Source organism: Pseudarthrobacter quantipunctorum, from assembly GCF_045291495.1.
Taxonomy (GTDB): Bacteria; Actinomycetota; Actinomycetes; order Actinomycetales; family Micrococcaceae; genus Arthrobacter; species Arthrobacter quantipunctorum.
The window spans coordinates 737,506-1,196,826 of the sequence record NZ_CP148033.1 but is presented as its reverse complement, the minus strand read 5'-3'; the positions used below and the strand labels follow the sequence as shown (position 1 = coordinate 1,196,826).

At 64.4% G+C, this 459,321-nt stretch carries 425 protein-coding genes, 4 tRNA genes and 4 pseudogenes (1 of these 433 only partly in view); 191 read left to right on the top strand and 242 right to left on the bottom strand.

The window, feature by feature from the left end; all coding sequences use genetic code 11:
• From WHH00_RS05510 to WHH00_RS05480, 7 genes are all read right to left on the bottom strand, one after another.
• Positions 1-1,250: the 5' portion of an ABC transporter ATP-binding protein gene (locus WHH00_RS05510; protein WP_406637188.1), read on the bottom strand. 481 nt of this gene lie to the left of the window's left edge; only the first 1,250 of its 1,731 coding nucleotides appear in the window; its start codon is at positions 1,248-1,250; its stop codon lies beyond the left edge, outside the window.
• A gap of 131 nt (positions 1,251-1,381) precedes the next feature.
• Positions 1,382-2,893 (bottom strand): IMP dehydrogenase, encoded by a 1,512-nt coding sequence (guaB, locus tag WHH00_RS05505; protein WP_406637186.1) that lies wholly within the window; start codon positions 2,891-2,893, stop codon positions 1,382-1,384.
• A 230-nt stretch (positions 2,894-3,123) separates the two neighbouring features.
• Positions 3,124-5,232: an acyltransferase family protein gene (locus WHH00_RS05500; protein ID WP_406637184.1), complete on the bottom strand. Its 2,109-nt coding sequence runs from the start codon at positions 5,230-5,232 to the stop codon at positions 3,124-3,126.
• A 103-nt stretch (positions 5,233-5,335) separates the two neighbouring features.
• Positions 5,336-6,442: a flavin-containing monooxygenase gene (locus WHH00_RS05495; RefSeq protein WP_406637182.1), complete on the bottom strand. Its 1,107-nt coding sequence runs from the start codon at positions 6,440-6,442 to the stop codon at positions 5,336-5,338.
• Positions 6,439-6,816 carry a hypothetical protein gene (locus WHH00_RS05490; protein WP_406637180.1) on the bottom strand — a complete coding sequence of 126 codons (378 nt, stop codon included), beginning with the start codon at positions 6,814-6,816 and terminating at the stop codon, positions 6,439-6,441. Before WHH00_RS05490 ends, WHH00_RS05495 begins: the two co-directional genes overlap by 4 nt.
• A 91-nt stretch (positions 6,817-6,907) precedes the next feature.
• Positions 6,908-8,551 (bottom strand): LuxR C-terminal-related transcriptional regulator, encoded by a 1,644-nt coding sequence (locus tag WHH00_RS05485; RefSeq protein WP_406637178.1) that lies wholly within the window; start codon positions 8,549-8,551, stop codon positions 6,908-6,910.
• Positions 8,552-8,656: 105 nt separating this feature from the next.
• Positions 8,657-10,180 carry an ATP-dependent DNA ligase gene (locus WHH00_RS05480; protein WP_406637176.1) on the bottom strand — a complete coding sequence of 508 codons (1,524 nt, stop codon included), beginning with the start codon at positions 10,178-10,180 and terminating at the stop codon, positions 8,657-8,659.
• Between the two features lie 68 nt (positions 10,181-10,248).
• Here WHH00_RS05480 and WHH00_RS05475 point away from each other — a divergent pair, with 68 nt between their 5' ends.
• The gene (locus WHH00_RS05475; protein ID WP_406637174.1) at positions 10,249-10,860 is read left to right on the top strand and encodes a dihydrofolate reductase family protein; all 612 of its coding nucleotides are present in this window, start codon (positions 10,249-10,251) and stop codon (positions 10,858-10,860) included.
• The gene (locus WHH00_RS05470) at positions 10,860-11,459 is read left to right on the top strand and encodes a dihydrofolate reductase family protein (protein ID WP_406637172.1); all 600 of its coding nucleotides are present in this window, start codon (positions 10,860-10,862) and stop codon (positions 11,457-11,459) included. Before WHH00_RS05475 ends, WHH00_RS05470 begins: the two co-directional genes overlap by 1 nt.
• A 142-nt stretch (positions 11,460-11,601) precedes the next feature.
• Here the strand turns inward: WHH00_RS05470 and groL are convergent, their stop codons facing one another.
• A complete protein-coding gene (groL, locus tag WHH00_RS05465; protein ID WP_231457675.1) occupies positions 11,602-13,212 on the bottom strand; it encodes a chaperonin GroEL in 1,611 nt (536 codons plus the stop codon).
• A 77-nt stretch (positions 13,213-13,289) separates the two neighbouring features.
• The gene (gene groES, locus WHH00_RS05460) at positions 13,290-13,583 is read right to left on the bottom strand and encodes a co-chaperone GroES (protein ID WP_003805290.1); all 294 of its coding nucleotides are present in this window, start codon (positions 13,581-13,583) and stop codon (positions 13,290-13,292) included.
• A gap of 227 nt (positions 13,584-13,810) precedes the next feature.
• Here groES and WHH00_RS05455 point away from each other — a divergent pair, with 227 nt between their 5' ends.
• Positions 13,811-14,749 carry a DMT family transporter gene (locus tag WHH00_RS05455; RefSeq protein ID WP_231457674.1) on the top strand — a complete coding sequence of 313 codons (939 nt, stop codon included), beginning with the start codon at positions 13,811-13,813 and terminating at the stop codon, positions 14,747-14,749.
• Here WHH00_RS05455 and WHH00_RS05450 read toward each other — a convergent pair.
• A complete protein-coding gene (locus tag WHH00_RS05450; RefSeq protein ID WP_231457673.1) occupies positions 14,671-15,048 on the bottom strand; it encodes a hypothetical protein in 378 nt (125 codons plus the stop codon). The two genes, WHH00_RS05455 and WHH00_RS05450, sit on opposite strands and share 79 nt — an antisense overlap.
• Before the next feature lie 54 nt (positions 15,049-15,102).
• Here WHH00_RS05450 and WHH00_RS05445 point away from each other — a divergent pair, with 54 nt between their 5' ends.
• The gene (locus tag WHH00_RS05445) at positions 15,103-16,335 is read left to right on the top strand and encodes a THUMP-like domain-containing protein (RefSeq protein ID WP_406637168.1); all 1,233 of its coding nucleotides are present in this window, start codon (positions 15,103-15,105) and stop codon (positions 16,333-16,335) included.
• 2 nt (positions 16,336-16,337) lie between these two features.
• Here the strand turns inward: WHH00_RS05445 and WHH00_RS05440 are convergent, their stop codons facing one another.
• Both WHH00_RS05440 and WHH00_RS05435 read right to left on the bottom strand, forming a co-directional pair.
• Positions 16,338-17,168, bottom strand: a complete 831-nt coding sequence (locus WHH00_RS05440) for a shikimate 5-dehydrogenase (RefSeq protein WP_406637166.1) — start codon at positions 17,166-17,168, stop codon at positions 16,338-16,340.
• A gap of 86 nt (positions 17,169-17,254) precedes the next feature.
• Positions 17,255-18,691 carry a glycoside hydrolase family 3 N-terminal domain-containing protein gene (locus WHH00_RS05435; protein ID WP_406638503.1) on the bottom strand — a complete coding sequence of 479 codons (1,437 nt, stop codon included), beginning with the start codon at positions 18,689-18,691 and terminating at the stop codon, positions 17,255-17,257.
• Positions 18,692-19,074: 383 nt separating this feature from the next.
• On the opposite strand from WHH00_RS05435, the gene WHH00_RS05430 reads away from it, so the two are divergent.
• Complete coding sequence (locus tag WHH00_RS05430; RefSeq protein ID WP_231454717.1) at positions 19,075-20,226, top strand: glutamate--cysteine ligase; 1,152 nt, start codon at positions 19,075-19,077, stop codon at positions 20,224-20,226.
• A gap of 124 nt (positions 20,227-20,350) precedes the next feature.
• On the opposite strand, the gene tsaD is transcribed toward WHH00_RS05430, so the two are convergent.
• From tsaD to WHH00_RS05400, 6 genes are read right to left on the bottom strand one after another with little or no spacing between them, the layout of a single operon-like run.
• Positions 20,351-21,442: a tRNA (adenosine(37)-N6)-threonylcarbamoyltransferase complex transferase subunit TsaD gene (tsaD, locus tag WHH00_RS05425; protein WP_406637164.1), complete on the bottom strand. Its 1,092-nt coding sequence runs from the start codon at positions 21,440-21,442 to the stop codon at positions 20,351-20,353.
• A complete protein-coding gene (gene rimI, locus WHH00_RS05420) occupies positions 21,439-21,918 on the bottom strand; it encodes a ribosomal protein S18-alanine N-acetyltransferase (protein WP_406638501.1) in 480 nt (159 codons plus the stop codon). Before rimI ends, tsaD begins: the two co-directional genes overlap by 4 nt.
• Positions 21,919-21,962: 44 nt before the next feature.
• Positions 21,963-22,634: a tRNA (adenosine(37)-N6)-threonylcarbamoyltransferase complex dimerization subunit type 1 TsaB gene (tsaB, locus tag WHH00_RS05415; RefSeq protein ID WP_400513896.1), complete on the bottom strand. Its 672-nt coding sequence runs from the start codon at positions 22,632-22,634 to the stop codon at positions 21,963-21,965.
• Positions 22,634-23,215, bottom strand: a complete 582-nt coding sequence (gene tsaE, locus WHH00_RS05410) for a tRNA (adenosine(37)-N6)-threonylcarbamoyltransferase complex ATPase subunit type 1 TsaE (protein WP_406637162.1) — start codon at positions 23,213-23,215, stop codon at positions 22,634-22,636. The genes tsaB and tsaE overlap by 1 nt, the downstream gene beginning before the upstream one ends.
• Complete coding sequence (alr, locus tag WHH00_RS05405) at positions 23,212-24,432, bottom strand: alanine racemase (RefSeq protein ID WP_406637160.1); 1,221 nt, start codon at positions 24,430-24,432, stop codon at positions 23,212-23,214. The genes tsaE and alr overlap by 4 nt, the downstream gene beginning before the upstream one ends.
• A 40-nt stretch (positions 24,433-24,472) precedes the next feature.
• Positions 24,473-25,564, bottom strand: a complete 1,092-nt coding sequence (locus WHH00_RS05400) for a carbohydrate kinase family protein (RefSeq protein WP_406637158.1) — start codon at positions 25,562-25,564, stop codon at positions 24,473-24,475.
• 69 nt (positions 25,565-25,633) lie between these two features.
• Between WHH00_RS05400 and WHH00_RS05395 the strand changes: the two genes are divergently transcribed.
• From WHH00_RS05395 to WHH00_RS05380, 4 genes are all read left to right on the top strand, one after another.
• The gene (locus WHH00_RS05395; RefSeq protein WP_406637156.1) at positions 25,634-27,052 is read left to right on the top strand and encodes a 6-phospho-beta-glucosidase; all 1,419 of its coding nucleotides are present in this window, start codon (positions 25,634-25,636) and stop codon (positions 27,050-27,052) included.
• A 75-nt stretch (positions 27,053-27,127) separates the two neighbouring features.
• Positions 27,128-28,393: a D-inositol-3-phosphate glycosyltransferase gene (mshA, locus tag WHH00_RS05390; protein ID WP_231454724.1), complete on the top strand. Its 1,266-nt coding sequence runs from the start codon at positions 27,128-27,130 to the stop codon at positions 28,391-28,393.
• 42 nt (positions 28,394-28,435) lie between these two features.
• Positions 28,436-30,112: a formate--tetrahydrofolate ligase gene (locus WHH00_RS05385; RefSeq protein ID WP_406637154.1), complete on the top strand. Its 1,677-nt coding sequence runs from the start codon at positions 28,436-28,438 to the stop codon at positions 30,110-30,112.
• Between the two features lie 299 nt (positions 30,113-30,411).
• Positions 30,412-30,603, top strand: a complete 192-nt coding sequence (locus WHH00_RS05380) for a hypothetical protein (RefSeq protein WP_406637152.1) — start codon at positions 30,412-30,414, stop codon at positions 30,601-30,603.
• A 96-nt stretch (positions 30,604-30,699) separates the two neighbouring features.
• On the opposite strand, the gene WHH00_RS05375 is transcribed toward WHH00_RS05380, so the two are convergent.
• From WHH00_RS05375 to glmS, 9 genes are all read right to left on the bottom strand, one after another.
• A complete protein-coding gene (locus WHH00_RS05375) occupies positions 30,700-31,218 on the bottom strand; it encodes a hypothetical protein (RefSeq protein WP_406637150.1) in 519 nt (172 codons plus the stop codon).
• 253 nt (positions 31,219-31,471) lie between these two features.
• On the bottom strand, positions 31,472-32,557 hold the full coding sequence (locus WHH00_RS05370) for an inositol-3-phosphate synthase (protein WP_231454729.1): 1,086 nt from the start codon (positions 32,555-32,557) through the stop codon (positions 31,472-31,474).
• 164 nt (positions 32,558-32,721) lie between these two features.
• Positions 32,722-33,762 carry an L-glyceraldehyde 3-phosphate reductase gene (gene mgrA / locus WHH00_RS05365; RefSeq protein ID WP_406637148.1) on the bottom strand — a complete coding sequence of 347 codons (1,041 nt, stop codon included), beginning with the start codon at positions 33,760-33,762 and terminating at the stop codon, positions 32,722-32,724.
• Positions 33,763-33,862: 100 nt separating this feature from the next.
• On the bottom strand, positions 33,863-35,632 hold the full coding sequence (treZ, locus tag WHH00_RS05360; protein ID WP_406637146.1) for a malto-oligosyltrehalose trehalohydrolase: 1,770 nt from the start codon (positions 35,630-35,632) through the stop codon (positions 33,863-33,865).
• Positions 35,629-37,956, bottom strand: a complete 2,328-nt coding sequence (gene treY, locus WHH00_RS05355) for a malto-oligosyltrehalose synthase (RefSeq protein ID WP_406637143.1) — start codon at positions 37,954-37,956, stop codon at positions 35,629-35,631. The genes treZ and treY overlap by 4 nt, the downstream gene beginning before the upstream one ends.
• Positions 37,953-40,208, bottom strand: a complete 2,256-nt coding sequence (glgX, locus tag WHH00_RS05350) for a glycogen debranching protein GlgX (protein ID WP_406637141.1) — start codon at positions 40,206-40,208, stop codon at positions 37,953-37,955. The genes treY and glgX overlap by 4 nt, the downstream gene beginning before the upstream one ends.
• A 66-nt stretch (positions 40,209-40,274) precedes the next feature.
• Positions 40,275-41,870, bottom strand: a complete 1,596-nt coding sequence (locus tag WHH00_RS05345) for an NAD(P)H-hydrate dehydratase (protein ID WP_406637139.1) — start codon at positions 41,868-41,870, stop codon at positions 40,275-40,277.
• 31 nt (positions 41,871-41,901) lie between these two features.
• The gene (locus WHH00_RS05340; protein WP_066277757.1) at positions 41,902-42,249 is read right to left on the bottom strand and encodes a holo-ACP synthase; all 348 of its coding nucleotides are present in this window, start codon (positions 42,247-42,249) and stop codon (positions 41,902-41,904) included.
• Between the two features lie 135 nt (positions 42,250-42,384).
• The gene (glmS, locus tag WHH00_RS05335) at positions 42,385-44,277 is read right to left on the bottom strand and encodes a glutamine--fructose-6-phosphate transaminase (isomerizing) (RefSeq protein ID WP_231454735.1); all 1,893 of its coding nucleotides are present in this window, start codon (positions 44,275-44,277) and stop codon (positions 42,385-42,387) included.
• Between the two features lie 108 nt (positions 44,278-44,385).
• Between glmS and coaA the strand changes: the two genes are divergently transcribed.
• From coaA to mscL, 3 genes are read left to right on the top strand one after another with little or no spacing between them, the layout of a single operon-like run.
• The gene (gene coaA / locus WHH00_RS05330; RefSeq protein WP_406637137.1) at positions 44,386-45,381 is read left to right on the top strand and encodes a type I pantothenate kinase; all 996 of its coding nucleotides are present in this window, start codon (positions 44,386-44,388) and stop codon (positions 45,379-45,381) included.
• A gap of 5 nt (positions 45,382-45,386) precedes the next feature.
• Positions 45,387-46,265: a D-alanyl-D-alanine carboxypeptidase family protein gene (locus tag WHH00_RS05325; protein WP_406637135.1), complete on the top strand. Its 879-nt coding sequence runs from the start codon at positions 45,387-45,389 to the stop codon at positions 46,263-46,265.
• A gap of 23 nt (positions 46,266-46,288) precedes the next feature.
• Positions 46,289-46,693, top strand: coding sequence for a large conductance mechanosensitive channel protein MscL (gene mscL, locus WHH00_RS05320; RefSeq protein ID WP_406637133.1), 405 nt, complete (start codon positions 46,289-46,291; stop codon positions 46,691-46,693).
• A 62-nt stretch (positions 46,694-46,755) separates the two neighbouring features.
• Here mscL and glmM read toward each other — a convergent pair whose 3' ends face one another.
• Positions 46,756-48,117: a phosphoglucosamine mutase gene (gene glmM / locus WHH00_RS05315; RefSeq protein WP_406637130.1), complete on the bottom strand. Its 1,362-nt coding sequence runs from the start codon at positions 48,115-48,117 to the stop codon at positions 46,756-46,758.
• Between the two features lie 37 nt (positions 48,118-48,154).
• Entirely contained in the window at positions 48,155-50,101 is a 1,947-nt protein-coding gene (locus WHH00_RS05310; RefSeq protein WP_406637128.1) for a DUF6541 family protein, read from the bottom strand.
• A gap of 89 nt (positions 50,102-50,190) precedes the next feature.
• Between WHH00_RS05310 and WHH00_RS05305 the strand changes: the two genes are divergently transcribed.
• Both WHH00_RS05305 and WHH00_RS05300 read left to right on the top strand, forming a co-directional pair.
• Positions 50,191-51,429 carry a glycosyltransferase gene (locus WHH00_RS05305; protein WP_406637126.1) on the top strand — a complete coding sequence of 413 codons (1,239 nt, stop codon included), beginning with the start codon at positions 50,191-50,193 and terminating at the stop codon, positions 51,427-51,429.
• A gap of 20 nt (positions 51,430-51,449) precedes the next feature.
• On the top strand, positions 51,450-53,357 hold the full coding sequence (locus WHH00_RS05300) for a glycosyltransferase family 39 protein (RefSeq protein WP_406637124.1): 1,908 nt from the start codon (positions 51,450-51,452) through the stop codon (positions 53,355-53,357).
• A gap of 132 nt (positions 53,358-53,489) precedes the next feature.
• On the opposite strand, the gene WHH00_RS05295 is transcribed toward WHH00_RS05300, so the two are convergent.
• The 3 genes from WHH00_RS05295 to rplM form a co-directional block, all read right to left on the bottom strand.
• The gene (locus WHH00_RS05295) at positions 53,490-54,629 is read right to left on the bottom strand and encodes an IS30 family transposase (protein ID WP_406638499.1); all 1,140 of its coding nucleotides are present in this window, start codon (positions 54,627-54,629) and stop codon (positions 53,490-53,492) included.
• A 417-nt stretch (positions 54,630-55,046) separates the two neighbouring features.
• Entirely contained in the window at positions 55,047-55,553 is a 507-nt protein-coding gene (gene rpsI / locus WHH00_RS05290) for a 30S ribosomal protein S9 (RefSeq protein ID WP_050684362.1), read from the bottom strand.
• A gap of 38 nt (positions 55,554-55,591) precedes the next feature.
• A complete protein-coding gene (rplM, locus tag WHH00_RS05285; RefSeq protein ID WP_015937805.1) occupies positions 55,592-56,035 on the bottom strand; it encodes a 50S ribosomal protein L13 in 444 nt (147 codons plus the stop codon).
• A gap of 294 nt (positions 56,036-56,329) precedes the next feature.
• Here rplM and WHH00_RS05280 point away from each other — a divergent pair, with 294 nt between their 5' ends.
• From WHH00_RS05280 to WHH00_RS05190, 19 genes are all read left to right on the top strand, one after another.
• Positions 56,330-56,995 carry a prepilin peptidase gene (locus WHH00_RS05280; protein WP_406637122.1) on the top strand — a complete coding sequence of 222 codons (666 nt, stop codon included), beginning with the start codon at positions 56,330-56,332 and terminating at the stop codon, positions 56,993-56,995.
• A 279-nt stretch (positions 56,996-57,274) separates the two neighbouring features.
• Positions 57,275-57,469, top strand: coding sequence for a Flp family type IVb pilin (locus tag WHH00_RS05275; protein ID WP_406637121.1), 195 nt, complete (start codon positions 57,275-57,277; stop codon positions 57,467-57,469).
• A gap of 98 nt (positions 57,470-57,567) precedes the next feature.
• Positions 57,568-57,762: a Flp family type IVb pilin gene (locus WHH00_RS05270; protein ID WP_406637119.1), complete on the top strand. Its 195-nt coding sequence runs from the start codon at positions 57,568-57,570 to the stop codon at positions 57,760-57,762.
• An 82-nt stretch (positions 57,763-57,844) separates the two neighbouring features.
• Positions 57,845-58,252 carry a TadE/TadG family type IV pilus assembly protein gene (locus WHH00_RS05265; RefSeq protein WP_406637117.1) on the top strand — a complete coding sequence of 136 codons (408 nt, stop codon included), beginning with the start codon at positions 57,845-57,847 and terminating at the stop codon, positions 58,250-58,252.
• A complete protein-coding gene (locus tag WHH00_RS05260) occupies positions 58,240-59,295 on the top strand; it encodes a pilus assembly protein TadG-related protein (protein ID WP_406637115.1) in 1,056 nt (351 codons plus the stop codon). The genes WHH00_RS05265 and WHH00_RS05260 overlap by 13 nt, the downstream gene beginning before the upstream one ends.
• A 49-nt stretch (positions 59,296-59,344) precedes the next feature.
• The gene (locus tag WHH00_RS05255) at positions 59,345-60,073 is read left to right on the top strand and encodes a Flp pilus assembly protein CpaB (protein WP_406637112.1); all 729 of its coding nucleotides are present in this window, start codon (positions 59,345-59,347) and stop codon (positions 60,071-60,073) included.
• Positions 60,070-61,269 (top strand): CpaE family protein, encoded by a 1,200-nt coding sequence (locus WHH00_RS05250; protein ID WP_406637110.1) that lies wholly within the window; start codon positions 60,070-60,072, stop codon positions 61,267-61,269. Before WHH00_RS05255 ends, WHH00_RS05250 begins: the two co-directional genes overlap by 4 nt.
• Positions 61,270-61,427: 158 nt before the next feature.
• Positions 61,428-62,735: a CpaF family protein gene (locus WHH00_RS05245; protein ID WP_406637108.1), complete on the top strand. Its 1,308-nt coding sequence runs from the start codon at positions 61,428-61,430 to the stop codon at positions 62,733-62,735.
• 14 nt (positions 62,736-62,749) lie between these two features.
• Positions 62,750-63,679, top strand: coding sequence for a type II secretion system F family protein (locus WHH00_RS05240; protein ID WP_406637106.1), 930 nt, complete (start codon positions 62,750-62,752; stop codon positions 63,677-63,679).
• Positions 63,680-63,687: 8 nt separating this feature from the next.
• Positions 63,688-64,566 (top strand): type II secretion system F family protein, encoded by an 879-nt coding sequence (locus WHH00_RS05235; RefSeq protein ID WP_406637103.1) that lies wholly within the window; start codon positions 63,688-63,690, stop codon positions 64,564-64,566.
• 267 nt (positions 64,567-64,833) lie between these two features.
• Positions 64,834-65,025, top strand: a complete 192-nt coding sequence (locus WHH00_RS05230; protein ID WP_104998616.1) for a Flp family type IVb pilin — start codon at positions 64,834-64,836, stop codon at positions 65,023-65,025.
• A 155-nt stretch (positions 65,026-65,180) separates the two neighbouring features.
• Positions 65,181-65,555 (top strand): TadE family protein, encoded by a 375-nt coding sequence (locus WHH00_RS05225; protein WP_406637101.1) that lies wholly within the window; start codon positions 65,181-65,183, stop codon positions 65,553-65,555.
• The gene (locus tag WHH00_RS05220; RefSeq protein ID WP_406637099.1) at positions 65,543-66,580 is read left to right on the top strand and encodes a pilus assembly protein TadG-related protein; all 1,038 of its coding nucleotides are present in this window, start codon (positions 65,543-65,545) and stop codon (positions 66,578-66,580) included. Before WHH00_RS05225 ends, WHH00_RS05220 begins: the two co-directional genes overlap by 13 nt.
• 34 nt (positions 66,581-66,614) lie before the next feature.
• The gene (locus WHH00_RS05215; RefSeq protein WP_406637097.1) at positions 66,615-67,373 is read left to right on the top strand and encodes a Flp pilus assembly protein CpaB; all 759 of its coding nucleotides are present in this window, start codon (positions 66,615-66,617) and stop codon (positions 67,371-67,373) included.
• Entirely contained in the window at positions 67,370-68,566 is a 1,197-nt protein-coding gene (locus tag WHH00_RS05210; protein WP_406637095.1) for a CpaE family protein, read from the top strand. The genes WHH00_RS05215 and WHH00_RS05210 overlap by 4 nt, the downstream gene beginning before the upstream one ends.
• Positions 68,566-70,083 (top strand): CpaF family protein, encoded by a 1,518-nt coding sequence (locus WHH00_RS05205; protein ID WP_406637093.1) that lies wholly within the window; start codon positions 68,566-68,568, stop codon positions 70,081-70,083. The genes WHH00_RS05210 and WHH00_RS05205 overlap by 1 nt, the downstream gene beginning before the upstream one ends.
• Positions 70,084-70,091: 8 nt before the next feature.
• Complete coding sequence (locus WHH00_RS05200) at positions 70,092-71,024, top strand: type II secretion system F family protein (RefSeq protein WP_406638496.1); 933 nt, start codon at positions 70,092-70,094, stop codon at positions 71,022-71,024.
• A gap of 7 nt (positions 71,025-71,031) precedes the next feature.
• Positions 71,032-71,916: a type II secretion system F family protein gene (locus WHH00_RS05195; protein WP_406637091.1), complete on the top strand. Its 885-nt coding sequence runs from the start codon at positions 71,032-71,034 to the stop codon at positions 71,914-71,916.
• Between the two features lie 94 nt (positions 71,917-72,010).
• Positions 72,011-72,475, top strand: a complete 465-nt coding sequence (locus tag WHH00_RS05190; RefSeq protein WP_406637089.1) for an Hpt domain-containing protein — start codon at positions 72,011-72,013, stop codon at positions 72,473-72,475.
• Positions 72,476-72,481: 6 nt separating this feature from the next.
• On the opposite strand, the gene WHH00_RS05185 is transcribed toward WHH00_RS05190, so the two are convergent.
• On the bottom strand, positions 72,482-73,270 hold the full coding sequence (locus WHH00_RS05185; protein ID WP_406637087.1) for a response regulator transcription factor: 789 nt from the start codon (positions 73,268-73,270) through the stop codon (positions 72,482-72,484).
• Positions 73,271-73,521: 251 nt separating this feature from the next.
• Here WHH00_RS05185 and WHH00_RS05180 point away from each other — a divergent pair, with 251 nt between their 5' ends.
• Complete coding sequence (locus WHH00_RS05180; RefSeq protein WP_406637085.1) at positions 73,522-75,189, top strand: sensor histidine kinase; 1,668 nt, start codon at positions 73,522-73,524, stop codon at positions 75,187-75,189.
• Positions 75,190-75,258: 69 nt separating this feature from the next.
• On the opposite strand, the gene WHH00_RS05175 is transcribed toward WHH00_RS05180, so the two are convergent.
• The 8 genes from WHH00_RS05175 to WHH00_RS05140 all read right to left on the bottom strand — a co-directional run bounded on the left by WHH00_RS05175 (position 75,259) and on the right by WHH00_RS05140 (position 80,628).
• Complete coding sequence (locus tag WHH00_RS05175) at positions 75,259-76,152, bottom strand: tRNA pseudouridine synthase A (RefSeq protein WP_406637083.1); 894 nt, start codon at positions 76,150-76,152, stop codon at positions 75,259-75,261.
• Between the two features lie 32 nt (positions 76,153-76,184).
• Positions 76,185-76,781, bottom strand: coding sequence for a 50S ribosomal protein L17 (rplQ, locus tag WHH00_RS05170; protein ID WP_231454765.1), 597 nt, complete (start codon positions 76,779-76,781; stop codon positions 76,185-76,187).
• Between the two features lie 71 nt (positions 76,782-76,852).
• The gene (locus WHH00_RS05165) at positions 76,853-77,863 is read right to left on the bottom strand and encodes a DNA-directed RNA polymerase subunit alpha (protein ID WP_013601812.1); all 1,011 of its coding nucleotides are present in this window, start codon (positions 77,861-77,863) and stop codon (positions 76,853-76,855) included.
• A gap of 131 nt (positions 77,864-77,994) precedes the next feature.
• Complete coding sequence (gene rpsK / locus WHH00_RS05160) at positions 77,995-78,396, bottom strand: 30S ribosomal protein S11 (RefSeq protein WP_018760435.1); 402 nt, start codon at positions 78,394-78,396, stop codon at positions 77,995-77,997.
• Positions 78,397-78,450: 54 nt separating this feature from the next.
• A complete protein-coding gene (gene rpsM / locus WHH00_RS05155; RefSeq protein WP_003803743.1) occupies positions 78,451-78,825 on the bottom strand; it encodes a 30S ribosomal protein S13 in 375 nt (124 codons plus the stop codon).
• Between the two features lie 174 nt (positions 78,826-78,999).
• Positions 79,000-79,113, bottom strand: coding sequence for a 50S ribosomal protein L36 (rpmJ, locus tag WHH00_RS05150; protein WP_009358722.1), 114 nt, complete (start codon positions 79,111-79,113; stop codon positions 79,000-79,002).
• Between the two features lie 70 nt (positions 79,114-79,183).
• The gene (gene infA, locus WHH00_RS05145; protein WP_009358723.1) at positions 79,184-79,405 is read right to left on the bottom strand and encodes a translation initiation factor IF-1; all 222 of its coding nucleotides are present in this window, start codon (positions 79,403-79,405) and stop codon (positions 79,184-79,186) included.
• 170 nt (positions 79,406-79,575) lie between these two features.
• Positions 79,576-80,628: a P1 family peptidase gene (locus WHH00_RS05140; protein ID WP_406637078.1), complete on the bottom strand. Its 1,053-nt coding sequence runs from the start codon at positions 80,626-80,628 to the stop codon at positions 79,576-79,578.
• 239 nt (positions 80,629-80,867) lie between these two features.
• On the opposite strand from WHH00_RS05140, the gene WHH00_RS05135 reads away from it, so the two are divergent.
• The 3 genes from WHH00_RS05135 (at position 80,868) to WHH00_RS05125 (ending at position 84,158) form a co-directional block, all read left to right on the top strand.
• The gene (locus WHH00_RS05135) at positions 80,868-81,824 is read left to right on the top strand and encodes a carbohydrate ABC transporter permease (RefSeq protein ID WP_406637076.1); all 957 of its coding nucleotides are present in this window, start codon (positions 80,868-80,870) and stop codon (positions 81,822-81,824) included.
• The gene (locus tag WHH00_RS05130; RefSeq protein WP_406637074.1) at positions 81,821-82,741 is read left to right on the top strand and encodes a carbohydrate ABC transporter permease; all 921 of its coding nucleotides are present in this window, start codon (positions 81,821-81,823) and stop codon (positions 82,739-82,741) included. The genes WHH00_RS05135 and WHH00_RS05130 overlap by 4 nt, the downstream gene beginning before the upstream one ends.
• Positions 82,742-82,814: 73 nt before the next feature.
• Positions 82,815-84,158, top strand: a complete 1,344-nt coding sequence (locus WHH00_RS05125; RefSeq protein ID WP_406637072.1) for an ABC transporter substrate-binding protein — start codon at positions 82,815-82,817, stop codon at positions 84,156-84,158.
• 117 nt (positions 84,159-84,275) lie between these two features.
• Here the strand turns inward: WHH00_RS05125 and map are convergent, their stop codons facing one another.
• From map to rpsJ, 23 genes are all read right to left on the bottom strand, one after another.
• Positions 84,276-85,103, bottom strand: a complete 828-nt coding sequence (gene map / locus WHH00_RS05120; RefSeq protein WP_406637070.1) for a type I methionyl aminopeptidase — start codon at positions 85,101-85,103, stop codon at positions 84,276-84,278.
• 72 nt (positions 85,104-85,175) lie between these two features.
• Positions 85,176-85,745 (bottom strand): adenylate kinase, encoded by a 570-nt coding sequence (locus WHH00_RS05115; RefSeq protein WP_231454770.1) that lies wholly within the window; start codon positions 85,743-85,745, stop codon positions 85,176-85,178.
• Positions 85,746-85,750: 5 nt separating this feature from the next.
• Positions 85,751-87,061 (bottom strand): preprotein translocase subunit SecY, encoded by a 1,311-nt coding sequence (gene secY, locus WHH00_RS05110; protein WP_350002067.1) that lies wholly within the window; start codon positions 87,059-87,061, stop codon positions 85,751-85,753.
• Positions 87,062-87,277: 216 nt separating this feature from the next.
• The gene (gene rplO, locus WHH00_RS05105) at positions 87,278-87,766 is read right to left on the bottom strand and encodes a 50S ribosomal protein L15 (protein ID WP_231454772.1); all 489 of its coding nucleotides are present in this window, start codon (positions 87,764-87,766) and stop codon (positions 87,278-87,280) included.
• On the bottom strand, positions 87,767-87,973 hold the full coding sequence (gene rpmD, locus WHH00_RS05100) for a 50S ribosomal protein L30 (protein ID WP_066277852.1): 207 nt from the start codon (positions 87,971-87,973) through the stop codon (positions 87,767-87,769).
• A gap of 2 nt (positions 87,974-87,975) precedes the next feature.
• Entirely contained in the window at positions 87,976-88,698 is a 723-nt protein-coding gene (rpsE, locus tag WHH00_RS05095; protein ID WP_174176732.1) for a 30S ribosomal protein S5, read from the bottom strand.
• Positions 88,695-89,078, bottom strand: coding sequence for a 50S ribosomal protein L18 (gene rplR / locus WHH00_RS05090; RefSeq protein ID WP_079596676.1), 384 nt, complete (start codon positions 89,076-89,078; stop codon positions 88,695-88,697). Before rplR ends, rpsE begins: the two co-directional genes overlap by 4 nt.
• A gap of 2 nt (positions 89,079-89,080) precedes the next feature.
• The gene (rplF, locus tag WHH00_RS05085; RefSeq protein ID WP_102975104.1) at positions 89,081-89,617 is read right to left on the bottom strand and encodes a 50S ribosomal protein L6; all 537 of its coding nucleotides are present in this window, start codon (positions 89,615-89,617) and stop codon (positions 89,081-89,083) included.
• An 18-nt stretch (positions 89,618-89,635) separates the two neighbouring features.
• Positions 89,636-90,034, bottom strand: coding sequence for a 30S ribosomal protein S8 (rpsH, locus tag WHH00_RS05080; RefSeq protein WP_406637067.1), 399 nt, complete (start codon positions 90,032-90,034; stop codon positions 89,636-89,638).
• A 93-nt stretch (positions 90,035-90,127) separates the two neighbouring features.
• Positions 90,128-90,709: a 50S ribosomal protein L5 gene (rplE, locus tag WHH00_RS05075; protein WP_102975105.1), complete on the bottom strand. Its 582-nt coding sequence runs from the start codon at positions 90,707-90,709 to the stop codon at positions 90,128-90,130.
• Complete coding sequence (gene rplX / locus WHH00_RS05070) at positions 90,709-91,071, bottom strand: 50S ribosomal protein L24 (protein WP_188809610.1); 363 nt, start codon at positions 91,069-91,071, stop codon at positions 90,709-90,711. Before rplX ends, rplE begins: the two co-directional genes overlap by 1 nt.
• A 3-nt stretch (positions 91,072-91,074) precedes the next feature.
• Complete coding sequence (gene rplN, locus WHH00_RS05065) at positions 91,075-91,443, bottom strand: 50S ribosomal protein L14 (RefSeq protein ID WP_009358299.1); 369 nt, start codon at positions 91,441-91,443, stop codon at positions 91,075-91,077.
• 960 nt (positions 91,444-92,403) lie between these two features.
• A complete protein-coding gene (rpsQ, locus tag WHH00_RS05060; RefSeq protein WP_013601827.1) occupies positions 92,404-92,709 on the bottom strand; it encodes a 30S ribosomal protein S17 in 306 nt (101 codons plus the stop codon).
• On the bottom strand, positions 92,706-93,050 hold the full coding sequence (rpmC, locus tag WHH00_RS05055; protein WP_066277868.1) for a 50S ribosomal protein L29: 345 nt from the start codon (positions 93,048-93,050) through the stop codon (positions 92,706-92,708). The genes rpsQ and rpmC overlap by 4 nt, the downstream gene beginning before the upstream one ends.
• Positions 93,051-93,052: 2 nt before the next feature.
• Positions 93,053-93,469 carry a 50S ribosomal protein L16 gene (rplP, locus tag WHH00_RS05050; protein WP_013601829.1) on the bottom strand — a complete coding sequence of 139 codons (417 nt, stop codon included), beginning with the start codon at positions 93,467-93,469 and terminating at the stop codon, positions 93,053-93,055.
• Positions 93,470-94,303 (bottom strand): 30S ribosomal protein S3, encoded by an 834-nt coding sequence (gene rpsC, locus WHH00_RS05045; RefSeq protein WP_013601830.1) that lies wholly within the window; start codon positions 94,301-94,303, stop codon positions 93,470-93,472. It abuts the gene before it with no gap.
• Positions 94,304-94,669 carry a 50S ribosomal protein L22 gene (gene rplV, locus WHH00_RS05040; protein ID WP_009358304.1) on the bottom strand — a complete coding sequence of 122 codons (366 nt, stop codon included), beginning with the start codon at positions 94,667-94,669 and terminating at the stop codon, positions 94,304-94,306. It lies immediately after the preceding gene.
• Positions 94,670-94,707: 38 nt separating this feature from the next.
• On the bottom strand, positions 94,708-94,989 hold the full coding sequence (rpsS, locus tag WHH00_RS05035; RefSeq protein ID WP_003803803.1) for a 30S ribosomal protein S19: 282 nt from the start codon (positions 94,987-94,989) through the stop codon (positions 94,708-94,710).
• 12 nt (positions 94,990-95,001) lie between these two features.
• The gene (gene rplB / locus WHH00_RS05030; RefSeq protein WP_066277871.1) at positions 95,002-95,841 is read right to left on the bottom strand and encodes a 50S ribosomal protein L2; all 840 of its coding nucleotides are present in this window, start codon (positions 95,839-95,841) and stop codon (positions 95,002-95,004) included.
• Positions 95,842-95,870: 29 nt separating this feature from the next.
• Positions 95,871-96,176, bottom strand: a complete 306-nt coding sequence (gene rplW / locus WHH00_RS05025; protein WP_102975110.1) for a 50S ribosomal protein L23 — start codon at positions 96,174-96,176, stop codon at positions 95,871-95,873.
• Positions 96,173-96,796, bottom strand: coding sequence for a 50S ribosomal protein L4 (gene rplD, locus WHH00_RS05020; protein ID WP_066277873.1), 624 nt, complete (start codon positions 96,794-96,796; stop codon positions 96,173-96,175). The genes rplW and rplD overlap by 4 nt, the downstream gene beginning before the upstream one ends.
• A 4-nt stretch (positions 96,797-96,800) precedes the next feature.
• Positions 96,801-97,451, bottom strand: coding sequence for a 50S ribosomal protein L3 (rplC, locus tag WHH00_RS05015; protein WP_013601833.1), 651 nt, complete (start codon positions 97,449-97,451; stop codon positions 96,801-96,803).
• Positions 97,452-97,468: 17 nt separating this feature from the next.
• Positions 97,469-97,777: a 30S ribosomal protein S10 gene (gene rpsJ / locus WHH00_RS05010; protein WP_003803825.1), complete on the bottom strand. Its 309-nt coding sequence runs from the start codon at positions 97,775-97,777 to the stop codon at positions 97,469-97,471.
• Positions 97,778-98,174: 397 nt separating this feature from the next.
• Here rpsJ and WHH00_RS05005 point away from each other — a divergent pair, with 397 nt between their 5' ends.
• Positions 98,175-99,611 carry a GH1 family beta-glucosidase gene (locus WHH00_RS05005; RefSeq protein ID WP_406637061.1) on the top strand — a complete coding sequence of 479 codons (1,437 nt, stop codon included), beginning with the start codon at positions 98,175-98,177 and terminating at the stop codon, positions 99,609-99,611.
• A gap of 23 nt (positions 99,612-99,634) precedes the next feature.
• Here the strand turns inward: WHH00_RS05005 and WHH00_RS05000 are convergent, their stop codons facing one another.
• The 8 genes from WHH00_RS05000 to WHH00_RS04965 form a co-directional block, all read right to left on the bottom strand.
• Entirely contained in the window at positions 99,635-99,760 is a 126-nt protein-coding gene (locus tag WHH00_RS05000; RefSeq protein WP_146072886.1) for a protein BatD, read from the bottom strand.
• Positions 99,761-99,861: 101 nt separating this feature from the next.
• A complete protein-coding gene (gene tuf / locus WHH00_RS04995) occupies positions 99,862-101,052 on the bottom strand; it encodes an elongation factor Tu (protein WP_056334246.1) in 1,191 nt (396 codons plus the stop codon).
• Between the two features lie 264 nt (positions 101,053-101,316).
• Positions 101,317-103,431, bottom strand: a complete 2,115-nt coding sequence (fusA, locus tag WHH00_RS04990; RefSeq protein ID WP_102975114.1) for an elongation factor G — start codon at positions 103,429-103,431, stop codon at positions 101,317-101,319.
• 68 nt (positions 103,432-103,499) lie between these two features.
• Positions 103,500-103,970 carry a 30S ribosomal protein S7 gene (gene rpsG, locus WHH00_RS04985; protein WP_026531948.1) on the bottom strand — a complete coding sequence of 157 codons (471 nt, stop codon included), beginning with the start codon at positions 103,968-103,970 and terminating at the stop codon, positions 103,500-103,502.
• 1 nt (position 103,971) lies between these two features.
• Positions 103,972-104,346, bottom strand: coding sequence for a 30S ribosomal protein S12 (gene rpsL / locus WHH00_RS04980; RefSeq protein WP_009358312.1), 375 nt, complete (start codon positions 104,344-104,346; stop codon positions 103,972-103,974).
• A 457-nt stretch (positions 104,347-104,803) separates the two neighbouring features.
• Complete coding sequence (locus WHH00_RS04975; RefSeq protein WP_406637057.1) at positions 104,804-108,703, bottom strand: DNA-directed RNA polymerase subunit beta'; 3,900 nt, start codon at positions 108,701-108,703, stop codon at positions 104,804-104,806.
• Between the two features lie 117 nt (positions 108,704-108,820).
• Entirely contained in the window at positions 108,821-112,330 is a 3,510-nt protein-coding gene (rpoB, locus tag WHH00_RS04970; protein ID WP_231454775.1) for a DNA-directed RNA polymerase subunit beta, read from the bottom strand.
• Positions 112,331-112,667: 337 nt separating this feature from the next.
• Positions 112,668-113,141 carry a hypothetical protein gene (locus WHH00_RS04965; RefSeq protein WP_406637055.1) on the bottom strand — a complete coding sequence of 158 codons (474 nt, stop codon included), beginning with the start codon at positions 113,139-113,141 and terminating at the stop codon, positions 112,668-112,670.
• A gap of 273 nt (positions 113,142-113,414) precedes the next feature.
• On the opposite strand from WHH00_RS04965, the gene WHH00_RS04960 reads away from it, so the two are divergent.
• Entirely contained in the window at positions 113,415-114,614 is a 1,200-nt protein-coding gene (locus WHH00_RS04960) for an acetyl-CoA C-acetyltransferase (protein WP_406638494.1), read from the top strand.
• Positions 114,614-115,111, top strand: coding sequence for an aminoacyl-tRNA deacylase (locus tag WHH00_RS04955; RefSeq protein WP_406637053.1), 498 nt, complete (start codon positions 114,614-114,616; stop codon positions 115,109-115,111). Before WHH00_RS04960 ends, WHH00_RS04955 begins: the two co-directional genes overlap by 1 nt.
• A gap of 138 nt (positions 115,112-115,249) precedes the next feature.
• On the opposite strand, the gene rplL is transcribed toward WHH00_RS04955, so the two are convergent.
• The 9 genes from rplL to WHH00_RS04910 form a co-directional block, all read right to left on the bottom strand.
• Positions 115,250-115,624, bottom strand: coding sequence for a 50S ribosomal protein L7/L12 (rplL, locus tag WHH00_RS04950; RefSeq protein WP_066277893.1), 375 nt, complete (start codon positions 115,622-115,624; stop codon positions 115,250-115,252).
• A 75-nt stretch (positions 115,625-115,699) separates the two neighbouring features.
• Positions 115,700-116,290, bottom strand: a complete 591-nt coding sequence (rplJ, locus tag WHH00_RS04945; RefSeq protein ID WP_231454778.1) for a 50S ribosomal protein L10 — start codon at positions 116,288-116,290, stop codon at positions 115,700-115,702.
• Between the two features lie 296 nt (positions 116,291-116,586).
• Positions 116,587-117,705: a GNAT family N-acetyltransferase gene (locus WHH00_RS04940; RefSeq protein WP_406637050.1), complete on the bottom strand. Its 1,119-nt coding sequence runs from the start codon at positions 117,703-117,705 to the stop codon at positions 116,587-116,589.
• Positions 117,706-117,712: 7 nt separating this feature from the next.
• Positions 117,713-118,852: a GNAT family N-acetyltransferase gene (locus tag WHH00_RS04935; protein WP_406637048.1), complete on the bottom strand. Its 1,140-nt coding sequence runs from the start codon at positions 118,850-118,852 to the stop codon at positions 117,713-117,715.
• Positions 118,853-118,981: 129 nt separating this feature from the next.
• Positions 118,982-119,689 carry a 50S ribosomal protein L1 gene (gene rplA / locus WHH00_RS04930; protein WP_163161877.1) on the bottom strand — a complete coding sequence of 236 codons (708 nt, stop codon included), beginning with the start codon at positions 119,687-119,689 and terminating at the stop codon, positions 118,982-118,984.
• A gap of 182 nt (positions 119,690-119,871) precedes the next feature.
• Positions 119,872-120,303: a 50S ribosomal protein L11 gene (rplK, locus tag WHH00_RS04925; RefSeq protein ID WP_003803853.1), complete on the bottom strand. Its 432-nt coding sequence runs from the start codon at positions 120,301-120,303 to the stop codon at positions 119,872-119,874.
• Between the two features lie 128 nt (positions 120,304-120,431).
• Complete coding sequence (gene nusG, locus WHH00_RS04920) at positions 120,432-121,235, bottom strand: transcription termination/antitermination protein NusG (RefSeq protein WP_406637046.1); 804 nt, start codon at positions 121,233-121,235, stop codon at positions 120,432-120,434.
• 113 nt (positions 121,236-121,348) lie between these two features.
• Positions 121,349-121,633 (bottom strand): preprotein translocase subunit SecE, encoded by a 285-nt coding sequence (gene secE / locus WHH00_RS04915; RefSeq protein ID WP_104184345.1) that lies wholly within the window; start codon positions 121,631-121,633, stop codon positions 121,349-121,351.
• 81 nt (positions 121,634-121,714) lie between these two features.
• A tRNA-Trp gene (locus tag WHH00_RS04910) sits at positions 121,715-121,787 on the bottom strand.
• Between the two features lie 272 nt (positions 121,788-122,059).
• Between WHH00_RS04910 and WHH00_RS04905 the strand changes: the two genes are divergently transcribed.
• On the top strand, positions 122,060-123,277 hold the full coding sequence (locus WHH00_RS04905; protein WP_406637043.1) for a pyridoxal phosphate-dependent aminotransferase: 1,218 nt from the start codon (positions 122,060-122,062) through the stop codon (positions 123,275-123,277).
• Between the two features lie 88 nt (positions 123,278-123,365).
• Here the strand turns inward: WHH00_RS04905 and WHH00_RS04900 are convergent, their stop codons facing one another.
• The 4 genes from WHH00_RS04900 to WHH00_RS04885 all read right to left on the bottom strand — a co-directional run bounded on the left by WHH00_RS04900 (position 123,366) and on the right by WHH00_RS04885 (position 127,038).
• Positions 123,366-124,166, bottom strand: coding sequence for an IS3 family transposase (locus tag WHH00_RS04900; protein ID WP_406637041.1), 801 nt, complete (start codon positions 124,164-124,166; stop codon positions 123,366-123,368).
• A gap of 50 nt (positions 124,167-124,216) precedes the next feature.
• A complete protein-coding gene (locus tag WHH00_RS04895; protein ID WP_400516289.1) occupies positions 124,217-124,540 on the bottom strand; it encodes a helix-turn-helix domain-containing protein in 324 nt (107 codons plus the stop codon).
• A 381-nt stretch (positions 124,541-124,921) separates the two neighbouring features.
• Complete coding sequence (locus WHH00_RS04890; RefSeq protein WP_406637039.1) at positions 124,922-125,605, bottom strand: LuxR C-terminal-related transcriptional regulator; 684 nt, start codon at positions 125,603-125,605, stop codon at positions 124,922-124,924.
• Positions 125,602-127,038 carry a PspC domain-containing protein gene (locus WHH00_RS04885; RefSeq protein WP_406637037.1) on the bottom strand — a complete coding sequence of 479 codons (1,437 nt, stop codon included), beginning with the start codon at positions 127,036-127,038 and terminating at the stop codon, positions 125,602-125,604. The genes WHH00_RS04890 and WHH00_RS04885 overlap by 4 nt, the downstream gene beginning before the upstream one ends.
• Before the next feature lie 124 nt (positions 127,039-127,162).
• Between WHH00_RS04885 and WHH00_RS04880 the strand changes: the two genes are divergently transcribed.
• The 5 genes from WHH00_RS04880 to WHH00_RS04860 all read left to right on the top strand — a co-directional run bounded on the left by WHH00_RS04880 (position 127,163) and on the right by WHH00_RS04860 (position 131,321).
• Entirely contained in the window at positions 127,163-128,806 is a 1,644-nt protein-coding gene (locus tag WHH00_RS04880; RefSeq protein WP_406637035.1) for a PspC domain-containing protein, read from the top strand.
• A gap of 1 nt (position 128,807) precedes the next feature.
• Positions 128,808-129,092, top strand: a complete 285-nt coding sequence (locus WHH00_RS04875) for a hypothetical protein (protein ID WP_406637033.1) — start codon at positions 128,808-128,810, stop codon at positions 129,090-129,092.
• A gap of 3 nt (positions 129,093-129,095) precedes the next feature.
• Entirely contained in the window at positions 129,096-129,353 is a 258-nt protein-coding gene (locus WHH00_RS04870; RefSeq protein WP_231454789.1) for a PspC domain-containing protein, read from the top strand.
• A 150-nt stretch (positions 129,354-129,503) separates the two neighbouring features.
• The gene (locus tag WHH00_RS04865; RefSeq protein WP_231454790.1) at positions 129,504-130,529 is read left to right on the top strand and encodes an ATP-dependent 6-phosphofructokinase; all 1,026 of its coding nucleotides are present in this window, start codon (positions 129,504-129,506) and stop codon (positions 130,527-130,529) included.
• 75 nt (positions 130,530-130,604) lie between these two features.
• Positions 130,605-131,321 carry a GNAT family N-acetyltransferase gene (locus WHH00_RS04860; protein WP_406637030.1) on the top strand — a complete coding sequence of 239 codons (717 nt, stop codon included), beginning with the start codon at positions 130,605-130,607 and terminating at the stop codon, positions 131,319-131,321.
• On the opposite strand, the gene WHH00_RS04855 is transcribed toward WHH00_RS04860, so the two are convergent.
• From WHH00_RS04855 to WHH00_RS04835, 5 genes are all read right to left on the bottom strand, one after another.
• A complete protein-coding gene (locus WHH00_RS04855) occupies positions 131,283-132,800 on the bottom strand; it encodes a DHA2 family efflux MFS transporter permease subunit (RefSeq protein WP_406637028.1) in 1,518 nt (505 codons plus the stop codon). The genes WHH00_RS04860 and WHH00_RS04855 overlap by 39 nt on opposite strands.
• 57 nt (positions 132,801-132,857) lie before the next feature.
• The gene (locus tag WHH00_RS04850) at positions 132,858-133,262 is read right to left on the bottom strand and encodes an ankyrin repeat domain-containing protein (RefSeq protein ID WP_406637026.1); all 405 of its coding nucleotides are present in this window, start codon (positions 133,260-133,262) and stop codon (positions 132,858-132,860) included.
• A complete protein-coding gene (locus tag WHH00_RS04845; protein WP_406637024.1) occupies positions 133,259-134,344 on the bottom strand; it encodes a YgfZ/GcvT domain-containing protein in 1,086 nt (361 codons plus the stop codon). The genes WHH00_RS04850 and WHH00_RS04845 overlap by 4 nt, the downstream gene beginning before the upstream one ends.
• A 98-nt stretch (positions 134,345-134,442) precedes the next feature.
• Entirely contained in the window at positions 134,443-135,051 is a 609-nt protein-coding gene (locus tag WHH00_RS04840; RefSeq protein ID WP_104998656.1) for an FABP family protein, read from the bottom strand.
• A 173-nt stretch (positions 135,052-135,224) separates the two neighbouring features.
• The gene (locus WHH00_RS04835) at positions 135,225-135,992 is read right to left on the bottom strand and encodes a permease (RefSeq protein ID WP_406637021.1); all 768 of its coding nucleotides are present in this window, start codon (positions 135,990-135,992) and stop codon (positions 135,225-135,227) included.
• A gap of 339 nt (positions 135,993-136,331) precedes the next feature.
• On the opposite strand from WHH00_RS04835, the gene WHH00_RS04830 reads away from it, so the two are divergent.
• The 14 genes from WHH00_RS04830 to asd all read left to right on the top strand — a co-directional run bounded on the left by WHH00_RS04830 (position 136,332) and on the right by asd (position 148,944).
• Positions 136,332-137,030, top strand: a complete 699-nt coding sequence (locus WHH00_RS04830; RefSeq protein WP_066277942.1) for a response regulator transcription factor — start codon at positions 136,332-136,334, stop codon at positions 137,028-137,030.
• A gap of 33 nt (positions 137,031-137,063) precedes the next feature.
• Entirely contained in the window at positions 137,064-138,035 is a 972-nt protein-coding gene (gene mshD, locus WHH00_RS04825) for a mycothiol synthase (RefSeq protein ID WP_406637019.1), read from the top strand.
• A 130-nt stretch (positions 138,036-138,165) separates the two neighbouring features.
• Positions 138,166-140,415, top strand: a complete 2,250-nt coding sequence (locus tag WHH00_RS04820; protein WP_406637017.1) for an RNA degradosome polyphosphate kinase — start codon at positions 138,166-138,168, stop codon at positions 140,413-140,415.
• A gap of 11 nt (positions 140,416-140,426) precedes the next feature.
• A complete protein-coding gene (locus tag WHH00_RS04815) occupies positions 140,427-141,395 on the top strand; it encodes an NUDIX hydrolase (protein WP_231457589.1) in 969 nt (322 codons plus the stop codon).
• 123 nt (positions 141,396-141,518) lie between these two features.
• Positions 141,519-143,108, top strand: coding sequence for a hypothetical protein (locus tag WHH00_RS04810; protein WP_406637015.1), 1,590 nt, complete (start codon positions 141,519-141,521; stop codon positions 143,106-143,108).
• The gene (locus tag WHH00_RS04805; protein WP_406637013.1) at positions 143,105-143,506 is read left to right on the top strand and encodes a GntR family transcriptional regulator; all 402 of its coding nucleotides are present in this window, start codon (positions 143,105-143,107) and stop codon (positions 143,504-143,506) included. Before WHH00_RS04810 ends, WHH00_RS04805 begins: the two co-directional genes overlap by 4 nt.
• Positions 143,507-143,546: 40 nt before the next feature.
• Positions 143,547-144,350, top strand: coding sequence for a thymidylate synthase (locus tag WHH00_RS04800; protein ID WP_406637011.1), 804 nt, complete (start codon positions 143,547-143,549; stop codon positions 144,348-144,350).
• A complete protein-coding gene (locus WHH00_RS04795; RefSeq protein ID WP_188809586.1) occupies positions 144,347-144,931 on the top strand; it encodes a dihydrofolate reductase in 585 nt (194 codons plus the stop codon). The genes WHH00_RS04800 and WHH00_RS04795 overlap by 4 nt, the downstream gene beginning before the upstream one ends.
• Before the next feature lie 2 nt (positions 144,932-144,933).
• A complete protein-coding gene (locus WHH00_RS04790) occupies positions 144,934-145,152 on the top strand; it encodes an NF038396 family protein (protein ID WP_104184361.1) in 219 nt (72 codons plus the stop codon).
• A gap of 107 nt (positions 145,153-145,259) precedes the next feature.
• Positions 145,260-146,252, top strand: a complete 993-nt coding sequence (locus WHH00_RS04785) for a WXG100 family type VII secretion target (RefSeq protein WP_406637008.1) — start codon at positions 145,260-145,262, stop codon at positions 146,250-146,252.
• A 23-nt stretch (positions 146,253-146,275) separates the two neighbouring features.
• Positions 146,276-146,917: a hypothetical protein gene (locus WHH00_RS04780; protein ID WP_406637006.1), complete on the top strand. Its 642-nt coding sequence runs from the start codon at positions 146,276-146,278 to the stop codon at positions 146,915-146,917.
• Between the two features lies 1 nt (position 146,918).
• On the top strand, positions 146,919-147,335 hold the full coding sequence (locus WHH00_RS04775; protein WP_406637004.1) for a hypothetical protein: 417 nt from the start codon (positions 146,919-146,921) through the stop codon (positions 147,333-147,335).
• A complete protein-coding gene (locus WHH00_RS04770) occupies positions 147,322-147,717 on the top strand; it encodes a hypothetical protein (RefSeq protein ID WP_406637002.1) in 396 nt (131 codons plus the stop codon). Before WHH00_RS04775 ends, WHH00_RS04770 begins: the two co-directional genes overlap by 14 nt.
• 96 nt (positions 147,718-147,813) lie before the next feature.
• Complete coding sequence (gene asd, locus WHH00_RS04765; protein WP_406637000.1) at positions 147,814-148,944, top strand: aspartate-semialdehyde dehydrogenase; 1,131 nt, start codon at positions 147,814-147,816, stop codon at positions 148,942-148,944.
• Positions 148,945-149,143: 199 nt separating this feature from the next.
• Here the strand turns inward: asd and WHH00_RS04760 are convergent, their stop codons facing one another.
• The gene (locus tag WHH00_RS04760) at positions 149,144-150,253 is read right to left on the bottom strand and encodes a winged helix DNA-binding domain-containing protein (protein WP_406636998.1); all 1,110 of its coding nucleotides are present in this window, start codon (positions 150,251-150,253) and stop codon (positions 149,144-149,146) included.
• 55 nt (positions 150,254-150,308) lie between these two features.
• Here WHH00_RS04760 and WHH00_RS04755 point away from each other — a divergent pair, with 55 nt between their 5' ends.
• Entirely contained in the window at positions 150,309-150,806 is a 498-nt protein-coding gene (locus tag WHH00_RS04755) for a hypothetical protein (protein WP_406636996.1), read from the top strand.
• Here the strand turns inward: WHH00_RS04755 and WHH00_RS04750 are convergent.
• Positions 150,787-151,854, bottom strand: a complete 1,068-nt coding sequence (locus WHH00_RS04750) for a UDP-N-acetylmuramate dehydrogenase (RefSeq protein ID WP_406636994.1) — start codon at positions 151,852-151,854, stop codon at positions 150,787-150,789. The genes WHH00_RS04755 and WHH00_RS04750 overlap by 20 nt on opposite strands.
• A 193-nt stretch (positions 151,855-152,047) precedes the next feature.
• Here WHH00_RS04750 and WHH00_RS04745 point away from each other — a divergent pair, with 193 nt between their 5' ends.
• The gene (locus WHH00_RS04745) at positions 152,048-153,034 is read left to right on the top strand and encodes a trypsin-like serine peptidase (protein ID WP_406636992.1); all 987 of its coding nucleotides are present in this window, start codon (positions 152,048-152,050) and stop codon (positions 153,032-153,034) included.
• 100 nt (positions 153,035-153,134) lie between these two features.
• Here WHH00_RS04745 and WHH00_RS04740 read toward each other — a convergent pair whose 3' ends face one another.
• On the bottom strand, positions 153,135-153,572 hold the full coding sequence (locus WHH00_RS04740; RefSeq protein ID WP_231455163.1) for a MaoC family dehydratase: 438 nt from the start codon (positions 153,570-153,572) through the stop codon (positions 153,135-153,137).
• A 2-nt stretch (positions 153,573-153,574) separates the two neighbouring features.
• The gene (locus WHH00_RS04735) at positions 153,575-154,036 is read right to left on the bottom strand and encodes a MaoC family dehydratase N-terminal domain-containing protein (protein ID WP_406636990.1); all 462 of its coding nucleotides are present in this window, start codon (positions 154,034-154,036) and stop codon (positions 153,575-153,577) included.
• A 125-nt stretch (positions 154,037-154,161) separates the two neighbouring features.
• Between WHH00_RS04735 and WHH00_RS04730 the strand changes: the two genes are divergently transcribed.
• Complete coding sequence (locus tag WHH00_RS04730; RefSeq protein ID WP_406636988.1) at positions 154,162-154,542, top strand: ArsR/SmtB family transcription factor; 381 nt, start codon at positions 154,162-154,164, stop codon at positions 154,540-154,542.
• Positions 154,539-156,212 (top strand): SulP family inorganic anion transporter, encoded by a 1,674-nt coding sequence (locus WHH00_RS04725; protein WP_406636986.1) that lies wholly within the window; start codon positions 154,539-154,541, stop codon positions 156,210-156,212. Before WHH00_RS04730 ends, WHH00_RS04725 begins: the two co-directional genes overlap by 4 nt.
• On the opposite strand, the gene WHH00_RS04720 is transcribed toward WHH00_RS04725, so the two are convergent.
• The 9 genes from WHH00_RS04720 to WHH00_RS04680 form a co-directional block, all read right to left on the bottom strand.
• The gene (locus WHH00_RS04720) at positions 156,200-156,424 is read right to left on the bottom strand and encodes a DUF3188 domain-containing protein (protein ID WP_174176805.1); all 225 of its coding nucleotides are present in this window, start codon (positions 156,422-156,424) and stop codon (positions 156,200-156,202) included. The genes WHH00_RS04725 and WHH00_RS04720 overlap by 13 nt on opposite strands.
• Before the next feature lie 57 nt (positions 156,425-156,481).
• Complete coding sequence (locus WHH00_RS04715; RefSeq protein WP_406636984.1) at positions 156,482-157,426, bottom strand: DUF2797 domain-containing protein; 945 nt, start codon at positions 157,424-157,426, stop codon at positions 156,482-156,484.
• Between the two features lie 28 nt (positions 157,427-157,454).
• Positions 157,455-158,318 (bottom strand): CoA ester lyase, encoded by an 864-nt coding sequence (locus WHH00_RS04710; protein ID WP_066278004.1) that lies wholly within the window; start codon positions 158,316-158,318, stop codon positions 157,455-157,457.
• Positions 158,319-158,484: 166 nt separating this feature from the next.
• Positions 158,485-159,426: an aldo/keto reductase family oxidoreductase gene (locus tag WHH00_RS04705; protein ID WP_406636981.1), complete on the bottom strand. Its 942-nt coding sequence runs from the start codon at positions 159,424-159,426 to the stop codon at positions 158,485-158,487.
• 34 nt (positions 159,427-159,460) lie between these two features.
• Positions 159,461-161,173 carry a glycoside hydrolase family 13 protein gene (locus tag WHH00_RS04700; RefSeq protein WP_406636979.1) on the bottom strand — a complete coding sequence of 571 codons (1,713 nt, stop codon included), beginning with the start codon at positions 161,171-161,173 and terminating at the stop codon, positions 159,461-159,463.
• A 100-nt stretch (positions 161,174-161,273) separates the two neighbouring features.
• Entirely contained in the window at positions 161,274-162,989 is a 1,716-nt protein-coding gene (locus WHH00_RS04695; RefSeq protein WP_406636977.1) for a glycoside hydrolase family 13 protein, read from the bottom strand.
• Positions 162,990-163,000: 11 nt separating this feature from the next.
• On the bottom strand, positions 163,001-163,912 hold the full coding sequence (locus WHH00_RS04690; protein ID WP_350006099.1) for a carbohydrate ABC transporter permease: 912 nt from the start codon (positions 163,910-163,912) through the stop codon (positions 163,001-163,003).
• Positions 163,912-164,823, bottom strand: coding sequence for a carbohydrate ABC transporter permease (locus WHH00_RS04685; protein WP_406636975.1), 912 nt, complete (start codon positions 164,821-164,823; stop codon positions 163,912-163,914). The genes WHH00_RS04690 and WHH00_RS04685 overlap by 1 nt, the downstream gene beginning before the upstream one ends.
• A 23-nt stretch (positions 164,824-164,846) precedes the next feature.
• Entirely contained in the window at positions 164,847-166,088 is a 1,242-nt protein-coding gene (locus tag WHH00_RS04680) for an ABC transporter substrate-binding protein (protein WP_406636973.1), read from the bottom strand.
• Positions 166,089-166,344: 256 nt separating this feature from the next.
• Here WHH00_RS04680 and WHH00_RS04675 point away from each other — a divergent pair, with 256 nt between their 5' ends.
• Positions 166,345-167,571 carry an ROK family protein gene (locus WHH00_RS04675; protein ID WP_406636971.1) on the top strand — a complete coding sequence of 409 codons (1,227 nt, stop codon included), beginning with the start codon at positions 166,345-166,347 and terminating at the stop codon, positions 167,569-167,571.
• Positions 167,572-167,583: 12 nt separating this feature from the next.
• Here WHH00_RS04675 and WHH00_RS04670 read toward each other — a convergent pair whose 3' ends face one another.
• From WHH00_RS04670 to WHH00_RS04650, 5 genes are all read right to left on the bottom strand, one after another.
• A complete protein-coding gene (locus WHH00_RS04670) occupies positions 167,584-168,240 on the bottom strand; it encodes an SDR family oxidoreductase (RefSeq protein WP_406636969.1) in 657 nt (218 codons plus the stop codon).
• A 63-nt stretch (positions 168,241-168,303) separates the two neighbouring features.
• On the bottom strand, positions 168,304-168,861 hold the full coding sequence (locus tag WHH00_RS04665; protein WP_406636967.1) for a dihydrofolate reductase family protein: 558 nt from the start codon (positions 168,859-168,861) through the stop codon (positions 168,304-168,306).
• Between the two features lie 29 nt (positions 168,862-168,890).
• On the bottom strand, positions 168,891-170,171 hold the full coding sequence (locus WHH00_RS04660; RefSeq protein WP_406636965.1) for a YjiH family protein: 1,281 nt from the start codon (positions 170,169-170,171) through the stop codon (positions 168,891-168,893).
• A 399-nt stretch (positions 170,172-170,570) separates the two neighbouring features.
• On the bottom strand, positions 170,571-171,713 hold the full coding sequence (locus WHH00_RS04655) for a tyrosine-type recombinase/integrase (RefSeq protein ID WP_406636963.1): 1,143 nt from the start codon (positions 171,711-171,713) through the stop codon (positions 170,571-170,573).
• Between the two features lie 1,987 nt (positions 171,714-173,700).
• On the bottom strand, positions 173,701-173,877 hold the full coding sequence (locus WHH00_RS04650) for a hypothetical protein (RefSeq protein WP_406636961.1): 177 nt from the start codon (positions 173,875-173,877) through the stop codon (positions 173,701-173,703).
• Positions 173,878-175,216: 1,339 nt separating this feature from the next.
• On the opposite strand from WHH00_RS04650, the gene WHH00_RS04645 reads away from it, so the two are divergent.
• Positions 175,217-176,221 carry a DUF6602 domain-containing protein gene (locus WHH00_RS04645; RefSeq protein WP_406636960.1) on the top strand — a complete coding sequence of 335 codons (1,005 nt, stop codon included), beginning with the start codon at positions 175,217-175,219 and terminating at the stop codon, positions 176,219-176,221.
• A gap of 277 nt (positions 176,222-176,498) precedes the next feature.
• Here WHH00_RS04645 and WHH00_RS04640 read toward each other — a convergent pair whose 3' ends face one another.
• Positions 176,499-177,452: an HNH endonuclease gene (locus tag WHH00_RS04640; RefSeq protein ID WP_406636958.1), complete on the bottom strand. Its 954-nt coding sequence runs from the start codon at positions 177,450-177,452 to the stop codon at positions 176,499-176,501.
• Between the two features lie 332 nt (positions 177,453-177,784).
• On the opposite strand from WHH00_RS04640, the gene WHH00_RS04635 reads away from it, so the two are divergent.
• Both WHH00_RS04635 and WHH00_RS04630 read left to right on the top strand, forming a co-directional pair.
• Positions 177,785-178,096, top strand: coding sequence for a helix-turn-helix domain-containing protein (locus WHH00_RS04635; RefSeq protein WP_406636956.1), 312 nt, complete (start codon positions 177,785-177,787; stop codon positions 178,094-178,096).
• Between the two features lie 66 nt (positions 178,097-178,162).
• Entirely contained in the window at positions 178,163-178,882 is a 720-nt protein-coding gene (locus tag WHH00_RS04630) for a hypothetical protein (RefSeq protein WP_406636954.1), read from the top strand.
• A 902-nt stretch (positions 178,883-179,784) separates the two neighbouring features.
• On the opposite strand, the gene WHH00_RS04625 is transcribed toward WHH00_RS04630, so the two are convergent.
• Both WHH00_RS04625 and WHH00_RS04620 read right to left on the bottom strand, forming a co-directional pair.
• The gene (locus WHH00_RS04625) at positions 179,785-180,015 is read right to left on the bottom strand and encodes a helix-turn-helix domain-containing protein (RefSeq protein WP_406636952.1); all 231 of its coding nucleotides are present in this window, start codon (positions 180,013-180,015) and stop codon (positions 179,785-179,787) included.
• Positions 180,016-180,446: 431 nt separating this feature from the next.
• Positions 180,447-182,684, bottom strand: coding sequence for a hypothetical protein (locus tag WHH00_RS04620; RefSeq protein WP_406636950.1), 2,238 nt, complete (start codon positions 182,682-182,684; stop codon positions 180,447-180,449).
• A 537-nt stretch (positions 182,685-183,221) separates the two neighbouring features.
• On the opposite strand from WHH00_RS04620, the pseudogene WHH00_RS04615 reads away from it, so the two are divergent.
• The 3 genes and pseudogenes from WHH00_RS04615 to WHH00_RS04605 all read left to right on the top strand — a co-directional run.
• Positions 183,222-184,190, top strand: a pseudogene (locus tag WHH00_RS04615) (DUF4113 domain-containing protein); the annotation flags it as partial.
• Between the two features lie 32 nt (positions 184,191-184,222).
• Positions 184,223-184,369 carry a hypothetical protein gene (locus WHH00_RS04610; RefSeq protein ID WP_406636948.1) on the top strand — a complete coding sequence of 49 codons (147 nt, stop codon included), beginning with the start codon at positions 184,223-184,225 and terminating at the stop codon, positions 184,367-184,369.
• 390 nt (positions 184,370-184,759) lie between these two features.
• The gene (locus WHH00_RS04605) at positions 184,760-185,179 is read left to right on the top strand and encodes a hypothetical protein (protein WP_406636946.1); all 420 of its coding nucleotides are present in this window, start codon (positions 184,760-184,762) and stop codon (positions 185,177-185,179) included.
• Positions 185,180-185,349: 170 nt separating this feature from the next.
• Here WHH00_RS04605 and WHH00_RS04600 read toward each other — a convergent pair whose 3' ends face one another.
• From WHH00_RS04600 to WHH00_RS04590, 3 genes are all read right to left on the bottom strand, one after another.
• On the bottom strand, positions 185,350-185,730 hold the full coding sequence (locus WHH00_RS04600; protein WP_406636944.1) for a hypothetical protein: 381 nt from the start codon (positions 185,728-185,730) through the stop codon (positions 185,350-185,352).
• A gap of 139 nt (positions 185,731-185,869) precedes the next feature.
• Entirely contained in the window at positions 185,870-186,160 is a 291-nt protein-coding gene (locus tag WHH00_RS04595) for an SOS response-associated peptidase family protein (RefSeq protein ID WP_406636942.1), read from the bottom strand.
• Positions 186,117-186,437 carry an SOS response-associated peptidase family protein gene (locus tag WHH00_RS04590; protein ID WP_406636940.1) on the bottom strand — a complete coding sequence of 107 codons (321 nt, stop codon included), beginning with the start codon at positions 186,435-186,437 and terminating at the stop codon, positions 186,117-186,119. The genes WHH00_RS04595 and WHH00_RS04590 overlap by 44 nt, the downstream gene beginning before the upstream one ends.
• A 188-nt stretch (positions 186,438-186,625) precedes the next feature.
• Here WHH00_RS04590 and WHH00_RS04585 point away from each other — a divergent pair, with 188 nt between their 5' ends.
• Together WHH00_RS04585 and WHH00_RS04580 are read left to right on the top strand one after the other, a co-directional pair.
• Positions 186,626-187,546, top strand: coding sequence for a hypothetical protein (locus WHH00_RS04585; RefSeq protein WP_406636938.1), 921 nt, complete (start codon positions 186,626-186,628; stop codon positions 187,544-187,546).
• A gap of 242 nt (positions 187,547-187,788) precedes the next feature.
• Positions 187,789-188,292 carry a hypothetical protein gene (locus WHH00_RS04580; RefSeq protein ID WP_406636936.1) on the top strand — a complete coding sequence of 168 codons (504 nt, stop codon included), beginning with the start codon at positions 187,789-187,791 and terminating at the stop codon, positions 188,290-188,292.
• Between the two features lie 172 nt (positions 188,293-188,464).
• Here WHH00_RS04580 and WHH00_RS04575 read toward each other — a convergent pair whose 3' ends face one another.
• Positions 188,465-189,223 carry a hypothetical protein gene (locus WHH00_RS04575; protein WP_406636934.1) on the bottom strand — a complete coding sequence of 253 codons (759 nt, stop codon included), beginning with the start codon at positions 189,221-189,223 and terminating at the stop codon, positions 188,465-188,467.
• 98 nt (positions 189,224-189,321) lie between these two features.
• On the opposite strand from WHH00_RS04575, the gene WHH00_RS04570 reads away from it, so the two are divergent.
• Together WHH00_RS04570 and WHH00_RS04565 are read left to right on the top strand one after the other, a co-directional pair.
• Positions 189,322-190,227: a restriction endonuclease gene (locus tag WHH00_RS04570; RefSeq protein WP_406636932.1), complete on the top strand. Its 906-nt coding sequence runs from the start codon at positions 189,322-189,324 to the stop codon at positions 190,225-190,227.
• Positions 190,228-190,757: 530 nt separating this feature from the next.
• Positions 190,758-191,801 (top strand): hypothetical protein, encoded by a 1,044-nt coding sequence (locus tag WHH00_RS04565; protein ID WP_406636930.1) that lies wholly within the window; start codon positions 190,758-190,760, stop codon positions 191,799-191,801.
• A 300-nt stretch (positions 191,802-192,101) separates the two neighbouring features.
• Here the strand turns inward: WHH00_RS04565 and WHH00_RS04560 are convergent, their stop codons facing one another.
• The 6 genes from WHH00_RS04560 to WHH00_RS04535 all read right to left on the bottom strand — a co-directional run bounded on the left by WHH00_RS04560 (position 192,102) and on the right by WHH00_RS04535 (position 205,610).
• Complete coding sequence (locus WHH00_RS04560) at positions 192,102-196,337, bottom strand: sacsin N-terminal ATP-binding-like domain-containing protein (RefSeq protein ID WP_406636928.1); 4,236 nt, start codon at positions 196,335-196,337, stop codon at positions 192,102-192,104.
• A 140-nt stretch (positions 196,338-196,477) separates the two neighbouring features.
• The gene (locus tag WHH00_RS04555) at positions 196,478-201,262 is read right to left on the bottom strand and encodes a DEAD/DEAH box helicase (RefSeq protein ID WP_406636926.1); all 4,785 of its coding nucleotides are present in this window, start codon (positions 201,260-201,262) and stop codon (positions 196,478-196,480) included.
• A 507-nt stretch (positions 201,263-201,769) separates the two neighbouring features.
• Positions 201,770-201,843 (bottom strand) — tRNA-Met (locus WHH00_RS04550).
• 61 nt (positions 201,844-201,904) lie between these two features.
• A tRNA-Thr gene (locus tag WHH00_RS04545) sits at positions 201,905-201,976 on the bottom strand.
• A gap of 437 nt (positions 201,977-202,413) precedes the next feature.
• Entirely contained in the window at positions 202,414-204,549 is a 2,136-nt protein-coding gene (locus WHH00_RS04540; RefSeq protein ID WP_406636924.1) for a DEAD/DEAH box helicase, read from the bottom strand.
• A 404-nt stretch (positions 204,550-204,953) separates the two neighbouring features.
• The gene (locus WHH00_RS04535) at positions 204,954-205,610 is read right to left on the bottom strand and encodes an MOSC domain-containing protein (protein ID WP_406636922.1); all 657 of its coding nucleotides are present in this window, start codon (positions 205,608-205,610) and stop codon (positions 204,954-204,956) included.
• A 181-nt stretch (positions 205,611-205,791) separates the two neighbouring features.
• Here WHH00_RS04535 and WHH00_RS04530 point away from each other — a divergent pair, with 181 nt between their 5' ends.
• The 5 genes from WHH00_RS04530 (at position 205,792) to WHH00_RS04510 (ending at position 212,016) form a co-directional block, all read left to right on the top strand.
• Complete coding sequence (locus tag WHH00_RS04530) at positions 205,792-206,409, top strand: Tat pathway signal protein (RefSeq protein WP_406636920.1); 618 nt, start codon at positions 205,792-205,794, stop codon at positions 206,407-206,409.
• 2 nt (positions 206,410-206,411) lie between these two features.
• On the top strand, positions 206,412-207,623 hold the full coding sequence (locus WHH00_RS04525; RefSeq protein WP_406636918.1) for a glutathionylspermidine synthase family protein: 1,212 nt from the start codon (positions 206,412-206,414) through the stop codon (positions 207,621-207,623).
• Between the two features lie 13 nt (positions 207,624-207,636).
• Positions 207,637-209,175 carry an APC family permease gene (locus tag WHH00_RS04520; protein ID WP_406636916.1) on the top strand — a complete coding sequence of 513 codons (1,539 nt, stop codon included), beginning with the start codon at positions 207,637-207,639 and terminating at the stop codon, positions 209,173-209,175.
• A gap of 9 nt (positions 209,176-209,184) precedes the next feature.
• Positions 209,185-210,390, top strand: a complete 1,206-nt coding sequence (locus tag WHH00_RS04515) for an acyl-CoA dehydrogenase family protein (protein ID WP_406636914.1) — start codon at positions 209,185-209,187, stop codon at positions 210,388-210,390.
• Positions 210,391-210,777: 387 nt separating this feature from the next.
• Positions 210,778-212,016, top strand: coding sequence for an IS110 family transposase (locus WHH00_RS04510; protein ID WP_406635832.1), 1,239 nt, complete (start codon positions 210,778-210,780; stop codon positions 212,014-212,016).
• 45 nt (positions 212,017-212,061) lie between these two features.
• Here the strand turns inward: WHH00_RS04510 and WHH00_RS04505 are convergent, their stop codons facing one another.
• Complete coding sequence (locus WHH00_RS04505; RefSeq protein ID WP_406636912.1) at positions 212,062-212,829, bottom strand: SDR family oxidoreductase; 768 nt, start codon at positions 212,827-212,829, stop codon at positions 212,062-212,064.
• A gap of 51 nt (positions 212,830-212,880) precedes the next feature.
• Positions 212,881-213,492 carry a TetR/AcrR family transcriptional regulator gene (locus WHH00_RS04500; protein ID WP_406636910.1) on the bottom strand — a complete coding sequence of 204 codons (612 nt, stop codon included), beginning with the start codon at positions 213,490-213,492 and terminating at the stop codon, positions 212,881-212,883.
• Positions 213,493-213,638: 146 nt separating this feature from the next.
• Here WHH00_RS04500 and WHH00_RS04495 point away from each other — a divergent pair, with 146 nt between their 5' ends.
• The 3 genes from WHH00_RS04495 to WHH00_RS04485 are packed head-to-tail and all read left to right on the top strand — an operon-like array spanning position 213,639 to position 216,855.
• Positions 213,639-214,979, top strand: coding sequence for an ABC transporter substrate-binding protein (locus tag WHH00_RS04495; protein ID WP_406636908.1), 1,341 nt, complete (start codon positions 213,639-213,641; stop codon positions 214,977-214,979).
• Positions 214,976-215,941: a carbohydrate ABC transporter permease gene (locus WHH00_RS04490; protein ID WP_406636906.1), complete on the top strand. Its 966-nt coding sequence runs from the start codon at positions 214,976-214,978 to the stop codon at positions 215,939-215,941. The genes WHH00_RS04495 and WHH00_RS04490 overlap by 4 nt, the downstream gene beginning before the upstream one ends.
• Entirely contained in the window at positions 215,938-216,855 is a 918-nt protein-coding gene (locus WHH00_RS04485) for a carbohydrate ABC transporter permease (protein WP_406636904.1), read from the top strand. Before WHH00_RS04490 ends, WHH00_RS04485 begins: the two co-directional genes overlap by 4 nt.
• An 87-nt stretch (positions 216,856-216,942) precedes the next feature.
• Here WHH00_RS04485 and WHH00_RS04480 read toward each other — a convergent pair whose 3' ends face one another.
• Positions 216,943-218,106, bottom strand: a complete 1,164-nt coding sequence (locus WHH00_RS04480) for a cystathionine gamma-synthase (RefSeq protein WP_406636902.1) — start codon at positions 218,104-218,106, stop codon at positions 216,943-216,945.
• A 42-nt stretch (positions 218,107-218,148) separates the two neighbouring features.
• Positions 218,149-219,534: a cystathionine beta-synthase gene (locus tag WHH00_RS04475; protein WP_406636900.1), complete on the bottom strand. Its 1,386-nt coding sequence runs from the start codon at positions 219,532-219,534 to the stop codon at positions 218,149-218,151.
• A 124-nt stretch (positions 219,535-219,658) separates the two neighbouring features.
• Between WHH00_RS04475 and WHH00_RS04470 the strand changes: the two genes are divergently transcribed.
• A complete protein-coding gene (locus WHH00_RS04470; RefSeq protein WP_406636898.1) occupies positions 219,659-220,846 on the top strand; it encodes an SLC13 family permease in 1,188 nt (395 codons plus the stop codon).
• A gap of 2 nt (positions 220,847-220,848) precedes the next feature.
• Here the strand turns inward: WHH00_RS04470 and WHH00_RS04465 are convergent, their stop codons facing one another.
• On the bottom strand, positions 220,849-221,256 hold the full coding sequence (locus WHH00_RS04465) for a VOC family protein (protein ID WP_231455170.1): 408 nt from the start codon (positions 221,254-221,256) through the stop codon (positions 220,849-220,851).
• Between the two features lie 239 nt (positions 221,257-221,495).
• On the opposite strand from WHH00_RS04465, the gene WHH00_RS04460 reads away from it, so the two are divergent.
• The 3 genes from WHH00_RS04460 (at position 221,496) to WHH00_RS04450 (ending at position 224,387) form a co-directional block, all read left to right on the top strand.
• Positions 221,496-222,479, top strand: coding sequence for a DNA-3-methyladenine glycosylase family protein (locus WHH00_RS04460; RefSeq protein WP_406636896.1), 984 nt, complete (start codon positions 221,496-221,498; stop codon positions 222,477-222,479).
• Positions 222,480-222,609: 130 nt separating this feature from the next.
• The gene (locus WHH00_RS04455; protein WP_406636893.1) at positions 222,610-223,578 is read left to right on the top strand and encodes an ATP-binding cassette domain-containing protein; all 969 of its coding nucleotides are present in this window, start codon (positions 222,610-222,612) and stop codon (positions 223,576-223,578) included.
• A complete protein-coding gene (locus tag WHH00_RS04450; protein WP_406636891.1) occupies positions 223,578-224,387 on the top strand; it encodes an ABC transporter permease in 810 nt (269 codons plus the stop codon). The genes WHH00_RS04455 and WHH00_RS04450 overlap by 1 nt, the downstream gene beginning before the upstream one ends.
• A gap of 16 nt (positions 224,388-224,403) precedes the next feature.
• Here the strand turns inward: WHH00_RS04450 and WHH00_RS04445 are convergent, their stop codons facing one another.
• Complete coding sequence (locus WHH00_RS04445) at positions 224,404-226,095, bottom strand: AMP-binding protein (RefSeq protein ID WP_406636889.1); 1,692 nt, start codon at positions 226,093-226,095, stop codon at positions 224,404-224,406.
• 103 nt (positions 226,096-226,198) lie between these two features.
• On the opposite strand from WHH00_RS04445, the gene WHH00_RS04440 reads away from it, so the two are divergent.
• A complete protein-coding gene (locus WHH00_RS04440; protein WP_406636887.1) occupies positions 226,199-226,477 on the top strand; it encodes a putative quinol monooxygenase in 279 nt (92 codons plus the stop codon).
• A gap of 80 nt (positions 226,478-226,557) precedes the next feature.
• On the opposite strand, the gene WHH00_RS04435 is transcribed toward WHH00_RS04440, so the two are convergent.
• A complete protein-coding gene (locus tag WHH00_RS04435; protein ID WP_231455129.1) occupies positions 226,558-226,983 on the bottom strand; it encodes a co-chaperone YbbN in 426 nt (141 codons plus the stop codon).
• A 158-nt stretch (positions 226,984-227,141) separates the two neighbouring features.
• Here WHH00_RS04435 and WHH00_RS04430 point away from each other — a divergent pair, with 158 nt between their 5' ends.
• A complete protein-coding gene (locus WHH00_RS04430; protein ID WP_406636884.1) occupies positions 227,142-228,065 on the top strand; it encodes an ABC transporter ATP-binding protein in 924 nt (307 codons plus the stop codon).
• On the top strand, positions 228,062-228,859 hold the full coding sequence (locus WHH00_RS04425; protein WP_406636882.1) for an ABC transporter permease subunit: 798 nt from the start codon (positions 228,062-228,064) through the stop codon (positions 228,857-228,859). The genes WHH00_RS04430 and WHH00_RS04425 overlap by 4 nt, the downstream gene beginning before the upstream one ends.
• Positions 228,860-228,863: 4 nt before the next feature.
• Here WHH00_RS04425 and WHH00_RS04420 read toward each other — a convergent pair whose 3' ends face one another.
• Positions 228,864-229,409 carry an acyl-CoA thioesterase gene (locus WHH00_RS04420; RefSeq protein WP_406636880.1) on the bottom strand — a complete coding sequence of 182 codons (546 nt, stop codon included), beginning with the start codon at positions 229,407-229,409 and terminating at the stop codon, positions 228,864-228,866.
• Positions 229,410-229,469: 60 nt separating this feature from the next.
• On the opposite strand from WHH00_RS04420, the gene WHH00_RS04415 reads away from it, so the two are divergent.
• Both WHH00_RS04415 and WHH00_RS04410 read left to right on the top strand, forming a co-directional pair.
• Positions 229,470-230,201, top strand: a complete 732-nt coding sequence (locus WHH00_RS04415) for an ion channel (protein ID WP_406636878.1) — start codon at positions 229,470-229,472, stop codon at positions 230,199-230,201.
• 383 nt (positions 230,202-230,584) lie between these two features.
• Positions 230,585-231,613, top strand: coding sequence for a LysM peptidoglycan-binding domain-containing protein (locus tag WHH00_RS04410; RefSeq protein WP_406636876.1), 1,029 nt, complete (start codon positions 230,585-230,587; stop codon positions 231,611-231,613).
• 185 nt (positions 231,614-231,798) lie between these two features.
• Here the strand turns inward: WHH00_RS04410 and WHH00_RS04405 are convergent, their stop codons facing one another.
• From WHH00_RS04405 to WHH00_RS04395, 3 genes are all read right to left on the bottom strand, one after another.
• A complete protein-coding gene (locus tag WHH00_RS04405; protein ID WP_231455123.1) occupies positions 231,799-232,230 on the bottom strand; it encodes a CBS domain-containing protein in 432 nt (143 codons plus the stop codon).
• Between the two features lie 291 nt (positions 232,231-232,521).
• A tRNA-Tyr gene (locus WHH00_RS04400) sits at positions 232,522-232,603 on the bottom strand.
• A 168-nt stretch (positions 232,604-232,771) separates the two neighbouring features.
• Entirely contained in the window at positions 232,772-233,026 is a 255-nt protein-coding gene (locus WHH00_RS04395) for a hypothetical protein (protein WP_406636874.1), read from the bottom strand.
• Between the two features lie 187 nt (positions 233,027-233,213).
• On the opposite strand from WHH00_RS04395, the gene WHH00_RS04390 reads away from it, so the two are divergent.
• The gene (locus WHH00_RS04390; protein WP_050054209.1) at positions 233,214-233,705 is read left to right on the top strand and encodes a YajQ family cyclic di-GMP-binding protein; all 492 of its coding nucleotides are present in this window, start codon (positions 233,214-233,216) and stop codon (positions 233,703-233,705) included.
• A 124-nt stretch (positions 233,706-233,829) separates the two neighbouring features.
• Here WHH00_RS04390 and htpX read toward each other — a convergent pair whose 3' ends face one another.
• Both htpX and WHH00_RS04380 read right to left on the bottom strand, forming a co-directional pair.
• Positions 233,830-234,699: a zinc metalloprotease HtpX gene (gene htpX / locus WHH00_RS04385; RefSeq protein WP_406636871.1), complete on the bottom strand. Its 870-nt coding sequence runs from the start codon at positions 234,697-234,699 to the stop codon at positions 233,830-233,832.
• 32 nt (positions 234,700-234,731) lie between these two features.
• Positions 234,732-236,003 carry an MFS transporter gene (locus WHH00_RS04380; RefSeq protein WP_406636869.1) on the bottom strand — a complete coding sequence of 424 codons (1,272 nt, stop codon included), beginning with the start codon at positions 236,001-236,003 and terminating at the stop codon, positions 234,732-234,734.
• Positions 236,004-236,098: 95 nt separating this feature from the next.
• On the opposite strand from WHH00_RS04380, the gene WHH00_RS04375 reads away from it, so the two are divergent.
• The 3 genes from WHH00_RS04375 (at position 236,099) to WHH00_RS04365 (ending at position 238,936) form a co-directional block, all read left to right on the top strand.
• A complete protein-coding gene (locus tag WHH00_RS04375; RefSeq protein WP_231455119.1) occupies positions 236,099-236,584 on the top strand; it encodes a Fur family transcriptional regulator in 486 nt (161 codons plus the stop codon).
• A gap of 16 nt (positions 236,585-236,600) precedes the next feature.
• Entirely contained in the window at positions 236,601-238,097 is a 1,497-nt protein-coding gene (locus tag WHH00_RS04370; RefSeq protein WP_406636867.1) for a catalase, read from the top strand.
• Positions 238,098-238,300: 203 nt separating this feature from the next.
• The gene (locus WHH00_RS04365) at positions 238,301-238,936 is read left to right on the top strand and encodes a DUF2461 domain-containing protein (protein ID WP_406636865.1); all 636 of its coding nucleotides are present in this window, start codon (positions 238,301-238,303) and stop codon (positions 238,934-238,936) included.
• Here WHH00_RS04365 and WHH00_RS04360 read toward each other — a convergent pair.
• From WHH00_RS04360 to WHH00_RS04305, 12 genes are all read right to left on the bottom strand, one after another.
• On the bottom strand, positions 238,914-239,777 hold the full coding sequence (locus WHH00_RS04360) for an ABC transporter ATP-binding protein (protein ID WP_406636863.1): 864 nt from the start codon (positions 239,775-239,777) through the stop codon (positions 238,914-238,916). The genes WHH00_RS04365 and WHH00_RS04360 overlap by 23 nt on opposite strands.
• Positions 239,767-240,540 (bottom strand): ABC transporter permease, encoded by a 774-nt coding sequence (locus WHH00_RS04355; RefSeq protein ID WP_406636861.1) that lies wholly within the window; start codon positions 240,538-240,540, stop codon positions 239,767-239,769. The genes WHH00_RS04360 and WHH00_RS04355 overlap by 11 nt, the downstream gene beginning before the upstream one ends.
• Positions 240,537-241,379 (bottom strand): ABC transporter permease, encoded by an 843-nt coding sequence (locus tag WHH00_RS04350; RefSeq protein WP_406636859.1) that lies wholly within the window; start codon positions 241,377-241,379, stop codon positions 240,537-240,539. Before WHH00_RS04350 ends, WHH00_RS04355 begins: the two co-directional genes overlap by 4 nt.
• Entirely contained in the window at positions 241,376-242,362 is a 987-nt protein-coding gene (locus WHH00_RS04345) for an ABC transporter substrate-binding protein (RefSeq protein WP_406636857.1), read from the bottom strand. Before WHH00_RS04345 ends, WHH00_RS04350 begins: the two co-directional genes overlap by 4 nt.
• Positions 242,363-242,581: 219 nt before the next feature.
• On the bottom strand, positions 242,582-243,187 hold the full coding sequence (locus WHH00_RS04340) for a TetR/AcrR family transcriptional regulator (RefSeq protein ID WP_406636855.1): 606 nt from the start codon (positions 243,185-243,187) through the stop codon (positions 242,582-242,584).
• An 87-nt stretch (positions 243,188-243,274) separates the two neighbouring features.
• Entirely contained in the window at positions 243,275-244,822 is a 1,548-nt protein-coding gene (locus tag WHH00_RS04335; protein ID WP_406636853.1) for an amino acid permease, read from the bottom strand.
• Positions 244,823-244,995: 173 nt separating this feature from the next.
• The gene (locus WHH00_RS04330) at positions 244,996-245,400 is read right to left on the bottom strand and encodes a DUF779 domain-containing protein (protein WP_406636851.1); all 405 of its coding nucleotides are present in this window, start codon (positions 245,398-245,400) and stop codon (positions 244,996-244,998) included.
• Positions 245,400-246,422, bottom strand: a complete 1,023-nt coding sequence (adhP, locus tag WHH00_RS04325; RefSeq protein WP_406636849.1) for an alcohol dehydrogenase AdhP — start codon at positions 246,420-246,422, stop codon at positions 245,400-245,402. The genes WHH00_RS04330 and adhP overlap by 1 nt, the downstream gene beginning before the upstream one ends.
• Before the next feature lie 67 nt (positions 246,423-246,489).
• Positions 246,490-248,013 carry an aldehyde dehydrogenase family protein gene (locus WHH00_RS04320; RefSeq protein WP_231455108.1) on the bottom strand — a complete coding sequence of 508 codons (1,524 nt, stop codon included), beginning with the start codon at positions 248,011-248,013 and terminating at the stop codon, positions 246,490-246,492.
• 174 nt (positions 248,014-248,187) lie between these two features.
• Positions 248,188-249,543, bottom strand: a complete 1,356-nt coding sequence (locus WHH00_RS04315) for a GAF domain-containing protein (RefSeq protein WP_406636847.1) — start codon at positions 249,541-249,543, stop codon at positions 248,188-248,190.
• 187 nt (positions 249,544-249,730) lie between these two features.
• Positions 249,731-251,197 carry an FAD-dependent oxidoreductase gene (locus tag WHH00_RS04310; protein ID WP_406636845.1) on the bottom strand — a complete coding sequence of 489 codons (1,467 nt, stop codon included), beginning with the start codon at positions 251,195-251,197 and terminating at the stop codon, positions 249,731-249,733.
• Positions 251,198-251,250: 53 nt separating this feature from the next.
• Positions 251,251-252,249, bottom strand: coding sequence for a DNA topoisomerase IB (locus WHH00_RS04305; RefSeq protein ID WP_406636843.1), 999 nt, complete (start codon positions 252,247-252,249; stop codon positions 251,251-251,253).
• A gap of 105 nt (positions 252,250-252,354) precedes the next feature.
• Between WHH00_RS04305 and rarD the strand changes: the two genes are divergently transcribed.
• Both rarD and WHH00_RS04295 read left to right on the top strand, forming a co-directional pair.
• Entirely contained in the window at positions 252,355-253,371 is a 1,017-nt protein-coding gene (rarD, locus tag WHH00_RS04300; RefSeq protein WP_406636841.1) for an EamA family transporter RarD, read from the top strand.
• The gene (locus tag WHH00_RS04295) at positions 253,368-254,507 is read left to right on the top strand and encodes a phytase (protein WP_406636839.1); all 1,140 of its coding nucleotides are present in this window, start codon (positions 253,368-253,370) and stop codon (positions 254,505-254,507) included. The genes rarD and WHH00_RS04295 overlap by 4 nt, the downstream gene beginning before the upstream one ends.
• An 86-nt stretch (positions 254,508-254,593) precedes the next feature.
• Here the strand turns inward: WHH00_RS04295 and gabT are convergent, their stop codons facing one another.
• Together gabT and WHH00_RS04285 are read right to left on the bottom strand one after the other, a co-directional pair.
• Positions 254,594-255,964, bottom strand: a complete 1,371-nt coding sequence (gene gabT / locus WHH00_RS04290) for a 4-aminobutyrate--2-oxoglutarate transaminase (RefSeq protein WP_406636837.1) — start codon at positions 255,962-255,964, stop codon at positions 254,594-254,596.
• Positions 255,965-256,008: 44 nt separating this feature from the next.
• Positions 256,009-257,439 (bottom strand): gamma-aminobutyraldehyde dehydrogenase, encoded by a 1,431-nt coding sequence (locus WHH00_RS04285; protein ID WP_350004524.1) that lies wholly within the window; start codon positions 257,437-257,439, stop codon positions 256,009-256,011.
• Positions 257,440-257,607: 168 nt separating this feature from the next.
• Here WHH00_RS04285 and WHH00_RS04280 point away from each other — a divergent pair, with 168 nt between their 5' ends.
• Positions 257,608-259,044 (top strand): PucR family transcriptional regulator, encoded by a 1,437-nt coding sequence (locus WHH00_RS04280; RefSeq protein WP_406636835.1) that lies wholly within the window; start codon positions 257,608-257,610, stop codon positions 259,042-259,044.
• 25 nt (positions 259,045-259,069) lie between these two features.
• Here the strand turns inward: WHH00_RS04280 and WHH00_RS04275 are convergent, their stop codons facing one another.
• A complete protein-coding gene (locus WHH00_RS04275; RefSeq protein WP_406636833.1) occupies positions 259,070-260,755 on the bottom strand; it encodes a CHAD domain-containing protein in 1,686 nt (561 codons plus the stop codon).
• A gap of 146 nt (positions 260,756-260,901) precedes the next feature.
• Here WHH00_RS04275 and WHH00_RS04270 point away from each other — a divergent pair, with 146 nt between their 5' ends.
• The 3 genes from WHH00_RS04270 (at position 260,902) to WHH00_RS04260 (ending at position 264,219) form a co-directional block, all read left to right on the top strand.
• Positions 260,902-262,182, top strand: a complete 1,281-nt coding sequence (locus WHH00_RS04270) for a CynX/NimT family MFS transporter (RefSeq protein ID WP_406636831.1) — start codon at positions 260,902-260,904, stop codon at positions 262,180-262,182.
• Positions 262,183-262,187: 5 nt separating this feature from the next.
• Entirely contained in the window at positions 262,188-262,868 is a 681-nt protein-coding gene (locus WHH00_RS04265; protein ID WP_406636829.1) for a FadR/GntR family transcriptional regulator, read from the top strand.
• A gap of 118 nt (positions 262,869-262,986) precedes the next feature.
• Entirely contained in the window at positions 262,987-264,219 is a 1,233-nt protein-coding gene (locus WHH00_RS04260; protein WP_406636827.1) for an AI-2E family transporter, read from the top strand.
• 168 nt (positions 264,220-264,387) lie between these two features.
• Here WHH00_RS04260 and WHH00_RS04255 read toward each other — a convergent pair whose 3' ends face one another.
• Entirely contained in the window at positions 264,388-264,924 is a 537-nt protein-coding gene (locus WHH00_RS04255) for a hypothetical protein (protein WP_406636825.1), read from the bottom strand.
• 153 nt (positions 264,925-265,077) lie between these two features.
• Between WHH00_RS04255 and WHH00_RS04250 the strand changes: the two genes are divergently transcribed.
• From WHH00_RS04250 to WHH00_RS04240, 3 genes are read left to right on the top strand one after another with little or no spacing between them, the layout of a single operon-like run.
• The gene (locus WHH00_RS04250; protein ID WP_406636823.1) at positions 265,078-265,368 is read left to right on the top strand and encodes a hypothetical protein; all 291 of its coding nucleotides are present in this window, start codon (positions 265,078-265,080) and stop codon (positions 265,366-265,368) included.
• A 3-nt stretch (positions 265,369-265,371) separates the two neighbouring features.
• Complete coding sequence (locus WHH00_RS04245; RefSeq protein ID WP_406636821.1) at positions 265,372-266,199, top strand: DUF1206 domain-containing protein; 828 nt, start codon at positions 265,372-265,374, stop codon at positions 266,197-266,199.
• Positions 266,200-266,247: 48 nt separating this feature from the next.
• The gene (locus tag WHH00_RS04240) at positions 266,248-267,471 is read left to right on the top strand and encodes an SRPBCC family protein (RefSeq protein WP_406636819.1); all 1,224 of its coding nucleotides are present in this window, start codon (positions 266,248-266,250) and stop codon (positions 267,469-267,471) included.
• 76 nt (positions 267,472-267,547) lie between these two features.
• Here the strand turns inward: WHH00_RS04240 and WHH00_RS04235 are convergent, their stop codons facing one another.
• The 7 genes from WHH00_RS04235 to WHH00_RS04205 form a co-directional block, all read right to left on the bottom strand.
• On the bottom strand, positions 267,548-269,014 hold the full coding sequence (locus WHH00_RS04235; protein ID WP_406636817.1) for an FAD-dependent oxidoreductase: 1,467 nt from the start codon (positions 269,012-269,014) through the stop codon (positions 267,548-267,550).
• A 99-nt stretch (positions 269,015-269,113) separates the two neighbouring features.
• Positions 269,114-270,385, bottom strand: a complete 1,272-nt coding sequence (gene cobA / locus WHH00_RS04230) for a uroporphyrinogen-III C-methyltransferase (RefSeq protein WP_406636815.1) — start codon at positions 270,383-270,385, stop codon at positions 269,114-269,116.
• A gap of 166 nt (positions 270,386-270,551) precedes the next feature.
• The gene (locus tag WHH00_RS04225; RefSeq protein WP_406636813.1) at positions 270,552-270,998 is read right to left on the bottom strand and encodes an SRPBCC family protein; all 447 of its coding nucleotides are present in this window, start codon (positions 270,996-270,998) and stop codon (positions 270,552-270,554) included.
• A gap of 212 nt (positions 270,999-271,210) precedes the next feature.
• Complete coding sequence (locus WHH00_RS04220; RefSeq protein WP_406636811.1) at positions 271,211-272,164, bottom strand: ABC transporter permease; 954 nt, start codon at positions 272,162-272,164, stop codon at positions 271,211-271,213.
• Entirely contained in the window at positions 272,154-272,879 is a 726-nt protein-coding gene (locus WHH00_RS04215; protein ID WP_066278184.1) for an ABC transporter ATP-binding protein, read from the bottom strand. Before WHH00_RS04215 ends, WHH00_RS04220 begins: the two co-directional genes overlap by 11 nt.
• A gap of 27 nt (positions 272,880-272,906) precedes the next feature.
• Positions 272,907-274,031, bottom strand: coding sequence for an ABC transporter substrate-binding protein (locus WHH00_RS04210; protein WP_406638492.1), 1,125 nt, complete (start codon positions 274,029-274,031; stop codon positions 272,907-272,909).
• Between the two features lie 207 nt (positions 274,032-274,238).
• The gene (locus WHH00_RS04205) at positions 274,239-275,405 is read right to left on the bottom strand and encodes an RtcB family protein (RefSeq protein WP_406636809.1); all 1,167 of its coding nucleotides are present in this window, start codon (positions 275,403-275,405) and stop codon (positions 274,239-274,241) included.
• Between the two features lie 86 nt (positions 275,406-275,491).
• Here WHH00_RS04205 and WHH00_RS04200 point away from each other — a divergent pair, with 86 nt between their 5' ends.
• Entirely contained in the window at positions 275,492-275,866 is a 375-nt protein-coding gene (locus tag WHH00_RS04200) for an SRPBCC family protein (RefSeq protein WP_406636807.1), read from the top strand.
• A gap of 82 nt (positions 275,867-275,948) precedes the next feature.
• Here the strand turns inward: WHH00_RS04200 and WHH00_RS04195 are convergent, their stop codons facing one another.
• The 6 genes from WHH00_RS04195 to WHH00_RS04170 all read right to left on the bottom strand — a co-directional run bounded on the left by WHH00_RS04195 (position 275,949) and on the right by WHH00_RS04170 (position 282,766).
• Complete coding sequence (locus WHH00_RS04195; protein ID WP_406636805.1) at positions 275,949-276,725, bottom strand: hypothetical protein; 777 nt, start codon at positions 276,723-276,725, stop codon at positions 275,949-275,951.
• Between the two features lie 233 nt (positions 276,726-276,958).
• A complete protein-coding gene (locus WHH00_RS04190; RefSeq protein WP_406636803.1) occupies positions 276,959-278,368 on the bottom strand; it encodes a sulfate adenylyltransferase subunit 1 in 1,410 nt (469 codons plus the stop codon).
• Positions 278,368-279,315, bottom strand: a complete 948-nt coding sequence (gene cysD, locus WHH00_RS04185; protein ID WP_406636801.1) for a sulfate adenylyltransferase subunit CysD — start codon at positions 279,313-279,315, stop codon at positions 278,368-278,370. Before cysD ends, WHH00_RS04190 begins: the two co-directional genes overlap by 1 nt.
• A complete protein-coding gene (locus tag WHH00_RS04180; RefSeq protein WP_406638490.1) occupies positions 279,312-280,070 on the bottom strand; it encodes a phosphoadenylyl-sulfate reductase in 759 nt (252 codons plus the stop codon). Before WHH00_RS04180 ends, cysD begins: the two co-directional genes overlap by 4 nt.
• Positions 280,071-280,096: 26 nt before the next feature.
• Positions 280,097-281,842: a nitrite/sulfite reductase gene (locus WHH00_RS04175; RefSeq protein WP_406636799.1), complete on the bottom strand. Its 1,746-nt coding sequence runs from the start codon at positions 281,840-281,842 to the stop codon at positions 280,097-280,099.
• Between the two features lie 54 nt (positions 281,843-281,896).
• Positions 281,897-282,766 (bottom strand): sirohydrochlorin chelatase, encoded by an 870-nt coding sequence (locus tag WHH00_RS04170; RefSeq protein ID WP_406636797.1) that lies wholly within the window; start codon positions 282,764-282,766, stop codon positions 281,897-281,899.
• 61 nt (positions 282,767-282,827) lie between these two features.
• Between WHH00_RS04170 and WHH00_RS04165 the strand changes: the two genes are divergently transcribed.
• Both WHH00_RS04165 and WHH00_RS04160 read left to right on the top strand, forming a co-directional pair.
• On the top strand, positions 282,828-283,481 hold the full coding sequence (locus WHH00_RS04165) for a trimeric intracellular cation channel family protein (RefSeq protein WP_406636795.1): 654 nt from the start codon (positions 282,828-282,830) through the stop codon (positions 283,479-283,481).
• A gap of 62 nt (positions 283,482-283,543) precedes the next feature.
• Positions 283,544-283,969 (top strand): SMI1/KNR4 family protein, encoded by a 426-nt coding sequence (locus WHH00_RS04160; RefSeq protein WP_231456251.1) that lies wholly within the window; start codon positions 283,544-283,546, stop codon positions 283,967-283,969.
• Positions 283,970-284,098: 129 nt separating this feature from the next.
• Here the strand turns inward: WHH00_RS04160 and WHH00_RS04155 are convergent, their stop codons facing one another.
• From WHH00_RS04155 to WHH00_RS04140, 4 genes are all read right to left on the bottom strand, one after another.
• Complete coding sequence (locus WHH00_RS04155) at positions 284,099-284,938, bottom strand: type IV toxin-antitoxin system AbiEi family antitoxin domain-containing protein (RefSeq protein WP_406636792.1); 840 nt, start codon at positions 284,936-284,938, stop codon at positions 284,099-284,101.
• Positions 284,939-285,392: 454 nt separating this feature from the next.
• Entirely contained in the window at positions 285,393-286,493 is a 1,101-nt protein-coding gene (locus WHH00_RS04150; protein WP_406636790.1) for a polyprenyl synthetase family protein, read from the bottom strand.
• A complete protein-coding gene (locus WHH00_RS04145; protein WP_406636788.1) occupies positions 286,490-287,821 on the bottom strand; it encodes a geranylgeranyl reductase family protein in 1,332 nt (443 codons plus the stop codon). The genes WHH00_RS04150 and WHH00_RS04145 overlap by 4 nt, the downstream gene beginning before the upstream one ends.
• Positions 287,822-287,824: 3 nt before the next feature.
• Entirely contained in the window at positions 287,825-288,601 is a 777-nt protein-coding gene (locus tag WHH00_RS04140) for a demethylmenaquinone methyltransferase (RefSeq protein ID WP_350004479.1), read from the bottom strand.
• A 115-nt stretch (positions 288,602-288,716) separates the two neighbouring features.
• On the opposite strand from WHH00_RS04140, the gene WHH00_RS04135 reads away from it, so the two are divergent.
• From WHH00_RS04135 to WHH00_RS04115, 5 genes are all read left to right on the top strand, one after another.
• Positions 288,717-290,120 (top strand): isochorismate synthase MenF, encoded by a 1,404-nt coding sequence (locus WHH00_RS04135; protein ID WP_406636786.1) that lies wholly within the window; start codon positions 288,717-288,719, stop codon positions 290,118-290,120.
• Positions 290,121-290,345: 225 nt separating this feature from the next.
• The gene (locus WHH00_RS04130; RefSeq protein WP_231456245.1) at positions 290,346-291,146 is read left to right on the top strand and encodes an ABC transporter substrate-binding protein; all 801 of its coding nucleotides are present in this window, start codon (positions 290,346-290,348) and stop codon (positions 291,144-291,146) included.
• 150 nt (positions 291,147-291,296) lie between these two features.
• On the top strand, positions 291,297-292,088 hold the full coding sequence (locus WHH00_RS04125; protein ID WP_104184452.1) for an amino acid ABC transporter permease: 792 nt from the start codon (positions 291,297-291,299) through the stop codon (positions 292,086-292,088).
• 12 nt (positions 292,089-292,100) lie between these two features.
• Positions 292,101-292,901 carry an amino acid ABC transporter ATP-binding protein gene (locus WHH00_RS04120; RefSeq protein ID WP_406636783.1) on the top strand — a complete coding sequence of 267 codons (801 nt, stop codon included), beginning with the start codon at positions 292,101-292,103 and terminating at the stop codon, positions 292,899-292,901.
• Positions 292,902-293,188: 287 nt separating this feature from the next.
• Positions 293,189-294,418, top strand: a complete 1,230-nt coding sequence (locus WHH00_RS04115; RefSeq protein WP_406636781.1) for an aminotransferase class I/II-fold pyridoxal phosphate-dependent enzyme — start codon at positions 293,189-293,191, stop codon at positions 294,416-294,418.
• Between the two features lie 60 nt (positions 294,419-294,478).
• Here WHH00_RS04115 and WHH00_RS04110 read toward each other — a convergent pair whose 3' ends face one another.
• Entirely contained in the window at positions 294,479-295,018 is a 540-nt protein-coding gene (locus WHH00_RS04110) for a YceI family protein (protein WP_406636779.1), read from the bottom strand.
• A gap of 118 nt (positions 295,019-295,136) precedes the next feature.
• Here WHH00_RS04110 and WHH00_RS04105 point away from each other — a divergent pair, with 118 nt between their 5' ends.
• Positions 295,137-295,601 carry a MarR family winged helix-turn-helix transcriptional regulator gene (locus tag WHH00_RS04105; protein WP_406636777.1) on the top strand — a complete coding sequence of 155 codons (465 nt, stop codon included), beginning with the start codon at positions 295,137-295,139 and terminating at the stop codon, positions 295,599-295,601.
• On the opposite strand, the gene menD is transcribed toward WHH00_RS04105, so the two are convergent.
• The 3 genes from menD to WHH00_RS04090 form a co-directional block, all read right to left on the bottom strand.
• Positions 295,598-297,433, bottom strand: a complete 1,836-nt coding sequence (gene menD, locus WHH00_RS04100) for a 2-succinyl-5-enolpyruvyl-6-hydroxy-3-cyclohexene-1-carboxylic-acid synthase (protein WP_406636775.1) — start codon at positions 297,431-297,433, stop codon at positions 295,598-295,600. The two genes, WHH00_RS04105 and menD, sit on opposite strands and share 4 nt — an antisense overlap.
• Before the next feature lie 208 nt (positions 297,434-297,641).
• Complete coding sequence (locus tag WHH00_RS04095; protein WP_406636773.1) at positions 297,642-299,717, bottom strand: PhoX family protein; 2,076 nt, start codon at positions 299,715-299,717, stop codon at positions 297,642-297,644.
• A gap of 284 nt (positions 299,718-300,001) precedes the next feature.
• Positions 300,002-301,003 carry an o-succinylbenzoate synthase gene (locus WHH00_RS04090; RefSeq protein WP_406636771.1) on the bottom strand — a complete coding sequence of 334 codons (1,002 nt, stop codon included), beginning with the start codon at positions 301,001-301,003 and terminating at the stop codon, positions 300,002-300,004.
• Positions 301,004-301,186: 183 nt separating this feature from the next.
• Between WHH00_RS04090 and WHH00_RS04085 the strand changes: the two genes are divergently transcribed.
• On the top strand, positions 301,187-302,092 hold the full coding sequence (locus WHH00_RS04085; RefSeq protein WP_406636769.1) for a phosphatase PAP2 family protein: 906 nt from the start codon (positions 301,187-301,189) through the stop codon (positions 302,090-302,092).
• A 399-nt stretch (positions 302,093-302,491) separates the two neighbouring features.
• Here WHH00_RS04085 and WHH00_RS04080 read toward each other — a convergent pair whose 3' ends face one another.
• Together WHH00_RS04080 and WHH00_RS04075 are read right to left on the bottom strand one after the other, a co-directional pair.
• A complete protein-coding gene (locus tag WHH00_RS04080) occupies positions 302,492-303,184 on the bottom strand; it encodes a class I SAM-dependent methyltransferase (protein WP_406636767.1) in 693 nt (230 codons plus the stop codon).
• Between the two features lie 5 nt (positions 303,185-303,189).
• Positions 303,190-303,615: a DUF302 domain-containing protein gene (locus WHH00_RS04075; protein WP_406636765.1), complete on the bottom strand. Its 426-nt coding sequence runs from the start codon at positions 303,613-303,615 to the stop codon at positions 303,190-303,192.
• A gap of 185 nt (positions 303,616-303,800) precedes the next feature.
• Between WHH00_RS04075 and WHH00_RS04070 the strand changes: the two genes are divergently transcribed.
• Positions 303,801-304,256 (top strand): DUF2892 domain-containing protein, encoded by a 456-nt coding sequence (locus WHH00_RS04070; protein WP_406636763.1) that lies wholly within the window; start codon positions 303,801-303,803, stop codon positions 304,254-304,256.
• Positions 304,257-304,440: 184 nt separating this feature from the next.
• Here WHH00_RS04070 and WHH00_RS04065 read toward each other — a convergent pair whose 3' ends face one another.
• Both WHH00_RS04065 and WHH00_RS04060 read right to left on the bottom strand, forming a co-directional pair.
• Positions 304,441-305,343 (bottom strand): LssY C-terminal domain-containing protein, encoded by a 903-nt coding sequence (locus tag WHH00_RS04065; RefSeq protein WP_406636761.1) that lies wholly within the window; start codon positions 305,341-305,343, stop codon positions 304,441-304,443.
• Positions 305,344-305,442: 99 nt separating this feature from the next.
• Positions 305,443-306,102, bottom strand: a complete 660-nt coding sequence (locus WHH00_RS04060; protein WP_406636759.1) for a TetR/AcrR family transcriptional regulator — start codon at positions 306,100-306,102, stop codon at positions 305,443-305,445.
• 68 nt (positions 306,103-306,170) lie between these two features.
• Here WHH00_RS04060 and WHH00_RS04055 point away from each other — a divergent pair, with 68 nt between their 5' ends.
• Positions 306,171-307,340, top strand: a complete 1,170-nt coding sequence (locus WHH00_RS04055; protein WP_406636757.1) for a flavin-containing monooxygenase — start codon at positions 306,171-306,173, stop codon at positions 307,338-307,340.
• A gap of 15 nt (positions 307,341-307,355) precedes the next feature.
• Here WHH00_RS04055 and WHH00_RS04050 read toward each other — a convergent pair whose 3' ends face one another.
• The 3 genes from WHH00_RS04050 to WHH00_RS04040 all read right to left on the bottom strand — a co-directional run bounded on the left by WHH00_RS04050 (position 307,356) and on the right by WHH00_RS04040 (position 309,836).
• Positions 307,356-308,060 carry an esterase/lipase family protein gene (locus tag WHH00_RS04050; RefSeq protein WP_406636755.1) on the bottom strand — a complete coding sequence of 235 codons (705 nt, stop codon included), beginning with the start codon at positions 308,058-308,060 and terminating at the stop codon, positions 307,356-307,358.
• Positions 308,061-308,077: 17 nt separating this feature from the next.
• Entirely contained in the window at positions 308,078-309,295 is a 1,218-nt protein-coding gene (locus WHH00_RS04045) for an MFS transporter (RefSeq protein WP_406636753.1), read from the bottom strand.
• Between the two features lie 106 nt (positions 309,296-309,401).
• Positions 309,402-309,836, bottom strand: a complete 435-nt coding sequence (locus tag WHH00_RS04040; protein ID WP_406636751.1) for a hypothetical protein — start codon at positions 309,834-309,836, stop codon at positions 309,402-309,404.
• Between the two features lie 323 nt (positions 309,837-310,159).
• Between WHH00_RS04040 and WHH00_RS04035 the strand changes: the two genes are divergently transcribed.
• Together WHH00_RS04035 and WHH00_RS04030 are read left to right on the top strand one after the other, a co-directional pair.
• Positions 310,160-310,504: a hypothetical protein gene (locus WHH00_RS04035; protein WP_406636749.1), complete on the top strand. Its 345-nt coding sequence runs from the start codon at positions 310,160-310,162 to the stop codon at positions 310,502-310,504.
• Between the two features lie 286 nt (positions 310,505-310,790).
• Positions 310,791-311,120: a hypothetical protein gene (locus WHH00_RS04030; protein WP_406636747.1), complete on the top strand. Its 330-nt coding sequence runs from the start codon at positions 310,791-310,793 to the stop codon at positions 311,118-311,120.
• Positions 311,121-311,676: 556 nt separating this feature from the next.
• On the opposite strand, the gene WHH00_RS04025 is transcribed toward WHH00_RS04030, so the two are convergent.
• The 4 genes from WHH00_RS04025 to WHH00_RS04010 form a co-directional block, all read right to left on the bottom strand.
• Positions 311,677-311,883 (bottom strand): helix-turn-helix domain-containing protein, encoded by a 207-nt coding sequence (locus tag WHH00_RS04025; protein WP_406636745.1) that lies wholly within the window; start codon positions 311,881-311,883, stop codon positions 311,677-311,679.
• Positions 311,883-312,362: a DUF2975 domain-containing protein gene (locus tag WHH00_RS04020; RefSeq protein WP_406636743.1), complete on the bottom strand. Its 480-nt coding sequence runs from the start codon at positions 312,360-312,362 to the stop codon at positions 311,883-311,885. The genes WHH00_RS04025 and WHH00_RS04020 overlap by 1 nt, the downstream gene beginning before the upstream one ends.
• 63 nt (positions 312,363-312,425) lie before the next feature.
• A complete protein-coding gene (locus WHH00_RS04015; RefSeq protein WP_406636741.1) occupies positions 312,426-313,616 on the bottom strand; it encodes a type II toxin-antitoxin system HipA family toxin in 1,191 nt (396 codons plus the stop codon).
• Positions 313,609-313,815: a helix-turn-helix transcriptional regulator gene (locus WHH00_RS04010; RefSeq protein WP_374200971.1), complete on the bottom strand. Its 207-nt coding sequence runs from the start codon at positions 313,813-313,815 to the stop codon at positions 313,609-313,611. Before WHH00_RS04010 ends, WHH00_RS04015 begins: the two co-directional genes overlap by 8 nt.
• A gap of 568 nt (positions 313,816-314,383) precedes the next feature.
• Between WHH00_RS04010 and WHH00_RS04005 the strand changes: the two genes are divergently transcribed.
• Positions 314,384-315,148 (top strand): SDR family oxidoreductase, encoded by a 765-nt coding sequence (locus WHH00_RS04005; RefSeq protein ID WP_406636739.1) that lies wholly within the window; start codon positions 314,384-314,386, stop codon positions 315,146-315,148.
• 42 nt (positions 315,149-315,190) lie between these two features.
• The gene (locus WHH00_RS04000) at positions 315,191-316,882 is read left to right on the top strand and encodes an ATP-binding protein (protein ID WP_406636737.1); all 1,692 of its coding nucleotides are present in this window, start codon (positions 315,191-315,193) and stop codon (positions 316,880-316,882) included.
• 126 nt (positions 316,883-317,008) lie between these two features.
• On the opposite strand, the gene WHH00_RS03995 is transcribed toward WHH00_RS04000, so the two are convergent.
• Positions 317,009-317,254: a hypothetical protein gene (locus WHH00_RS03995; protein WP_406636735.1), complete on the bottom strand. Its 246-nt coding sequence runs from the start codon at positions 317,252-317,254 to the stop codon at positions 317,009-317,011.
• 306 nt (positions 317,255-317,560) lie between these two features.
• On the opposite strand from WHH00_RS03995, the gene WHH00_RS03990 reads away from it, so the two are divergent.
• Positions 317,561-318,820: a glycoside hydrolase family 26 protein gene (locus WHH00_RS03990; protein WP_406638488.1), complete on the top strand. Its 1,260-nt coding sequence runs from the start codon at positions 317,561-317,563 to the stop codon at positions 318,818-318,820.
• A gap of 136 nt (positions 318,821-318,956) precedes the next feature.
• Positions 318,957-319,712: an ANTAR domain-containing protein gene (locus WHH00_RS03985; protein WP_406636733.1), complete on the top strand. Its 756-nt coding sequence runs from the start codon at positions 318,957-318,959 to the stop codon at positions 319,710-319,712.
• Positions 319,713-319,917: 205 nt separating this feature from the next.
• Here WHH00_RS03985 and WHH00_RS03980 read toward each other — a convergent pair whose 3' ends face one another.
• Positions 319,918-321,378 (bottom strand): S8 family peptidase, encoded by a 1,461-nt coding sequence (locus tag WHH00_RS03980; RefSeq protein WP_406636731.1) that lies wholly within the window; start codon positions 321,376-321,378, stop codon positions 319,918-319,920.
• 340 nt (positions 321,379-321,718) lie between these two features.
• On the opposite strand from WHH00_RS03980, the gene WHH00_RS03975 reads away from it, so the two are divergent.
• The 3 genes from WHH00_RS03975 to WHH00_RS03965 all read left to right on the top strand — a co-directional run bounded on the left by WHH00_RS03975 (position 321,719) and on the right by WHH00_RS03965 (position 326,819).
• Positions 321,719-321,856: a hypothetical protein gene (locus WHH00_RS03975; RefSeq protein WP_406636729.1), complete on the top strand. Its 138-nt coding sequence runs from the start codon at positions 321,719-321,721 to the stop codon at positions 321,854-321,856.
• Positions 321,857-322,183: 327 nt separating this feature from the next.
• Complete coding sequence (locus tag WHH00_RS03970) at positions 322,184-323,986, top strand: S-layer homology domain-containing protein (protein ID WP_406636727.1); 1,803 nt, start codon at positions 322,184-322,186, stop codon at positions 323,984-323,986.
• Between the two features lie 295 nt (positions 323,987-324,281).
• The gene (locus tag WHH00_RS03965) at positions 324,282-326,819 is read left to right on the top strand and encodes a polysaccharide pyruvyl transferase family protein (protein WP_406636725.1); all 2,538 of its coding nucleotides are present in this window, start codon (positions 324,282-324,284) and stop codon (positions 326,817-326,819) included.
• Positions 326,820-326,841: 22 nt separating this feature from the next.
• On the opposite strand, the gene WHH00_RS03960 is transcribed toward WHH00_RS03965, so the two are convergent.
• A complete protein-coding gene (locus WHH00_RS03960) occupies positions 326,842-328,869 on the bottom strand; it encodes a S8 family peptidase (protein ID WP_406636723.1) in 2,028 nt (675 codons plus the stop codon).
• 338 nt (positions 328,870-329,207) lie between these two features.
• On the opposite strand from WHH00_RS03960, the gene WHH00_RS03955 reads away from it, so the two are divergent.
• Entirely contained in the window at positions 329,208-329,384 is a 177-nt protein-coding gene (locus WHH00_RS03955) for a hypothetical protein (RefSeq protein ID WP_406636721.1), read from the top strand.
• Positions 329,384-330,268, top strand: a complete 885-nt coding sequence (locus tag WHH00_RS03950; protein WP_406636719.1) for a F510_1955 family glycosylhydrolase — start codon at positions 329,384-329,386, stop codon at positions 330,266-330,268. The genes WHH00_RS03955 and WHH00_RS03950 overlap by 1 nt, the downstream gene beginning before the upstream one ends.
• Positions 330,269-330,413: 145 nt before the next feature.
• Here WHH00_RS03950 and WHH00_RS03945 read toward each other — a convergent pair whose 3' ends face one another.
• Positions 330,414-330,572 (bottom strand): hypothetical protein, encoded by a 159-nt coding sequence (locus tag WHH00_RS03945; protein WP_406636717.1) that lies wholly within the window; start codon positions 330,570-330,572, stop codon positions 330,414-330,416.
• Positions 330,573-330,636: 64 nt separating this feature from the next.
• Between WHH00_RS03945 and WHH00_RS03940 the strand changes: the two genes are divergently transcribed.
• Together WHH00_RS03940 and WHH00_RS03935 are read left to right on the top strand one after the other, a co-directional pair.
• Positions 330,637-332,436 carry a putative bifunctional diguanylate cyclase/phosphodiesterase gene (locus WHH00_RS03940; RefSeq protein WP_406636715.1) on the top strand — a complete coding sequence of 600 codons (1,800 nt, stop codon included), beginning with the start codon at positions 330,637-330,639 and terminating at the stop codon, positions 332,434-332,436.
• Between the two features lie 99 nt (positions 332,437-332,535).
• On the top strand, positions 332,536-333,246 hold the full coding sequence (locus WHH00_RS03935) for a TetR/AcrR family transcriptional regulator C-terminal domain-containing protein (RefSeq protein WP_406636713.1): 711 nt from the start codon (positions 332,536-332,538) through the stop codon (positions 333,244-333,246).
• A 191-nt stretch (positions 333,247-333,437) separates the two neighbouring features.
• On the opposite strand, the gene WHH00_RS03930 is transcribed toward WHH00_RS03935, so the two are convergent.
• The 8 genes from WHH00_RS03930 to WHH00_RS03895 all read right to left on the bottom strand — a co-directional run bounded on the left by WHH00_RS03930 (position 333,438) and on the right by WHH00_RS03895 (position 339,065).
• The gene (locus tag WHH00_RS03930) at positions 333,438-334,442 is read right to left on the bottom strand and encodes an acyltransferase family protein (protein WP_406636711.1); all 1,005 of its coding nucleotides are present in this window, start codon (positions 334,440-334,442) and stop codon (positions 333,438-333,440) included.
• Entirely contained in the window at positions 334,439-334,663 is a 225-nt protein-coding gene (locus WHH00_RS03925; RefSeq protein WP_406636709.1) for an acyltransferase family protein, read from the bottom strand. Before WHH00_RS03925 ends, WHH00_RS03930 begins: the two co-directional genes overlap by 4 nt.
• Before the next feature lie 116 nt (positions 334,664-334,779).
• Positions 334,780-335,217 carry a peptidase inhibitor family I36 protein gene (locus WHH00_RS03920; protein WP_406636707.1) on the bottom strand — a complete coding sequence of 146 codons (438 nt, stop codon included), beginning with the start codon at positions 335,215-335,217 and terminating at the stop codon, positions 334,780-334,782.
• A 153-nt stretch (positions 335,218-335,370) separates the two neighbouring features.
• The gene (locus WHH00_RS03915) at positions 335,371-335,931 is read right to left on the bottom strand and encodes an ANTAR domain-containing protein (protein WP_406636705.1); all 561 of its coding nucleotides are present in this window, start codon (positions 335,929-335,931) and stop codon (positions 335,371-335,373) included.
• Positions 335,932-336,071: 140 nt separating this feature from the next.
• Positions 336,072-336,419, bottom strand: a complete 348-nt coding sequence (locus WHH00_RS03910; RefSeq protein ID WP_406636703.1) for a hypothetical protein — start codon at positions 336,417-336,419, stop codon at positions 336,072-336,074.
• 223 nt (positions 336,420-336,642) lie between these two features.
• Positions 336,643-337,575, bottom strand: coding sequence for a lipid kinase (locus WHH00_RS03905; RefSeq protein ID WP_406636701.1), 933 nt, complete (start codon positions 337,573-337,575; stop codon positions 336,643-336,645).
• 144 nt (positions 337,576-337,719) lie between these two features.
• A complete protein-coding gene (locus tag WHH00_RS03900) occupies positions 337,720-338,664 on the bottom strand; it encodes an alkaline phosphatase family protein (protein ID WP_406636699.1) in 945 nt (314 codons plus the stop codon).
• Between the two features lie 263 nt (positions 338,665-338,927).
• Positions 338,928-339,065, bottom strand: coding sequence for a hypothetical protein (locus WHH00_RS03895; RefSeq protein WP_191034820.1), 138 nt, complete (start codon positions 339,063-339,065; stop codon positions 338,928-338,930).
• Positions 339,066-339,205: 140 nt separating this feature from the next.
• On the opposite strand from WHH00_RS03895, the gene WHH00_RS03890 reads away from it, so the two are divergent.
• Together WHH00_RS03890 and WHH00_RS03885 are read left to right on the top strand one after the other, a co-directional pair.
• Entirely contained in the window at positions 339,206-339,943 is a 738-nt protein-coding gene (locus tag WHH00_RS03890) for a GAF and ANTAR domain-containing protein (RefSeq protein WP_406636696.1), read from the top strand.
• Positions 339,944-340,078: 135 nt separating this feature from the next.
• Positions 340,079-340,387, top strand: coding sequence for a three-helix bundle dimerization domain-containing protein (locus WHH00_RS03885; RefSeq protein ID WP_406636694.1), 309 nt, complete (start codon positions 340,079-340,081; stop codon positions 340,385-340,387).
• Here WHH00_RS03885 and WHH00_RS03880 read toward each other — a convergent pair.
• The 4 genes and pseudogenes from WHH00_RS03880 to WHH00_RS03865 form a co-directional block, all read right to left on the bottom strand.
• Entirely contained in the window at positions 340,353-341,168 is an 816-nt protein-coding gene (locus WHH00_RS03880; RefSeq protein ID WP_406636692.1) for an MBL fold metallo-hydrolase, read from the bottom strand. The two genes, WHH00_RS03885 and WHH00_RS03880, sit on opposite strands and share 35 nt — an antisense overlap.
• Positions 341,169-341,335: 167 nt before the next feature.
• Positions 341,336-343,111: an O-antigen ligase family protein gene (locus WHH00_RS03875; RefSeq protein WP_406636690.1), complete on the bottom strand. Its 1,776-nt coding sequence runs from the start codon at positions 343,109-343,111 to the stop codon at positions 341,336-341,338.
• Positions 343,112-343,320: 209 nt separating this feature from the next.
• Positions 343,321-343,908: pseudogene (locus WHH00_RS03870) on the bottom strand (S-layer homology domain-containing protein); the annotation flags it as partial.
• A gap of 420 nt (positions 343,909-344,328) precedes the next feature.
• A pseudogene (locus WHH00_RS03865) lies at positions 344,329-346,257 on the bottom strand (collagen binding domain-containing protein); the annotation flags it as partial.
• 1,917 nt (positions 346,258-348,174) lie between these two features.
• On the opposite strand from WHH00_RS03865, the gene WHH00_RS03860 reads away from it, so the two are divergent.
• Complete coding sequence (locus tag WHH00_RS03860) at positions 348,175-350,163, top strand: hypothetical protein (RefSeq protein WP_406636688.1); 1,989 nt, start codon at positions 348,175-348,177, stop codon at positions 350,161-350,163.
• Between the two features lie 167 nt (positions 350,164-350,330).
• Here WHH00_RS03860 and WHH00_RS03855 read toward each other — a convergent pair whose 3' ends face one another.
• The 5 genes from WHH00_RS03855 to WHH00_RS03835 form a co-directional block, all read right to left on the bottom strand.
• Positions 350,331-351,815 carry an S-layer homology domain-containing protein gene (locus WHH00_RS03855; protein WP_406638486.1) on the bottom strand — a complete coding sequence of 495 codons (1,485 nt, stop codon included), beginning with the start codon at positions 351,813-351,815 and terminating at the stop codon, positions 350,331-350,333.
• A 395-nt stretch (positions 351,816-352,210) separates the two neighbouring features.
• Positions 352,211-355,645, bottom strand: coding sequence for an S-layer homology domain-containing protein (locus WHH00_RS03850; RefSeq protein WP_406636686.1), 3,435 nt, complete (start codon positions 355,643-355,645; stop codon positions 352,211-352,213).
• A gap of 939 nt (positions 355,646-356,584) precedes the next feature.
• Positions 356,585-358,114, bottom strand: a complete 1,530-nt coding sequence (locus WHH00_RS03845; protein WP_406636685.1) for a dihydrolipoamide acetyltransferase family protein — start codon at positions 358,112-358,114, stop codon at positions 356,585-356,587.
• A gap of 2 nt (positions 358,115-358,116) precedes the next feature.
• Positions 358,117-359,229: an alpha-ketoacid dehydrogenase subunit beta gene (locus WHH00_RS03840; protein WP_406636683.1), complete on the bottom strand. Its 1,113-nt coding sequence runs from the start codon at positions 359,227-359,229 to the stop codon at positions 358,117-358,119.
• Complete coding sequence (locus WHH00_RS03835) at positions 359,226-360,449, bottom strand: thiamine pyrophosphate-dependent dehydrogenase E1 component subunit alpha (RefSeq protein ID WP_406636681.1); 1,224 nt, start codon at positions 360,447-360,449, stop codon at positions 359,226-359,228. The genes WHH00_RS03840 and WHH00_RS03835 overlap by 4 nt, the downstream gene beginning before the upstream one ends.
• Positions 360,450-360,954: 505 nt before the next feature.
• Between WHH00_RS03835 and WHH00_RS03830 the strand changes: the two genes are divergently transcribed.
• From WHH00_RS03830 to WHH00_RS03820, 3 genes are all read left to right on the top strand, one after another.
• Positions 360,955-361,185 carry a hypothetical protein gene (locus tag WHH00_RS03830; protein ID WP_400597743.1) on the top strand — a complete coding sequence of 77 codons (231 nt, stop codon included), beginning with the start codon at positions 360,955-360,957 and terminating at the stop codon, positions 361,183-361,185.
• Positions 361,186-361,310: 125 nt separating this feature from the next.
• The gene (locus WHH00_RS03825) at positions 361,311-361,775 is read left to right on the top strand and encodes an Lrp/AsnC family transcriptional regulator (protein WP_188813937.1); all 465 of its coding nucleotides are present in this window, start codon (positions 361,311-361,313) and stop codon (positions 361,773-361,775) included.
• A 230-nt stretch (positions 361,776-362,005) separates the two neighbouring features.
• Positions 362,006-364,210 (top strand): DUF4082 domain-containing protein, encoded by a 2,205-nt coding sequence (locus WHH00_RS03820; RefSeq protein ID WP_406636679.1) that lies wholly within the window; start codon positions 362,006-362,008, stop codon positions 364,208-364,210.
• A gap of 68 nt (positions 364,211-364,278) precedes the next feature.
• On the opposite strand, the gene WHH00_RS03815 is transcribed toward WHH00_RS03820, so the two are convergent.
• Positions 364,279-365,688, bottom strand: a complete 1,410-nt coding sequence (locus WHH00_RS03815; protein WP_406636677.1) for an O-antigen ligase family protein — start codon at positions 365,686-365,688, stop codon at positions 364,279-364,281.
• Between the two features lie 192 nt (positions 365,689-365,880).
• Complete coding sequence (locus WHH00_RS03810; RefSeq protein ID WP_406636675.1) at positions 365,881-367,032, bottom strand: acyltransferase family protein; 1,152 nt, start codon at positions 367,030-367,032, stop codon at positions 365,881-365,883.
• 376 nt (positions 367,033-367,408) lie between these two features.
• On the opposite strand from WHH00_RS03810, the gene WHH00_RS03805 reads away from it, so the two are divergent.
• Positions 367,409-368,347: a beta-1,6-N-acetylglucosaminyltransferase gene (locus tag WHH00_RS03805; RefSeq protein ID WP_406636673.1), complete on the top strand. Its 939-nt coding sequence runs from the start codon at positions 367,409-367,411 to the stop codon at positions 368,345-368,347.
• A gap of 1,379 nt (positions 368,348-369,726) precedes the next feature.
• Here WHH00_RS03805 and WHH00_RS03800 read toward each other — a convergent pair.
• The gene (locus WHH00_RS03800; protein WP_406636671.1) at positions 369,727-370,410 is read right to left on the bottom strand and encodes a MinD/ParA family protein; all 684 of its coding nucleotides are present in this window, start codon (positions 370,408-370,410) and stop codon (positions 369,727-369,729) included.
• 1,385 nt (positions 370,411-371,795) lie between these two features.
• Positions 371,796-372,671, bottom strand: coding sequence for a glycosyltransferase family 2 protein (locus tag WHH00_RS03795; protein WP_406636669.1), 876 nt, complete (start codon positions 372,669-372,671; stop codon positions 371,796-371,798).
• A gap of 361 nt (positions 372,672-373,032) precedes the next feature.
• Between WHH00_RS03795 and WHH00_RS03790 the strand changes: the two genes are divergently transcribed.
• From WHH00_RS03790 to WHH00_RS03725, 14 genes are all read left to right on the top strand, one after another.
• On the top strand, positions 373,033-374,529 hold the full coding sequence (locus tag WHH00_RS03790) for a polysaccharide biosynthesis tyrosine autokinase (protein WP_406636667.1): 1,497 nt from the start codon (positions 373,033-373,035) through the stop codon (positions 374,527-374,529).
• 1,184 nt (positions 374,530-375,713) lie between these two features.
• Positions 375,714-376,976, top strand: a complete 1,263-nt coding sequence (locus WHH00_RS03785) for a lipopolysaccharide biosynthesis protein (protein ID WP_406636665.1) — start codon at positions 375,714-375,716, stop codon at positions 376,974-376,976.
• Positions 376,973-378,091, top strand: a complete 1,119-nt coding sequence (locus tag WHH00_RS03780; RefSeq protein WP_406636663.1) for a glycosyltransferase — start codon at positions 376,973-376,975, stop codon at positions 378,089-378,091. Before WHH00_RS03785 ends, WHH00_RS03780 begins: the two co-directional genes overlap by 4 nt.
• A gap of 49 nt (positions 378,092-378,140) precedes the next feature.
• On the top strand, positions 378,141-379,277 hold the full coding sequence (locus WHH00_RS03775; RefSeq protein ID WP_406636661.1) for a glycosyltransferase family 4 protein: 1,137 nt from the start codon (positions 378,141-378,143) through the stop codon (positions 379,275-379,277).
• 550 nt (positions 379,278-379,827) lie between these two features.
• Positions 379,828-380,955 carry a glycosyltransferase gene (locus WHH00_RS03770; RefSeq protein WP_406636659.1) on the top strand — a complete coding sequence of 376 codons (1,128 nt, stop codon included), beginning with the start codon at positions 379,828-379,830 and terminating at the stop codon, positions 380,953-380,955.
• A 34-nt stretch (positions 380,956-380,989) separates the two neighbouring features.
• On the top strand, positions 380,990-382,081 hold the full coding sequence (locus WHH00_RS03765; protein WP_406636657.1) for a glycosyltransferase: 1,092 nt from the start codon (positions 380,990-380,992) through the stop codon (positions 382,079-382,081).
• A gap of 45 nt (positions 382,082-382,126) precedes the next feature.
• Positions 382,127-383,365, top strand: a complete 1,239-nt coding sequence (locus WHH00_RS03760) for a glycosyltransferase family 4 protein (RefSeq protein ID WP_406636655.1) — start codon at positions 382,127-382,129, stop codon at positions 383,363-383,365.
• A 31-nt stretch (positions 383,366-383,396) separates the two neighbouring features.
• Positions 383,397-384,425 carry a GDP-mannose 4,6-dehydratase gene (gene gmd / locus WHH00_RS03755; protein ID WP_406636653.1) on the top strand — a complete coding sequence of 343 codons (1,029 nt, stop codon included), beginning with the start codon at positions 383,397-383,399 and terminating at the stop codon, positions 384,423-384,425.
• The gene (locus tag WHH00_RS03750) at positions 384,425-385,399 is read left to right on the top strand and encodes a GDP-L-fucose synthase family protein (protein WP_406636651.1); all 975 of its coding nucleotides are present in this window, start codon (positions 384,425-384,427) and stop codon (positions 385,397-385,399) included. The genes gmd and WHH00_RS03750 overlap by 1 nt, the downstream gene beginning before the upstream one ends.
• Positions 385,400-385,453: 54 nt before the next feature.
• Positions 385,454-386,890: a sugar transferase gene (locus WHH00_RS03745; RefSeq protein ID WP_406636649.1), complete on the top strand. Its 1,437-nt coding sequence runs from the start codon at positions 385,454-385,456 to the stop codon at positions 386,888-386,890.
• 44 nt (positions 386,891-386,934) lie between these two features.
• Complete coding sequence (locus WHH00_RS03740) at positions 386,935-388,248, top strand: UDP-glucose dehydrogenase family protein (RefSeq protein WP_406636647.1); 1,314 nt, start codon at positions 386,935-386,937, stop codon at positions 388,246-388,248.
• A gap of 6 nt (positions 388,249-388,254) precedes the next feature.
• Complete coding sequence (locus WHH00_RS03735; RefSeq protein WP_406636645.1) at positions 388,255-390,114, top strand: DUF4012 domain-containing protein; 1,860 nt, start codon at positions 388,255-388,257, stop codon at positions 390,112-390,114.
• A gap of 183 nt (positions 390,115-390,297) precedes the next feature.
• Positions 390,298-390,912: an LPXTG cell wall anchor domain-containing protein gene (locus tag WHH00_RS03730; RefSeq protein WP_231456731.1), complete on the top strand. Its 615-nt coding sequence runs from the start codon at positions 390,298-390,300 to the stop codon at positions 390,910-390,912.
• Positions 390,913-391,196: 284 nt separating this feature from the next.
• Positions 391,197-391,643: a VanZ family protein gene (locus WHH00_RS03725; RefSeq protein WP_406636643.1), complete on the top strand. Its 447-nt coding sequence runs from the start codon at positions 391,197-391,199 to the stop codon at positions 391,641-391,643.
• Positions 391,644-391,661: 18 nt separating this feature from the next.
• Here WHH00_RS03725 and galU read toward each other — a convergent pair whose 3' ends face one another.
• The 11 genes from galU to paaA form a co-directional block, all read right to left on the bottom strand.
• Positions 391,662-392,552, bottom strand: coding sequence for a UTP--glucose-1-phosphate uridylyltransferase GalU (gene galU / locus WHH00_RS03720; protein WP_406636641.1), 891 nt, complete (start codon positions 392,550-392,552; stop codon positions 391,662-391,664).
• Between the two features lie 9 nt (positions 392,553-392,561).
• Positions 392,562-393,548: a nucleotidyltransferase family protein gene (locus tag WHH00_RS03715; protein WP_406636639.1), complete on the bottom strand. Its 987-nt coding sequence runs from the start codon at positions 393,546-393,548 to the stop codon at positions 392,562-392,564.
• A gap of 9 nt (positions 393,549-393,557) precedes the next feature.
• Positions 393,558-395,126, bottom strand: a complete 1,569-nt coding sequence (locus tag WHH00_RS03710; protein ID WP_406636637.1) for a polysaccharide biosynthesis tyrosine autokinase — start codon at positions 395,124-395,126, stop codon at positions 393,558-393,560.
• Between the two features lie 82 nt (positions 395,127-395,208).
• Positions 395,209-396,405, bottom strand: a complete 1,197-nt coding sequence (locus tag WHH00_RS03705; protein ID WP_406636635.1) for an ATP-binding protein — start codon at positions 396,403-396,405, stop codon at positions 395,209-395,211.
• Between the two features lie 23 nt (positions 396,406-396,428).
• A complete protein-coding gene (locus WHH00_RS03700; RefSeq protein ID WP_406636633.1) occupies positions 396,429-396,686 on the bottom strand; it encodes a PqqD family protein in 258 nt (85 codons plus the stop codon).
• Positions 396,687-397,551: 865 nt separating this feature from the next.
• A complete protein-coding gene (locus WHH00_RS03695; protein ID WP_406636631.1) occupies positions 397,552-398,346 on the bottom strand; it encodes an enoyl-CoA hydratase/isomerase family protein in 795 nt (264 codons plus the stop codon).
• A 26-nt stretch (positions 398,347-398,372) separates the two neighbouring features.
• The gene (gene paaE / locus WHH00_RS03690; protein ID WP_188727063.1) at positions 398,373-399,614 is read right to left on the bottom strand and encodes a 1,2-phenylacetyl-CoA epoxidase subunit PaaE; all 1,242 of its coding nucleotides are present in this window, start codon (positions 399,612-399,614) and stop codon (positions 398,373-398,375) included.
• Between the two features lie 9 nt (positions 399,615-399,623).
• Entirely contained in the window at positions 399,624-400,145 is a 522-nt protein-coding gene (gene paaD / locus WHH00_RS03685) for a 1,2-phenylacetyl-CoA epoxidase subunit PaaD (RefSeq protein ID WP_406638484.1), read from the bottom strand.
• A gap of 8 nt (positions 400,146-400,153) precedes the next feature.
• On the bottom strand, positions 400,154-401,014 hold the full coding sequence (gene paaC, locus WHH00_RS03680) for a 1,2-phenylacetyl-CoA epoxidase subunit PaaC (protein WP_406636629.1): 861 nt from the start codon (positions 401,012-401,014) through the stop codon (positions 400,154-400,156).
• Complete coding sequence (gene paaB / locus WHH00_RS03675) at positions 401,011-401,388, bottom strand: 1,2-phenylacetyl-CoA epoxidase subunit PaaB (protein ID WP_104184541.1); 378 nt, start codon at positions 401,386-401,388, stop codon at positions 401,011-401,013. The genes paaC and paaB overlap by 4 nt, the downstream gene beginning before the upstream one ends.
• Positions 401,385-402,389 carry a 1,2-phenylacetyl-CoA epoxidase subunit PaaA gene (gene paaA / locus WHH00_RS03670; protein ID WP_406636626.1) on the bottom strand — a complete coding sequence of 335 codons (1,005 nt, stop codon included), beginning with the start codon at positions 402,387-402,389 and terminating at the stop codon, positions 401,385-401,387. Before paaA ends, paaB begins: the two co-directional genes overlap by 4 nt.
• Positions 402,390-402,855: 466 nt before the next feature.
• Here paaA and WHH00_RS03665 point away from each other — a divergent pair, with 466 nt between their 5' ends.
• Positions 402,856-403,524: a hypothetical protein gene (locus WHH00_RS03665; RefSeq protein WP_406636624.1), complete on the top strand. Its 669-nt coding sequence runs from the start codon at positions 402,856-402,858 to the stop codon at positions 403,522-403,524.
• 96 nt (positions 403,525-403,620) lie between these two features.
• On the top strand, positions 403,621-404,733 hold the full coding sequence (locus tag WHH00_RS03660) for a hypothetical protein (protein ID WP_406636622.1): 1,113 nt from the start codon (positions 403,621-403,623) through the stop codon (positions 404,731-404,733).
• Between the two features lie 25 nt (positions 404,734-404,758).
• On the opposite strand, the gene WHH00_RS03655 is transcribed toward WHH00_RS03660, so the two are convergent.
• A complete protein-coding gene (locus tag WHH00_RS03655; protein ID WP_406636620.1) occupies positions 404,759-405,148 on the bottom strand; it encodes a response regulator transcription factor in 390 nt (129 codons plus the stop codon).
• Positions 405,149-405,255: 107 nt separating this feature from the next.
• Positions 405,256-405,732, bottom strand: a complete 477-nt coding sequence (locus tag WHH00_RS03650) for a universal stress protein (protein WP_406636618.1) — start codon at positions 405,730-405,732, stop codon at positions 405,256-405,258.
• Between the two features lie 38 nt (positions 405,733-405,770).
• On the opposite strand from WHH00_RS03650, the gene WHH00_RS03645 reads away from it, so the two are divergent.
• From WHH00_RS03645 to WHH00_RS03620, 6 genes are all read left to right on the top strand, one after another.
• On the top strand, positions 405,771-405,983 hold the full coding sequence (locus tag WHH00_RS03645; protein ID WP_406636616.1) for a three-helix bundle dimerization domain-containing protein: 213 nt from the start codon (positions 405,771-405,773) through the stop codon (positions 405,981-405,983).
• A 66-nt stretch (positions 405,984-406,049) separates the two neighbouring features.
• Positions 406,050-410,003: a Pls/PosA family non-ribosomal peptide synthetase gene (locus WHH00_RS03640; RefSeq protein WP_406636614.1), complete on the top strand. Its 3,954-nt coding sequence runs from the start codon at positions 406,050-406,052 to the stop codon at positions 410,001-410,003.
• Positions 410,000-411,412, top strand: coding sequence for a M1 family metallopeptidase (locus WHH00_RS03635; protein WP_406636612.1), 1,413 nt, complete (start codon positions 410,000-410,002; stop codon positions 411,410-411,412). Before WHH00_RS03640 ends, WHH00_RS03635 begins: the two co-directional genes overlap by 4 nt.
• The gene (locus WHH00_RS03630) at positions 411,409-412,116 is read left to right on the top strand and encodes a 4'-phosphopantetheinyl transferase family protein (RefSeq protein WP_406636610.1); all 708 of its coding nucleotides are present in this window, start codon (positions 411,409-411,411) and stop codon (positions 412,114-412,116) included. Before WHH00_RS03635 ends, WHH00_RS03630 begins: the two co-directional genes overlap by 4 nt.
• A 138-nt stretch (positions 412,117-412,254) precedes the next feature.
• Positions 412,255-412,584: a metalloregulator ArsR/SmtB family transcription factor gene (locus WHH00_RS03625; protein WP_350002699.1), complete on the top strand. Its 330-nt coding sequence runs from the start codon at positions 412,255-412,257 to the stop codon at positions 412,582-412,584.
• Positions 412,584-413,414 (top strand): cation transporter, encoded by an 831-nt coding sequence (locus WHH00_RS03620; protein ID WP_406636608.1) that lies wholly within the window; start codon positions 412,584-412,586, stop codon positions 413,412-413,414. The genes WHH00_RS03625 and WHH00_RS03620 overlap by 1 nt, the downstream gene beginning before the upstream one ends.
• A 46-nt stretch (positions 413,415-413,460) precedes the next feature.
• Here the strand turns inward: WHH00_RS03620 and ykgO are convergent, their stop codons facing one another.
• Positions 413,461-413,583 carry a type B 50S ribosomal protein L36 gene (ykgO, locus tag WHH00_RS03615; RefSeq protein ID WP_011693081.1) on the bottom strand — a complete coding sequence of 41 codons (123 nt, stop codon included), beginning with the start codon at positions 413,581-413,583 and terminating at the stop codon, positions 413,461-413,463.
• A complete protein-coding gene (locus WHH00_RS03610; protein ID WP_406636605.1) occupies positions 413,580-414,707 on the bottom strand; it encodes a GTP-binding protein in 1,128 nt (375 codons plus the stop codon). Before WHH00_RS03610 ends, ykgO begins: the two co-directional genes overlap by 4 nt.
• Positions 414,708-415,384: 677 nt before the next feature.
• On the opposite strand from WHH00_RS03610, the gene WHH00_RS03605 reads away from it, so the two are divergent.
• The 11 genes from WHH00_RS03605 (at position 415,385) to WHH00_RS03555 (ending at position 423,283) form a co-directional block, all read left to right on the top strand.
• Entirely contained in the window at positions 415,385-415,861 is a 477-nt protein-coding gene (locus tag WHH00_RS03605) for an Asp23/Gls24 family envelope stress response protein (protein ID WP_406636603.1), read from the top strand.
• Positions 415,858-416,049, top strand: coding sequence for a hypothetical protein (locus WHH00_RS03600; RefSeq protein WP_406636601.1), 192 nt, complete (start codon positions 415,858-415,860; stop codon positions 416,047-416,049). Before WHH00_RS03605 ends, WHH00_RS03600 begins: the two co-directional genes overlap by 4 nt.
• Entirely contained in the window at positions 416,046-416,477 is a 432-nt protein-coding gene (locus WHH00_RS03595) for a hypothetical protein (RefSeq protein WP_406636599.1), read from the top strand. Before WHH00_RS03600 ends, WHH00_RS03595 begins: the two co-directional genes overlap by 4 nt.
• Positions 416,474-417,055: a hypothetical protein gene (locus WHH00_RS03590; RefSeq protein ID WP_406636597.1), complete on the top strand. Its 582-nt coding sequence runs from the start codon at positions 416,474-416,476 to the stop codon at positions 417,053-417,055. Before WHH00_RS03595 ends, WHH00_RS03590 begins: the two co-directional genes overlap by 4 nt.
• On the top strand, positions 417,052-417,657 hold the full coding sequence (locus WHH00_RS03585) for a hypothetical protein (RefSeq protein ID WP_406636595.1): 606 nt from the start codon (positions 417,052-417,054) through the stop codon (positions 417,655-417,657). The genes WHH00_RS03590 and WHH00_RS03585 overlap by 4 nt, the downstream gene beginning before the upstream one ends.
• Positions 417,658-417,765: 108 nt before the next feature.
• Complete coding sequence (locus WHH00_RS03580; RefSeq protein WP_406636593.1) at positions 417,766-417,996, top strand: CsbD family protein; 231 nt, start codon at positions 417,766-417,768, stop codon at positions 417,994-417,996.
• Positions 417,997-418,116: 120 nt separating this feature from the next.
• Complete coding sequence (locus tag WHH00_RS03575) at positions 418,117-418,710, top strand: RNA polymerase sigma factor (RefSeq protein WP_406636591.1); 594 nt, start codon at positions 418,117-418,119, stop codon at positions 418,708-418,710.
• The gene (locus tag WHH00_RS03570) at positions 418,707-419,333 is read left to right on the top strand and encodes an anti-sigma factor family protein (protein ID WP_406636589.1); all 627 of its coding nucleotides are present in this window, start codon (positions 418,707-418,709) and stop codon (positions 419,331-419,333) included. Before WHH00_RS03575 ends, WHH00_RS03570 begins: the two co-directional genes overlap by 4 nt.
• Complete coding sequence (locus WHH00_RS03565) at positions 419,330-419,671, top strand: hypothetical protein (protein WP_406636587.1); 342 nt, start codon at positions 419,330-419,332, stop codon at positions 419,669-419,671. Before WHH00_RS03570 ends, WHH00_RS03565 begins: the two co-directional genes overlap by 4 nt.
• A gap of 89 nt (positions 419,672-419,760) precedes the next feature.
• Entirely contained in the window at positions 419,761-420,369 is a 609-nt protein-coding gene (locus tag WHH00_RS03560; RefSeq protein ID WP_406636585.1) for a flavodoxin family protein, read from the top strand.
• A gap of 358 nt (positions 420,370-420,727) precedes the next feature.
• On the top strand, positions 420,728-423,283 hold the full coding sequence (locus WHH00_RS03555) for a phytase (RefSeq protein WP_406636583.1): 2,556 nt from the start codon (positions 420,728-420,730) through the stop codon (positions 423,281-423,283).
• A 109-nt stretch (positions 423,284-423,392) separates the two neighbouring features.
• Here WHH00_RS03555 and WHH00_RS03550 read toward each other — a convergent pair whose 3' ends face one another.
• Positions 423,393-424,328, bottom strand: coding sequence for an alpha/beta fold hydrolase (locus WHH00_RS03550; RefSeq protein WP_406636581.1), 936 nt, complete (start codon positions 424,326-424,328; stop codon positions 423,393-423,395).
• 90 nt (positions 424,329-424,418) lie between these two features.
• The gene (locus tag WHH00_RS03545) at positions 424,419-424,784 is read right to left on the bottom strand and encodes a cupin domain-containing protein (protein ID WP_363940343.1); all 366 of its coding nucleotides are present in this window, start codon (positions 424,782-424,784) and stop codon (positions 424,419-424,421) included.
• A gap of 189 nt (positions 424,785-424,973) precedes the next feature.
• Between WHH00_RS03545 and WHH00_RS03540 the strand changes: the two genes are divergently transcribed.
• The 3 genes from WHH00_RS03540 to WHH00_RS03530 all read left to right on the top strand — a co-directional run bounded on the left by WHH00_RS03540 (position 424,974) and on the right by WHH00_RS03530 (position 428,193).
• Positions 424,974-425,126 (top strand): LPXTG cell wall anchor domain-containing protein, encoded by a 153-nt coding sequence (locus WHH00_RS03540; RefSeq protein ID WP_188727030.1) that lies wholly within the window; start codon positions 424,974-424,976, stop codon positions 425,124-425,126.
• Between the two features lie 1,026 nt (positions 425,127-426,152).
• Positions 426,153-427,508 carry a TrkH family potassium uptake protein gene (locus tag WHH00_RS03535; protein WP_406636578.1) on the top strand — a complete coding sequence of 452 codons (1,356 nt, stop codon included), beginning with the start codon at positions 426,153-426,155 and terminating at the stop codon, positions 427,506-427,508.
• Positions 427,501-428,193 (top strand): TrkA family potassium uptake protein, encoded by a 693-nt coding sequence (locus tag WHH00_RS03530; RefSeq protein WP_231457899.1) that lies wholly within the window; start codon positions 427,501-427,503, stop codon positions 428,191-428,193. The genes WHH00_RS03535 and WHH00_RS03530 overlap by 8 nt, the downstream gene beginning before the upstream one ends.
• A gap of 29 nt (positions 428,194-428,222) precedes the next feature.
• Here WHH00_RS03530 and WHH00_RS03525 read toward each other — a convergent pair whose 3' ends face one another.
• Positions 428,223-429,746: a SulP family inorganic anion transporter gene (locus WHH00_RS03525; protein ID WP_406636576.1), complete on the bottom strand. Its 1,524-nt coding sequence runs from the start codon at positions 429,744-429,746 to the stop codon at positions 428,223-428,225.
• A 176-nt stretch (positions 429,747-429,922) separates the two neighbouring features.
• Here WHH00_RS03525 and WHH00_RS03520 point away from each other — a divergent pair, with 176 nt between their 5' ends.
• On the top strand, positions 429,923-430,303 hold the full coding sequence (locus WHH00_RS03520) for a MerR family transcriptional regulator (protein ID WP_406636574.1): 381 nt from the start codon (positions 429,923-429,925) through the stop codon (positions 430,301-430,303).
• A gap of 91 nt (positions 430,304-430,394) precedes the next feature.
• On the opposite strand, the gene WHH00_RS03515 is transcribed toward WHH00_RS03520, so the two are convergent.
• The 9 genes from WHH00_RS03515 to WHH00_RS03475 form a co-directional block, all read right to left on the bottom strand.
• A complete protein-coding gene (locus WHH00_RS03515) occupies positions 430,395-430,640 on the bottom strand; it encodes a hypothetical protein (RefSeq protein WP_231457902.1) in 246 nt (81 codons plus the stop codon).
• A gap of 15 nt (positions 430,641-430,655) precedes the next feature.
• Positions 430,656-431,063, bottom strand: a complete 408-nt coding sequence (locus WHH00_RS03510; RefSeq protein ID WP_406636572.1) for a four-helix bundle copper-binding protein — start codon at positions 431,061-431,063, stop codon at positions 430,656-430,658.
• Between the two features lie 59 nt (positions 431,064-431,122).
• The gene (locus WHH00_RS03505) at positions 431,123-431,536 is read right to left on the bottom strand and encodes a hypothetical protein (protein ID WP_406636570.1); all 414 of its coding nucleotides are present in this window, start codon (positions 431,534-431,536) and stop codon (positions 431,123-431,125) included.
• Positions 431,537-431,780: 244 nt separating this feature from the next.
• Positions 431,781-431,957 carry a CsbD family protein gene (locus WHH00_RS03500; RefSeq protein WP_406638482.1) on the bottom strand — a complete coding sequence of 59 codons (177 nt, stop codon included), beginning with the start codon at positions 431,955-431,957 and terminating at the stop codon, positions 431,781-431,783.
• Positions 431,958-432,085: 128 nt separating this feature from the next.
• Positions 432,086-432,463, bottom strand: coding sequence for an ArsR/SmtB family transcription factor (locus WHH00_RS03495; RefSeq protein WP_406636568.1), 378 nt, complete (start codon positions 432,461-432,463; stop codon positions 432,086-432,088).
• Entirely contained in the window at positions 432,423-433,709 is a 1,287-nt protein-coding gene (locus WHH00_RS03490) for an MFS transporter (protein ID WP_406636566.1), read from the bottom strand. Before WHH00_RS03490 ends, WHH00_RS03495 begins: the two co-directional genes overlap by 41 nt.
• Before the next feature lie 195 nt (positions 433,710-433,904).
• Positions 433,905-434,945: a hemolysin family protein gene (locus WHH00_RS03485; protein WP_231456972.1), complete on the bottom strand. Its 1,041-nt coding sequence runs from the start codon at positions 434,943-434,945 to the stop codon at positions 433,905-433,907.
• Entirely contained in the window at positions 434,938-436,299 is a 1,362-nt protein-coding gene (locus tag WHH00_RS03480) for a hemolysin family protein (protein ID WP_406636564.1), read from the bottom strand. The genes WHH00_RS03485 and WHH00_RS03480 overlap by 8 nt, the downstream gene beginning before the upstream one ends.
• Before the next feature lie 172 nt (positions 436,300-436,471).
• The gene (locus tag WHH00_RS03475; protein WP_406636562.1) at positions 436,472-437,632 is read right to left on the bottom strand and encodes a glutamate--cysteine ligase; all 1,161 of its coding nucleotides are present in this window, start codon (positions 437,630-437,632) and stop codon (positions 436,472-436,474) included.
• A gap of 243 nt (positions 437,633-437,875) precedes the next feature.
• On the opposite strand from WHH00_RS03475, the gene WHH00_RS03470 reads away from it, so the two are divergent.
• Both WHH00_RS03470 and WHH00_RS03465 read left to right on the top strand, forming a co-directional pair.
• Positions 437,876-438,133, top strand: coding sequence for a hypothetical protein (locus tag WHH00_RS03470; RefSeq protein ID WP_406636560.1), 258 nt, complete (start codon positions 437,876-437,878; stop codon positions 438,131-438,133).
• 170 nt (positions 438,134-438,303) lie between these two features.
• On the top strand, positions 438,304-438,627 hold the full coding sequence (locus WHH00_RS03465) for a hypothetical protein (RefSeq protein WP_406636558.1): 324 nt from the start codon (positions 438,304-438,306) through the stop codon (positions 438,625-438,627).
• Positions 438,628-438,643: 16 nt separating this feature from the next.
• Here WHH00_RS03465 and WHH00_RS03460 read toward each other — a convergent pair whose 3' ends face one another.
• Both WHH00_RS03460 and WHH00_RS03455 read right to left on the bottom strand, forming a co-directional pair.
• A complete protein-coding gene (locus WHH00_RS03460) occupies positions 438,644-438,928 on the bottom strand; it encodes a DUF2243 domain-containing protein (RefSeq protein WP_406636556.1) in 285 nt (94 codons plus the stop codon).
• Positions 438,928-439,077: pseudogene (locus WHH00_RS03455) on the bottom strand (DUF2243 domain-containing protein); the annotation flags it as partial. The pseudogene WHH00_RS03455 and the gene WHH00_RS03460, both read right to left, overlap by 1 nt.
• Before the next feature lie 263 nt (positions 439,078-439,340).
• Here WHH00_RS03455 and WHH00_RS03450 point away from each other — a divergent pair.
• Positions 439,341-439,565 carry a hypothetical protein gene (locus tag WHH00_RS03450; RefSeq protein ID WP_066278530.1) on the top strand — a complete coding sequence of 75 codons (225 nt, stop codon included), beginning with the start codon at positions 439,341-439,343 and terminating at the stop codon, positions 439,563-439,565.
• A gap of 158 nt (positions 439,566-439,723) precedes the next feature.
• Entirely contained in the window at positions 439,724-439,987 is a 264-nt protein-coding gene (locus WHH00_RS03445) for a GlsB/YeaQ/YmgE family stress response membrane protein (RefSeq protein ID WP_406636554.1), read from the top strand.
• Positions 439,988-440,113: 126 nt separating this feature from the next.
• Here WHH00_RS03445 and nhaA read toward each other — a convergent pair whose 3' ends face one another.
• On the bottom strand, positions 440,114-441,466 hold the full coding sequence (nhaA, locus tag WHH00_RS03440) for a Na+/H+ antiporter NhaA (RefSeq protein WP_406636552.1): 1,353 nt from the start codon (positions 441,464-441,466) through the stop codon (positions 440,114-440,116).
• A 234-nt stretch (positions 441,467-441,700) separates the two neighbouring features.
• Here nhaA and WHH00_RS03435 point away from each other — a divergent pair, with 234 nt between their 5' ends.
• From WHH00_RS03435 to WHH00_RS03425, 3 genes are all read left to right on the top strand, one after another.
• Entirely contained in the window at positions 441,701-442,477 is a 777-nt protein-coding gene (locus WHH00_RS03435) for a hypothetical protein (RefSeq protein ID WP_406636550.1), read from the top strand.
• Between the two features lie 33 nt (positions 442,478-442,510).
• Entirely contained in the window at positions 442,511-443,218 is a 708-nt protein-coding gene (locus WHH00_RS03430; RefSeq protein WP_406638480.1) for a sortase domain-bontaining protein, read from the top strand.
• A gap of 100 nt (positions 443,219-443,318) precedes the next feature.
• A complete protein-coding gene (locus WHH00_RS03425) occupies positions 443,319-443,987 on the top strand; it encodes a hypothetical protein (RefSeq protein ID WP_406636548.1) in 669 nt (222 codons plus the stop codon).
• 6 nt (positions 443,988-443,993) lie between these two features.
• On the opposite strand, the gene WHH00_RS03420 is transcribed toward WHH00_RS03425, so the two are convergent.
• Positions 443,994-444,665 (bottom strand): PAS and ANTAR domain-containing protein, encoded by a 672-nt coding sequence (locus tag WHH00_RS03420; RefSeq protein ID WP_406636546.1) that lies wholly within the window; start codon positions 444,663-444,665, stop codon positions 443,994-443,996.
• A 293-nt stretch (positions 444,666-444,958) separates the two neighbouring features.
• Here WHH00_RS03420 and WHH00_RS03415 point away from each other — a divergent pair, with 293 nt between their 5' ends.
• The 4 genes from WHH00_RS03415 (at position 444,959) to WHH00_RS03400 (ending at position 448,793) form a co-directional block, all read left to right on the top strand.
• Complete coding sequence (locus tag WHH00_RS03415) at positions 444,959-445,294, top strand: heavy-metal-associated domain-containing protein (RefSeq protein ID WP_406636544.1); 336 nt, start codon at positions 444,959-444,961, stop codon at positions 445,292-445,294.
• 54 nt (positions 445,295-445,348) lie between these two features.
• On the top strand, positions 445,349-447,466 hold the full coding sequence (locus tag WHH00_RS03410; RefSeq protein ID WP_406636542.1) for a copper-translocating P-type ATPase: 2,118 nt from the start codon (positions 445,349-445,351) through the stop codon (positions 447,464-447,466).
• A gap of 118 nt (positions 447,467-447,584) precedes the next feature.
• Positions 447,585-448,103, top strand: a complete 519-nt coding sequence (locus WHH00_RS03405) for a hypothetical protein (RefSeq protein ID WP_406636540.1) — start codon at positions 447,585-447,587, stop codon at positions 448,101-448,103.
• Between the two features lie 72 nt (positions 448,104-448,175).
• The gene (locus WHH00_RS03400; RefSeq protein ID WP_406636538.1) at positions 448,176-448,793 is read left to right on the top strand and encodes a DUF305 domain-containing protein; all 618 of its coding nucleotides are present in this window, start codon (positions 448,176-448,178) and stop codon (positions 448,791-448,793) included.
• A 220-nt stretch (positions 448,794-449,013) separates the two neighbouring features.
• Here WHH00_RS03400 and WHH00_RS03395 read toward each other — a convergent pair whose 3' ends face one another.
• On the bottom strand, positions 449,014-450,261 hold the full coding sequence (locus tag WHH00_RS03395) for an FAD-dependent oxidoreductase (protein WP_406636536.1): 1,248 nt from the start codon (positions 450,259-450,261) through the stop codon (positions 449,014-449,016).
• Between the two features lie 236 nt (positions 450,262-450,497).
• Here WHH00_RS03395 and WHH00_RS03390 point away from each other — a divergent pair, with 236 nt between their 5' ends.
• From WHH00_RS03390 to WHH00_RS03375, 4 genes are all read left to right on the top strand, one after another.
• Positions 450,498-451,136, top strand: coding sequence for a low molecular weight phosphatase family protein (locus WHH00_RS03390; RefSeq protein WP_406636534.1), 639 nt, complete (start codon positions 450,498-450,500; stop codon positions 451,134-451,136).
• A 100-nt stretch (positions 451,137-451,236) separates the two neighbouring features.
• Positions 451,237-452,391 carry an LCP family protein gene (locus tag WHH00_RS03385; RefSeq protein ID WP_406636532.1) on the top strand — a complete coding sequence of 385 codons (1,155 nt, stop codon included), beginning with the start codon at positions 451,237-451,239 and terminating at the stop codon, positions 452,389-452,391.
• 156 nt (positions 452,392-452,547) lie between these two features.
• Positions 452,548-453,603 carry an LCP family protein gene (locus WHH00_RS03380; RefSeq protein WP_406636530.1) on the top strand — a complete coding sequence of 352 codons (1,056 nt, stop codon included), beginning with the start codon at positions 452,548-452,550 and terminating at the stop codon, positions 453,601-453,603.
• Between the two features lie 120 nt (positions 453,604-453,723).
• A complete protein-coding gene (locus tag WHH00_RS03375) occupies positions 453,724-455,424 on the top strand; it encodes an alkaline phosphatase D family protein (RefSeq protein ID WP_406636528.1) in 1,701 nt (566 codons plus the stop codon).
• Positions 455,425-455,436: 12 nt separating this feature from the next.
• Here the strand turns inward: WHH00_RS03375 and WHH00_RS03370 are convergent, their stop codons facing one another.
• Positions 455,437-455,823 carry an HAAS signaling domain-containing protein gene (locus WHH00_RS03370; protein ID WP_406636526.1) on the bottom strand — a complete coding sequence of 129 codons (387 nt, stop codon included), beginning with the start codon at positions 455,821-455,823 and terminating at the stop codon, positions 455,437-455,439.
• 5 nt (positions 455,824-455,828) lie between these two features.
• A complete protein-coding gene (locus tag WHH00_RS03365; RefSeq protein WP_406636524.1) occupies positions 455,829-456,173 on the bottom strand; it encodes a PadR family transcriptional regulator in 345 nt (114 codons plus the stop codon).
• 166 nt (positions 456,174-456,339) lie between these two features.
• Here WHH00_RS03365 and WHH00_RS03360 point away from each other — a divergent pair, with 166 nt between their 5' ends.
• Together WHH00_RS03360 and WHH00_RS03355 are read left to right on the top strand one after the other, a co-directional pair.
• Complete coding sequence (locus tag WHH00_RS03360) at positions 456,340-457,116, top strand: histidine phosphatase family protein (RefSeq protein WP_406636522.1); 777 nt, start codon at positions 456,340-456,342, stop codon at positions 457,114-457,116.
• Positions 457,100-458,026 carry an NAD(P)H-hydrate dehydratase gene (locus WHH00_RS03355; protein WP_406636520.1) on the top strand — a complete coding sequence of 309 codons (927 nt, stop codon included), beginning with the start codon at positions 457,100-457,102 and terminating at the stop codon, positions 458,024-458,026. Before WHH00_RS03360 ends, WHH00_RS03355 begins: the two co-directional genes overlap by 17 nt.
• 212 nt (positions 458,027-458,238) lie before the next feature.
• Here the strand turns inward: WHH00_RS03355 and WHH00_RS03350 are convergent, their stop codons facing one another.
• Entirely contained in the window at positions 458,239-458,661 is a 423-nt protein-coding gene (locus tag WHH00_RS03350) for an Hsp20/alpha crystallin family protein (RefSeq protein ID WP_190613259.1), read from the bottom strand.
• Positions 458,662-459,321: the final 660 nt, after the last annotated feature.

Sequence of the window (459,321 nt, the reverse complement as noted above, 5' to 3'; positions counted from 1 at the left end):
AAGTAGATGTTCTCCGCGGCCGTGGCGAACTCGTACTTGAGGAACTCCTGGCTCAGGACCGCAAGGTGCCGGTGCCATGAGGTGACGTCGACGGCGGCGAGGTCAACGCCGTCGAGCAGCACCTGCCCGGAATCCGGGCGGTAGAGCCCGGCCAGGATTCTGATCAGCGTGGACTTTCCGGCGCCGTTCTCCCCCACGATGGCGATGTGCTGGCCGTCGCGGATGGTCAGGCTGATCCCGCGGATCACCTCGATGTCGCTGCCCGTGTAGGTGTAGCGGATGTCCTTCAGCTCCACGGTCTTCGGTGGTTGGAGCAGCGGCGGGGCGTGCTCCGAGTGCACGGGCATGGCCATGAACAGCTCATAGTCCTTGAGGTTGGCCAGGTCCTCGTCAATGGAGCTGAGGGAGGACACCAGGCCGTTCGCCGTGGACAGCGCCCTGCTGACGATCTGCTGCACGTAGAGGAACTGGCCCACCGGCTGCGCGCGGGCGATGATCTGCCCCACCACCCAGATCAGGGATACCACTTCAGCGCCATACTGGAGCGCATCGGCGGCAAGCTGCTTGGGGATGTAGCGCCGCTGGTAGTCCAGGCGCCGGCGCTCGTCCGCATTCCGCAGCCGGGAGCGGAGGTCCATCAGGAAGCCCACGATTCCATAGAGCCGCATCTCGGCGATGTGCTGCGGCCGGAGGAGGTTGATTTCGATCATCCTGCGCTGGCGGCGGGAATCCACCTGCGTGTTCCAGTGGGCAATCTGCTCCCGGGACAGCTTGAACTGCAGGTAGACGCTGGGGACGATGGCCACCAAGACGATCACGGCGATCCACCAGCTGACCAGCAGCAGCGCCCCCACGGCCAGGATGACGGACACCAGCTGCGTGAAGATGGCGGCTATCCGGTCAAGCACCCGGGCGTAGGAGTCGGAGAACCGCTTGGCGCGGTCGTAGAGATCCACGGTTTCTTTGTCGTCGTACCGCCAGAATTCAAGGGCCAGGAACCGCTCGTACATCTGGTCCCCCACGATGGCTCCCACCTTGAAGCTCATCAGCTGCTGGATGTAGCGGTCCACGCTGCTGAAGGCGCCCCAGAAAAGGCCAAGGGCGGCGGTGATGATGACGTAGACGATCGCACGCTGGCCGGCCCCGGCGTCACCGGCATAGGCGGCGGCCAGCGCGGTGGTTGTCAGGGCGGCGAAGTAGGTGGTGACCAGCGGAAGAACCGCGGAGATCAGCGATCCGAGCACCTTCATGACCACGGCGCCCGGCGATGCGCGGAAACTGACCCGCAGGACCTGGGCTACCGCCCGGGCATACGGACGAAGGGCCAGCCGCCGCGGCGGCTGGCCCTTCGCAGGGGTGCTAACCCCTTCAGGATGCGTTGTCAGCGGGAACCGTAGTTCGGCGCCTCGACGGTCATCTGGATATCGTGCGGGTGCGATTCCTTCAGGCCGGCCGGGGTGATGCGGACGAACTTGCCGCGCGCCTTCAGCTCAGCCACGGTGGGCGCTCCGGTGTAGAACATGGTCTGGCGCAGGCCGCCCACCAGCTGGTATGCCACTGAGGACAGCGGACCGCGGTAGGCCACCCGGCCCTCGATGCCTTCGGGGATGAGCTTGTCATCGCCGGAGACGTCGGCCTGGAAGTAGCGGTCCTTCGAATAGGACGTGTTCTTGCCGCGGGACTGCATGGCCCCCAGGGAGCCCATGCCGCGGTAGGACTTGAACTGCTTGCCGTTGACGAAAATCAGCTCACCCGGGGATTCGTCGCAGCCGGCCAGCAGGGAGCCGAGCATCACGGTGTCGGCACCCGCCACGAGCGCCTTGCCAATGTCGCCGGAGTACTGGAGGCCGCCGTCGGCAATCAGGGGAACACCGGCGGGGATGGCTGCCTTGGCGGATTCGTAGATGGCGGTGATCTGCGGGACGCCCACACCGGCCACCACACGGGTGGTGCAGATGGAGCCCGGCCCTACGCCCACCTTGATGCCGTCGGCACCGGCGTCGATCAGCGCCTGGGCGCCTTCGCGGGTGGCGGCCTGGCCGCCGATGACGTCCACGTGTGCGGCCACGGGATCGGATTTGAGGCGGCGGATCATATCCAGCACGCCCTGCGAATGGCCGTTGGCGGTGTCCACGAACAGGGCGTCGACGCCGGCGTCGACCAGAGCCATTGCACGCTCCCAGCCGTCCCCGAAGAAGCCGATGGCGGCGCCCACGCGGAGGCGGCCTTCGTCGTCCTTGGTGGCCAGCGGGTACTGCTCAGCCTTGGTGAAGTCCTTGGTGGTGATCAGGCCCTTGAGCCGGCCCTGCTCGTCCACCAGGGGGAGCTTTTCGATCTTGTTGGTGGCCAGCTTGTGCGAGGCCTCCTCACGGCTGATCCCCACATGGCCTGTGACCAGGGGCATCTTGGTCATCACGTCGCTGACCAGCCGCAGCGGGAAGTCCGACTCGGGGACGAAGCGGGTGTCGCGGTTGGTAACGATGCCGAGCAGGCGCATGTCCTCGTCCACCACGGGCAGGCCGGAGACGCGGTACTGCGAGCAGATCTCATCCAGCTCAGCAAGCGTGGCCTGCGGGCCGATGGTCAGCGGGTTGGTGATCATTCCGGACTCGCTGCGCTTGACCCGGTCCACCTGGTCCGCCTGGTCCTGGATGGACAGGTTGCGGTGGATGACGCCCAGGCCGCCCTGGCGTGCCATGGCGATGGCCATCCGTGATTCGGTGACGGTGTCCATAGCCGCGGACAGCAGCGGTGTGTGCACCGAAATACGCTTGGAAATCCGTGAGGACGTGTCAGCCTTGGACGGGATGACCTCGGTGTGTCCAGGCAGGAGCAGGACGTCGTCGTAGGTCAGGCCGATGAAGCCAAAGGGGTTGTGTTCGGGCTCGGTCATGAGTGCGCCTCTTACCTTGGTTGCTGGACGGGTAGGGGTTGCAGCCGATGACCAGCCCGTCATTACGGGACTGGCCTGTGCAGGAGATGTTCCAGGACCGCCGCGGCAGGCGGGGACCCGGAGGCCGGAAAGTATTGAGTAAATATTAGAACCTCAGCGCCGATCCCCCTATTCCACGCGTGCAATGTGAGCAACCGCACGCCCACAGGGCGGTGAATGCTTCGAGGCTGTCAGCTCCAGCTGGTGGCGGCCAGCAGCCGCTGTTCGAACATGGGGATCATGCTTTCCACGTAGGTCCGCGTGAGGTGGTTGTCGTCCTTGTAGACGTACACGTTGCCCACCACACCGGGACATGTGCCCCGCGCGCAGATGAAGTCGCTGAGGTCCATCAGGTGCAGGCCGTCCAGCTTGCCCCGGTAGCTTTCCAGCGGGGATGGTTCCACCAGGGACTCCGCCAGGGACACACTGCATTCCGGAGCGTCCGGGCCGTTGCGCTGGATGCATTCAGGCATGTTGAACGTAAAGCGGGGGTTGTCCCGGATGCCGATAATCTCGATCCCGGCGTCCGCAAACGGCCGGACCCCCTCCAGGTACCCCGGGACCTCGGTTTCGAACGGGGCTTCCTCATGGGTCAGTGACGCCACCGTGAACACTGCGTCGGGCTGGTGCTCCAGGACGTAGGCGGCGCTGGCCTGGTTGTAGGCGTTGCATTCAGCATTCCGTTCTGCCGACTCCGCCCCGAAGCGGCACGCCGGCATCAGCAGCGTCACCAGTTCCCAGCCGCGCTCGGCGGCAATCGGCGCCAGCGCACCCAGGTACTGCTGGGAGTGGGAGTCCCCCAGGACCACAATGCGCTTGGTCACCTCACCCTCCGGAACCTCCTGCCGGCACCCTTCGAGGATGGGGTTGCTGGTGGCGTTGGCACCGGTGCAGGGCGCGTGGATTCCGGCCCAGTCGTTGTCCAGCGCCGAGGGGCCGGGGATGATCCTGGCATCCGGGGCCGGCACCGGGGCGTTCTCCGGGCTGAGCGCAGCGGCCCCCGGCGTGAGCTCCCGCGGCTGCGCCGCCGTCGCGCTTTCCTCTGCGGTGAGCGTGGTCTGCCAGATGGCCACGGGCCCGGCAAGGAGCGCGCCGCAGGCGGCAATAACGACGGCGGTGCGCCAGGCCCGCCGCTGCGGCCAGTGCCAGTCACGCAGGGGCTTTTCAACGAAGCGCGTGGTGAGGACGGCAAGCACGATGGAGGCGCCGACGATCCCCAGGCCCTGGGCCAGGTTGGGTGCCTCTACGCCGGTGGCCGCCAGGGCGAATACCAGGACCGGCCAGTGCCAGACGTACAGGGCATAGGAATTGTCTCCGAGCGCCACCAGGGGCTTGCTGCTGAGGAGCCTGTCCACGCCGAAACGGCTGCCGGATTGTCCCGCGACGATGATGGCGGCGGCCGCCAGCGTGGGCCACAGCGCCACGAAGCCGGGGAACGAACGGTCCACCGTGAGCAGCAGGCCGCAGGAGACCATCCCTGCCAGGCCGGCCCAGCCCAGCACCACCCGGAGTGCCCGGCCCGGCTTGAGGTAGGGCAGGACCAGCGCCAGCAGCGAGCCCAGCGCGAACTCCCAGAGCCGGGTCCTGGTGTCGAAGTAGGCGTACGCCTGGTTGCCGGCGGTCTGCTCCACGGAATAGGCGAGCGAGACGGCGAAGACCGTGCCGAAGACAAGTGCCAGCAGGCCGCGGTAGCTGACCCCGTTGAGCGCGGGGATCCTGCGCAGCAGCACCAGCAGAACGGCGGCGCCCGCAAAGATAAGGGGCCACAGGATGAACACCTGTCCCTGGATGGACAGCGACCAGAAGTGCTGGAGCGGGCTGGCTCCGGCGTGGTCCTGGGCGTAGTAGTCAACGGCTGTGTCGGCGAGCAGCCAGTTCTGGCTGTACAGCAGTGACGCCCAGGCCTGGTCCAGCACCTGCGGCCAGCGGCTTTGCGGCAGGATCAGCCACGTCCCGGCGAGGACCCCAAGGATGACCACGACGGCGGCGGGCAGCAGCCGCTTGAACAGGTGCAGCCAGTGCGCCAGCAGGCCGAAGGGCCGCCCTGCCTCGGCTTTCCGGACGAAGGAAAGGGTCAGTAGGAACGCGGAGATCAGCAAGAAGATGTCCACTCCCCCGGACACCCGGCCCAGCCACACGTGGTACGCCACAACCATGAGCACGGCGAGCGCGCGGAGCCCCTGGACCTCCGGCCGGAAGGTCGGTTTCCGGCTTTTGGCGGCTGCTTCGGGCACCGGGCGGGACACAGCCGCGGTTCTCGCTATCGACACAAAAAGACCTTCCAGCGGCGGGCAAAACATCAATTCTACCGAGGCATGGGGGATTTTCCGGGAAAGGTAACGTGCATCACTGCGCTGTAAGGGCGCCGAAAGAAGCGCCGCCCGGACGGGAAAGCGGCTTGGCTCAGGCGGCGGCCACGGCAGGCCCGGGTACGGCCGGGGCCGGAATTTTAGCCGCCAGGTAACGCGCGTCGCGGCCGAGGCCTGGAAGGGTGTCCGATACCTCCGCGTACAGGAAACGCTGCCCCAGGAAGAACAGACCTGCCGAATCCAGCGCCACACCGCGCCACTGCCGGGGCATCGCGCCGCCGTCGAGCAGGGCCGGGTCGATCCAGCCGAAGTCCTCCCGGAATCCGGTGCACCAGACCACGTTGGAGACCTCGAGGCGGGTCCCGTCCGCCAGCAGAGGCATCCCGCCGGCCACCCCTGCGACCCTCGGCACGACGTGAACGCCGGCGGCCACGAGGTCCTTCGTCTTCGTCCTGATCAGAGGTTCGGCGTGCGCCTTCATCGCCGGCGCCACCTTGCGGCCGATCGGTGAACCAAGCGAAAGTACGTGCAGGCCGAGGAAGCGCACCACCGGGAACGCGTAGCGGGCAGCGGCTTTGCCGTGCTTCACCGGGATCTCGCCTGTGGGCTTGCCGGCCACCAGCGCCGGCCGGGTCCTGGAAACTTCGAGGCCGATCTCCGCCCCCGAGTTCCCCAGCCCCACAACCAGGACCGGACCTTCCTGGAGCTGCTGCGGGTTCCGGTACTGGCTGGAATGCAATTGCTGTACTGACGGGGCCAGTTCAGCCGCAAAGCCTGGCACCTCGGGCGTCTGGGTGGAGCCTGTTGCCACCACAACGTTGCACGCTTCCCACCGGTGGCCGTTGGCGGTGGCCACGTAGTGGCCTCCTTCCCGCCAGAGGCGCTCCACGCGGATGCCGTGGCTCACGGACAGTTCAAATTTGGCGGCATACCATTCGAGGTAATCCGCCACTTCATCCTTGGTGGGAAAGGACAGGCGGTCCCCCGGGAAGGGTGCGCCCGGCAGTCCGTCGTACTTGGCGGGAGTGAACACCCGGAGCGAATCCCACCGCTGCCGCCAGGAATCACCTGTCCTTTGGCATGCATCCAGAATCAGGAACTGCCGTTTCTGGCCTTTCATGAAATAGCCCAGGGCCAGCCCGGCCTGCCCGCCGCCGATAATGATGGTGTCCAGCGTGCCGGCCGCATTGTTGTTGCTCATGACCGTGCTCCTTTTATAGCAAGTGGATTCGGGCTGAACCCTCCCGCGGGGCTGCCGGCTGTCGCATCTCCTGCTGTGGTCGTGGCCTCTGCGGTGCTGGCTGCTGTTGCGTGTCCAGTTCCCCTGTAGCGCAGCCACCATGCCAGCATCAGGGCGGACGCCAGGACGTAGGCCAGGTGGAGGACCCAAATGGGACCTGCAGGAAGGTTGAAAACGTAGATCGAGTGCACCGCGTTGGCCACGTTGCTCAGCACCAGGTTGCCCAGGCTGTACGACGCAAGGTCCTTGGTGTGTGCAGCCTTCAGAAGCATCGGGAGCATACCGACGGCGAAGAGCACTGTCGACACGGTTCCGGCGAGCACTGGAAGGTTCATGTTTTGAGGCTACGGGCGCGGCCCTCCCCTCCGCGTCGGCCGAATGATGTAACCGCTCAAGACGGGTCGTGGGTATTTATCTGCAGGCGGTCTATCCGGCGAGCCCGTGCTCATAGGCGTAGCTGGTGGCGGCCGCCCTGGAGGACAGGCCGAGCTTAAGAAAGATATTGCTGATGTGGCGTGCCACGGTCTTTTCACTAAGGTAGAGCTCCGCCGCGATGGCGCGGTTCCCTCTTCCTGAAGCCACCAGCCGGAGCACTTCAGTTTCCCTGGGGGTCAATGGTCCCGCGGCGCCTGCCGCTTCGCCGGCGTCGGCCCGCATCAAGGACGCTGCCCAGGCTGCGGCGGGCGCTGCCCCCAGGTCCAGGAATTCCGCATGGGCAGCTTCGAAGTCCATCAGCGCCGAAGGCTCGTCCCCGAGGTCGCGGCATGTACGCCCGATCAGCGCCCGGCAGCGGGCTGCCTCGTACGGAACGCCCAGCTTCTGCCAGATCCTCCACGCCTGCCGCAGGGATTGCGAGGCGCCGGCGGCATCACCTTCGGCGATCCGGACAGCGCCGTCAGCCTGGCCGGCCAGAGCTTGGAGCATGGCTTTAGGCTGCTCCCTGGCAATGATTCCCAGCTCGTCGGCAGCCTGCCGCGCGGCCTTGGGATCGCCCGCAGCCAGTTCGATGTCCACCAGCGCCGGCAGCAGGTGGCAGCGGGTGGCAGCATCGGCAATCCCGGCCGCCCGGCGGATCATTGACTGTGCCTGCCGCGCCTGTTTGCGGGCCAGCAAGAGGAGTGCAAGGCCAGGCTGCGGCTCCCACCCACTTCGTGCGGCCTGCCGGTAGCATTCCTCCGCGGTGTCCAGCTTCCCGGCGAGGCGCTCCACTTCGCCCTGCTGGTAGAAACCGCCATAAAGCGCTTGGGGATCGCCCCTGGCGGCAAGGCCTTGAGCCACGGCAGCGGCCTTGCGCGCTTCGGCCCATGCGCCGTGCAGCCGGAAGAGCTCGGCACGGTGGGACTGGCATTGACCGCTGAAGGCCACCATGTCGGGCCGGGCAAGGCACCAGCGGTCCAGCGCCACTGTCCACTGCAGCGCCCTCTCCAGGTCAAACACCAGGTGGCAGTTGCCAATCACCGCACAATAGATGATTCCCGAAGGGACCGGTGACAGCTCCCCCGCTGTTACCGCCACCATGACTTCATCAAACTTTCCCAGGCCATCATCCGTGTGCCCCAGCATCAGCGTTGCTTGTCCGGTTCCCAGAAGGGCCAGCGCCATCAGGTCCCTGTCCTGGAAGGTCCGCGCAAAAGAGCCCGCTTCAGTGAAAAGCTGCAGGGCGCCTGCGGCGTCCCCGCCGTAGAGTTTGCCCAGCGCGACGGGGAACAGCAGCAAGCCCGCCACCGGACCCGGTTCATCAAGCTCATCCACCAACGCTTTACCCCGCGCAAACCAGCCTGAGCTCCGGGCGGTTTCGCCAAGGTTCAGCAGGTGCATGCCAAGCCACACCGCGCACCGCATCGCGCCGGTGATGTCGCCGACAATCAGGTATTCCTCGTGCGCGCGGGTGAGCGTGTCCAGGCCCGTTGTGGTGTCGCCGGTCAGGATTTCGGCCGTTGCCAGACGCTCAAGGTCGGCTGCGGGGAGTCCGCCGCGCCTGTCCGCGTCCGCGTAGCTCCTGGAAGCGTCAGTCCAGCGATGTTCCCGGAACGCTGACCGCCCTTCGTCAATGCCCGTTTCAGTTGACACTCCGGCCTCCTCGGGCACCACCCGTCCGGCCGCCCCGATGGGGCCGTGCACTGGACGCTGAGGTACTTAAGCGTCACGCTACGCCCGCCCTCGAACCGGCACAACCTACGGGCGAAGCAGCGCGCGGAGGGTCTGGATAGTGTCCGCTTCCCCAGCGGGCTTGTCATCGCGGTAGCGCTTGACCCGGGCGAAGCGGAGCGCGATCCCGCCGGGATACCGCGGGGACTGCTGCACGCCGTCAATCGCGATCTCGACGACGGTCACGGGCTCCACCCAGACGGTGCCCGCCGTGCGCCGCACCTCGAGCTCCTGGAAACGTTCGGTCTGCCACTGCAGCAGCGCGTCGGTGAGGCCCTTGAAGGTTTTGCCCACCATGACGTAGCCGCCGGGTTCACCGAACTCCCCCTGCCGGTCCAATGCGCCAAGATGCAGGTTGGAGAGCAGCCCGGTGCGCCGTCCCGAGCCCCATTCGCAGGCTAGGACCACCAGGTCGTAGGTAAGCACGGGCTTCACCTTGATCCAGTTGGAGCCGCGCCGGCCGGCGGCGTAGGCCGATCCCACCGCCTTCACCACCACGCCCTCGTGGCCGGCGGCGAGCGCATCGCGGGAGACCCTTTCGGCAACGCTTGGGTCTGCCGTGATCTGGCCGGGAATCCGGTGGTCCGGGGCGATGCCCTCAAGCACGCCGATGCGCGTGGACAGCGGTTCGTCCAGGAGGTCGCGGCCGTCGATGTGCAGCACGTCGAAGAACCAGGGATGCAGCAGGGTGGTGCGCGCCGCGTCCGCGCCGAACCGGGACATGGTCTCCTGGAACGGCCGGGGGCCGCCGTCCTCATCGAGGGCCAGGGTCTCGCCGTCAAGGATCACATCCCGCACCGGCAGTGCGCGCACCACCTCCACCACCTCGGGCAGGCGGTGGGTCACCTCGGCCAGGGTGCGTGTGTAGATGCGCACCTCGTCGCCGGCGCGGTGCACCTGGATGCGGGCGCCGTCGAGCTTGTATTCCACGGACGCCTCGCCGGTAACCTCCAGGGCGGCGCCGGCGCTGGCCGCCGTGGAAGCGAGCATCGGCTGCACGGGGCGGCCGACGACGAGGCCGACGGCGTCCAGCTGCGCTGCCGTGCCCGTGATGGCCAGCAGGGCGGTTTCGCCGAGGTCGCCGGAGAGCATGGCCGCGCGCCGTACGGCGGCGACGGGCCGGTCCGAGGCACGGGCAACGGCGTCCGTCAGCACACCCTCAAGCGCACCGGTGCGCAGCTCCCCCAGCAGCACGCCGGAGATGAAGGCCTGCTCCCTTTCCGTAGCTGCCGCCGTGAGCGTCCGGAGTGTTGCGGCGCGCTCCGCCGCCGACCCGGCCCCCGCGGTGGCGAGCAGCCGGTCCAAAGCCGCGTCGAGGTCGGCAAGGGTGAGGCTCGGTTCCCGGGCAGGCTCCCCCATGGCTGCAGACATGCCGCGCCAGCCCACCCCCACCCGGCCCTGGCGCGGCCTGGCGGTCAGCAAGCCCACCGCCGTCGCGATTTCCGCTGGCTCCAGCCGCCGCAGCAGGTCCGCCAACGCGTCCACCTTCGCGAGCCGGGAGCGCGTGGCTGCAACCGTATCCGTAGTTTTCACGAGCTCGTCGAGCAGCATGGCATCAGTCTGCCACGCCCACCCCGTCCACTATGGACAGCTCGGGACGGCCGTTCCAGACTGGACGCATGGGAATCATCGTCGCGAACCTGTTCATCACCCTCGACGGCGTGTACCAGGCGCCCGGCGGCCGCGAAGAGGACACCGAGGGCGGCTTTGCCTTCGGGGGCTGGCAGGCTCCCGTGTCCGACGACGAGGCTGAAGCGGCCATCGAGGCCGGCATCAGCAGCATGGACGCCCTGCTTCTGGGCCGCAGGACCTACGACATCTTCGCGGCCTACTGGCCCCACCAGTCAGGCGACATTGGCGCCGCGCTCAACCGGGTGCCAAAGTTCGTTGTCTCCAGCACCCTGTCCGATCCCAGTTGGGCGGGAACCACAGTCCTGCCCAATGCCACGGCCGCGGGCCGGCTCCGTGAAGAGTACGGGCAGGTCCACATGTTCGGTAGCGGCGTCCTGATCCGTTCACTGCTGGCGGCAGAAGTGCTTGACCGTCTCCACCTCTGGCTCTATCCCGTTACTTTGGGCCAGGGCAAGCGCCTCTTCGACGCCGGGACCGTTCCCGCCACCTACCGCCTCGCGGAGCCGGCGCGCACCTTCCCGAAGGGGGCGGTGTCGCTGGCTTACGAGCGTGCGGGCGCTGTGGAGACGCAGGACATGCCGGCCACGCAGGGCACGTGATGGCCAAGGTCATCGCAGCAATCACAACGTCGGTTGACGGGTACATCACCGGCCCCGACGACGGTCCCGGGTACGGCCTGGGTCGGGGTGGAGAACGGCTGCACTACTGGGTGATGGGCGGCCCATGGACTTACGACGGCGGCCACGACTTTGCCATGCACGGCCCGGACAAGGAATTCTACGAGGAGCTCGTTGCGGGGCTGGGTGCGGGGATCGTAGGGCGCGGGATGTATGACGCGGCGGGAGCGTGGGGAGGTACCAACCCGTTCCCCGGGCCGCTGATCGTGCTCACCCACCGTGTAGAGGACCAGCCCGCGGCTGCGTCCGGATTCACGTTCGTGTCCGGGCTCGAGGAAGCCCTGGCGCAGGCCACCAAAGCGGCCGGCGGCCTGGACGTGTCGATCGGCGGCGGCGCTGACGTGATCCGGCAGGCACTGGCCGCCGGGCTGGTGGACGAACTGGCGCTGTCAACGGCACCGGTGGTCCTGGGCGCCGGCAAGCGCCTGTTCGACGGCTTCGAGCATGACATCGACCTTGAGATCCTGAAGGCTGTCAGTTCACCGTTCGCCACCCACGTCCGTTACGCCGTGAAAAAGTAACCGACTACTCCTGCGCGTTTCCCGCACCAAAAAACCGGCCCAGCGGATGCTGGACCGGTTTCTTGTTTGCACAGCCTGCGGGTGGGCCCACGCCGGCGAGGGACCCAAGTCGAGCGAAGCGAGACTTGGGAGCCGGTGGGGACTAGTGGCTGTGGCCTGCGTGCTCGTCTTCTTCTGCAGGCTTCTCCACCACGAGGGTTTCGGTGGTGAGAACCAGGGCAGCGATGGAGGCCGCGTTGCGGAGGGCCGCACGGGTGACCTTGACGGGGTCGATCACGCCGGCAGCGATCAGGTCCTCGTACTCGCCCGACTTGGCGTTGAAGCCGTTGTTGGTTTCCAGGTCGGCAACCTTGGACGTCACAACGTAGCCGTCGAAGCCCGCGTTCTGGGCGATCCAGCGCAGCGGCTGGACCAGGGCGCGGCGGACGATGCCCACAGCAGCGGCGGCGTCGCCTTCGAGTGCCTTGACGGCGGGGTCCTCATCCAGTGCCTTCAGGGCGTGGATCAGTGCCGAACCGCCACCGGCAACGATGCCTTCTTCAAGGGCAGCGCGGGTGGAGGACACAGCGTCCTCGATGCGGTGCTTCTTTTCCTTGAGCTCAACCTCGGTGGCAGCGCCAACCTTGATGACACCGATGCCGCCGGCCAGCTTGGCCAGGCGCTCCTGGAGCTTTTCACGGTCCCAGTCGGAATCGGTGCGGGTCAGCTCGGCGCGGAGCTGGGCTACGCGTGCTGCCACGTCTTCGGCCGTACCTGCGCCGTCAACGATGGTGGTGTTGTCCTTGGTGACCGTGATGCGGCGGGCGGTACCCAGCACCTCCAGGCCCACGGAGTCCAGGCTCAGGCCCAGTTCCGGGGAAACAACCTGTGCACCGGTGAGGGTGGCGATGTCCTGCAGCATGGCCTTGCGGCGGTCGCCGAAGCCCGGAGCCTTGACGGCGACAACGTTCAGGGTGCCGCGGATGCGGTTGACGATCAGCGTGGACAGGGCCTCGCCGTCAACGTCTTCGGCGATGATGAAGAGCGGCTTGGAGCTCTGCAGCGCCTTCTCCAGCAGCGGCAGGAATTCCTGGATGCTGGAGATCTTGCCCTGGTTGATCAGGATGAGGGCGTCCTCGAGGACTGCTTCCTGGCGTTCCGCGTCGGTGACGAAGTACGGGGACAGGTAGCCCTTGTCGAACTGCATGCCCTCGGTCAGGACCAGTTCGGTCTGCGTGGTGGAGGATTCCTCGATGGTGATCACACCATCCTTGCCAACCTTGCCGAATGCCTCGGCAAGGAGTTCGCCAACCTCGTCGCTCTGGGCGGAGATCGCTGCAACGTTGGCCACCTGGGTGCCTTCAACGGGGCGGGCGTTCTCGAGCAGACGTGCGGCGACGGCTTCAACGGAAACCTCGATGCCGCGCTTGATCTGGCCGGGGGCGGCACCTGCCGCTACGTTGCGCAGGCCTTCCTTGACCAGCGCCTGCGCCAGGACGGTTGCCGTGGTGGTGCCGTCACCGGCAACATCGTTGGTCTTGGTGGCTACTTCCTTGGCCAGCTGCGCGCCAAGGTTCTCGTAGGGGTCGTCCAGTTCCACTTCGCGGGCGATGGTGACGCCGTCGTTCGTGATGGTGGGAGCGCCCCACTTCTTGTCCAGGACGACGTTGCGGCCGCGGGGGCCGAGCGTCACCTTGACGGTGTTGGCGAGCTTATCGATGCCGGCTTCAAGAGACCGGCGGGCAGCGTCGTTAAACGCAAGCTGCTTTGCCATGGTTTTGTCCTTTCAAGACAGAACCCCGCGCAGCTGACCAGCAGAGAGCATGACCAGCGGCACGGGGATCCGGAGAGTTACTTTACGACGATCGCCAGGACGTCGCGGGCGGAGAGCACGAGGTACTCGGTGCCGCCGGTCTTGACTTCGGTTCCGCCGTACTTGGAGTAGATGACGACGTCACCGACGGCTACGTCGACGGGAACGCGGTTGCCGTCTTCAAAGCGGCCGGGGCCAACTGCAACAACTTCGCCTTCCTGCGGCTTCTCCTGTGCGGAGTCCGGGATCACCAGGCCGGAAGCCGTGGTCTGCTCGGCTTCGAGCGGGCGGACAACAATACGATCCTCAAGAGGCTTAATAGAGACCGACACTCGGACCTCTCCTTCTTCGTCAGCAAATTCGTGGACTGGAAAGCTTTCCGCCGTGGCTGGCAAACCGTCGTCGCGGTGCCGGCAGCAGCCTGGCTGGCAGCTCTTCATGTATTAGCACCCTCCTAGGGAGAGTGCTAATACAGACTGTATGCAAGGGTTAGCACTCGGTCAAGGCGAGTGCCAGAGTTTCGTCATGGGCGGAACGAGCCGGCGTGTAGATTGGCCGGGTGCGAGCCGCTGTTTTCCTGACTCTTGCCACTCTCTTTTGGGCGGGCAACTTCGTTGTAGGCCAGGCTGCCATGAAGACCATGGAGCCGCTTCAGCTGACGTTCTGGCGGTGGGCCCTGGCCGCCGTGCCGCTGCTGGTCCTGGCGCAGCTGGCTGAAAAGCCGGACTGGCGCGCTGTCCTGCGCCACTGGCCGGCGCTCCTGCTCCTGAGCTGCCTGGGGATGAGCGCCTACACCCTGCTGCTTTACAGCGCCTTGGGGCACACCTCGGCCCTGAACGCTTCCCTTGTAACCGCCGCAAACCCGGCCCTGATCATGGTCCTGGCCGTGGTCCTGCTCCGGGACAGGCCGCGCCCACTGGGCTGGGCGGGGATTGTGCTGGGCCTGTGCGGAGTCCTTTTGGTCCTCACCGGCGGCGAGCTGGAGCGGCTGCTGACCTTTTCGATCGATGCCGGCGAACTGCTGATCGTCGCGGCGATCACCGTGTGGGGCTTCTACACGATTACCGCCCGCAGGCTGTCCGTCCCTCCGATCACGTCCACCGCGGTGCAGGTGGCCATGGCGGCGGTTGTCCTGGTTCCCTTTGCCGTGGCCACGGGGGCGGGGTTGCCGGCCACGGCCCCGGAAGGCTGGTCCCTGGCCTACATCGTCCTGTTCCCCTCGCTGGGTTCCTACCTGCTCTGGAACCTGGCGCTTAAACGCACCACTGCGGCGAATGCCGGAAACTACCTCAACCTCATTGCCGTTTTCACCGCGGTCATCACGGTTGCGCTCGGCCAGCCTGTCACGGTCCCCCAGGTCCTGGGCGGCCTCCTGGTCATTTCAGGAGTCCTCCTGACCAGTGCCGGAGGAAAAGCACCTCAGCGGCCCAGGTCCTCGAAGTCGACGTCCTCCCCGCCGTCGCCCTCGTCCTCGCCCGCTGAGTTTCGTCCGCGGTAAAGCAGCACCGCGGCGGCCGCGGCCACCATGAGCGAGGCAACCAGGAAGAAGATGCTTCCCGCGCGGGCTCCGGCGTACAGCCCGCGGATGTCCTGCGCCTCCTGGGTGTCGTCCTGGATACTGTTGCCGCCCACCGAATACACGGTGGCGTTAAAAGCGTCCAGGAAGAAGATGATCACCAGCAGCGCGATGCACACCACGGCCACTACGGCGCTGGCGATCAGTGCCGGGCGGGCGAACCGCGCCAGGCCCCCGGGGTGGTGCTGACTCGACTGCGGGGAACCTGCACTGTCTTTCATGGCTTCAACACTATCGGCCCTCCGGCATGCCGCTCCTCCACTAGGCTGGAACCCATGGCTCAAGCTCCCCAGGACCAGATTGCACCACTGCTCACCCCTGAAGGCTGGGAGCTTCTGGCATCCCTGGGCCCCTACCAGGAGGAGAAGTCCTTCGAGCTGAACTCAGCCCTCCGCAAGGCCGGCCACTCCCCCGAACTGGTCTCCGCCGTCCTGACCCAGTCCAGGCTCCGCACCAAGGCGGCGGCCAAATTCGGCGAGTTTGCCCGGAGCATGCTGTTCACCCAGGCCGGCCTGGAACAGGCAACCCGGCTCAACGTTGCAGCACGCCACGCCCAGCGGTTCGCGGAGGCCGGAATCCGGCACGTTGCCGACCTTGGCTGCGGGCTGGCCGCCGACTCCCTGGCACTGGCCTCCATGGACATCACCGTCACCGCCGTGGAGATGGATGAGACCACTGCCGCGTGCGCCACAGTGAACCTGATCCCGTTCCCCAACGCCACCGTGGTCCATGCGGACGCCACGGCAGTGCCGCTGGACGGGATCGACGGCGTCTGGCTGGATCCGGCGCGCCGAGTCACCTCCACGTCGGGCACCAAGCGGATCTGGGACCCGGAGGCCTTTTCCCCGCCCCTGTCCTTCGTTGAGAAGCTTGCGGCCTCCGGCCTGGCCATGGGGGTCAAAATGGGGCCGGGCATGCCTCACGATTCCGTTCCCGCCGGCTGCGAAGCGCAGTGGGTCTCCGTGGCCGGGGATGTGACGGAGGTGGCGCTGTGGTTCAACGCAGTGCGGCGCCCCGGTGTCCGCCGGGCCGCGCTGGTGCTCGGTGCCCAGGGCGCGGCTGAGCTGACAAGCGGAGAAGACTTCGGCGCCGGCCCCACGGCTCCGGTGGGCCCGGTGGAGGGCTACCTGTACGAACCCGACGGCGCGGTGATCCGCGCCGGGCTGGTGGCCGACGTCGCGCTGCAGCTCGGCGGACACCTGGTGGATGAACACATCGCCTACGTGTGCGCGCCGGAACTGGTGGACACACCCTTCGCGCGCGCCTACAAGGTCCTGGACGTGATGCCCTACAACGTCAAAGCGCTCAAGGCCTGGGTGAAGGACAACGGCATCGGCGTGCTGGACATCAAGAAGCGCGGCACGGCCGTCACGCCCGAGGAACTCCGCAAGCAGCTCCTCCCAAGTGGTAAGAACTCCGGTAAGAAAGCCGGAACCAAAACAGCCACCCTCGTCCTGACCCGTATTGGGGAGGACCGGGTGGCCATCGTGGTGGAGCCCGTCCAGTAAGGCTACTGTGCGCGCATGAACTCCTCGGCAGCGCGGACCTGTTCCACGGTGGGGCGCACGCCGGTGTAAAGCACAAACTGTTCAAGGGCCTGGATGGTGGCCACCTCCGCCCCGGTGATGACCGGCTTTCCCGCGGCCCGGGCGGCCTTGATCAGCGGGGTTTCGGCCGGCAGCGCCACGACGTCGAAAACCACCTGGGCGGCGTCAATGGTTTCCTGGGGGAAGGCGAGGGCGTCGGCTTCCGCCCCTCCTGCCATCCCTCCTGCCATACCGATGGGCGTGACGTTAATGATCAAGTCCGCCGTCCCGCCGTCGAGCGCTGCCTGCCACCGGAACCCGTACTGCTCCGCCAGCGCGCGGCCGGTCGTTTCGTTCCGGGCGATGACCGTGACATCCGTGAAGCCGGCATCGCGGAGCGCCGCGACGGTGGCCTTGGCCATGCCGCCCGCTCCCTGGACCAGGACCGAATAGCTGGTGGGCACCTTGTTGGTGGCCAGGAGCTGCTCGATGGCGGTGTAGTCGGTGTTGTACGCCTTCAAGCGCCCGTCCGTGTTCACGATGGTGTTGACGGAGTCGATGGCCTTGGCCGAGGGGTCCATCTCGTCCACCAGCGCAATCACGTCCTCCTTGTACGGCATGGAGATGGCGCAGCCGCGGATGCCCAGGCCGCGGACGCCCGCAATGGCCTGTTCCAGGTTCGTGGGGGCAAAGGCCTTGTAGATCCAGTTGAGGTCCAGCTGCTCGTACAGGTGGTTGTGGAAGCGGGTCCCGTTGTTGCTGGGCCGGGCCGAGAGCGAGATGCAGAGGGTCATGTCTTTATTGAGAATAGGCACCTGCCCATTAAACGGGACACGCAAGTAGGTAGCAGCAGATGTCGGTATCGGGCCCCAAAAGGACATCTGCTGCTACCTGGTTGGGGTCAGGGGCAGCCGGTTCCCGCCGGGAAGTTTCCGACGGCGGCCGGCAGCTTTCCCGGTGCGCCCGCCTTCCCGGCCAGCACGGCGGCGAGGGCGTCGAAGGCGCCGTCGCTCCGGCCGTAGAGGGCCACCTTCACCGGCGCGGTTGAGTCCCGCAGCGGCCAGGGGGCGTCCAGGGTCACGGCAATGTCCCCTCCCGCGCCGCGGCCGCCGTAGCCGATGAGGCTGACCAGGGGTCCGGAGCCGAGGGCCAGTCCGGCCCTGGCCGCGGCTGCCTCGAAGCGTGCCCTGTCCGCCGGCGAGCCGCCGTCCACCCGCACCGCAGAGGGAACCAGAGGGCCGCTGCAGGGCCCGGAGAGCACGGTGACAGCTGACGCGGAGACGTGGCCGGACAGGGCTCCGCCGCTTCCCGCCGGTGCGCCGGCTGCCGTGGCTGCAGTGGCTGTCCGGCCGTGCCAGGCCATCATGGTGGCCACCCGGCGGGCTGCCTCGTCCAGCCGCTCCGGGGGCAGGGCGCCGGAGGCCACGGCCTGGACAATGGCCGCGTGTGCCTGCGCCACGTCGGCTGGCATCAGCAGGAGGTCCGCGCCGGCAGCGAGCGCCATCACTGCGGCGGTGCCGCCCGGGTACTGCTTTGTCACGGCGCCCATGTTCAGGGCATCCGTCACCGCCACTCCCTTGAAGCCGAGTCCACGCAGCGCCGCGTAGGCAGGGCCGGAGAGCGACGCCGGGACGCCGGGTTCCAGCGCCGGGACCGCAATGTGCCCGGTCATCACCATCGGCGATCCGGCGTCGATGGCGGCCTTGAAGGGCTTCCAGTCGCGGCCGCTGAGCTCCGCGATCGTTGAGGGCTGTGTGGGGAGGCTGTGGTGGGAATCGACCGTCACGGAGCCGTGCCCCGGGAAGTGCTTCACGGCCGGCAGTACTCCGGCGGCGAGCATCCCCTGCGAGAAGGCGACGCCGAGCGAGGCGGCAGCATCAGGGTCCGCGGACATGGACCGGGCGCCAATGGTGGGATCGCCGGGCCCGATGGTGACGTCCGTGCCGGGGGCGAAATCGAGGTTGAACCCGAGCGGCACCAGTTCCGAGGCAAGGCCCTGCCCCGCTTCCCTGGCCAGCGGCACGCTGCCGGCGGCGCCGTAGCTCATGGGAGTGGGCCATTCGGTCAGGGGCACGCCCAGCCGGGCAACCTGGCCGCCCTCCTGGTCCACGGCGATGATCCCGGGCCACGGCCGTCCTCCGGCTGAGGCCGCCAAGCGCTGGTTGATGGCAGCCATACCCGGTACGTCCATCCTGCCCTGCGGGTCAAGGGGAACGTTGTCGCCCATGATGATGGACCCGGCAAGGTGCAGCCTCTCGATGAGGGCTGAGTGGGCCTCCACCTCCTTGCCCTTGAAGAACGGCAGGAGGACCTGCCCGGCCTTTTCCTCGGTGCTCATCGCCGCCACCACCGCGGCTGCCGCGTCCTGGTCGCGCTGTTCGGGCCCCCAGCCCAGCGGCCGGGTACCGGGATCAGGTGACGGGGAGGGCGTGGCGGGCGCCGTCGTCGTGCTTGGCGTGGCACTGGCAGAGGGGGCGGGCAGGGTGGACGGGGCCGACGACGGGACAGGGCCCGGCGCTGCGGTGCAGGACGCCAAGGCCAGGGCGGCAGAGGCTGCCGCGAGGAAGGGAAGGGATTTGTGAAGACTGTCACGCAGGGGTCGGAACAAGGCCATCAATACGATGCTACCCCTGCACTAGACTTGAACCACCCGTTCGCCTGCCGGCAGCAGCCTGTCAGTGACGGCGTGAGCCAGCGGCAAACAGGACAGTTAGGACATGCGTGAAGATCGACTTCGCTACATCAAGGCAGTCAACCCTTGGTGTTGAATGGGAACTCGCGCTGGTGGACGGCCGGACGGGCGAACTCGCATCCGTGGCCAACGAGGTCCTCCGCGGCGTCGCTTCCCGCCACCCCGAACTGAACGAAGACGACGAGCATCCGCACATCAAGCAGGAACTCCTGCTGAACACCGTGGAACTGGTGACCGGTATTTGCGAAACCGCGGCCGAGGCCAAGGAAGACCTCAGCCGTTCGCTGACCGCCGTACGCGAGATCACCGATCCCATGGGCGTTGAACTGTTTTGCGCCGGAAGCCACCCGTTCAGCCCTCCGCAGCTGCAGCCGGTCACGGACAAGGCACGCTACGCGAAACTCATTGACCGCACCCAGTGGTGGGGCCGGCAGATGGTCATCTACGGCGTGCACGTCCACGTGGGGCTGGACCGCAGGGACAAGGTGCTGCCCGTGCTGGACGGGCTGGTCAACTACTTCCCGCACTTCCAAGCGCTGTCAGCATCCAGCCCGTTCTGGGGCGGCGAGGACACCGGCTACGCGTCCCAGCGTGCCCTGATGTTCCAGCAGCTCCCCACCGCCGGCCTGCCCTTCCAGTTCCACACCTGGGAGGAATACGAGTCCTATGTGCAGGACATGTTCACCACCGGCGTGATCGACACCCTCTCCGAGATCCGCTGGGACATCAGGCCGGTGCCGAACCTCGGCACCATCGAGATGCGGATCTGCGACGGCCTGGCCACCCTGGAGGAAGTGGGCGCCATCGCAGCCCTCACCCAGTGCCTGGTGGACGAGTTCTCCACCACCCTGGACAACGGCGGGACCATCCCCACCATGCCGCCCTGGCATGTCCAGGAAAACAAGTGGCGTGCTGCCCGCTACGGCATGGACGCCATCATCATCCTGGACGCCGCGGGCAAGGAGCAGCTGGTCACCGAGCACCTGCTGGAAACCCTCAACCGGCTCGAGCCCGTGGCCGCCAAGCTGCGCTGCACGGACGAGCTTGCCGACGTCGAGAAGATCATCCGCCGCGGTGCCGGCTACCAGCGCCAGCGCCGGGTCGCAGCCGAACACGGCGGCGACCTCCAGGCCGTGGTGCTGGACCTGGTCAAGCAGATGCGCAACGGCCCCACCGCCTGACCCGGCCCGCCCGGAAACGGGGCACTTCGACACGGGACACGCCCGCCGCCGTCGTGATGTACGACGGCGAGGCCCCCACAGTGCCCCGCGACGGTTCACCGGGTGTCCGGGGGTCCGGCCTTCCTCAGGCGGGCAGCGAGACCGACGTGACCGGCATGGACGAGTCCGGGGCGAAGCGGATGCCGCTGGGTTCCACTCCGGCCATCACCAGCTGGGCGCCCAGGGCAGCCACCATGGCGCCGTTGTCGGTGCACAGGTCCAGCGGCGGCACGTGCAGCCTGATCCCGGCTGAGGCGCAGCGCTGGCCGGTCAGCTCGCGGAGGCGTGAATTTGCCGCCACCCCGCCGCCCAGGAGTACGTCCTTGATGCCGTGTTCCCGGCAGGCCAGCACGGCTTTGGAGGAGATGATGTCCACCACGGCTTCCTGGAAGGCCGCTGCGATGTCAGCCACCGGAATCTCCTCCCCGCGTGCCTCGAACTGCTCCACGCACCGGGCCACCGCTGTCTTGAGGCCGCTGAAGGACCAGTCGTACCTGTGCCTGCCCGGTTCCTCGGCGGTGCCCATGTACTTGGGCTGGCTGAGTCCCCGGGGGAAGCGGATGGACTTCGGGTTGCCCGTGCGGGCCACCTTGTCGATGGCCGGACCTCCCGGATAGCCGAGGCCCAGGATGCGGGCCACCTTGTCGTAGGCTTCGCCGGCGGCGTCGTCGATCGTGGAACCCAGGAGCTCCACGTCGTCGGTGATGCTGTTGATCCGCAGGATTTCGGTGTGGCCGCCGGAGACCAGCAGGGCGCCGAGGTTCTCCGGCAACTCCTGTTTCCGGCCGCTTGTACGGTCGTCCAGCAACCCCACCCCGACGTGGGCCACGAGGTGGTTGATGGCGTACAGCGGCTTGCCCGTGGCCACGGCCAGGGCCTTGGCGGCGCAGACCCCCACCATGAGGGCTCCGGCCAGGCCGGGCCCCGAGGTGACTGCGATCGCGTCGACATCCTCGAGGGCCACGCCGGCGTCGGCGAGCGCCTGCTCCAGGGTGGGAACAAAGGCGTCCAGGTGGGCGCGGGAGGCGATCTCGGGGATGACGCCGCCGAACCGGACGTGCTCGTCCATGGAGGAGGACACGGTGTTGGTCAGCAGCGTGGTTCCGCGGACCACGCCCACGCCCGTTTCGTCGCAGGACGACTCAATGCCCAGCACCAGCGGCTGCGAGCGGTTCATGACCGGGGTCCTTCCGAGGTTGTTCCGTGTGCCGTTCCTTCGCCGGGTGCACCGGCGAGCTGAAGGCGCATGATCAGGGCGTCGACGCCGTCGCGGTAGTACCGGGGGCGGACGTGGATCTGCGCAAAACCGAACCGTACGTACAGCTGCTGCGCCCGCGGGTTGTCCGCTCGGACCTCCAGAAGCACGTCCGCCGCCCGCCTGCGCCGGGCCTCATCGATGAGGGCGGTGAGCAGCGTGGTGCCGATGCCGCGGCCCTCATATTCAGGCACGACGGCGATGGTCTGGACGTCCGCGATGGGCTCGATGCACATCAGGCCGGCATAGCCCACGATGCCGTCGCTGCCTTGCGCCACAAGGTAGCGCCGGGTTTCCGGCTGGGAGAGTTCGTCGAGGAACATCTGCAACGGCCAGGCATCCACCGGGAAGAGCCGCTGTTCCAGAGCGCTGACCGCGGGGACATCGTCCAGCGTCATGTCCCGGACAGTCACCTCCGCGCCGGGGCGGCCGGGTGCGTGCTTCACAGCGCCCTCTTCCGTGGTCCGGGGACCTGCGCGTCGGACTCCCGGAGGTACAGAGGCGTCGAGTCGAGAAGTCCGTTTCCTGCCGCGAGCCGCGCCAGCGCGAACTGGCCCAGGTACAAAGCATCCGGCTGTTCCTGCGCGAAGTCGGGATGGGCGTTCAGCGCATCCGCGTAAAGGCCGGCGCCGGCACCGAAGGCGGGCAGGTCCGGCAGGTCGGCGGCGAAGCTGACATGCGGGCCGTCCTCAAGGACGGGAAGCCTGCCTTCGGCCAGGCTGTAACGCGCCCAGTAGACCTCTTTGCGCCGCGCGTCCGTGGCCACCAGGAACTCGGGGACGGCCGCGTCGGATTCCGCCACTTCCAGGGCCATGGCGTCCAGGCTGACCAGTCCGTACAACGGTTTGCTCCAGACGAAAGCCAGGGTCCGTGCGGTGGCGATTCCGGACCGCAGTCCGGTGAACGGCCCGGGACCCACCCCCACCACCAGGGCGTCGATGTCCTTCCCGGTCACGCCTGCGTCTGCGAGCATCTCCTCGATCCCCGGGGCAAGCACCTCGGCATGGCTCCGGGTGTCCTCGGTGGAGAAGCTGGCGAGCACGCTTTCCGGCACGGCATCCGAAACCAGGGCGGCGCTGGCGACGGCGGAGGTGTCGATGGCCAGGATCAGCATCAGCGGGCCCCTTCCATGGCTGCACCAAGTTCCGGGGCTTCGGGCCACCGCGGGCCGTACCCGCGCATCACGATAGTGCGGGGCTCGTCCGCATCCTCGGTGTCGAAGTCCAGGCTGGCGGAAGGCTGCCCGTCGTCGAGTCCAACCGCCCGGTGCAAATCGATTTCCAGCCTGCTCTCGCTGAGGTGTTCCACCCGGTCCCGGCCCCACTCCACTACCGTCACGGAGGAGTCCATGGTGTTTTCCAGGTCGATGTCGTCAATCTCCGCGGCTGAGTCCAGCCGGTAGGCGTCCACGTGCACCAGGTCCGGGCCGCCGGGCCGCGGCCCGTGCGGCAGGTTGGGATGAATGCGGACCAGGACGAACGTGGGGGAAATGATGCCCTCCCGGACGCCCAGGCCTTCCCCCAGGCCCTGGGTGAACGTGGTTTTCCCGGCACCCAGCTCACCGCTGAGCACCAGCAGGTCCCCGGCCTGCAGGACCGCCGCGAGACGGAAGGCGAGCGCATGGGTCTGCTCCGCCGTCGTCGCTGTTAATACCGTTTCCCAATTGGGCTGCGGAGCCCCGCCGTTGGTGGTCACGAAAGCTTCTCCTGACTGGCCTTGGGGCTCCGGTCCTTTTCGTTGATGAAGCGCCGCGGCACCCTGGGGCTGATCCGGGTGACAATCTCGTAGTTGATGGTTCCGGCGGCACGCGCCCAGTCATCGGCGGTGGGGCCGCCGTCGGCTCCGTCCCCGAACAGCTCCGCCTCGGCACCCAGCAGATCCGCCCCCGCCAGTCCGGCGCGGCCGAGGTCGACGACCATCTGGTCCATGGCAATGCGGCCCACCACGGGGTAGGTCCTGCCGGCCACCCGCACGGGCCCCCCGGTGGCGCTCCGGGGAACCCCGTCCGCGTAACCCACCGGGATCAGGCCCAGCGTGCTGTCTCCCTGGGTGCGGTAGTGCAGGCCATAGGAGACGCCCTGCCCGTCCGGCACTTCCTTGCACTGGGATACGAGGGTCCGCAGCGTCATGGCGGGGCGGAGCCCCAGTTCGGCGGAACTCTGGCCGGCGAACGGGGACAGCCCGTAGATGCCCAGGCCCACGCGGACCAGGTCGAAGTGGGTGTCGGGCCGGGACAAGGTTGCCGGGGTGTTGGCCAAATGGCGGACCTCTGGGTCCACGCCGGCGTCCTCCGCCACGGCCAGGACTTCCCGGAACGTGGCCAGCTGCTGGTCTGTCTCGGGGCGCTCCGGCTCGTCAGCGACGGCCAGGTGGGAGAAGATACCCACCACGCGCAGCAGGCCCTGGTCCTGGTAATCCATTGCCTCGCCCACCAGCTGGTCCCAGCTGTCCACGGCGGCTCCGTTGCGTCCCAGCCCGGTGTCCACTTTCAGGTGGATGCGGGCCGGCCGCTCCTGTTCCCGGGCTGCGGCCACTATGCGGTCCAGTTCCCAGCCGGAGCAGCCAATGTCGACGCCGGCAGCCACGGCAGCGCCAAAGTTGCTTTCCGTGGTGTGCAGCCAGGCGAGCAGCGGCGCATCAATGCCGGCGGCCCGCAGCGCCAGGGCCTCAGAGATGTGGGCCACGCCCAGCCAGGACGCCCCCGCCTCCAGGGCCGCCCGCGCCACCGGGACGGCGCCGTGCCCGTACGCATCGGCCTTGACCACGGCCATGACTTTCGCCGGGGACGCAGCATCGGCAAGGCGGCGGACGTTGTGCCTGATGGCGTCGAGGTCGATCACGGCGGACCGTTCATAACGGGAGCCGTGTCCCGGGGCAGCACTGAATTCGCCGGTTGTTGCGGGGTAAGTCACCCTAGTGATTCTAGTGCGGGCGCTTCGGGCCGAATAATCGTCAGGCGTCGGAGAGGTGGGCGATGGTGGCTGCGGCCCTGCGCTGGGCGGCGAGCGGGACGTCCTGGATGATGTCGGCCAGGAAGCCGAACCGGCGCAGCCACTGGCTCATTTGCCGCTCCGGCCGTGCATTGGCGCGCTTCCACCAGTCGGCAATGTCCCCCCAGCCGGGGGCCGCCAGGGATCCACCCACTTCCTGCACCGCCAGCGACGCGCAGAGGTTGGCGAACCGCAGCCTGTCCCCCAGCGGCCAGCCGGCCAGGCTGCCAACGATGAACGCGGCGTCGAAACAGTCGCCCGCCCCGGTGGGGTCGTAGGCCTTGACCGGAAGCGACGGCACCCACTCTTCCTCCCCCGTTTCGGAGTCCACCGCCATGGCCCCCTGCGCGCCGAGCGTCACCACGGCCACCGGAACCCGGTCCGCGAGCGCATACAGCGCAGCCCAGGGATCGTCCTTCCCGGTGAACGCCATGGCCTCGCGCTGGTTGGGCAGGAACGCGTGGAAGTACTGCAGGTTGTCCAGCCGGACGGGCGCCCATTCGCCGCTGGGGTCCCAGCCGACGTCGCCGAACAGCTTGACCCCGGCCTGGTGGGCGGCCTTGGCCCAGGGCTCAATCTCGGTGCCTACTTCCGCGATGCCGGCGAGCGCGGCCGGCGGTTCCCCAATGAGTTCCGAAGAAGTGACGGGCGCCGCGTGCCCGTGCGTGACCATGGAGCGGTCCTTCTCCACGCAGAGCGAGACGGTGACGGGCGAGTGCCAGCCGGGCACTTTTTGCGACAGCGTAAGATCCACGTGCTCCTGGCCGGACAGGATTTTCCAGTTGAAATCCCCGTAGCCGTCGTCGCCAAACGCCGCGGCCAGCCCGGTCCGCAGCCCGAGCCGTGCCGCCGCGATGGCCTGGTTGGCTACGCCGCCTGGGCAGCTGCCCATCCCGTCGCTCCAGATTTCGGTGCCTGGCTCGGGAGCATGCGGGAGGCCGGTGAAAATGATGTCCTGGAAAACCGTTCCGGCCAGCAGCAGGTCAAACCCGGGAGCGGAGTGCGGCCGGACCGCCGCCAGGGGGTCGAAAGGGCGGGCTGGGATCGCGTCCATGTCCGCACACTACGCCCTGCCGCCGACATCCGGTAGGGGCTTGCCGGGCACGGGCCTAGACTGCTGGTTATGCGGCTTTTGATTGCCGGCGGCGGGGGTTTCCGGGTGCCGCTGATATACCGGGCGCTGGTCTCCGGCCGCTTCGCGGGGCTGGTCACCGGGCTGGTGCTGCACGACGTCGACCCCGCCCGGCTGAAGGCTGTCACCGCCGTCCTGCACAGCATGCCGGCCGGTCCCGGCGCCCGGGTCCCGGTCAACGCCACCACAGACCTGCCGCAGGCGTTGGCGGGTGCCGGGATGGTGTTCGCGGCCATCCGGCCCGGGGGCACGGCGGGACGTGTGGCGGACGAAAAAGTGGCGCAGGAACTCGGCCTGCTGGGACAGGAAACAACCGGCGCCGGAGGAATTTCCTACGCCCTGCGGACCATCCCGCACATGCTCAACCTGGCACGGCTGATGAAGGAGCACTGCCCGGACGCCTGGCTGATCAACTTCACCAACCCCGCCGGCATGGTCACCGAGGCGCTGCTGCCCGTGCTGGGCAGGAAGGTCCTGGGGATCTGCGACTCGGCGGGCGGCCTGGTGCAGCGGGCGGCGCGGGCGGCAGGTGTGCCGCTGCCGGAGGGAAGGCTCGACGGCGTGGGCTACTACGGCCTGAACCATCTGGGCTGGCTCTACCGGCTGGAGTCCGGAGGGCGGGACCTGCTGGCGCGGCTGCTGGCGGACCCGGTGGCCCTGGCCTCGTTCGAGGAGGGCCGGATCTTCCCCCAGCCGTTCCTGGCCGGCCTTGGCGCCCTGCCGAACGAATACCTCTATTACTACTACCGGCAGGACGCCGCCCGCGAGGCTATGCGCGCCATGGCCCGGACCCGCGGCGAAACCATCCACAGCCAGCAGGAAGAGCTGTACCCGCGGCTGGCCGCCGCCGGTGCCGGTGCGTTCCGGCTCTGGGAAGAAGCGCGCCGGTCCCGCGAGGAGGGCTACCTGGCCGAAGCCCGCACCCAGGGCGAGGAACGGGACGAGGCCGATCTGGCCGGCGGAGGCTACGAGCGGGTGGCCCTCGCCGCCATGCGTGCCCTGTCGGGGGCCGGCGACACACAGCTGATCCTGAACACCCGCAACTCCCCCGCACCCGGGGCGGACGCCGCGCCCGGCCCAACCAGGGCCCGGCCGACCGCGCCTGAACCGGCCATTCCGGGACTGCCTGCGGACGCCGTCGTCGAAGTTCCCTGCACGGTGACGGCCGACGGCGCGCTTCCGCTGCCCCAGCAGGCTCCCCCGGAACCGCAGCTGGGGCTGCTCCGGCAGGTCAAGGAGGTGGAGCGGCTCACCGTGCGGGCCGCCGTCGAAGGTGACCGCGATGCCGCCCTCGCGGCGTTCGCCGGGCACCCGCTGGTGGCCTCGGAGGAGCTGGCCCAGGCCTTGCTGGAGGGCTACGAACGGGAGTTCCCCGCGCTGCGGGACCTGTGGGGCCCGGCTGAACCGTGAGGGAGGAGTAGTGTTTTATCGGATGCGCACTCTACCGGCGCTGCCCGTACACGCCGGTAGCCGGAAGGAGGTCCCGTGGCACTGATCCGCAGGGTTGCTTTGCTCTCCCTCCACACCTCGCCCATGGAGCAGCCCGGGTCCGGGGACGCCGGCGGGATGAACGTGTACATCCGCGAACTGGCCTCAGCGCTGGCTGAAGCCGGTGTCGAGGTGGAAATCTTCACCCGCTCCACCTCGGCCAACCAGCCTGCCGTCGAGCACCCCGATCCCGGCGTCTGCGTACACAACGTCCTGGCCGGGCCGCTGAAGAAGATCCCCAAGGAAGAGCTGCCGGGCCTGCTGCACAGCATGGTGGCCGAGATCGAACAGATCCGCCGCCGGCAGCCGCACGGGCGCTACGACGTAATCCATTCCCACTACTGGGTCTCCGGGATTGCGGGCCTGGAGCTGTCCGAGCTTTGGGGTGTCCCGCTGGTGCACACCATGCACACCATGGCCAAGGTCAAGAACCTGCTGCTGGAATCAGGTGAGCAGCCCGAGCCGCGGCGGCGTGAACTGGGCGAGCACCACATCGTGGACGGTGCTGCCCGGCTCATCGCCAACACCAGTGCCGAGGCTGCCGAACTTGTCTCGCACTACGGCGCCACCTACGACCGGATCGACATTGCCCCGCCCGGAGTGGACCTGGGCACCTTCACGCCTGCCTTCCGGGCGCGGTCCAGGACCGAGCGGGGCATCAGCCCCGGGACGTTCCACCTGGTCTTCGCCGGGCGCATCCAGCGGCTGAAGGGACCCCAGGTCCTGGTCAAGGCCGCCGCGCTGCTGCGGAAGCGCCGCCCGGACATCGACCTCCGGGTCACCATCCTGGGGTCCTTAAGCGGCAACAAGGAGTTCAACCTCCGGCGGCTGGTTTCGGAGGCGGACATGGACGACGTCGTCACGCAGCTTCCCCCGGTGAAGGCACCTGAGCTGGCCGCCTGGTTCCGGGCCGCGGACGTGGTGGTCATGCCCTCCTTCAGCGAATCCTTCGGGCTGGTGGCACTCGAAGCGCAGGCCTGCGGCACGCCCGTGGTGGCCACACGGGTTGGCGGGCTGTCGCGGGCCATCTTCCACGGCCGGACCGGCCTGCTGGTGGACGGCCACCATGCCGCCGACTGGGCCGACGCCCTCGAGGCCCTCTATGACGATCCCGCCACCCGCGAGGACATGGGCCGGGCCGCTGCCATCAGGGCCCAGAACTCAGGGTGGGCCCGCACGGCCGCCATTACGCTCGAAAGCTACCATGCCGCCGTCGACAACTACGTGGGTGGCCGGCTGGTGCAAGCCTTTCCCGCGTCCTGACTGACCCCCCCACGGAAACTCACTCCCAAACAAAGGACAACGATGTCTTCCACCCCCAGTGACCTCGACATTGCCAGAGCAGCCCGGATCCGGCCCATCGAGGACATTGCGGCGGCCGCAGGCATCAATGCGGAGGCGCTGGAGCATTACGGGCGGTACAAAGCCAAGATTGATCCAGCGCGGCTTGACGCGCCGGCGCCGGCCGGGAAGGTGGTGCTGGTCTCGGCGATGTCCCCCACACCGGCAGGCGAGGGGAAGTCCACCACCACCGTGGGCCTCGCCGATTCGCTGGCACGGGCGGGCCACAAGGTGATGATCGCCCTGCGCGAGCCCTCGCTGGGCCCGGTCCTGGGCATGAAGGGCGGCGCCACCGGCGGCGGCTACTCCCAGGTGCTGCCCATGGACGAGATCAACCTCCACTTCACCGGCGACTTCCATGCCATCACGGCCGCCAACAATGCGCTCATGGCCCTGGTGGACAACCACATCTACCACGGCAACCAGCTCAATATCGACCCCCGGCGCATGACGTTCAAGCGGGTCCTGGACATGAACGACCGCGCCCTGCGCGAAGTGGTCATCGGGTTGGGCGGGCCCACCCAGGGCGTCCCGCGCCAGGACGGGTTCGACATCACCGTGGCGTCCGAGATCATGGCGGTCTTCTGCCTTGCCACCGACCTGGCGGACCTTCGCTCCCGGCTGGGCCGGATCACGTTCGGCTACACCTTTGACCGCTCGCCGGTGACCGTGGCCGATCTTGGTGTGCAGGGGGCGCTGACGCTGCTGCTGAAGGAGGCCGTCAAGCCCAACCTGGTGCAGACCATCGCCGGCACTCCTGCCCTGGTCCACGGCGGACCTTTCGCCAACATCGCCCACGGCTGCAATTCGCTGATTGCCACCCAGACGGCACGGCGGCTGGCGGACATTGTTGTGACGGAGGCGGGCTTCGGCGCCGACCTGGGCGCGGAAAAATTTATGGACATCAAAGCGCGGACCGGCGGCCTGGCGCCCTCGGCGGTGGTGGTGGTGGCAACGGTGCGGGCCCTCAAGATGCAGGGCGGGGTAGCAAAGAACCAGCTCACCGAACCGAACATCGCTGCCCTCGAGGCAGGGGTGGCCAACCTGCACCGGCACGTCCGGAACGTGGAAAAGTTCGGGGTGCCGCCCGTGGTGGCCATTAACAGGTTCTCCTCCGATTCCGCCGAGGAACTCGACTGGCTGCTGGCATGGTGCGCGGCAGAGGGAGTCCCGGCCGCCGTCGCCGACGTGTGGGGACGCGGCGGCGGTGGTGACGGCGGGGATGAACTTGCGGCCCTCGTGGCCAAGACGGTGGCCGGGCCAAACAACTTCCGTCACCTGTACGCGCTGGGGCTGCCGGTGGAGGACAAGATCCGGACCATCGCCCAGGAAATCTACGGGGCGGACGGGGTGGATTTCTCGGTGCCGGCCCTGAAAAGGCTGGCCGACATCGAGCGGAACGGCTGGGGCGGCCTCCCGGTGTGCATGGCCAAGACCCAGTACTCGTTCACGGATGACGCCTCCCGGCTGGGCGCCCCGAAGGGATTCACCATCCACGTGCGCGACCTGCTGCCCAAGACCGGCGCGGGCTTCATCGTGGCGCTGACCGGTGCGGTGATGACCATGCCCGGACTGCCCGTAGCCCCGGCGGCGATGCGCATGGACGTGGACGGCGACGGCAACCCGGTGGGCCTCGCCTGACCCCTGCGACCCTCTCTCACTTGATGTCGGCTTTCCGGCGACGCTCTCTCACTCGATGCGCGCTTTTTGCAGACGCTCTCTCACTCGATGTCGGCTTTCCGCCGACGCCCTCTCACTCGATGCGCGCTTTTTGCAGACGCTCTCTCACTCGATGTCGGCTTTCCGCCGACGCCCTCTCACTCGATGCGCGCTTTCCGGCGATCCTCTTGCACTTCCCGTGGGTCAGTGTCTCGTGGGGCAGCGGCTTTAGCGGTAACAGCGGTCCGCGTCAACCCGCCCCGAAGGCCTCCTCGACCGTTATGGAGACGTACAGCAAGGCGATGGACGACGTTGCCGGTCTCGACATTGCCGCAACGACCGCTCCGGAAAGCACCGACACGCTCATACTCACTGCCGCCGTCGGCCTGCATATGCACAGCCAGCTTCTACTCAAACTACTGGCACTCGCCCAGGCCAGCCACGCCATCCGCCGCTACGAGCATGGCGCTTGAACGTGTCACGCTCGCGATCAAGGTGCGCAGGCGTTGCGCAAACCTGCGGGAAGGGAGAGAAGGCTTCGGGCAGCCGCCACAACTGGGCCCCGCCGGTCAGTCGGTGGAACTGGTCCTGCTCACCAAGAGAATCAGCTGATATACATACTCCGGCTGGCCGGAGCCAGGCGGCGCGTTCCAGTCCCGGCTGATATAGACGGACACCTGAGTGCGGAAGTCGCCGACAGGTATGGTCTGGCATCCGAAGCTGCTAACGCCTTTCTCGACCGGGCTCTGTTCGTCGATGGAAAGATCGAGGCATACCGGGAACTTCAAAAGATAGCCGGACTCCGTGATCATGCGAACAACATCCGCAGCCTTCGGAGCATCGTAACGCTCCCAGATCCTTTGGATGCCCGGACAACGGACGGCGACGCAATAGGCTCCCGGCCCCTTGATGTTCTCTGTCGTCAGCGTCCATCCGTCACTCACCACGAACTGGTCGGCTGCCGCCCTGACGCGCGGGACCGCGGCGGCGCTCTTGTTGTAGTCCTCCGCAAGTAGCGCGGCTATCCCGGCGGAGGGGATGCCAAGGACACAGGCCGCGGCGATGACGCCCTTGTGCCACCCCTTCATGCTGCTCCCCCCGTCAGCGCCATTCCGGTCGGCTCAGTGTAGCGCCCGGCCTGCCCACCCAACGCAAACGCTCCCCCACCGAGGTGGACTGCTCCCCGGATGTTGGACTGAGAAATTCAGTTCCGACTTCCGGGAAGCAGTTCAACGGTGAGAGAGCGTCGCGTGGAAACCCACATCAATTGAGAGAGGATCGTCCGGAAACCGGCGTTAAGTGCGAGAGGGTTTCAGGGTGGGGGCAGGCTGGACGGGAGGGTTAGCGCTCGAGGTCGCCGCGGATGAAGGCTTCCACCTTTTCGCGGGCGAGGTCGTCGTTGAACTGCTCCGGCGGGGACTTCATGAAGTAGCTCGAGGCGGAGAGCAGCGGGCCGCCGATGCCGCGGTCGAGGCCGATTTTGGCGGCACGGATGGCATCGATGATCACGCCGGCGGAGTTGGGGGAATCCCAGACTTCCAGCTTGTACTCAAGCGACACAGGGGCGTCGCCGAAGTTGCGGCCTTCGAGGCGGACAAAGGCCCACTTTCGGTCATCCAGCCACTGGACGTAGTCGGACGGGCCGATGTGGACGTCCTTGGCGGCCAGTTCGGCTTCCACGTTGGAGGTGACGGCCTGGGTCTTGGAGATCTTCTTGGACTCCAGGCGGTCGCGCTCCAGCATGTTCTTGAAGTCCATGTTGCCGCCGACGTTCAGCTGGTACGTGCGGTCCAGGGTGACGCCGCGGTCCTCGAAGAGCTTGGCCATGACGCGGTGCGTGATGGTGGCGCCGATCTGGCTCTTGATATCGTCGCCCACGATCGGGACGCCGGCGGCGGTGAACTTGTCAGCCCACTCCTTGGTGCCGGCGATGAAGACGGGCAGGGCGTTCACGAAGGCCACGCCGGCGTCAATCGCGGCCTGGGCGTAGAACTCGGCTGCTGCCTGGGATCCAACGGGCAGGTAGCAGACCATCACGTCAACCTTGGCGTCCTTGAGCGCCTGCACAACGTCCACCGGCTCTTCGGTGGACTGCTCGATGGTCTCGAGGTAGTACTTGCCGAGGCCGTCGAGGGTGTGCCCGCGCTGGACGGTGACGCCGGTGGGCGGCACGTCGGCGATCTTGATGGTGTTGTTTTCGCTCGCCAGGATGGCATCTGCAAGGTCAACGCCGACCTTTTTGCCATCAACGTCAAACGCGGCGACGAACTCAACGTCACCCACATGGTACTGGCCGAACTCAACGTGCATCAGGCCCGGGATCGTGGCCTTGGGGTCGGCATCCTTGTAGTAGTGGACGCCCTGGACCAGCGAAGCGGCACAGTTTCCTACGCCGACGATTGCAACACGAATCGGATGAGAAGACACGGAACTCCTTTGAGGACAAACGTCAGCCCGCCGGTGCCGCGTCCGGGAGGGGACGACGGCGGTGCGGCAGGCTCTGCGCCAAAACGGCGCCTTTTCATAGTAACCAACAGAGTGGGACCCGGGGTTGTTCCCCGGTCCCACTCTGCGGAATCACCGTAACGGAATCAGGCCGGCTGCTTCCACAGGTTGATGTCCGACTCCACCGCGAACTCGTCGATGGCGTTCAGTTCGTCGGCGGTGAACGCGAGGTTGTTGATGGCGGACAGCGTGTCCTCCAACTGGCGCACACTTGAGGCGCCCACCAGGGCTGAGGTGACAGGCGAACCCTTGGGCTGGTCACGCAGGATCCAGGCGACCGCCATCTGGGCGAGGGACTGTCCGCGCCCTTCGGCGATCCTGTTGAGCCCCCGGATGCGGTCCAGCTTCTCCTCGGTGATGGCGTTCTCGGAGAGGAAACGGTCCTTGGCTGCCCGGGAATCTGCGGGGATGCCGTTCAGGTACCGGTCGGTGAGCATGCCCTGGGCGAGGGGTGAGAAGGCGATGGAGCCTGCACCCACCTGGTCCAGCGCTTCGTAGAGGTTGGGCGAAGCGTTCTCGGTCCACCGGTTGAGCATCGAGTAGCTGGGCTGGTGGATGAGCAGCGGCGTCCCGAGGTCCTTCAGGATGCGTGCTGCCTCGAGGGTCTGCTCGGGGGTGTAGGAGGAGATGCCTGCGTACAGGGCCTTGCCTGAACGGACGGCATAATTCAGCGCACCCATGGTCTCTTCCATTGGCGTTTCCGGGTCCGGCCGGTGGCTGTAGAAGATGTCCACGTAGTCCAGGCCCATGCGCTGCAGCGACTGGTCCAGGCTGGAGATCAGGTATTTGCGGGAGCCCCACTCACCGTACGGGCCGGGCCACATGTAGTAGCCGGCCTTGGTGGAGATGACGAGTTCGTCCCGGTAGGGCCTGAAGTCGTCCTGGAGGTGCCGGCCGAAGTTCGTTTCGGCTGATCCGTCCGGCGGGCCGTAGTTGTTGGCGAGGTCAAAGTGGTTGACGCCCAGGTCGAATGCGCGGCGCAGGATGGCCCGCTGCTCGTCGAAGCGCTTGTCATCGCCGAAGTTGTGCCACAGGCCAAGCGAGATGGCGGGCAGTTTGAGTCCGCTGCGGCCGACGCGGCGGTAGGGCATGGATTCGTAGCGGTCTTCCGCCGCGGAATAAGTCATGTATTCCATCCTGCCAGCTGTGACCCGCCCAACAGGCCAAGGCGGGAAAGTTACGCCGCGGGCTGACACCAGCCCGCGGCGTAACGCTGCCTGCACGGCGTCAGGACTTGACGATCAGCGCACTCCAGGGCGCCAGGGCGAGGGCTTCGCCGTCAAGGGTGCTGCCCTCGTCCGTGGCCAACAGGACGGTCCCGGCGACGTCCTCCAGCCGGACCTTGGCGTCTGAGAGGTTCAGCAGTACCTCAACGCTTCCGCGGCGGAAACGCAGCCAGCCGGCGTCGTCGTCGAACGTCACCTCCGTCTCGGTGAAGCCGAGGCCGGCAAGCTCCGGGTGCTCGCGGCGCAGCGCCGTGAGTGCACGGTAGAGCTCCAGCAGCCGGGCGTGGTCCCCGGCGGAGGCTTCGTCCCAGTTCAGCTTGGACCGGCGGAAGGTTTCCGGATCCTGGGGGTCGGGCACGACGGCGGGATCCCACCCCATGCGCTCGAACTCCTTGATCCGGCCTTCCGCGGTGGCCTTGCCCAGCTCGGGTTCCGGGTGGGAAGTGAAGAACTGCCAGGGTGTGCTCGCAGCGAACTCCTCGCCCATGAACAGCATGGGCGTGAACGGGGACGTCAGCGTGAGCACGGCTGCCATGGCAAGCTGCCCGTGGGAGAGCGACTGCGAGAGCCTGTCCCCCGTGGCGCGGTTGCCGATCTGGTCGTGGTTCTGGTTGCAGACCACCAGCGCCGCCGGGTGCACCAGCGAAGCGTCGATGGGCCGGCCGTGGTGCCGTCCGCGGAAGCTGGAGTAGCTGCCGTCGTGCAGGAAGCCGTCCTTCAGGACCTTCGCCAGGACCGCCAGGGACTGGAAGTCCCCGTAATAGCCGGTGGTTTCGCCGCTGACGCTGACGTGGACCGCGTGGTGGAAGTCGTCGCTCCACTGCCCGGCCAGCCCGTACCCGTTGGCGTCCCGCGGGTACAGCAGGCGCGGGTTGTTCAGGTCCGACTCGGCGATCAGGGTCTTCGGCAGCCCGGTCTCCGCAGCGACGGCGTCGCCCAGGGCACCGAACTCCTCGAGGATGTGCACGGCGCGCTCGTCCTTCAGCGCGTGCACAGCGTCCAGGCGGAGGCCGTCCACGTGGTAGTCCCGGAGCCAAAGGGCAAGGTTGTCCAGGATGTACTCCCGCACCACGTCGGAGCCGGGGCCGTCCAGGTTCACCGAGTCGCCCCAGGTGTTGGCGTCCCCCTGCTTGAGGTAGGGGCCGAACCTGGAGAGGTAGTTACCGCTCGGGCCGAGGTGGTTGTACACCACGTCCTGGATGACGCCCAGGCCGGCGGCGTGGGCAGCATCCACAAAGCGCTGGTAGGCCGCCGGCCCGCCGTAGCCTTCATGGACCGCGTACCACTGGACGCCGTCGTAGCCCCAGTTGTGGGTGCCGTTGAAGCCATTGACCGGGAGCAGCTCCACGAAGTCGATTCCCAGTTCCGCCAGGTATCCGAGCTTCCCTGCCGCCGCGTCCAGGGTCCCCTCAGGGGTGAACGTGCCGATGTGGAGTTCGTAGATTACCGAACCTTTGAGGTCCTTGCCCTTCCAGCCGGAGTCCTGCCAGGCATGGGCTGCGGGGTCGAAGGTCCTGGAGAGTTCATGGACGCCTGCGGGCAGGCGGCGGGACCGCGGATCGGGAATGGGGTGGGTGTCCCCGTCCAGCAGGTAGCCGTAGTCCACCTCGCCATCAGCCGGGGCGTCCGGGGCCGTCCACCAGCCTTCAGAGCCCGGCGCCGTGTCCTTTTCCATCATGGGGTACTGCCGGCCGCTGGCCAGCAGGACCACGGACGTGGCATCCGGAGCCCAGACATCGAAGCGCGCGGGGCCGCCATTCACAAGGGTCATGCCTTCTCTCCATCCACCGGTACGAGCAAAGCCACGGGGTAGGTATCCAGGACGTCGGCCACCGAAACGGGCCCAGGGCCGTAGTTGTTGCCGGTGAGTTCGTCGCGCAGGGCCGTGGGAAGTTCGACGGCGGTGTCCCGCCATCCGCCGTCGGCTGCCAGTCCGGCGGGAAGCCGGGTGGCCAAGGTCAGGGCACCCGTGGCACCGTCACCGCCGCGGTGGAATGCGACCAGATGCTCTGCCGCTGGACCGTTGGCTGTCACGGGGCTGTAGCCCTGGAACAGCTCGGGCCGGTCGCGGCGGAGCCGGAGCGCGCGGGAGGTGACCAGGAGCTTGCTGGTCTCCGTGCCCGCCGCTGGCAGGGTGCCGGCGTCGAGCTTGGCAAGCTCCTGCCGGCGGACCGCAAAGTCCACCGGGCGGCGGTTGTCGGGGTCGGTCAGGGACCGTTCCCAGAATTCGCTGCCCTGGTAGACGTCCGGGACGCCGGGCATGGTCAGCTGGACCAGCTTGGCGGACACGGAGTTGGACGCGGCGTAGGAATCGATCCGTGCCACGAAGTCCTCCACCACTTTGGTGACCCGGCCGTCGTCGAACGCTGCATCCACTGCAGCCTTCACAGCGGATTCGAAGTCCTCGTCGGGGCTGGTCCAGGTGGTGGAGTTGCCGGCTTCCCGGGCAGCCTTCTCGGCGTAACCCTGCAGCCGCTCCCGGCTGGCGGGCCAAGCCCCCACCACAGCCTGCCAGAGCAGGTTCTCGTAAGGGCCGTCCGGGATCGGGGCCAGTTCACGGAGGGTGTTCAGCGTTGCCGTCCACTCCTGCGGCAATTCGGCGATCACCGAGATCCGCGCCCGGGCGTCCTCGCTGCGCTTGGTGTCGTGCGTGGACATCGTGGTCATGGACAGGGGCAGTTCCTGCTGGCGCCGGGCCATCCGCTGGTGGAACTCGTCAGGCGAAACAGAGAATTCCGTCGGTTCGGCTCCCACTTCGGTCAGGGTGCCCAGCCGGGTGTAGCGGTAGAACGCGGTGTCTTCCACGCCCTTGGCCATCACCATGCCCGAGGTCTGCTGGAAGCGGACCGAAATCGCATTGGCGGGGTCAAGCAACAGCGGCAGCAGCGTGCCCACGGCAACCTCGAGATCGGGCCGCTGGGCCGCCGCGGATTCGCATGCTTCCTTGAGGATCCCGGCGCCGGTGGGCAGGTAGGTCCGGTACACCGGGAACGCAGCGATGATCTCGGCAATGGCATCGGCTGCCTGCTCCACCGCAAGCCCGTAGGACTCCGGAACCAGACGGGCCAGGCGCAGGACCTCGGACCGCAGGATCCCGTCCGCGATCATGCGCTTGGTGCCCCGGATCATCTCCGCGTAGTCCGCGGGGGTGTCGGAGCCGCGAAGCTTTGCGTCCAGCTCGTCCAGCGCCTGCTGGCCTGCGGGGTCCACGAACACCCGGTCCACGTCCGCGAGGGCGTCGTAGCCGGTGGTTCCCTCGGTGGCGAAGTCCTGGGGCAGGGTTTCGCCCGGCTCCAGGATTTTTTCCACCAGGACGTAGGCTCCGCCGCTGAGGTCCTTCAGCCAGCGCAGGTAGCCGGAGGGGTCGGCCAGGCCGTCCGGGTGGTCCACCCGGAGGCCGTCCACCAGCCCTTCATTGAACCAGCGGCCCACCTCGGCGTGTGCTTCCTCAAAGACCCTCGGCGTTTCCACCCGGATCCCGGCCAGTGTGGTGACCGCGAAGAAACGCCGGTAGTTCAGCTCCGCGTCCGCCCGGCGCCAGTCCATCAGCTCATAGTGCTGGCGGCTGTGCACTTCCTGGGGTGAATCGCCGTCGGAGTAGCTTCCGGAGGCCAGCGGGAACCGGTGGTCGTAGTAGCGGAGCTCGCCGTCCTTGATTTCCAGCTTGTCCAGGTCATCATCGGAGCCAAGCATGGGCAGCCGGATCTTCCCGCCTGCCAGGTCCCAGTCGACGTCGAAGGCTTCGGCGTAGGGCGAGCCCTGCCCTTCCTTCAGCAGGGACCACCACCAGGGGTTCTGCACGGGCGTGGCGACGCCCACGTGGTTGGGCACGATGTCCACCAGGACACCCATGCCGTGCTCGCGGGCAGCCTTGGACAGGGCGAGCAGGCCCTCGAGGCCGCCCCGCTCCGGGTCCACCGCGGAGGGGTCGGTCACGTCATAGCCGTGGTCCGAGCCCTGCTCCGCGGTCAGGATGGGCGAGAGGTAGACCCAGTCAGCGCCGAGGTCCTTCAGGTACGGGACCTGTTCGGCGGCATCGAACAGGGTGAAGCTGCGGCGGATCTGCAGGCGGTAGGTGGATGCGGGGACCCTCACTTTGCCGTAGCCTTCCGCTCCCCGATCTTGGTGGTTTTTCCGGGCTCGGCCACCATAGGGGTGGTGAGCGATTCCGTCTCGCTGGTGGAGGTCTGGGTCAATGCCGCGAGGGAGGCCGCCACGGAGTGGTCGGGTTCAACTTCCTCGACGGTGTGCGCACGGAGGACCACCAGGGACTTGGCTTCCACCGGCAGCGGCTTTCCGGCAGCCACCGGTTCCGTGTCCGCGTTCTGCCCGGCGGTGTCGATGATGACGTCCCAGGCCGGAGCATACTCGTCGGAAGGCAGGGTGAACTTCACGGTGTCATCGTGGGCGTTGAAGTACAGCAGGAAGTTCACGTCGGTGATCCTCCGGCCGCGGCTGTCCTTGCCCTGGATGCCGTGGCCGTTCAGGAATACACCCACGGACCGGCCAAACCCGCTGTCCCAGGCCTCGGGCTTCATGTTCTCGCCCTCCGGGTCCAGCCATACGATATCCGGCAGCCGTTCGCCCTCGCCCCGCAGTACCGGGCGTCCGTCGAAGAAGCGGCTGCGGCGGAAGGTGGGGTGCTTGGCGCGGAGCGCGTTGACGGCCGCCGTGAACTCGATCAGCGGCTGGTCCACGGTGTCCCAGTTAATCCAGGTCAGCTCGGAGTCCTGGCAGTAGCCGTTGTTGTTGCCCTGCTGGGTGCGTCCCATTTCGTCGCCGTGCAGGAGCATGGGGACGCCCTGGGACAGCAGCAGCGAGGCGATGAAGTTGCGCTGCTGGCGGGCGCGGAGGCCAAGGACTTCGGGATCGTCCGTGGGACCTTCAACGCCGCAGTTCCAGGACCGGTTGTGGGATTCGCCGTCGTTGTTGTCCTCGCCGTTGGCGTCGTTGTGCTTCTCGTTGTAGGACACCAGGTCCGCGAGGGTGAAGCCGTCGTGCGCGGTGACGAAGTTGATGGACGCCACGGGGCGGCGGCCGGAGTGCTCGTACAGGTCAGCGGAACCGGTGATGCGGGAGGCAAACTCGCCCAGGGTGGCGGGCTCGCCGCGCCAGAAGTCGCGGACGGTGTCGCGGTACTTGCCGTTCCATTCCGTCCACTGCGGCGGGAAGTTGCCCACCTGGTAGCCGCCGGGTCCAACGTCCCACGGCTCGGCGATGAGCTTGACCTGGGACACTACCGGGTCCTGCTGGATGAGTTCGAAAAAGGTGGACAGCTTGTCCACGTCATAGAATTCGCGGGCCAGGGTGGAGGCGAGGTCGAACCGGAAGCCGTCCACGTGCATCTCAGTAACCCAGTAGCGCAGCGAGTCCATGAGCAGCTGCAGGGAGTGCGGCTGGCGGACGTTCAGGGAGTTGCCCGTGCCGGTGTAGTCCATGTAGTGCTTCTCGTCGCCCTCCATCAACCGGTAGTAGGCGGCGTTGTCGATGCCTTTGAAGGACAGGGTGGGGCCCAGGTGGTTGCCTTCCGCGGTGTGGTTGTACACCACGTCCAGGATGACCTCGATGCCGGCTTTGTGCAGGGAGCGGACCATGGCCTTGAAGTCCTGGACCTGCTGGCCGGTGTCCCCGGTGGAGCTGTAGGTGTTCTGCGGGGCGAAGAAGCCGATGGTGTTGTAGCCCCAGTAGTTGTTCAGGCCCTTGTCCTGCAGGGTGCCGTCATTGACGAACTGGTGCACGGGCATCAGTTCGATGGCGGTGACGCCGAGCTTCTGCAGGTGGGAGATGACGGCGGGGTGCGCCACGCCGGCGTAGGTGCCGCGCTGTTCTTCGGGGATTTCCGGGTGCAGCTGGGTGAGGCCCTTGACGTGGGCTTCGTAGATCACGGACTGGTGGTACGGAATCCGGAGGTTCTGGTCGCCGTCCCAGTCGAAGAACGGGTTGATGACCACGCCCATCATCATGTGGCTCGCGGAGTCCTCGTTGTTGATGGAGTCCGGTTCGCCCAGGTTGTAGGTGAACAGCGAGGGATCCCAGTCGACCTGGCCGTGGACGGCCTTGGCGTAGGGGTCCAGCAGGAGCTTGTTGGGGTTGAAGCGGTTGCCGGAGGCAGGATCGTACGGGCCGTGGACCCGATAGCCGTACTTCTGTCCGGGCTGGACCTGCGGTATGTAGCAGTGCCAGACGTAACCGTCCACCTCGTCCAGCTCGATGCGGGTTTCCTTGCCGTCCTCATCGAAAAGGCAAAGTTCGACTTTTTCTGCTCGTTCGCTGAACAGGGCAAAGTTGGTGCCGGTTCCGTTATAGGTGGCGCCAAGGGGATAAGCCGATCCGGGCCAGACTTCCATAATGCTCCTCTTTGTGATTCGGCAGCAGTAGAGCAGGCGCGCCCTGCTGCCGGTGCGAACTAATGCCTACCGTAACGGTTGGGTGTGACTATTACGTTTCCGCGCCCCTGGGTTACTAAGCGTGCTTACTTTACCCCAAGTCTGGGGTAAGGAGTCTGCGATGCCTCCCGCGGTGACCGGTCCCCCGGCGCTGGCGTCCGACGCCGACCGTCCGGCTTTGCCGTGCAGGGCGGCTCCCAGCGCGGCAATGGCGGCCCAGCGCACATCCGGTTCCACGCCCGCCTTCCTGAAGCGCCCGACGTCGGACCCCGCCTGGGCGAGCAGCGCACCGATGACGCCGGCCAGGACGTCGCCGCTGCCGGCCGTTGCCAGCCATGGCGTGCCGTCTGCCTGGCTGAAGATATCGCCTGAGGGGGCTGCCACAAGGGTGGTGGCTCCTTTGAGCAGCACGGTGGCGCCGGTCAGTTCCGAGGCGCGGCGTACCGCGGCCAGGGTTCCGCCTTCCACCACGTCCCGGTCCTCGGATCCGCCCAGGCGTTGCAGCAGCGATGCCAGCTCTCCGGCGTGGGGCGTGAGGACCACGTGGGGGCCAAGGAATTCGGGAAGAGCGGGAAGGGCGCCGGCGTCCGCTACAACGGGCAGGCCGGAGTCCACGGCGTCACGGGCCCGCTGGAGCTGGTCATGGTGCTCCGGACCCATGCCGGACCCCACCAGCCAGGCCTGCACCCGGTTGTCCGCAACGCCGCCGGTGCTGCAGACCACCTCAGGGCATGCCTGCCTCACCAGGTCCGCGACTTCGGGCGGGCCGAGGTAGCGGACCATCCCCACGCCCGCTGCCAGGGCGCCCCGGCAGGCCAGCACCGCGGCCCCGGGATAGTCCACGGAGCCCGCAACAACTCCCAGCACTCCGCGGGAGTACTTGTGGGCGCGCCGGGCAGGGTGCGGCAGCAGCCGGGCCAGGTCCGCCTCGTCGAGCCGGCGGAGCGAAGGCTGCGGCAGGTACTCCTCGATGCCGATGGGCACCACCAGCACCCGGCCGGCATGGTCGGCCCCGGGGTCGGCCAGCAGTCCGCTTTTGGCGCCGCCGAAGGTGACGGTCAGGTCCGCCGGGAGCACCGGCTGGAAAACCTCGCCGGTATCGGCGCCCAGGCCGCTGGGAAGGTCGCAGGCCACCACGAGCGCCTGTCCGCGGCCGGCTGCCAGAAGCCCGGTGACGGCGGCAACCAGGCTGGCAGCACTCCCCCGCAGCCCGCCTTTGGCGCCTGTGCCCAGAACGGCATCTATGACGACGTCGGCGCGCGCCGCTTCTGTGGCGAGTTCGGCCGGTGCCACCCCGGCAAGACGGTGCACCCGGCCGCCGGCACGCTCAAAAGCAGCCAGTGCCTGGGGGTGGGCGGTGTCTCCGGTGAGCACCGCCGTCGTACGCATTCCCCGTGCGGCGAGGAAGGACGCGGCGTACAGGCCGTCCCCGCCGTTGTTGCCCTTGCCCGCGAGGACGCAGACGCTGGCGCCGTAAATGCCCAGTCCACGGGACCGGCGTTCCATGATGACGGCGTTGGCCAGGCCGTAGGCCGCGCGCTGCATGAGGACGTCCCCCAGTCCGGCGGCGAGGAGCGGTTCCTCAGCCTGGCGGACCTGGGTTCCGGTGTAGGCGCTGATCACGGAGTCGGTTTCCCTTGGGGCCGGAGCGTGGTCAGCCTTCGGCCAGGACGGTGGCCGTAGCGATCCCGCCGTCGTGGCTCATGGAGAGGTGCCAGCGCTTGACACCCTTGGCCTCGGCGACCGCCAGTACGGTGCCCTTGACCTGCACGGTGGGTCCGTTCTGGTCCAGGCCGATCCAGCAGTCCTGCCAGTTCATGCCGGCAGGCGCACCGAGGACTTTGGCAACAGCTTCCTTGGCGGCAAACCGGGCAGCCAGTGACCGGGTGTTCAGCTCACGCTCGGCGGGAACGAACAGCCGGTCCCGGAGGCCGGGGGTGCGTTCAAGCTGGCGGCCGAACCGCTCGATGTCTACAACGTCTACGCCAATGCCAACAATCATGGCACTACTCTACGTGGATGGCCCTGGCCCGCCGTGCGCAGCGCGCCTGGCCACGCTCCGGATATGAAGGAAGCCCCGGGCTCTGGGCCCAGGGCTTCCCTGTTGAATCAATACCGAAATCCGTCCGGCAGACCGCTACTCGACCGTGACGCTCTTGGCGAGGTTGCGGGGCTGGTCCACGTCGTAGCCCTTGGCCTGGGCCAGTTCCGCGGCGAAGATCTGCAGCGGGACGGTGGTCAGCAGGGGCATGAGCAGGGTGGGGGTTTCGGGGACGTAGAAGACGTACTCGGCGTAGGCCTTCACGGCCTCGTCGCCTTCCTCGGCGATGACCAGGGTGCGGGCGCCGCGGGCGCGGACTTCCTGGATGTTGGAGACCACCTTGGCGTGCAGGGAATCGCGGCCGCGCGGGGACGGGACCACCACGAACACCGGCTGGCCTTCATCGATCAGGGCGATCGGGCCGTGCTTGAGCTCACCGGCGGCGAAGCCCTCGGCGTGGATGTAGGCGATTTCCTTCAGCTTCAGCGCGCCTTCCAGCGCCACCGGGTAGCCGACGTGGCGGCCCAGGAACAGGACCGACTTCTCATTCGCCATGCTGCGGGCCAGTTCCCGGAGCGGTCCGGCGTTGTCCAGGATCTTCTGGATCTTCGCCGGGATCTTGTTCAGGTCCGCGAGGACGTCCTTGATCTGGCCAGAGAAGATGTTTCCGCGCAGCTGTGCCAAATACAGGCCCAGCAGGTACGCGGCGGTGATCTGTGCCAGGAACGCCTTGGTGGAGGCCACCGCGATCTCCGGGCCCGCGTGCGTGTAGAGCACGGCGTCGGATTCACGCGGGATGGTGGAGCCGTTGGTGTTGCAGATGGAGATGGTCTTCGCGCCCTGTTCCCGGGCGTAGCGGACAGCCATCAGGGTGTCCATGGTCTCCCCGGACTGGCTGATGGACACCACCAGGGTGTTCGCATCCAGGATCGGGTCCCGGTAGCGGAACTCGTGCGCGAGCTCCACCTCGGTGGGGATCCGGCACCAGTTCTCGATCGCGTACTTCGCCACCATGCCCGCGTACGCGGCGGTGCCGCAGGCCAGCACGATGATCTTGTTGACCTGCTTCAGCAGTGCGGGGTCGATCCGGAGCTCGTCCAGGGTCAGTTTGCCGTTGATGTCCGAGCGGCCCAGCAGGGTCTGCGCCACGGCGTCGGGCTGGTCATGGATTTCCTTCTCCATGAAGGAGCTGAAGCCGCCCTTTTCGGCCGAGGCCGGGTCCCAGTCCACGTGGTATTCCTTGCCCGCGGCCGGGTTGCCAAAGAAGTCGGTGATCTCCACGGTGTCCGCGGTGATGGTGACGATCTGGTCCTGCCCCAGCTCCACAGCGCGTCGGGTGTAGTCGATGAACCCGGACACGTCCGAGCCCAGGAAGTTCTCGCCCTCGCCCAGGCCCACCACCAGGGGTGAGTTCCGGCGGGCGGCCACCACGACGTCGGGCTGGTCAGCATGTACGGCCAGGAGCGTGAAGGCGCCCTCCAGGCGCTGGCAGGCCAGTTCCATGGCACGGGTCAGGCGGCCGTCGGCGGTGTCCCCGGCGAGCTTGTTCCGGTAGATGTCAGCCAGCAGTGCCGCGGCAACCTCGGTGTCCGTCTCGGACAGGAAGGTCACGCCTTTGTCCAGCAGCTCGAGCTTGAGCTCGGCGAAGTTTTCGATGATGCCGTTGTGGATCACGGCGAGCTTGCCGCCGTCGGCCAGGTGCGGGTGCGCGTTCCGGTCCGTCGGCCCGCCATGCGTGGCCCACCGGGTATGCCCGATCCCCGTCACCGTCTCCGGCAGCGGGTGCGCCTCCAGCTCGGCAATCAGGTTGCTCAGCTTCCCCGACTTCTTCCGCGACTCGATGGCGCCCTTGGACACCACGGCAACCCCGGCGGAGTCGTAGCCCCGGTACTCCAGGCGGCGCAGTCCCTCAAGAACAACATCCAGCGCGCTGTGACCGGCAATTCCGCCGTCGACTGAACGGCCCACATATCCCACGATTCCACACATAGGCTTAAGACTATCGGCAGGGGCGCCCCAGATCTAAACCGGCTGCCGTTCCTTGCAGAGGCGGAATGTTGCGGTTGGCGCCGCGCGCAGGCCGGGCCGCATTTCGCTATGTGCCGGGCGCGGGGCAGAATCTCTAGAGTGACTTTGCAACGCAACGAGGCGAACGGGGAGGGTGTCTCCCCGTTCGTTGAGCTGGACCGGCAGACCTGGTCCCGGCTCGCAGATGAGATGGAACAGCCTCTTAACCAAGAGGACATCATCCGTCTCCGTGGCCTCGGGGACCCCCTGGACATGAAGGAGATCCGAGAGGTCTACCTTCCACTTTCCAGGCTCCTGCACCTGTATGTAGAGGCCGCCGGGCAGCTGCACGCCGCCACCACCACGTTCCTGGGCGAACACACCCAGCGCACGCCGTTCGTAATCGGCGTGGCGGGGTCCGTGGCGGTTGGCAAGTCCACCATTGCCCGCGTGCTCCGTGAAATGCTGCGGCGCTGGCCCGGCACCCCCAACGTGGAACTCATCACCACGGACGGCTTCCTCTATCCTTTGGCTGAGCTCAAGCGGCGCCAGCTGCTGGAGCGCAAGGGCTTCCCGGAGTCCTATGACCGCCGGGCACTGCTCCGTTTTGTGAGCGAAATCAAAAGCGGAGCGGAGGAGGTGCGCGCCCCCTGGTACTCGCATGTTACGTACGACATCGTTCCGGGCAAGGAAGTGGTGGTCCGCCGGCCCGACGTTTTGATCGTGGAGGGGCTGAACGTGCTGGCTCCGGCACGTCCGCGGCACGACGGCCGGCAGGGCCTGGCGCTGAGCGACTTCTTCGATTTCTCCATTTACGTGGACGCCAAGACCTCCTACATCGAGGAATGGTACGTGGACCGGTTCCGCAAGCTGCGCAGCACCGCGTTCGCGCAGCCGGAGTCCTACTTCCACCGGTACGCCACCTTGTCCGATGACGAGGCGGAGACCACGGCGCGGGACATCTGGAAGCGCATCAATGAGCCTAACCTTGAGGAGAACGTCCTTCCCACCCGGGGGCGTGCGCAGCTGGTGCTGACGAAAGACGCGGACCATTCGATCCGCCGTATGCTCCTCCGGAAGGTTTAACACAGGTGTGCCACGACTGCTCCCCCGCCTCCGGGCAGGCGGCAAGCCGGCGTAGCTTTACGCGCTTCCTCGCGGCGGGCGCCGGACTCACTGTGCTGGCAGCCTGCACACCGGAAGCACCCAGCGCCGTGCCGCCGTCGTCGGCCCCAGCCTCCGCTTCTTCACCCGCCGCGGTGACCGCCACGCCCACTGCTGAAGGCACGACGGCGGCGCCCGCCACCGAAGTTGCCGCGCCTGCTCCCCCGTCCCCCACGCCGTCGCCGTCGGCCGCGCTGCCGCGTCAGTTTTCCCTCACGGACCCGGCAAGTCCCTGGCTGATCGTGAACAAGCACCGTCCGCTGGTGCCGGCGGGGTTCGTCCCGGCTGACCTGGTGAGTCCCGCCGTCGCCATGACGGCCTCCGGCGAGGCGTCGCTGTTGAACAGCACGACGGCGGCTGCTGCGGAGGCGATGTTCGCTGCGGCAGCGCAGGATGGCGTGTCGATGGTCCTGGCCAGCGGGTACCGCTCGTACGCCACCCAGGTGGCCACGTACAACGGCTATGTGGCCTCCCGCGGCCAGGCTGACGCGGACACAGCCAGCGCCAGGCCCGGCTATTCGGAGCACCAGACCGGCTGGGCTTTCGACATTGCCGACGGCAACGGCGTCTGCGGGTTCCAGCCGTGCTTTGCGGACCAGCCCTCGGCCGTCTGGGCCAAGGCGAACGGGCACCGGTTCGGGTTCGTGGTGCGGTACCCGTGGATGTTCCACCCCGTCACGGGGTACTACTACGAGCCGTGGCATCTGCGGTACATCGGCATGGAGGCGGCCACGGACATGGTTGCGCGCGGGATCTTCACGCTGGAGGAGTACTTCGGCGTGGAGGCGGCTCCGGGGTATCCGTAGGGATGTGGGCTAGTTTGGTTCCTATGCTTACTGGATTTAAGAATTTCATTATGAAGGGCAACGTCGTTGATCTTGCCGTCGCCGTGGTGATCGGTACCGCGTTCGGCGCGCTGGTGACGGCGATGGTGAACAAGGTGCTCATGCCGTTCATCGCTGGCCTGGTGGGGTCACCCAACTTCGACAGCTTCGGCAAGGTTGACTTCAACGGCAACGCCATCGAATTTGGTGTTCTGTTGACCGCGATCGTCAATTTCCTGTTGATCTCCGCGGCCATTTACTTCGTGGTGGTGATGCCCATGAACCTCATGATCGAACGCCGCAACCGCAGGCTGGGGATCGGCCAGGACGTGAAGAAGGAGTCCGCCGAGGACCCGCAGATCGCCCTTTTGACCGAGATCCGCGATGCTCTGAAGAGCCGCACTTCCTAACTCCTAGCTGAAAGAGGCCCGTTTCCTTCCGGAAACGGGCCTCATTTTGTTGCGTCGGGTTGTTACTCGCTGACCAATTCCAGGGCGAGTTCGGCACGGACCACCTGGGCCAGGTGCTCAGCAATGGAGTGGGCGGTTTCCTCGTCCGCGGCCTCCACCATCACGCGCACCACGGGTTCCGTGCCGGAGGGGCGGAGCAGGACACGGCCGGTATCGCCCAGTGCGGCTTCCGCAGCCGCCACGGCCTGGGCAAGGACCTCATTGCTGCCCACCCTGGCGCGGTCAACGCCCTTGACGTTGATGAGGACCTGGGGAAGTTTGGTCATCACCGCGGCAAGTTCCTTCAGCGGCTTCCCGGTCAGCGCAATCTGTGCAGCGAGCTGCAGTCCGGTGAGAACGCCGTCGCCCGTGGTTGCGTAGTCTGCGAAGATCACGTGCCCGGACTGCTCCCCGCCAAGGTTGAAGCCGCCGTCGCGCATTTCTTCCAGGACGTAGCGGTCCCCCACTGCCGTTTCGCGGATGCTGATGCCGGCCTGACGGAGGGCGATCTTCAGGCCGAGGTTGCTCATGACCGTGGCCACCAGGACGTCGTCCTTGAGCCTTCCGGACTCTTTGAGCGCCACGGCGAGTATGGCCATGATCTGGTCGCCGTCCACCTCGTTGCCTTCGTGGTCCACGGCCAGGCAACGGTCAGCGTCGCCGTCGTGGGCAATTCCCAAGTTGGCGCCGTATTTCAGCACCGCTTCCTTGAGCGGGCCAAGGTGGGTGGAGCCGACGCCGTCGTTGATGTTGTGGCCGTCCGGGTCCGCGCCGATAAGAATCACGTCTGCGCCGGCGTCCTTGAACACCTGGGGCGAACAGCCGCTGGCAGCGCCGTGGGCGCAGTCCAGAACCACTTTGATGCCCTCCAGGTTGTGCGGGAGGGTGCCCAGGAGATGGACGATGTAGCGGTCCTCGGCGTCGGAGAAGCGCTGGATGCGGCCCACGTCAGCGCCGACCGGGCGCACTGCCTCCTTGGACATCTGGGCCTCGATGGCGTCCTCGACGTCGTCCGGGAGCTTCTGGCCGCCGCGGGCGAAGAACTTGATGCCATTGTCCGGCGCAGGGTTATGGGAGGCGGAGATCATCACGCCGAAGTCCGCGTCCAGGTCGGCCACAAGGTAGGCCGCCGCGGGCGTGGGGAGGACGCCAGCGTCGTAGACGTCCACGCCCGAGCTGGAGAGCCCGGCCTCCACCGCCGCGGCGATGAACTCGCCACTGGCGCGCGGGTCACGGGCCACCACCGCGCGCGGCCGCGTTCCGTTGGAGTTGCGGTCGTGGCCAAGCACGACGGCGGCCGCCTGGGCCAGCTGCATCGCCAGCTCCGCAGTCAACAGACCATTCGCCAGGCCCCGGACACCATCAGTTCCAAATAATCTAGACACCGGTCAAGTCTAGAGGATGGGGTGCGGCACGCTGCATCTAGTAGTCACAACCTACAAACCGGTAGAGGGCCGCATCGCCTTGCTGGTCCACTTTCACGAAGGACGGCGAGCCCTTCGGTATCTCAATGCCCGGGAAGTCGTCCACCTCCTTACGTTTCGGATCTATGTAGTGTTCACCGAAGTCGAGGACGAACTGAATATCTTCCCTGTCAGCAGCCACGCAGACCTCCGATCCGGGACTGGCTTCATTTAGCTTCTTTGCGGCGAGGATCCTGTCCTTATTTGAACCCGTGTAGGCGTGCGCAAAGAGTACCCGACGATCGGCGATGGCGTAGGCGGTGGAACTTCCATCCCACGGGTTGTTAGCAATGACGGCGTCGGCGGGCACGTGAGAGCTGAGGCGGTTCAACAGCTGGAGCTCGTCTGGGCTCAATAGCGGTGAGCTTTCAGCTAAAGCGTAGGTCCGCTCCCGCCCCGGCGTCGTTTCAGAATTGGTAGGCCATACAAGGATAGACGCAGCTACCGCGGCAATTCCGGTCGGGACGAGCCACACAGTTCGGTACCGGGACAGCCCTTGAAAGATCCACGCCGCTGCCACCCCCACAAGTACTGCCCAGAACATAGGTAAGAGCGCTGCAAGACGAGGCGGGTCGCCATACCACGCACCAATGATAATTTCCCTTACGAGCGGCGCGGCGGCCGGGACCGCCGCCGCTACGAGGTACAACAACACCGCACCCCCATACGAAGCCAGAAACCATCGCTCGGCCGGGCGCCTGATTAGGAGCGCGGTTCCAACCAAAGTCAGTGCTGCAAGGGCCCACGCGATATCGCCATGCGTGGGTGCGGTGAGGAGTATGCTTCCGGCTGCGGCCGGCAACGAATCAATCGGATCCCACGTAGTAGTCCAAGGGCGAACAACGACCCACACTATGAGAGCTCCAAAAAACACTGTGATCCAAAGTGCCGTCCACTTCAAATAGCCTAAGAGATCGGACTGGCGTTGCTTGAGCTCACGGAACGCCCTCCATGCGGCCATGGCAGCGAATATCGATGAAAGTCCAACGAGGGCTACTAGGCCCGACATGTGAGTGGACACGAGTCCCGGAATACCGACGACCATCGTAAAAGCGGCCAAGGGCCACGGCATCGGGGCGGCTTTGCCGAATCCCATTGCCATGGCTAAAACCGCGGTGAGCGGCGGCAGGAAAGTCACCGCCAGCATGTAGGGAAAGAGCGGTCCAAAATCACTTTTCTGGCTCTGCATTACCGTAAACGGAAATGCAAAGAAGCCTGCGCTGGCAACTGCAGCGGATAGCAGGGCTATAATGTTGGGCCCAGCAACCATATGGACGAGGAGGAGTACGCCAAGAGGCCAGGCGACGGCCACTATGGCGTAGTTGAGGGCATTGGCTGCTTCAACCACAGGCAACTGCGCCACCTGTGCGGTTAGCGCCGTCAGGGCATGCCAAATTTGGGGATAGAATCCGGACGATTCACCCATTAACGCCCGCACGGAGAAGGGTGAGCCGTCACCAGAATCCAGAATTTGCTGTGTGAAATTGACGTGAAATGGCGTATCGATACCCTGATTTATATTGCCGGGGCGCTCCACAATCTGTATATAGCGGAGGGTCAGCAAGAGGGCACTGGTTGAAAGAGCACTCCAGTACGCGACACCAGCTGTATAACCCGACGGCTCCCAAGCAAAGCTCGCCGGCCACCGCTTCTGCATCCCCCGCATCACAAGGAGGACAGTCCCAGCGAGAAGCGTCGCGGCAACTGTGAAGACTCCGATGTTCCAGTCGATGCGCAGCCACCAGCAAACAATCGTGGAGACTGCAACGAGAGATGCCGTTAGGACCGGTGCAAGCGAGATCAGCCATACGTGCCGAAGTCCCAGTGCCCATCCCACCAGCACCCCCGGAAACATGAGTACTGCGACCGCTCCTGCAAGCCCCGGCGATGCTAAAACCCACTCCATCAAGGATTCCCCAAGTTTTCCATCAGTTATTGCCTAAGATCCCCTTCTGCACTGGCAAATCCCCCACATGCGTCTATAGCATACACAGCATGAAACTAAGCCACGGGGGCCTGGCGCTTGAAATTGTCGTACCGGTTTTCAATGAGGAATCAGTACTTGAAAAAAGCATCAGAAAGCTTGCAAATTATCTGAAACTGGAAATGCCCGCGACATGGCGGATTACCATCGCGGACAACGCCAGTACGGACAACACTCCAGTTATTGCCACTCGCCTGGCTCAGGTGATACCGAATGTTGTATATCGACGTTTGGATATGAAGGGCCGCGGACATGCCCTTCGTGATGCTTGGAGCTCATCCGACGCCGAGGTCCTGGCATATGTAGACGTAGACCTTTCGACCGATCTTGCAGCCCTGCCGCCTCTGGTTGCACCGCTGTTGTCAGGCCATTCAGACATCTCGATTGGCACAAGACTGGGTCGAAGTTCCCGGGTCAGCCGTGGCCCAAAGCGGGAGTTCATATCGCGTTCATACAACTTACTGCTGAAGCGCACCATGCAAGTACGCTTTTCCGACGCGCAGTGCGGGTTCAAGGCTGTCCGGGCCGACGTTGCCAAAACTCTCCTTCCCCACGTTGAGGACAACGGTTGGTTCTTTGACACCGAGCTGCTGATTATCGCTGAACGGTCAGGCCTGCGAATTCACGAGATTCCCGTGGATTGGGTTGATGACCCTGACAGCCGGGTGGACATCAAACAGACTGCAATAGATGACATTCGTGGACTGGTTCGCGTCGCAGGATCGCTGGTCAAGGGGTCCGTCCCCGTCCAAGCAATATACGCAGAGCTCGGCCGTCGCCCAATAGTTCCACAGTCTCGGCCCAGTTTCTTCGGTCAAGTTATTCGCTTTGGGATGGTCGGAGGCGTTTCGACCGTGGCCTTCGCTCTGTTGTTCTTGCTGTTTCAGGGCCCGCTCGGGGCACAGCAGGCTAACTTCTTTGCTCTCCTGCTAACGGCGATCGGCAATACAGCGGCGAATCGCCGTTTCACGTTCGGCATCAACGGTCCGGAAAGGCTCTTCACCCAGCAGTTCCAGGGCCTTGTAGTGTTCGCACTGGCATGGTCGATAACGTCCTCGTCGTTGTTGGCACTGCACGCCATCGCACCGAATTCATCATCGACGATGGAACTCGTGACATTGACGGGCGCCAACGTTCTAGCGACTCTTATGCGCTTCGTCCTGCTTCGCGTTTGGGTATTCCGGGTTCGCAAAGCAGAAGCAGCGGCACGAAGGATGAGCTCAAGCGTGAAAGTGGCTCGGGTCGCTTGAAAGCGACAACAGATGGGCCTATGGAGTTGAGCCAGACTTCAACAGAAGTAGGTCGTGCCTCAAAAACAAAAGCCTTCTCTGACCTCCGTCGTCGACTCCTTGGAAAGGGAACTTCAGATCGGGCGCAATTTGCACTCCTCGCCCTGACAAGTCTCACTTACCTATGGGGCTTGGACCGGAACGGCTGGGCGAATTCCTATTACTCAGCAGCCGCAATGGCGGGTTCTCAGGACTGGACAGCCTTCTTTTTTTCGTCGTCCGATCCAGGCAATGCCATCAGCGTGGACAAGCCGCCCCTCAGCCTCTGGGTCATGTCAGCGTCCGTTTGGGCGTTTGGCTTGAACCCATGGAGCATCTTAGTGCCACAGGCATTAATGGGCGTTGCGTCGGTGTATCTGCTGTACCGCATGGTTCGGACTTATGTCAGCGCAGCGGCCGGGCTTCTCGCGGGCGCATTTCTCGCAGTAACGCCAGTTGCGACTGTGATGTTCCGCTACAACAATCCCGATGCCCTGCTTACCCTGCTGATGATTGGGGTCGCCTTTTCTGCTTTGGAGGCGATCCGCCGCAGCAGCTTCCTGTGGCTCATTCTGGCGGGAGCACTGACTGGTGCCGCGCTGCTGACCAAGCAGCTCCAAATAGCTTTGATTCTGCCTGCTGTTGCGACTGCCTACCTTATGTTCGCCACTGCCCCCGTCGTGAAGCGTTTGCTTCACCTCCTCGCCGCACTTTTAACGGCAGGGGTTACGGGCGGTTGGTGGTTCTTCTTAGTGCAGATGACCCCGGCCTCGAGTCGACCGTTCGTCGGGGGATCCCGTTTCAACAGCGCCATTGAGCTGACGCTTGGCTACAACGGCTTGGATAGGCTCACCGGTGAGGACGCCAGCCGAACCATGTCCCCAGCCGCAGCCAACGTTGCGGAAAAGCTTGATCCAGGCTTCCAGCGTTTCCTTCAGCCACAATTCTCGGGGCAGTTTGGGTGGTTCTTACCCCTGGCTATAGCCGGTCTTTGCCTGGCCGTATGGCATCTCAAGCGGCGCAGCGGCAGCAAGCAATACCGGGCGCTTCTGGTTCTTTGCTCTGTCTGGTTTCTTTGTTCAGCCACGGTCTTGGCGTTCATGTCCGGGATCGTCCACCCCTACTATTCGTTGACCCTTGTCCCTCCATTGAGTTGTTTGGCGGCCATCGGCCTGATCCACATGTACCGTCTCCGACACCGCCGAGGTATGCGCGTTGCGTTAGCAACCACCCTCTTGGCAACGATGATCATTGGCTTCGTCTCCGCGAGCCGATCGACGGCTGATTTTCCGTTCGGACCGCAGGTTGCGCTGGCTGTAGGGTCAGCCGCAGTCGCCCTGACGGTGCTTCCTCCACCTTCGCGGATTCTTAATGCTGTCTCCGTGGGTATACTCGCGGTCGCGCTCATGGTCGGCCCTGTCGTATGGTCCGCTAACACCGTTTTTAGCCCCCACATTGGCGCTGGCGTTGTTGCTGGACCCAGTATCCTAGGCATCAGGACTGACCATCCTGATCGGAAGCAGCTCGGATCGGACGTGCCAGCCAGCTTTGTTGCGGTGATGTTCGGCGACGTTCCGGAACAAGGGGTGGTCGCCAGACTTCGCGCGGCCCCTGAAAGCACACGATGGGCAGCTGCCATGGTGGGATCAGAGACGGCGGCCAACTACCAGCTGGACAGCGGACGTTCTGTGCTGCCCATTGGCGGCTTTGATGGGACGGATCCCCATCCAACACTGGAGCAGTTTCAGACCATCGTTGGAGAGGGCAAGGTAGCTTCACTTGTCATCCAGGAGTTGCCGCCTTTGACGCTTGAAGGACGCGGCGAGTCTGCGAAGATTGTCGCTTGGGTACGGCAAAGTTTTTCTGTGGAGCAGGTTGGCGACGCGGAGTATTACGACTTGCGCCAATAGGAATTTCCAGACTGCCAAGCAAACTGGCGGGTAGCCAGCCTCACCGATTTCGTCCGCTATATCAGCATTGTCAGCGATGGTCGAAAAGTGAGCCATTTCGCGGGGGCGGAGTTCAGCGGTCGTTGCAACAATTTATGGTTCGGTCGTAGGTGAAGCCAGTCTAGTCAGGTGCTCCAAAGGGCTCTGCCATCCGAGGATTTCACGTGGTCGCTGATTGAGTTCCGCGGCGACCACAGCGAGGTCTTCGCGGGTATGGACGCCCAGGTCTGTTCCTTTCGGAAAGTATTGGCGGAGTAGGCCATTGGTGTTCTCGTTCGAGCCGCGCTGCCAAGGGCTCGCGGGGTCACAGAAGTACACCGGGATAAGTGTCTGCCGCGTGAAATCCTGGTGGCAGGCCATTTCAGTGCCCTGATCCCATGTCAGCGATCGGCGTAGATGGCCTGGTAGCGGTCTCATAGCTTCGGCCAATCGATCGCGCAGATTCTCAGCTCCGCGGTTTCCTGCCAAGTGCACGAGGATGATGAAGCGCGTGGTCCGTTCGACCAGTGTGGCGATGGCCGAACGGCCACCTTTTCCAATGATTAAGTCCCCTTCCCAATGCCCTGGTACTAATCGGCCGGTCACTTCCGCAGGTCTGTCTCGGATCATGACCATGTCTGGGAAACGCCTGGTCCGATGCTCCTTCCGACGGCGCGGCCGGCGGCCGGTCCGGCCGCTGCGCAGCGAGACTGCAGGATCCACGGCTAAATCCAGGCTTCCACGCCCGTATAGGGCCTGATAAACGGTCTCCGGAACTACATGCATTTCCCGTTGTTCGGGGAAATTAGCGCGCAGCCGGTTGCTGATCTGGCGGGGGCTCCAGCGTTGCTTCAGGTGTTCACGCACGAACTCTTGCAGCTTCGGGTTGGCGGCGATCTTCCCGCTCCGCTGGCGACTCCGTCTACGTTCGGCGCTGCGCTGTGCTGTTCGCGGACGATAGTTGCCAGAGGGCTCGTGAATATTCCTGCGGATCTCACGGCTCACGATCGACGGACTGCGCCCGAGTTCCATTGCTATAGCGCGAATGCTCCGTCCGGCATGCAGGAGGTCCGCGATCGTGATCCGCTCCGACTCGGAGAGAAATCGCGCAGAAATCGCAGCTGGTCTCAGACGCGAGATGGGAGCGATCTTTTTGACGTCGCCGGACTTCAGAACAACTGTGTGACCGTGCCGCCACCGAGTGCCGGAACTGCGGCTGATTCCGACGATTCGGCAGGCCTCAGAATTCCCCATCCCCTGTTTCATCAGCTGATCATAGTGAGCCCGTGCAGCGTTCTTTGGAGGTGCACCCCGAGACTTACGTGGTCGTTTCATATCTGCCAATTGCAACCCCTAAAAGCTCAGGTGTTGCAACGACCACTAGACGCCAAGGCCGTCACAATGGCTCACTTTTCGACCGTCACCGACAAGCATCAGGATGCTTTAGCGCTGGGCAACATCAGCGATCGCCTCGAGCTTCCTCTGGCAACTTTTGTCATCCGGAACTAGCGACGCGGGCCGTATAAAAGGCCGTCAGGCACGCTCACCTCCACACCACCAAAATGATTCTGTTGACTTCCAACTTCCAACTTCCATGTGACTGTCCTCCAAGTGATAGAACGGCAGAAGCCCGCCCCGCCAATGGCGGGACGGGCTTCTGTGCAAGCGGATTTAGCGCTTGGAGTACTGCTGAGCCTTGCGGGCTTTCTTGAGACCGGCCTTCTTACGCTCGATGACGCGGGCGTCACGAGACAGGTAACCGGCCTTCTTCAGGGTGGCGCGGTTGTTCTCGACGTCGATCTCGTTCAGCGAACGGGCGATGCCGAGGCGCAGGGCACCGGCCTGGCCGGAGATGCCACCGCCGTGGATGCGGGCTATGACGTCGTAGGCGCCTTCGAGATCAAGGATCTTGAAGGGCTCGTTGACGTCCTGCTGGTGCAGCTTGTTCGGGAAGTAGTTGTCCAGCGCGCGGCCGTTGATGGTCCACTTGCCGGAGCCGGGGACAACGCGAACACGTGCAACGGCTTCCTTGCGGCGGCCAACAGCTGCGCCGGCAACGGTCAGGGCCGGACGCTCCTTCTTCGGCGCAGCGGCGTCAGCAGCTGAGCTTTCAGAGGTGTAGCTGGTCAGGGTTTCCTCAGCCTCAACGGCTTCGGTGGTCTCTTCGTTCTGAGCCACGATTCTCCTTGTATAGATAAGTTGTTTGGTGGCCAGGACTACTGGGCGACCTGGGTGATTTCGAAAGTCTTGGGCTGCTGGGCGGCGTGCGGGTGCTCAGCACCGCGGTAGACCTTCAGCTTGCCCAGCTGCTGGGCAGCGAGGGAGTTCTTGGGGAGCATGCCCTTGATGGCCTTTTCAACGGCGCGGACCGGGTTGGATTCCAGGAGTTCCGCGTAGTTGACGGAGGTCAGGCCGCCCGGGTAGCCGGAGTGGCGGTATGCCCGCTTCTGCTCCAGCTTGGCGCCGGTCAGGGCAACCTTTTCAGCGTTGATGATGATGACGAAGTCGCCCATGTCCATGTGGGACGCAAAGGTGGCCTTGTGCTTGCCGCGCAGCAGGATTGCGGTCTGGCTCGCGAGACGACCAAGGACAACGTCTGTGGCGTCAATGACGTGCCACTGGCGGTTGATATCGCCGGGCTTCGGGGTGTACGTACGCACGGTGTTTGCCTCGTTCTTGTTCTGGCGTTCTTTTTTAGGTGTCACTAGCTCGTGCACCTACTATCTGCGCGCTACCGGAACAGAGGTGAGGGCTCTATGTAACCAGTCATCCTGTGGTTCCGAATGTGCACGTTGAGTAGTTATCCTGCAACCGGATTCTCAAGCGGGCACGCACCATCGGAATAGGACACGCACAACGACTCCCAAGATTAGCGCGTTAAGGGGTTCAGGGTCAAAATGGGGTAGCCGGGGGTTGCCCAAGCGCCTGCCGGCCTGACTGACGCAGGGGGTCGCGTGATTGCATCGGGTACAGACGGTTCCGTCGCGTGGCTGCTGGTGACCGCAGCCGCTCTCTTAGGGTTGGTTCTCTCCCCCCTCGCCGAGACCCTCATTGCCAAGCGTCTTCCCCGCCTGGGCGGCCTTCCTGCTGTGCCTGTCAGGATTACGACGGCGGCAATTACCGCCGTTCTTTGCGTCGCCTTTAGTTTGCGGTTCGGCTTAGGATTTGCGCTGCCGGCTTTCCTGTTCCTGGCAATTCTCGGCGTGCAGCTGTCCCGGATCGACATCGCCCTGCATTTGCTGCCCAACCCGCTCGTGCTCACCCTGCTTGCTGGCGGTTTCCTGCTATTGCTAATGCCAGGGTTTCTTAATATGCAGGCCGATGACCTGCTTCGCGCGGCACTCGGAGCCCTGATTCTGTCCGCTGGCTACCTCGTTTTGGGCCTTATCTCTCCGGGCGCCATCGGAATGGGCGACGTAAAGCTCGCAGCGCCCGTCGGCCTGTACCTCGGGTACCTAGGCTGGAGCCAACTGCTTTACGGTGGCCTGCTTGGGTTCATCCTCAACGGCGTTGTCACCGCTGCAATTCTGAGCAGAAAAAGGCGAGACAAGGCCACCGAAGTGGCTCACGGACCCTCGATGCTCGGTGCCCTTGCTGGCGCGATTCTCTTCATTCTGTAGACGGCCGGTGGGACAACGCTAGTTCCGCCCCCTACTGGTGGGCGCCGCCTTCCAAGTAGTGGGGCGATGTAATCGCTGCCTACCTGAGTACCGCCCCCCTCTTTCGAGTACGTACTTTTGGCGCCCCTTGAAAAAGTCGAGTACCACTACGCATTGTTGCCTTCACCACCCCAATGACAATCTCTTCTTAGCGAAGTCCAGCCGCTAAGGAATTATGGGGGCAGCTGGAAATTCGTTGAAATTCAATAAACCCATTTCACCGAATTAAAGGAAATTACAATGACTTCTCTCATGGTCTCAATGACTGCTTTCATCGCCGGCGTCAAGGATCGCTTCACCCGCGAAGAAAAGGGCGCCACGATGGTGGAGTACGGCATCATGGTCGCCTTTATCGCCGTCCTCGTTATGGCAGCCGTCATCGTCCTCGGCCCGAAGATTGCCGGCCTGTTCACTGGGGTGTCAGCTTCGCTCTAGGTTCGCGTCCGGAGCCGGAGGGCGAATCTAGGCTCCGTTCATTCGTCCTCCGCTTCCGCAACTAGACGGCCCGACTCTGCTCCTGGTTAGGAACGCAAATGTACGCATTCATTGCAACACTCGCATCGACCTTCCACACCCTCAAAGTGAGCCTCAGCTCGGAAGAAAAGGGCGCCACGATGGTGGAATACGGAATCATGGTCGCCTTTATCGCAGTCCTGGTTTTGGCGGCAGTCGTCATCTTGGGTCCGCAGATTGCGGGTCTTTTCACCTCGGTTTCAGCCGCTCTCTAGGGCAGCCATAGCTGTGGCAGTGGCCATGGGGCCACTGCCACAGCAAACCTCACCAAGTTCGCCGGACACTCTGGGAGAAGCAATGAAGATTACAGGGAAGGAAAGAGGCGCCGTAGCGGTCGAGATGGCAATCGTCCTCCCGCTACTGCTGCTGATACTTCTTGGAATTATCGAGTTCGGCAGGGTCTTGAACGTCCAGGTGTCCCTGACCCAGGCAGCACGCGAAGGTGCGCGCTACGCCGCAATTCACCATGGCCAGCCTGGATTTGACGTTCAGACAACTGCCTTGGCAGCAGCGCCGGCACTTTCGGGGCTAGGTGTTTCCGTAACTGATAACGCCAGCAGCTGCTCGTCGGGATCCAACGTCCAGGTACAAACGAGGGTGACTTTGCCCTCTCTAACCGGCTTTCTTGATGCCGGCTTCTTTGGCGCACCAGGCATTTTTCCGATGAGCATGACCGGAGTGGGGGTAATGAGATGTGGAGGATGAGGCAGGGGTCTCCTGGCACGGACGAATCTTCCGATACGCCACAGGAGCGCCAACGGGGGGCGGCCACCATCATGGTGGCCGTGCTCATGGTTGCTCTTCTTGGATTCGCGGCCCTGGCCGTAGATGTAGGCGCGATGTATGTGGAAAAGGCTCAGATTCAAAACGGGGCCGACGCCACTGCCCTTGCTATTGCTGGCGACTGCGCGAAGGGGCTGAGCTGCACCGCCGCGATGAGCGCGTCAGCCAACCGCTTGGCCGATGCCAACGCCAACGACAGTTCCACGGGAGTTTTCTCCGTCACCCAACCCAACGCGAATACAGTACGCGTGGAAACGAATGCCCGCGAGGCTGGATCAGGCAATGACCATTTCTCCCTTTTCTTCGCAAGGACTTTGGGCATTGATACCGCAGAAATCACAGCGGTTGCAGAAGCCTCGTGGGGGCCGCCCGAATCCGGATCAACCCTGCCATGGACAGTCAGCGAGTGTGTGTTCCGCAGATACCTGACCCCGAGCCAGCTAAATGAGCTCGACACGACGGGAAGCTTTACCGGAGACCCGACGGCTACTCACATTCTCCTGCGATACGACGAGAACGCTCCCGATTACCCTGGCTGCGCGGCTCAAAACGGCTACCAGCCGGGCGGTTTCGGATGGCTGGAAACAACAGACGGCTGTACAGCAGAAATCGATGTGGACGCCACAGTGGAGGGTCAGCCGGGAAATCATTTCCCCACCGCGGCAGAGTGCGACGCCATCCTTGCCAGCATTATGGACCAGCCAGCCTTGGTCCCGCTCTTCGACTCTGCAACGGATGGCGGTTCCAACACCGTATACACGTTGGTGGGCTTCGCCGCTTTCCAGGTAACCGGCTATAGGTTCGGCGGCTCTCTTGAAATCGATGACGACCTTGCTCCGGACTGCAGCGGAAATTGCCGTGGACTCCAGGGCTACTTTGTCCGCTTCGTGACTTTGGAAGAAGGCGCTATCTCCACAGGCGGAGGCCCCAACTTTGGCGCCATAAAGGTTCACCTGACCCAATGAACGGAACACCACCAATCCCGCATTCCACGTCCACAAAGGAGCAAACGAAGTGAAATCACGCCTACTGGGAGGCTTGGCTGCGTTATTACTGGCAGTAATCGGAGCGGTTCTCCTCTTTGTTTATGTACAAGGCGCATCGGCACGGGCACAGGCAGGTCTTGAACCTGTGAACGTCCTTGTCGTCGCCGAACGAGTTCCCGCCGGAACTCCTTCATCAGATCTTGCCGGCAAGGTGCGTTCCGAGGCCGTGCCCAAGTCCGCGGTGCCTGAGGGCGCCCTGGCCACCCTAGATAAGCAAGAGGGTAAAGTCACGGCGGTTAGCCTGGAGCCCGGCGAGCAACTGCTCTCAGCCCGTTTGATCGACCCGCGCGAACTGATGCCAGGCACCGTGCCCGTCCCAGACGGGTTGGAAGAGGTGACGCTCCTGCTGTCACCTGAACGCATCCTCGGTGGCCGGCTTGAAGCCGGAGACAAGGTGACCATCTACACCTCCTTCGAGAAAACGGACCAGCAAACAGGCCTTCTTTTCTACGACGTCCTGGTCACCGCAGTGCAAAAGGCCCCGTCCGAAGCGAAGAACGCGTCAGGCTCCGGTTCTTCCGAACCGGCAGTAGAAATGCCGACGGGATCCGCCTTCATCACCTTCGCCAGGAGCGACGCCGATGCCTCAAAGCTGATATACAGCGCGGAATTCGGAAAGCTTTGGCTCGCCAAGCAGACCGACACGACAGTAAAGACCGATCCTCCCGCGACCACCTTTGGAGGGCTGTACCAATGAGTCGCTTCGTAGCCATCACCGCGGTCCGCGACTTCGAAGGCCGCATCCGGCAGGCCATAACGGGCGCGCTGCACGGTGAGCTGCAGACCTTGTCGCCGACCGTCCTGGCTGGCGGGCCGGACGACGTGTTCAAACTGCTCAGCGGCGCACCACCGGAAGTACTCATCCTGGGCCCTGGCGTCGCCCCGGATGAAGCCCTCAAGCTGGCAACGGTCTTTGATCTCCAATATCCAGAGGTAAGCGTCCTTCTTGTTGCCGAACCGAGTCCTGAGCTGGTGATGCGCGCCATGCACTCGGGAATCCGCGACGTAGTGACTTCGGAGATGGGTGCCAGTGAGCTTCGCGTTCTTCTTGAACGCGCCTGCCTGGCCTCGGCAAGCCGGCGGCGCGGTATGGCTCCCGCTGCCGAGGGAATCCAGGACCGAGGCAGGGTCATTGCAGTGATGTCGCCGAAAGGAGGCGTTGGTAAGACGACGGTAGCCACGAACCTAGCGATCGGCCTTGGCAAAGTAGCGCCGATGAGCGTGGTGCTCGTGGACCTTGACCTGCAATTCGGAGATGTTGCGTCCGGCCTTCTACTTGATCCGGAGCACTCGATCACCGAGGCAGTCAATGGAGCAGCTTCCCAGGATTCCATGGTGTTGAAGGCCTTCCTTACCGTCCACCCTGCTGGCATTTACGCACTTTGTGGACCCAGAACTCCTGCTGAATCTGACTTCATCACTGCCGAACACGTCAGCCGGCTCATCAACCAACTGGCGAGTGAATTTAAATATGTAGTGGTGGACACCGCACCCGGGTTGGGTGAACATGTCCTGGCGACACTTGAGCAGGCCACGGACGGGGTCTGGGTGTGTGGGATGGATGTACCCAGTATTCGTGGACTGCATAAGTGCTTCGCGGTACTGCGGGAGCTCCAGCTGCTTCCCCAGGGCCGCCATACCGTCCTGAACTTCGCTGACCGGAAGAGCGGAATTTCAGTACAGGATGTCGAAGCAACCATCGGCGTTCCCGTGGATACAGTCATTCCACGCTCAAGGACCCTTCCCTTTTCCACCAACCGGGGCATACCCATCCTTCAAAGCAACACGAGGGACTCGGCCTCCAAGGGCCTAAAAAAGCTCGTGGATCGCTTTGATCCGCAATGGCTAGCCTCGACACAGACCAAGCTTCACCGACGGGTGGTTGTCTCATGAAACTCTCAGACCGGCTTTCTCGATCCAGCAGCAGTTCACCGTTGCCAGAACCAAACCCGGCGTTTGCGGAAACGTCGGATGACCCGCAGGCTCCGGTTCTGGCATCGCCTCCCACTGCCCCTCCGGCGCTCCTGTCCACACCTGCAACATCATCAGCTATGGCAGCAACCCCGGCTGTGGATGCTTTGGCAGGCCTTAAGCAACGGGCCGCCCAAGCGCTTTTCGAACGTATGGGAACTCGGTTCGGCGACACGGCTTCCACCGAAGAAGCGCTGCGGGCTTCGGCTGTCGAGGAATTGTCCGCTGTCATTGACCAGGAACAGGTTCCGCTCTCTCCTGAGGAACGCCGACGGCTGATTCGTGAAATTTCAGATGAGGTGATGGGCTACGGTCCGCTGCAGCGCCTTTTGGAGGACCCTTCAGTCACTGAAATCATGGTCAATCGTTTTGACCAGATTTACGTTGAGCGGCATGGACGCCTGACTCTGACGGGCGCACGGTTCAGCTCCGATGGCCACCTTCGCACAGTAATCGAACGCATCGTGTCCAAGGTAGGCCGTCGAATCGATGAGTCGTCACCGTTGGTGGATGCCCGGCTTGAGGATGGTTCCAGGGTCAACGCGATCATCCCACCGCTCGCAGTCAATGGGCCGTCCCTGACAATCCGAAAATTCAGCCATGTGCCTTTGACCGTGCAGAACCTAATCGATTGGGGGTCGCTAACCCCAGAAATGGCAGAACTACTAAGCGCCTGCGTACGGGCCCGGTTGAATATCATCGTTTCAGGCGGTACGGGCACGGGTAAGACCACCCTGCTCAATGTTCTGTCCTCCTTCATTCCTCCGGACGACCGTATCGTGACCATCGAGGACGCTGTGGAGTTGCAGCTCCAGCAGGAGCATGTTGTCCGCCTGGAAAGCCGCCCACCTAACATTGAAGGCAAGGGTGCTGTCAATATTCGCGAGCTCGTCCGCAATTCCCTTCGCATGCGGCCGGACCGCATCATCGTCGGTGAAGTTCGAAGTGGAGAGTCCCTCGATATGCTGCAGGCAATGAATACCGGCCACGACGGCTCGTTGTCCACGGTCCACGCAAACTCACCCCGAGACGCCGTCGCGCGCTTGGAGACCTTGGTACTCATGGCCGGCATGGACCTTCCACTGCGGGCGATCCGCGAACAGGTCTCATCCGCCGTCGACCTCATCATCCAAGTGACCCGCCTCCGGGACGGTAGCCGACGCGTAACCCACGTGACAGAAGTGCAAGGAATGGAAGGTGACATCGTCACCTTGCAGGATGCCTTCCTCTTCGACTATTCAGCGGGCATGGATGCTCAAGGACGCTTCCTGGGCAAGCCCGTGGCCACTGGTATACGTCCCCGCTTCCTGGACCGGTTCTCTGAACTTGGAATTTCCGTATCGCCAGCAGTGTTCGGTGCGGGAGTGGCACCAGTGGGAAGGCGATAGCTGTGGAATCCCCCATGATTTTCATCCTTGCCGTGGCGTTCTGTTTATCTGCCATAGTCTTGGTATTCTTCGTCGTTTTCAGGCCTCGGGTGGGTTCCATTCCGCTGGAGCGAAGGCGACTTGGCATTCAGCAGGACAGGTCGGCCGTTGCCCGGGTCTCGCAGACAGCGGTCAATGCGGTTGAGAATGTCATTGGCGAATCGGGCGGGCCATATAACCGTGAAGCGCTTTACAACGCGGGCGTCAAAATGGCACCTGCGGATTTCACGGTTGGTGTAGCGCTTACCTCAGTAGTGGTAGCGGCTTTCGCAGGACTCCTAACGCACCCCCTCCTGGGACTCCTGGCGGGAGCAGCAATACCATTTCTCGCCAAACTTGTGCTCATCATTCTCAGGGACAGGCGCCGGGCCAAGTTCGAGGAACAGCTGACAGACACCATACAGATGCTGATCGGTGGGCTCAGGGTTGGTCATAGTGTTCTCCGATCGGTTGAAGCGGCGGCTCTAGAGGCAGACGCGCCGACGTCAGAAGAGCTTCTTCGTATTGTGAACGAAACCCGGATCGGGAAGGATGCCCGGCTGGCCTTTGAAGACGTCGCCAGCCGAATGGACAGCGAAGACTTCGGCTGGATTGCGCAAGCCATCCAGATCAATCGCGAAGTCGGCGGTGACCTGGCGGAAGTACTCGAGCAGGTTGCAGGGACTATACGTGAACGCAGTGAAATCAAGGGGCAGATCAGGTCCCTAAGCGCCGAAGGAAAGATGTCCGCTTACGTCTTGATGGCAATGCCAGTGGGAGTTGCTTTCATCCTTGCCTTCATCAATCCCGGTTATCTCAACGTGTTCGTGGAGAAGCCACTCGGCCTGCTGATGCTGGCCAGCGCCATAGTCATGTTCACAGTAGGCGGCTTCTGGATGAGCCGCGTCGTGAAGATCAAGTTCTAGGGGGAACGATGACACCGATAGCGTGGCTCTACATCGCACTGGTGATACTCCCAGTGTCCTACTTGGTCTGGGGTCTGCTAACAACTGACCGCAAAGCCGCCCTGGCTGTTCAAACGAACCTAGCGCAGGGTTTTACACAGGAGGGCGGAGCGGCAATCCAACGTCCGCCTGCACTCTTGGACGTATCTAAGCGGCTGACTCCGAAAGGTTATGAGGCCAAGCTGGACCGTTGGCTGTCACTCGCAGGTCGGCCGGCATCGTTGCCTTTGGACAGGATGATCATCGCGAAGCCGTTGCTCGCCCTGACAGGCGTAACGCTGGGACTGCTGATGTATGCAAGCTCTCCATCTGCACAGATCATAGCTCTGGGATTATTTTTGTCCGCTTTCCTCTACTTCCTTCCGGACCTGCTGATTTACAACAAGGGCATCAAACGTCAACAGGAAATTGAGCTTGAACTGCCAAACACCCTGGACCAGTTGCTCATCTCGGTGGAGGCCGGACTTGGCTTTGAAGCTGCAATGGCCAGGGCCGGCGGTAATGGCGGAGGGGCCCTTTCACAGGAACTTATGCGTACGCTGCAGGACATCCAGGTTGGGCGTCCGCGCCAGGAGGCGTATGACGCGCTGGCTAAGCGCTCCTCGGTGCAAGACCTGCGGAGCTTTGTGCGGGCCGTGGTCCAGGCAGACAAGTACGGAATCGGCATTGCCAAGGTCCTACGGACACAGGCGAAGCAGGCCCGCGTCAAGCGACGCCAAAGGGCTGAAGAAAAGGCGATGAAGTTGCCGGTGAAGGTACTCTTCCCGCTCCTGCTATGCATTTTTCCTGTGCTCTTCATCGTTCTCCTCGGACCGGCGGCCATCAAGATCGTCGAAGCCTTCACATAGACAATTCCAACTGCGCCCGAGTGGCGCCCCAAAGACCGGACCCCCTCGGCACCCAGAACCGAGGGGGTCCGTTTGCGTTCCCACAGCGTTCTACCCAGCCATCCATACTTTTCCTCAAGAAATACTCCATAAAAGCGCAGGGAAAGCGCACTGCGAAGAGCCTTTGCGCAGGATGTCCCAAGATGCGGCCCGAAGCCCCAAACCCGTTGCTAACTTCGTATTAGCGCTGGTACAGGGCCAGCCATCCGTCTCGCTCAGGAGTACAGAATGCTTTCTCTTATCGCCACCCTTCAGACTCTCGGCTTCAACCTCAAGAACCGTCTCAGCAACGAAAAGGGCGCAACCGCCGTCGAATACGGCATCATGGTTGGCCTCATTGCCGTCGTCATCATCATCGCTGTCCAACTGTTGGGCACAACGCTGGACGGTATGTTCGACAAGGTTAACGTCACAATCTAAGTCGTCGGCCGCTCCCATGGAGCAAGTAGGACAGACGTTATTTGCGTTACACCCGCAAACTTTTGTGCGGCGCAGCGGAAAACTGCGCCGCATAATTTTTTTCCATGTCTCGAAACGATGCGCGTCAATAGTGGACGAGAGGAGGGGCGCAGCAAATGCCCGAAACATCCGAACGCGGGGCAGCCGCCGTTGAGTTCGCGATTCTTCTTCCGGTACTCCTGCTGCTGGTTCTCGGCACGATCGAATTCGGCCGGGCCTATAACGCCCAAATCACTCTCACCAACGCCGCCCGCGATGGTGTCCGGGTTATGGCCATCAACAATGACCCGGCTGGCGCCCGGACAGCCGCGAAGAATGCGGCAGCATCCGTCAGCACATCGATCCCGGATTCGGACATAACCTTGAGCACCGATGCATGCAGCACCAACGCCCAAGTCGCGCTCACTATCAAGTACAACCTGGCCACCATTACCGGAATCGCCGGCCCGTTCCCGATGACAGGCAAAGGGGTCATGCTGTGCGGAGGATAAAAGGTGGCAGCACAAGCGAAAACGGCGCTATCAGCGTCATCGTGGCCATCCTCATGGTAGCCCTCCTCGGCTTCGTGGCAGTGGCCGTCGACGTCGGAGTGGTCTACTCAGAACGCGCGCAGCTGCAAAACGGTGCGGATGCCTCCGCAATCGCCACGGCGCAGAAATGCGCTCGAGACACGAACGGAGTGGACTGCTCAACCACACCGGCACTCGCCGGCACGCTTGCCAACAAGAACGCGCTGGATGGCATGAGCAAGGTACACACCGTCGACCTCGACAAAACAACAAGGAAAGTCAGCGTTACTACCTCTGCCAAGGAAATCGGGGGTGTAGACAACTCTGTCTCCCTTTTCTTTGCTGACATCCTTGGCATCCCAACCAAGGAAGTCGGAGCGCGGGCATCAGCCGTCTGGGGTAGTCCCATGGCCGGCCGTACCGCATTTCCCCTTGCCTTCTCTATCTGCCAGGTCAAAGACAACATTGGCGGCTCGCTCCAGCTCCTCCAGGAACACGGCAAGAACTCTAACCTCGACTGCAACTACGGCCCGTCCGGGGCGGCTGTCGAAGGGGGTTTTGGCTGGCTCGTGCAGGATCCGGGTAAGTGCGGTGGAACCATCGATCTCGCCGTCAGTGAAGGTGGTAGCGACCCAGGCAACAACGCCCCGGGCAACTGCGGGACTACGTTGCAGAAATGGGCTGACGATATCCATGCAGGCCGGAAGGTCACGGTCCTCCTGCCCATCTTCAACAAGGTCACCGGAACCGGAAACGGCGCTATCTATGGATTGGTGTCCTTCGCGGCCTTCGAGGTCACCGGCTGGAAGTTCACGGGAAGCGCTGGCCTGCCCTACGAGTTCCGAAGCGAAAGTTCAACGACGACCGGCGTCACCTCCGCAACGGCGTGCACGGGCGAGTGCCGCGGCATTATTGGCAAGTTCGTGAAGTACGTTTCCCTCGCCGATGGCTACACGCTCGGACCCGTGGACGAGTACGGAGCCACGATAGTCCGCATGTCCCCCTGACCCAAACCTCGTTACATCTCACCAGGAGCAAAAAGTGAAGTCTCGCCTAGTGGCAGGAAGCGCCGCGGTTGCCTTGGCGATTGTGGGAGCCCTCCTCATTATTTTCTACGCGCAGGGAGCTGACCAGCGCGCCATAGCCACCACCCAGCCAGTGGATGTCCTGGTGGTGAAGACGGCAATCCCGGCGGGCACTCCTGTCAATGACATGGCTGCCTCCCTCGCCCTGGAAAAGGTTCCCGCCGCGGGGGTCTCCGATACCGCCTTGAGCACCCTGGACAACAAAGCTGGCACTGTCAGCGCGGTTGACCTCGTTCCCGGAGAGCAACTGCTTGCCGAGCGCCTCGTCGCCCCTGCCGACGTCAAAGCCCAAGGCGCCGTTGAGGTGCCCGCCGGCCTGCAGGAAGTCTCCTTCGAAGTGGAGCCCAAGCGCGTGGTAGGCGGACGGATTAACATGGGTGACCACGTGGGTATCGCCCTGAACTTCGAGGGCGGCGCCTACAAGGCCAAGGCCGATGACGCGACCACCCAGCTCACCCTCCGGAAAGTACTCGTCACCGCCGTCCAACGCGCACCCCAGCCTGCGAGCACCGAAAAACCCGCCGAGGGCGAGGCCAATTCTCAAGACACCACCCTCCCGCAGGGTTCCCTCCTCATCACCGTCGCCGTCACCGACGTCGACGCCAGCAAGATCATCTTCACGTCAATCAACGGCAGCCTCTGGCTCACCAAGGAACCCCTGGACGCCCAGGACAACGGACCCCGGATCGAACGCAAGGAAGTGGTCTACAAGTGAGCCGGTTCGTCCTCCTCTCGCCCAGCGACGAGTTCGACCAGAAGCTGCGCGCCGCCGTCGCCCACGGCCTCCGCGGCTCCGTCCAGACCATCGCCTCGGACATCCTCCCCGCGGGCCCCGCCGAGCTGTTTGCCCTCCTCAACCAGGAGCAGCCCGAAGTCCTGATCATCGGCCCGGACGTCCCCTACGAGGAGGCTTTGCGGTTCGCCAAGGTCTTCGACGTCCAGCTCCCGGGCCTCAGCCTGGTGCTGGTCAGTGACATCGAGCCGTCCTTCCTGGTCCACGCCATGCGTGCCGGCATCCGGGACATCCTCAGCCCGCAGGCCGACGCCGCCGAGATCCGCGTGCTGCTGGAGCGCGCCTGCCAGTCCTTCGCCACCCGTCACCGGAGCCCCGAAACGCAGGCGGCGGACAACGGCGGCAAGGGTCTGGTGATCGGCGTCTTCTCGCCCAAGGGCGGCGTCGGTAAGACCACCCTTGCCACCAATATCGCCATCGGGCTCGGCCAGATCGCCCCCATGAGCGTGGTCATCGTGGACCTTGACCTGCAGTTCGGCGACGTCGCCTCCGGCCTGTACCTCAGCCCCGAGCACACGGTAACGGACGCGGTCACCCCCGCCGCGGCCCAGGACTCCCTGGTCCTCAAGGCGTTCCTCACCGTGCACCCTGCCGGGATCTACGCGCTGTGCGCCCCGCCGAACCCGGTGGACGCGGACCACATCATGCCGGACCAGATCACCCATCTGCTGGAGCAGCTGTCCCAGGAATTCCAGTACGTGGTCCTGGACACCGCCCCCGGCATGCCCGAAATCGGCCTCGCCGCCATGGAACAGTGCACCGACGTTGTCTGGGTCAGCGCCATGGACATCCCCAGCCTCCGCGGCCTCCGTTCAGGCCTGGAGGTGCTCCGCCAGCTGGAGATCATGCCCGAGTCCCGGCACGTGGTCCTGAACATGGCCGACGCCAAAGCCGGCCTCAACGTCCGGGACGTGGAGTCCACCATCGGTGCCCCGGTGGACGTCAGCGTTCCCCGGTCCCGCGCCGTGGCTTTGTCCACCAACCGTGGCATCCCCGTCCTCCAGGAATCCAAAAAGGACCCCGCCGTCAAGAGCCTCCGCCAGCTGGTGGAGCGGTTCAACCCGGCGTGGCGTACCCAGACCCAGCGGAAACTGCACCGAAGGGTGGTCATCTGATGAAACTCTCCGAGCGGATCAGCGCGGTCCAGGACCGCAACCAGGCGTCTGGCAGCAACATTGCCGTGCTGGAACCGCCGCGCCCCGCTGCTGCCCCCGCCCCGGCGCGGGAGAGCGAGCCGCGGCACCTTCCTGCCCGTCCCGCCGTCGACCTGTCATCGTCCGACGCTGGTGCCTCCAATGTGCCCAAGGCACAGCCCGTGGATGTCTTCGCAGCCATGAAGCACCGGGCCGCCACCGCACTTTTCGAACGGATGGGTGCACGCTTTAATGATGCTGCGGTTACCGAGCAGGAGCTACGGAGCACTGCCAAAGAGGAACTGACCCGTATCATCGATGCCGAGCAGGTTCCGCTGTCGCCCGAGGAACGCACCCGCCTCGTCCGCGACGTTGCCGATGACGTCCTCGGCTATGGCCCGCTCCAACGCCTTCTCGACGATCCCGACGTAAGCGAAATCATGGTCAACCGAATGGATCAGATTTACGTTGAGCGCAAAGGCAAACTGACGCTCTCCGAGTCGCGGTTCAGCTCGGAGGAACACCTGCGCAAGGTCATTGAACGGATCGTTTCGAAGGTGGGCCGCCGCATCGACGAGTCCTCTCCACTGGTGGATGCGCGCCTCGAGGACGGCTCCCGTGTAAACGCCGTTATTCCGCCCCTTGCGGTTGGGGGGTCTTCACTGACAATCCGTAAATTCAGCAAGACTCCGCTGACCGTCCAGAACCTTATTACTTTCGGTACCTTGACGCCGGAGATGGCCGAGCTGCTTAATGCTTGCGTCAAAGCCAAACTCAACATCATCGTCTCGGGCGGTACTGGCACCGGCAAAACCACGCTCCTCAATGTGCTGTCGTCCTTCCTGCCGTCGGACGAACGCATCGTCACCATCGAGGACGCCGTGGAACTCCAGATCCAACAGGAACACGTTGTCCGGCTCGAAAGCCGACCGCCGAACACCGAGGGCAAGGGCGAGGTAACCATCCGGGAACTGCTCCGGAACTCGCTGCGTATGCGGCCCGACCGCATTGTGGTAGGCGAAGTCCGTGGCGGGGAATCGCTGGACATGCTCCAGGCTATGAACACCGGCCATGACGGCTCCCTTTCAACGGTCCACTCCAACTCACCCCGAGACGCCGTGGCCCGCCTCGAAACCCTGGTTCTGATGGCCGGAATGGACCTCCCGCTACGGGCCATCCGTGAACAGATTGCATCCGCGGTGAACCTGATCGTCCAGATTTCCCGGCTCCGGGACGGCTCCCGCCGCATCACCCACGTCACTGAAGTCCAAGGCATGGAAGGAGACATAGTGACCCTCCAGGATGCTTTCGTCTTCGACTACTCGGCAGGAGTGGACTCCCATGGCCGTTTCCTCGGCAAACCCGTGGCCACCGGAATCAGGCCACGGTTTATTGATCGCTTCGAAGATCTAGGCATCCACGTTTCCCCCGGCGTTTTCGCCGGACCCCAGACGGCGGCGGGCCAGCCCACCGCCGGCCAGAACCACGGCGGACGGTGACGGCCGCCATGATCCTTGCTGCCGGAACCGTCATCCTGCTGATAGCCGTAGCCCTGTTCGGTGCCGCTATCCTTCTGCCCAGCGCGCCGGACGTGCCGCTGGACCGCCGTCGTCCTTTTGATCCCGACCCTCAGTCCTCCCTTACGCGCGTGGCGCTCTCCGCCGTCCGCTCCTTTGAGCGGCTCCTCGCCGGCCGGAGTATCTCCCTCTTTACCCGGCCCGAGCTCGAGAATGCCGGGCTCCGGCTCAGCCAGGCCGAGTTCTTCCTGCTGGTGGGAATCGGCGCCGGCGTGGGGATGCTGGTGGGCACCGTGACCGTCGGACCACTGGTGGGGCTGCTCCTGGCGCTGCTGGCGCCGTTCGTCGGAAGACTGGTCCTGGGATTCCTGGCCGGAAAACGGCGGACTGCCTTCGACAGTCAGCTGGGCGACACGCTCCAACTCCTGTCCGGTGGCCTGCGCGCCGGTCATAGCATCCTGCGCGCCATCGATGCTGCGGCCGCGGAGGCTCAGAAGCCGACGTCGGAAGAGATGCGGCGTGTGATCACGGAGACCAGCCTGGGCCGTGACCTGCTGGCCGCCCTCAACGACACCGCAGACCGGATGAAGAACGAGGATTTCGTCTGGATCTCCCAGGCCATCCAGATCAACCGTGAAGTGGGCGGCAACCTGGCGGATGTCCTGGACCAGACCGGCGAAACAATCCGTGAGCGCAGTGAGATTAAGGGCCACATCAAGGCCCTCGCCGCTGAGGGCAAGTTCTCCGCCTACATCTTGATCGCCATGCCCTTCGGCATCGTCGCCATGCTGGTGGCTATGAGTCCGACATACATGAACTCCATGTTCGCCCATCCTTTAGGTTGGGCGATGATGGGGGTCTCCTTCGTCCTCATGACCATCGGCTCCCTGTGGATGCGCAAAATCATTGACCTGAAGTTCTGAGGAAATCATGAACCTGATCATTCTCCTCTCAGTCATCCTCGTTTGTGTTCCCCTGGCCGGGCTGGCCTGGTCCGCCCTCACTGTGGACAAGCAGGGCCAGTTAGCGGCAACCGAACTGCTAGCCCGGGGAGCCGCGGCATTCAGCGTGGCCCCGGCCGCCAAGCGAAGCCTGCTTGAGGCCATTGGCCGCCGCCTTACTCCCCCGGGCTACGTCGCATTCCTGGACCGTCTGCTTTCGCTTGCCGGGCGGCCCCATTCCATGCCCTTGGGAAAAGTCATGGGCACCAAGCTGGCCCTCGGACTGACGGGACTCATGGTGGGGCTCTATATGACAGCCATAGGAACCACGCCGCTCATGAAACTTGCGGGCCTTTTCGTCCTGTTCCTGGGTTATTTCATTCCAGACCTGCTGCTGTACAGCAAGGGAAAGGAGCGGCAGAAGGTCATTCAGCTGGAACTGGCGAACACCCTCGATCAGATGCTGATTTCTGTCGAGGCCGGCCTGGGCTTCGAGGGCGCTATGGCACGGGCGGGCGAGAACGGTAAGGGCCCGCTGGCAGAGGAATTGGTGCGCACCTTGCAGGACATGCAGGTGGGCCGCAGCCGAAGGGAGGCATACCTGGCCCTGGCCGAACGGACTAGTATCCCTGAGCTGCGCAGCTTCGTGCAGGCCATAATCCAGGCGGACACCTATGGCATTGCGATCAGCCGGGTGCTTCGCGTCCAAGCCAAGGTGATGCGCATGAAGCGGCGCCAGCGGGCTGAGGAAAAGGCGATGAAACTCCCGGTAATGATCCTCTTTCCGCTGCTCTTCTTTATATTCCCGGTCCTCTTTATTGCCATTCTTGGGCCGGCCGTCATCAATACCGTGGTGACTTTCAGCGGACAGTAAAGCCGACGCAGTACCGCCTGAAAGATCGCTCAAGGTTTCCACAGGATCACCCGAAATAGGACGACGGAAGAATTTCAGGAAGTAGCCTTGAACAATGCACAGTCAAGATCCCGGCGCCAGCAGCGAGGCCGCTCCTGCGGCCTCCCCGCAGCCCGGGATCGCTTCAGCTGCCGGGACCGCGCTGCAACAGGAAGCGGCCGGTCTCTTGCCGCTCGTTGACGCTACCGTCCTTGATGAACTGGAAGACGAGCTGGTCGGCTCCGGCCTCGCCCAGCGCTTCGCCCGCGACTATGCGGCCATGTGGGACCAGCGCTACGCCCGGCTGGCTGCGGCGGTGGACCAGCAGGACAGCGACTCAGCCCTGGACGCCGTCATCAGCCTCAAGATCACTTCCGCCATGGTGGGCGGCCTCCGGCTGGCCAAACTCGCGGAACTGCTGGAGTCCGTGATCCGCCTGGGCGACTTCGGCCAGGGCCAGGCGCTCATGGAACGCGTGGCCCGCGACGGCGGTAAGACCGTCACCGAGCTCCAGGCCACCTACATCCTGGAAAACGACTGACCCCGCCTACTCTTCGAACGGCCTGCTGGGGGCCAGCCGGTAGCCCACGCCGCGGACCGTCTGCAGCCAGCGGGGCGAGAGCTGGTCCTCCTTGAGCTTGCGCCGCAGGTTGCCCACATGGACTTCGACGGCGCGCTCGTCCGCTTCGCTGATGTACGTGTCCTCGTCATAGAACTCGCCACGCACGGCCCGGACCAGGTCAGCGCGGGTGCATACCGCGCCGCCGCCTCGTAGCAGCACATGGAGCAGGTCGAATTCGCTGCGGGTGAGCCCGAGTGGCTCGCCTTTGACCTCCACCGTCCGCGTGCGGTGGTTGAGGGTCAGGCCGTTGTGCTGCAAAACGGCGGAGTCGTGGGTGCCAGGCGCGGCAGCCGGGGTGGCAGGTGCTCCCCACGCCGGCGCCGGCTTCTGCCCGTTAACCTCATGCCGGGGCCGGCGCATCATGGCCGCCACCCGTGCCCGGAGCTCCCTGGGCCGGAAGGGTTTGGCAATGTAGTCATCCGCTCCGGCGTTGAGGGCGGACAACAGGTCCGGCTCCTCAGTCCGGCCGGTCAGCATCACCACGTAGGCATTGCTGAAATGGCGGATCCGCCGCAATACTTCGAACCCGTCGATGTCCGGCAGCCCGATATCCAGCGTGACAACATTGGCCTGTTTGCTGCGGACCACTTCCACACCGGCTCGTCCGTCCACCGCTGTATGCACTTCAAATCCTGCCTGGGTCAGCACGCCCTCAAGGAGGTTGCGCACATCGGCATCGTCTTCAATTACTACAGCCACACCAAGTTCGTCCATTGATATCCCTGTGCCAGGCGGACATGGCCCCCCATCAGCCCAGCGCCAATGCCATACCCGCTCCAACCATTTATACGCTACTAGTAAGCCTCGCTGATCACATCCCTTTCGGCATTGATTTCGGAAAGTCAATTACTATGACAAGACGTGTGGATTATGAACTGAGAGGATACTCCGCAGTGAGCCGCAGCAATTCCAGTGCACCTATGGACCTGTCATCCGGTCCAGCCGGCGGGGCCTGAATCCCTTTTATGGCTGAGCACCTGTTCCAGCGCGGACCTGCCCGCTTCTTCCGTGGCCTCGGACCACGGGCGCAGGTGGCCCTGTGCCAGCTGCCGCTGACACTGATCGTGGCGGCATTGGCTGTGGCCACCCCCTTCGCCTGGCCAACACTGGTCCACAGCCCGATCTACCTCTCCGGCGTCCTCCTTCACGGCGTCCTGTTTCTCGGCTGCCTCCTGGTGCCCTGGGAGCGCCTGGCCCACCGGCCTTACCTGCTGATCCCGGTCCTGGATTTCCTGGCCATCGGGCTGCTCCGTAACGGCGCTGCTCCCCTGCTCCCGGGCCTGGCGGTCCTGGCGGTCTTCCCGGTGATCTGGCTCTCTGCCTCGGGCATGCTGGCCCGCAGCAGCCTGGTCCTGAGTTTTTTCGGCACGATGCTCATCATGGTCCCGTCCCTGGCCGGGCGTTTCCCAAACCTGACTGCCTCGGACGTCACCACAACGCTCCTCTTTCCCCTCATGATGCTCTCCGTCTCCCTCGCCATCCGCTTCGCCAGCGTGCACCTCCGGCTCCAGCAGCAGGAACTGGCGCAGAAGGACAGGGAGCTGCGGAAACTGCTGCACGAAAGCCGGGAACGGGAGAAGCTGCTCCAGACGGTCCTTGACGCTACAGACGTAGGCATTGCCGCCGTCGACCGTTACGGGCATTTCCTGGTGTCCAACAACCGGCAGCGGCTTTTCCGCGCGTCCACCAGGGCGGACGGTGCCATACCGGGACAGGGGCACCAGCTGATCTTCGGGCAGGACCGGCGCACCCTGCTGCCACCGGAAAAACGCCCCATCAGCCGGGCCATCGCAGGAGAGTCATTCGCCGACTACCTGGTGTGGGCTGGAGAGGGAGCGGAACAGCGCGCGGTGTCGACGGCGGCCAGGCCCCTGGTGGACGAGGACGGCGGCTTCAACGGCGCCGTTGTGGTGTACACGGACGTCACCGGCTGGGTGGAAGCGCTGGCCGCGAACCAGGAGCTCGTCTCCAACGTGTCCCACGAGTTCAAGACGCCCCTGAATTCCATCATTGGCAACATTGACCTGGTGCTGGACGACGCCGGCGGCCTGCCGCCGCAGGTTGCCCACCGTTTGCGGGTGGTCCAGCGCAACGCCGAGCGGCTGCTGGCACTGGTTGCGGACCTGTCGGCATCGGCGTCGGCCGCTCTGAACGTGCACCCGAAAAGGACGGACCTCGCCAGCCTGGTGGAAACCACCCTGGGGTCAGCCCAGGCCCAGGCCGAGCGGGCGCATATCCAGCTCAGTGCGGACGTTCCCTCGCCGCTGTGGGCCTACGCGGATCCACTCCGGATTGGGCAGGCCCTGGACAACCTGGTATCCAACGCCATTAAGTACTCTCCCGACGGCGGCACGGTCAGCATCAGCGCCCGTGCCGGTGGGGACTGGGTCCAGCTCAGCGTCAGCGATACCGGAATGGGGATCTCCCGGGAGGACAGCACCAGGGTCTTCAAACGGTTCTTCCGCACGGAAGCGGCCCAGAAAGCCTCCATCTCGGGGGCGGGGCTGGGCCTCTCCATCACCAAGATGATCGTGGAAGGCCACGGCGGCACCATCACCTGCGAGAGCGGCCAGGGGAAGGGCAGCACCTTCACCGTGACCCTGCCCGCGGACGGGCCGCCGCCGTCGTTCTAGCATCATCGATTGCTCCGTACTTGTCGTTTTCGGGCATGAAAATGACAAGTACGGAGCAATCGATAGGGACTAGTGTTCCCGCAGCGCCCTGGTCAGCTCCGCCCGGGCCAGCAGCTCGTCGTCGGAGGGGTAGGCAACCTCTTCGAGCACCAGGGGATGCGGCGCGGCCAGCACCGATTTAGCGTCCCGCTTCTTCGCCAGGAGCCGCTCATGCAGCCAGCCGGGTTCCTCAACGCCCTCACCCACGTACAGGGCAGACCCGATCAGGGCCCGCACCATGTTGTGGCAGAACGCGTCGGCCTGCACCGTGGCCACAATGACGCCGTCCTCCCCCCGCGCGAACTCGAAGCGCTGGAGCTCACGGATCGTGGTGGCGCCTTCGCGGGGTTTGCAGAAGGACAGGAAGTTCTGGAGCCCCAGCAGCTTGGACGCGCCTTCATTCAGCAGCACCACATCCAGCGGGTTCTTGTGCCACAGGGTGAAGTAGCGTTCCAGCGGGTCCCACAGGGCGGGGCCATCCGCGATCCGGTAGCTGTACCGCCGCCAGAGGGCTGAGAAGCGGGCGTCGAAGCCCTCCGGCGCCAGCGAGATGCGGTGCACCTCCACGGCGCCTGTCAGGTCACCAAGGATCCGGCTCAGCGCGCCCCGGATGCGGCGCAGCATGGCGACGGCGGGATCGAGTTCGTGCCCGCGCGGCAGTTCCTGCCACTCGGCTTCCGTCAGGTCCAGGTGGACCACCTGCCCGCGGGCGTGCACCCCGGCGTCGGTGCGGCCGGCGACCGTCACGCGGATAGGCCGGCGGACCAGCAGGTGCAGGGCTTCCTCGAGGACGCCCTGGACGGTCCTGCGACCCGGCTGCAGCGCCCACCCGCTGAAGGGGCCGCCGTCGTAGGACACATCAAGCCGCACACGCAAAAACCCGCCGCCCCCCAATACGGGGGCCGCGGGTTTTTGGTCGTTCATAGACTCAAGTCTATGCGAAGAAGATCAGCGAATTACTTCGCGTCCTTTTCCTCGGCTGCGGGAGCCTCGGGTGCTTCCTCAGCGGCCGGGGCCTCTTCGGTTGCAGCTTCTTCAGCGGCAGGTGCCTCAGCAGCTTCGTCAGCTGCGGGAGCCTCTGCGGCCTCAGCCTCAGGAGCCTCTTCTGCAACCGGGGCAGCAGCGGCTTCCTTCTTGTCGGCGTCGCGCTTGGCAGCGGAGGTAGCCTCGGCTACAACAGCCTGCTTGGCGGAAACCGGCTCAAGCACCAGTTCGATGACGGCCATGGGAGCGTTGTCGCCCTTGCGGTTGCCGATCTTGGTGATGCGGGTGTAGCCGCCGTCGCGGTTCTCCACAGCCTGGGCGATGTCGGTGAACAGCTCGTGGACGACGCCCTTGTTGCTGATCAGGCCGAGGACCCGGCGGCGGGAAGCGAGGTCGCCACGCTTGGCGAAGGTGACCAGGCGCTCTGCGTACGGCTTCAGGCGCTTGGCCTTGGTGACCGTGGTGGTGATCCGCTTGTGCTCGAACAGGGATGCTGCCAGGTTCGCGAGCATGAGGCGCTCGTGAGCCGGGCCGCCTCCGAGGCGCGGACCCTTAGTGGGGGTAGGCATAATTGTTTCTCCTCAAATGGAAGCCGTGGGCTGTGCACACCATGGTGCCTGCCCGCCGGCCAAGGTCTGGTTTAGAGTTCGTCGTCGCCGAAGGCGGCGTCGTCCTCTTCGATTGCTGCGGCGCGTGCTGCGAGGTCAAAACCGGGAGGCGAGTCCTTGAGGGACAGGCCCAGTTCAACCAGCTTTGCCTTGACCTCGTCAATGGACTTGGCACCGAAGTTGCGGATGTCCATCAGGTCAGCCTCGGAGCGGGCAACGAGTTCACCCACGGTGTGGATGCCCTCACGCTTGAGGCAGTTGTAGGAACGGACCGTGAGGTCCAGATCCTCGATCGGCAGTGCCATGTCGGCTGCCAGGGCAGCGTCGGTGGGCGACGGGCCGATCTCGATACCTTCAGCTGCGGTGTTCAGCTCACGTGCCAGACCGAAGAGCTCCACCAGGGTGGTGCCTGCGGAAGCAACGGCATCGCGCGGGGCGATGGCCTGCTTGGTCTCGACGTCGACAATCAGCTTGTCGAAGTCGGTGCGCTGCTCAACACGGGTTGCTTCCACGCGGAAAGTAACCTTCAGCACCGGCGAGTAGATGGAGTCGACCGGGATACGGCCGATCTCTGCGTCGCCGGACTTGTTCTGAGCTGCCGAAACGTAGCCGCGGCCGCGCTCGATGGTCAGTTCGAGCTCGAACTTTCCCTTCGAGTTCAGCGTGGCGATGTGCAGATCCGGGTTGTGGAATTCGACGCCGGCCGGCGGAGCGATGTCCGCGGCGGTGACGACTCCGGGGCCCTGCTTGCGCAGGTAGGCAACAACCGGCTCATCGTGCTCGGAGGAAACCGACAGGCTCTTGATGTTCAGGATGATCTCAGTGACATCTTCCTTGACACCCGGAACCGTGGTGAACTCGTGCAGCACGCCATCGATCCGGATGCTGGTTACGGCAGCACCGGGGATGGAGGAGAGCAGGGTACGGCGGAGGGAGTTTCCGAGGGTGTAGCCGAAGCCCGGTTCCAGCGGTTCAATGATGAAACGCGAACGGTTTTCGGAGACTACCTCTTCGGAGAGGGTGGGGCGCTGTGCAATGAGCACTTAGGTTTCCTTTCGGCGAGCATCCGCTATATGACGCAACACAGGTGGTGGAAATTCGGTCTGAAGACTTAACGCGCTGGGCTTGCCCGGACCGTCAGCGGTCCGGGCAAGCTCATGCGGCGTTGGCAGCCTTAGACGCGGCGGCGCTTCGGCGGGCGGCAGCCGTTGTGCGCAGCGGGGGTGACGTCCTGGATGGAGCCAACCTCGAGGCCTGCGGCCTGCAGCGAACGGATCGCGGTCTCGCGTCCGGAACCCGGTCCCTTGACGAAAACGTCAACCTTGCGCATGCCGTGCTCCTGCGCACGCTTGGCAGCAGCTTCGGCAGCCATCTGGGCTGCGAACGGGGTGGACTTACGCGAGCCCTTGAAGCCAACCTCACCTGAGGAAGCCCAAGAGATAACAGCGCCGCTCGGATCCGTGATGGAAACGATGGTGTTGTTAAAGGTGCTCTTGATGTGCGCCTGGCCAAGCGCGATATTCTTTTTGTCCTTCTTACGCGGCTTGCGAACCGCGCCACGAGTCTTCGGGGGCATTATTTCTCCTACAGAAAGTTATTGGGGAAAAGTCCGTTAATCCCGGCGGGGATTTTAACGGGCCTTCTTCTTGCCGGCGACGGTGCGCTTCGGGCCCTTGCGGGTACGGGCGTTGGTCTTCGTACGCTGTCCGCGTACGGGCAGGCCCTTGCGGTGGCGCAGGCCTTCGTAGCTGCCGATTTCAACCTTGCGGCGGATATCTGCTGCTACTTCGCGGCGAAGGTCACCCTCAACCTTGTAGTTGCCTTCAATGTAGTCACGCAGCTCAACCAGCTGTGCATCAGTCAGGTCCTTGACGCGAACGTCGGCGCTGATGCCAGTGGCAGCCAGGGTTTCGTGTGCACGGGTCTTGCCCACGCCGTAGATGTAAGTAAGCGCAATTTCCAGCCGCTTTTCGCGGGGAATGTCTACGCCAGCGAGACGAGCCATAGTGGCAGTACTCCTTGATAAACCGGAGGTCGTAGGCAGTACACCCGCACGTTCTGTGCGGCCCCAGCCTCCGACCGGGGGTTAGCTGCCCGGGCTCCATACGTCCCAGATCAGCTTGTGCTGCCTTTATTTACTTGCGTGGGTTAGCAACCCAGGATTTCCCGATGAAGGGAATTAGCCCTGGCGCTGCTTGTGGCGCGGGTTCTCGCAGATCACCATGACCCGGCCATTACGGCGGATCACTTTGCACTTTTCGCAGATCTGCTTGACGCTCGGCTTGACCTTCATGGCATTCCTTTGCGTGTAACAGTTGGTCAACTGGAGCGGCAGCCAGTTCGCACTGGAGCCGCCCAGCAATTTACTTGTAGCGGTAGACGATACGACCACGGGTGAGGTCGTACGGGCTCAGCTCCACCACTACGCGGTCCTCAGGGAGGATTCGGATGTAGTGCTGACGCATCTTTCCAGAGATGTGTGCCAGAACGATGTGCTTGTTGGTGAGCTCAACGCGAAACATCGCGTTAGGCAGCGCCTCGGTCACAACGCCTTCGATCTCAATGACCCCGTCCTTCTTGGCCATACCCTCCGCTAACTGTTGTTGCCGCAGCCCCGCCGGATTGCACCGGGCATGGCCACGAACGTTTGGTTGGATCGATTGCCGGCTCCAGACCCAAAAGGGCGTGGCAGTCCAGACAACCAACAAACAACACTACTCCGTCTCGCCGGAAAAGTTAAATCGGCAATGGTAACCTACCGGGCGCCGTACACACCATAATCACCGGCGGGAGTGCTCACGGCCTCCGCGCTGGCCACGCCGTCCAGGATGGCCAAACGTACGACGTCGGCTGCCGCGCTTTGCAGGGTGATGAGGCTGAGCTGCCGGGCAGCTTCGTCGCTGCGGTCCAGTGCCACGGCTTGGGTAGACAGGCAGAAAACAGTATCCCCATCAGCCAGGGTGTGGCTGGGATTCAAAGCCCGGGCAATACCAGCATGTGATGCAGCTGCAGTCCGCTTGCACTCGGCCACATCCAGGACGGCATTGGTCGCCACGACAACAAGGGTTGTGTTAAGGGGTGGCGAGCCGGCACCCCCTAAAGGGGAATCGGGAACCCGGAAGCGCGCGTCTAAGGTGGGCCCACGCGAGCCGGGTTCCCTGGCCGAGCTTGCGAGGTTAGGGGGCTCGTGGGGCGGAACGACCGAGCGCGCGGAGGGCCGCGGCTCCTGCCCGCCGTCCAGCACCGGCAGACCAAGGGCGTTGACGACAGCAATTGCACCCACCACCACGCCGCTCTCAAGCGTCACAGAGGCAGTCCCCACGCCGCCCTTGTACGTCCGGGCCATGACTGCCCCGGTACCGGCACCCACGTTGCCGCGTCCGACGTCGTGCCCTTCTGCCTGTGCCGCAGCGGCGGCCGCCGCAGCGTAGCCCATGTCCGCCGTCGGACGTGCCGAGAAGTCCCCGCCCCTGCCAAGGTCGAAGATCGCGGCGGCCGGCACGATAGGGACTACTCCCCCGGGCACCGAGAACCCGCGGCCATTCTCCTCGCACCACCGCTGCGCGCCGGCGGCCGAGGCCAAACCGTAGGCGCTCCCACCGGTAAGGACAACTGCGTCCACCGTGCTGACGAGCGTGGTGGGATCCAGGGCATCGGTTTCATGGGTGGCAGGTCCGCCGCCCTGCACATCCACAGACCCGCAGGTGCCCGGCGGCGGCAGGACCACCGTGACGCCAGTCAGCCAGCCGTCGCCGGACTTCTGCTGGTGCCCCACCCGCATGCCCGGTACGTCAGTGATTGCTCCCATGGCACCCATTCTCCCCTTTTGGCCATCAAACGGATGAATACGGGCGGGTCCCTGCCTTTCAAACAAACTTTGTGCAAGACTGCAGGCAACACAGCGTTAACGGGCAACGAAGCCTCGGATAACAGTCTTTTGACGAGGACACATGCGGCTTTCTGCCTGCTGACTTTGTGGTGAAGTGATGGCTAGACTCCCCCAACCACGGCCGGCCACGAGCAGGCACGAATCCCGTGAGAGACCGCATGACCCGTCAACTCGCACCCCATCCGTCCACCAAGCCCACCAAGCCCGGACCGGCCGCCGCCCCACGCCGCCGGCGCTGGACGCAGAGAACCCGGCGTGACTTCTTTGTGTTCCTCGCCCTCGCCTTGCCAAACCTGGTGCTGATCGCCGTCTTCACGTACCGGCCACTGATCAGCAACATCTACTACTCGACGCTGGACTGGACCTTAGGGTCACCATCCGCCACGGTGGTGGGCATCAACAACTACGTCACCTTCTTCACCAGCGACGACGCCTCCAAAGTCCTGGGCACCACGGCAATCTTCACGGTGGTGACCGTGGGCGGATCCATGATCCTCGGACTGCTCATCGCCCTGGCGCTGAACGCGAAGGTCCGGGGAACCACATTCGCCCGCTCCGCGGTGTTCGCTCCCTACGTCCTGTCCGGCGTCGGCGTGGGCCTGGTGTGGCTCTTCATTTTCGATCCCGGCTACGGCGTGCTCGCCTGGCTGCTCCGGGGCATCGGCCAACAGAGCCCGCAGTGGATCAATGATCCCCAGCTTTCCCTGGTCATGGTCATCCTGGTCTACGTCTGGAAAAACCTGGGGTACTGCGCGGTGGTGTACCTGGCAGGGCTGCAGTCCCTGCCGCAGGACGTCATGGAGGCAGCCTCGCTGGACGGCGCCAACGGGTTCCGGCGCTTCATCACCATGTCGCTGCCGCTCCTGTCCCCCACCACGTTCTTCCTGTTGATCACCAGCTTGCTCAGTTCGCTGCAGGCCTTTGACCTCATCCGGATCATGACGCCGCTGGGAACCGGCACCAGCACCCTGATCTACGAGGCCTATCTCCAGGCTTTCGGCGCCTTCAACCGGGCCGGCTATTCCGCGGCCATCTCGGTGATCCTGTTTGCGATCCTCCTGGTAATCACCGTGTTCCAACTGCGCTTCGTGGAACGGAAGGTGCACTACTCGTGAGCTCCCTGTCACCGGTGAACCCGGACCCCACAGCCCCGCCCACGCAGGCCGCGGACCCCGTGATTCCACGGGACCGGCCCTTCTCCCGGCAGAACCTGGTGCAGGCCGTCCTGGGCGGGTACGTCCCACTGATCCTGGCCACCCTGGTGGTTTTCCTGCCGCTGCTGTGGATGGTGCTCAGCTCGTTCAAGCAGCCCGGTGAAATCATCACCATGGATCTTGAGATCCTGCCTGAAGGCCTCAACCTGCAGAACTACCAGATCGCCATGACCACCGTGCCGTTCGGCCAGTTCTTCCTCAACAGCGCCATCGTCACGGCGGCGGGCGCCAGCGTCAAGGTGGTCCTGGCCATCCTCACGGCCTACGCCCTGGTGTTCGTGCGCTTCCCGTTCAAGAACGCCATTTTCATGCTCATCCTCGTTGCGCTGATGGTGCCGCCCCAGGTGTCCATCCTGCCCAACTACATCCTGATATCGGGAATGGGCGGGAAGAACACCCTGTGGGGCATCATCCTGCCGGGCCTCGGGACCGCCTTCGGAACCTTCCTCCTCCGGCAGCACTTCCTCACCCTGCCCAACTCCATCCTCGAGTCGGCTGAAATCGATGGGGCAGGCCACTGGCGCCGTCTGTGGCGCATCGTGGTGCCCATCTCTGTTCCCTCCATCGCCACGGTGGCGCTGGTGACCATCGTCAGCGAATGGAACGAGTACATCTGGCCGCTGATCATCACAGACCGTCCGGACACCATGACCCTGCCGGTGGGCCTCACGCTGCTCCAGAACTCAGAGAGCAACGCCTCCGGATGGGGCATCCTCATGGCCGGGGCCGTCCTGGTGATCGTCCCCATCCTCATCGTCTTCGCAGCCCTCCAGCGTTACATCGTCGCCGGGCTCACCCAGGGCAGCGTCACCGGGTAAGCCCGTGCCGTCGTCGTCCATCACAGAAGAAGCACCCAACTCCTCAATGTGGCACCCAACGAAAGGACCTGCAATGACACAGCACCTCGATCGGAGGCACTTCCTGGGACTCGCCGGGGTCACGGCGTCCGCCGCTGCCCTGGCAGCCTGCGGCGGCCCGTCCACCAGCGGCACCCCCGTGGCCAGCGAAGCCGCCGAACTCGACTTCAACGGAGTGAAGCCGGCCGCGAAAATCGACTTCTGGTCCAACCACCCCGGCAAGTCGCAGGACGTCGAAAAGGCCATTATTGAGAAGTTCCATGCCAAATACCCGGACATCCGGGTCAACCTGGTCACGGCCGGAGCGAACTACGAGGAAATCGCGCAGAAGTTCCAGACCTCGCAGGCGGCCAAATCCGGCCTCCCGGGCGTCGTGGTGCTCTCCGATGTGTGGTGGTTCCGCTACTTCACCAACGGCAGCATCATCCCGGTGGACGCCCTCGTCAAGCAGCTGGACATCAAGCTGGACGATTTCCGGCAGTCACTCGTGAACGACTACAAGTACAACGACAAGCAGTGGGCTCTCCCCTACGGCCGCTCAACTCCCCTGTTCTACTACAACAAGGACCACTTCCAGGCCGCCGGCCTGCCGGACCGGGCACCCAAAACCTGGCAGGAATTTGGTGAGTGGGCACCGAAGCTGAAGGCCAGCTCAGGAGCGCAGTACGCCTACATCTATCCGGCGTTGGCCGGATACGCGGGCTGGACGCTGCAGAACAACCTGTGGGGCTGGGGCGGCTCCTGGTCCAAGGAATGGGAAATCACCTGCGATTCGCCCGAAGCGGTCGAAGCGCTGCAGTGGGCCCAGGACTCCATCTACAAGAACGGCTGGGCCGGCGTCTCCTCCAAGGAAGCTGCAGACGACTTCTCCGCCGGTCTGACCTCGTCCACGATCTCCTCCACCGGGTCCCTCCTTGGCGTGCTGAAGTCCGCGCCGTTCAATGTGGGCGTGGGCTTCCTTCCCGGCGGACCGAAAGCCGAGACCAACGTCTGCCCCACCGGCGGCGCGGGCCTGGGCATCCCGAGCGGCATCAGCAAGGAAGAGCAGCTGGCTGCCGGCACTTTCCTGAAGTTCATGACCGAACCGGAAAACAGCGCAGCCTTCTCGGCGGCCACCGGCTACATGCCCACCCGAGAGTCGGCAGACATGAAGGCGGTCCTGGCCCAGACGCCGCAGATCCAGACCGCCGTGGACCAGCTGGCTGTCACCCGGGTCCAGGACAATGCCCGGGTGTTCCTCCCGGGCGCCGACCAGGAACTGGCCAAGGCGGCCGCTGCCATCCTCACCCAGCAGGCGGACGTGAAGGCCACCATGGCCAGCCTGAAGAAAACGCTGGAAGGCATCTACGAGAAGGACGTCAAGCCCAAGCTCGGCTAGCTTTCCCCGTACGCAAGAAGCGCCAGGTGTCGTTGTGGGATCACAACGGCACCTGGCGCTTCTGTTTAGGCTGCTGGGCCTGTGGGCCCGTAAGCCTGCCGCCCTGCTGGCTTTGGCCTACGGGATGGGCACCGGGGTGACGCCGAGCGGGACAAGGTGCTCCGCACCGCCGTCGGGCGCTGACAGCACCCAGATGCCCTTCTCATGGACCGCCACGGAGTGCTCCCACTGGCAGGACCGCTTGCCGTCCGTGGTGACAACTGTCCAGTCGTCCTCCAGGACCGCGGTTTCAATACCGCCGCGCACCAGCATGGGCTCGATCGCCAGGCACAGCCCGGGTTTGATCTTCGGGCCGCGGTGCGTGGTGCGGTAGTTCAGCACGTCGGGGGCCATGTGCATTTCCGAACCGATGCCGTGGCCCACATAGTCCTCGAGGATTCCCAGCGGTTTGCCGGGAACGGACGAGACGTAATCGTCGATCGCGGCCCCGATATCGCCGACGTGCTTTCCGGTGGCAAGCGCGGCAATGCCGTGCCACATTGCTGCCCGGGTCACGTCCGAGAGGCGCTGGTCCTCCGGGTCAGCCGTGCCCACGATGACGGTCCTGGCCGAGTCGGAGTGCCAGCCGTTAACGATCGCGCCGCCGTCGATCGAGATGATGTCCCCGTCATTGAGGACCCGGCTGCCCGGGATGCCGTGGACTACTTCCTCGTTGACCGAGGTGCAGATCGTGGCCGGAAACCCGTGGTAGCCAAGGAAGTTGGACTTTGCGCCCGCTTCGTTCAGGACAGCGGCGAAGACGTCGTCGAGGTGCTTGGTGGTGGCACCCGGCACTGCTGCGGCGACGGCTGCGTCCAGTGCACGGCTCAGGACCAGGCCTGCCTCGTGCATGGTGCGCATCTGGGCGTTGGTCTTGTATTCGATGCGGGGCTGGCCAAAGGCCATGGTGTTCCTTCTTTCAAATGGCTGAGGCTCCTCCCGGTTGCCGGGAGGAGCCTCGGAATACCTTCGCCTGGATCAGGCTGCCTGTGCCGCCTTGATGGCCTGCATGACGCGGTCGGTGACTTCGTCGATGCCGCCGATGCCGTCCACCTGGGTCAGGATGCCGCGCTCGGCATACTTCGCCACCACGGCTTCGGTCTGCTCGTGGTAGAGGTCAAGGCGGTGACGGATGACGGCTTCGTTGTCGTCGCTCCGGCCCGTTTCCTTGGCCCGGCCCAGGAGGCGGTGGACCAGTTCCTCATCGTCGGCAGTCAGCTGCAGGACGACGTCGAGCTTTTCCTCACCCTTGGCGAGGATCTCGTCCAGGTAGTCCACCTGGGCGGTGGTGCGGGGGTAGCCGTCCAGCAGGAAGCCGCTTTCGACGTCGGACTCGCTGAGCCTGTCCCGCACCATCTTGTTGGTGACGCTGTCAGGGACAAAGTCGCCGTTGTCCATGTACTTCTTGGCTTCAATGCCAAGCGGCGTCTCGCCCTTCACGTTCGCGCGGAAGATGTCGCCGGTGGAGATGGCCACAACGCCGAGGCGCTCTGAAATCCGCTCCGCCTGCGTTCCTTTTCCGGAACCGGGAGGTCCAATAATCAGCATTCTCGTCATCGCAAAAGCCCTTCGTAGTGACGTTGTTGTAGCTGCGCATCAATCTGCTTGACGGTCTCCAGGCCAACGCCCACCATGATCAGGATCGAGGTGCCACCGAACGGGAAGTTCTGGTTTGCGTTGATCAGTACCAGTGCCACCAGCGGGATCAGCGCCACGAAGCCCAGGTACAGCGCTCCGGGCAGGGTGATCCTGGAGAGCACGTACTGCAGATAGTCAGCGGTCGGCTTACCCGCGCGGATACCCGGGATGAAGCCGCCGTACTTCTTCATGTTGTCCGAGACCTCTTCAGGGTTGAAGGTGATCGCGACATAGAAGTAGGTAAAGAACACGATCATGGCAAAGTACAGCACCATATAGATCGGCTGGTCGCCGCGGACCAGGTTGTTGTTGATCCATTCGACCCACGGCTGGAGCTGCTCGCCCTGCGCGGGCTGGTTGAACTGGGCAATCAGGCCCGGCAGATAGAGCATGGAGGAAGCGAAGATCACCGGGATAACACCGGCCATGTTCACCTTGATAGGGATGTAGGTGCTGGTGCCGCCCACGGTGCGGCGGCCAATCATCCGCTTGGCGTACTGCACCGGGACCCTGCGCTGCGACTGCTCAACAAAGACAACCAGTGCCACTGTCAGCAGGCCGACCGCGAGGACAATGAAGAAGGTTCCGGGGCCCTGCGAGCTCCAGATGGCGCCCAGGGACGTGGGGAACGTCGCGGCGATGGACGTGAAGATGAGCAGGGACATGCCGTTGCCCACGCCCTTCTCGGTCACGAGCTCGCCCATCCACATGATCAGGCCGGTGCCGGCCGTCAGGGTGATGATGAGCAGGATGGTGGTGATAACGCTGCTGTCAGGAATGATTGGCAGGTTGCAGCCCGGAAGCAGCTGCCCCGAACGTGCGAGGGATACCAACGTGGTGGCGTTGAGGAGGCCAAGCGCGATAGTGAGGTACCGGGTGTACTGGGTCAGTTTGGACTGGCCCGAAGCACCCTCTTCGTAGAGCTGCTGGAACCGGGGAATGACCACCCGGAGCAGCTGGACGATGATGCTTGCCGTGATGTACGGCATGATGCCCAGCGCGAAGATGGACACCTGGAGCAACGCGCCGCCGCTGAACAGGTTAACGAGCTGGTACAGCCCCTCTGCCGTCTGACCGTTCTGCAAGCATTGCTGGACATTCTGGTAGTTCACACCAGGCGAGGGAATGAAAGCACCCAAGCGGAAGATGGTGATGATTCCCAGCGTGAACAACAACTTGCGTCGCAGATCAGGCGTGCGAAAGGCCCGGCCAAATGCGCTAAGCAAGCGTCCTCCTGTGGTGTGAATAAGAGTGGTGTGATGGGGATCTATGAATCCCAACAACCGAGTCTAACGGGTGTATGCGCCCTGCGAACAATCCGCTAGGGCGCCGCTGCGCCGGATGGCGGCGAAAAAACGCCGGGCGGATGGAAAAAAACTCCCGGCCCCGGGGCGGTAGCCCCAGGACCGGGAGTTCAACAACGGGCTTGGCGCCCACCGGCTCTAGAGAGCGGTGGTGCTTCCGCCTGCTGCGGCAATCTTCTCCGCTGCGCTGGCCGAGAATGCGTGGGCGGTGACGTCTACCTTGACGGTGATGTCGCCGGTGCCCAGCACCTTGACGGGCTGGTTCTTGCGAACGGCACCCTTTTCGACCAGGTTCTCCACGGTGACTGCGCCACCTTCGGGGAACAGCTCGTTGAGCTTGTCCAGGTTTACAACCTGGAACTCAACCCGGAACGGGTTCTTGAAGCCGCGCAGCTTCGGCAGGCGCATGTGCAGCGGCAGCTGGCCGCCGGCAAAGCCAGCCTTGATCTGGTAGCGGGCTGCAGTACCCTTCGTGCCACGTCCAGCGGTCTTACCCTTGGATGCTTCACCACGACCAACACGGGTCTTGGCGGTCTTGGCACCCGGGGCGGGACGCAGGTGGTGAACCTTCAGGGCGTTCTGCTTCTCAGCAGCCTGTGCCTTGTCAGCAGTGTTCTTCTCTGCCATTTACTTCGCCTCCTCTACCTTTACCAGGTGCGGAACCGTGTTGAGCATTCCAACGGTCACGGCATCGGCGGTGCGGACAACGGTCTGTCCGATACGCTTCAGGCCGAGGGACCGGAGGGTGTCGCGCTGGTTCTGCTTGCCGCCAATGGCGGACTTGATCTGAGTGATCTCCAACTGAGCGTCGGAGGGAACCAGGTTCTTAGCCATAACTAGGCACCTGCCTTCGGGTTCAGGAGTGCCTTCACCAGGGCCGCCGGAGCGATCTCGTCGAGGGGCAGGCCGCGGCGTGCTGCCACTGCTGCCGGCTCTTCGAGGCGCTTCAGGGCATCAACGGTCGCGTGAACGATGTTGATGGCGTTGGAGGAACCGAGCGACTTGGAGAGGATGTCGTGGATACCCACGCACTCCAGTACTGCACGGACCGGGCCACCGGCGATAACACCGGTACCGGCGGAAGCCGGACGCAGCATTACGACGCCGGCTGCAGCCTCACCCTGAACGCGGTGCGGGATGGTGCTGCCAACGCGGGGAACGCGGAAGAAGGACTTCTTAGCTTCTTCAACGCCCTTCGCGATTGCGGCAGGAACTTCCTTAGCCTTGCCGTAGCCAACGCCGACCATGCCGTTGCCGTCACCGACGACGACCAGGGCGGTGAAGCTGAAGCGACGACCACCCTTGACCACCTTGGAAACGCGGTTGATGGTAACGACGCGCTCTACGAACTGGCTCTTCTCGGCTTCACGGCCGCCGTCGCGGCCGCCACGGCCACCACGGTCGCCGCGGCCCTGGCCACGGTCGCCACGCTCGCCGCGACGAGCGCCGCCACGGCGGTCGTCGGCAGCTGCGGGGGCAGTGGTCTCAGCGGCAGCTGTGGCTTCAGTAGCCTTCTGATCTGCAGACACAGTGTCCTTTTCCTTGTTTGCTTCCGTCACAGTGACAGCCCACCTTCACGTGCACCGTCAGCGACGGCGGCGATCCGGCCGTGGTACTTGTTACCACCGCGGTCGAAGACAACAGCTTCGATACCGGCAGCCTTGGCACGCTCGGCAACCAGTTCGCCAACGCGCTTGGCCTTGGCGGTCTTGTCGCCGTCGAATGCACGAAGGTCGGCTTCCAGAGTGGAGGCGCTCGCTACGGTCAGGCCCTTGGTGTCATCGACAACCTGGACGAATACGTGGCGTGCGGAACGGTTGACGACCAGACGCGGACGTACAGCCGTACCGGAGATGCGCTTACGGATACGAAGCTGGCGGCGGCTGCGCGAAGCAGACTTGCTCTTGTTCGTACGCTTCTTGTTAATTGAGATGGCCATGGTTACTTACCAGCCTTTCCGACCTTGCGGCGGATGACTTCGCCGGCGTAACGGATGCCCTTGCCCTTGTAGGGGTCCGGCTTCCGCAGCTTGCGAATGTTGGCAGCAACCTCGCCGACCTGCTGCTTGTTGATACCTGAAACAGAGAGCTTGGTCGGGGTCTCAACTGCAAAGGTGATGCCGTCCGGTGCGGTGACGTTGACCGGGTGGCTGTAACCAAGAGCGAACTCCAGGTCGGATCCCTTGGCCTGAACGCGGTAACCGGTACCAACGATTTCAAGCTTCTTCTCGTAGCCCTTGGTAACGCCCTCGATCATGTTGGAGATCAGGGTGCGGGTCAGGCCGTGGAGTGAACGGGAGGCGCGCTCGTCGTTCGGGCGGGCGACGGTCAGGGTGTCTGCATCCAGGGTGACCTCGATCGGGCTGGCCACAGTGTGGTTCAGCTCGCCCTTGGTGCCCTTGACGCTGACGACAGAGCCGTCAACCTTGACCTCAACGCCGGCAGGAACGGTGATGGGGAGACGTCCAATACGTGACATTATTCTCTTCCTTTCCCGTTACCAGACGTACGCGAGGACTTCGCCGCCCACGCCCTTCTTGCCGGCCTGCTTGTCAGTCAGGAGGCCGGAAGAGGTGGACAGGATTGCGACACCCAGGCCACCGAGCACGTGCGGCAGGTTGGTGGACTTTGCGTAAACACGCAGGCCCGGCTTGGAGATACGGCGAACGCCAGCGATTGAACGCTCACGGTTCGGTCCGAACTTGAGCTCGATGGTCAGCTTCTTGCCAACCTCAGCGTCTTCTTCCCTCCAGCCGGCAATGAAGCCTTCAGCCTTGAGGATGTCAGCAACGCGTGCCTTGAGCTTGCTGTACGGCATGGTCACGGTGTCGTGGTATGCCGAGTTTGCATTGCGCAGACGCGTAAGCATGTCTGCGACAGGATCTGTCATTGTCATGGTGGGCTCGTGCCCTTCCTCGTAACGGTTTCCGCGGTGCTGCCAGCTGACCGGAGTCAGAAGCCATACCGCCGGACCTTTTACGTAGTTAGATTAGTCTTCGGCCTTGAACGGGAAACCAAGCGCCTTGAGCAGCGCGCGGCCTTCGTCATCGGTCTTGGCAGTGGTAACAACCGTGATGTCCATACCGCGGACGCGGTCGATCTTGTCCTGGTCGATTTCGTGGAACATAACCTGCTCGGTCAGACCGAAGGTGTAGTTGCCGTTGCCATCGAACTGCTTGCCGGAGAGACCGCGGAAGTCCCTGATTCGGGGCAGTGCCAGGGTGACAAGACGATCCAGGAATTCCCACATGCGGTCGCCACGCAGGGTAGCGTGTGCACCGATGGGCATGCCTTCGCGCAGCTTGAACTGTGCGATCGACTTGCGGGCCTTGGTTACCTGCGGCTTCTGGCCGGTGATCTGGGTGAGGTCGCGGACGGCGCCGTCGATCAGCTTGGAGTCCTTGGCGGCATCTCCAACACCCATGTTCACAACGACCTTCACGAGGCGGGGAACCTGGTTGACGTTCTGGTACTTGAATTCCTCAATGAGCGTGCTCTTGATGGATTCTGCGTACTTGGTCTTCAGACGAGGAACGATCTTCGTTGCCGGAGTCTCGAGAGTCTCAGTCATTAGATGTCCTTCCCTGAGCTCTTGGCCACGCGGATGCGGACTTCGCGCTTCTTGCCGTTACGCTCAACGGTTTCAGTGCGGAAGCCAACGCGGGTGGGCTTCTTGGTGGACGGGTCAACCAGAGCCACGTTGGAGATGTGGATCGGGGCTTCAACAACCTCGATGCCACCGGTCTTGGTGCCGCGCTGCGACTGACCGACCTTGGTGTGCTTGGTTACGCGGTTGATGCCTTCAACCAACACGCGGTTGGTGTCGGTGAAGACGCGTAGGACCTTGCCCTGCTTGCCGCGGTCGCCGCCGCGCTCAGCCTTGGCGCCAGTGATGACCTGAACCAGGTCACCCTTCTTGATCTTTGCAGCCATGGACTAGAGCACCTCCGGAGCCAGAGAAACGATCTTCATGAACTTCTTGTCACGGAGTTCACGACCAACCGGTCCGAAGATACGGGTACCGCGGGGGTCACCGTCACCCTTCAGGATCACAGCTGCGTTCTCGTCAAACTTGATGTAGGAACCATCCGCACGGCGGCGTTCCTTCTTGGTACGGACGATGACTGCCTTGACAACATCGCCCTTCTTTACGTTGCCGCCCGGGATTGCATCCTTGACGGTGGCGACAATGACGTCACCGATGCCTGCGTAGCGACGGCCAGATCCACCGAGAACGCGAATGGTAAGGATTTCCTTAGCACCCGTGTTGTCGGCGACCTTCAGTCGCGACTCCTGCTGAATCACTATTTACTCCTTGCGTCGCGCCGGTTCTCAGACCGAAAATCTTCCTACGGAATGAGCCTTGCGGAACGGTTGATCGGGGTGTCTCTTGACCTGCCTGGATTTTGCCAGACCAGGCCTAAACTCCCGTGCCAGAAGCAGTTGCTCCCATCCGGTCCAGGACTGCTCCTGGGCGCAAGGGGGCACTATGCCGTGGCACGCTTGTTTACGAGGTTGATGACGGCGCACGAACGGCGCCATACAAACTCAATATCCTAGCACAGATACGGCCAGTCCCCATATCACCGCCAGCCCTCCCCCGCAACACCGCAAGGGCCCTCCCCTGCAAGGCGTACGGCGGAGCCAGGCTCACAGGCCGCCGTCGGACGCTCGATCACTTAAGGGGCGTTTTTCACCGACGCTCTATCACTTGAATGGGGAAGGTGAGCGAGCGTCGCTCCAAAAGCCGCATTTAGTGAGAGAGCGTCCCGGGGCGGACGACGGCGTCACGCGCGGCAGCCCCTGGACGCACCACAGGTGCCACTCCCCGCAACACCGCCGGGGCGCTCCCCTGCAAGGCTGACGGCGGAGTCAGGTACAGCTGGAGTTTGGCCCACCTGCGTCATGGCCCACCCAGGTGCCGCGACCCGGAGACCCGCCCCACCGCCGTCGGACGCTCTCTCACTTAAGGGGCGTTTTTCACCGACGCTCTATCACTTGATTGGGGAAGGTGAGCGAGCGTCGCTCCAAAAGCCGCATTTAGTGAGAGAGCGTCCCGGGGCGGACGACGGCGTCACGCACGGCAGCCTTTCGACGCGCCACAGGTGCCACTCCCCCGCAACACCGTCGGGGCGCTCCCCCGCAAACACTGCCGTCAGCAAAAGCGCGCCCGCTGTGACGCACCGCGGCCGTGCTCCCCCGGTTAACGCGGAAACCCCCGCTCCCAGTGGGAGCAGGGGTTTCCGGATACCGAAGCAGCAGGTGCTACTTGGCCTTCTCGAGGATTTCCACGAGCCGCCAGTTCTTGGTGGCGGACAGCGGACGGGTCTCGGCGATGACAACAAGGTCGCCGATGCCGGCGGTGTTGTTCTCATCGTGTGCCTTGACCTTGGAGGTACGGCGGATGACCTTGCCGTACAGGGCGTGCTTCACGCGGTCCTCAACCTGGACAACGATGGTCTTTTCCATCTTGTCAGAGACCACGTAGCCGCGACGCGTCTTGCGGTAACCGCGCTGCTCAGCCGTGGCTGCGGTAGCAGTTTCCGTCACGTTCTCGTCCTTTTCACTCACTTGGCATCCTCCTCGGTCTCAACCGTTTCAGCCTTGGGGGCTTCAGCCTTGGGGGCCTTCTTGGTTGCTGCCTTCTTGGACTTCTTTTCTTCCTTGGCTTCCACAACCGGTGCGGCAACCTCGGCACGAATGCCCAGCTCGCGCTCACGGAGAACGGTGTAGATGCGGGCGATGTCCTTCTTTACCGCGCGCAGACGACCGTGGTTCTCCAGCTGTCCGGTGGCGGACTGGAAACGCAGGTTGAACAGCTCTTCCTTGGCCTTGCGGAGTTCTTCAACGAGACGCTCGTTGTCGAAACCGTCCAGCTGTGCGGGAGCCAGATCCTTGGATCCTACTGCCATTTCTATTCACCACCTTCGCGACGCAGAATGCGTGCCTTCAACGGGAGCTTGTGGATTGCCAGGCGCAGTGCCTCGCGGGCTACCGATTCCTCGACACCGGAGATCTCGAAGAGAACCCGGCCCGGCTTGACGTTTGCGACCCACCATTCCGGTGAACCCTTACCGGAACCCATGCGGGTTTCGGCAGGCTTCTTGGTCAGGGGACGGTCCGGGTAGATGTTGATCCAGACCTTGCCGCCACGCTTAATGTGGCGGGTCATCGCGATACGGGCAGACTCGATCTGACGGTTGGTGACGTATGCCGGGCTCAGGGCCTGGATGCCGTATTCACCGAAGGAGACCTTGGTGCCGCCCGTAGCAGCGCCGGAACGACCCGGGTGGTGCTGCTTACGGTGCTTGACTCGACGTGGGATAAGCATTTAAGCCTGTCCTCCTTCTACAGCTGCAGCAGGTGCAGCCTCAGCTGCCGGCGCTTCTGCAGCAGGAGCTGCGTCAGCGGCCGGGCGGTCGTTGCGACGGCGGCGGTCACCACGGTCAGCGCCACCCGGGCGGCCCGGACGGTCGCCGGAGCGTCCGCGGGACGGGGCGGAAGCGGCCTGCTGGGCCAGTTCCTTGGCGGTGACGTCACCCTTGTAGATCCAGACCTTCACGCCGATGCGGCCGAAGGTGGTCTTGGCTTCGTAGAAGCCGTAGTCGATGTTCGCGCGGAGGGTGTGCAGGGGCACACGGCCTTCGCGGTAGAACTCCGAGCGGGACATTTCAGCGCCACCCAGTCGACCGGAGCAGGCGATACGGATGCCCTTGGCACCTGCACGCTGTGCGGACTGCATGGCCTTCTTCATGGCGCGGCGGAATGCCACACGTGAAGTCAGCTGCTCAGCAACGCCCTGGGCAACAAGCTGTGCTTCCATCTCGGGGTTCTTGACCTCGAGGATGTTCAGCTGGACCTGCTTGCCGGTGAGCTTTTCGAGCTCGCCGCGGATGCGGTCTGCTTCTGCTCCACGGCGGCCGATGACGATGCCGGGACGGGCCGTGTGGATGTCCACGCGGACGCGGTCACGGGTGCGCTCGATCTCAACCTTGGCGATACCGGCGCGCTCCATGCCCGTGGACATGAGCTGGCGGATGCGGATGTCTTCGCGAACGAAGTCCTTGTACCGCTGGCCGGCCTTGGTGCTGTCAGCGAACCAGTGCGATACGTGATCGGTGGTGATGCCGAGTCGGAACCCGTGCGGGTTTACTTTCTGTCCCACTTAGCGAGCCTCCTCTTTCTCCGGGGTAGCGACTACCACGGTGATGTGGCTCGTGCGCTTCTTGATCTGAAATGCGCGACCCTGGGCACGCGGCTGGAACCGCTTCATGGTCGGGCCTTCATCAACAAACGCTTCGCTGATGATGAGGTCACCTTCGTCAAACGCCACGCCATCGCGGTCCGCGAGGACCCGGGCGTTGGAGATTGCCGACTGTACTACCTTGAATACCGGCTCTGAAGCTGCCTGGGGGGCAAACTTCAGAATTGCCAGAGCCTCATTCGCTTGCAATCCACGAACAAGGTTGACGACGCGCCGGGCCTTCATAGGCGTTACGCGGATGTGGCGCGCAATTGCCTTGGCTTCCATTGCTTTCCTTCTCTCGTCTTTGACGTAAGTGCAGGCGCCTAGCGGCGCTTGCCCTTACGGTCGTCCTTGACATGGCCGCGGAATGTCCGCGTGGGAGCGAATTCGCCGAGCTTGTGCCCGACCATCGACTCAGTGACAAACACCGGGATGTGCTTGCGTCCGTCGTGTACGGCGATCGTGTGTCCGAGCATGTCGGGGATGATCATCGAACGGCGGGACCAGGTCTTGATGACGTTCTTGGTGCCCTTTTCGTTTTCCCTGGCTACCTTCACAAAGAGGTGCTGGTCGACGAAAGGACCTTTTTTCAGGCTGCGTGGCATGTGTCCAGGCTCCTATCGCTTGTTCTTGCCAGTACGACGGCGACGAACAATAAGCTTGTCGCTCTCTTTGTTGGGGCGGCGGGTGCGGCCTTCCCGCTGACCGTTGGGGTTGACGGGGTTACGTCCACCGGACGTCTTACCCTCACCACCACCGTGCGGGTGGTCAACCGGGTTCATGGCGACACCACGGACGGTCGGGCGGACGCCCTTCCAGCGCATGCGGCCAGCCTTGCCCCAGTTGATGTTCGACTGCTCGGCGTTGCCGACCTCGCCGACGGTTGCGCGGCAGCGCACGTCAACGTTGCGGATTTCGCCGGAAGGCAGACGCAGCTGGGCGAAACGGCCTTCCTTTGCAACGAGCTGGATCGATGCGCCGGCGGAGCGGCCCATCTTGGCGCCGCCACCCGGACGCAGTTCAACTGCGTGGATAACGGTACCCACCGGGATGTTGCGCAGGGGCAGGTTGTTGCCAGGCTTGATGTCAGCGTTGGCGCCGGCCTCTACGAAGTCACCCTGGGACAGCTTGTTCGGGGCGATGATGTAACGCTTGGTGCCATCAACGTAGTGCAGGAGGGCGATGCGAGCCGTACGGTTCGGATCGTACTCAATTTCAGCAACGCGGGCGTCCACGCCGTCCTTGTCGTGACGACGGAAGTCGATCAGACGGTACTGGCGCTTGTGTCCGCCACCCTTGTGACGGGTGGTGATCTTACCGGTGTTGTTACGGCCGCCCTTTTTGGGCAGCGGACGTACCAACGACTTTTCCGGCGTCGACCGCGTGATTTCGGTGAAGTCCGCTACGCTCGAGCCACGACGGCCCGGGGTAGTCGGCTTGTATTTACGGATTCCCATAATTTATTTCCTCGTTAAAGTGGTCTCCGCTACGAGAGCGGACCGCCGAAGATGTCGATGGTGCCTTCTTTGAGGGTGACAATCGCACGCTTGGTGTTCTTGCGGGTACCCCATCCGAATTTGGTGCGCTTGCGCTTACCGGCACGGTTGATGGTGTTGATCGAGTCGACCTTGACGGAGAAGATTTTCTCCACGGCCAGCTTGATCTCGGTCTTGTTCGAACGGGGGTCCACCAGGAAGGTGTACTTGCCCTCGTCGATCAGGCCGTAGCTCTTTTCCGACACGACGGGTGCAAGCACGACGTCGCGGGGATCCTTGATGGTGGCTGCACTCACTTGGCATCCTCCTCATTCTTTGCCACTGCCTTGCCGGCAACGAATGCGTCGTAGGCAGCCTTGGTGAAGACAACGTCATCAGAGACGAGAACGTCGTAGGTGTTCAGCTGGTCTGCGTACAGAACGTGAACTCCGGCGAGGTTGCGCACGGACAGTGCAGCAACATCGTTGGCGCGCTCGATGACGACCAGCAGGTTCTTGCGGTCGGAAACACCGCGCAGTGCTGCGAGTGCAGCCTTGGCGGAGGGCTTGGTGCCTTCAACCAGCTCTGCGACGACGTGGATACGGCCGTTGCGTGCCCGGTCAGACAGAGCGCCGCGAAGTGCAGCAGCAATCATCTTCTTGGGGGTGCGCTGGCTGTAGTCACGCGGGGTGGGACCGTGGACAACGCCACCGCCGGTCATGTGAGGAGCACGGATGGAACCCTGACGGGCGCGGCCGGTGCCCTTCTGCTTGAACGGCTTGCGTCCTGCACCGGAAACTTCGGCGCGGGTCTTGGTCTTGTGGGTACCCTGGCGAGCAGCAGCGAGCTGGGCAACGACAACCTGATGCAGCAGCGGCACGTTGGTCTGAACGTCGAAGATCTCTGCAGGCAGGTCAACCTGGACAGTGTTAGCCATTGGACTAGGCTCCCTTCACGGCGGTGCGTACGAGGACGACCTGGCCGCGGGCGCCGGGGACGGCACCCTTGATAAGGAGCAGCGACTTCTCGACGTCAACCGCGTGGACCGTGAGGTTCAGCGTGGTGTGACGAACGGCGCCCATGCGGCCGGCCATTTTCATGCCCTTGAAGACGCGGCTCGGGGTGGATGCGCCACCGATTGAACCGGGCTTACGGTGGTTCTTGTGGGCACCGTGGGAAGCTCCAACGCCGTGGAAGCCGTGACGCTTCATAACACCGGCGAAGCCCTTACCCTTGGTGGTGCCGATGACGTCGATCTTCTGGCCGGCTTCGAAGACCTCTACGGAGAGCTCCTGGCCCAGCTCGTACTCAGCAGCATCTGCGGTACGGAGTTCGACGACGTGGCGGCGAGGCGTAACGCCTGCCTTTTCAAAGTGACCAGCCAGCGGCTTGGTGACCTTGCGGGGATCGATCTGGCCGTAGCCGATCTGAACGGCGACGTAGCCATCAGCTTCTGCGTTGCGCAGCTGGGTGATGACGTTCGAATCTGCCTGGACCACAGTGACGGGGATGAGCTTGTTGTTCTCGTCCCAGACCTGGGTCATGCCGAGCTTCGTGCCCAGCAGGCCCTTTACGTTACGGGTTGCGGTCATAGTCTCTCAGCACCTCCCTACAGCTTGATTTCGATGTTCACGTCAGCCGGCAGGTCGAGACGCATAAGCGAGTCAACAGCCTTCGGCGTGGGATCGATGATGTCGATAAGACGCTTGTGCGTGCGCATTTCAAAGTGCTCGCGGCTGTCCTTGTACTTGTGCGGAGAGCGGATGACGCAGTACACGTTCTTCTCCGTAGGCAGCGGCACGGGGCCCACTACCGTTGCGCCTGCGCGCGTGACCGTCTCAACGATCTTCCGTGCTGAAACGTCAATGACCTCGTGGTCGTATGACTTCAGCCGGATGCGGATTTTTTGTCCCGCCATGTCGCCTGACTCTCTTTCAGTAAATGCTGCTCTGTTTACTTACGTGTTGTATGGCTGCCGAAGCATTTGAAGTCGTAACTACCACCCGCCGCACAAACTGAATCCGGATGAATCCGGGTTCCTCACCTTGCCGGCGCAACCGACCCCCGCGGTCGGGCGTGTCGCGCTTGGCACGCATACAAATCCGCTATTCCATGGGGAGTGGGTTATGTTTGGTCTTCCACTTGGACCCTGACACCCGGCATTATCCGGATCGGGACACGAAGAAGCGCTTGAACAACTCATCTAGTATGCCGGAATTTAGCGACAGAAGCGAATCGGTACCTCCGGCACGTCCCTGCACGTGGTCCTGCCCACCCCCATTGCCCCGGGTGATTTCCGAATGGATGATAGGGGGATGACTTTGGAAAGCACCGATTCGGCGACCGAACTGGCGGGCCGCATGCCGCCGTCGTTCACCCTGGGGGTCGCGGCCGCGGCCTTCCAGATCGAGGGAGCAGTGGCCGACGGCGGGCGCGGACCGTCAGGGTGGGACGCCTTCGCCGAGAAGCCCGGCACCATCATGGACGGTCACTCCCCCGCCGTCGCGTGCGACCACTACAACAGGCTGCCGGAGGACGTCGCGCTGCTCCAGGAACTCGGCGTGGACTCCTACCGCTTTTCGCTGTCATGGCCGCGGATTCAGCCAGACGGGCGTGGAGCCTTCAATAAGGAAGGCCTCGATTTCTACGACCGGCTGCTGGACCAGCTGCTCGCAGCCGGGGTCTCTCCCATGGCCACTCTCTACCACTGGGACACGCCGCTGCCGCTGGAACACCGCGGCGGCTGGCTGAACCGGGAAACAGCCGAGCGCTTCGGCGAATACGCCAGCGCCGCGGGCGAGCGTTTTGGGGACCGTGTGGCCCAGTGGGTCACGCTCAACGAACCGGTCTCGGTAACCCTGAACGGCTACGCCCTCGGCGTCCACGCCCCTGGCCATGCGCTGATGTTCGATGCACTCCCCTCCATCCACCACCAGCTGTTGGCTCACGGCCTTGGCGCGCAGGCCCTGCGCGCTGCCGGCGTGGCTGGGGGCATCGGCGTAACCAACCTGCATGCCCCCGTCCGGCCGGCAAGCCGAAAGATTGGCGACCGGCTGGTGGCGCACCTCTATGACCTGCTCATGAACAGGATCTATGCGGATCCGGTGCTGCTGGGCCGCTATCCCGCCCTTCCGCTGTATGCCCGGCCGTGGCTCCGGTCCATCGGTAAAATTTCCGACGCCGACCTGCGCACCATCCACCAGCCCTTGGATTTCTACGGCCTTAACTACTATTTCCCGGTGAAGGTTGCCCTGGGGCGCGGCACAGCGTCAATTCCGGCGGACGTACATAAAGCCGTCGCGAGGCTGCCCTTCCATGAGGTGGGTTATCCGGAATACAGCAGCACCGGGTTCGGCTGGCCGGTGGCTCCGGATCATCTGGGGGTCCTCCTGAAGGAACTCCAGGACCGCTATGGCCAGGCCCTGCCCCCGGTGTACATCACCGAGGGCGGCGCCAGCTTCCCGGAACCGGACACGGTTTCCGGAACTTTGGCCGACGAGGAAAGGGTGACGTACCTGGCGGCGCATCTGGGGGCTGCCCTTGATGCTACTGCCCCCGGCGGGATCGCCGCGGGTGTGGACCTGCGCGGCTACTACGTGTGGACCCTGATGGACAACTTCGAATGGGCCGCCGGGTACTCCCAGCGATTCGGGTTAATCCATGTTGACTTTGAGACGCAGGAGAGGACCCCGAAAAAGTCCTTCTACTGGTACCAAGCACTCAGCCGGGCGAGGAAAGCCCAGGGCGCGTAGCTCCCGGCCCCACCGGCTGCGAGCTACAGGTTCTTGTTTGCCCGGTTGATCCGCTTGGCCCGGTCGATCTCGTTGCGGAAGTGCTTCTTGGCCCAGAACACCCCGGCGACGACGGCAACTGCGATGATCAGGAAGATAAGCCAGCCCATGATGAACTCCTTTCGGTCAGGCAAGAGTATCAGGGACGGGTTAACCAAAAAGAACAGCCCCGCTGCAGTAGCAGCGGGGCTGTTCTTCAGTTCAACAAGAATTACTTGATGATCTTGGTAACGCGTCCTGAACCAACGGTGCGGCCGCCTTCGCGGATTGCGAAGCCGAGGCCCTCTTCCATTGCGATCGGCTGGATGAGCGCAACGGTCATCTCAGTGTTGTCGCCGGGCATAACCATTTCCGTGCCCTCGGGCAGGGTGATAACGCCGGTTACGTCCGTGGTACGGAAGTAGAACTGCGGGCGGTAGTTGGAGTAGAACGGGTTGTGACGTCCGCCTTCGTCCTTGGAGAGGATGTAGACGTTGGCCTCGAAGTCGGTGTGCGGGGTGATGGAACCCGGCTTGACGACAACCTGGCCACGCTCGACATCGTCGCGCTTCAGACCGCGGAGCAGGAGGCCACAGTTCTCGCCGGCCCATGCTTCGTCGAGCTGCTTGTGGAACATCTCGATACCTGTAACCGTGGTCTTCTGGACCGGGCGGATGCCGACGATCTCGACCTCGGAGTTGATGGCGAGGGTGCCACGCTCGGCGCGACCCGTAACAACGGTGCCACGGCCGGTGATGGTGAAGACGTCCTCGATCGGCATCAGGAACGGCTTGTCGCGGTCACGTACGGGGTCCGGAACGGACTCGTCGACTGCGGCCATCAGGTCCTCAACGGACTTGACCCACTCGGGGTCGCCTTCCAGGGCCTTGAGGCCGGAAACGCGAACCACGGGTGCTTCGTCGCCATCGAAGCCCTGCGAGCTCAGGAGCTCACGAACTTCCATTTCAACGAGGTCCAGCAGTTCCTCATCGTCAACCATGTCGGCCTTGTTCAGGGCGACCAGCAGGTAGGGAACACCAACCTGGCGGGCGAGCAGAACGTGCTCGCGGGTCTGTGCCATGGGGCCGTCAGTAGCGGCGACCACGAGGATAGCGCCGTCCATCTGGGCAGCACCGGTGATCATGTTCTTGATGTAGTCAGCGTGACCCGGGGCGTCTACGTGTGCGTAGTGGCGCTTTTCGGTCTGGTACTCCACGTGGGAGATGTTGATGGTAATGCCACGCTGACGCTCTTCGGGAGCAGAGTCGATCGACGCGAAGTCGCGCTTCTCGTTGAGATCCGGGTACTTGTCGTACAGCACCTTGGAAATGGCGGCCGTCAGCGTCGTCTTACCGTGGTCAACGTGACCGATGGTGCCGATGTTGACGTGCGGCTTAGTCCGCTCGAACTTTGCCTTTGCCACAGGTTCCTCCTAGAACGTTTTCAAATGACATACCCTTCAGCCGCGCTTGTCGCGGCGGAAACTCAGGTAAGTCTACTTGGGGGGCTTTGGATTGGTGAAATTGCAGATTCAGGAACTAATACTAGTCCCTCGAGCCTGTTCGTGCAGATGGCCGGAACCGGCTTGGCCGGATGTATCCGGCCGGGACCCGGCCACCTGCACCGGCTGTGCTGTCCGGAATCGGAAAGCACACCCGAGGTTGTTCGCTGCGAACAGTCCGAAAGACTATTCGCCGCGGGTCTTCTGGATGATCTCGTCGGCAACTGCCTTCGGGACCTCGGCGTAGCTGTTGAACGTCATGGAGTACACAGCGCGGCCCTGGGTCTTCGAACGCAGGTCACCGATGTAGCCGAACATGCCGGACAGCGGAACGTGCGCACGGATGACCTTGACGCCCTGTGCATCTTCCATGGACTGCATCTGGCCACGGCGAGAGTTGAGGTCACCGATAACTTCACCCATGTATTCCTCAGGGGTGCGGACCTCGACATCCATCAGCGGTTCGAGCAGGACCGGGTTTGCCTTGCGTGCAGCTTCCTTGAAAGCCATACGGCCGGCGATCTTGAACGCCATTTCCGAAGAGTCAACATCGTGGTAGGCGCCGTCAACCAGCGTCGCCTTGATGCCGACAACCGGGTAACCGGCCAGGACGCCGTCGTTCAGTGCATCCTGGATACCCGCATCAACCGACGGGATGTACTCGCGCGGAACGCGGCCACCGGTGACCTTGTTCTCGAACTCGTACAGCTCGCCCTCGGCAGTGTCCAGCGGCTCGATCGCGATCTGGATCTTTGCGAACTGGCCCGAACCACCGGTCTGCTTCTTGTGCGTGTAGTCGTGGCGTTCGACGGCGCGCTTGATGGTTTCGCGGTAGGCAACCTGGGGCTTGCCCACGTTAGCCTCGACCTTGAATTCGCGGCGCATGCGGTCCACCAGGATGTCCAGGTGGAGCTCGCCCATGCCGGCGATGATGGTCTGTCCGGTGTCTTCGTTGAGGGACACCTGGAAGGTGGGGTCCTCAGCGGAGAGCTTCTGGATGGCCGTGGAGAGCTTCTCCTGGTCACCCTTGGTGTTCGGCTCGATGGCAACCGAGATCACGGGCTCCGGGAAGCTCATGGACTCGAGGACGATCTGGTTGGCGGAGTCGCACAGGGTATCGCCCGTGGTGGTGTCCTTCAGACCGATGGCTGCGTAGATGTGGCCCGCGGTAGCGCCTTCAACAGGCATTTCCTTGTTGGCGTGCATCTGGAACAGCTTGCCGATGCGCTCCTTCTTGCCCTTGGTGGAGTTGACCACCTGGGCGCCTGCTTCGACGTGACCGGAGTACACGCGGATGAAGGTGAGCTGGCCGAAGAAGGGGTGCGCGGCAATCTTGAAGGCAAGCGCGGAGAACGGCTCTTCGGAAGAAGGCTTGCGGGTCAGTTCCTTCTCTTCGTCGCGAGGATCGTGGCCGACCATCGGGGGGACGTCGAGCGGGTTCGGCAGGTAGTCGACGACTGCATCAAGCATCGGCTGAACGCCACGGTTCTTGAACGCGGAGCCGCAGAAGATCGGGTAGAGCTCGGAGTTGATCGTCATCTTGCGGATGCCGGCCTTGAGCTCGTCGATCGAGATCTCTTCACCCTCGAGGTACTTCTCCATGAGTTCCTCGGAGGACTCGGCGACGGTCTCAACGAGGTTCGCGCGGTACTCCTCAGCCTTTTCCTGGAGGTCAGCCGGGATCTCGCGGATCTCGTACTTCGCACCCATGGTTACGTCGCCCTTGGCATCGCCGGGCCACACCAGTGCACGCATGTAGAGCAGGTCCACGACGCCGATGAAGTCGTTCTCGGCACCGATGGGCAGCTGCATGACCAGCGGCTTGGCACCGAGGCGGCTGATGATGGTGTCTACGGTGAAGTAGAAGTCAGCGCCCAGCTTGTCCATCTTGTTGACGAAGCAGATGCGGGGAACGTTGTACTTGTCAGCCTGGCGCCAAACAGTCTCGGACTGCGGCTCAACGCCTTCCTTGCCATCGAAGACGGCAACGGCACCGTCGAGGACGCGCAGGGAGCGCTCAACCTCAACGGTGAAGTCAACGTGGCCGGGGGTGTCGATGATGTTGATCTGGTTGTTTTCCCAGAAGCAGGTCACGGCGGCAGACGTGATGGTGATGCCGCGTTCCTTTTCCTGTTCCATCCAGTCAGTGGTCGAAGCGCCGTCGTGCGTTTCGCCGATCTTGTGGTTCACACCCGTGTAGAACAGGATGCGCTCGGTGGTGGTGGTCTTGCCGGCATCAATGTGGGCCATGATGCCGATGTTGCGGACCTTACTAAGGTCGGTAAGCACGTCCTGTGCCACGGGGTCTCCTTTTGGGATTGACTACGCGTTCGCCGCCGGCTCGGTTGAGCCGGCGGCGCCCGGGAGTATTACCAGCGGTAGTGTGCGAAGGCCTTGTTGGACTCGGCCATCTTGTGGGTGTCTTCGCGACGCTTCACAGCGGCACCGAGACCGTTGGATGCATCCAGGATTTCGTTCTGGAGGCGCTCGGTCATCGTCTTTTCGCGGCGGGCCTTGGAGTAGCCAACCAGCCAGCGCAGTGCGAGGGCGGTGGAGCGGCCCGGCTTGACCTCAACCGGAACCTGGTAGGTGGCGCCACCGACGCGGCGTGAGCGGACCTCGAGGGAAGGCTTGACGTTGTCCATGGCCTTCTTGAGGGCTGCTACGGGGTCGCCGCCGGACTTGGCGCGGGCGCCTTCGAGGGCACCGTAGACGATGCGCTCTGCCGTGGACTTCTTGCCGTCAACGAGCACCTTGTTGATGAGCTGGGTGACCAGCGGGGAGCCGTAAACGGGATCTAGTACGAGCGGCCGCTTGGGGGCCGGACCCTTGCGAGGCATATTACTTCTTCTCCATCTTTGCGCCGTAGCGGCTGCGTGCCTGCTTACGGTTCTTGACACCCTGGGTATCGAGGGCGCCACGGACGATCTTGTAGCGGACACCCGGAAGGTCCTTCACACGACCACCGCGGACGAGCACAATGGAGTGCTCCTGCAGGTTGTGGCCAACACCGGGGATGTAGGCGGTTACTTCCACGCCGCCGTTGAGGCGTACACGTGCCACCTTACGCAGAGCCGAGTTCGGCTTCTTCGGGGTGGTGGTGTAGACGCGGGTGCAAACACCGCGGCGCATGGGGCTGCCCTTAAGCGCGGGAGCCTTGGTCTTTGAGACCTTAGGCGTGCGGCCCTTGCGGACCAGCTGGTTAATCGTAGGCACTCTCGTGTTCTCCGTTTTATCCGGAGTGGCCGCTTCCGGCCACTCTCCTTTGCGTTGCCCCGCCGCCTGGGCCTTGAAGAAGATCTCCAAGGCGGCGAAGGCGAAGCCTTAATAGTCGGATCGCATACGCAGGGAATGACCTGACTCGCGTCTTCAACGGTCCCTAGGCATGCAAAAATGTGGCATACGTTGCACAAGAACCCTGCAAACCGGAAACGTCGCTCTGGTTCCGCCCTAAGGCTGGAACCGGCGCACTCATCCACTGCCACAATAACAATTGGTAACAAGTCTAGCATGGACGGCCCCCACCCCTTAATCGGGGCCGTACTCCCCCATCGATTGCTCCGTAACTGTCGTTTTGACGGCCCTAAACGACAGTTACGGAGCAGCCGATGGTTAAAGCAGGGATGGTCCCCCACCTTGCGGTGAAGGACCATCCCGTGGCTAAGACTGGCTGTTACCGGAAGTCGTTGCCCAGGTCGTAGTCATCCAGCGGGATGGCGTGGAACTCGGGAGCTCCGTCCCCACCCAGGGTGTCGTACGAGAAGTCACTGAATGCGCTGGGGCCGGTGAACAGGTTGGCCTTTGCTTCCTCAGTGGGCTCGACGGTGACCTCGGTGTAGCGCGGGAGGCCCGTGCCGGCCGGGATCAGCTTACCGATGATGACGTTCTCCTTGAGGCCGAGCAGCGGGTCGCTCTTGCCTTCCATGGCCGCCTGCGTCAGGACGCGGGTGGTCTCCTGGAAGGAAGCTGCGGACAGCCAGGACTCGGTGGCCAGGGACGCCTTGGTGATGCCCATGAGCTCAGGACGTCCGGAAGCCGGAGTCTTGCCCTCGGACACAACGCGGCGGTTGGCGTCCTCGAAGCGGCTGCGCTCGGCGAGCTCGCCGGGCAGCAGGTCCGATTCGCCGGACTCGATGACCGTGACGCGGCGCAGCATCTGGCGGACGATAACCTCGACGTGCTTGTCGTGGATACCGATGCCCTGGCTGCGGTACACGCCCTGGACTTCGTCCACCAGGAACTTCTGTGCCGCACGCGGACCCATGATACGCAGGACCTGCTTGGGATCCACCGGTCCGTTGATCAGCTTCTGGCCGACGGTGACGTGGTCGCCATCCTCGATCAGCAGGCGTGAACGGCGCAGGACCGGGTAGGCGATCTCTTCGGTTCCGTCATCGGGGGTGATGACCAGGCGCATCTGGCGCTCGGACTCTTCGATGGTGATGCGGCCGGCTGCTTCAGCAATCGGTGCGACACCCTTCGGAGTACGGGCTTCGAAGAGCTCCTGGATACGGGGCAGACCCTGGGTGATGTCGTCGCCACCGCTGGCGGAAACAGCACCACCGGTGTGGAACGTACGCATGGTCAGCTGGGTACCGGGCTCACCGATGGACTGTGCGGCGATAATGCCCACGGCCTCGCCGATGTCCACGGTCTTGCCGGTGGCCAGCGAGCGGCCGTAGCACAGTGCACAGGTACCGACGCTGGACTCACAGGTGAGTACGGAGCGGACCTTGACCTCGGTGATGCCTGCCTTGAACAGCTCGTCGATAACCACGTCACCGCAGTCGGTGCCGGCGGCTGCGAGGACCTTGCCCTCGGAGTCCACGACGTCGACGGCGAGGGTACGTGCGTATGCACTGTTCTCGACGTTCTCGTCCAGGACCAGCTCACCGTTGGAATCGGCGACGGCGATGGGCGTGACCAGGCCACGCTCCGTGCCGCAGTCCTCTTCGCGGACGATAACATCCTGGGAGACATCCACCAGGCGGCGGGTCAGGTAACCCGAGTTGGCGGTACGCAGCGCGGTGTCAGCAAGACCCTTACGGGCACCGTGCGTGGCGATGAAGTATTCCAGAACCGACAGGCCCTCACGGTAGGAGGACTTGATGGGACGGGGAATAATTTCACCCTTCGGGTTGGCCACCAGGCCACGGATACCCGCGATCTGGCGGACCTGCATCCAGTTACCACGTGCACCGGAGGACACCATGCGGTTGATGGTGTTCATCGGAGACAGGCTGTCGCGCATCACCTGGGCGATCTCGTTGGTTGCCTTGTTCCAGATCTCAATCAGTTCCTGGCGACGCTCGTCGTCGTCGATCAGACCCTTGTCGTACTGGCCCTGGATCTTGGCGGCCCGCTCCTCGTACCCGGCAAGGATCTCCGGCTTGGCAGCCGGAACCTCGATGTCGGAGATGGCCACGGTGACGCCTGAACGGGTGGCCCAGTAGAAACCGGCATCTTTCAGGTTGTCCAGCGTTGCCGCGGTGACAACCTTCGGGTAGCGCTCGGCGAGGTCGTTGACGATGCGGGACAGTTCGCCCTTGTCGGCAACAGCTTCAACCCAGGGGTAGTCCTCGGGCAGGGTCTCGTTGAAGAGGACCTGGCCCAGGGAGGTCTGGACGAGCGCGGGCTGACCCTGCTCCCAGCCTTCCGGAGCTTCCCAGCCGGCGTACGGCACGAAGCCTTCGAGGCGGATCTTGACCTGCGAGTTCAGGTGCAGCTCGCGGGCGTCGAACGCCATGATGGCTTCCGAGACCGAACCGAAGATGCGGCCTTCGCCGGCTGAACCCTTGCGCTTGGTGGTCAGGTGGTAGAGGCCGATGATCATATCCTGCGAGGGCAGGGTGACCGGACGTCCGTCAGAGGGCTTCAGGATGTTGTTCGAGGACAGCATCAGGATGCGGGCCTCAGCCTGGGCTTCAGGGCTCAGCGGCAGGTGGACTGCCATCTGGTCGCCGTCGAAGTCAGCGTTGAAGGCGCCACAAACCAGCGGGTGGAGCTGGATGGCCTTGCCTTCAACAAGCTGCGGCTCGAACGCCTGGATGCCCAGGCGGTGCAGGGTAGGTGCACGGTTGAGCAGCACCGGGTGTTCGGTGATGATCTCTTCCAGCACATCCCAGACCTGCGGACGGTAACGCTCAACCATGCGCTTGGCCGACTTGATGTTCTGGGCGTGGTTGAGGTCAACCAGGCGCTTCATCACGAACGGCTTGAAGAGCTCCAGGGCCATCTGCTTGGGCAGGCCACACTGGTGCAGCTTCAGCTGCGGGCCGACGACGATGACCGAACGGCCGGAGTAGTCGACGCGCTTGCCGAGGAGGTTCTGGCGGAAACGGCCCTGCTTGCCCTTGAGCATGTCGCTCAGGGACTTCAGCGGACGGTTGCCTGGTCCGGTGACCGGACGGCCGCGGCGGCCGTTGTCGAAGAGGCTGTCAACAGCTTCCTGAAGCATGCGCTTCTCGTTGTTGACGATGATCTCCGGAGCACCCAGGTCAAGCAGGCGCTTGAGGCGGTTGTTGCGGTTGATCACGCGGCGGTACAGGTCGTTGAGGTCGGAGGTCGCGAAGCGTCCACCGTCCAGCTGGACCATGGGGCGCAGTTCCGGCGGGATCACCGGGACGGCGTCGAGGACCATGCCAAGCGGGCTGTTGTTGGTGGTCAGGAACGCGTTGACCACCTTCAGGCGCTTGAGGGCACGGGTCTTGCGCTGGCCCTTGCCGTTGGCGATGATGTCGCGTAGCAGGTCCGACTCGGCCTGCATGTCGAAGCTCTCAAGACGCTTCTTGATGGCTTCGGCACCCATGGAGCCTTCGAAGTACATGCCGTAGCGGTCGCGCAGCTCGCGGTACAGGCCTTCGTCACCTTCGAGGTCGGCGACCTTGAGGTTTTTGAACCGGTCCCAGACCTGCTCGAGGCGCTCGATGTCGGCGTCGGCACGCTTGCGCACGTTGGCCATCTGGCGGTCCGCGGAGTCGCGGGCCTTCTTCTTGTCGGCAGCCTTCGCGCCTTCGCCCTCAAGGCGGGCAATTTCGCCTTCGAGGTCGCGGGCGATCGCCGCGATGTCGGAGTCGCGGTTGTCGATCAGCTGCTTCTTCTCGATGTCGTGCTCAACCTGCAGGTTGGGCAGTTCCTCGTGGCGGGCAGCTTCGTCGACGCTGGTGATCATGTAGGCAGCGAAGTAGATGACCTTTTCGAGGTCCTTCGGTGCCAGGTCAAGGAGGTAGCCCAGACGTGAGGGAACACCCTTGAAGTACCAGATGTGCGTGACGGGAGCGGCCAGTTCGATGTGGCCCATGCGCTCACGGCGGACCTTTGCGCGGGTGACCTCAACGCCACAACGCTCACAAATGATGCCCTTGAAGCGCACGCGCTTGTACTTGCCGCAGTAGCATTCCCAGTCCCGTGACGGGCCGAAGATCTTCTCGCAGAAGAGGCCGTCCTTCTCGGGCTTGAGCGTGCGGTAGTTGATGGTTTCCGGCTTCTTAACCTCGCCGTACGACCAGCCGCGGATGTCTTCCGCGGTGGCGAGGCCGATCTGCATGAGGCCGAAGGAGGATTCGCTGGACATATGGTCCCTGTTCTCTCTTGTTCTCTAAATTCTGAAGTCTTGGGTGCGGAATGAGGGAGGGAGCGTACCGGAATAAGACAGCGCGGGTGGTGCCGCTTTTCCCGGTACGCCCGCCTGCTAGACCTCTTCTACGGAACTGGGCTCTGCACGAGACAGATCGATGCCCAGTTCTTCCGCAGCCGTGAAGACTGCGTCATCAGAGTCACGCATTTCAATTGTGGTTCCGTCCGTGGAAAGAACTTCCACGTTCAGGCACAGCGACTGCATTTCCTTGATCAAGACCTTGAAGGACTCGGGAACACCCGGCTCGGGGATGTTCTCGCCCTTGACGATGGCTTCGTAAACCTTCACGCGGCCATGGATGTCATCAGACTTGATGGTGAGGAGTTCCTGGAGCGTGTAGGCGGCGCCGTAAGCTTCGAGCGCCCACACTTCCATTTCACCGAAGCGCTGGCCACCGAACTGTGCCTTACCACCCAGCGGCTGCTGCGTGATCATGGAGTACGGGCCGGTGGAGCGCGCGTGGATCTTGTCGTCCACCAGGTGGTGGAGCTTCAGGATGTACATGTAGCCGACCGAGATCGGATCCGGGAACGGCTCGCCGGAGCGGCCGTCAAACAGGCGGGTCTTGCCGGAGGAGTTGATCAGGCGTTCGCCGTCGCGGGTCACGTTGGTGGAGTCCAGCAGGCCCGTGATTTCCTCTTCGCGGGCGCCATCGAACACCGGCGTTGCAACAGTGGTCTGGCCACTTTCGCGCGGCAGGTTCGGCAGCTGCTTGACCCACTCGGGCTCGCCTTCGATCTTCCAGCCGGTCTTGGCAACCCAGCCGAGGTGCGTTTCGAGCACCTGGCCCACGTTCATACGGCCCGGGACACCCAGCGGGTTCAGGACGATATCAACGGGGGTGCCGTCGGCAAGGAAGGGCATGTCCTCAACGGGGAGGATCTTGGAGATAACACCCTTGTTGCCGTGGCGGCCGGCGAGCTTGTCGCCGTCGGTGATCTTGCGCTTGGCAGCGACGTAGACGCGGACCAGCTGGTTTACGCCCGGGGGCAGCTCGTCGTCGTTGTCGCGGTCGAAGACGCGCACGCCGATGACGGTGCCAGACTCGCCGTGGGGCACCTTCAGGGAGGTGTCGCGCACTTCGCGGGACTTCTCACCGAAGATGGCGCGCAGCAGGCGCTCTTCCGGGGTCAGCTCGGTTTCACCCTTCGGGGTGACCTTTCCAACCAGGATGTCCCCTGCTTCAACCTCGGCACCGATGTGGATGATGCCGCGCTCGTCCAGGCCCGCCAGTACTTCCTCGGACACGTTGGGGATGTCACGGGTGATTTCCTCGGCACCAAGCTTGGTGTCGCGGGCATCGATCTCGTGCTCCTCGATGTGGATGGAGGAAAGAACGTCCTCGGCAACAATGCGTTGCGAGAGGATGATGGCGTCCTCGAAGTTGTGGCCTTCCCATGACATGAATGCCACGAGCAGGTTCTTGCCCAGGGCGAGCTCGCCCTGGTCCGTTGCCGGGCCGTCGGCGATGATGCCGCCAACTTCCAGGCGCTGGCCTTCGTTCACCAGGACACGGTGGTTGTAGCAGTTGCCCTGGTTGGACCGGGCGAACTTGTTGATGCGGTAGTTGGTCTCCGTGCCGTCGTCGTTAAGCATGATGACGAGCTCGGCGGAAACCTCGGTGACCACACCGGCCTTCTTGGCGATGACAACGTCACCGGCGTCGACGGCTGCGGCGCGCTCCATGCCGGTGCCCACGAAGGGGGCCTCGGAACGGACCAGCGGCACGGCCTGGCGCTGCATGTTGGCACCCATGAGTGCGCGGTTTGCATCGTCATGCTCCAGGAACGGGATCAGGGCGGTAGCCACGGACACCATCTGGCGCGGGGAAACGTCCATGAACTCCACGTCCTCGGCGGGCACGAGGACAGGCTCGCCTCCACCACCGCGGGCACGGACCAGGACGGTCTCTTCAGCGAACTTCTTGTTCTCGTCCAGCGGTGCGTTGGCCTGGGCGATCAGCACCTCAGCCTCGTCGTCGGCCGTCAGGTACTGGACGTCGTCGGACACGACGCCATCCTTGACCAGGCGGTAGGGCGTCTCGATGAAGCCGAACGGGTTGATGCGTCCGTAGGATGCCAGCGAACCGATCAGGCCAATGTTCGGGCCTTCAGGGGTTTCGATGGGGCACATACGTCCGTAGTGGGACGGGTGCACGTCACGGACTTCCATGCCGGCGCGGTCACGGGACAGACCACCCGGGCCAAGCGCCGACAGGCGGCGCTTGTGGGTCAAACCCGAGAGCGGGTTGTTCTGGTCCATGAACTGCGAGAGCTGGGACGTTCCGAAGAACTCCTTGATCGCGGCGACCACGGGGCGGATGTTGATCAGGGTCTGCGGCGTGATGGCCTCGACGTCCTGGGTGGTCATACGCTCGCGGACAACGCGCTCCATACGGGACAGGCCGGTGCGGACCTGGTTCTCGATGAGCTCGCCGACGGCGCGGATGCGGCGGTTGCCGAAGTGGTCGATGTCGTCGATTTCGACGCGCAGGTCCACTTCCTGGCCATCGCGGGTGCCCTTGATGGTCTTCTCGCCGGCGTGCAGCGCAACGAGGAACTTGATCATGGCAACGATGTCTTCAACGTGCAGGACCGAGGCTTCCTTGTCGCCAAGGGAGCGGTCGATGCCAAGCTTGCGGTTGATCTTGTAGCGGCCAACCTTGGCCAGATCGTAGCGCTTGGAGTTGAAGTACAGGTTGTCCAGCAGCGACTGGGCAGCCTCGACGGTGGGCGGCTCGCCCGGGCGCAGCTTCCGGTAGATATCCAGCAACGCGTCTTCGCGGGTCTCGGTTGCGTCCTTCTCCAGCGTTGCGCGCATGGAGTCGTACTGGCCGAACTCTTCGAGGATCTGGCCTTCGGTCCAGCCAAGGGCCTTCAGCAGGACCGTGACGGACTGCTTGCGCTTACGGTCGAGACGGACGCCAACCTGGTCGCGCTTGTCGATTTCGAGCTCGAACCAGGCGCCGCGGGACGGGATGATCTTCGCGGTGAAGATGTCCTTGTCGCTGGTCTTGTCGGCGGCGCGCTCAAAGTAGGCGCCCGGGGAACGGACCAGCTGGGAGACGACGACACGCTCGGTGCCGTTGACCACGAAGGTGCCCTTCTCGGTCATCAGCGGGAAGTCGCCCATGAACACGGTCTGCTGCTTGATTTCGCCCGTGTTGTTGTTCATGAACTCGGCCTTGACATACAGCGGAGCGGAGTACGTAGCGTCCCGGTCCTTGCACTCGGCCATGGTGTACTTCGGATCAGCGAACTCCGGATCCGAGAAGCTCAGGGACATGGTGCCCTGGAAGTCCTCGATCGGGGAGATCTCTTCAAAGATGTCCGACAGGCCGGACGTCGTGGCGACGCTGAGATCGTTTTCTTCGACAGCCTTCGCTACGCGTGCCTGCCAGCGTTCGTTACCGACCAGCCAGTCAAAGCTGTCAGTCTGCAGGGCAAGCAGATTCGGAACGTCAAGAGGTTCGTGAATCTTTGCGAATGAGAGCCGGCGAGTGGCACCATCAGTGCTGTCGGCAGTGTTAGCGGTTTCGTTATTAGAGGTGCTCGAGGCGACCAAGAGGGATCCTTCCACAGACCTTCAGGCGTTTTCAGATCTCCCCCGCTGTGCACCCTGCGGAATGCTCCGCAGTGCTACCATCCGGTTCCGCTATATGACCCGGGGCCCGCGCTGACCATGCTGTGACGTTGTTGACGGCACGTTGATTGTCAGCTGCAAGGCAAAGCCCACCGCTATATGAAGGCTGAAGGTAAACAGGGAAGACGCAAATATCTACGATACGGCAAAATAACCTACATGTCTACCCCATGTCCGCCCGGAATGCAAGCACCGGTTTTGGGCAGGTACGCGACGCCGCTTCCGGGACGCCGCCCGGGTGGGGCCGTGCGCGGCGGGACTAAAGCCGCAGCGTGACTCCCGCGTCCGTGCAGGTTCCGGCGTTGGCAAAGACCGCGTCCCGGACCGCGTCCTGTGATTCCTGCGCGGGACGGCCGCCGGAACCGGCCACACCCGAATGGTCAATGGCCAGCAGGCTCAAGGAGGCGAACAGGCCGCGCAGGTCACCGGACACCGTCTCCTTGGCCTCTTCGGCCCGCAGGTAGATGTCCTCATAGGCTTCGGAGTCGCTGGGCGGGGCGGCCGCGTAGCTTTCAACCAGGGAGTTGAAGAGCTCGCACGCTGCCTTGGTGCCATTAGCAGGGGACGACGACGGCGTCCCGGCACTGCCGCCAGCCGAACCACTGGTGCGGGCGGTGCTTGGCTGCGGCTGGGTTGGCGCCGGAGAGGGGGCTTCCTGGGCAGGCACGGATACAGAACACGCGGTAAGCGCTGCGAGGGCTGCGGCTGCCGCCGTGGCGAGGATCTTTTTCACGCTGCTGCTCCAACCATCCGGGGCAGGGACCTGCTCCCCCTGCAAAAGTGTCTGCGCTCCACCCTACGCACGCCGCCGCCGTCGTGCACGTCCATGGGATGGGGACCTCTCCCCCGCCTCCCCTCGCCTGCCCCGCCTGCAGGCTGCGGCGCCGGCCACGCTTCAGCCTGCCGGCGGAATGCACATAGCGCACCAGGCGTTTGAATACTTAGGTGACCAGGGTCACGATAGCCTTGGTGGCACACACCGGAAAACGGAATGGAAGAGATAACCATGGGCAACTCCCGTGACAACACTGACGTTGTCATCCTCGCAGCAGTGCGCACCCCACAGGGCCGGATCACTGGGCAGCTGGCAAGCTTTACCGCAGTGGAACTGGGTTCCCGGGCCATCAAGGGCGCCCTGGACGCCAGTGGGGTGGACGCCGGTGACGTGCAGGCCGTCATCATGGGCCAGGTTCTGCAGGCGGGTGCCGGCCAGAACCCTGCCCGGCAAAGTTCAATCGGTGCCGGCATCGGATGGGACGTCCCCGCGGTGACAATCAACAAGGTTTGCCTATCTGGGCTCACGGCGGTGATCGATGCCGCCCGGATGATCCGCGGCGGCGAAGCGGAAGTGGTGGTGGCCGGTGGCCAGGAGTCCATGACCCGGGCACCGCACCTGCTTCCCGGCTCGCGGCAGGGCTGGACCTACGGTTCGATCCAGGCGCTGGACGTGGCGGCGCACGACGGCCTGACGGACGCCTTCGACGGCCAGTCCATGGGCCTGTCCACCGAGACCCGCAACCTGGCCCTGGGCATTGACCGCACCTCGCAGGACAACGTGGCCGCCCAGTCCCACCAGCGCGCTGCGCTGGCCGCCAAGAATGGAACCTTCGACGACGAAATCGTTCCGGTCAGCGTCAAGCAGCGCAAAGGCGATCCCGTTGTGGTGTCCGCTGACGAGGGCGTCCGCCCGAACACCTCGGTGGACTCCCTGGCCGGGCTCCGTGCAGCTTTCGTGACGGACGGTACCATCACGGCCGGGAACTCTTCTCCCCTGTCGGACGGGGCCGCAGCCCTGGTACTGGCATCCCGCGGCTACGCCGAAGAACACGGCCTGGAGTACCTGGCCGTCGTCGGGAAGCCGGGGCAGGTGGCAGGACCGGACAACTCACTGCACTCACAGCCGTCCAACGCCATCAAGAATGCCCTGGGACGGGCCGGCTGGACCGTCGCCGACCTTGATTTCATTGAAATCAACGAAGCCTTCGGATCCGTAGCCGTCCAGTCGCTCAAGGACCTGGACTACCCGCTGGAAAAGTGCAACATCCACGGCGGGGCCATTGCGCTGGGCCATCCCATCGGCGCCTCGGGCGCACGGCTGGCCGTCCATGCCGCGCATGAGCTGAAGCGCCGCGGAACGGGTAAAGCCGCCGTGTCCCTGTGCGGTGGCGGCGGGCAGGGCGAAGCGCTCCTGCTCTACCGCGACTGATGGCCGGCCCACCTGTGAACGGGGACGGCGGCGCCGGACACGGACGCTTCCTGTCCGACGCCGAGGCCCGCGGGCTGACGGTGGACATCGTGGAAAGGCCGGCTGCCAAAAGCCTTGAAGAAGCGGCCGCCATCCTCGGAATCAGCCCTGCAGACATCGTCAAGTCACTGGTGGTCAAGCACAAGGACGGCACGTTCCTGTTTGCGCTGATCCCCGGCGACCGCCAGATTTCCTGGCCCAAGCTGCGGACCCTGGTGGGTGTCAACAAGCTCTCCCTGCCTCCCGCTGACGTGGCGCTGGAAGCAACAGGCTATGAGCGCGGAACCATCACCCCGCTGGGCAGCACCAGCCGCTGGCCGGTCTACGCGGACGCCAGCATTACGGGGCGGCGGATCTCGATGGGCGCCGGCGCCCACGGGTACAGCGCCTTCGTGGACGCGGACGCCCTGACCGCTGCACTGGATGCGGTCATCGCGGACATCAGCGACCCCGCCTGACCACCCGGACCCAACTGAGTAGCGCTAAGTGTCGTTTTGGTGCCCCATAACGACACTTAGCGCTACCTACTTTCGCCGGGAACGCAAAAAGCCCCGCCCACAAACGTGGACGGGGCTTCCTGAGGAAAAAGCGCGTTACTACTTGAGGGTAACGGTTGCGCCTGCAGCCTCGAGCTGCTCCTTGGCCTTCTCGGCAGCTTCCTTGGTTGCACCTTCGAGGACAGCCTTGGGAGCGCTGTCAACCAGGTCCTTGGCTTCCTTGAGGCCCAGGGAAGTGATGGCGCGAACTTCCTTGATCACTGCGATCTTCTTGTCGCCGGCAGCTTCGAGGACGACGTCGAAGTCAGTCTTCTCTTCAACCTCTTCAGCAGCAGCGCCGGCGGGGCCAGCAACAGCAACAGCAGCAGCGGTAACTTCGAAGGTCTCTTCGAAGAGCTTGACGAACTCGGAGAGCTCGATGATGGTCAGTTCCTTGAAAGCTTCAATGAGCTCTTCGTTGGTGAGCTTCGCCATGGTAGGCGTCCTTCCTGTTGTGGTGCTCAGCGGCACGCGGCCGTGCTTCACACCGGAGTCTGGTCTAAAAGAGAGTTAGTTCTCTTCGGTGGCTGCGGCTTCGGCCGGAGCTTCGGTCTCTGCTGCTTCTGCGGCCGGAGCTTCTTCAGCGGCGGGCGCCTCGGCAGCTGCCGGTGCACCGTTCTCTTCTTCAAGCTTGAGGCGCAGGGCATCGATGATGCGTGCAGCGGCGGCAGCAGGGGCCTTGAGGACGCCTGCAACCTTGGCGAGCTGCAGCTCGCGGGACTCGAGTGCTGCCAGGGCAGCAACCTCGCTGGCGTTCAGTGCCTTGCCCTCGAAGTAACCGGTCTTGATGACCAGCTGCTTGTTGGTCTTGGCAAAATCCGTCAGGCTCTTGGCAGCGGCAACTGCGTCACCCTTGATGAAGGCGATTGCAGTGGGGCCGGAGAGCTGGTCGTTGAATGCTTCAACGCCGGCTTCCTTGGCTGCAATGGCGGTCAGGGTGTTCTTGACGACCGCGAACTTGGTGTCCTGGCCGAGAGAAACACGCAGCTGCTTGAGCTGTGCAACGGTGAGCCCGCGGTATTCGGTCAGGACAGCGGCGTTCGATTCCTTGAAATCGTTGGTGATCTCAGCTACTGCTGAAACCTTGATAGGCGTTGCCATAACCCTCCTTCCGGGGATAGTGCCGGTATTCGACGGTCCCCGCTCGGATGAGCTAAAACTAAAAACGCCCCGCGCAGATGCACGGGGCTTGGCTCAACACGGGTATCCCATGGAGCTTTGCTTCGTTCACCTGCGCCGGCCGCCCTGCGTTGAGGGTCCTTCGTCCGGAAATCCGCTTCGATCCCCCGCGCACAACTACAGAGTTGAGCCATGTTCAGGGGAGTGGATTTCCAACAACCGACGGTCTTTGGTCATCACAGTCTACGGGAGGTGCCGCCGCTGCGCCAAATCGGCAGTCAGCTGTTGCTGGTGCCAAGGCGCGGAAGCTCCTTTTGCCATATCCCCGTCACGCCTGCGGTCCGGAATCCCAACTGTTGGTTGACGGTCAGGAGGTACCGGTTTTCCGGGGCGTTCCAGGTGTAGATGACCCGGGCGTCCGGAAACTGCTCAGTCAACCGCTCCATGTTCGCCACCTTGATCAGGAGACCTAACTTGTTGCCGCGGTGCTCCTGCAGGACGAGCGTATCGTCCTGGAAAACCACGTCCGCGCGGTGCGCAAGCACCGTGATGGTGGTCAGGCCAACCAGCGCACCGCTGGCGAGATGCTCGACGGCGGTGACCACTGTCCGCCTGCCCTGCGCAATAGCCACATCTTCGGCCTCCCGGAGGATGGCGCCGTCGAACACCATGTCCTGCTCCACCGGCACGTGGAGAGACGGATCGACGTCGGCCCCGGCCTGGTTTTCGAGGACAGCTACGGCCTCCAGCCAGCGGTCCGGGCACCGGTCCGTCCAATGGTGCAGCCGGTACCTGCCGTTGTTTGCTTCCTCCGCTTCGGCCTGCAGGTCTGCCACCAGCTTCGAGTCCAGTGGCAGCAGGCACGAACTGAACTGCTCAATGTGCTGCAGGGTGTAGCCGGTGCGTTGGGCGAACTCCACCTCGCGGCTCTCCAGCGGCACGAAGCCCTGCCCCGACCCAGGGACCAGCTGGGCGCGCTCGAATTCGTGCAGGGATGCGCCCGGATGGTTGGTATCCACCAGGATCATGGTGCGGCCCTCATTGCGGGCCAGCTGCTCCGCGGCCTGGAGCAACCGCCTCCCAACGCCCTGGCGCTGGAACTCGGGCAGGATGTCCAGCGTGAACTCCGCAAGGTCCAGGTTATCTGTGAGGGGCAGGGCGATATCAACGGTGCCCACAATCTCCCCGTCCACCTTGGCTACGAGGATCAGCTGCCGCTCATAGGGATCCGCGAACTCAAGAAGCTTTTCCAGGGGACCGTAAGCGAGGTCGTCGCTGCCCCAGGTCTGCATGCGGACTTTGCGTCCCACTTCGACGGCGGCAAGGAAGTCCGCAGCGTCCGGCGCCTCGAGTGAATCAGGGATCCAGAGCTGCTCGATCTTCACGTCTTGTGCCATAGGCGCATCATCCCAGCCGTTTCTGCCACTCACCTTCATAACCAGCAGGCCTGAATCCAAGGGCAATATTTATGGCCAGCATATGTTGGTTTTCATTGGCGTTCCATGTCAACACAGAATGCGCCGAAGGCCACCTGGCCTGGGCATGCCGCAGATTTGCAACCTTGATGAGCAAGCCGAGGCGGTGGCCGCGGTGTTGCGCCGTGACCAGGGTGTCCTGCTGGGCGATGGACGCCGGCACTCCGGGCCGCCAGTTAAGGACCGTGTAGGCAACCAGCTCCCCGGTAGCGCTGTGCAGTGCGGCGGTCACGGCGGACTGCAGGCCGCTGCGGGCCGTCGTTCTTTCCTCATCGCGCACCCGGCCGGCGTCCCAGTCCTCCCCCTCCCAGTCCATCCCGGCGATGGGAACATCCGTGCTCATCCGGGCTTTGAGAAGCGCGTACGCGTCCACCAGGTCTTCAGGACAGGCGTCGTCCCATCCCGTGATGCTGTAGTCCCCCGCCGCGGCTGATGCCTCCGTTTCCAGCCGGGCCAGCAGTTCCGGCGCCACGGGAAGCTCCAGTCGGCTGGAGCGTTCAACCTGCTCCAGCTCGTAGCCGGAAGCGGCAGCGAACGCCACTGCCGGTTCAGCCACTGGAAGGCCTCCGGCACCGGACTTGGCCGGGAGCAGGGGAGTCCCGTCCGCCGCCGCCAGCGGAACCTCGTGGTAGCCGTAGAGGGATGTCCGGCGCCGTTCCCTGGCAATCGATTCAGCGTGTAGCAGTAGCATCCTGCCCAGCCCTTGGCGCCGGTAGGTGGGCCCAATCAAGACGTCGATGCCGGCAGTGTGCGTGTTCTCTCGGAGCGGGAGTTCCACGGAGCACGTACCAACGGCCTTCCCGTTCAGCCTCGCCAGGTAGAGCTGGCGCTCCTCGTACTCGCTGCCCCGCCAGAACTCGGCAGCTTCCGGCAAGGTGGGGCAACGGTCCAGGTTGCCCCACAGGGCAAGGTCGTGCTCCACCCGCAGGGCGTGGCACTCCTCGAAGTCTGCTGTATATCCTGCAGAACCGGCGATGGTGCCGCTGCCCGGTTCATGCAGCACTTCAACGGCCGAAAGTGCTGGTGCGGCGGGGTTCGCTGGGAAGGTATCCGGCGTCGGGTCAGCCATTCCTACAGCTTAGGCAAAAGCTCCAGCTGCGGGGATAGGCCTCGGAGCTTAAACAAAACCGCCCGGCACGGATGCCGGGCGGTTTTGTTGCGGCGGAAGATTCCGCTGCATGGGGCTTCAAACGAGGATTTAGGCCTCGGTCAGAACCTTGGTGACGTTCGGGTCAACGGAGATGCCGGGACCGAACGTGGTAGCAACGGTGGCCTTCTGGATGTAGCGGCCCTTGGAAGCGGACGGCTTCAGGCGAAGCACCTCTTCCAGTGCTGCTGCGTAGTTCTCCGCCAGCTTGATGGCGTCAAAGGAGACCTTGCCGATGATGAAGTGCAGGTTGGAGTGCTTGTCGACGCGGAAGTCGATCTTTCCACCCTTGATGTCGTTGACGGCCTTGGTGACGTCGGGGGTCACGGTGCCCGTCTTCGGGTTCGGCATCAGGTTACGCGGACCCAGTACCTTACCGAGGCGGCCAACCTTGCCCATGAGGTCAGGGGTGGCAACGGCAGCGTCGAAGTCGGTCCAGCCGGCGGCGATCTTTTCGATCAGGTCGTCGGAACCAACGAAGTCGGCGCCGGCAGCGATTGCTGCCTCAGCCTTGTCACCGGTGGCGAAAACCAGGACGCGGGCGGTCTTACCGGTGCCGTGGGGCAGGTTGACGGTGCCGCGGACCATCTGGTCAGCCTTGCGGGGGTCGACGCCGAGGCGGAATGCAACCTCAACCGTGGCGTCGAACTTGGACGGGTTGGTGTCCTTGGCGAGGGTCACTGCCTCGAACGGCGCGTAGAACTTCTCCGCGTCGATCTTGGCGGCTGCTGCCTCATATGCTTTGCTGCGCTTTGCCATGCTGCTTATTTCTCCTTGTGCAGTTGTGGTCTGCGGACCGCGCTGGGCCCTGCCACAGTTGGTGGACGGGCTCGTTATCCGTGCCCGGTTCCCAACATCTCAGTTTCGGTGGTGCCGGTGTCCCGGCGGTGCCGCCCGTCGTCGTGATCGGTTACCCGACCCGGCGCAGGCAGCGAAGGCGATTAGCCTTCGACGGTGATGCCCATGGAGCGGGCGGTGCCGGCGATGATCTTCGCTGCGCCTTCGAGGCTGGTGGCGTTGAGGTCTTCCATCTTGGTGGAGGCGATCTCGTTGACCTGGGCCTGGGTCAGCTTGGCAACCTTGACGGTGTGCGGGGTTGCTGAACCCTTGGCGACGCCTGCAGCCTTCTTGATGAGCTCTGCAGCCGGCGGGGTCTTGGTGATGAACGTGAAGGAACGGTCCTCGTAGACCGTGATTTCCACGGGGATGACGTTTCCGCGCTGGGCTTCCGTCGCAGCGTTGTACGCCTTGCAGAATTCCATGATGTTGACACCGTGCTGGCCAAGCGCAGGACCGATCGGCGGAGCCGGGTTAGCGGCACCTGCCTGGATCTGCAGCTTGATGAGGCCGGTGACCTTCTTCTTGGGAGCCAATGTAGGGTCCTTCTCTCAATAACGTCCTGGGGCACAGGAGCGTGCCTCAGGTTTGTGGCCGCCATGGCAAGGCGGCCGGCCGTTCCGGTGCTGCTAAGCGGGCAGCCCCGGGACGAATTCTTGGGTGATCAGATCTTGGTGACCTGGTTGAACGCCAGGGTAACCGGCGTTTCGCGCTCGAAGATGGACACCAGCACCACGAGGGTCTGGGATTCGACCTTGATCTCGGAAATGGTGGCCGGAAGGGTCTCGAACGGGCCCTCCTTGACGATGACGGACTCGCCAACTTCGAAGTCCACGTCCACGGGGGCCTGGTTCTGCTTGTTGACCGGCTTGCCCTTCTCGGCCTGCTCTTCCTCAAAGACCGGGGCGAGCATGGAGAAGACCTCGTCCAGGCGCAGCGGCACGGGGTTGTGGGCGTTGCCCACGAAGCCGGTGACACCCGGGGTGTGGCGGACGGCGCCCCACGAGGCGTCGGTCAGGTCCATGCGGACCAGTACGTAGCCGGGGATGCGGACGCGGTTGATGACCTTGCGCTGAGCGTTCTTGATCTCAACGACTTCTTCCATGGGCACCTGGATTTCGAAGATGTAATCTTCCATGTCCAGGGTCTGGATGCGGGTTTCCAGGTTGGCCTTCACGCGGTTCTCGTAACCGGCGTAGGAGTGGATGACGTACCAGTCACCTTCCTGGCGGCGCAGCTTGGCCTTGAACTCCTCAGCGGGGTCAACGTCTGCTTTGGCGGCGGCAGCGGCGAGGGCGTCAGTGGACTCCTCTTCGGAGCCGGCGTCTGCCTCTGCGTCAAAGTCGGAACCGGCGTCATCGGATTCGGGCGCGGAGGACTCAACCTCAGACTCGTTACCGGCTTCTGCCGTGACGTCCGCGGACTCTTCCAGCTCAGTCTCGGTTACCTCGAGCTCCTGCTCAGACACTTGGTCTCCTGCTTCCTCATTGCCTAACATGCCTATTTAAATGGCTCAATTCCGCACACCGCTGTTCCGTCCGGGAATCCCGGAGGAACACGCGGCCTGCGGACCGTGCAGCGTTAGCTGTCCGTGGTGCCGGTCCCGCCGAAGACCCAGCCGACGGCAGTTCCAAAACCGATGTCCAGCAGGCTGACGATGACCATCATGATGCCCACGAACACCAGCACCACGAGCGTGTAATTGATCAGTTCCTTGCGGGTGGGTGCAACAACCTTCTTCAGTTCGCCGATGATCTGGCGGACGAAGAGTGCAATGCGGGCGAAGAAGTTTGCCTTGGCGTCCTTCTTAGCTGGGCGGCCCTTGGAGCTGCTGGCAGCTGTTTCGGTCACCTGGTCCTCGCTCATCTTTGCAATGTTGGATTACCCGGCTCTGATCAGAACCATGGTTACTGCGCTTGCCCCGGATTTTCGCCCGGGGCGCTTGCGCAGGGCAGACAGGACTCGAACCTGCAACCTGCGGTTTTGGAGACCGCTGCGCTACCAATTGCGCCACTACCCTATGGAGTGAATTCCACTGTCTGACCACGAAGCACCAGCTTGCACTGGGGCGCACGTCATCATCCGTGTTTTCAACACCGGTGAACCAGTCTACGCAACAACTTCGCGTTCGTCGAACCGGCACATTCCCGGCCCTCCCCTGATGGCCGGCCTGATGTTTGACCAGGACACAGTCACAACCGGCAACCCGGAGGGTCCGGTGAACAGCATAGAGTAGAACTCGTCGAATCCCACATTCCAGCCCCCAGGCTGCAAGCGAAGAACGGACCTGCCATGTCTGCCGCCCGCGTTTCCCAGCGCATTTCCGCAATTGCCGAATCCGCAACCCTCGCCGTTGACGCCAAGGCGAAGGCGCTGAAGGCGGCGGGCCGGCCGGTTATTGGGTTCGGTGCCGGTGAACCGGACTTCCCCACCCCGGATTACATTGTCCAGGCCGCCATCGACGCTGCCGGCCAGCCGAAGTACCACCGCTACTCCCCCGCGGGCGGGCTGCCGGAGCTGAAGAAGGCCATCGCGGAAAAGACGCTGCGCGACTCCGGCTACGCTGTGGACCCTTCCCAGGTGCTGGTCACCAACGGAGGCAAGCAGGCGGTCTACAACACGTTCGCCACGCTGGTTGATCCGGGCGATGAGGTTATTGTCCCCACCCCGTTCTGGACCACCTACCCGGAGGCCATCCGCTTGGCCGGCGGTGTGCCCGTTGAGGTGTTCGCGGGTCCTGAGCAGGACTACCTGGTGACTGTGGAACAGCTCGAAGCAGCCGTCACGGACCGGACGAAGATCCTGCTGTTCGTCTCGCCGTCGAACCCCACAGGCTCCGTCTACTCGCCTGAGCAGGTAGCGGAGATCGGCAAGTGGGCAGCGGCAAAGGGCCTTTGGGTGGTCACTGACGAGATCTACGAGCACCTGACGTACGACGGCGTGCCCTTCACCTCCATCGCCACCGCCGCACCGGAGCTGGGCGACAAAGTGGTCATCCTCAACGGCGTTGCCAAGACCTATGCCATGACCGGCTGGCGGGTGGGCTGGATGATCGGTCCGGCCGACGTCATCAAGGCCGCCACCAACCTCCAGTCGCACGCCACGTCCAACGTCTCCAACATCATGCAGATCGCTGCCCTGGCCGCTGTTTCAGGCCCGCTGACCGCCGTTGACGAGATGAAGGTCGCCTTTGACCGCCGCCGCAAGGCGATCGCTGCCGGCCTGAACGCCATCCCCGGCGTTGAATGCCCGACGCCGAAGGGCGCCTTCTACGTCTACGCGGACGTCCGTGCGCTGCTGGGCAAGGAATTCCCGACGGCATCCGGCACCGCCACGCCGCAGACCTCCGCTGAACTGGCTGCACTGATCCTGGACGAGGTTGAGGTGGCGGTGGTTCCGGGTGAGGCCTTCGGCCCGTCCGGCTACCTGCGCCTCTCCTACGCGCTTGGTGACGACGACCTCGCGACCGGCGTGCAGCGGCTCCAGGACTTCCTGGGCAAGGCCCAGTAGGACGCTCTCTCACTTAACGCAAGAAAATATCGGACGCTCTCTCACTTATGAACTGGTCCCCGATAGTTGGACTGGCTAAATTGGGATTCTAGGCTGCGAGGGTCTTGGCCCGGTATTGCACCGGGCTCAGGCCTTTGAGCTTTGTGGAGTTTCTTTCGTTGTTGTACCAGTGGATGTACTCGTTCAGTGCCGTTGCCAGTGCTTCGGTGCTGAGGAAGCGGACGTGGTGGAAGAGTTCTTCCTTGAGATGTCCAAAGAAGTTCTCCATCACTGCGTTGTCGTAGCAGTTGCCCTTGCGGGACATCGACTGGACAGCGCCGGCGCCCTTGAGAAGGATCCGCCAGGTGACGTGTTGGTATTGGATGCCTTGGTCCGAATGCACGAGCGGCTGGTGGCCGGGCTGCAGGCAGGTCAGGGCCTCACGCAGGGAATCGTTGGTGAGCGCCAGGTTCGGGGATGAGCCCAGCGAGTAGGAAATGATCTGCCGGTCAAAGAGGTCCATGACCGGTGAGAGGTAAAGTTTCCGGTCCCCGACGCTGAACTCCGTCACATCGGTAACCCACTTCTGGTTCGGTGCATCGGCGTCGAACTCCCGGTTCAGCACGTTGGGCGCTACCGCGCCCTGTTCGCCCTGGTAGGAGTTGTAGCGCTTCCGGCGCCGGACTCTGCAGACCAGCCCGAGTTCCTGCATCAGCTTCAGCACAGTCTTCTTCGCGACCGTCCACCCTTGCTTGGACAGCTCAGTATGGACCCGCCGGTGCCCGTACCGGCCATGGTTCGTTTCGAAGATCTCCGTGACCGCGGCTTTGAGTTTCTCTTCCGGGTCCGGCGCCTGCAGCCGGGGCTGGTGATAGAAGAACGTCGACCTGGCCAGCCCGGCGACGTTCAACAGGACACCAAGCGGATAGTCAGCCTTGAGGGAAACGACGGCTTGAACCTTTACCGTCGTCCCTGTTCCCTCAAGGCCCGCAGTTTTCCCAGGTACGCCACCTCAGCGCGCAGCCGTTCGTTCTCCCGCCGCAACCGCTCAAGCTCGGACAAATCCGCAGGCGGCGGCGAATCGGGTTTCCGCGGCCGGCCTTTGGGCTTGGGCCGCAACCCGTCCTCGCCTTCGCGCCGGTACGCCCGGACCCACTTTTGCAGCAGCTCACGCGAGGCCAGACCTGCCTCGACTGCCAGATCCGGGCCGGACTCGCCCGCGAGGAACCGCTCGACCAGGGCACGCTTGAACTCAAACGAGTACGACCTCACCGGCCTGGCCACCAGCACTCCTTGCCCATGAATCCTCCACCGCCCATACAGCGCCCTGACCGGCACACGAGGCGCATCCAGCGACCGAGCCGCCGACCCATACCCGACACCCTTCTCAAACAACGCTACAGCCGCCTCGCGCTGCGCCTCAGACAATGAACTACGTGTATGCATAAAAACTGCTCCCCGGAAGTCGGAACTGAATTTCTCAGTCCAACTTCCGGGGAGCAGTTCAGGGTGATAGAGCGTTCCGGTTTAAAGGCGCATCAAGTGATAGAGCGTTCCGGTTTAAGGCGCATCAAGTGATAGAGCGTCCGGGTTAAATGCGCATCGAATGAGCGAGCGTCCCGGGGGGATGCGGCGTTAAGTGATAGAGCGTCTGGGGGAACGGGGTTAGAGGAGGCGGCGCTCGGCGGCCCACTTGGTCAGCTCGTGGCGGCTGGAGAGCTGGAGCTTCCGCAGCACTGCCGAGACGTGGGTTTCCACCGTCTTGATGCTGATGAACAGCTGCTTGGCCACTTCCTTGTAGCTGTAGCCGCGGGCGATGAGGCGCATGACCTCGAGTTCCCGGGCGGACAGCTTGTCCAGTTCGTCGTCGGCAATGTCCGCGGGCGCGGTACCGAAAGCGTCCAGGACGAAGCCTGCCAGCCGCGGCGAGAAGACCGCGTCCCCGCCGGCAACCCGGTACACGGCGTCGGTGATTTCTGCCCCCGAGATGGTCTTTGTGACGTAGCCGCGCGCCCCCGCCCGGATCACCGCAACCACGTCCTCGGCAGCGTCCGAGACACTGAGGGCAAGGAACTTGGTGGCGGGCAGCACGGCGGCGGAACCGGCGATGACCTCGCGGCCCCCGCCGCCAAGGCCGCCTGGCAGGTGAACGTCCAGCAGCACCACGTCCGGACGCTGCTGCGCAATAACGGCGATGGCCTGTTCCACCGTCGCCGCCTCACCCACCACCTGGATACTGGGGTCCAGGTCCGCTTTCAGGCCGGAGCGGAAGATCGCGTGGTCGTCCACAATGACCACCCGGGCGGACCTTGCGGCCGGAGCCGACCCCGGTCCCTGTGCTGCATTCATGGCTTGCCTTCCGTGCTGTCCTGGGTGGCAGCGGGGTAGCCCAGCCGCACCTCCGTGCCTTCGCTGCTGCTGGTGATTGCAGCCGTGCCGCCATGGCGGTTCATGCGTCCGATGATGGATTCCCTGACCCCGAGCCTGTCCTCCGGCACGTGCTGCAGCTCAAATCCGGGGCCGCGGTCCTTGATGAAGACCTCGGTGCGGCCGCCGGAGACCTCCAGATAGACCGAGACCGTCCCTCCCCCGTGGCGGGAGGCGTTGAGCATGGCCTCCCGGCTTGCCTGGATCAGCGCTTCATGGCCTTCCGTGACGGCTGTGTCCCCCACGCATACCACCTCGACGGCGTTGCCCAGCAGGTCCTCCACCTCGGCGGCCACGGCCTTGATCCGGTCCGACAGTTGCCCGGCGTCCTTGCCGGGATCCGCGAAAAGCCAGCCCCGCAGCTCACGTTCCTGGGCACGGGCCAGCCGGAGCACATCGTGCTCGTTGGCCGCCCGCCGCTGGATCAGGGCCAGCGTCTGCAGCACCGAGTCATGAAGGTGGGCCGCAATCTCGGCCCGTTCGGTTTCCCGGATCCTGCCGGCCCGCTCGGTTTCCAGGTCGCGCCAGAACTTCAGCGCCCACGGCAGCAGGACCAGCACCACCCCGCCGAGGACAGCCACAGAGGCCAGCAGCGCCAGCCAGGTCTGCTCCCAGGAACCGGATCCGGACACCATCACCAGGACGCCGGCCACCACCAGCGCCAGGCCCGCCGCAAGCCGGGCCCAGCCCCCTGCCTGGTCCGCCTTGGTTTTGTCCACCAGCCCCGCCCGCCGGGTCTCGTCCAGCTGCATCCACGCAATGGAGGCGCCGCCAAGCACTGCCGCTGCCGGTATGAGTGTCCCCAGTGGCACACTTACGCCCAGCAGTTGGGCGACCAGGATGCCTGCCACCAGCAGCAGCCCGGCTCCAAGCAAAATTTCCTTGCCGTACCGCATCTCCCGGAACCGAAACCAGGGCGGCCGCACGGCCTCGGACAGGGGCACACCGGCGTCCGCCGGCGCAGGGTATCCTCGGCCTCCCGGAACGGCAGTATCTGCGCGAAGGCCGTCGCCGGGAACGGCGGGCGCAGCGGTCAGGTACGGAGCCATTACGCCGCCGGACGGGCCCGCGGACCAGGGAACTGCGGCCGGCACACCCTCACGGCTGACGGCCGGTGCAATGGGCGACGGCGGCCGGCGCGCCTGCCGCCGTTCGCTTTCGTCAGCAGTGGGGACCATGATCCACAACCAGGCGTAGAAGACGACGCCGGCGCCGCCAGCCAGCGAGGCCAGGACCATTGCCACCCGCACGTGAACCACCGGCACCCCGAGGTGGGCGGCAAGGCCTGAGCACACGCCTGCAAGGAAGCGGTCGCTGCGGCGGACCAGCGGGAGGCGGGCGGGGACGGTTGTCATGGATCAATCCAAGCACGGATCAGGGTTCCCAAGCCCGCATTCCGCCGGGATCCGGGGTCCGCTCAGGGGCCGTTCAGGGTGTCCCCCAGTAGAGCCGAAGCCCGGCAGGCGGAAGGATCGAAGCATGAACTCGCAAACCCCCACCCCTGACGACGGCCACCCCACCGAGCCCATCCCCAAGCGGGAAAACGAAAACCCCACGTTGCCCCTCCTGCCGCCTGATCAGCAGGCGCCTGCCGGCTCACCTGATCCCGCATTGGCTTCCGGCCCGGCCCCCAAGCAGGAACAGAAGCAGGAGCAGGAAGACCCGGACGGCTCCAGTCACGGATCCACCCGGGACCACGCCGCGCAGGACAGCGCCGGTGCGGCTTCTACCGGGCAGCCGGCTGGATACTTCCCGGGCCAGGACAATCCCGATGACGGCAATCCTGGCCAGGGCTCCCGCAGCTACCCCTATGCCGGAGCACCCAATCAACAGTCGGACTTTTTCCGCTGGGTGCGCAGCCATGGGATCACCCGCGGCCAGGACCGCTGGATCGGCGGCGTCTCCAGCGGCATCGCGCGGCGCCTGGGCATCGACCCGCTGATCGTCCGCGGCGTCTTCATCGTGATGACGCTGTTCGCCGGCATCGGGGTACTTTTCTACGGTCTTGCCTGGGCCTTCCTGCCAGAGCCCGACGGAAGGATCCATGTCCAGGAAGCCGGCGCAGGGCGCTGGACCAGCGGCATGACCGGTTCACTGATCGCCGTAATCCTCGGCTTCAGCGGACTGGGAGGCGATTTTTGGGGCTGGAGCAACCACGGCTTCGGCGCCTTCCTCTGGACCCTCTTCTGGGTCGGCGGCGCCATCTACCTGGTCTACTACCTCGCGCAGCGTAACAAAGCAGCGGTTGGAACACCGGCGGGCGCAGCGGCATCCGGGACTACGTCCTATGCGGGCACCACCTATCCCGGCACCACCACGCACTCTGCCGCACCCTCTGCTGCAACCGCTCCCCCGTACTCGGACGTTGCAGGGACCGGGCCGTTCACTGGCAGCCCATACGGCGCCGCCGGATCCGGCAGCGGCGGATGGGACTACAAAGGCACCGGCAGCACCTGGCAACCGCAGGGACCGCCAACGGCACCCAAGGTGCGCCCCGCAGGTCCCGGTGCCCCCGCCGTCGCCATCGCTGCCGGCAGCGCACTGATTGTCGGCGCGGGACTGAAAGCCCTGGACGTTACCAACATCATCGACCTTGGTGACTCCACAAACGCCATCGCCTGGGCCAGCGCGGCTGCAGTCCTGGGCCTCGCAATCCTCATCCTGGGCTTCCGCGGCCGGACCTCGGGCATCCTGTCGTTCTTTGCGGTGGCAGCCCTCGTCACGGGAGGAATCTTCAACGTGGTGGGCAACAACGGCGAGCGTGTCCGCTTCCAGGAAGTCGACTGGGCACCCACCAGCATCCAGCAGGCAAGCGAAGGGCTGAACATCACGGCAGGACGCGGCACCGTTGACCTCACCGCGCTCGACCTGGACGAACCCCTTGAGTCCGAAGTGCTGGTCCCCCTTGATTTCACCGCCAGCAACGTCACGGTGGTCATCCCGGACTCCGTCCCCGTGGACATCCGCGCCGATATGACCCTGGGCAACCTCGCGGAAGGCGGCAGCCAGCGCGGCGGGACAACCACACGCGAAAGCAGCTACAACACCGACAAGCCCGGCAGCCACCTGGTCATCGAGATCGACGGCACCGTCAGCAACGTCACCATTGAGGAAGGTAACTGACATGAGCAGCCAGACACCGGCACCGGACCCGTACATTCCGGGAAGCACCACGGCCGCGCACACCGACGCCGTCCCACCCACGGGGGCGCGGGTGGGAACCATCGTATGGGGCCTGATCGTGGTGGCCCTCGCAGCCCTGATCATCATCGCCCAGCTCGGAATCGTCACCCTCAACGGGACCTACGTCCTGATCGGTCTCATGATCGGGGCGGGTGCGGCCCTGGTGGTCGGAGGACTCCTTTCCGCCCGGAAAGGTGACAACAGCACCGCAACACGGAAGTCTTGAACCATGGATAAATTCTTCAGCATCGTCAGGGGCCTGGGCCTGAAACGCGGACCCCAGCGCATCCTCGGAGGCGTGCTGGGAGGGATCGCAGCAAAGCTCAACGTGGACGTCGCCTACGTCCGGATTGCCTTCCTCCTCTTTGCGCTCCTCCCCGGCCCGGCCTTCGTTTTCTACCTTGTGGCCTGGGTAATCCTGCCGGACCAGCGGAACGTCATCCCGCTGCAGGCGTTCCTCGACAGGCGGTCACTGAACCGCCCGTAAACACTGCCGCACAGGGCCCCGTTCCTCCACTGAGGAACGGGGCCCTTCGTGTAACCAGTTTGTGTCGTACCGCACACACCGCACTAGACTCTATGTGAGCTCAGCGTGGCGCTCTGCCTGTAAACCCTCTCCCCAGGATTTGAGCGAGACATGAAAATTGGAATCCTTACCAGCGGTGGCGACTGCCCCGGACTGAATGCGGTTATCCGCGGTGCAGTCCTTAAAGGAATTGCCATCCACGGCCACGAGTTCGTCGGTTTCCTCGACGGCTGGCGCGGCGTTGTTGAGGGCGACATCATCGACATCCCCCGGACCATGGTCCGCGGCATTGCCAAGCAGGGCGGCACCATCCTGGGTACCTCCCGCACCAACCCGTTCGAAAACGGCGGCGGCCCCGACGTCATCAAGGCCCACATGGAGCGCCTGGGCATCGATGCCATCATCGCGATCGGCGGTGAGGGCACGCTGGCGGCGGCCAAGCGGCTCACCGACGCAGGGCTGAAGATCGTCGGCGTTCCCAAGACCGTTGACAACGACCTCGACGCCACCGACTACACCTTCGGTTTCGACACCGCCGTGCAGATCGCCACCGAGGCAATCGACAGGCTCAGGACCACCGGGGAATCGCACCACCGCTGCATGATTGCCGAAGTCATGGGCCGGCACGTCGGCTGGATCGCCCTGCACGCCGGCATGGCCGCAGGCGCCCACGCCATCCTCATTCCGGAACAGAAAGTCAGCATCGAACAGATCACCGAATGGGTGAACGAGGCCCACGCCCGCGGCCGCGCGCCCCTGGTGGTCGTGGCTGAAGGGTTCGTGCCCGAGCACATGGAAACCCCGCACTCAGAGCGCGGCCTGGACACCTTCGGCCGGCCCCGCCTGGGCGGCATCGCAGACCAGCTCGCCCCGGAACTTGAAGCCCGGACCGGCATTGAAACCCGCGCCACCATCCTGGGCCACATCCAGCGCGGCGGCGTGCCGTCCGCCTTCGACCGTGTCCTGGCCACCCGGCTGGGCATGGCAGCCATCGACTCGGTGGTGGAGGGCTACTGGGGCACCATGGTGGCGCTCAAGGGAACGGACATCGAGCACGTGGGCTTCCAGGAAGCCCTGGGCAAGCTGAAGACCGTCCCCCAGAACCGCTACGACGAAGCTGCAGTACTGTTCGGCTAAATCGTTCCCCTGAAGTGTGCTGGCCGCCGAAGTGTCCTGTCCGGCTGGACCGGCTGCCCGTCCTAGGCTGGGAGCATGACACTCGACCCCGGTTCGGCCGCCATCATCCAGCTGGCATGGGCCCGGCGCCTGGGACTGGATGATGGCGCCTTCAGTTCCGCCCTTGCCTCCGGAGAACGCATAATCCGCGCCGACGAGTCGGCACGGACCGTCGAGTTCGTCCGGTTGTTCGGCAGCTCGGCGCTGGTGGGTCCGCAATGGGTCATCGACGCCGCGGCGGACCTCCCCGACGAGGAAATGGCGCAGCACGTCACCCTCCTGACGCTCACCAGGCAGCACGGCGGGCACGGCATGGGGGCGGCCGCCCTCTTTTTTGCGGACGACCTTCCCCTCAGGCAGCCGCCGGAGGAAATGACGGTCTCGCACGGCAACGCTGAAGCGATCGAGCTTGAGGGCCGCTGCCCGCCGGACGACGTCAACGAGGTGGGACTCTCAGACCTGGAGCACCGCTACACCATCGTCGATGAGCTGGAGGGGCGCCGGGTGCCCCTTGCCTGCGGCGCGTACTCCGAGTGGGAGGGGCTGCTGGCCCATCTTGGCGTCCTGGTGGATCCTGGTTGGCGCCGGCGCGGCCTGGGGTCCCTGGCAGCCTCGATCGCCGCCCACGAGGCCCTCGCGGCGGGCCTGACGCTCCAGTGGCGGACGGACGTCAGCAACACCGGTTCCCTGGCACTGGCCCGGAAGCTGGGCTTGTCAGCCGGCGGAATCCAGACCAGCGTCCACCTTGGCTGACCCCGGAACGCCTCCGCCCCAGCCCTGAGCCGGCTGAGGCTTGGCGAAGAACAGCGCCACGGCTGCGCCAACCAGGATGACCCCGGCCGGCAGCAGGATGGACTGCCCCATCGCCGTCGAAAATCCGCCGTGAAGGGCCTCAGGGAGGCTTCCGGACATGCCCATGCCCTCACCCGCAGCCCCGCCGGGTGCACCGGACGGAAGCTCTGCGGCGAGCCGCGCCTGGATCAGCACCGCGATGGCTGCGCTGCCCAGCACGGCCCCGATCTGCCGTGTGGTGTTGTAGACGCCGGACCCGGCCCCGGCCTGCCGCGGAGGGAGGTTGCGGGTGGCGGTGGTGCTGAGCGGAGCCCAGATGCCGGCGTTGGCGAATCCCAGGATGGCGCTGGGCAGGAGGAACAGCAGGATGGGGGTGTCCGGCTGCATCAGGGCCGAGTTCCAGGCGAGGGCCACGGCCATCAGCACCAGGCCGGCGGCCGTGATGAATTTGGGATTGATTTTGTCGATGATTTTCCCCACCACCGGCGCCAGGCCGCCCGAGATCAGGGCCATGGGAACCATCATCAGCGCGGACTGGGTGGGCGTGAGGCCGCGGACCAACTGGTAGTAGAAGATCAGGGGAAGGCTGAACGCGGTCACAGTGAAGCCAACGGTGGTGATTCCGATGTTGGCCAGGGAGAAGTTCCGGTCCCGGAAAAGCGCCAGGGGCAGCAGCGGCTCGCCCTTGTTAAACCGCTGCCAGAGCACAAAGAGAGCCAGCACGGCAAGGCCTGCGATGATCAGGCCCCACACCGTGACGGGCCCGGCGATGGCGCCCCAGTTGTAGGTTTCGCCTTCCTGGATGCCGAACACCAGGAGGAAAAGTCCGACGGCGCTGAGCACCACGCCGGGGATGTCGAACCTGTGCGGGTGGGTGCTGAGGGCCGGCACGTTGCGCAGGGCAAGGATGAAACCGGCAATACCGATGGGGACGTTGATGAAGAAGATCCATTCCCAGCCGAGGCCGTCCACCAGGACACCGCCCAGGATAGGGCCCACGAGGGTGGCCATTCCGGCGGTGGCGCCCCAGATGGCCATGGCCGCGCCCCGCCGGTCCGGCGGGAAGATCCGGGTGATGACTGCCATGGTCTGCGGCGTCATCATGGCGGCACCGAGGCCCTGCACCACGCGTGCCGCGATAAGCGTCTCCACATCGCCGGACAGCCCGCACCACAGCGAAGCCAGCGTAAAGACGACCAGCCCAGACAAGTAGAGCTTCTTGGGCCCGAAGCGATCGCCCAGCCTGCCCGTGATGAGCAGCGGGACCGCGTAGGCCAGGAGGTAGGCGCTGGTGACCCAGATGACCGAATTGATGTCCGCACCAAGCCCCTCCATGATCCGCGGGTTCGCCACGGACACGATGGTGGTGTCGATCAGGATCATGAAGAACCCGATCACCAGGGACCACAGGGCCGGCCAGGGTTTTGCTACGTTTTCCACGGTCATCCTTCGTCAGGTGGTTGCTGCCGGCGGGACCGGTGAACGGCTGGGTCCCGGTTACACCAGGAGGTCCAGGATCTCCTGGCGGGCGAACATCCGGGCAGCGGCGCGGGCCGACGGCGCACCGGCATCGGGGTCGGCGCCGGCATCCAGCAGGACCCGGGCCACATCGGTGTAGCCCTTGAAGGCCGCTCCGGCGAGCGGAGTCTGGCCCCGGTCGTTGGCGGTGCCGGGCTCGGCACCGTGTTCCAGGATGAGCTGCACGGTTTCCGCATGTCCGTGGTAGGCGGCCAGCATCAAAAGCGAATCCCCTGCCGCATTGGTCAGGGTGGCGGGAGCGCCCGCGTCCAGGTAGGCACGCAGCAGGGCCGTGTCCCCCTCCCTGGCAGCCTGGAAGAGCGTGTGCGCCAAAGCCAGCGCGTCGTCGTCGGGCCCGGGATCGGGCTGGACGTTGTCAGTCATGGGCGCGGCCCCTTCATGAATCCGGTCTGGCGCCCCACCACCTGGCCGGCGTCGGGGGCAACGATGAGTTCCTGGGCGGCAGGGTATGGCTCGTCGCCGTCCAGGACCGTCAGTATTTCATCCGGCGCGACGGAACGCTTTATGACTGCCAGCGCAACCGGGCCCATCTCATAGTGCTGGGCCACAGACGTCACCGTCCCCACTTTGCGCTCCCCCACCAGGACCGGGCTTCCTGCCTGCGGCAGGGTGTGCTGGGATCCGTCCAGCTGGAGGAAGACGAGGCGGCGCGGCGGATGGCCCAGGTTGTGCACCCGCGCTATGGTTTCCTGCCCCTTGTAGCAGCCCTTGGCCAGGTGCACCGCGGTCCGGAGCAGGTCGAGCTCGTGCGGGATGGTTTTGTCGTCCGTTTCCGCGCCGATCCTGGGGCGCCAGGCCGCCACGCGCAGCGCTTCGGCTGCCAGGACGCCCGCAAGCGGCCGTCCCGCGACCTTCTCCTCCAGGTCAGCGGCGGGAATGAGGTATTCGAACCAGGGGCGGTCGAGCCCCGGGTGGCTGGCCTCCGGGACCGTCGCATAGGAGTAGCCGCCGGCCCCCACATGCGGCCACGGGTCCTGCCACGCCAGCAGGCCGGACCACTCCGGGACAGCCTTCGTGCTGCCCACGACGGCCCAGTCCGCGGAAACATCGGCGATGTCCACCCGCAGCATGAACTTCATCCTGTTGAGGAACTCGGCCAGCGGCGCCGCCTCGGCAGCCTCGACGATGAGCCAGGTGGTGGCGCCGTCGTCGATCACGCGGGCGTCGAAATCGATCCTGCCCTGCACGCTCAGGAGGAGGAGTTCACTGGATTCGCTCGGCTGAAGGCCTGCAACCTGCTGGGAGGAAAGGGTGTTGAGCCAGCTCAGGCGGTCCGGACCGGTGACCGTAACAACACCGCGGTGGGAGAGGTCGACGACGGCGGTTCCGGCCGCGAGGGCGCGCTGCTCGCGCAGGGGCTCGCCATAGTGGGCGGCAACGCCGGCGTCCGCGCCGGCCGCCTCAACGGCGCCAGGGCGCGACAGCAGGGGGCTGGGAGTAGTCATATGTAGTAGAAGTCCTTGGGGCTCGGCGGTATTCCGGATTGCTGTGGCCGGAGTGGATCCGGGCCGCCCGCGTCATTAAGCCGAAGGACCGGAAGGAGTCAGGAAACCTTTTTCAGGAAGGCCGAGGCGTGCGCTTCCAGGCCCTTGCCTTCCTTGCCGCCAACAGCGACATCCCAGCGCCACAGGAGGTTGCCGTCCACCAGTCCGAAGATGCGGGTGGCTGCGCTGTAGTCCTTGGAATGGCTCCCGCGCATCACCATATCGGTGGTGAGCTGGATCTGCGGACCCTTGATCTGCCCGTAGTACAGCTCGGAGATTCCGCCGGGGTGGGAGATGGACACCGAGATGTCAAACCCTCCCTCGCTGTTGCGCAGGGCCTCCACCTCGTCGGCACTCTTCAGCGCCGGAACGATGTCCGCGGGGATCAGGCCCGGGCCGCCGTCGGCATCAAGCTGTTTGCGCTCCAGCGCCCAGAAGCCGGTCTCGACGGTGAGCGGCCGCAGGCGCGTGCCGTCGTCGTCCGTCAGCCAGCTCTCAGCGCGGTACTGAAGGTACGGCAGCCCGTTGTGCGTAAAGGACACGTGCTGCAGGAAGTGCTCCGAGTCCTCGTCACCGCTGCCGAGGCGGCCGCGGCCCTCCCACTCACCAATGAGCCAGGAAAGCGGAACGAGTTCTGGAGTCAGGTCTGTCGGGATCTCAATGGGCACAGCGACTACCTCTGGAAATCGGCAAGCTCCGGAAAAAGACGACTACTTCTGGCCCTTGAACAGGCGGTAGACCACGAATCCGGCAAACCAGGCCATGGCGAGGCTGGCGATGCCGAGCAGGACAAGGAAGAAGATTTCAAAAGCAAGTACGGACATGATGCCATCCTAACGCGTTAGTAGATGAGTAGTTTGTCTATGAAGTAGGCCAGGGAACCCACCGCCGAGACAGGGGCAAGGCCCATGCTAAGGGCAGCGGGGACGTTCAGGGGCGCACCCCGCAGGGTGGCCAGGCGCCGGAAGCTCGCCAGCACCGCCCCTACCACGACGCCGAAGATAGCTGCCGGCAGGACGGCGATGTCCGAGAGCACCAGCCCGGCGAGCGGTCCGGCCAGTCCTGCCAGCACGATCCCCAGGGGCGCCACCACGCTGTCCGGCCAGCGGATAAGCCCGGCCAGCAGGGCAACCGCGGCGCTGATGGCAGCCACCAGGAGCATCTCGCGGACGCCGTTGAACCGTGCGCCGGCTATCCAGCCTGAGCCCAGGCAGGCGAGCAGCACCCCCGCGCAACAGCCCAGGGTGGATTCCAGCCGCTGGGCCTGCCCTGTTCCACGGAGCAGCTGCACGATGAAAACGGCCATCATGCCCAGGGCGATAAACGCCGGGGTCCAGTCGAGGTAGCCGGGGGCAGGTGCAAGGCCGGCAGCAACCGCTGCCCCGGCACCCGGCACGGCAATGACGGCGGCGAGTGTCTTCTTGGCGGGTATCCGGAGGAAGTGCGGCCACCCGATGCCGATGGCGGCTGCCATCGCAACAGCGACGGCCACGAGCACCTCAGGGGAGGTGTAGACACCGGTGATGATCGCAGCGAGGCCGGCGATCCCCACGAGGCCGATAGTCCATGAGCCCAACGACCGCGCCGGCGCCTGCAGCTCCGCGGTCATGCGGAGCCCGGCCTGGATTTAGTTTCTGCACTCACTGCGCTGCAATCCCATCCTGGCGTCGACCTGGAAGGGCGGGACCGCCCTTCGCGGAGGGCGTCGGGGCCCTGGCTTCAATCCTGCCTTATATGAACAGGATATGTCGCAAAACGTCCCCGGATCCGGCCCGGATCCATGGCTCCGGACAGGCCTGCAGGTATACTCAAAGCTCAGCTAAGCTCACTGCTGAGGTGGCAGGCCGGCCCTTTTCCGCTGGCCCAATGCCGGAGCAGGAAGCCAGTACCGGCCGGTGAAAACCCGGTTCAGTCGCCCAATGATGCGCGGACGGCCCATGGAGGAACAATGTCGCACATCCTGCTCTTGACGAACAGCACTGGCTCTTCGGTGGACATCCTGCCTGCCTTGGAGCTGCTGAACCACCGGGTCCACATCCTTCCTGCCGAGCCGACTGCCTTGCTGGAGACCGATCCCTGCGACATTGTGCTGCTGGATGCCCGGAAAGACCTGGTGGGCGCCCGTTCCCTCACCCAGCTGCTCAAAGCCACCGGCCTCAGCGCTCCCCTGGTACTGATCCTGACCGAGGGCGGTATGGCGGCCGTTTCTTCCGCCTGGGCCGTGGACGACATCGTCCTCGATTCGGCGGGCCCGGCCGAGGTGGAAGCCCGCATCAGGCTCTCAGTTGCCCGCGCCGTCCCGGACCATGAGGATGCGCCGACGGAGATCCGCGCAGCCGGCGTGGTGATCGACGAGGCGAGCTACACCGCCCGCGTGAACGGCGCACCGCTGAACCTGACCTTCAAGGAATTCGAGCTGCTGAAGTACCTGGCGCAGCACCCCGGCCGCGTCTTTACCCGGCAGCAGCTGCTCACCGAGGTGTGGGGCTACGACTACTACGGCGGCACCCGCACCGTGGACGTTCACGTCCGGCGCCTGCGGGCGAAGCTGGGCGCCGACCACGAGAACCTCATCAGCACCGTGCGCAACGTGGGATACCGCCTTACGCTGGTGCGGCAGCAGGAAGACGAGCTCACCGAGGCCTGAGCGCCCTTGCCGCTTCCCGTATAGCCTTGCCTCATGACTCCAGCGTATCCTGAGAAGTGGCCCGTCCATACGGAGCGGGGCGCGGTTGACCAGCAGCTCCTGAAGGACTGCCGGGACCTCCTGGCCGCGGCAGAAGAATCTGACGGCAACCCCTCCATATCGGAGCAGACCCTGGTGACCATGCGGACTGGCGGATCTGCCGGGCAGTCACCGCTGACCCTGGCCTTGTATGCCCCGGACGAGGATTCCGACCCCGCCACCGGCCAGGACCTGGCCGGGTTCGCCGTCGTGGTGGAGGAACCCGATGGCACTGGCGTGCTGGAGATCGCCGTCCATCCCAGCTACCGGAACCAGGGGGTGGCAGACCGCCTGGTGGGCCAGCTCAAGGGCAGCCGCGGACTGGAGGGGCTGAAGGCCTGGTCCCACGGCAACCATGAGGCCGCCGCAGACCTGGCTTCCCGTTACGGCTTCGGCCCCGTCCGTGAGCTGTGGAAAATGAGGATGACGACGGCGGGAGCGGACCTTCCCGAGGCCACGCTTCCGGAGGGCGTGTCCCTCCGCACCTTTGTACCCGGCAAGGATGAGGACGCCTGGCTGGCGGCGAACCGGGCCGCTTTCGCGCACCACCCCGAACAGGGCAGCCTCACCCGGGCCGATCTGGACGCCCGGATGGCCGAGGACTGGTTCGACCCCTCGGGTTTCCTTCTGGCTGAGGACCGGCAGGGCCGCCTGCTGGGCTTCCACTGGACCAAGGTCCATCCGAAGCACGGCCCGCACCCGGCCATCGGAGAGGTCTACGCGGTGGGCGTGGCACCGGAAGCGCAGGGCATGGGACTTGGCAAGGCCCTCACCGTTGCGGGCATCCGGCACCTCCAGGGCCTGGGGCTGCATGCCGTCATGCTGTATACCGACGCCGACAATGCAGCTGCTGTTTCCCTGTACCGGAGCCTGGGCTTCACGCGCTGGGATATGGACGTCATGTACGGACAGGTGGCAACCGTGTAGTCCACCCGGCTGACATCCGGCCCCCGGGCGGGAAATGCGCGGGCTTCGGCGCACTGAATGCTTGTAAGGTTGAGGCAGAACCCGCGCAGGCCGGAAGCGCCAGCATCAACCGCCAGGTAAAGGAGATGCCATGAACCCGGAACCTTCCGGAGCAGTCACGTCCAAGGACGTCGCAGTGCCGGTCCGCGCCCGCTTCGGCTCCTCGGAAGTTCCCGCCTCGCGCGCCACCCAGGACCGCATTGACATCCCGGAGTTTGCGCCGAACCTGCAGCCCGAGGGCGACATCCGACCGGACCGGTTCCTGGACCGGGAACTGAGCTGGCTCAGCTTCAACTCCCGCGTCCTGGAACTGGCTGAGGATCCCACGCTCCACCTGCTGGAACGAGTCAGCTTCCTTTCGATCTTTGCCTCCAACCTGGACGAGTTCTTCATGGTCCGGGTGGCAGGGCTCAAACGGCGCATCGCCACCGGCCTGGCAGTCCCCTCCCCCGCAGGCCTGAGCCCTGTTGAGGTGCTGGAGAGGATCAGCGGGGAAGCCCACAGGCTCCAGCAGCGGCACGCGCAGGTCTACGCCGAGCAGATCCGGCCGGCCCTGGCCTATGAACACATCCACCTCATGCACTGGGACGAGCTGGACGACGCAGCGCAGCAGCAGCTCAGCGTGATCTTCGCCGAGAAGGTGTTCCCCATCCTCACGCCCCTCGCGGTGGATCCGGCGCACCCCTTCCCCTACATTTCCGGGCTGTCATTGAACCTTGCCGTGGTGGTGCGCAACCCGATCAGCGACAAGGAACTCTTTGCCCGCGTCAAGGTGCCCGACCAGCTCCCGCGCCTTATTTCCATCGACGGCCCCCGTGCCGGGGCCGTGGCCGGACGGGTGGCGCGCTTCATTGCGCTGGAGGAAGTCATCGCGGTGCACCTGGACAAGCTGTTCCCCGGGATGGAGGTCCTGGAGCACCACAGTTTCCGGGTCACCCGGAACGAGGACGTGGAGGTGGAAGAGGATGACGCCGAAAACCTCCTCCAGGCCCTCGAAAAGGAACTCCTGCGCCGCCGCTTCGGCCCGCCCGTCCGGCTTGAGGTCACCAACGACATCAACCCGAACATCCGCGCGCTGCTGATCCGCGAGCTCGGCGTGGAGGAATCCGAGGTCTATTCCGTTCCTGCACCGCTGGACCTCCGCGGACTCTCCGTGATCGCCGGCATCGACCGCGCGGACATCCACTACCCCAAGCACGTTCCGCACACGTCCCGCTACCTGAACGAGTCAGAGACGTCCAAGGCCGCCAACGTGTTCGCCGCCATGCGCCGCCGGGACATCCTGCTCCACCACCCCTACGATTCGTTTTCCACCTCGGTGCAGGCGTTCCTGGAACAGGCCGCCGCCGACCCCAAGGTCCAGGCCATCAAGCAGACCCTGTACCGCACATCCGGAGACTCCCCCATCGTTGACGCCCTGATCGACGCGGCCGAGGCCGGCAAGCAGGTCCTGGCCCTGGTGGAGATCAAGGCCCGGTTCGACGAGCAGGCGAACATCTCCTGGGCCCGCAAGCTCGAACAGGCCGGCGTGCACGTGGTGTACGGCATCGTTGGCCTCAAGACGCACTGCAAGCTTTCGCTGGTGGTGCGCCAGGAGGTTGACGGGCTCCGCCGCTACTGCCACATCGGCACCGGCAACTACCACCCCCGGACCGCCCGCTACTACGAGGACCTGGGCCTGCTCACCGCCAACGAGCAGGTGGGCGAGGACCTGTCCAAGCTCTTCAACCAGCTCTCCGGCTACGCGCCGAAGTCCACGTTCAAGAGGCTGCTGGTGGCGCCCCGTTCCGTCCGTTCAGGGCTGATCGACCGCATCGAAACCGAGATCCGGAACGCCCGCGCCGGAATCCCGGGCCGCGTGCAGATCAAGGTCAACTCCATGGTGGATGAGGCAATCATCGATTCCCTCTACCGCGCTTCGCAAGCCGGAGTGAAGGTCGACGTGGTGGTCCGCGGCATCTGCTCGCTCCGCCCCGGAGTCCCCGGGCTCAGCGACAACATCACCGTCCGTTCCATCCTGGGCCGGTTCCTGGAGCACTCCCGGGTGTTCGCCTTCGCCAACGGCGGGGACCCTGTGGTGTACATCGGCTCGGCGGACATGATGCACCGCAACCTTGACCGCAGGGTGGAGGCCCTGGTCCAGCTGTCCAGCACGGATGACATCAACTATGTCCTTGACCTGCTGCGGCGCTACATGGACCCGGATACCTCCAGCTGGCACCTGGACAACGAGGGAGTCTGGACCCGGCACCACCTGTCCGACGACGGCAAGCCCCTTGAGGACGTACAGTCCTGGCTGCTGGCCTCCCGCCCCCGGCAGCGCAGCCTGAGCCGGCGTTAAGGGCACCTGTTTTGTCGAGCGATGCACTCGTAGCAGACCAGACAGACCACCCGGGGGAACCAGTAGCCGTGACGGCTGCCGGTGCCGTGCCATGGCGCGTGGTCAAGGACAAGCTTGAAGTCCTGCTGATCCACCGGCCGCGCTATGACGACTGGTCCTGGCCCAAGGGCAAGATCGACGACGGCGAGACCATCCCGGAGTGCGCGGTCCGGGAGGTCCAGGAGGAAATCGGCCTCACCGCCCAGCTGGGCATCCCGCTGCCGCCCATCCACTACCACGTGGCCTCCGGCCTCAAAGTGGTCCACTACTGGGCCGTCAAGGCCAACGGGGCAAAGCTTCTTCCGGACGGCAAGGAGGTGGACAGCGTCATGTGGTGCGCCCCCGAAAAGGCCGCTGCGCTGCTGTCCAACCCCTCCGACGTCGTGCCCCTGCAATACCTGCAGGAAGCCCACGGGCGCGGGCACCTGGACACGTGGCCTCTCGTGGTGCTCCGCCACGCCAAAGCGAAACCGCGCTCGTCCTGGAGCAAGGCCGAGGGCGAGCGGCCGCTTGCCGCCACGGGGACGCGGCAGGCGCTGGCGGTCAGCCGGCTCCTGCACGCCTGGAAGCCGCTTCGGGTGGTGACCAGCCCTTGGCTGCGGTGCGCCGCAACCGTCGCACCCTATGCCAAGGCGGCGGGTGCCAAGGTGAAGCTCGCGGAGGCGCTGACCGAGCATCGGCATGGCCGCAGCCCGAAGAAGACAGCCGCCGTCATTGAAGGCCTGTTCGATAAGCAGCGCGCGGTGGCTGTATGCACGCACCGCCCGGCCCTGCCCACCGTGTTCGGCCAGCTGGCCGAGCACATGCCGCAGCACCTGCGTGCGCTCCTGCCGGGAAAGGAGCCCTACCTCTCGCCCGGCGAACTGGTGGTGTGCCACGTGGCTCCCGGCGGAAAGCGGCGGATCGTGGCAGTGGAGCAGTTCAAGCCGTTTGACGACTAGGAACGGCCATGCCGGGGCGCTTGACCCCAGAGTTTTTGTATCAAACACTTAGTACATTGATGCACGATTCTGGGGGATGAAGTGCCGTTTACCGATGCCGCTGTTTTTAGCAACGTTCCGCCAATGGCCGTTGTGTGGCCGTTCCTGCTGGCGGCGGGCAGCTACCTCCTGCTGCGCTGGGTCATTTGGGGACCGGGCGGCGGCTCCGCGGCCACTGCCTCCCAGCACGCATTCTGGGTGGGAATCATGGGGTGGCTGGCCAGTTCCCTGCAGCCGGCCGGAAACGCCGGCATCCTTTACGCCAGTCCGGATTCGCAGCCGCTCATCAGCACCGCGGCAATCGTGCCGGCCCTGGCCTGGCCGATACTCGGGTCCCTGGCCGTGCATGCCATCGGCCAAGTGAGTTATCCCGGCCCCCGCCTCCCCCGGCGCCAGGCGGACCTGGAGGTGCGGCGGGTGCGCGACTTCCTGCCCCGGCCGCTCGCCTGGACCGTCCTTGCTGTGTTTGCGGGTGCCGCCCTGCAAATCGGCTGGATGGCAACCCTTCCCGGATACGATCCGGTCCCCTACAGCTCCCGCCCAGACCCCGCCGCTGGCTTTGTGCCGTACGGCGGCGACGGCCGGGTCCCCGGCATCGAGCTGGCTTCCTACCTCGGCCCCGCCCTCCTTGTCCTGGTAGTGGGAACCTGGCTGGTGCTGGTGCTGATCACCGGGCGCCGCCGGCTTGAGGCGTTGGACTCCGTGGAGAACAACCTCCTGAGGACCATTGCCATGAACAGGTTGCTCCGAACCGTGGCCACCATAGCCTCCGGCCTGGCGGCCATCGCGGGCAACCACGCCGCGCGGCCCGATCCGTCCTTTATTGCCGGCGGCTGGGTGAACGCTGCCGGGGCGGTAAACCTCGCGGTCCTGCTGGCCATGTGGTGGTGGGCGCCGCCCAAGCTTCCTGCTGTCCAGGCAGATGGTGACGTCCGTGACCGCCGTGGACCGTCCGCGGCATTCCACCCCGCCACCCGGCTTTCCGTGTCTTTGGGCGCGGCCTCGGGGCTCGCCGCTTTCGTTCCAGCCCTGGCGGCGCCGTTCATTCCAGGGGCCTTGGCCGGCCATCCGGCCCTTGTGGTGGCGCTGGCCGCCGCAAGCGTCCTGCTGGTCACAGCGGCGGGGGAACTGCTGATCCAGCGCAACTACGGAACCTCCGAAGCCCCGCGGGGATGGCCGCGCCAGCCGGTCAGCCCGGCAATGCTCACCACCGGCATCGCAGCCCTCGCCATCCTGGCAGCAGCCGTCATTGTGACCTCTTCCGTCCAGGCCGATCTCGGCATCCTGCCCTCGTGGTCCCCGACTCTTTGGGCGTGCGGTGCCGTGGTGCTCGTCGCGGTCCTTCCCGCGGGTGCGGCGAAGGCCCGGAAGGGCATTTCGACGGCGGTCGCCGGCCTGGACGCGGCGCTCCGCGCCATCACCGTGCACAGGGTGGTCCGGACGCTGGCGGCCTGTTTCACTGCGCAGGCCGGGGTGCTGTTGCTGGCGGCGGGGCCGGAGATACGCCGGGCACTGGAACTGGAACCTGCCCCCTGGGCCTGGGTCTGGGATGCCGCACCCTTCACCGGCGCGCTGCTGTGTGCCGCGGGGATCGTCATCGCCGTCATTCCCGTGCGCAGCTTCGCCCGCAGCACCGGCTCCGCCCGCACGCCAGCAAAGGAACCGGCCACGTGAGTGCGGGGATTACCGTGGACCTGCGTTCCGCAATACCTCCTTACGAGCAGATACGCTCCCAGATCAGCTCCCTGATCGCCTTGGGCGCACTCGACCCCGGAACCCGCCTGCCTACGGTCCGCAGCCTCGCGGCCGACCTCGGCATCGCAACGGGCACCGTCGCCCGGGCCTACAAGGAGCTGGAGGCCGCAGGGCTCGTGGATTCCCGGCGGCGGGGCGGAACGGTGGTCACCGCCCCGGCCGCCGGCACGCCGGGGGCCCGTGGAACGGTTCCCGTCCCTGCAGCGGTGCAGGCCGCCGTCGACCATTACATTGCAGCCGGCCGGGCAGCGCGCCTGAGCGACGAAGTGCTGCTTGATGTGCTGCGCGGCAAGCTGGGATGGGACGCATCGTCATGAGGACCCCGGACTCCCGGCGTTGTCCCAGTAGACTTGAGCCGTGAGCATCCCAACGCCTTATGAAGACCTGCTGCGCGATGTCCTGGCTTCCGGCACGCACAAATCGGACCGCACGGGCACCGGAACCACCAGCGTTTTCGGACGCCAGATCCGCTTTGACCTGACGAAGAGCTTCCCGCTGATCACCACCAAGCGGGTCCACTTCAAGTCTGTGGCCGTGGAGCTCCTGTGGTTCCTGCGCGGTGAAACGAACGTGAAGTGGATGCAGGACCAGGGTGTCACCATCTGGAACGAGTGGGCGGACGCGGACGGCGACTTGGGGCCGGTCTACGGGGTCCAGTGGCGCAGCTGGCCCACCCCGGACGGCGGCCACATCGACCAGATCGCGGAGCTGGTGGACAACCTGAAGTCCAACCCGGACTCACGCCGGCACGTGGTCTCTGCCTGGAATGTTTCCGAACTGCAGGACATGGCCCTCCCCCCGTGCCATGCCTTCTTCCAGTTCTACGTGGCCGACGGCAAGCTGTCCTGCCAGCTGTACCAGCGCTCCGCGGACATGTTCCTGGGCGTCCCGTTCAACATTGCCTCCTACGCGCTGCTCACCTGCATGGTGGCCCAGCAGGTGGGGCTGGAGCCTGGCGAATTCGTCTGGACCGGCGGCGATGTCCACATTTACGAGAACCACATGGACCAGGTCCTCAAGCAACTGGAGCGCGAGCCCTACGAGTATCCGCAGCTGAGGATCAGCCGGAAGCCGGCGTCCATCTTCGACTACAAGCTGGAAGACTTCGAAATAGTGGATTACAAGCACCACCCCACCATCAAGGCCCCGATCGCAGTATGAGCACCGAAAACTCCACGGACCCACAGTCCTTCACCGAAGAGCTTGCCGCCTCCATCACCGGCGTGGGCCTCATCTGGGCACAGACCCCGGACGGCGTCATCGGCAAGGACGGGGACATGCCCTGGCACCTTCCCGAGGACCTCAGGCACTTTACCCGGCTGACCACCGGGCACCCGGTCATCATGGGCCGGAAGACCTGGCTGTCCTTTCCGGACAAGTACCGCCCCCTGCCGGGGCGGACCAATATTGTGATCACCCGCCAGAAAAGCTGGGCCGATACGCCTGAGGCGGAGGGCGCCGTCGTGGTCCCCTCTTTGGACGACGCCCTGCTGGAATCGCAGTTCGTGGACGGCGGTGACACTGTCTGGATCCTGGGCGGCGGCGAGATTTTCCGCCAGTCGACCGAACTGGCGAACGTTGCGGTGGTTACCACCATTGATGTGGAGGCCGACGGCGACACCTTCGCTCCCGAGCTTGGCACCAGTTGGGAGGCGGCTGCCTCCGTCCCGCCGGACGGCTGGCTGACGGCTGAAAACGGCACGCGCTACAGATTCACCAAATGGTCAAGGACTGAGGGCTAGGAATGTTGAAGAAACCGGAAACCCTCTTTGTGCTGGGGTACATGCTGCTCCCGCTCCTGGCCCTCCTGTCCGCGATCGTGGGGCTCACCATGATTTTGGGCGGAAACAAGATCGCCGGAGCCATCGTGCTGGTGGTGGTGACGCAGGTGTTCGCGTTCGGTGCCTTCTTTGCGCTGCGCGCCCGAAAGGCCGCCGTCCTGGAGGACTCGGACCGCAGGTAGCGCCCGGGCGCTCATGGGGAGGACACCCCATCGCGCCACGCCCGGGTTGTTACTAGGCTGGGGCTGCAGCATTAGGGACGGCTGTTCAAAGGATTGGGGGATGCCGGGTGGCAGGAAATTTGTGGGGCGCGGATGTTGACCAGCTGCGCACGCTGGCGCGGCAGTTCAGCAAAACGGCTGACCTGTTGCTGCAACAGTCCACGCAGCTGAGCGGCCAGATCAACAACTCACCGGCCTGGAAGGGCCAGGACGCCGAGCACTTCCGTTCAGACTGGAACGGCAACCACCGGGCACTCCTGCAGAAGACGGCGGCACGCCTGAAGCAGGAATCGAAGCTCCTGCTCACCAACGCCGAGGAGCAGGACAGGGCGAGCAGCACCGGCGGGTCCGGCGGGCCTGGCGGGAGCGGCGGGTCCGGCGGGCCAGGCACGGGGGTGCCCGGCAGTGTGGGCGGCCCGGGCACAGGCCGTCCAGCGTCCGGCAATCCGTGGGGCCCGGACTGGCTCGCGGACCCCGATTCCCCGTTCCGCGACGGCTGGGACATCTACAACCTGACCAAGGCCTTCCCCAACCTGCGGGCCGGCCTGTTCGATCTTGGCGCTTTCATCGGCAAGGCCGACTCTGTCGGCGAATTCTTCTCCAAGGACTTCCGCGAGGTAGCAAGGGCGTTCCAGGATTCGAACATCCTGAGCCAGTACTTCAACACGTCCTCGGAGTTGTTCGACGGCAGGTGGGATACAGCCCTCAACCTCGTCGACGGCGGTAAGGCCGCCACGTTCTTCGAGGTGGGCGGCAAAGTCCTCGGAGGAGTCGGTGTTGGCCTTGACCTGCTGGATACGGTCAACAACATCAGCGAAGGGGACGCCGGAGGTGCCGTTTACTCTGGCATAAAGGCAGGACTGGGCGTGGCAAGCTTCGCGCCGCCTCCTGTGGGCACGGCAGCCATGGTGGCCTCCGGCGCCCTGGCCATCTACGACAATGTTCCCGTCGTCAAGGAAACAGTGAACGCCATCGGAGGATCCATCGCCGACGGCGCCGAGGCAGCCTGGGAAGGCGCTGGAGACGCGGCCGGCGAGGTCGGTGACTTCTTTGGGTTCTGAGTACACAACGAGAGGCATTGACGATGACTGAAACCCCAACGGAAACACCAGCCGTACCGGACGCGCTCGGCTTTGGCTTTGCTGAAATTGCCACCCTTGCCAGCCTCCGGGGCGGGGATGCCGCCGTCCTGAGCGCCGAGGCGTTGCGGGTGGACAGCTACCTGGGCAATACCGACATGATCAGCGCCGGCGCCTCGTCGCTGGTGGCCCGTGGCCTTGCTACAGCCGAGACCGACGGGAAGCTTGCCGTAGCTGGCCCCACCGCCGCCGTCGCCAGGGCGCTCTCTTCCGCTACCCGCCGGATGGAAATTTCATTGCTCACCGCGGAGGGCGGCGACAGCGTCATCGGAGTCGAAAGCCCGGACATCCAGCTGCTCTTCCAGCCCCGCGCCTATTTCACGTGGTGGGCCATGGCACAGCGGCCTGATCTCACCGCCGCTGAAGCCAATCTTCTGGTAGTCAAGCAGCACCTGCGCGACAACCCCCAGGGCGGCGCCACGCTGCGCCGCCGTGAGGAGGGCACCGGCCAGACCCTCTATGTAAAGAAGGGCGAGGGAACATGGACCGTCGGCACCTCCAACCGCGGCCAGCAGGACATCTCTGAAACCACCGGGCTGGATGACGATGCTCTCCTTGCCCAGATCCGAACCATCCGTCAGGACTGACATGCCATTCGACCGTGACCGTGAACGCCGCAACGACGACGTCTATGCCGAACACAAGCAAGCCCTCGCCCGGGGCGAAAAACGCGTCCTTCGAAAAACGGATACCGGTGAGCTGCACAGCTACCCCAGCGACGAAATCGGCTTTTCGCCAGGCCGCGGACAGGTACAGGTGCGGTCCTGGTGGGGCATGGGCATCCTTACAGCCGTGCTGGGCCTTTTGTTCATTGCCTCGTGGGTAATCCTGCTGATGCCCCTCGCGCAGGGTAAGCCGCCGTTTTGGGCGGCCCTTATCCTCGCTGCTCTGGCGGGGCTGGGCGCCTGGTACACCTTTGGCCTGGCCCGTGACGAGCACCGTGCCACCCAGCTACGCAAAGAGCGGGCTGCCCCCGAGCCCGGCGCAGGCCATGTTTCCCAGTGACCCCGGTTCCGCCTCCACCAGTGAGTCAGCGGAGAAGGACGGCAGGAGAATACTCCACCCGACGGTGGCGGGTGAACTACACAGGTACTCCCGGGACGAACTCGGCGCAGTAACTGCGAGCTCCCACCCGCAGGTTCGGTCTGCCGGCGGTTTCCTGGTGATGGCTGTTGTATTCGCTGCTGTGGCGGTTTTCTCGATCATGCTGGTGGCCGGGCCCACCAGCCGCGGCCAGGACCCCTTGTGGGGCGCCCTGGTCCTGACCGTCGCCGGAATCGGCGGCGTGCTGTACGCCGCGCGCATGGCACGCGTGGCTTCCCGGGCCAGACGCCTCCGCGCGGAACGGGGACTCCCCGAGCCCAGTGCCCGCCAGTTCGACAGATAGCCGGTGCCGCCCGTCGTCGTACGTTGTGACCGAATCCCACGGACGGCGTGACGTAACCGACTGCGCCCTTCCGGTTGCGCCGTCTAAAATAGTCCAATGACTACAGCAGCTACCCCTTCCGTCGGCCTGGTCGGATGGCGCGGCATGGTCGGCTCCGTCCTCATGCAGCGCATGCAGGACGAAGGCGACTTCGCCAACATCAACCCGGTGTTCTTCTCCACCTCCAACGCGGGAGGTGCCGCCCCCTCCTTTGCTGATGGCGCCGGCAAGCTTGAAAACGCGTTCGACGTCGACACCCTGGCGAAGCTGCCCATTATCGTCACCGCGCAGGGCGGCGACTACACCAAGCAGGTCCACGGCGAGCTGCGCGGCCGGGGCTGGGACGGCCTGTGGATTGACGCCGCCTCCACCCTGCGCATGAATGACGACTCGATCATCGTTCTGGACCCCATCAACCGCGACGTTATTGACAAGGGCCTGGTCAACGGAACCAAGGACTTTATCGGCGGCAACTGCACAGTCTCCTGCATGCTCATGGGCCTCGGCGGGCTGTTCAAAAACAACCTCGTGGAGTGGGGCACCTCCATGACCTACCAGGCTGCCTCGGGCGGCGGGGCACGGCACATGCGTGAGCTCCTCAGCCAGTTCGGCACGCTTAACGCCGAGGTCAGCACGGAACTGGAGGATCCGGCGTCGGCCATCCTGGACATCGACCGCAAGGTCCTGGCCCACCAGCGCACGGACATCGACGCCACGCAGTTCGGCGTCCCCCTGGCCGGCTCCCTGATTCCCTGGATCGACGCCGACCTGGGCAACGGACAGTCCAAGGAAGAATGGAAGGCCGGGGTCGAGACCAACAAGATCCTGGGCACCTCCGAGGACAACCGCGTGATCATGGACGGGCTCTGCATCCGCATCGGCGCGATGCGGTCCCACTCCCAGGCGCTGACGCTCAAGCTCCGCGAAGACCTGTCCGTCGCTGAGATTGAAAAGCTCCTGGCCGAAGACAACCAGTGGGCCAAGGTGGTTCCGAACACCAAGGAAGCCTCCATGGCTGACCTGACACCCGTCGCCGCCTCCGGCACATTGGACATTCCGGTGGGCCGAATCCGCAAGATGGAGATGGGCCCGGAGTACATCAGCGCCTTCACCGTGGGCGACCAGCTCCTGTGGGGTGCTGCCGAGCCGCTGCGCCGGATGCTGAACATCGCCACCGGGAACCTGTAACCCGCCAACTTCCACTTCGGCGGCCCTGCCCCGCACGGACGGTGCTGCCCCCAGCACCGTCCATGCGGGACAGGGCCGTTCTGCTTGGCACGGACGCTCCCTCACTTGATGCGGGTTAAGCCGGGACGCTCTTTCACTTGAGCAGCGAAAGTGAAAGAGCGATCGTGAAAAAGCGACATTAAGTGAGAGAGCGTCCCAGTCAGCGGTCCAGGAAGCTGAGGTACCCGTCTGCGGCCTTCCTCAAGGCGCCCTGGGCGGAGGGGCCAAGGTGCCTGGCGGGTTCAAAGAGTTCAGGCACGACGGCGGCGGGCCGGCTCCCGCGCTCGACGGCCCAAGTGCCGATCACCTCTCCCCCGGCCACCAGGGTCTTCTTGAAAACGCCGTTCCCGCCGGGCACGATCCTGTCCGAGTGCTCCACGGGCAGCACCGCTGACCGGTCCTTGTAACCCAGCAGGAACTCATCAAACCCGGGCAGCAGCAGGACGGACCGGGCTCCAGGAGCCCCGGAATCCAGCAGGGCTGCGGTCTCGGGCGACATCCAGTACCCCGCGCCGCCGAACTGGTGTTCCACAAGCCGGCCGCGGACATTTTCTAATGCGGTCCGCACCTCCGTCAGCGGGAGCTGGGTCCACCAGGCGAAGTCAGCAAGGGTTGCCGGGCCGTGGCTGCGGAAGTACCGCAAGAGGAACTCCGCCATGGCCTCATCGCGCTCCAGGTTGCGTGACACCGGGATCCAGCCGTCAAAGGCCATCAGCAGTTGTTGGTTCTTTGCCAGCGGCCCCTGCACCAGCCACGCGTGCCGGCACAGTGTCCCCAGGATGTGGATGCCCCGCTGCCCCTGCGTCGGCTGCCCGGCGGCGTCAAACACCTGGAACAGCCCGGCACGGCTCACGGGACCGCTGGCGGCAATATGCTCCAGCGCAATGTCCCGGCACTTCTCGATGTCCGCCCACGTGATGCCGAGCTCCCGGTGCCGGGCCGCGATGCTTTTGGTGAGCCGTTCGGCCGTGAGGTCCAGCATCCAGCGCAGATCCTCAGGAGCCACGAGATGCAGCGTGCCGCGCATGGGCCACGACCTGACCACGGCACCGGTGTCAAGGGCGGAGCGGACGCCGGTGAGGCCGCATCCCGGCACCCGCACGCCCACGGCCCACATCGCTGCCTGCAGGTCCTGGGCCTGCATCGCCGTCATCCAGCGCACAGCGTCCGCTACGGATTCCAGGCCTTTCGTTCCGCCGGCAAGCCCTTGGGAGGCAAGCCTCAGCCTGCCCACGATCCTGCCGTCAGGACGGCCCATGCCAGCAGTCATGGCCCTATCCTAGGGCCGCCACTGCCCATCGGTCACAGACCGCTAGGGTAGAACCATGACTTTGGGGAGTTTGTGGCAGTTGCTCGCGCTTAAAACGAGGTGGTGGATGGCCGGCGGCACGGCCTGCGTCCTGGCAGGGTCGGGCCTGGGGCTGCTCCAGTTCTCCAGCTTCCTAGGGGATGGCCGGTCCGATCCCCTGCTGCAGCTCCCTTCGCTCGTCCTGAGCCTCGGCGGAGGCTATGCGGTACTTTTCCCCGGCATCAGCGTCAGCCGCCAGGGCGTCAGGCTGTACCGGGACTGGCGGCACCACCCGCCTGCGGCGAAGGTCCTCTGGGTCCTGTCCCTCGCCGTCGCACTCGGCGGGCTGGTGGCCTGCATCCTCGCGGGGCTCGCAAATCCCCTGTTGCCGGGCCAGCTGGTATGGCTCTTCACCGGAATCTACCTGGCGCTCGCCGGCTGGTCGTCCGCCCTGCTGGGCCAGGCGGCCGTCCTCCGCACCGCCGCTCCGGGCCTGGCGGGCGATCCCGCCTGTGCTACAGCTCCAGGCCGATAAGCAGCGGTTCCGGGTGCAGCTGGATGCCAAAGCGCTGTTCGACGCCGGAACGCACCTCGCGCGCCACCGCCACCACGTCCTGGGCGGTGGCTGAGCCGCGGTTGGTGATGGCGAGGGTGTGCTTGGTGGACAAGGAGGCCCGTCCGCCGCTGACGCTGCCCGGTTCCAGCCCGAACCCCTTGGCAAAGCCGGCCTGGTCGATCAGCCAGGCGGCGGAGAGCTTCACCAGCCCGTCCTGGCCTGCCGGGTAGCGGGGCGCGCCTTCCGGCAGGGCCTCCGCCACCTCGGCCGGAACAATCGGGTTGGTGAAGAAGGATCCGGTGGAGTACGTATCCCGGTCCTGCGGGTCCCACACCATGCCCTTGGAAGCTCGCAGCCGGAGCACCTCGCGTCGCACATCGTTTGCGTAGGCACGCTTGCCCACCTCGACCCCGAGGGCACGGGCGAGTTCCGCATAGCGGATTGGCGCGCTCATCCGCCCCAGGGGCAGCTGGAACTCCACGGTCAGCACCACATAGCGGGGGGAGCCGTTCACCGTGGTCTGCTTGAGGACGGAGTCCCGGTAACCGAACTTCAGCTCGGAGTTCGTGAAGGTTCTGACAGCGTTCCGCTCCCGGTCCCAGGTGCGCACCGCCGCGATGGTCTGGGATACGTCGGCCCCGTAGGCACCCACATTCTGCACCGGCGTGGCCCCGGTCGACCCGGGAATACCGGCGAGGGCCTCCAGCCCGGACCAGGCATGGCGGACGGCGTGGTCTACCAGCCTGTCCCAGTTGTGCCCGGCCTGCACCACCACGGCCACGCCGCCGCAGGAGTCCTCCGCATTGACCGTGAAACCCTCGGAAGCGATTCTGACTACCGTTCCCGGGAACCCGTCGTCAGAAATCAGCAGGTTGGAGCCGCCGCTGATGATCAACAGCGGCTCCCTGGCCGCGTCAGCAGCCTGGACGGCGTAGATGATCTCAGCCTCGGTGCGGGCCTCGATATATGTGCCGGCGGGACCTCCGACGGCGGCGGTGGTCAGTTCGGAAAGCATCGTGGGTGTCACCACACCACCTTACTAGTGAAAGCAAAGGGGCCTGGCGGAGCCGTCGCCACCTGTCACCGGCAGGATTTCACAAGTACGACAATTAACTAACAAATACTGTCTAGAATATTTACAAATCTGTCATACATGCGTACCTTCAACCCCAGCGGATCACACATTTGGGTTCGCTTCCCCGCAAACGCATAGGACAGCTATGACCATTACCAGGACTCTGGCCACAAGCCTCATGAGCCTATCCACGGCCGCATTGTTCACCCTCGCCTCGGCAGGTGGATCCATGGCGGCACCCCCTGCCCCGGAGAACACTGACGTTCGCGGAGTCAGCAGCACCGGGCTTATCGCCACCGCCGAGGCTGACTACTGGACGCCCGAACGGATGCGGGCAGCCACACCCGGCGAGGTTCTGGCAAAGAAAGCACTGCAACGGCAAACGGCCACTGCCCCGCAGGCCGCGGAGGGAGCCGGCAAGCGAGCTGAAACCAGGATCAAGGGCTCGGATCCGTCAGTCCAGCCGCTGGCGAATGCCAGTGAAAACCCGGTCCCCCACATCGGCAAGGTGTTCTTCACCCTGGGCGGAGCGGACTATGTCTGCTCGGCGAACTCCGTAGCGTCCACCAACAGGAACACAGTTTCCACGGCAGGCCACTGCCTCAATGAAGGCCCTGGCGCATTCGCGACCAGGTTTACCTTTGTGCCGGCCTACCTTAACGGCGCCGCACCCTATGGCAAGTGGACGGCCAAAGCGCTTTATGCCCCCACCCAGTGGAGCTCGTCAGGCAGCATGCAGTACGACACAGGATTCGCCGTCATGTCCCAGCTGAACGGCCGCAACCTGGCCGACGTCGTCGGTGCCTCCGGCGTTAGGTTCAACGCCGCCCGCGGCCTCAGCTACAAGGCATTCGGCTACCCCGCAGCTTCACCCTTCAATGGAGAATCGCTCAAAAGCTGCACGGGCACAGCAACGAACGATCCCTACAACCCGCAGTTCAACAGCCAGGGAATCCCGTGCAACATGACAGGCGGTTCCTCAGGTGGCCCCTGGTTCATCGGCACCTCGTCAGGCGGGTACCAGAACTCGGTCAACAGCTACGGCTACGGCAGCAATTCCACCAAAATGTATGGCCCCTACTGGGGCTCGGTCATCCAGGCGGCTTACAACGCCGCCGCCTCGGCTTACTGACACCGGCCGCAACCCACTAAAAAGAAGGTTGAGGGAGGCTGCCCCCCGGGGCGGCCTCCCTCAACCTTTCCAGGCAGCCGGGCGTGATGCCGGCGGGGCTTCAGGAAAGCCGGACGACCGCCTGGGCCTTCATTAGCACCTTCTGGCCGGCGGCCATAACGGTAAGGTCCACCCGCGCAGTGTTCGCCTCGGCGTCGAGCTTTCCAACAATGCCGCTGACCTCGATGGTGGCGCCGGCGTCAGGGGTGCCGGTGGTGTCGGTAACCAGAACGGGCTTGGTGAACCTGGTCTGGAAGTCGACGACGGCGGCCGGGTCGCCTGCCCAGTCGGTGACCAGCTGGACGGCGGAGCCCATGGTGAACATGCCGTGGGCGATGACGCCGGGCAGCTCCACACTGGTGGCGAAGGCCTCGTTCCAGTGGATGGGATTGAAGTCACCGGAGGCGCCGGCGTACTTGACGAGGTCGGTGCGGGTGACCTCAATGGTGCGGCTGCCGATCTCCTGGCCGGCGCTGAGTTCATGGATGCTGAGGCTCATGGCTACTGTCCCTCTCCACGGACCAGGATGGACGACGACGTGGTGGTGACGGGCTCGCGGGAATCGTCCGCGCCGAGGGCGAAGATTTCCGAACGGGTGGTGATCATCGCACCGCCGCCCATGGCCCGGACACCGTCCACGTGAAGCTCCGCGACGAGGCGGTCTCCGGCAAAAATCGGCCGGTGGTGGGTGAAGCGCTGGTCTGCATGGACCACGCGGGAGAAGTCGATGCCGGCGTCCGGATCCTCGATGAGCTGGGCATCGGCACGCTGGGCAATGATGATGGCGAAGGTTGGCGGAGCCACCAGGTCACCGTGGCCCAGGGCCTTGGCGGCGTCGACGTCGAAGTGCGCGGGATGGGTTGCCTTCACGGCGCGGGCGAACTCGCGGATCTTTTCACGGCCAACGTCGTACACCTCTGCGGCAGGGTAGCTTCGGCCCTGCAGGTCCGGATTGATAGTCATGGCCTCAAGCCTATCGTTGCCGCACCAGCCGGGGGCTTGCACCGCTTTGATATGATGAATTCATCAATCCATCATATCGCTGCCGCCAGTCTATTGGTCACCAGTGCCACTTCCAGGAGCTTTCCATGCTGCCTTCCGCCCAGGCTCCCCTGTACGAGATCAAGGCCAACCTATTCAGGGGGCTGGCGCATCCGGCAAGAATCCGCATCCTTGAGCTGCTGGCTGCAGCACCCGAGGAAACTGCTGCAGTGAGTTACCTCCTGGCGGAGACCGGGCTTGAAGCCTCGCACCTCTCCCAGCACCTGGCCACATTGCGCAAGCACAAAGTGGTGACCTCCGTGCGCACCGCCAATGCCGTGACCTACCGGCTGGCACACCCCGGGATTTCCCAACTGCTGGCCATCGCGCGGACTTTCCTCCTGGACAACCTTGCCGACTCCAACGAACAGCTCCGGCTGGCCCGGCAGCTGCCTGCAGGGCACCTGGCTGGCGGGACGGCCTCGTGAATACGGGCGTAAGCACTGCAAGGCGGCATTTCAGCAGGTTCCTGCCCTCGAAACTGGACTACGCGGGACTGGGAACGTCGTGGCGGACGGACCTGCTTGCCGGCATCACGGTGGGCATTGTGGCCCTGCCGCTGGCCCTCGCGTTCGGCGTCAGCTCAGGAGTGGGTGCGGAGGCCGGGCTCATCACAGCGATTGTTGCCGGCCTGGTGGCGGCTGTGATGGGCGGATCATCCGTCCAGGTGTCCGGCCCCACCGGCGCCATGGTTGTGGTCCTTGCCCCCGTGGTGGCAGTCCATGGCACCGGCAGCGTGGCACCGTTGTCGCTGATGGCGGGGCTGCTGGTCTGCGTCCTGGGATTCAGCGGCCTGGGCCGGGCCGTCGCCTTTATCCCGTGGCCTGTGGTGGAAGGCTTCACCCTGGGGATCGCCGCAATTATTTTCCTCCAACAGGTTCCGCTCGCCACCGGCACGTCCGGCGTTCCGGGACACAACACCCTCGTCGCTGCCGTGGAAGCTGCCTCCGCCGCAACTGTTCCGACGGCATTGCTGACACTCGGGCTCGTGGCAGGCGTCGCCGTCGTGATGGTCCTTGTGCAGAAGCTGCTCCGGGCACTGCCGGCCAGCCTGATCGCGGTGCTGCTCGCGGCGGTGGCCGCCGAGCTGTTCGCGCTGGACATCCCCAGGATAGGCCCGCTGCCCCATTCCCTTCCCGCTTCGGCGGTGCCCGCCTTTGACGTGGAGCTGTTGGGCAGCCTGGCCATGCCCGCTGTGGCAATCGCCTGCCTTGCGGCCATCGAATCCTTGCTGTCTGCCCGGGTTGCGGCAGGAATGACCGGACCCGACGGCAGGCCGGGTGGGCCGTACAGCCCGGACCGGGAACTGACGGGCCAGGGCCTGGCGTCTATTGCGGCGGGCCTGTTCGGCGGCATGCCCGCCACCGGGGCCATCGCGCGGACGGCCGTGAACGTCCGCTCGGGTGCAAAAACGCGCCTGGCTGCCGCTGTCCATGCTGTGGTGCTGCTGGCGATTGTCTACCTCGCGTCAGGGATGGTCAGCCGTATTCCGCTGGCAGCCCTCGGCGGGGTCCTGATGGTCACTGCGGTGCGGATGGTGTCCAGGCGGACCGTTGCGGCGATCCTCCGCTCCACCCGGTCCGACGCCGCCGTCTTCATCCTGACGGCGGTCATTACGGTGGCGTTCGACCTGATCGTAGCCATCCAGATAGGGCTCGCGGCCGCAGCCCTCTTTGCCCTCCGCACGTTCGCCTCGCTGAGCAGCGTACAGCGGGAGGAGATCCCCGGCCCCCGGGCCGAGGGTGACGAGCACATCGCAGTCCTCCGGCTGGACGGGGCCATGTTCTTTGGCGCCGCCGAACGGATCCTGCAGGAAATCAGCCAGGTCAAGGACGTCCAGGTGGCCATCATCCGGCTTTCCCAGCTGCGCATGCTCGACGCCACGGGCGCGCATGCACTGGTGGAGGTGGTCTCCGCCCTCGAGCTGCGGGGCATCACGGTCCTGCTCAAGGGCGTCCGGCCGGACCACCTGCAGCTGGTGACGAACGTTGGAGTGATCCGTTCCCTGCGGCACCACAAGCACCTGTTCGGGCACCTCGGTGACGCTGTGGAGCACGCCCGCAGCCACGTCCGCCGTAACGCCGCCTACCGCTTGTAGCCTTTGCGGATAGCCTGGCCGCGGACCACAATTCCGGCGATGTGCAGGACAAGGCCCAGTCCGATCACGGGAAGGGATGCAGTGGCAAGGCCGGAGTTGCCGCTGGTGTTGCCAACCAGGTTGAGGATAATCCCGACGGCGATCAGCCCCATGGCACTGAAAACCAGGACTTTATAGCGGGTCGGCGCGGTGGCCCAGAATTCGTTCAGCACCCTGCCATTCTACCGGGGGCCGCGTCTGCGGCAGGGTCTAATTGCCGGGACGCAGGCTCAGAACAGCGCCTCCTGGACGGCCGGGACCTTGGAAGTGAACTGGCCCAGTTCGATGCTGCGGCCTTTGAGCTGGCCGAGATCCACCACGAACTCCAGGTCGGTGCCGTCGATGGTTGCCAGGGCGAAGCTGCCGCACAGGGAACCAAGCGTCAAGCCGTGCGAGCCTGCAGCAAGGGCGTGCGGATAGGGGTGCCGGGGGCTCGCGGAGCACAGCGGGCCGGCCAGTCCCGGCCTGTTCCACACTTCCTCCACCACCTGGAAGCCCCCAGCCCCGGACCGCGAGACTACTCCGCGGGCGGAAGCGGCGAGGGCCGCGTTATGCCCGCTGAGCCGGCCTGCCGGCGCCGGGGAGGCCAGCGCGGCAGCCTTGGCTGCGGACCGGACATGCTGCGGAAGACCGGCCTCGCGCGTGACCAGATCCTCGAGGATCCGCACCACGCGTCCGTCGGCGGCGTGCGCCACGTAGCTGGCAGCCACGGCTCCCTGCTCGGCAAGCCGTTGCCATTTGCGGAGCTCCGCGGCCGTGCCCACTTTGCTGGCGCCGTTGGCGAAGGTGGCGACGTAGAGCCAGTGTGGCTGCATCAGGTAGCTGCGCAGCCCCGGCGGGACCCGGCCGTCCCGGTGAAAGTCGTGGATGAGCCGGAACTCGTCCACCACAAAGCACCGTTCGCACTGGTGTCCGCGGACTGCGGGCGCCCGCTGGGCGCAGAGGACGTGGTCCCGGTGGGCCGGACCGTGCACCACATGATGGCCGAGGCAGTACTTCCCCTCGGCGGCGAGCCGGAAGCCCAGGCGCGTGCCGGCGTCGAGCGTTACGTTGTGGAAGGTGCCGTCCGGCGCCTGGAGGCGGAGGAACGGGAGCGGCTGGACGTCCGCGCCAACGGTTCCATCCGGAGGCGCAGGCCAGAAGACCCCGTGGACCAGATAGCGCGTATCGGTCACGGGGTCTCCTGAAGTGAAAGAGCGGGTGTTACAGCGCGGGCTGCACCCCAAAGGCTACCGCGAGCTTCATGATCTTCTCGGCGCGGCCCAGGCGGGGCAGGTCGGAGCCGTCACGGATGACGCGCCCGTTGGCTTCGAAGTCCGCCATGAAGTCCGTGGCCCAGGCGACGTCAGACGGCGTGGGGCTGATGACCTCGTTGATCACAGGGGTCTGGTCGATGGCCAGGCAGAGCTTGCCGGTCATGCCCATCATCACGGTGATGCCGGTCTGCTCGCGCAGGATGGGGTGGTTGGTGCCCACGGTGGGCCCGTCGATGGGGCCGGGAAGGTTGCCCACCCGGCTGGCGACGACCAGCTTGGCGCGGGGGTAAGCCATGGCCTCGGGCGTGGCAGCCATGCCAGTATCGCGGCGGAAGTCGCCGGAGCCGAACGCCAGGCGGAAGGCGCCCTGTGCCTTGGCGATGTTGTTCGCTTCCTCGATGCCCAGCGCGGACTCCACCAGCGGGATGACAGGCGTCTTGCCGTCCATACGGTGGAAGCTCTCCGTCACTTGGTCTGCGGATTCGGTCTTGGCCAGCATGACACCCAGGAGGCCCGGGGTGCCGCGCAGGCCCGCCAGGTCGTCCGCCCAGAAGCGGCTGGTGGCATCGTTGATGCGGACCCAGGCCTTGCCGCCGGCGGTCAGCCAGTCCACAACGTTGTTCCGTGCGTGGTCCTTCTGCGACGGGTCCACGGCATCTTCAATATCCAGGATGATCGAGTCAGCGCGCGACACCGCGGACTGGTCGAACAGCTCTGTCTTCATGGCATTGACCAAAAGCCAGGAACGGGCGATTTCTGCTGGGATATTGCGTTCCGGCCTTACGGTCTCGGTGGCGATGGTAGACGTCATGTATCTACCGTATCCGCCCCGCAACCCGGACGCCGAAGAAAATGGCCTGCTTGTGGGGATCAATACGAACTAAACCCCATATGACCGCCCCGGGGCGGATCCGGGTAGCAGCAGGTGTCGTTTTGGGGGCCCAAAACGACACCTGCTGCTACCTGGTTGGGGTGGGTCAGGGGATGTTGCTGCCCCGCGCCGTGACCCAGAGTTTGTACCAGTCGGCCCGGGTCATGGTGCCGGCCACGCGGGCGGCGTCGGCACAGGCACGGATCCGTTCCGGGTTGACCGTCCCGATTACCGGCGCGATGCCCGCAGGATGCTTCATCAGCCAGCCCAGCAGGACGGACTCCCCGGAGCTGCCGTACTCCCCCGCCAGCCGGGCCACGAGCTCGGCGGTGGCGGCATCGGCCGATGCCGGGCTTTCCGGTTCCGCCCCCGTGTACAGGCCGCGCGCCAGCGAGCCGTAGGCCTGCAGCGTGATGGAGTTGCGCACGCAGTACTCAAGCGTGCCGTGCGGGAAGCTGTAGTCCAGGTGCTCGGCATGGTTGACCAGCACCTGGCTTTCCAGCCACGCCCGCTTGAGCAGGCTCATCTCCAGCTGGTTGGCAACAACCGGGGTTTCCAGCCGGTCCTGCAGCGCCTCGATCTGCGCCCCGGACATGTTGGACACACCCAGCTGCCGGACTTTGCCTTCCGCCATCAGCTGCCCGACGGCGGCGGCCACCTCCGCCGGGTCCGCCAGCGGGTCCGGCCGGTGCAGCAGCAGGATGTCCACATAGTCCGTGCGCAGCCGTTTCAGGCTTCCGTTGACCCTCTCGAGGATGGCCTCGCGGCTGAGGTCGTAGTGCGTCTGCAGCCCGCGTTCGTTGAGCCGGATGCCGCATTTGGTCTGCAGCCTGATGCGGTCCCGCAGCCCCGGCTGGGCGGCCAGGACTTCACCAAAGACGGCCTCGGACTTGCCGCTGCGGTAGATGTCCGCGTGGTCGAACAGCGTGATCCCGGCATCCAGCGCGGCGTGGACGGCGGCGGCTGCCTGGTCCACATGTTCCGTTCCATGCGGCTCGTCGGACCAGCTGCCGCCCAGGCCCATGCAGCCGTAAATAAGTTCCTGCATCAGGCAGGCCGCCCTTCCGGGACGCGTGCAGGCATCAGCGCAGCCATGCTGTGGTGTTGCCTGGCAGTTTGCCGTCTTCCAGCGGTGCGCTGCTGACCAGGACGGTCCCCGCGGGGAGTTCGACGGCGGTGTCCCCGAAGTTGGTCACGGACTGCCAGCCGCCGGGGCGGCGGAAGTGCAGGATCTCAGGGTTGGCGTTCTCCACCCATTCCAGGTCCTCATCCGCCTGCAGCTCGTGGCGCAGCTTCAGGGCGGTGCGGTACAGCTCCAGGGTGGAGCCTTCGGTGCCGTCCTGCGCCTCCACGGCGTACTTGCTGAACCAGTCCGGCTGCGGCAGGTGCGCCCCGCCGTCGCCGAAGCCGAAGGAGGTGCCTTCCACCTTCCAGGGCAGGGGCACGCGGCAGCCGTCGCGGCCAATTTCCACTCCCCTGTTCCGGAAGAAGGAGGGGTCCTGGCGTTCGGATTCGGGGATCTCCGCCACTTCCTGCAGGCCCAGTTCCTCGCCCTGGTACAGGTAGGCGGACCCCGGCACTGCCAGCATCAGCAGGGTTGCGGCACGGGCACGGCGCTCACCCAGTTCCACGTCCAGCTGGTCCTTGGGGCCGCCGGCAAGCAGCCAGTCCTTGCCGTCCTGGCCCTTGGCGCCCGCCTTGCTCTTGGAAACCTGCGGCAGCCCGTAGCGGGTGGCGTGCCGGACGACGTCGTGGTTGGAGAACACCCAGGTGGAGGAGGCCCCGGTGGCGGCGGCCTCAGCCAGGTTGCGGGTGATGATCTCGCGGAACTCGTCAGCGTCGAAATCTGCCTGCAGCAGGTCGAAGTTGAAGGCCTGGCCGAGCCCCTGCGGGCTGGCGTAGCGGGCCCGGCGGGTGGCGTGCACCCAGGCCTCGGCCACGGCGGTGCGCGGCGGGTTGTACTCGTTGAAGACCTCACGCCACTCGGCGTACACCTCGTGGACCTCGTCGCGGTCCCAGAACGGGTGGGTGCCGTCGTCGAAACCGTCCACACCGGTGTTGGCGGCGCTCAGTTCCAGCTTGGACAGCAGCGGTTCGGTGAGGTCCTTGGTGAGGGCGTGGGCCACGTCCACCCGGAAGCCGTCCACACCGCGGTCGGACCAGAAGCGCAGGGTCTTGAGGAAGTCGTCGCGGACCTCGCGGTTGGACCAGTTCAGGTCTGGCTGCTCCTTGGCGAAGATGTGCATGTACCACTGGCCGGGGGTGCCGTCCGGTTCGGTGATGCGCTCCCAGGCGGGGCCGCCGAACACGGAGTCCCAGTCCGACGGCGGGAACTCGCCGTCCGGGCCCTTGCCGTCACGGAAGATGTAGCGGTCCCTGGCGGGTGAGCCCTTGGGCGAGGCGAGTGCTTCCTTGAACCACTCGTGGCGGTTGGAGGAGTGGTTGGGGACGATGTCGGCGATGAGCTTGATACCGGCCCCGTGCAGCGTTTTGGCCATCTCGTCGAAGTCGTCCAGGGTGCCCAGTTTGGGATCGACGTCGCGGTAGTCATCGACGTCGTAGCCGCCGTCGGCGAGCGCCGAGGGGTAGAAGGGGCTCAGCCACACGGCGTCGATACCCAGTGCCTTCAGGTACGGCACCTTGGAGGTGATGCCCTTGAGGTCGCCGATGCCGTCGCCGTTGGAGTCGGCGAAACTGCGCGGGTAGATCTGGTAGACGGCGGCCTGCCGCCACCAGTTCGGATCGGACAGTGGGCCGGAATCGGACAGGGTTGCCAGGGTGGCGGTGGTGCTCACAACACTCCTTTATTTAGTATCTAAATTTTCTTTTGACCAGTATGTTCCGGCCGGGCGCGGAAGGTCAACAGCAGGGCTGCTGCGCGCCCCGGACGCCGCTTCAGGCCTTGAGCCAGGCGGTTGATTCTCCTGGAAGCTTGCCGTCTGTGATCCCGCCGCTGGAGATCAGGACCCTGCCGGCAGGCAGTTCGACGGCGGCGGGACCGAAGTTGGCCACGACGTGCCAGCCGCCCGGGCGCACAAAGTGCAGCACCTGTTCATCTCCGCTGCCGCTCCATTCCAGGGTCTCTGCACCCTGGAGTTCGTGGCGCAGCGCCAGTGCCTGCCGGTAGAAGTTCAGGGTTGAGGTGTCGCGGGCGTCCTGGCTGCTGGCTGCGTATTCGGCGAACCAGTCCGGCTGGGGCAGGTGGGCGCCGTTGGCACCGAAGCCGAAGGATGGTCCCGAGGGCTCCCAGGGCAGGGGCACGCGGCAGCCGTCCCGGCCCAGGCCGTCGTACTCCGCGCCCCGGAAGAATGACGGGTCCTGGCGCTGGTCAGCGGGGATGTCCGCCACCTCGTGCAGCCCCAGTTCCTCGCCCTGGTAGAGGTAGGCGGAGCCGGGAAGGGCGAGCATGAGCAACGTGGCGGCCTTGGCGCGGCGGATGCCGCCTTCCACGTCCAGCGCTTCGCGGGGGCCGCCCGCTTTGACCCAGTCGACCCCCGGTTTTCCCGGCCGGCCGTTGAGCGGTTCCAGACCGTAGCGTGTGGCGTGGCGGGTGACGTCATGGTTGGAAAAGACCCAGGTGGTGGTGGAGCCGGTGAGGCGGGCCTGTTCGAGGTTGTCCGTGATGATGGTGCGGAACTGGGGAGCGTTGAAGTCGGCCAGGAGCAGGTCGAAGCTGAAGGCCTGGCCCAGCCCCTCAGGAGAGGCGTACTTGGCACGCCGGGCTGCGGTCTCCACCCATGCCTCCGCCACGGCAAACCGCGGCGGGTCGTATTCGTTGAAGACCTTGCGCCATTCTGCGTAGATCTCGTGGACTTCATCGCGGTCCATGAGCGGGTGCGTCCCCACTGTACGGTCCATCGCGTCCAGTTCCTGCTTGCTGGGAAGCTCGGCGGGGAGGTCTTTGACCAGAAGGTTGGCCACGTCCACGCGGAAGCCGTCCACGCCGCGGTCAGCCCAGAAGCGCAGGGTCGTGAGGAAGTCCGCACGGACCTCCGGGTTGTCCCAGTTCCAGTCCGGCTGTTCGGGAGTGAAGGTGTGCAGGTACCACTGGCCGTCGTCCACCCGGGACCAGGCGGGGCCGCCGAAAGCGGCTGTCCAGTCCGACGGCGGCAGTTCGCCGTGCTCGCCCTTGCCGTCCCTGAAGTGGTACCGCTGCCGGGCCGGTGACCCCTTGGGGGCGGCCAGGGCTTCCTGGAACCAGGCGTGCCGGTTGGAGGAGTGGTTCGGGACGATGTCCACGATTACCTTGATGCCCGCCGCATGCAGAGCCGCGGCCATGGCATCGAAATCCGCAAGGCAGCCGATCTTGGGGTCGACGTCGCGGTAGTCATCGACGTCGTAGCCGCCGTCAGCCAGGGCCGAGGGGTAAAACGGGCTCAGCCACACGGCGTCGATCCCCAGGCCCTTCAAGTACGGCACCTTCGCGGCAATGCCCTTGAGGTCCCCAATCCCGTCGCCGTTCGAGTCGGCGAAACTGCGTGGATAGATCTGGTAAACCGCGGCCTGGCGCCACCAGTTGGTGGCGTCCGCGGGACCGTTGTCGGCGTGGTGAGTCTGGATGGACAAGCGGTTTCCCCTTTCCGGGGTGCTGGAGTTGTTGATGGCGTGCATGCTGGCTGTACTCAGCCTTTGACGGCACCCTGCGTGACGCCGGCCATGACCCACCGCTGGGTAAAGAGATAAGCCACGATAGCCGGAGCCATGGCCATCAGATAAGACGCAAAGGACACGTGGTAGTTGTTGCTGAACTGGGTCTGGAACAGGTTCTGCCGCACTGGAAGGGTTTGCAGTGCCGGGTCGGAGATGATCAGCGAAGGCATCATGAAGTCATTCCAGGCGTAGAGGAAGGCAAAAATGCCGACCGTGGCGCTCATCGGCGCCAGCAGGGGAAAGATCAGTTTCCAGAACGTCTGCCAGGTGGTGGCGCCGTCAATACGTGCGCTCTCTTCAAGCTCCATGGGGATCGACCGCAGGAACGCCGTGAACAGCAGCACGCTGAAGCTCAACTGGAACATGGTGGCGAGCAGGATCACGCCCAGCGGGTTGTCCAGGCCCAGGCGGCCGGTCATCTGGATTTGCGGCAGCGCTACGACCGGGAAAGGAATGAACATCGCCGCGAGCAGGTAGTAGAAGGAGTACCGGAACAACCTGCGTTCCCAGTTGCGCACAATCGCATACGAGGCAAACGCAGCGAGCACGATCGTCGCCACCACGGTCCCTGCCGTGACCAGCAACGACATTGCGGCGCCGACGGGGAAGTTCGTCAGCGTCCACGCCTGGACGAAGCCGTCGATGCTGAAGGGGGCAGGGAATGAGAACGCATTGCCGTCCACAGCCTGCCCTTGGGTTTTGAAGGCCATGGACACGGTCACGTAGAGCGGAAGCAGGACCGTGACAGCGCAGAGGACCAGGATGGTGGTGCCCGGCCAGTTCACCCGCTCGACCTTCAGGCCCGGGCGTCGCCGTCCGTTCCCGGCAGGGGTTGATTCGGTGTGGTGGAGTTCCTCGGCGGTGAGGGTTGATGGAGTGGTCATTAGAGTGTGTTCCGTCCGCGAGTCAGCGACAGCTGCAGGAGAGAGATGAGGACAGCGACGACAAAGAAGATCGTCGCGTTGGCCATCTGGTAGGCATAATCGCCACCGTTGAAGCCGGCGATGACGGTCATCGCAATGCTTCTTGTTGAGGTTCCCGGGCCACCGTTCGTGAGTCCAACGATGATGTCGTAGGCGTTGAGGAAGCCCTTGAATCCGAGAATGATGTTGATCACCACGTAGCCGGCCACAAGCGGAGCGGTGATCTTCAGGAGCTGCTGGAACTTGCTCGCGCCATCGATCTCCGCAGCCTCGTAGACGTCCCCCGGGATCGAGACGAGGCCCGCGATGTAGATCAGCAGCGCCCCGGGCACCGCCTGCCATGCGGTAACCACCACGATGGCGATCCATGCAAGGTCAGGGTTCGCCAGGAGGCTCGTTTCCAGCCAGGAGATGCCTGCCGCCGCACCCGCAGCGGGCAGCGAGTTCGAAAACAGGAAGTTGAAAACATAGGCGATGATGATGCCGGAGACCACCATGGGGATGACGAAGATGGTTCGCAGCGCTGTCTTCATCCGGATCTGCGAGGTGAGTCCCACGGCCAGGAGGAAGGCGATGACGTTCACCACCAGCACGGTGACGATGGAGAAGCCGAAGGTGAACAGATAGCTCTGCAGAATGGCCGGATCGCTGAAAATTGCTATGTAGTTGGTCAGGCCCGCGAACTCCCAGTCGCCAATGCCGATTGAGTCCGTGAAGCTGAAAAAGATGCCAACGATGCCGGGAACCGTGATCGCCAGGGTAAAGAGAACGAGGCTGGGCAAGAGGAAAAGGTAGAAGATCGGTTCGACCCGCCGCCTGCGGCGGCTTTCGGGGCGGGCCTGCCCCCGTCTGGTTGCTGTGGTGGTGGACATGTGTCTGGCTCCCTTGTTCTGCGCTACTGGCGGTACGCCAGCCGCGCCCAGTCTGCGTCGAGTGTGCGGAAGGTGGCTGCAGGGTCTGCGCCCAGCACGAGCGCCTGGGTGTAGTTCATGATGGGGATGGTGCGCGGCACCAGCACCGACGGCCCTTGGTACACATCGCCGTTTTCGTAGTACTCCACCATGCCCTCGACTCGCGGGTCCGGAGCTGCGTCGGCATCGGTGGTGGGCGTGAAGCCCAGCTGCGACTTGTTGTACTCTTCAATGATTTCCGGCCGGTAGAGATACTCCAGGAAGTCGCGCGCAGCGTCCTTGTGCTTGGATTCCTCCGGAATCCACGCCGCGAGATCGACGTTGACCCGCACGCTCAGGTCATCGGGATTCTCCGTCATCGGCAGCGGAAAGGTTCCCAGCTGAAGATCGGGAGCAGTCTTTGCGATCTCGCTGAATGCCCACGGGCCCTGCAGGTACATGGCCGCCTTGCCCTGCGAAAAAGCGAGGTTGCCGTCGCCATAGCCCCGGCTCGCGGCGTCTTTGTTGACATAGCTGCCGGCCAGCTTCAGCATCTTTTCGACGGGCTGTTCAAAGTCCTTTTGAAACGACACCGGCGAGTCAGGTCCCACGTCCGTGCCGGCTTCGGCAAGCTTGTCAAAGAAGTCGATGGTGTCCACCTGGCCGCCTACGGAGTAGTCAAACCATCCCTGGGCAACCGTCCAGTCGTCCTTCCAGGTGGCGTAGAACGGTGTCACACCGGCGGCTTTGAGCGCATCACACGCCGCCAGCAGCTCGCTCCAGGTCTTGGGCACCTCGATGCCTTGGGCGGCAAAGATCTCTTTGTTGTAGATCACTGAAGACGCCATGACCGAGTAGGGCAGGGCGCTGGTCCGGCCCGGATAAGAGCCGTACTGGTCCATCAGTGGCTGCAGGTCCTTCCGGATGCGGGTTGCGGCCTGCGTTCCGGACAGGTCGCTCAACGCACCGCGCTGCACAAACCTTGCCGTTTCCATGTTGTAGTTCGCCAGCGCGATGTCCGGCGGATTGCCCCGCACAAAACTCGCCGAGACGACGTCGACGCCGGAGGTGTCGAGGACGACCTCCGTGCTGTCCTGCGAGGCGTTGTAATCGGCCACCAGTTTCGTCATGAAGCCGATGGCCTCCCGCTTGCTGAACGTGAAGCGGATCGTCTCCTTGCCGGAGTCCCCCGTGCAGCCCGAGAGGAGGCCGGCAAGGAGGGCCAGGCACAGGCCAAGCGCTGCCATGCGTAGTGTGCGCGTCAGTTTCAAAGACACCCTCGTCCTTTCGTGGTGCGGCAGAACGCCGCATGATCACGGCGGGGACGGCTGATGCGTCTCCGCAAGTTGATATAAGAGGTAAATTTAGCTCCTATCGTTAGTATGGCGGGCAGACCGCGCAGAGGTCAAGGACTGCGGAATATGTTTCCTCGGCTATATTTATGACCTAAATTTAGAATTACCTGCGGATACATCCTGTAGCAGGCCAAAGTGGGAGCGCGCGATGATGACTGATACTGCACCGTCAACACAGTTGGTGCGGCGGGTCAACGCCAGTGCGATGCTCAAGGCAATGCGCGGGGCCGGCATCATGACGGGCACGGACCTCATGGCGGCCACCGGGCTCTCCCGGGCCACGGTCATCTCGATTTGCGATGAGCTTGTCCGGCTCGGATGGCTCCAGGAGCTGGAAAACCAGCGGGGCGCCGAGGGATATGTCAAAGGCAGGCCGGCGCGCAGGTTCGTTTTTGACGACCGCGCAGCCAGCGTTCTCGGCATCGACATCGGGGCCAACAAGATCACCACCATCGTCGCCGACATGGCGGGCAAGGCCCTCTCCAGGGTGACCACGCCCTTCCGCGCCTACAACGTGCCCGCTGATGAGCGCGCCGACGTGCTGGACCGCATCGCCGCGGAGGCCCTGGAGAAGGCGGCGGTGTCCGCGGACTCTGTCCTGGCCGTATCCGTGGGGGTCGCCGCACCGGTAAGCCGCGACGGCGAAGTCCTCACCGTCCAGGAATTCTGGAAGTCTTTTGATGTCCGCCGGCTGGTGTCCGAGCGGCACGGCTGGCACGTGCTGCTGGAGAACGATGCCAATCTTGCCGCGCTGGCTGAACGCTGGCGGGGCATGGCCCAGGGCGTCGACAACCTCGTCGTTATGCTTACCGGGGATCGTCTTGGCGCCGGCATCCTGGAATCCGGCCGCCTGCTGCACGGGCAGCTTGGCGGCTTCGGCGAGCTAGGCTACCTGGGCAATGTCGAAGGGGTTGGCGACACCCTCGGCATCGCGCACTACGTAGCGCTGTGGGGCCAGGAAGCGCTCGCCGGCGGCGCCAAAACGCAGCTGGACGAGCTCTGCGGCGGCGCAGCGGAACGCCTCACGGCCGAGATGGTGTTTGCCGCGGCCGGGGACGGTGACCAGGTCGCCCAGGACGTCCTCAACCGGGTGGCACACCGCATGGCCCGTGTGATCGGTTCCGTGAGCACGCTGGTAAACCCTGAACTCGTCGTCCTCGCGGGAGCCGTCGCAGCCTCTGCGCGCACACTCATCCCCGCCATCGAAGAGCAGCTGCCGAACTTTACCTTCACTCCGCCGCGTGTGGAGGCATCCTCCCTTGGCGACGGCATCGTTTCCATCGGAGCTATCCGCCTCGCCCTGGATTACGTCGAAGAGCACGCACTGGACCTGTATCCGGCTTCGTTCCCGAAGCCCGCCCAGCCCGTTTCCTAGAAAAGCCTCACGTTACGCGGGCGGCTCCAGGGCCGCGGCGATAGGCAGGCTGCCGTCACAGAACTCGATGGTCCTGCCCGCGGTCTCCGGCATTTCCAGGACGGCCACGGCCACGCTTGCGGTGTTGCTGCGGGAGGTTTCGCGGCTGCCCTCCGGGGAGGGGTCGACGTCGATCAGGCCGCTCCCCGGCTTGTCCGTCAAGGCTCCGGGGCCCAGGATGGTCCATGCGAGGCCCGTGGTGCGCAGGTAGTCGTCGGCAGCGGCCTTCGCTTCGGCATACGCAAAGAAGCTGTTGCTTTCCGGCACGCCATGGTTCCTGCCGGCTCCCAGGTAGGAGACCATCACGTAGCGCCCCACACCGGCCTCCGCTGCGGCATCCATGGACCTGATGGCAGCATCGCGGTCCACCGCGTACGTCCGCGCCGGGTCCCCGCCGCCTGCGCCTGCGGACCAGACCACGGCGTCGTGTCCCTTCAGCGCAACGGCGATCTCCGCCGTCGTCGCATTCTCCACATCGAGGAGCGACGGCGTTGCACCCGTTCCTGCAACGTCGCCCGCATGGTCCGGGTTGCGGATGAACGAGGTGACGCTGTGCCCCTCGTCCGTGAGGAGGCTGGACAGGTGCAGGGCCACTTTGCCGTGGCCGCCAATGATTGCGATTCGGGTCATGGCCCTATTCTGCTCTCCCGGCCCGCCGATGCCACGCCACCGGCGCGTCGGCGGCTGCCGGTCTCAGCCGGCCATGCGGTAACGCAGGTACATGACGCCGTTTCCGAACCGGCGCTCCTCCACGAGTTTGAGCCGGAGGTTCAGGCCGTCCGGCAGGAAGCGCAGGCCGCCGCCCACGGCCACAGGGTTGAGGAAGATCCGGCATTCGTCCACCAGCCCGGCCCGCAGTGCGGCGGCAGCCAGGGTGGCGCCGCCGATACCAATGCTGCCGCTGGTGTCCGCTTTTAATTCCCTGACGGCCGCGGGATCGAAGAAGCGCCGGACTGTTGTCCGCGGAGTCGGCGGGAGCTGCAGGGTTTCCGAGAAAACAATCTTGTCCGCCGCCCGCCAGATCCGGCCGTAATCCTGGATCACGGGCGGATCGTCCGGCCCTCCCAGCGTTTCCCACACGGACATGACGTCGTACATGCGCCGCCCCAGAAGGTAGGTCCCGGCGTCGCGCTCCAGGTCGTTGACGAAGGCGTGCACTTCCTCATCGGGCGCACTCCAGTCGAAGTTCCCGTTGCTGTCCGCAAGGTACCCGTCCAGGGAGGTGATGCCGGTGTAGATGAGGTCAGCCATGCGCCCATTCTGCCTCCCCGGCCGGGTTTTTAGGAGGGAAACAGCAGGAACGCCATGGGCGTCACGAGGACCAGCGTCAGGACCACCCGCTGGAACCAGATGACCACCAGCTTCCAGACCGGAATGGGGATGTCGGTGGCCATGATGCAGGGCACCAGCGCGGAGAAGAAGATGATCCCGGATACGGACACAACACCCACAACGAACTTGACCACGGAGGCCGCCTCCGCCGCAAGGAGCGCGGGAAGGAACATCTCCGCAACACCAACGGCGCTGGCTTTGGCCACCAGGATGGGTTCGGGCAGCTGCAGCGCCCAGGTGAAGGGGTAGAAGAGGAAGCCCAGCCAGTCGAACACTGGAGTATAGGTGGCAAGGACCAGTCCCAGCAGGCCGATGGAAAGGATGGACGGGAGGATGGCCATGGCCATCAGGACGCCGTCCCGGACGTTGGTCCACACGTTCACTGCCAGCGACGGCGCTGCCTCCACAGTCTGCCGGGCCTCACGCCAGGCGACCGAGAGCCGTCGGCCGGAAACGTCCTCCTCAGGCTGCGGCACGGCCTCAGGGTGGTACTCGTCCGGGATGCTGTTCAACGGCCAGATCCGGACGGTGATGGCGGTGACAACGAACGTGACCAGGAAGGTGATCCAGAAGTAGGCGGTCCACTGGCCCATCAGGTCCAGCGTCTTGGCCACGATCACCATGAACGTGGCGGACACTGTCGAAAACCCGGTGGCAATGATGGCTGACTCGCGGGCGGTGTATTTGCCTTCCTTGTAGACGCGGTTGGTGATGAGCAGGCCAAGGGAGTAGCTGCCCACGAAGGAGGCGACCGCGTCGATCGCGGACCGGCCGGGGGTTCGCCAGATGGGGCGCATGACGCGCTGGACCAAGACTCCGATGAATTCCAGCAGGCCATAGCTGACCAGGAGCGCCAGGAACACCGCGCCGATGGGGACAAGCAGCCCCACGGGAATGACGAGCTTTTCAAACAGGAACGGCCCCATGCCGGGTTCAAACAGCCACGCGGGCCCTACCTTGAAGACCATCATGAAGCCCACCACCATCCCCACCCCTTTCAGCAGGGAGAAGACCACCTCAACCGCGGACCTTTTCCAGGTTCCGGCCACGAAGGGGTACCCGGCACCGGCAACAATCACGGCCAGCGCATAGAAGGGCAGCACGGGACCGATGTTCGCCTGGAGGAACGAGACGATGTGGTCCAGCATGATGGTGTTTTTGCCAGCTATCGTTACCGGCACGAAGAACATGAATGCGCCGATGCCGCTGTACACAAACAACTTCCACATGTGGCGCGACGCTGTGCGCGGGGCTTGCGAGGTGATGGCCAAAGGTCTGTCTCCTGACTGCGGCCGGCCTGTCCGGGCCGGCGTTTTGTGAACAGAACCATCGCACCGTGAATCACGGGCAGGAACAATGGACTGCGCAGTACAGCAGTCTCGAATAGGAGACTCGGGTGGATGCTGCCTGGGGCGCCGTCCTGTATTCGAGCCCGCAGGCAGACCCGGGACCAGGATGTTAAAGCAAAAGACCCCCGGATCCTCAAGGGATCCAGGGGCCTTGGCCTGTAGCGGTGGGGAGGCTCGATCTCCCGACCTCACGATTATGAGTCGTGCACTAAAGTACCTGCGTTTAGAGGACGGAAACGGGACACCCATCCATAAAACATCCACGTCATTCGGTTGCCCTTAATCGTTTTCCCCCCGCAACAGGGCGTCTACCGCACGGGCAGAGGAATGGGCGTCCTCATCAAAGTACTGGGCATAGACGTCAAGAGTGGTCACCGCGGACTTATGCCCGGCGATCTGTTGCACGACCTTGATATTGGCACCAGCGCTGACGGCCAAGCTCACGGCTGTTCTTCTCAAATCATGGAAGACCAGATTCGGGAAGGATGGGTCTGCCTCTTGGCAACGCTCGATCGCCGGATGGAAGATACGGCGGGCGAAGTTTGACGACCTAAGCTCGGTCCCGGAAGGCGATGTGAAAACGAGTTCCTCGGCCCCCCTTGTTTCGACATGACGTTCCAGGGGCTCGGCCACCGAGGGCGGGATAGGAACCCTTCGTGGCTTCCGAGCCTTGGTGGTATCCCGGAACTCCAACCGCCCGTTCACCAAAACCAGGGTTGTACGCACTACGACCTCAGGGCGAGCGCCAAACACCAGGGCGTCAGCGCGCAGTCCCGCAACCTCAGACCATCTGAGTCCTGTCGTCCCAGCAAAGAGGACCAGCAGGCTGTAAGCATCATGGTCGGCTCCTTCATAACGGCCACCCGTTCCCGCCTGCCGTGCCAATTCCTTCAGCTGCCCGATGCGAAGGGCGACCGGCTCCCGCACCGGCTGGGGTGTGGGCACGTTATTAATAACAACATTCTGCGCGACGTTGTTCGCGAGGTAACCACTATCGACGGCGAACTGCAACATACGGCCCAACTGCAAGTGCGCACGTTTGCGAGCATCGTCCCCATCGAACGTTCGAAGCCAGGCGTTAATGACAGGCAAGCCAATCTGCGCCAAGGGTCGGTGCTCAAACTCAGGCTTGATGTGATTGTCATATATCTGCTGATACCCAGCAACAGTGACGGGTGACGCTGGCCTCGTACCCCTGGCACCGGATTCTTCGATCCTGGCTATCCATTCTTCATAAAGTTCGTGGAAGCGCATCTTGCCACCCTTTCGGGTGTCCACGAGGGTTCCGCCAGCTTTTGCATTCCTGATCTGCAGGTCATGGGCCTCAGCTGCCGCCTTCGTGCTAAACCGCTTGAATATGCGGTGCCCATCCAGACGGTAGTCATGCTGGTACTTCCCGCCCGGGAGCTTTTTGATTGCCATGAATAGAGAGTATCCAACTATCGTGCATTCGCGAAGGACGTCCGGCTGAGGGCTGAAGTTCCCCCTCCTGCGTTGAATGATCACCGTGTAGAGCGATCGTACCCGCTAAATTATTTCTCCCGGCAGCCGGCGGTTTCCGGCCTTGAGCCGAAGAACAAGGGAGAGCCGACCAACATAGTTTACGCAGGACCTTCTCCGAAGGTCCCGCAGATGGATGGTCAATCCTGGGGACACCCTGTCTGGAGAGAGGGCCATTCCAGGAATAACTAATGCGGAGTCATTCACCGCATGCTCACAATGCCCAAGCCGGAGGAGTCTCTTTGCCCACAGTTCCGCCCAACAACCGCGCGAGCGTCAACGCAGCCCGGGAGCTGACCCAGTCGCATTACATGGACCGTCGCACCACAGCTGCCTACATCGGGGTCAGCGAGAAATTCCTCGCCTCACACTTGCACGATGGTCCGAAGCGTCTTCGCCTCGGTTCGAAAGTCATCTACCGCTTATCCGATGTTGAGGACTGGTTGCGCCAGCAGGAAGTAGTCCGGTAGGGGGCTTACTGCCCCCGGACCAAGTCGACGGCCGAGCCAGCCAATTGGGGAGCAAACACCAACCCTAATAATGCAAACACCACAAAGCCGGGCGGGACCGTCTAAGTACAGCAGCGAATACATGGGCGAGGCGGGAGCAAGGACCGCCGTGCCCGGTCAGTTTATTGGACAGGTGGAAAGAGTCTGGGCAGGCCGAAAACCCAAGGGCGTTGCAAGACGAAAAATTGCACGGCAGCAGCCATCAGCCGCAACCTCTGCGGACGACACTACAAACAGTGGAGCCGAAAGTACGGACATTTGCGCTGTCACTGGCCGGACTGCAAGGAGCATCAGGACGACGGCGGTCGCCGAATGAACGGAATCTTCTACTGCAGGCGGCATGAAGTCCAGCACCTTCGAGTCACTGATGAAGCCGAGCGTCTCAATCTCCTGCGTCTTGGCACGAATTTGAGGGGAGACGACAACGGCTGCTGGCTCTGGCATATGAGCAATAACAACGGAAATTACGGGACCTTCATCCCGGAGGGAGCCAATACAGCCCAATGGCTGACACACCGCGTTGTCTGGAACCTATTGATGGGAGGACATAAGCCAGGGCTCGAACTCGACCATAGAACCTGCAAGCAACCTGCTTGCGCCAACCCACTGCACCTGGAAGCAGTTACACGGAGCGTAAACCAACGCCGGAAACGCCAAGGACCGGACCTCACCTGGCGAAACCCGAAGGGTTTAGAAACTCCATCAGTCCACACATTTGCGAACACCTTTGGCCTGCCACTCAAGGCTTCTCGGTCATCGCATACGCCGTCTCGTGCCGCCGTTCGCCGGCCACCGCGGCCCTCAATGAAAAAGCCAGCAGTAACAACAGAAGGGAAGGCATGGCCTCGCGCCGAAATGAAAGTCTCGTCCAGGCACAGGAATGGGAGCGGACGAAGAGTCACTACTTGAAACTGGGTCTTTGCCACAAATGCGCGGCCCAGGCAGCTTGGGGGCACCAGAATGGATTCACACGCTGCCATCCGCCCTGTTCCAGTTGCCAGCCTTCGGTCCACAACTTTCCTACTAAAGAACCTGATCCCTGGCGCAGCTCAGGACGGCGGTTGGGAAGGCGTACCTCGAACGTCCCTTAGAAGCGCCGTAAGCGGATTTGAACGTGGTGACAGGGCTCTAGGGTCCCCTCGTCCCAGTTGACCCGAAACCACGTGTAGAGCCGCGTGTTCGTTGCATCCCAGGAATCGGCAGGTCACTCCCCCGAAGGAGTGGCCTGCCTTTTTCATGGGCGATGCAGATCCCGCTGGCTGCTCACCCAATCACGACGATGATTGTAGTCGTCAGGGCAGAACTTTGTCCTGACAAACCAGCCAAACCCGTACGCCACCCCGGACGCTATGACGGCCGGGCGGAAGGCCCAGACCGGATGGGGTCTACCCCCACCCCTTTTAGTGAAGTCGCCGTCTCGGCTCCCGGTTGATCGCGAAGAATCGGCGCGGTCCTGAGAACCGCTCCGGGTACTTCGCTCTGTTCTCCCTGCTCCACCGGCGGACCAGCGCCGCACAGAGGATGACCAGCGCCATGCCCACCACCGCCAGCACGATACCTGCTGCCACTGGATTCATGATTCTTTCCTCTCAACAGTTGTACTGGCTGATGTATCCAATACGGCAGCTAGTCACCTGCCCATCTAGTTCGCCGGGGTTGGCTACTTGCGTCCTCGTATGAGTCATCACAAATAATCCCTCGTCCTGCCAAGATGCTACGCCCGTCTGCAGCCTTAAGGGTTGTGATTGAAGTACCGGTTGTCTTAGTTCTAAAGCGGGCCACATGCATTCCCGGGAAGCTGGGTTTTACCCTGCAGAGGCCGCCCTCGCTAGTGTGTCAATGTGAATGTCAAAACGAACATCGGAGAGCTGTCTGTACGGAAGTTTCAGGGGAGTATGTTCCTCGCGCGTGAGGTAGCGGGTCCATGATGAGTCGCGTCAGGTCATCTCCCTGCATTACCTCAGACTCATGGAGGAACACGTCCGGCCCGTGCGAGGAGGCCTTGTGGCGCGAATTCATGACAATGCCGCTTCACGCCGGCCTGGAAGCTCGCACACGATCCCAGCGTCATTTTCCTGCCCGGAGCGGCGTGACTGCATGCTGGGAGGCGCGGCCAGCGCCGGAGGCGCAAGTGGTCTAAGACGCGGGAGTACATGGGAGAGCAGGGCCATTACTTTTCAGCAGGCGGAGGTAAATTGACCACGAGCCTTCCGCTTGCGCAAGACGCGGAGGTGAGTCCACCACAGGCGGTCCGTTTGCGCAAGATGCGGAGGTCAATATGCACCAAGACATGAGCACCACTTCATTATCTAAATTCACCTTCATTGAAGTAAACGCAATCTAAAGAGCAACTCTGCTCCTGAGGCGGAGAGCGTCTTCGCCGTAGCGCGGGGTGCTTGGCTCCTTGCGAATAGGCCTCCAACCGCGAGGCGCCAGACCGCGTAGGCTGGACCAAGATCGACATCGAGAGGATGGACAAGTGAGGCAGCCCCGTCAGCCGCGCCCGCCCCGGGAACCTCGGGTCAAGGAGACTAACAGGCTCACGCCCTGCCCCGTATGCGGCGCCCCGGTAGGCGAAGTCTGCTTCCGCATCGAGACCGGCAAAGAGCTAAGCAAGACCCACCGCACGATTGCTAGAGACGCTGTTCGGCGAGAGGGCAGGTTCTCGTAAAAGGCCCGGGCGGCTGACGGTGGCATGACTCTGGCTGTCCGGCCGCCCGTCAGGTGAGTTCCGTTGCTCGCCCGTCGAATACGCAATGACGGCCGGGCGGAACCGTTCTAAGGGGGTGTCCCTATGCTTTTGGTCGGAGTAGAAGACGTCGCAGCGGCGCCGGGCCAAACAGTGCACCGGTCCGGGCTTGATGAAGCTATTTTCTTCCAAAAGCTTGAATCGCGGATCTGAGATATAACCAACTAATGAGCGATCTACAGAACGATACGAAGGATGCTTCCGACGACAAGAAGCAAAGGGAGCATGAGCTGCAGACCTTCTTGCGTCAAGACCTAGTCGAGATTGAGTCGGAGTACGAACGGATCTACTCGCGATCTACTGAGGATCCGGGTACCGCGGGCGACGAAGGCGAGGAGAACTGGAAAGCGCTACTAGAACAGTGGTTGCCCAACTCATATAAGGTCGTGACCAAGGGGCGGATTATTGGAGTTGATGGAAAAGCCAGCCCTCAAGTCGATGTGATTGTACTGCGGCCTTCCTATCCTGAGCGCCTGCTGAATAAGAAGCTATACCTGGTTCACGGGGTAGCCGCCGTTTTTGAGTGCAAGACCACCGTCACAGCAAAGCACATCCGCGAAGCGACCGAAACCGCTGCAAAAATCAGCGCCCTCTCCGGACCTAGGACTGGAACTCCTTACCGTGAACTGACAAGTCCTCCCCTCTACGGACTGCTGGCACACAGTCACTCCTGGAAAAAGGAGGGATCTACGCCGCGGGAGAACATCGATGAATATCTCACCGAAGGACAGCAGCAGGCGAAGCATCCGCGGGATCTGATCAACGTCGTCTGCGTCGCTGATTTGGCCATTTGGGAGCTCGGGATTATGCCCTACATGGGAGGCATATATTCCGGTGTGGAATGGCGTGGACAGAATAATCTCTATGGGTTGCCTGAGGAGGGCGGGGCCCTGACGATGTACCAACGGTGGCACGAAGACTCAGGCCAACCTGAAGCAAACCCATTGGCCGTTCTCATCGCTATGTTGTTTCAGCGACTGGGCTGGGAGGACCCCGAACTTCGCCCCCTCGCAGATTACTTCCGTCTTGCTGGACTCCAAGGAGCGAGTCAAGCGATGACACACCCATGGCCTCTGTTTGACGTTTACACGCCTGACCTCGCTGCGCAGCTGCAAGCTGGCGCTCTGGTGAACGGTAGCGCGTGGAACGAATGGACGATGTACCTGCCATGACCGTGTCCGGCTCTGCCCGGGGAAGCGACTACCGCATGGTGGCGAAACGGACCGTTCCGAGCAACTGACTGAGCCAGCAAGGGCGGACGAACGAGTCGGGGTGGTCGCGCCAGCAGCCGCTGTCCGAGTGAACTGGTTCCCGTAAGTTAGACCTGCATCTTCAGTCCAGCTCTTGGGGAGTTACAAGGCATCGCGACGCATGGGCGGCAAAGAGACGCCAGATGCAGGGGCTCGGTATTGGCCCCAGACCTAAGCAGCAGCTTGACGCTGCGGTGGGTTATGCGCTTCCTTCCCTCCAGGTCTTGTTATCCCGGATGAATCGTATGGTGCCATGCGCTACACCGTATTCTCTGGCGAGACGGATGATTATTCCCCGCGGACCCGGCAGTTGGGCGCGAATGGCGTCGACTTGTTCCTGCGTCAGCCTCGCGCGGAAGTGTTTCTCGCCTCGTTGCACTGTCCCATGCTGGACCCTGTCGTAACCATTTTCCGCCGGCGTTGCCCAGCGCAGGTTATCGGGTCTATTGTCCATTGAATTTCCGTTCCTGTGGGCGGCATGCATGCCAGCCGCTGGCCGGGAACCGTGCCACGCCTCGCACACGAGGATGTGCACCGCTTGGGGATTCCGACTCCCGCAATGGACGATAGCGTAATCGCCCTCCCTGATGAACGGTTTGAGAATAGTCATCTTCCTCCCGCGGACCCTGCCAAGGGAGCTGACCATGTACCCCTCGAACGGTGTTGGCCGCCACTCCTCGCCGACAATTTCATCATCCGGGTGGACGACAGAGAGGATTTCATCGATTCTCAGCCGGTTGACGCTGGCCCTGGCCTCCCGCTCCCGTTGGGCCAGCATCGCTGGCGATGGCTTGCTGGTCGGGTGCGCGCGGACTTTTCCTCGGGCAATATTAGAAATATACGACTGAGTGCACCCGAAGATAGCCGCAATCTCGCGCTGTTTCATTCCTTCCGCGATTAGCTCACGGATGCGGGAGACTTCTTCATCGGTGAATCTGGCCCATGAATTGCTCATCCCCCGGGTAGCGGCATAGTTGCCGGCGGCCACCCTGTCTGCCATGTTCTCCTCATGCGTTCCTATCCGCAGGTGGGAGACCTCCACGCAGGAGGGCACGTTGCATGAGTGCAACAGCAATTGATCTCTGGAAAGAATCTCGCCGTGCTCGAAAAACCATGCCATGCGGTGGGCCAACATGGTCTTACCGTGGAACATAAACTTTCCATGTCCAGCGAGGGTCTTGCCCGCAGTCCAAAGCAAGCAACCGCCCTCTCCTGGGCGCGTCTTCTGATAGAAGCGATCACGATCTGACTCACGTGGAAGTTGAACCCCCGGACGACGCCCACTTGAAATGCGTGTCGGATTGCCTTCCGTGGATTCCTTTGACGTAGAGCCCGCGGCCTCGGCGGCGACAGGAGGAATTCTGTTCTCAGGTTGTGGTGAACCCAACGTCCGCACCCGACTTTCATCTGCAGGGATATGCACCTCACTGTGCATGTATCACTAGTAGAGCAGACAAAGCAGACAATGTTAGTTGGCATTAGTTCATGCCCACTCGCCCCCACCAGTCCTCCGAGGAGCAGACTCTTCGCTGGGCTGAACGTCGGGCGGCGGTTGGAGCGCGTATTAGAGAGTTGCGGCTCGAGCAGGCGCTCTCCCAGGAAGCTTTGGCCCTTGAGTCCGGACTGAGCCGGAACATGATCATCGGGATCGAGTGGGGCAAAAAAAGCGTTGCTTACGAGCGACTCTGGGATATCGCCGACGTGCTTGAAGTGCCAGTGACCGAGCTACTCCTCCCACCGGATTCGTCAGCAAAGAGCGCTCCGTACCGGGGCGGCCGGCGACCTATGGGCCGGTAGCCTTGGTAGACCGTTTGCAATGCCTGGCACACGGCAACTCGCCTGACTTTTTCACCAATGCGTGGCATGGCAGTGGACGCCGAAATCTTGGATCTCCGCGATGATGGTTCTGTGAACAGCGCTGAGCAACCAACTTTCAGGGTAGTGACGGTACCGGACTCCGCGGACGCCCGACTGTTTGTCGAGCTGTCGAGTTATGGGGCGGATCTCGCTGAGGCTCGTCATGCGCTCGATCTCGCGATCAAGTCCCGCGGCGAGGGCTCTCCACTCGAGGACGCGGCAGCCTATCTGATCGCCTTCGCCGTCGTCGCATACTGCCGCACGTATTTTCCGTCGAACATTAGAAAGCCGTTGACCGACCACATAGACATCCCCGACGAACTCTCCGACATACACCGACTGGTAGGGGCTTTCAGGAACACCACCATTGCTCACTCCCAATCTAAACTCGCGACAACATTTCCGGTGGGAGTCGTCGATGCCGAAACGCTTCGCGTGCGGGATGTGACGGCAGCGACTGTCTTGCAGACGCTGCCTCCCCCGCTGGTCGATCGATTCCATAAGTTGGTCGCAGCAGCGGACGACCTCCTTTACGAGGCGACCGAGCAAATCCGGCAGAGGCTTATCCAGCGCTTGAAAGGATCCGATATGGAGACGATGGTCGGGCAGGGTGCACCGCTGATAGCCGATGCCATGGATGCAGACTTCAATCCACGGACGAGGCGAGGGCCCTTTCCGACCTCACACACCATGTACTGGTCGGCGACTTCGCTGTCAGGCGACTGACCCGGCGGGCGCAACATGACGGTTGCGCAATTTCATAAGCAGATCTACCCAGGCACTAAGGTCCAAAGTGCTCGAATGGCAGCAAAGAATCCTGGATTTGGGCGCCTGCACCTTTGCCTTTGCTTCGCGCCGAAGCAAGGTACTCCTCGTTATCATCCCGATTGCCCGGCTACAAGGCGTAAACCAGGGGCCTCGCCGCAACATTATTATTGGTGCAAGGACGGTCTACCTCTTTCTGCGGCCACTCGAAAGCCAGGGTGGATCACGGGCACCTCCGCTTTGGCTGCGGCGCCACCCGGGCGTTAATGCTAGGCCCACACCCCCTAATCCCTAATAATGCAGCGCTCCTACGTTCCCTGCGCATTCACTGGGACGCCCCGCCGTTTGTAGCGTCAGCGTCCACGTCGCCACTTAAAGTGCTCGAATTTCTTGGACAAGGATGGACCTGCCGGGACACCGTCCTCACCGCCAAATGCGGAGCCGAGGAATTGCAAATCTGAGCGGCCTGGTGGATGTCGCCAGGAATTTTGCGAGGGTAAACTTGCCGCTGGCACAGCGCGCGCCGGTGACTGCAGGACAACGCTCAGGAACCCCTAGAAACCCTTGAGCGCTGATTCTTGCGTGGACACAAGCATCCGTACTCCCAATACCCCGAGCGGGCGCTAACCACGTAAAAAAGGACCGCTACTAGACGCCGCTCTATCCAACATCGGGCGTGCAGCAGGTCGTTCCGGCATTATGGAGTGGTCTGCCCTAGTGGCGGTTGTATCCCGCCCTCTAATCGAGGGCCGATGATGGGCCTAGTTGTTGAGGTTACAGCCCCTACCCTGCTTATAACCGCCGCATTGGGGAGCTGAGGCAACCTGGTCCTGGAGGTTCGGCCTCGATATGCAAAGGACTAGCTATTCCTGATCCCGAGCCTCCTCGGCGTCCTCGAGCTCGCCGGCTGTGAGCTGTTCGGCAGTGCGCCGATAGGCGTCAGCGATGTAGTCCTCGACATCCTGTCGTCCAACCCTCCACAGGCCTCTCCCCCCGATCTGGAGGGCGCGAAGCTCCCCAGTCCTGATTAGGCCGCGGATGAGGCTCTGCTTCACGTTGAGCTCTTCGGCTGAAGCCGTGTCTGGTACGTTCACCGGTCACCCAGCCATCCTACGTGGGGCCATCCAGAGAACCGTCGTAGGCACGGTCCAATGGGAGCGGGTGGGGGATTCTTGGCGCATTGTTGATCGTCATCATGCTGGCTTCAACTGGCGGCGGGAATGCACCCATTTGCTGATCACGCCGCACGATGGGCACCCGGCCCCCGGCAGTGGCTTCGATTCTGAGCAAAACACGGAGAGCCCTTTTATGTTCTGCCGAGTCATTCAATCTAGCAGAAGGGGCAGGTAGGTAGATGCGAGGACCAGCTCCGCCAGGCTCACCCGTCGTCGACCGCGTTCTTGGCCTAGTAGGTCGAAGGGCGTCATGGGGCCCACCGCTGGGCAAAGGGCATTTCGTCATGGGGCCCACCGCTAGGCAACGGGCATTTCGTCGTGGCATTTGCCGGCGACCATCCTAACGAGAACTACTTTGGCGGTGCCACAACCAAAGTGATCACCAAGGCTACGAATCCTGCCCCTAGGTAGCTCCACAAGTTAGTGGCGCAGATTTTGAATAACCGTACTGTTCGCGAGGTAACTGAGAGAGCAAGCATTTTTGTAAGCCCAAGACTCATCCACAGGGAAACAAAAAGTGAAGAGATTACTGCAAGGACCAAGAGCCAAAAGGACCAACTGTAATTATTAGCAACGAAAATGCATCCAGCAAAAAGCACCAAAGTTAACAGAATAAATGAACACCAAGTCAACCAAGTTTTGCGCAATACTGCGCGTCCTTCTCTCACCGCCTGTTTCTCATCTTCGAGCGCTTTTAATGTGTCTACTTCCTCTTGAAGTGCCTGCAGCTCTGCCTGATGGGAAGCGGCCCGCGCCTTTGCTGCTTTTCGCTCCTTCTCCCTTGCCCTTTCAGTTCGTTCCGCCTGCGCCTGCAGGCTTGCCTTGCTACTTGCTTTCCCCGCTGCTATCGATGCATCCGAGGCCGATTTCCGTTTGGCTTCTTCTAACTCACGCTTCAGACGTTCCGTCAGGATTCTCTGGTCTTCGGCTTGCTTTTCAAGCGCTCTCACGTCTTCCGCCAGAGCACTCTCAAAGGCACGTTGCTTTTCTTCCTCAGAGTCGCCCTTTCCACTTTCTACACTTGCTCGGAGGGCCTTGTCAGTTAGCAGACGCTCTGCCAGCTCGGTTGAAAAACTTTCGACATTTGAGTAGCGGCTCATACGATCCAAGATCTCAAGGGAAGTCTTATGCATATTTCTTTCGCCGTGAAAGAAGGAAAACGGCAACCTTATTCCGCCTACTAGCGCGCTCTCCAAACGGTCGCTTCGCGGGACCCAGAACCTGAGCATTTGAACCATTTCAGCCGGGTTAATGCTGAGCGGCACGCCCTTACGGCCAGTAATGCTTTTCTCATAAGACTGCAGACCGAAGTCAGCCGTCAGGAACCACCATTCGCTTCTGGCAAAGCCAGCGACCTTTCCTTGTCGCCGATCCTTCACAAAGGTTATGCAGAGTACGTCATGCATAACTTGGTTGCGACCGCGCCCGTTTTGCTTGTCGAATTCAAATGAGTACCATTTATCTACCGCGTCTTTATAGCTGCGCCTATCTTCAATACTCTCGAACCCCTCCGATAAAATCACGATTCCCTTGGCTTCCAAAATTATTTCCAGCCCCTCTATAAGATCGTCGAAGTAAGACCTCGGCGAGCTGGCCGATCCCTGGGTTGCAAGTTCGATATATCGCCCAACCAAACCCGAGATGTTGCCTACTTCTTGGGCGGCCTGAGCCATTGGACGAGTTACACGCCCGCGGGGCGCTTGGTCCCTTGCCGACGCTAACGATGTCTTAGCTTCTTCAAGTGTGCGAGACAAGACATATAGCCCGACGTCCGCATAACTACCTATAACCTTGGTTAATTCAACAAGAGCTTCAGCGGCCGCGTTGGCCGGATTATAATGAAGGTTAAGAATAGAAAAAAGGATGTTCGTGTCTAAGAGGATCTTGAAGGACGGTTTACTATCCTGACCATTCGCAATCCGATCTAAAGTCTTTTTATCCAGACTACTCGACTTCACCAACATGTAATGATTTAGGTAGCTGTGAATGTAACTCCGGACGGCACTATCTTCCGGGTCTAGAAATGATATGATTAATGACTGGACGGCCATCCGGTCATCCTCTTGGAATTTGGCAATGAACTTCGAATAAGCCGCTGTTCGAGGCACTGGCATCTCGCCGCGCAGGAGTTCCAGGGTACGCGCGCCAAGTTCGTTTATTACCGGTATCAAGAGCTCTTGGCTGAATTCTTCCCACGAAGGAAGATGCGTAATTGTTCGTTGATACGGATGCAAAACTCTCTCATAGCGAGCCATCGTGCGCTCTTGGAGATCTTCTGCTTCCGCTTGAATACGGCCGTATTCCTCTCGCACCTTCTCCGTCAAGTAGTAGGATTTGCCATCCCGGAGAACGTTCCCTCGCTCTGTGAGGCGATCCAGACGCTGCTGAATAAGATGCCTGTCGTGTCGCGCGTCAAGTTCGTTTTGGGTTTGCCGGATGATCGCTTCTTCGGACAAACCCTGAACAGCTAAGTAGAGCTGGTACTGCAGCGTCCGGTCTATCGCATCTTCCCACCAGCCGGCGCGAAGAAGTTCGACATGCTCTGCAAGGGCATAGATTTGGGTGTTGTCTACTTGTTTCAGAACCATAATTCCTACACCCTTCAAAGAAGCATCAAAGTTTGTCAGGCGCGGCAGTTCTGAACTTAGGGCTTGTAGCCGCTCAGTTCTGCATCGTCGTGGGTAACAGAATATGCTCTGGTGATCACGGCGTCGATCTTCGGAATTGCGCCATCGTCTCGAACACGGGCCCGCATCCGTGCATGTGTCAACATCCGTCTCCTTGCCCCGCCGTGACTGGCCTTCTTTGATAGGGGTCCCCAGAAAAATCCAGCTTTGTGCCCTATCTGCTGCTAATGTCTATGACCGAAAAGAGAACCGGCTGCTTTGAACTGCACCAAGCCTCTTCGGCTTTACGCTGACACCCCAGGCTGCAGCGTTGTTCCCGATCAGGGCGGCTGGCCCTGACACCCGATTCCATAAACAAACGCCCACCGAAACGCGCTACCGATGGTCCTTCATGCACAGCAGTCCAGGCCGTGTGGCGCACATGCTGCAAACGCATGGTCTGTGTTCCTGCCCGCGAGATACGTGTAGTAGTCCATTTCCTGATATTCGTGCCTACCAGTAGAGCTACTGGGCCGGTACTCGGCTTGGCTGGAGGTCTACAGCATCGACGAGGCCTTCCTCGGCGTCAAAGGCACCCCGGCCGAGCTGGCCGCGATGGGCCGGCCCATGAAGGCGGCGGTCCGGCGGAACGTCGGGGTGGCGGTGTCTGTCGGGATCGCCCCGACGAAGACACTGGCGAAGCTGACCAGCAAATGGGCGAAGAACAATAAGGCCTTTGGCGGGGTGTGGCACTGGGACTCCGTCCCCGCACCGGAGCGGGAGGCACTGCTGGGCCGGCTGTCCGTCGAGGAAGTGTGGGGCATCGCCGGACGGCTCAAAAGGCGGCTGAACGTGATGGGCATCTTCACCATCGCCGATCTGGTCCGGGCCAACTCGGTCGCGATCCGGGACAAGTTCAACGTGGTCATGATGCGCACCGTCCTGGAACTGCAGGGCACCCCCTGCATCCCCATGGAGGAAGAACGGATCGGGCGGGACCAGCTGATCTTCTCCCGCTCGTTCGCCAAACCCATCACCACGGCCGCGGGGATCCGGCAGGTCATGTCCGTGTACGGGCAGCAGGCCTCGGCCCGGCTGGCCAAACACGGGCTCCAGGCCAAGGTTCTGACCGCTTTCGCCGGTACCTCGCACTTCAACCCCAACGACACCTCCTACCCGTCCGTGTGTGCCGTTGCCGATGCCCACCGCTGACCCGGTAATCCTGACCAAAGCCGGCCACGCGCTCCTGCCCCGCATCGTACTGCGCCCCACCGGCAACCATGCACCCCTGTCACTGTTCGAAAACCCGCACGAGGAACGCCACATCGGAGCCCTTTTGGAGGACGTCACCCGACGGTACGGCCGCGGATCCATCGGCCTGGGCCACGGCGGGATTCGGGGCGGACCGGACTGGACCATGAAACGCGACATGCTCTCCCCCAGATACACCACCACTGGGACGAACTCCCCCTCGTAAAAGCCGCCTAACCACCCCCAGCACCACCAAGGAACGAACCCTCATGACCGTCACCACAGAACTCTCCACCCTCAACGCATCGGTGGATGTCCGCTTCACCACCGCAGGCACTCCCCTGGCCGTCCGCTACAACGAACGCATCTGGGCCGTCACCGAAGAACCCGTCCACTGGTTCACCAGAGACTCCTGATGGGAAACCCGCCAGAACGTGCCCGTAGGAGTCGGAAACGTCGTGGACATCGAACACTGGCGCGTCCAGTCCAGGTCCAATACGGATCGGACTCACCGCTGCGAACCTTTGAACTGCGCCGTGATCCCCTCTCCGAGCAGTGACCGCTGGACGCCATCACTGACAACTGATCCCAGCCCTGCGTAGCGTAGGGCCATGGACCTCACATCCGGGTTACCGGCAGGGCTTGCCCCGCCGGTAAAAGTCGCGCTGGCCCGCGCCGTCAACAAGATGCCTCGCGGTGACGCAGCGCACTCGGCCCTGATGTTTGAGCCCAAATGGGACGGGTATAGATGTGTTGCAGTCAGGGATGACCACGGGGCCACGCTGTGGTCCCGATAAGGGAAGGAATTGACGGGGTACTTCCCTGAACTCTCGTTAGCGGTCGTTTCGGCCGTCCCCCCGGGATGTGTGATCGACGGCGAAGCCGTGATCTGGAGCCAGGGCAGGCTGTATTTCTCCGCCCTGCAGCAGCGCCTGGGCGCAGGACCAAAAACCCTTCCCAGGCTGGTGGCAGCGGCGCCGGCCAGCTACGCAGCGTTCGATGTGCTGGCCGTTGCCGGGCACGACGCCAGGGAATTGCCTCTGAGCCAGCGGCGGGCGCTCCTGGAAGAACTCGCCAACGGCTGGGAGCCACCACTGTCCCTCTCCCCCACCACCACGGACCGGGAGCTAGCAGCACAGTGGTTCGAGGACCTGCCACACACAGGGATCGAGGGGCTGGTGATTAAAGATTTGAATCAGCCCTACGCGCCGGGTGCCCGCTCCTAGTTGAAGCTCAAAAACAGAAAAACTTTAGACGTCATTTGCGGCGCCGTGATCGGGCCGATCACCCAACCATCTGAAGTCGTTGCCGGCCTCGTCCTGGATGCGGAGCTACGGATTGTGGGCCGGTCCACGCCGCTTAAGGCGAGGGAGAGCCGGGAACTGGCGCGGTGGCTTCACCCGCCTGTGGGTGAACATTCGTGGCCAACCAGTGTGAAAGGTACGGCTTTGGACAGGTTCAACAGGGACAAGGAACCCATGGCGCTGACACTTGTGGAACCCGTGGTTGTGGAGGTTTCCGCCGACACTGCATGGTCCGGGAGGTCCTTCCGGCATTCCTTGCGGATACTCAGGGCTAGACCGGAGCTATCCCCTGCCGATGTTGTCCTGCCGGACCGGCTCCAGGCGGGTTCGAGATCCGTGCGGATCACTATGAGGTTTTGGCCCTCGTCCAGAAGCGCGTAGAGGTTTTCCCGTGCTTCTTCGTAGGTTTCGCCTTCGGCCTCGATGTGGTTGTAGCTGCCGTCCGAGTTGGTAATGGTGCCGGTGAGTATCACCGCATGAGTCTATTTCTCCGCAGGTTCGGCGGGCTCGATGAGCTCCGGCCCGTTGTTGCGCACGCTGTTGACCCGAGGGCTGACAATCCGAGGTCTCAGGGTCGGTTCCCGGCGGGAAATCCAACAAGTGCTGGATGTCCTACTTGTCGGCCAGGCTCGGGTTGAGCCATTCCGCGAAGCGGTCCCGCGGGATGATGACCGGGGAACGGTTATGGACGTGGCCCAGGGCGCCCTGGATGGTGGTGGTGAGCACCGTGCAACTGAGTAGCCACCTTTCCAGATCAGCCTCCGGCAGCGGGCAGATCAGCCCACCACCCATACAGGCCGGCGAACCCAACAACGGCTCTTTCTCCGAGTCCAGGTAATTCGGCGTCTTCTTCCCGTCCTCAGTCTTCTGCCACTCGTAGTAACCCTCGGCCGGGACTTGCACGGCGCTTCACGCTAGCCTTCCGGAACGACTGCTTCTCCAGAATCGATTCGCTGCGGGCATTGATCAGCTTGGAGCCAACCTTGATGTCCTTCGCCCAGGACGAAACCAGGCCCCAGCGGGCAATGAGCAGATGCCGGTCAATAGCGCCCCCATCCAGACGTTCAGCATCGATTGGCACACTCTGGGTTGGTGCCATGTTCCAGCTCGGCGGTGGGGGACTTCCCTCAACCTCCTTGGCCTCAAAGTGGCTCAGACGGTCTCCCGTGGCTTTGGACATCACATATCTGCCGCACATGAGGCATTCAGCTTGACGAGTGGGGCAGAACCCCGCGGCAATTCACTGTCGATCTACGGTCCGGAGAACCAGGATCCCGGCCTTTTCTTACCTGCGCTGTTTGTTGGCTATAGCGAACCATCTTCTGGCAGCCCGGAATGGGTCGTCCTGCACTCACGTAGGTTTGTGTCATGCGAACACCAGCACCTGACGTGAACCTCCTCGTGGAGCGAATCCTCAAGCAACAGGGGCGAGACCTTGCAAAACTAACTAGCGAAGTGCTTGCCAACTTTGCCAACCCGCCAAGTGAATCGCCGGCGGCGAAGGATCAAGCTTGGGCCGCGCAAACCAAACACCCAGAGCTAAGCCAGGGGGCTTACACGGCAGCTGCTCAATCCGTAGCAATCCTCCTTCAATCCATAGAGGAGTACCGACACGGGATCCTGGCGCTCTTGTCGACCGATCAAATGCTGGCCCTTCCCACCATGAACTGCGTTAGAGCAATCCATGATGCGGCATTAACAATATGTTCCCTAGCCGATCCTCATATCTCATCTCAAGAACGCTTGGCCAGATCAGCCGCCGACTTTCTGGCCGGAATCCAGGGTGGGATACCTGTCCTTCTAACTCTGAGCGACACATTTGGAGACAGCCCGGAAGACTTGCGGAGAGTCCAGACGTCGCGGGAAGATGCCATCGCGCTTTTCCAAAGCATCGGTCTATTTGTGAAGGTAAATGCCGAAACCGGACAGGCCCAGAATGTCCGGTGCGAGGACAAAGTCGCAAATGTAGATGTTAAAACCACCGATCTCAGTCTGAAGTACACGCCTGACATCGCTTTCAGTTGGAGACTGAACTCCGGAGCTACTCACTCAAGCAGGTGGCTCTCAAACGGGCTCGACGGTCCCTGGCCACTACTGCTGGTTTCAATGATTTTTCCGCTCCTTGATATATCCGATGCGCTCACGACTAACCTGCTTGGCTACGTGGGACTACCAACGGCGGGCATTCAAAAAGACACCCACATGCGGCGTCGCTTGCTCTTGAATCGAACCGGAGCCAAATGGCCATATTCAGACCACGTCGAGTATTCACGCAGCGGAGGCAGGTAGAACCGAGGGCCCGGTTTTACGAGCGAAACGCCCGTACGTCGACCCGCCTGTTAGCTCGCGGAATGCGATAATACGTACCTGTCTCTATAAGAGATCGGCGCTCTCCAAGCTGCCCAGGAAGAAGGACCCAGCACATAGCGTCAGCCGGTTCGTTGCGGGCAGCTTCGTGCTGGTCGCGCTATCGTAATTAGGTGCCACATTTTGTAGGTCTGGGACCCCGATCGCGAAAAAGCAACTTGGAATTGACCAGCGATTTCCTCGGAAATCTCGAATTCACCGATGGCTTTGGAGCACTGGCTGTCGTAGTTGCGGTGCTGCTACCTATCATCATCGGCTTGGTCGCATGGCTGTTTCGTCGCGCCCGCCAACCCAAAGAAGATGCTGGACTCGTGACAAGCCACTATCGGCTCCTGGGTGGGATGAACATTCCCTACACCTACGAGGTTTCGGTTCACAACGCGACGCCACACCCGCTGCCCATGGTCGAAGTTAAGTACTGGGATGGCACCGCGTGGCGACTGAAGCCCGCCAGATCCTCCCGCACGGGGGGTTTGGTCATTAATCCCGGCGACACAGGGATCGCATCGGTGCCAGCCGTGACGATGGAGCCCAAGGACTTCGACGGCTTCTACTTCATAAAGTACACAGACTCGCAAAATCGAGTCTGGCACCGGCTCATCAACAGCCCGGACTTCCTGAGCCCTGATGAAGTCCGACAAATTGAGCGATTTCAGGGAACCATCTGATCTCGAATGGCGGGTGAGCCTAATCTGCCCGCAATGGGATCCCCTTCTGGACTGCTGAATCCTATTCCGTACTCCCACGCTGTCATCGTCGCAAGATCCAGCCGACGAGGTAGTCGAGTTCCTCGCGAGTTAGCAGGAGCGACCGGAGAGGCCGTGAAGCTCAGTATCAGACTCAGGTCGCTTCAAAGTAAGCCACCACTGGGGCAAAAGCCAACTCGCTGGCAGCCCCTTCCGCTTTGAGAATATCGCCGACTGTGGCCGCTAGGAGCATCGCGGCATATCTGTGCGCCTCCAAATTCAGGTCAATGTGCGGAGGCTCGCCGGCGCCCATAGTGTCGTCATCGTTAGTCGGTGCGTAGCGACCAGCTAAAAACCCCGTGGCGTGAGTCCAAGTCGAGTCTTCCCTCCACAGGCGGTAAACCATCCAGAGATTCATACCTGTGCCCTTGACGGCTCCGGTCAGGTGACTTGCTCCTGCTTTGATCCGCTTGTCCTCGGAGATATGCAGAATGAAAGCCTCCATTTCGGCGACGTCAATGTTTGATGGGAAGCCGTTGTCCCGCATATATTTGTCGGTCTTGTTTTCATTCGTGCGCTCGAGGTCAAGCATCGTGTCAGCGGCCGTCGCGCGATCTGACTGTGGCATGTCTCCGAGCCAGAGCACCCGGATGGTCAATTCCCAGAACGCGCGCCGGTTTGGAGCAGCCGCATGCCCCAATCCCGAGGCTGTGAGAATCGCAATGATCCGGCTCTGTTCGAAAGCTGCACGCAGCCAGCCGACAGCGAACTGACTGACTCGGGATACAGGTACCTCACCGAGGTCGACCGCGAGAACAGCGCGCGCCGCGCGAAGGGTGTAATCGGCACTTTGCAGGTAATCAGGACGCTCACGCTTCGATTGCCGCTCTTTCTTCGACCTACTGCCGCTCATGGCATGACTCTATCCACGGTCCATGCCCAAGGGGTCCCCAACGGAAGCCCCACACAAACATTCCCTAGCGAGACTGGTCGCATAGCGCAGGCAGCGTGATGACGATGTTCGATCAGAACGAATGCAACGAATCCCAGCTCACGTTCCCGTGTTCCGCACGCTGGGTACTTGTTGGGTTTCACGCAGCCACGGCTCACAGGAGGGCCACTAACGCTAAGTGGGGCCAAAAAATGGATCCTTCCGACTGCCGCCAACAATTTCAGATAACGTTCATATTCATGATGAAGAACAGAGCTTGGCGAGACTATCAAGAAGAGGCCGCCGAATTCTTCAGAGAACTGGGACTGGAGGCTGAAACCGATGCAAGAGTCGAAGGAGTTCGCACTGCTCACGATGTCGATGTCCTCGTAACCTTCAACCATGCAGGCCTGAGTCTGAAGTGGCTCGTTGAGTGCAAGCATTGGAAGAGGCGCGTCAGCAAGCTCCATGTCCTAGGTCTAAGGGAAATAGTGTCGGATGTTGGAGCTGATCGCGGAATCCTCCTGGCCGAGAAGGGGTTTCAGCGTGGATCCTCCGAAGCTGCAGTGAAGAGCAATGTCTCACTCACGAGCCTGGCCGATCTTCGCCAAACGGCATCGGATGCTCTTAACCAGCAAAGGTTGAATGCTTTCCCGCGAAGACTAGCTGAAGCGCACATTTCTTATTGGTCTATTTCCAAGTCCGATCGTATCGACCTTGGAATCCGCCACGATATAGGGGACGTCGGTTTCCACGGGGGAATTGTTCTCATGATCGCCCAAGACGTTCTCCTCAGTTCACTTGCAGGTAAGTTCCCGCCGTACGGCAACTCTGCCTTTGCACTTGGGGCCGACCAAATAACCAATTTGGAGGAAGGCCTAAACTGGCTGGAAAGCCAGCTCTCCGAGCTTGAAAAGAAATTGGGAACACCTGAGACTGCCGCACGAAGGCGAGGGGACTACCTAGCGGGCGAGACGCCAGCGTAACCGTCTCTGACGTGACAAAAGTCGTCGTGACTACGCCTGCTCCGCCTGACGTTTTGGACGCACGAGCTGGGCTCGTTCAGCCTAGGATTCGAACGGTCAGGCGCTTCACCTGTGGGCAGAAGCCGCAGGCGATCCCTCTGGTTTACCATAATTCAAAGCCTCGTTCACAGGATGGGCAACTTCTCTGCTGATTGGGTAGTACCGAAAGCCATGTACATTTCACGTGCATCTAGGCTCTCTTCGAGAGGTTTCACGCAATGGCTGATCTCCTTGTATCGAACGCTCTCATGAGGCGGAGGCGCTCTCTGCGGAGATCCTGACCGACCTCGATGAGGAAGATGGAGGCTTGCGCTGGTGGACGTCCTACGGGCTGTCCACTGCGATTAGATGTGACCTGTCAGATTACTTGATCGAGGTTGTGAATGGCATTGCCAAGGCTCTGGCACCGTCCTTCGAGAGTGAAGCCCCAAAATGTACGCAAAGTACAGGCGGCTCGCCATGAGCGCGGGGACGCGCCTTATGCTGGGCTAATGAGCTCGATTCCCACACCTGAAACCAAAGGCAAGCGGCTAAATTGGCTTTGGATAGGACTCTGCGTCTTAGTCGGCCTCGCTGCTGTAATCTTCGCTTGGCGGCTCATCGTTCCCAATCCTGACGTGAATGCTTTACCTGCGTTTTGGTCAGGCGTTCTGGTCAATGTCGGGACCTCTGTCCTCCTAGCCGGCATACTGTTTGTACTTGAGCGCCGGTTCGTCCGGGAAACCCGCCAAGTAGCAGCAGCAGCCGCCACGCAAGCTGTTGAACGGGCGGCCAATGCCAACCAACAATTAAGCTCGCGCGTATCCGAACTCGAAGAGCGCCTCAAGGGTCAGTTAGCTGAACAGCAGAAAAATCACGATGAAGCGCTGAACTCGTTGACCGCAGACGCCTCGTACGAATCAGTCCTCAAGAATCTTAAAACAGCATACGAGTTTGGAGCGATTAGCCGGCGAGGGTTGACGGTTCCAGCTGGTCCCGAGGTAGATTCGCCCCGCGTCACCTTCATATACCAACCTGCTTTCTACAACGAAGATGGCGACGGCCATGATGAGCAGCTGACAGTAAGGTACGTTGCCGAGAGGAACTCACACGAGATCGGCACGCCCCTCATCTCCGCGCTTTGGCATCCAGGCGAAGACCCCGTTGAGGTCTTCCGCGGACTTATGGATGACATGGTCCGTTCGGGTCGTGGCAGTGAAAAGAATCGACTCAAAATACGCAACGCATTCACTAATTTGGCATCCACTTTGAAAGAAGCCGTATCGTCAAGGCGTGGGGATGAGTCTTGGCAATCCGGCGGATCGGTAGGCGAGCTCATATCAGACGGTTGGATTCTTACCGAGAACGGAGTCGAAGCCAGAGGGCATGGAATCGTGGCTACACCAGCGGAACTGTCCCCGCCCTCTTCAGTCACAGAGCGCCAGGCTTGGAAGTTGCCGGACAAGCCTGAATGGGCTGATTCGGATGTGTGGAAGACAGCGATGCAACGAGGCCAGCAGGAACTGCGTGCGACATACTCAGCCTTCCCCTTTTGATTGTTTGAGACTAGTTTCTTGAAGTTCGCGCACCTCCCTCAGAGCCCACGGTCAGTCGCTAGGAAATCCCCATGCTCTGCTCTTCAGCGACGATTAGGCACCGATCAACACACGATAATCAGGAAGGTCGGATCAGAAACCGTGTGCAGCACTGACTGTGATGGGCGGGAAAGATTTGAATATGCGATTGGTAGGAGCCCAAGCCATAAGTGGGGCCATATCTCTTTCAGAAACCTTCTGTCTAGCGCCCCATTCGGCTGGACCGTGACTAATTCCGCCCTTCGTCGCTCAGCCTCGGCTTCATCCACCACCAAGAAGCGTCATCTGCGCTTTCGCTAGCAGCAAGTGCCCGTGACCATCCCTAATCAATCCAAGCGGGTCTGCCCACCTCGTGATTGTTGGTACTCTGGCATCGACGTCAGTCACCCGATAGATGTAGTACCGACTTCGGTGCACGGTGGCCTCGACCAGCTCGCCTCGCGAAATGTAGAACGCCTCCGTGGGATCGGCGCCCTTCGTCGCTTTGACTTCGATGTAGATCAGCTGGTCGTCGTCATCGACGCTGGTCAGGTCATACGGGGACAGCTCGTCGACGTTTGACACCCAGCGAACCGAGTCCGGGTTCTTGCCGTGCTTTTTCAATCGTTGACGTTCGGCATGATAAACCACCTCTTCACCACGCTTGCCGATGCGGCGATTCTCCTGCTCGGTGTGAATGGTCGGCGCCGTTCTGTGGCCGCCTCCTCGGTGTCCGTTCTGCTTGCTAGCTACGGAGTCTCCGTGCTGGCGGGGAACGCCATTACTGATGCTGACAGCCGAGAAGTCAACAGGCGGCGGGGGAATCTTCTGTGGGGGTTGGCCCTCCAACTCCTGGGCGTCCCCGGCCAGCTCATTGCCGCTCGATTCGTTGGTACTACGGGTCTCCGGGACCTGCTCCGAGATGCCTCCCGTTTGACTTGTTTTCAGGGCAGCCACGCCAAGCAACAAAGTCTCGTCCTCGTTACTCGTCTCGAGCATGAGCGAATCGAGGACGTTAGTAAGTTCCTCTTCGTCCTCCTGCACCAGATTGAGCAGCCGGCGGGCTTCCGTGATGTCTTGGGACTGGATCTGGCGGTCGGCCATCATCCGCTGACGGTCGTCACCGGAGGCCGTCAGGAGCATGGTGAACGCATCTGCTAGGGGCGGCACGTTCAAGTACTGTGCCAGTTGTCGTCCGAGTGGAAACCAGTGTGGCTGGCCAGTTGCCGGGTCCAGTTCAAGGTAGGCCGTGCCGACATTGATCGTGCGGCGGTTTCGTTTTTCAGACCTGCTGGCTATATAGCAAACCGCATCCTCGCGGAAGACCTTCGTGCCGTCGTACTCGTACGTGAGGACCAGCCGTTCGCAGACTACGAGTTCCAGCTCCCGGAGGGCTGGGCGGACTCGGTTTTCGGCACTCGAGTTCTCGGCGCGCACGAGCGCAAAGAGGTACGGTTTGATGTTGTCGATGCGCCGCCTTACGGCCTGGTAAACCACACCGTGGTTCTCCCCGAACGGGAGTGCCGAGGTGGTAACAGCGTCGTCGAGCCTGCTTAGCGAGAGATAGCGAGTCAGCTTCGTCAATCCAGCCTCGGCGGAGAGCAGTGGGCGTTGCTTTTCGAAGGTGTCCCGAAGCATCGGATCGTCGGCATAGGGCGGCTGTGCCACGAATTGAGTCATACTGTCTTGGCTGGCCAGTAGCCGCACAGTTTCAGGTGCAGAATGTGGCTCTGGCTCGTCCCTAATTACATCGTGCAAGGTGCGTTGGACCCAGCGTGCTGCCTGATCGATTTCACGGTTCGTGGCCCCGGCCGCGTCGGCCTCATCGGCTATGCTTTCCAGCAGCCCAAGCAGGTCAGCAACGCGGGGACGACCGGCGTCCGTCAGATGCAAGGCTGCAGCCAGGCCGGCGCCGCCATGGGTTTGGTACATGGCCTCGCTGATCCGCGGGATGCGCTCCTGAATTCGGCGTGGCGTCTGCGCAGCCTCGATCCACGCCTCCGATGGACGGACAAGCTCTGGCACGTTGCCTCGGTCGACTGGTACCCACGGCTGTGACCGAATGAGGTAGGCAAACAGAGAAGGGGCGGGACGTCCGCGATCGCCAACGTGGCTGCCGTGGATACAGTAGAAGAGACTTTTCATGCCTTCCTCGTAGACCGAGCCCCACCGCCGGGCAAGCTGGTTCCAGAGCGCCATAAGCCTGACCGGCTCCTTGGACGCGATAAGTTCTTCGAGGCGGTCAAGGCGGTAAGACTCTCGCAGTTGCTGAGACTGAGTATGGCCCTGGGGGCACTGCGCTGCTGCCTTGACCTCGGGTAGCCCCAACCATTCTCGGAACAACCCGCCGCGGTGCGGATGCCTACCGCTATTTACTACCATGTAGCCGGACGTCTCAGCCGGTTTGGCAACGTCGAGGCGTGGATAAGCAACGACGCCAAGCATGCGATAGAAATCAACGTCATCGTGGCGACATTCGGACTCCTCGGGCGGCTCAACGTCGAGGAACTCTACGTCACCGAAGGGACCGTAGATGGCTTCCAACTCATCGGAACCAGACCACGGTGCACTGAAGTAGATCTCGGCTGCTGGACGCAGCTCGTGGACCGAGCCGTCCGCTGTTCGGGCAGGAAGGAGCACTCGCCCAAGAACGGGCTCAAGATCTTCGTTGCCTTGTAGCCTTACCTGCCGATAAGCCCGTAAACCGGCCATTGCGCCAGTCCTTGCATGGGGATCGGCTTCGGGGTCGCTCAGAATCTTGATCAAGAACTCGCGGATGAGTTCGCGCCACTCAAATGGTTTGATTCCTAGATCCCGGAGTAGCTTTTGCGCGTCCTCGGCCTCCGGGACAAACGCGATGGGAACCGGCAGGCTTTCGGGAATGATAACTTCACCACGTTCCCGCGGGAAGAAGATGGTCTCCGTGTTTGGCGTTAGCGTCTGTCCCGCAGTACCCAGGACTATTGGAGCCTTCTTGAGTTCGTTGACGATTGTGAGCCCGGCTGCTTCCCGCCACTCCGCCAGGAATTGGTAGTAGTTCGCTGCCGTTTCTCGTGTCGGCGCTGTAAGCAGCGCGATGAACTCACCAACCCCCATCTCATCGGTATCAGGCGTGCCACCGAGAAAAGTTTTGATCGCAACGAGCCGCTCGACGTCAGGACGCAGCGTGTGGACTGGGTCAAGGTTGGCAAAGTCATGCGCCCCAGCGGGATCGGGCAGGCTACGCGGCAGAAGACGGATGTCTGCGGGACGCCGCAACGAACCGTCGGCAGTGGGAAGGAAGGGTGAACCGAGCAGCGCTTCAGTCCAGCGCCTGCGGATGGCGGTTCCGCCTGCGCCAGCTGGAGGGTTTGTCGCTGGAACCAAGGCCTCGACTGCCGCCGGACTCGCCTTAGTCCGCCGAACCAGATCTGGAGCGACTGTCGACCTGAGATGATCCGCCATGGCAAGGATCAGCATTTGGTTAAACTGCACGGCTTCAGGCGTCGTCGCGAGCTGACGTCGGTCCATGCTCAGCATCCACTCGGCGTGGACGGCCATGTGAAGCCCTGGCTTTTCGTCAGTCGGGAAGTAAACGTGCAGCGGAAATGTCTCGTCGACGCGCGGCTGGCCATGTCCGTCCACCGGCACGGCGATAGCCAAGCGAACCTCGTGTATATCTTTCCACGATTCCCCGAGCGGTTCGAGCACTACAGGGTCTGGGGCTACAGATCCTCGATAGATGAACCATTCTTCAGTGCGGCTGTTGGTTTCGAGCAGGACATGCTCGGCGTCGGCGTCTGGGTTGCGGACAATCTCCGATGAGAAGTCGCCGCGTGTGCCTTGTAACTCCAAGTGATCAACGTGCGGGAGAAAAAGCAGCAGCCGAGACGCGAGATTCTCCAGAAGGTTCTCTTCAACAGTCGCCCGTGCAACGCTGTCTCGGAAAGGAAGCCGGATGACCGTCGTAAAGCCGCTCGCACGCAGCGTCTCGATTGCGGCAGCATCGGGTCCGAAGTCCGCATGCTCAACGGCAAACGGAAATGCGTAGAGCGGAAGCTTTTGACGCACTGGCAGCGATCCGAGAAGCTCGCTGACTGCAGCACTAACGCGCTCACCATTGAACTGGAATGAAGTCAGCGCCGAGGCGATCTGCGGATGATCGGTGATCTCCCCAACGGACTTGAACCCAAGCCCCTTGTGACCCACCGAATCGCCCGGGCCCTTAGAGGATCTTCCGAGCGAGCAGATGGCTTCGACCTGAGGATCCCCAAATCCAGAACCATTGTCGGCCACAATCAAGGCCGTGGCCGTCAGGAGAAAGTGTGCGCGGCCGCGTGTGCCGGTATCCCGTGAGGCGTCGTTGGCGTTTTGCAGCAGCTCAAAAGGGTAACGGCCAGTGTACTGCTGTCGGACCAACTCCTGTGCCCTACCACGCTCATCCAGACTCTTGAGTGCGCTCTCCCGCAAGTCGTTCTCGACCTGGACGCGGATGGAGGCCAACTCTCGTCCCCGAAGTCTTGTCGTGACGTCGTCCACTTTCATCCTCTCGTGCGAGTAGAGGGCGATAACCCTTCCAAAGGACTCCGCTCGCCTTAACCAAGCTTCGTCCTCGCGGTGCTGGACGGTGGGCCAGCTACCATGACGTTCTGGCGGTAACGTTGGGACTGTGGCTGTGCTTATTCCAAGATCTCGAGCTCGGGTAATGCTGCAACTATCTTGTTGGTCTCTACCGATACTGTGACGATGCGCTTGATGAGGTCAAGGATGTAGCGGGGGTTGTCGACTTCCCGGCAGTAATCGTTCGGGTCGTTGGTGATCTGCGAGTCCTTGTGCGTTGTCACCTGGTAGCGATCGATAATCCACTCCAGCGCGGACTTGCCATTGACCTGATACTCTAAAGCCTCCTCCGGGATTCCGGCCAGCACGATCCGCGAGTTGTAGATGATCCGTGAGCGGTCCTTGCGGGCGCCCCAGGAGATCTTATTCACACGGTAGAAGTCGTAGAGGTCGTCGGCAGGCTCGCCTAGCTTGATTTCCTCAAGCGGATACGGCTCAATATCTTCGTAATTAAGATGGAGACCGGCAAGATCCCGGCCAGATTTGCTGAAGGCCCAAAAGTCTTTGACCTTGGGGATTCGGGGAAGCATCTTCATCAGGTCAGCTTTGTACGTTTCTTTGTACACGGGGCTGTGCAGCAGGCCGTAGACATAGTAGAAGATGTCTTCTTTGCCTAGGCTCGGATCCCCATAGAAAACCCGGTAGTTGGCAAGAGTGGAGTCCGTTATATTGTCCTTGCGCCGATAACCGTTGACGATCGAGGAATCAACCTCTGTGAATAGGTCGGCCTGCGCTGTGACAGCAACCCGTTCGTAAGCGTACAAGGTGAACACCTGAGCGTCTCCCACAAAATGCAGATCGGGCAACTCATTAACCATTAGCGAGCTGGCATTCTTCCCCTTAGCGACAGAAGTGACAATTGCCAGGTTCTTATGGTCGGGCGTCGGAAATAACTTCGGTATTTGATAGATTCTATGGTTCAGCGTCGGATCAAAATAGAGGGATTGCCTGCAATAGGGCCGGTACATCATCGATCGAACTTTAGCTGGTTCGAATACGAGTGCGTGATTTCGCCGTAGGGCTTCGCGCAATTCTCCGCCCCAACTAATATTTTGAGGATTGTTGTCAACTTCCCAAAGGGATTCTTTGCCAACGGCCCATTGATATTGCTTCCTTTGTCCCTCATAGTTCGCGATCATCCGCGTCATGTTGGCGTGAACGCGACTTGGAGAGAAGTTGATGCACCAGGCATCCCGGCTTGTCGTAAGCCCGCGAGAGTAGTTCTCGAATATGCCGAGAGTCGCAGCCTTCCCTTTGGTCACCTTGTCCCCAATGGGTTGGAACGCATCGTAGTTTTCGTCCCGGTGGTTGACCCAGTCACCCGACTGGTTCGGCGTTATCGTTTCCCAGTCCGTACCTTCCAGTGACTGCTCGATCGCGAGGATATCGAGCTTCTGCTCCCGCGTTAGGTAGTCCCCGATGTCCCGATACTGAACATCGGCTGGACCAAAGTAAGCAGAGTTCTTGATCAAAATAGCTATAGCCACCTGAGTGCGGGAACCGCTGCCAAAGATCTTCCCGCCTTCCTTGCGCGACAACTCCCCCGTCGTTCGCTGGTTGCCACGCAAGTTGTAGATAAAGATGCGACTGAACTCGGAGGCAAACGTCTTACGAATGCCGTCTGCGGCGTTTCCGTCGATGAAGCTGCCATTAGAGACGAAGGCAATAACACCGTCGTCTTTGATTCGGTTGGACGCCCAGCGGATCCCGCGGATGTATGAATCATAGAGACTATTTTTTAGGGTCGCAGTGGAGAGCTTTGCATACGTTGAACCGATGGAGGCGTCTAATAGCGGGTACTTCTGATTCTGGTTGTTGTCGTTCGCGCTGGTCTGGCCACCGGAATAAGGCGGGTTCATGACTATGACGCGAATGTTTTGTTTCTTCTGACGCTGAACGCGCTCGGAGTTCTCGGGAAAGAACTCGCCCGATTCGATCTGCCCGTCGGACTCGTTGAGCTGGAAGGTGTCTGTCAGGGCGATGCCATCAAAGGGCAGGTAGCCATGGCCGAGACCATGTTTGGCTGATTCCTCCGCGAAAACGGTCTCGATGTTGATAGCTGCAATGTAGTAGCTGAGCAGCACAATTTCATTGGCGAAAAGTTCCTGTGTGTATTTGCGGTGCAGGTCATGCGGTTTGATCAGCCCGGATTGGAGCAATCGGGTCACGAAAGTGCCGGTACCGACGAAAGGCTCCAGGATCGAGACGCCCTCGTCGGAAAGGGACTTGCCGAATTCCAGCCGCAGCGCCGCGTCGGCGGAGCGGAGGATATAGTCCACCACAGGTACCGGGGTGAAGACAATGCCGAGCCGGTCGGCAACGCGCGGAAAGGCGTTGCGGAAGAAGTTGTCGTAAAGCTCCAGAATAATCTTCTGTTTGGCGGCTGCGTTGTCGATGGACTTCACCCGGGCGCGAACGGAATCGTAGAACTTCTCCAGGCTGGCGCGTTCCTTCTCGAACGCGGAGTGGTCGTCCAGCTGGTCCAGGATGTTCTGCATCGCTAGGGACACCGGGTTGTGTTCGGTGAAGTTGGAGTCTTTGAACATGGCATCGAACACGGGCTTGGTGACCAGGTGTTGGGCGAGCATCTCGACAGCCTGGGCCTGGTCTATGTCAGGGTTGAGATTCTCCTGGAGCCCTTCTATGAAGTCATCGAAGGCTTTGCGGTGTCCTGTATCGGCCTGTTCTAGAAGGTTGTTGATCAGAGCGATGTGCTTGTTAGCGATGGCCGCGATGTCCTTCGACCAGTCCTCCCAGTACATTCGGTTTCCGCACTTGTCCACGATCTTCGCGTAAACGGCGTCTTTCCAGTCAGCGACCGGGAACTGGAGTGTGGGCTGTTCGTAGACAGGGTTACCCGGTTCGTCGGCCGGCATGGGCCGGGGATCCAGCAGCGGCTTCTTCCTGGGCATCAAGTCCACCGTCTCGATCACGATGGACTCAGGCGCTCTATGGTTGAGCTCGATCTGGTTAATTGCCGCATCCATCCGCTCATCGTGGGCGCGCAGTGCCTGGAGGACCTGCCAGACCACCTTGTAGCGGGTGTTGTCCTTCAGCGCCTCGGAAGTAGACATTCCCTCCGGAATCGCGATCGGCAACACGATGTAGCCGAACTGCTTGCCCTTGGCGATCCGCATGACCCGTCCCACGGCCTGGATAACATCCACCATGGAATTACGCGGGTTCAAAAACAGCACCGCGTCCAAGGAGGGCACGTCCACGCCTTCGGTCAGGCAGCGGGCGTTCGTGAGGATCCGGCAAGTGGGCTGGCCACCGTCGAGATTGAAGTCCTCCTTGAGCCAGTCCAGACGTTCGGCGCGGGCGACTGCGTTAAAACCGCCATCGATGTGCTTGACCTGGACCTTGAGGTCGTCGGTGGGGTCATCGTTTTCCAGATTGGTCAGATGCACGCGAACGAGGTCCTCGAACTCGGATTCGACCAGTTTGGAGGATTTGATGTCGCGGTTGAACGCCACGGCCCGGTGCATTGGCGCGAGGTCATTGCCGAAGGAGGCCTCGTGCGCTCCGGAACGGCGCTTGGCTAGGCCGTTCCAACAGCCGATCAGCTTGGCGACGTCGTCGATGTTCAGCTCCATATTGGAGTCAGCGAGCTGATCCTGGAAGGAGGACACTACTTGAGTTTCCTCGACGCCGAGGACCAGGACCTTGTAATCGGCCAGAAGCTTCTTAGTGACGGCTTCACCAAAGCCGATCCGGTAGAAGACGGGACCATACATGGTCTCGTCATCCATGGAACACAGGATGGCGTCCTTCTCCATGGCCGCGTTCTTCGTGTCATCGTTGAACAATCGCGGGGTGGCCGTCATATACAGCCTCTTGCCGCCAGCAATAACGTCGTTGCGATGAACCTTTACGAAGTGCGATTCCTCACTGCCCGCCAACGTGGCACCTGTTGTGCGGTGGGCTTCATCGCAGATGATTAGGTCGAAGTCGGGCAGGCCAGCCTCCTGGGCCTGGGCAACTGCGTCGATGGACTGGTACGTCGAGAAGACCACGGTCATGCCCTCGTCCAATTCTTTCTTGCCCATAGCTTCAACCAAGGTCTTGCCGTCCGTTGTGGCCGGGATCTGCAGGTCATGGATGGCAACATCCGTCAGATCCGAGTTCTTCTGCCGGCCGACCTTCACATCAGAGCAAACAGCGTAGGCGTGCATAGGTTGCTCGGTCTCGTCCGACCATTCCTTCAACGACTGGGACATCAGAGCCAGTGAAGGGACTAAGAAGAGAATGCGGGCGTGACCCTCCAGCTCGGCAAAACGCTCCGCGACCTTGAGTGCTGTGAAGGTCTTCCCAGCGCCGCAGGCCATGATCAGCTTTCCGCGGCTGTTATCGATGAAGCCCTTCATAGTGGCTGCAACGGCGTCGTGCTGATGCGGGCGTAGCTGCTTTTTTTCGTGCAGCTTCGGGGCCGTGGAGGGGTCGGTGAGTTGGTAGGTCGACCAATCAATGTTGGAGTGCCGAAAGTCCGAAAGCCCGATGCGCTGCACGGGAATGTGCTGGCTATCCAGCATCTCCTCTGCGTTCTGGGTCCACTTCGACGTCGTCGACACGATGAGACGATGAGTGAAGGGCTCCTTCCCCGAAGCCGAAATGAACGAATCGATGTCGCTCTTCTGCATCGTGTGAGTCTCTGCATAGAACTTGCACTGGATTGCCGTGAACCCGCCATCAGCCCGCTCGGCCACCAAGTCGATGCCCGTATCCGGCTTGCCGTTCCGGCCAGGCCAGTCACGCCATAGCCAAACATTTCTGTACTGGGGTGCCTGGACGCCGTCGTGTTCCAGGTACTGCTCGATCAGCTGTTCAAAGTAGCTGCCCTTCATTCGTTCCGAATCTGCAAGACCGCGGTACGAATCGAGAAGCTGATCAAAAGTTGTCGACACAAGGCCCCCAGGGACGAGAAAGCATAGGAAACCGGCTCACGCCGGCCCTCCTGATCATATTGGTAATTGAAGGCTGATCATGCGCAGTAACGCAGCAGGGGACCCCGACGTCCGGATTGCTGGCGCCTCTGACTGCCCGAGGGACGTTCGCGCTTCCACCCGCCCCCTGCTGCAATCGACGCCTTGGTTAGCATCGATGCATGCTGGTGCCCCAGGGCGCCGTAGAGCGCCTGAACAGCCCTGTAGGCCCGGCGGTCCCTTTTGCGTCCGCAGAGGCGCTCAGATCGGCGCCTGCGACCAGTGATGTAGAAACCATCCAAAAAACATCCAGCACCCAGAGAAATAGCGCCATCCGAAAAGAATGTCAGGGGTTGCGCTCTGAACACGCACCTGGATCATCAACCAAAAAACCCCCGGAATCTTGCGGATTCCAGGGGTTTTACTGTGTAGCGGTGGGGAGGCTCGATCTCCCGACCTCACGATTATGAGTCGTGCGCTCTAACCAACTGAGCTACACCGCCACGAATGAGAAAAACCTGCGTCAAGCCGGTCAAAACCGCCTTGACACAGGCCCTCATCCAGAGCCCCCCACCGGAATCGATCCGGTGACCTCGTTCTTACCAAGAACGCGCTCTACCACTGAGCTAGGGGGGCAACGAGTAAATACTCTACCGGAAGATTTACCCACCAACAAATCGGCATCCGGGAAGGCGTGGAGGGGCCGGGATATGCTTCCGACAAGCCCTTTTACCAGCCCAAAAAAGCCGGAAACTCAAGGAAAATGAAACCCCTTGAAGCCGCGCAGGCGGGCCGGGCCAGAGCCTTTTCCGAAGGACCCGTTGCAAGGATGTGTCGATCCCCACACTCCCCCTGCAGTTTTCGTCCAGATATGCGGACTTCGAGGCACCCGAAGTCCGCATATCTGGACAAAAACTCACAGGGCGGGGCAGGCAGGAGGGGGCGGGCCGGAGGTTCCAGAGACTCCCCCGCCGCCGGCCGCCGTCGGACGCTCACTGAAAGCACGCCTTAAACACCGGTGGGCCGGCTCGAAAGCCGGCCCACCAGGGGAACGTGTCAGCTAGCTGACGGGTTTACCACTTGCCCTTGCGGTTGAAGTCCCGCTGGCCGCCCTCGTTGCCGTGGCGGGGCTTGCGGGAGCCGTCTCCGTGGCCGCCGAAGCGGGAGTCGCTGGCCTGGCCGCGGTTGGCACCGCTGTCGGCGCTGAAGGAACGCTCGCTGTAGGAGCGGCCGCCGCGGTCAGCGGAGGAGCGCTCGCCGTCGTTCTTGCGGAATTCCTTCTTGAACCCGCCGTTGCCCTTGAAGTTGCCTCCCCGGTCACCGCCGCGGCTGCCCTGGTAGGAGCCGCGGTCGCCGGACGGCTTGCGGCCGTTGTCCAGCTCGAGGTGGATCAGCTCGCCGCCGATCCGGGTGCGGGACAGGGCGCGCAGCTGCTCGGGGCTCAGGTCCGCCGGGAGCTCCACCAGGGAGTGGTCCGAACGGATGTCGATGCCGCCGATCTGGGCCGAGGAAATACCGCCCTCGTTGGCAATGGCACCCACGATGGAGCCCGGCATGACGCGCTGGCGGCGTCCGACGGCGATCCGGTAGGTAGCGTTGCCCTCGGTGAGCGCGCGGGTGGGGCCACGGGAGCCGAAGCCGTCCTTGGAGCGCTCGCGCTTCTGGAACTCGGGAGCTGCAGGCAGTTCCTTGACCAGCAGCGGCTGCCCGCCCTGCGCCATCACGGCAAGGGCTGCGGCGATCTCTGCCGCCGGCACGTTGTGCTCTTCCTCGTAGGAGGCGATCAGGTCGCGGAACGGGGCAACGTCCTCGGAGGCCAGGGTCTCGGTGATCTTCTCGGCGAACTTGCCCAGGCGCAGCGTGTTCACGGTCTCGGCCGTGGGCAGGTGCATCTGCTCCACCGGCTGGCGGGTGGCCTTCTCGATGGAACGCAGCAGGTACTTCTCGCGCGGCGTCATGAACAGGATGGCGTCGCCCGAGCGGCCTGCACGGCCGGTGCGGCCGATGCGGTGCACGTAGGACTCGGTGTCGTGCGGGATGTCGTAGTTGATGACGTGGCTGATGCGCTCCACGTCAAGGCCACGGGCCGCGACGTCGGTGGCCACGAGGATGTCGATGCGGCCTTCCTTCAGTGCGTCCACAGTGCGCTCACGCTGCTGCTGCGGGATGTCACCGTTGATGGCGGCGGCCTGGAAACCGCGGGACTTCAGCTTGTCAGCCAGGTCCTCGGTGGCCATCTTGGTGCGCACGAAGGCAATGACGCCGTCGAACTCTTCAACCTCGAGGATGCGGGTCATGGCATCGAGCTTGTGCGGGCCCATGACCTGCAGGTACCGCTGGCGGGTGTTGGCGCCGGTGGTGGTCTTGGACTTGACGGAGATCTCGGCCGGGTTGTTCAGGTACTGCTTGGACATGCGGCGGATCTGGCTCGGCATGGTGGCAGAGAAAAGCGCAACCTGGCGGTCCGACGGGGTCTGCTGGAAGATCTGCTCCACGTCTTCGGCGAAGCCCATGCGCAGCATCTCGTCGGCCTCGTCCAGGACCAGGTACTGCAGCTCGGACAGGTCCAGGGAACCCTTGGAGATGTGGTCGATCACGCGGCCGGGGGTACCGACGACAACCTGGGCTCCGCGGCGCAGGCCGGCGAGCTGGGGGCCGTAGGCGGAGCCGCCGTAAACGGGGAGGACTGTGAAGTCGTCGATGTGCTTGGCGTACGAGGTGAAGGCCTCGGCAACCTGGAGGGCCAGCTCGCGGGTGGGAGCCAGAACCAGGGCCTGGGTCTTGCGGGAGGGGCCGTTGAGGTCGTGGAGCTCGGCCAGGCGGGACAGTGCCGGTACTGCGAATGCTGCAGTCTTACCGGTGCCGGTCTGTGCGAGGCCCACGACGTCGCGGCCTTCGAGCAGCAGCGGGATGGTTGCTGCCTGGATGGGGGAAGGCTTTTCGTAGCCGACATCCTGCAGGGCGGCGAGGACGCGGCCGTCGATGCCGAGGTCGGCGAACTTGATGCCTTCTTCTTCGTCTTCCTCAGCCCTGGCGGCGGGAGCTTCTTCAACCTTGGCGGCGGGAGCTGCAGGCGCTTCCTCAACCTTTGCGGCGGGAGCTGCTTCGGCGGGTGCCGGTGCGGCCTCGGCTGCGGGGGCAGCGGGCTCGGTGAATTCGATGCTGGTAGTTGCTGCTTCAGCGGAGGCGTCGTTGTGATTTTCGGGCATAGGGAAGTATTCCTCATCCATAGGGGGCCAGGCGGCACTACCCGAGGTGAGTGGAGCCGCAGTACGTGTGCCGTGGATGCCGGGCAAACATTGACCGGCCGGTCACAGAAGTCCGGCGCTTTCGCAATCCCGTGGCAGGACTTCCCGCTGCATCTCTTGGCTGCTATCCCAGCAGTCTGTACAGCGTTTTCTTTAGCCGGCTCTCCCTATGAAAATGCCCGCATCGCTTGTGCGGGCCCCAACACTTGCCAGTCCTGCCTCAAAAATTGGGCAGGAATAAGGGATTTCCGGAGTGGGGGATGTTTCAAGTGTAAGGTACGCACCTGCCGCAGCGGAAATTGAACGTACGACGACGGCGGTGAGCTTGCGCACACCGCTCCCCTTCCAGCGGGTTCAGCCTGCGGCTACCGGCCCAGTTGCCGTTCCAGCGCCTCGAACTTCTGCTTGAACTCGGGCTGCTGCAGGCGGATCTCGCCGTCGGCGTCGGCGTCCCGCAACGCTTCCATCGACTCCAGGTCCGGTTCGCTGAACCACCTGCCCACGGTAACGCCGTGCGTCGGAACGTAGATCCGGTGGATATGGTCCCCGGCCTGGATGCTGCCGGTTTTGATGACGCGCAGGTACGTGCCCACGCGGCCCTCCGCCGTGAACCTCTTGACGAAGTGCGGCTCCCGCATCCGGCGCTGGAAGGTGGCGCAGGGCGTACGCGGCGAGGTGACTTCGACTTCCAGGTTGAGGCCGATCTTCCACCGCTCGCCAATCACCGCTCCCGTGGCGTCGATGCCGGCCACCCGCAGGTTCTCGCCAAAGATTCCGGGCGGCAGGTCCCGCTGCAGCTCGCCGGCCCAGTACTCCGCGTCCTCCTGCGAATAGGCATACAGGGCCTGGTCCGGACCGCCGTGGTGTACCCGGTTCGCCTGGATGTCGCCCTGGAGTCCCAGGCGGTGAACCTTGACGGGGCCCTCTGCCGGCCGTTTGTCGATGGCAGTCACGCCCACGTTGGACGCATCCGGCAGGAGCTGGTGGACGCGGCAGACGGCAACAACGGAGGCGGTTTCCATGGCACCAGTGTAGGGGCCCCGATCCCCCCGCAGGCGGCGGTTCCGGGCATGGGGACTTCTCCCCGTCCCCTATCCCCGGCGGTACTCGCAGCAGGCCCTGCCAGGCACTACGCTGAGTTCAGGATTGCAATTGGGGGTGCAGCGCTGTGCCCAATTCACGTGGACTACTGAAGGGGACGCCATGGACCCGAACCAAGACCCAAATAACGGGCGGGCAAGCGGCAACCAGCCAGGCGGTGACGGTACTGCCGGGGACACCAGCCGGAATGCCGGCCCCAAGCCCCCTCCCTGGCAGGTGCCCAAACCGGAGCTGCGCCCCGAACTCCTCAACGAGCCCGTCACCCCGGTGGACCCGTTTGCCCGCGACCGGGAGAGGCAGCTCAACGAGGCGGCGGCCAAGAAGAAGCGCTCGCAGCGGCGCACCGTGGTGGTGGGCCTGGGCGTGACGGCGCTGCTCGCCGGCACCATCACAGCCGTGGTGGCCAGCAACCAGGATGATCCCGAGTACGCCCAGGTGTGCTTCAACGACGAAACCGGCGAACGGGTGGAGGACACCAACTGCAACAGTTCCGCCGGCCGTAGCGGCGGCATCTACGCCTGGTACTTCTTTTCCCGCGGCGCATTCGTCCCCGCCGTCGGGCAGAACCGGTCAACCGCCCCCAACTACACCAAGACCGTGCCCAGCGGGGCAAAAGCCTCCACCGGGTACAGCACCAAGGGCGGCACCGTCAGCCGCGGCGGCTTCGGCACCACCGCGAAGAGCGGCACAAGCGGCGGCGGCAGCAAAGTGGGGGGCTGAGCGTGAAGCGGCTGTTGTCTGAGCCCAGGCCCGACTGGAAGCAGAAAATCCAGGAACAGGGCCTGGTCTTTTCCACCACCACCATGGACGACGGGCGGCGGATCGAGTACTGGAACGAGTCCGCGTACTACGAATTCACCGCTGACGAGGTGGAGGTTCTCGAGCTGGCAGCCGAGGACATGCACCGGATGTGCCTGGAAGCCGCCAAGTTCCTTGCCACCGGCGCCATGGGAGACATTGGCATCGGTCCGCAGGCTTTGGAGCTCGCCGCGGAGTCCCTGCAGGCCGGGGACGTGGATGTCTACGGCCGCTTCGACTTCATCTATGACGGGCAGGGCGGTCCCGCCAAGATGCTCGAATACAACGCGGACACCCCCACCGGACTCATCGAGGCGGCCGTGGCGCAGTGGTTCTGGCTGCAGGACGTCTTCCCGGAAAAGGACCAGTGGAACGGAATCCATGAGGCCCTGATCCGGCAGTGGAAAAAGGTGCAGTACCGCACCGGCATGAGCACCCTTCACGTTGCCCACTCGGAGGTGGAGGAATCCGGCGAGGACTGGATGACGGCCGCCTACATGCGGGACGTGGCCGGCCAGGCAGGCTGGACCACTATCGGCATCAACATGTCGGACATCGGCTGGGACCCCAACCTCAACCGGTTCGTGGACCTGGACAACTTCATGATCAGCACCATCTTCAAGCTCTACCCCTGGGAGCTGATGATGAAGGAACCTTTCGGGCACCGGCTCCTGGAACGCGCCCACAATCCGCGCTGGGTTGAACCGGCCTGGAAGATGCTCCTCTCCAACAAGGCGCTCCTCGCCGCCCTCTGGCACCTGTACCCGCAGCATCCCAACCTGCTGCCGGCCTACCTCAACGAGCCGGGTCCCCTCAAGGAATGGGTGGCCAAGCCGCTGCACGGCCGCGAGGGCGACAACATTAAGATCCACGCCCAGGGCATCAGCCTTGAGCAGCCCGGCGGGTACGGCCGCGAGGGCTGGTGCTACCAGCAGTTCCAGGAACTGCCCGACTTCGACGGCAACCATCCCGTCCTGGGCCTGTGGGTGGTGGACGGTGAGTCCGTCGGCTGCGGCATCCGGGAATCGGATGGTCCGGTGACGGACTACTTCTGCCGGTTTGTGCCCAACACTATTGACGCGCCGGCGCCGCTTTCGGCTGCGGCATCCTCCAACAAAGCAGGTATTGCACTATGAACCCGGTGACAGCATGAGCACAGGAACCACGACGACGGGCGGCCCGGGGGGCGCGCCGGGCACCACCGTCCCGGACAAGGGGCTCCGGGCCGGGATCCTGGACCTCGGAGACTCCGTGATGCTGGGGCTGGCCTCCACGGCGCCGGTGTATTCGCTGGCTGCGACACTGGGCCTCATTGTGGCCGTGAACGGCAACTACACTCCCCTGATCCTGCTGCTCGGCTTCGTCCCCGTCCTGTTCATCGCGTATGCGTTCCGCGAGCTGAACAGCGCCATTCCGGACTGCGGCACCACCTTCACCTGGTCCCGCCGGGCGTTCGGGCCCTGGGCCGGCTGGCTGGGAGGCTGGGGCGTGGCGCTCGCCGGCATCGTGGTGCTCGCCAACCTGGCGCAGGTGGCGGGACAGTACCTGTGGCTCCTGGTGGGTGACGGCTTCCTGGCGGAAAACAAGGCCGTGGTCACCGCCACCGGCGTGCTGTTCATCGCCGTCATGACGCTGGTCAACTACCGGGGCATCCGGCTGGGTGAACACGTCCAGCGGGTGCTGACCTACGTGCAGTACATCGCCCTGGGCGTCTTTGCCTTGGCGATCGTGGTGCGGATCGTTGCAGGTGCCGCCGCCGGAGACACAACCATCCAGGCTTTCTCATTTGAGTGGTTCAACCCGGTGGGTGCCTTTGCGGACCCCGGGGCCGTGGTGCACGGCGCGCTCCTGGCACTCTTCATTTACTGGGGCTGGGACACATGCCTGGCAGTCAACGAGGAAACTGAGAACCCCTCAACCACTCCCGGCCGCGGCGCGGTGATCTCCGCCTTCATCCTGGTGGCCATCTACGTCTCCGTAGCGCTGCTGGTGATGATGTATGCCACCGTGGGCACGGAAGGCATCGGCCTGGGCAACGAGGCCAACCAGGACGACGTCTTCCTGGCCATGCGGGACGTGGTGCTGGGCCCCTGCGGCTGGCTGATCGTCGTCGCGGTCCTCGCGTCCGTCCTGTCCTCCACCCAGACCACCATCCTCCCCACGGCACGCGGCACCCTGTCCATGGGCGTCCACGGCGCCCTGCCGCCAAAGTTCGGGGAGGTGCACCCGAAGAACCAGACCCCCGGGTTCTCCACCCAGGTCATGGGCGCGGCCGCAATCGCCTATTACGTGGCCATGAGTTTCCTGAGCGAGAACCTGCTCTCCGATTCCATCAGCGCCATCAGCCTGTTCATCGCCTTCTACTACGCACTCACCGGCTTCGCGTGCTTCTGGTTCTTCCGCGGCACCCTGCGGGATTCGGCACGCAACCTGTGGTTCCGGGGCATCCTGCCGCTCGTGGGCGCCCTCCTGCTGACAGCCGCCTTCTTCATATCGGCGGTGCAGATGTGGGACCCGGCCTACGGCGACACCCAGATCTTTGGGATCGGCGGGGCATTTGTCAGCGGCGTGCTGCTGCTGGCCCTGGGTGTGGTGCTGGCTGTGGTTTGCCGGTTCCTGCCGGCAACCTCCGGCTACTTTACCGGCCGGCAGCCTGCGCACCCGGCAGCCCCGGGAACGTCCAGCTAGGGTTCTGCCATGACCAACGCGCCTGTTACAGCGGCTGAATTCCCGGCCGACCCCTCCGACATCCTGGCCTTGGACAGCCTCCTGGGCGCGGAAGAACTGAGGATCCGGCAGCGCGTCCGCGATTTCACGGACCAGCGGATCAAACCCGACATTGCGCGCTGGTACGACCAAGCTGTCTTCCGCCTGGAGCTCGCGCAGGAACTGGGTGAACTGGGGGTGCTCGGCATGCACCTGGAGGGCTACGGCTGCCCCGGCCGCACCGCCGTCGAATATGGCCTGGCTGCAATGGAACTTGAGGCCGGCGATTCCGGGATCCGCACGTTTGTTTCGGTGCAGGGCTCGCTGGCCATGACCGCCATCCACAAGTGGGGCTCCGAGGACCAGAAGCAGGAGTGGCTGCCCCGGATGGCGGCCGGTGAAGTCATTGGCTGTTTCGCCCTGACCGAGCCGACTGCAGGGTCCGACCCCGCGGCCATGACCACCTTTGCCCGCCGCGACGGCCCAGGAGATGACGCCGGCTGGGTGCTCAATGGTGCCAAGCGCTGGATTGGCCTCGCTTCGGTGGCCGGGGTGATGGTGGTGTGGGCCATGACCGACGACGGCGTGCACGGCTTCCTGGTGCCGGCGGGGGCCCCCGGCGTCACTGCCGTCCCCATCACGCGGAAACTGTCGATGCGTGCGTCCATCCAGTGCGACGTGGTGTTCGACGACGTCAGGCTGGGACCCGAGGCGCTGTTGCCGGCGGCGCGCGGCCTGCGCGGCCCGTTTACCTGCCTGAACGAGGCCCGGTACGGCATTGCCTGGGGAGCCATGGGCGCAGCCCGGGATTCGTACCAGGCGGCGCTGTCCTACTCGCAGGAGCGGCTGCAGTTCGGCAAACCGCTGGCCGGATACCAGCTGACCCAGGAGAAGCTGGTCAACATGCTGGTGGAGATCCAGAAGGGCACGCTCCTGGCGCTGCACCTGGGACGGCTCAAGGACGCCGGCAGGCTGCGGCCGGAACAGATTTCCCTGGGCAAGCTGAACAACGTGCGCGAGGCCATCGCCGTGGCCCGGGAGGCACGCTCCATCCTCGGCGGAAACGGCATCACCCTGGACTACTCCCCGCTGCGCCACGCGGCCAACCTGGAATCGGTGCGCACCTATGAGGGCACAGACGAAGTCCACACCCTGGTCCTTGGCCAGCACATCACCGGCATCAACGCGTTCCGCTGACCCTGGCTTCCCCTCCCAACTGGGTAGCAGTTGATGTCGTTTTGGCGGCTCATAACAGCATCTGCTGCTACCTAGCGTATGAGCGCCGCTGGCGCGCCGTGGGCCTGGAAAGTCTGCCTCCGGCCTTCCGGGTCTCTGGTCAGGCAGGTGTGTGGGGCGGATCATGGTGGTGTCCGTCTCGGTGAACGCCGACCCAACTTGGTGCCTTGAGTCCGTTACCTAGCGTGGTGTGGAGGACTCCCACGGGAACCGTGGATTGTTGCTCTTAAGCACGGGTGTTAGATTCCTGAATAATCCCAGTCCTCCCCGAGGCAGACGCTGTCATAACCGTTCATCAGTGTTGGCAGACGCTGTCATAACCGTTCATCAGTGTTGGAGGAAACTGGAATGGACATTGTTCATGAACGCGCCGCGGGAATGGATATCTCCAAACGCGATGCAAAGGTCTGCGTGCGGATACCCGGGGACCGGGCCGGGACTTACACCTCGAAGGTCACGACCTGGGGCGCGACCACGCAGGCGATCCTGGAGTTGCGGGAGTTCCTGGAACGCGAACACGTCACCGTTGTGGTGATGGAAGCAACCAGCGATTACTGGAAACCGTTCTTCTATCTGCTCGAAGAAACCCTGCCGGTGATGCTCGTGAACGCCAAAGCTGCCCGGAACATCCCGGGCCGGAAAACCGATGTTTCGGACGCTGCCTGGCTGGCCCAGTTAGCCGCGCACGGGCTGCTGCGGGCCTCGTTCGTGCCACCGGAGCCGATCCGGGAACTGCGGGACCTCACCCGCGCCCGCGCCATAGCCACCCGCGACCGGGCCCGTGAGATCCAGCGGCTCGAGAAGTTCCTGGAGAGCTCCGGGATCAAACTCTCCTCGGTGGTCTCTGACCTGACAGGGGTCTCCTCCCGGGACATGCTCGAAGCCCTCATCAATGGTGAACGGAACCCGAACGTCCTGGCCTGCATGGCCCGCGGAACGATGCGCTCAAAAATCCCCGCCCTCGTCGACGCGCTCACCGGCAGGTTCAAACCCCACCACGCGTTCATGGCAAAGCTGCACCTGAACCAGATCGACGCCCACACCCGGACCATTCAGGCACTCACCGCACGGATCGAGGAGGCGATGGAACCCTTTCGTGACGCCAGGGATGCCCTGGCCACCATCCCAGGAGTCTCCCAACGAGTCGCCGAAGTGATCATCGCCGAAACCGGTGCGGACATGGCCGTCTTTGAAACCCCCGGCCGGCTCGCATCGTGGACCGGAGTGTGTCCCGGCGCCAACGAATCCGCCGGCCGGATCAAATCAGCACACATCATGCCCGGAAACAAATACCTCAAAGGTGCACTTGGGATCGCGGCCATGTCAGCGGCCCAATCCAAGAACACCTACCTCGCCGCCAAATACCACCGCCTCACAGCCCGCAGCGGCCGCAACAAAGCCCTCGTCGCCGTCGAGCATTCCATCCTGACCGCGGCCTGGCACATGCTCGCCAACGGCGAATGCTACTTAGAACCAGGAGCCGACTACTACACCCGGACCAACCCATCCCGGGCGAAGAACAACGCCATCAAACAACTCAATAGCCTCGGATACGACGTCACCATCACCCCGGTCACAGCGGCCTGACCCACCCTACTTTCGTATTAGTTGGGCTGGGGGCGCTGAGGCGGGCTACGCCGAGAAGCCGCCGTCGGACTTGATGAGCTGGCCGGAGACCCAGCGGCCGGCGGGCGAGAGCAGGAACGCCACAGTCCCTGCGACGTCTGCCGGTGTTCCCAGCCGTCCGGCGGGCTGTTGGGCCGTCAGCGCTTCCCGGATTTCATCGTCCATCCAGCCCGTGTCCACCGGGCCCGGGTTCAGCACGTTCGCCGAGATGCCCTGCGGTCCGAGCTCCCGCGCGGCGGCAATGACGATCCTGTCCAGCGCGCCCTTCGAGGCGCCATAAGGAAGGTTGAACGCTGTGTGGCCACTGGTCAGCGCAACGATTGCGCCGCCGTCGTCCGTTGCCTGCCGCGCGAACGCGGCAATCAGCTGCCAGCTGGCCCGCGTATTCACGGCAAAGTGCCGCTCAAAGGATTCCACGCTGGTGTCCAGGATGCCCGAGTCCACAGACTCGGCATGGCTCAGGACCAGGCCCTGCAGCGGGCCGGCCAGCCGCATGGACTCAGCGACCAGCTGGCCGGGCACGGCGGGGTCCTGCAGGTCCGCGGACAGCACGTGGACCTGGGCGCCGATGGCCTCGAGCTCGGCAGTAAGGCGTACGACGTCGTCCGGTTCAGTCCCCCACGGCATCCGGGCGTCGTAGTCCTGCCAGAAGGCCAGCACCAGGTCCCAGCCCTCGGCGGCGAGTTGCCGGGCAATGCCGGCGCCGATCGACGCCAGCCTCCCGGCGCCTGTGATGAGGGCGACGGGGCGGACGGCTGCTTGGGGAGATTCCATGGGGTCAGCCTAGTAGCGCAGGCTCCCCTGCCGCGAAACCGCCAGCCTCCGTTATTCGGGAAGCAGGATCAGCTCCAGGTACCCGCGCAGGCACCCGGCCATGTCCACCTTGTCCGGCGCCAGAAGCCACTGGGTCTGGATCCCGTCCCACAGCCCGATCAAGGACGCTGCGGCGACCTCCGGGTCCACGCCCGGGCGCAGCCGCCCTTCCCCCGCAAGCTCCCGTAACTGCCGGGTGTAGCTGCGGCGCAGCTCTTCAAACCTGTTGGTGAAGTACGGGCGCCCGGGATGCCCCTCCGTGACTGCTTCCCCGCACAGCACGGTGTAGAGCTCCAGGACTCCCGGCACGTCCTCATTGAAGCGCGCCTGGCGGAGGACGGCATCAACAAGCGATTCCTCCGGGTCCGGCGGCGCGGTACCGTCTCCAGTAATGGAGTCGCGCCAGTTAAGCACCGCCAGCAGCAGTTGGCTTTTGGACGGAAAGTAATGCAGGAGGCTCGTCTGGCTCATGCCGGCGCGGTCGGCAACGTCCTGCAGCGAGCCCCCGCGGTATCCGCGGGCGGCGAAGACGGCGTGGGCTGCGGTCAGGATGGCCTGGCGGCGCTCTGTGGACTTCGCGTAGGGTCCCCGGCGGGAAGCCTGGGGCCCCTCCTTGGTGCTCATGGCAAGCCAGTGTACCCGCCGTATTATCCGGGGAATCAGAACTCGAGTGCTCACTCGACTTTTCGTGTTAGCCTGTCTCGAACCGAACAAAAAGTGCCATGGTTCACACTTTTAGGCACATAACCGACACAACGAGGTGAAGGCAAATGTCCCAATTCACACGAAGACAACTCCTGGGTGCGGGCCTGGGCACCGCAGCGATGGGGCTCCTGTCCGGCTGCGCCACCCCGGGCATGCGCTCCGTCAACACTGCACCGGTGCTCGCCCCAGCCGCCAGCGGGGAAAAAGTCACCCTCACATACTGGTGCTGGCTCAAGGACGCCCAGAAGGTCGCGGACATCTGGAACGCCTCCCACCCCCAGGTGCAGGTGGAGGTGGTATGGATCCCCGGCGGCAATTCAGGGGGTTACCAGAAGCTCTACTCAGCCCTGGCAGCGGGTGGCGGACCTGACCTCGCCCAAGTGGAGATGCGTTCGCTTCCGGAATTTATGCTGGTGAACGGGCTTGTCGACGTAGCGCGTTATGGCGCCCAGGACTACGCCCGCCTCTACGACGAGACCCTGTGGGGCCAGGTCAGCTTCTCCGGCGGTGTCTACGGAATTCCCCAGGACTCCGGGCCCATGGCGATGTTCTACCAGCCGGCCATCCTCGACCAGGTGGGCGGCACCAGCCCCGGCACCTGGGACGACTGGGCAGCGCTGGCCCGTGAGCTCCGCCGCAATGATGTCTACCTGGACTGCTTCCCGCTGGCTGACGCGTCAGTTTTCACTGCTTTCGCGACGCAGGCAGGTGCGCGGTGGCTGCGCCCGGAGGAGGACGGTTGGGTCATCAACATGACTGACGACGCCACCCTGAAGGTGGCCCGCTTCTTTGACCAGGCCATCAACGAGGACCTTGTCCAGACTGCCTTCGGCGCCTACTCCCCCGGCTGGTTCGCGGCTGCTGCGAAAGGGTCGATCGCTTCGGTCGTTACGGGCAGCTGGGGTGATGCCCTGATCGAAGGGGTCAGCGGCGGCAGCGGCAAATGGCGGGTGGCACCCATGCCCACGTGGGGCGGCACCGGGTTCGGGTCAAGCTACCTTGGCGGCTCCACCGCGGCGGTGCTGGCCAACAGTAGGCACCCCCGCGAAGCACTCGAGTTTGCGGTGTGGATGACCACGTCCAGGGAAGGCATCGACGCCGAAATCACCAACAGCGGCATCGGCTGGTCCCCCACGCCGGACTTCATCGGAAGCTCGCGGCAGGCGCCCTCGGACTTCTTCAGCGGCCAGAGCTACCACCAGGAGATCCTTGTGCCGGCGGCACAGCAGCAGAACAAGGACTGGTCCTGGTGGCCAGTCACCCAGCAGTCCTTCAACATCCTGAGCGATGGCTTCCGGAAGAAGGCGTCCGGAACGAGCCTGGTGGATTCGGTGGCGACGGCGGAACAACAGATCATGACCGTCTTCAGGAACAAGGGCCTCAGCATTCGAAAGGAAGCGTCATGACAACGCCGTCACGAACACTCCCAGGCGGTCCGCCGGCGGCCGCCCGCCAGGACACCGTCCCCCGTAAGGCCGGCGGCCGGACGGGAGCCGCGGCACGTGCCCCCTGGATCCTGCTTGCCCCTTTCCTGGCGCTGTTTATCCTCACGTTCATCCTGCCGATCTTCGTTGCGGTGGGATCGAGCTTCACCAAAGTGACCCGGAGCGGACTCTTCGGGGAGGCCGGGGTTACCAGCGAATTCGCCGGTTTCAGCAACTACGCCCAGGCGCTGGCTGACGGCAGCTTCGTGGCGTCGATCGGACGTATGCTCCTGTTCGGCGTGGTGCAGGTTCCGCTGATGATCGCCCTCTGCACGGTGCTTGCCCTCATGCTCGAATCAGCGTCTGCCAAGTGGCCGGGTTTCTTCCGTGCCGCGTACTTCCTCCCCTACGGCGTTCCGGGTGTCATTGCCACCATTCTCTGGTCCTTCCTCTACGTCCCCGGGCTGAGTCCCCTGTTCGATGTCGCGGCCCTGGTGGGACTGACCCCCGATTTCCTGGGCGCCAACACCGTCCTGTGGTCGATCGCGAACATCGTCACCTGGAGCTACACCGGTTACAACATGCTGATCATCGTGGCCCAGCTGAAGGCCATACCCGGGGAACTGTATGAGGCGGCGAAGGTGGACGGCGCCTCCACCTGGCGGGTGGCCCTCAGCATCCAGCTCCCGCTGATCCGGCCCGCCCTTGTCCTCACAACAGTGTTCTCCATCATCGGCACCCTGCAGCTCTTCGCCGAAGCCCAGGTCCTGAAGACCGTCGCACCCGCCATCGACAGCCAGTACACGCCCAACCTCAGCGCGTACACCACCGCGTTCGCCTACAACGACTACAACGTGGCCGCCGCACAGGCCGTGCTGATCGCTGTGGCAGCCTTCGTCCTGTCCTTCGCCTTCCTCAAATTCACGAACAGGAAGTCATCATGACCGCAACCGTGACACCGCCGTCGACATCAGCTACCGCGCCCCGCTCTTCCGCAGCCGCGTCCAGGCGTCCGGGCGGCAGGAGCGGCCCGTCCACCATCATCGTCACCGCGCTGCTGGTGGTGGTGGCCCTGTACTTCCTCATTCCCGTCTACTGGGTTGTTGTCGCTGCCACCAAGTCCACGGAGGACCTGTTTTCCACCAACGGATTCTGGTTTGCCCCCACGGTGGCACTGTGGGACAACCTTGCCCAGGTGCTCAGCTACGACAACGGCATCTTCATCCGCTGGTTCCTGAACTCAGTGCTGTACGCCGGCATCGGCGCCCTCGTTGCCACCTACTTTGCGGCGGCAGGCGGCTATGCGCTGGCCAAGTACGAGTTCCGCGGCCGGAACCTGGTGTTCGGCACCATCCTGGGCGGAGTGCTGGTGCCCGGCACGGCCACCGCGCTGCCGCTCTTCCTGCTCTTCAGCCAGCTCGGCCTGGCCAACACGTACTGGAGCGTGCTGCTGCCGTCCCTGGTGTCGCCGTTTGGACTGTTCCTGTGCCGGATCTATTCGCAAGCCACGGTGGACAGCTCACTCATTGAGGCTGCCCGGCTGGACGGCGCCGGCGAACTGAGGATCTTCCACACCATCGGGCTGCGCGTCCTCACCCCGGCCCTGGTCACCGTGTTTCTCTTCCAGCTGGTGGGGATCTGGAACAACTACTTCCTGCCGCTCGTGATGCTGTCCGACTCGGGGCTGTACCCGATCACGCTCGGCCTGAACAACTGGCTGAGCCAGGTGGACCGGCTGCCCGAGTTCTACGAGCTGACCACCGGCGGTGTGCTGCTGTCGATCATCCCGCTCAGCATCGCCATGGTGGTCCTGCAGCGCTTCTGGCGCGGCGGCCTAACCGAGGGTTCCGTGAAGTAGGTAGGAACGTCCCGACGCGGGACGGCACGTCGCGGCAACCCCGCCCCGGGGACTGCCGTGACGTGCCGTTCTGTTCTAACGGCCGGGCTAAGGGATGGCGGCGAACGCCTGGTCCAGGTCCGCCAGCAGGTCCTCCACGTCCTCGATGCCGCAGGACAGGCGGAGGAGGTTCACCGGGACCGCCAGTTCGGTGCCCTTGACCGAGGCGTGCGTCATCTCGGACGGGTAGTTCATCAGCGACTCGATGCCGCCCAGGGATTCCGCCAGGGTGAACACGGACGTCGATTCAGCCACCTTCCGGGCAGCAGCCTCGCCGCCCTTGAACTGCACCGAAACCATGCCGCCGAAGCTCCGCATCTGCTTTTTCGCCAGCTCGTGGCCCGGGTGGGACGGCAGGCCCGGATACAGGACGGCCTCCACTTCGGGGCGTTCCAGGAGCCACTCAGCCACGGCCTGGCCGTTAAGGCTGTGCCGGTCCATGCGGACGCCCAGGGTCTTCAGGCCGCGGGTGGTGAGGAAAGCGTCCATGGGACCGGAGACGGCGCCCACGGCGAACTGCACGAAGCCGATCTTCTCCGCGAGTTCCGCGTCATTGACCACGACGGCGCCGCCCACCACATCCGAATGCCCGCCGATGTACTTCGTCGTGGAGTGGACCACCACGTCGGCACCCAGGGCGAGTGGGTTCTGCAGGTAGGGGGACGCAAAGGTGTTGTCTACAACCAGGAGGGCACCGGCGTCGTGCGCTATTCCTGCGAGCGCCGCGATGTCGGTGATTTTCATCAGCGGGTTGGACGGGGTCTCCACCCACACGAAGCGGGTCTTGCTGGCGGCCACCGCGTCCCGGACGGCGTCGAGGTCCGCCATGTCCACCGGAGTGTTGCCGATCCCCCACCCGCCGAGGACCCGGCTGATGAGCCGGTAGGTGCCGCCATAGGCGTCGTTGCCCAGCACGATGTGGTCGCCCGGGCGGGTCAGTGCCCGGATGAGCGAATCCTCGGCGGCCAGCCCGGAGCTGAAGCTGTAGGCGTGGGTGCCGCCTTCCAGCGCCGCGAGCTGTTCCTGCAGGGCGTCCCGCGTGGGGTTGCCGCCGCGGCCGTACTCATAACCGCTGCGGAGCCCGCCGATGCCGTCCTGCGCGTAGGTGGAACTGAAGTGCAGGGGCGGGACCACGGCGCCGGTGCGGGGCTCGAAGGCCTGTCCGGCGTGGACCGCGCGGGTGTTGAAACCTTGGTTTTCGGGGACGGACATGATGCTCCTTGTCTGGGTGAAGCCGTATCAGGGTGAAGCAGGTCAGTTGCTGAGGTAGGCCAGGAGGTCGTGCCGGGTGAGGATGCCCACGGGCGCGCCTACGAACGTGACCATGACCGTGTCCACGTCCGAGAGCAGTTCCCTGGCCGCCGAAATGGTTTCCAGCGATCCGATGACGGGCAGCTTGGGGCCCATGTGCTCGGAGATCTTGTCCGTCAGTTTGGCTTCGCCGCGGAACAGCTTGGCGGTGAGGGTGCGTTCATCCACGGCACCGAGCACCTCGCCCATCACCACCGGCGGCTCCTGGGACAGGACCGGGATGTGGCTGACGCCGAACTCGTTCATGATGTTGATGACGTCGCGCACGGACTCGTTGGGATGGATGTGCACCAGGTCCGGCAGTTCGCCGTTCTTGGAGCTGATGACCTCCCCCACGGAGGTTTCCTCGCCGCCGGAGAGGAAACCGTAGGAGCGCATCCACTGGTCGTTGAAGATTTTCCCCAGGTAGCCCCGGCCGGAGTCCGGCAGGATCACGACGACGACGGCGGACTCGGGCAGGTCCCGCGCCGCCTTCAGGGCGGCCACCACGGCCATGCCGGAGGAGCCGCCCACCAGGAGGCCCTCCTCGCGGGCCAGGCGCCTGGTCATGGCGAAGGAATCTGCGTCGCTCACGGCGATTACCTGGTCCGGGATGGACTTGTCGTAGTTCCCGGGCCACATGTCCTCCCCCACGCCCTCCACGAAGTAGGGGCGGCCGGTGCCGCCGGAGTAGACCGAGCCTTCCGGGTCCGCGCCGATGATCCGGACCACGCCGCCGTCGGACTCCGGCCGGTGTGCCGATGCTTCCTTCAGGTAGCGGCCGGTGCCGGTGATGGTTCCGCCCGTTCCCGCGCCGATGACGCAATGGGTGATCCTGCCGTCCGTATCGCGCCAGATCTCCGGGCCGGTGGTCTGGTAGTGGCTGCCGGGCGCCGCGGGGTTGGAGAACTGGTCCGGCTTGTACGCACCGGGGGTCTCCCTGACAATCCGGTCCGAGACGCCGTAGTAGCTTTGCGGGCTGTCCGGCGGCACCGCCGTGGGCGTCACCACCACCTCAGCCCCGTACGCCTGGAGGACGGCGCGCTTGTCCTCCCCCACCTTGTCCGGAACCACGAAAACGCACTTGTAGCCCTTTTGCTGGGCCACCAGGGCCAGGCCAACTCCGGTGTTGCCGGAGGTGGGCTCAACAATGGTCCCGCCGGGCTGCAGCTTGCCGTCCCGCTCGGCGTCCTCGATCATCTTCACCGCAATGCGGTCCTTGATGGACCCGCCCGGGTTCAGGTACTCCAGCTTGACCAGGACGGTGGCTTTGATGCCCTCCGTCACGTGGTTGAGTTTGATGAGCGGGGTATTGCCAATGAGGTCCAGGATGGACTGGGCGTACTTCATGGATACAAAGCTACCGCTTCACCGCCGTGGGCACCTTCCCCGGATTTTGGCCCCGGCGGCACGCCACGCGGGAGCCGGCCGTCCCCAACAGGTTCCACGCAGGCACGGGTGCGATCATTGGGCGGTGCAGCAGTTCGCCTGGTTGATCAAAGTCCGGAGCTACCTCCTTCCCGGAGCGATGCTCCTGGCCGGTGTTGCAACCCTCGTCTCCGGGGCACTGCCCATGCCCGCCTTCGATGCACTGGCGGGCCGCACCCTTCCTGTCCTGGCCTTTGTGCTCGCGATGTCCCTGGTGACTGAACTGCTGGACGAGGCGGGGCTGTTCACGGTTGTTACGGCCCGCCTGGCCGGGCTGGGCCGGGGCCGCGTGTTCCTGCTGTGGCTCCTGGTGGTGGCGCTGGCCACCGTTGCCACCGTCTTCCTGTCCCTGGACACCACCGCCGTGCTGGTGACGCCGGTGGTGGTTCTCCTTGCAGTCCATGCCGGCATCCAGCCGCTGCCCTTCGCGCTGACCACTATTTGGCTCGCCAACACCGCGTCCCTGCTGCTGCCTGTTTCGAACCTGACGAACCTGCTGGCGCAGGATGCGCTGGGGCTCAGCCCCCTGGGCTTTGCAGGGACCGTCTGGGCACCCGCCCTGGTGGGGGTCGCGGTTCCGCTGGCGCTGTTGTGGCTGGCGTTCCGCAGGGACCTGCGCGGACGGTACCAGCCGCAACGTCCGCCTGCGGTGCGGGACCGGCCATTGCTGGCCACCGCCGCGGCCACGCTGCTGGTCCTGCTGCCGGCCCTGGTGTCCGGTGTTCCCGTGCACTATCCGGCCATCATGGCGGCGGTTTTCCTGCTGCTGGTCTTCCTCTGGCGGCGGCCCGCCGTACTGCGGTGGTCCATGGTTCCGTGGCGTCCGCTGATGCTCACGGTTGGACTGTTCATGGTGGTTGAGGCATCGCATGCCAACGGGTTGACGGCGCTCCTGGCCGGCGCGGCCGGACAGGGCGACAGCCTGCCGGCCCTCCTGCATCTGGCCGCGCTGGGAGCCGGCGCGGCAAATGCGGCCAACAACCTGCCCGCCTATCTCGCCCTTGAACCGGTGGCCGGATCCCCGGCCCGGGTGGCCGCCTTGCTGATCGGCGTCAACCTTGGCCCGCTGGTCACTCCGTGGGCGTCCCTGGCAACCCTGCTCTGGCATGAGCGGCTGCAGGCCCTGAACGTCCGGATCAAATGGAGCGGCTTTGCCCTGGCCGGGCTGCTGGTGGCAGCCCTGACCGTCCCCCTCGCTGTTGTGGCGCTGTGGCTGGCGTCCGGGATGCCCTGATGCTACCCGGCGGACTGCGCCTGCTGGTCCGCGGGAAGGTTCTCCCACAGCCCCATGATGTTGTTTTCAGGATCCTTGAAGTAGGCGAAGTAGCCCATCCCGGGAATCTCGTTCTTGGGCATAACAACAGAACCGCCGAGTTCCTCAATGGTCTTCAGCGTGGCATCGATGTCCGCCACGTCCACCGTGATGACGGGGTTGGTGATCTGGTCCTCCCGGGCCATCATGCCGCCGTTGATGGCACCCGCGGTTGTGGGCTGGCCGGTGGTCTCGTCCATCGGCGTGGTAATCACCATGTTGTAGTCCATTCCAGGCACAGGTTCTATCCGCCAGCCGAGGGCCTGCTGGTAGAAGTTCCTGGCCCGCTCCTGATCGTCCGCGGGGATTTCGAAATGTACTACTCCACCCATTGCGCTCACCTGGAATCTCTGGAATCTCGAAGGGAACAGCGCGGACGCCCCGCGCCACACCTGGGAGTCTAGTCCTGTGTCCGCTGGCCGGTAAGAGCCGGGACGTGCCGGAGTTCTTGTCCAGATATGCAGGGTTCCGGGGCGCGCAACCCGCCATACGTGGACAAAAACTCCGGCCCCGGAAACGGCTCGGCGGACCTGGCGGGCAGACTGTCAGGGCACCGTGGGACGATGGTGGCATGACGATCGCAGAGGTTCCCGCACGGCTGGCAGCCGCCGCGGACGCCTCCCTCCGGTGGTGTCCGGGCGGCCCCTACGACCTGGCGCGAACCCTCCGGCCCCTCCTGCGCGGCAACAGCGATCCGTCCTTCGCGGCCGAAGGTGGCGTCATCTGGAACGCCTTCACAACAGCGGAGGGCCCCGCCACCCTGCGGCTCAGCCCGGCCGGCAGCCCCGAGAAGGAGCACCGGGTGGACGTCCAGGCCTGGGGTCCGGGCGCCGCGGCGGCGGTAGCAGCAGTGCCGCGCCTCCTGGGGGCACACGACGATTGGTCGGCATTCGACGAGCCGGTGTTCCATGCCACCCTCCCCCGCATGGTCAGGGAAGCGCGGCGGCGCAGCCTGGCCGTCCGGCTTCCCTCCAGCGGCCGCATGGTGGACCAGCTCGTGCCCATCATCCTGGAACAAAAGGTCACGGTCATCGAGGCCCGCCGCGGCTACCGGTACCTCCTGCACCGCTACGGTTCCCCCGCACCGATGGCTGGCTCCCTGGCTCCCGCCGGCCTGGTGCTGCCGCCAACCGCGGCGCAGTGGCTGCAGGTTCCCAGCTGGGAGTGGCACAAGGCCGGAGTGGGCCCGCAGCGCTCCGCAACGGTGATGCGGGCGCTGCGTTCCGCCGTCGCGCTTGAACGTCTGGCGGCGCTGCCTGCGCTGGAGGCGGCAGCAAAATTGCAGACCATCCCCGGCATCGGCATCTGGACAGCCGCCGAGGTGGTGCAGCGCACGCACGGCTGCCCTGACTCGATCTCAGTGGGCGACTACCACCTGGCCGCCTACGTCGGCGCCGCGCTGACCGGCCGGCGGACCGATGACGCCGGCATGCTCCGGCTGCTGGAACCGTGGCAGGGACACCGCCAGCGGGTGGTGCGGATGATCCAAAGCAGCGGCTTCCGAAAACCCACGTTCGGCCCGCGGATGACCATCCAGGACCACCGCCGGCACTGACGCCCGCGGTGAATGCACGGCCCGGCGCACGTGCACGATTTTTCCGTGGACTCATGCCGGGGATGGGTATAGCGTGGCGCCAGGGAGCCCGTTCCAGAGCCCCGGCCCGCCGCATCCTCTGGAGTCACCCATGATCCACACGGACAGCCTGACCAAGACGTTCACGGTCAAAAAAGAAACAGTGGAAGCCGTCAAGGGCGTCGACATCGATGTGGCGCCCGGCGAGCTCGTGGCCTTCCTTGGACCGAACGGGGCCGGCAAGTCCACGACTTTGCGGATGCTCACCACCCTGCTGACGCCCACTTCGGGGACAGCCAAGGTTGCCGGCGTGGACGTCACCGCGGATCCGGCCGGAGTAAGGGCAAGGATCGGCTACATCGGCCAGGGCAACGGCGGCGGCCACAGTTTCCGGGTAATCGATGAGCTGGTGATGCAGGGCCGCTTCTACGGCATGAATTCGGCAGACGCCCTTGCCCGGGCCGGGGAACTCCTGGAATCCCTGGACCTCGCGGACCTCGCCAAGCGGACAGTCATCAAGCTCTCCGGCGGCCAGCGGCGGCGCATGGATGTGGCGCTGGGACTGATGCATTCGCCGCGGCTGCTCTTCCTGGACGAGCCGTCCACCGGGATGGACCCCCAAAACCGGGCCAACCTGTGGGAGCACATCATGCGGATGCGCGAGGAACACGGCACCACCATTGTGCTGACCACGCACTACATGGACGAGGCCGACTCCATGTCCGAACGGGTCATCATCATCGACCACGGCAGGATCATCGCCGATGACACCGCCGCGCGGCTGAAGGCGAACCTCGCCGGCGACCTGCTGGCCGTGGAAGTGGCGGCGGCCTCCGCGGCCGGGGTGCGGGGGCTGTTAGGGCGCGCCGCGGCGGGCGGGGAGGTCAGCGAGAATGCGTACGACGGCGTTGTGCGCTTCCGCCTCCGGCTCCCCGAAGGTGCACGGCTGGCGCCTGCGCTGCTGCTGGAGATGCACAACGCCGGCGCTCCCGCCCAGTCCCTGGAGCTGAAACCGCCCACCCTGGACGACGTGTTCCTGGAGCTGACCGGCCGCAACCTGCGGGAAGGGGCGAACCGCTGATGGCCACCCACAGCACCGCCGCCGGTGCCCGGGAAAAGCCCGGGCTGGCCAGGGTCCTGCATGACACAAGGTACGTGTTCTGGCGGGAAATGCTGCTGCCCCTTCGGGACCCGTTCTCACTGGTTTTCTCGCTGCTCCAGCCCCTGGTCTTCCTGGGACTGTTCGGCCCGCTGCTGGGTGCGGCCGTGGGCGCGCCGGCGTTCGGCGGGCAGTCCACGCTCCAGTGGTTCCTCCCGGGCGTGGTGGTGATGATCGCGCTCTTCGGAACGTCCATGACCGGTTCCAACCTGCAGTACGAGCTCATGACGGGCTCCTACGAGCGCATCCTGGCAACGCCGCTGTCCCGGTCCTCGCTGATGATCGGGCGGGCGTTGAAGGAATGGGCGCCGCTGGTAGTCCAGGGACTCCTGATCGCACTGGTCTGCATCCCGTTCGGCTTCGTGTTCTATCCGCTGCACGTGCTGGCCGGGCTGGTCATCCTGGGAATCTTCGGTATAGGACTCGGCGCCCTGTCCTATGCACTGGCGCTGGTTTCCCAGAGCAAGGAGTGGATCTTCTGGGGCGTCCAGCAGACTCTGTTGTTCCCGCTGATGATCCTCTCCGGCATCATGCTTCCCATCGAGGCCGGCCCCGGCTGGATGCGGACGGCCAGCCTGTTCAACCCCCTGACCTACCTGGTGAACGCAGAGCGAGAACTGTTTGCAGGCAGCGTCGGGACGGACACCGTCCTGGGCCTGCTCGCCGCCCTGGTGACAGCCGCCGTCGGCCTTGCTGTGGGGGTGAAGGCCATCAGCCGCAACATCCGCTAGGTACGGCTGACGGCCTTCACAGCCCCAGCCGGGCCACAGCCTCCTGGCGCATCTCTACCTTGCGGACCTTCCCGGACACGGTCATGGGGAACCGCTCCCGGACCTCCACGTAGCGGGGAATCTTGTAGTGGGCCAGCTTCCCCCGGCAGTACCCTGCAAGCGAGCCGGCGTCCAGCGGCTGGGCGCCGGGCTTGAGGATGACGCACGCCATCAGCTCCTCGCCGTACCTGGCATCCGGTACCCCGATGACCTGCACGTCCTGGATGGACGGGTGGGCGAACAGGAACTCCTCGATCTCCCGCGGATAGATATTTTCGCCGCCGCGGATCACCATGTCCTTGATCCGGCCCTCGACGATGACATAGCCGTCGTCATCCATCCGGGCAAGGTCGCCGGTGTGGATCCAGCCGTCGGCATCGATCGCTTCAGCCGTCTTGTCCGGCTGGTTCCAGTACCCCTCCATCACGGCATATCCCCGGGTGCAGAGCTCGCCGATCTGCCCCCGCTCCAGCACGTCCCCTGATCCGGGATCAACGATCTTGCTTTCCAGGTGCGGCATGGTGCGTCCCACGGTCTCCGTGCGGTGCTGCAGGGTGTCGCCCTGCCGGGTCATGGTGGACACCGGCGAGGTTTCGGTCATTCCGTAGCAAATGGCCACATCCACCATATTCATCTCCGATATCACCCGGTTCATCACCTCGACGGGACACAGCGAACCGGCCATGACCCCCGTGCGCAGGGTGGACAGATCGTAGGAGGCAAAGTCCGGCAGCGCCAGCTCGGCGATGAACATAGTGGGCACGCCGTACAGGGAGGTCCCGCCGAAATCCTGGACGGCCTCCAGGGCGGCAGCCGGGCTGAATCCGCGGCCGGGGATGATGGTGGCTGCGCCGTGGCTGAGGGCATTCAGGTTGCCGATCACCATGCCGAAGCAGTGGTAGAACGGCACCGGGATCACCACCCTGTCGTGCTCCGTGTATCCGAGCAGTCCGCCGATCGAGAACCCGTTGTTCAGGATGTTGTGGTGGGTCAGCGTGGCCCCTTTAGGGAAGCCTGTGGTCCCGGAGGTGTACTGCAGGTTGATGGGATCGTGCGGGCTGAGTTCAGCCATGCGGGCCTGCAGTCCGGAATGCCCGACGTCGTCCGCCCGCCGAAGCAGCTCCGTGTACGTCAGCTCCGCATTACCGAGGGGAACGCCGGCGTCGAACCCTTCCTCGCCGGACCCCTCGCCGCCGGGCGCGGGGAGGAAGACCAGCTCGCGCAGGTCCGGGCACTCCGCGAGCGCCTTCCGGGCCATCCCCACGTAGTCGCTGTTCGTATCCGACGGGGCGGTGACCAGCATCCGCATACCGTTCTGCTTCACCACGAATTCCAGTTCGTGGCTGCGGTAGGCGGGGTTGACGTTGACCAGGATGGCCCCGGCCTTGGCGGTGGCGTACTGGAGGAGGGTCCACTCGGCGCAGTTGGGACTCCAGATTCCCACCCGGTCGCCCTTGGCGACGCCCAGAGCGAGGAGCGCACGCGCCAGCCTGTCGACGTCGTCGTTCATCTTGGTGTAACTCCAGCGGCGGGCGTCGGCACCCGGAACAGGCGCCGCCTCGATCAGCGCGTCGTGGAAGGGAAAGCGGGCCGCCACCCGCTCAAAGTTCCGGCCGATGGTTTCATGGAGCAGCGGGACGTCAGTGTCCCCGGATGTGTAGGCGCGCATGCTGGCACGCTACCAAGTGGCTTCCGGCAATGAAAGCACCAGCGGAAGCGGGTCCGGCGCAACAGAATGAAAGCCGTCCGCAGGTGCCGGTATTGTGAAATCCATGACTTCACCCATTGACCTGCAGGCAACGTTCATTCCAAACCACGGCGAGTTTCACCGCGTCAAGCTGGCCCTCGAAATCGCCATCGATGAGGTGGTGAACGAACCCGGCTGCATCCGGTACGAGCTGACGGAAGCCACCGAAGAGAAGCTGGTCCTGACGGAGCAGTGGGCGTCGGAGGAGGACCTGGCCAAGCATTCCAAGGGCATCGCCGTGCAGGACCTGAACGAATCACTGAGCGCGCTGCTGGCTGAGCCCGTCAAGGTGGAACGGATCTGACTGCCCCAAACAGAAAAAGCGGGAACAGAAAATGCGGGACCTCCCAGTGGGAGGTCCCGCATTTTGCGTCGTGGTAAGTCTTAGGCGTCCGGGATCTGCGTGCCGTCCTGGGGGCCGGCCGGCTTGCCCGTGGCTGCGGCGGCCTCTTCCCGCTGGCGCGCAACGTGGGCGTGGACTTCTTCCATGTCCAGCGCCTTCACGGCGTCCACCACCTGTTCGAGCTGCTGGGCGTTCAGCGCGCCGGGCTGGGAGAACACCAGCACCTTTTCGCGGAAGGCCATCAGGGTGGGGATGGACGAGATGCCGGCCTCGGCGGCGAGCTGCTGCTCCGCCTCGGTGTCCACCTTGGTGAAGAGGACATCTGGGTGCTTCTCCGAGACGGCCGAGTATGTGGGGCCGAACTGCTTGCAGGGCCCGCACCATTCCGCCCAGAAATCCACCAGGACAATGTCATTGCCTTCGATGGTGGATGCGAACTGTTCACCTGTGATGTCTAGGGTAGCCATGTGTCAACGGTACGCGGTGCTCCCCCGGCCTGTCCTGCCCGGGGCCGCTTTGTTCGCTCCGCGCGTCATCGGGACTATCACGGGCAGGCGCGATGTACAGCGCGGCCGGCGGCGCCTAGTCTGGGGTCATCGCCGCGCGTGCGCAACCAGGAGGTCTTATGGCAGCCGCTATTTCAGCGAAGTCCCTGACCAAGGAATTCGGGCGCCGCGAGGTGCTGCACGGCGTAGATTTCGAAGTGGAAACCGGGTCGGTGTTTGGAGTGATCGGCCCGAACGGTGCGGGAAAGACCACCACCATGCGCTGCCTGCTGGACATCATCCGCCCCACCAGCGGGACCATCCGGGTGCTGGGTACGGATCCCCGGGCGGGCGGTCCGGAACTGCGGCGCCGCATCGGCTACCTTCCCGGGGAGCTGTTCCTGGCGGGCCGGGTTACGGGCCGCACCCTGCTGGCCCACTATGAGGCAATCAGCGGGCCGGTGCCGCCAGGGCGGGTGGACCAGTTGGCGGAGCGGCTGGGACTGGACCTCACCCGCCACATCAGGAAACTGTCCAAGGGCAACAAACAGAAACTGGGGCTGGTGCAGGCGTTTATGCACCAGCCCGAACTGCTGGTCCTTGATGAGCCCACCAGCGGCCTGGACCCGCTGGTCCAGCAGGAGTTCCACGCCATGGTGCGCGAGGCGAAGCACCGCGGCCAGACCATCTTCCTCAGCTCGCACGTCCTGAGCGAGGTCCAGCAGACGGCGGACACTGTGGCCATCCTCCGCGACGGCAGGATCATCGCCGTCGAATCCGTCAGCGCTCTCCGCGAAGGTGCCGTGCGGCGCGTCCGCTTCACCACCTCCGGCATTGCAGCGCACGACGCCGTTGCGCGGCTCACTGGCGTGCCCGGCGTCGGACACGTGGAGGTACTGGAGTCCGACGGCACGGCAACGCTGTCCGCCACCATTGGCGGGGACATCCAGCCGCTGGTCCGGATGCTGGCGTCCCTCCGGCTGACCGACCTCGTACTGGAAGAGCCGGACCTGGAGGAAGCAGTGCTGACGATGTACGCCGCCCCGCAGGAGGAGCCACGGTGACGGCCCTGCCGCTGTTCCGCCGGGCCTTCCTTGACACGTGGCGGTCCACCCTGGGCTGGGCGCTGGGACTGGCCGCGGCGATCTTCCTCTACCTGCCGCTGTACCCGTCCATCGGAGGCAGCGCGCAGATGCAGGACATGATCGACGCCCTCCCCCCGGAGATGACCAAGGCACTGAACTATGACCAGATAGCCACCGGCCCGGGCTATACGCAGGCAACGCTGTTCGGGCTCCTCGGCTTCCTCCTGATGACCATCGCGTCCGTTTCCTGGGGCGCCGCTGCCGTGGGCGGAGACGAGGAATCGGGCCAGCTTGAGCTGACCCTGGCGCACGGGGTGCGCCGGGTGCAGGTGGTGCTGGAGCGGGCCCTTGCCCTGCTGCTGCGCGTGGTGCTGCTGGCGGCCGTGGTCTGCGTCCTGGTGTGGCTGCTGAACGGTCCTGCCCAGCTGGGCATCGACCTGGGCAACCTGCTGGGCGCCACCGTGCTGTTCGCCGGGCTGGCACTGCTCAGCGGAACGGCTGCCCTCTGCGTCGGGGCTGTCACCGGCCGCCGTACGTACGGACTGGCCGCCGGCGCCGCCGTTGCCGTCCTCGGGTACGTGTTCAACGCGGTGGGCCGGCAGAGCAAGGATGTGGAATGGCTGCTGGATGTGAGCCCCTACCACTGGGCGTATGGAAACTCGCCGGTGGCGAACGGGGCGGACTGGCCGGCAGCGGCGTGGCTTTGGGCCATCTCGGCCGCGCTGGTGGTGCTCGCCGCCGTCGCCCTGGAACGGCGGGACGTGGGGGCTTAGGCCGCTACGCCCAGCTGTGCGGCGCCGGGGTCCGGCTCCCGGGGAGGGTGCTGGACGCCCGCCACTCGTGGATCCAGTCGGGAAGCACCAGGTCAGCGGGCGGTTCGCCGAACTCCTTCAGGATGTCCGACTGGCTGACCGGGCGTCCTTTGCTGACCAGCCGGGTGGCGATGTACGCGCGGGCGTACACCTCGCCGTCGGCCACCATGCGCTGTTCGAAGAAGATGGCTTTCGCATCCAGCCCAATGATCCGAGTCTCGATGGTGTAGTGCTGCCACAGCTGGAGGGACTTCCGGAAAGCGACGGTCTCCGCTGCCACCACAGGGCCCCAGCCGCGCCGGCGCATCCGCTTCCAGACGCCGCTGCGCACCATCAGGTCGAACCGGCCTAGGTCCATGAGGGACAGGTACATTCCGTTGTTGACGTGCATGGCGATGTCGATGTCCGTGGGCAGGACCCGCAACGGGAGCGAGGAACTGTCCCAGACGGTCAGGGGCGGGCGGCGCGACGAACGGACCAGCATAAGCAGGGTTCTCAGGAGCAGGTGCATCCCCTTATGCTACCCGCCAGTAACATTGGGGCCTGTGGCGCTGACAGTAGGATTTCCTGCATGACGCAACAACGCTACCGGGACCTGGCGGACTGGCCGCTGACGGTGACGGCACTCGTCTTCCTGGGAGCCTACGCGTGGCAGGTGGTCGGCCGGATCGAGGGCAGTGCAGCCCTCCCGCTCGAGGCTGTCATGTGGGCCACCTGGGGCATCTTTGCCGTGGACTACCTGGCCAACCTGTGGCTGGCGGACAGCCGGGGCAGCTGGTTCGTCCGGAACCTGCACGAGCTGGTGATTGTGGCGCTGCCGTTCTTCCGGCCGCTGCGCATGCTGCGGCTCGTGACGCTGTTGTCCGTGCTGCACCGGACGCTCGGCGATACCTTGAGGGGCCGGGTGGTCACCTATGTTGCGGGGTCAGCCACCATGCTGGTGTTTGTGGGCGCCCTGGCGGTCCTGGACGTGGAGCAGTCGGCCCCGGACGCGAAGATCGTCACCTTCGGCGACGCCTTGTGGTGGGCCATGACCACCATCACCACCGTGGGTTACGGCGACATGTACCCGGTGACGCCGATCGGGCGGATGGTTGCGGCCGCCCTGATGATGAGCGGCATCGCCGTCCTGGGTGTGGTCACGGCCTCCATCGCCTCGTGGCTGGTCCAGCGGGTGGAGGATACCGCCGAGGCCGTGTCCGAGGCCGAGGAACCGGTCCGCGCTGAAGTGGCGGAACTGACAGCCGAAATTGCCTCCCTGCGGCGTGAAATCGCCGCGCTGCAGGAACGGCGCACCCCCTAGCCGGACACCTGGCCCCGGACTGCCCAAAAAGCGTTGCCTGCGGGCAGGTATCGGGCCTTCGGCGTTTGAGTAGCCTGCTTAGCGCCAGCAAGTACCGCCCTCAAATATTCGGGTAATTCCTACTGGTGCCGCCTGCGGCACCCCCTTCCTAGACTCGGGATTCCTAGGACCAACCAAACGTGCCGGCGGTCCCCCGGGGTTGCTTCCCGGGTTCCCGTCCCTCGCGGAGCCTCCGTATCTTCTGGGTATGCGGATGCCTCCATTCCCGCGTCTTTTCTGCGGCCCCCCATCAGTGGAGGCGGCAGGCGCGGTCCCCTCGATCCGTCCCGCCCGCCGGAGCACACTGCGCCGGCCTGGCTGGACCGAGCCTGGACGGGCTACCCATGAACCAGCCATACCTTTCCATCCCCGAAGGCCCCAGCAGGAGCTTCGCCACGGATGAACCCCGCACCGAGATCACCACTGGACGGCCGGCCATCAGCAACAGGCTGTGGGCCGGCATGGCAACGGCCGCCGTGGTGGCGGCTTTTGGCGTCGGCGCCCTGGCGGGACCTCCCGCGTCAGTGGACCAGGGCACAACGACGGTGGAGCAGGTTGCCGCTGCAGCGTTGCCGGAGGTGCCGAACGCCGCAGCAGCCGCCGAAGCCCAGCCCGCGGCCGGGGCCGCTTCCGGAGCAGGACTGCCTGCTGCCCAGGCTGTTTCCGAGGCCCCCGCGGCGGCGCCCGCGGCCGAACCGGCGCCACCAGCTGCACCCGAACCAGCGCCTGCGCCTGAACCAGCACCTGAGCCGGCTCCGGCTCCGGCTCCGGCTGGTGACCCGAACCTGTACACGGTGGTTCCGGGCGATACAGTCGGGGCAATCGCTGCCAGCCACGGTGTGGACATGAATGCCATGCTCGCGGCGAACGGCCTGGGCCACTACAGCATCATCGTTCCGGGCCAGACGCTGGTACTCACGGGACCACCCGTGGCGGTAGCTTCGGCTGAACCAGCACCGGCGCCGGCCTCCGCTCCAGCGCCGGCCGCCCCTGCACCGGCCGCAGCTCCGGCCCCGGCCCCCGCCTTTGTCCCGGCCGCCCCGGCCATCCGGACCATCTACGTGGCGGGCGCCGGCGGGCAGTCCATGGTGGACGCCTGCATCGGGCCCATCCACTACACCCCTAACGACGGCTACTCGCTGTTTATCACCGAGCACGATTTCTGCGGCGGCTGGGCACGGTTCTCCGGCATTGGGGTGGGGGAAACGGTCAGCATCCCGGGCTACGGAACCTACACGGTCTCAGCACGGGGGCAGGTGCCCAACCCGGGAACCACCAACGACGTCATCGCTGTCTTCGGCGGGTTCCCGCGGGCGATCCTCCAGACCTGCATCCCCGGCACCAGCCAGATGCTCCTGATTGCGCTGAACTGACCGGCACTCTGGTTTGCGCCGTGGCCGGTGCGGTTCAGGGCGCGCCCAGGTTTCCCAAGCTTGTCCGCGGTTCCTAGCCCTGATGGCGGGGAGCCGCGGACAAGGCCATGACCGCCAGACAAAGAAACGCCACGGAGGGGACCCCGTGGCGTTGATGGCGGGAGCTCCCTGACAGGGAAACCCACCTATGCGTTCATCGGTTTGCGTTCCGAGATGTGCTCCACGAGCTCTCCCACGCGCTGCTCGGAGTAGTTCCGGGCAATATCGCCCTGGCTGATGATGCCCACCAGCTTGTGGTCGGCGATCACCGGGAGCCGGCGGACCTGGTGGGCTTCCATCATCTCGATCGCCGCGTCAACGTTTGCGTCCGCGTCGATCCAGTGCGGCTTGCCCGAGGCGAGGTCGCGGGCCATCATTTCGCGGGGATCGCGTCCCGCGGCCACACACTTGAGCACAATGTCACGGTCAGTGATCATGCCCTTCAGCTTGCCGTCGTCACCGCAAATGGGCAGCGACCCGCAGTCAAGGTCCATCATCATCCGGGCGGCATCCACCAGGGACTGGTTTTCCTTAATACATTGCGCGTCCGTCGTCATGAATTCACGTACGGCACTCATTGATCCTCCTTCATCGATGGGGATATCGACGCAGGGTACCGGGGCACGTGCGCCGATGCTGCCAGCCTACGCCGGGCCCCTGCTGATGTCGACGGCGGTTTTCCACGGCTTCAGGACGAACTTCCTGCCCGGGCGCCGGCCCGCTTTCCGGAACTCCTGGCCTTCTTCGCGACTCAGAACTTTCAAAGGCAGGATCTGCGAACAAGGCCCTGACGGGACGGCAGGATCCGGCCCGGCCCCGGGCACAAAAAAGCCTCCGGAACCAGAAGGTTCCGGAGGCTTTTCCTTGGGTGGCAGATGAGGGATTCGAACCCCCGTAGGCGTTGCCAGCTGATTTACAGTCAGCCCCCTTTGGCCGCTCGGGTAATCTGCCGAACTTCAAAAGAAGTACCCGCCGATGCAGTCTGCGAACCGTCCGTTTCCGGGCCGTTCCGCTTCCAGTAACCGCGGGCAAGACAACTTTACAGAACTTCCGCCGAAGAATCGAATCGGGCCGCGGACGCAGCCAAAACCCCCGCAGTTCCAGGGAAAAGGAACGGAATCAGGCGCCGCCGAGGATCCTGCCGGCGAGCCGCGCTTCGAACTTCACGGCCTGCTCCTCCGTGATCTGGTTCAGCTGGACCGCGCGGAGCAGATCCTCATGCACACCCTCCATCCGTGCTGAGGCCTCCGGCACGGGACTGAAGACGATGGCCGCAGCCACTGCCGCGGCGGCGACGGAGGTGGCGGCGCCCGCAACCGCGCCGGCTGCTGCCGTGGTGGTCCGTGTGGCGTACCGGACGGCCTTGCGGTGCATGGTGTTCCCTTCGTGCAATTTCCCAACTGTTCCAACTCTGCGGCGGCCTCCTTCGTTCCCTCCGGGTGTCCGCTGAGAGGGAACTGTGAAACCCGGCTCCCCCACCAACACCGGCATCCGTATTAGGCTTTTAGGCAGCGATCAAGCCCTGTCCCCGCACAGGGTTCCCACCGGCATAAGGAGAGTCATGGCAGGCGAGTCAACGTTCGACGTCGTAAGCAAAGTGGACAAGCAGGAAGTGGCCAACGCACTGAACCAGGCCCAGAAGGAACTGGCGCAGCGTTACGACTTCAAGGGCGTGGGAGCCGAGGTGGACTTCAGCGGCGAAAAAATCCTCATGAAGGCCAACTCGGAGGAACGGGTTCTGGCGGTGCTGGATGTCCTGCAGTCCAAGCTGATCCGCCGCGGCATCTCGCTGAAGTCCCTGGACACCGGCGAGCCGTACGCCTCCGGCAAGGAGTTCCGGCTCGAGGCCTCCATCAAGGAGGGCATCGCGCAGGACCTGGCAAAAAAGATCAACAAGCTCATCCGTGACGAAGCTCCCAAGTCCGTCAAGTCCCAGATCCAGGGCGACGAACTGCGCGTGACCTCCAAGTCCCGTGATGACCTGCAGGCCACCATGGCCCTGCTGAAGGACTTCGACGAAGCCGACCTGCAGTTCGTGAACTTCCGCAGCTAGCCCTTCCCGTCGTTTTGCCACGCGCAGCAACTATGCCGCCACGCACATAAGCCGGCGCGGCCCGGATACGGGCCGCGCCGGCTTTTCTGCGCGTCGCTGGGCAATGTGCGCGTCGGCGTCCTTGCTAGGCCGGAGGCCGGCCCGCCATCCGTTCCAGCCGCGCAATCCGGTTCCGCATGGGCGGATGCGTGGCGAACAGCTTGTTCATGGCGCCGCCGCGGAACGGGTTGGCGATCATCAGGTGCGAGGCGTTCACCAGGCGCTGGTCCTGCGGCAGCGGAGCTATGCTGACGCCGCGCTCAATCTTGGCCAGGGCTGAGGCGAGCGCCAGCGGATCGCCCGTCAGCTGCGAACCGTCCTCGTCGGCGTCGTACTCCCGCGTCCGCGAAATGGCGAACTGGATCAGGGACGCCGCGAAAGGGGCGAGCAGCGCCATGGCGATCATGGCCAGCGGATTGGAGTTGCGGCGGTCCCCGCCGCCGAAGAACAGCAGCATCTGCCCAACCGAGGTGATCACACCTGCGACGGCGGCGGCCACTGACGAGGTGAGGATGTCCCGGTTATAGACGTGCATCAGTTCGTGCCCCAGGACGCCGCGCAGCTCGCGGGCGTCCAACAGCTGCAGGATGCCCTGGGTCACGCACACGGCGGCGTTGCGGGGATTGCGGCCGGTGGCAAAGGCATTCGGGTTCAGGGTGGGCGAAAGATAGATGCGCGGCATGGGCTGGTTGGCCTGGACGGAGAGCTCGCGGACTATCTGGTAGAGCTCCGGCGCCTGCGCCTCGGCCACGGGAATTGCCTGCATGGAGCGGATGGCGATCTTGTCGCTGTTCCAGTATCCGTAGGCGGTGGTAAACACCCCCACAAGGGCCATGATCCAGATGGGCGCGGAGCTGCGGGTGCTGGTTCCGATCAGCGCCCCGAGGCCAAGGAGCACCGCCCACAGCACACCGAAGAGCGCCGCCGTCTTGAGGCCGTTGTAGTGTTTGTGCACGTCTCCTCCTTACTCACTATGGGAACGGCTGTCTAGGGAACAGGGTTCCGCGCGTCGTATTCCCTGAAGCCGGGCTGCAGCTTTGCGGCCACCCATGCGCCGGCGACGCAGAGGAAGCCGCCGATCAGCAGGACCCAGCCCTCGGCCACGATTTTGGTGGCGCCGCCGGCCAGCAGGTCGCCGATCCTTGGGCCTCCCGCCACCACCACGATGAACACCCCCTGGAGGCGCCCGCGGAGATGGTCGGGCGTTGCGGCCTGCAGGATGGTGTGGCGGAAGACGCCGCTGATGGAATCGGCAATCCCGGCCAGCGCGCAGCACAGTGCCGCAGGAAGCAGCCAGGGCGTCACCGCCCCGTCCGGCGCGCGCCCCGCCAGCAGCACCACCAGCCCAAACCCGGCGATGGACGCTCCCCATCCCATCACCGAGAAGACCACGGCGCTCCCCTGCCGGCGGACACTGCCGAGCGGCCCGGAAAACAGGCCAGCCAGGAAAGCTCCGACGGCTGTGGAGGCCAGCAGGATGCCCACGGTGGCCTCGCCGCCGCCGATCATGACAGCGCCGATTGCCGGCATGAGCGCCCGCGGCTGGGCCAGGATCATGGCGATCAGGTCGATGATAAAAGTCATCCGAACGTTGGGCCGGGTGCCCAGGAAACGGAAGCCCTCGACGACGGAGCGGAGTCCGGGCCGGCGGGGGGTTCCCGACGGCGGCAGTGGCGGCAGCCGGTAGACGGCCCACAGGACGAAGGCGAAACTCGCGAAATCGAGCGTGTAGGTCCAGGCGAACCCTACCCAGGCCACCAGTACCCCGGCCAGCAGGGGGCCTGCGGTCATGGCAAGGCCGAAGGACATCATGCTGAGGGCGTTGGCAGCGGGCAGGAGTTCCTTGCGCACCAGCATGGGAAGGATGGCGCTGCGGGCCGGCTGGTTGATCGCCTGCGCCCCGCTCTGTGCCGCCACCAGAAGGTACAGGACCCATACGTTGCCCAGCTGGAGCCAGGACTGCAGGGCGATCGCGCCGGTGGTCAGCCACAGGACAGAGGTTGCGAGGAGCGCCACCATGCGGCGGTCGTGCGCGTCGGCGATGGAACCACCCAGCAGCCCGCCGATGACCAGCGGCACCAGGGCGAAAACCGCCAGCAACCCCACGTAGAAGCTGTCCTGGGTCAGGCGGTAGACCTCCAGGCTGACTGCCACCAGCGTGAGCTGGCTTCCGACGGCGGACACCGCCGAGCCCAGCCAGAGCCTGCGGAATGCGGGACTCTCCCGGAGCGGTGTGATGTCAGCGAGCAGTTTCCCCACCCTGCCACCATAGTGGTGCGGATGTGGCTGCTGATTCCGGGGAGGTTAGCCCAACCTTATTGTGAGATGTTCATAATAAGTGTTTCAATGGTGTCATGACGGAACACTTTGACGGCCACGAAGCATGGGCTGCCGCCCTGCGCGCCCACGGCCGCAGGGTGACCAAACAGCGGCTGGCGGTCCTGGCCGCCGTCGAACGCCACCCCCATTCCCCCGCCGAAAGCATCCTGAGCGCCGCCCGCGCCGAGCTTCCCGAGCTGACGGCCCAGTCCGTGTATGTGGTGCTGGGCGATCTGACGGACCTGCATATGCTCCGCCGGTTTGAACCCCCGCACTCCCCGGCCCTGTATGAAACACGGGTGGGAGACAACCACCACCACGCCATCTGCATCAGCTGCGGCCGCGTGGAGGACGTCGACTGCGCAGTGGGCCATGCCCCCTGCCTCACTCCCCACTGGGATGAGAACGCCAAGCCGATGACCATCCAGATCGCTGACGTCATGTACCAGGGCATCTGCCAGGACTGCCAGCAGTCCCAACAACTTCCTTCCAATCGTCCCTCTGAAGAAACACAGAAATAAAAGAAATAGGAGAACAATGACTGCCATTTCAACAACCCAGTCAGGTGCCCCCGTTACGTCCGACGCGCACTCCAAGTCCGTTGGCGCCGACGGTGCCATCATCCTGACTGACCACTACCTGGTGGAAAAGCTCGCCCAGTTCAACCGCGAGCGGGTTCCGGAGCGCGTAGTGCACGCCAAGGGCGGCGGCGCATTCGGCACGTTCAAGGCCACCGAGGACGTGTCCAGGTACACCAAGGCAGCCTTCCTCCAGCCCGGCGTCGAAACCGAGATGCTGATCCGCTTCTCCTCCGTGGCCGGCGAGAACGGCTCCCCGGACACCTGGCGCGATCCCCGCGGCTTCGCCGTGAAGTTCTACACCTCCGAGGGCAACTACGACCTCGTGGGCAACAACACCCCCGTCTTCTTCATCCGTGACGGCATCAAGTTCCCGGACTTCATCCACTCCCAGAAGCGCCTCCCGGGCACCCACCTGCGCGACGCCGACATGCAGTGGGACTTCTGGACCCTGTCCCCCGAATCCGCCCACCAGGTCACCTGGCTGATGGGTGACCGCGGCCTGCCCGCCTCCTGGCGTGAAATGCAGGGCTATGGCTCGCACACCTACCAGTGGATCAACGCCGAGGGCGAGCGCTTCTGGGTCAAGTACCACTTCAAGTCCAACCAGGGCGTTAACTCCATGAGCAGCGAGCAGGCCGAGCAGCTGGCAGGCTCGGACGCGGACTACTACATCCGCGACCTGTCCGAGAACATCGAGGCCGGCAACTTCCCGTCCTGGGACCTGCACGTCCAGGTCATGCCGTACGAGGACGCCAAGACCTACCGCTTCAACCCGTTCGACCTGACCAAGGTGTGGCCGCACGGCGACTACCCGCTGATCAAGGTGGGCACCATGGAGCTGAACCGGAACCCGGAGAACTACTTCGCGCAGATCGAGCAGGCCACCTTCGCGCCGTCGAACTTCGTGCCGGGCATCGCCGCTTCCCCGGACAAGATGCTGCAGGCACGCATCTTCTCCTACGCGGACGCACACCGCTACCGCGTGGGCACCAACCACGCCCAGATCCCGGTGAACCAGCCCAAGAACCAGGTCAACAACTACAGCCAGGACGGCGCCGGGCGATACCACTTCAACGCCCCCTCCGTTCCGGTGTACGCCCCAAACACCTTCGGCGGTCCGGCTGCGCTTGAGCCGCAGAACCCGGCCGGCGGCTGGGAGAACGACGGCGAGCTGACCCTCGCCGCGCACTCCCTCCACGCCGAGGACAGCGACTTTGTCCAGGCCGGAGCCCTGTACCGCGAGGTTTACGACGAAGCGGCCAAGGCACGCTTCCTGGAGACCATCACCGGCGCCGTGGGCGGCGTCAAGCGCTCCGACATCAAGGAACGCGCCATCCAGTACTGGACCAACGTTGACGCCGATCTCGGCGCCAAGCTGCGCGCCAACCTTGGTACCGCTGACGCCCCGTCCACTCCGGCTTCGGACGCTGAATCGGCCAACAAGATCGGCTGATCCAGCCTTTCCTGGGGCTTGCTCCAAGGAACCACCCCGTCACGGATTCCGTGGCGGGGTGGTTCTTTTTCCGCACAGGTTTCGTCTCCGGGTCCGCAGAGGGGACTTTGTGCACCTACGGAGCCCTTTGCACATAGGGGACTGTTTGCACATAGGGCGTGCAGGGACTGTCCCCCATTGCGGGCCGCCCCTAGGCTCGCACCATGACGACTTTCCAGGGCATCCCGGCCGGCGCATTCGGGTTCTACGAAGAGCTTCAGGACAACAACAACCGGCAGTGGTGGCAGGAGCACAAGGCCGGGTACCAGTCCCTGGTCAAGGAACCCCTGGCAGCACTGCTCGCAGAGCTGGAGCCCCGGTTCGGACCGGCGAAGCTCTTCCGGCCCAACAGGGACATCCGGTTCTCCGAGGATAAGTCCCCGTACAAGACGGCCCAGGGTGCGGTGGCGTCCGTCCAGGAGGGCGTTGGCTACTACCTGCAGATAAGCGCCGATGGCCTGCTGGTGGGCGGCGGCTACCACTCGCACACCCCGGCGCAGCTGGCCCGCTACCGCAACTCGGTGGATGCTTCAGGCACCGGCGAGGCACTCCGCCACATTGTGGAGAATGTGGCCGCTGCCGGCTTTTCCGTGGAGGGCGAGAAACTGAAGACAGTGCCGCGGGGCTATGACCGCGGGCATCCGCGGGCAGAACTCCTGAAGCACAAGTCCCTTTCAGCCGGCGTCCACCTGGGCCGGCCCGAGTGGCTGGCCACCGCCGGCGCGGCCCACGAAATCGCGGAGCTGTGGGAGGACCTGCGCCCCTTGGTGGACTGGGTCAGCCGGCATGCTGCCCCTTGAGCGGCATGTCCTCCCCCGCTGACGCCGCCGCCGGCCGGTGCCCCTTCTTGGCCAGCTGGATCTGTTCGTAGACGTGGTGGCGCAGCTCGGTGAAGCGCGGCAGGGAACGGGTGTTCAGCTGGTCGCGGTCCGCCGGGAGGTCGATCCGGATATCCTCCTGGATCACCGTCGGAGAGCTCGAAAGGATAATGACCCGCTCGCCAAGGTAGACGGATTCGTCAATGTCGTGGGTCACGAACAGCACCGTCACGCCGAGTTTCTTCCAGACAACCCGGATGAGGTCCTCGAGGTCGGCCCTGGTCTGCGCATCCACCGCGGCAAAGGGCTCGTCCATCAGCAGGACCTCGGGCTGGTAGGCGATGGCCCTGGCGATGGCGACGCGCTGCTGCATGCCGCCGGAAAGCTGCCAGGGGTAGGACCGCGGCACGTGGGAGAGGCCTACCGCTTCGAGGGCGTCGTCCACCAGACGGTCGCGTTCGCCCTTGGGGACACCTTGGTTCTTCAGTGGCAGTTCCACGTTGTCCCGCACCCGCATCCACGGGAACAGCGAACGCCCGTATTCCTGGAAGACCACCGCCATCTTCTTGGGCGGACCGGTTACGCGCTTGCCGTCAAGGAGCACTTCGCCCTCGGTGGGCGCCATGAGCCCGGAGATGCATTTGAGCAGCGTGGTCTTCCCTGACCCGGAGGGCCCCACCAGGCAGGCCAGCTCTCCCGCACGCAGGTCGAAGGTGAGGTTCCGGACAGCCTCGACGTCTCCGCCGTCGGTCTGGTAGACCTTCTTCAGCCCCCTGACGGAGAGTGTGGCCTCCGTGTTTGTCTGGATCGGGTCAGGCTGCATTTTCTACCTCTTTCTGGCCGTGGTACCAGCGCAGGATGTTCCGCTCGGCCCACTGGAAGATGAAGGACATGGCCACGCCCACCAGGCCCAGGACCACGATGCCGGACCACATCTCGGGGATGGCAAAAGACCGCTGGAACTGGACGATCGTGAAGCCCAGCCCGGAGGAGGAGGCGAACATTTCGGAGATCACCATCAGGATCAGCCCGAGGGAGAGTGACTGGCGGACGCCGGCCATGATTTGCGGGCTTGCGGAGGGAAGCACGAGGTACCGGACCCGCGCCCAGCCGCCGATGCCGTACGTGTGGGCGGAGTCGGAAAGGACAGGGTCCACGGCGCGGACGCCTTCGATGGTGTTCAGCAGTACCGGCCAGACGCAGCCGGAAATGATCACCATCACCTTCATGGAATCGGTGATGCCCATGAGCAGCATCAGGACCGGCACCAGGACCGGTGGCGGGATGGCGCGGAAAAACTCGAGCGTCGGTTCCAGGAGGGCCCGCAGCCAGCGGACGGACCCGATCAGGATTCCGCCGGCCACCCCGATGATGATGGCGACGGCAACGCCCACCACCAGCCGGCCCAGGCTGGGCAGGACATCCGAAAAGAAACGGTCACCGAACCAGACCTCACCGAATGTCTCCACGAGGTCGGCCGGCTTGGGGACAAAAAAGTTGACTGAGCCCAAGGTGGAGAACCACCAGACCAGGACCAGCAGCACGGGCAGTCCGAGGATGTAGCCGATGTTCCTGAGCGTCCTCACACGATCACCTCCGAGCGGATGGACGAGTGCCAGCCCAGGATCCTTTTTTCGATCTGGCGCATCAGCATGTTGATCAGGACGCCGATCAGGCCGGTGGCCAGCACCAGGGCGTACATGCCGGAGATGGCGCCGCCGGACTGTGCCAGGGCGATTTCCCTGCCGAGTCCCGGGGATCCGATGACGAGTTCCGCGGTGATGGCCAGGACCAGCGCCACTGCGGCTGCCAGCCGCACGCCCGTCATCAGGTAAGGCAGTGCGGTGGGAAAAACGACGTACCGGATCCGGGCCATCCTGCCCAGGCCGTAGGTCTTGGCGGTGTTGTTGGCAACCATGTCGACGTCCGCCACCCCATACAGCACCTGGATCAGGACCTGCCAGAAGGACGCGTAAACAATCAGGAGCAGGGACGACTCGATTTTCACGCCGAAAAGCAGCACGGCCAGCGGGATGAGGGCCACCGACGGGATGGGGCGGAGGAACTCAATGGTGGAGTTGGTGGCCTTCCGCAGGAAATCGCTGGAGCCGATAATGAAGCCCAGCAGGACGGCTGCCGCCACTGCCATCAGCAGGCCCAGGAACCACGCCTTCATGGTCTCGCCCACCGCAACCCAGAAGGCCGTCAGCCCCAAGTCGACCACCAGCGCGGCTATGACCTCGCTGGCGGGCGGGAGGAACCGTTCGTCAATCAGGCCGAGCCGGGGAATGAGCTCCCACGTCACCAGGAATCCGATGATGCCCAGGATCCCCAGCAGCTGTTTCGCTGCCCCCTTGCCCGCCTTCCGGCGCTGCCGCTCCTTAGCTGGAGCGGCACCGCCGGCGGCCAGGGTTCCTGGACTCACGGGAGGAGGTCGTCCGCACTGGGTGCTTTGGAGAGGGTGCCGTACTTGGCTGCCGCGTCGCCCAGCGTCTTGAACGCGTCCTCGTCGAACTCAACCCGGTACCGCGGGAGGATCATCTTCGCCCGCGTGGCTTCATCGATCTTGGTGTACGTGCCCACGATCTCGCGGACTTCGTCCGGGTGCTCCTGGGCGTATTCCAGCGACTTGTTCATGGCGCGGGTGAACTTCTCCGTGAGGTCGGCTTTGCCGCTGATGGTGTCGCCCTTGGTGAAGTAGCCGGCAATATCGAGTTCCGGGCTCATCTCAACGAAGTTCGACGACACCACCGTTCCGCCTTCATCCACGGCCTTGGACAGGAACGGCTCCAGGATCCATGCGGCATCCACCTGCTTGTTGGCCAGGGCCGCGGGGGCGTCCGGGAAGGCGACTTCCACGAACTTCACGCCGTTGGGATCGCCGCCATCCTTCTCGATGACCGATTTGATGGTGGTGTCGCCAATGTTGGAGAGGTTGTTCACGGAAACGGTCTTGCCCGCGAGGTCCTTGGCGGACTGGATGTCCGATCCGGCCGGGACAACGACACCGCCGATGTCCTTGCCCTCTTCACCCGTGGTGGAGGCGCCGTTGGCCACGAACTTCAGGTCCAGCCCCTTGTCCTTGGCCACCATGACAGAGATCAGGTTGGAGAAGGCGAAGTCAAAGCTGCCGCTCACCACGCCGGGGACAATCGCCGCACCGCCGGTGGCCGTCTGGACATCCAGCTCAAGGCCCTCCTCCTTAAAGAAGCCCTGCTTGTCACCGAGGTAGATGGGCGCGCAGTCGACGATGGGGATGACGCCCGCGCTGACCTTGGTCAAACCTGCTTCCCCGCCCCCGGTGGCGGGTGCGGTTCCGCCTCCCGTGGAGCTGGGCGAGCCGCTTCCGCATGCCGCCAGTCCAAGCATGGACGCTGCTGCCAGGACGGGAATAAGACGACGTTTCATGATCACTCCTTCGTGCCCATGACCGGGGACAACTTCGTCCCCAGGCCTAGTGTTCGCCATTCGAACAAGCGTTCGATTACTCTGATTCAACCATGGTACGACGGGCAAGCCACCCATATACGGCTCATTGTTACAGCTCTGAGACGGCGGCGTAAGGGACACCGCCATGGCGGCACTCTGCTGCCGGCGCGGGGGCAGGGAACCTGGCGGGCAGGTGGCTCAGCCGCTGTGGCCGTTGGCCGCCAGCCGGGTCTCGAGGTTGTTGAAGAAAACCGCCAGCATCAGCTCGAAGGCTTTCGTGGCCGCCTCCGGCTCGTTCATGACCACGAAGTCGAACTGGAGCCCGTAGAAGGTGGAGGTGAAGAGCCGCGCGTCGGTATCGGCGAATTCCTCCGGTATCCCCTGGACCATCAGCCAGTCGCGGGTCTTGTGGTGGAGCATTCGGAAGTGCTCCTGCGATGTTCCCCGCGGCTCGGCGGCAACGATGTCCTGCGCCGTGGCTTCAAATTCGAGCCGGGTCAGGTGCCGGTTGCGCTGCGCCATGGTCCACTGCCAGGAGTCCAGCAGGAACTCCCGCCAGGCGGCACGGTCGATGTCCCGCACGTCGGTGTTGCGCATCCGGTCCAGCCGGGATTCGATGGAAACAACGATGTCGTTGATCAGCTGGTCGCGGCTCCCGAAGTGGTACACCAGCACGTAGGCGCTCATTCCCAGGCCCTCGGCCAGGCTCCTGAAGGTGAGCTCGGCCAGCGTCTTGTCCATCAGATAGTCAAGGATGGCGGCGAGGAGCTCGGCCTTGCGTTCGTCTCGTGTGGGGCGGGCCATAAGTCCAATCCTAAGTGGGGCTCCGTCCTGGCAGCCGGGCATGCGAATGCCCGCCCGGGCAGGCCTGGGCGGGCATTCGGTGAATGGTCAGACGCGGGTGAGCTCGTCCCCGCCGTCGCGCACCTGGCCGGTGGCCGTTCCGTTGACCGCGGTGCTGGCGTCGCCGAACCGCTCGTTGAGGCGGGAGTGGCGCTGGCCGTAGGCGAAGTAGATCGCCAGGCCGATTGCCAGCCAGATGGCAAAGAAGATCCACGTCTCCACCGCGAGGTTGGTCATGAGGTAGAGGCACAGCACTGCGGACACAATGGGCAGGACCTTCCCGAACGGAACGCGGAAGGCGGGCTTAAGGTCAGGCCGCTTCTTGCGGAGCACCAAAATGCCGAGGCTTACCACCACGAACGCGGACAGGGTTCCGATGTTGATCATTTCTTCCAGCAGGTCCACGTTGGTCAGCCCGGCCACCAGTGCGACGGCGGCTCCGCAGATGACCTGAAGGCGCACCGGCGTCGAACGCTTCTCGCTGGTCCGCGACAGCGCCCGGGGCAGGAGGCCGTCGCGGCTCATGGCGAGAACCACGCGGGACAGGCCCATGAGGAGCACCATAATCACGGTGGTCAGGCCCACCAGCGACCCGAAGGCGATGACCTTGGCCGCTGAGGTGTCGCCCACGGCCTCGAAGGCGGTGGTGAGGGTGGGGTTTTCCGCCTCGGCCAGCTGGGTGTAGGACACCATGCCGGTCAGGGCCAGTGAGACCAGGATGTAGAGCAGGGTCACCAGGGCGAGTCCGCCGAAGATCCCGCGCGGCAGGGTCTTCTGCGGGTTCTTCACTTCTTCGGCAGAGGTGGCCACCACGTCAAAACCGATGAACGCGAAGAACACCAGCGCGGCGCCGGCAAAGATGCCCAGGGTGCCGTACTGGGCCGGGGCGGCTCCGGTGAGGAAGCCGAAGAACGACTGCTTGAGGACGTCTGCCGTGCCCGTGCCGCCGGTGGGCTCGGCGGCGGGGATGAACGGGGCGTAGTTTTCGAACTTCACGTAGGTGAAGCCCACCACGATGACAAAGAGGACGACGCCGATCTTGATCAGGGTGAAGATGTTGCCTACGCGGGCGGACAGTTTGGTGCCAAGGACCAGCAGCACGGTGAAGACGGCGACGATCAGGAAGGCGCCCCAGTAAAGGTCAACCCCGCCCAGGGAGACTGCTGCCGGAATGTCGGCACCCATGAGTGCAAACACCTTGCTGAGGTAGATGCCCCAGTACTTGGCGATGACGGCTGCCGCGGTGAAAAGTTCCAGGATCAGGTTCCAGCCGATGATCCAGGCGAGGAGTTCGCCCATGGTGGCGTAGGTGAAGACGTAGGCGGAGCCTGCCACCGGGATGGCGGTGGCGAACTCGGCGTAGCACATGATGGCCAGCGCGCAGGTGACCGCGGCGACGGCGAAGGACAGGGTCACTGCCGGTCCGGAGAAGTTGGCTGCCGCTTTGGCACCCACGGAGAAGATGCCGGCGCCGACAGCTACGGCGACGCCCATGATCATCAGGTCCCAGGTGCTGAGGGAACGCTTGAGCTTGCGTCCGGGCTCATCGGCGTCGGCCATCGACTGCTCGATGGATTTGGTCCGGAGGAGGTTCATGGGGATCACAATCCTGGTTTGCGAAGGAAACAGACCAGTTAACGTTAGTGTCCATCCACTGGACGGGCCGAACTGTCCCGAATGGTGAGACGGGCCATGCACCAAACTTTGTTCCTTCAAACACACTTAGGACCCTCCGGATGGAGGGTCCTAAGTGTGTTTGAGCCGAATTACTAGGCAGGCCAGTCCATGAGGGTGGAGCGGATCAGGAAGCGTTTGCCCTCCGGCGCCTCCACGGAAAACCCGCTCCCCCGCCCCGGCACCACGTCCACTGTCAGGTGGGTGTGGCTCCAGTAGCTGAACTGTTCCCGGGACATCCAGAATTCCAGGGGTTTCGGTTCCAGCCCGTCGGAGAGGTCGAAGAGGCCCAGCAGGACGTCTGCTTCCCCGGTGATGAAGTCGCCTGCCGGATAGCACATGGGCGAGGACCCGTCGCAGCAGCCGCCGGACTGGTGGAACATGAGCGGCCCGTGCTGGAGCCACAGTTTCCGCAGCAGCTGCACGGCGGCCGGGGTGAGCGCCACCCGGGAGAATTCCTCCCCGGGCAGCGTCACCGCGGCCTTCAGCGTGTCCGGCATCAGAACCTCAGGACCACGCGGCCGTCGATCTTGGCGTGTTTCATCTCATCGAGCACCGCGTTGATCTCGGAAAGCTCCCGGACAGAGACGGTGGGGTGGATCTTGCCCTGCGCGTAGAAGTCCAGGGCTTCCTCCATGTCCTGCCGGGTCCCCACGATCGAACCGCGGACCGTCAGGCCCTTGAGCACAATCTCGAAGATCGGTGCGGGAAAGTCGCCGGGCGGCAGCCCGTTGAACACGATCGTCCCGCCACGGCGTGCCATGCCGATGGCCTGGCCGAAAGCTGACGGGTGCACGGCCGTGACCAGGACGCCATGGCAACCTCCGGTTTCGCGCTGGATGACTTCCACCGGGTCCTCGTGCAGGGCGTTGACCGTCAACTCCGCTCCGTGGGCCTTCGCAAGGGCGAGTTTGTCGTCGGCTATGTCCACCGCCGCCACCCGGAGGCCCATGGCCACCGCGTACTGGACGGCGATGTGTCCCAGGCCGCCGATGCCGGAGATGGTGACCCACTGGCCGGGCCTGGCCTCGGTCATCTTCAGGCCCTTGTAGACGGTGACGCCGGCGCACAGCACCGGCGCCACCTCGACGGGGTCGGATCCCGCCGGTATGCGGGCGGCGAACCGCGAGTCCACCAGCATGTATTCGCCGAACGAGCCGTCCACGCTGTAGCCGGCGTTCTTCTGCGCTTCGCAGAGGGTTTCCCAGCCGGTGCGGCAGTACTGGCAGTCGCCGCAGGCGGACCAGAGCCAGGCGTTGCCCACCAGGTCACCGACGGCAAGGTCGGTGACGCCCTCGCCGAGGGCCACCACTTCCCCCACGCCCTCGTGGCCCGGGATGAAGGGCGGTGAGGGCTTGACGGGCCAGTCACCTTCTGCCGCGTGGAGGTCGGTGTGGCAGACGCCGGTGGTCAGGACCTTGACCAGGGCCTGACCCGGGCCGGGGGTAGGAATTTCCAGGTCCTGGACCTGGAGGTCCTTGCCGAATTCGGTTACTACTGCTGCTTGCATTGTCGTCGTCATTGGCGAAATCCTTGCGTTGTTGTACCGGGGGTGTAGCGGAGATGGAGCTCTGGTGCAGCGGCAACTCCTAGAAGAAGCCGAGCTTGTTTTCGTTGTAGCTGACCAGCAGGTTCTTGGTCTGCTGGTAGTGGTCCAGCATCATCGCGTGGTTCTCACGCCCGATGCCCGAGGACTTGTAACCGCCGAACGCGGCGCCGGCCGGGTAGGCGTGGTAGTTGTTCACCCAGACACGGCCGGCCTGGATTTCCCGGCCCGCCCGGTACGCGACGTTGCCGTTGCGGGACCAGACGCCGGCGCCAAGGCCGTACAGGGTGTCGTTGGCAAGGCCCATGGCGTCGTTGTAGTCGCTGAACTTCGTCACGGCCACCACCGGGCCGAAGATCTCCTCCTGGAAGATCCGCATCTTGTTGTGGCCCTCGAAGACCGTGGGCTGCACGTAGAAGCCGCCGGCAAGGTCGCCGGGCAGCTCGGCGCGGGCGCCGCCGGTGAGGACCTTGGCGCCTTCCTGCTTTCCGATGTCGATGTAGGAGAGGATCTTCTCGAGCTGGTCGTTCGAGGCCTGGGCGCCCACCTGCGTCTCGGTGTCCAGCGGGTTGCCCTGCACCATCTTCTCCACCCGGGCAACGGCGTCGGCCATGAAGGACTCGTAGATGTCTTCCTGGACCAGGGCGCGGGACGGGCACGTGCACACCTCACCCTGGTTGAAGGCGAACAGCGCGAAGCCTTCCTGTGCCTTGTCGTAGAAGGCGTCGTTCTCCTGGGCGACGTCGTTGAAGAAGATGTTGGGGCTCTTGCCGCCGAGTTCCAGGGTGACGGGAATGAGGTTCTGGCTGGCGTACTGGCTGATCAGCCGGCCCGTGGTGGTTTCGCCCGTGAATGCGATCTTGCGGATCCGGGGGCTGGAGGCGAGCGGCTTTCCGGCCTCGACGCCGAAGCCATTGACCACGTTCAGGACGCCTGCGGGGAGCAGGTCGCCGATGAGCTCCATCAGGACAAGGATGGACGACGGCGTCTGCTCGGCGGGCTTGAGCACCACGGCGTTGCCGGCGGCGAGCGCGGGGGCGAGCTTCCAGACGGCCATCAGGATGGGGAAGTTCCAGGGGATGATCTGGCCGACGACGCCGAGCGGCTCGTGGTAGTGGTAGGCGGTGGTGTCGTCGTCGAGCTGCGAGAGCCGGCCCTCCTGGGCGCGGACGGCGGAGGCGAAGTACCGGAAGTGGTCCGCGGCAAGCGGCATGTCGGCGTTGAGGGTTTCGCGGATGGGCTTGCCGTTGTCCCAGGACTCGGCGACGGCCAGCATTTCCAGGTTCTCGTCGATCCGGTCAGCGATCTTGTTCAGGATCGCGGCGCGCTCGGCCACGGAGGTCTTGCCCCAGGACGGTGCAACCTTGTGCGCGGCGTCGAGCGCCAGTTCAATGTCCTCGGCCGTTCCGCGGGCCACTTCGCAGAAGGCCTTGCCCGTGACGGGGGTGATGTTTTCGAAGTACTGGCCCTTGACGGGGGCCACCCACTCGCCGCCGATCCAGTTCTCGTAGCGGTCCTTGAAGGTGACCTTCGAGCCCTCGGTACCGGGCTGGGCGTAAACAGTCATTGCTAGCTCCTTTGCTGTGCATGGGGCGGGGGCCGGTTCATGGCCTCCGCCGTTGCTCCCAGCGTAGGAGGGCAAAGGTTGCAGTCAGGTTGCGCCCCACCTGCCCCCTAACCTCGCAGGCTCGGCCAGGGAACCCTGCAGGCGTGGGCCCACCCTCGCAACCCCAAAAACAACTCAGGCGCGCAGTTCGGCTTCCAGTCGCTCAAGGTCGGCCACGACGGCGGCACGCTTGGGTGAGCGGGCAGGCAGGAGTTTCAGGGCGGCGCGGCGGACCCCGACGTCGTCCCTCGCCTCCGGCAGCTCCGCGTACTTGAGCAGCGTTTCGGCGCTGCCGTCGGTGAGGACGGCTTCCCGCATCAGGGACGAGACCCTGTCCCGGAGTTCGATGATGCCGGGCGCCTCGGACTTCGGCAGCAGGGCGCCGCGGTAGATCTCGAGTGCGATCCGGTGGGCGCCGCGCTGGAGGCAGTTCAGGACCTGGCCGCTGTCCGGAACGAGGTCCATGGTGAGCTTGTAGGGGCGGGACTCCGGAACGGCGGCCGGGTTGAGCTGCTGCAGGACCTTGCGCAGCCTGACCATTTCGGCGCGCAGGGTCATGGTGGACCCGTCGCCCGGGTACAGGAGGACGCTGAGTTCCTCGGCGCTCAGTCCGTCCGGGTGCGAGCCCAGGAGGGCGAGGATTTCGCTGTGCCGGGCGGACAGCACCACGCTTTTGCCTTCGATGCTGAGCAGGGCCTGGTCCCGGCCCAACAGCTGGAGGCTGTTGCGGTACAGGCTGCCTTCTTTCGCCCCCGCCCCCGGTGACCGGGAAGCGCTGCCCGCGCTCCGCCGTCGTGCGGGCCTGCTGGCCAGCGATGCCGCCAGCTGGAGGCGCTCAACGCGGAGCTGCGCCTGCGCGGCGGCCACGGTGGCCTCGACGAGCGACAACGTGTGGGGCGCCACCGCCGTGGCCGTGCCGGTAATGTCCACCACGCCCAGGACGGCACCGGAATCCGGATCATGGAAGGGAACGGCGGTGCAGCTCCACGGGTGGACCGTCCGCTGGTAGTGCTCGGCACCGGAAATCTGGATGCCGCGGCCCAGTGCCAGGGCGGTTCCGGGAGCGCTGGTGCCAACGGTGGCTTCGGACCAGTCGGCGCCCGGGACGAACATCATGCCCTCCGCCCGGCGCTGAAGGGCGGGGTCCCCGTCAACCCAGAGCAGCCTGCCCACTTCGTCGCCCACCGCCACCAGCAGGCCACTGTCGTGGCTGGGCTGCACCAGGAGTTTGTTGATCACCGGCATGATGGCGGCCAGCGGGTGCTGCCTGCGGTAGTCCTCCAGCTCATCCAGATCCATGGCCAGCGGGGCCGCGGGGTTGTCCGGGTTCGCCTTGAAGCCTGCCGACCGCTGCCAGGATTCGCGGATCAGTGCACGCAGGCCGGGCAGCTCCGGCGCTTCGGTTAACATGCCGCCGTCGAGCTCTTCATGTGCTGCCAGGGCGCGGAGCTGCAGCGCCGCGCCGGCGCCGGGCTGGGTCAGGTTCGTCATCGAACTCCTGGTGGCTGCACTACGTCTGCAAGGGCATGGCCGCATGCTGCCGGCCAAGGGGTGGACGCCATTGTAGCGCGGCCCCGCTCCCCCACCTACGCTCTGGAGTTTTTGTCCACTTATGCAGGGTTTAAGAGCATCCAAGTCTGCATACGTGGACAAAGACTCCGGCTGGGGGCGGGACGGGTCAGCCGCGGGAGATGCGGATCATCTCCTCGCGCGGCACCACCTTGATGCGTTCGCGGACCACGTGGTCCAGGCCCTCGGGACCGGTCCAGTCAGCACCGAGCTGTGCCTCGTGGGCGTCCAGCCGGTTCCAGCCCTCCCACGTGGTGTATTCGATGCCGCGCTCTTCGAGAAGGTCGATGATGGCCTGGGGATCGGGATTCTGGGCCGGCGGCAGGGAAAGCCTGTCCTCAAGCAGGAAGCCGATGGTCTCCAGGGCGTCGCCCTTGGTGTGGCCAATCAGGCCTACCGGTCCGCGCTTGATCCAGCCGGTGGCGTAGATGCCGGGAACCGGGTTGCCTTCATCGTCCAGCACGCGGCCGCCCTCGTTCGGGATGACGCCGCGCTTGGCGTCGTACTCCAGCTCGTCCAGCGCGGAGCCGTGGTAGCCGATGGCCCGGTAAACCGCCTGGACCGGGTACTCAACGTACTCCCCCGTGCCTTTCGCGTTGCCGGTGCCGTCAAGCTGCATGCGCTCAAACTTGATCCCGGCCACCTTGCTGGGGCCGCCTTCCCCGCCGTCGGCAAGTATTTCCACCGGGCTGTGCAGGAAATGCAGGTGCAGCCGCCGGGATGAGGGGTTCTCCGATTCGGTGTGTTCCTCCACCAGCCAGTTGGTGAGGGTGTTCACCATGGTCTTGATCTGGTTGTTGCTGCGGATCGCCTCATCGGAGGCCTCATCGAATTCGAAGTCCTCCGGGTAGAGCACAATGTCGACATCGTTCATGTGGCTCAGTTCGCGCAGCTCCAGCGGCGTGAACTTCACCTGGGCTGGGCCTCGCCGGCCGAACACGTGCACGTCCGTGACCGGGGAAGACTTCAGGCCGGCGTACACGTTGTCCGGGATCTCGGTGCTCAGCAGCTCTTCGGGGTGCTTAACCAGCATCCGCGCCACGTCCAGCGCCACGTTGCCGTTGCCGATCACGGCGATTTCCCTGGCGTCCAGCGGCCATTCGCGCGGCACGTCCGGGTGGCCGTCATACCAGGACACAAAGTCCGCGCCGCCGAACGAGCCCTGCAGGTCAATACCGGGGATGTCCAGGTCCGCGTCCTTGACGGCCCCGGTGGAGAAAATCACGGCGTCGTAGAAGGCCCGGAAGTCGTGGAGCGTGAGGTCCCGGCCGTAAGTCACGTTGCCCAGGAACCGGATGTCGCCGCGGTCCAGGACCTTGTGGAGCGCGTTGACGATGCCCTTGATGCGCGGGTGGTCCGGGGCAACGCCGTAGCGGATCAGGCCATACGGCGCCGGGTAGGCCTCGAACAGGTCGATGCTGACCTCGAAGTCGCCGTCCTTGACCCCGCTGGACTTGGTCAGGATGTCCGCAGCGTAGACGCCCGCCGGTCCCGCGCCCACAATGGCGACGCGGAGGGGGCGGGAGGAAATGGTTTCGCTGTGGTTGGACACCGGAAGCCCTTCTGAACTGATCATCTGATGCATGACGTCGCGCCGAACAGGTAGCGCACAGTCCCCTATTCTAGGCCTCAGCCGCTTTTCGCCAGCGGAACCACGTCGCCCTCCCGGTACAGCAGCGCCCGCAGCTCGGCTTCGGCGGAGTCCGGCCGTTTGGGGTCGATGGTTTCGCTTTCGTGGTAATGGTCCAGCACGCGCGGGTCCACGTAGCTCTTGCGGGCGATGGACGGGGTGTTGCCCAGCACCTCGGAGGCGTCCATCATGGCCCGGCTGATGGCGCGCTTGCGTTTGGCGGCCGTCCGCTGCGGGCCGGTTCGGGCCAGGCTGGCGGCGGCCGCCGCGGTTCCGCGCAGGGTCCGGAAGTCCTTGGCGGTGAAGTCGGAGCCGGTCCGCTCCTTCACGTAGGCGTTGATGTCCGCGCTGGTCACGGGACGCCAGCGCCGGCCCTCCTTAAACGCCAGGAGCCTGGCGTTCCCGCCGCGGCGTTTGAGCTGGCGCAGCAGGGCAGCGAGGTCGGCGTCGCGGATTTCCGATTCCCAGTCCTTCCCGCTCTTGGCCGGAAAACTCAGGTGGATCCGGTCCTTGCGCACCTGCACGTGGGCGCACAGCAGGGTGGCAAGCCCGTGGCTGCCGTTTTCGTTCGTGTACCGTTCAGACCCCACCCGCAGCGACCCGCTGTCCAGCATCCTGAAGGCACCGGCAAGGACCCGTTCGCGCGTGAACCCTTCCCCCCGCAGGTCCATGGTGACCCGGCGCCTTGCGGCGGGCAGCGATTCGGCCAGCTGCAGGGCACGGTCGAACTTGACGCGGTCCTTCCGTTCCCGCCATTCCGGATGGTAGATGTACTGCCGCCGGCCCACGGCATCCAGCCCGGTTGCCTGGATGTGGCCATTTTCAAACGGGGCAATCCAGACGTCTGTCCAGGCAGGCGGAATGCCAATGCTTTCCAGCCTGTCCCGGGTGGGGCCGGGTGGCAGTGTTGAGCCGTCAAGGTCCCGGTAGCTGAAGCCCGTGCCGGCGGCGACACGGCGGTAGCCCCGGCCCGAGGCGTTGCTGCGGCGGAGCCTCACAGGGCCGTGCCCGGCCGCTTCGCGAATGTCATAAAAGCAAGCCTACTGACTATTTCCCGGATTGCATGTCCTGCCTGCTGGAATACCTGCCGCTGAGGTGGTGTTATGGGTTTCGTGCCCTCTCCCCACGGATCCTCCCCCGTTACCGTCCCGGCTGCCGCCGGTTCCGCCGCAGGCTCTTCCCCGGCAGCAGGCCCCAAGGCAGTGGACAAGGAGACGACGGCGGGAGTCCTCTTTGGCATCGCCGCGTACGGGCTGTGGGGGCTGCTCCCCCTGTACTTCTTTGTGCTCATGCCGGCCGGCGCCGTCGAAATCGTGGCAAACCGGGTGGTGTGGTCGCTGCTGTTCTGTGCACTCCTCATCACGGTTACCCGCGCCTGGTCCGCCCTGGCCCGGGCGCTGCGGAACCGCGCCGTGTTCGGTTCCCTGGCCCTGGCTGCCTTGCTGATCGCAGTCAACTGGCTCACCTACACCTATGGAGTCACCACCGGGCAGGCCGTTGAGGCGTCCCTTGGCTACTTCATCAACCCGCTGGTGTCCGTACTGCTGGGCGTGTTTGTCCTGAAGGAGAAGCTGCGGCCGCTGCAATGGGCCGCCGTCGGCATCGGGTTTGTTGCGGTAGGCGTCCTGACCTATTCCTACGGCAAGCTCCCGTGGATCGCCCTCACCCTGGCGTTCAGCTTTGGCCTTTACGGCTTCGTCAAGAAACGGGTGGGGCCAAGGGTGGACGCCGTCACGAGCCTCAGCGTGGAAACCATGGTGCTGGCCCCGTTCGCAGCGGCCACCATGATCTTCCTGGCCGTAACCGGAACCGACACCCTCACCACGCAGGGTCCGGGCCATTTCTGGCTCCTGGTGGCGTCCGGCGTGATCACGGCTGTTCCGCTGCTGTTCTTCGGCGCTTCCGCCCGCAGGCTGCCCATGACCACCATCGGCCTGCTCCAGTACTGCGCTCCCGTCCTGCAGTTCATCCTGGCCCTCGTGGTATTCAGGGAAGCGATGACCGTGGAACGCTGGATCGGGTTCGGAGTGGTGTGGCTTGCCTTGGCTGTCCTGACCGTGGACATGCTGGGGGCGGCGCGCAGGAACTCGGTGGCCAAACGCGCAAAGCGGGGCACATGACACCTCCTTCCGCGGGAAAGACCAGGCGTGCCCGCATCCGTATCGCCGTCGCTGCCTTCCTTGCGCTTGCTGTCCTCGCGGTGCTGGTGCTGCTCACAAACCTCCCGGCGGCGGACCAGCCGCCCGGACCTGCCAGCCCTGAACCGTCCTTGCCCACCACATCGGCACCGGCGGCCGAGGGGCCCGCGGTGGAAACATCCAGCTTCTCGGGATCCGGCGACGTGGCGGACGACGCTGCCATCTGGGTAGACCCTGCCAACCCGGCCAACAGCGTGGTGATCGCGGACAACAAGGCGTCCAAGGGAGGCGGCATCGGGGTCTTTGGGATGGACGGCAAACTGGTCCAGTTCCGCCCGGACGGGATGATCGGCAACGTGGACCTGAGGACGGGGTTCCCGCTGTCCGGCAAGCCGGCTGTGCTGGTGGGCGGGAACAACCGGACGGACGACACCCTTGCCCTGTGGACCCTGGACCCCGAAACCAGGACCCTCGCCCCCGTGGCGGCAGGCAGCATCAAGACGTTCGCACCCAACTACGGCTTCTGCATGTACCGCAGCAGCGCCAGTGGCAAGTTCTACGCCTTTGTCACCCCGAACGAGGAAGGGTCCATCCAACAGTTCGAGCTGGTTGACGACGGCGACGGCCGGGTGGACGCGGAGCTTGTCAGGGAGCTTCCCATCAGCAGCATCACGGAAAGCTGCGTCGCGGATGACGAACTGGGGCACCTTTACGTTGCGCAGGAAGATGTCGGCGTCTGGAAGTACAACGCAGAACCCGACGGCGGAACGGAACGGGCCGCCATGGACAAAACCGGCGCGGGGCGCCTGGTGGCGGACGTGGAGGGAATGGGCATCAGCTACGGCCCCGGCGGCTCAGGCCACCTGTTCGTGTCCAGCCAGGGCGACTCCACCATCGCCGTCTATGACCGCTCCGGTGACAACGCCTTCATCAAGAAATTCGCGGTGGGCGGGAACGGGAATATCGACGGCGTGTCCGGAACCGACGGCCTGGACGTGACGGCATTGAACGCCGGGCCGCAGTTTGAGCAAGGACTCCTGGTGGTCCACGACGAAGACAACAAGGGCGGGACAACGTCCAACCTGAAGTACATTCCTCTTGCCTTTGTTTTGGAGTAACAAAACCCCAGGCCCCGGAAGCGTTGCTTTCGGGGCCTGGAGTTTGTTCGCGCCGTTGCGAGGTGGCGCTGGCTCTGTACGGGGTGTTACGCGTTGGCCCTGATGGCGGCCGCGAGAACGTCCAGGCCATCGTTGAGCAGGTCATCGGTGATGACCAGCGGCGGCAGCAGGCGGATCACGTTGCCGTAGGTTCCGCAGGTCAGGATGATGACGCCTTCCTTCAGGCAGGCAGCGGCAACGGCCTTGGTCAGTTCCGGGTTGGGTTCCTTGGAGCCGGCCTGGACCAGTTCGATGGCCAGCATGGCGCCGCGGCCGCGGATGTCGCCGATCACTGAGGAGCCGGCACCGGCCAGCTCGGCCTGAAGTTCGCGGAGCCGGCCGGTGGCGAGTTCCTCGATGTGGCGGGCACGCCCGTTGAGGTTGTACTCCTCCATGGATCCGATGGACGCCAGCGCGGCAGCACACGCCACCGGGTTGCCGCCGTAGGTGCCGCCCAGGCCGCCCGGGTGGACGGCGTCCAGCAGGTCTGCCCGGCCGGTGATGGCGGACAGCGGCATGCCGCCGGCGATGCCCTTGGCCATGGTCAGGATGTCCGGGACAACTCCTTCATGGTTGACGGCGAACCATTCACCGGTGCGGCAGAAGCCGGACTGGACCTCGTCCGCAATGAACACGATGCCCTTGTCCTTGGCCCATGCAGCCAGTGCCGGGAGGAAGCCCTCGGCCGGGACGATGAAGCCGCCCTCGCCCTGGATGGGTTCGATGATGATCGCGGCAACCTGGTCCCCGCCGATCTGCTTTTCGATCATGGTGATGGCGCGCTTGGCGGCCTCGGCACCGGTGATCTCCGGGTTTTCCTCGCGGTAGGGGTAGCTCATGGGCATGCGGTAGACCTCGGGCGCGAACGGGCCGAAGTTCGTCTTGTACGGCATGGCCTTGGCGGTAAGCGCCATGGTGAGGTTGGTACGGCCGTGGTAGGCGTGGTCGAAAGCCACGACGGCGTCGCGTCCGGTGGCGAGGCGGGCCACCTTGACGGCGTTTTCCACGGCCTCGGCACCGGAGTTGAAGAGGACGGTGCGCTTCTCGTGGTCGCCCGGGGTGAGGCGGTTCAGCTGCTCGGCCACGGCCACGTAGCCCTCGTAGGGGGTCACCATGAAGCAGGTGTGCGTGAAGTGCTCCACGGCTTCCTTGACGGCCCCGACGACGGCGGGATCGGACGCGCCCACGCTCGTCACGGCGATGCCCGAGCCGAGGTCGATGAAGGAGTTGCCGTCGACGTCGTGGATGATCCCGCCGTCGGCGTCTGCAACGTAGACGGGGACGCTGGAGGCGACGCCGGCTGCGACGACTGCCTTGCGGCGTTCGGTCAGGGCTACTGACTTGGGGCCGGGGAAGTCAGCCTGGACCCGGCGCTTCTGCTCCAGGCGGAAGGTGATGTCTGATGCTGTGGTGGTCATGGGAAGGCCTTTCTTTGAAGCCTGGGGTTTGGTGCGGTGGGGAATTAAGAGTCGAGGGCGGACATCACGTGCTTGATGCGCGTGTAGTCCTCAACGCCGTACATGGAGAGGTCCTTGCCGTAGCCGGACTGCTTGAAACCGCCGTGGGGCATTTCGGCGGTGAGGAGGATGTGGGTGTTGATCCAGACGGCACCGAAATCGAGGTCCCGGCTGAGCCGCATGGCCGTGCCGTGGTTGGACGTCCACACGCTTGAGGCGAGGGCGTAGTCCACGTCGTTCGCCAGCTCAACAGCCTCTTCCTCTGTGCTGAACTTCTGCACCGTGATGACGGGTCCGAAGGTTTCCTTTTGGACAATGTCGTCGGTCTGCCTGGCGCCGGTGACGATGGTGGGTTCGAAGAAGTAGCCCTTCTCCCCTGCACGGTGGCCGCCAGTGACAATCTTGCAGTTGTCCGGCAGGTTTTCCACCACCGAGCTGACGGCGTTGAAGTGGTTAACGTTGTTGAGCGGGCCGAAGTAGTTGTCCTCGTCGTTCTGTGAGCCCGTGCGCAGGGTCCTGGTGTGCTCCACCATGGCGGCCACGACGTCGTCGTGCACGGAATCCTCCACCAGGACCCGCGTGATGGCCGTGCAGTCCTGCCCTGCGTTGAAGAACGCGAACTCGGCAATCGCCGCTGCACTCTTCTTGATGTCGGCGTCCTTGAAGACAATGGCGGGAGCCTTGCCGCCAAGCTCCAGGTGTGCACGCTTGAGGCCCTTGGCTGCACCCGAGGCCACGGCGATGCCGGCGCGGACGGAGCCGGTGATGGACACCAGGCCGGGGACCTTGTGGTCCACCATCATGGCGCCGGTCTCACCGGTGCCCAGCACCACGTTCAGGACGCCGGCCGGGAAGATTTCACCGGCCAGGCGGGCCAGGACCAGGGTGGATTCCGGCGTGGTGTCCGAGGGCTTCAGCACCACGGTGTTGCCGGCGGCCAGGGCGGGGCCGATCTTCCAGATGGCCATCAGGAACGGGTAGTTCCAGGGCGCCACCTGCGCCACGACGCCGATGGGCTCGCGGCGGACGTAGGAGGTGTGTCCCTCGAAGTATTCACCGGCGGACTTGCCTTCAAGGATGCGGGCGGCACCGGCAAAGAAGCGGAGCTGGTCGGCCCCGGCGGCCACTTCTTCCGACGCGATCAGGGACCGCACCTGGCCGGTGTTGCGGTGCTGGGCCTCCACGAGTTCATCGCTGTTGGCCTCGACGGCGTCTGCCAGCTTGAGGAGCATAAGCTGGCGCTGGCCCGGGGTGACGTGCTTCCAGGTTTTGAAGGCGTCCTTCGCCGCGGTCATGGCAGCGTCCACATCGGCCTGCACCGAGACGGGCGACTGCGCCACGACCTCGCCGTTGGTGGGGTTCACGATGTCCAGCAGGGCGGTGCCGGCAGGAGTGACGAACTTCCCGTTGATGAAGTTCTGCAAGGTTTGGACCACGGTGTGCAACCTCTTTCGTAGGGGCCTTCCGCGCCCGGGCTGAATTCAGGGCGGAGGGATGGAACTGCCTTGAGCCTATGCCAGCACCCCAGCCCAGTGAATAGCCACCTGCACACCCTTCCTGAGCCTATTTAGTGCGGTTGCCCAGCACCCCTTTATCCTTGATCCATGGCCATTTCCCTTGCCGCCCTCCTGGGTGTGAACTCCCTGAAGCTGACCAAAGCCGGGCTCGCGGAAACCACCTGGCACCAGGACATCAACTGGGTGGCGGTGACCGAACTGGAGGATCCGCACCGCTTCATCAACGGCGGTGAACTGATCCTCACCACCGGCCTGCGGCTGCGGTCCGCCCCGGAGCAGCGGCGCTTTGTCCGGCAGGTGCAGCGGGCCGGCGCCGTGGGCATCGGCTTCGGCGTGGGGCTCTCCCACGAGACGGTCCCCCCGGCCCTGCTGGCGGAAGCCAACCGCTGGGGGCTGCCCGTGGTGGAGGTCCCCTACGAGACGCCCTTCATCGCCATCGGCAAGCTGGTGGCCGATGCCCAGTCGGCGGACCACTACGCAAAACTTGAGCGGCTGATCGCCGGGCACCAGGTGCTGGCACGGGCGCTGCTCACCGGGGGCGGGCTTGCCGAACTCCTCAAGCACCTGGGGGGCATGCTGCGCACCGATGTTGCCCTGAGCCAGTTCACGGCCCAGCTCTACAACAGCAGCAGCGAATCCCCTTCGGCGGACACGTGGTCCTCCTACCCCGTCCCCACCGGCCGGCGGGACGCCTGCACCTTGTGGGTCCGGCAGCCCTTCGAGGACTCTGGCATCATCGGCTATGCCCAGAACCTGATCAGCGTGGAGCTGAACAACATGGTCAAGCAGCGCCAGGCCCAGCGTGCGTTGTGCGGCCAGGTCCTCGAGGACGTGATCCACGGGGCCCTGGAAACCAGCGAGGCCCAGCGGCGGCTGGCGGGCGTGGGTGTCAACAGCACGCGGAAGAACGTGGTGCTGCTGGCTGTTTCCGCCGCGCACAACAAAGCCCTGGTGAGCACCTCGGTGCCGCGCGAACTGGAGAACGCGGTGGCCGCCGTCGTGGGCAAGGACCTGGTCCTGGTGATTAATGACGACGGCGTGGGCGCACCTGCGCTGGCCCGTAAACTGAGCGACCACCTGGCCGAGGCGGGCCTGCACGCGACCATCGGCATCGGCGGGGCGTACACCAAGCCCAACGGCCTGCGGTGGAGCTATTTCGAGGCCCGGGACGCCGCCAGCCACGGCCTGCCCGTCAATGAACCGGAGCGGCTGAGCCTGACGTCGCTGCTGCTCGCCAGCGAGGACGTGCCGCTGGCGGACATGGCCAACGAATCCCTGAACCCGCTGCGGACCTTCGACGCCGCCCACGGATCGGAACTGATGGCCACCCTGGAGAGCTACCTCAACAACAACGGCTCGGTGGCCGCCGTGGCGGAGGAACTCACGCTGCACCGCAACACGGTCCGCTACCGGCTGGCCCAGATCACAGAGCTTACCGGGTACGACCCCGCCGTCACCACGGACCGCGTCCAGCTCTGGCTGGCCCTGGCCGTGGCCCGGCTGGGCGCGCGGCAGGGCAAGTAACCCCGGCGCCGGAAGTGCCCGGGTCCTAAAGAACCCCGCGGCGCAGCAGCTCGCGGGATTTCCTGCGGGCTTTCCGGTACTTGGCCTCGGCTGCGCCCATTTCTTCGGCCTGGCGCGTGCGCAGCGCGGTCAGTGCCGCCGCCTCCGGGGCGGCCATTTCCGTGTCCGAACCTACGGCGCCCAGCAGGTCGCGGGCTATCACGGCGTCATGGAAGTTGCCCAGGATTTTCTGCTGCCGCTGCGCCGCCTTGGCCACTTTCCGGGCGCGCTTGCCGCGTACCAGGGCCGCCGTTTCCGCCACATGGCGGAGCCGCTTGGCATCCTTGCGTACCTGGTGGAGTGCGTTTTCGTGGTCTGTCCCGCGCCTGGCCCGCGTTGCCGCCCTGTGCGAACGCTGCAGGCGCCTGGCCGACTTGTCCACTGCCTTTGCGGACACCCGGCGGCCGCGGGCCACCGCTTCCGCCCGGACCGGAGGGGTGTCCCGGAAGGCGTCGAGTTCGTCCAGGAGCCGGAAGTAGCGCTCCGACCGCAGGGCCTCCTGCAAGCGCCGGTACCCGTCGTCGAACGCGCCGCCTACTCTGCGCTCCACCAGGTCCCTGGCGGCGTCAACCCCCTCGCCCGGAGGCAGTTCACCCAGGTGCCCGCGCAGCCTGTCCAGCAGGACCTCGGCATCCCGCGGTCCGCCCAGCAGCTGGCCCAGCCACTTCAGCTCGTCCCGCAGATGCCGCACGGGCCGGGCGGCATAGAGCTTGCGGTAGGCCGCGAGCGCGGAACGGAGCCGACGCACGGCCGACCTCATGTCGTGCACGGACTCGGGTTCCTCCAGCCGGACCTTGGGGTCCTGGGCCAGGATTTCCTGGATCTGCCCGGCGAGGTACGCAGTGACGACGGCGGCCGCGGGCGCCTTCTTGCCGGCAGCAAGGTCCGGGGTGCTTTGGTCCTGAATGCTGTGGTCCTGGATGCTTTCGTCCGTGGATGGGCCGGCGGCCTGGGACTGGCCGGCGCCCGGCGAAGTGCTGCCGGCCGCGCCGCCCAGTTCGCTACCTGGGCCGGCGTCCGGTTCGCCGCCCGGTTCGCCTCCCAGCGCGCGGGCAAGCTTGGATGCGTGGCCCGCAGGGCGGGCGCCGGCCTCCACCAGCAGTTCCTCAGCCGGGGCGAAGAGCCCGGGCCCGCCGTGGACAAGTTCCAGTTCCCACTCACGCCAATGCTGCTGCCCGCCGGAGCCTTCCCGCCCCCCGGGGTGCAGGCGCTCCGCCGTCACCCGGTCATCGGCCAGGTCCGCCAGGTGCACGCCGTCCTCGCCGTAGAGGGCGTGCGTGGTGCGGCGGGTTTCGAGCCGCACCACCGGCGCCACGGACGCTCCGCGGAGATAGGCCCGGATATGGTCGAGCAGGCTGTCCGGCACCACGCCGGGCTGCCCCAGCGGGGCGTGCAGTTCCCGCCGCTGCTGGGGTTCCGTGCCGGTGGTCCCGGTTTCCAGCGGCGGCAGCTTCAGGTGCCAGCCTGCGTCGGTCCCGCCCGTCCGCCGGCGAAGGGTAATGCGGCGAGAAGCGAGGATGTGCCGGTCGGTGTCGAAGTAGACGGCCTCCAGGACATCGGTATGGGGAGCCGCCACCCTGGCCACGCCGGGAAGCCTGTCCAGCGCTGGCACGGCGGCGTCGTTGCCGACGTCGTACTTCTTTTCGATCTCAAGTCCCTGCGAAGCCTTCACAAGCTGTCCCTTCCGCATCGGCGCGCGCCGGGTCCGGACCAAGGCGTCCGGGCTCCCGCTGGCAGTCTATTGCCCCCGGCCGCGGAGCCGGGAGAGCTTGGCCACAGAACTCCAGACATCAAACGTCTAACCTTTAGAGTGGAGGGATGTCTGCCCCGTATCCTTCCGCCACCCAAGCGCCGCCGGCCGCTGTTCCGGCCGCCGCAGGGCCAGTCCCAGCCCCCGCCGCGGCAACGGGGAATGCCAAGCCCCGCTCCGCCGTCGTCTTCGGTGTTATAGCGCTGGTGCTGATCGGGCTGAACCTGCGGGCGGGCATCACCGGAGCGTCCGCGCTTCTGCACGACCTCCAAGCGGTGCTGGGCTACGGGGCGCTGGTGGCCGCCATCATCCCGTCCATTCCCACGCTGTGCTTCGCGCTTGCAGGGGCGGGCACGTCCTGGCTGACGGGGCGGCTGGGTGTGGAGAAGGCGATCCTCGTGGCCCTGGCCATGCTGGCCGGCGGGCTCCTCCTGCGCGGCATTCCCGCCACCGGGATGCTGGTGGCAGGCAGCGTCGTGGGTATGTCCGGCCTGGCCGTCTGCAACGTGGCGATGCCCTCCTTCATCCGGGAACACTTTGCCCAGCGGACGTCGCTGATGACCGCCGTCTACACGGTGACCATGACCACCGGCGCCACCGTCACCGCCGTCGCGGTGGTTCCGCTGGCGCAGGCACTCGGCTCGCCCTCGGCCGCCGTCGGCGCCATCGGCATCACCGCTGTGGCGGCGCTCGTGGGCTTCCTTCCCGTGGCGCTGCATGCGCACCGGAACAGTCCCCGGGCGGCCGGCGGGCGGATCTCCCCCTGGCCGTTGCTGCGGACCCGCAAAGGGCTGCTCCTCACCGCGATTTTCACGCTCCAGGCCCTGCTTGCCTATGCCCTGCTGAGCTGGTTCCCGTACATGCTGACCACCATGGGCCTGGGCGCGGCGGACAGCGGACTGATGTTCGGGCTGATGCAGCTTGTCTCCGTTCCGGCCGGCATGGTGCTGATCGCCGTCGGTTCCCGTCCGCGGATGCTGCGGCCCGCGTTCTACCTGGTCAGCATCACCATGGTGGCGGGCCTGGTTTCGCTGCTTGTCCTGCCGGTGGGGCTGGCCGCCGTCCCCGCGGCGCTGCTGGGGTTCGGCCTGGGTATCTTCCCGCTGGTGATGGTAATGATCAGCCGCAGCGGGGTGAGCACGGCCGAAACCACGGCCCTGTCCACGCTGGCGCAGTCCACGGGCTACCTGCTGGCCACCGCGGGGCCGTTCGGAATGGGGCTGCTGCACAGCGCCACCGGCGGCTGGACCCTGCCCCTCCTGATCCTCCTTGCCCTGGCGCTGGCCCAGATCGTGGTGGCGCACCTGATCACCGGCAAGGCCATGACCAACGCCGTGGGAAGGAAGTAACAGCCATGGCCCTGAGCCCTTCCGCCCGCCCACCGCTCGCTGACGAGGTCACTGCCAAACTGCGCGCCATGGTGCAGTCCGGTGAATGGCCCCTCCACCAGCGCATCCCCTCCGAACCGGAACTCATGGCCGGCCTGGGGGTCTCGCGCGGCACCCTCCGCGAGGGCATCAAGGCCCTCGCCCACAGCGGGATGCTGGAGGTGCGGCGCGGCGACGGCACCTATGTCCGCGCCACCAGCGAACTTTCCGGCGCCGCACGGCGCATGTACCAGGACCATACCGAGCAGCACATCCTTGAAGTCCGGCTGGGCCTGGACACCCAGGCTGCCCGGCTGGCGGCGCGCAATGCAACGGCCGACGACGTCACGGCCCTGCGTGCGCTGCTCACCGCCCGCGACCACGCCTGGAGCCGCGGAGACTACGAGGCCTGGGCCAGGGCGGACTGGGGGTTCCACGAAAGGGTGGCACAGGCCTCCGGCAATCCCCTGCTGCACGAGCTGTACCTCAGTTTCGGCAGCGCCTTCCACCAGGACCTCCTCAAGCAGCAGCGCCGGCCCGGCTTCGACGGCCGCCCGCGCGAGGGGCACAACCTCCTCGCGGACGCCATTGAAGCGCGGGACGAGGACGCCGCGGCCGCCACTGTTGACCGGAACCTGAACTCCTGCGCGGAGTGGCTGGCAGGATAGTGCAGCATCCGGGGTTTCGTCAGGGCTTAATCGGTCAGTAGGCTTACTATCTGAAGAAGGTAGTCCTGTCCGCCACCTATCCCGGCGCGGCGGGCTCCGCTGACGATGAGGAGTTTCCATGGCGCGATCATCACGCCTGACCGAGCATGAGCTGGGCAAAGAGCCCTCGCAACCGGCAGGGACGGATTCAACCGGGACGGACTTATCAGGGACGCCGCGAGCGCAGCGGCCGGCAGCCCGGGTTCCCAGGGAAATCAAGTCCCCCTCCCAGCTGTGGGGTGACGGCCTGGGCCGGGTGGGCATCCGATCGGCCCAGGTACTGCTGATCCTCACCGTGGCGGTGGTATCCGTCTACGCGCTGATGCAGATCAAGCTCCTGGTGATTCCCATCTTGATAGCGCTGATCCTGGCCGCCGCGATAGGCCCGTTCGTGAACATGCTCCGGCGCCGGGGCATGCGCGGTGGACTGGCCACCGGCATCGCGTTCATCGGCCTGCTGCTGCTCCTTGGCGGCGTCGGCACGGTGATCTACTTTTCTGTCCGCAGCCAGTGGGGCGAACTGGCCCAGCAGGCCTCCTCGGGTTTGGATGAGCTGGAGCAGTTCCTGCTGACCGGCCCGGTTCCCATCGACCAGGAGCAGCTTGACCAGGCACGGCAGGGAATCGTCGACTTTGCCACCAGCAGCCAGGTGCGTTCCGGCGCCATCACCGGCCTGTCCATGGTCACGGAGTTCATTGCCGGCGCCAGCCTTATGGTCATCATCCTGTTCTTCTTCCTCAAGGACGGCGCCAAGATCTGGAACTTCTTCCTGCGCCCCTTCAGCGGGGCCCGCGAGGCGAAGCTGCGCCGGGTGGGCAGCCGCACCCTCGAGGTACTCGGCGGCTACGTCCGCGGGACCGCCATCGTGGCCCTCGTGGACACCGTGGCCATTGGCGCGGCGCTGCTGATCATGCAGGTCCCGCTGGCCTTCCCGCTGGCCATCATCGTTTTCCTTGGCGCCTTCATTCCGCTGGTGGGTGCCACTGTTGCCGGTATCCTCGCCGCCCTTGTGGCCCTGGTGGCGAACGGGCCGGTGGTTGCCCTGATCGTGGTGGCCGTGGTGATCGCGGTCAACCAACTGGAGGGCGACCTCCTGCAGCCGATCGTCATGGGCAAGTCGCTCCAGCTCCACGCCCTGGTGATCCTGATGGCCCTGACGGCCGGCACCATCCTGGCGGGAATCGTCGGCGCCGTCCTGTCTGTTCCGCTGGCGGCCGTCACCTGGGCCATCATCCAGGTCTGGACGGCTGAAGACCCACACCTCGAGGACATGAACCCGGACCTCCCGCCGGCCGGCACCAAACCCATCTAACCCTCCGGAGTTTTTGTCCAGATATGCAGACTTCCAAGGCCTGAAACCCGCCATATCTGGACAAAAACTCCTTTAAGGGGAGGGGACGCGCGACGACGGCCCGGCACCTGGGTGCCGGGCCGTCGTCGTGCGTTGCCGCCTTAGCGCCTGCGAGCAGGCACCGACTGCCTAGGAGCGAAGCCCCGCAAACACGTTCTTGGGACGCTGCATCTCGCCGTGCTTGGCGCCCAGGACCACTACCGCGCCGGCGAAAGCCGGGATAACCCACTGCAGCATCTTCAGCTGCTGCTGGGCGGCCTTCAGCTCGTCCGAGGCGTCCGGGCGCGGTTCCGTGGCACCCTCGGCGCCTTCGGCAGCGAGCTTCTCCACCTTCTTGCCCAGGATGCCCGAGTACAGGGTCACTGCAGCGCCCACCACGGTGACCGCAGTCTTGATGACGGTGTCCCTGGCCACGCCTTCCTGCTTGGCGATGCGGCCCTTGTTCTCCCAGGCGATGGCGAGGTCCGCCACCAGGTGCGAGGCGAACGCTGCCGTCTGGAACGGCGCCCACTTCATCCAGCCGGCGCTGGAGAGCCGCGTCCGCTCGGACGGGTCCTTCGCCTCCGCTGCCGCACCGTTCAGGCCGATGGCGCCCATAAGGGACCCGCCGAACCAGGCTGCTGCCGAGAGATCGTGAACTGAACGGGCAATAAGATTTCCTGCCATGGTGTGCATTCCTATCGTTGAGCTGCCTAAGATGCCGCGCCTGCGGACTTCACTTGCCGTGTCCCATCAAGGTCATGGTCCGCCCATGGTAAGCACACTTACTAATGTTACGAAAGCCCGTCTTCCACGGGCGGAACGCGTAATATCGGGGCCATGGGAAACACAGGGACGCTGTTCGGCTGGGCATTTGGTGACCCGGCGCGGGATCAAGAGGATGCATACGTAGGAAACCTGCAGGACGAGGCCCTGGCCAACGCCCGGGAGACCGCCCAGGCCAAAGGGGTGTCCGTCGTGGCGGATTCCCAGGTGTTCACGGTCCTCAGTGCCGATGACTCACTCGTGGAGCTGGACAACGCACCGGGCAAGCTCGTGGTCCGCTGCACCGTGCACGTTGAGGGACCGGGGGCTGAAAAGCTGCGCGCCGAAGGGCCGATGAACGGCTGACCGATGTCGGACGGGGACTCCACCATCAGCCAGGCCGCCGACGCCGTCGAGCAGGTATCCAACACCAAGACCCTGGATGTCTTGGCCCGGGCCGGCTTCGCCGTCATGGCCCTGCTGCACATCATCATCGGCGCCATTGCCATCACCGTGGCCTTCGGGCAGCCAGGCGAAGCGGAACCCACGGGCGCCATTGAGCAGCTGGCCGCGAACCCCTGGGGCACGGCGGTCATGTGGTCCTGCGTGCTGGCATGCTTTGGCCTGGGGGTGTGGCAGGCGAGCGAGGCGACCCTGCGGGCGCGCCCGCTGCCGCGGAAGGAGCGGCTCTCCAAGCTCATTTCCTCGGGCTTCCTGGCCATCGCCTACACCAGCGTGGGGCTCAGCTTCGCGGGTTTCGCGGTGGGAATACGGGGTGACTCCAGCGAAAGCACCCGGGATTTCAGTGCCTCGTTGATGGCCACGCCCACGGGACTGTGGGCGCTGGTAGCCCTGGGCCTGACAATCATCGGGATTGGGGTCTACTTTGTGGCCAAGGGTGTGCGGCGCGGATTCAAGGAGGAGCTCTTCCACTTTGACGGCACCCGACGCGGCCGGCTGATCGACACGCTTGGCGTTGCCGGCCACATCGCCAAAGGGATAGCGCTGTTCCTCACCGGACTGCTCTTCGTGATCGCCGCGGCCAAGCACGACGCCGAGGAGTCCACCGGACTGGACGGCAGCCTCAAAGCCCTGCGTGACCACCCGTTCGGGCCGACCCTGCTGGTGGCCATCGGCGCCGGGTTCATCGCCTACGGAATTTTTGCCCTGGTCCGGTCACGGTTCGGCCGGATGTAGTTCCGGCCTGTTTCGGGGTACGGACCTGTTTCGGGGTACGGAGGAACCATGACGCATTCCGCAGCCATAGACCAAGCCCACGGCGTCGGCCCTGCCGCCCCGGGGGACGTAACCCCCGCCGTCACGGAGACGGCAGGCCGCGCCTTCGCCGGACTGTTCCGGATGCTGAAGCTGGCAAGGCCGGACCGGCCCATTCACCCGGAGGGCATCGGCCTGGCAGGACGGCTGACACGGACCGGCAGTTCCGGGGCAACCAGCGGGGTGGAGTGGCTCGATACTCCGGGCATCGACTCCGTCAAGGCCAGGTTCTCGCGATCGGTGGGGCTGCCCCAGCAGCTTCCGGACATCCTGGGCCTGGCCCTGCGCATCACGCCATCCTCCGGCGGCATCACGGACGTGCTGTTCGCCTCCACCGGCTGGCGGCTTCCCGGAAGGTTCCTGCTCCAGCCGAAACTCGACGTTGCCAGCGCCACCTTCACAACACTCATGCCGTACCGGGGCGGGAAAGGGCCCGTATTGCTGGGGCTGCGGACCAGCGAGGTGCCGGCGGGGCCGCTGGCCTCCGGGGAATGGGTACTCAACCTCTACTGGGCCAAACCCGCGGGGCCCTGGCGTGAATGCGGCGAACTCCGCCTGCGGGCAGAACCGGAACCGGCGGACACGCCCGTGCGCTTCAATCCCCTCGGGAACCAGCCGCCGGGAGCCCAGACCTACGCGTGGACCCGCCGCCTCAGGGAACGCTCCTACCGCGCGGCACAGCGGCCCGCACCCGCCGCCGTCGCAAACTCCGCCCCCGCTTCAGCCGCACCCGCCGCTACAGAAAGGAACACCATGTCCACCGTGTCGCAGCTCTTCAACTCCCCCGCCGCCGATGTGTGGAGGGTCATCGCCGACGGATGGCTTTACTCCGGCTGGGTGGTGGGCACCTCCCGGATCCGGGCTGTGGACGACCAATGGCCTGCAGCAGGCGCCCGGCTCCACCACTCCGTGGGCGGCTGGCCGCTGGTGATTGACGACAGCACGCAGGTGACAGCCGTCGAGCCGGGCCGCCGGCTGGAAGTCATCGCCCGCGGCTGGCCGATGGGTGAAGCCAAAGTGGTGATTACGCTGGAGGACCAGGACGGGCAATGCCGGGTCACCATTTCCGAGGACGCCGTCCGCGGACCGGGGAAGATGATGCCCAAGTTCCTGCGCGACCCCCTGATCGCTGTCCGGAACCGGGAAACCCTGCGGCGGCTCGAGCTGATGGCCGCAGGCGGGGCCGGGAAGTAGCGCGGCCGGGTTAAAGCAGAAAGCCGGCAGCGGGAATGTTCCCGGGCTGCCGGCTTTCCTGCCGCATGAACCCTTGTTAGACCTGTGCTGCCACGCCGTCGCGGGAGATGTTCACCATGTCCTCGCGCGGCACCACCTTGATGCGCTCACGCTTGACCTCCACGCCGTGGGAGCCGCCGGCCTCTGTGGCGGCTGCGCCGAGGGCCAGCTCGTGGGCGTCCAGGGCCAGCCAGCCTTCCCAGCTGGTGAACTGCACGCCGCGGGCGTCCAGGAGTTCGACGACGGCCTCTTCCTGGGGTGCCTGCGCCACGGGAAGGTTTTCGCGGTCCTCCAGCAGGTAGGTCACGGTCTCCAGGGCGTCGCCCTTGGTGTGGCCGATCAGGCCGACGGGTCCCCGCTTGATCCACCCGGTGGCGTAGATGCCCGGCACGTGGGTGCCGGCGGCATCCAGGACGCGGCCGCCGTCGTTCGGGATGACGCCCTTCGTGTGGTCGAACTCGATCTCCGGAAGGGCGGAACCGAAGTAGCCAATGGCGCGGTACACGGCCTGGACCGGGTAGTCCACGAACTCCCCGGTGCCGCGGGCGTTGCCCGTGCCGTCCAGCTCGGTGCGCTCAAACCGCATGCCGGCCACCTTGCCCGGCGTCTCGGCGTCGTCATAGATTTCCACCGGGCTGTGCAGGAAGTGCAGGTGCAGGCGGCGGGAAGCCTTCAGCTCGGAGAGGTCCTCGGGCTGCTCGGCGATCCAGTTGGTGAGCGTGCCCACCATGGTCTTGGTCTGGTTGTTCGTCTGGATCTGGCGGTCGGATTCCTCGTCGAACTCGAAGTCCTCCGGGTACAGGATGATGTCCACGTCCTTGGAGTGGGACAGCTCGCGCAGCTCCAGCGGGGTGAACTTGACCTGGGCCGGGCCGCGGCGGCCGAACACGTGGACGTCCGTGACGGGCGAGGCCTTCAGGCCGGCGTAGACGTTGTCCGGGATCTCGGAGACCAGGAGGTCATCGGCGTGCTTGGACAGGACGCGGGCCACGTCCAGTGCCACGTTGCCGTTGCCGATCACGGCGATTTCCTTGGCGTCCAGCGGCCATTCGCGCGGGACGTCCGGGTGGCCGTCGTACCAGGAGACGAAGTCCGCGCCGCCGAACGAGCCTTTCAGCTCGATGCCGGGGATGTTCAGGTCCGCGTCCTTGATGGCGCCGGTGGCGAAGATGACGGCGTCGTAGTGGGTGCGGAGGTCCTCGATGGTGAGGTCGGTGCCGTAGTCCACGTTGCCGAAGAAGCGGATGTCGCCGCGGTCCAGGACCTTGTGCAGGGCGTTGACGATGCCCTTGATGCGGGGGTGGTCCGGGGCGACGCCGTAGCGGATCAGGCCGTAGGGTGCCGGGTAGCGGTCAAAGAGGTCGATGCTCACGGTCAGCTCGCCGCTCTTGACGGCTTCGCTCTTGGTGAGGATGTCGGCGGCGTAGACGCCTGCCGGGCCGGAGCCCACGACGGCGACGCGCAGCGGACGTTCGGCAGAACCTACGGTGGTGCTTGATGACACGGCTGTGTTCCTTTTTCTTCGGTCCGTCCCAACTAACTAGCAATTAATGTCGTTTTGAGGGCTCATAACGACATCTGCTGCTACCTGGTTGGGTGGGGGCTAGGTGGTGAGGACTCGGGGCTTGCTGGTGCGGGGGCTGTTCGGGGTGGTGGTGCTGTAGTCAGCGGTTTTGAAGTGCGACGGCGCGAACGGGCTCACGCGCACAACGTCGCCGATGACAATTACTGCGGGATTTGCGACGCCGGCGGCTTCCGCCTGGTCTGCAATGGAACCAAGCGTGCCAATCGTCACGCGCTGGTCCGGCAAATAGCCGTTTTCCACGATACCAACTGGCGTGTGGGATGGCAGGCCAGCTTTGCCCAGGGCGGACGCGGATTCGCGCAGCTGGCCGACGCCCATCAGCAGCACAATGGTGTGGTCGGCGCGGGCCGGGACCTCGGAGAGTTCCTCGTGTCCGGTGACCACGCTGAAGCCCTTGGCCAGGCCGCGGTGCGTCACGGGGATGCCGGCCGCTGCCGGAACCGAGATCGCGGACGTGACGCCGGAAACCACTTCAACCTCGACGCTGTGCTGCCGGCAGTATTCGGCCTCTTCGCCTCCGCGGCCCAGGACGTAGGGGTCGCCGCCCTTGAGCCGGACCACGCGGTGGCCGTTCAGGGCTTCCTCGACGAGGATCCGGTTGATTTCGGCCTGGGGCACGGGGTGGTGGCCGGGGGTCTTGCCCACTTCGATGATGCGGACGTCCGGAGCCAGCTCGTTCAGGAGTTCGCGGGGGCCCAGGCGGTCTGCCACAACGACGTCGGCCTGGCCCAGGAGCCGGCGGCCGCGGACGGTGATCAGGCCGGTGTCGCCGGGTCCGCCGCCAACCAGTGCCACCGAACCACGGTGGGCGCGGCGGCGGCGCAGCGGAAGGTCGCCCGTTTCCAGGGCGGTGGCAACGGCGTCGCGGACGGCCATGGCGCGCCGCGGGTCTCCCCCGGCGTTCACGGCGATCTTGACGTCGTCCACTTCGGCAACAGCCGGGGTCCAGGCTGCGGAGGCTTCATGGTCGGAGGCGTTGACGCACCAGACGCGCTGCGCCTCGGCGTCGGACGACACCTGCGCATCCACGGCGGAATCGCCGGTAGCCGTCTGGACGAACCACACGCCGTCGACATCTTCGGAACGGTAGGGGCGCGGCTCCCAGGTGAGGAGGCCGGCGTCGGCCAGTTCCTTGAGCGCGGCGGAGGCAATGGGAGCCACGACGGTGACCCGTGCACCGGCGTCCAGCAGCCCCTTGGCGCGGCGGGCCGCAACGGGGCCGCCGCCCACCACCAGCACGGGGCGGCCAAGGAGGCGCAGCGCCGTGGGGTAGATATCCTGAATTGCCATGAATCAACGGTAGGGCGGCGTCACATATGCCAACAACGGGGCAGCAACACCAGTTCACGTGAGGTAACGCTGCGTCACAAAGCCTGCCGCCCGCCGTCGTACTCCGTTGTGGGGCACATTGGCGGGCGTCAGGGCCGGATGCGCAGCGATCCCCGGCGTGTCCGTGTCAATGTGCCCCGGTTCGGTTGCCGGCGCTGCCAAGGAAGTGTCCGCGGTCCGTGATGAGCCGCTGCAGGTACGGGCGCAGGACCAAGCGCTCCACCACGCGGCCCAGCGGGCCGAACGGCGCCGTGAACTCCACCCGGTCCGTCATGATGCAGCCGCCGCGGGTGGGCTCGAATTCATGAATGTGGCGGAAGGACCTGAATGGGCCCTTTACCTGCTCGTCCGTGAAGCTGCGGGGGAAGTCGAACGCGGTGACGCGGCTGGTCATGGTGAGCGGAATTCCGAAGTGCCGCGCCCGCCAGGTGACCTCCTGCCCCTCGCCGATGAGCCCGGACGTCACCCCGGCTACTGCCCGCTCCCCCGAGCCCTTCTGGGACTCCACATGGGCGTCAACGCTCCGGGCCAGGTCGAACAGCCGCTCCGGGGGAAGGGAGCTTTCGGCAGACAAAGCTGGTGGTCATGGGGCCAGTCTGCCAGCCGGGGCACTTCAGTGCCGGACGGTCGTGGGGCACTTTGGTCCCGTATCGGCGTTCGGCGGGCGGTTTTGACGGCGTGTCCGTGTCAAAGTGCCCCAGTTGCGCCAGCAGGACGCAGAAAAGCGGAGAGCCCGACGGCGGGAGGTCGCCGTCGGGCTCTGCGGTGTGCGGAAGGTGGGGGTGCTTAGCGGGTGCTGCCGGCCAGGAGCCCGCGGCTGCGGAGGAGCCGCTTCTCGATGGGCCCGAAGACCAGCAGTTCGATCAGGATGCCGACGGCGAGGATCAGCAGGATTGCCGACATCACCACGGTCATGTCGGACAGGATGCGGCCCTGGTCCAGCAGCGAGCCCAGGCCGAAGCCGATGGTGCCGCCCACCGCGATGATCTCCGCCGCCATAAGCGAACGCCAGGAGAAGGCCCAGCCCTGCTTCAGGCCGCCGAGGTAGCCGGGCAGCGCTGCGGGAAGGATGATCTGCAGCGCCATCTCCAGCCGGGAGGCGCCCAGGACGGTTCCCACGCGCCGGTACTGCGGCGGGATCTGGTCCACGCCGGAGATCAGCCCGTTGATGATGGACGGAATGGCGCCCATGAACACCACGAAATACACGGTGGCGTCGGTGAGGCCGAACCAGATGATCGCGGCCGGCACCCAGGCCACCGAGGGCAGGACCTGGAGGCCGGAAATCAGCGGCCCGAACGCGCGGCGCAGCGGCGCCACCTGGGCCAGCAGAAGGCCCACGGGGGTGGCGATGGCCACCGAAATGAGGAAGCCCACCAGCCCGCGCTGCAATGACGTCCACACGGCTTCCTGGAGTTTGCCTTCGTTCCACAGGACACCCACCTGGGTGGCCACGTCCAGCGGTCCGGGCACCAGGTCGCGGCGCTTGACCCCGAGCGAGACGTAGAACTGCCAGATCAGCACCAGCACCACCAGGGCGGCGATGGGCAGCAGGATGCGGCTCCAGTCGATGCGGTTCTTGCGTGCGGCGTCGGACTGCAGGGAATCGAGCCCGGACTCGAGTTCCCGCAGGTCCTCGTTGCCGGTGGAGGTCCGGGTGAGGGCGGCGTGGATATGCCGGGCTTCAACGGGCTCCACCACCGGATCGGTATCGGCCAGGGGTGTGGGGTTACTTGGCATGGCGGCGGATCTCCTCCCGGAGCCGGGCGGTGATGACCCCGGTCAGCTGGCCGGCGAGTCCGGCGTCGGTACGGTGTTCCTCGGTGACGGCCCATTCCTGGACCACGCGGCCGGGGCGGGAGGACAGCAGCAGCACGCGCTGGCCCAGCCGCACGGCTTCCCGGACGTTGTGGGTCACAAAGACGATGGTCCGGCCGGTTTCCTTCCAGATCCGCTCCAGCTCATCGTGCAGCAGGTCGCGGGTGATGGCGTCGAGGGCGGCGAACGGCTCGTCCATGAGCAGCAGTTGGCGGTCCTGCGCCAGCGACCTCGCCAGGGACACGCGCTGGCGCATGCCACCGGACAGCTCGTGCGGGCGCTTGTCCCCCGCTGCGCCCAGGTGCACCAGTTCCAGGAGCTCCTGGGCCTTGGCCTTGCGCTCGGCCTTGCCCACGCCGCGGAGTTTCAGGGCCAGTTCGATGTTCTCTCGGGCGGTCAGCCAGGGGAACAGCGCGGCGTCCTGGAACATGAAGGCGGCACCGTCGCTGGGCACTTCCAGGGCGCCCGACGACGGCGGTTCCAGTCCCGCGATGATGTTCAGCAGGGTGGATTTGCCGCAGCCGGAGGCACCGAGGAGGGCAACGAACTCGCCCTTCCCGATGGTGGCGTTGACGTCGTCCAGTACCGGGGCGCCGTCGCCGAAGCGCTTGCCCAGGTGTTCCAGTACGACTGGCATGGTGCCGTCCTTAAGTAGGTGGGTGGATCAGTCCTGGCCGAGGCCGGCTGCTGAAATCTTGGTTGCTGCGGCTCCGTTGAGCGGGCGGAGGTCGAAGAGGCCGGTGATGTCCGCCTGCTTGGTGGTGCCGGCCTCGACGCCGTCCTCCAGGAGCCGCGGGTAGCTTCCGGCGAGGGGGTCCAGGGTGAAGGTGATGTTGGCCAGGGACCGGGCCAGGACGTCGTCGGCGAGGGCTGCCCCTGCCGACTCCTGCAGGGCGGAGTTGATGACGGCGGACTTTTCCGCGGCAGGGGCCCCGTTAAGCCAGGCCACCGACTCCGCGTGGCCGGCCAGGAGTGCCTCGACGGTCTCCGGGTGGTCGGCGGCAAATTTCTGGTTGACGATCAGGACGGTGGTGGGGAACTCGCCGGGTTTGCCCGTGCCGGCCCCGTCCCAGAGGTCCTTTTCATCCACCAGGACCTCCGCGCCGGCCTGGAGCACCAGCCGCGAGGCCCACGGCTCAGGCAACCACGCGCCGTCGAGCTTTCCGTCCTGGAACAGCTTCAGAATCTGGGCGTTTTCCGTGGGGTTGATGGCCACGTCGCCGCTGCCGTCAACGTTGGTCTGGTATCCCTCGGACGCAAGCCACGCGCGGAGGGCCACATCCTGGGTGCCGCCGAGCTGCGGGGAAGCCAGCGTCCTGCCTTTGAGGTCCGCCGCGGAGTTGATCTCCGGCCTGACAACCAGCTGCGCACCGCCGGCGGCGGCACCGGCGATGATCCGCACGGACTGGCCCTGGCTCTTCACGAACGAGTTGATGGCCGGGTTGGGGCCGATGTAGGCGGCGTCGATGGCACCGGCGTTCAGCGCCTCGATCGCGGCGGGCCCGGCGTTGAATGTTTCGGTGCTGAGCGCGGTGCTGCCCAGGGCCTCTGCCAGGAAGCCCTGCTTGATGCCCACCAGTGCGGGGGCGTGGGTGACATTGCCGAAGTACCCCAGCTTGAGCTCAGCGGCGGGCGTGGGTTCAGCGGCCTGCGCCTCTGTGTTGCGTGAAACCGTTGAGGCCACCACGGCGCCGACGGCGATCAGCAGGACCAGCCCGATGGCCAGGGCAGCCTCAATGGCACGCTTGCGCTTGGGTACCGCGCTTTCGCCTGCCACGATGCGGGTCATCCCGGGCTTGGAACTAGTCATTGTTTCACCATAGGGAGTGCCCCAAACCCGTTCAATGACGCGGAAACGGGGGGTCACGCGGGTTCATCTAGCGTCATATTCGGACGCTGTTCGCCGGGGTCGCCGGAACGGTACCCGCTCGCCGTTCCGCTCCGGCGCCGTGGCACCGTTCCGGCGATCGGGCGGCGTCAGCCCGCCCTTGACCGCTCAGTTTCCCTTGACGTTGACCAGCTGCCGCAGCTTGTGCCGGACGGTGACCAGGTCCGCGGCGTCCTGCATGACGACGTCGATGGGCTTGTAAGCGGCGGGTATCTCATCGATGAACGCCTCCGAGGCCCGGAACTCGATCCCCCGCATGGCCTTTTTCAGTTCGTCCAGGGAGAACGTTTTGCGGGCGGCGTTGCGTGAGTATTCCCGGCCCGCCCCGTGCGGCGAGGAGTTCAGCGACGCCACGTTGCCGAGGCCCTCCACCACGTACGACGACGTCCCCATGGACCCCGGGATAAGTCCAGGATCGCCGGGCGCGGCTTTGATGGCGCCCTTGCGTGACACCCAGACGGACTTGCCGTAGTGGATCTCCTGCTGGGTGAAGTTGTGGTGGCAGTTGACCCGCTCGAGTTCCGTGACGGGCCCGCCCACCCAGCGGCCGAACTGTGCGCTGACGCGGTCCATCATCTCTTCGCGGTTCAGGAGCGCGAAGTGCTGGGCCCAGCGCAGCTCCGCGATGTACCTGTCGAACTGCGGTGTGCCTTCCTCCAGGTAGGCGAGGTCAGGGTCCGGCAGGTGGATCCGCCTCTTGGTCACCACGTGCTGCGCGACGCCGATGTGGTGCTGGGCGATCTTGTTGCCGATGCCGCGCGAACCGGAGTGCAGGAACAGCCACACGGCGTCGGTCTCGTCGGCGCAAACCTCAATGAAGTGGTTGCCCGATCCGAGCGAGCCCAGCTGGAGATCCCATTTCTCAACATACTGGCCGGGGTTGAAACCTGCTTCCGCGGCCAGTCTCTTCAGCTCCGCGATCCTTGGTTCAGCCGTGGGCAGCACGGTCCTGTTGTTGTGTCCCGCGGACAGTGGAATGGCCCGTTCGATGTCCTCACGCAGTTTCTTCCGGTCCCTGGGCAGGCCCTTCAGGGAGTACTGGGTCCGGACCGCGATCATGCCGCAGCCAATATCAACCCCCACGGCCGCCGGCATGATCGCGTGCAGGGTGGGGATCACCGAGCCCACGGTGGCGCCCTTTCCCAGGTGCGCATCGGGCATCAGGGCAAGGTGCGGATAGATGAACGGCAGCTGCGAGGCCTGCACCGCCTGCTCACGGGTCTTGTCATCCAGGATCGAGGCCCAGTTCAGCAGCTTGCTGTTGATCGTTTCCATGCGGTGCCTCCCATGGGACGGCCGGGGACTAACGTGGTTCCTAGGCTAACCCCCGGCGATACAACGGCACCCAAAGGAGACGCATCATGGTGGACGTCCGGACCGACATCCTCATCAACCGCCCCCGCACAGAGGTGGCAGGCTATGCGGCCAATCCGGACAACGCGCCCAAGTGGTACGTGAACATCCATAGGTCGCAGCGCCTGAACACCGGACCGCTGGGCACTGGCACCAAGGTTGCCTTCACGGCGAGGTTCCTGGGCCGCGAGCTCAACTACACCTATGAGTTTGTTGACTATGTCCCCGGCGAAAGGCTTGTGATGCGGACGGCTCAGGGCCCGTTCCCCATGCAGACCACCTACACCTGGACGGACGACGACGGCGGGACCCGTATGACGCTCGGCAACACCGGGAGCCCTCGGGTTTCTCGAAGCTGGCAGGGCTGTTCATGGCACCAATGATCCGCCGGCAAACCCGCAAGGACCTGCAGAAACTCAAAGCGGTCCTGGAAAGCTAACGCCGGACGCCGGCGCGGGCTGGAGCCTACGCCGTCCTGCGGTGCAGGCCCCTCGGCTGCTGCCGCAGGCCCGGCTCCGGCTCGCGCAGCAGGCGCAGGTTGAACCAGCAGAACATGGCGAGCCCGAAGTACAGGCACAGTTCCATCGCCTCGGCATACTCAGAGATAACGAAGGTGGGCTCCGGCCAGATCAGCAGGCGGAACAGGCGGTAGCCGGCGGCCAGCCCGAAGGCCGGCACCAGGCACAGCGGCGGGACCAGCACGCGCCTGGACTTCAGGTTCTTCCACCGTTTTCCCATGCCTGCCCATACCAGCGGGGCACAGGCGCCATAGAGGCTCGCAAGGAGCATGGCCGCGGGGACCAGTTCCTGCACGCCGCGGATGTTGTGCACCGTGGTCTCGCCCTGGCGGTTGACCTCGTTCAGGGATTCGGGCGTGGCCCAGCCGAAGACGCGCTGGCCCCAGGAGATCTCCTCGCCTGTGAGGAACCATACCCCCAGTGCCACAACTGCATAGAGCACGGCAATGCCCCAGCGCTTGGCACGGAGCAGGTACACCGTGATGAGGGGCAGGAAGATGCTGGCCGCCAGGAGGCAGGCGAACTGGAGCCATTCGATCAGGGAGTCCTCGTTGACCAGCCAGAGGTAGAAGTCCTTGAACGGGAGGGCTGCCGCGGCCACCACGGCGATGATGAAGGGGATCAGTATGAGCAGCCGCTCGTGGCGGGGGGAGATTTTCCAGTCCTCGGAGTCCCGCCGCAGGTGCTCTGCCGCCCGGGTTTTCCACTCTTGGATGGCCGGCATGGTGCCTCCTCAGCTGTTGCGTCCATGTCCCAAAGGAAGCTGGTGCCCCCGCTGACCATTAAGTCTTGGTGTTGCAGCACCCCGCACGAGTAGCGAGTACTTGGATTTGAACAGGGCAGCACTGATGGCTGCTGCCAGTACTCACCGCCGGAGACGACAAAACCGCGGCTTGTTCGCGAATCCGGACCATCAAGGCCAGGCTTCGCGAACAAGCCGCGGTTTCGAAGGAAAGATCAGATGCTGTAGCGCTCGTCCTCATGGTCGCCCGGGTGGTCCTTGACCAGTCCGGCAGCAAGGGTGTTGCCATCCAGCGGGTCAATCACCAGGAACGCTCCGGTACGGCGGTGGTGGAGGTAGTTCTCCAGCGGCAGCGGCGCGGCCAGCCGGAGCTGGGCGTTGCCGATGTCGTTGAGTTCCAGGGTGGACGCCGGCTCCAGTTTGAAGGAGGCGAGGTCCAGCTTGCCGCCGACGTTGCGGACCAGGGCCTGCACGGTTCGGGTGCCGTGCTTGACCAGCACCTTCTGGCCCTCGCGGAGCGGCTTCGGGGACAGCCAGCAGAGTGCTGCGTACAGGTCGGCGGAGGCTTCGCGGACGGTGCCGGCGGCGGCGATGGTGTCACCGCGGGCGACGTCGAATTCCTCAGCCAGGCGGATCGCCACGGACTGCGGCGCGGCGGCTTCCTCAAGCGAGGCGCCGGCGAAGTCGATGCCCACCAAAGTGGTGGTGCGCGGGTCTTGGCCGGGTGTAAGGACGGAGACCTTGTCCCCCACCTTGACCGAGCCCTCGGTGATCTGGCCGGCATACGCGCGGTAGTCGCGGTAGGCCTCCACGTCCAGGCCGGCGGCGACGGCGTCGGGGGCCAAAGCGCCCTGCGGCCGGATGACCAGCTGCACCGGGAAGCGGAAGCTCTCCAGGTGGCTTTCAAGTTCATCAGCCGCCGGGAGGGTTTCGAGGACCTCCAGCAGCGCCGGGCCGGTGTACCAAGGGGTCCGCTCGGAGCGCTCCACCACGTTGTCACCGTCCAAGGCGGACACGGGGACCACCAACAGGTCGGTTATCCCATCGGAGCCGAGGCCCAGCTCGCGGCCCACCTGCTGCACGTCGGCTTCGATCTCGCGGAACACGGACTCGCTGAAGTCCACTAGGTCGATCTTGTTCACGGCCACGATCACATGCGCCACCCGCAGCAGCTGCAGCACGGAAAGGTGACGGCGGGTCTGCTCCAGCACGCCCTTCCGGGCGTCGATGAGTACGACGACGGCATCCGCGGTGGACGCGCCCGTCACCGTGTTCTTGGTGTACTGCACGTGCCCGGGGCAGTCGGCCAGGATGAAGCTGCGGCGGTCGGTGGCGAAGTAGCGGTAGGCCACGTCGATGGTGATGCCCTGTTCGCGCTCGGCGCGCAGTCCGTCGGTCAGCAGGGCGAGGTCGATGCCGCCAGCAGCACCGCCGAAGCCGCGGTCCGCGGAGGTGCGGGCAACGGCGTCGAGCGTGTCAGCCAGGATGGCCTTGGAATCGTGAAGGAGGCGGCCCACCAAAGTGGACTTGCCGTCGTCGACCGATCCTGCGGTGGCGAACCGGAAGAGCGTCGTGGGCAGGCCTTCGGTGAGCGAGCCTGTCGAAATCTCGGAGATCGTGCTCATTAGAAATACCCGTCCTTCTTGCGGTCTTCCATGGCGGCCTCGGAGATGCGGTCATCTGCCCGGGTGGCGCCACGTTCGGTCAGGGTGGAGGCAGCAACTTCGACCACAACGTCGGCCACCGTGTACGCGTCCGACTCCACGGCGCCGGTGCAGGACATGTCCCCCACGGTGCGGTAGCGGACGGTCTTGGTAATGACATCCTCGTGCGGCAGCGGCTGGGAGACCTCGCCCACTGCGCGCCACATGCCGTCGCGGGCGAAGACCTCGCGCTCGTGGGCGTAGTACAGGCCGGGCAGCTCAATGTTCTCGCGCTCGATGTAGCGCCAGATGTCCAGCTCGGTCCAGTTGCTGATGGGGAAGGCGCGGACGTGCTGGCCCACGGTGTGGCGGCCGTTGTAGAGGTTCCACAGCTCGGGGCGCTGGTTGCGCGGGTCCCACTGGCCGAACTCGTCGCGGAGGCTCAGGATGCGCTCCTTGGCGCGGGCCTTGTCCTCGTCGCGGCGGCCGCCGCCGAACACGGCGTCGAACTTGTTCTGCTGGATGGCGTCCAGCAGCGGGACGGTCTGCAGCGGGTTGCGGGTGCCGTCGGCGCGCTCAGCGAGCTCGCCGCGGTCAATGAACTCCTGCACGGAGCCCACCACGAGCTTCAGGCCCAGGCGCTCAACAGTGCGGTCGCGAAAGTCGATGACCTCGGGGAAGTTGTGGCCGGTATCCACGTGCAGCACCGGGAACGGGACCTTGCCCGGCCAGAAGGCCTTGGTGGCCAGGTGCAGCATCACCACGGAGTCCTTGCCGCCGGAGAACAGCAGCGCGGGCTTCTCGAACTCGGCAACAACCTCGCGGATGATATGGATCGCCTCGGACTCAAGGGTGTCCAGGCTGGAGAGGCGCGTGGAAACGGCAGCTTCAGTCACCTGGGTGGTCTCCTCGGTTAAGTAAGTGCTCATACGTGTAGTCCGCATTCTGTCTTGTCGGTCCCTGCCCAGCGGCCGGCGCGGGGGTCGTCGCCCGGCGCCACCTTCCGGGTGCAGGGCTGGCAGCCAATGGAGGGGTAACCCTGGGAAAGCAGCGGGTTGACGGGCAGCAGGTTGTCGTCCGAGTACTGGACCAGCTGGTCGAACGTCCACGCAGCCACCGGGTTCACCTTGACCAGGCCGTTGGCATCGTCCCAGGTGACCAGCGGGGTGTTGGTCCGGGTGGGGGCTTCATCGCGGCGGACGCCGGTGAACCACAGTTCGTAGCCGGACAGGGTGCGGCGCAGCGGGGCCACCTTGCGGAGGGCGCAGCACTGGGCGGCGTCGCGGGCGAACAGGTCCTTGCCCAGGAGCCGGTCCTGCTGTTCCACGGTGTTCTCCGGAAGCACGTCCACCACGTTGACGCGGAGGTTCGCGGCCACCTCGTCACGCGTGGCGTAGGTTTCCGGGAAGTGGTAGCCGGTCTCCAGGAACAGGACGTCGACGCCGGGCATCTGGTCCGCGACCAGCGCGGGCAGGACGGCGTCGGCCATGGAGCAGGCGACGGCGACGGCGGGCAGTTCGAAGTTGCGCTCCACCCAGGCGATGACATCGCGGGCGGGAGCGTCCCAGCCGAGTTCGGCGGCACCGGCTTCGGCGATGGCCTTCAGTTCTTCGTGGGAGCGGAGCTTGGGGGCGGTTGCCGCCACAGCCTCAACCTGGGCTGAGGCCTCGGCCGGGGCAGCCACCGGATCCACTCCAAGCGCGTGCTTACTCACTGGAGTGCCTCCTCGTCTGCTGCGTGGGCCCACTCGGCGAAGGTCTGGCCCTCGGCGCGCTGGGCCACAAAGGTGCGGACAACGCGCTCCACGTAGTCGGGCAGGTCATCGACGTACACCTTGAGGCCGCGGACGGTGCGTCCCAGGCCTGCTTCCTCGCGCTCGTTGGAAGCCAGCCCGCCGCCCAGGTGGACCTGGAAACCCGGGGAGGGGTCGCCGTCGGGCGTTGGAAGCATCATGCCCTTGAGGCCGATGTCCGCGGTCTGGATGCGTGCGCAGGAGTTGGGGCAGCCGTTGATGTGCAGGGACAGCGCGTGCGGCAGCTCGCCGGACGCGGCGAGGTCGGCCAGGCGGCGCTCCAGCTCGGCAACTGCGGTGGCGGCCGTGTACTTGGTCTCCACGATGGCCAGCTTGCAGTACTCGATGCCGGTGCAGGCGATGGTGCCGCGGCGGAACACGGACGGGCGGGCGGACAGGCCCAGCGCGTCCAGCTCTGCCACGAGGGGCTCCACCTGGTCCTTCTCGACGTCCAGGACAACGAGCTTCTGGTGCGGGGTGGTGCGCAGCCGGTAGGAGCCGCGGGCCTCGAGGGTGTCGGCGAGCTTGACCAGCGCGGCGCCGGAGAGCCGGCCGGCCAGCGGGGTGGCGCCGATGAAGAACTTGCCGTCCTTCTGTTCATGCACGCCGATGTGGTCGCCGGGGGTGGTGGGCTTGGGCGCGGCCGGACCGTCAGCCAGCTTGTAGCCCAGGTATTCGTCCTCCAGGATCTGGCGGAACTTCTCCGGACCCCAGTCCGCCATCAGGAACTTCAGGCGGGCCTTGGTGCGCATGCGCCGGTAGCCGTAGTCACGGAAGATGCTGGTGACGCCGAGCCACACGTCCGCGGCCTGCTCCGGGGTCACGAACGCACCCAGGCGCTTGCCGAGCATCGGGTTGGTGGACAGCGCGCCGCCGGCCCAGAGGTCGTAGCCGACGCCGAGTTCGGGGTGGCGGACACCCACCAGTGCGAAGTCGTTGATCTCGTGGACCACGTCCTGGCTGGGGTGGCCGGTGATGGCGGTCTTGTACTTGCGCGGCAGGTTGGACAGCAGCGGGTTGCCGATGAACCGCTCCCCCAGCTCCTCGATGAGCGGGGTGGGGTCGATGATCTCGTCCTTGGCGATGCCGGCCACCGGCGAACCCAGTATCACGCGGGGAACGTCGCCGCAGGCCTCGGTGGTGGACAGGCCAACACCTTCCAGGCGGGTCCAGATCTCCGGGATGTCCTCCACGCGGATCCAGTGCAGCTGGATGTTCTGGCGGTCGGTCAGGTCGGCGGAATCCCGGGCGAAGTCCACGGAGATCTGGCCGATGACGCGCAGCTGCTCGGTGGTGAGGGCGCCGCCGTCGATCCTCACACGGAGCATGAAGTACTTGTCCTCGAGCTCGTGCGGCTCAAGCGTTGCGGTCTTGCCGCCGTCGATCCCGGGCTTGCGCTGGGTGTAGAGGCCCCACCAGCGGAACCGGCCGTGCAGGTCCTGGCCGGGGATGGCGTCGAAGCCTTCCTTGGAGTAGATGGTCTCGATACGCTCGCGCACGTTCAGGCCGTCGTCTTCCTGTTTCCAGGTTTCGTTGGCGTTCAGGGGCGTTTTGCCGTCCACTTTCCACTGCCCGTGCGGCTTCGCGGCGGGACGGGACGGGCGGGCCGGGCGCTTCGCGGCAGCGGAATCCGCCGACGCTCCGGCTAGAGCTGTATCAGTCATGCATCGACTGTAGGTCCCGCCCGAAGAGCGTCACAAAGGCCCGGAAACGCTAAGTCACCTAGGGAAATATTTCGTCACGAAACGCCGGACAACCTTGAACAAGCCACCCTCCTGTGCATTTGCTGGCGGTTCCGCGGGGGCCGTTTGGGGGGCCTGTGCTGCTGTTTCGGCCGGCGCGTGGGCCGCCGCTTCACGGGCTTTTGCGACGGCGGCGTCATACCTGTCCAGCGCGATCTCGGCCAGCACCGGGGACGGCAGCAGGGGTTCGGTGACGACGTCCGCCCCGGCCTTGGCGAGCTGGTCGTGGAAGAAGCCCGGCGCCAGGAGGTACGAGGCAATCACCACGCGCCCGCCGACGTCGACCGCTCCTGCGGACTCACCCGCCCCGGCACCGCCTTCCAGCTCCTCGCGAAGCATCGCGACGGCGTCGGGCACGGAAGGCTGAGCGGAGGCACCGTAGGCGGCCACTATCCGGTTGGACCGCAGCGCCCGCAACTGGCCCAGCAGCTCCTCGACGCTGACGGCGGCGTTGGGGTTGGAGGATCCCGCCGCAGCCAGGACGACCACATCGTTGTCCGTCACGCCGGCCTCACGCAGCCGCTGGTCCAGCAGCGCGGCCAGGCGCGGATCAGGCCCCAGCGGCGCGGCCGCGGCACTGCCCGGCCGGCTCTTCACCGCCCGCGCAATGTCAACCTTCACGTGGTAGCCCACACTGAGCAGCAGCGGCACCACGACGGCGGCCTCCCCCTCGGGCAGGCCAGCCACCACGTCCACCAGGTCCGGCTGCTGGACGTCCACATAGGCCTCGCGGACGTCCAGGCCGGGGCGGAGTCCGGCGATGGCGGCGCGCAGGGCGTTGACCTCTGCGGCTCCCTGTGTGCTGGACGTCCCATGGGCGCAGGCGATCATGATGGGGCTGTTCATACCGGCTAGCGTAACGTTGGAGCCGCCCTGTCCGCCCTCTTTTGAATTGCCGGGACGCTCCATGACATTCGCCTTTGACAACTCGCCGGTGTGGCTGGATCTGCTGGGCGTCTTCTTCTTCGCGGTGTCGGGATCCCTGCTGGCGGCGCGGAAGCACATCGATATTGTGGGCTCCCTGCTGCTGGCCTCCCTGGTGGGACTCGGCGGTGGCGTCATCCGGGACATCATCCTTGCAGTTGTCCCTGCCGCTTTCACCAACCCCGCCTACCTCGTGCCCCCTGTACTGGCCACGGCCCTGGTGTACTTCCTGTTTCCCAGCGTGCAGCGCTATACGTCACTGCTGACGCTGTTCGACGCCGCCGGCCTCGCACTGTTCTGCATGACCGGCACTCTGAAGGCACTGGCCGCCGGAATGAACCCGGTGGCGTCCGTGCTGCTGGGGGTCACGACGGCGGTGGGCGGCGGGCTGCTGCGCGACATCACTGCCAACGAGGTTCCCGAACTTTTCAACCCCAAGGACATCTACGCGCTGCCGGCATTCGTGGGGGCGGCGATGACCGCCGGGCTGTGGGTTCTGGGCATCTTCAACGTCCTGACGGGATCGGCCGTCGCGGCCGTGGTTTTCACTTTCCGCATCCTGGCATGGCGGCGCTCCTGGCAGGCGCCGCTGGCCGTCCACGGGTGGCACCGGCGGGCCAACGACTCCGGGGTTTGAAGCTGTTCCCGCGGTGCTCCGCTGTCACTTTGCAGGGGCCGGGATTGGCTAGGATATGAAGCATGACTGACATGTTCCTCGAGAAATTCCGTGCGCTTGTTCCGAAGTATCTCGAAGACGAATGGCAGGCAGAAGACGGGCTCACCCCGGAGGAGCTGGACAAGGCCCTGGCCGACCACCAGTTTCAGATCCCCCTGGTCCTCCGCGAGTTCTACCTGGCCGTCGGTGGCTGCGAGGACCTGATGGAGGCGTACCACTACTTCTGGGATCCCGATGAGCTCGAGGTCGACGACGAAGGCTTCCTGATGTTCCTCGAGGACGAAGAAGAGGAATATACTTGGGGCTTCCGGGTGGGCGACCTCAGTGTCCCGGACCCCATCGTGTACCGCCGCAACAACGCCCGCGGCCAGTGGAAATCCGAGGAAGGCACCTTCTCGGAGTTCGTGTTCGACATGTTCGAGTGGGCCTTCGAGGACGACGACAACTAAGGCCTTCCGGCTTTCGCAATCGGTTTGGAGTTGCTGCCCGGCGCTCCTGGGGCACTTTGACACGGACACGCCGTCATCCGGGCCTGCAATACCGCTGCCGCAGCTCAATGTGCCTCACGACGGCGGGACTCACCTGGCGCTGAAGGCCCCCTGCCTGCTCTGCTCAAGCACCGCCAGCACCTGGGCCACCATCCGCTGGGGATGATGGACCACTTCAACATAGCCAAACCTCAGGCAGAGGCGTCCGCCAACCACGGTTGCATTGTTGCGCACCCTGTCCTTTTTGACCTGCTTTGCCTCCAAATGGGTGGCCCCGTCGGTTTCCACCACAAGGCAATCCTCAATCAGGAAGTCCACCTCCCCCACGCCCTGGAGCTCCACATGCCTGCGAACATAAAGGCCCGCCATTCGGAAGTGGTAGTTGGCCAATACCTCCAGGACCGAGTCCGCCCGGGGAATCACGTAATCCAGGACTGACCGGGCACGGGCGTTGCGGTTTCCGGGAAGTTTGCGGCGCAGGAACCCGACTGTCACATCTCCCCGCTGCGCTGCACACTGAACCATGACCAGGGCTTCCAGCTCGGGCAGGCAGCGCAGGGCATGGATGAGTACGTCCGCCAGTCCCGCCACCGGCAACCAGGGGTGGACAGCATGTTGGATCCGGCCGTGGGTTATGGATCCCGGCACTGCTTTCTTGTGCCCGGGGCTCAAGTGGACCGGGCCGGCATTATCCAAAGTCCACAGCTGGTAGGCGGAGGCGGCGGACAAACAGGTCAGGAGCGCATTGTGCTGCAGCGCCAAACCCAGCACGCCGGCGTCCTGCGGCAGGGCATAGACACCCCGCCGGATCCGGGCGATGTGGCCTGCTATGAGGGCCCTGTCCACGCACGTTCTCGGGAATCCGGCCCGGTGGAGTGTAGCAGTTCGGGCCACACCTCCCCGCTGGCGGAGATATGTCTGAATGTCCATGGCACTACGGTGACGCGGCTCTACTGCACGCGACAGTTCCAGGCAGCGCCATGTGGACAACCGTCGCGGGGCACTTCGACACGGATTCGCCGCGATTTCGGTCCTTTCAGCAGGGATCGGGCTTCAATGTGCCCCACGATGGCAGGAAAGCACGGCGGAAAACTCTGTGACAACACAGGTAACAACCCACTTGCGCAATATGACAAAGCTGTCATAGACTGTTCACGGATCCGCTAAACGCCTCCGGCGGGTCTGATGCGAACGGAGAGATAGCCTCGGTTCAAAGCAACGTATGACTCGTATCGTTGCTGCGGACCGGGGCTATCCCGTTTTAACGCGACCCATCGACTGCTCCACACCGGTCGTTTTGGCGGGTCAAAAGGGCAGGTACGGAGCAATCGACGCTAAGAAGAAGCCCGGCCCCTTTACGGAACCGGGCTTCATGAAAACTTGTCTAGCTGGCGCGGTCCACCACAGCCAGCGCGAAGCTGGACAGCGAGTCCTTGACCACGCCTTCGGGCAGCGGTGCCAAGGCGTCGATCGCCTCGTTGGCCCACTGGCGTGCCACCACCCAGGATTCGGCAGTAACGGGATGCTCGCGCAGGCCGGCCACCGCCTCCGCAAGGGCCTCGTCCGAGGTGAGATCGCCGTCAATAAGCCGGAGAAGTTCGACGGCGGACTGGTCACCGGCCACAGCGGCACGGCGCAGGAGCAGCACGGGCAGGGTGGGAACCCCTTCGCGCAGGTCCGTGCCCGGTGATTTGCCGGACTTGACCTTGATGCCCGTGACATCGATGACGTCGTCGGCGAGCTGGAAAGCAACACCAACCTTCTCGCCGTACTCCACCAGCACATCCTCATAGGCCTCATCGGCGCCCGAGAAGATGGCACCGAGCTGCCCGGACGCGGCTACGAGTGAACCGGTCTTGTCCGCGATCACGGAAAGGTAGTGCTCCACGGGATCCTCGTCCGGACGAGGCCCCACGGTTTCGTGCAGCTGGCCCAGGCACAGCCGCTCGAACGTACGGGCCTGGATGCCGAGCGCCCGGGAACCGAGTTCGGACACCAGGATCGAGGCGCGGGCGAAGATCAGGTCGCCGGTGAGGACCGCCACGGAGTTGCCCCAGACCTCGTGGGCGGTGGGTGCACCGCGGCGGAACGGGGCCGAGTCCATGACGTCATCGTGATAAAGGGTGGCAAGGTGTGTCAGTTCCACCACGACGGCGGCCTGCACCACGGCGGGCAGCGATGCGTCGCCCAGGTGGGCACACAGCAGGGTCAGCAGCGGCCGGATGCGCTTGCCACCGGCTTCCACCAGGTGGCGCGACGTGGCGTCAGCGAGCGGATCGGAGTTGGCGATGGCTTCGCGGAGCTTCTTCTCCACCTTGGCCAGGTTGTTGGTGATGGCCGGCCCCAGCTCAGCGTCTCCGGCGATGGCCGCAAAACCCGCGGGCAGCTGCAGGCCCGTTGCGATGGCGGTGGTATTGAGGCTGGGTTCGGAGTCCGGCAGGCCGTGTCCGGCGTGCGTCCAGCTGTGGTCTGCGGGGTTGGTCACGGGTTAACCCTAACTTTTTGTTGCGGATACCGCTGATTCGGGGCCGCCAGCGTATTGGATGTGGCCGGAACCAGCGATTCCAGGACACGGATCACCCGGTCCTCAAAGCCCTTCGCGGCCGGGTCGGTCAGGTTCGCGAGCAGTCGCACCACAAAGCGCATCAGCACCGGGATGGGCATGCCGGTCCTGAGTGCGAGCTTCATGACCGCAGGCTTGCCGATCAGCGCGGCGAACGCACGGCCCAGGGTGAAGTGGGAGCCCCACTGTTCCCGCACATAGTCCGCGTACCGCGAAAAGTGCGCATCGGCGTCGTACGTTCCGCCCACTGCCAACGAGCGCGAGGAGGCGTCAACGATGAACTCCGCGGCAAACCTGGCGGACTCCATGGCGTAGGAGATGCCCTCGCCGTTGAACGGGGACACCATGCCGCCGGCGTCGCCCAGCAGGAGCAGCCCGGGCGAGTAGTGCGGCGTGCGGTTGAAGCCCATGGGCAGCGCGGCGCCGCGGATCTCGCCCACCTGGTTCTCCGGCGTGAAGCCCCACTCTGCGGGCATGCCGGCGGTCCATTCGCGCAGGACCTGCTTGTAGTCGAGTTTGCCGAATTCCTTGGACGAGTTCAGGATGCCCAGGCCCACGTTGGAGGTGCCGTCCCCCACGCCGAACACCCAGCCGTAGCCGGGGAGCAGTTTGCCGTCGCGGCCGGGGAGCTCCAGCCAGCCTTCCATCCAGTCGTCGTCCGTCCGCGGGGACGTGAAGTAGGTGCGGACGGCCACGCCCAGGGGACGGTCGTCGCGTTTATGCATTCCGAGGGATACAGCGGTGCGCGTGGAGTTGCCGTCGGCGGCGAGTACGACGTCGGCACTGAACTCTCGCGCCTCCCCCGTCTTGCGCCCGGACTCGTCAAGGAGCGCTGCGCGGACACCGGTGACGCGGCCGGCGTCGTTACGGATGGCCTCTGTGACGCTGTGCCGCTCAAGGATGGCAGCACCCGCGGACTGGGCGTGGCGGGCCAGCTCCTCGTCGAAACCAAGCCGGGTACGGATCAGCCCGTACTGGGGGAAGTCTGAAACCTCGGGCCAAGGCAGCTCGATGGTGCGCCCGCCGGCAATCAGGCGCAGGCCCTTGTTCCGCCGCCAGCCGTCGCCCTCGGGGTGGGGCAGGCCGAGCTTCTGGATTTCCCGGACCGCGCGGGGTGTCAGGCCGTCGCCGCAGACCTTTTCGCGCGGGAAGCTCGTCTTTTCCAGGACGGTGACGTCCAGGCCTGCCCTGGCAAGGTAGTACGCAGCGGTGGAACCGGCCGGCCCTGCGCCGACTATCAGTACTTTCACAGGTCAGCGGGTGATGTTGCGGCGCAGTTTGGCCACGGGGCCCTTGTGCGCGGCGATGGCGGCTGCAGCGTTGTCCGGCGTTGATTCTGCGGCTTTGAACGCGCGGTGCACCGCGACGATTCCGCCGGTGAGGTTGCGGTAGGTGACCTTCTCCCACCCGGATTCCTGCAGCCAGGCGGCCAGGTGGTCCTGGTCCGGCCACGCGCGGATGGACTCGGCCAGGTAGACGTACGCGTCGGGGTTGGATGCGACCTTGGTGGCAATCGCCGGCAGCGCCCGCATGAGGTATTCGGTGTACATGGTGCGCCAGAGCGGCACCACGGGCTGGGAGAACTCGGCAATGACCAGCCGGCCCCCGGGCTTGGTGACGCGGAGCATCTCCAGCAGCGCCTTCTTGGGCTCGTTGACGTTGCGCAGGCCGAAAGAGATGGTGGTGGCGTCAAAGGAGTTGTCCGCGAACGGCAGGTTGGTGGCATCGCCGGCAACAAAATTGATGTCCGGGCGGCGGCGCTTGCCCACCTTGAGCATTCCGAGGGAGAAATCGCAGGCCACAACGTCTATGCCTGCATCGGCATACGGCTCGCTGGACGTACCGGTGCCGGCCGCCAGGTCCAGCACGCGCTGGCCCTTGGAGACTTCCATGGCTTCCACCACAACCTTGCGCCAGCGGCGCGTCTGCCCCATCGACAGGACATCGTTGACGACGTCGTATTTCGGTGCGACATCGTCAAACATGGTGGCTACTTCGTCCGGACGCTTATCCAAGGATGCTCGGTTCACCATGTCATTGTCTCAAATGTTCCCGGCGGTGCTGACCAGCCGCGATTTGTCCCGTTCCGGCTCGGCCCCGGACCGGGGAAGGCCATCGGGTACGCGGGAGTAGTGTTGTCTCATCATGACGAGCACGTTCCGCACCCTGACAGTCCCCCTGGATGGAAAAGATTTCCCCGGGGGGCTTCCTGCGTTTTTGGTCCGGGACGATGTCCTCTGCTGGACCCGGCGGGAAGCCGGTCTGGCGGGCTTCGGTGAGATAGCGCGTTTCACTGCCACCGGTCCGGAGCGGTTCCTCGAGGCGGACATCTGGTGGCGGCACCTTGTCCTTGAGGCCGACGTCGCCGATTCCGTTGAGCTCCCCGGCACCGGCCCCGTGGCTTTTGGCTCTTTCGCATTTTCCAAGACTTCCGCCCACGAGTCCCGGCTGATCGTGCCGGAGATCGTGGTGGGCGTGCGGGACGGGCAGGTCTGGCTGACACAGTTGACGTTCGACGACGGCCCCCTGAGCGAGGACACGGCAGTCGCCGCACTGGACCGCTGGCTCCGGAGCGCTGCGGTTCCGGCGGCAGAGCCTTCAGAAAGTACGACGGCGGCAGCGGACCCTGCCGGGGACGGCACCTTGGATGCCGTCCCCGCCAAAGCGGGCGGCGCCGTCGTACGCCCACTCCCCCTTGCCGCCGGGGCAACCCTGCATACAGGCTCACTGAGCGAAGAAGCCTGGATGGCGGCCGTGGAGGCGGGCGTGGCCGAGATCCGGACCGGGGCGCTGGAGAAGCTGGTGCTGGCGCGGGACGTGGTGGCCACCATCCCGTCGGGGGTGCACGCGGCCACGGTGCTGCGCGAACTCGCCGCACGCTACCGCGAGTGCTGGACGTACGGGGTGGACGGACTCGTGGGGGCCACGCCTGAGATGCTGATCCAGGTGGAAGGACGCACGGCCCAGGCCCGGGTGCTGGCGGGAACGCTGGACCGCCGGGACGCGCACGGTGAGGACGGCCTCCCGATGGATTACGCCACCCGGGTGCTGGCGGGCTCGGAAAAGCAGCGGCACGAGCATGAGATCGCCATCCAGTCGCTGACCACGCAGCTCGCGCCGTTCTCCGAGGCGATGAATGCGCATGACGAGCCTTTTATCCTGGAGCTGCCCAACGTGTGGCACCTGGCATCGGACGTTAAGGCCGAGCTGGCCGAGATCGAGGGCCACGTTCCCACTTGCCTGGCACTCATCAACGCGCTGCACCCTACGGCCGCGGTCTGTGGAACACCCACGCAGGTTGCCGGTGCACTGATCCGGAAGCTGGAGCACCTGGACCGCGGGCCGTACGCCGGGCCCGTCGGCTGGCTGGATGCGGCGGGCAACGGCGAGTGGGGCATCGCCCTGCGGGGAGCTGTCATCGAGTCTCCGGACACGGTCCGGTTGTATGCCGGCTGCGGAATAGTGGACGGCTCGCAGCCCGAAGCGGAACTGGCGGAGACCTGGGCCAAGTTCCGGCCGATGCTGGAGTCGCTGGGCATCGCCAACTAGGTAGCAGCTGATGTCGTTGTGAAGCGCCAAAAGAGCATCTGCTGCTACCTAGTTGGGCACCAGTCCGGGATGGGAGACAGGTTGTGTTCCTGCGGGCTTGCTTTCGCCTGTGATTTAGTTATCCAATAGTGAAACTTAGTTTCCTGTGATGCACATCTCATAATCGGCGCTACACTATGAACCGATTTAGTACCGCATACTCCCCGCAACAAAAGGTAAGAAAACATGCAGCTCAAGTCCCTGGCCACGGCCAAAATGACCGCCAAGGCAGCAGCAGTCTTCGCCGCCGGCGCCCTCACCCTCACGGCGTGCGGCGGCAGTTCCACCCCTGCAGCCTCCGAGGGCGGCATCCAGCTCATCAACGCCGGCAAGCTCACGGTCTGCTCGGACATCCCCTACGAGCCGTTCGAGTTCGAGAAGGACGGCGAGACGGTCGGCTTCGACGTGGACATCGCCAAGGAGCTCGCCAAGGACTTCGGTGCCGAACTGAGCATCGTGGACAGCTCCTTCGAGGCAATCGAGACCGGCACCGCACTGACCCAGTGCGACCTGGGCATCTCCTCGATCTCTATCACCGACACCCGCAAGTCCGTCATGGACTTCTCCACCCCGTACCTCGATGACGACCTGGCCCTGGTGGCCAGCGAGGACTCCGGCATCAGCGGCCTGGATGACGCCAAGGGCAAGAAGGTTGGCGTGCAGCAGGCCACCACCGGCGCCGACTACGCCCAGGAGCAGGGCCTCGACGCGCAGCAGTTCGAGGACACGGGCCTCCTGGTACAGGCTCTTGAGGCCGGCACCATCGACGCCGCCCTGGGCAACCAGTCAGTGCTGGGCTACGCCATCAAGGACCAGCCCAAGTTCAAGAGTGTTGAGGAGTTCGCCACCGGCGAGCAGCTGGGCATCTCCATCAAGAAGGGCAACACCGCCATGGCGGAGAAGGTCAACGGCACGCTCAAGCGCCTGACCGATGACGGCTCCCTGGAGAAGTTCAAGACCACCTGGTTCGGCGAGACCGCCAAGTAGCCAACCACCGCCAAGTAGTCGCCGTGCAGGCCTGGGGCTTCCCCGCCCCGGCTGTGCCACGGCCCTTTGAACTACGCAGCCGGGGCCCCGGACGAGCTGTACCGCAGTCCGTCCGGGGCCTCTGCCACGCACAACGAATGTGAGCAACCCATGGCAATGACCGCACGTCAGCGAGCCAGAGTAAGCCTGTATGTCCAGGCCGGAATCTTTGTAGTGGCCATCGCCGCGCTGATCCTGGCCACCGACTGGGAGACCATCGGCAACAGCGTCTTCAACTTCGGCAAGATCGGGCCCATGTTCCCGGGCATCTTCGTCACCGGGCTGACGAATACCCTGATCTACACGTTCCTCGGCTTCATCGTGGGCCTCTCCGGCGGCCTGCTGCTGGCCCTCATGAAGCTCTCCAGCTTCCCCCTGTACCGCTGGATCGCCTCCGGCTACATCGAGTTCTTCCGCGGGATCCCGGCGCTGCTGGTGTTCATCGCCTTCGGCTACGGCGTGCCGCTGGCCTTCGGCGTTTCCTGGAACATCACAGTGATCGTCATGGTTTCGCTGGGCATGGTGGCCTCGGCCTACATCGCCGAAACGCTCCGCGCAGGCCTGCAGGCCGTGCCGAAGGGCCAGCTGGAAGCCGCCCGTTCGCTGGGCATGCCGCAGTGGCGGGCCATGATCACCATCGTCATCCCGCAGGCCTTCAAGATCGTTCTGCCGCCGCTGACCAACGAGGTCATCCTGCTGACCAAGGATTCCTCGCTGATCTACGTCCTGGGCCTCACCGCCTCGCAGTACGAGCTCACCAAGTTCGGCCGCGACGGCATTTCCAGCCTGGGCGCAGGCCTCACGCCGCTTCTGGTGGCCGGTGCCTTCTACCTGGTGATCACCATCCCCCTGAGCTTCCTGGCCCGGAAGTTCGAAAGCCGCACCGCGCGGAACAATCGATAGGCAGGGAAGACCATGAACGACGTCGTAAATTCCTCCGGCAGCACCAGCACCATCCAGGCGGCCGGCGTAGCCATCAAGGACCTGCGCAAGTCCTACGGTTCCAACGAGGTCCTCAAGGGCATCAGCCTGGACGTGGCTCCCGGCGAAGTGGTGTGCCTGATTGGGCCTTCCGGTTCGGGCAAGTCCACCCTGCTGCGCTGCGTCAACCTGCTGGAGCAGCCCAATGAGGGCAGCATCCATGTGGGCGGCTTCGAGGCCACGGATCCGGATGTGGACATCGACAAGATGCGCCGCAAGGTGGGCATGGTGTTCCAGCAGTTCAACCTGTTCCCGCACCTGGACGCCAAGCGCAACTGCTCCATCGCCCAGACCAAGGTCCTCAAGCGTTCGCAGGCCGAGGCGGACAAGGTGTCCATGCACAACCTGGAGCGCGTGGGCCTCGGGCACCTCGCGGACCGTTTCCCGGACCAGCTCTCCGGCGGCCAGCAGCAGCGCGTGGCCATCGCCCGCGCGCTGAGCATGGACCCGGAGCTGATGCTCTTCGACGAGCCCACCTCCGCGCTTGACCCCGAGACTGTCGGCGACGTGCTCTCCGTCATGCGGAACCTCGCCAAGGAGGGCATGACCATGCTGGTGGTCACCCACGAGATGGGCTTCGCCCGTGAAGTGGCCGACCGCGTTGTGTTCATGGACGGCGGCGTTGTGGTGGAGGAAGGCGTGGCCGAGCATGTCATCTCCTCCCCCACGCAGCCCCGCACCAAGGAGTTCCTGCGCCGCGTCCTCGACCCGACGCACATCGACATCGAGGAGTAGGCCCTCCTTCGCACCGCTGGTTCGTTTTCGACCCACATATGCCCTGGCGCTGCTGGTATTGCAGTAGCGCCAGGGCATGTCCGCGTCGGCAGGTGATTAGCGCGTCGAAATCAGACAAAACGCGTACGACGGCGGGGCGCCGGCTGATGCACGTTCGTTGCGGCGAGCCCTTTACATCGCCGCATGATGGAGCCGACAATGGGTCCTTCTACAGCCTCCACTGGCTCAGCAGCGCGCTGGCAAATCCGCCTGCCGCCACAACCGGCGGCCGCTAGAGGAGCGCTGGCATGACAGATTCCGCCACCCCGTCCCGGGCCACCGCCGCAGTATCGGATCGCGCTGCCCGGCTGGCGTCCATCCCCTCCTTCCAGCGGGTCGATGCCTACATCACGGCGGCGAACGTGCGCCGGAAGGGCCAGTTGGCGGAAGTCTGTGATTTCACGTTCGGCAACCCGCATCAAATGCCGGCCGAGCGCTACGTCAACACGCTGCGGGATGCCCTCACTCCGCAGCACGATCAGTGGTTCGCTTATCAGACGAATGGCGAGGCTGCCCGGCAGGCGGCGGCGGAGTCCCTTGAGCAGCTGCTGGGCGTGCCGTTCCGGACTGAGGATATTTACCTCACCACGGGGGGCTTCGCCGCAATCGCGTTGGCGCTGAAGACGGTCGCAGATCCGGGCGATGAGGTCATCTTCAGTTTGCCGCCGTGGTTTCTGTATGAGCCCCTCATCCTTGAAGCCGGCCTGGTTCCGGTGAAGGTGAAAGTCAACACCACCACGTTCGATCTGGATCTCGGCGCGATTGAGGCTGGCATTACGGACCGGACCCGGGTTGTGATCGTAAATTCTCCCAACAACCCCACCGGACGGATCTATCCTCCCGAGCTGCTGCGTCGGCTGTCGGAGCTGCTGGAGGCTGCCTCCGCAAGGATAGGCCGGCGGATCTACCTGGTGTCGGACGAGTCCTACAACCGGATTGTGTTCGACGGCCTCCGCTTCCACAGTCCTGTGGAGTTTTATGCCCACACCCTGCTGGCGTACTCCTACGGTAAAACCCACCTTTCCCCCGGCCAGAGGGTGGGCTACCTCGCGCTGCCGCCCACGATGCACCACCGGGAGGAGATGCGCCCCGCAATTAGCGGCCTGCAGGTGGCCATGGGGTGGGTGTATCCCAACGCCCTGCTGCAGCATGCGCTGCCTGAACTGGAGAAGTTCACCATCGACGTTGGCCAGCTGCAGCGGCGCCGGGACCGGCTCGTGGATGCCCTCAGCGGCATGGGTTACCACCTCCACCGGCCGGAGGGCACGTTCTACCTGTATGCAACTTCCCCCGTTGGGGACGACGAGGCGTTCACAGAGTCCCTTGCCCGCCGGAATGTCTTTGTTTTCCCTGGTGTGCTGTTTGAGACGCCTGGATTCTTCCGGATCTCCCTGACGGCCAACGATGACATGATCGAACGCAGCCTGCCTGCGTTCGAAGCGGCGATGAAGGAAAGCATGAACAGGACCGGGGCATGAGCCAACGGACCTACCCGCAGGGTGTCCCGTGCTGGATCGACACGGAGCAGCGCGGCGGGCTTATCTTCCGGTGCGTACTGCAACCACCTGGAAGGCGAGGTCGAAGTAGCGGCCCACGAAGCCCCTTGCACCCGTGATCCCGAACAAATAACGGTCCAGATGGTTGGCCCGCGCCGTAACGCGGATTTGGCCGGGAGCCGGGGACTCCCAGGACAGGACCGTCACTTCCACGGCAGCTTCCACTCCGTGCATGGCCACAATCCCGGCAAGTATGGCACCTCCATCCTCGTGAATCCCCGTTGACGAGAAGGCGATGGTCGGAAAGGCGGCCACATCGAGCAGGCCCCGGCCTTTGACGTCGCGGTCCCGCCGCTGATTGGCGGAGTTGAAACTGGCCGCGTCGATGGTGGCACTGGCGCTGCTCCCTGCCAATGTTGAGGAGACGTTCAGTAGCCCGGAGGAGATGGTGAAGTCGGCGCGGACCCTTCCCAGGCCGAACATGTGCCGGCAGGCGTAGGTGACGCTGGAGCGTTGGGGGTCAACCCGGTACGTGCCGGCGTCCGGCAGTGTGGGGAGGTCTGTGACTGATTGCGTGGTCATGGCGTTGTTCCTTAGGGCTTGGCCCGCGCGCCGGGAAATTGCTGATGTGTCAACAACACTGCCCCTGTTATGCTGATGTGTCAACAACTATATGGTTCCTCCAGGAATAGGATGCACGTTGCCTGAGTATCGCCGCCTGACCCGGGACGAAGAGGAAGTGTGGTTTGCCTACATCCTCTTCAGCCGGCAACTGGCAGCCGGGATGGAAAGGCAGTTGGCCGGAAGCGGCGTATCAGGCGCCGATTACCAGATGCTCGCTCCCCTTGCCGCGGCCGGCGCCGGCGGAATGCGGGCCCGGGACCTCGGCCACAGTGCCGGCTGGGACCGCAGCCGGCTTGCGCATCAATTGCGACGGATGGAAGAACGTGGGCTTGTCAGCCGGGAACCGGCGCACGATGATGCCCGCGGCATTCTGGTTCATATAACGCAGGCCGGCCGGGCAGCCCTGCGTGCAGCAGGTCCCGGGCACATCGAGTGGGTCAGGGAGAACTTCCTTGAGGTGATGACTCCTGAGGAGCGGCGCATGCTGGTCGAGCTGTCCTCCCGTGTCATGGCGAAACTTGAGGCGGACTCCCCCTCTTAGCGCGCCAGTACTCCCCCGACTGCGGCGGCGACGGCCTCTTTGATCCTGGCGTGCAGGGCCCTGAGCCCCTGCCGGTCAGTGCGGACTTCCAGGATGCTGCGGCCCTCGATCGGCTGCTTGAGCGCCTCGGCGAGGGCCGCCGTCGTACTTACCGAGCAATGCCTGACGCCGTACGCTGCGGCGAGTGCCGCTGTGTCCACTGTGTGAGGGGTGCCAAAGAGGCGTTCGACGGCGTCGCCGTACGTTCCGGCCTCACGCACCGCGCCATGTTCCAGCAGGTCGAAGATGGCGCCGCCGAAGTCGTTGAGGACAACGATCCGCAGCGGAGGCTGTTCCTCCCCGGCGCCGAGGAGCAGGCCGCCAGCGTCGTGCAGGAAGGTGACGTCGCCCAGCAGGACGGTGGTTTCCTGCCGGCCTCCGACCGCGATGCCGGTAGCGGTGGAAATAGTGCCGTCGATTCCGGCAAGCCCGCGGTTGGCGTACACGGTGGCGGCAGGTTCAGGGGCCGGGAGGCCGGCGAGGTCCACGTCCCGGATTCCGTTGGAGGACCCGAGCAGCAGCTGGCCCCGCGCGTGTTTCCACACCAGGGATCCGACAGCCGGACCGGTGGCCCGCGCTTCTTCAGGCAGGATGCGGTCCAGCGCGTGCTGGGCGGCCGATCCCGCGAGCAGCCAGGTGTCCAGCCATGTGGACGGGCCCCGGCCGGCAAAATCTGCCAGGTCCGCAAGGCTTTCCAGGGGCAGTTCCGTACGCCTGCCAGGCTCGTACCAGGCCACGGGAACCGGCTGGTAGAGCGCAGCCTGGACATCGGCCCTCGCCAGAAGCGCCGCGACCGGCCGGGACAGTGTGGGCCGGCCGAAGAGGACCACCCTTTCGATGGGTTGGTCAGACCCCGGCCCGAAGTGCTCCAGGAGCAGCCGGTACGGACCGACGGCGTTCGGCCCGAACCGGGAGTTGGAGGAGGGCTCTGCCAGCAGCGGCAGCCCATGGGCGCGGGCGAAGGCCTCGGCGACCGGGCCGGCGTCGTGCCCTGCCAGCACGACGGTACGCCGCTCGGGCAGCTCTGCTGAAGCCGGCGGCAGGTTCATGATGAGCGGCTCCGTGCCGATCCGGTAGCGCTGCCGTTCGGCCGCAGCCGGCAGCTTCTCCCCCGGCGACGGAACCAGCGGATCACGGAAGGCGAGATTGAGTTGGACAGGACCGGGCGGGAGATCGGGAAACGCCCCGGTGGCGGCAGACAGGCCGGTCCGGATGGCGCGTTCGGGGTCGGCACCCGCGGGAACGTCGACGGCGAAGCGCACCTGCTCGCCGAAAAGGTCAGGCTGGACGGTGGTCTGGTTGGCGCCGGTTCCGCGCAGCTCGTCCGGCCGGTCGGCGGACAGCACCACCAGGGGAACGGCGGCATGATTGGCCTCCATTACCGCGGGCATCAGGTTCCCCACGGCGGTCCCGGACGTTGTCAGCACGGCCGCGGGAGATCCCGTGGCCAAGGCCAGGCCCAGCGCCGTGAACCCGGCCGAACGCTCATCAATCCGGACCAGCAGCTCCACTCTGCCCTCGGCCGAAGCCTCGGCCAGGGCATACGCCATGGGGGCGGACCGCGAACCGGGCGAGACCACCACGTGCTGCACGCCGCCGTCGACCAATACCCCGACGGCGATCCGCGCCGCCGCCAACGCGCTCAGCTGGGTTCCGGCACCGGGCGTGCTGTCAGGTGCGTCCTCAGAAGAGGTGTCAGTCGCGGTATCAGAAGCGGGGTCAGGCGTGGTGTCCGGGGAAGGTTCGTTCAGCGAAGTCACCAAACCAGTCTGCCACCCCGGACGCTCTCTCATTTGATGTGGGTTTTAACGGAACGCTCTATCACCGGATGCGGGGTTAACCGGAACGCTCTATCACCTGATGCGGGGTTAACCGGAACGCTCTATCACCTGCCGCCCAAAGCCGGACGAAAAGGTGATAGAGCGTGCCCGAGAAACCGGTGTTAAGTGATAGAGCGTCGCCGAAAAACCGGCGTTAAGTGATAGAGCGTTGCCGTGGGGCTTAGGCGTCCGTGCGGAACACCTGGATCACGGACGGGCGGGGCGCGCGCGCCTGGCCGGGTGCCGGCGTCGTGCCCTGCGCGACGTAGTCCGGGAAGAAGGAAACCTGCGCGTCAAAGGTGCCGTCCTCGCCCGGGTGCTGCACCGCAACGAACACGGTGCGCTCCTCGTCGTGGATGATCGGGCCGCAGGTCTCGGCGTCGCGCGGAACGGCAAGGAACTGCTCCACCTTGCCGCGTTCGGCGCCGTCCAGGGTGACCTTGAACAGGCCGTCCGCGCGGCCGATGCCGGAGGGAGCGCCGTCCGTGGAGATCCAGAGGTTGCCCACGGAGTCGAACGCCAGGTTGTCCGGGCAGGAGATGGGCGAGACCTTGTCCACCGGGAAGCCGGAGAAGTAGGTGACGTCGCCTTGGGCCGGATCGCCGCAGACCATAAGCAGGTTCCAGGCGAAGGTGGTGGAGGTCTGCCCGCCCGTTTCGGTGATCTCCACGATGTGGCCGTCGCGGTTCTGGTTGCGCGGGTTGACTTCGGTGGCGCCCTCGTTGGCCCCAACGCCGCGGTTGGAGTTGTTGGTGCAGGCCACGTAGACCTTGCCGGTGTGCAGGCTGGGCTCTACGTCCTCACAGCGGTCCATCTTGGTGGGTCCAACCTTGTCGGCGGCCAGGCGGGTGTACACCAGGACCTCCTCGACGGTCATGCCCGGAACAGCAGACGCACCGTCCACCACCAGCGGCAGCCACTCGCCGATGCCGTCGAAGGCGCCGTCGGCGGGGACAGCCCCGGTTCCGGTGATTTCGGCGGCCGGCGAGTTGCCCGTGAACCTGGCGACGTAGAGGTTGCCCTCGGACAGGAGGGTCATGTTGTGCTTGCGGTCGCCCTCGCGGTACTTGTCCTTCGAGACGAACTTGTACAGGTAGTCGAAGCGCTCGTCGTCGCCGGAGTAGGCCACAACGTGCCCGGACTCGGCGATGATCACGTTGGCGCCCTCGTGCTTAAAGCGGCCCAGCGAGGAGTGCTTCTTGGGCTTGGAGGTGGGGTCGAACGGGTCAACTTCCACGATCCAGCCGAAGCGGTTCGCCTCGTTCTCGTACCCGGTCTTGCGGGTGTCCCAGCGGTCCTCGTCCAGTTCCCACTGGCGGGCGGTGGGCTTGCTGGTAATGCCGTAACGCTTGTCCCCGGCAGAGGTGCCGTTGCCGACGAAATAGCCTTGGAAGTTTTCCTCACCGGACAGGATGGTGCCCCAGGGGGTGGTGCCGCCGGCGCAGTTGCCCAGCGTGCCCTTGATAAGGCGGCCGGTAGGGTCTTCCACGGTTTTGACCAGCGATGAGCCGGCGGCGGGACCGGTCAGTTCGTACACGGTGTTGTTGAGGTAGCGGCGGTTGAGCGGTGCGCCCTTGACGTACGTCCACGGCTTGTTCTTGTTTTTGCGCTCCAGCTCCACCACGGAGAGCCCGTGTGCGGCTGCCCCCACAGCGCGCATCTGGTCCGCGGGCATGGTTGCCGGGAACATGATGTTCTCGTTGGTGTACTCGTGGTTGGAGAAGAGCACCGCGCGGCGGCCCTTGCTGCCCGGGATCTCGAGGATGTCCGTGTAGTCATTGTTGTAGCCGAACTGCTTCTCCTGCGCGGCGGCCGTCTGGTTGAGCAGGTCGAACTCCGGCGCGCCGTTGAAGATGGGGTCACCCCAGCGGATAACGGGCTGCCAGGTGAAGCCCTCCGGGACGGTCACGGCGTCCACAGCGGCATCGATCGACGGGATGGCCGTGAACTGCAGCTTGGACTTACCGAAGCCTTCCTTCGCGGCCCTGGACAGGCCGGCGGCGCTTGCGGATTCTGGTGAGGTTGCGGCGGAACCGAGGACGACGGCGAGCGCACCGGCGGCGCCGAAGCCCAGGGCGGCGCGGCGGGACATGGTGGCGGAGGCGATGTCACGGAAGTAGCTGTTGGAGCTGGTGTTGCAGACGTCGCCGGCGCAGGCGTTGTCGCACTTCAGCGCGCAGGTGACGGCGCTGCGCTTGCCCTTGGTGTGGCCGAGCATCGGCAGCAGGGTGAACTTGCGGGCAGTCGTTTCAGACATGGGGGCCTTCCAAGGAATTTCTATGAGGTCCCGCCCACCCTGTCAGCCGGTTTCTACGCGCAGGAGTATGCCGGGTGAAGTTCCGGTTAACCGCGTGTGACCTGCAGAAACGTGAGAGAGGGTGCCAGGAAAACCCGCATCAACAGAGAGAGGGTGCCAGGAAAACCCGCATCAACAGAGAGAGGGTGCCAGGAAAACCCGCATCAACAGAGAGAGCGTGCCAGGAAAACCCGCATCAACAGAGAGAGGGTGCCAGGAAAACCCGCATCAACTGAGAGAGGGTGTCAGGGGGCCAGGAGTGCGTGGACGCGGCGCAGGCGTGCCAGCCACCAGTCCCGGCGTTCCCCGGATGCCGCATACCGCTCAAGCAGCCCGGCGTCGGCGGAAACGTCGCGGAGGCGGATGGCGCCGTCGTCGGCCACCAGGGGATCCGTGGTGATGTCCGATTCAAACAGGGACACCGTCCCCAGCCCGCACGCATACGGCAACTCGGGCAGGGCGGCGGCCAGGGCAAGGCCGGCGCGGATGCCCACCGAGGTGTCCAGCGCGGAGCTGACGACGGCGGGCAGCCCGGCCTGTGCCACGATGTCCAGCGCGCGCCGCACTCCCCCGAGCGGCGCCACCTTGACCACCAGGAGGTCGGCCGCGCCGGCCCGCGCCACGCGCAGGGGGTCAGTTTCCTTGCGTACACTTTCGTCCGCAGCGATCAGCACCGGGGTGCCCGCGGTCCGCTGCCGGCGGCGCACCTCAGCCAGTCCGTCGATCGTGGGGACCGGCTGCTCAGCGTATTCAAGCCCGACGCCGGCAAGCCGGGTGAGCGCCTCGACCGCCCCGGGCACGTCCCAGCCGCCGTTGGCATCCACGCGGATGGCGGCGTCCGGCAGCGCCGCGCGCACGGCAGCAACCCTGGCTACGTCATCGTCGAGGGTCTGGCCGCGCTCGGCGACCTTGATCTTCACGGCGTCCACGCGCCCGAAGCGCGCCAGTACGTCGGGCACGCGGTCCGCGGGCACGGCGGGGACGGTCGCGTTGACCGGGATAACGGAACGCAGCGGCGCGGGGAACCCCTCCCAGGCAGCCTCGATGGCGGCAGCCAGCCAGCGGGACGCCTCGGCATCGCCGTATTCCGGGAACGGGCAGAACTCGCCCCAGCCTGCCGGGCCACGCAGCAGCAGCGATTCGCGCTCCATGATGCCGCGGAACTTGACCCGCATGGGCAGGCTGACAACGTGGGCGCCGGCCAGGAGTTCCTCGAGCGCGGGCAGGTGCGGCGGGGAGGCAGGCATGGATCCAACTGTACAAGCGTCCGGAAATGCGCGACTTTTGGCGCGTTCCCATCCCGGGCTCGTGGCCATCACGCGGGTTCAGTTTCGGCACCATCGCAAACGTCACGCATTCCGGTCACGGGGCGGGGTGGGCAGGTCCCAACGTGCGGCTGGATCCCAGCTTTGTGTGACACGCTTAACCCGATGACTTTTCAACGCCAGGCAACGAGCAGGACCGCAGCCGAACCCGCAACGGGGTCGGGTTTCCTGTTCGTGCTAGCCACGCTGGCGTGCGTGGCCGGGCTGGTGGCCACCTACTACTACTTTGTCCAGACCACCACTGGCCAGTTCATTGATGAGTCCGCGCTGGTGGAAGCCGTGGAGCTGCACGGACCGGCGGGCAAGGCGACCACCAAGTTCCTGGACCTGCTGCCCACGGTCTCCCTGGTGATGGCCGCCGTCGTGGTCCTGTTTGTGACCGTGATCCGGAAGCACTGGGCGGAGGCCGGGATAGCCGTAGCCGCCTGCATCGGTGCGAACATAGCCACGCAGGTGCTTAAGGATCTCCTGCCGGCCCGCCCGGACAAGGGCGTGGTGACCCTGGAGCTGAACTCACTGCCCTCCGGCCACACCACGCTGGCGGCGTCGGCGGCGGCTGCGGTGTTCCTGATGGCCTCGCCGCGCTGGCGTCCGATGGCCGGATTCGTCGGCGGCACGTTCGCCATCGCATCAGGGGTGTCCACGCTGATCAACCAGTGGCACCGCCCTGCGGACGTGGTGGCGGCGTTCCTGCTGGTGGGCGCGTTCATGATTCCTGCAGGCTGGCTCATCGTCCGGCGCGGGACGTGGAATGCGTGGGACGGCTTTGGCGGGCACATCGGTTCGGCCCGGATCTGGCTGACCCTGCCGGTTTTCATTGGGCTGACGTCTGCTGCGGTGGCGCTGTACTCGCTGGCGCGCATTGCCCCGAGCCCCTGGCAGGAGACCAGCACCACCCACTATTTTTGGGCCGGCATCTCACTGATTGTGATCGCCGGGTACCTGGCCACTGTGGCCACGACATCCCTGTTCGCATACGCCGCACGACGACGGGTCCCGGCAAGGCGCTGAGGCCACCAGTCCCGGGGAAGACCGCGGAGTTTTCCCCTGCGCCGCACGGGCACGGGCGGGGCCGAAACAGCGTTCAGAACCCCACGAAACCTTGACCGAACCTTGACGTATTACTGGTGAGTATTTTGATGGGCCCGGTAGATAGTAGTGGCTATCAGGAGACGGGCGGCAGCGGCCAGGCGGCAGGCCAACCAGCTGGAAGGTTCCGCAGCCCATCACTCTCCTGGCGGAGTTTTGAAGTGGGCCCCGCCAGGTATCAGCAGCCTTCCGCCCGGCTCCTGGCAGCCGTGAGACGGCGAGCGCGTTGGTCCCCCTGCAACCGGACCGCGCGCTCCTCAAACGTCCCGGCGCCGCCCTTCCCCCCAATGGCGGCGCCGGGATTTCCACGCTTGTGCCGGGTCAGTCTTCGGCGGGTTGCCCGGGACTGATGGCGGTGCCCAGCACGTGGGCCCAGGCGGGCGACAAGGGGCCTACGGCAAAATTGAAGCGCCGGCTGCCTACCGGCGCAAAGCCAGCCTCCCCAATGGCCGCCACGGTGTCCCGGTTGGGATGGCATCCGCCGGCGAACCGCTGCCAGGCAGGGGCCAGCACGTCCTCCACCGCAGCGATCAGCCGGTTTTCCGAGCGGACGTGTTCGTAGAAGGCAAGGGTTCCACCGGGACGAAGGACGCGCCGGATCTCGGCCAGCACCGGGGCCTGTTCGCTGACGCTGCACAGGACCAGGCTGGACACCACGGCGTCCACGCTGGCATCCGCTGCAGGAATGTGCTCGGCGGCTCCGGCGCGGACCGTCACGGGCACCGGGGCGGAGGCTGCCCTGGCGGCGGCGATGCCCCTGAGGTAGTCGTCCGGTTCGATGGCCAGCACGTGGGTTACGGCCGGCGGGTACAGCGCGAAACTGGACCCGTCGCCCGCGCCGATTTCGACGACGAAACCGCGCAGCCCGCCCATCAGCTCACGCCGGTGTTCGGTAGCGCCACGGCGGTTCATCTCCCCGACCACCCGGGCGTAGGCCCTGGCGAAGCGGGGATGCTGCAGTTCCGCCGGCCCGCGCTCCCCTGCGGGGTCCGTTTCCTGGCTGCCGCCGGTCACGCTGCTCAGTTCGCCGGGCCGGCGCTGCCACCAAGGCTGGCGAGGGCCGCGCGGAGGCGCGTGTCGGCGTCGTCCGCTACTTCCTTGACCGCAGGGTTGTCGCTGAGCTGCACCATGGTCTGCGGGTCGATTGCCTGGATGGTAGTTTCGCCGGCGTCGGTGCTGCGGCGGACCACCACGTTGCAGGGCAACAGGGCACCCATGTCCGGATCGGCGGCGAGGGCACGGCTGGCAAGATTCGGGTTGCAGGCGCCGAGGATGACGTAGTCCCCAAGGGATGCGGCGGCTTCGGCGCCCAATTTGGCCTCGAAGGTGGCGCGGACGTTGATCTCCGAAAGGATGCCGAAACCCTGCTCTGCCAGGGCGTCCTTCGCCTGCTGCAGCGCCTCGTCCCAGGCAAGCGGAACGGTAATGGTGTGCGTGTAGCTCATGAGGCCTCCTCAGGCGGTTGCTGCTACTGATGGGTACGCCGCCATCGTATACCCCCGGGGGTGTTTATGGCTACGGGGGTCCACGGCCCGCCGGCACTCGTCGCATCGGCCGTCAGCCGCGGAGCCGCTAACCACCCATACGGACATGGACGGTAGCATGAGGGCATCGGATCAAAGGAGATGTCGTGGTAGAGCAGGAACCCCAGTTCAACATTCCAGAACCGGTGCGGGCGGCCACTCCTGATGCGGTGCAGGCGCATCTTGACCACGAAATCGAACAGCACGTTAAGTCCTACGAAGCGCGGTCAAAATCAGAGATTTCGGCGCGCATCCGGGAGCTTGACCGCGAGTGGGACATCGAGCGCCTGCTGGAGCTCAATGCCTCTTCCCTTGCCCTCACCGGCAGCGTGCTGGGTGCGGCCGTCAACAAGAAATGGCTGGCGCTGCCGGCAGTTGTCCTCACCTTCCTTGTCCAGCACGCCATTCAGGGCTGGTGCCCGCCCATCCCCCTTTTCCGGCGCCTGGGGGTTCGCACCCGCAAGGAAATCGATCTGGAAAAGTACGCCCTCAAAGTCCTCAGGGGCGACTTCGGCAACGCCAGGTCCGACGCCGATGACGCCCTGGACAGCGCCGGAAGATAGCAGGCCACCTCGGCGCCATATGGCCGCAACCCACGGAACGTTGTATCAAGGGCACACTCTTGTTGGCATCCCGGGGTGCTGTATCGTTTCCAGACCTTGGAGTTGCAGGAAAAGCCACCGGCTGCACACTGACCGCCGCGATCGGAACACTTGTTCCAGCAACCAGCAACGCCTTTAGCGCACATTAGGACCCCACCACGCCCGGCCGCCCCGGCTCGTACAGATCAATGATGGGCAGGTGCCCGTCAGTACGGATCGCGTCGCCGCCGCCGTTGCGGTGGTGGTAGCCGCTGGAGTAGTTGAGGATGACGTGGACCGATTCCACCGCGTCGGCAGCCTCCAGCGTGGCGATGATGAAGTCCCGCTCCTCATCGGTGCGGTCGGCGATCTTGTGCGTGATCTGGAAGGTGAACAGGGACAGCCCCACGCTGCGGTCGTACGTGCCCGCGCCCACCCAGTCCACGGACAGGCCGCCGGGCAGCATCCATCCGGGCGGACACTTCCAGAAGCGGACATGGTGCCGCTTGCGCGGGTTCCCGTCGATCTCGCGCTGGAACGCCAGGTCCTGCCGGTTGCCGAACACATACAGCGAGCTGACGGGCGCTGCCGGATAGCTGCGGCCCAGGACAGTGGAGGTGAGGGTGTGCCAGGCAGTGGCCGGGGTGATGGGGTCGGCCTCCACCCAGCCGGCGGTGCGCATGGCCCGGCGCAGCTCCTCCTCCGTCCCCACCACGGCGAGGTTCACCGGATCGCCGAGGACGCCGTCGCCCGTCCTGGCCCTGCCAATGAAGTAGTCAGGGATGTAGAGGCTGCTCAGGATCTTGTGGACGCGCGGCAGCAGCGCATACGCCAGGACCAGCCAGACGGGCAGGAACACCCACGCCTGCTCGGGACCGCGCGAAAGCCGCGACAGCAGGAAAAACCACACAGCCCAGCCGACGGCGACAGTCACCACCAGGTACAGCACCCGCTGCAGCACCGCCAGGACCGTGGCCCACCTGCTTTGCCGCCGTTCCACCGCGTTGCTGGAGCGCGAGTGGTCGGGTTCCTGCGGCACGGCCTGGCTCCCGTTCACACCAGATGTCATGCCCACGTCCTCCCGGCCCCGGCATTTTTATTGCCGCACATCAGTACCGGCCCATATTACGTCCCGGCGCGCGGTGAATCCTGGCAGCGCCGGCGGTATTCACCCGCCGCCGTCGGCAAGCAGGAGCCTGCACCACGCATCGGTAAGCCAGCCGGCGAACTGCTCCGGCGTCCAGCCGCGCTGGTCCACCAGCAGCACCCAGTACTCAGGGCCGTTCATGCTCCATACCGCGTCCGCCAGTTCTGCCGAGGGCCGGTCCGTGCGCAGCTCGCCGGTCAAAGAAAGGTCCGCAATGAATTTCCGCATGTTCGCGGCCCGCCTGTCGGAGATTTGTTCCCACAGCTCGGCGCAGCCATGGTCTGTGCCGGCGGCATCCCTTAACGCAACATAAACCGGCGCCAGCCGCGGCTGGATCACGGCCAGGGCATGGGCATAGATGGTGATTTTCTCCCTGGCCGTCTTTGCCTCACGCAACCGGAGAACGTAATCGCGCTGCTCAGCGGGAACCGCCTGGCCGGTCCCTGAGATGGCACTTTCAACCACCTCACGCAGCAGGTCCGGCTTCCGGCCAATGGCGGCATAGACGGTATCGACGGCGACTCCCGCACGCCGGGCGATGGCATTCACGGTGGTGGAACGGTACCCGTCCCGCACAAACAGTTCCCGGGCTGCGGCAAGTACCGCGTCCCGGGTGGCGGACGCCTGCTCTTTCCTGCGAAGGGAGTTGTAGCGGCGGGCAGAGGGATTGACTTCACTCATGGCCGGTCCTACCCTTTATTCATCCGAAGCAGTTTCGGATGAATTGTAGCAGGGCGCCAGGAGCGGCGGTGCGGCAGCTCAAGGCGGGAAGGCAGGGCATCATGCTGGCCGAAAGCTTCGACACCGTGGTGATCGGCGGCGGCCAGGCCGGCCTGGCTATGGGCTACCACCTGGCCAGGCTCAAGCGCTCTTTCGTCATCCTGGACGCAAACCCGCGCACGGGCGATAGCTGGCGCAACAGGTGGGACTCGCTCCGGCTGTTCACGCCAGCCCGGTACGACGCCTTGCCCGGCAGCCGCTACCCTGCCGCGCCCTGGTCCTTCCCAAGCAGGGAGGACTTCTCCCAGTACCTCAGCGGCTATGCCACTGAATTCTCCCTGCCCGTGCGCAATGCCATGCGCGTCACCGGGCTGCGCCGCAACGGCCAGCGCTTCGTGATCGAGGCAGATGGGCAGCGCTTCGAGGCCGCCAACGTGGTGGTGGCCACCGGCTGGGACCTGCAGCCAAAAATTCCTTCCTTCGCCGCCGGGCTCAGCCCGGACATCCGGCAGGTGCATGCAGGCCAATACAAAAACCCTGCGCAGCTCTCCCCCGGCGCCGTCCTGGTGGTGGGAGCCGGCAATTCCGGCGCGGACATCGCGCTTGAGGTGTCCCGGACACACCAGACGTACCTCTCCGGCAGGCACCCCGGCGAGCTTCCCTGGCGGATCGACGCTCCGGCTTCCAGGCCGCTGACCCTCGCCGTCTTCTTCGCTTTCCGCCATCTCCTGACGCGGCGCACTCCTTTGGGGCGCAAAGCGCGGCCGCAGGTGCTGGCCCACAGCGGCCCACTGATCCGCGTGAAGGACCGCGACCTCGCGGCGGCCGGCGTCCGGCGGGTCCCCAGGACGGAGGGGACGCGGAACGGCCAGCCGCAACTGGCCGACGGACAGACCCTCGCAGTATCCAATGTGGTGTGGTGCACCAGCTTCCGCCCGGAGACCGCCTGGATCCACCTTCCGGTCTTTGAGGCAGGCGGCGAACCGCTGCAGGACCGCGGCGTAGCCCGCAACCAGCCGGGGTTGTTCTTCCTGGGCTCACTCTTCCAGCACTCGCTGGCATCCTCGATGATCCACGGCGTGGGCAGGGACGCCGCCTATCTTGCCCGGTATATTGCCGCCCACAGACCGGCTGCTCCGGAAACCTCAGCGGAAACATCCCCCGGCAGTGCGGCGCCACGCGAATCCGCACCCAGCTGAACTGCGTTCAACCGGTCACGGCTCGTCAAGGTTCAGCTGCTCAACAATGATCCGCGCCGTCTCAGAATCACCCAAAATCCTGAAGTGGCCAGCGGTGGGCAGCTCGATGTTGGTGGCGCCGGGGAGGACGCTGCCCTCCGGAATGTGCGGATCAAACGGCCCATAGATGGAGGTGATGCGGCTGTTGATGGTCTCCTCGCGGGCCAGCTCGAGCGTCAGGGCGTTGCGCGGCGAAAAAATCCGCAGGGTGGGCAGCAGCATGTACCTGGCGTAGCGCGAGCCGGAGAACGGCGTGCATACCGTGACCATCCGGGAAATGCGGTGCTCGGGGTCCAGGTTGAGCATGGTGTATTTCCCGATCAGCCCGCCCTTGCTGTGCGCCACGATCGCCGCGTCCCGCAGCCCCGCCTCTTCCAGGTGCTGCGCCACCATCCGCGCCGCCACGGGAACGTCCAGTTTGTTCCGCTGCAGCACGGTGACCACATGGACGGGATGGCCTTCGTCGTGGATGGCCCTGATGAGCGGCATCATGAACTGCCAGTTTTCGTACACTCCGGGAATGATGAGCACCGGGGTGCGGTGGCCCTGGTGGAAGGACCCCGGCTGTACCCGCGACACCAGGCCCTGGATTTGGCAGAGCGCGGCGTAGGCATAGTCCTGCGCCCACCACACGGCTTTCTGCAGCGGACTGATGCGAGTGCTCACGTCCCGTTCACCCATCTGTCGAGGATAGCGCGTCAGTAGTTGCGGCGGTGCTTCAGCCGGGGAATAACGACGGCGAACACGGCTGCCGCCGCGAAGCCCAGGATGCCCGTGGCTGAGACCCCCGCGCCCAGGGTGGCAAGGGCCGTCACCCCGGAGAGGAGGACGGGACCGCCGGTGGACCCGGCGTCGGCCATGAACCGCCACAGCCCCAGGAACTGCCCGCGGCCACGGTCCGGCGAGAAGTCCGCCCCAAGCGTCATCACCAGCCCGGAGCTGATCCCGTTGCCGAACCCGATCAGCAATGCCGCCAGCAGCAGCCCCATAAAGGAGCCGGTCAGCGGAATCAGCAGCAAAGCGGTCCCCATAATCAGTGTGGAAGGGACGGCCACAAACTGACGGCCTTTCCGGTCCATGAGTTTGCCCGCGGGATAGAACACCAGCATGTCGATGGCTCCGGACAGCCCGTAGATCAGGGAAGCCGAGGTGGCGTCCATGCCCAGGTGGTCCGCCCACAGCGGGATGACAACCTGCCGGGACGAGCGCAGCGCGCTGAGCAGGAGGATCCCCACGCCCAGCGAAAGGAACACGCCCGCGTGGGACACCGCAACGCTCCGCAGCGTGGGCTCCGGACCCTTGTGGCCGCCGTCGGGCGCTGGAGCAACGGCAAGGTCCGGAATGGTGAGCGACAGCAGCGCGGCGGCTGCCATGGCCACCACGCCCACCCAGTAGGCGCCGCTGATGCCGGCGAACTGCATCACCGCCGCGCCCAGGAACGGACCGATGAACACACCGATCCGGTTCACCCCGCCCAGTGTGGACAGCGCACGTGCCCGGAATTCCACGGGCACGGCCTCGGTAAGGTACTTCTGCCGGGCCAGGCCAAACACGGCACCGGACATTCCGACGACGGCCATCGCCGCAGCGAGCAGCCACAGCCCGTCCGGAACCAGCGACGTCAGCCCCGCGGCCGCGAGCGCCAGGCCGGCTGCGACGGCGGCGCCCACGATTGACCAGCGCTCACCGAATTTGAGGGTCACCAGGGAGGCCGGCAGGTTGAAGAACCACGATCCCAGCCCGATCAGGGTGACAATCAGGGCAGCCACGGCCACCGACGCACCCAGATCGCGGGCAGTCAGGGCCACCACCGGCAGGATGGCGCCCGTTCCTATCCCGTACAGCAGCGTCGGCCCGAACGCGGCCACAGCTATGCCGCGCAGGCTGAAGGGCTCGGGATCATCGGGGGAAGTCATCAGATTTATTTTATGGCCAGTCGGAACGCCATCGATGTCCGGTCCCTGGGACTAGCTTCCGCCCTGCGCAGCAGCCAGATGCGCCCCGTCTGGGATCAGCAGGGAGCTACCGTCGGGCCCGCTCTCGGGAGCCTCCCGGGGACCTGAACAGGGCCACGATTTCCACGAGCACACCAATGATCGAACCCGCGATTCCCAGCCCCAGCATCACTCGCGCCACCACGGGCCAACCCGACCAGCTGTCCCCGAAGTCGAAGGGGAAGACCTCCCACAGGCGGAGGACGGCGGCAAGCCCTATTCCCAGGACCACCAGGTTGCCCAGCGCCATGATGCCCCTATTGCGGATCACCACAAAGATGAGGTTCGCCACGATGCCCGCGGTAAGTGACGCGTTGATGATGCCGAGCACGCGGGTCATGTCCGAGGTCAGGAACGGCAGCACCTGCCAGCCCGGCCAGATGTTGATTCCCCATAACATCGCGGTGTTGACCAGGGCAGAGCCAACGTTGCCGCCGCGGCTGGTCACCGTCTTGTCAGCCATGCAATCTCCCCGAGCCACTGATGGGCCGGCACAAGTGAATCCTGCGGCCTGTCATCAGGGTGCCATCGGCCCAACGCCGCATGGAAGTGCCGAAGGTCCCCGGCCGCCGAGGCAGCGCGCCGCCCCAGCGGCTTGAGGCCTGGCGTCAGCGCGCAGGAACTGCTCCTGCGGACCCATCCCGGGCCTCGCTGCGCAGCACTGCACGGTTCACAACCACCGCTGCCGGGTCAACGCAAATCCGGGGGTCACAAACGCCCCGCGGAGGAGTAGCGTTCGCCTTATGGGGCGCTGATCCGCGCCCGTACCAAAGGGGAGGTCATTCGATGGGTGAAGTGTGGATCCGAACGCTCGGCAACGGGCTGGTCCGGGCAGACAGGGTCACCGAAATTTCATCCACCCGGGGGTCCCTCCAGGAGGACCAGGGCTATTCGCTGAAGGTCATCGTGGACGGCAAGGGCCACGTGCTCATTGACGACGACGAACTGCAGGGCTCGCTGGCCGACCGGCTGGAATACGCCCGGCACGTGGAGGACGCCCTGCTGCTCGCCATGGACGAGGCCAAGGACAGCGACACCGCCGTGGTCATCTCCTATGAGCCCGAGCGCGAGCGATGGTCCGCGGCGCCGGTCACAGTGTTAGCCGGAAGGCTTTCCGAAGCAATGGGGTGAGACGGCGGCCGTTTCCCCTGTTCGACGGCGGGCGGTTCGACGGCCGCGGTTGCACAAGTACGACGGCGGCAGGCACCGTGGTGCCGCAGGTTGCGGTTCCTGCAGGGCCGTCCACGCGGGCAGCCCGCTTGTTCCGGTGCGCGTCGATCACAAAGCCCAAACGCTGTAATAAATGGCCTTATGTTGCGTGGATCACATTCAGTACCTACTCTGGTTGAGGCTGATGCAAACGGCCATAAGCAAGAAGCTGCAGCGTCGCAGCCAATGCCGGGGAAGGCTTTACATTTTGAACTCTAAGCTCAACGTTGTTGTCCGTGTAGATCTCGACCACGCTAGGGCCCAGGTGATTGCAAAGGGGCATGTCACCGTCCACAGCGTCAATGCACTGTATGTAGTAGTCAAGCGTGCCAATTCCTTACACGAGGGCTTGGGCGTGGAACTGGACATTTCCCATGCCCGGGTGGACCAGGAAGCGCTGGAAATGCTCCATGCGTCCTCCGAAACACACCACCTGCCCGCCAGGATCGATCCGCAGCAGGCGCCGTGCACCATCAGTGTCCTCGCTCCGCGCACTGCGGCCCGCAGGACCCACGCGCCGGCACTGATCGCCGCATAGGCACCCAGCGCAACGGCACCCGAAGAGCCCAATCGTCGGGCCAGGGTGCCAGCCGCAAACTTTTTCTTCAAGATGTCCAGTGACTGCGAGTGCAGCTGTATCCGAATAGACGGGTAGCTGCCCTCCCGGTTCGCTGGAACCCTTTGACCCGCCGCCCGGGAGTGCAGCCTTTCCTGACTCCAGCGGCTTGCGGTGAACCCTACGTCAGTACTTTGGCCAGTAGTCCGGGTTGAAGCCGCTGGGGCTCGGAGGCCTGGGCGGGTCCTCCCATGGGCCGGAAGGAGCTCCGGGCTCCTGTTCACTTTCCGGCCCGGGCTCCTGCCCGCTTTCGGACTCGGGCTCGCGCTGCGGAGGCTTGTCCTTCCCAGGCTCGGGCTGCCGGGGTTCCTCGGATTCGATCTTGTTGTGCGCCATGTCGCTCCCACAAGGACCGGATGGCCCACTGCCAGACCACTTCCAGCGTAGGATCCGGGACGCCCGCCATGTCAAGGTGTCCAACTCCCCTACTTGGCGGCCTGTTCGCTCCCCAGCACGTACAGGGGCTAGGTACTTTCCCCTATTCCTCCACGAACTCCAGCAGGTCGCCGGGCTGGCACTTCAGCACCCGGCACATGGCTTCGAGGGTGCTGAAGCGGACGGCCTTGGCGCGGCCGTTTTTCAGCACAGCGACGTTGGCGGGCGTCAGGCCAACGCGCTCGGCGAACTCCCCCACACTCATCTTTTGCCTGGCAAGCTCAACGTCGATGCGCACCACAATAGGCATCAGATCACCGCTTCCATATCCGCCCGGAGATCAGCAGCCTGCCGCAGCAGTGCGCGCAGCACCACAACCACCAGGCCCAGGGCGGCCCCGGCCACGAGGACCAGGAACAGCAGGAGCGGCACCCCGGGATCGTCGGCATTAAGGACGACGACGGCGGAGAGCGCCGCGAGCATGGTCCAGCCGGCGGCGATGGCCCAGACAATGGCATCCACCCACACAAAGGCTCCTCTGCTGAAGATGCGGTCGTTCTTGACCAGTGTCAGCAGTTTCCAGGTGCCCACGATCACCACCTGGACGCAGGCCACCTCCAGGATAAAGAAGATGGTGAGCGGCCACTGAAGGTGGGCTCCGTCCGGGTTCTCCTGCGCCATGTGTGCGAACTGGCCGGGAATGGACATGACCTGGAACAGGAGCAGCAGCAGGAACGCCACCACAAGGACGATCCGGAGGGCGGTAACTGCCAGGCGGGTGAGTTTCATATATCGAGTTTCAGCTACTAGCTATCGAAAGTCAATCGATAAATGCTGATAGTTGAGCAACCGTCAGGGAGCCAGCTGGTCCCGGCGGAACCGAAGCTCCCTCCGGGCACCGTTGAGGGGCGATCCGGTAAAGGGCAGGGCGTCCAGATCTATGTCCGCTGACGCTTTAAGGGCCAGGGCGTTGGCGGCTGCCGCTGCCCGAGGGGGCAGTCCGATGGCAGCCGCGAACTCCTGCCAGTGCCTGGCCTTGAGCCCTTTGACCTTGCCGGCGAGGGGAAGCGCCATGCTGTCGTCACCGTAGAGCAGGGTGCATGGGATGTCGTACATGGGGGCCACTGCCCAACTGCCGTTCCTGCCCGCCAGGACGGCGGCGTTCTTGGCGTGCAGGTCCCCGTTTCCGGTGAGCCAGGCGAAGACGAACTGCAGGTAGAGGTTGCGAACCGCCACAGCCTTGGCCTTGCACAGTCCGGCCAGCGCCAGCACCAGATGCTCGGAGGTGACTGCGTATTTGGACGCCGGCGGCAGGTTCATCACCTGCGCCCCGTCCTCCAGCGCCAGGCGCACCAGGCCATCGGAATGGGCACGGTCGAACCGCTCCACCAGCAGCCCGGGCATGCCGCGCCTGTCAGTGACCACGCTGTGCCTGGCCACAGGGATCTTCAGGGCTTTGGCGCCGGTGAGATGGGCTGCCTCGTTCAGGACCAGATGCGGGTAGCTGGGGGGATCCAGCTTGAGCAGGTAGCGGCGGTTGGCGAGCGCCAGCGGAGTGGTCATCATGGAGGCGCTTGCCTTGTGCTGCACGCCGGGCAGCCCGTGTGGGTCCACTGCGTCCGCCAAGTATGCGAAGTCCAGGTCCTCCGGGCGGGATGTGTCCGCCAGCGGCCGCTGTTCCACCAAAGGCTCGCCGACCGGGACAACCTGCACGTCGCCCGGCATGTCTGCACCCACGGCCAGGAGGAGGCTTAGCTCGTCGCCCAGGCTCGTCTTAACGGCGTCCTTGAGCACGGTGAGCCGGTGGCCTTCCGGCAAAAGCCCGGAGAAGAAGGCCGGGAGCGCACCGCTGGGCGATTCCACCAGCTCGGTGGAAAGAGGCAGCGTTGTCGCCACGGGGCGCGCGCCGGCAGCAAGGTATTCATCAGTGTAGGAAAAGGCCACACTGCCGCGGTCCGTGCGGGAAAGGTGCCCGGCCAGCGCCCCGGCCTTGTAGACGTCGGCGCCGCGGACGAACTTCAGGCGCTGCAGGTCTTCAGTCATCAGCGGCCCGGAGGTGGAGCCCCACAGCGTTGGCAGCGGCGGCCACAGTGCCCAGTGACGGATTTCCCGTCCCGGTTTCAATGGCGTGGATGGTTCGGGAGGACGTGCCTACCAGATCGGCCAGCGTTCCCTGGGTTATGCCGGCTTCCCTGCGGGCACGCCGGATGCTGGCTCCAATGGCCTGAACGTCTTCCATCATTGCCTTTCCGCAAAATCTTGCTGATTAACAGCCCGCCAACCATGAGGATCCTCCACCAGCGGTGAAACCGCAATATATTGCGCAAATGCGGGCAGGATCCCGTTTGCCAGCCAAGCAAGCCGAGTATCGGAAGTATCTTTCCGAATTCGCCGTTTCCAAGCCAGACGTAGGGACCGCCCCGTGGGAACCGGTGGATCGGTCCAGCCGGTCCTTGGCTGATCTTGAGGCAATCCTCGCCGGTCCTTGATCCCTCCACCGCACACTGGTGTGCGAGGGGCCTGAAACATAAGGCAGCAGCAGCTGGGGTCTGGGCCCGGCAACAGGCCAGGGCCGGCGGCGGAGGCGGCGGAACAGCGTGGTTCAGCAAATAGCCGCCGGCCCTCCCCCTCGCTCCCGCCATCGGCCCGGGCACCTGGCAACGGGCTTCGCACAGGCATAGGCACGGGCCTAGACATGGGAATTTGGCATTGGAAAGTAAGGGGCCCACGGCCACCCCCTGGCGCGGTTCAGGCATTGCATCCATCCAGCCGCTGACGCACCTGCCCCTGCCGGGCATAAGATTTGCTGCATGAGGATTGCCGTAGCAGGGGGAACCGGTACTGTTGGCCGCCACGTGGTGGAGGTGGCAGAAGCACGCGGCCATGAGGTCTCGAGCATGAGCCGGGCCGACGGCGTGGACCTGGTGAACGGCCGGGGCCTTGCCCAGGCCCTGCAGGGTGTGGAGGCAGTCATCGACGTCTCCGGCATCCAGACCACGTCCACCAAAAAGGCCGTGGACTTCTTCACCAACGCCACCCAGAACCTGCTGGCAGCGGAAAAGCAGGCGGGGGTGAAGCACCACGTGGCCCTCTCCATTGTGGGGATCGACGGCTCAACCTCCGGCCTCTACGCCGGGAAGCTGGTGCAGGAGGACGAGGTCCGGCACGGCGGCATCCCGTGGACCCTGCTGCGCTCCACGCAATTCCATGAGTTCGTGCCGCTGGCGGTGAAGATCGGGACCGTGGGTCCGCTGGTGAACGTTCCCAAAATGTTCACCCAGCCCGTGGCTGCCCGGGAAGTGGCGGAGGCACTCGTCGCCGCGGCGGAGGCAGGACCGCAGGGAAGGATCACAGACCTGGGCGGTCCGCGGACCGAACAACTCGCGGACCTGGTCCGCGCCTATCTCGCCAGGACCGGCCAGCGCAAAAAGATCCTTGAGGCAGTGCTCCCCGGTTCCATGGGCAAGGCCATGCGCAGCGGCGCCCTGATCCCGGCGCCGGGTGCCGCCGTCGGACGCCAGACGTTCAGCGAATGGCTGGAAACACGCGATGCCGACGGCGGCCGGAATCACTAACGGGGTTCACGCGCCAGACTGGCCAGTGGTTTAGGGGGAACCATGCTTTTCGAATCGACAGACCGGTACTTCCGGACCTTGGGGCCGCGCGGGCGGACAGTGCTGTTCCAGCTTCCGCTGTCCGTCACAGTGCTGCTGGTGACCGTCCTGGTGGCGCTCCTGCACCCCGGGTTCGAGTGGTCGGAGCCGTTCCTTTACAGCCTGGCAGCACACCTGATGCTGCTTGCAGCCAGCGCCGTAGTGCCATGGGAACGCCTTCCCGCCTGGGCCGTCTTCCTGATTCCGTTTTTGGACTGCCTGGCTATCGGGCTGTCCCGCGAATCAGGCGGGCAACACCTCACCGTCCTGAGCTTCCTGCTCGTTTTTCCGGTGGCCTGGCTGGCCGTGGGGCTGCGCCACGCCGGTGTTGTCCTGGCCGTCCTGGCCACCGTCCTCAGCGTGGCACTTCCGCCGGTAATCCTCGGCACCGGATTTACCAGTGCCTCCCTCATCCGGGTGGTGCTCCTGCCGGTCATCCTGGGGGCCGTCGCGCTCACGGCCTACGGCGTTGCCAACGGTATCGTCACCCAGCGGCGCCTCCTGGCCAAGCAGGAAGCTGACCTCCGGGACCTGCTGGCGGCCAGCGAGGACCGCGAACAGCTGCTGAACACCGTGATGGACACCGTCAGCGTGGGTGTATGCGCCCTCGACAGCCAGGGCCAGGCTGTACTGGTGAACCGGCATCTCGGCAGCCGCCTCGCGGAGGCCATCGGCGGCGAAGCGACTTCCGGGAACGTGACGGACATGCCCGTCTACGGTGTGGACAGGAAACAGCGGCTTCCCCCTGAACGGCATCCCCGCACACGCGCTGCCCGGGGTGAATCCTTCACCGACGAGCTGGTCTGGGTTGGCAGCGGAACCGCCCAGCGCGCCTACTCCGTGACCTGCCGGCTCATCGGGACTTCCACCGGAGGGCATTCAGGCGCGGTCCTGGCCTTTACGGATGTCACAGCCCTGGTGACGGCGCTTTCCGCCAAGGACGAATTCCTGGCCAGCGTCTCCCACGAGCTGAGGACGCCGCTGACGTCCATCCTGGGTTACCTGGATCTGGCCCTGGACGAAGAAGATCTTGAACCCGGCCTGGAAGAGTGCCTGAAGGTCGCCAAACGCAATGCCGGGCGGCTGCTGACCCTCGTCGGTGACTTGCTGACCATCGCATCCGGATCGCTGACCATCGCTCCCCGTCCGGCGGACCTTACCAACGTTGCCGCCACCAGCATCCAGGCTGCACAGCCGCACGCCGTGGCCGCCGGCATCACCCTTGAACTGGAGTCGGCAGGTCCTGCCACCGGACGGTTCGATCCTGACCGCCTTGGCCAGGCCATCGACAACCTGGTCTCGAATGCCATCAAGTACACACCGGAGGGCGGAAGGGTTACCGTCCGGATCTGCGCCACAGGACAGAACCTCAGGTGCGAAGTCACCGACACCGGGATCGGCATGACCGGCGACGAACTGGGCCAGGCCTATACCAGCTTCTTCCGGGCTGCCAATGCACACTCCTCCGCCATTCCCGGTGCGGGGCTGGGGCTGGCAATCACCAAATCTATCGTCGAAAATCACCGCGGAACCATCACCCTGACCAGCAGCCCCGGAAAGGGAACCACAGCGGTCCTGACCCTTCCGGAGGCTGACGCTTCCCCCTCCTTCGCCGTCGCCCAAGAGCACCCAGCCCGGAAGCAGGGCACGCGCTAAGACACCGCGCGCCAGCAACGCGCAAGCAGCACGTCACCACGCAGCACGACCCCGCGCAACAGGGACCTCGGCACCGGACGCCGCAGTCGGACAGCAAAGATGTTGAGGGAGTGTGGCGGGAACAGGCTACCCGCGAAGCTTCCTGATCCCCCGGTGCCGTCCTGCCGGGGCGCTGCCCGTGAGCGGGTGGGCCAGGCGCCAGTGCTTGCGCGCATGGCTCCCGGCGCGGCCGGTGGCAGGGGCGGGGGTGGCGGTGGCCACCAGCGACGATCCCCGCCGGCGGCGGCGTAACCGGAGGAGGACGATTACCGTCAAGCCCAGCCAGACAAAAGCGACACCGAAGACCAGGACCAGTGACGGAATCGCATCCATGGTCAAGCTTAGGCGCGGAACTGCCGGAGGACGCTACCTGTTTTCCCGGCTTGAGGTTACGCGCCCTGCAGGTACCTCCGTGCGTACTGCACACGGGGTTCCCCACACGGGCTGGGGGACGCGCCTTGCGCCAAAGCTGGGCCAAAACTAGGCGGATCCTGCGCCGGAATCTCCGCTGCACCGCCCCGGCCGCCCCCAGACTTGAAAAGGGGGATCACTCCGGTCTCCTCCCCTTAGCGTGCCCGCCCCCGCCGTCGCTCTTTCCATCCAAAGTGCGGCAGCACACCACCTGGAGGTCCAGTGAAGCTGTTCAGATACATCCTGTGTTTCGCCGTGCTGCTTGCCTGGGCACTGCCCGCCGGCGCGGCCCCGGCGCACGCCGCGATGGCCGCCATCACCCTCAGCCCGAACACCGGCCCTGCCGGCACCTCCGTGACGGTCACCGGAACGGGGTTCCCCAAGAAGACCACGGGCACGGTCAGCGCGGGAACCAACAGCGCCCCTTTCAAAACCAGCGCTTCCGGCTACTTCACGGCCGAGCTGGTCATCCCCGAATCAGCCGACCCCGCCGTCACCGTCCGGGCCGCAACGGCGACGGCGGGTGCCACGGCAGCATTCACCCTCACGTACAGCTCCCCCTCCATCGTCGAAGAGGAGCCTGTTGCCGAGCCGGCACCGGCTCCCGCGCCCGCAAGCCCGGCGCCGCCCGCCCCCGCAACCCTGCGCTTCGGCGCCGGCACTCCCGGCGGCCCGCTCGCAGCGGCCGAACTGGACGAGGTCACCGCCCTGGCCGGCGAGGCGCCGTCCATCATCCTGTCCTACAAGGACTTCAACCAGGCCCCTCCCATCACGGAACTGGAGGCTGTCCGGGCCCGCGGCGCACTCACCCTGCTGACCTGGGAACCGTGGGCGTGGGGCGGCGGAACAGCGCAGCCCACGTACTCCCTGGACCGGATCACCGCCGGGGACTTTGATCCCTACCTGCGCCAGTGGGGGCAGTCGCTGGCCGCCTGGGGACACCCGGTGATGCTGCGGTTCGGGCACGAGATGAACGGCAACTGGTACCCGTGGTCGGAGCAGGTCAACGGCAACGGTTCCGGGGACTATGTGGCCGCGTGGCAGCACGTGCACGGCGTGGTGACGGCGGCCGGTGCCACCAACGTCACCTGGGTGTGGAACCCCAACGTTCCGTACTGGGGATCGGTGCCGCTGGCCGGCCTGTACCCCGGCGCGGGATATGTGGACGCCGTTGCACTGGACGGCTACAACTGGGGCACCTCCGCCTCGTGGAGCTCCTGGGTATCCCCGTCGCAGCTCTTCGGCGACGGCCTGTCCCAGCTCCGGACACTCGCCCCGGGCAAGCAGATCCTGATCGCCGAAACATCCTCAGCCGAACAGGGCGGCAACAAGGCAGACTGGATCACGTCGCTGTTCAGCTACCTTGCCGCCCAGCCGGACATCACGGCCGTGACCTGGTTCCACTACAACAAGGAAACCGACTGGCGGATCAACAGCAGCACCTCGGCCGCCAACGCCTTCAAGCAAGCACTCGCTGCCCGCAGGTAACCAAAAACAAGTGGTCCCCGCCCCGCTCCGGAAAAGTAGAGTACCGGCTACTCGTGCCCTCCGCGGGCTGTACTCGTAGATTCGGGGAAAGCCCGCGAGGGTGCGGGGCGGGACTGAGGCTTACGGGGGCAGAAGCGTGGCAGTACAACCGGCGGCCGGAACCGTGCGGACAGAACGCCGGGGGTTCCTGCTGGACCTCATCACAGGTACGGAGACTGACCAGGATCTGGTGCAGCGGCTGGCCGAGGCCGGTGCGCTGGCCCTCGGTGGATCCGCGGACTGCGCTGCGCTGCTGATGCGGGCGGGAGGCCCTCCCGTCAGGGCCGGAAACAGCCCCGCTGCCGCAGCCCTGGCGTCCTCCGAGGACAGGAACGGCGGCGGGCCCCTGGCCCATGCCGTGAGTGCGGCGGAACTGCTGAAGGTTGACCGCACGGCACCAACCAGGTGGCAGGCATACCGACGGCGGCTCTCGGCTTCCGGATTCGGCGCAGCGCTGGCCGTCCCGCTGGGGCTGGAGGACCGCATGTCCTGCGCGCTGCTGTTCCTGGTCCGCGGCAGCACCGGACTCACCCCGAACCTGGTGGCGGAGGCCCGGTGGTTCGCCGAAGTGGCAGCCCAGAGCCTGCGGCTGGCGCTTGAGGTGCGCAGCGTCCGGTCCGCCGGGGACAACCTGAAGAACGTGCTGGAGGGCCGCACGTCCATCGATGTGGCCTGCGGAGTGATCATGGCACAGAACAGCTGTACCTACGCCGAGGCTTTCAGCAAGCTGGCGGGTGCCTCACGCCAGCGGAACCTGAAGGTGCGCAGCGTTGCCGAGAACGTGGTCAAGTCAGTGGGCGCCGGCACCCCTGCTGCCCGGCCCGAAACGCCGGGCCTGGCACAGCCACTTTGAACCCGGCCGCTTCACAAGGACGACGCCGGCACGCTGCTTGCCAGCGCACGCTGCGCCGACTGCCCTCCCCCGGAAGTTGCCGCCGCGCACCATAGGTCCGCCCGGCACTGGCCATCACGGGGACGCTCGGCAGTCCGACAGTTGCGCCGGCCCGCGCCTAACGGGTCACCAGCGTTGTGTCCCCCGGCCCGCATCGGCGGGCTTCCTAGTCGTCATCGCCAAAGTCCAGCGCCTTGGCGGCGTCCACCAGTCCATGGCCACAGTCCTCGGGGCAGTCAACAGGCAGCCGGCGGGCTGTTGACTCCAGGCGCTCCTCCACCATCTTGGGCGTGTAGCTGCTGCCCTTTTCGGACATGAGCAGGGCGGCGATTCCAGCCACGTGGGGGGTTGCCATGGACGTGCCCTGCATGAAGGCATAGGCCTCAAGCCCGGGAGTCGTGGCGCCGAAGTTCGAGGTGGAGAGGATGCCTTCGGTGAACTGGCTGGTGATGTCGCCGCCCGGTGCCGTCACGTCCACGTCATCGCCGTAGTTTGAGTAGGACGCGCGGGCACCGGTGGGTCCGGCGGCAGCCACCGTGATCACCTTCTTGCAGTTTGCCGGGCTCATGCCGGAGGCCGGGCGGTTCGCGTTGCCGGCGGCAACCACCACGGCGGCACCGGCCTTGTTGGCGGCATTGATGGCGTTCTGCATCATGGCGGAGCAGGGTCCGTCACCGCCAACGCTGAGGTTGATCACACGGGCTGGGTTGGGGTTGACCGGCAGCCCGGCCACCTGCCCGCCTGCGGCCCAAACGATGGAGTCTGCGACGTCGGACTCGTAGCCGCCGCAGGCGCCGAGGGCGCGAACGGGAAGCAGCCGGGCTTCGGGTGCCACTCCCGCGATCCCGTCATTGTTGTTGGCCACCGCGGCGATGGTTCCCGCAACGTGTGTTCCGTGCCATGAAGACATCCCGTCCTCTCCGCCCATCCCGCACAGTTCCGCGGTAAACCAGTCCCCCTCGTCCTGCGGATTGGCGTCACGCCCGTCGCCGTCCCGGGCTGAGGCGGCATCAATGATCATGTCGTAGCCCGGCAGCACCTGGGAGTCCAGCTCAGAGTGGCTGGTGATTCCCGTGTCCACCACCGCCACTACGGTCCCCTCACCGCGGTTCACCTTCCAGGCGCCGGGGATCCGGATGCCGGCGGCGCGGTCCCACAGGTTCCACTGGGCCGGGTATCCGGGATCGTTGGGAGCCTCGGCATCGCTGGGAACCTCGGAGGCCGGGTACATTCTGATGTCCGGCTCGGCGTAGGCCACGCCCGGGGCTGACCGCAGTGCAGCCAGGAACGCCTCGGCTTCGGCACCGGGAAGGGGCCGGCTGGTCTTCACCACCTGCGCTCCGGCAGCGGTGCCTTTGACGTTTTGGGCAGCGATGCCCACCCTGCCCGCAGCCATGCGCGCGGCCTCGGAGGTTGCAGCCGCCTCGGACCCGATGCCGGGGCCGCCGTGGATCCCCACAATGAACTGGTCGGTGGCGGGGGACGCAGCGGGCGCCGCCCGCGGCGGGGTTGGCCGGATGTTGTCCAGTCCGCCGTCGGCCCGGGCGGGAAGGGCCAGGGTTGTATTCGCCAGGACGGCAGCCAAAGCAATGGCGACGACGGTGCGGGGGCTGAAGCGGTGGGTCATTGGCGGACATCCTTCAAGGACAGGCGCCAAGCGCTGGGTGCCGGCGCGCGGACAACTCACCCCCGCCCCGATTCTAGCCACAAGCAGGAGAGGGATGAAGGGGCAGCGGCAAATATCCCGGACCCGGGTATATGGAACGCGTTTTCGGCAGTGCGGCTCGATCCGCCTGCGCCATCCAGCCCCAGATCGGTGCGGACGGGGATTGGCACATATTCCCTGCGGGCAACCACATATTTCAAACGTTTTGGCTTTGTTGGGGAGCGCCGCTCCTTAGGATTCCTCCATGTGGACCAAACAGAGCCAGAGCTTCTGCCCCGCATGCGGCAGGACCACCCACCACGTGACTCACTTTCACAAGGACGACGCCGGCACGCTTGTTGCCAGCGCACGTTGTGCCGAGTGCCCGCAACAGGGCGTTTCCGCCGAAACCCACATGCCTGCCACGCCGTGGAAATCCCACGGCGTTCCGGCGCTCTGACGTGAGTACCGGACGCGCGATCTCCGTGCCCTACCTGGCAAAGGTGAGTAACGGGTACTCGGGCGGCACGTGTTGCACAAGAGGTTAATAAATCATTGGGGGCACCAGCTTCCTCAGGGACCTGGACGCGACAGCGTTGGGGCGGAACGTTTAAGGAGAACCGTGAAGAAATCGATCAGACGAGCCCTGAGCCAGGGGCTGGCAACAGTCCTTGTCCTCACCGGGCTTGGAGCAGCCATGGGGGGACCTGCGAGCGCCACGGTGCCACCACCACCACCGCCGCCACCAGCGCCAATCCATGGCACCGCCGGCTTCAATTACACAGGCGTGGCAAATCCCCCCACCGCTGACAAGCCGCAGAGCAAGGTGTGGTGGAACGACGGCTCCTGGTGGGCGGACATGTGGACGTCAGGAGGTTGGCGCATCCACAAGCTGGACCGGGCCGCCAAGCAGTGGGTGGACACGGGGGTGGGGGTGGACAGCCGTGCCAACACATCGGCGGACACCCTCTGGGATGGCACCCACCTCTTCATAGCCCACCACGTGGTCACCATTTCCACCGAGGACGGGCCAAAGGCGTCACGCCCGGACTCCCCGGCGAAGCTGTACCGCTACAGCTATGCCAACGGAAAATACACGCGGAGCAGTGGTTTCCCCACCGAGATCACCAGAAACAGCAGTGAATCGATGACCATCGACAAGGACAGCACCGGCGCAATCTGGGCCACCTGGACCCAGGTCTCGGGCGCAACAACCGGCGGCTATACCAGCAAAGTGATGGTTAACAACTCGGCCGCGGGCGGCACCTCGTGGGGCACGCCGCAAGCCCTTACCGGCGAAAGCGCAAGCGTGGCTCCGGATGACATCTCGTCCCTTGTGGCCTTCGGCAAGAACAAAATCGGGGTCATGTGGTCTGACCACACAACCGGTTCGGTCTGGTGGGCCAGCCGCACCGACGGCCAGGCTGCCACTTCCTGGAACGTGCAGTCCGCCGTCCGCGGACCGAACCAGGCTGACGACCACCTGAACATCAAGTCACTTCAGGCGGACACCAGCGGCCGCGTCTTTGCTGCGGTCAAGACGAGCTTTGATATGAACTCCACGGCAAAGAAGTCGGACCCGCAGCTGCAGCTGCTGGTGTTCAAGCCAGCCACAGGAGCATTCGACAAGTACACGATCTCAACGATCGGCGACTGCCACACCCGTCCGCAGATTGTGCTTGACCCGGAAAACAACAAGATCCATGCCTTCCAGACGGGTCCGGCAACAACAGTGACGGGCTGCCCTTACAGCGGGGTCTCAGGGGCCATCTACCAAAAGACTGCTTCCCTGGACAACCCCGTTTTCACCGCCGGCCGCGGCGACCCCGTTATCCAGGACTCCACCCCCAGCGTCAACAACGTGACCACCAGCAAGCACCCTGTCACCAGCAAGAGCGGCATGGTGATCCTGGCCAGCGACAACGATGACCAGCGCTACTGGTTCGCCGACTTTGGCATTGATGGTAATGGCGACGACGAAGGCGAGTACGTGCCGCCTGCAGCTTCACCGTTTGCTGATGTGGTGACAACTCAACAGTTCTACAAGGAAATCTGCTGGCTCTTCGAGAATGAGATATCCACGGGCTGGGCAGAAGAGGACGGCAGCAGGACGTATCGGGCACTTGAGCCGGTTAACCGTGATGCGATGGCAGCATTCATGTACCGCCTTGCCGGCGAGCCTGCCTATACTCCGCCGGTAGTGTCGCCCTTCAGTGACGTTCCTCCGGGGACCGCGTATTACAAGGAGATCAATTGGCTGGCCGCCCAGGAGATCTCGACCGGGTGGGATGAGGGCAACGGCATCCGGACGTTCCGGCCCCTTGCGGCAGTGAACCGTGATGCGATGGCAGCATTCATGTACCGCCTTGCCGGCGAGCCTGCCTTTACTCCGCCCGTCGCGTCGCCCTTCAGCGACGTTCTTCCCGGCACAGCGTTCTACAAGGAGATCACGTGGCTGGCCGCCCAGGAAATCTCCACGGGGTGGACTGAAGATGACGGCAGCAAGACCTACCGGGCCCTGGAACCGGTAAACCGTGATGCTATGGCAGCATTCATGTACCGGTTCAATGAAAAGCTGGACTTCATCTAGGGCAATTCCCACAGCAGTCTGCTCCCCGGAATTTGGACGGATATCCGTTCGAGTTTCGGGGAGCAGCTGTGTGCGGGCCCCTACAAACGGCTGCGCACGGCGGGGCGCGGACAGGTGTTGCATGCTGCGTGCCTCTACTATGTAAGTGTGCCTCGGCTCGATTAGAACAAACGACCGTATTGCGTGCGGATCCTTGCCGGGACACTCCAGCTGCGTTGACGGCAAGCCTGATATACCCGCCTGCCGTCACGTCCAGCGCCCGTAGAATCTGCACGTCATTCAAGGAGACTTCACCTTGCGTTCCCGCGTCGCCGTCATCATCCGCACCAAAGACCGGGGGCGACTGCTCGGCCGGGCCTTGGACAGCGTCCTGGGCCAAACCTTCAGCGATTGGCGAATCGTCATTGTTAATGACGGCGGAAGCCGGGCACAGGTAGATGACGCGCTGGAACCGCGGCTGTCCCGCATTGGAGACAGGCTGCTGCGCCTGGACAACGAGGCCAGCCTGGGCATGGAAGCCGCTTCCAACCTTGGTATCCGGGCCGTTGACTCTGAGTTCATAGCTGTCCATGACGACGACGATGAGTGGGCTCCGGAGTTCCTCGCCACCACTGTTTCCTACCTGGAAGAGCATCCCAGTGACGGAGGCGTGAGCGTTGAAACAGAAATCGTCTACGAGCGCCTGACCCCTGCGGGCCGGGACGTCGAAGAACGCATCACCTTCGAACCGGACCTCCGGGACATAACTTTGGTGGATCTGCTCCACTACAACCGGTTCGTCCCCATCTCCTTCCTCTTCCGCCGTTCCGTGTACAACGAACTGGGAGGATTCGACGAAAACCTTCCCGTAGTGGGCGACTGGGAGTTTCATCTCCGTTTCCTTGTGCACCACCACATCGGCCTCATCAAAGGGCGGCCGTTGGCCTTCTGGAACCAGCGCCGTGCCGCCCTCAGCAGTGAGGCGAACAGCTTCATAGCCCGCACCGACGAGCACCAGCTCTATTCCCTGAAAGTCCGGGACCGGCTGGTCCGCGAGCATGCCCAGGCCTTCGGCCTCGGCCCCCTCCTGTACCAGCGTGAACTTCTGGCGGTGGAAACCGGCCGTCTTCATCAGCGGCTGGACGAGATCAGCCGCCAGCAGTCCGAGGGCACCGAGCAATTGGCCCGGCTGATGGGGGACGTTGAACAGATCCAACGCAACGTGCGGGCCGCATCGCAGCCGCTGCCCCTCCGTGCACTCCGCTCGGTCCGCCGGCGGCTGCGGGAACGGGGAGAGCGCCAGCGGTCGCTGGGGCTACACACGTCCCGGGAGCACGCCGTCGTACATTCCGCAGTATCGCTGGGTAAGCAACAACGCATTGCCATCCTTGGCGACGTCGGCCAGCACGAATACCATGTGGGCGATGAGGCGATGACGCACGCGGCCATCGCGGCCCTCCGGAAACGCGGCTACGAAAAGTTTGTGGTGCTGACGCATGACGTCGGGCAGACGTCCGGCCTGTATGGCGTGCCCGCAGCCCCAAGGCCGGAGGTCCCGTGGAATCCCTTCGAAAGGCACCAGCTCCTGCAGGAGGTCAAACACCTTCTCGACGGCGGCCCGGCCACCGAACGTGCCGCGGACGTTGTCCGCACTTTCCAGGAGGCGTTCAGTGGTTGCAGCACCCTGCTCCTGGCCGGCGGAGGCAATCTCACATCGCAATATGGCGGACTCCTCTTTGAACGCCTTGCCGCCATCCGGGTGGCACACTCGATGGGCCTCAAGGTGGTGGTGTCAGGGCAAACCGTGGGACCGGTCCTCACGGGACCGGACCGTGACGAAGCCGCCGAAGCCCTGCGCCTGTGCAATGTGGTCGGTTCCCGTGAACGGCACACGCATGACCTGCTGACATCCATGGATGTGGAGTCGGTGCAGGTTTTGGACGATGCAGCTTTCTTCTCCGAGGGAGTTGACGTGGACGCCTCGGCACTGCCGCCGTCCGGTTATATTGCTGCCACCTTTGCCCCCGGCTCGGGCGCCATGCCGCGCGACGACTACCACCGGCACATGGCCCGACTTCTTGACCTCGCCTACGAGCATCTGCAGCTTCCCATCCTGCTTCTCCCCCACGTCTCCACCTTCGGGGCCAGGGATGGGGACCAGGAGTGCCATGCCGCTATTGCACGTCTGTGCACGGCGCCGGACATCAGGGTGCTGGAGCAAAGGCCAGCCGAGGAGACGGCAGCACTGACGGCCAACGCAGAACTGGTAATCTCCAGCCGCTACCACCCGGTTATTTTTGGTCTTTCTGCCGGCGTCCCTGTCCTGCCCGTTGCCGTTGACTATTACGGTGAGGCGCGGATCGGTGGAGCGCTGGAAAGCTGGGGCCTGAAGCCGCTGCTCCGTTCACTGCGGCACCTGGGGGACGGCAACGATGCCAAGTGGGTCAACTCCGTCATTGGACAACGGGCGGAGATCCGGGACCACCTCCAGCAGCACGGCAGGGAACTGAAAGCGTTCCACGTGGGCTGGTGGGATGCGGTTGCCGCCGCCCTCAGCACCGGATCCATGCCGGAAACACTTGTCCCCATCCCCGCAGTGACCAACAACTCCGCACTGATCGTGGAAGAGGCCGAGAGCCAGGAAGCAGCCCGCCTGAACGCCAGCAACGAGATAGCCATCGGTAACCTCGCGCAGCACACCGAATGGCTGCAGGGCGAGCTGAACCAGGCCGCAGCCCGGCCGGATCACCTTGGTGCGGGCGTCGCCGTGATCGCTCAAGCCGGTCAGAAGCTGCTCAGCCGAACGCCTTTGCCGGCAGCCGCCAAGCGCTTCAGAACGCGGGTATCCCGATAGCGAATCTGGGTAAAACCCCAGGTCACTCCATGAGGATATTCAGGCGGAACAGGAAGGCAGCCATCGCATCACGGTTGATCGGCTGCAACGGCCGGTACAGCCGGCGGCCGTCCTCCGCCCAGCCCGTGGAAATACTGTTCTCCGAGAGCCAGGCCATTTCCTTGTAGAACTGCTGCCCGGTGGCCACATCCGCAAAGGGCGACTGGGCAGGGGCCGCGTAGTCCGGTTTCCCGGCCATCCGGTAGAGGAACGCGGCCATCGCGTCACGGCTGATGGACTGCAGTGGCCGGTACATCCGGCGGCCATCCTCCACCCAGCCCGTGGAAATGCCATTCTCGGAGAGCCAGGCCATCTCCTTGTAGAACTGCTGCCCGGTGGCTACATCCGCAAAAGGCGATTCAGCAGGCGGCGTGTACTCAGGCGATCCGGCCAGCCGGTACAGGAATGCGGCCATCGCGTCACGGCTGATGGACTGCAATGGCCGGTACATCCGGCGGCCATCCTCCACCCAACCAGTGGATATCTTCCTCTCCGCAAGCCACGCCATCTCCCGGTAAAACTGCTGCCCGGTGGAAACGTCATGGAACGGCGAGACCGAGGGCGGTTCGTAGGCGGCGGACGTCAGCGCTGTTGCTGCATCTACCAGTCCCGCGCCGCAGCCCTCGACGCAGGCTACGGGCAGGGGCCGCGCCGTGGCTTTAAGCCTTTCCTCCACCATCTGGGGCGTATACGTGCTGCCCTCCTCGGACATCATCAGGGCGGCGATTCCAGCTACATGCGGCGCTGCCATGGACGTGCCCTGGAGGAACTCGTAGGCTTCGTTCCCCGGGACGGTGAGGCCATCGTTGGAGGTGGAGACGACACCTTCGAAGTCTTCGTTGGTTATGTCGCCGCCCGGTGCCGTGACGTCAACGGCGGGCCCGTAGTTTGAGTAGGGCGCGCGGGCGCCGTCCCGCCCGGCGGCGGCCACCGTGATGACGTTCTGACAGTTGGCCGGGCTTATTCCGGTGGCCGGGCTGCCGGAGTTTCCGGCGGCCACCACTACGGCTGCGCCGGCATTGCGGGCAACGTTGATCGCGTTCTGCGTGGTGACGGAACAGGTGGGGGAATCACCGCCGAGGCTGATGTTGATCACCCGGGCAGGATGTGGGTTCACCGGTGCGCCGGAAACCTGGCTGCCGGCGGCCCAGATGATCGCATCGGCGACGTCGGACGCGTAACCGCCGCAAGCACCGATGGCGCGGACGGGAAGCAGCTTGGCTTCCGGGGCCACGCCGGCAATGCCTTCATTGTTGTTGGCAACGGCTGCAATTGTTCCTGCCACGTGGGTTCCGTGCCAGGAGGACCTGGCTTCCTCCCCGCCAATGCCGCACACGTCGGTGGTTACCCAGTCACCTTCATCTTTCGGGTTGGTGTCGCGTCCGTTACCGTCCCGGGCCGTTTCGGCGTCGGAGATCATGTCGTAACCGGGCAGGACCCGGGAGTTGAGCTCGGAATGACTGGTCATTCCGGTGTCAACCACCGCTACTACTACCCCCTCACCACGGCTAATCTCCCAGGCTTGGGGAGCGCGGATGCCCGCTGCCTCCTCCCACAGGTTCCACTGGATCGGGAAGCCGGGATCGTCGGGGACAAAGGCGGACGGGTACATGATGATGTCCGGCTCAGCGTAGGCCACTCCAGGGCTGGACCGAAGCTCGGCGAGGAAAGCATCCGCTTCGGCGCCACGAAGGGCACGGCTGGTTTTCACCACCTGCGCGCCGGCGGCGGTGCCCTTGACGTTCTGTGCAGCAATGCCCAGCTTGCCTGCCGCCTTCCCAGCAACGTTGGAAACAGCCGCCTCGGACACGACGCCATGGCCGCCCTTAATTCCCACAATGAACTGGTCTGTGGCGGGGGCCGCGGCAGGGGCAGCCGCGCGCGGCGGCGTGCTGCGGATATTGTCCAGTTCGTCGTCGGCCTGGGCGGGGAGCGCTGCCAGTGTTGTGTTCGCCAGGACAGCAGCTAAAGAAATGGCGACGGCGGCGAAGGGCCGGATTCGGTGGGTCATTGGCGGGCATCCTTCAAGGACAGGCGCCATGCCCCCAGCAGGACTGGCGCGGTCAGCCGGGAATCACCAAGCTGACCCCCCTCGCCGATTGTAGCGACAAGCTGGAAGCGGGTGAACGGTGCAAGCGGTAATTACAGTGAATCCCCGGACGAGGCAGCGTTTGTGACGGCTCGGACAGAGCCAAACGCCCGGCAAGCGCCCGCCATTTCCGCGGCTCAACGAGGGTGCCGTAACCTTGTAGGTATTCCTGCTTCGCTGGCGGACTGACACCTGGGAGGGTTCCGTCCGGGCGCCAGGGCAGGCATCCGTTTCCCATCGGTCTCACATAAGGCGCAGTCGTGAACACTACTCTTCCCCAGGGGAGCACCCTTGGCCCGCTCGAGGACCTGGGCTGGACCGCTCTCTCCGTCAGCGTGGCCCTGGTCCTGCTGCCCGCCATCGGCCTGAAAGCACTGGGCCACTCCTTCTTCCCGAAGACCCCCAAAGCTGAAGAACGCCACTACCTGATCCAGTAATGCCTCGTAAGCCCGCCGGCAGGACCGGACATTTTGCAGTGCTGCCCGCCGCGGCGGCCGCCCTGCTTGCCCTTGCAGGCTGTGCTCCCGCGGCCACCCCGGCACCGGGCACGGCAAGCACCGCCACCGCCGCGGACACGCTGCCCGGCTCCCACGTGCACGGAATCGCCGTCAGCGGCGAAACCAGCCAGGTACTTCTGGCCACCCACGACGGCCTGTTCGACGCCACCACCAGCCCGGCCACCAAAATCGGCGGAACCAACGACCTTATGGGGTTCGCCCCGGGCCCCGCCGACGGCGTCTTCTACGCCTCGGGCCACCCAGGACCCGGCTCAGACCTGCCCAACCCGCTGGGCCTGCTGAGGTCGTCCGACGGCGGCAAGACCTGGGAGCAACTCTCGCGCCAGGGCGAATCCGACTTCCACGCACTGACCGCCACACAGGCAGGAATCGTGGCCTTCGACGGGGTCCTGCGGACCAGCCCGGACGGCAGGGCCTGGAGCACCGTGGCGGCAGATTTTGCCCCGGCTGCCCTGGCCGGCCATCCGGACAGCACCACCGTCCTGGCCACCACCCAGGACGGGATCCAGCGCTCCACGGACGCCGGCAGCACCTGGAAGCCGCTGGACAACGGCCCGGTGATCCAGTTCGCGGCGTTCGCCCACCCGGCAGAAGCCGTAGGCGTGGAACCGGACGGCACTGTCCACTACTCCCCAGATGCCGGCGAAACCTGGACCGAAAAGGGCCGCATCGACGCCGACGTCATGGCCATCGCCGCCGTCAAAGGCGAGGACGGCCGGCCCTGGATCTGGGCCGCCACAGCGGACGGGGTCATCGTCTCCACGGACGGGGGCATGACCTTCCGGTCCGCGGATGCGGAATGACGGAGAGCCCCCGGCCGCCCGCCTAGTGGCGGGCCCTGAACCGGATCAGTCCTGCCGCCAGGAGGCCCGCTCCGCCTAGAGAAGCCAGCATCCCGCCAAGGGCCGCAACGTATTCGATGATGTTCATTGTCTCCGCTCCCTTTCCCTACTGCCTGGCTGCCCAAACTACGCCCGCGGGTTCAGGATTCTGCGAAGGATCGTCCGCGTGTTTTGTCACGATCTGTGCAGGGTCCCGGCCAAGGTCATCGGCGGGAATGCACGACGGCGGCGCGCCGCCGTCGTCGTAATCTCGCCTGAAGTTCACCTTCCGTTAGTTTCCGCCTGCTAAGCAGGACCGGTGGCCCCCTCCCCTCCCTCCCGCCAGCGCTGTGAAGCCGTCCACGGCCACGCTGGGTGACCTCGGCTTCGAGGCGATGGTCCTGGGCGGCTGCACGCCCTCGGGACAGATTGAAGCGCTGTTCCGCGAAGACCGCGGGCTCCGGGCGGTGGTCATTGAGGTCCGGGGAGACCTTTTCCTGCTGACCCGGGACCAGCTTGACCACAAGATGACCGGGCGGCTGGGCTACGGAAGGGCCCTTAACGCCCGCGTGACGGCAGAGGCGCTGGTGCCGTGCACCACGTTCAGCCTGCCGCCGTCGCTGGATCTTCGGCAGGCCGCGGCCGCGATGCTGGGCCGGCCCGAGGAGAGCAGGTACCAGGATGTCCTGGTGGTTCCCGCCTCAGGGGCACCGCGCGTGGTTCCCGTCTCGCAGGTCCTCGAGGGCCTGTCCGATGTGTTCCGGCATGCCGCCCTCCATGATCCGCTGACGGGCCTGGCCAACAGGCTGGGGTTGGAAGAGTCCGGGCAGGCCCTGCTGGCCGGCGCCACGTCCGCCCGGACAGCGGCACTCTATGTGGACCTGGACGATTTCAAGGTCGTCAACAACACGTTCGGGCACAGGGCCGGCGACAAGGTGCTCACCGCCTTCGCGGCGCGGCTCCAGGCGTGCACCAGGCCGGCGGACAGGGTGGCCCGGCTGGGCGGGGACGAATTCGCCGTGCTGCTGGCCGACGTCGACGAAACCGGCGCCCGCGCCCTTGCGGACAGGATCCTCCGCGTCCTGGATGCTCCGTTCGTCCATGACGGACACCTGCTCCAGGTCTCTGCCACGGTGGGGCTGGCCATGGCGGGCGACGTTGGGGCGGCTGGGCTAGGGGCGGGCGGTGTTGGGTCTGGCGGGCCCGGCGCCAGCGGGCAGGATCCCGGGACCCTTCTCGAGGACCTGCTGCGCCAGGCTGACGCGGCCATGCTCCAGGCCAAACACGAAGGCAAAAGCAGGCTTGGCCGGATCGATCCCTCCCAGCCGGCCAGCCGGTTCGCCCGCCAGGCCCTCATCCGCCGCAGCCTGCCGCAGGCACTCGCCAGCAAAGCGTTCACTCTCCACTACCAGCCGCTGATGGACATCCCTACCGGGGCGTGCCCCGCGGTGGAGGCGCTGCTGCGCTGGCAGGACCCCGAGCTGGGCGCCGTCTCACCCAGCGAATTCATCCATGTGGCGGAACACTCCGGCATGATCCACGCCGTGGGCCGGTGGGTCATTGACCAGGCGTGCGCACAGGCCCGGCTCTGGGCGGACGCCGGCACGCCCCGGGCGGTTTCAGTCAATATTTCGCCCCTGCAGCTGGCCGCCGGGAACCTGGTCACAGTCATCCACGAATCGCTTCAACGGCACGGGCTGCCTGCCTCCCTGCTGAACATCGAGATCACCGAGAGCGCGGCCATCACGGACCTCCCCTCCGCCATGGCCCAGCTGCGCACGCTGATCAGCTCCGGCATCGGGGTTGCCCTGGATGACTACGGGACGGCGTATTCGTCCCTTTCCCTCCTGCGCGAGCTTCCCCTCACGGGACTGAAGCTGGACAAGTCCTTCATCGACACCATCGACACGGATTCCACGTCTGCGGTACTGGTGGCCAGCGTGATGGCCTCAGCCAGGGCCCTGGGCCTGCGAACCACGGCCGAGGGCGTGGAGCGGGAAACGCAACTGGAAGTCCTGCGGGACCTCGGTTGCGATACCGCCCAGGGCTACCTCATCGCGCGGCCGCTGCCTCCGGCGGAGCTCCCTGACGCGTGGCCGGCAGAAACAAGAGCGGGCGCGACGGCGGCCGGACATGAGTTGGACTGCTGAAATTGTCTACATTGTAGACCTTGGGCGTAGACTGACTACTAAGCAAGCTGAGGAACCACCCATCCAGGGACGCCCGGCGTTCAACAGGATGGATTCCCCATGGCCTCACCCGAAAATACCGGCAGCAGCCTACGCCGCCGGAAGGCGCCCCTGAGCCAGGAGCTTGTGCTCTCCACCGCGCTTGCCCTGGTGGACGCCGAAGGACTGGACGCCCTGACCATGCGTCGCCTGGGGCAGGAGCTGGACCGGGATCCGATGAGCCTGTACCGCTACGCGGCCAACCGGGCAGCCCTGCTGGACGGCGTGTCCGAGCTGGTCCTGAACGAACTGGCCATCTTCCCCGATGATCCCGACTGGCAGGCCCAGCTCCGCAAAATCGCCCATGACCTGCGGCTCCTGGCCCTGCGGCATCCCAACGTGGTGCCCCTGCTGGTCACCCGGCCGCTCTCCACTCCCCTGGGCCTGCGCCCGCTGGGAACCCTCCGGCCACTGGAGCAGATCCTTGCCCTGCTGATCGAGGCGGGCTTCGCGCCGGCCGCGGCCCTGCATGTGTACCGCGCCTACTACGGGTTCCTCTACGGCCACATCCTGAACGAACTGCAGGAATACATTGTGGACCCGGAGGAAAACGAGGCCATCCTCCGCCTTGGCCTCCACCGCCTGCCCGCGAAAAGCTTTCCGCACCTCCGGGCACTCGGCCCGGTCCTGGCGGACTACGACGGCGCCGCCGAGCTTGACCAGGGGCTCAGCATCCTGCTCTCCGGCCTGGCCGGCCAGCTCTCCGCCGGGCAAAAGGAAAGCCCCTCCTAGGAGGGGCCTTCAACGTAGTGGTCAATTGTCTTTCGGTCTAGGTCAGCGGTGATGCACTCCCCCTTCCCGGACGCCCCCTGGCGCCCATCCGGACTATGACAAGAACTGACTTTAGTAACTGGATTCCGTCAAGTAAAGGGGTACGGGACAAGTAATTTGGCCCGCCTCAGCGCTGCTCCTGTCATCCCAGGTCAGGCGGCCGGCGAGCGCCCGGCTGTTACCAGTTCCCGCCCTGGGCCGGTGGCTGGACTGGAGGAGGAAGGCACGACGCCGGGCTCCAGCCGCGCGTTGGCCCAGCGGCGGACGGGCGTTTCCACCAGGCGGTGGGACGCGCAGGCCAGCAGCACCGTCAGGGCCGCGGCCAGCACCACGCGGAGCCACAGTTCGGGAACGAGCGGCATCAGCAGCAGGTAGACCGGCAGGTGCCAGAGATACATGGCATAGGACAGGTCCCGGCCGGGCCCGGCAAGCCACGGGTGGCTGAGGACCCGTCCCGCAAAGCCGGCCGGCTGCAGGACCAGTGATCCGATCAGCACGGCGGACAGCAGGGACAGCACTGTCGGCCCGGCCGTCCAGAAGGCGCTGAACCACAGGCCCGGGGTGTCCGGTTCCTTCAGCAGCAACACGGCGGCCAGGAGCGCGGTGCCGGCAAGCGGGCCGGCCCAGCGCGCGGCGTTCCGGAAGGAGGCGTGGGACCGGGATCCGGGGGTCACTGCGGTGAAAACGAGGGCCAGGGTGCAGCCGATCAGCAGCTCGTCGGCCCGCGTGTCCGGGCCGTTGTAGAGGCGGTTCAGCGGAGCGCCGAGCAGCACCAGGAGGAACCGTTCCAGCAGGAACGCCCCAGCCAGCCCGGCTGTAATCCAGGCCACCGTGCGGACCTTCCAGAAGCGCAGCAGCACCAGCAGGAGCAGCGGCCACACCAGGTAGAACTGCTCCTCCACAGCCAGGGTCCAGGCGGGGCCAAGGGTTTCGCCGGGTATGGACTCGCCAAACACCCCGATCCGCGCCAGGTTCATCACGTAGCCTGCGGCCGGCAGGACAAAATCTTCCTGGCCGGCCCACTTGGACGCAGGGAAAACCGCGCCCACCGTGACGATCACGCCGCACAGCGCCAGCAGCGCAGGCCACAGCCTGGCCAGCCGCTTGGCGTAGAAGACCCCCAGCCGCAGCCGGCCCGTAGCCAGGTACTCCTTCATGACTGGAGCGAGATCACAAAGCCGCTGAGGGTGAAGAAGACGTCCACGCCGATTGATCCGCCCGGGACCAATTCAGTGACGGTATGGAAGAGGAAGACCCCCGCCACGGCGATGGTCCGGAGCCCGTCCAGGGCGTGCTTCCGCCCGGAGATGAGCCCGCCGCCCGGCGCCGCCGGACGTTCCGGAGCTGATAAATTTCCACTGCTTGACGTAAAAACCACCCATCAAGCATATATAACGTTTCGGTAACTACACTGGAAGGAACCTGGACGCAGGCTCCACGCACCTGACGCAAAGGCGTACGACGGCGGCGCGCGCCGCCGTCGTACGCCTCACCTTATGCCCAGCTCTGGTCCCTGTAGATGCACTCGGAACCCGCCACCTGGAGCGAGGACACCTGGTTCTTCATGCCGAAGGAGGCCAGGTTCCAGCGCTCGCCCGGGTAGATGATGAACCCCGTGCCTGAGCAGTCGCTGTTGTAGTACACCGCAACATTCTTTCCGGTGTGGTTGATGGCAGAGGCCGCGTTGTTGTTCACCTGGACACCCCACCCGGACCGGCCCTGCGGACCGTCCGTGAAGAGCTCGTTGCCCAGGCCTGCGTCACTGTACGCATAGTCGGCACGCGCCCCGCCGAAGTCGCTGTTGAAGTACAGGCAGAACCTGTCCGTCGGGCAGGCCGTCCCGGTTCCGGCCGCACTTGCCGCAGGAACGCCGGCAAACAGTGATCCCGCTACTGCAAGCACGGCGCCCAGTCCTGCTGTTGCTCGTGACATTTTCATAATTCCCCCGAATCAATTGGTTGTGGCCGGAGATTCCGGCCGGCAGCACGGGCATTGTGCGGCCACTGCGAATCCTTCCAAAAGAACAGGGTGTGGGCGATGGGGTGAACTCCCCGTGGGATCCCTGGGGTTGAGCTGCGGTTGGCGTTAGCGGCGGGTGGCGCGTTCCACGATCTCGTGGGCGATCGCGTAAACCTTCCGGTTTGTGTCCTGGCTTTGCTGGCTCATAAGTTCATAGGCCTGGTCTGCGGTGATGCCTGTGCGTCCCATCAGGACGCCCTTGGCCTGTTCGATGACGGCCCGGTTGCGGGCCGACGCAGCAACGGCCTCGGTGGCCAGCTGGTGGCGGTCGGAATGGATTGACTGGGTGAGGTCAACCACCACGCCCCACACGCCCACGGGAACACCATCCTCAAGGATGTAGTCCGCAGAGTACAGCAGTTTGTGCTGGCGGTCCTTGCGGTCGCGGATGGACACGTAGATGGACGACGGGCCTCCAACCGCTGCCACGCGATCCCAATACGCCTGGACCACAGGACGGTCCGCCGGCTCGATGTGGGCGAAAGCCATATCCATGGAAGGGACAACGTCGCCGCGTTCGTATCCGTAGATGCGGTACAACCCTTCCGACCAGTGGAAGACGCCCTCTGCGAAGTAGTACTCGACAAGTCCTGTGGGACAGTCGAGAAAGTCGCCGTGAGGCATCATTGCTGACGAAGGTGCTGGGGAGTTGTTGCTGGATGTCACTGAGGGCCGTTCGGTGTGCTCTGTCCTGGCTTCCCCCGGCCGGGATTCATTAATAATGAGAACATCCTAAACGAGGCAGCACTCCGCCCGCGCAGGGCCAGTTACCGGTTGACGTACTCGCCGTCGCAGGCTGCCTCCTCGGCGTCGCTGCCGAGCACGTAGAGGTCATTGTTGTCCCCGGGAACGCCCTGGTGGACCAGCACGTGGAGCGGATGCGTCCTGCCGTCCGTTTGCGGGATGTCCGCTGCGTGCGGGTTGTGGTCGAAAACGGCGTCGGGAAGCTCCACCTCTTCCTCCCCCGCGCCTTCCGCGATCACCACGCAGCCGCCGTTGCCCACCACCTTGACGTGGGTGTGGTCAGCTGCTGCCGGGCCGGAGGCAGCAAGCAGCAGCAGTGCTGATGCGGCAGAGGCAGCTGCGGCCTTACCCAGTGCTTTTGTGGTTTTCATGACTCGCCCTTTCGATGGTGTCAACGGGAATATCATCGTGGCCAGAAGAGCACGTCCAGTCAATGGGCAGCCCGGGCATCAGCCGAGGTCAGCGCTGCCCGGGCATCCACATGGAGTGCGCGACGGGCGGGGGATGGTCAGGCCTGCCGGCCGGCGCCATGGAGGAGAGCGTCAGCACCAACGGCCATCAGCCGCAGGCGGCGATGGTGCCTGAAGCGGGGAACTACCCGTCAAACCGGGCAACGGTGCTGCCGTGCGGCACCACCACGTGCACGGCGTTGCGCTCAATGGTGAAGTCGGCGGGCGTGGTTGTGGCGATCTCGCCGTCGAGGTTCACCGGCATCGGCGGCTCGGTGACCAGCCGGACACGCTGGCAGGTCAGGTGGTACACGCCGCTGCGCTCCACGAAGCTGCCGTCTTTAAGCATCCGGGCGATCCTGATGTGCTCCCGGAGCGGCGCCCCCGGGATGGCATAGATATCAAGCAAGTGGTCATCAATGCCCGCCGTGGGCGAGACCGCATTGCCGCCGCCGTAATGCCGGCCGTTGCCAACAGCCACCTGCAGCAGGTTCTCTAGCTCCAGCGTTTCATGGTCCCCGTCCGGGAACTCGAGGCGGGCCCGGAACGGCCGGTGCCTGGCATACGCGCGCACGGCGGCAACGCCGTAGGCCAGCGGCCCGAGGTACCTTTTCAGGCGGGGGCTGAGGGTTTCGGTGACACCCACCGAAAGGCCCACGGACGCTACATTCAGGAACGGCTGGCCGTTGGCGCGCCCCATGTCGATGTCCACCACCTTCCCGCCGGCGAGCGCCGCGCAGGCCCCGGCAAGGTCGCTTGGAATTTCCAGCGTGCGGGCAAGGTCGTTGGCCGTTCCCAGGGGAAGGACCCCCAGCACGGTTCCGGTCCCGGCGAGCCGGCCGGCGGCGAAGGACACGGTGCCGTCACCGCCGCCAACAACCACAAGGTCATGCCCGTCGGCAACCACCTGGTCCAGGACTCCGGCCAGTTCGGCGCCGGAGAGCACATGGTGCACGCTTGAGATGGGCAGGCCTGCACTTCGCAGCTGGTCCACGGCGAGCGCCGGCCCCGCAGCTCCCAGGCGTGCCCCGGCGTTGATCACCACGGCAGCGGACTTCGCCTCTTGGGCAACCTTCATGGGGACCATCCTAGGTCCCGCGCGCTGGGAGCTCCCTGGGTAGGCCCCCTCGGCTCGCGCGGAGGAATGGAAGGCGTACGACGGCGGTGCCCGGCCGCCGTCGTACTGGCCACCTTTGGTGCCGGGCGATTTTGGTGCGGGCAGTCAGAAACGGTTGGTGTAGACATCGTTGCTGAAGCGGTTCAGCCCCGGCGCGGCGGCGTAGCCGAGGTGGGGCAGCCCGAAGATGTCCTCGATGCTTCCCAGCAGGCTGTAGTGGTTGTAGGCCCTCTGTGATGTTGTGCCGCCCTTGATGTGCGGGGACAGGACCAGTGCCCCCACGCGGCCGCCCCCGGCTCCTCCCGGCAGCGAGGAAGCGGCGCTTTCCTTGCCTTTGGCCTCGTCGAAGGTGATGACCAGGATCCCGTCCTTCTTGAACGCCGCGGAGGCCAGGATGTCCGGGACGTGCTTCTTCAGCCATGCGTCGGCCCTGGGCAGGCCGCCCTTTGAGCCGTCGTGGCAGGGGTCGTCATGGCCGTCGTTGCACAGGTTGGGGCTGATGAAGGACAGGTTGGGAGTGGTGTCCAGGGACGTGAGGTCGGCGTCCAGGTTGCTGAAATCCACCACGTTGTCATGGCATTCGGGCGAGGATGTGATGGCCGTGAAGTACACAAACGGATTGTGCCTGGTGGCGTACTGGCTCTCGGAGCTGGCGTTCTGGTTGGCGTCCTTCGCGCCGACTTCCGGGTGCCGGCACGGTGCCCCCATGTCCTCCATGTAGCCCTTCCAGGACTTCCCCGCCGCGCTGAGCTGTCCGGCCAGGGTGGGCACCGAATCGGGGTAGACGCAGCCGCTGCCCTCCACCTGGCCTGGTGCGGCCGTCCCGGTGACGGTGAAGGCCTCGTACGTGTGGCAGTCGCTGCTGGTCACGGGGTTGGGGCCCTGCCCGGAGAGCTGCGCGATGTAGTTGGGCAGCGATGAGTGCCCGATCGCGTAGTACTCCGTCAGCAGCACCCCCTGGGCCCGCAGGGTTTTGGAGAGGTAGGGGGCGGGCGAATCCGGGCCCCACACCTTGTCGTACGACTTGTTCTCGAGGTTGATCACAAACACGTGGTCCAGTTTTCCGTCCACGCTCCCGGAGGACGCCGGGCCAGGCGCCGGGCTTGGCGCGGCCTGGCACCCTGCAAGGACAACCGCCGCGACGCAGGCCAGCACGAAAGAAACGCCGCGCCCGCTTTTACGGGACCGTTTCCGGGGATTGTCAGCCGCCATCAATTCCTGCCTCCGGGGAGGACGGACTCAGTACCGTCCACCTGGGGGTTATCCTGCCACCGCGGCGCTGCCAACAGCATGGGCACAAAGCCCCGTTCCGCCTACCCAGCCAGGGCGAAGGCGGCGATGACCAGGCCAATCACCAGGACAACGTTGAGGATCACGTACGGCTGGATGCCGCGCTTGGTTTCTGTGGGCATCCTGCGGCGCCCGTGCTTGCGGTTGACTACTTCTGCCATGCATCGAACCTATGCAGCTCCGGCCGCCGGCGCCCGGGTAATGCCTACTCGTTTTACTAAACCCCACCACTGGGATGCGCGGTCCGGCGGCGGCAGCAGGGTTCATTGCTTCCACCCGGCCCCGTCCCTATGGTGTACCCATGGCGTTCCACCAGGTTCAGAGCGATTACGATCAACTCCAGGGGCTCCTGTCTGAGGTTGGGGACCTCAAGAATTTCCTGAACGGCCTGACCCGCCTCGCGTCCGAGGTGATGACGGAAGCGGCAGGGGCAAAAGTGGAGAGTGCGGTCACCTTGCTCCGGCAAAAGCGCCCGGTCACCATCGCAGGCAGCAGCGAGCTGGCCGTTCGCCTGGACGAGATTGAGCAGTCTGTTGGCGGCGGGCCATGTGTTGAGGCCTTGAGGATCGGCAGGCCGGTGCTGCTGGCGGACGTCTCCACCGACACCCGCTGGCCCACGTACTGCACCGCCCTCGCTGCGGCCGGATGCGGCAGTTGCCTGGGTGTCCCCCTGGATCCGGGAGAAAACGCGGCGGCCGCACTGAACTTCTTTGCCTCCGCCGCCGGCCCCATCAGGGAACCGATGGTCGCCCGGGCCACAACCTTCGCTGAATCAGCAGGCCAGGCCATGGCTTTGGCGGTGAGGATGGCGGCCAAGGACGAGCTCACCGGTGACCTGCGGGCTGCCATGGAAAAGCGGACCGTCATAGACCTGGCCACCGGCATCATCATGGGACAAAACCGGTGCACGCAGGACGAGGCCTTCAAGATCCTGATGAAGGTTTCCAGCAACCGCAACGTGAAACTGGCTGCGATCGCCGAGGAAGTGGTGGGACGCGTCTCGGGCAGCCGCAATGTGCAGACGCACTTCGATGATTGAGGGCGCCTTGCGGATTTCCGCAGACTTCCAGCGTTACCCTTCCCCCAACCACGCGCGGTGGTGATGATTCAAGGATGCAGACCGGCTCAGGAACGTCCAGGTGGTCATTGCCCCGCTCTTCAGTCAGGAGCGGCAATGGCAAAGAAATCTGAAGCCCAGGCGGTGGCGGCCGTGGTGGACCGGCTCGCCGAGCGATTCCCGGCCGTTGAGCGCTCCGTCATCGAGGACATGGTTGCCCACGAACACAGCCTGTTCGCTCACGGCCGCGTCCGGGACTACATCCCCATCCTGGTTGAGAGGGCCGCGAAACTCCGGCTTTCCGGACGGCATCCGCAGCCCGCCGGGCCTCCGCAACCTGCCAGCCCCGCGCAGCCTGCCCCTGCCAGGCCCATGCAGCTGGCCAATGCCGCTAGTGCTCCCGGCGGGTCTCCTGGAGCCGCTTGATGAACCAGCGGGACTGCTCCGGCCCGTAGGGCAGCACCGGGATGGCCTTGGTGGCATCACTCGGGGTGTCCCGGATGGACTGGCGTGCCTGGCGGACCGCGGTGGTCATGGTGTCCGCCATGGTCCGGACGAACTGGTCGCTGCACGGCTTCCCGTGCCCGGGAACCAGGAACTCGTAGCGGTGGCGCAGCGCTGAGATGTGCCGGAGCGCGTCGGCCCACTCCTCCGGGTAGGAGTCCTCGAAGGACGGGTGCGCGCCTTGCTCCACGAGGTCGCCTACGAACAGGGTGGTGGGAGTGCCCACCAGGAGATCGCCGTCGGTGTGGCCGCGGCCCAGGTAGAACAGCGTGGCGGTCAGCCCGCCCAGGTTAACCAGCACGGGCTGGTCCCCCACGACGGCGTTGGGCACCACGAGTTCCACATTCTCGCCCTCGCCGGTGGACATTTCCGGTTCCAGCGTCCCCACGAAGCGGCGCTGCAGGTCCCCGCGCTCATCGATTTCGGTGGCGCAGTTCTGGTGCGCCCAGAATTCGGTGACGCCGGCTTCCGCGAACACCGCGTTGCCAAAGAAGTGGTCGTAGTGGGCGTGGGTGTTGACCACCGCCAGCGGCAGCTGGGTCTTCTCCCGGACCGCGTCCAGGATCTCCCGGGCCTGCCGGGGGCCGCAGCCGGTGTCGATCACCATGGCCCGTTCGGAGCCGACAATCAGTCCGGTGTTGAGCAGCGATCCTTCGGTGACCAGCACATAGTTGTCCGCGCCGACTTCCAGCCATTCCTGCATTGTTTCTCCGTACCTCCGGCAAAAGCAGTGTTCGTTCGTCCAGGGGTCGATTCTATCCAGCACTTCTGAAAGTTCCCGGGAGGACCGGACACCAGCGGTCACTTTAAAAGTAGTGCCAGTGTCCACGGCATATGAATCGCCTGCCCAGCCAGCTGGATCAAGCGAGGCTAGGGCTGTCCTGCCGCTTGTTGCAGTGCTCCGAGGACGGCCCTTTCCTCTTCCGGGTCCGGAGTCAGGGAGACTGCCTTCTCAACATAGGCAAGTGCGGTGTCCGTTCGTCCGGCCGCGTATTCTGCGAGCCCGGACTGCAGCCAAACCTGTGAGTTGACGGGGGCTGCCAGCCTGGCTTGGGCCAGGGTGTTGCGCGCCCCGGAAACGTCACCGGAGGCCAGCTGCCCGACGGCAAGTGAGGTCAGGGACTCGACGGAGCCGGGGTTCGCCTGGAGGGACCGGGCGGACCATTGGACAGCGAACAGTCCCGACGCCGGATCCCCCGCTGCTGCGCGGCCGGCGAAAGCCTGCCCTGCGAGCAGCGCAACGTCCACGTCCCAGGGGCGCAAAGTAGCGGCGCTGTCGAACTCCGTGGACGCTTCCTCGAGCCGTCCATCCCGGACGGCGGCGTTACCCGCTTTGAGCGGGATTTCTGCTGTGGCTGCCAGGCATGCAGCAGCAGCCATGGCGGTGAGGCAGCCCAGCACCCCCATGGTGGCAACCCTCGTCATATTCATGGGGATTCGCTTCTTTGTCCTGGCCGGAGTCGTTTTCTTGGCTTTCGTCCCCGTGCTGGGGGCGGACAGGCCGACGCCGGACAAAGCCCCGGCGCACAGTCCGGCAATGACGGTGGTCGCCGTGTTGGGGAAATGCGTCAGCAGGACAAGGCCAAACGAACATACGGCGCCCATCGCCCCGATAAGGAACAACCGCTCCGAGACCTCGTGGGTGGCTTTGATGTTCCTGGCACCAACCCAGAGCACAGCCGCGCACAGGAAAGCGTTGGCCAGGACAAGTGGCACACCGCCGTCGACCAACCACTGCAGTGCAATCAGATGTGGGCTGTCCGCTGGGTAGTCCGTGCCCACCCGGACGGCGAACTCCTCACTTTGGTAGGCCGGGAGGGCATCTACAAATCGCCCTGGCCCCACCCCGAACAGCAGATTTTGTTGTACCAGGGCCCACGTTGCACCCCACAAGTCCACGCGGCCGCTCACTGTCCCACTTGTCAAAAGTCTTTCGCGGACATCAGGAAAGGCCAGGATGGCAACAGCTGCCGGGGTCATCGTGGCAGCAAGCCAAAGGACCGCATGCCGCCAACGGGATGTGCCGCCTTTCTGCCACGCCAGCCAGCCAATTACTGCCACGATCAGAATGGCGAGAACAATGATGACGGCCCGGGAACCGGAGGCGACTGCCACAATGGCTCCGGCAAAGGCCCCGGCAACATCCCAGGGCGTCTTCGTCCATATAGCCCGCGGCAGGAGGACAGCAGCGCCGGTGAGGCCCACGATCCCCAGGTCTGTCGCGTTTCCGAGGGTGGCCCCGAACCTGAATTCGGCGCTGTCGCCCATGACGTTCCAGCCCCAAGCCGCGGCGAGCGCCGCAGCGGCAAGCAGTGCCAGGCTGCCAGAGAGCAGGCGGGTCCAGTACAACCGGACGGCCGGGTTCGCGCCGGGGCCCAAAAGGCGCGCCCCCACCGGCAGCAACAGCAGGTAGGCGGCAACCGTGGGTACTCCCTCGTATCGGGGCCATCGGCCCCAGAAGGAGGATCCCAGCCCATCGGCCAGGGTTGCTGCCAGGGCAAATGCAGCCAGGACAGCTGCCGCACCCCATGAGGTGTGTGGCGCCAGTTTTGTCCGGGATCCGGCGATGAGTCCCACTCCCAGGCCCACTGCAAGGAAGGCCAGCTTCGGGAAGGTGAAGCGGAACAGTCCAGCCGGCACCAGCACGAAAAGACACGCCATCAATAGCGAGAGCGAAACGGCGGCCGTTCGAACACGGGCAACGCCCGTCCGCTGTTCTGTCAGGGTTTTTGTCACTTCTGCCTCTCGTTGGCGCTGACGTGCCGCAGGGCGGCTGTCCATCGGCAATGGTCCCTCCACAGGAAGGAGCCCCGGCACAATGGTGTACCGGAGCTCCTCCCGCAGGTGTCAGTCCCCTAGTTGCGTGGGAACTTAGCGTTGTACCTGTACATGAAGGCTGCCATCGCATCCCTGTTCACGGCAGAGACGGGAGCAAATGTCTTGCTGCCATCCCCTGCCGTCCATCCCGTGGTGATGTTGGTGGACGCCAGCCAGGTGATCTCCTTATAGAACTGGTTGTCTGTGGCCACATCCGTGAACGGGGACACTGCCGGCGGGGAGAAGGCAGGCTTGCCGGCCAGCCGGTACATAAAGGCCGCCATGGCATCCCGATTCACGGACTGCAGTGGCGCGTAGGTCCTGGTACCGTCGGCTTCGATCCACCCGGTGGTGATGTTGGTGGAGGCCAGCCACGTGATCTCCTTGTAGAACTGGTTGTCCGTGGCCACGTCCTTGAACGGGGACACTGCCGGCGGGTTGAAGGCAGGCTTGCCGCTTAGCCGGTACATAAAAGCAGCCATGGCGTCCCTGTTGACAGGCAGCAGGGGACCAAACGTGCTGGTTCCGTCAGGTGCCACCCAGCCCGTGCTGATTCCGTTCGAAGCCAGCCAGCTGATTTCCTTGTAGAACTGGTTGCCGGTGGAGACATCAGTAAAGGAGGGAGTGGGCGCGGGCGGGCTATCGGGTGTCGTGGCCGAGGCCAGCCGGGTCCCCGTGCCCTTGCCATCGCCGTAAACCCGTACTTCGACTGTGCTCTTGGCAGCCAGCCCTGTCAGTACGACGTCGGACTTTTGCCCGGCGGGCACGGTCACCTTCGGACGTGACAGGTCGCCGTTAACGATGACGTGGTAGTCAGCGGCCACTGCGGAGGCAGTGTTGTCCATCTGGACCGCCGCTTCCGCCGGCTTAGCCGGGTCAACCGTGATGGCGGCTTTCGGATCCGATACTGGCGCAGGGGTTGTGGTTGCGTAGGACAGGTCGCCCGCAGGCTTGTCAGCCCCTGCCGTCGCGGTGACAGGAACAGCGGAGGTTTCGGCGGTAACGCTGCCGGAGTACAGCTTTCCCAGTTCTGCTTTGCTGGAGGGCGGAGTCACTGCCAGGAGGTATTGGCCGCTGGTCAGTCCCGTAACGCTGAACTTGCCCTGGGCGTCGGTGGTTGCCGTACGCGTGACCTTTGATCCGTCCCGCGTGTACGCCTGGACCTTGGCGCCGGACAAACCCGCCTTCGACTTATCGGTGACGGTGCCGCTGAGGCTGCCGCCCTTGACCAAAGTGCCGTCTTTGCCGGCGAAGCTTTGCCCGGCAGTGACGGCAACGGGGCTTGCCGAGGCAACGCCGGTTGACTCCGGCATGTTCTGGTAGAACTGGGCTTCGGCAAGGGAGAATCCGCTGGAGCGGTTGAATGCCACTTTGTAGCTGCCGGCAGGCAAACCAGAGACACTGTAGGCGCCAGTGTTGTCAGAGTAGCCCTCCTTGACCGGCTTTCCGGCGGCATCCAATACCGTGACCGGGTATTGCTCCCCCTCAGCCAGGCCGGTGAGTTTCCCGCTGATCGTTGCCCCCTTCACCATGGTGGCATTGATGCCTGTCAGGTCCTGGGCAGCGGCAAGGGTAAGCACGTTGGCGGTGCTGGACGTAGCCGCGTTGTTGTACCACTGGTCCACAGCGCCGCTGTTGTTTCCTGCAAAGCGCACTTTGTAGGTTCCCTGGGGCAGGCCGGTCAGGCTATAGGTTCCGTCCGCACTGACCGAGCTGTTGGCCACGAAAGTGGCTGAGCCGTCGGCAGTGTCAGCGTTCACGCTGATGCTTCTGAGCTCGGTTCCGGCTGGTGCCGTTACCTTTCCGCTGATGGTGGCGCCCTTGGTAAGCGAGGTGTTGATTCCCACCACATCCTGGCCCGCGGTGACGGCCACGGCGGTGGCTGCTTCCGCTGATGGCGCATTGTTGTACCACTGGGTGACGGCGCCGCTGCTGTTCCCTGAGAACTGGAGCTTGTAGGAACCTGTGGGCAACCCCACCAGCTTGTAGGAGCCGTCCGAACCCACCCAGGTGCTGGCCGCAAAGGTCAGCTGCGAGTCCGTACCGGATGTGTAGGCAACCACGTTTAGTTGCGTTGTGCTGATGCCGGCGGGTGCTGAAACCTTTCCGCTGATGCTGCCTCCCTGGAGCAAGGTTGCATCAATGCCCGTCAGGTCCTGCCCTGCCGTTACTGCAACGGGGGCCGCTGACTCCATACTCCCCGCATCTTTGTACCAAAGGGGCAGCGCTCCGCTGTTGTTCCCGTTAAACTCCAGTTTGTATGATCCCGATTCCAGACCGGGGAGGCTGTATGTGCCGTCCTGCGCCACAGGGGTGGAGGCCGCATAGACCGGCTGGGGCCCGGCTGTATAGGCATTGACGTAGATCGCCGTGAGAGCAGTGCCTGCCGGCCCTGTGACTTTGCCGCTGATGGAAGCGCCTTTGGCGAGCGCGGCATTGATGTTGGTGACGTCCTGGCCAGCCGTTACCGGGACCGCCTCGGCAGTCTCAAATGTGGTGGCGTTGTTGTACCACTGGGAAACGGCGCCGCTCCTGTTACCGGAGAACTGAAGCTTGTAGGAGCCAGCCGGCAACCCTTCGAAGCGGTACGTGCCGTCCGGTCCTACGGAAGTGTTTCCCGCATAGGTGGCGCGGGCGTCGCCGAGGTAGGCCGATACCGTAACGCCGCTTACGGCTACCCCTGCGGGTGCGCTGACGGTTCCACTGATGGAGGCCCCCTTGGCCAGGGCTGCGTCCACACTTGCCACGTCTTCCCCGGCGGCCACTGCCACTGGCGTCGCGGAAGCGAACGATGCTGCGTCCTTGTACCACTGGGACAGCGCGCCCGTGCCATAGGCGGAGAACTGCAATTTGTAGGAACCGGCGTTGAGTCCCGCTACTTTATACGTTCCGTCGGAAGCCACGGACGTGCCAATATTCAGCCCCGCCTGGGAGTCCGCGTTGAAGACACTGACGTGGGTCCGGCTGGGATCCATTCCCGCCGGCATCGTGATCTTCCCGCTGATGGAGGCACCCTTGACAAGGGTGGCATCGATGCCCGCGAGGTCCTGACCCGCCGTGACGGTTACGGGGGTGGCATCGGCAAGGGAATCCGCGTTCTTGTACCACTGGCTTAGGGCTCCGCTGTTAAAGCCGGTGAACTGGATCTTGTAGGAGCCAGCCGGCAATCCGGCCGCCCGGTACGTACCGTCCGATGACAGCTGCACGAAGGAGTTGTAGAAGCTGTTCTGCGAATCTGTTGGCATCACGTTGACGTGGACTGCTCGCCAATCCACCCCGGCCGGAAGTGTTACCTTGCCGCTGATGCTTGCACCCTTGACCAGGGTGGCATTGATGTTCATAACGTCCTGCCCTGCGGCAACGTCAACAGCGTTGGCAGTGCTGAAGGAATCGGCATTGTTGTACCACTGGGTAAGGGCCCCGCTCTGGTACCCGGCAAACTGCAGCTTGTAGGACCCTGCCCGGAGGCCGGACAGACGGTAAGTTCCGTCTGCACCTACTTGGACGTTTCCGGCGTCATCAAACAGCGAATCCCCGCTGTAGGCAGATACACGGATGTTCGTCAGGTCCGTCCCGGATGGTGCGGTGACTTTGCCGCTATTGCTGGATCCCTTGACCAGGGCCGCATTGATGCCGGTCAGGTCCTGCCCTTTGGCAAGGGTTACTGTGGCAGCATCCGCGAAGGTTTCTGCATTGTTGTACCACTGCTCGATTGCGTCAGTGTTGTAACCCGAAAATTTGAGTTTGTACGTGCCGGCGGCCAGACCGGCAAGCCGGTATGTGCCGTCCTGCAAAACAGCGGTGGTGGCGACCTGGCCGAATTCAGATTCAGGCGAGGTGGCGGAAACCTGCAGGCCGGTCGCGTCAATGCCGGCGGGCAGCGTCACCTTTCCACTGATACTTGCACCCTTGACCAGAGTGGCGTCGATCCCCGTGAGGTTCTGGCCCTCAGTCACGGAGACCGGGGTTGCTGCGGCCTGGGACGCGGCGTTTTTGTACCACTGCGTTTCAGCGCCGCTTGCTCCTCCCGAAAAGGAGATTTTGTACGCCCCTGCGGCCAGGCGTTCCATGCGGTAGGTCCCGTCCGGTGCCACGGACGCATATCCCCAGGTTGACTGCATACCTTGAGGTTGGGCGTTTACGAACACGTCCGTGAGAGCTACCCCGGCAGGTGCGGTCACGGTGCCACTGATGGTGGCCGTGTTGGCATCCGCCGCTGTGGCAGAGACATTTCCTAAAAGTAAGGATGCGGCAAGAACTGCCGTGATTGTGGCGATAAAACGCCTGAAAACATGCGTGCGTAAGCGCATTCTGATGAAGCCCCCATTAAAACCCGTGCGGGTGAACACTGCCCCCGCGAGTGATCCCTGCAGATGGCAGGTGATCGGACTCTATAGGAGAAAGATCAAGGTTTACGCATTTCTTTTTATTTATTGCAGCCACGTTCCAGCTGTACTTCCGTTGGAGGGAATGGAAGCGCTTGTTGAGGAGCAATGTCCGGTCGCTTCAGCAGAGGATGCTATTCGAACAGGAGCGAGATTTACAGGTACCAGTGAGAGCCCTGCTGGAATTGCAAACGCTCGCTTAAAGTCCCATTAGAGATTTGCGGTTAGGCCATACTGGCCTGCAGCGTTCGATCAACACAAAAGGATCATCAAAAGCCTGCCGGCGGTTCTCTTGCTGTTTCCTCGTGACAGGGCGAGTGGAGCCACAGCGGGGATCTTCTGCTCAGCCAGCCACGCCATATCCCCACGCACAGCGGCGGCGAGCGGCCGCCGTCGTACGCGTTCCCTTACCGCCATGGAAGCAAACGGCGGCGGTAACGCCGGAGTAACGCGCAGCGGGGTGCACTGGGTCTGCCGGAACAGCTTTCGAGGGAGTGGAGCGCAGACATGGGATGGAGCGGCTGGTTCAATCTGGGTGGGCCTGCGGGCGGGTTCAACGGTGGCCCGGCCACCATCTCCCGCAACAAGGACGTCTGCAACATCTACGTGCGCGGGAATGACAACGCACTGTGGCAGCGCGCCTGGTTCTCCAACAGCTGGCACCCGTGGGGCCGGCACAACGACGGCGGGGTGCTGGCGTCGGAGCCCGCGCTGGGTTCGATGGGCCCGGACCATGAGCACGTCTTTGTGCGCGGGACGGACGGGAACGTGTGGCAGAAGTACTGGACGCGGACCGGCGGGTGGAGCGGCTGGTTCAACATCGGCGCTCCGGCCGGGGGCTTCAGCGGCGGGCCGGCCACCATTTCGCGGAACAAGGACGTCTGCAACGTCTACGTCCGCGGGAACGACGGCGCCCTGTGGCAGCGGGCGTACTTCGCTAACAGCTGGCATCCGTGGGGCCGGCACAACGACGGCGGGGTGCTGGCATCGGAGCCCACGCTGGGGTCCATGGGGCCGGACCATGAACACATTTTTGTGCGCGGGACGGACGGGAACGTCTGGCAGAAATACTGGACGCAGGCCGGCGGGTGGAAGGGCTGGTTCAACATCGGCGCCCCGGCCGGCGGCTTCAACGGCGGGCCCGCCACCATCTCCCGGAACAAGGACGTCTGCAACGTCTACGTCCGCGGGAATGACAACGCCCTCTGGCAGCGCGCATACTACGCCAACAGCTGGCACCCCTGGGGAAGGCATAACGACGGCGGCGTCCTCGCCTCGAAGCCTGCGCTCGGTTCCATGGGGCCCAACCATGAGCACGTCTTCGTCCGCGGCACGGACAGCAACGTCTGGCAGAAGTACTGGGTCCATGAGGTGGAGCCGGCGGGCGAGGTGTCCTTCGGGGTGAGCGAATGCGTCTACAGCTGGACGGCGGCCTATCACCAGTCCGGAACCCGGGTCACCGTCCGGATCCAGCTGAACCCGGACGCCGGCATCAGCGACGCCACCATGAACACCCTGCGGACCACGTGGCGGAACGGCATCATCAACACGTGGTCGGACAGGTTCAGCTGCCTGGCCCCCAACGGCGGCCGCCAGTCCGTCACCTTCGACGTGCAGTGGGTCAGCTCCGGAGGCCACCACGTGGTGCGCGTCCAGCCGGGGCCCGCGCGTTCCAACATGCGGCTGTGGGACACCAGCGATACCGGCGATGTGGCCGCCCACGAGTTCGGGCACATGCTGGGGCATCCCGATGAATATGCGGACGCCGCCTGCCCCGCCAGGAGCCCGGTGAACACCGGCACGGTCATGGCGGACAACACCGAGACCGTGGCCCGCCACTACAATCGGATCACCGGATTCCACGGTTCCGGGCACTCCCCCGTAGCGGGTCCATCAGAGCCGGCTGAGGTCCCCGAGGAGGCCGCCATGACGCTGAAGAACATCGACAACCTGAAGCCGGAACCGCGCACCGCCGTCCTGCAAAGGCTGCGCAGCATGGCCGGCAGCGGCGCAGTCCCCGAGCGTGCGGAGGACACCGAGGTCTCGTTTGAGGTCAGCGGCGGCGCACCGGGTGAACGCTACGTGTACCGGCTGGGTGTCCACGGTGACGGGGCTGCCCAGCGGAGCGTGGTGGACGAGATGCAGCAGGGCGCCGGCGAGGAAACCTCCCACGGGGTGGACCGGCAGCTGGCGGGCCGGGTGTTCCAGGCTGCGGCCGACGCCGGCCTGCTCAATGACGGTGCCCCTTCAGTCCCCCAACAGCAGCTTGAGGGTGAAGTCCTGCCTGACAGCATGGTTGCCGTCCTCACCGTCCGGGACGGCGACGCCATACGGCGTATCGCTTTCCCTGCAGACGAACCCGCCAACGCCGCGGCCAGCCTTCCCGGCGAGCCTGCGGACATCCCGCTGCGGACCCAGGTCCAGCTGCCTGCCGAATCGGTCACGGCCCTGCGCCCGGTCCTGGACGCTTTGGGGGCGGTTGAGGCGGCGCTGTAGGGCCTTGGGGGGCGGGCTCCCGGCGGCGGCCAGGCAGCGAAGGACAGCGTACGACGGCGGCGCGCGGCCGCCGTCGTACTGGTCCCCTTTGGTGCCGCGCAGTCAGGAGCGGCGACTTGGAGCCGTTCCGCGGCCCGGGGAACGGGTCCGTGTCCCGTCCTGTGCGCCTAGCTCAGTCCCGATGCATGTACGGCCTTCTCTGACCAGCGCTGAAGGAATGCCGCCATTGCGTCCCGTCGCACGGGCTCAGTGGGCCGGTAGGATCCGTCTGGGAACCCTGTGGAGATGCCGAAGCAGGACATCCAGGCGATGTCCTCAGCAAATTGCGCGGCGGGAGGGTTATCCGTGAAAACCGGTATCTCTTCTGTGGGCCGGATACAGGAGACGTTGTTGCTGTACCTGCGAAGGAAGGCCGCCATCGCGTCCCGGTTCACCGCATTCTGAGGGCGGAAAGTGCCGTCCTCGTAACCCCTGGTGATACCTGCCGCATGGAACCAGGTGATTTCCTTGTAAAACGCCGTCGTAGGGCTCACATCGTGGAATGGGGACTGGGCGGGAGGCACAAACTCCGGCCTGCCGGCTGCCCTGTACAGGAAGGCTGCCATCGCGTCCCGGTGGATGGTTTCCAGGGGCTTGTAGGTGTTGTCCGGAAAGCCTTGAGTCACTCCCCGCGCTGCCAGCCACCGTATGTCTTCAGAGAATTGAAGACCGTCGGCAACATCAGAAAAGGCCGGCGCCTCTTTCAAGGACATGTCGATGCCGCGGCTTGTTTCCTCTGGACCGACAGAAACACTGGTGGCCGAGCCTGCCGAGGTCCCGTCACTGAACCACTGATCAACCATGCCGCTTGCCCCTGCCGATACTTTGATCCGGTAGCTGCCCGGGAGCAGGGCCGTGATGCGGTAGGAAGAGCCCGGCCCCACCGTGCCGTGGCCCCGCAGGTTGTTGTCCAGGCTTCTTGCCGTGACGCGCAGGCCCTCCGTGGTGGCACCCTCAGGCAGTGTCAATGTCCCTTCAATCGCGGACGCCTTGGGAAGGTAAGCGTCAATGCCTGTCAGTGTGTCAGGTCCGGATATCGTGAACGGTGTAGGCAGTTTCGACGGTTCCCGGCCGTAGTCGACGGACTGAAGGTCAGGATTTTGCGCATGAAAGTAGAGGGTGTAGGTTCCTGGGGCCAATCCCTTTATCAGGTAATTTCCCTGGGCGTCCACCCACGCGAAGGGGCCGTTCTGGTTGGATTCCAGCCGGTAACTGTGCACGGTGATCTTATCGAAAGTGAACCCTTCCGGGACGGACACCTTTCCGGAAATACTTCCGCCAAGGGGAAGTTCCACGTCTATACCGGTGAGAGCCTCGCTTGAAGCTAAGTTCACGGGTTTAGCGAGTTCCCTTGTAATTCCGCCATACCAGGTGTCATGCCCGCCGCTGCTGACGCCGCTGACCCGGACCACGTAGGAGCCTGCCGGTAATCCGCTGACCTTGTATGAACCATCGGCCGCTGTTCTGGTCCAGCCCCAATGCTCGCCATCGGCGGCGCCAATTACAGTCACAGGGAGCCAGTCGACGCTGATACCGGTGCTGGTGGTGACGGTGCCACTAATCGAACCCGTCTCTTCCGCTTCTGCTTGTACAGGAATGCCAAACAGGGACATGGCCACTGCCAGAATTAGTGCCGGCAAGACCCGTGTAAGGCTGTGCCCGGCCCAAGCCCAAAACAGAGTTTTCCCCCAATATAGAAAAAGTGAATGCTGGATAGCAGCGAGCGTGCAATCACCGCACCGCAGGCGAACGATTACGCCTTACAGGCGAAGCGTACCGCGAAGTAATCGGGCTATGAAAGCGAACGACTAAAAGGATGCCCTGCGTGTAGATGGCAATTGCAGCAGACCGAAAAGGCGCGCCGCATCCGGGCATAAGAGAAAAGCGTACGACGGCGGCAGTTGGCCGCCATCGAAATGCTCACCTTCCAACGTCGGGTACAGGCGCTGTTAACGCGGAAGCCCCGGCACTTTCGTGCCGGGGCCCGGGGTCCGGATGCATGAACGGATCAGGCAGCGAGTCCCATCAAGCGGTAAAGGAAAGCCGCCATCGCGTCACGGTTGATGGCCTGCAGGGGGCGATACGACCGGACGCCGTTACCCTCGTCCCACCCAGTGGAGATCTTCTGCTCAGCCAGCCACGCCATCTCCTTGTAGAACTGCTGCCCAGTGGACACATCAGCAAAAGGCGACACGGCCGGCGCGGCGTACTCGGGCGAACCAGCCATCCGGTACAGGAACGCGGCCATCGCATCACGGTTTATCGCCTGCAGCGGACGATACGTCCGGACACCGTTGCCCTCGTCCCAGCCGGTCGAGATCTTTTGCTCAGCAAGCCACGCCATCTCCCTGTAGAACTGCTGCCCAGTAGACACATCAGCAAAAGGCGACACGGCCGGCGCGGCATAGTCGGGCGAGCCAGCCATCCGGTACAGGAAGGCCGCCATCGCATCGCGGTTGATCGCCTGCAGCGGACGATACGACCGGACACCGTTGCCCTCGTCCCACCCAGTCGAGATCTTCTGCTCAGCCAGCCACGCCATCTCCCTGTAGAACTGCTGCACCGTGGACACATCAACGAAAGGCGAAACCGCGGGCGGGACATACTCCGCAGACGTGGACTCGAACGCGTGCGTCCATACGGCCGCCGCGCCGTCGGCAAGAACGTGATCGGTGGTTGCGCGCGCAGTGACCGTCACCGTCCCGGTGCCCGGGTACGTCCCGGCAACAGTCACCGTTTCACCAACCAGGTATTCCACCCCATCAGTCACGGGAATTGTGTACGAATCGTCCTTCGTTCCGTCCAGGTCCGTGAAATCAACCGCTGCAGGAGTCACCGTATACGGCGTTGCCTTGAACTCGTGTGACCACTCAGCCGCCGCGCCTGGCGCGAGCACGTAATCCGTCACAGCGCGAGCCTTCACCGTCACTGTCCCGGACCCCGGATAGGTTCCGGCGGCAGTGGCCTTGTCCCCAACCAGGTACTCCACACCCTCAGTCGCCGGAACCGTGTACGTATCCTGCGCAGTGCCGTCCTCATCCGTGAAGATCACGGCTGGAGGTGTCACCTGGTACGGCGTGGCCTTGAACTCATGCGACCACTCAGCCGCCGCGCCTGGCGCGAGCACGTAATCTGTCTTCGCCCGAGCCGTCACGCTCACGCTCCCCGACCCCGGATACATTCCGGCCGCAACAACATTGCCACCGACCACGTACTCAACACCCTCAGTCACCGGAACCACATACGTATCCTCAGCAGTGCCTTCCTTGTCCGTTAATACAACGGCGGCCGGTGTCACCTGATACGGGGTGGCTTTGAACTCCTGCGACCACTCAGCCGCCGCGCCCTGAGCCAGCACGTAATCCGTCTTCGCCCGAGCCGTCACAGTCACTGTCCCCGACCCCGGGTACGTCCCGGCCGCGGTCACCTTGTCACCGACCAGGTACTCAACACCCTCAGTCACCGGAACCGTGAAGGTGTCCTCGGCAGTGCCGTCCTTGTCCGTGAAGACGACGGCGACCGGTATTACCTGATACGGCGTTGTCTTGAACTCGTGCGACCACGCAGCCGACGCGCCCTGAGTTAGCACGTAATCCGTCTTCGCCCGGGCGGTCACTGCGATTGTCCCCGACCCCGGATAGGTTCCCGCCGCGGTCAACTTGTCACCGACCAGGTACTCAACGCCTTCAGTGACCGGAACCGTATAGGTGTCCTCGGCAGTGCCATCCTTGTCATTGAAGACGACCGCGCCAGGAGTCACCGGATACGGAGTCGCTTTGAACTCGTGCGACCACTCAGCCGACGCGCCCGGAGCCAGCACATAATCCGTCGCAGCGCGGGCCTTCACCGTCACCGACCCAGCACCTGGGTACGTCCCGGCAGCAGTTACCGTTTCACCAATCAGGTACTCCACCCCATCAGTCACGGGAATTGTGTACGAATCCTCCTTCGTCCCGTCCCGGTCCCTGAACTCGACCGCTGCAGGAGTTACCGCATACGGCGTTGCCTTGAACTCGTGTGACCACTCAACCGACGCACCCGGAGCCAGCACGTAATCCGTCACAGCGCGGGCCTTCACCGCCACCGTCCCGGACCCCTGATACGTCCCAGCAGCCGTGACCTTGTCAGCAACAAAGTACTCAACACCTTCAGTGACCGGAACCGTGTACGTATCCTCAGTAGTGCCATCCTTGTCAGTGAAAACGACGGCGTCCGGCGTTACCGGAAACGGCGTCGCCTTGAACTCGTGCGACCACTCAGCCGACGCGCCCTGAGCCAGCACGTAATCCGTCTTCGCCCGAGCCGTCACGCTCACGATCCCCGACCCCGGATACGTCCCGGCCGCGGTCACCGTCTCACCGACCAGGTACTCAACACCAGCAGACACTGGAACTGTGAAGGTGTCCTCCTTCGTCCCATCGTTGTCCTCGAAAATCACCGCATCTGGCGAAACGGTATGAGGGGTAGCCACTGCCTCCGACGTCGAGGTCCATTCGCCCCAGCCAAGCTTGTTTCTTGCACGAACTTTCGCCGTATACAGTCCACCCGAAGGGCCTATCGACGCTTCTGTTGCTACCGTACGCACGGAGGAAGGTCCTGTAGGGCCGGCGAACTCCACCTCGTACTCAAGCACGCCCAGCAAGTCAGGATTGGAAGCCCAGGTGGCAAGCAGAAGTCCCTCATTGAGGGCAAGGGCAGGCCGTTTCCCCCGCAGGGGGCGAGTAGCTATTGTTACCGTTCCAATATTCCCCCGCCAACCGGTGGAGTTTGCATTCATATCCCAAACATTGCCGTAAGAATACGTGTGAATACCCCGCTCGTCGTACAAACTATCGTGTTTGGCGTAGCTAATTGTCGCAACAAAATTTCCCCGGTGAGGATCGTCTGAGGAGTTCACAATTGATCTACCAGTACCGCCATTTCCGAGATGGTCCGAGATCATGACTTGGGCATCAGGAGCGATTCCAACACCGGCGTCATGGGCCTCAACCGTTATCTTTAGCTCTGCTGGGCCGTCTGTAATGTCTAAAATGCTGTCACTCAGCTTCGCGGTGACCAAAGGAGCTTCCTCATCGTCCAGGGACACGACACGTGGGTAGAGGCCGACACCGGAAGAGGTCTGTTCCACGCGATTACCTAAGTGATCTGCGACATTGGCAGAAAATATCCAGTCTCCGCTGCGGATGAACTCGGGGAAAGTGAAGGTTGTCTCATACGTCCCGCGAAGAGCGTCCCCTGAAATCAGCGTCATCGCCTGAGGCGAGATAGGGTCGCCGCCCCTAAAGTTCTGCGGGTCCAACTTAAACGACTCAGGGTCCACACCCGAATCGGCATCCTGCACTTCAATGCGAACCGTTACCTGCGCCGGTCCGTCGATAACGTCGATGACGTCATCGGACATCCATACACTTAAGATTTCCGGTGCGGTGAAATCTTCCGTCACTGCCACAACTGGCCCCGCCCCCGAGGTTATCGCCAGGGCAATAGCTAACGTTGCGGCCCACCTGAATCTGCTCTTCTCCGAGACAGAGACATGGCTTAAAGTGAACAATGGCCCCCCAAACATGACTGTAATTTTGTTGTCCGTTAAACTATGCCACGATTCTGTGGATATGAATGACTGCGCCGTTTATTCAAAGACCTAGACGGCTATCAGCGGCGGGCCGACCACGCTAGTAGATGCCGTGTCGCAGGTGACTACAGATGACCCACCTCGCCGCTCTTACTCTGGCGTTGGCTTCTGCTGCGCGTCCTGAGCCGCGAGGGGGACGGAAGGAACGAGAAGCGCGTCACCCTGAGCCGCAAAGCTGGTAAGCAGTGAGGTCAGTCAGAGTGACCAGAGCCGCCGCCGGGTCGACACGTTGGGTAAGCTCGCTCCATTCACGGCGGTCGGCTTCGGACAGGTCATCGCTGATGTCGTGGACCCAGCGCTCCTTACACGCGCGGCCGCAGACCACGACTTCGTTCCATCGCTGAGCGGAGGTCGTGAACTTAGACCGCTGCATTCTGTTCGCCCGGGAGCCCGGCCATAAGCTGACCGAGCAACCGAGGGTGTGCACTCAGAAGGCCGAGCAACACAGCTACTGCCCGGTGCTGCGGACCAGTCTACTTCCGCGTGTCTGGCATTCTTGCTGGTGGGGCATCTGAATCTAACTACATACGGCGGCGGCACGCGGGCGCCGCCGCATGCCGCACCTTCCGGAGAAGCCCACCTCGCCCTAGAGGTTATGGTCCAGATATACGGGCTTCTGTCGCGATTAGAGCTGCATATCTGGACGAAACTCCTGAAAAGAGGGTTTCCGGGAAGCCCACATCAATTGATAGAGGGTTGCCGGTAGGCCCACATCAAGTGAGAGAGCGTGGGTTGGGTGGTGGGGGTGGTTTAGATGTCGGCGAGGAGGCTGTTTGGGTTTTCTATGGCGTCGGCTACGAAGCGGAGGAAGCCTGCTGCTGTGCCGCCGTCGCAGACTCGGTGGTCGAAGGTCAGGGTGAGCTCGGTGACCTTGCGGACGGCCAGCTCTCCGTTCACCACCCACGGCTTGTCGATGATCCGGCCCACACCCAGGATGGCCACCTCCGGGTGGTTGATGATCGCCGCAGACCCGTCCACACCGAACACCCCATAGTTATTGAGCGTGAACGTGCCGCTGCCGAGTTCCGTGGGGGTGGCCTTGCCCTGGCGTGCGACGTCGGTGAGCCGGCGGATCTCGGCGTCCAGTTCGCGGGCGGTCAGCTTTTCGGCGGCGCGGACGGACGGGACCACCAGGCCGCGGTCGGTCTGGGCAGCGATGCCGAGGTTGATGCCATCGAACGAGACGATCTCCTGCGAGCCGTCCTCCGCGGTTTCGATGCGCGTGTTCAGTTCCGGGTACTTTTTTAGCCCGGTTGTGACAAATCGTGCGATGAACGCGAGCAGGCCGGGCACCTGGTCACTGCCGGCTTTGAGTTCCTCCCGGAGCTCCATCAGCCCGGTGGCGTCCACATCCACCCAGACAGTTGCCTCGGGGATCTCGGAGCGGCTGCGGGCCATGTTGGTGGCCACGGCCTTGCGGACGCCCTTGACCGGCGTGCGGGCGGAGATTGGCAACCCCGTTCGGGCGTCGGTCGTTGCGGTGCCCGTGGCCGAGGTTTCTGCCCGTTCAGTCGAACGGGTCTCGGCGGGCTTGGTTTCGGCGGGCCTGGTCTTGACGGGCTCAGCCACCGGAGCATGAATAGCCTTTTCCACGTCGCGGCGCATGATCAGGCCGCCCTCGCCGGAGCCCGGGAGTTCGCCCAGGTCCACGCCGTGCTCCCGCGCCATGCGCCGGACCAGCGGCGAGATCACCGCGCCGAGCTTGCCGGGGACCCTAGTGCGCAGGAGCGAAAGGTCCACGTCGGCATCCGGCGCCGCGCCGCCGTCGGCCGCCCCATCCTCCAGCGGCAGAGTGCTGACGGAGCCAGCCGAAGAAGCTTTCCGCGCGCGGGTGCGCCGGGCAACGCCGTGGCCGCCCGGGGTCCCGTAGCCAATGAGCACGTTGCCGGACCCGGCCTTCTCCTCTTCCCGGTACGCCTCGGCCTCGGCCTGGGCAGGGGTGTCCGCGGGTTCGTCCAAAGGCTGACCCAGCTCGGTCTCAGCAGGCTCGCCCTCCGGCTCAGCGGGGGCGGCATCATCCGCGGCAACCCCGGCTTCCACAGGCGTCACCGAAATCAGCGGCTTCCCCACGTCGAGGGTCTCCCCCGGCTGCCCGTGCAGCTCGGCCACGATCCCGGCGTACGGGGACGGTACCTCCACGGTGGACTTGGCGGTCTCCACCTCGGCGATGGGCTGGTCCACGGAAATCGTGTCGCCCACGGCCACGTGCCAGGACACCAGTTCGGCTTCGGTGAGGCCCTCGCCCAGGTCCGGCAACAAAAACACGCGTGTTTCACTCATGGTCAGTTCTCCCACTGAAGGTCGTCAACGGCGTCGAGGATGCGGTCCACGCCGGGCAGGTAGTACTTCTCAAGCTTGGGCGCCGGATAGGGGATGTCGAACCCGGTGACGCGGCGGATGGGGGCGGCCAGGTGGTGGAAGCAGCGCTCCTGCACCCGGGCCACGATCTCCGAGGACACGGACGCGAAGCCGTGCGCTTCGGCGATCACCACAGCCCGGCCGGTCTTCCGCACGGACTCGCACACAGTGGCGTCGTCGAACGGCACAAGGGTGCGCACGTCGATGACTTCCAGCGAGCGCCCCTCCAGCGCGGCGGCCTCGGCGGCGGCGAGCGCGGTGGGGACGGACGGGCCGTAGGCGATCAGCGTTGCGTCGGTGCCGGGGCGGGCGACGGCGGCGCGGCCTTCCGTGGATTGTCCCGCCGAAGCAGCGACAGAGTGGGCGGCCCGCAGCTCGGCCAAGTCCACCAGGTCCTTGGACCAGTAGAGCTTCTTGGGCTCCATGAAGATGACGGGATCGTCCGAGTCGATGGCCTCGCGGAGCATCCGGTACCCGTCCGCCACGGTGGCCGGGGTGAACACCTTCAGGCCGGCAGTGTGGGCGTAGTAGGACTCGGAGGAGTCGCAGTGGTGCTCCACTCCCCCGATGCCGCCGCCGTAGGGAACCCGGATCACCATGGGCAGCTTCACGGCGCCCTTGGTGCGGTTGTGCATCTTGGCCACGTGGCTGACGATCTGCTCGAACGCCGGGTAGGCGAACGCGTCGAACTGCATCTCGATCACGGGGCGCATGCCGTTGATGGCCATGCCCACGGCCATGCCCACAATGCCGGACTCGGCCAGCGGGGTGTCGAAGCAGCGCTGCTCGCCGAACGTGGCGGTAAGTCCGTCGGTGATGCGGAAGACGCCGCCCAGGAGCCCCACGTCCTCGCCGAACACCAGGACGGAGGGGTCTGCGTGCATGGCGTCGGCCAGGGCCGTGTTCAACGCTTTGGCCATGGTGACCGGCTGGGGGCCTGCAGCCTCGGACAAAGCGGCGGCGGAGGCGGCGGCCCTCGCGGTGGCGGCGGAAACGTTGCCGTTGGCCTCGGAGGATGTGGTGATGGTGGGGCTCACTTGCCGGCCTCCTGTGATGATGCTGCGTCGCGGGCGAGTTCGTCCGCGAGCAGGGCGGACTGTTCCCTCAGCTGCGGCGTGGTCTTTTCGAAGACGTGGCGGAAGAGTTCCTGCGGGTCCACGGGCACGTCTTCGCTGAGTCCGTCGCGCAGCTGCGTGGCAACCGCTTCCGCCTTCTCGCGGATCCGTGCCTCGCCGTCGTCGTCCAGCAGGCCGCGGTCCGTGAGGTAGGTCCGCATCCGGTTCACCGGGTCCTTCGCCCGCCACTCCGCAACCTCAGAGCTTTCCCGGTAGCGCGTGTCGTCGTCGGCGTTGGTGTGGGCTTGCATGCGGTAGGTGTTGGCTTCCACCAGCAGGGGGCCGGAGCCGCCGCGGCACAGCGCAACGGCGCGGTCCAGGACGGCGAGGAGGGCCACGACGTCGTTGCCGTCCACGCGTTCGCCGGCCATGCCGTAGCCCACGGCCTTGTGCGCGAGCGACGGCGCCACGGACTGGTGCGCCAGCGGCACCGAGATGGCGTACTTGTTGTTCTGGACGAAGAAGATGACGGGCAGGTGGAAGACGGCGGCGAAGTTCAGAGCCTCGTGGAAGTCGCCTTCGGACGTGGCGCCGTCGCCGCACATGGCCAGCACCACGGTGTCCTCGCCGCGGAGCTTGGCTGCGTGGGCAACGCCCACGGCGTGGAGCAGCTGGGTGGTCAGCGGGGTGCACTGGATGCCCACCTTGTGCTTGAGGGGATCGAACCCGCCGTGCCAGTCGCCGCGGAAGATGGTCATCACCTGCACGGGGTCCACGCCGCGGGTCATCACGGCCACGGCGTCGCGGTAGGTGGGGAACATCCAGTCGCCCTTGGACAGGCACAGGGCGGCCGCCACCTGGCAGGCCTCCTGGCCGTGGCTGGAGGGGTACACGGCCATGCGGCCCTGCCGGACCAGGGCGGAGTTCTGGTCATTGACGCGGCGTCCGACGACGAGCTGCTCGTACGCTGCCAGCAGTTCGTCATCGCCGGGCAAAGGGTATTCGTGGCCGGGTTCGGTGCCCTGCTCACCTTCCGGCTTGAGCCGGCCGTCCGGGTCCACCATCTCGATCTGGTGCCGGGCGGGAAGCATGTAGTCCTCGGCGGTGATGCCGAACTTCTTGGCAGCCTCGGCGAGGGCGTCCTCGGCGGGTGCCTGGCTGGTTGTGTCCGGGTGCGCGGTGTGGTCTGCGGAGATCGTCATTGTTCCGTCCTTCTGTTGCCACTATTCCTTCCCAGTATCGTCCTGTGGCCGGTTTCGTATCCAGCACCTGACGGAATCGTGGAGAAGCTGCTCAATAATGCCGTTCCTGGAAGACGATCCGGCAGTGTGAGCCAGGTTACGGACAGGTGCGGTGGACAAATTGGCTGATGGGCTAGGGACGGAAGGCCCTTGACCCCTATCCGCAGGGGGACCACACTCAGGGGGACGCGATGGACGGAAAGGTCTCTCCGTTGCATCACACAGGATCTTTTCCACGCCTCAGGCGGGGAGAAGACTCCGTACCAGGTGGCAGGGTTTTCCCGTGTTGGGGGCGCATGGTGCGGCGATGGATGCGGAGGGGACAGTGCGGCTCCCTCCGCCCCTGAACGATCTTGCACCGGCCAGCCTTCCCTGCGGCTGCCGCGGACCGGAGAATCACGCGCCGCCCGTACCCCGGGGGCGCCGAATCATGAACGCGGAAATTACTAAGGGTGGGGCAGCTGCAATGGGCATTGAGAACTTGTGGGACCGGCTGGAGCCAGAGACGCGGCAGTGGCTGGTGGAGAACCCCGGCTGCAGGATCCTTCCCCGGACGGTGGTGGCATCGATTGCCAAGGCCACCGGCACCGAGCTGGAGCAGGACAGGCACGGTGAAATCAGCCTCTCCTCCAGCGACTGCGACTTTATCCGCAGGGCAGCCGAGCTGCAGGAGGCGGAGAGCCGCACGTCCTCGTAAGCTGCACCTCTGGTCAGGTTTCGTATCCCACAGCCGCCCGAGCCGCTCAAAGCTGTGCCATTCGCCCTACACTGGGAGACGAATTGTAACTGTGAGGCAGCTTACGGACGGGGGCCTTGGGCAACGTGGCAGCAAGGGATGCCGGGACTGAACCAGTCCCGTTGGACGACATCGACCGCAGGATCATTGCCGAGCTGACCCGGGACGGCCGCATGTCCGTGACGCAGGTGGCCGAGAACGTCCACATCTCCCGCGCGCACGCCTACACCCGCATCGCCAGACTCACGGGCGAGGGCGTGCTGTCCAGGTTCACAGCACTGGTGGACCCCATCAAGGCCGGGCTTCGCTCGTCCGCCTACGTGACCCTGAAGCTGAAGCAGGACGCCTGGCGGGAACTCCGGGACCAGCTGGGCGCCATCCCCGAGGTGCACCACGTGGCCCTGGTGGGCGGCGACTTCGACGTGATCCTGCTGGTCCGCGCCGTGGACAACATCGACCTGCGCCGGGTCATCTTCGACCAGCTGCAGTCCATGCCCGGCGTGCTGGATACGCAGACGTTCCTGGTGTTTGAGGATCTGGATACGCGGTAAATCCCCTCACAGCCATAAACGGGGGCAATGTGGACTCTGCGGAGAGCCACATTCTTTTGGTGCCCGCCTTCCATTAGGGCCGGCAATGCAGAAGCATTCGTCCAAGGGGGCAACAGCTCCAGGCCCTCTGCCCACCTGCGGTAGACGACCCGACCCTTTGGTGTAGGGACAGGTCCCCGCTTTAACGCTGGCCGTTTCACGGTTGGCCTTGAGGTTTGAGAAAGGCTGGCATGCGCTCTCGGAAGCGGATATTCACCCGGAACGGCGGCAGGAGGTGGACTGCGTCCGCCCTGGGAGCGGCCCTTGCTGGAACACTCCTTATCCCCTTCGGCAGCGCGGCCGCCGCCGACAATACGGCCGGTTGGGACTGCGCCGGTGGTTTTGTGGCTGTGACCTTCGATGATGGTCCGGACATTTCAACCAGGGACCGCACATCATGGATCCTGGACACCCTCCGCTCCTACGGCGTGCACGCCACCTTTTTCGACCTTGGCGAACGGATAGCGGACCGGTACCAGGTGACCCGGCCGGACCTTGTCCTGAGGGAACAGGCAGAAGGCCACACCGTTGCCAACCACACCTGGGACCATCCTGACCTGACCAAGGTGAGCCAGACGGAGGTCCGGTCCCAGCTGACACGCGCCAATGATGCGATCATCGCGGCGGGGGCGGCGCGGCCAACCCTGTTCCGGCCGCCGTTCGGATACAGCAATGCCGACGTCGCCGCCGTTGGCGAGTCCCTCGGACTGCGCCAGGTGCTGTGGGATGTAAACACCGGGGACACCGCGGCAACCAGTCCCTCCGCGGTGTCCAGCGCCGTACTGGCGCGGGTCCGGTCAGGAAGTGTTGTTGTCCTCCACGACTGGGCGCCGCACACCGCCGAGGCACTTCCCGCCATCCTGGACGGGCTGAAGGAACGGAATCTCTGCCCCGGCCTTGTGGCCCCCTCGGATACCTACAATGCCCAGATCCGCAGCTACGCGTCGGTCATCCCGGACCCGAACGGTCCCCGCACCGCAACTCCGCGGCAGTGCCCGTGTTCCATTTTTGCGCCCACATATGTTCCAGCAGTCCCCTCAACGTCATCCACCGGTCCATACGAACTCGGAGTGCGCTTTGCCACTGACGTACCCGGGGTGATCACCGCAGTCCGCTTCTATAAGGGTTCAGCCAACACAGGGCTGCACCCGGTTCGGTTGTGGTCCAACAGCGGCACGCTGCTGGGCTCGGCGAACGCGGGGAGCGAAACCAGCTCCGGATGGCAGCAGGTGGACATCCCCGGCGGTGTCCGGGTCCAGGCGAACACCGCATACGTAGCCTCCTATTCGGCCCCTGTCGGCCGGTTCTCCCAGGACGTCAACTACTTCACCAGCACTGCCGGTTCCGCTCCGCTCCGCGGCCTGGCCAGCACCGCTTCCTCCCTTAACGGCATCTACGCCACGGCCACCGGGGCCTTCCCCACCCGCTCCTACTCGGCCAGCAGCTACGGCGTGGACGTTGTCTTCGTCCCGGACACGGACCTTCCCGATGTGCCGCTGGCGGCCAAGGACGACGCTGCCTCCGCTTCCTACGAAACCACTCTGTCCGTGGCCGCGCCGGGTGTCCTGGCGAATGACGGCGGCACGGGCCTGTCCGTGTCGGCCTGGACCCAGCCGGCCCACGGAACGGTCAGCATGCAAGCGTCCGGAGCGTACACCTACACGCCGGCAGCAGGGTTCTCCGGAGCAGATTCCTTCACCTATACTGTTCGGGACGAGGCGGGAGCCACGGCGTCCGCCACGGTAGCCGTCACCGTCTCAGCGCCGGAGGCGGTTCTGGCGCGCGACTCCTTCGCCCGGACCCTCACGGGCACCTGGGGCACGGCGGACCTCGGCGGCTCCTGGACTCCAAACAGCTCCACGCTCAGCGTGGACGGCCAGCGCGGAGTCTTCACCCTCTCGCCGGGGCAAACCCGGCAGGTCTTCCTGGGCGTCAACGCCGCGGATACTGACACCAGGGCCACGGTCCAGTTGAACGCGGCAGCGAGCGGAAGCGGCGCGTACGCCAGCATCGTCACCCGCCGCGTGGCTTCTTCCGTTGAATACCGCGGCACGGCCAGGGTGCTGCCCAATGGGACGGTAAGCGCCCTGATCTACCGGATGAACGGTTCTGATCCTGCAACCATCATCGGACCGGAAGTCACCGTGCCGGGACTGTCGGCCGCGCCGGGGTCCACACTGTCGCTGCGCCTGAAGTCCGTGGGCGTAAGCCCCACCACGCTCGCACTAACCGTATGGCAGGCCGGCACCGCCCAGCCTGCTCCGCAGGTCACCGCCACGGACAGCACTGCGGCCCTCCAAACGGCAGGAGGTACCGGACTGACGGCGGCCATCTCCTCCAAGAGCACAACAGGGATGAAGCTTAGTTTCGACGACTTCGTACTGAGCGCTGGCTAGCCTTTATCTGGTTTCCGATGGTCGAGGGTATTGACATTCTTAGCGGAGCGCGGCTTGTACGCGCTCCGCTAAGGGCTGATGGCACGCAGAGCCGCTAGGCCAGACTCTCTCGGCATCGGTCCTTGCGCCGTAATCCGCCGTGCGGGGACTGGGAACGGCTGCAATCCATCCACGCGGGCTTGCACACAGGAAGCCACGCCCATGATCAACAGCACGAGCATGAACGCGAATCCCTTATCCTCGACTGGAGACCCGAAGGGCAGCATGACGACGGCGACCATCGCGATGCCCCGTGTAGCCGTGTGCATGACTGAGCGCCCGTACTTCTTGCCGGTGGTGTACACCATCCAAAGCAGAGAGCCTAGAAAGCCGACCATCGCTATCGTCCCTATGACGCCAAGGCGGACCACTGTTGCCAGGGGTGTGTCTAGGCTGATGGGCGGATTGAAGCCAGGGCCTTTACCGAACCACGGTGACTCTTGAATCCAGTTCCAGACGTGGTAGTACTGCTCGGTGCGAGCTTCCAAAGATAGGTCCTTGCGACTGCCCGTGGCGACGTTCATCAATGCGTTAAGGCGTGACTCAAGGAACCCAGGGGTCTTAATCACGTATTCAGCAAATATGGGTAGCAGAACTGCCACGGCGGCGGCCAGGAAAGCCAACAGGAGCAGTGCCTTATGCATCGGAACTCCGAATTTAGCCGTGACACCCAAGAGTCCTACGAGGGCAAAGAAAACCACGAGGTTTGTCCGCGTACCAGTGATCAGTAGTGCCGCAGGGATAGCTATCGCAGCCAGTGTCCATAAGACACGCTCAAGTCGACGTGCGTAGATGATCATCACGAGCGCGAGGGCGAAACCAAGCGCTGACAGAATTAGCGACGAGACGACGAAACGCCCGAAGCTGAGGCTGGAAACCCCACGACGATTGAGCCAGTCAGCTGCGAAGCCGGCGGCGGCCACGAACCCGATAACGCCTATCCATCGAATCGCTGACTTTGACTGAATCTCACGGCCCGCATCGATGCCAACGATTGGCGCAAGCGGGATCATTGTGTAGAAGACACCCTGCCGCACAACGGTCATAAGATCTTGACCCGAGGTTGCGATGGCCCCCATCAACAGGCATAAGAGCAAGATTGCGGCCCACGCAAACAACGGTACGGCTATGCGAATCCACGTCGGCGGATTAAGAGAAAGGCGAATAGTCGAGATCACGACACACAAGAACATCGCCCCCGCATAGGCCATCTTGGCCGGCCCCACGTCGCTAGATGACCCCAGAACGAGCATCCCGCCGACGACGATGACAGCGACTCGAACCCAAGATTTCCTCACCATTAGGTACAAAATCAGGGGTGCAGCGGCCGCAGCAACTGTCAGTGTAGGGTCCACCACAAGCAACGAGGTTGCCGCCACAACGTACAGGAAAGTCGCGATGGTCAGAGCGTTGTCACGGATGGGCGCGAGTGCGAGCATGGAAGAGATCCCCCGGTCTTCTACTTCGTGTCTCTTAAATCCTCCCACGCTGCGAGACCGGCCGGAACCAGGGGTATGCCCCCAGCCCGTACAAACGGTGCACACCAAAGGCAATGCGAGGAGCCCCTACAAAATAAAGAGATCTTGGTTGAGTACCGATCCGTACCCCCAGCGTACCGGTGCAGCAAGGCTTCAAACTTGGGCCGACTCTGCTGGTCGTAACCGTTCGGCAGCAACGCGACCGACCACCTTAGCCAGTTTGTGGCTCCGACGTTCGACCGTCACGTAGAAACCCCAAGCTACGATGAGCGATATGGGCCAGCTCAGTGTGACAGCGAGCCACGGTGCAGCGGGTGACAGCAAGAGTCCAAGGGTGACGATGATGGGCTCGTGTACGAGGTAAAGGCTGAAGGAGATCGTGCCGAGCCACGTCACGGTCGGCAGGCTGAAGAACCTTTGGGCGCGGCTACTGAAAGCCACGACGAAGATCAGCCCTGTGGCGCCAGCTAGTACCAGAGGAAGGAAGGCATCCAACCAGTCGACTGGTACACCAAGCGCCGCTCCATACCATGTCGAGCAAAGCGCGACCACAGACAAAACGGCGACCAGCCGCCACACCATCACAGGTCTACGGCTACCGTCAATCCGCTCAGCTAAGCCCCTGAGCTCCTTGAACTTGACAGCCAGGAGTACGCCGATGGCAAAAATTGGAAGGTACTTAACGGAGCCATTTCCAACGGCAGTACCAGCGAACATCGCGACAAAGACGAGAACCGTAGCCGCAACCCAATGCCGACGAAAGCGCCACAAAACAAACACATACACTGGCAGGAAAAGGGAGAAGATTACCTCATACTTCAGCGACCAAAGGGGCGTCACAAGATTGGAACGGCCGATCAACAGAAGGGCGTCTTTAGCCGCTGCGGCAACCGACAACGGCTCCGCATGGCTTCCCAGCCAGTAGCTAACATCGGGACCGCTGCGCCGTGGAACCAGCCAGGCAAACACGAACGCAAGCATGATGGCTGCAACCACAGGCAGGTAGAGGCGGACGATCCGTGCCGGGTAGTAAGCCCGCCAGTCAAATGACTTCCCGACCCGAAGCGCGGGCAAAGCAAGGACCATGCCGCTGAGGACAAAGAACACGAGCACCGCCTCGCTTCCTGCCCAGAAAATCCGAAGAGGCGTGTACGTGAGAAGCCACACAAGCGGTGACTCGTTCGCCGGCCTAAAGGCGTTCACCAGCGATAGCTGCGGGATAAGGAGCAAACTATGGTGCACTAAAACCACGACCGCCGCCACGCCGCGCAAGCCATCCAGTGACGCAAGACGCGTAGTTGACATGAAAGATTCCCCCATTTAGTCAAGACAGTCCATAGTCTACGGGGCGCGGTGGGGCCCATGATACCGGGAACCTTCACCACCACCGCCGTTGACCCGTCCGGGCTATCAATGGCTAGCAGGCGAGTGCTCCTTATCGCATGAAACAGCGCAACGCAGGGCAATAACGTTACTGCGCCACTGACCAAAGTCCCGTGCAGCAGCGCCACTCGTGAAATGTAACCGGCTACGAGGTGTGGATGGGGTGCGTCATAGGATCAGAGAAGATGTGGTTGCTCCAGTGATCTGTGGTTACTTTCAGCCTTAGACTTTACAGCGAGTCGGCCTCATGGGCCGTCCGATTGCCGCCCGCTTATTAGCGAATTGAAATTGGGGAACTATGACGGTATTCATGATCTACACCTTTCGAGAGCCCGAGCTTCTCAATAGAACCGTGAAGGCTCTATCGCCGCATCAGGTGGTTATCCACGTCGACGCAAAAATCGACCAGACCCCATTCGAAGCCGCGATCAGGATGGAAGACAAAGCAAGAGTCACGTTCCTGCCGAACCGCGTCCGGGTGAACTGGGGCGGATACTCGCAGGTGGATGCTATCAGGCGCCTTGTAGCTGAGGCTATCTGCCGAGCGTCTCCGGACGAATACCTGATCATGCTGTCCGGGCAGGACTACCCCATCAAGTCGGTACCAGAAATTGAAAAGCAGCTGACGCTCGGAAGAGGAAGACAGTACCTCCGATACTTCGAAGTGGCTGCCAGCGAACCCATCTACATGGCCCAGGTCTCGCACCGTCACCACAGGGACCTTCCTATCGGCAGCAACCACACTGGCAACGTTCGAGTCCGGAAAGCCCGCAACTTCCTGATCCGTGCCGCTGAGAAGATGTCTTCACTCGGCCCGGCGCTGAAGCCGCCGCCCGGTCTGCGAGTAGCCCACGGAGCGACCCACTTCGCAATCACCGCTTCGTTTGCTGAAGACCTTGAGTCGCTGATAACGCCGGAGATAGAAAACTACTTCCGCAAGGTCTTCTGCCCCGAGGAGAAGTTTTACCACTCACTGGCGGCGCTGTCCGCCCGCTCGGCGGAAACCGGTGGCACGCTTGATGGTGGGTTCGAGCCGTATACGGGGCGAGGGAACTGGCGATACTCCAATCTGCATCACATAGACGAGACGTTGGTCAAGGTGTACACCGAGGATGATTGGGAAGAGGTACGAAATTCGCAAAAGTTTTTCTTGCGGAAACTGGAGTCCGAACGCAGCAGCAGGCTGCTGCAAATGATTGACGACGAGCTACTTCCATCGACTTCCGACGTAATGTAAAACTGGTCAAATTCAGATAGAAGAGCACCCCGGCCTTTGCCGTTTCCGCGGACTAACAAGGTGGCAGCAATTATGGCGAAAACCACTCTCGCCCCACGTTCTCCGTAACGTGTTCAAACGGCCTTGTATCGATTGACTATCTGCCGGACGGGCGATGACACGGGATAAGTCATTCCCACTTCTACGGTTGCAGTGCAACTAGGAGTTGCTCCTTCAGCGTTAGAAGCAAGGGTCAACAGCGATTTCGCGCGCTTCCCGTATGCGTCCTTCACCTGGCTTCCATTGGGCAGGGCGTCATACTCCGCCTGCCCGTAATGCGGTCTTGCTAACGCCCCAATCGCATGTGGGGTGATGCGAAAATTTGGTCCGCTCTCCTCAGTGTTCGAAGTACTGTTTGACCCCATAGATCCTGACCATATAAAGGGGAGTTGCTGATTTCGCTCAAAGACCAGTCAAGTCATATACAGTTTTCGATTGTGGTGGCGACTATGGTTCTGGGCAGACAGGATAATCGCGCAGCTGTCCCAATAAAGCATCAGCGGCCCGATCTGCGGCATATGAAACCCGTCGTCATTCCGAGGGCGGCAAGCAAAGATCCCAATCCTAAGGAGCGGGGTGCGAGCGGTCGCGCAACCGCAATTGCTCTGTGACTTCCGTCTTTGTTGATGAGTTCAATGATTTCTCTAATGTCACGCTCGGTAGGTCGTTGCGGCTGGCGACGCTGGCCCCCTGCAAAAAATCCACGGTCCATGGTTCGACGCTAGGCGCAGGGGTCAGCTCGCACACGAGCATGGACTACCTGTCTTTTCCTAGTCGTACTACCTAGGCCTGACTCTACTTTAAGATGCGTCCCGATGTATGTTTGCTCCTATGAGCAAACCTTGGTCTGGCAGTGGCATGGTAGGGCGGAGAAAGCGGCATGCTCCCTTCTTTGACCTAGCCAGCAAACCGGCTTTCGAGTCTCGGGCGTCTGCGAGATTCGCCACTCACCAGGACTTTGCGGCGTTTGTTGAAACTACCAAAACCTGGGCGGCCATGGAGCCTTCCTTCAGGGTGTTCTATCCCAGCGGCCACGATATAGTGGGTGCCTTCTCCGTAGAAGACATTCTCCGCATTTCCCATAACCGGCTGGACTTCCTTTCGGTCTTTACCGCCGCGGGGGAAATGAGATTCGATTACCGACACGGGCCGCTGGTCCAAGTTTTTCCTGCTAAGGGACATGAGGAAGACGTCGCTGAATGGGTGCAGATCTTGCAACGGCACCTTCGGCCAGTAGCCTGGCACAAGCGGTTGGTAGGATATTCGCTGGTACCAAAGGTTCGGTAAGGGCAGTGCCTGCCGTGAGCTGGCGCCGCTGTAGGCAGCGTAAGCTTCTCCGGCTACCGGTAGCCGTCCACGATGGCTGCAGCGATCTCCTTGTAGGCGCGTCGCGTTTCGGGCCTGAGCCGGTCAAGACTAACAAGGTCGCCGTCCGCAACCCCCCGGTCATGCGGGACGGCGATGAGCTCACGGCAAATACCTGCAAGGTGCTCGTCGATAGCGTCCTTATCTACGCGGCTGGAAACCTCGTCCTTGTCCGTGATCACCACGACGGCGTTTCGGGCCAGATCTTCGTAGCCGTGGCTGGCTAGCCATTGCAGCGTGCTACGGGCGCGCTTGGCCCCGCTCACCGCATAACCTGCGGCGATCACCAGGTTGTCCGCGGACTGCAATATGCCGCTCATGGCGTTGTGGGTGACACCGGTGCCGCAGTCGGTTAGGGCAACCGAGTAGTAGGCCGCGATGAGCTTGCGGATGCGCAGGTACTCTTCAGCAGTCAGTGAGTCCGAGACTTCCGGGTCTTGCTCCCCCGCAATCAAGTGCAGCCGGCCGGCATGGTGCATGTAGCGGGCCAAGCCAGTTAGGGAATCGATAGATTCAATATTTCGGAGCAGGTCCGTGATGGTACGGGGGCTCGACTGCTGGTAGATACCTTCTCCCAGCGCTCGCTCCACAAGGTCGCCGGAATCAGGGTTTGCATCAATGGCACACGGTGCGTCACCGCGGTACTCAGCTAGAGTCAACCCCACGCCCACCGTGGTGGAAGTTTTGCCGATTCCACCCTTAAGGCTTAAGACTGCAGTATTGTAGCTGCCCTGCAGCTGCCGGGAGATGCGGCGGCCCAGCTCCTCTTCCTGACGCTGCCTGAGTCCCGGTCCCAGATTCCAGGCCCCGCCGGTCAGGCTATAGAGAGCCCCACGGATGCCGCCCGTGGGGCGGGGTTTCTGTTCTTTAACAAATAATCCCGGAGAGCTTATGAAGTCCGGCATGGGGCTTTCAGCGATCGTGTTAGCAACTGTTGCCCGCACCCGGCGGAACTGTGGAGCCTCAGAAGGGGGATCCGACGGCGTCGGCGGGATTTCCGAAGCAGCCCCGCCCAGGCCAGGGGTACCGTAGTCAGCTCCGGACTGCTGCTCCGATGCCGGGAGACGGTTGGGGGCGGGTGTTTGCGTAGTCGGCTTTGCTGCGTCAGTAGCTGCCGCGGCCTCCGCCCAAGAGGTCCGTCGAATCGGCGGTGTACTTGGTTCGGGTAGGCCGGAGGGGCTGGGCTGAGCAGCGGGCATGGTTCCTGTCCTGGCATCCGTGAGACCACGGTCGGTGCGACCAAGGTCTCGGCGTCGCCGGAGCTGCCCTGCATCCTCTGCGTGGGCGCGAGCGTTTTGATCCGTGGGATCGGGCATAGGTGTCCCCCAAGACGTTCGGCAAATTCTGTGCAGCACTCGTTCAAACAGTAAGTCTAGGGGTTTCGACTGACGCGGGTGTTCAGACCCGGGCGAGGGCCGACGCAACCACGCCTGCGGTAACAACGAGGAGAACGATTAGCACGGCGTAGCCCTGCCACCTGGGACGATCCTTATGTGGATTGATGTCAACGTAGGGCATGGCTAGGGTCGATTGACGTGTTTCGTGGCGGGAGCAGCGACCCGGATTGCACGGCGTTTCAGTCTGAGCATCTGATGCAGGACGAAGAACGGAACCAGCAGGGTGCCCAGCAGCGCGGACAGCGCCAAGGCAAAATCGGATATAGCCACAACAGCCTCCATCGGTCACGGGGATCCCCACCGTCTTGACCTAACCACGTGACAGGATGAATGACAAGTCATGTCAACAGCGCCGTGGCGAGAAGTATTGCTTTAGCGCTGGAGTGCCAGGGACACCACGACGACGGTTGCGACCGCCAAGGCGACCAATAAGACATACGAGAAAACTTGCGTTCTACGCCTCTTCAACTCGCGGCGAGAATACCGAGCGTCGTAAGTGCCCTCATATCTACCCATGACCCGATGCTAGGAGCACAGGCTCAAGGTTTGATCAAGTCATCTCCTTTATGACAGAGGCACAACTCCAGAACAACAGCATTCGGAGCCGGGAAGTAACTCTCCCATGAGCGAGCTACACGAGAGAGGGCTTATAAGCCGGTCACGCGCTCCGGTGTTACACGACGTCGCAGCAGATCGGAGATACTCAGCAGATTGCCACGGAGGCGGGCTCGTCTCCATTCGCTCTGATGGCCCCAAATTGCGCCCACTACGTTAGCCGTTAGCGGCCGCAACGAGAGCGACATAGCCCGCTTGCCATCTATCGTCCCCTTCTTCCACAAGTAGACGGGATTCGTGATCTGGGAATACCCGTATCGCAGGTTTTGGCTTCGTCCGCCTGAGGCAGAACCGTGATGAACGCCCAGACAGGAATCATCTCGAATCAAGGACCCTCGCTGCGATAGCCGGCGAGAAAAATCAAGGTCCTCAAGCCAGGAGTACAGCGGGAGCCGCTCATCAAAGCGGAGATCGCGCGCCGCCCCGGCTCTGACCGCGAAGTTACAACCATACAAATCACCCACAGGAATTCTTGTAGGGCTGACAGGTTGAATGCTCGTTGCGAGGACAGCATCTGCCTCATTGAACGTAACTGGTACGCCTGTCCTCGCCCCGTTACCCAAAAGCTCGCCAGTTAGACCTACGATGTCTGGGCGCTCAACAAAGGCCAACGCACAATTCTCAATATAGTCAGATCTAATGGTCATGTCGTCATCGAAGAACACGATCAATTCTGCAGCAGGATCAAGTGAATCTAGGGCCGCGTTCCTCTGGGCGCTCGCTCCACGTTTTCCTACAACTGTCTTCACCCAACCGGTATAGCGTTCAATGTCCTCGCAGAGATCAGACAGGGTAGGCGCGGAGACAACTACTTCATCCGGCCTGACGGTCTGGCTGGACAGGCAGGCCAGCAATCGATCGAGATGGTCACGTCTATCAACAGTGGCAATAACTACCGAGATATTCAAAGCTCCCCCTAATTCGACCATATTTCGTAGCGGCGCGGTTCCGCCCCATGCCGCAATGCGCGCCGGTGACCAGACAAACAGTCTCGGCTCAAGACAGCTTATGTGTGACCATTACCTAAGGCAGTTTTACTTGGCACCACGCCTTGTTCCTCAGAGCTCGCTAAGCGAGTCTTGCTCCTAAACCAGATCGGCCAGCAGAGTTGCGCTAGCTTGCGCCGATGACGGCCTGGTTTGTGGCAGCGTACGGGGCCGATGCTTATTGCCGCTCTCGGCCCGGGTACACTAATCGTGACCGCACGAATGATGCCGTTCTGGTGGCATCCCAATTGGTTGCCCCCAGTAGCCACAGGGGGACCCGGGTTTGGATCTACGCGACTATCTGCGCATTTTACGCCGCAACGTGAAACTCGTTGTAGCCGTGACGATGTTGGGGCTACTGGTCGGTGGCATAGCTTCTGTCCTGGTTAAGCCCACCTATACGTCCCAGACCCAGCTTTTTGTCGCCATCCAAAGCTCGGGCACAATCTCTGAATTGCAGCAGGGAAACACTTTCACTCAGGCACGCGTGCAGTCATACGTCAAGACGGTGACGACTCCAGTTGTGCTACAACCGGCTATAGACAGTCTCGGCCTGGACGTAACGGCGAACGAACTTGCAGGGCGCGTTACAGCAACATCAGACTTAGACACTGTTTTGATCCGGATCTCAGTTGAAGATACTTCTCCCGTCCAAGCTGCAGCAACCGCCCAAGCGGTTGCTGACAGTCTTATACGTGCAATCGACACTTTGGAGAAGCCCAAAACTGGTGGGACCTCACCAGTCAGTCTCTCAGTGATCACACCAGCCCAAGCGCCTTCTGCTCCATCAGCCCCAAACACGAGACTTAACCTAATACTGGGTCTTATGGTTGGGCTGGCTGCCGGCGTCGGCCTTGCAATAGTTCGAGCGACGCTTGATACGCGAATCCGCAGTGAGGCCGACCTACGCACGGTCACGGATTTGCCCGTCTTGGGTGGTATCGCCTTCGATGAAGACGCTGTCCGAAAACCTCTGTTGAGTCAGGCAGGCCCCCGGAGCGCGCGGGGAGAGTCTTTTCGTCAGCTGCGCACAAACTTGCAGTTCGCAAATGTTTCTGAGCATGCGCGCACGGTGCTGATTACTTCGTCACTACCTGGTGAAGGAAAAAGCACAACGGCGACGAACCTCGCCATCTCCCTTGCTCAAGCAGGGCAAACAGTGTGCCTCATTGACGCAGACCTGCGCCGTCCGATGGTCGGTGAGTATCTGGGCCTGGACCGCGCTGCGGGACTTACCACGGCTCTTGTGGGAGCGGCAGACGTCAATGATCTCCTCCAGCCTTGGGGAGATGACGCAATGTATGTGCTGACCTCTGGCCAGATACCTCCAAACCCCAGCGAACTCCTGGGCTCCAACGAGATGAAGCTTCTCATCACACGGCTGGAGGAGGCCTTTGATTCAGTCATAATAGACGCGCCGCCTCTGCTCCCCGTAACAGATGCTGCTGTCCTGTCGCGACATGTGGGGGGCGTCGTAGTAGTCGTGGGTGCACAGAAGCTAAAACACCAGGACCTGACAAAGTCCTTGGACGCATTGCAGATGGTCGATGCAACTGTTCTCGGCGTGGTCATAAACCGCCTGCCGGCGAAGGGCCCAGAAGCCTACTCGTATGGGTATTACGGCCCCATTGACGATGTACCCGAGGGGACAGCCAAACGACGTCAAGGAACCAGTCGAAAGGATGGAGACCAGGCAGCATCGCCGTCGGAGACGATCGATTACCCGGCACTTGATGAGCGTGTCCCCACCGTCTTTCCTGGAAAACGCCGAGGCAACTAGCGTTACCTCGCTCCGTCACTACCGGTAATTTTTAGGCAAAGTCCTCCAAAGTTGATGGGGCTGTTTCGAAAACCCTTAGAACATTAGAGAGGCCCTCTTCGGATGAAAAAACTAAGATCACGGCGAGTACTCATCGTGGAAGGGAACGCAGACGGGCATAGGTTGTCCTATGTCGCCCTGCTGGCATCAGCCGCCACTGCAGCCGGGGACCAAGTTGTTTTCGCCACGAGGGAAAGTGTAATTTCCAGCCAGGAATTCCTCGTGCATATGTCAGAGTTTGGTTCTGACCTCGAGCTGAGAATAACCGCAGACTTCTCCGTACGCGGCGTGGAACGAATGTGCCGCGAGCACGACATAGACCACGCTGTTATTCCGGACGGCGACTCCTTTGCCTATCAGCTTTCAAAGGGTGCGCCGTGGGCCTGGCCCGGAACAGTAACCGCGCTGGTTATGAGAGAAAAAGGACAGCCCTCCCGAATTCCCGGGGCTGTCTTCGCCAAAACTGTCACCAAAGGGTTGCTATTGCTTGCAGCTAACCGCCGGCGTCGCGTTGAAGTCCGTGTCCTTAAGAGCGCCACATGGCGTGGCTTTTCGCTCCTTCCGACGTCCAGAGACCCAGTTGTTCTTAGTAGCCAGGACCAGATTGCGCAGCATTGCACCTTACCCGCCTTAAACGACGGCCTATTTTGGTTCGGAGTGATAGGAAAAATTGGGGATCGTAAAAACCTGCCTCTTGTAACGGCTGCGCTTGCCTCCCTCCAGCGATCGGACATCGGCCTACTCGTAGCGGGTCAAGTCCAAGACGGAATTCTGCCGCAGACCGAGGCGCACTTTGCACGGATGCGCAAGAGTGGTGGACAGGTAGAAATCGTAGATCGGCTCCTTAGTGACGAGGAGTTAGACACGTTGATCCAGCGGCTTGATTGCGTTGTCCTTGCCCACTCTAATGAGGGTCCTAGCGGGATCCTTGGCAAAGCAGTGGCGACTGGAACGAGAATTGTGGCAGCTGGCGCAGTCAGCCTAAGAAGAGACTGCCGACACATAGGAAGTGGATCCGAGTGGTCTCCGTTGGAGAAGCAGCAGTTATCAAAGGTGCTGGCCAGGTCGACTGAAGCTCCACGACCTAATAGGAGCCAACTGGCGTCACCCCATGAATTTGCCGCGGGACTATTGAGGCACCCATAATGAGGCCGTGGGGGGAAAAAGTCAAAAAAAGTATAGGCATACAAGCCGTCGCTCTCGCCTTAACTGCTGGCTGCGCCCAAATAATTGTTGCCCTTCTTTATATCATTTCTGCCAGATCTACAGAGCCCGAAAATTTTGGGCTTGTGGTAACAGCAATCGCTGTTGGAACCACCGCTGTTGGATTTTTGGATTTTGGAACTAACTCACTCTGGGTCCGCGAGATTGCTTCGAGCCGGCTGGATCCGCGGACGTTAGGGCGAAAAATTGCGTCAAAGTTGCTGTACGCATTTGCAGCGCTCGGAGTTTCAACTACTTTGACGGCTATGTTTTTCGGCCCAACAAACATCTGGATGGCTGGCCCAGTAGCGATGTGTCTGCTCGTTAGCCAATCCATTCAGGTCCCGCTCCGCGGCCATGGTCGTGGAGATCTTGTAGCGCTCGCAAATTTGATAGACAAGCTCACCGCAGCGTGTATCTTTGCCCTCCTCCTTGCGCTGAATGTAGTGCCAAGTATGGCTCTTTGGGTCTGTCTCGCCGCTGGTGCCCTCTCATCCGCTTTGTTCGCTTGGAAGATCACACCACGGGAAAACAGAGGGCGCCTGAGTCTTCGACGTCTGGTCAATCCTTGGGCTGGGTCCCGTCATTATGGCGTCGCAAACGTCGCCATAACGGCACAATCGTTGGATATCCCGGCCATGACCATTTTCGGTGGTCCGGGCGCCGCTGGTATATATGCCGCGGTGAGTAGATGGACCCAACCAATGGGTCTTTTAGCAAGCGCCTTCTCCTCAGCTTCTGCGCCACACGTAGCAAGAGCCTCCTCGCTGCGTGAGGCCTGGATAGTTGCTCGAAGATCAAGCTGGCTCTTGGTTACAGCTATGGCGCTCAGTCTCGCTGTAGCCGCGTTTGCCCCTGTCGTGGTGGATTTGCTGATAGGCCCTGATTATGCAGGCTCCGCCGACGTTCTTCGTATTATGGCCTTGACAACCATAGTTGGAATAGCAAATCAACCCTTGTTTGTTTTCCTGCAGTCCCGAGGTTTCGATAAGCCGGTGGCGGTCATAACCGTGGCTGGCATAATAATTCAACTGGGTCTCGTGGTTATTCTGTCCAATCAATTTTCCGCGGTCGGTGCTGCAGTAGCATTTGCTTGCTCACAACTCTTCCTATTCATCTCAATGTCTATAGTGCTTACGGGAGCACGATCGCGGGGCAAACGCGGCGTCAAGACTGTAACCGAAAGGTTAGCCAAAACCCAATGAAGATTCTTCAGGTGTTGCTTAGCCCGAGAATAGGAGGCGCGGAAGCTCTCGTGGACGCGCTTAGTCTCGCGTGGGTTGATTACGGCGCTGAATGTAGAGTGCACTACCTTGACCCACCAAATGACGGACCAAGAAGTCGCCACGCACGTATTTCGCTATTGTCCCGAGCCATTCGGGCATGGGAACCGGACATCATCGTTAGTCATAGCGCCTTGCCTAACACCTACGCACGGTTAGCGGCACGCGGCTCGACGCCTGTGATCACAGTTTTGCACAGCGCAACCGATGATTTTGCCGACCGTTCACTCCGGTGGGCCGAACGTGTGCTGCGTCCCGTAACCGCGAAAGTGGTAGCAGTAAGCCAGAGCCAAGCGGACGAATATAGCGCGCGGTTCGGTCGAAGGGTCCCAGTTCACGTGATCCCGAATGGCATACGTCGGGATGCCCAGGCCAAGACGAAATATCAAGATCGACCGAAGATTGCGTCGACAGTAGCCCGGGTAGCAGCCCAAAAAAACCCTTATCTCTGGTCAGAAGTAGCGCGAATCTTAGGGACAACTGGACCGGAACTCGACCTGCACTGGTGGGGTCCCAGCAGTGTCGACGTCGCTTCTGAGGATGTTTTCGGCACTGACAAGTTGGCTGGAAGCAGAGGACGGTATCTGGGACCGACGCAGGACCCCATATCGGTTCTGGCTTCAAGCGATTTACTATTCCACACGGCGGATAGGGAAGCGCACAGCATCGGCATCCTTGAAGCTGCAGCTGTGGGCTTGCCGGTCGTATGCTCCGCATCCGTGGCGAAAACATTACCGGAAGAGGTCGTAGTCGTTCCATTCAATGATGGCGACGCCGACTCTGCCGTGGCAGCACTTCAATCAGTTGTTGATACTTGGCCCTCCATGGCAAAACGAGCAATGGACGCGTCACCTCTTGTGCGCGAGAGGTTTTCTATTGATCACTGCGCTCGAACCTATGTGTCCCTCTTTACCGACTTGGCTACAACGACCCGTGGCGAGCGGCTTTTTCAATCGTTAGCTGCCTGGGCGCCTGACGCTTTCTCATCGACATTAGGTGTGGTTCGAGAAAGGAATAAGCGTGCAACCGGCCGTTGACGGCGGCGTAGCGTCCCGCAGCTCATCCTCTGCCGTCTCCGTTCTATGGGTGACCAACCTAGCTGCGCCTTATCGCCGACCGGTTTGGCGTGAACTAGCCCGACGACACGACATCACGATTGCATTATTGGAATCGGACAAGAGTCTGGCGGGTGACGCCAAGTCCAACCGGGGACAAGATTGGCTCCACGCTGGTGACGAGCAACTGAGCTTCCAGGAACTGCCCACTTGGAAGTATTCTCGCGGCGAATCTCGCTATTACTTTCTGACGAACATTCGAAGCGCATTCTTGGTGCGCAATCACGATGTGGTACTTTTCGGCGGCTGGGAGTCACCAGCCTATTGGCTTCTCCTAGTGGCATGCTTTATATCGGGAACGGCAACTGTAGGCTTTTACGAAAGCCCACAGAACACGATGACCCACAAGTCGGGTCCGATTTCCGCACTCCGCGCAACATTCTTCCGATCCATGACACGCGTCATTGTGCCCGGTGCTGCTGCCTACGATGCCATGCATGCAATGGGCGTACCAGGTAGTCGCATTCTTCAAGGTTTCAACGCAGTAGACGTCACGGCTTTTCACGAAGCAGCATTCGCATCAACCCGCACCGAGACAGAGTCGAACGAAATCCAGCACCGTTATCTCTACGTTGGTCAACTAATTGCCCGCAAGCGTGTGCACGATGTTATTCAGGCATTTGCTAAGGTCGCTAGGTTTGGGGATGAACTGACTGTCGTTGGCACTGGTGAGCTACTTGAAGATTTACAAAATTTGGCAGCGTCGCATCAGGCAAGGATAACTTTTTTGGGACATGTGCCGAACTCTGAACTACCAAAGATAATGGCAACCCACCATACCCTAATTCTCGCGTCCGCTCGGGAAGTCTGGGGTCTTGTGGTCAACGAAGCCTTGGCATCGGGCATGCACGTGGTCGTAGCAGAGAACTGCGGAGTGTCTCGCTCGGTACGAAGGATGAGCGGCGTATACACAGCTTTAGAGAACCTTCAAGACTTGGCGGAGCAAATGCACAGGTCACGTCAAGAGTGGTCAGGTCGAATTCGCTCGCCAGAGATTTTGCAGTACTCGCCCTCTCAATTTGCAGCCGTGTTTGAACAGGCGTTTGTTGCCGCGCGGAATGCACCAACAACTGTAACCCGAAAAGCTTTTGCGAGGAGAAACCGTTGAACTTGGAATCAGTCCGAAAGTTATCGGATTTTTCGGGCGTCGGATATGACAAAGGCCGATCAAAACTTACCCAGGCTCTTTGGATTTGTCTTTCTTCGCTAGTTGTCGAGCGAATTTGGTGTCCTGCGCACCTGCGCGTCGCCGTCCTCAGGAAGTTCGGCGCGAGGATAGGACAGCGAGTACTGATACGCCACGGTGTGCGTATACATTGGCCATGGAAGTTGACCGTTGGAGACGACGTATGGATCGGCGTAGATGCATGGCTGCTGAACCTTGAACCGATAGATATCGGTTCAAATGTGTGCATTTCACAAGCAGCATTTTTGTGCACTGGAAGCCATCAGGCGGATTCCCCCAGCTTTGAATATGACAATGCTCCGATTCGGGTCTGCGATGGTGCATGGATCGCGGCGAAGGCGATCGTGCTGCGAGGGGTGACTGTCGGAAAACGGGCAGTTGTAGGAGCCGGAGCGCTGGTAGTGCGGGACGTTCCTGAAGGAGCAAGGGCTCTTGCTCCTAAGGCACAGGTCCTGGAAGAAGGAGGGCTTCGATGAGGATCGTCCAAGTAGCCACTCTAGTGACCCCGGACGGAGCCTACGGCGGACCTATCAGAGTGGCGATTAATCAAACACGCTCTCTGCGTGCGGCTGGACACGACGTGGAGCTGGTGGCAGCGGCAAGGGGCTTTGGTACTAACATTCCCGATCTTTTCGACGGGGTCCCGATAAGGCTCTTCCCGGCACGGGCAATTCCGAAATTAGGGTTCTCGGGCACATACGCTCCCGACCTTCAACAATGGCTGAAAGCTAACCTCTCGGCTACGGACGTCGCCCACATTCATATGGGCAGGGACATGGTGACGCTTCCCGCCGCTCTAGCTGCTCGAGCTGCCCGTACTCCCTATATCGTGCAGACGCACGGAATGGTCGCGCCTTCACGGCACCCGCTGGCGGGGATAGTCGACCGAAAATGGACAATACCGGCCCTGCGTGGGGCGGACCATACCTTGTACCTCACGCCAGAAGAATCCGGCGGCCTGAACGGAGTCACTGATCTGGGCGCGAAGCTGGAACAGCTTCACAATGGGGTTCCCGAATCCCCGGTTCCGGTCAGCACAAGCGAAAACGACCCCTTGGAAGTTTTGTTTCTTGCTCGTCTGCACGAGCGCAAGCGCCCGCTTATGTTCGTAGAACTGGCCAAGAGGCTGCATGTTGATCACCCCGGTGTCCGCTTTGTACTAGCCGGACCCGACGGCGGCGAAGGCAGGGCGGTCCAAAGAGCCATCGATTTGTCAGGGATCACGGATGCACTCTCTTGGGAAGGTCCGATTGCCCCGGACCAAACGGCCGAGCGCATCAGCAGGTGCAGCGTGTACGTGTTGCCGTCCATAGACGAACCATTTCCGATGTCTGTGCTGGAGGCTCTCGCCCAGGGAAAACCTGCGGTAGTAACCGAATCATGTGGCCTTGCAGAATCCATCACCTCAGCAGGGGCGGGCGCCGTTTCTGATTCCACGCTGGAGTCGCTGACGACAGCGGTCGATCGGCTCTTGACAGATGCCGCAGAGAGACGCAGTAGTGGCGAAAATGCCTTGGCCTTGGCTCGAACGACATTCAGCATGAACAGGATTGCGGAAAAATTGGAGAATCTATATGAAGGAGCGGTGAGTCATGCCTAGCAGCCGCCGGTCCGTCCTAATCGTGCAGCCTTACGTGCCAAAGTACCGCGAAGCTTTCTTCTCCGCCCTTATAGCTTCCTTGGACGGGGCAGACATCGATTGCAGGGTTGCTGCTGCTGCTCCCCAGCAGGAACAGGCAGAGCGGGGAGACGCCGTCACAGCTGACTGGATTGAGACCTATGAGCCCAAACAGTTACATGTGGGCGGCAGGACCATTGGCTTGGGTGGCGCACGGCGACTTTGGCGCCATGATGACGCTGTTGTGGTGGGTCACTTGGGGTCGTCCTTGGACACCTATCGAGCTATTTATGACGCAGCCAGGAAGCAAATCCGCGTGGGCCTTTGGGGGCACATTAAGTCTTATGTCAATGACGGGAATCCCCTCGATCTGGCGCTGGAACGCTGGCAGTTGCGTCGATCTGACCACGTTTTTGCATACACTCCCGGAGGGTATGACTACGCCATATGCAGCGGTGTGGAGCCGTCACGGGTTACCGCCGTGATGAATGCCACCGATACGACACGTTTGGAGACCGCGCGGGATTCGATTTCCGAATCCCAGAAATTGTCTTTCATGGCCGCGCACAACCTCAGATTGGGCCGGACTTTGGGTTACATCGGCGGCCTCGATTCCAGCAAAAGAATAGACTTTTTGGCTGATTCTCTGGAGCGCCTTTGGGCGCTAGATCCTGATGTAAAACTGATAGTGGCCGGCACCGGCTCGGATGCACACCTCCTGGATGCGGCACGCGCTCGGGGGCAAGTTGTAATGCTCGGATACGCATCAGCTGTCGATCAGGCACTCATTGCGGGCGTATCTTCTGCGTTTCTCATGCCAGGTCGCATCGGGCTTGTAGCCGTAGATGCCCTTGTCCTGAGGAAACCGATTCTTACGACTGCCTGGCCATATCATGCTCCAGAGCACGAATACCTGACCGAGTCGGCCTCGCGTTTTACTTCTGCAAACAACGTGGAATCCTACACGCGACTTGTTCATAATTACCTCGCGGCCGAGCAATCAACTGTTGGTTCACCGAATAACTTCAACTGGGGCTTTCCTACCATTGATAAAATGGTGGACAACTTTGCTTCCGGCATCGTGGCGATGCTTGAACGTCGGCAATGACACCCGAACTGATAAATCCAAAATTAACTAAAGGCTATCATTGCGATGACCAAATTGCGTATTACTATACTTGGACTGAACTACGCTCCTGAGGCGACCGGCAATGCCCCATATACCACCAGTCTCGCGGAAGGCCTCTCCCGGGCCGGACATAGCGTCCACGTGGTGGCTGGCTATCCGCACTACCCCGAGTGGACGCTGCGGGCAGGCTACACCGGCTGGAAACAAGAAGAAGTTATTAACGGGGTGTCCGTCAAACGTCTTCGTCACCATATCCCCGCGAACCCTTCTGCCATTTCTCGCCTCCACATGGAGCTCAGCTTCGGCGTTCGCCTGATTTGCGCCCGGTGGCACAAGCCGGACGTCGTCCTTGTGGTCAGCCCAGCGCTCTTCTCCAGTGCACTTGCCATGCTGCGTATCCGTCTCCGGCCGCGCCGCCCAGCCGTAGGCATTTGGATACAAGATTTGTACAGCCGCGGAGTAGTTGAGACGGGCGCCGGCGGGGGAAAGTTGGCTGGCTTGGCCGCTTCGTTGGAATCTAAAGTTTTACGCTCTGCTGACGGTGTTGCAGCGATTCACGACCGTTTCAAGCGGCACATGGTCTCGTCTCTGGGAGTTACCGACGAGCGCGTACGAGTCATCAGAAACTGGACGCATTTGCCTGATTCCCCCACTTCTGGAGTGAAGGAGATGCGGGCCAGGCTGGGGTGGGCTGCCGTGGACGTGATTGTCCTTCACGCCGGAAACATGGGGAAAAAGCAAGGACTCGAGAACGTTATCGAAGCGGCGCGGATCGCAGACGAACGCAAGAGCGCTGTGCGTTTTGTTCTTATGGGTGACGGCAACCAGCGAAAACAACTTGAAACGTTAGGCGCCGGAATTTCCAGACTCCATTTCCTGGATCCGCTTCCGGATTTGGATTTCCAACGTGCTCTGGCTGCTGCAGACGTTCTGCTGGTGAATGAATTACCTGGGGTCAAAGACATGGCTGTCCCGAGCAAACTGACCTCGTACTTCAACGCAGGCGTTCCCGTCATCGCCGCTACCGATGAGGACAGCGTGACCGCTTTTGAGATATTGAACTCTGGGGGTGGTATGAGGGTTGATGCAGCAGCCCCCGCCGCCTTGGTGGAAGCCGCAGAAGCGCTCGCCCTTGAGCCGCTCACCGCCAAGCGGCTGGCCGAAAGCGCTTTGCGTTTTCGGCGCGAAACATTGTCCGAAGCAACGGCCATCGCCAAGTATGATGACTTCATCACGAGTCTTGCATCGTCGCGCGGCCGATAGGTCGCGCGATTTTTTACTTCAGGGGGGCACCATGACAAAGCGCGCACTTATCACAGGAATTACCGGACAGGACGGTTCCTACCTCGCCGAGCTTCTGCTCAACAAAGGGTACGAAGTTCATGGGCTAATACGCAGGGCCTCAACGTTTAACACAGCACGCATAGACCACCTGTACGTTGATCCGCATGATCCCAAGGCCAAGCTTTTTCTCCACTACGGCGACCTCAGCGACGGCGCCCGGCTGGTTACACTGCTTGCCGAGATAAAGCCTGATGAGGTCTACAATCTCGCTGCTCAATCCCACGTGCGGGTTTCCTTCGACGAGCCTGAGCACACCGGCGACACTACCGGGGTAGGCACCATTCGGCTCTTAGAAGCTGTTCGGATGTCCGGAATTGAGACCAAGTTCTACCAAGCATCTTCGTCAGAGATGTTTGGCGCCACCCCTCCCCCGCAGAACGAGGAGACGCCGTTCTATCCCCGATCGCCGTACGGCGCGGCGAAGGTCTACAGCTACTGGATTACCAAGAATTACCGTGAGGCGTACGGGATGTTTGCTGTCAACGGCATCCTGTTCAACCACGAGTCGCCCCGGCGCGGCGAGACATTCGTAACGCGAAAGATCACCCGGGCAGTTGCAGCAATTAAGGCAGGAAAGCAGGACCTGTTGTATATGGGCAACCTCGACGCCGTTCGTGACTGGGGATATGCCGCAGAATACGTCGAAGGCATGTGGCGGATGTTGCAAGCGGACGAGCCCGACGATTTTGTCTTGGCCACAGGCGGCAACTACACCGTCCGCGATTTCCTCCAGATTGCATTTGAGCATGCCGGCCTGAACTGGGAAGATCACGTCCGATTCGACGAGCGCTACCTTCGCCCCACGGAAGTTGACGCCTTGGTGGGTGACGCGTCCAAGGCGCAGGACAAACTCGGCTGGAAGGCGTCAGTACATACTCCTGAGCTGGCCCGCATCATGGTAGACGCCGATATCCAAGCTCTCAAGCATGCCGGCGGAAACTGGATTGACACCGTCGAGTTATCAAGCTGGAGCAACTGATGGCAGAAAGCGGCACCTTCCAACCACGGCCCCTCGACCGATCCGCGCCCTTTTATGTTGCCGGTCACCGGGGACTCGTGGGATCGGCAATATGGCGGAACTTGGAAGCAGAAGGATTTACCAACCTGGTGGGTAGGGCGTCTTCAGACCTTGACCTGAAGGACCGGGATGCCGTGTTTTCGTTCTTCTCGCTCGTGCAGCCTCGCTACGTGGTTCTCGCGGCCGCGAAGGTGGGAGGTATTCTCGCCAATAACACCTACCCCGTGGACTTCCTAAGCGAAAACCTGCGCATCCAAGTGAACGTTCTCGACGCAGCACGAGAATTCGGCGTTGAAAGACTTCTCTTTCTGGGTTCGTCCTGTATCTACCCGAAGTTTGCGGAACAACCCATTCGTGAGGATTCCCTCCTTACCGGGCACCTCGAACCCACGAACGACGCCTATGCAATTGCAAAGATTGCGGGGATCATGCACATCCAGGCGGTTCGACGGCAGTACGGGCTGCCCTGGATTTCGGCGATGCCAACCAATTTGTACGGACCAGGCGACAACTTCTCTCCTGAAGGGTCGCACGTTTTGCCAGCCTTGATTCGGCGCTACGACGAGGCGGCAAGAGCCGGCACCCAAGTGGTTACTAACTGGGGCTCGGGAACACCACGCCGTGAGTTCCTCCACGTAGATGACATGGCCGCTGCATGTTTGCACCTTATGGAACATTATGACGGCCCCTCTCAGGTCAACGTGGGAACAGGGAAAGATGTCACCATTCGTGAACTCGCCTCACTGGTCGCCGATGCGGTTGGATACTCAGGTGAGATTTTATGGGACACGTCAAAGCCTGACGGCACTCCCCGCAAGCTTCTGGACGTTTCAAAATTAGCCGAAGCAGGCTGGTCCGCTTCCATAGGTCTTGAAGAAGGAATTAAGAGCACAGTGGCGTGGTACAGGGACAATCTGCTTTCGGTTCGCGGCTAGCCATTTCTCTAGGTATGCCATTTGGGGGAGCGGTTTTGAAGGTGGGGGTGTTCGGTGAATGAGGACGCAGATTGGCGGAGGCGTTGGTCACGCCTTTTAGGCGTCGTTGACGCGTTCGTCATTATTTGGGCCGTCGTTGGAGCGTTCATCATCCGTTTCGGGGTGGAGCCCGACTTCATGGTGGCTGGCCAGGAAGTTGCGTACTTGTGGTTGTCGGCGGCCTTGGTAATCGCTTGGTGGTTCATGTTGGGCGCGTGGAACAGCCGTCAGAGCAGGATTCTGGGATCCGGCGCTGATGAATATAAGAGGGTGTCTGCTGCGTCTCTCTGGCTTTTCGGCGTTGTGGCAATAGTTTCTTATGTCCTCCGCTTCGATACGGCCCGCGGTTATGTAGGACTTGCACTGCCGGTTGGTCTGTTGGGCTTGCTGCTTGGACGATGGCTCATCCGGCAGCACCTCAACATCAAACGCCGCCAGGGCAGGCACATGTCGCGATTGCTGCTCCTGGGCGGCCCAGGTGCAGTTTCGCACCTTGCTGCTTCCTTCCGGCGATCAAAAAACGCCGGCTACCTTCCGGTCGCGGCGTATATGCCCGGAGTGCAAAGCCAAGGGCCAGTCGAACCGGACTCCGGGCTGCAGATACTCGGCCACAAGCCTGATACCGTGTCCATAGTTGCCGCTATAGAGACGTGCGGTGCGGACGCGGTTGCAGTATCGGCTGGCGTTCAACTGCACCCGCAAACACTGCGGCACCTGGGCTGGGAACTGGCGTCCCGGAATATAGGCCTGATCATGGCACCGGCTCTTACGGACATCGCCGGTCCACGGATCCATACCCAACAGGTAGCAGGCTTACCGCTGATCCATGTGACCACCCCAACCCTCGAAGGTGGCCAGCGCGTGGCGAAGCGGCTGTTCGACATCGCCGTTTCCGGAGCTCTGCTCGTGCTTGTGTCTCCTGTATTGATGGTCGCTGCAGCTCTTGTACGCCTCGACAGCCCAGGGCCTGTTTTTTTCCGCCAAGAGCGTGTTGGGATGGAGGGCAACCGCTTTGTGATGTTGAAATTTCGGTCAATGGCAGTTGATGCGGAAGCGAAGCTTGCCGCATTGGAGCAGAATAACGAGGGTAGCGGTCCACTCTTCAAGATGAAGAATGACCCACGCATTACACGAGTAGGACGCTTCCTTCGTAGGTTCAGTATCGATGAACTGCCACAGCTTTGTAATGTTCTGGGGGGCTCCATGAGTCTGGTAGGTCCCCGGCCCCCGCTCCCCCGCGAAGTTGAAGCCTATGAACACGATGTCCGTCGGCGTTTGCTCGTAAAGCCAGGGCTAACGGGACTATGGCAGGTCAGCGGCCGTTCCAATCTGTCCTGGCAGGACTCAGTCCGCCTTGACCTTTATTACGTCGAGAATTGGTCCTTGGCAGGTGATTTCAGCATCCTGCTCCGAACCGTGCGGGCTGTCTTCAAAAGCACGGGCGCTTATTAACCAGTAGCCGATCAGTTGACGGCATTATGGGAAGGAACACTCGCATGCGTATCTCTGTTTTAGGCTGCGGATATCTGGGAGCGGTGCATGCAGCCTGCATGGCCAAATTAGGACATGAAGTGGTGGGAATTGACGTCGATGCACGAAAGATTTCCGAACTCTCCCTTGCTAAGGCCCCCTTTTACGAGCCAGGGTTGGACGAATTACTGGCAGAGGTGCAGAGCACAGGAAGGCTGTCGTTTACAACAGACCTATCAGCGGCCCAAGGAAGCCGAGTGCACTTCATTTGTGTTGGCACCCCTCAGAAAAAAGGTGAGAACGGGGCGGACCTGACGTACGTCGAGTCAGCGGTCACCGGCCTATTGCCCCACCTTTCTCCTGGTGACCTCGTTGTTGGCAAGTCCACCGTACCGGTGGGAACAGCTTCGCACCTTGCCGACCGGGTTACGGCGGTGGCACCAGATGCCGATCTAGCATGGAATCCCGAATTTTTGAGGGAAGGGCATGCTGTTTCCGACACTCTACAACCGGACCGCTTTGTTTATGGTGTGGCAAACAGCTCATCGCAGCACCTAACCGTCGAGCTGCTTGACGAAGTGTACGCGGGCCCGCTGTCAGAGGGAACGCCGAGACTGGTCACAGATCTCGCGACTGCGGAACTCGTCAAGACGGCGGCTAATTCCTTTCTGGCTACCAAGATATCCTTCATCAATGCCATGGCGGAGCTTTGCGAAGCGACGGGTGCTGACGTCACGCAACTCGCCGATGCCATCGGAATGGACGACCGAATCGGCCGCAAGTTCCTCAACGCTGGCATTGGGTTCGGGGGTGGTTGCCTTCCTAAAGATATTCGTGCCTTCATGGCGCGAGCAGGTGAGCTCGGAGCCGATCAGGCCCTTACATTCCTAAGGGAAGTGGATTCCATCAACATGCGTAGGCGAAGCCGCGTGGTTGAACTAACGCGCGCCTTATGCGATGGGTCACTACTAGGAAAAAATATCACCGTACTTGGCGCATCCTTCAAGCCTGACAGTGATGATGTCCGGGACTCGCCCGCCCTTAGTGTTGCCGCTCAGCTTCAGCTTCAGGGCGCCATTGTTACGGTGAGCGACCCCAAGGCCCTTAGAAATGCCTCCCTCCGATTTCCGGAGCTGCAGTATGAGCCAAGTACTGAGCTGGCCGTAAAAGGCGCGGATGCGTTGCTGCTGCTCACTGAATGGCAGGAGTACAGAGACCTCGACCCCTGCGAGCTGGTCGATGCAGTGGCCACTCCCCGCATCCTGGATGGACGCAATGTTCTCGATCCAGCGAAATGGCGCGCTGCCGGATGGACTTACCGCGGCCTAGGTCGTCCCTGATAAGTGATGAGGAAAAACATCTCAGATAAACAGCCCGAGCCGAGACTTCACGGGGAAAAGCGTAAGATCCGGCGGCGCCCCTTTGTAGCCGTTCTCACCGGCGTAGCAGCCTTGTTCATCATCATGGGCAGTAGCATTGCTTGGCTGGCAGTCAAGGCATCCACTATCAACAAAGAGCTTGATGCCGCCGCACAACTCTTACCGGCACTCAAGAATGACCTCACAAGTAACAAAGCCGACGACGCAACCGCTGCTGTAGAAAGATTGCGAGTCCATACCGCGGTGGCCAAGGCCGCTGCCGACGATCCGGTTTGGACGCTGGCTTCCAGCGTCCCGGGGCTGGGACCCAACTTCAGCGCAGTAGCCGAAGTCGCCCGATCAGCCGATGATGTCGCGAGTATCGGGCTAACTCCGCTGGTAAAAGTCTTCGCCTCTTTGGATTGGGACAGTGTTCTACCTAGTAGCAACGGCAGCGATCTCGGCCCGTTACAGGCTGCCTCACCCAGCGTTTCGGCAGCAGCACGGACAGTGCGGCTTTCTGCAGAGCGTCTAAACCAAATCGATGAGAGCAATTTGATGCCTCAGGTCTCAGAGCCGTTGGCACAGGTGAGAAAACAACTGGCACAGGTGACCGGTACCCTCGATTCGGCAGCTGCGACTGCGGAGATCCTCCCGGGCATGTTGGGTACGGACACGCCGCGGAGTTACCTCCTTATGATTCAAAACAATGCTGAATCACGAGCCTCGGGAGGTATCCCTGGTGCGCTCGCCATACTGAACTTCGACCAGGGCAAACTCACCTTAGGAGCCCAAAGCAGTGCCAGCTCCGTGGGGACAATGTCTCCCACATTGCCACTTGATGCTGAACAGCAGCAGATCTACTCCGGCCGCCTTGGCAAGTTCATGCAGGACGTCAACCTCACCCCGGATTTTCCATCCGCCGCGAAAATCGCCCAAGAGATGTGGGAGAAGAAGACCGGTCAGCGCGTAGATGGAGTGCTTTCCATAGACCCGGTGGTGCTGGGATATATCCTCAATGCCACTGGTCCGGTCGCCATTACTGACCCGACACTTAATGCTGTAGTAACTGATGTCGGATTGCCGGCAGAGATGAACGGAAGCAACGTCGTGCAAACCCTGCTCTCCGACGTATATACCAAGATCGATGAACCGGCGATGCAGGATGCTTACTTCGCAGGTGTAGCAAAAGAAATCTTCGGGGCCTTGTCCAACGGCAAGGGTGATGCGAAAGGTCTTGTCTCGGGGCTTACACGGGGAGCGGACGAGGGGCGCGTCCTGATTTGGTCCGGGCACAACAAGGAGCAAAGCGTCCTGCTGGATTACCCGTTAAGCGGGTCAATATCAGGGCAAGCTGTGCTGCCCGCACAGTTTGGCGTCTACTTCAACGACGGCACCGGCGCGAAAATGGATTACTACGTTGAACGAACAGTTCAGCTCGTGAAGGAGTGCGCGCGAGACGGCTATGAAGAAACTACAGTCCGCGTCACGTCCACTAATACAGCATCCCCCGACGCCGCCACGGCCCTCCCTGAATACGTCACCGGAGGCGGCGTTTACGGGGTACCGCCAGGATCAGTCCAGACGAATATTGCCGTCTACGGTCCCGTCCAGGCAAACGTCGAGACCGTCAAACTTGACGGCGCAAAGGTCGAGTTCGCCCCCTACCTCCACAGCAACAGGCCGGTAGGCGTCTTCACTGTGCAGCTGGCCCCCGGAGAAATTAAGACTGTGGACTTTACCTTCAGCAAAATAGTCCAGCATGCGGAACCTAACGTTTTTGTCACGCCTACTGTTCAGGATGTAAAGGATGTGACCTTACCCACAGAAAACGCAACCTGCGGCTAGAAGATGGGAACTTCGCGTAAACACTATGTAAACCGACTGCATTGACGTTGCTCACAGTCAGAAGCAGATGGTAGCGTCTCTCTTGGGATCATTATCCGTAAGTTCCGTACAGGTCTCGTGCGGAGAGGAAAATTTCCTCACAATCGGGTACACCAAAACTTATACGTCTCCGGGGGGACACTCATGAAGAAAACACTCGCAGCACTCGCACTCGCTGGTTCACTTGCGCTCATCGGCTCACCCGCCGTTGCAGCCACCTACCCTGCTCTTCCGCCGCAGGCGAATGTCTCCGACGGAACCGTCGGCCCGGGCGAACGCTTCGTATTCCGCGGCCAGGGATTCCTTGCCGGTGAATCTCTGACAATCAACGTTACTCCCGGCAACCCGCCGGCCGCTTCCGGAGCAAACGTCCCCGGCGGCCGGTCAGTTGCAGCACGCATCGCTGTTGTAACAGAAGCACAGACCCTCAAGGCAACAGCTGACGCTCAGGGCGCTTTCTCCGTGGAGATCGCGATCAACGAAGCGGGCAGCTACGCTCTCACTGCCACAGGTGACACCTCAAAGGTGACCGTCGGCCCGGTCCGAGTTGTTGTTGCTCCCGGTTTTGCCAACAACGGCGCTGCGGGGTCTAACGCTGGCGGCGTGGCACTGGCCAACACAAGCGGAACGGGCCTTGCCAACACCGGTGCTGACTCCGGCCTGGTCCTGTGGACCCTGGTGGGCGCAGGCGCACTGGCCGCCGGCGCAACCTCGGTAGTGGTTGTTCGTCGCCGTGCCAAGGCTGAGGTAGCTGCATAACAGCACCACCCAAGAACCACCGAAGAAGGTGGGTGTACTCCGGAAACGGAGAACACCCGCCTTCTTCGTTTAACGTCTCAAGACCCCGGGCCACCAAACGGGCGGCTCGGCTGTGGTATCAATATGAGCTATGGGGAGACATTGGCGAAAAGCACCACGGCAGCACGACTTCTCCTTTCCCCTCCCCAGCAACCACGCGCTCCCCTACATCCTTCTGGCACTGCTGGCGGTTGCCGCCTTGAGTACCGCAGCGCTAGCCCTTCTACGGACCTCCTGAAGGCCCTGTGAGGCGGCTCGAGAACTACCGGCTCTGGCGCTTTGCTCTTATCGCCGTGCTGGTCCCTCTGGCGTTTATTGCCTTCTGGCCGAGCCCAGTGGACCAGCCGGTTCAGGGCCAGCTCGCAGCCGTCCTGAATTTCCTCCACCACCACGGAGTTCCTGGGTGGTTTAATTACCGATTTGTGGAAGCGTCCGCCAACCTGGCACTTTTCGTCCCCGTTGGAGTAGTAAGCTCGTTGGCTTTTCCCAGCTGGCCTTGGTGGAAAATCGGCGCATTCGGATTCCTCATTTCCTGCTGCATGGAACTGGGCCAACTGCTGTTTCTTCACGACCGTTTTCCAAGCCCGATTGACCTTATGACAAACACGTCAGGCGCTGTCATGGGCGCCATCCTAGCCGCGGCAGCCCTTAAGGAACTACAGGTCCGCCGCCTTCCGGCAGCGGACCTGTAGGCAGGTCTGTAGCGTCGCCTAGTTGACGAAGCCCTTCATCCAGGTCTTCAGGTCCTCGCCGAACTCCACCCGCTCGGACGCGAGGGTGATGACGGCTTTGAGGTAGCTGAGCTTGTCACCAGTGTCGAAGCGGCGGCCCTTGAACACCACGCCGTACACGCCGGAGCCTTCGCCCTCGCCGGCGGCCAGGGTCTGCAGCGCATCCGTCAGCTGGATCTCATTGCCGCGGCCCGGCTCGGTCTCCTCCAGGATGCCGAACACGGCAGGGTGCAGCACGTACCGGCCGATCACGGCCAGGTTGGACGGCGCATCCCCCACCGCAGGCTTCTCCACGAGACTGTTCACCTTGACATAATCCTCGCCCTCCACCGCGGTGATGTCGGCGCAGCCGTACGCGCTGATCTGGGCCGGATCCACCTCAATGAGCGCGATAACCGAACCGCCGGTCTTCTGCTGCACATCCATCATGGTGGTGAGCAGGTCCTCGGCCTCGTCGATAAGGTCATCGCCCAGCAGGACGGCGAACGGCTCGTTGCCCACGTGCTGGCTGGCGCACAGCACCGCGTGGCCCAGGCCCTTCGCCTCGCCCTGGCGGACGTAGTGGATGGGGCCGAGCTCGGAGGCGTACTGCACGGACTCCAGCTTGTCCTTGTCTCCCTTGAGCTCCAGGGCACGTTCCAGGCCGGGCTCGCGGTCAAAGTGGTCCTCGAGCGAGCGCTTGTTGCGCCCCGTGATCATCAGCAGGTCGGTGAGGCCGGACTTAACCGCTTCCTCAACGACGTACTGGATTGCCGGCCGGTCTACCACCGGCAGCATTTCCTTTGGCATTGCCTTGGTGGCGGGCAGGAAGCGAGTTCCCAATCCGGCAGCAGGAATGACGGCTTTGGTTATTGCTTTCCCCGTTGTCATAGCTGTACCCTACAAATCCCGGGCGGGAGATAGCAATTTTCCACATGTAAAGCGTGGCTGGCGGACTCCTTGTGAAGCCTTGGGACGCTCGGTGCGTGCGATGCCACAGAGTAACCGCGAGGACCGAGGAGCGGAACGCAGGAAGCGAGCCCACCTGGCACGGTGCTGCAGGAACCGTCCGCGCAAGGACATGTCCGCGTAGATGTTTGCGCTGAGGAAAGCCTCCTGGGGCGGGAAAGCACCATGCCACAACATTCTTGGTTTGTCCTGCCATGGAGCCTGAACAATGGCGATGAGATGGGCGCTTCCCGGTTCCTTGGCTACTAACCGGTTATGCCATTCCCTGGATGGCTGTGGCCACTCCACTGCCGCATCTTTGGGGAGCAGGGCTTCGAGAAAGGGGCGCCCGGCGGCCAGGGAGCCAGTGGCTGTGGCTGACTCCAGTACAGCGGGCGCATGCGATTGGCACCGCGTGACCTGGGCAAGAAACTCGAGCTCCTGCCGACATGCAGGCAGTTGGGCTGACCGGAGGGCATGGAGCGCCAGAATCAGGATTCCCAGGGCCTTCGACGGTACGCGCACTTTCTGTCCTGCAAGGTCAAGCGTCTCAGTGTTCGCGAACATGACGTCGAAACACTCAGCTGCCGGAGTTTCCATGCCGGGGAACCTGAAGTGGACGTCAATGCAACATGGCCACTCGGGGTGATGGAGCGTAACGGAGTGCTTGGGGAAAGCCCTGTTTTCAGGATCCACAGGGCGTTCCCGCCAGCCCCGCTCCCGGAGTCCTTGCAGCATCTTTTCCAGATTGTGGGGAGCCACAAAAACGTCAACGTCGCGGGAGGTTTTGGGCAGGCGTAGCCCCTGGACCGCACTTGCCGGTCCCTTGATAAAGAAGGCCCTGATACCCAGTCTGTCCGCCACACGGGACACGAGGGCGTGGCCCAGGAGCACGCCCTCGGGAGTGCTAAGACGCGTTCTAATATCACTGCCTGTCATTGGAAGCACCTAGTCCTTGGCCCTGCGCCCGCTTAGCGCGGCTTCAAATGCGCTCTCGTCTTCGATACGCCGCTCACGGCCTGGTGACCGGGTTTCAGCTTGTGACGCGGGACTGAGCGTGGAGGTGTACGTTCCGTAGTACGAGTAGGCGTCCGTTCCCCGCGTCGGCACGCAGTTGAGGACCGCGCCCAGTATCCGTCCCTTTACCTTCTCGAGATTGCCCAGCGATTGCTCCAATTGCTCCTGGGTAGTCTTCCCTGCCCGTATCACCACAATCGCACCGTCGGCAACGCGGGAAAGGACAGCAGCGTCCGTCACCGGTAGCAGCGGCGGTGCATCGATGAGAACAACAGCGTCTTCGGCCAAGGCCTTCAGCATCTTCTCCATAGCCCGAGACCCGAGCAGCTCACTGGGGTTCGGCGGGATGCGGCCTGAACCAAGGACGAAGAGATTCGGCAACGCACCCCAGGGCTGGAGGACGTCCGCCAACTCAGCCGTGCCGGTCAGTACGTCCGTGACACCGGCTCCCGGTACAAGGTTGAAAACATCCACCAGCGTGGGCCGGCGGAGGTCGCCGTCGACCACTACGACGTTTTGGCCAGCGGCTGCCATGGTGACCGCGAGATTGGCCGTGACAGTAGATTTGCCTTCCGTCTGCACCGAGCTGGTAACCACGATGATCCGCGGCGGCTGGTCCACATCAAGGAAGCTAAGGTTGGTGCGCAGTTCCCTGAGGGCCTCGGCCATCGCTCCCCCCGCGTCGTGGACTTGCGCGGCGGTGCCGGCGTCCAGGATGGTGCTTTTTTCATCCAGGCGATGGTCCACAGGCAGGGTGCCGACTACCGGAACACCGAAGAGCAGCTCTACGTCGGCGGCCTTGCGGATGCGTCGGTCAAGGTGACGACGGAGCACCGCGTACGCGACCCCGAAAGCCAAGCCGACGAGGGCCCCCAGCAGCAAGTTGAGCTTGGTATTGGGTGAGGTGGGGCTGGTGGGGAGGACTGCCTTGCCCAGCGGAAGCACCCGGACAGCCGTTGCAGAGACAATCGTGGATTCAGGCGTTACGGCGGCGCCGGGACCAGCGGCTGGGTCTGCGGGTGGAGCAGTTTCGATCGCTTCTACCTGGGCAGCGAGGCCGTTGACCCAGGCATCGGCCACGCGTTGTGCGGTGGCGGGGTCAGTAGACTCGGCAGTTACCCGGATTTCCGCGGTGTCCAGGGGGACCTTCACGCTGATGGCGCCGAGCAGGGCGTCGGCAGTGGTTTTCAGCTCCAGGGAGGAGATGACGCGGTCCGCCACGAGCCGCGACTTTGCCACAGACTCGTAGTTCTTGACCTTGGCCTTCGCCAGGCTGTCCCCGGCGAGAGACAGGCTCACGTTGTCCGAGCCCGGCGTTACCACAATGCCGCTGGAATCCGAGGAGTAGATTTTGGGCTGGAGGACGGTCCAGCCGCCCGCGGTCACGGTGGCCAGCAGGGTGAAGGCGACAATTGCCTTCCAGTACACCCGAAGGATGCGGAGGTAGTCCGCCAGGTCCAGGCCGGGGGGCGCTTCCGCCGTGGCTGCTGTTTTGCTCATGGTGCGTCCTTAGATTCGAGTTCTTCGGTTTCCCGGACTTTGCTGCCGGGATGCTGCATGGGGTGGTCTCCCGATTGGGCGGCTACGCGCTGCCCTTGGTTAAGACGGATTTCTGGATAAGTTGCGCTGTGGCTGCCGCGACGGCGTGCCGGTACCCTTCCGGAGTTCCGTGCACCCTGCCGACGTCCTCAGCAAGCTGGACCAGCGGGACTGGGCTGGCGGATGCTGCCCAGATGGCCGGACCGATCCCGCTGAGCCTCACGATCTCGCTGTCCAGCATCACCAGCAGATCGCTGCCGATGCTTACGACATCTTTCGCTGCTGTGCGCCGCACCCAGCCGTCCGAGATGTGGCCGGGCTGTACTTCGTCTGTTGGGCCGGCTTCCCATTCCGGCTCCGCCTTGGGCTGCGGCTGGAACAACGGCTCCAGTGCCGCCGGCAGGTCGGCAGCTTCCGAGTAGGTCACCTGCCACACTCCCCCGACAGTGTCGATCAGGCGGCACAGCGACTGCAGGGGCTCCGCAAACTCTGCCTGAGAGGATGAGTCTGGAATCAAAGCGAGCAGGGCATCGGCCAGCGGCACCCGCTCCAACTCCGGAGCTATTGGGTGGGCACTTTCAACGCGGTTCAGCAGGACGATCGACTGGATGAAGGGCTTGGCCGGGGCCGGCAGGAGTTTTAGCTCGTCCGGTCCCAGCTGGCGTTTGGCCTTGCCCTGCCCCTGTTTGACAGACAAGGGCTTGGGATACGGCACCACTGAACCGTCCGGGCTTATGGCGACGGTTTCATCCGTGACATACCCGTATCTCCGGGCCAGCATCGAGGCTGCGGTGGTTTTACCCGTCCCCGACTTTGCCACGAGGGCAACCACCGCCCCCGTGGCAGGGTCAGCCACTCCACAGGCGTGAAGCATTGTGAGTACGCCGGCATTGGCCAGGATGGCGGCCACGGTCAGCCGGGACGTAAGGTTCTCAGCCAACTCCTCAAAGGAGGCTGCCTCCAGCCGGAAAGTGCCGGCGTCGTCATTTCGCGACCGATACGTTACTGAAGCAGAAAACGGCTGGGCGTCGGTGGGGTCCACCGGCGGCGGTGCCAAAGGCTCCTCGGTGCTGGCGCACCGGGCCCAGGCCGAGCTCATGATTTCCTGCTGCTCCAGGGGAACCCCCCGGCCCCACCGGACAGTGAACTGCGTCCCGAGCACATCCACGCACAGCAGATCGCTGCCGTCCGGCAATTCCTCAAACTTGCCTGGCGCCCACGCCATTCGTGCCTTGCCCATGATTCCCCCCGGAATTGAAGCTGCTAAAGCGAAGTGTTTGGTGAAGCCTCAATCAGGCGCTGGGCTTCCAGGCTGGCCAGGAAGCCCAGCACTTGGGACTGCATTTGCCCCGATGGATCCTCAAAGGTGGCCTCAAGCTCGGCGACGATGTCCTGCTCGTTCCGCTGGCCGTCGATCAGGTCCCAGATGGCTGCAGCTGTGCCCTCCAACACGATGGGCTGGTTGGCGTCCAGATGGAGCAGGGCAACCCGATTGGTGCCGTCGGTTCGGACTTCAGCCACCAGAGCGGTGTGGTTCCAGATCATGGGAACGTGACGGTCAGGATTGAATTTCCCGGTAGAGAGGCCCCGCCGATTGTTACCATCAAATCGAATCTGTACGTATATGTTCCGGACTTATTCGGCTTGGTATAGCTGAACCCGCCGAGTTCGACACGGAGGGCATGATCGCCTGGGGTGGTGGTCAACGTTCCAGTAAAGGTCGTAGCCTTATCACCCTGTTGAACAGGCAGCGCGTTGCCCGTCCCCGGCGAAGCAGAAGCAATTCCGACCTTTGAATTCTGCTCTGATTTGTCGACAGTAATCGTGATCGTGTAGGAGACGGACGACCCGGTAAACGCCGTTCCTGTTTGTATATCGAACACCGTCGGCGCTTGGACAGTCAGTTGGCCAGAACTTCCCGCGGCAGGCGCTGGCCCGACAGGCCCTACGGTGACCGCCGCGGGAACGGGCGCAGACGGTCCTGGTGATGCGGCAGCAGCCGGGGCAGCGATGGCGGTGGCGATTACCGGCAGCGACCACGCCACACCCGCGACTACCCGCCGACGGCTGAAACTTTTTTCTTCGCTGTCAATGACCCCAGAATTCAAAACCCCAGACAATGTGCCCCCATGTAGACGTAAGCTGCCGCCAATTCCGATAAAGGCTGGCAGCGTGCATTAGCCGTGTTTTCCCGGCTTCGCCTACTCTTTCCAACGTAACCAAAAGTTCCCACAAGCAACCGGCAAATTCGGCTCAAGATCTGATCTAGACGAAGGCTGCGGTTTAGTCATGCGGGGGCATGGGGGCGCGGAACTTCGATGGAAGGCGGCAGGCGGGGGAACCGGGACGTCGGAGGGGGCTGGATTATGAGTCCAAGGTTCCGGCGCTACAAAGGCAATTTCCCGCCCATGAATTTCGGCTCGCGCTTTTCCTGGAAAGCCCGGAAACCCTCGGCATAATCGTCCGTTGTGCAGAGGCGTGCCTGCTCGGCGTTCTCCTCCTGCATGGCCTGCCACAGGCCCAGCCGCTGGTCCCGGATGTGCGCCACCAGCTCCTTGCTGGCCACAAACGCGCCGGTGGCGCCCGAAGCCACGCGGTCCACGATCCCCCGCGTGGTGGCCAACAACGCATCCGCCGGCATGGCCCGGCTGAACATCCCCTGCGCCACGGCCTCGGCCCCGGAAATCAGGTCCGCCGTGTAGATCAGGTCCAGTGTCCGGTGCATGCCCAGCCGCTCGGTGAAGTACCAGTGCCCGCCCGAGTCCAGCGTGGCACCCAGCTTGGCGAACGGTGATCCGAACTTGGCGTTCTCCGCCACGTACACCACGTCCGTGGCCAGCAGCAGCCCCAGCCCCACGCCCAGGCACGCACCGTGGGCGGCCGCGAACGTCGGCGCAGGGAACGCTGCCATCTTCTTCAGCAGCGGCTCCACCAGCCCGCCCAGGTACGCGGCGGCGTCGTCGCTCTCCGGCGTCACGTTCTGGATGTCACGGCCCGCGCAGAAGGCGCGGCCCTCTCCCCGAAGCAGCAGTGCCCGCACCTCACCGCGCGAGGCGGCGGCAGCAGCGTCGTCGTACGCCTGTGCTAGATCCTTCAGCGCCTGCTCATCCAGCGAGTTCAGCTTGTGCGGCGCATCCAGCACCACCTCGGCAACGGCATTGTTGATGGAAAGCGAAATCATGGAACTCCTTGGATGGGACCGGAAACTTAGACGTCGAAGTCGACCGTGACTTCCTTGCTGGTGGGGTGGCTCTGGCAGGTCAGCACGTACCCCTTGTCCAGCTCATCCTGCTCCAGCGCGTAGTTTTCGTCCATGGTCACGCTGCCGGTGACCACCTTGGCCCGGCACGTGCCGCACACTCCCCCGGCGCACGCGAACGGCACGTCCGGGCGGACCCGCAGCGCGGCGTTGAGGATGGACTCGCGGGCGTGGGTGGGGCTGGCCACCTCGCCCTGCAGGCCGTCCAGCTTGAACGTGATCTTGTACGTCTCCTTGGACTCGTCCACCAGCACGGGACGGCCGGCGTTGCCTTCAGGTTTGTCCGGCTTGCCGGACGTGAAGAGTTCGAACCGGACGTTCTCCGGCTTCACGCCGCGCTCGGCCAGGGTGTCCCGGCACAGCTGCACCAGCTCGAACGGCCCGCACAGGAACCACTCGTCCACATCGTCCGCGTGGATGGCGGTGCCCAGCAGCTGCTGCAGCTTCTCCGAATCGATCCTGCCGGAGAGCAGCGGCGCGATCCGCTGCTCGCGGGAGAGCACGTGGTGGATGGCCAGCCGCTGCGGGTACTTGTCCTTCAGGTCCGCGAGCTCCTCCAGGAACATCACGTCCATGGCGGCCTTGTTGGCGTAGATGAGATCGAACCGGCACTCCGGGTTGGCGGCCAGCAGCGTGCGGGCGATCGCGATCACCGGGGTGATGCCTGAGCCGGCCGCGATGGCCACGAAGCTCGCTTCCCCCTGGGAGGCGACATCCCCCGCCAGCTCCTCCGGGTTGTTCATGGAGTTCATCCGGTTCTGCTCCACGGCTTGGCCGTCCCGGCCGTGCCGGGACACGAACGCGCCCATGGGGCTCATGACGTCGAGCGTGTCCCCGGCCTTCAGCTCGGCGTTGGCCCAGGTGGAGAACAGCCCGCCCAGGTCCTTCTTGATGGCCACGCGGATCTCGCTGGTGCCGTCCTCGAAACTGCGCGGCTCTGCGCAGATGGAGTAGCTGCGGCGGATTTCCTTGGGCTCGCCGGACTCGTCCGGCAGCGTGGTGCGCAGCGCCACGTACTGGCCGGGCAGGTAGTCGAACTGGCCGGCGAGCTCCGCGGGCACGTGGAAGGACACCTCGATGGCGTCATCGGTGAGCCGGCGCACCTCCTTCACGGCCAGGGTGTGAAAGGACGGACGACGGCGGCCGGTGGCCTGCGCCTCCTCGGCGGCAGTCTGGCGGACAACAGGCATGGGGCTTCCTTACAGCACTTTGAAGTAGTCGAACGGTTCCTTGCAGTCCTGGCAGACGTACAGCGCCTTGCAGGAGGTGGAGCCGAAGCGGGTGAGTTCCTTGGTGTTCAGGCTGGCGCACTGCGGGCACTTGACGGCCATAGTGAGGCGGATGGGGCCAGCGTGCCTTGCGGCATGGGACTTGCCCGTGGGCGGGGCGATGCCGTACTCCTGCAGCTTCTGCTTGCCCTGCTCGGTCATCCAGTCCGTGGTCCACGCCGGGGAGAGCACCAGGTCCACCTCGACGTCCTGGTAGCCCTCCTTGGCGAAGGCGGTTTTGACGTCGTCCCGGATGGCGTCCATGGCCGGGCAGCCCGAGTACGTGGGGGTGATGGTGACCTTGACCTTGCCGTCTCTCACCTCGACGTCCCGCAGGATCCCCAGGTCCGCGATGCTCAGCACGGGAATCTCCGGGTCCACCACGGTGGCCGCGATGTCCCAGGCCTTCTGCCGCGGCGTTGCCGTCCTGGATTCAAAGTCCGAGATGTACATGGCGGCCGTCACCACTTCGCTCCGGGATGCTCGCGGGCCAGCACCTGCATCTCGGCCAGGATGTAGCCCAGGTGCTCGGAGTGCCTGCCCTGCCGGCCGCCGCCGGGTGCTGCGGGAACGTCCGGCACATCGAGTTCAGCTTCTGTCAGGATTTCGCCGGTGAGCCGGTCAAAGTCCTCCCTGAGCGAGGAAGGCGCGACGGCGATGCCCGCCTCCGCGAGCCGTTCCGTCAGGGCGTCGTCGCGGAAGAGTTCCTCCACGTAGGGCCACATGATGCGGAAGCCGTGAATCATGCGTTTGCGGGATTCCTCGGTTCCGCCGGCCAGGCGCAGCACCCACTGGGCGGCGTGGTCGCGGTGGTAGTCCACTTCCTTCACGGCCTTGGCGGCGATGGCGGCCAGGGTGGCGTCCTTCGATTCGGTGAGGCGGCTGTAGAGCAGGAACTGGTAGTAGCTCACCACGAACTGGCGGGCGATGGTGGCCGCGAAGTCCCCGTTGGGCTGCTCGAACAGCTGCACGCTGCGGAACTCATGCTCGCGCCGGAAATAGGCGAGGTCATCCTCAGACCTGGCCGAACCGTCGTCGTTCATCATGGCGCCGCCGGCGTAGCTGAGGAAGGAGCGGGCGTGGCCCAGTTCGTCCAGGGCGATGTTGCCCAGGGCGATGTCCTCCTCCAGCTCGGGGGCGCGGGAGATCCAGTGGCCCAGGCGCTGGGCCAGGATCAGGGCGTCGTCGCCCAGCCTGAGGGCATATTCGGCGATGTCTTCGGTTGGCTTCGCGAGGCCGGTGCGGACCTCCAGTGCGATGTCCTCGGGGCGGAGGGCGTTGCCGGGGGTGATTCTTGTTGCGGAGGCGTTGGCTTCGCTCACAGGTGCTTCACCCCTTCGCTCTTGGTGTAGTACGTGGCGTGGCGGTAGTCCTTGCCCTGGGGGGACTCGAAGAACGCGCCCTTGGAATCGGGATCGCTGGCGGCGATGGCGTCAGCGGGGACAACCCAGATGGACACGCCCTCGTTGCGGCGGGTGTAGAGGTCCCGGGCGTTTCGCAGGGCCATGGCGGCATCCGGTGCGTGCAGGGAGCCGGCGTGGACGTGGCTCAGGCCGCGGCTGGACCGGACGAAGACCTCCCAGAGGCCCCAGGCGTGGTCCGTGTGTTCCTGCGGCTTGGGGGATGCCTTGGGGGCTTCGCGGTTGATCTCGGTGGCGGAGCTGGCGGGTGCTTCCGGGTTCCCGTGGGGGCTCATGCTGCGTATTCCTTCGTCTTCATTGACTGTTTCTGTGCATAGGCTGCCGCTGCCTCGCGGACCCAGGCGCCGTCGTCGTGCGCCTGCCTGCGGCGCTCAAGGCGCTGGGAGTTGCAGGGGCCGCGGCCGGCCAGGACCTCGTGGAACTCGTCCCAGTCCAGCGGGCCGTGCTCCCACTTTTTGGTGTCCTCGTTGAAGCGGATCTGGTCATCCGGGAGGGTGAGGCCCAGGACCCGGACCTGCTCCACCATCATGCCCACGAAGCGGCTGCGGAGCTCATCGTTGCTGAAGCGCTTGATGTTCCAGGCCATGGACTGCTTGGAGTTGGGGGAATCGTCATCCGGCGGGCCGAACATCATCAGGGCCGGGGCGTACCAGCGGTTCACGGCGTCCTGGGCCATCTGCTTCTGGGCGGGGGTGCCGTTGGAGAGCTCCAGCAGGATCTCGAAGCCCTGGCGCTGGTGGAACGACTCCTCCTTGCAGATGCGCACCATGGCCCGGCCGTAGGGGCCGTAGGAGGCGCGGCACAGCGGGACCTGGTTGCAGATGGCGGCGCCGTCCACCAGCCAGCCGATGGCACCCATGTCCGCCCAGGTGAGCGCCGGGTAGTTGAAGATGCTGGAGTAGCGGGCCTTGCCGGCGATCAGCGCGTCCGTCATCTCGTCCCGGTTCTGGCCCAGGGTCTCGGCGGCGGAGTAGAGGTACAGCCCGTGGCCGGCCTCGTCCTGGACCTTGGCCATGAGGATGGCCTTGCGCTTCAGGCTGGGGGCGCGGGAGATCCAGTTGGCTTCCGGCTGCATGCCGATGATCTCCGAGTGGGCGTGCTGGGAGATCTGGCGCAGGAGGGTCTTGCGGTAGGCCGGCGGCATCCAGTCCTTGGGCTCGATCCGGGAGTCCTCGGCGATGACGCGGTCAAAGTTGGCCTGGCCGTCCGCCTCTGCCGTGTCGCTGGTTCCAGCCGTTAGGTCGACCGGCACTGACTGCAAGTTCTGGGCTGCCATGGTTGCTCCTATGCAAAGACCGTCTGGGACGTGCGGAATTATTTACCGACCGTTCGTTCAGGATATGCGGAAGCCCGAGGGCCCGTCAAGCGTCGGGAAGGTGCCACGCGCTGGGAAGGTGCGCGCCGCCGTCGTCCCCCTTGCGACGCTCTCTCACTCGATGCGCCCTTTTCGCTGACGCTCTCTCACTCGATGCGGACTTTCCCCCGACGCTCTCTCACTTGATGCGCCCTTTCCCCTGACGCTCTCTCACTCGATGCGGACTTTCCCCGGACGCTCCATCACCTACCTGCGCCCGGTGCGTGCCGCCGTCGTGCGTTCCTGCTCCGGCATCCGTGCCGCTGAGGCCGCGCGTGAGGGTGTAACGCAGGTGTAACGCGTCGGGGCCACGATTAGAGCTCCCTGATCATTAGGCGACGCCCGTCGGGAGGATGGACACCGAACAGCGGAAGGAGATGTGGGGCCGATGAGCCGACATACCCGCCCGGCCGCAATCTTGTTGGGCCTCTTTGCGATCAGCCCCCTGCTGGTGGCCTGTCCGTCATCACCCAGCTGCAGCGGCAGCCAGCGGCCCTACAACAACGTGTGCCTGGACACCGTCGCCATCACCTACATCGAATGCACCAAGGGACGCGGCTTCGATCTGACAACCGAATTGAGCGGAAAACTTGGCGGAACCTTCAAGGTGATAGCCGACGCGTCTGTGGAGGCCGCGTACAAACAGACCCAGGAAGAGAACACTGTGGTCGCCCTCCAGATTGTCTCTGACTGCTTGAAAATTGCCGAAAGCAGTGCGGACACAGCGGCGAATAGGTCAGCGGCTGAGGAATCCCGTCAACGTGCTGACTTGATCAGGCAGCAGGTCGAAGAAACCGCCCACATCGAGATCGCTCCCAACCAGGCCCGGGCCGGTCAAAGCGTCCTGGTCAGCGGCACAAGCTTCTATCCGGAAGAAACCGTGGCAATTTATGTTCACGCAACGCTCGTTACCCAAATCAAGGTTGATGGCCAAGGGGCATTCTCTGCCACCATAACGGTTCCAAAAAACGCCCTCCCCGGCTTCCAAACCGCAATCACCGTGACCGGCGAAACGTCAGCCAAGTCCGCCCAGGCCCCGTTCGAGGCGTTGCAGTAGTTCGGTGCCGGCCCTTATGCCTCAGCAGTTCCGGCGCGGCAGTAACGCCGCAGTAACGGGCCGGGGGTTCTGCTTGCTGTGGTGGGAGGTGATGGCGTGGTCAGGAAACATAAACCGTCAGCCAAACCTCCCTGGTACAAGCGCGCGTCAACGTTCATCATCGCCGCGGGTGCGCTGGCGGCCGCTGTCCTGGGCGTGCTGAACCTCTGGGACAGGATCTTCCCGCCGCCGGACGACGACCTGGCCAGGATCGAATCCATCCACATCATCAAGCGCACGCTGCTGAGCAGTTTCGCTTCTGAGGGGATCGGGAAGCTCCTGCCCCTGACCCCCGTTCCTGAGGCTGCGTCCGCTGGGCGGATTCACGACGACGGCGGGCTGGCCGGGGCGGGATTCCTCCAGGCCGCGCCGCCGGACCGCGGGGACGCAGTGGCCACGCCACAATTCACGGGCCTGGAACAGTTCACCATGCGTCCACTGCCCACCGTGCGGCCGGTCCCGCGGCCCACCTTCCTGACGTTCACGCCGGCACCGCCCCCTACGCCGCTGCCTACTCCCACACGTACGACGGCGGCGCCCAGTCCCACGCCCACCGGCACCTCCACGAGGACGGGCAGTCCGTCGCCTACCCTGAGCACCACGCCCGCCGGCAACCTGACCTTCTCCCCCGACCCCTCCATGGCGCTCCTCCGGCTCCTCCCGCCCGTGACCGATGAGTACGTTTTCGATGTGTCGAATCAGCAGGCGATGCAGCACATCCCGCCTCCCGCCCGCGAATACTCAATCCGCTCCAGGGTGGTCGAAACCGTCAACGAAAAGGGAGAACCCGTTCCGCCGGAGCAGGTGGCTGAGAGGCTGGCCGAGGCGCTGCAGGAGGTGGAGGCGACCACCGGCCCGCAGGGCGAGGATCCGCAGGGCTGGACCCTGGCCGTCAGGGTTGACCTCCAGGGATTGGCCGGTGTCCCCCTGCTCCTGACCTGGTCCCTGGACGGCCTGGATGTTCCCCTCACCTGGCAGGCCGAAAACCTGGCCTACAGGGTGGTGGGGGCCACGCCCCACGATGCCAGTGTTGCCGAGATCTGGGTGCCGGACCTCAAGCGGCCCGGCAGTTACAACGTCAACATCAAGCTGTCCTACGAAGCCACCGGGATCATCGCCGACTGGCGCCCGCTGGCACTGCCGGACACAGGAGTCACGCAGGGCGGCTGAGTCACGCAGCCGCCGTACCCGGCGCTCAGAGACGGGCGCCGGGCTGCAGGCGGCAGAGTTCCAGAGCCGTTTCCCTCAAGGTGCTGGGAAGGAAGGGCTTCGTAAGATAGGCGGCGGCTCCGGCCGAGAGCCCGGCAAGAACGTCGTCGTCTTCTGCCCTGGCCGTAAGGAACAGCAGCGGTGCCGGGGTCAGCTTCCGCAGTTCAAGGCTAAGGTCCCGTCCATCGATGTCCGGCAGGCCCAGGTCAAGGGTAATCAGGGCCAGCCTGGAACCCGCTGCGGCGGCTGCTGCTTTGCCCTCGGCCCCCGTTCCGACGGCCAGCACCTTGAACCCGGCGCGGCTCAAAACGGCGGTAATCAGTCCGCAAACGTCAGGGTCATCTTCAATGACCAGGCAGACGTGCTGTTCTTCCACTAAGCGCCCCCCGGCTCCTTGTAGTTGTGGCCAGTGTAAGGCTGACCGGCCGGGACCGGAGATTAAAAGTGGAAACATTTCGTCCCCTTGCCTGGCGGTGAAAACGCTCAGTATTCGCGGACAAGGACGACCGGCCTGTTCTGTATCCGGGTGAGCCTGTCCGCCACCGCACCCTCCATGCTCCTGCCGATTTTGGCGAGAACGCCGGGCCGGCCGTTGCCCACCATGACCATGCAGGCGCCGGCGCTGTCGGCCAGCCGCGCCAGTGCGGTGCTGACGTCGCCGTGCAGTTCCCGGAAGGACCATGCTGTTCCGTCCGGGCCAAGGAGGCCCGCGATGCGTGAACGTACTTCCTTGGCAGGGTAGAGCGCTTCTTCATTGACAACGGGGTCGAGCGAGAGCGCTGTACGTATCCGTTGAGGCTCCCACTCGGTGAGGACACTGGACGGATCAACATAGGCGCAGACAAGGTGGACGTCCAGCGCAGCAGCCAGCTCTGCAGCTGAGTAGACAAGCCTCGGCGGAACCGGCCACGGGGCCCCGAGAATCAGCGGCCCTTCATAAGCCATACCGAATTCAAGCATGCTTGACGCCCGGCAATGCCACCCCCAGAATTTGTCGGATGGACCAGGACCCAGAGGAACCCCTTGTACTGCGCGTGGTTGATCGGCTTGCTGCAAGCTATCCGGAGACCCCCAGGGACTACATCGAGGACATCGTGGCCGCCGAATTCGGCACCTTGGGCCACGCCCGCATCCGCAGCTACCTGCCGATCCTGGTGGAACGGAGCGCCTGGAACCGGCTGCACAGGGAGACCGGCCATCGGCCAGGCTGATCATCCCGCTTCACGGCTGCCGCAGCTGTTCACCATCCGTTCACTCCCGCAGAGTAACTTCAGCCGGTGAATGTTTCTGATCTGACTGAACCGGCCGGGAAGCAGGCAGCATACCTGCCCCAGTTGGCCGGCGCCGGGAAGGCTGCACCGCCGCGCACCCTGGTCCAGGTTTTTGAGGAAACGGCCCGGCAGTTCCCTGACGCTTCGGCCCTCGACGACGGCAGGACCTCCCTCAGCTACGCGGACCTCCACGCCGCGGCCAAGGCGTACGCCCTGCGCCTGCACCGTAACGGGATTGGGGCCGGCGACAAAGTGGGGATCCGCATCCCGTCGGGAACCAACGAACTGTACGTAGCCATCCTCGCCACACTGCTGGTGGGGGCAGCCTACGTTCCGGTCGACGCCGACGACCCCGAAGAGCGGGCGGCCCTGGTCTTCGAAGAAGCCGGGGTGGCGGCGGTCCTCCGCGCCGGTGAGATCATCACCGTTGCCGGCAGGAAGGGTCCCTTCCCGGCGCCCCGGCAACCCGGGGTCGAGGATGACGCCTGGGTCATCTTCACCTCCGGCTCCACGGGCAAACCCAAGGGCGTGGCGGTGACCCACCGGTCAGCCGCGGCCTTCGTTGACGCCGAAGCGAGGCTGTTCCTTCCGGACAACCCCGTGAACTCCTCGGACCGCGTCCTGGCGGGGCTGTCGGTGGCCTTCGACGCGTCCTGCGAGGAGATGTGGCTGGCCTGGCGGAACGGCGCCTGCCTGGTGCCCGCCCCGCGGTCCCTGGTGCGGACCGGGATGGATCTGGGCCCGTGGCTGATCACGAACGGGATCACCGTGGTCTCCACCGTTCCCACCCTTGCCGGCCTGTGGCCGGCCGAGTCACTGGACGCGGTGAGGCTCCTGATCTTCGGCGGCGAGGCCTGCCCGCCCGAACTGGCGGCCCGGCTTGCCGTGGACGAACGCGAGGTCTGGAACACCTACGGGCCCACCGAGGCCACCGTTGTGGCCTGCGCGGCACGGATGGACGGATCCGGTCCGGTCCGCATCGGGCTGCCGCTGGACGGGTGGGACCTCGCTGTGGTGGACTCTGCCGGCGTCCCAGTGGACGAAGGGCAGACCGGGGAACTGATCATCGGCGGTGTTGGCCTGGCCCGCTACCTGGACCCGGCCAAGGACGCCGAAAAGTATGCCCCCATGGACACGCTGGGATGGGACCGTGCGTACCGCAGCGGTGACCTTGTCCGGTACGAGGCTGAAGGCCTGGTGTTTGTGGGCCGGGCCGATGAGCAGGTGAAACTCGGTGGGCGCCGGATCGAACTGGGCGAAATCGACGCCGCGCTGCAGTCCCTGCCCGGCATTCAGGGCGCGGCGGCGGCGGTCCAGACCACCGCTGCTGGAAACCAGATCCTCGTGGGGTACCTGGCGCCGGCGGTGGGGACATCCCCGGATCTGGACGAGTCACGGCGCCTGCTGGCCGCCCAACTCCCCGCGGCGCTCGTTCCGCTGCTCGCCGTCGTCGAAAGCCTCCCTGTGAAGACCAGCGGCAAGGTGGACCGCCATGCGTTGCCGTGGCCGCTGGCGCAAGCGTCTGCAACGGAAACCGCGGCACTGGACCTGGACCCCCAGTCAGCGTGGATCGTTGAACAGTGGGCGGCCGTCCTGGGGACGCCACCGGACAGCCTGGACGCCGATTTCTTTGCCTACGGCGGCAGCAGCCTGGCGGCCGCCCGCCTGGTCTCCGCCCTCCGGGTGCGCTACCCAACCATCACCGTGGCAGACGTCTACGCCCGCCCGCGGCTTGGCGCACTGATTGAGCTCACCCGGCTTTCATCGCCCGACGGCGGCATGGCGGCTTCCGAGCACATGGAACGTTCGGTGCGGCCCACCGCCCGGAAATCGCAGGTCTTCCAGATCCTGGCCGGGCTGCCGCTGCACGTGCTGGTGGCAATGCGCTGGCTGACGTACCTGATGGCCATCAACAACATCCTTGCCGCGTGGGGTGTCCTGAACAATGCTCCCACCGTGTCCTGGTGGTGGGTGCTGGTGTCCTGGCTGGTGTTCGTGAATCCGCTGGGCCGGATGGCCATCTCGGTGGCCGCGGCCCGCCTGCTGCTCCGCGGCGTGGTTCCCGGCAGTTATCCGCGGTCGGGGAAGGTACACCTGAGGTTGTGGCTGGCCGAGCAGATCGCGGACCTCTCGGGGGCGGTCAGCCTGGCCGGCGCCCCCTGGGTTCCGTACTACGCCCGGGCACTGGGCGCCAAAGTCGGCAAGGATGTTGACCTGCACTCCGTCCCGCCCGTGACCGGCATGCTGAGCCTGGGGACGGGCTGCTCCATCGAACCCGAGGTGGACCTTTCGGGCTGGTGGATCGACGGCGACCTGGTCCACATTGGGCATGTCCGGGTGGGCCCCGGGGCAACGGTCGGTTCGCGGAGCACCCTGATGCCCGGTGCGCGCATCGGTGCCGGGGCGGAAGTTGCCCCGGGCTCGGCCGTCCTGGGCAAGGTCAAGGCGAACCAGCGGTTCGCCGGCTCGCCGGCCCAGCGCCTCGGCAAGGCACAGCGGGACTGGCCCGCCCGGCCGCCGTCCGGGCTGAAGTCGGTGCTCGCGTTTGGTGCCTATGCGCTTGCCGCGGCGGCGCTGGCGCTCATCCCCTTCGCCTCCGCCGCGCTCGGCGCCCTCCCGGTGATCGCCGCCGTCCGCGGCCAGGACACCCTGGTCTCCTCGTGGCCGGTGCTGCTGTGGGCTGTCCCTGCTGCCGCCGTCGTCTGGTTCCTGTCCAACATGATCCTGACGGCCGCCGTCGTCCGTCTGCTTGGCCTGGGCCTCCGCGAAGGCCACTACCGCGTGCGCAGCTTCACCGGCTGGCGGGTCTGGGCCACCGAACGTGTCCTGGACATGGCCCGGGACCTGCTCTTTCCCCTCTACGCAAGCCTGTTTACACCGGTCTGGCTGCGGCTCCTGGGGGCCAAGGTGGGCCGCAACGTTGAGGCGTCCACCGTGCTCCTGCTGCCCTCCATGACCACCGTGGGCGACGGCGCGTTCCTGGCCGACGACACCATGATCGCGTCCTACGAGCTCGGCGGCGGGTGGATGAGGATCGCTCCGGCGAAGATCGGAAAACGGGCATTCCTGGGGAATTCGGGCATGACCGGGGCGGGCCGCAGCGTGCCCAAGAACTCGCTGGTGGCTGTGCTGTCCGCGACGCCGGCGAAAGCGAAATCGGGAACGTCCTGGCTGGGCAGCCCGCCGGTGCGCCTGCGCCGCGCGCGGATGGAGGCTGACCAGAGCCTGACCTATGACCCTCCCCTGAGGCTGAAGATCTACCGCAGCTGCTGGGAACTGTGCCGCGCTGTGCCGGTCATCCTCACCGCAGCTATCGCCGTCGCCCTCCTTGCGGTCCTGGACTGGATAGCCGGCACCGCCGGGTACGCCGCCGCGGCCCTGCTCGGGGCGCCCGTGGTGCTGGCGGCCGGGGCTGTGGCCGCGGCGAGCTCGGTAGTGGCCAAGTGGCTCCTGGTGGGGAAGATCGAAGCGCGGGAGCACCCCCTGTGGAGTTCCTTCATCTGGCGCAACGAGGTAGTGGATACGTTCATCGAGATGGTCACGGCACCCTGGTTCGCGCGCGCTGCCGCGGGCACGCCTGCCCTGGTCTGGTGGCTGCGCGGCCTCGGGGCCAAGATCGGCTCCGGCGCGTGGTGCGAAAGCTACTGGCTGCCCGAGGCGGACCTGGTCACGCTGGGTGAGAACTCCACCGTGAACCGCGGCTGCGTCATCCAGACCCACCTCTTCCACGACAGGGTGATGAGCATCGACACCGTTACGCTTGAAGCCGGGGCAACCATGGGCCCGCACGGAGTCATCCTGCCTGCAGCCCGGATTGGTGCCGGCGGTACAGTGGGGCCGGCATCCCTTGTGATGCGTGGCGAGACCGTTCCGGCGGCCAGCTACTGGATCGGGAATCCGGTCAGCCCATGGACATCCCCGGCCGCCGCCGTTCCCGCCCGAGAGGCCCAGCCACAGTGACCGCACACCAGGAGCACCTACCAGGCGGTTCGCGGACGGCAGCACCTTGCCGCCCGCTGCCGGATCCCTACACGCCGGGGCACGGATCCGCGGACTACGGGGTGTCCCGCTACGAGCTGTACCTCGACTACCGCGTGTCCACCAACAGGCTCTCCGGCCACGCCGCCATCACAGCACACTCCCACGTTGAGCTGGCCACCATAACCCTGAACCTGGCCGGGCTGCGGGTGCTGAAAATCCAGCTGGACGGGCAGCGCGTCCAGAGATTCAGCCAGCGCGGACACCAGCTCTTCATCTTCCCCGCCCGCCCGGTGTCCGCCGGCAGCGACTTCAGCCTGGACATCCGGTACGAGGGCTCCCCCGGTCCGCTGCGCGGCAACTGGGGAGAAGTGGGCTGGGAAGAGCTCACCGACGGGGTGCTTGTGGCCGGACAGCCCACCGGCGCGCCGTCCTGGTTCCCCTGCAACGACCACCCCAGCCAGAAGGCCAGCTTCGGATACACCATCACCACGGAGGCCAACTACAGGGTGGTCTGCAACGGTGTGCTGGTCTCGCGCCATGCCAAGGCCAGCCGTGAAACCTGGGTCTTTGAACAGTCCGAACCCATGGCCACCTATCTGGCCACGGTGCAGATAGGCCGCTACGAGCTTCTTCCACTGGCCATCCAGCCCTCTTTCCCGGCGCACCGGGCGGGCACCGCGGACGACGGCGGCCGCCGCGCCGTCCCGCAGTTCGTTGCGGCACCCCGGGCGCTTATGGCCACCGCCACTGCCGCCCTCGCCCGGCAGGGGCAGATGATGGAGGCCTTCGAGACCTGCTTTGGCCCGTACCCGTTTGCCGGTTACACCGTGGTGGTGGCGGATGATGCCCTCGAGATCCCCCTGGAAGCCCAGTCGCTGTCCGTGTTCGGCCCCAACCATCTCACCCAGCAGTGGGAGGACCAGCGGCTCGTTGCCCATGAGCTGGCCCATCAGTGGTTTGGAAACTCCCTGACCGCCACGGCCTGGGCTGATATCTGGCTGCACGAGGGATTCGCCTGCTACGCCGAGTGGATCTGGTCCGAGGCCTCCGGGAACGCCACCGCTCAGCAACGGGCCCAGGGCGCCTGGCAACTCCTCTCATCCCAGGCGCAGGACCTGCTGGTGGGCGACCCCTCACCGGAGCTGATGTTCGATGACCGGGTGTACAAGCGCGGCGCCCTGGCCCTCCATGCCCTGCGGCGTGCCACCGGTGATGCGCTGTTCTTCGGACTCCTGAGGACGTGGACGCACCGGTACCGCTTTGGCGGCGTCAGCACAGCTGATTTCGTGGAGACGGCCAACCAGGCATGCGTCGAGCTCCCCGGTTTCGACGCCCGCGCCGTCCTGTCCCCCTGGCTCTACCAGTCAGCACTCCCCCCGCTCCCGTGACTTCTCTTCAGGGCCCCTCGCTGGCAGCCGTACGGTTGTCCGACGTGGACCTGGGCCTGGCGCACCTCTTGGACGAGGCGGAACTGGCCAGGGCCACGACCTTCCGCTCCAGCGCTCTGCGGGACACCTTCACAGCCGGCCGGATAGCGCTGCGCCTCCACATCAGCGCACTGACGGGAGACAGCCCCGGGTCGCTCACAGCGGACTACTTTTGTCCCACCTGCAGCAACCGCGCCGGCCACGGGATTCCTCAATACCAAGTCCCTTCCCGTGCAGGCCGCCTCCGCGCCAGCCTCAGCAGGTCCGGGAACTGGTGCCTGCTGGCCGCCAGCCTGGACGAACGCCCCGCCGGTATCGGGGTGGATATTGAGAACGGGTCCGCGGCGGACTTTGACGGATTCCCGTCGCTTGTGATGACCGCGAATGAGCGCGGCCAGCTGCAGGAAGTGCCCCCCGCGCTGAAGGCCAGGTTCCAGACCCGCCTGTGGGTCCGCAAGGAAGCGGTCCTGAAAGCCCTCGGGACGGGCCTGGCACAAGAACCTTCCGCGATTGATGTGTCTGGTTCAACCCCCGCAGGGCTCAGCGGGCCTCCCGCCGCCGCCCTATGGAAGGTTGAAGATCTAAGCCCGGCCGCTGTGGGCATGCCAGGGGACTTCGCTGCCTCCATAGCCACTTGGCAACCCCGCGACGTCGGACCGCAATAGCTGGCGCAAGGTTGGCTGCAGGTGTCTTCGGGATGATCTTTCCCTGGTGGTTAGGGCCCGGCCTGGATGTGCATCTCCTGCTTCCTGGTGGTCGATACACTTCTCCATGAATACATCCAGAGATGTACCATAAAGACCATGGAGACGCTCACCCATTCCTCTGTGCTGGCCCGCTTCGGGTACGCCCTGTCCGATCCCACCCGCGCCCGGATCCTGCTGGCGCTGCGGGATGCGGCGTCATACCCCAGCGATTTGGCCGAGCTGATCGGCGTCAGCCGGCAAAGCCTCTCCAACCACCTGGCCTGCCTGCGGGGGTGCGGGCTGGTGGCGGCCGTCCCCGAAGGCCGGCGCATGCGCTATGAGCTGGCCGATCCGCGGCTTGGGCTTGCCCTGACCAACCTCCTGGGCGTGGTCCTGGCCGTCGATCCGGAGCACTGCAGCGTCAGCGCCGAGGAAGGGTGCTGCTGATGGCCGCCCCGCAGGCTCCGGCCCAAGCAGCAAACAAGGAAAACCGCGAAGCCGTCCTGACCCGCCGGGTCCGCCTCCTGGTGGCGGCAACCATCACCTACAACGTCATCGAGGCGGTTGTGGCCATCAGCGCGGGAACAATTGCCTCCTCCACGGCCCTGATCGGCTTCGGCCTGGATTCGGTGATTGAGGTGTCCTCGGCGGCAGCCGTCGCCTGGCAGTTCTCCGGCCGCGACCCCAAGTCCCGCGAAAAGAAGGCGCTGCGGCTTATCGCGATCGCCTTTTTCGCCCTTGCCGCCTTCGTCACCGTAGGGGCTGTCCGTTCACTGCTGGGTGCCGGAGAGGCGGAGCATTCAACGGTAGGCATCGTCCTTGCCGCCGTCAGCTTGGCCGTGATGCCGTTACTGTCCCTTGCCCAGCGCAGGGCGGGCCGCGAGCTCGGCTCACGGTCCGCCGTCGCCGACTCCCGCCAGACCCTCCTGTGCACGTACCTGTCCGGCGTCCTGCTGCTGGGCCTGGTGCTCAACAGCACCCTGGGCTGGTCCTGGGCCGATCCCGTGGCCGCACTGGTCATTGCGGCAGTGGCCGTCAAGGAAGGCCTGGATGCCTGGAAAGGCGAGGGTTGCTGCGCGCCTGCCCCTCCGGCGTCCACGCGGACAGGCCAGCGAACGACGACGGCGGCACCGGCCTCCGGAACGGACGCGCCTGCCGCCGGGCTGCTGATCGTGACGAAGGCCGGCGATGGCGCCGACGCGTGCGACTGCTGCCGGGACGCCGCGGCACAAATGGCCCCGCAGACGGCAGCACCCGGCCAGCCGCGCCCGAGCTGAAGGGGCGCTGCCGGCCGGGTGCTCCGCGTGGGCACGGAATGGCGTTTTAGCCCTGGCGTGCTTTCATGCGGGGATTCTTCTTGTTGATAACGAAGGTCCGGCCGCGGCGGCGGACAATCTGGGCTCCCGGAATTTTTTTCAGGGCGCGCAGTGAGTTGCGTACTTTCATGAACTGCTCCTTTCTGAGGTTTCGGTGGTCTGGTTCAGGCCAAAAGGGTCCGGGAACGAGTCTTCGCTGGCGGCCATTTCCGCCTCGGTCAGTTCACAGGCGTTGAGCAAATCGGCGATCTCGGCAGCGTCCAGATCGTCCCCGGTAAAGGCCACGATGGTGCCGCGGTCACCGTACTCGGGATGCCACTCCTCCAGGCCAGCGCCCGGCATGTTTGATACAAACGGAAGGGACTTCCGGCTGGCCTGCCAGGGCCCGGTGTTCTCCAGCCAGACCCGCGGGCCAATGCCCTGGACGGCGATCCGGCAATCCGGCGCCGATGCCACCCAGAGCCGGCCGCGGAGCCAGCAGCATGCCTCAGCCAGGGTGGCCAGCGCATGGCGGAAGCGCTCGGGGTGCAGGGGCCGTTCCACCCGGTGCACCACGGTGGCGAACGGAGCCGAGGGTTCGGGGGCTGCCTGCACCGAACCGGGCATGGTGCGTGCGGTGGCATCTGCGAGGTTGTGGACTCCGGTGCACACGTCGCCATCACTCTCGGCCAGCACCGCATGGGGTGCCAGCTCGCGGATCAGCTGGACCCCCCGGACGCGGGCCTCCGGCTCCACCGGAACAAGGGCGGGATCCGCCAGCATCACGGTGTCAGTGAAGCACAGTTCCCGCATCAGGAATTCTCCGGGTGTCCGTTCATCCTCCGGAACCGGGGTGAAGCCCGATTCAAACAGGGTGTGGTGGTCCCAGATCTGGTCCTCCAGGGCATCGGGCGCGCAGGCCAGCACCACCGAATCGATGGTGACGGCATCGCCAAGGCCCCGCAGCAGCGCATGCACGGCCGTCTCGGCAGCTACGGCCGGCGGCAGTCCAACAATGATGTTGGTGCCCGACTTCAGCAGCCGACCTACCGTGGGCACAAGGTCCAGGCGGACCGCGCAGCTCAGGCAGGGATGCTCAAGGGTGGACTCACCATGGACCAGGCGGACACCCTCCCGGAACATGCGCCGGACCACCAGGCCGCCTTCAAGAAGGTCATGGAACACAACAAGGGCACCCGGCTGCTCGGCGGCCAGTGCCGCACAGGCCTTCTGGCGGCTGAAGACATCCAGGGAGCTGACAAGGGTCAAAGACATACCCAAAAGATTACATGCGAATCATTCTCATTTACAAGGAGGGTGCCTCACGCACACCCCCTCAAATAGCTAGTCCGCCCTCCACGGGGGAAGGCGGACTACGCATCTACCTAGCGGCGGTTGCGCGGCGGCTGCGCCTGCTGCCCGGCACGGAGCTGCTTGGCCTTACGGGCCTTCTGCACCTTGCTGATGATGGTGGGCAGGAAGAACAAGAACAGTCGTTTCATGACTTTGGTCCTTTCATTGGTGTTCCACGGTCCCGTTTCCGGGATCATTCGGGCGCCCGGAGGACACCATCCGATCCCGGCATGTCGAGATAGTAAGCATGGTTACTAAATAGATCCTAGGCACAGTGGCCGCCCATTGCGCAAGGCCCCGACCACCCCCGCACCCCCAACTAGGTAGCAGCAGATGCTGTTATGGGCGCTCAAAACGACATCTGCCGCTACCTAGTTGGGGTGGGGCACCCGCGGTGAGGGGCGCCGGCACACCCGCCCACCGCCGTCGCAATCCCCGCCACAGCGCGCGCCGACCGCCGTCGTAATCCCCGCCGTCGAACGCACTGCTGGAAGTGTGGCACAGCTCACATCCTTTCCTGCGTGAGGTTTGCCGGCCCCGCTGCGTCTTATCTGCACAGGCGCACAACAGCGCAGGTTCAACAAAGAGGAGTGATCGCTTTGACTACCCAGACGCAGACCCCCGCAGATGTCGCTGCCATGAAGACTTCCCCGGCCCCGATGGCCGCACCCGCCCAGCCCAAGGGCAAGGACGGACGCGGCGCCACCACCGTTGACGACGCCGTGGTGGCGAAGATCGCCGGCATCGCCATCCAGGAGATCGACGGCGTCCACGCCCTCGGCGGCGGAGCAGCCCGTGCACTGGGCACGCTGCGCGAAAAAGTAGGCCAGAAGGACCTGACCCAGGGCGTCAGCGTTGAGGTGGGCCAGACCCAGGTGGCCGTTGACGTCACCCTGGTGGTCGAATACCCGCACCCCCTCCAGGACGTGGCAGACCGCGCCCGGGACGCCGTGTACACGGCCATCGAGGATCTTGTGGGCATGGAGGTGACCGAAGTCAACATCACCATCACCGACATCCACGTCCCCTCCGACGATGCCGAGGAAGACGCCAACCAGGAGCCGAGGGTCGCGTGAGCCCCGCAGTAACAGGCACCGCCGCCGGGGCTGTCCTGGCCCTGGCGGCCTTGGCTTTCGGATTCGGCGGATTCCTGCTCACCGCCCTCTTCATGGGGACCGGTGCAGTGCTGGGCCGGGCCGCCCAGGGCACGCTGGACGTCGGGGCAGTGATGGACGCCCTCCGCGGCAAGCGCTCCTCCCCATGACGCGCAGGGGCTACAACCGGATCTCGCCCGCGGCACTCCGGCACACCCTGGAGACGGTTGCGGCTGAAGCGTTCGGCGTCCCCGGGAAGAACGTGGACGCAGATCTCCGGGATGACGGTGGCACATTGGGGGCCGCCATCTCGGTGCAGCTTCCCCTCCCACCGCTGCTGTCCCGCGGCCCCGGCCCCGCAAAGGGCGCGGTGGCTTTAGGAGGAACGGCTGCAGGGGTCACGGCTGCTTCGGGCACGCTGTTCGAGCAGGCGAGGAGGGCGCGGGACACCATCCTCCGCCGGGGCGCTGACCTCAGCGGGCTGCAGATGGGAACGGTGGACATCACGCTCGCCGGCGCCGGGCAGCCCCAGCGGCCCAGCCGGGTGGACAGCAGTCATCACAAACAGCAACGGCACCAGGAAAGGAGGCCGGCTTGAACAACGAACGGCTCATCCGGCGCATGGTCCGGCGCGAAACCCACTCGTCCCGGGCAGCAGTGTCCGTCCTGGCCGCAACGGTCCTCTTGGCATTCTGCCTCTGGCTGGCCCTGGAATCCGTCCTGATGCTGGCCGGCGTTCCCGCGCTTCTGGCCTCACCCGAGCAGATGGGACGCTGGCTGGCAGGCCTCCCTGCCGCCACCATCCCGGCCTGGCTGGCTGCCGCAGGGACAGGCATCGCCCTGATCGGCGTGCTCCTTGTTCTTGCCGGGGCAGCAGCCGGACGCCGGTCCCGCCGGGCCCTGGCCAGTGACCGCTGCGCGGTGGTGGTGGACGACGACGTGATTGCCTCCGCCGTCTCCCGCGCCGTGCAGGTCAGCGCCGGAGTCGCTCCGGGCCAGGTGACCACCACCGTGGCCGGACGCTCCGCACGCGTCCAGGTGCGTCCGACGTCGGGCCTTGCCCTGGACGCCGCCGCCCTCACCGCCGCTGCCAGCAGCGAACTGGCACAGTACGGGCTGGCCAGGCGCATCACCCCAGCGGTGCGCGTGGCCAGCGGAGGGGCGGTGGGGCAATGAGGAGAACCAACCGCGCCCTCAACCGGACCCTGCTGATCTTCCTGGGACTGCTCGTTGCCGCTGTGGGTGCCGTGGTGGCGGCGGCCGGGATCCTGCCCGCGGTGGCGGAAGCGTGGGCTGCCACGGCGTCCGCGCTGCTGGGCCAGGCTTCGGACCTGCTGGGCACCGCACCCCTGCCCGGACCCGTCCGCAGCTGGTGGGTGGTGGCCTGGGTGGGCGGCCTGCTCTTGGCAGCCGCGCTGTGCGTCGCATGGATCGCGGCGCAGGGCGGCGGCCGGACCAGGCGCCTGGCGCAGGAGGACGACGGCGGCCGCGGCACCACCGTGATCGACGTGGGGCTGGTCTCCGCTGCGGTCAGGAACGCCACAGCGGACAACCGCCTGGTGCTGTCCACGGCAGTCTCCGCGTGGGAACTGCCCCGCACAACAGGCCTCCAGCTGCGGCTCCAGGCCCGCCAGGGCGCCTCCCCCCGCGATCTTGCCGGGACGGCCGAAGAACTGGTGGCAGGAATTGATGCCTGGCTGGGCGATCAGATCCCGGTCCTGGTCCGAATCACCAGCGGCGCCCGGACCACAACGGCACGGCGGGGCAGGGTGCAGTAGCCTCCCCGCCGTTCCGGACCTGTTTTCCGGACCACCAGCTTTGCTCCGCCAGCTGTACTCCACCAAGAAAAACGCCGCATCCGCGGTGACGGACGAAAGGAAATGACCATGGGAATCGATGACAAGGCAAACAACGCAGTGACCAACCACGTGGGCGCCGCCAAGGAGGCCACGGGCAAGCTCACCGGCAACGAGGGCCTGGAGCGGGAGGGCCAGCGGGACCAGGCCGAGGCCAAGCTCAAGGACGCCGGGGAAAAGGTCAAGGACGCTGCCGCGGACATCGGCGGCAACATCAAGGACGCCGCCCGGAAGTTGAAGGACGGCTTCAGCAAGGACTGACGGGGACGGCCGCGGCGAGGGCACGCACACGTTGCCTTCCCCGCGGCCGGTAACCCATACGTTCGCGAACCCCGCCCCCACTAATCCGTCCAACGACGACGCCTCATGAAAGCAGAAGAAGTGAGTGGATCTCCCGCGGCTCCGCACCAACTGGACCTTGTGCCGGACGCGCTGCTGGCCGCCCGGGCAGCCGACGGCGACACAGCGGCGTTCGAGGCCCTCGCCCGGCGCCACGGTCCGCTGATGCGGGCCAGTGCCCGGCGGCTGACGGGTTCCACGGCTGATGCCGATGACATTGTCCAGGACGCGCTGATCCAGGCCTGGAACCAGCTGGACTCGCTCCGGGAGCCGGCGGCCGTCAAGGGCTGGCTGATGCGGATCACGGGCAGCCGCAGCATCGACCACCTGCGCAGGCGCCGCTACGATGCCGGACTGGACGCCCTGGACACCACCAGGGACAGCCGCAGTTCTTCCGGCCAAGGCTCGTGGCCGGACCCCGAAGCCGCGGCGGTGGACGGGTCCCGGGTGGAGGCGCTGAAGGCGGCCCTGTCCCGGCTCCCGGAGGAACAGCGCCGATGTTGGGTGCTCAAGGAGTTCAACGGCCAGAGCTATGAGGACATTGCCCGGACGCTGAACATCAGCACCGACAGCGTCCGCGGCAGGCTGGCACGCGCACGGATTGCCCTGGCGAGCACAATGGAGGAATGGCGATGAGCACCCCGAACGGCACGTTCGACTGCGGGCACGACCTCGCGGAACTCAGCAACTACCTGGACACCGGCGAGCTGCGGGATCCGGCCCACCTGGACACCTGCCCCGAGTGCCAGGCGGGCCTGGCCTCGCTGCGGCGGCTGTCTGACCTGGGCCAGGAACTGCTCGACGCCGATGTTGCCGACGCCGGTAAAGGAACCGACGGCTGGATGCAGAAGATCCTGGACAACCTGGCCCTGGAGCTCCGTCCGGGCAGGAGCATCCCCCTGCGCGGCGGCCACCCGGACGACACCCTGTCCCAGACCGAGGGCACAGTCTCCGCCCTAATCCGTTCCATCGCGGACACCCTCCCTGGCACTATGGCGGGCCGGTGCCGGCTCCACGGGGACGTCACCACGCCGGGAGCCGAGGTCACCGTGGAGGTCCACTTGGCCATCGTCTTCGGGCATCCGCTGGAGGAACGCGCCAGCAGCCTGCGCCGGCAGCTCGCCCGCGAACTGGCAGTACAGACCGAACTCAACATCACCTCGATCGACATCACCATCACCGATGTCCTGGAGCCCCCGCAGGCGGACAACCTGGGGCCGGGACCGGTGGAACAGACTCTTCCCCAGGAGAAGCCATGACTGAAGCCCTGGTCCCCCAGCCGAGACGCACGCAGGTTCCCGCCGGCCTGGCGGCACAGCTGCAGGAAGCAGTCCTCGCCGTCGACGGCGTCAGCGCCACCTACCCGGCGCGTCCGCTCCGCCAGGTGCTGGCAGCGGTGGCGAAGGAGCCGGTGCCGCACATCGACGTCGTACCTTCCGACGACGGCCTGCGCGTCACGGCGCGCATCGGCGTGGCAGCGGACCACGGGCCGGATGTCGCGCGTTCCGTAGCAGGGGCCATCCGCCGCCACCTCGCTCCTCAGCCGGTGCAGATACACGTTTCGATCGTGACGATGGCTCCATCGGAAAACCGCTGACACGCGGGACGGTGGCCGGGCAGTCCGTCCGGCCGCCGGCCTCGAACCACCGGTGGCACTCACCGCAGACCAAAGCAAAGGACGAAACAATGGCTGACCTCAGCGCACTTGCCCTGATTTGTTCCCTGACCCCCTCCCCGGCAGCGTCCAGCAGCGAGCTCATGGCCCGCCACGTGCTGGACGAGCTGGCCGCCCACGGCGTCAGCGGGACGTCACTTCGGGTGGTGGACCACAACGTGATGCCCGGTGTCCAGGTGGACATGGGCGACGGCGACGCCTGGCCGGGCATCCGGGACAAGATCCTGGCGGCGGACATCCTTGTGCTCGCCACGCCAATCTGGATGGGGCATCCGAGCAGCATCACCCAGCGGGTGATGGAGCGGCTCGATGCGGACCTCGCCGAAACGGACAACGAAGGCCGGCCCATCATGTACGGGAAGGTGGCGATCGTGGCGGTGGTGGGCAATGAGGACGGCGCCCACAAGACCGTGGCGGATACGCAGCAGGGGCTGAACGACGTCGGCTTCACCCTTCCAGCCCAGGGCGCCACGTACTGGGTGGGCGAGGCCATGCAGACCGTGGACTACAAAGACCTGAAGGCCGTGCCGGAGAAGGTTGCCTCCGCTACCGCCGGTGCAGCCCGGAACGCCGCGCACCTGGCCCGCTTCCTCCGCACCTCGCAGTATCCCGCGGGGTAAGGGGACGACGGCGGGCTGCCGCGGGTGGGTTCGCTCGCTGCGTGGCGGCCAATTCCAAGAATTCCCGACGGTCCGTTAGGTAGTCTGGGCAAAATTAGGGGGAATTGCGTCATTGACCCCTCCCCTGGAGCCGGAGCATACTAAAAAACCAATTTGCCATGCCGGGATGCTGGTTACGTTAAATCGGGCCAAACAGTAAGTGCCTGCCATTACGTCCCCGAATTCAGCGGTCGTCGTCACACACAACTGCCGCCGGTTTCGCTTTTCGTCGATAGATTGCCGCTTCTGACGGCTGGAGCTGGACCGGCCGGTCCCCTAGACGTTGGCCTCGACTATCGAGGCTCGAATAGGAACCGCCATGCTCCGCCTGTTCCGTATTCTCGCTGCAGCAACAGTCGCACTGGCGGCTGTGGGCGCTTTCACTTTGATTAACGTGTTTGGGTCGACGGCTGTGGCCGCCCCCACGACAGTCACGCTGAATGCGGCGGCGGACACCTACCTTTCGACCGCGTCGCCCAACAGCAACTTTGGACGAGCGAAAACCTTGGCCGTCTCAGACACCACCTACCGTGCCTTGCTGCGGTTCAATGTCTCGCTCCCGTCCGGCAGCACCGTCACCAACATCACCCTGAGGCTTTACTCAAACACCTCGGTGAGCGGGAGCTTGATCGTGCACCCGGCCAGTGATTCGTGGAGCGAGACGACTGTCACAGCGAAATCTCATTTGGACTGGCAAACGACTGAGCTTGCTAGATCGGGTCTGCTGCGTGCCAGGCAATATGCTAGTGCCGCATTGCCCACAACTGCCGTCACGGGCTCTGGAAACTTCAATGTGGGGATCGATACAACTGCTGGCGTGCAGGGAAGCCTGGACTCCCGCGAAGGTGCGAAGCGGCCCCAACTGGTCATCACCTACGATTCACCGTCCACCCCAACGCCAACCCCAACTCCGACATCGACAGCGCCGGGCAGCGCCCCGCAGAACATCCGCATTGATCCTGCGTACACCACGGACCTTGAGCACACCGCCAGATTCCTCTGGGACCCCGTGCCAAACGCGACAAACTACCGCCACTACATCAACGGCGCCGCCATCGCAGGTGAGGACGACACCAGCGCCAGCGAAACAGTCAGGAACCTCCAACCCGCAACCGCCTACACCTTCTCCGTGGGAGCCTTCGTCGGCGGCGTCGAATACAAATCTGCCCCCTTCAGCTTCACCACCGCAGGGGCATCGACCACACCGACGCCGACTCCAACACCCACGTCCACCGCAACCCCCACGCCAACGACGACAGCGCCGGGCAGCGCCCCGCAGAACATCCGCATTGATCCTGCGTACACCACGGACCTTGAGCACACCGCCAGATTCCTCTGGGACCCCGTGCCAAACGCCACAAACTACCGCCACTACATCAACGGCGCCGCCATCGCAGGCGAGGACGACACCAGCGCCAGCGAAACAGTCAGGAACCTCCAACCCGCAACCGCCTACACCTTCTCCGTGGGAGCCTTCGTCGGCGGCGTCGAATACAAATCTGCCCCCTTCAGCTTCACCACCGCAGGGGCATCGACCACACCGACGCCGACTCCAACACCCACGTCCACCGCAACCCCCACGCCAACGACGACAGCGCCGGGCAGCGCCCCGCAGAACATCCGCATTGATCCTGCGTACACCACGGACCTTGAGCACACCGCCAGATTCCTCTGGGACCCCGTGCCAAACGCCACAAACTACCGCCACTACATCAACGGCGCCGCCATCGCAGGCGAGGACGACACCAGCGCCAGCGAAACAGTCAGGAACCTCCAACCCGCAACCGCATACACCTTCTCCGTGGGCGCCTTCGTCGGCGGCGTCGAATACAAATCTGCCCCCTTCAGCTTCACCACCGCCGGACCCGGGTCCACACCCACGTCAACAGCAACGCCCACACCGAGCATCTCAACAGTTCTACCGGTAGTGGAGAACGTCGGCTTTTCGGGTTCAGGAGACATCTCAGACGACGCTGTCATCTGGGCGGACCCAGCAACTCCCGCAAATAGCGTGGTGATTGCCGACAACAAGTCGGTGTCCGCGGGCGGTATCGGGGTGTTTGGCATGGACGGCAAGCTAATACAGTTCCGCCAGGATGGGATGCTCGGCAACGTTGACCTGAGAAGTGGTTTCGTCTTATCGGGACAGCCGATAATTCTGGTCGGGGCGAACAATCGAACGAACGATACTCTCGTCCTATATTCGTTCAGTGCTACAACCCGAACCCTGACACCGGTTACCGCGCGCAGCATCCCGACTGTTTCCCCAAACATCGGATTTTGCCTGTATCACAGCAGGGCCAGCGGCAAGTTCTATGCCTTCGTGACACCCCAACAAGCCGGCTCCGTCCAGCAGTTCGAGTTAGTAGACAACGGCGCAGGATTGGTCGACGCTGTGCTGGTCAGAACGTTGCCGATGAGCAGCATCGCGGAAAGCTGCGTCGCTGACGACGAACTTGGCCACCTCTACGTTGGACAGGAGACCGTGGCCGTGTGGAAGTACGGAGCCGAGCCGAGCGCCGGCTCCAACAGGGTGTCCGTCGACACGGCGGGCAGTGGCCGCCTCGTGGCTGAGATAGAGGGCATGAGCATCTCTTATGGGGCGAACGGTACCGGAAGGCTGTTTGTTTCCAGTCAGGGAGATTCAACGATTGTGGTCTACGATCGAGCCGATAATAACCCCTTCGTGAAGAAATTCAGAGTCGGCTCCAATGGGACCATCGACTCCGTTACAGGAACGGACGGGCTCGATGTCACCACGAGAAACGCGGGGCCTGGGTTCGAACAAGGGCTCCTGGTGGTCCACGACGAAGCCAACTCAGGCGGAACTACGTCCAACTTGAAGTACGTACCCCTCAGCGCTGTCCTCGGGTGACCCATCCCGTCAAGGCATCGAGTGCCTTGACGGGATGGAACATACGAACTGTCGTGGAAATTCGAAACTCAGCGCGAGGATGCACCAATGTCGGAGCATGCCGTGCCGGTCACCCGCCGCCGCTCCCCAGGAACGTCCTGATCTCCTCCGCCATCCGCCGGGACTGGGTCCAGTGCAGGTAATGATGGCCCTGCAGTGGCACAATCTCGTGGCGGTCCACGTTCGCCAGCAGGTTCTCCGCGGATGACAGCTTGGTGGCAGTGGAGTCGTCGCTTTCATCGGCTATGAAGGCGAGGACCGGCAGGTCATCGGGATAGGTTACGTCCCTGAGCGCAGCGGCGTTGTTGGCTATCCGGGCCGTTTCGTCCGCGACGGCCGGGTTGCCGAAGTTCCAGCTCATCATCAGGCGCATGCGGTGGAGTTCATCATCGGTGTACGCGTCGCTGTCTGGATCGAGCAAGCCGGGGGCCACAAAGGTCACGGCGCGCACCATCCCGGTGAAGGCCAGGGCCCGTTCCACGCTGAAGCCCGGCTCCGGTTCCGGCACCTGCCCGTCCCCGGGTTTGGGGATGGTCGCGTCGATGCCAACCACCGCGGACACTTCCGCCCGGTACCGGTTGGCGTAGTCCAGCATGTAGAAGCCGGCGATGGAGTGCCCCGCCAGGACATACGGTTGCCTGACCTGCAGCCTGGCCAGGACGTCGTGCAGTTCGGTACTGATGTTTTCGTTGCTCCGCGGAGGCCCGTCCATGTCGCTGTAGCCGTATCCCAGGCCCTCCACCACCAGGACGTCAAAGCCGCCCAGCTCGCGGACCAGCGGCGCGAAGTCGAGACCCGGAGCCGGGGTGCCCAGACCGCTGAGGAGGACGATCGGCTGCCCCTCTCCCCCGCTCCGGTACACGTTGAGGACGCCGCCGCCCACCGGGACCCGTTCGCCGTAGGCAGGGACAGCCGATTTCTCCGCCCGCTCCATGGCCGCGTTGACCGCCGTCGACACCAGCAGCAGCCCAACAATTACCAGCGCGGTGATGCCGAGCCGGCGCAACCAGCGCCGGGACTTGTTCCGAGGCCCGGGATCCGCGATATCCCGAGCCCCGGAAGCCTTTCTACCAGGGGCGCGCACAGCCGCCCGGCATCAGGCAGGTTTGGCGAAGGTGGCTGCGCTCATGACCTCGTAGCCAACGAACGCCTCATCGCCCTCAACCCACGCGTCATGGCCGGCCGGGATGGTGTACGCGTGGCCGGGGCTGACCGTGGCCTGCGACCCATCTTCCATCTGCACGGTTAGCGTTCCGGCGGCGCAGATTCCCACGTGATTCACCTGGCACGTGTCCGTGTGGACCACGGTCTTGACGGTTTCGGACCACCGCCAGCCCGGCTCAAAGGTGAACCTGCCGAGCGTTGTGTCACCGAGGGTCACCACATCCACCTGGGTCTTGGGCGGGCGGCGCTTCTCATCGGGCTGGTCGAATGATTTGGCTTCCAGGGCGTTTACGGTCATTTCCTTCTCCTGACAGGAAAGGGTGTGGGAACTGTGCATCCGGAGCGCCCAGACATCTCCGGGTTTCGGTTGGCGGGCCCGCGGTGGGCCGCGGCCGCCAGCCACTGGCACCCAGCGCTATCAGAGTGCGCCCGCGGGTGGGCCGTGTCAATATGTCCTGCCACCATCGATCACGGCTACGCTTCCGGGATGGGACTCATCATCACACTGCTTATTATCTGGCTCGTTCTGTCCATCCTGGGCTTCGTTATCGAGGGGCTGCTGTGGCTGGCCCTGATCGGCCTGGTGCTGTTCGCGGCCACCGCCGTCTGGGGCTGGTTGAAGCGCAGAACCCGGGCCTGACCCGCTCCGGCGCTGCCCGCCCAAGGTGAGGCGCCGCCGGTGCGCGTTCCTGCCCGGTTGCTTCCCGGGGCACCCTGGCGGCGCGCCGCGCACGACGGCGTGTCCCGTCTAGGAGGGCATGGCCCCCTGACCAACTGGGCAGGACCGCACGGCAGCCCGGGCCTGCACCCCCCCCCCACGGCCAACCACGCCGGCCGGTCCGCTACTGGGCCTGCGGTGACGCGCCGCCGTCGTGCGTTCCCGCCCGGTTGCTTCCAGGGGCACCCTGGCGGCACGCCGCGGACGACGGCGTGTCCCGGCATAGGTGGGCATTGCCCCCTGACGAACTGGGCAGGACCGCACGCAGTCCGGGCCTGCACCCACCCCACCGCCGACCCACGCCGGCCGGTCCCCCTGCTGGGCCTGCGGTGACGCGCCGCCGTCGTGCGTTCCCGCCCGGTTACTTCCCGGGGCACCCTGGCGGCACGCCGCGCACGACGGCGTGTCCCGGCATGGCCCCCTGACCAACTGGGCAGGACCGCACGCAGCCCGAGCCTGCACCCACCCCACCGCCGACCCACGCCGGCCGGTCCCCCTGCTGGGCCTGCGGTGACGCGCCGCCGTCGTGCGTTCCCGCCCGGTTGCTTCCCGGGGCACCCTGGCGGCACGCCGCGCACGACGGCGTGTCCCGGCATGGCCCCCTGACGAACTGGGCAGGACCGCACGCAGCCCGAGCCTGCACGCACCCCACCTCCAACACGCGCCGGCCGGTCCGCTGCTGGGCCTGCGGTGACGCGCCGCGGACGACGGCGTGTCCCGGCCTGGGAGGGCAGCCCGCCCTGACCAACTGGGCAGGACCGCGCGCCTGACCGCGGAGTATGTGAGGTCCGTTTCATCTGGCGGGCGCCGCCGTGCTGCGGTGGTACCGTGGCGCCTATGCACCTGAAGGCTTACCAGCGAAGCCCCCACCCCCAGCGCCGGAGGAAAAAACCGAGGGCCGTCCTGGCCGGGTACAGACGCTCACTCGCGGAACTCCAGGGGCAGCAGGTGTCCACCCTACGGCGGGTTGCCGGGAAGCTGGTTCCCCGGCACCCGGCGCAGCTGATCGTCCTGGGCTTCGTTCTTGCCATCGCCGCGGGGACAGCGCTCCTGATGCTGCCGGCCGCAACCACAGGCCCACGGCCGGCGACACTGCTGGAAGCGCTGTTCACCGCAACATCCTCCGTGTGCGTCACCGGACTCATCACCGTGGACACCCCGGTGTTCTGGACAGGCTTCGGGCACGCGGTCATCCTGGTGCTGATCCAGATCGGCGGGTTCGGCGTGATGTCCTTCGGTGCGCTCCTGGGCGTGCTGACCGCCCGGCGGCTGGGACTGCGTTCACGGATGCTGGCCGCCACGGAGACCAAAAGCACCGGGTTCGGCGATGTGCGCCGCGTCCTGATTGGCGTCCTGGTGATCACCGTCATTGTGGAGACCGTCCTGGCGCTGGTGCTGATGCTCCGCTTCCTGCTGGGCTACGGCTACACGCCCGGCGAGGCCCTGTGGCACGGGGTGTTCCACTCCGTGTCCGCCTTCAACAACGCCGGGTTTGCGCTGTACTCGGACAGCCTGATGGGGTTTGTGGGCGATCCCTGGGTGTGCCTGCCCATCGCGGGGGCCGTGATCATCGGCAGCCTGGGCTTTCCGGTCCTGTTCGAGCTGCGCCGCCAGTACCGCCGGCCCGTCTACTGGAGCATGCACACCAAAATCGTCCTGGCAGGCAGCGCCGTGCTCCTGGCCGGCGGGACCGTGTTCCTCACGGCCGCCGAGTGGACCAATCCCGCCACGCTGGGATCCCTTCCCCCTGAGGACCGCATCCTGGGCGGGTTCTTCCAGTCCGTGATCACCCGCACCGCCGGGTTCAACAGCGTTGACATCGCCCAGATGCACCCCGTTTCCTGGCTGGGCATGGACATACTGATGTTCATCGGCGGCGGCCCGGCCGGCACCGCGGGCGGACTGAAAATCACCACCTTCGCCGTGCTGTTCTTCATCCTGGCCACGGAACTCCGGGGGGATACCGCCATGAACATCTTCGGCAAGCGCCTCTCCCGGGCCGTGCACCGCCAGGCCATCACCGTGGTGCTTCTGGCCATCGCCCTGGTGACGGCGTCCACCATGTTCCTGATGCTCATCACCGACTTCGGCCAGGAACGCATCCTCTTCGAGGTGGTGTCCGCGTTTGCCACGGTGGGCCTGTCCACCGGCATCACGGCAGCGATGCCTCCGGCGGGGCAGGTGGTGCTGATCCTGCTCATGTTCATCGGCCGGCTTGGCCCTGTCACGCTCGGCACGGCGCTGGCCCTGCGGAAGCGCCCCATACTGTACGAAAACCCGAAGGAAAGGCCCCTCATTGGCTAAGGACATCTTCACCCGCAGGGGCGAACGCGCCGCGCACCCCGATTCCGTGGCTGTTATTGGCCTGGGTCGGTTCGGCGGCTCCCTGGCCCTGGAACTCGAAGCGCAGGGCACCGAGGTGCTGGGCATCGACAGCAGCGAAGAAATTGTGCAGTCCTACAACGGGCGGCTGGCCCACGTGGTCCGTGCCGACTCCACCAAGGAGGAAGTGCTGCGGCAGTTGTCCGTCCATGAGTTCGACCGGGCCGTGGTGGGCATCGGCTCCGACCTGGAGGCGAGCATCCTCACCACCTCCCGGCTGCTCACTTTCAAGCACCCGGAAATCTGGGCGAAGGCCATCAGCGAACCCCACGCGGAAATCCTGGCCCAGCTGGGGGTGCAGCACGTTATCCGGCCCGAGCACGACATGGGACGGCGCGTGGCGCACCTGGTCCGCGGGGCCATCCTGGACTACGTGGAGTTCGAGGACGACTTTGTGATGGTCCGGACCCAGCCGCCGTCCGACGCCCGGGACCGGCCGCTCGGAGTGCTGGGCCTGAGGGACAAGTACGGGATCACCATCGTGGCGGTCAAAAGGCCCGGCGGCACCTGGCAGCACACCACCGCCCAGACCGTGCTGTACGACGACGACCAGATCATTGTCCAGGGCCCCAAAAATTTGGCCGAACGGTTCAGCACCCGCCCCTGAACCGTTCCGCCGAAGGCCGTTTCAGCTTGCTAGTGCCCGGCGCCGAGCTTCCCGCCGAGCCGCTGGCGCATAGTGGTGCTGGCGTCGTTCAGGCCGATCATCTTCACATCCTTGCCGTGGTGCCGGTACTTCTCGGTGATGGCGTCCAGGGCTGCGATGGTGGAGGCGTCCCAGAGGTGGGAGGCATGCATGTCGATGACCACATGCTCAGGGTCCAGCGCGTATTCGAACTGCGTGTAGAGATCGTTGGACGAGGCGAAGAACAGCTCGCCGTTCACCGTGTAGGTGGCGGTTTCGTGGCCTTCCACACTGGTGACCGTCCGCTCGACGGTGACGAAGTGGGCCACCCGGCGGGCGAACATCACCATCGCCACCAGCACGCCGACGCCGACGCCGATGGCCAGGTTGTGCGTGGCCACCGTGACGATGACGGTGGCCACCATCACCAGGGTTTCGCTCTTGGGCATCATCTTCAGCGTGCGCGGGTGGATGCTGTGCCAGTCGAACGTGGCCCAGGAAACGAAGATCATCACCGCAACCAGGGCGGCCATGGGGATGACCGAGACCACGCCTCCGAGCGCCACCACCAGGATCAGCAGGAAGACGCCGGCCAGGAAGGTGGAGATCCGGGTGCGGGCGCCGGAGGCTTTGACGTTGATCATGGTCTGGCCGATCATGGCGCAGCCGCCCATCCCGCCGGTAAAGCCGGTGACGATGTTGGCAACGCCCTGGCCCCAGGCCTCACGGCTCTTGTGGGAGCGCGTATCGGTGATGTCATCCACGAGCTTGGCGGTCATGAGGGACTCCAGGAGCCCGACGAACGCCACGGCCAGGCCGAAGGGGAAGATGACCTGCAGGGTCTGAAGGGTAAACGGAACGTTGGGAATGAACAGCGACGGCAGGGATTCCGGCAGCTCGCCCTTGTCACCCACAGTGGGGACGGCGATGGATGCCAGGACTGTGATGAGAGTGAGGACCACGATGGCCACCAGCGGGGCGGGCACCGCATTGGTCAGCTTCGGCAGTCCGAACACGATCACCAGGGCCAGCGCCGCCAGCGGGTACACGAGCCACGGGACGCCGAGCAGCTCGGGAACCTGGGACATGAAGATCAGGATGGCCAGGGCGTTCACGAAGCCCACCATCACCGAGCGCGGGATGAAGCGCATCAGTTTTGCCACCCCGGACAGGCCCAGGATGACCTGGAAGATACCGCCCAGGATGACGGCGGCAATGAAGTAGTCCACGCCGTGGGACTTCACCAGCGGCGCGATCACCAGGGCGACCGCCCCGGTGGCGGCGGAAATCATGGCCGGCCGGCCGCCCACGAAGGCGATGGTGACTGCCATGGTGAAGGAGGCGAACAGGCCCAGCCGCGGATCCACGCCGGCGATGATCGAGAAGGCGATCGCTTCCGGGATCAGGGCCAGGGCAACAACCAGTCCCGCAAGGACCTCGGTCTTGAGCCGTCTGGGCGACTTGAGGGTTTCCCGGACGGACTGAAGCTGTTCCGGAGTGTAGGCGGGGGTTTCCCCGGCGGTGTTGGCGGCCATTGCTGGCTCCGTTCATGGTCAGGAGGACGCAGCTGGGCGCCCTCGCTCTTTCGAAGAATGAAGGGGCGCAGCCTCGCGCCGGGATGCCGGGAGCCCGCTGAGGCGGCTCACCAACCGGAACAACTCTACCCTAACGTGATGGTAGAGTTGCATGCGGACATTACGGAGGCCCACGCATGACAGCACGAACCGGAACTTCCACCATGCATATCGGCGAGTTGGCGGAGCGGACAGGGTTGTCCCTGCGCACCATCCGCCATTACGACGACGTGGGGCTGCTTCCAGCCACGGCCCGCACCGACGGCGGCTTCCGGGTCTACTCAGAGGACGACTTTGAACGCCTCATGGTGATCAAGCAGATGAAGCCGCTCGGGTTCTCGCTGGAGGAAATGGCGGACATCCTGGAGCTCTTCTCGCAGCAGGACGCGGGGGCCGCTGGGGGCAGGCAGGCCAAACTCGCAGCGTACCTGGAGAAGGCCGTGGCTGAGCGCGCCAAAATGGCCCGCAACCTGGCCCAGGCCGACGAACTCATCGAAAGGCTCGGCGGCCGGAGCTGACCACGGCCTCCGGCGGGCGCACCCCTGGCCGGGCTGCCCTCGGCGCCCCCAATAAGCGCCAAGGACAGCCCGGCCCCTGGAGGGATCGTGGTCAGCCGTCCCTGTGATCGAAGCTGAACCCGCAGGCGCACCGGTAGGTGAGCGGGCCGCCGTCGTAATTTTCCTGCCGCGCCCCCGCCGGCGGAACCTGCCCTGCGCTGACCAGGCGCATGGGCTCGCCGCAGTGGATGTGCGTGGCCAGCATCCGCCGCAGCTGCGGGTCTTCCGCGCGCCTGGCACGGGCCGGCCCCCTGCGGCCGGGGCGGCGAACCGCCGGCGGAATCTGTGAAGGTGCCATAGCTGCCACCCCCGCCTAGTCCAGCGAAGCGAGGAGGTCGGCGCAGGCCTGCTCACAGCGGCGGCAGGCCTCGGCACACACCTCACAGTGCCGGTGCATGGAGGCGTGCTGGCCGCACTCCTCGGCGCAGGCCTGGCAGGCGGTGCGGCATGCTTCCAGCACTGCCCGGGTGATGCCTGCGTTGTAGTTGCCGTGACGGGAGAGGATCTTTCCGGTAGCGGCGCAGATGTCTACGCAGTCGAGGTTGGTGCGGATGCACTTGGTAAGCTCGGCCACCATATCCTCGTTCAGGCATGCATCGGCACACGCGGTGCACGTCTGGGCGCAGTCGAAACACGCCTGGATGCATTCCACGAGTTTGGCTTTGTCGATGCCCGCCACGTCCTTGGGATAGGCGTCGAGCATGGACTGTACATAGGTCATTAGTGTCTCTTTCCAGGTCTTTTCAGCAGGTCTTGATGGCGTGGAACGGCGGACCGCTCTTACGTCCTGCTGATGGAAAGGTCCACTACCGTGAGCGCCGGCAGTTCAGGCTCTGCCGGAACATGAGTGGAATGCAGGGTGCCCCCGGGCAGCCGCTGGATGAGCGACGGCGGGTCCACGGCTCCGGTGCGCACGGGCACCGGTTCGCCGCGGGGGGCCTTGCTCCGCTCGCCTTCCCTCTCCAGCCCCGCGGGCTCTGCGGACGGGCCGGCCTCGTGGATGACGCGGACGGAGTGCGGGGCGGATGCTGCAGGTTCTGCCTGACTGGCTACTGCCTCCGCCTGCGGCGGGGCTCCCCCGGCGGCCTGTCCGTCAGCTGACTGCACCGGGCCATAGCCGGGAACCAGGGCATACCGGGTGCCAGCGGTGTAGGAGGCCGCTCCGGCAATGAGCAGGACCAGGAGCAGCCACACGAAAACACTCCGCGGCACTTTGTGGCAGCGAAGAGCTCCATGCGCAACCGAACCTAGCGTGGCCATCACCACTTCCCGTTAGGGGGCTTTTTATCAGCCTAGCTTCCTATTCCTGTTGCGCAGATCACATGAGTATTACTTTTGCCTTCACGGATGGAAGGGCGCGAAATTCCCGTGGCGGCATGTGGCAACACAAAAGGGTGCGGCTCCAGTGGAACCGCACCCTGTGTATGTGGACCGGAAGTCAGTCCTGCTTGAAAGCGTCCTTGACCTTTTCGCCGGCCTGCTTGAGGTCGCCCTTGGCCTGGTCGCTCTGGCCTTCGGCCTTCAGGCGATCGTCGCCGGTTGCTTCTCCTGCGGCTTCCTTACCCTTGCCGCCAAGCTTCTCGGCTGCGTTACCAATCTTGTCGTCCAAACCCATGGTGTTGCTCCCTACGGTCGGCTCCCGCCGGCTTACCGCCAGCGGCTTACCTTCCCATCGTAACCACAAATCACTAAGTGTGCTGATCATTTTGGCGGTGAGCTGCGGCACGAGCCTCCCCGAAAGCCCTAGCCGTGGCTGGGTTCGCCCGTTATGCGGTGGTCCGCGTGGTTGATGGTTTCCCGGATCAGCCGCACCAAATGTCCGTCATGCAGGGAGTAGATCACGTGGCGACCCTCCTTGCGGGTGTCCACCAGCCCGCTGAGCCGCAGTTTGGCCAGGTGCTGGCTTGCCACCGTCCGCGGCACGCCCACGGCGGCCGTCAGCTCCGTCACGGTTTTGGGGCCCTGCGCCAGTTGCCAGAGCAGGTGCAGGCGCGTGGGCTCGGCCAGCATCCGCAAGGTTCCGGACGCCGCCTCCAGCAACTCAGGTCCCGGTGTTACCTGGTGGACCAGGGACGGGACGTCAGCGGCGGGGACGGCTTCGCTGCGGGGCTGGCTGGTCACTTTTCTGTTCCTCCCCTGCGCGGCCCATGGCTCCTGCGGCCTCATGCCGGGGCCAGGACAGGAATGCTCCTGCACTGCCTATCATCGCAACAATTGTCAGCCCCGCTGCAGCCCAGCCCAAACCGGCCGCGGCTCCCACCCAGCCCGCCAGCGGATACGCCACGATGTAGCAGGCGTGCGAGAGCGAGAACTGGGCCGTGAAAACGTATGGCCGGGTGTCCTCGGTGGAGGCTTCCCGCAGCAGCCTCGACGACGGCGTGAGGATCGTGGAGTTCGCCGCGCCCAGCAGGAACCACAGGAGAAGCAGCAGCCACCATCCGGTGCCTGGCGCGGCCCACGTCATGGAGGCGGCGCCCGCCATGGCAAAGGGAACGACGGCGGCTCCGGTGAGCATCACCGTCCGGTCACCCAGGCGTTCCAGCACCCGCGGGGCGGACAGGGCCACGGCCATGGATCCCACGCCGAAGCAGGCCAGTGCTACGGCAAGGTCTGTATCCGGCCGCAGCAGGACATCGCGGACATAAACCACGGTGTTCACCAGCACCAGGGCGGTGGGCGCCGCCACCACCAGGTTCAGTGCCAGCAGCGACCGGAGGCGCCGGTTCCGCCAGAAGATCCTGGCGCCCAGCGTGGTCCGGTGCCAGAGCGAGGACTGCGGCGCCTCAGCCGCGGCGCCGGCCGCCGGCAGGACGGAGACAGCCACCATAAAGGCCGAGAACAGGAACCCGGCCACGGTGCCAAGGAACACATTGTTGTAGCTCATGACGGTCAGCAGCAGCGCGGCCAGCGCCGGGCTGGCCAGCGCCTCCATGTCATAGGCCAGCCGGGACAGGGACAACGCCCGCGTATAGTCCCGCTCGTCCGTGAGGATGGTGGGGATCAGCGACTGGAACGCCGGGGTGAACGTGGCGGAGGCGGACTGCAGCAGGAAGATCACCACGTAGATCTGCCAGGCTTCGGTGATGAACGGCAGGGACAGGGCCATCGCAGCGCGCACCAGGTCGGCGCCGATCAGGACCGGCTTTTTCGGCCAGCGGGCCACCAGGGCATTGATCACCGGCGCCAGGCCCACATAGGCAAGCATCTTGATGGTCAGTGCTGTTCCGAGCACCGCGCCGGCGTTGCTGCCGGCGAGATCGTAGGCCAGCAGCCCCAGGGCCACCGTCAGCAGGCCCGTGCCGATCAGCGCCACAACCTGGGCAGCGAAAAGCCTCCGGTACGTTACGTTCCGCAGAACCGTGATCATCCAGCCAACTCCTTGAGTGCATAGGTGCACGTATATGCACTCATCTTATGCCCGTGCCCGTCGTTCCACCACGTCACGCCCGGGCCGTGAACGGCGGAAGGCGCCGCCCCGTGTAGGGGCGGCGCCTTCCTGGCTTGTGGTGCAGGGGTGCCGTAGTGCCGTGGCTTTATGGTGCAGTGGCTGGAGTACGGCGGGTCAGGCGCTGGTGGCGTCCTGGACCTCGCCCACCAGTTCCTCGATGATGTCCTCCAAAAACAGGACACCGGTGGTGTTGCCGTGCGCATCGAACACCCTGGCGACGTGGGCCCCGGTGCGGCGCATCGTTGCCAGAGCGTCCTCAAGCTCGCTGCCGCTGTAGGCGGAGGCGAGGCGGCGGATCCGCTTGGCCGGCACCCGCTGTGTGAACTTCTCCTGCGTGGTCAGGTCCATAACGTCCTTGAGGTGCAGGTATCCGGAGGGCTCGCCGTCGTCATTGGTGAGGATGTACCGGGAGTATCCGTGCCCGGCCACGGCGCGCTGGATGTCAGCCGGCGTAGCGGACTCAGGCAGGAGCACCATTTCGGAGATAGGCACCTCAACGTCAGCCACGGTCTTGGCAGTGAACTCGAACGCGGCGCTCAGGGTTCCGGTAGTGTCCGTCAGCATGCCGTCGCGGGTGGACTGCTCCACGATGTTGGCCACCTCATCCAGGGTGTAGGCACTGGTGGCCTCGTCCTTGGGTTCCACCTTGAAGAGCCGCAGGATGGAGTTCGCGATCCCGTTCAGCGTCCAGATCACCGGCCTGACCACGCGGGAAACCATCACCAGCGGCGGGGCCAGGATGAGGGCCGCCCGGGTGGGAACGGAGAAGGAGATGTTCTTGGGGACCATCTCCCCCAGCACCACGTGCAGGAAGGTGACCAGCAGCAGCGCCGTAATGAAGGCAATGATGCTGATTGCCTCGTAGGAAAGGGACGTCAGGCCGAGCGGGATTTCCAGCAGGTGGTGGATGGCAGGTTCGGAGACGTTCAGGATCACCAGGGAACAGACGGTGATGCCCAGCTGGCTGGTGGCCAGCATCAGCGTGGCGTGCTCCATGGCCCACAGGGTGGTCTTGGCCGCCTTGCTGCCGGCCTCCGCTTTGGGCTCGATCTGGGAGCGGCGCGCCGAAATAACGGCAAATTCGGCACCGACGAAGAAGGCGTTGACCACCAGGAGCACCACCAGCCAGATGATGCCGGGAAGGTATTCACTCATGGGTCAGCTCCTGCGTCAGGCCATCGATAATGCGGTCATGGGCACTCTTCGGCGCGTCCTCCGAGGCGTCGGGGGTGAACCGGATCCGCTCCACGTGCGTACCCAGGACGCGCTCCACCCGGAGCGTGCCGCCGTCGATCCCTACTTCATCTCCCAGCTCGGGGATACGGTCCAGCTGGTCCGTGACAAAGCCGGCCAGGGTGTCGTACTCCTCGCCGTCGGGCACGGTGATGCCCGTCCGGTCCAGCAGTTCGTCGGGCCGCAAGGACGCGTCAAAAGTGATGGACCGCCCGGTCCGGACCACGCCGGTGCGCGCGCGGTCGTGTTCGTCTTCAAGCTCGCCGACGATCTCCTCCACCAGATCCTCCAGCGTCACGATGCCGGCGGTGCCGCCGTGCTCATCGGAGACGATGGCCACCTGCAGGCCCTGCTTCCGCAGCAGGACCAGGAGCGTATCCACACCCATGGACTCAGGCACCCGCAGCGGCTCAATCATCAGCTCCGAGGCGAGTACCCGTGAGCGGTCGGCCAGGTCCACGGCGAAGGCCTGCTTCACGTGGAGCACGCCCTGCACGTCGTCGCGGTCCTCCCCAATGACGGGAAAGCGGGAGTAACCAGTGGTGGTTGCCAGCGCCACGATCTCTTCGGCTGTGTCATCGGCGTTGACTGCCGTCATCCGCACGCGGGGAGTCATGACGTCCGCGGCGGAGTGCTCCGAGAACCGGAGGGTCCGGTGCAGCAGAACCGCATGGTCGGCGTCCAGGAGGCCCTCAAGGGCTGACCGGCGTACCAGGGAGCTGAGTTCCTCGGCGCTGCGGGCACCGGAGAGTTCTTCCTTCGGCTCAATGCCGAAGGACCGGATGATCTTGTTGGCGGTGTTGTTGAACAGCAGGATCACGGGCTTGAACACGGCGGTGAAGAGGGCCTGGAACGGGACCACGAACTTGGCCGTGGCCAGGGGCAGCGCCAGCGCGAAGTTCTTGGGCACCAGCTCGCCGATCACCATCGAAAAGACAGTGGCGATGAAGATGCCGACAACCGCACCAATTCCGGGGACAACAGCCTCGGGAAGGCCAGTCGACAGCAAAGGGGCACGCAGGAGGGAGCTGATCGCAGGCTCGAATGTGTAACCCGTGAGCAGCGTGGTCAGGGTGATGCCCAGCTGCGCACTCGAGAGGTGCGTCGAGGTGATCTTCAGTGCTTTGATCGTGGGCTTGAGGCGCTTTTCGCCGCGCTCCTGGCGGGCTTCGAGGTCATTGCGGTCCAGATTGACCAGCGCGAACTCGGAAGCAACAAAGAAACCGGTACCGACCGTCAGGACGAGGCCGATACCGAGCATGATCCATTCATACATTCAGGCGCCCCTCTCCCGTGGTGGCCGGCGAACCGGTCAGAAGGCGGAGGGGCTTGGGCATATGTGAAGGAGGGTCATCCATAATGCATTCCATCTTATCGGTACAGGACCCGCCGGCTCGTGCCCGTACGCCCACAGCGGAGCGCGCTGCCGCCCCGGTGCGGCGGACAGTTCAGGAGTTCCCCACCGTGCAGTCGACGGCGTCCTGCACCACATCCCTGAGGTCGCCGGTGCGATGCAGCACTTCAAGCTGCCGCGTTGCGCCGGTGCCGGCGTGCAGCAGGTCATCAACCAGCTTCTCCACCGGGGCCAGGTCCCCGCTGCCATCCAGTGCTTCGTGGGTGTGGATCAGGAGGGAATTGACGACGGCGAGCGCCGGGGCCGGGCGCGACGTGTACGGATCGAGGAGTTCCCCGCGCAGTCCCCAGCGGCCCGCTTTCCACCCCGCCAGCCGCAGTAGCGCTGAAGGCACCTTCAGCGGTTCGATCCCCTCGCGCCATTCCCGGGCGGCCGTGTCCACCAGCGCCCGCGCGAGCCCGGCAAGAAGCACCGTGTTTTCCGGCCGCAGGCACACGTCCGGGACCCGGAATTCCACGGTGGGATAGTGCCGGGAGAGCCGGGCGTCGAAGTAGATCATCCCCTCATCAAGTGCGACGCCGGTACTCACCATGTCATGCACGAGCTGGTGGTAGACCTCGGGCGAACCGAGGATCTCCAGCGGACCGGCGGACGGCCAGCGGTTCCAGACCTGCGACCGGTAGCTGGCATACCCGGTATCCTCGCCATGCCAGAAGGGCGAGTTGGCGCTCAGCGCGGTCAGCACCGGCAGCCAGATCCGGATCCGGTCCAGGACGGCCACCGCCTCTTCTGCCGATTCCACTGAAACATGGATGTGGCAGCCGCAGGTGAGCTGTTCCCGTGCCGTGAGCCCATACTCTTCCGCCATGGCAGCGAAGCGGCGAAGCTGGACGGGATGCGGATCGCAGGGCAGCGGCGACGTCCCCAAGGCAGCGGCCCGCACGCCCACATCCCGGGCCGCCCTGTCCGCGATGGCGCGTCCCGCCACGATGTCCGCTTTGAGCGCGTCCAGGGTGGAATGCGGCGGCGAAACCACCTCGATCATTTCCTGCTGGAATTCGGCCGTTAGGACGGGACCTTTGCTGGACTCCATCGGACGGACGTACAGGTCCAGGAGCCCGCGGGCCATGGGCACCGCCTCACCCGTGCCCGGATCCACGAGGAGGAGTTCCTCCTCGATACCGAACGTCCGTACCCTCCCGCTGCCGCTCTCGCTGCGTGCGTTGCCGGTGCCGTCATTGCCCAAGCTGACCATCGCCGTCGTCCTTTGCCCGCTGCCCACCGCCCGCTTAGTAAGTACACTTACTTCTTTTACGGTACGGGCACGCCTTCCGCAGTACAAGATCCCGCCACCCTGTACTTCCAGCCGCGGCCCGGGTACATTCGAAAGAGTGACGGGGGTCATACCCTGCCCACTCCCCGGCCCCTCTGCACAGCTGGCGGAGCAGCCGCTGTAGTAAAACGGCGGCACAGGATGCAGAAGCGGAATGGGCCTACCTTGGCAACCTCGCACTTTCAGCAGTTCCTCGATGAAGCAACTGTTCTTGATCCATCCACCGATTCGACCCTGGGGCCTGACTGCCTTTACGGCCTGTACGTCAGCTGGGCAGAGCTCCACGGACTCCAGCCCAAATCCGACCAGGCTTTCCGCGCAGGAATGCAACGCTGCGGAGTGGACCTGCACGATATCCGGCTGCACATGACCGGCCCCGCCGCGGCCGACTACATCCTCCGCAGCTACCCGGCCGTGGCATGATGTTCCGCCAGCCGGGCGGGTGTGGTGCCGGGCCGCCAGCCTCCCCCAGCAATGAACTATGCAGCGGGCAGCGCCGTCCGGCTTCCACTGGATGGACCCTGACCACGACGAGCGAGCAGCCGATCGGTGAGGTGCCGCCGCCCGCAGCGCGATGATGGGGGGTATGGATAATGGGTTTCGATCCTCACGAACCGGAACAGCGCGGGAAGCTTAACGATGCCCTTGGCGCAGCCGGTATCAGCATGGGGGAACTCTGGCTGCGGTATTTCAGCATGAGCGGCTCGGCCGGAGAGTACGAGGTGCAGGCCTACGCGCAGGGCCTCATCTCCCTGCCTGTGGCCCAGCGTGACCTTCTGGCCATGGCTGCGAACGAACTCATTGACGAAAAGCCCCAGCCCCGTGCGCCCTACGTGGACCAGCTTGATGACTCCAATGCCGCCGGCGCCGTAGACATCGGCGAACAGGACGCCCGCGGCCCTAATCCGAACACCTAGACGCTTCCCGGCGCAGTCAGGCCCGCCTGCCCGCTCCCAGCCCTTTGCGGTACAGGAGCCAACCAGCCGCCACCAGCAGCACGCTGACGCCAAGGAACCCCAGATCCCAGGCGGGAGGGCCACCAAGATCGTCCCGCACATGGTGGATCTGCAGCAGCTGGTGGTTGACCAGGCCCTCGATGATGTTGAAGATCCCCCAGCCTGCCAGGGCCAGTCCCGTGTGGAACCCCAGCTCCCGGAAAGCCTTTCCTGCCTCCGGGCGCGGACGGCGAGCGCAGCCGCTGCAACCACCAGGATCCACATGGCGCTGTGGAACAAGCCGTCCGCCAGGGTGTTCAGCTCCAGGCCGGCCACGGTCTTCGTGTTGCCGCCTTCTGTGTGGCTGAGCATGTGGTGCCACTGCAGCAGCTGGTGCAGCACGATGCCGTCCACGAACCCGCCGATCCCCATGCCGAACAGTAGGGCGGGCGCTGCGGCCGGTGGAAGTATCGGTCCGGAGTCTTTGGCCAGGGAAGTGTGGGGGTCCCGTTGCATGCTTCCGTTCCTTTCACGTCGTGCTCTGTCCACGTAGTCCCTACCCGCCGCGGGACGGTGTAACCGCACGGCCCAGCCGCGCCGCACTTGGTCACAGAAAAAACACCACATTGAAACAATTCAGCAACCTCGCCACGGCATGCTGTCTCTTACGGGGACACAACAGCAGGAGGCGCATCATGGAGGCACAAGGAGTTCTCACCGGCCAGCTTCGGATCGGTGACCAGATTGAGGCATGGCACAACGGCAAACTTTTCCACCGGGGGCGGGTGATGGACGTGGTTCCGGCCCTTGAGCTGTTTTGGATCCTGGACGCGAGGACCGGCACGCGGAAGCTGCTGGACCCGGAGGCCCTGGAGATCCGGCACGTTGAGGAGCAGGCCAAGCCACTGGCCCCGGCCTGAGGAATAGCACGCCTACGACGGCGGCCTGCCGGGCTCCCAGCGTTATGGGCTCCCAGCGCTCAGGCACCCGGGCCGGCCGTGCCTAGAATGAACCCATTGCGGCACCGCTGCGGCAGTACGGGCGTGATCCGCCCGCAACCACCACTAAGGAGCACACCGTGATTGGATTCATCGTTGCCGGGCTGGTCATTGGCGCACTGGCACGCCTCATCAAGCCGGGCAAGCAGAACCTGGGCCTGCTGGCCACTCTCCTGCTGGGCCTGGCCGGCTCGGTCATCGGCGGAGTGATCGCTTCGCTGCTGGGCACCGGCGACATCTTCGAGCTGAATTTCCTGGGCTTCATCGTGGCCGTCATCGCCGCGGTGCTGCTGGTGGGAACAGCCGAGGCCATCGTGGGCCGCCGGAGGTCGGTGCGCCGCTAGGCGCCCTGGCCGGGCCTGGCCAAACGGTCCACGGCTACACCAAAACGCGGGGTCATTCCGCACCCTCCCGAGGTCTTGGGACGGGCGCGGAATGACCCCGCGTTGCTGTGAGGTGAGGTGCTGCTGTCAGGCCCGGTCCTGGTACACGTCCGGGATGCCGTCCTGGTCCGCGTCCACCTTCTCTAGGGCCTCCGCTTCCCGGTACTGCCGGTTCCTGGTCTTCAGCACGGCAGTGGCCAGCAGTGCCGCCAGGACTGACGCGGCCAGGATGCCCACCTTGGCGTGGTCATCGTGCAGGCTGCCCTGGCCGAAGCTGAGCTCGGCCACCAGGAGGGATACGGTGAAACCGATCCCGGCCAGGAGTGCCACGCCGAAAATATCGATCCACTTGAAGGACTTGTCCAGCTCCGCCCGGGTGGCCTTGGTCAGGAGCCAGGTGACGCCCAGGATGCCGATGGGCTTGCCCACCACCAGGCCGACGATGATGCCCAGCGCTACCGGATCCGCAAGGGCTGACCCCAGCCCCTCCAAGCCGCCGACCGCCACGCCGGCGGAGAAGAACGCGAAGATGGGAACGGCCACGCCGGCCGAGATGGGCCGGAAGCGGTGTTCGAAGATTTCCGCCAGGCCGGGCCCTGCCCCTGGCCCGCCGTTGGCCTGGGAGCGGAGGACAGGGACGGCGAAGCCCAGCAGCACCCCGGCCACGGTGGCGTGGATGCCGGACGCGTGGACAAGGGCCCAGGTAACCATGCCAAGCGGCAGCAGGATGAACCAGGCTGCGGAGGCCTTCATGCCGAAGAAGTGGCGGTACTTGTGCGCCAGGAAGGCGTAGAGGGCCAGCGGAATGAGGGCCAGGAGCAGCGGCGTGACGTCCAGGTCGCTGGTATAGAAGAACGCGATGATGGTAATCGCGATGAGATCGTCCACCACCGCGAGCGTCAGCAGGAAGATGCGCAGTGCGCTGGGCAGGTGGGATCCGATGATGGCCAGGACTGCCACCGCGAACGCGATGTCCGTGGCCGTGGGGATGGCCCAGCCGCGCAGGGTTTCGGGGCTGGTGAGGTTGATGGCGACGTAGATCAGCGCCGGAACCACCACGCCGCCCGCGGCCGCGGCAACGGGGACGATCGACTTGCTGATCTGGCGCAGGTCCCCCGCCACGAACTCGCGCTTGAGTTCCAGGCCGACCAGGAAGAAGAAGATGGCCAGCAGGCCGTCCGCCGCCCAGGCCCCGAGGCTGAGTTCAAGGTGCCAGGGCTCATAGCCAACCTTGAGATCCCTCAGGGCGAAATAGCTGTCCGACGCCGGCGAATTGGCCCAGATGAGGGCGATGACCGCGGCTGCCACCAGCAGGGCGCCGCCAACGGTTTCCTTGCGGAGGATCTCCCCGATCCGGAGTGCCTCGGCGTAGCTGCCACGCGACAGGACTGCGGATTTTCCCGGCCTGGACGGGGGTGTTGGGGGCGTGGTCTGGTTCATGGAGTCTCCTGGCATTTGGGGTCTACAACACTATGCCGACCAGACTTCCCGGCGCACCTTCGTTCCATCCTACAGGGGTGCTTTGCCCTTGCTCCCGCCCGGGTTTTATTGCCGCGGGTACCGGCCCCTGTGCTCCAGTTCACTTTCTTCCCATCCGCAACAGCAGTGGCTCCGAAGTACTTGTGTCCCTCATCTGGGACACCACCGTTACTTGTATGAGGAGACTGCTTTCCGATGAACAAGACACTTCGCCTTCTGGCCGTACCCACCCTCGCACTGGGCGCCCTTGCGCTTTCAGGCGCCCCCGCCATGGCCCACGACGGGGCCGACCACTACCAGTCCACTCTTGGCCAGATCAACGGCAGCTCGGCCTCCGGCACCATCACCGTTGATGTCACGGGCAACCAGGCCCACGCCGTCCTCAAGGTCTCCGGCCTGGCCGCGACGTTCATGGACGCCCCCTACCCCCACGTCCAGCACATCCACGGCGGCGCCCAGGGTGTGTGCCCGGCACCGTCCGCCGACAAGGACGGCGACCAGGTTGTGTCCACCACCGAAGGTGCACCGGGTTACGGCGGCATTGTCACCACCCTGTCCACCAGCGGCGACACCAGCCCTGCAGCCGGGCTTGACCTCAAGGTGGCAGGCCAGGGCGCCAGCTACACCGTGGACCGCACCTTTGAACTGAACGCCGAAACGAAGGCCGCCCTGGAAGCAGGAACCGCGGTGGTGGTGGTCCACGGCCTTGACCCGGCAACGTTGAGCCCGGCCGGCGCGGCAGCCAAGAGCGATCTTGTTCCCGAGCTTCCGCTGGCGGCCACCTCCCCCGCATTGTGCGGAACCCTGACCGCCGGACAGATGAAGATGCCCGCAGGCGGTGCTGACACCGGCATTGCCCAGGAAACCGGCACTGACACCGGCGCCCTGGCCCTTGGTGGCGGCCTGGCCCTGGTTGCCCTGGCCGGCGGCGCCTACGTTGTCCGCCGCCGCAGCGCCGGATCCGAAGCCTAAGCCCGGGCTGGCTGGACCATCACTGTGACACTCATGAAATCCGGCCGCCGCGGGGGCTTTCGGGCCACCACGGCGGCCGGGCTTCTGCTCATCCTGGCCCTCAGCGGCTGCGGCGCCGCGGCTTCCGGGCCGCCCGACGCCGGTGCCGCACCTTCCGCTTCCGGCGCACCGTCCGCGGCCCCCGCCCCGCCTCCGGCCAGTCCGGCGGTACCGGCACCAGCCCCGTCCACTCCGGCACCGCCCCCATCCACCCCGGCGACTGCAGCCCCAGAACCGGCAGCCCTGCCCCGGTCAGAGCCGGTGGTCCTGGAAATCCCCGCCATCGGCGTGCGGACCGATCTACTCAAGCTCGGCCTGCGGGAGAACGGCTCGCTCGAGGTACCGCAGGACACCGGCAACGGCGCTCCGGCCAGCTGGTACAACGGCTCCCCCACCCCCGGCGAACGTGGACCGTCCGTCATGCTGGGCCACGTCAACTCTCCCAGCGGCCGCGGCGGAGTGTTCGCGGACCTCCGCAAGCTCACCCCCGGAGCCGAAATCAACGTCTCGCGAACCGACGGCAGCACCGCCGTGTTCACGGTTGACCGGGGCGCCCTCTACAGCAAGAACGACTTCCCCACGCTGGAGGTCTACGGAAACACGGCAGGGTCCGAACTCCGGCTGATCACCTGCGACGGCTACGACCCCGCCACGGGGCTCTTCGATGACAACTACGTCATCTACGCCAAGCTCAAAGCCTGACCTCTTACCCGCCAAAGCCCTTTCCCGCCAACGCCCAATCCCCCAGGAACCGAACAAACGGCCGCGAACCCGAACAGGGTGCGGCCAGGACGGACGAGTCATGACACACCGCACCCCGCTGCTTGCTTCGCTTGCTGTTTCAGCCCTGCTGCTCTCCGGCTGCGCTGCTGCGGCGGGGTCTGTGGGAGCGGCTCCAGCGCCGTCGTCGGACGTTTCCTCCCCGGCGGCCGGAGCCCCAGCGGCCGGAGCGCCGGCATCCGCATCCCCCTCAACGCAGGGCGGCCACGCGGGGCACCACGGCGGGGGCTCCCCTTCCCAGCGCACCACCGCCAGCGGGCCCAGTGAAGCCGCGAAGATGGTGTGCGGCGAACAGCCAATGGACAGGCTCACCGAGATCCTGGACCTTGGGCAGGAGCCGCACACGGTGGACAGCTGGGCGGACAGCACGTTCACGTGCACCTACCACCTGGACGAGGGTGCGCTGGAAATTTCCGTCAGGGAAGCGCCGGACAAGGCCGCGGCGTTGACCTACTTTGACGCCATGCAGGCCCTGGCGGTGGATGCGGCGCCCATCGAAGGGCTCGCCAACCTCGGCTTTCCGGCCTACGAGACCGCGGACGGATCGGCAGTGTTCCAGAAGGACAACTTTGTCCTGCACGTGGACGCCTCGGACCTGCCGGAGGCCACGGGACCGGACGGCATCAGCCGCAATGCGCTTGCCTACCAGCTATCCACCACCATCCTGGCGTGCTGGGTGGAGCACCACTAACCGGCCCTAGACAGCCCGCTTCCGCGGCGCGGCAGTCCCCCGGCCATCCATCTCGATGGCCTTGACGGCAGCGTCCAGGTACTGGCGCGATCCTGCCGCGTTGGCCAGCTGCACCAGCTCCGCCGCCACCACCACCAGCTTCACGTTCCGGTGGCTGCTGGTGCTTACCAGCATCTGGAACGCGTCCTCGGACCCCATTCCCAGCTGGCCCATGAGGATGCCGCGGGCCTGGTCTATGACAGTGCGGGTGGACGTGGCACCGATGACAGCGTCCCGGGCCGTCTGCTCGGTCTCGCGCTGGAGCGTTGAGGTGAGGTCAACCATCACACCCTCCAAGGCGGTGACCTTGCCGCCCATCTCAATGGCGTCACCGGACGTCAGGACCCGCCGGGTGCGCCCCTGGGCATCGATGATGCGGTGGTACATGCAGAAATAGCCGCCGGTCCGGACAACCTGGGCAACAATCTCCTCGCACCGGGGCCTGTCCGCCGGATGCTTGTGGGAGAAGAGCAGCTCCAGGGTGGGCACCACCTCGCCCCGCCGGTATCCGTGCAGCTGGAACATGTCGTCAGACCAGCTGATCTTCCCGGTTTCAAGATCGGCACGGAACGTTCCGGCAAGGCACTGGTTGTCCCCCAGCGCGCTCGAATAGGTATAAGGGCCGGTCAGCTCTGACACAGGGCCACCTCCATGTAGCGTCCAACACGTCCCCGGCCGTTGGCACAGTCCGCACTTATCCCATTATGGCCGGGCATGGCCCCTGTGGGTAAGGACTAATGGCCCCTTCCCCGTGGCGCGGGTGTTCCGTGGTGGCAGAAAAGGGTTGACGCTTATACCCCCTAGGGGTATATTCAAGGTGTTGTCAGTGAAGTGGTATGTCCCGGCCGGTGCCCCACACCGCGCCATCACAGCCGTTCAACCCCAGCACCTGCCCCGCAAGGAATCGCCCTTCACCTAGGAATGGAACTGACATGTTTGACATTGAGAACCGCACCGAGCTTCCCCTGGCCTCCAGCGCCGGCTGCAGCTGCTGCTCCCCCGCCGGCCACGCACAGGAGGCGCCGGCCGCCGTCGTAATTTCCGACGCCGATACCCCTTCCCTGCGGACGTTCGGCGTCGAGGGCCTCACCTGCGGGCACTGCGTGCAGACGGTGGAGAAGGCCGTCTCCGCCCTTGACGGCGTCGAGTCGGCATCCGTTGACCTGGTAGCAGGCGGCCGTTCCGGCCTTACCGTGGCCGGTTCCGCCACAGACGCGGCGGTCCGCCAGGCCGTCACCGCAGCCGGGTATTCCCTGGCTTCCAACTGATTTTTCCGCGCCGGGGCTGCTGCCCCGGCCGCGGCGCCCTCCAAGGAGGAACAGATGCAGGACCACCAGCACCATCACGACGACGACCGCCCCTCACGCGGCACCCTCACCGAATCCGCGGCTGCTTCAGCCGACGCCGGGCACGGCGCCCGCCACGATGACGACCATACTGTCCACACCCACGGGCAGCATGCCGGACACAGCACGGCCATGTTCAAGAACAGGTTTTGGCTGACGCTGGCCCTCTCCGTCCCCGTGGTCTATTTCAGCCTCATGGTGGGGCACATCCTGGGTTACATGGCCCCCATGTTCCCCGGATCGACCTGGATCCCGCCCGTTTTGGGCACGGTGATCTTCCTCTACGGCGGCCAGCCGTTCCTCAAGGGCGGCCTGCAGGAGCTCAAGGACCGCCGGCCGGGCATGATGCTGCTGATCGCCATGGCCATCACGGTGGCGTTCGCCGCCTCCTGGGTCACCAGCCTTGGCATCGGCGGGTTCGACCTGGACTTCTGGTGGGAACTTGCCCTGCTGGTGGCCATCATGCTGCTGGGCCACTGGATCGAGATGCGCGCCCTGGGGTCTGCGCAGGGGGCTTTGGATGCCCTCGCCGCGCTGCTGCCTGATGAAGCCGAGCGCATTACGGGCACCGGCACGGAAACCGTTCCCGTCTCCGAACTCCAGCCTGATGACCTGGTCCTGGTCCGCTCCGGTGCCCGGATGCCCGCCGACGGAACGGTGGTGGAAGGGCAGGCCGAGGTCGACGAATCCATGATCACGGGCGAATCCAAGACCGTGCCCCGCGGGCCCGGAGACGCCGTGGTGGCCGGAACCGTGGCCACCGACACCAGCGTCCGCGTCCGGGTCACCGCCGTGGGCGACGACACCGCCCTGGCTGGCATCCAGCGGCTGGTGGCCGAGGCACAGTCGTCATCCTCGCGCGCCCAGGCCCTGGCCGACCGCGCCGCAGCCTTCCTGTTCTACTTTGCCGCCGGCGCAGGTGTCCTGACGTTCATCGCCTGGACGCTGCTGGGCAGCATCCCGGAAGCGGTCACCCGCACCGTAACCGTGCTGGTCATCGCGTGCCCCCACGCCCTGGGCCTGGCCATCCCGCTGGTGATCGCCATCTCCACTGAGCAGGCAGCCCGTGCCGGGGTGCTGATCAAGAACCGGATGGCGTTGGAGCGGATGCGCACCATCGACGTTGTCCTCTTTGACAAGACCGGCACGCTCACCACGGGCGCACCGCAGCTCAAGGACGTGGCAGCCGCCGAAGGAGTGGACGCCGATGAGCTGCTGGCCTTGGCCGCCGCCGTCGAGTCGGACAGCGAGCACCCCGTGGCACGGGCGATCGTCCGCGCGGCCCGCGAACGCAACCTCACCCTTCCGGTTGCCACCGGATCCACCTCCCTGACCGGCCGCGGCGTGCGGGCCAGCGTGGACGGACGTACCGTGCACGTGGGCGGGCCCGCGCTCCTGCGCGAGCTGGGCGCCGTCGAACCTTCCGCACTGGCGCAGTCCACCCGGGCGTGGATGGACCGCGGCGCTGCCGTCCTGCATGTGATTGACGACGACGGCCGCGTGCTGGGCGCCGTCAGACTGGAGGACGCGGTGCGTGCGGAGTCACGCCAGGCCGTGGCGGCGCTGCAGAACCGCGGCGTCAAGGTGGGCATGATCACCGGCGACGCCCGGCAGGTGGCCCAAGCCGTGGCCGAGGACCTGAACATCGACGAGGTGTTCGCCGAAGTCCTGCCCGCGGACAAGGACAAGAAGGTTGCCGAACTGCAGGCCCGCGGGCTGAAGGTGGCCATGGTGGGCGACGGCGTCAACGACTCACCGGCGCTGGCCCGCGCAGAGGTGGGCATCGCGATCGGCGCCGGCACGGATGTGGCCATGGAATCCGCCGGGGTGGTGCTGGCCGGAAACGATCCCCGCGCCGTGCTGTCCATGGTGGACCTGTCCCGCGCCAGCTACCGCAAGATGTGGCAGAACCTGGTGTGGGCCACCGGCTACAACATCCTGTCCGTGCCGCTGGCCGCGGGTGTCCTGGCGTTCGCCGGGGTGGTGCTCTCGCCGGCAGCCGGGGCCGTCCTGATGTCCGCATCCACTATTGTGGTGGCTCTGAATGCCCAGCTGCTGCGGCGGGTGAAACTCAACCCGTCCGAGGTACGTTGAAAGAACTGGGCACCGCCTGTCCTGAAGTCCAGTTCAGCAGCAGTCCAGTCCAGCCCGATCCAAACCAGTCCATCCAGTCCAGAATGATCCAGTCCAGACCCGCGAAGGAGGAACCAGCATGACCGCACGCGCCAGCGTCTTGTCGGCAGCTTTCCTCCGCGCGGGGCTGCTGGCTGCGGTGATGGCCATTGTGGCCGGGATCTTCGGCATGCACGTCATGACCGCGGACCATTCGTCCCACTCAGTCCACGCGGACGTCTCCCGCACTGCCGGGGACGCCGCCGTCGGGCATGCTCCCGTTGGGCATACCGCGGAGGAACACGCCGCCGTGGGGCACACGGCCGGGCACGCCGCCGTCGGACATTCTGCAACTGGCCACCCAGCCAGCGCGGCAGACGCAGCTGGTGCGGGCGAATCCTTCACCGCCTCCGAATCCTGCAGCGCGGGCTGCCCGAATGCGCGGGAAGCCGGCGCGTCCTGCACCCCGCTGGCAAAGGCCGGATCGTTGGCGGCCGTCCCGCCCCCGGCCGGCCACACCGCACTTCTGGCGCCCGCGGCAGGCACCCGCGGGGCCACCGGATACTCCTTCATCCCGCCCAGCCCAACACCCTGCGAACTGTCCATCAGCCGAACGTAAACGGACTGCGCCGCGAGGCCAGCCACGCCTCCACACGCCCAGTTCACCCACTTCCCTGAAGGACCACCAACAATGAACAGCAAGATCAAATCCCTGTCCGTCGCCGCTGCGCTGGCAGCCTCGCTCGGCCTGGCCGGATGCGCCGCCGATTCCGGCAGCACCGGCGGAAGCACCATGCCCATGAACCACAGCTCCGGCCCCGCGTCCAGCATGATGCCGGATGCAAGTGCCGGCCACAACCCGGCGGACATCGCCTTTTCCCAGATGATGATCCCGCACCACGCGCAGGCCGTGGAGATGAGCGACATGATCCTGGCGAAACCGGATATGCCCGCGGAGGTCACCGCCCTGGCCACCAAGATCAAGGACGCGCAGGCTCCTGAGATCGAAACCATGACCGGATGGCTCGAGGGCTGGAACGTGCCCACCATGATGTCCGACCACTCCGGGCATGGAATGACCGGCATGGTCGATTCAGAGGGCATGGAGAAGCTCAAGGAGGCCCAGGGAACGGACGCCGTCCGGCTCTTCCTGGAGCACATGATCGGACACCATGAAGGCGCCGTGGACATGGCGCAGCAGGAGATCGGGGCAGGCAAGCACCCCGAAAGCATCCAGCTCGCCCGCGACATCATCACCGCCCAGGAGGCGGAGATCGCCGAGATGAAGGAGATGCTGGCCGGCCTCTAACCCTCCCCCGGTACGCTCTCTCACTTAATGCCGGTTCTGCGCGGACGCTCTCTCACTTAACGCCGGTTCTACGCGGACGCTCTCTCACTTAACGCCGGTTCTACGCGGACGCTCTTCCACTTTCCTTGGGAAGGTGAGAGAGCGTCCGTTCGATCACCGCATTAAGGGAGAGAGCGTCCGTTCGATCACCGCATTAAGGGAGAGAGCGTCCGTCTGGTGATCAGCGCCGGCGGGTGGATCGCCTTGATGCGGGTGCCGCCGGTTTCACGTGCTCGGGGCGGATTCCGACGCCGATAAACCGTGCGGTGAAGCGGCGCAACAGCGGCGAGGCGAGACGGATCAGCGCAACCACCCAACCCGGTGCGAAGCGGCGGCCCGTGGCTGCCCTGGAGATGGCCTTGTGCCCGTTGCGCTGGATCAGCTGCATAACCTTCACCGGCAGCTCGCGGCGCCGCTGCACCGCTGCGAGTTTCTCCACCGGCACAGCCCCGCCAGCCAGATCCCCGGAGACGGCGTTGAACAGCGCTACCGCGTCCTGAATGGCGAAGTTCACGCCTACCCCGAACACCGGTGACATTGCGTGGGCGGCATCGCCGATGGCCATGAACCCGGGCCGGTACCAGCGCCGCAGCCGGTTGATCTGGACGGAGAGGAGCTTGACCTGGCCCCAGTCCTGCAGGGTGCCCACCACCGGCTGGAGCACGGGAGCCGCGCGCGCAAGCCGTTCACGGAAGGCGTCCAGCCCTGCCCCGCGCAGCTCGTCCAGACCTCCTTTTCGGATGGCCATGCCCGACTGGTACCTGTCGCCCCGGTCAAGCGTGAGGACCATCCCGCGGGAGGAGATATACCCGAGGGTTACGGGCGGCGGCGATGGCGGTTTGGGAAGGTTGAACCACAGCACATCGATGGGCACACCGAATTCATCAGGTACCAGCCCGGCCGCAGCCCGGAGCACCGACGCCCGCCCGTCCGCTGCGACGGTCAGCGTGGCACGGACGTCCCGTCCGCCGTCGGGCGTTTCAACCCGCACGCCCCGCACCTGGTCCTGCTCCATGATCAGCCCGGTGGCCTCTGTGTTCATGAGCAGCTCGAAGGTGGGGAAGGCTGCCGCCTCGCGGGCCAGGAAGTTCAGAAAGTCCCACTGCGGCGCCAGGACCAGGAAGTTGTCCGGTGCCCTGAGGGTGCGGAAGTCAGCCATGGTGATGCGCTGCCCCTCCACCACGGCGTCAAGGGTGGGCAGACGCGTGAGGGGCAGTTGCAGGAATTTTTCACGCAACCCGAGCTCGCCGAGGAGGGTCACCGTGGAAGGGTGCACCGTGTCGCCGCGGAAGTCGCGCAGGAAGTCCGCGTGCTTCTCCAGCACGGTGACTTTCAGGCCGGCGCGCGCCAGCAGGTAGCCGAGCACCATGCCGGCCGGGCCCCCGCCGGCAATCACGCAGTCGCGTCCGGGCTGGTCTCCTGGGCTCATGGTGCCACTCCTCCGCATTGGGCCTGCCTCAATGGTGGCCGCAGTTCCGCTGGAATGGTAGTGACGCGCACCGGTTTCGCCACAGGGAGTGATAGAGCGTCACGGGAAAAGCAGCGTCAAGTGATAGAGCGTCACGGGAAAAGCAGCGGTAAGTGAGAGAGCGTGCGGGTGTTGCGTGTTAAGTTGAAACGTACGGGCCGGACGGTCCGCGCACCGGCTGGAAAGAGAAAATCCCCTTGGACACATCCGCACCAGTACGAATCCTCACCGTCTGCACCGGCAACATCTGCCGCTCGCCGGTGGCCGAGAGGCTGCTGCAGGCAGGCCTGAACCAGGCGGTGCCGGGCGGTTTCGTGGTCGCCAGCGCAGGGACGCGCGCCATGGTGGGCGAGCCCATGCAGCCCATCTCAGCGGACATCGTGCGCACCTTCGGCGGGGACCCGGACAACTTCGCGGCCCGCCAGCTGACCCCGGCGATCCTGCGTGGCGTGGACCTGGTGCTCACCATGACCACGGGACACCGCGGCGAAGTGCTCCAGCTGGACGCCTCGCTCCTCAAGCGGACCTTCACCATCCGCGAGTTCGCCCGCATGCTCGACGTCCTGGACCAGCGTGCGGCAGCGACGGACGAGGGCACGCCCCCTGCAGGAGTGGCCGACGACGGCGAACGGCTGGCTGCCAACGCCGCCTTCTGGAAGAGCCTGGCAGCACGGGCCGCGGGGGTCCGGCACTTGTCCCTGCCGCCCAACGCAGGGGACAACGACATCATCGACCCCTACCGGCGCTCGCCCGAGGTGTACCGGCAGATGGAAGACGAGCTGGCTCCGGCCATCGTCTCCATCCTCCGCCACGCCCGGCTGAACGTTCCCGCCTGAACCGGCTTCCGCCGTCGTCATTCCAACCTGTGGTTTTCTCTGCGGTTTTTCTGCGGATTCCCCCGATGTAATGAAAATTTGCCGATGCTAATTTTCCCAAATGGGCATCCAGCTGCACGATCCAAGCACCCAGCCAGCCGACGCACCCGAGCCAGCCAAACGCCGCAGGCGCCATCCGTTGCGGACCATCCTGCTGGTGCTCCTTGCCGTGGCAATCATCGTTCCTGCCTCCCTCGGGGCCTACCTGTACAACCTGGGACAGATCTACGAGTCCGAGATCACCACCATCGACTCTCCCTGGCCGGCGGAATCCACCCGTCCCCAGCGCCAGCAGCCGGGCACGGCCGCGGGAGAAGCAGCACCGGGTGACGCTGGCGGGTCCGGCGGAAGCCAGCCCGGCGGCGGAACCGCGGAGGGCAGCCAAAATGCCATGGCCGACGGCATGCTGAACATCCTGGTGATGGGCAGCGACAGCCGCGGCGCCACAACCGACGAAGCGTTGTCCGGCGGCAACTCCAACCAGCGCGCCGACACCCTCATGCTGGTGCACGTTCCTGCGGACAGGTCCAAGATCTTCACCGTCTCCCTCATGCGCGACCTGTGGGTAGACATTCCGGGCAATGGCCAGGCCAAGATCAACGCAGCCCTCGCGTACGGCGGCGTCCCGCTGATGGTGCAGACGGTCGAATCATTGTTCAACCAGCGCATCGACCATGTGGCCATGATCGACTTCGAAGGCTTTGTGGGCATGACCGATGCCCTGGGCGGGGTGGAAGTGAACGTCACGCAGCCGTTTGTGTCGCCGCACAGCAGCAAGAAGTACGCCAAGGGCCCCACGGTCCTGGACGGCAAGGGCGCCCTGGATTTTGTCCGCGAGCGCTACGCCTACGCGGACGGCGACTACCAGCGGGTGCGCAACCAGCAGGCCTTCCTGCAGGCGCTGCTGGCCAAGAACCTCAGCCGGGACACGCTCCTGAACCCCGTGAAGATCCACAACGTCATCAGCTCCATGGCTCCGTTCGTCAGCGCGGACAGCGGCCTGAACGCCGGAACCCTGGCACGGCTGGGGCTGGAGCTCCGCAACGTCCGGTCCGACGACATGGAAATGTTCACCCTTCCAACCCTTGGAACGGGAACGTCGGCGGACGGCCAGTCGATCGTGATCCCGGACCGCAACGCCATCGCGGGGCTCTCGAGGGCGCTGGCAGATGACAGTTTGGACAAGTTTGTAGCCAGCAGGGGCCTTGCGGGCTGACACTGATCCCACCTACCCACAATGAGGTGAGACATCGTGAGCACACCTGGCGGTTCTGATTCTTCCGGTCCTGGTTCATCGGGTCCTGGTTCTTCCGGGGCCGGGGGCACGGGCCCAACCGATCCCCCCGCGTCCGGGCCGCACGGCGGCAGCTGGGTGGCGCACGGCCGGCGGCGGTGGATCGCGGCGCTGCTGGCGTTCGTCCTTGTGGTGGTGGCCGCCGTCGCCGTGATCAGCCTGAACCGGCCCGGCACCGAGGCGCAGCCCGCCGCAACGCAGAGCGAAACGCCGTCGCCCTCCCCGTCGGAGACTCCGTCCCCCTCGGAAACCCCTTCAGAAACACCTCCCCCGGCGCCTGCTCCCCCGCCGCCTCCGGAGCCCATCCCGGACCTGCCCGCTGTCCCAATGAACGTGCTGGTGATCGGCAGTGACATGCGCGGCGTTGCGAAGGACGCGGCGGCACATACGGCAGCAACCGGCGAAGCGATGGACCACCGTTCGGACACCCTGATGGTGGTGCACGTCCCTGCCGACCGCAGGACCCTGTACATCGTGTCCATCAACAGGGACACCTGGGTGGACATCCCGGGCTTCGGCGGCGGAAAGATCAACGCCGGGCTGCAGTACGGCGGGATCGACATGACCACCCAGACCGTGCAGCAGCTGCTCGGGATCACCATCGACCACACCCTGATGCTGGACTTCGGCGGCCTCAAAGTCCTGGTGGACGGGCTGGGCGGGATCGACGTCAACGTCCCCATCCCTTTCCAGTCCACGCATGACACCGGCCACGTCTTCGGCCCCGGCGTGAACCACCTGGACGGACAGGCGGCGCTGGAGTTTTCCCGGGAGCGGTACGCCTTCGCTGACGGTGACTTCCAGCGGGTCCGCAACCAGCAGATCCTGCTCAAGTCCATCCTGACCCGGCTGACCGCGGGTGGCGTCCTCAACGACGTCAACGCCGTCCGCAGCCTGGTGGACTTCGCTTCCTGCTGCCTCACCGTGAACAAGGGCTTCGACCCGGTCCAGGCCGCTATCCTTGCCTACAGCCTGCGGAACCTGGACACCAACGCCATCGGCACCATGACACTGCCCACCGCCGGAGCCGGGTTCGTGGCAGGCCAGTCCGTGCTGTTTCCGGATTACGGGGCCATCAACGCCGTGGGTGCTGCGCTGCGGGAGGGGCGGATCGGCGAATTCGCGGTTCCGTAAGCCGGCCCGGGGTCAGCGCGGGCTGTCCACCTGTGTGAGTTCCCGCTGTTCATCACCGAATCACCCCGCGTTCACCCGCGGGCCAGCGTCCGTGCGCCAGGCGGCGGCAGCCTGAGGGGCATGACTTCCACTCCACCGGCCGACGTATCGCGCCGCACCATCGTCAAGGGATCCGTCCTCGCCGCCGCGCTGGCCGCCGTGCCGGCCGCAGCACAGGCCGGCACCGTCCAGGCTGCCCCGCACAACACAGGAGGCGTCGCGCTGGTGCGGAACCGGCTCACGCTGCCCAGCGGCATCGCCACCGGAGACGTCACCTCGGACTCGGCGGTGCTGTGGTCGCGCGCGTCGGGATCCGGGCGGATGACGGCGATCCTGCGGGCCGTTGACGACGGCGGCGAGGTGCTGCGCGGCCGCGGCGCCTTCGAGCGCGTCCTGCGGGGACCCCGCGCCACCCAGGCCTCCGACTTTACCGCCAAGATCCACGCCGGCAACCTGCCGTCCAACACCCGGTTCGCGCTGGAGATCAGCTTCGAGGACGACGGCGGCGCGTCCGGTGAGAGCATGCGCGGCACTTTCCGCACGGCTCCGGATGCCGGGACGTACAACGGCCGGGGCCGCACCGGCGACTCAAGCAACGGAGGCGACGCGCCGTCGTCGTCCGCCCAAAGCTTTGTATGGACCGGCGATACGGCCGGGCAGGGCTGGGGCATCAATGAGGAGATCGGCGGCATGCGCGGCTACCGGGCCATGCACCAGACGCGGCCGGACTTCTTCATCCACTCGGGAGACACCGTGTACGCGGACGGTCCGCTCACTGAAACGGTGGTGGAGAAGGACGGGCAGGTGTGGCGGAACCTGGTCACCGAGGAGGTGTCCAAGGTGGCCGAAACCCTCACGGAGTTCCGCGGCAGGCACCGCTACAACTCGATGGACGCCAACATGCGCGCCATGTTCGCCGACGTCCCGGTGATCGCCAACTGGGACGACCACGAAACCACCAACAACTGGTATCCCGGCGAAATCCTCGAGGACCCGCGCTACACCGTGCGGGATGCTAACACCCTCGCCGCCCGCGGCCGGCAGGCGTGGCAGGAGAACATGCCCATCGCCGACTCCGCGGCACTGTGGCGGCCGGGAACGTTCGACGACGCCGGCCAGTACCAGCCCGCCCGCATCTACCGGAAGATCAGCCGCGGCCCGCAGCTGGACATCTTCTGCCTGGACATGCGCACGTTCAAGTCGCCCAACACGGACGGCAAGGAACCTTACGCCACAGCCCTCCTGGGCCAGGAGCAGGTGGACTGGCTGATCCGCGAGGTCTCGAAGTCGAAGGCGACATGGAAGGTGATAGCAGCGGACCTGCCGCTGGGGATCATCGTGCCCGACGGCGCCGTGAACCAGGAGAGCCTGGCCAACCGTGATCCCGGCGCGCCTTTGGGCCGCGAGCTCGAGATTGCCGGGGTGCTGAGCGCCTTCAAGCGCAACCGGGTGAAGAACGTGGTGTGGCTGACCGCGGACGTGCATTACTGCGCCGCGCACCACTACTCCCCCGAGCGGGCGGCGTTCACCGACTTCGACCCGTTCTGGGAGTTCGTGGCCGGCCCCATTGCGGCGGGATCTTTCGGCCCGAACGCCATGGACGGCACGTTTGGCCCCGAGGTGGTGTTCTCGAAGGCCGGGCGCTTCCCCGGGGAGTCACCGCGCGACGGCGAGAACCAGTTCTTCGGGCACGTCCAGCTGGATTCCGACACCTTCACGGTGAGCCTGCGGAACGCCAACGGCGCCACGGTGTTCTCGAAGGTGCTGACGCCGGAGCGGTAGGGCTGCCCGGTGTTACCGCAGGTCCGGGAGGCGCCTGTCCATCAGCTGGCCGGTCACGATCAGGGCAGCGGTGACGGCAACCACCGCACCAAAATAGGTGAGCGTCCCGGAGACGCCGAAGCTGATGTCGAAGGTCCCCCGAAGGACCAGATAGGCGGCGAGTGTCACGATGACAACAAGCCCGGCAAGGGTTCCCACCCGGGCGCCCCCGGACGTGGTTGTGCCTGCGGCGAATGAGGCGGCGTACTCGCGCGGCTGCCCGAAGGCCGCAACCCCGCTTTCGCCGCTCTCAGCCAGGTGGCTGCTGACTTCCTGCAGCGTGTTCCGGACCATGTCTTCACCGTGTTTCCGATGGCGCAGTTCATAGGCCAGGGTCTTCAGGTATTCCTCTGTGGACATCACTTTCAGCCGTTCCTCTCGTGGAGCAGGTTCTTGATGAGATCTGCGAATTGGTTCCAGTCCGTGCTTGCGTCCTGCAGCCGCTGCTGCCCCATGGGAGTGAGGGAGTAGAACTTCTTACCCGGGCCGGCGTCCCCTTGGCGCCATTCGGAACTGACAAATCCATCCGTTTCCAGCCGGTTCAGCGCCGGGTAGACCGTCCCGCCGCTCAGTCCGTCAAAACCGGCAGCCTTCAGTGCCTGGATGATCTGGTACCCGTAGGCCTCGCCGCTTCCGGCGACCGCCTGCAGGATGCAGGTGGGGAGCACAGCCCTGACCCAGTCGCTGGGCCACCGTTTGTCTGGGGTCATAACTAGATAGTGTCATGGGTTAGGTTGTGACACAACCTATTCGGCGCACCGCCTGACGCCGTTGCACTGCCGCCAGCCGCCGTCGTCCGTTATTTTCCCTGGCCTATGGGTACGCCGCTGGTAGTGTTCCTGCATTCGGCAAGGCACACGGACGGAGTGATTCTTTGTGAAAGACGACGGACTGACAGAGGCTGTGCAGGAAGCCGGGGCGGTGGAGCTGCTGCTGATCCGCCACGGTGAAAGCGAAGGGAACGTGGCTGCCACCGATGCGCGGATGGCCGGGGCGGAAGTCATTGCCGCGCCTGCCCGGGACGCCGACGTGAACCTCTCGGGCACCGGCCAGGAACAGGCCAAGGCCCTCGGCGCGGCACTGGCCCGGATCGCCGAGGAATTCCGGCCTGACGCCGTGGTCTCCTCCCCCTACGCGCGGGCCTTCCAGACGGCCGAGATCGCGGTGGAGGCTGCCGGCTGGCCGGTGAAGGTCCAGCTGGATGAGCGGCTCCGGGACCGGGAACTGGGCATCCTGGACAGGCTGACCCGGCTCGGCGTGGAGAAGCGCTACCCGGAGGAGGCCGAGCGCCGCGAGTGGCTGGGCAAGATGTACTATCGGCCGCCGGGCGGGGAATCCTGGGCAGACGTGGCCCTCCGCCTGCGCTCCGTCCTGGACGAACTGAACAACCTCGGCAGCGGGCACCGGGTGATGCTGGTGTGCCACGACGCCCTGATCATGCTGTTCCGGTACGTGCTGGAGGGGATGACCGAGAAGGAGCTCCTGGACCTGGCGGCCAGCACCTCCGTACTCAATGCCTCCATCACCCGGTTCGTGCGGCCTGCCGGCGAGGGCCCGTGGACGCTGGAGAGCTTCAACGTGGCGGACCACCTGACCGAACAGGGCGTAGCGGTCACCGAACACGGAGGGGATTCCAGTGTCCACCCCAAGTGATTCCGGTTCGCCAACCCTCGTGACGCCGTCGCTGCTGCGCGACTGGCCGCTGCCTGCACCCGGGGAGGACAAGTATTCGCGCGGCTCGGTCCTGGTGATCGGCGGCGCGCGGGCCACGCCGGGGGCGGCGCTGCTCGCCGGTGCGGCCGCGCTGCGCGCCGGGGCCGGGAAGCTCACCCTGGCGGTGGCGGAATCCGTGGCGGTGCAGGTGGGGGTGGCGCTGCCTGAGTGCGGGGCGATGGGACTGCCCGAAACGTCAAGCGGGTCCGTGACAGGTGAAGGGCTGGACCGGATCTCCTCGTACCTCGACAACGCCGACGCCATCCTGGTGGGCCCGGGCCTGGACGATCCGGACCTCGCCGAGGACCTGCTCCGTGCCCTGCTGGAGCGGGAGGCCGCCGCTGGGGAGAAGGACGACGGCGGAGGTCCCGCCGTCGTCCTCGATGCCTTTGCTTTGGGTGCCTTGGTGAACGTGGCGGACCGGTTCGGCCCGTGGAAGGGCCGCCTGATCCTGACGCCCAATCCCAAGGAGGCGGAGATCCTGCTGGGGCGGGACCTGAAGGACCTGCCGGCCGATGTCGTCGAAATTTCCGACAGGTACCAGGCCGTGGTGAGCTGCCAGGGGCTCATTGCCCGCCCGTCCGGTTTAGATGTGCCCGAGGAATCAGAGCTCTGGAAGATCACCACCGGCTACGGCGGGCTGGGCACATCCGGCAGCGGGGATGTTCTGGCGGGTGCCATCGCCGGCTTGCGTGCCCGTGGAACCACGGGCCCGCAGGCGGCCTGCTGGGGAACGCATCTTCACGCGGCTGCCGCTGACCGGCTTGCCAGCAGGCTGGGACCCTTGGGATTCCTGGCCCGCGAACTGGCCGACGAGCTGCCAGCCCTGATGCTGGAACTGAACACCTGATTCCGGGGCCGGGCCACGGGCGCCGGGCCAAGGAGTCCGGGCATGGGAGTCCGGGCATGGGACGACCCCCGGCCGAAGCCGGGGGCCACCGTATCGGGAAGTTCAGGCGCAACCTGCCGATGCGCGAGAAGCGCTGTGGCGTGCTCAGAATGGCCATCCGCCCTAAGAGGCAGTACACAATCAGTGCCCGACGTCCCGATCCTGTGTTGAAACTAGGCGGCGATTTCCTGCTTTGCCCCCTTCGTCTCAATTTCGATCTTCCGCGGTTTGGCCTTTTCGGCGACAGGAATCCGCAGTGTCAGGACACCGGCGTCGTACGTAGCCTTCACCTTCTCAGCATCCAGGGTGTCCCCGAGGATCAGCTGGCGGCTGAACACGCCGCGCGGCCGCTCGGAGGCGATCAACTCGGTGTCCTTCCCCGCAGGATCAGGCCGCTCGGCCTTGACCGTGAGGACGTTCCGTTCCACATCCAGGTCCACTGAATCCACATCGACGCCGGGCAGATCAAAGGCGACTACAAATTCCTGGTCCTCACGCCATGCGTCCATCGGCATAGCTGCCGGACGCGCTGCGGTGCCGAGGACCTGCTGGGCCAGCCTGTCCAGCTCGCGGAACGGATCGGTTCGCATCAACATGGCTTCCCTCCTCGTAAGAGACGGTCCAACACTTTTTGCTTTCAGCCGATCTGTATTGGCTGATACAGATTTTTTATCACTGGAGAGGCAGGTCCGCAAGCGTCTTGCGGGAGATTTTTTACTCCTTTTTTGGATAGTGTGACGCTCGCCGGAATGCGGAAAAGAGGCCCTCCGCCTTGTGCGGAAGGCCCCTTTGGAGAGACTGTTGTTGGGTTGGAATTTGGCGACGTTCGTCGGTGCCGGCCTAGTCCCGTGTGGGGTCCGGGCGCAGCGGCGCGGGTCCGGGGTCCGGTACGGGAAGCGGCCCTGGAGGCTCGGGAGCAGGGAACGGATTGGGCGCCGGCGGCCCTGGGTGCCCGGGATGGGCTGGATCAGGCTGGGTGGGGCCCGGTTCCGGCGGGAACGGCTCGGGCTCGTGCACTGGCGGGATGGTCATGAACTTCCCCTCTCACGCTGGGCGGATGTGCCTTGGCGTGAACAGGATACGCCTGCCACCTCAAGCCCACTAGGCGCCGCCGGTTGCCTTCGCGGCGCCGTTCCCCTTTCCTGCCCCCGGAAGCTCCTGCCTTCGGCGGCCCCGGTCTTCTTGTGCGGTCGGGTGAGAGAGCGTCCGGCGAAAACCCGCGTCAAGTGATAGAGCGTCCGGGGGAAACCGCCGTC

Excerpts from the sequence above, each read along its gene's own strand:
- WHH00_RS03625 (WP_350002699.1), top strand. The coding sequence starts at position 412,255 with ATGGAGACGCTCACCCATTCCTCTGTGCTGGCCCGCTTCGGGTACGCC.
- WHH00_RS04360 (WP_406636863.1), bottom strand. The coding sequence starts at position 239,777 with ATGCAGCCTGACCCGATCCAGACAAACACGGAGGCCACACTCTCCGTC.
- WHH00_RS05270 (WP_406637119.1), top strand. The coding sequence starts at position 57,568 with ATGTACGCATTCATTGCAACACTCGCATCGACCTTCCACACCCTCAAA.
- WHH00_RS05195 (WP_406637091.1), top strand. The coding sequence starts at position 71,032 with ATGAACCTGATCATTCTCCTCTCAGTCATCCTCGTTTGTGTTCCCCTG.
- WHH00_RS03735 (WP_406636645.1), top strand. The coding sequence starts at position 388,255 with ATGAGGAAAAACATCTCAGATAAACAGCCCGAGCCGAGACTTCACGGG.
- WHH00_RS04740 (WP_231455163.1), bottom strand. The coding sequence starts at position 153,572 with ATGAGCCTCAGCATCCATGAACTCAGCGCCGGCCAGGAGATCGGCAGC.
- WHH00_RS05245 (WP_406637108.1), top strand. The coding sequence starts at position 61,428 with ATGGCAGCAACCCCGGCTGTGGATGCTTTGGCAGGCCTTAAGCAACGG.
- WHH00_RS04200 (WP_406636807.1), top strand. The coding sequence starts at position 275,492 with ATGGTGGACGTCCGGACCGACATCCTCATCAACCGCCCCCGCACAGAG.
- WHH00_RS04860 (WP_406637030.1), top strand. The coding sequence starts at position 130,605 with ATGACACTCGACCCCGGTTCGGCCGCCATCATCCAGCTGGCATGGGCC.
- WHH00_RS05450 (WP_231457673.1), bottom strand. The coding sequence starts at position 15,048 with ATGAAAGACAGTGCAGGTTCCCCGCAGTCGAGTCAGCACCACCCCGGG.
- WHH00_RS04795 (WP_188809586.1), top strand. The coding sequence starts at position 144,347 with ATGAGCACCGAAAACTCCACGGACCCACAGTCCTTCACCGAAGAGCTT.
- rplD (WP_066277873.1), bottom strand. The coding sequence starts at position 96,796 with ATGGCTAACACTGTCCAGGTTGACCTGCCTGCAGAGATCTTCGACGTT.
- WHH00_RS04440 (WP_406636887.1), top strand. The coding sequence starts at position 226,199 with ATGACTTCACCCATTGACCTGCAGGCAACGTTCATTCCAAACCACGGC.
- WHH00_RS03435 (WP_406636550.1), top strand. The coding sequence starts at position 441,701 with ATGAACAAGACACTTCGCCTTCTGGCCGTACCCACCCTCGCACTGGGC.
- WHH00_RS03705 (WP_406636635.1), bottom strand. The coding sequence starts at position 396,405 with ATGGGCAAGGCACGAATGGCGTGGGCGCCAGGCAAGTTTGAGGAATTG.
- WHH00_RS03890 (WP_406636696.1), top strand. The coding sequence starts at position 339,206 with ATGGCGTTCCACCAGGTTCAGAGCGATTACGATCAACTCCAGGGGCTC.
- WHH00_RS03560 (WP_406636585.1), top strand. The coding sequence starts at position 419,761 with ATGGCTGACCTCAGCGCACTTGCCCTGATTTGTTCCCTGACCCCCTCC.
- nhaA (WP_406636552.1), bottom strand. The coding sequence starts at position 441,466 with ATGAACCAGACCACGCCCCCAACACCCCCGTCCAGGCCGGGAAAATCC.
- WHH00_RS04025 (WP_406636745.1), bottom strand. The coding sequence starts at position 311,883 with ATGCCTATTGTGGTGCGCATCGACGTTGAGCTTGCCAGGCAAAAGATG.
- WHH00_RS04020 (WP_406636743.1), bottom strand. The coding sequence starts at position 312,362 with ATGAAACTCACCCGCCTGGCAGTTACCGCCCTCCGGATCGTCCTTGTG.
- WHH00_RS03475 (WP_406636562.1), bottom strand. The coding sequence starts at position 437,632 with ATGGTCAGCTTGGGCAATGACGGCACCGGCAACGCACGCAGCGAGAGC.
- WHH00_RS03785 (WP_406636665.1), top strand. The coding sequence starts at position 375,714 with ATGAGGCCGTGGGGGGAAAAAGTCAAAAAAAGTATAGGCATACAAGCC.
- WHH00_RS04045 (WP_406636753.1), bottom strand. The coding sequence starts at position 309,295 with ATGACTTCCCCCGATGATCCCGAGCCCTTCAGCCTGCGCGGCATAGCT.
- WHH00_RS04810 (WP_406637015.1), top strand. The coding sequence starts at position 141,519 with ATGGCCGTTGTGTGGCCGTTCCTGCTGGCGGCGGGCAGCTACCTCCTG.
- WHH00_RS04085 (WP_406636769.1), top strand. The coding sequence starts at position 301,187 with ATGACTTTTCAACGCCAGGCAACGAGCAGGACCGCAGCCGAACCCGCA.
- gmd (WP_406636653.1), top strand. The coding sequence starts at position 383,397 with ATGACAAAGCGCGCACTTATCACAGGAATTACCGGACAGGACGGTTCC.
- WHH00_RS04830 (WP_066277942.1), top strand. The coding sequence starts at position 136,332 with ATGTCGCACATCCTGCTCTTGACGAACAGCACTGGCTCTTCGGTGGAC.
- WHH00_RS04095 (WP_406636773.1), bottom strand. The coding sequence starts at position 299,717 with ATGTCTGAAACGACTGCCCGCAAGTTCACCCTGCTGCCGATGCTCGGC.
- WHH00_RS04260 (WP_406636827.1), top strand. The coding sequence starts at position 262,987 with ATGGCGCGATCATCACGCCTGACCGAGCATGAGCTGGGCAAAGAGCCC.
- WHH00_RS04865 (WP_231454790.1), top strand. The coding sequence starts at position 129,504 with ATGAAAATTGGAATCCTTACCAGCGGTGGCGACTGCCCCGGACTGAAT.
- WHH00_RS04885 (WP_406637037.1), bottom strand. The coding sequence starts at position 127,038 with ATGACAACCGTCCCCGCCCGCCTCCCGCTGGTCCGCCGCAGCGACCGC.
- WHH00_RS04005 (WP_406636739.1), top strand. The coding sequence starts at position 314,384 with ATGAGGATTGCCGTAGCAGGGGGAACCGGTACTGTTGGCCGCCACGTG.
- rpsJ (WP_003803825.1), bottom strand. The coding sequence starts at position 97,777 with ATGGCGGGACAAAAAATCCGCATCCGGCTGAAGTCATACGACCACGAG.
- WHH00_RS04960 (WP_406638494.1), top strand. The coding sequence starts at position 113,415 with ATGGGCAACTCCCGTGACAACACTGACGTTGTCATCCTCGCAGCAGTG.
- paaE (WP_188727063.1), bottom strand. The coding sequence starts at position 399,614 with ATGCCTGTTGTCCGCCAGACTGCCGCCGAGGAGGCGCAGGCCACCGGC.
- WHH00_RS04365 (WP_406636865.1), top strand. The coding sequence starts at position 238,301 with ATGACGACTTTCCAGGGCATCCCGGCCGGCGCATTCGGGTTCTACGAA.
- WHH00_RS05175 (WP_406637083.1), bottom strand. The coding sequence starts at position 76,152 with ATGAACGACCAAAAACCCGCGGCCCCCGTATTGGGGGGCGGCGGGTTT.
- WHH00_RS04010 (WP_374200971.1), bottom strand. The coding sequence starts at position 313,815 with ATGATGGAAGACGTTCAGGCCATTGGAGCCAGCATCCGGCGTGCCCGC.
- WHH00_RS04735 (WP_406636990.1), bottom strand. The coding sequence starts at position 154,036 with ATGACTATCAATCCGGACCTGCAGGGCCGAAGCTACCCTGCCGCAGAG.
- WHH00_RS03885 (WP_406636694.1), top strand. The coding sequence starts at position 340,079 with ATGGCAAAGAAATCTGAAGCCCAGGCGGTGGCGGCCGTGGTGGACCGG.
- WHH00_RS03665 (WP_406636624.1), top strand. The coding sequence starts at position 402,856 with ATGAGCCGACATACCCGCCCGGCCGCAATCTTGTTGGGCCTCTTTGCG.
- WHH00_RS03880 (WP_406636692.1), bottom strand. The coding sequence starts at position 341,168 with ATGCAGGAATGGCTGGAAGTCGGCGCGGACAACTATGTGCTGGTCACC.
- WHH00_RS04685 (WP_406636975.1), bottom strand. The coding sequence starts at position 164,823 with ATGTCCACCACCACAGCAACCAGACGGGGGCAGGCCCGCCCCGAAAGC.
- WHH00_RS04760 (WP_406636998.1), bottom strand. The coding sequence starts at position 150,253 with ATGACTGCTGGCATGGGCCGTCCTGACGGCAGGATCGTGGGCAGGCTG.
- WHH00_RS05005 (WP_406637061.1), top strand. The coding sequence starts at position 98,175 with ATGACTTTGGAAAGCACCGATTCGGCGACCGAACTGGCGGGCCGCATG.
- WHH00_RS03715 (WP_406636639.1), bottom strand. The coding sequence starts at position 393,548 with ATGACAGGCAGTGATATTAGAACGCGTCTTAGCACTCCCGAGGGCGTG.
- infA (WP_009358723.1), bottom strand. The coding sequence starts at position 79,405 with ATGGCCAAGAAGGACGGGGTCATTGAGATCGAAGGCGTTGTGACCGAG.
- WHH00_RS04575 (WP_406636934.1), bottom strand. The coding sequence starts at position 189,223 with ATGAGCGGCAGTAGGTCGAAGAAAGAGCGGCAATCGAAGCGTGAGCGT.
- rplE (WP_102975105.1), bottom strand. The coding sequence starts at position 90,709 with ATGACTGAGACTCTCGAGACTCCGGCAACGAAGATCGTTCCTCGTCTG.
- WHH00_RS05300 (WP_406637124.1), top strand. The coding sequence starts at position 51,450 with ATGGAGTTGAGCCAGACTTCAACAGAAGTAGGTCGTGCCTCAAAAACA.
- rplQ (WP_231454765.1), bottom strand. The coding sequence starts at position 76,781 with ATGCCTACCCCCACTAAGGGTCCGCGCCTCGGAGGCGGCCCGGCTCAC.
- WHH00_RS04270 (WP_406636831.1), top strand. The coding sequence starts at position 260,902 with ATGTCTGCCCCGTATCCTTCCGCCACCCAAGCGCCGCCGGCCGCTGTT.
- WHH00_RS03710 (WP_406636637.1), bottom strand. The coding sequence starts at position 395,126 with ATGAGCAAAACAGCAGCCACGGCGGAAGCGCCCCCCGGCCTGGACCTG.
- WHH00_RS04935 (WP_406637048.1), bottom strand. The coding sequence starts at position 118,852 with ATGGCTGACCCGACGCCGGATACCTTCCCAGCGAACCCCGCCGCACCA.
- WHH00_RS04175 (WP_406636799.1), bottom strand. The coding sequence starts at position 281,842 with ATGACTGATACAGCTCTAGCCGGAGCGTCGGCGGATTCCGCTGCCGCG.
- WHH00_RS04745 (WP_406636992.1), top strand. The coding sequence starts at position 152,048 with ATGACCATTACCAGGACTCTGGCCACAAGCCTCATGAGCCTATCCACG.
- rpmJ (WP_009358722.1), bottom strand. The coding sequence starts at position 79,113 with ATGAAGGTCAAGCCGAGCGTCAAGCAGATCTGCGAAAAGTGCAAAGTG.
- WHH00_RS03415 (WP_406636544.1), top strand. The coding sequence starts at position 444,959 with ATGTTTGACATTGAGAACCGCACCGAGCTTCCCCTGGCCTCCAGCGCC.
- WHH00_RS03995 (WP_406636735.1), bottom strand. The coding sequence starts at position 317,254 with ATGGATGCGATTCCGTCACTGGTCCTGGTCTTCGGTGTCGCTTTTGTC.
- WHH00_RS04515 (WP_406636914.1), top strand. The coding sequence starts at position 209,185 with ATGACCAACGCGCCTGTTACAGCGGCTGAATTCCCGGCCGACCCCTCC.
- WHH00_RS03465 (WP_406636558.1), top strand. The coding sequence starts at position 438,304 with ATGGGTTTCGATCCTCACGAACCGGAACAGCGCGGGAAGCTTAACGAT.
- WHH00_RS04315 (WP_406636847.1), bottom strand. The coding sequence starts at position 249,543 with ATGACGAACCTGACCCAGCCCGGCGCCGGCGCGGCGCTGCAGCTCCGC.
- WHH00_RS04660 (WP_406636965.1), bottom strand. The coding sequence starts at position 170,171 with ATGTGGAAGTTGTTTGTGTACAGCGGCATCGGCGCATTCATGTTCTTC.
- WHH00_RS03950 (WP_406636719.1), top strand. The coding sequence starts at position 329,384 with ATGCCTCGTAAGCCCGCCGGCAGGACCGGACATTTTGCAGTGCTGCCC.
- WHH00_RS04395 (WP_406636874.1), bottom strand. The coding sequence starts at position 233,026 with ATGCACCGCAAGGCCGTCCGGTACGCCACACGGACCACCACGGCAGCA.
- WHH00_RS04610 (WP_406636948.1), top strand. The coding sequence starts at position 184,223 with ATGACCGTCACCACAGAACTCTCCACCCTCAACGCATCGGTGGATGTC.
- WHH00_RS04215 (WP_066278184.1), bottom strand. The coding sequence starts at position 272,879 with ATGCCAGTCGTACTGGAACACCTGGGCAAGCGCTTCGGCGACGGCGCC.
- rarD (WP_406636841.1), top strand. The coding sequence starts at position 252,355 with ATGGGTTTCGTGCCCTCTCCCCACGGATCCTCCCCCGTTACCGTCCCG.
- WHH00_RS03980 (WP_406636731.1), bottom strand. The coding sequence starts at position 321,378 with ATGACCCACCGCTTCAGCCCCCGCACCGTCGTCGCCATTGCTTTGGCT.
- WHH00_RS05190 (WP_406637089.1), top strand. The coding sequence starts at position 72,011 with ATGCACAGTCAAGATCCCGGCGCCAGCAGCGAGGCCGCTCCTGCGGCC.
- rplC (WP_013601833.1), bottom strand. The coding sequence starts at position 97,451 with ATGACCGCAACCCGTAACGTAAAGGGCCTGCTGGGCACGAAGCTCGGC.
- WHH00_RS05305 (WP_406637126.1), top strand. The coding sequence starts at position 50,191 with ATGAAACTAAGCCACGGGGGCCTGGCGCTTGAAATTGTCGTACCGGTT.
- WHH00_RS03740 (WP_406636647.1), top strand. The coding sequence starts at position 386,935 with ATGCGTATCTCTGTTTTAGGCTGCGGATATCTGGGAGCGGTGCATGCA.
- rplB (WP_066277871.1), bottom strand. The coding sequence starts at position 95,841 with ATGGGAATCCGTAAATACAAGCCGACTACCCCGGGCCGTCGTGGCTCG.
- WHH00_RS03580 (WP_406636593.1), top strand. The coding sequence starts at position 417,766 with ATGGGAATCGATGACAAGGCAAACAACGCAGTGACCAACCACGTGGGC.
- WHH00_RS04375 (WP_231455119.1), top strand. The coding sequence starts at position 236,099 with ATGACGGAACACTTTGACGGCCACGAAGCATGGGCTGCCGCCCTGCGC.
- WHH00_RS04065 (WP_406636761.1), bottom strand. The coding sequence starts at position 305,343 with ATGACATCTGGTGTGAACGGGAGCCAGGCCGTGCCGCAGGAACCCGAC.
- WHH00_RS04205 (WP_406636809.1), bottom strand. The coding sequence starts at position 275,405 with ATGGAAACGATCAACAGCAAGCTGCTGAACTGGGCCTCGATCCTGGAT.
- WHH00_RS04295 (WP_406636839.1), top strand. The coding sequence starts at position 253,368 with ATGACACCTCCTTCCGCGGGAAAGACCAGGCGTGCCCGCATCCGTATC.
- WHH00_RS05275 (WP_406637121.1), top strand. The coding sequence starts at position 57,275 with ATGACTTCTCTCATGGTCTCAATGACTGCTTTCATCGCCGGCGTCAAG.
- rpsK (WP_018760435.1), bottom strand. The coding sequence starts at position 78,396 with ATGCCCCCGAAGACTCGTGGCGCGGTTCGCAAGCCGCGTAAGAAGGAC.
- WHH00_RS05200 (WP_406638496.1), top strand. The coding sequence starts at position 70,092 with ATGATCCTTGCTGCCGGAACCGTCATCCTGCTGATAGCCGTAGCCCTG.
- rplP (WP_013601829.1), bottom strand. The coding sequence starts at position 93,469 with ATGCTTATCCCACGTCGAGTCAAGCACCGTAAGCAGCACCACCCGGGT.
- WHH00_RS04240 (WP_406636819.1), top strand. The coding sequence starts at position 266,248 with ATGACGCATTCCGCAGCCATAGACCAAGCCCACGGCGTCGGCCCTGCC.
- WHH00_RS04655 (WP_406636963.1), bottom strand. The coding sequence starts at position 171,713 with ATGGCAATCAAAAAGCTCCCGGGCGGGAAGTACCAGCATGACTACCGT.
- WHH00_RS04955 (WP_406637053.1), top strand. The coding sequence starts at position 114,614 with ATGGCCGGCCCACCTGTGAACGGGGACGGCGGCGCCGGACACGGACGC.
- rplR (WP_079596676.1), bottom strand. The coding sequence starts at position 89,078 with ATGGCCATCTCAATTAACAAGAAGCGTACGAACAAGAGCAAGTCTGCT.
- WHH00_RS04520 (WP_406636916.1), top strand. The coding sequence starts at position 207,637 with ATGAGCACAGGAACCACGACGACGGGCGGCCCGGGGGGCGCGCCGGGC.
- WHH00_RS05395 (WP_406637156.1), top strand. The coding sequence starts at position 25,634 with ATGCGGCTTTTGATTGCCGGCGGCGGGGGTTTCCGGGTGCCGCTGATA.
- WHH00_RS04165 (WP_406636795.1), top strand. The coding sequence starts at position 282,828 with ATGACATTCGCCTTTGACAACTCGCCGGTGTGGCTGGATCTGCTGGGC.
- WHH00_RS04060 (WP_406636759.1), bottom strand. The coding sequence starts at position 306,102 with ATGAGTGAAGTCAATCCCTCTGCCCGCCGCTACAACTCCCTTCGCAGG.
- WHH00_RS04690 (WP_350006099.1), bottom strand. The coding sequence starts at position 163,912 with ATGACCACTCCATCAACCCTCACCGCCGAGGAACTCCACCACACCGAA.
- WHH00_RS04345 (WP_406636857.1), bottom strand. The coding sequence starts at position 242,362 with ATGAAACGTCGTCTTATTCCCGTCCTGGCAGCAGCGTCCATGCTTGGA.
- rpsM (WP_003803743.1), bottom strand. The coding sequence starts at position 78,825 with ATGGCTCGTCTCGCTGGCGTAGACATTCCCCGCGAAAAGCGGCTGGAA.
- WHH00_RS04940 (WP_406637050.1), bottom strand. The coding sequence starts at position 117,705 with ATGGCACAAGACGTGAAGATCGAGCAGCTCTGGATCCCTGATTCACTC.
- mscL (WP_406637133.1), top strand. The coding sequence starts at position 46,289 with ATGCTTACTGGATTTAAGAATTTCATTATGAAGGGCAACGTCGTTGAT.
- WHH00_RS03750 (WP_406636651.1), top strand. The coding sequence starts at position 384,425 with ATGGCAGAAAGCGGCACCTTCCAACCACGGCCCCTCGACCGATCCGCG.
- WHH00_RS03365 (WP_406636524.1), bottom strand. The coding sequence starts at position 456,173 with ATGACCCCAGACAAACGGTGGCCCAGCGACTGGGTCAGGGCTGTGCTC.
- WHH00_RS03780 (WP_406636663.1), top strand. The coding sequence starts at position 376,973 with ATGAAGATTCTTCAGGTGTTGCTTAGCCCGAGAATAGGAGGCGCGGAA.
- WHH00_RS04050 (WP_406636755.1), bottom strand. The coding sequence starts at position 308,060 with ATGGGTGAACGGGACGTGAGCACTCGCATCAGTCCGCTGCAGAAAGCC.
- WHH00_RS05480 (WP_406637176.1), bottom strand. The coding sequence starts at position 10,180 with ATGCTGCTCGACGAGCTCGTGAAAACTACGGATACGGTTGCAGCCACG.
- WHH00_RS05260 (WP_406637115.1), top strand. The coding sequence starts at position 58,240 with ATGTGGAGGATGAGGCAGGGGTCTCCTGGCACGGACGAATCTTCCGAT.
- WHH00_RS05310 (WP_406637128.1), bottom strand. The coding sequence starts at position 50,101 with ATGGAGTGGGTTTTAGCATCGCCGGGGCTTGCAGGAGCGGTCGCAGTA.
- WHH00_RS03830 (WP_400597743.1), top strand. The coding sequence starts at position 360,955 with ATGGGCATTGAGAACTTGTGGGACCGGCTGGAGCCAGAGACGCGGCAG.
- WHH00_RS03960 (WP_406636723.1), bottom strand. The coding sequence starts at position 328,869 with ATGACCCACCGAATCCGGCCCTTCGCCGCCGTCGCCATTTCTTTAGCT.
- rplJ (WP_231454778.1), bottom strand. The coding sequence starts at position 116,290 with ATGGCAACGCCTATCAAGGTTTCAGCAGTAGCTGAGATCACCAACGAT.
- WHH00_RS05340 (WP_066277757.1), bottom strand. The coding sequence starts at position 42,249 with ATGATTGTTGGCATTGGCGTAGACGTTGTAGACATCGAGCGGTTCGGC.
- WHH00_RS03895 (WP_191034820.1), bottom strand. The coding sequence starts at position 339,065 with ATGGCAGAAGTAGTCAACCGCAAGCACGGGCGCCGCAGGATGCCCACA.
- WHH00_RS05490 (WP_406637180.1), bottom strand. The coding sequence starts at position 6,816 with ATGAACCTTCCAGTGCTCGCCGGAACCGTGTCGACAGTGCTCTTCGCC.
- WHH00_RS04450 (WP_406636891.1), top strand. The coding sequence starts at position 223,578 with ATGGCCACCCACAGCACCGCCGCCGGTGCCCGGGAAAAGCCCGGGCTG.
- WHH00_RS03555 (WP_406636583.1), top strand. The coding sequence starts at position 420,728 with ATGCTCCGCCTGTTCCGTATTCTCGCTGCAGCAACAGTCGCACTGGCG.
- WHH00_RS04510 (WP_406635832.1), top strand. The coding sequence starts at position 210,778 with ATGGACATTGTTCATGAACGCGCCGCGGGAATGGATATCTCCAAACGC.
- WHH00_RS04460 (WP_406636896.1), top strand. The coding sequence starts at position 221,496 with ATGACGATCGCAGAGGTTCCCGCACGGCTGGCAGCCGCCGCGGACGCC.
- WHH00_RS04780 (WP_406637006.1), top strand. The coding sequence starts at position 146,276 with ATGACTGAAACCCCAACGGAAACACCAGCCGTACCGGACGCGCTCGGC.
- WHH00_RS03405 (WP_406636540.1), top strand. The coding sequence starts at position 447,585 with ATGACCGCACGCGCCAGCGTCTTGTCGGCAGCTTTCCTCCGCGCGGGG.
- WHH00_RS03540 (WP_188727030.1), top strand. The coding sequence starts at position 424,974 with ATGGGACTCATCATCACACTGCTTATTATCTGGCTCGTTCTGTCCATC.
- treZ (WP_406637146.1), bottom strand. The coding sequence starts at position 35,632 with ATGACCCTTGTGAATGGCGGCCCCGCGCGCTTCGATGTCTGGGCTCCG.
- glmS (WP_231454735.1), bottom strand. The coding sequence starts at position 44,277 with ATGTGTGGAATCGTGGGATATGTGGGCCGTTCAGTCGACGGCGGAATT.
- WHH00_RS05400 (WP_406637158.1), bottom strand. The coding sequence starts at position 25,564 with ATGGACGCGATCCCAGCCCGCCCTTTCGACCCCCTGGCGGCGGTCCGG.
- WHH00_RS03480 (WP_406636564.1), bottom strand. The coding sequence starts at position 436,299 with ATGTATGAATGGATCATGCTCGGTATCGGCCTCGTCCTGACGGTCGGT.
- WHH00_RS03410 (WP_406636542.1), top strand. The coding sequence starts at position 445,349 with ATGCAGGACCACCAGCACCATCACGACGACGACCGCCCCTCACGCGGC.
- WHH00_RS04125 (WP_104184452.1), top strand. The coding sequence starts at position 291,297 with ATGGCAATGACCGCACGTCAGCGAGCCAGAGTAAGCCTGTATGTCCAG.
- WHH00_RS05475 (WP_406637174.1), top strand. The coding sequence starts at position 10,249 with ATGGGAATCATCGTCGCGAACCTGTTCATCACCCTCGACGGCGTGTAC.
- WHH00_RS03645 (WP_406636616.1), top strand. The coding sequence starts at position 405,771 with ATGGACCAGGACCCAGAGGAACCCCTTGTACTGCGCGTGGTTGATCGG.
- WHH00_RS04665 (WP_406636967.1), bottom strand. The coding sequence starts at position 168,861 with ATGGCTGACCTCATCTACACCGGCATCACCTCCCTGGACGGGTACCTT.
- menD (WP_406636775.1), bottom strand. The coding sequence starts at position 297,433 with ATGAGAGAGCGTCCGGGGTGGCAGACTGGTTTGGTGACTTCGCTGAAC.
- guaB (WP_406637186.1), bottom strand. The coding sequence starts at position 2,893 with ATGACCGAGCCCGAACACAACCCCTTTGGCTTCATCGGCCTGACCTAC.
- rplF (WP_102975104.1), bottom strand. The coding sequence starts at position 89,617 with ATGTCACGTATTGGACGTCTCCCCATCACCGTTCCTGCCGGCGTTGAG.
- WHH00_RS04245 (WP_406636821.1), top strand. The coding sequence starts at position 265,372 with ATGTCGGACGGGGACTCCACCATCAGCCAGGCCGCCGACGCCGTCGAG.
- WHH00_RS04905 (WP_406637043.1), top strand. The coding sequence starts at position 122,060 with ATGTCTGCCGCCCGCGTTTCCCAGCGCATTTCCGCAATTGCCGAATCC.
- tsaD (WP_406637164.1), bottom strand. The coding sequence starts at position 21,442 with ATGAACCGCTCGCAGCCGCTGGTGCTGGGCATTGAGTCGTCCTGCGAC.
- WHH00_RS04250 (WP_406636823.1), top strand. The coding sequence starts at position 265,078 with ATGGGAAACACAGGGACGCTGTTCGGCTGGGCATTTGGTGACCCGGCG.
- WHH00_RS04635 (WP_406636956.1), top strand. The coding sequence starts at position 177,785 with ATGCCCACTCGCCCCCACCAGTCCTCCGAGGAGCAGACTCTTCGCTGG.
- WHH00_RS04455 (WP_406636893.1), top strand. The coding sequence starts at position 222,610 with ATGATCCACACGGACAGCCTGACCAAGACGTTCACGGTCAAAAAAGAA.
- WHH00_RS05470 (WP_406637172.1), top strand. The coding sequence starts at position 10,860 with ATGGCCAAGGTCATCGCAGCAATCACAACGTCGGTTGACGGGTACATC.
- WHH00_RS03565 (WP_406636587.1), top strand. The coding sequence starts at position 419,330 with ATGACTGAAGCCCTGGTCCCCCAGCCGAGACGCACGCAGGTTCCCGCC.
- WHH00_RS04790 (WP_104184361.1), top strand. The coding sequence starts at position 144,934 with ATGTTGAAGAAACCGGAAACCCTCTTTGTGCTGGGGTACATGCTGCTC.
- WHH00_RS04000 (WP_406636737.1), top strand. The coding sequence starts at position 315,191 with ATGCTTTTCGAATCGACAGACCGGTACTTCCGGACCTTGGGGCCGCGC.
- paaD (WP_406638484.1), bottom strand. The coding sequence starts at position 400,145 with ATGTACATCTCGGACTTTGAATCCAGGACGGCAACGCCGCGGCAGAAG.
- WHH00_RS03805 (WP_406636673.1), top strand. The coding sequence starts at position 367,409 with ATGACGGTATTCATGATCTACACCTTTCGAGAGCCCGAGCTTCTCAAT.
- WHH00_RS04115 (WP_406636781.1), top strand. The coding sequence starts at position 293,189 with ATGACAGATTCCGCCACCCCGTCCCGGGCCACCGCCGCAGTATCGGAT.
- WHH00_RS03375 (WP_406636528.1), top strand. The coding sequence starts at position 453,724 with ATGACTTCCACTCCACCGGCCGACGTATCGCGCCGCACCATCGTCAAG.
- WHH00_RS05185 (WP_406637087.1), bottom strand. The coding sequence starts at position 73,270 with ATGGACGAACTTGGTGTGGCTGTAGTAATTGAAGACGATGCCGATGTG.
- WHH00_RS05375 (WP_406637150.1), bottom strand. The coding sequence starts at position 31,218 with ATGAAGGGGTGGCACAAGGGCGTCATCGCCGCGGCCTGTGTCCTTGGC.
- WHH00_RS05295 (WP_406638499.1), bottom strand. The coding sequence starts at position 54,629 with ATGGGGAATTCTGAGGCCTGCCGAATCGTCGGAATCAGCCGCAGTTCC.
- WHH00_RS03920 (WP_406636707.1), bottom strand. The coding sequence starts at position 335,217 with ATGTCACGAGCAACAGCAGGACTGGGCGCCGTGCTTGCAGTAGCGGGA.
- WHH00_RS04845 (WP_406637024.1), bottom strand. The coding sequence starts at position 134,344 with ATGACTACTCCCAGCCCCCTGCTGTCGCGCCCTGGCGCCGTTGAGGCG.
- WHH00_RS05180 (WP_406637085.1), top strand. The coding sequence starts at position 73,522 with ATGGCTGAGCACCTGTTCCAGCGCGGACCTGCCCGCTTCTTCCGTGGC.
- WHH00_RS04320 (WP_231455108.1), bottom strand. The coding sequence starts at position 248,013 with ATGACTGTTTACGCCCAGCCCGGTACCGAGGGCTCGAAGGTCACCTTC.
- WHH00_RS04035 (WP_406636749.1), top strand. The coding sequence starts at position 310,160 with ATGGGTGAAGTGTGGATCCGAACGCTCGGCAACGGGCTGGTCCGGGCA.
- WHH00_RS04710 (WP_066278004.1), bottom strand. The coding sequence starts at position 158,318 with ATGACGTCTACCATCGCCACCGAGACCGTAAGGCCGGAACGCAATATC.
- WHH00_RS04480 (WP_406636902.1), bottom strand. The coding sequence starts at position 218,106 with ATGTCCGTCCCCGAAAACCAAGGTTTCAACACCCGCGCGGTCCACGCC.
- WHH00_RS03370 (WP_406636526.1), bottom strand. The coding sequence starts at position 455,823 with ATGTCCACAGAGGAATACCTGAAGACCCTGGCCTATGAACTGCGCCAT.
- WHH00_RS04565 (WP_406636930.1), top strand. The coding sequence starts at position 190,758 with ATGAGCTCGATTCCCACACCTGAAACCAAAGGCAAGCGGCTAAATTGG.
- WHH00_RS04090 (WP_406636771.1), bottom strand. The coding sequence starts at position 301,003 with ATGCCTGCCTCCCCGCCGCACCTGCCCGCGCTCGAGGAACTCCTGGCC.
- WHH00_RS03650 (WP_406636618.1), bottom strand. The coding sequence starts at position 405,732 with ATGCTTGAATTCGGTATGGCTTATGAAGGGCCGCTGATTCTCGGGGCC.
- WHH00_RS04280 (WP_406636835.1), top strand. The coding sequence starts at position 257,608 with ATGGCCATTTCCCTTGCCGCCCTCCTGGGTGTGAACTCCCTGAAGCTG.
- WHH00_RS04310 (WP_406636845.1), bottom strand. The coding sequence starts at position 251,197 with ATGATCAGTTCAGAAGGGCTTCCGGTGTCCAACCACAGCGAAACCATT.
- WHH00_RS05445 (WP_406637168.1), top strand. The coding sequence starts at position 15,103 with ATGGCTCAAGCTCCCCAGGACCAGATTGCACCACTGCTCACCCCTGAA.
- WHH00_RS05500 (WP_406637184.1), bottom strand. The coding sequence starts at position 5,232 with ATGTTTTGCCCGCCGCTGGAAGGTCTTTTTGTGTCGATAGCGAGAACC.
- WHH00_RS04890 (WP_406637039.1), bottom strand. The coding sequence starts at position 125,605 with ATGAATGCAGCACAGGGACCGGGGTCGGCTCCGGCCGCAAGGTCCGCC.
- WHH00_RS03915 (WP_406636705.1), bottom strand. The coding sequence starts at position 335,931 with ATGATGCCTCACGGCGACTTTCTCGACTGTCCCACAGGACTTGTCGAG.
- WHH00_RS03820 (WP_406636679.1), top strand. The coding sequence starts at position 362,006 with ATGCGCTCTCGGAAGCGGATATTCACCCGGAACGGCGGCAGGAGGTGG.
- adhP (WP_406636849.1), bottom strand. The coding sequence starts at position 246,422 with ATGACGACGACAATGCAAGCAGCAGTAGTAACCGAATTCGGCAAGGAC.
- WHH00_RS04255 (WP_406636825.1), bottom strand. The coding sequence starts at position 264,924 with ATGGCAGGAAATCTTATTGCCCGTTCAGTTCACGATCTCTCGGCAGCA.
- WHH00_RS03425 (WP_406636548.1), top strand. The coding sequence starts at position 443,319 with ATGACACACCGCACCCCGCTGCTTGCTTCGCTTGCTGTTTCAGCCCTG.
- WHH00_RS04730 (WP_406636988.1), top strand. The coding sequence starts at position 154,162 with ATGCTGCCTTCCGCCCAGGCTCCCCTGTACGAGATCAAGGCCAACCTA.
- WHH00_RS03855 (WP_406638486.1), bottom strand. The coding sequence starts at position 351,815 with ATGTCCCTGTTTGGCATTCCTGTACAAGCAGAAGCGGAAGAGACGGGT.
- WHH00_RS03430 (WP_406638480.1), top strand. The coding sequence starts at position 442,511 with ATGAAATCCGGCCGCCGCGGGGGCTTTCGGGCCACCACGGCGGCCGGG.
- WHH00_RS04160 (WP_231456251.1), top strand. The coding sequence starts at position 283,544 with ATGACTGACATGTTCCTCGAGAAATTCCGTGCGCTTGTTCCGAAGTAT.
- WHH00_RS04880 (WP_406637035.1), top strand. The coding sequence starts at position 127,163 with ATGAACTCGCAAACCCCCACCCCTGACGACGGCCACCCCACCGAGCCC.
- WHH00_RS03585 (WP_406636595.1), top strand. The coding sequence starts at position 417,052 with ATGAGGAGAACCAACCGCGCCCTCAACCGGACCCTGCTGATCTTCCTG.
- groL (WP_231457675.1), bottom strand. The coding sequence starts at position 13,212 with ATGGCAAAGCAGCTTGCGTTTAACGACGCTGCCCGCCGGTCTCTTGAA.
- WHH00_RS04190 (WP_406636803.1), bottom strand. The coding sequence starts at position 278,368 with ATGAGCACGATCTCCGAGATTTCGACAGGCTCGCTCACCGAAGGCCTG.
- WHH00_RS04835 (WP_406637021.1), bottom strand. The coding sequence starts at position 135,992 with ATGACCGCGGAGCTGCAGGCGCCGGCGCGGTCGTTGGGCTCATGGACT.
- WHH00_RS03930 (WP_406636711.1), bottom strand. The coding sequence starts at position 334,442 with ATGAAGGAGTACCTGGCTACGGGCCGGCTGCGGCTGGGGGTCTTCTAC.
- WHH00_RS04210 (WP_406638492.1), bottom strand. The coding sequence starts at position 274,031 with ATGACCCGCATCGTGGCAGGCGAAAGCGCGGTACCCAAGCGCAAGCGT.
- WHH00_RS04265 (WP_406636829.1), top strand. The coding sequence starts at position 262,188 with ATGGCCCTGAGCCCTTCCGCCCGCCCACCGCTCGCTGACGAGGTCACT.
- coaA (WP_406637137.1), top strand. The coding sequence starts at position 44,386 with ATGTGCCGGGCGCGGGGCAGAATCTCTAGAGTGACTTTGCAACGCAAC.
- WHH00_RS03810 (WP_406636675.1), bottom strand. The coding sequence starts at position 367,032 with ATGTCAACTACGCGTCTTGCGTCACTGGATGGCTTGCGCGGCGTGGCG.
- WHH00_RS04220 (WP_406636811.1), bottom strand. The coding sequence starts at position 272,164 with ATGCCAAGTAACCCCACACCCCTGGCCGATACCGATCCGGTGGTGGAG.
- WHH00_RS04075 (WP_406636765.1), bottom strand. The coding sequence starts at position 303,615 with ATGAGCTACACGCACACCATTACCGTTCCGCTTGCCTGGGACGAGGCG.
- mshD (WP_406637019.1), top strand. The coding sequence starts at position 137,064 with ATGACTCCAGCGTATCCTGAGAAGTGGCCCGTCCATACGGAGCGGGGC.
- WHH00_RS04500 (WP_406636910.1), bottom strand. The coding sequence starts at position 213,492 with ATGAGCACCAAGGAGGGGCCCCAGGCTTCCCGCCGGGGACCCTACGCG.
- WHH00_RS04420 (WP_406636880.1), bottom strand. The coding sequence starts at position 229,409 with ATGCACCTGCTCCTGAGAACCCTGCTTATGCTGGTCCGTTCGTCGCGC.
- WHH00_RS03450 (WP_066278530.1), top strand. The coding sequence starts at position 439,341 with ATGGAGGCACAAGGAGTTCTCACCGGCCAGCTTCGGATCGGTGACCAG.
- galU (WP_406636641.1), bottom strand. The coding sequence starts at position 392,552 with ATGACAACGGGGAAAGCAATAACCAAAGCCGTCATTCCTGCTGCCGGA.
- WHH00_RS05495 (WP_406637182.1), bottom strand. The coding sequence starts at position 6,442 with ATGAGCAACAACAATGCGGCCGGCACGCTGGACACCATCATTATCGGC.
- WHH00_RS04540 (WP_406636924.1), bottom strand. The coding sequence starts at position 204,549 with ATGCCCGAAAATCACAACGACGCCTCCGCTGAAGCAGCAACTACCAGC.
- WHH00_RS05380 (WP_406637152.1), top strand. The coding sequence starts at position 30,412 with ATGGAGACGTACAGCAAGGCGATGGACGACGTTGCCGGTCTCGACATT.
- WHH00_RS04645 (WP_406636960.1), top strand. The coding sequence starts at position 175,217 with ATGAGCGATCTACAGAACGATACGAAGGATGCTTCCGACGACAAGAAG.
- WHH00_RS04775 (WP_406637004.1), top strand. The coding sequence starts at position 146,919 with ATGCCATTCGACCGTGACCGTGAACGCCGCAACGACGACGTCTATGCC.
- WHH00_RS04975 (WP_406637057.1), bottom strand. The coding sequence starts at position 108,703 with ATGTCCAGCGAATCCTCCTTCGGCCTCATGCAGATCGGCCTCGCCACC.
- WHH00_RS04405 (WP_231455123.1), bottom strand. The coding sequence starts at position 232,230 with ATGAGTGCCGTACGTGAATTCATGACGACGGACGCGCAATGTATTAAG.
- WHH00_RS04120 (WP_406636783.1), top strand. The coding sequence starts at position 292,101 with ATGAACGACGTCGTAAATTCCTCCGGCAGCACCAGCACCATCCAGGCG.
- WHH00_RS04620 (WP_406636950.1), bottom strand. The coding sequence starts at position 182,684 with ATGGTTCTGAAACAAGTAGACAACACCCAAATCTATGCCCTTGCAGAG.
- WHH00_RS04155 (WP_406636792.1), bottom strand. The coding sequence starts at position 284,938 with ATGGACATTCAGACATATCTCCGCCAGCGGGGAGGTGTGGCCCGAACT.
- WHH00_RS03595 (WP_406636599.1), top strand. The coding sequence starts at position 416,046 with ATGACGCGCAGGGGCTACAACCGGATCTCGCCCGCGGCACTCCGGCAC.
- rplV (WP_009358304.1), bottom strand. The coding sequence starts at position 94,669 with ATGGAAGCCAAGGCAATTGCGCGCCACATCCGCGTAACGCCTATGAAG.
- WHH00_RS04755 (WP_406636996.1), top strand. The coding sequence starts at position 150,309 with ATGACTTTGGGGAGTTTGTGGCAGTTGCTCGCGCTTAAAACGAGGTGG.
- WHH00_RS04650 (WP_406636961.1), bottom strand. The coding sequence starts at position 173,877 with ATGAATCCAGTGGCAGCAGGTATCGTGCTGGCGGTGGTGGGCATGGCG.
- WHH00_RS04585 (WP_406636938.1), top strand. The coding sequence starts at position 186,626 with ATGCGAACACCAGCACCTGACGTGAACCTCCTCGTGGAGCGAATCCTC.
- WHH00_RS04870 (WP_231454789.1), top strand. The coding sequence starts at position 129,096 with ATGGATAAATTCTTCAGCATCGTCAGGGGCCTGGGCCTGAAACGCGGA.
- WHH00_RS03910 (WP_406636703.1), bottom strand. The coding sequence starts at position 336,419 with ATGAAAACCACAAAAGCACTGGGTAAGGCCGCAGCTGCCTCTGCCGCA.
- rpmC (WP_066277868.1), bottom strand. The coding sequence starts at position 93,050 with ATGGCAGTAGGATCCAAGGATCTGGCTCCCGCACAGCTGGACGGTTTC.
- WHH00_RS04015 (WP_406636741.1), bottom strand. The coding sequence starts at position 313,616 with ATGACTGAAGACCTGCAGCGCCTGAAGTTCGTCCGCGGCGCCGACGTC.
- rplL (WP_066277893.1), bottom strand. The coding sequence starts at position 115,624 with ATGGCGAAGCTCACCAACGAAGAGCTCATTGAAGCTTTCAAGGAACTG.
- WHH00_RS04875 (WP_406637033.1), top strand. The coding sequence starts at position 128,808 with ATGAGCAGCCAGACACCGGCACCGGACCCGTACATTCCGGGAAGCACC.
- WHH00_RS04495 (WP_406636908.1), top strand. The coding sequence starts at position 213,639 with ATGTCCCAATTCACACGAAGACAACTCCTGGGTGCGGGCCTGGGCACC.
- WHH00_RS04640 (WP_406636958.1), bottom strand. The coding sequence starts at position 177,452 with ATGTTCCACGGTAAGACCATGTTGGCCCACCGCATGGCATGGTTTTTC.
- WHH00_RS04530 (WP_406636920.1), top strand. The coding sequence starts at position 205,792 with ATGGACCCGAACCAAGACCCAAATAACGGGCGGGCAAGCGGCAACCAG.
- WHH00_RS04465 (WP_231455170.1), bottom strand. The coding sequence starts at position 221,256 with ATGGGTGGAGTAGTACATTTCGAAATCCCCGCGGACGATCAGGAGCGG.
- WHH00_RS04850 (WP_406637026.1), bottom strand. The coding sequence starts at position 133,262 with ATGACTGACAACGTCCAGCCCGATCCCGGGCCCGACGACGACGCGCTG.
- WHH00_RS05265 (WP_406637117.1), top strand. The coding sequence starts at position 57,845 with ATGAAGATTACAGGGAAGGAAAGAGGCGCCGTAGCGGTCGAGATGGCA.
- WHH00_RS04335 (WP_406636853.1), bottom strand. The coding sequence starts at position 244,822 with ATGAACCTCCTCCGGACCAAATCCATCGAGCAGTCGATGGCCGACGCC.
- WHH00_RS03545 (WP_363940343.1), bottom strand. The coding sequence starts at position 424,784 with ATGACCGTAAACGCCCTGGAAGCCAAATCATTCGACCAGCCCGATGAG.
- mgrA (WP_406637148.1), bottom strand. The coding sequence starts at position 33,762 with ATGACTTATTCCGCGGCGGAAGACCGCTACGAATCCATGCCCTACCGC.
- WHH00_RS04485 (WP_406636904.1), top strand. The coding sequence starts at position 215,938 with ATGACCGCAACCGTGACACCGCCGTCGACATCAGCTACCGCGCCCCGC.
- WHH00_RS04040 (WP_406636751.1), bottom strand. The coding sequence starts at position 309,836 with ATGGCTGACAAGACGGTGACCAGCCGCGGCGGCAACGTTGGCTCTGCC.
- WHH00_RS04330 (WP_406636851.1), bottom strand. The coding sequence starts at position 245,400 with ATGCCGGACACGCTGAAGGCCGCGGTGACGCTGCCCGGGGAGGAATTC.
- tsaB (WP_400513896.1), bottom strand. The coding sequence starts at position 22,634 with ATGCTGATCCTGGCCATCGACACCTCCGCCGTCGCCAGCGCCGCCCTG.
- WHH00_RS05230 (WP_104998616.1), top strand. The coding sequence starts at position 64,834 with ATGCTTTCTCTTATCGCCACCCTTCAGACTCTCGGCTTCAACCTCAAG.
- secE (WP_104184345.1), bottom strand. The coding sequence starts at position 121,633 with ATGAGCGAGGACCAGGTGACCGAAACAGCTGCCAGCAGCTCCAAGGGC.
- WHH00_RS03385 (WP_406636532.1), top strand. The coding sequence starts at position 451,237 with ATGGGCATCCAGCTGCACGATCCAAGCACCCAGCCAGCCGACGCACCC.
- WHH00_RS05125 (WP_406637072.1), top strand. The coding sequence starts at position 82,815 with ATGACACAGCACCTCGATCGGAGGCACTTCCTGGGACTCGCCGGGGTC.
- glgX (WP_406637141.1), bottom strand. The coding sequence starts at position 40,208 with ATGGAAGTCTGGCCCGGATCGGCTTATCCCCTTGGCGCCACCTATAAC.
- WHH00_RS03570 (WP_406636589.1), top strand. The coding sequence starts at position 418,707 with ATGAGCACCCCGAACGGCACGTTCGACTGCGGGCACGACCTCGCGGAA.
- WHH00_RS03500 (WP_406638482.1), bottom strand. The coding sequence starts at position 431,957 with ATGGGTTTGGACGACAAGATTGGTAACGCAGCCGAGAAGCTTGGCGGC.
- WHH00_RS05115 (WP_231454770.1), bottom strand. The coding sequence starts at position 85,745 with ATGCTGATTATTGGACCTCCCGGTTCCGGAAAAGGAACGCAGGCGGAG.
- WHH00_RS03835 (WP_406636681.1), bottom strand. The coding sequence starts at position 360,449 with ATGACGATCTCCGCAGACCACACCGCGCACCCGGACACAACCAGCCAG.
- rimI (WP_406638501.1), bottom strand. The coding sequence starts at position 21,918 with ATGACGCTGGACGATGTCCCCGCGGTCAGCGCTCTGGAACAGCGGCTC.
- WHH00_RS04675 (WP_406636971.1), top strand. The coding sequence starts at position 166,345 with ATGATGACTGATACTGCACCGTCAACACAGTTGGTGCGGCGGGTCAAC.
- WHH00_RS05225 (WP_406637101.1), top strand. The coding sequence starts at position 65,181 with ATGCCCGAAACATCCGAACGCGGGGCAGCCGCCGTTGAGTTCGCGATT.
- WHH00_RS05435 (WP_406638503.1), bottom strand. The coding sequence starts at position 18,691 with ATGAGCACCGAGGAAAAGGCCGGGCAGGTCCTCCTGCCGTTCTTCAAG.
- paaB (WP_104184541.1), bottom strand. The coding sequence starts at position 401,388 with ATGAGCCCCCACGGGAACCCGGAAGCACCCGCCAGCTCCGCCACCGAG.
- WHH00_RS04130 (WP_231456245.1), top strand. The coding sequence starts at position 290,346 with ATGCAGCTCAAGTCCCTGGCCACGGCCAAAATGACCGCCAAGGCAGCA.
- WHH00_RS04770 (WP_406637002.1), top strand. The coding sequence starts at position 147,322 with ATGTTTCCCAGTGACCCCGGTTCCGCCTCCACCAGTGAGTCAGCGGAG.
- WHH00_RS04390 (WP_050054209.1), top strand. The coding sequence starts at position 233,214 with ATGGCAGGCGAGTCAACGTTCGACGTCGTAAGCAAAGTGGACAAGCAG.
- WHH00_RS04135 (WP_406636786.1), top strand. The coding sequence starts at position 288,717 with ATGACGAGCACGTTCCGCACCCTGACAGTCCCCCTGGATGGAAAAGAT.
- WHH00_RS05385 (WP_406637154.1), top strand. The coding sequence starts at position 28,436 with ATGTCTTCCACCCCCAGTGACCTCGACATTGCCAGAGCAGCCCGGATC.
- WHH00_RS03395 (WP_406636536.1), bottom strand. The coding sequence starts at position 450,261 with ATGAGCCCAGGAGACCAGCCCGGACGCGACTGCGTGATTGCCGGCGGG.
- WHH00_RS04410 (WP_406636876.1), top strand. The coding sequence starts at position 230,585 with ATGAACCAGCCATACCTTTCCATCCCCGAAGGCCCCAGCAGGAGCTTC.
- WHH00_RS03860 (WP_406636688.1), top strand. The coding sequence starts at position 348,175 with ATGGGATGGAGCGGCTGGTTCAATCTGGGTGGGCCTGCGGGCGGGTTC.
- WHH00_RS03935 (WP_406636713.1), top strand. The coding sequence starts at position 332,536 with ATGGCCTCACCCGAAAATACCGGCAGCAGCCTACGCCGCCGGAAGGCG.
- WHH00_RS03620 (WP_406636608.1), top strand. The coding sequence starts at position 412,584 with ATGGCCGCCCCGCAGGCTCCGGCCCAAGCAGCAAACAAGGAAAACCGC.
- WHH00_RS03350 (WP_190613259.1), bottom strand. The coding sequence starts at position 458,661 with ATGTTGATGCGAACCGATCCGTTCCGCGAGCTGGACAGGCTGGCCCAG.
- WHH00_RS04195 (WP_406636805.1), bottom strand. The coding sequence starts at position 276,725 with ATGCCGGCCATCCAAGAGTGGAAAACCCGGGCGGCAGAGCACCTGCGG.
- WHH00_RS03400 (WP_406636538.1), top strand. The coding sequence starts at position 448,176 with ATGAACAGCAAGATCAAATCCCTGTCCGTCGCCGCTGCGCTGGCAGCC.
- WHH00_RS05250 (WP_406637110.1), top strand. The coding sequence starts at position 60,070 with ATGAGTCGCTTCGTAGCCATCACCGCGGTCCGCGACTTCGAAGGCCGC.
- rplX (WP_188809610.1), bottom strand. The coding sequence starts at position 91,071 with ATGGCTGCAAAGATCAAGAAGGGTGACCTGGTTCAGGTCATCACTGGC.
- WHH00_RS03610 (WP_406636605.1), bottom strand. The coding sequence starts at position 414,707 with ATGTCTTTGACCCTTGTCAGCTCCCTGGATGTCTTCAGCCGCCAGAAG.
- WHH00_RS04110 (WP_406636779.1), bottom strand. The coding sequence starts at position 295,018 with ATGACCACGCAATCAGTCACAGACCTCCCCACACTGCCGGACGCCGGC.
- WHH00_RS04475 (WP_406636900.1), bottom strand. The coding sequence starts at position 219,534 with ATGAAGTACGCCCAGTCCATCCTGGACCTCATTGGCAATACCCCGCTC.
- WHH00_RS04670 (WP_406636969.1), bottom strand. The coding sequence starts at position 168,240 with ATGACCCGAATCGCAATCATTGGCGGCCACGGCAAAGTGGCCCTGCAC.
- WHH00_RS05000 (WP_146072886.1), bottom strand. The coding sequence starts at position 99,760 with ATGGGCTGGCTTATCTTCCTGATCATCGCAGTTGCCGTCGTCGCCGGG.
- WHH00_RS03770 (WP_406636659.1), top strand. The coding sequence starts at position 379,828 with ATGAGGATCGTCCAAGTAGCCACTCTAGTGACCCCGGACGGAGCCTAC.
- WHH00_RS04555 (WP_406636926.1), bottom strand. The coding sequence starts at position 201,262 with ATGAAGGGCAGCTACTTTGAACAGCTGATCGAGCAGTACCTGGAACAC.
- WHH00_RS04430 (WP_406636884.1), top strand. The coding sequence starts at position 227,142 with ATGGCAGCCGCTATTTCAGCGAAGTCCCTGACCAAGGAATTCGGGCGC.
- ykgO (WP_011693081.1), bottom strand. The coding sequence starts at position 413,583 with ATGAAAGTACGCAACTCACTGCGCGCCCTGAAAAAAATTCCGGGAGCC.
- WHH00_RS04570 (WP_406636932.1), top strand. The coding sequence starts at position 189,322 with ATGACGATGTTCGATCAGAACGAATGCAACGAATCCCAGCTCACGTTC.
- WHH00_RS05240 (WP_406637106.1), top strand. The coding sequence starts at position 62,750 with ATGATTTTCATCCTTGCCGTGGCGTTCTGTTTATCTGCCATAGTCTTG.
- WHH00_RS04435 (WP_231455129.1), bottom strand. The coding sequence starts at position 226,983 with ATGGCTACCCTAGACATCACAGGTGAACAGTTCGCATCCACCATCGAA.
- WHH00_RS03515 (WP_231457902.1), bottom strand. The coding sequence starts at position 430,640 with ATGGCACCTTCACAGATTCCGCCGGCGGTTCGCCGCCCCGGCCGCAGG.
- WHH00_RS04630 (WP_406636954.1), top strand. The coding sequence starts at position 178,163 with ATGGCAGTGGACGCCGAAATCTTGGATCTCCGCGATGATGGTTCTGTG.
- WHH00_RS04490 (WP_406636906.1), top strand. The coding sequence starts at position 214,976 with ATGACAACGCCGTCACGAACACTCCCAGGCGGTCCGCCGGCGGCCGCC.
- rplO (WP_231454772.1), bottom strand. The coding sequence starts at position 87,766 with ATGGCAGAGAAGAACACTGCTGACAAGGCACAGGCTGCTGAGAAGCAG.
- WHH00_RS04505 (WP_406636912.1), bottom strand. The coding sequence starts at position 212,829 with ATGGAATCTCCCCAAGCAGCCGTCCGCCCCGTCGCCCTCATCACAGGC.
- WHH00_RS04695 (WP_406636977.1), bottom strand. The coding sequence starts at position 162,989 with ATGCACGCCATCAACAACTCCAGCACCCCGGAAAGGGGAAACCGCTTG.
- asd (WP_406637000.1), top strand. The coding sequence starts at position 147,814 with ATGACTACAGCAGCTACCCCTTCCGTCGGCCTGGTCGGATGGCGCGGC.
- WHH00_RS03845 (WP_406636685.1), bottom strand. The coding sequence starts at position 358,114 with ATGAGTGAAACACGCGTGTTTTTGTTGCCGGACCTGGGCGAGGGCCTC.
- WHH00_RS05135 (WP_406637076.1), top strand. The coding sequence starts at position 80,868 with ATGACCCGTCAACTCGCACCCCATCCGTCCACCAAGCCCACCAAGCCC.
- WHH00_RS03815 (WP_406636677.1), bottom strand. The coding sequence starts at position 365,688 with ATGCTCGCACTCGCGCCCATCCGTGACAACGCTCTGACCATCGCGACT.
- rpsH (WP_406637067.1), bottom strand. The coding sequence starts at position 90,034 with ATGACAATGACAGATCCTGTCGCAGACATGCTTACGCGTCTGCGCAAT.
- WHH00_RS03695 (WP_406636631.1), bottom strand. The coding sequence starts at position 398,346 with ATGATTTCGCTTTCCATCAACAATGCCGTTGCCGAGGTGGTGCTGGAT.
- WHH00_RS03905 (WP_406636701.1), bottom strand. The coding sequence starts at position 337,575 with ATGAAGGTTGCCCAAGAGGCGAAGTCCGCTGCCGTGGTGATCAACGCC.
- paaA (WP_406636626.1), bottom strand. The coding sequence starts at position 402,389 with ATGGCAGCCCAGAACTTGCAGTCAGTGCCGGTCGACCTAACGGCTGGA.
- rpsG (WP_026531948.1), bottom strand. The coding sequence starts at position 103,970 with ATGCCTCGCAAGGGTCCGGCCCCCAAGCGGCCGCTCGTACTAGATCCC.
- rpmD (WP_066277852.1), bottom strand. The coding sequence starts at position 87,973 with ATGGCTAAGAACCTGGTTCCCTCCGACGCTCAGTTGGAGATCACTCAG.
- WHH00_RS05205 (WP_406637093.1), top strand. The coding sequence starts at position 68,566 with ATGAAACTCTCCGAGCGGATCAGCGCGGTCCAGGACCGCAACCAGGCG.
- cysD (WP_406636801.1), bottom strand. The coding sequence starts at position 279,315 with ATGAGCACTTACTTAACCGAGGAGACCACCCAGGTGACTGAAGCTGCC.
- WHH00_RS03510 (WP_406636572.1), bottom strand. The coding sequence starts at position 431,063 with ATGACCTATGTACAGTCCATGCTCGACGCCTATCCCAAGGACGTGGCG.
- WHH00_RS03520 (WP_406636574.1), top strand. The coding sequence starts at position 429,923 with ATGACAGCACGAACCGGAACTTCCACCATGCATATCGGCGAGTTGGCG.
- WHH00_RS03760 (WP_406636655.1), top strand. The coding sequence starts at position 382,127 with ATGACCAAATTGCGTATTACTATACTTGGACTGAACTACGCTCCTGAG.
- WHH00_RS04340 (WP_406636855.1), bottom strand. The coding sequence starts at position 243,187 with ATGGCCCGCCCCACACGAGACGAACGCAAGGCCGAGCTCCTCGCCGCC.
- rpsS (WP_003803803.1), bottom strand. The coding sequence starts at position 94,989 with ATGCCACGCAGCCTGAAAAAAGGTCCTTTCGTCGACCAGCACCTCTTT.
- WHH00_RS04445 (WP_406636889.1), bottom strand. The coding sequence starts at position 226,095 with ATGCGCGCCTACACATCCGGGGACACTGACGTCCCGCTGCTCCATGAA.
- WHH00_RS04705 (WP_406636981.1), bottom strand. The coding sequence starts at position 159,426 with ATGCAGGAACTTATTTACGGCTGCATGGGCCTGGGCGGCAGCTGGTCC.
- WHH00_RS04535 (WP_406636922.1), bottom strand. The coding sequence starts at position 205,610 with ATGGAAACCGCCTCCGTTGTTGCCGTCTGCCGCGTCCACCAGCTCCTG.
- WHH00_RS04415 (WP_406636878.1), top strand. The coding sequence starts at position 229,470 with ATGACGCAACAACGCTACCGGGACCTGGCGGACTGGCCGCTGACGGTG.
- WHH00_RS04590 (WP_406636940.1), bottom strand. The coding sequence starts at position 186,437 with ATGTCCAAAGCCACGGGAGACCGTCTGAGCCACTTTGAGGCCAAGGAG.
- WHH00_RS04170 (WP_406636797.1), bottom strand. The coding sequence starts at position 282,766 with ATGAACAGCCCCATCATGATCGCCTGCGCCCATGGGACGTCCAGCACA.
- map (WP_406637070.1), bottom strand. The coding sequence starts at position 85,103 with ATGGCCTTTGGCCAGCCCCGCATCGAATACAAGACCAACGCCCAGATG.
- gabT (WP_406636837.1), bottom strand. The coding sequence starts at position 255,964 with ATGACCACCACAGCATCAGACATCACCTTCCGCCTGGAGCAGAAGCGC.
- WHH00_RS03485 (WP_231456972.1), bottom strand. The coding sequence starts at position 434,945 with ATGAGTGAATACCTTCCCGGCATCATCTGGCTGGTGGTGCTCCTGGTG.
- WHH00_RS04370 (WP_406636867.1), top strand. The coding sequence starts at position 236,601 with ATGACTGCCATTTCAACAACCCAGTCAGGTGCCCCCGTTACGTCCGAC.
- WHH00_RS05235 (WP_406637103.1), top strand. The coding sequence starts at position 63,688 with ATGACACCGATAGCGTGGCTCTACATCGCACTGGTGATACTCCCAGTG.
- rplA (WP_163161877.1), bottom strand. The coding sequence starts at position 119,689 with ATGGCAAAGCGCAGCAAAGCATATGAGGCAGCAGCCGCCAAGATCGAC.
- WHH00_RS03730 (WP_231456731.1), top strand. The coding sequence starts at position 390,298 with ATGAAGAAAACACTCGCAGCACTCGCACTCGCTGGTTCACTTGCGCTC.
- WHH00_RS05140 (WP_406637078.1), bottom strand. The coding sequence starts at position 80,628 with ATGGGAGCAATCACTGACGTACCGGGCATGCGGGTGGGGCACCAGCAG.
- cobA (WP_406636815.1), bottom strand. The coding sequence starts at position 270,385 with ATGGCAATTCAGGATATCTACCCCACGGCGCTGCGCCTCCTTGGCCGC.
- WHH00_RS04820 (WP_406637017.1), top strand. The coding sequence starts at position 138,166 with ATGAACCCGGAACCTTCCGGAGCAGTCACGTCCAAGGACGTCGCAGTG.
- WHH00_RS03525 (WP_406636576.1), bottom strand. The coding sequence starts at position 429,746 with ATGGCCGCCAACACCGCCGGGGAAACCCCCGCCTACACTCCGGAACAG.
- WHH00_RS03490 (WP_406636566.1), bottom strand. The coding sequence starts at position 433,709 with ATGATCACGGTTCTGCGGAACGTAACGTACCGGAGGCTTTTCGCTGCC.
- WHH00_RS04680 (WP_406636973.1), bottom strand. The coding sequence starts at position 166,088 with ATGGCAGCGCTTGGCCTGTGCCTGGCCCTCCTTGCCGGCCTCCTCTCG.